This is a genomic window from Dorea formicigenerans, from assembly GCF_025150245.1.
GTDB lineage: Bacteria > Bacillota > Clostridia > Lachnospirales > Lachnospiraceae > Dorea > Dorea formicigenerans.
In genome coordinates, this window is record NZ_CP102279.1 from 831,030 (window position 1) to 1,292,402 (window position 461,373).

At 39.7% G+C, this 461,373-nt stretch carries 410 protein-coding genes, 3 tRNA genes, 3 rRNA genes, 13 pseudogenes, 2 riboswitches and 1 other annotated feature (2 of these 432 running past the window's edge); of the genes and pseudogenes, 338 read left to right on the plus strand and 91 right to left on the minus strand.

The window, feature by feature from the left end; translation table 11 throughout:
- Positions 1 to 161, plus strand: the final stretch of a protein-coding gene (locus tag NQ560_RS04245) for an amidophosphoribosyltransferase (protein ID WP_005340942.1). Its footprint begins 1,255 nt before the window's first position; only the last 161 of its 1,416 coding nucleotides appear in the window; its start codon lies beyond the left edge, outside the window; it ends in the stop codon at positions 159 to 161.
- A gap of 333 nt (positions 162 to 494) precedes the next feature.
- Here NQ560_RS04245 and NQ560_RS04250 read toward each other — a convergent pair whose 3' ends face one another.
- Positions 495 to 812, minus strand: coding sequence for a hypothetical protein (locus NQ560_RS04250; RefSeq protein WP_005330636.1), 318 nt, complete (start codon positions 810 to 812; stop codon positions 495 to 497).
- Positions 813 to 996: 184 nt separating this feature from the next.
- Between NQ560_RS04250 and NQ560_RS04255 the strand changes: the two genes are divergently transcribed.
- Genes NQ560_RS04255 through NQ560_RS04265 form a run of 3 tightly spaced genes read left to right on the plus strand, consistent with a single transcriptional unit; the run spans position 997 to position 5,299 of the window.
- Positions 997 to 1,239 carry a type II toxin-antitoxin system prevent-host-death family antitoxin gene (locus NQ560_RS04255; RefSeq protein WP_005330637.1) on the plus strand — a complete coding sequence of 81 codons (243 nt, stop codon included), beginning with the start codon at positions 997 to 999 and terminating at the stop codon, positions 1,237 to 1,239.
- On the plus strand, positions 1,232 to 1,936 hold the full coding sequence (locus NQ560_RS04260; protein ID WP_005330638.1) for an ABC transporter ATP-binding protein: 705 nt from the start codon (positions 1,232 to 1,234) through the stop codon (positions 1,934 to 1,936). The genes NQ560_RS04255 and NQ560_RS04260 overlap by 8 nt, the downstream gene beginning before the upstream one ends.
- 15 nt (positions 1,937 to 1,951) lie before the next feature.
- Positions 1,952 to 5,299, plus strand: a complete 3,348-nt coding sequence (locus tag NQ560_RS04265) for an FtsX-like permease family protein (protein WP_005330639.1) — start codon at positions 1,952 to 1,954, stop codon at positions 5,297 to 5,299.
- A gap of 80 nt (positions 5,300 to 5,379) precedes the next feature.
- Here NQ560_RS04265 and NQ560_RS04270 read toward each other — a convergent pair whose 3' ends face one another.
- Positions 5,380 to 5,859: a DUF5721 family protein gene (locus NQ560_RS04270; protein WP_005330640.1), complete on the minus strand. Its 480-nt coding sequence runs from the start codon at positions 5,857 to 5,859 to the stop codon at positions 5,380 to 5,382.
- A gap of 230 nt (positions 5,860 to 6,089) precedes the next feature.
- Here NQ560_RS04270 and NQ560_RS04275 point away from each other — a divergent pair, with 230 nt between their 5' ends.
- The 13 genes from NQ560_RS04275 to NQ560_RS04335 all read left to right on the plus strand — a co-directional run bounded on the left by NQ560_RS04275 (position 6,090) and on the right by NQ560_RS04335 (position 21,607).
- The gene (locus NQ560_RS04275; RefSeq protein ID WP_005330641.1) at positions 6,090 to 7,457 is read left to right on the plus strand and encodes an MATE family efflux transporter; all 1,368 of its coding nucleotides are present in this window, start codon (positions 6,090 to 6,092) and stop codon (positions 7,455 to 7,457) included.
- Positions 7,458 to 7,548: 91 nt separating this feature from the next.
- Positions 7,549 to 7,663, plus strand: a riboswitch (FMN riboswitch).
- A gap of 180 nt (positions 7,664 to 7,843) precedes the next feature.
- Positions 7,844 to 8,971 (plus strand): bifunctional diaminohydroxyphosphoribosylaminopyrimidine deaminase/5-amino-6-(5-phosphoribosylamino)uracil reductase RibD, encoded by a 1,128-nt coding sequence (gene ribD, locus NQ560_RS04280; RefSeq protein WP_040015246.1) that lies wholly within the window; start codon positions 7,844 to 7,846, stop codon positions 8,969 to 8,971.
- Positions 8,953 to 9,618 carry a riboflavin synthase gene (gene ribE / locus NQ560_RS04285; protein ID WP_005330649.1) on the plus strand — a complete coding sequence of 222 codons (666 nt, stop codon included), beginning with the start codon at positions 8,953 to 8,955 and terminating at the stop codon, positions 9,616 to 9,618. Before ribD ends, ribE begins: the two co-directional genes overlap by 19 nt.
- A gap of 39 nt (positions 9,619 to 9,657) precedes the next feature.
- On the plus strand, positions 9,658 to 10,875 hold the full coding sequence (locus NQ560_RS04290) for a bifunctional 3,4-dihydroxy-2-butanone-4-phosphate synthase/GTP cyclohydrolase II (protein WP_005330652.1): 1,218 nt from the start codon (positions 9,658 to 9,660) through the stop codon (positions 10,873 to 10,875).
- A 25-nt stretch (positions 10,876 to 10,900) separates the two neighbouring features.
- On the plus strand, positions 10,901 to 11,374 hold the full coding sequence (ribH, locus tag NQ560_RS04295) for a 6,7-dimethyl-8-ribityllumazine synthase (protein ID WP_005330655.1): 474 nt from the start codon (positions 10,901 to 10,903) through the stop codon (positions 11,372 to 11,374).
- A 90-nt stretch (positions 11,375 to 11,464) separates the two neighbouring features.
- On the plus strand, positions 11,465 to 12,463 hold the full coding sequence (locus NQ560_RS04300; RefSeq protein ID WP_154104206.1) for an SGNH/GDSL hydrolase family protein: 999 nt from the start codon (positions 11,465 to 11,467) through the stop codon (positions 12,461 to 12,463).
- The gene (locus NQ560_RS04305; RefSeq protein ID WP_005330660.1) at positions 12,450 to 14,786 is read left to right on the plus strand and encodes a DHHW family protein; all 2,337 of its coding nucleotides are present in this window, start codon (positions 12,450 to 12,452) and stop codon (positions 14,784 to 14,786) included. The genes NQ560_RS04300 and NQ560_RS04305 overlap by 14 nt, the downstream gene beginning before the upstream one ends.
- A 29-nt stretch (positions 14,787 to 14,815) precedes the next feature.
- Entirely contained in the window at positions 14,816 to 15,556 is a 741-nt protein-coding gene (locus NQ560_RS04310; RefSeq protein ID WP_005330663.1) for a pseudouridine synthase, read from the plus strand.
- Positions 15,510 to 17,471: an NAD-dependent DNA ligase LigA gene (gene ligA / locus NQ560_RS04315; RefSeq protein WP_040015241.1), complete on the plus strand. Its 1,962-nt coding sequence runs from the start codon at positions 15,510 to 15,512 to the stop codon at positions 17,469 to 17,471. Before NQ560_RS04310 ends, ligA begins: the two co-directional genes overlap by 47 nt.
- 18 nt (positions 17,472 to 17,489) lie before the next feature.
- Entirely contained in the window at positions 17,490 to 18,920 is a 1,431-nt protein-coding gene (clpX, locus tag NQ560_RS04320; protein WP_005330668.1) for an ATP-dependent Clp protease ATP-binding subunit ClpX, read from the plus strand.
- Between the two features lie 100 nt (positions 18,921 to 19,020).
- The gene (locus NQ560_RS04325) at positions 19,021 to 20,832 is read left to right on the plus strand and encodes a S8 family peptidase (RefSeq protein WP_207635660.1); all 1,812 of its coding nucleotides are present in this window, start codon (positions 19,021 to 19,023) and stop codon (positions 20,830 to 20,832) included.
- Positions 20,833 to 20,851: 19 nt separating this feature from the next.
- The gene (locus NQ560_RS04330) at positions 20,852 to 21,139 is read left to right on the plus strand and encodes a hypothetical protein (protein ID WP_005330671.1); all 288 of its coding nucleotides are present in this window, start codon (positions 20,852 to 20,854) and stop codon (positions 21,137 to 21,139) included.
- Between the two features lie 3 nt (positions 21,140 to 21,142).
- Positions 21,143 to 21,607, plus strand: a complete 465-nt coding sequence (locus NQ560_RS04335; RefSeq protein WP_040015242.1) for a signal peptidase II — start codon at positions 21,143 to 21,145, stop codon at positions 21,605 to 21,607.
- Positions 21,608 to 21,700: 93 nt separating this feature from the next.
- On the opposite strand, the gene NQ560_RS04340 is transcribed toward NQ560_RS04335, so the two are convergent.
- Positions 21,701 to 22,927: an argininosuccinate synthase gene (locus NQ560_RS04340; protein WP_005330680.1), complete on the minus strand. Its 1,227-nt coding sequence runs from the start codon at positions 22,925 to 22,927 to the stop codon at positions 21,701 to 21,703.
- A 395-nt stretch (positions 22,928 to 23,322) separates the two neighbouring features.
- Between NQ560_RS04340 and yedE the strand changes: the two genes are divergently transcribed.
- The 5 genes from yedE (at position 23,323) to NQ560_RS04365 (ending at position 27,360) form a co-directional block, all read left to right on the plus strand.
- The gene (gene yedE, locus NQ560_RS04345) at positions 23,323 to 24,423 is read left to right on the plus strand and encodes a YedE family putative selenium transporter (RefSeq protein WP_005330685.1); all 1,101 of its coding nucleotides are present in this window, start codon (positions 23,323 to 23,325) and stop codon (positions 24,421 to 24,423) included.
- A 73-nt stretch (positions 24,424 to 24,496) separates the two neighbouring features.
- Positions 24,497 to 24,700 (plus strand): sulfurtransferase TusA family protein, encoded by a 204-nt coding sequence (locus NQ560_RS04350; RefSeq protein ID WP_005330688.1) that lies wholly within the window; start codon positions 24,497 to 24,499, stop codon positions 24,698 to 24,700.
- Between the two features lie 310 nt (positions 24,701 to 25,010).
- Positions 25,011 to 25,346 carry a PadR family transcriptional regulator gene (locus NQ560_RS04355; protein ID WP_005330690.1) on the plus strand — a complete coding sequence of 112 codons (336 nt, stop codon included), beginning with the start codon at positions 25,011 to 25,013 and terminating at the stop codon, positions 25,344 to 25,346.
- Positions 25,330 to 26,736, plus strand: a complete 1,407-nt coding sequence (locus tag NQ560_RS04360; protein ID WP_227086879.1) for an FtsW/RodA/SpoVE family cell cycle protein — start codon at positions 25,330 to 25,332, stop codon at positions 26,734 to 26,736. Before NQ560_RS04355 ends, NQ560_RS04360 begins: the two co-directional genes overlap by 17 nt.
- A 78-nt stretch (positions 26,737 to 26,814) precedes the next feature.
- The gene (locus NQ560_RS04365) at positions 26,815 to 27,360 is read left to right on the plus strand and encodes a hydrolase (protein WP_227086862.1); all 546 of its coding nucleotides are present in this window, start codon (positions 26,815 to 26,817) and stop codon (positions 27,358 to 27,360) included.
- Between the two features lie 97 nt (positions 27,361 to 27,457).
- Here NQ560_RS04365 and NQ560_RS04370 read toward each other — a convergent pair whose 3' ends face one another.
- Positions 27,458 to 28,528, minus strand: a complete 1,071-nt coding sequence (locus NQ560_RS04370; protein WP_005330700.1) for an Rpn family recombination-promoting nuclease/putative transposase — start codon at positions 28,526 to 28,528, stop codon at positions 27,458 to 27,460.
- 655 nt (positions 28,529 to 29,183) lie between these two features.
- Between NQ560_RS04370 and NQ560_RS04375 the strand changes: the two genes are divergently transcribed.
- From NQ560_RS04375 to NQ560_RS04465, 18 genes are all read left to right on the plus strand, one after another.
- On the plus strand, positions 29,184 to 29,978 hold the full coding sequence (locus tag NQ560_RS04375; RefSeq protein WP_005330702.1) for an ABC transporter ATP-binding protein: 795 nt from the start codon (positions 29,184 to 29,186) through the stop codon (positions 29,976 to 29,978).
- A gap of 51 nt (positions 29,979 to 30,029) precedes the next feature.
- Complete coding sequence (locus NQ560_RS04380) at positions 30,030 to 31,124, plus strand: ABC transporter substrate-binding protein (protein WP_005330704.1); 1,095 nt, start codon at positions 30,030 to 30,032, stop codon at positions 31,122 to 31,124.
- A gap of 86 nt (positions 31,125 to 31,210) precedes the next feature.
- The gene (locus tag NQ560_RS04385; protein WP_005330705.1) at positions 31,211 to 31,972 is read left to right on the plus strand and encodes an ABC transporter permease; all 762 of its coding nucleotides are present in this window, start codon (positions 31,211 to 31,213) and stop codon (positions 31,970 to 31,972) included.
- Between the two features lie 26 nt (positions 31,973 to 31,998).
- On the plus strand, positions 31,999 to 33,180 hold the full coding sequence (locus NQ560_RS04390) for a mandelate racemase/muconate lactonizing enzyme family protein (RefSeq protein WP_005330708.1): 1,182 nt from the start codon (positions 31,999 to 32,001) through the stop codon (positions 33,178 to 33,180).
- 92 nt (positions 33,181 to 33,272) lie between these two features.
- Positions 33,273 to 34,394: a helix-turn-helix domain-containing protein gene (locus tag NQ560_RS04395; RefSeq protein ID WP_005330710.1), complete on the plus strand. Its 1,122-nt coding sequence runs from the start codon at positions 33,273 to 33,275 to the stop codon at positions 34,392 to 34,394.
- A gap of 3 nt (positions 34,395 to 34,397) precedes the next feature.
- Positions 34,398 to 36,545, plus strand: a complete 2,148-nt coding sequence (locus NQ560_RS15640) for a double-cubane-cluster-containing anaerobic reductase (protein WP_005330712.1) — start codon at positions 34,398 to 34,400, stop codon at positions 36,543 to 36,545.
- Positions 36,546 to 36,682: 137 nt separating this feature from the next.
- The gene (locus NQ560_RS04410; protein WP_005330714.1) at positions 36,683 to 37,834 is read left to right on the plus strand and encodes a double-cubane-cluster-containing anaerobic reductase; all 1,152 of its coding nucleotides are present in this window, start codon (positions 36,683 to 36,685) and stop codon (positions 37,832 to 37,834) included.
- A 77-nt stretch (positions 37,835 to 37,911) separates the two neighbouring features.
- Complete coding sequence (locus NQ560_RS04415) at positions 37,912 to 38,688, plus strand: acyl-CoA dehydratase activase (RefSeq protein WP_005330717.1); 777 nt, start codon at positions 37,912 to 37,914, stop codon at positions 38,686 to 38,688.
- 140 nt (positions 38,689 to 38,828) lie between these two features.
- A complete protein-coding gene (locus tag NQ560_RS04420) occupies positions 38,829 to 39,206 on the plus strand; it encodes a GntR family transcriptional regulator (protein WP_005330719.1) in 378 nt (125 codons plus the stop codon).
- Between the two features lie 8 nt (positions 39,207 to 39,214).
- Entirely contained in the window at positions 39,215 to 41,650 is a 2,436-nt protein-coding gene (locus NQ560_RS04425) for an ATP-dependent Clp protease ATP-binding subunit (protein ID WP_005330721.1), read from the plus strand.
- 54 nt (positions 41,651 to 41,704) lie between these two features.
- Positions 41,705 to 42,118 carry a hypothetical protein gene (locus NQ560_RS04430; protein ID WP_005340894.1) on the plus strand — a complete coding sequence of 138 codons (414 nt, stop codon included), beginning with the start codon at positions 41,705 to 41,707 and terminating at the stop codon, positions 42,116 to 42,118.
- A 139-nt stretch (positions 42,119 to 42,257) separates the two neighbouring features.
- On the plus strand, positions 42,258 to 43,628 hold the full coding sequence (radA, locus tag NQ560_RS04435) for a DNA repair protein RadA (RefSeq protein ID WP_005330724.1): 1,371 nt from the start codon (positions 42,258 to 42,260) through the stop codon (positions 43,626 to 43,628).
- A gap of 33 nt (positions 43,629 to 43,661) precedes the next feature.
- Positions 43,662 to 45,587 (plus strand): BMP family ABC transporter substrate-binding protein, encoded by a 1,926-nt coding sequence (locus NQ560_RS04440; RefSeq protein ID WP_005330726.1) that lies wholly within the window; start codon positions 43,662 to 43,664, stop codon positions 45,585 to 45,587.
- A 6-nt stretch (positions 45,588 to 45,593) separates the two neighbouring features.
- Positions 45,594 to 46,235 carry a metallophosphoesterase family protein gene (locus tag NQ560_RS04445; RefSeq protein WP_005330727.1) on the plus strand — a complete coding sequence of 214 codons (642 nt, stop codon included), beginning with the start codon at positions 45,594 to 45,596 and terminating at the stop codon, positions 46,233 to 46,235.
- A gap of 656 nt (positions 46,236 to 46,891) precedes the next feature.
- Positions 46,892 to 48,422 (plus strand): 16S ribosomal RNA (locus tag NQ560_RS04450).
- Positions 48,423 to 48,652: 230 nt separating this feature from the next.
- Positions 48,653 to 48,770, plus strand: a 5S ribosomal RNA gene (rrf, locus tag NQ560_RS04455).
- Between the two features lie 400 nt (positions 48,771 to 49,170).
- Positions 49,171 to 52,059: ribosomal RNA gene (locus NQ560_RS04460) — 23S ribosomal RNA — on the plus strand.
- The 16S, 23S and 5S rRNA genes sit together here, the layout of an rRNA operon.
- 150 nt (positions 52,060 to 52,209) lie before the next feature.
- Positions 52,210 to 54,069 (plus strand): glycoside hydrolase family 2 protein, encoded by a 1,860-nt coding sequence (locus tag NQ560_RS04465; protein WP_005335295.1) that lies wholly within the window; start codon positions 52,210 to 52,212, stop codon positions 54,067 to 54,069.
- 115 nt (positions 54,070 to 54,184) lie between these two features.
- Here NQ560_RS04465 and NQ560_RS04470 read toward each other — a convergent pair whose 3' ends face one another.
- Both NQ560_RS04470 and NQ560_RS04475 read right to left on the minus strand, forming a co-directional pair.
- Complete coding sequence (locus tag NQ560_RS04470) at positions 54,185 to 56,368, minus strand: YhgE/Pip domain-containing protein (protein ID WP_005335301.1); 2,184 nt, start codon at positions 56,366 to 56,368, stop codon at positions 54,185 to 54,187.
- Positions 56,369 to 56,370: 2 nt separating this feature from the next.
- Positions 56,371 to 58,905, minus strand: a complete 2,535-nt coding sequence (locus NQ560_RS04475) for a YhgE/Pip domain-containing protein (protein ID WP_040015639.1) — start codon at positions 58,903 to 58,905, stop codon at positions 56,371 to 56,373.
- Positions 58,906 to 59,118: 213 nt separating this feature from the next.
- Here NQ560_RS04475 and NQ560_RS04480 point away from each other — a divergent pair, with 213 nt between their 5' ends.
- The 12 genes from NQ560_RS04480 to NQ560_RS04535 all read left to right on the plus strand — a co-directional run bounded on the left by NQ560_RS04480 (position 59,119) and on the right by NQ560_RS04535 (position 70,003).
- The gene (locus tag NQ560_RS04480) at positions 59,119 to 59,706 is read left to right on the plus strand and encodes a TetR/AcrR family transcriptional regulator (RefSeq protein WP_005335314.1); all 588 of its coding nucleotides are present in this window, start codon (positions 59,119 to 59,121) and stop codon (positions 59,704 to 59,706) included.
- 305 nt (positions 59,707 to 60,011) lie between these two features.
- Positions 60,012 to 61,301 carry an ABC transporter substrate-binding protein gene (locus NQ560_RS04485; protein ID WP_005335315.1) on the plus strand — a complete coding sequence of 430 codons (1,290 nt, stop codon included), beginning with the start codon at positions 60,012 to 60,014 and terminating at the stop codon, positions 61,299 to 61,301.
- A 95-nt stretch (positions 61,302 to 61,396) separates the two neighbouring features.
- Complete coding sequence (locus NQ560_RS04490; protein ID WP_005335317.1) at positions 61,397 to 62,272, plus strand: carbohydrate ABC transporter permease; 876 nt, start codon at positions 61,397 to 61,399, stop codon at positions 62,270 to 62,272.
- A 1-nt stretch (position 62,273) separates the two neighbouring features.
- Positions 62,274 to 63,107 carry a carbohydrate ABC transporter permease gene (locus NQ560_RS04495; RefSeq protein ID WP_005335318.1) on the plus strand — a complete coding sequence of 278 codons (834 nt, stop codon included), beginning with the start codon at positions 62,274 to 62,276 and terminating at the stop codon, positions 63,105 to 63,107.
- Positions 63,108 to 63,124: 17 nt separating this feature from the next.
- On the plus strand, positions 63,125 to 63,925 hold the full coding sequence (locus NQ560_RS04500) for a transketolase (protein ID WP_005335319.1): 801 nt from the start codon (positions 63,125 to 63,127) through the stop codon (positions 63,923 to 63,925).
- A 4-nt stretch (positions 63,926 to 63,929) separates the two neighbouring features.
- Positions 63,930 to 64,856, plus strand: a complete 927-nt coding sequence (locus NQ560_RS04505; protein WP_005335320.1) for a transketolase family protein — start codon at positions 63,930 to 63,932, stop codon at positions 64,854 to 64,856.
- 46 nt (positions 64,857 to 64,902) lie between these two features.
- The gene (locus NQ560_RS04510; RefSeq protein WP_005335321.1) at positions 64,903 to 65,298 is read left to right on the plus strand and encodes a cupin domain-containing protein; all 396 of its coding nucleotides are present in this window, start codon (positions 64,903 to 64,905) and stop codon (positions 65,296 to 65,298) included.
- A 205-nt stretch (positions 65,299 to 65,503) separates the two neighbouring features.
- A complete protein-coding gene (locus NQ560_RS04515; protein ID WP_040015640.1) occupies positions 65,504 to 66,319 on the plus strand; it encodes a sugar phosphate isomerase/epimerase family protein in 816 nt (271 codons plus the stop codon).
- An 86-nt stretch (positions 66,320 to 66,405) separates the two neighbouring features.
- Positions 66,406 to 67,518 carry a Gfo/Idh/MocA family protein gene (locus NQ560_RS04520; protein ID WP_040015710.1) on the plus strand — a complete coding sequence of 371 codons (1,113 nt, stop codon included), beginning with the start codon at positions 66,406 to 66,408 and terminating at the stop codon, positions 67,516 to 67,518.
- A 61-nt stretch (positions 67,519 to 67,579) separates the two neighbouring features.
- The gene (locus NQ560_RS04525; RefSeq protein WP_005335327.1) at positions 67,580 to 68,404 is read left to right on the plus strand and encodes an alpha/beta fold hydrolase; all 825 of its coding nucleotides are present in this window, start codon (positions 67,580 to 67,582) and stop codon (positions 68,402 to 68,404) included.
- 87 nt (positions 68,405 to 68,491) lie between these two features.
- Positions 68,492 to 69,436 carry an AEC family transporter gene (locus NQ560_RS04530; protein ID WP_005335329.1) on the plus strand — a complete coding sequence of 315 codons (945 nt, stop codon included), beginning with the start codon at positions 68,492 to 68,494 and terminating at the stop codon, positions 69,434 to 69,436.
- A 144-nt stretch (positions 69,437 to 69,580) separates the two neighbouring features.
- Entirely contained in the window at positions 69,581 to 70,003 is a 423-nt protein-coding gene (locus NQ560_RS04535; RefSeq protein ID WP_040015641.1) for an HIT family protein, read from the plus strand.
- A gap of 244 nt (positions 70,004 to 70,247) precedes the next feature.
- Here the strand turns inward: NQ560_RS04535 and NQ560_RS15850 are convergent.
- Positions 70,248 to 70,411, minus strand: a pseudogene (locus NQ560_RS15850) (transposase); the annotation flags it as partial.
- 277 nt (positions 70,412 to 70,688) lie between these two features.
- Between NQ560_RS15850 and NQ560_RS04540 the strand changes: the two are divergent.
- Together NQ560_RS04540 and NQ560_RS04545 are read left to right on the plus strand one after the other, a co-directional pair.
- A complete protein-coding gene (locus tag NQ560_RS04540) occupies positions 70,689 to 75,062 on the plus strand; it encodes a Spy0128 family protein (protein WP_040015642.1) in 4,374 nt (1,457 codons plus the stop codon).
- 80 nt (positions 75,063 to 75,142) lie between these two features.
- Complete coding sequence (locus tag NQ560_RS04545; protein ID WP_040015711.1) at positions 75,143 to 75,406, plus strand: GIY-YIG nuclease family protein; 264 nt, start codon at positions 75,143 to 75,145, stop codon at positions 75,404 to 75,406.
- 37 nt (positions 75,407 to 75,443) lie between these two features.
- On the opposite strand, the pseudogene NQ560_RS15730 reads toward NQ560_RS04545, so the two are convergent.
- Positions 75,444 to 75,740: pseudogene (locus tag NQ560_RS15730) on the minus strand (hemolysin III family protein).
- 308 nt (positions 75,741 to 76,048) lie between these two features.
- Between NQ560_RS15730 and NQ560_RS04555 the strand changes: the two are divergent.
- Positions 76,049 to 77,803: an IS1182 family transposase gene (locus tag NQ560_RS04555; protein ID WP_005335343.1), complete on the plus strand. Its 1,755-nt coding sequence runs from the start codon at positions 76,049 to 76,051 to the stop codon at positions 77,801 to 77,803.
- A gap of 239 nt (positions 77,804 to 78,042) precedes the next feature.
- Here NQ560_RS04555 and NQ560_RS15855 read toward each other — a convergent pair.
- From NQ560_RS15855 to NQ560_RS04565, 3 genes and pseudogenes are all read right to left on the minus strand, one after another.
- Positions 78,043 to 78,194, minus strand: a pseudogene (locus NQ560_RS15855) (transposase); the annotation flags it as partial.
- Positions 78,195 to 78,402: 208 nt separating this feature from the next.
- Entirely contained in the window at positions 78,403 to 79,890 is a 1,488-nt protein-coding gene (locus tag NQ560_RS04560) for a tagaturonate reductase (protein ID WP_005335347.1), read from the minus strand.
- Between the two features lie 41 nt (positions 79,891 to 79,931).
- Positions 79,932 to 81,413, minus strand: a complete 1,482-nt coding sequence (locus tag NQ560_RS04565) for a UxaA family hydrolase (protein ID WP_005335350.1) — start codon at positions 81,411 to 81,413, stop codon at positions 79,932 to 79,934.
- 363 nt (positions 81,414 to 81,776) lie between these two features.
- Between NQ560_RS04565 and uxaC the strand changes: the two genes are divergently transcribed.
- Together uxaC and NQ560_RS04575 are read left to right on the plus strand one after the other, a co-directional pair.
- A complete protein-coding gene (gene uxaC / locus NQ560_RS04570; RefSeq protein ID WP_005335352.1) occupies positions 81,777 to 83,183 on the plus strand; it encodes a glucuronate isomerase in 1,407 nt (468 codons plus the stop codon).
- 30 nt (positions 83,184 to 83,213) lie between these two features.
- Positions 83,214 to 84,224 carry a LacI family DNA-binding transcriptional regulator gene (locus tag NQ560_RS04575; RefSeq protein ID WP_005335353.1) on the plus strand — a complete coding sequence of 337 codons (1,011 nt, stop codon included), beginning with the start codon at positions 83,214 to 83,216 and terminating at the stop codon, positions 84,222 to 84,224.
- A 164-nt stretch (positions 84,225 to 84,388) separates the two neighbouring features.
- On the opposite strand, the gene NQ560_RS04580 is transcribed toward NQ560_RS04575, so the two are convergent.
- Positions 84,389 to 85,150: an IclR family transcriptional regulator gene (locus NQ560_RS04580; RefSeq protein WP_052302930.1), complete on the minus strand. Its 762-nt coding sequence runs from the start codon at positions 85,148 to 85,150 to the stop codon at positions 84,389 to 84,391.
- A 305-nt stretch (positions 85,151 to 85,455) separates the two neighbouring features.
- The gene (coaBC, locus tag NQ560_RS04585; protein WP_005335355.1) at positions 85,456 to 86,661 is read right to left on the minus strand and encodes a bifunctional phosphopantothenoylcysteine decarboxylase/phosphopantothenate--cysteine ligase CoaBC; all 1,206 of its coding nucleotides are present in this window, start codon (positions 86,659 to 86,661) and stop codon (positions 85,456 to 85,458) included.
- 173 nt (positions 86,662 to 86,834) lie between these two features.
- On the opposite strand from coaBC, the gene NQ560_RS04590 reads away from it, so the two are divergent.
- From NQ560_RS04590 to NQ560_RS04695, 22 genes are all read left to right on the plus strand, one after another.
- Complete coding sequence (locus tag NQ560_RS04590) at positions 86,835 to 87,467, plus strand: hypothetical protein (protein WP_005335356.1); 633 nt, start codon at positions 86,835 to 86,837, stop codon at positions 87,465 to 87,467.
- A gap of 125 nt (positions 87,468 to 87,592) precedes the next feature.
- Complete coding sequence (locus NQ560_RS04595) at positions 87,593 to 88,249, plus strand: ECF transporter S component (RefSeq protein WP_005335357.1); 657 nt, start codon at positions 87,593 to 87,595, stop codon at positions 88,247 to 88,249.
- Positions 88,250 to 88,438: 189 nt separating this feature from the next.
- The gene (locus tag NQ560_RS04600; protein ID WP_005335359.1) at positions 88,439 to 88,858 is read left to right on the plus strand and encodes a PLP-dependent transferase; all 420 of its coding nucleotides are present in this window, start codon (positions 88,439 to 88,441) and stop codon (positions 88,856 to 88,858) included.
- Positions 88,842 to 89,711, plus strand: a complete 870-nt coding sequence (locus NQ560_RS04605; protein ID WP_040015644.1) for a 4Fe-4S binding protein — start codon at positions 88,842 to 88,844, stop codon at positions 89,709 to 89,711. The genes NQ560_RS04600 and NQ560_RS04605 overlap by 17 nt, the downstream gene beginning before the upstream one ends.
- Before the next feature lie 51 nt (positions 89,712 to 89,762).
- Positions 89,763 to 90,008, plus strand: a complete 246-nt coding sequence (locus tag NQ560_RS04610; RefSeq protein ID WP_005340819.1) for a sulfurtransferase TusA family protein — start codon at positions 89,763 to 89,765, stop codon at positions 90,006 to 90,008.
- A 1-nt stretch (position 90,009) separates the two neighbouring features.
- Positions 90,010 to 90,327 (plus strand): thioredoxin family protein, encoded by a 318-nt coding sequence (locus NQ560_RS04615; protein WP_005335364.1) that lies wholly within the window; start codon positions 90,010 to 90,012, stop codon positions 90,325 to 90,327.
- 25 nt (positions 90,328 to 90,352) lie between these two features.
- Positions 90,353 to 90,559, plus strand: coding sequence for a sulfur carrier protein ThiS (gene thiS / locus NQ560_RS04620; protein ID WP_040015645.1), 207 nt, complete (start codon positions 90,353 to 90,355; stop codon positions 90,557 to 90,559).
- Positions 90,559 to 91,398, plus strand: a complete 840-nt coding sequence (locus NQ560_RS04625) for a HesA/MoeB/ThiF family protein (protein WP_040015646.1) — start codon at positions 90,559 to 90,561, stop codon at positions 91,396 to 91,398. Before thiS ends, NQ560_RS04625 begins: the two co-directional genes overlap by 1 nt.
- A 26-nt stretch (positions 91,399 to 91,424) precedes the next feature.
- Complete coding sequence (locus NQ560_RS04630; RefSeq protein WP_005335368.1) at positions 91,425 to 91,856, plus strand: M67 family metallopeptidase; 432 nt, start codon at positions 91,425 to 91,427, stop codon at positions 91,854 to 91,856.
- 22 nt (positions 91,857 to 91,878) lie between these two features.
- The gene (locus tag NQ560_RS04635; RefSeq protein ID WP_005335369.1) at positions 91,879 to 92,469 is read left to right on the plus strand and encodes a biotin transporter BioY; all 591 of its coding nucleotides are present in this window, start codon (positions 91,879 to 91,881) and stop codon (positions 92,467 to 92,469) included.
- Positions 92,438 to 93,061: a precorrin-2 dehydrogenase/sirohydrochlorin ferrochelatase family protein gene (locus NQ560_RS04640; RefSeq protein WP_227086972.1), complete on the plus strand. Its 624-nt coding sequence runs from the start codon at positions 92,438 to 92,440 to the stop codon at positions 93,059 to 93,061. Before NQ560_RS04635 ends, NQ560_RS04640 begins: the two co-directional genes overlap by 32 nt.
- 2 nt (positions 93,062 to 93,063) lie before the next feature.
- Positions 93,064 to 93,996, plus strand: a complete 933-nt coding sequence (hemC, locus tag NQ560_RS04645) for a hydroxymethylbilane synthase (protein ID WP_005335372.1) — start codon at positions 93,064 to 93,066, stop codon at positions 93,994 to 93,996.
- Between the two features lies 1 nt (position 93,997).
- Entirely contained in the window at positions 93,998 to 95,479 is a 1,482-nt protein-coding gene (gene cobA / locus NQ560_RS04650; protein WP_233420485.1) for a uroporphyrinogen-III C-methyltransferase, read from the plus strand.
- A gap of 71 nt (positions 95,480 to 95,550) precedes the next feature.
- Positions 95,551 to 96,525 (plus strand): calcium/sodium antiporter, encoded by a 975-nt coding sequence (locus NQ560_RS04655; RefSeq protein WP_005335375.1) that lies wholly within the window; start codon positions 95,551 to 95,553, stop codon positions 96,523 to 96,525.
- A 229-nt stretch (positions 96,526 to 96,754) separates the two neighbouring features.
- Positions 96,755 to 98,347: a hypothetical protein gene (locus tag NQ560_RS04660; RefSeq protein ID WP_005335376.1), complete on the plus strand. Its 1,593-nt coding sequence runs from the start codon at positions 96,755 to 96,757 to the stop codon at positions 98,345 to 98,347.
- A 110-nt stretch (positions 98,348 to 98,457) separates the two neighbouring features.
- Positions 98,458 to 98,964: a nitroreductase family protein gene (locus NQ560_RS04665; protein ID WP_005335378.1), complete on the plus strand. Its 507-nt coding sequence runs from the start codon at positions 98,458 to 98,460 to the stop codon at positions 98,962 to 98,964.
- A gap of 97 nt (positions 98,965 to 99,061) precedes the next feature.
- Positions 99,062 to 100,231: an AAA family ATPase gene (locus NQ560_RS04670; protein WP_005335379.1), complete on the plus strand. Its 1,170-nt coding sequence runs from the start codon at positions 99,062 to 99,064 to the stop codon at positions 100,229 to 100,231.
- A 92-nt stretch (positions 100,232 to 100,323) separates the two neighbouring features.
- On the plus strand, positions 100,324 to 100,647 hold the full coding sequence (locus NQ560_RS04675; protein WP_005335380.1) for a hypothetical protein: 324 nt from the start codon (positions 100,324 to 100,326) through the stop codon (positions 100,645 to 100,647).
- 171 nt (positions 100,648 to 100,818) lie between these two features.
- Positions 100,819 to 101,883 carry a helix-turn-helix domain-containing protein gene (locus NQ560_RS04680; protein WP_005335381.1) on the plus strand — a complete coding sequence of 355 codons (1,065 nt, stop codon included), beginning with the start codon at positions 100,819 to 100,821 and terminating at the stop codon, positions 101,881 to 101,883.
- Positions 101,884 to 101,977: 94 nt separating this feature from the next.
- Positions 101,978 to 103,093, plus strand: a complete 1,116-nt coding sequence (locus NQ560_RS04685; RefSeq protein WP_005335383.1) for a 5-methyltetrahydropteroyltriglutamate--homocysteine S-methyltransferase — start codon at positions 101,978 to 101,980, stop codon at positions 103,091 to 103,093.
- Positions 103,094 to 103,228: 135 nt separating this feature from the next.
- A complete protein-coding gene (locus NQ560_RS04690; protein ID WP_040015647.1) occupies positions 103,229 to 104,230 on the plus strand; it encodes an aldo/keto reductase in 1,002 nt (333 codons plus the stop codon).
- A 169-nt stretch (positions 104,231 to 104,399) separates the two neighbouring features.
- Positions 104,400 to 105,071, plus strand: coding sequence for a TVP38/TMEM64 family protein (locus NQ560_RS04695; RefSeq protein ID WP_117606008.1), 672 nt, complete (start codon positions 104,400 to 104,402; stop codon positions 105,069 to 105,071).
- Positions 105,072 to 105,077: 6 nt separating this feature from the next.
- Here NQ560_RS04695 and NQ560_RS04700 read toward each other — a convergent pair whose 3' ends face one another.
- A complete protein-coding gene (locus NQ560_RS04700) occupies positions 105,078 to 106,115 on the minus strand; it encodes a YeiH family protein (RefSeq protein ID WP_005335388.1) in 1,038 nt (345 codons plus the stop codon).
- A 147-nt stretch (positions 106,116 to 106,262) separates the two neighbouring features.
- On the opposite strand from NQ560_RS04700, the gene NQ560_RS04705 reads away from it, so the two are divergent.
- From NQ560_RS04705 to NQ560_RS04715, 3 genes are all read left to right on the plus strand, one after another.
- Complete coding sequence (locus NQ560_RS04705) at positions 106,263 to 107,150, plus strand: LysR family transcriptional regulator (RefSeq protein ID WP_005335390.1); 888 nt, start codon at positions 106,263 to 106,265, stop codon at positions 107,148 to 107,150.
- Positions 107,151 to 107,305: 155 nt separating this feature from the next.
- Positions 107,306 to 107,926, plus strand: a complete 621-nt coding sequence (locus NQ560_RS04710; RefSeq protein WP_005335392.1) for a DUF4317 family protein — start codon at positions 107,306 to 107,308, stop codon at positions 107,924 to 107,926.
- 81 nt (positions 107,927 to 108,007) lie between these two features.
- Complete coding sequence (locus tag NQ560_RS04715) at positions 108,008 to 108,265, plus strand: hypothetical protein (protein WP_005335397.1); 258 nt, start codon at positions 108,008 to 108,010, stop codon at positions 108,263 to 108,265.
- Positions 108,266 to 108,270: 5 nt separating this feature from the next.
- Here the strand turns inward: NQ560_RS04715 and NQ560_RS04720 are convergent, their stop codons facing one another.
- Positions 108,271 to 108,594 (minus strand): branched-chain amino acid transporter permease, encoded by a 324-nt coding sequence (locus tag NQ560_RS04720; RefSeq protein WP_005335398.1) that lies wholly within the window; start codon positions 108,592 to 108,594, stop codon positions 108,271 to 108,273.
- Positions 108,595 to 108,622: 28 nt separating this feature from the next.
- The gene (locus NQ560_RS04725; protein ID WP_005335401.1) at positions 108,623 to 108,871 is read right to left on the minus strand and encodes a hypothetical protein; all 249 of its coding nucleotides are present in this window, start codon (positions 108,869 to 108,871) and stop codon (positions 108,623 to 108,625) included.
- Positions 108,872 to 109,144: 273 nt separating this feature from the next.
- On the opposite strand from NQ560_RS04725, the gene NQ560_RS04730 reads away from it, so the two are divergent.
- Both NQ560_RS04730 and NQ560_RS04735 read left to right on the plus strand, forming a co-directional pair.
- Positions 109,145 to 110,263 carry a 5-methyltetrahydropteroyltriglutamate--homocysteine S-methyltransferase gene (locus NQ560_RS04730; RefSeq protein ID WP_005335402.1) on the plus strand — a complete coding sequence of 373 codons (1,119 nt, stop codon included), beginning with the start codon at positions 109,145 to 109,147 and terminating at the stop codon, positions 110,261 to 110,263.
- 205 nt (positions 110,264 to 110,468) lie between these two features.
- Positions 110,469 to 110,539: transfer RNA gene (locus tag NQ560_RS04735), tRNA-Trp, on the plus strand.
- A gap of 103 nt (positions 110,540 to 110,642) precedes the next feature.
- Here the strand turns inward: NQ560_RS04735 and NQ560_RS04740 are convergent.
- From NQ560_RS04740 to NQ560_RS04750, 3 genes are all read right to left on the minus strand, one after another.
- A complete protein-coding gene (locus tag NQ560_RS04740; RefSeq protein WP_005335404.1) occupies positions 110,643 to 111,881 on the minus strand; it encodes a tyrosine-type recombinase/integrase in 1,239 nt (412 codons plus the stop codon).
- Positions 111,882 to 112,007: 126 nt separating this feature from the next.
- On the minus strand, positions 112,008 to 113,030 hold the full coding sequence (locus NQ560_RS04745) for a replication initiation factor domain-containing protein (RefSeq protein WP_052302931.1): 1,023 nt from the start codon (positions 113,028 to 113,030) through the stop codon (positions 112,008 to 112,010).
- 191 nt (positions 113,031 to 113,221) lie between these two features.
- Positions 113,222 to 113,554: a hypothetical protein gene (locus NQ560_RS04750; RefSeq protein ID WP_040015648.1), complete on the minus strand. Its 333-nt coding sequence runs from the start codon at positions 113,552 to 113,554 to the stop codon at positions 113,222 to 113,224.
- 284 nt (positions 113,555 to 113,838) lie between these two features.
- Between NQ560_RS04750 and NQ560_RS04755 the strand changes: the two genes are divergently transcribed.
- The gene (locus tag NQ560_RS04755) at positions 113,839 to 114,672 is read left to right on the plus strand and encodes a helix-turn-helix domain-containing protein (RefSeq protein ID WP_005335408.1); all 834 of its coding nucleotides are present in this window, start codon (positions 113,839 to 113,841) and stop codon (positions 114,670 to 114,672) included.
- Positions 114,673 to 114,838: 166 nt separating this feature from the next.
- On the opposite strand, the gene NQ560_RS04760 is transcribed toward NQ560_RS04755, so the two are convergent.
- From NQ560_RS04760 to NQ560_RS04780, 5 genes are all read right to left on the minus strand, one after another.
- The gene (locus tag NQ560_RS04760) at positions 114,839 to 114,982 is read right to left on the minus strand and encodes a hypothetical protein (protein WP_005335410.1); all 144 of its coding nucleotides are present in this window, start codon (positions 114,980 to 114,982) and stop codon (positions 114,839 to 114,841) included.
- Positions 114,983 to 115,070: 88 nt separating this feature from the next.
- Positions 115,071 to 115,406 carry a hypothetical protein gene (locus NQ560_RS04765; RefSeq protein WP_005335412.1) on the minus strand — a complete coding sequence of 112 codons (336 nt, stop codon included), beginning with the start codon at positions 115,404 to 115,406 and terminating at the stop codon, positions 115,071 to 115,073.
- A gap of 83 nt (positions 115,407 to 115,489) precedes the next feature.
- Positions 115,490 to 115,741, minus strand: a complete 252-nt coding sequence (locus tag NQ560_RS04770; protein ID WP_040015649.1) for a hypothetical protein — start codon at positions 115,739 to 115,741, stop codon at positions 115,490 to 115,492.
- A 230-nt stretch (positions 115,742 to 115,971) separates the two neighbouring features.
- Entirely contained in the window at positions 115,972 to 116,286 is a 315-nt protein-coding gene (locus NQ560_RS04775; RefSeq protein ID WP_005335418.1) for a hypothetical protein, read from the minus strand.
- Positions 116,287 to 116,363: 77 nt separating this feature from the next.
- A complete protein-coding gene (locus tag NQ560_RS04780) occupies positions 116,364 to 116,777 on the minus strand; it encodes a hypothetical protein (RefSeq protein WP_005335422.1) in 414 nt (137 codons plus the stop codon).
- 109 nt (positions 116,778 to 116,886) lie between these two features.
- On the opposite strand from NQ560_RS04780, the gene NQ560_RS04785 reads away from it, so the two are divergent.
- The 10 genes and pseudogenes from NQ560_RS04785 (at position 116,887) to NQ560_RS04830 (ending at position 126,677) form a co-directional block, all read left to right on the plus strand.
- The gene (locus tag NQ560_RS04785) at positions 116,887 to 117,099 is read left to right on the plus strand and encodes a helix-turn-helix domain-containing protein (RefSeq protein WP_040015714.1); all 213 of its coding nucleotides are present in this window, start codon (positions 116,887 to 116,889) and stop codon (positions 117,097 to 117,099) included.
- Positions 117,100 to 117,864: 765 nt separating this feature from the next.
- Positions 117,865 to 118,307, plus strand: a pseudogene (locus tag NQ560_RS04790) (GTP pyrophosphokinase); the annotation flags it as partial.
- A 35-nt stretch (positions 118,308 to 118,342) separates the two neighbouring features.
- Positions 118,343 to 119,902 (plus strand): cardiolipin synthase, encoded by a 1,560-nt coding sequence (gene cls / locus NQ560_RS04795; RefSeq protein ID WP_005335435.1) that lies wholly within the window; start codon positions 118,343 to 118,345, stop codon positions 119,900 to 119,902.
- A 197-nt stretch (positions 119,903 to 120,099) separates the two neighbouring features.
- The gene (locus tag NQ560_RS04800) at positions 120,100 to 121,533 is read left to right on the plus strand and encodes a phospholipase D family protein (RefSeq protein ID WP_005335437.1); all 1,434 of its coding nucleotides are present in this window, start codon (positions 120,100 to 120,102) and stop codon (positions 121,531 to 121,533) included.
- Positions 121,512 to 122,222 (plus strand): response regulator transcription factor, encoded by a 711-nt coding sequence (locus tag NQ560_RS04805; protein WP_003693048.1) that lies wholly within the window; start codon positions 121,512 to 121,514, stop codon positions 122,220 to 122,222. The genes NQ560_RS04800 and NQ560_RS04805 overlap by 22 nt, the downstream gene beginning before the upstream one ends.
- Entirely contained in the window at positions 122,222 to 123,265 is a 1,044-nt protein-coding gene (locus NQ560_RS04810) for a HAMP domain-containing sensor histidine kinase (protein WP_005335446.1), read from the plus strand. The genes NQ560_RS04805 and NQ560_RS04810 overlap by 1 nt, the downstream gene beginning before the upstream one ends.
- Positions 123,266 to 123,298: 33 nt before the next feature.
- Positions 123,299 to 124,363: an FUSC family protein gene (locus NQ560_RS04815; protein WP_005335448.1), complete on the plus strand. Its 1,065-nt coding sequence runs from the start codon at positions 123,299 to 123,301 to the stop codon at positions 124,361 to 124,363.
- Entirely contained in the window at positions 124,353 to 124,925 is a 573-nt protein-coding gene (locus NQ560_RS04820; RefSeq protein WP_005335451.1) for a CDP-alcohol phosphatidyltransferase family protein, read from the plus strand. Before NQ560_RS04815 ends, NQ560_RS04820 begins: the two co-directional genes overlap by 11 nt.
- A gap of 251 nt (positions 124,926 to 125,176) precedes the next feature.
- Entirely contained in the window at positions 125,177 to 126,346 is a 1,170-nt protein-coding gene (locus NQ560_RS04825) for a winged helix-turn-helix transcriptional regulator (RefSeq protein WP_005335452.1), read from the plus strand.
- 76 nt (positions 126,347 to 126,422) lie between these two features.
- Positions 126,423 to 126,677: a UPF0175 family protein gene (locus tag NQ560_RS04830; protein ID WP_005335453.1), complete on the plus strand. Its 255-nt coding sequence runs from the start codon at positions 126,423 to 126,425 to the stop codon at positions 126,675 to 126,677.
- Positions 126,678 to 127,006: 329 nt separating this feature from the next.
- On the opposite strand, the gene NQ560_RS04835 is transcribed toward NQ560_RS04830, so the two are convergent.
- Both NQ560_RS04835 and NQ560_RS04840 read right to left on the minus strand, forming a co-directional pair.
- Positions 127,007 to 127,471, minus strand: a complete 465-nt coding sequence (locus NQ560_RS04835) for a DUF2716 domain-containing protein (RefSeq protein ID WP_005335454.1) — start codon at positions 127,469 to 127,471, stop codon at positions 127,007 to 127,009.
- Positions 127,472 to 127,500: 29 nt separating this feature from the next.
- A complete protein-coding gene (locus NQ560_RS04840; RefSeq protein WP_040015651.1) occupies positions 127,501 to 127,743 on the minus strand; it encodes a hypothetical protein in 243 nt (80 codons plus the stop codon).
- A gap of 321 nt (positions 127,744 to 128,064) precedes the next feature.
- On the opposite strand from NQ560_RS04840, the gene NQ560_RS04845 reads away from it, so the two are divergent.
- The 13 genes from NQ560_RS04845 (at position 128,065) to NQ560_RS04905 (ending at position 142,692) form a co-directional block, all read left to right on the plus strand.
- Positions 128,065 to 128,421: a MarR family winged helix-turn-helix transcriptional regulator gene (locus NQ560_RS04845; RefSeq protein ID WP_233420486.1), complete on the plus strand. Its 357-nt coding sequence runs from the start codon at positions 128,065 to 128,067 to the stop codon at positions 128,419 to 128,421.
- Entirely contained in the window at positions 128,421 to 129,101 is a 681-nt protein-coding gene (locus NQ560_RS04850; protein ID WP_005335458.1) for a hypothetical protein, read from the plus strand. The genes NQ560_RS04845 and NQ560_RS04850 overlap by 1 nt, the downstream gene beginning before the upstream one ends.
- 184 nt (positions 129,102 to 129,285) lie before the next feature.
- A complete protein-coding gene (locus tag NQ560_RS04855) occupies positions 129,286 to 131,178 on the plus strand; it encodes a fructose-bisphosphatase class III (protein ID WP_040015653.1) in 1,893 nt (630 codons plus the stop codon).
- 196 nt (positions 131,179 to 131,374) lie between these two features.
- Positions 131,375 to 131,911 carry a hypothetical protein gene (locus NQ560_RS04860; protein ID WP_005335465.1) on the plus strand — a complete coding sequence of 179 codons (537 nt, stop codon included), beginning with the start codon at positions 131,375 to 131,377 and terminating at the stop codon, positions 131,909 to 131,911.
- Positions 131,908 to 132,552 carry a lysoplasmalogenase gene (locus tag NQ560_RS04865; RefSeq protein WP_005335466.1) on the plus strand — a complete coding sequence of 215 codons (645 nt, stop codon included), beginning with the start codon at positions 131,908 to 131,910 and terminating at the stop codon, positions 132,550 to 132,552. Before NQ560_RS04860 ends, NQ560_RS04865 begins: the two co-directional genes overlap by 4 nt.
- 502 nt (positions 132,553 to 133,054) lie before the next feature.
- Complete coding sequence (locus NQ560_RS04870; protein WP_005335474.1) at positions 133,055 to 133,948, plus strand: DMT family transporter; 894 nt, start codon at positions 133,055 to 133,057, stop codon at positions 133,946 to 133,948.
- Positions 133,949 to 133,984: 36 nt separating this feature from the next.
- Positions 133,985 to 134,431 carry a D-aminoacyl-tRNA deacylase gene (gene dtd / locus NQ560_RS04875; RefSeq protein WP_005335476.1) on the plus strand — a complete coding sequence of 149 codons (447 nt, stop codon included), beginning with the start codon at positions 133,985 to 133,987 and terminating at the stop codon, positions 134,429 to 134,431.
- Positions 134,432 to 134,713: 282 nt separating this feature from the next.
- Positions 134,714 to 135,220: a MarR family winged helix-turn-helix transcriptional regulator gene (locus NQ560_RS04880; protein ID WP_005340748.1), complete on the plus strand. Its 507-nt coding sequence runs from the start codon at positions 134,714 to 134,716 to the stop codon at positions 135,218 to 135,220.
- Positions 135,221 to 135,275: 55 nt separating this feature from the next.
- Complete coding sequence (locus tag NQ560_RS04885; protein ID WP_005335479.1) at positions 135,276 to 137,507, plus strand: ABC transporter ATP-binding protein; 2,232 nt, start codon at positions 135,276 to 135,278, stop codon at positions 137,505 to 137,507.
- A 1-nt stretch (position 137,508) separates the two neighbouring features.
- A complete protein-coding gene (locus NQ560_RS04890) occupies positions 137,509 to 139,326 on the plus strand; it encodes an ABC transporter ATP-binding protein (protein WP_005335481.1) in 1,818 nt (605 codons plus the stop codon).
- Between the two features lie 156 nt (positions 139,327 to 139,482).
- Positions 139,483 to 140,445 (plus strand): C39 family peptidase, encoded by a 963-nt coding sequence (locus NQ560_RS04895; protein WP_005335483.1) that lies wholly within the window; start codon positions 139,483 to 139,485, stop codon positions 140,443 to 140,445.
- 149 nt (positions 140,446 to 140,594) lie between these two features.
- Positions 140,595 to 142,049, plus strand: a complete 1,455-nt coding sequence (locus NQ560_RS04900; RefSeq protein WP_005335484.1) for a citrate/2-methylcitrate synthase — start codon at positions 140,595 to 140,597, stop codon at positions 142,047 to 142,049.
- Positions 142,050 to 142,077: 28 nt separating this feature from the next.
- Positions 142,078 to 142,692: an HD domain-containing protein gene (locus tag NQ560_RS04905; RefSeq protein ID WP_005335486.1), complete on the plus strand. Its 615-nt coding sequence runs from the start codon at positions 142,078 to 142,080 to the stop codon at positions 142,690 to 142,692.
- A gap of 91 nt (positions 142,693 to 142,783) precedes the next feature.
- Here the strand turns inward: NQ560_RS04905 and NQ560_RS04910 are convergent, their stop codons facing one another.
- Positions 142,784 to 143,428, minus strand: coding sequence for a YkgJ family cysteine cluster protein (locus NQ560_RS04910; RefSeq protein ID WP_005335487.1), 645 nt, complete (start codon positions 143,426 to 143,428; stop codon positions 142,784 to 142,786).
- Between the two features lie 200 nt (positions 143,429 to 143,628).
- On the opposite strand from NQ560_RS04910, the gene NQ560_RS04915 reads away from it, so the two are divergent.
- Complete coding sequence (locus NQ560_RS04915) at positions 143,629 to 143,937, plus strand: YerC/YecD family TrpR-related protein (protein ID WP_005335489.1); 309 nt, start codon at positions 143,629 to 143,631, stop codon at positions 143,935 to 143,937.
- Positions 143,938 to 144,019: 82 nt separating this feature from the next.
- Here the strand turns inward: NQ560_RS04915 and NQ560_RS04920 are convergent, their stop codons facing one another.
- Both NQ560_RS04920 and NQ560_RS04925 read right to left on the minus strand, forming a co-directional pair.
- A complete protein-coding gene (locus tag NQ560_RS04920) occupies positions 144,020 to 145,270 on the minus strand; it encodes an MFS transporter (RefSeq protein ID WP_005335490.1) in 1,251 nt (416 codons plus the stop codon).
- A 4-nt stretch (positions 145,271 to 145,274) separates the two neighbouring features.
- A complete protein-coding gene (locus NQ560_RS04925; protein WP_005335497.1) occupies positions 145,275 to 146,447 on the minus strand; it encodes a M20 metallopeptidase family protein in 1,173 nt (390 codons plus the stop codon).
- 259 nt (positions 146,448 to 146,706) lie between these two features.
- Here NQ560_RS04925 and NQ560_RS04930 point away from each other — a divergent pair, with 259 nt between their 5' ends.
- Positions 146,707 to 148,026, plus strand: coding sequence for a helix-turn-helix domain-containing protein (locus NQ560_RS04930; protein ID WP_005335498.1), 1,320 nt, complete (start codon positions 146,707 to 146,709; stop codon positions 148,024 to 148,026).
- Positions 148,027 to 148,036: 10 nt separating this feature from the next.
- Here the strand turns inward: NQ560_RS04930 and NQ560_RS04935 are convergent, their stop codons facing one another.
- Complete coding sequence (locus NQ560_RS04935; protein ID WP_005335499.1) at positions 148,037 to 148,651, minus strand: DUF1836 domain-containing protein; 615 nt, start codon at positions 148,649 to 148,651, stop codon at positions 148,037 to 148,039.
- A gap of 189 nt (positions 148,652 to 148,840) precedes the next feature.
- On the opposite strand from NQ560_RS04935, the gene NQ560_RS04940 reads away from it, so the two are divergent.
- The 12 genes from NQ560_RS04940 to NQ560_RS04995 all read left to right on the plus strand — a co-directional run bounded on the left by NQ560_RS04940 (position 148,841) and on the right by NQ560_RS04995 (position 159,361).
- Positions 148,841 to 148,978, plus strand: a complete 138-nt coding sequence (locus tag NQ560_RS04940) for a hypothetical protein (RefSeq protein ID WP_022278633.1) — start codon at positions 148,841 to 148,843, stop codon at positions 148,976 to 148,978.
- A 152-nt stretch (positions 148,979 to 149,130) separates the two neighbouring features.
- Entirely contained in the window at positions 149,131 to 150,186 is a 1,056-nt protein-coding gene (locus NQ560_RS04945) for a sensor histidine kinase (RefSeq protein ID WP_005335502.1), read from the plus strand.
- Positions 150,176 to 150,886, plus strand: a complete 711-nt coding sequence (locus NQ560_RS04950; protein WP_005335503.1) for a response regulator — start codon at positions 150,176 to 150,178, stop codon at positions 150,884 to 150,886. Before NQ560_RS04945 ends, NQ560_RS04950 begins: the two co-directional genes overlap by 11 nt.
- Before the next feature lie 136 nt (positions 150,887 to 151,022).
- Positions 151,023 to 151,418 (plus strand): DUF3783 domain-containing protein, encoded by a 396-nt coding sequence (locus NQ560_RS04955; RefSeq protein ID WP_040015654.1) that lies wholly within the window; start codon positions 151,023 to 151,025, stop codon positions 151,416 to 151,418.
- A gap of 22 nt (positions 151,419 to 151,440) precedes the next feature.
- Complete coding sequence (gene pcrA, locus NQ560_RS04960; protein WP_040015716.1) at positions 151,441 to 153,699, plus strand: DNA helicase PcrA; 2,259 nt, start codon at positions 151,441 to 151,443, stop codon at positions 153,697 to 153,699.
- Between the two features lie 187 nt (positions 153,700 to 153,886).
- Positions 153,887 to 154,129: a hypothetical protein gene (locus NQ560_RS04965; RefSeq protein WP_005335510.1), complete on the plus strand. Its 243-nt coding sequence runs from the start codon at positions 153,887 to 153,889 to the stop codon at positions 154,127 to 154,129.
- A 71-nt stretch (positions 154,130 to 154,200) separates the two neighbouring features.
- Positions 154,201 to 155,127 (plus strand): NYN domain-containing protein, encoded by a 927-nt coding sequence (locus NQ560_RS04970; RefSeq protein WP_005335512.1) that lies wholly within the window; start codon positions 154,201 to 154,203, stop codon positions 155,125 to 155,127.
- 28 nt (positions 155,128 to 155,155) lie between these two features.
- Positions 155,156 to 156,541 carry a 23S rRNA (uracil(1939)-C(5))-methyltransferase RlmD gene (rlmD, locus tag NQ560_RS04975; protein WP_005335513.1) on the plus strand — a complete coding sequence of 462 codons (1,386 nt, stop codon included), beginning with the start codon at positions 155,156 to 155,158 and terminating at the stop codon, positions 156,539 to 156,541.
- Between the two features lie 252 nt (positions 156,542 to 156,793).
- Positions 156,794 to 157,195: a ParB/RepB/Spo0J family partition protein gene (locus tag NQ560_RS04980; protein WP_005335514.1), complete on the plus strand. Its 402-nt coding sequence runs from the start codon at positions 156,794 to 156,796 to the stop codon at positions 157,193 to 157,195.
- Positions 157,196 to 157,305: 110 nt separating this feature from the next.
- Positions 157,306 to 158,067 carry a helix-turn-helix domain-containing protein gene (locus NQ560_RS04985; protein WP_040015655.1) on the plus strand — a complete coding sequence of 254 codons (762 nt, stop codon included), beginning with the start codon at positions 157,306 to 157,308 and terminating at the stop codon, positions 158,065 to 158,067.
- 435 nt (positions 158,068 to 158,502) lie between these two features.
- Positions 158,503 to 158,919, plus strand: a complete 417-nt coding sequence (locus NQ560_RS04990) for a YjdF family protein (protein ID WP_005335528.1) — start codon at positions 158,503 to 158,505, stop codon at positions 158,917 to 158,919.
- A 61-nt stretch (positions 158,920 to 158,980) separates the two neighbouring features.
- Positions 158,981 to 159,361 carry a DUF4825 domain-containing protein gene (locus tag NQ560_RS04995; RefSeq protein WP_005335529.1) on the plus strand — a complete coding sequence of 127 codons (381 nt, stop codon included), beginning with the start codon at positions 158,981 to 158,983 and terminating at the stop codon, positions 159,359 to 159,361.
- Between the two features lie 142 nt (positions 159,362 to 159,503).
- Here the strand turns inward: NQ560_RS04995 and NQ560_RS05000 are convergent.
- Positions 159,504 to 160,510: pseudogene (locus tag NQ560_RS05000) on the minus strand (MobA/MobL family protein); the annotation flags it as partial.
- 166 nt (positions 160,511 to 160,676) lie between these two features.
- Here NQ560_RS05000 and NQ560_RS05005 point away from each other — a divergent pair.
- From NQ560_RS05005 to NQ560_RS05020, 4 genes are read left to right on the plus strand one after another with little or no spacing between them, the layout of a single operon-like run.
- Positions 160,677 to 161,216 (plus strand): RNA polymerase sigma factor, encoded by a 540-nt coding sequence (locus NQ560_RS05005; protein ID WP_005335535.1) that lies wholly within the window; start codon positions 160,677 to 160,679, stop codon positions 161,214 to 161,216.
- Complete coding sequence (locus NQ560_RS05010) at positions 161,203 to 161,982, plus strand: hypothetical protein (protein WP_005335537.1); 780 nt, start codon at positions 161,203 to 161,205, stop codon at positions 161,980 to 161,982. The genes NQ560_RS05005 and NQ560_RS05010 overlap by 14 nt, the downstream gene beginning before the upstream one ends.
- Positions 161,966 to 162,850, plus strand: coding sequence for an ABC transporter ATP-binding protein (locus NQ560_RS05015; protein WP_005335539.1), 885 nt, complete (start codon positions 161,966 to 161,968; stop codon positions 162,848 to 162,850). The genes NQ560_RS05010 and NQ560_RS05015 overlap by 17 nt, the downstream gene beginning before the upstream one ends.
- Positions 162,843 to 164,033, plus strand: a complete 1,191-nt coding sequence (locus NQ560_RS05020) for an ABC-2 family transporter permease (protein ID WP_005335541.1) — start codon at positions 162,843 to 162,845, stop codon at positions 164,031 to 164,033. Before NQ560_RS05015 ends, NQ560_RS05020 begins: the two co-directional genes overlap by 8 nt.
- A 108-nt stretch (positions 164,034 to 164,141) precedes the next feature.
- On the opposite strand, the gene NQ560_RS15860 is transcribed toward NQ560_RS05020, so the two are convergent.
- Positions 164,142 to 164,705, minus strand: coding sequence for a tetratricopeptide repeat protein (locus NQ560_RS15860; RefSeq protein ID WP_005335542.1), 564 nt, complete (start codon positions 164,703 to 164,705; stop codon positions 164,142 to 164,144).
- A 249-nt stretch (positions 164,706 to 164,954) separates the two neighbouring features.
- Between NQ560_RS15860 and NQ560_RS05030 the strand changes: the two genes are divergently transcribed.
- From NQ560_RS05030 to NQ560_RS05060, 7 genes are all read left to right on the plus strand, one after another.
- Complete coding sequence (locus NQ560_RS05030; protein WP_005335550.1) at positions 164,955 to 165,080, plus strand: hypothetical protein; 126 nt, start codon at positions 164,955 to 164,957, stop codon at positions 165,078 to 165,080.
- Between the two features lie 161 nt (positions 165,081 to 165,241).
- Positions 165,242 to 166,183 carry an Abi family protein gene (locus NQ560_RS05035; RefSeq protein WP_005335551.1) on the plus strand — a complete coding sequence of 314 codons (942 nt, stop codon included), beginning with the start codon at positions 165,242 to 165,244 and terminating at the stop codon, positions 166,181 to 166,183.
- A gap of 448 nt (positions 166,184 to 166,631) precedes the next feature.
- Positions 166,632 to 166,722, plus strand: a riboswitch (cyclic di-GMP riboswitch).
- A 231-nt stretch (positions 166,723 to 166,953) separates the two neighbouring features.
- Positions 166,954 to 170,160, plus strand: a complete 3,207-nt coding sequence (locus tag NQ560_RS05040) for a hybrid sensor histidine kinase/response regulator (RefSeq protein ID WP_040015718.1) — start codon at positions 166,954 to 166,956, stop codon at positions 170,158 to 170,160.
- Between the two features lie 55 nt (positions 170,161 to 170,215).
- Entirely contained in the window at positions 170,216 to 170,662 is a 447-nt protein-coding gene (locus NQ560_RS05045) for a hypothetical protein (protein ID WP_040015656.1), read from the plus strand.
- A gap of 120 nt (positions 170,663 to 170,782) precedes the next feature.
- Entirely contained in the window at positions 170,783 to 170,938 is a 156-nt protein-coding gene (locus NQ560_RS05050; RefSeq protein ID WP_005335560.1) for a hypothetical protein, read from the plus strand.
- 203 nt (positions 170,939 to 171,141) lie between these two features.
- Positions 171,142 to 171,408 carry a type II toxin-antitoxin system Phd/YefM family antitoxin gene (locus tag NQ560_RS05055; protein WP_005335562.1) on the plus strand — a complete coding sequence of 89 codons (267 nt, stop codon included), beginning with the start codon at positions 171,142 to 171,144 and terminating at the stop codon, positions 171,406 to 171,408.
- A gap of 4 nt (positions 171,409 to 171,412) precedes the next feature.
- Positions 171,413 to 171,727 (plus strand): type II toxin-antitoxin system RelE/ParE family toxin, encoded by a 315-nt coding sequence (locus NQ560_RS05060; protein ID WP_005335564.1) that lies wholly within the window; start codon positions 171,413 to 171,415, stop codon positions 171,725 to 171,727.
- A 327-nt stretch (positions 171,728 to 172,054) separates the two neighbouring features.
- Here the strand turns inward: NQ560_RS05060 and NQ560_RS05065 are convergent, their stop codons facing one another.
- The 3 genes and pseudogenes from NQ560_RS05065 to NQ560_RS05075 form a co-directional block, all read right to left on the minus strand.
- A complete protein-coding gene (locus NQ560_RS05065; protein ID WP_005335568.1) occupies positions 172,055 to 172,621 on the minus strand; it encodes a biotin transporter BioY in 567 nt (188 codons plus the stop codon).
- A 48-nt stretch (positions 172,622 to 172,669) separates the two neighbouring features.
- Positions 172,670 to 173,641: a biotin synthase BioB gene (gene bioB, locus NQ560_RS05070; protein ID WP_005335570.1), complete on the minus strand. Its 972-nt coding sequence runs from the start codon at positions 173,639 to 173,641 to the stop codon at positions 172,670 to 172,672.
- Positions 173,642 to 173,814: 173 nt separating this feature from the next.
- Positions 173,815 to 174,087: pseudogene (locus tag NQ560_RS05075) on the minus strand (SulP family inorganic anion transporter); the annotation flags it as partial.
- 159 nt (positions 174,088 to 174,246) lie between these two features.
- Here NQ560_RS05075 and add point away from each other — a divergent pair.
- The 3 genes from add (at position 174,247) to NQ560_RS05090 (ending at position 176,579) form a co-directional block, all read left to right on the plus strand.
- Positions 174,247 to 175,182 carry an adenosine deaminase gene (add, locus tag NQ560_RS05080; RefSeq protein WP_005335574.1) on the plus strand — a complete coding sequence of 312 codons (936 nt, stop codon included), beginning with the start codon at positions 174,247 to 174,249 and terminating at the stop codon, positions 175,180 to 175,182.
- A gap of 27 nt (positions 175,183 to 175,209) precedes the next feature.
- Entirely contained in the window at positions 175,210 to 176,199 is a 990-nt protein-coding gene (locus NQ560_RS05085; protein WP_005335575.1) for a nucleotidyltransferase family protein, read from the plus strand.
- A gap of 107 nt (positions 176,200 to 176,306) precedes the next feature.
- The gene (locus NQ560_RS05090; protein WP_005335577.1) at positions 176,307 to 176,579 is read left to right on the plus strand and encodes a hypothetical protein; all 273 of its coding nucleotides are present in this window, start codon (positions 176,307 to 176,309) and stop codon (positions 176,577 to 176,579) included.
- A gap of 35 nt (positions 176,580 to 176,614) precedes the next feature.
- On the opposite strand, the gene NQ560_RS05095 is transcribed toward NQ560_RS05090, so the two are convergent.
- From NQ560_RS05095 to NQ560_RS05115, 5 genes are all read right to left on the minus strand, one after another.
- The gene (locus tag NQ560_RS05095; RefSeq protein ID WP_040015658.1) at positions 176,615 to 176,839 is read right to left on the minus strand and encodes a hypothetical protein; all 225 of its coding nucleotides are present in this window, start codon (positions 176,837 to 176,839) and stop codon (positions 176,615 to 176,617) included.
- On the minus strand, positions 176,826 to 178,439 hold the full coding sequence (locus NQ560_RS05100; RefSeq protein WP_005335581.1) for a recombinase family protein: 1,614 nt from the start codon (positions 178,437 to 178,439) through the stop codon (positions 176,826 to 176,828). The genes NQ560_RS05095 and NQ560_RS05100 overlap by 14 nt, the downstream gene beginning before the upstream one ends.
- Positions 178,440 to 178,736: 297 nt before the next feature.
- Positions 178,737 to 179,588: a metallophosphoesterase family protein gene (locus tag NQ560_RS05105; protein WP_005335585.1), complete on the minus strand. Its 852-nt coding sequence runs from the start codon at positions 179,586 to 179,588 to the stop codon at positions 178,737 to 178,739.
- A 495-nt stretch (positions 179,589 to 180,083) separates the two neighbouring features.
- Positions 180,084 to 180,320: a helix-turn-helix domain-containing protein gene (locus tag NQ560_RS05110; RefSeq protein WP_005335589.1), complete on the minus strand. Its 237-nt coding sequence runs from the start codon at positions 180,318 to 180,320 to the stop codon at positions 180,084 to 180,086.
- Positions 180,321 to 180,322: 2 nt separating this feature from the next.
- On the minus strand, positions 180,323 to 180,739 hold the full coding sequence (locus NQ560_RS05115) for a sigma-70 family RNA polymerase sigma factor (protein WP_005335591.1): 417 nt from the start codon (positions 180,737 to 180,739) through the stop codon (positions 180,323 to 180,325).
- Positions 180,740 to 181,320: 581 nt separating this feature from the next.
- Here NQ560_RS05115 and NQ560_RS05120 point away from each other — a divergent pair.
- Positions 181,321 to 181,677 (plus strand): helix-turn-helix domain-containing protein, encoded by a 357-nt coding sequence (locus NQ560_RS05120; RefSeq protein ID WP_005335595.1) that lies wholly within the window; start codon positions 181,321 to 181,323, stop codon positions 181,675 to 181,677.
- Here the strand turns inward: NQ560_RS05120 and NQ560_RS05125 are convergent.
- From NQ560_RS05125 to NQ560_RS05225, 21 genes are all read right to left on the minus strand, one after another.
- Entirely contained in the window at positions 181,674 to 182,057 is a 384-nt protein-coding gene (locus tag NQ560_RS05125) for a metal-dependent transcriptional regulator (protein ID WP_005335597.1), read from the minus strand. The genes NQ560_RS05120 and NQ560_RS05125 overlap by 4 nt on opposite strands.
- A gap of 38 nt (positions 182,058 to 182,095) precedes the next feature.
- Positions 182,096 to 183,829, minus strand: coding sequence for an ABC transporter ATP-binding protein (locus tag NQ560_RS05130; RefSeq protein ID WP_005335599.1), 1,734 nt, complete (start codon positions 183,827 to 183,829; stop codon positions 182,096 to 182,098).
- A 5-nt stretch (positions 183,830 to 183,834) separates the two neighbouring features.
- Positions 183,835 to 185,649: an ABC transporter ATP-binding protein gene (locus NQ560_RS05135; protein ID WP_005335600.1), complete on the minus strand. Its 1,815-nt coding sequence runs from the start codon at positions 185,647 to 185,649 to the stop codon at positions 183,835 to 183,837.
- A gap of 132 nt (positions 185,650 to 185,781) precedes the next feature.
- Positions 185,782 to 186,729 (minus strand): helix-turn-helix domain-containing protein, encoded by a 948-nt coding sequence (locus NQ560_RS05140; RefSeq protein WP_008788620.1) that lies wholly within the window; start codon positions 186,727 to 186,729, stop codon positions 185,782 to 185,784.
- Positions 186,730 to 186,854: 125 nt separating this feature from the next.
- Positions 186,855 to 187,760, minus strand: a complete 906-nt coding sequence (locus NQ560_RS05145) for a conjugal transfer protein (RefSeq protein ID WP_005335602.1) — start codon at positions 187,758 to 187,760, stop codon at positions 186,855 to 186,857.
- Between the two features lie 14 nt (positions 187,761 to 187,774).
- A complete protein-coding gene (locus NQ560_RS05150) occupies positions 187,775 to 188,779 on the minus strand; it encodes a bifunctional lytic transglycosylase/C40 family peptidase (RefSeq protein ID WP_005335603.1) in 1,005 nt (334 codons plus the stop codon).
- Positions 188,776 to 190,905, minus strand: coding sequence for a CD3337/EF1877 family mobilome membrane protein (locus NQ560_RS05155; RefSeq protein ID WP_040015659.1), 2,130 nt, complete (start codon positions 190,903 to 190,905; stop codon positions 188,776 to 188,778). The genes NQ560_RS05150 and NQ560_RS05155 overlap by 4 nt, the downstream gene beginning before the upstream one ends.
- Positions 190,906 to 190,910: 5 nt before the next feature.
- A complete protein-coding gene (gene tcpF / locus NQ560_RS05160; RefSeq protein WP_005335607.1) occupies positions 190,911 to 193,361 on the minus strand; it encodes a conjugal transfer ATPase TcpF in 2,451 nt (816 codons plus the stop codon).
- Entirely contained in the window at positions 193,348 to 193,737 is a 390-nt protein-coding gene (locus tag NQ560_RS05165; protein ID WP_021865983.1) for a conjugal transfer protein, read from the minus strand. The genes tcpF and NQ560_RS05165 overlap by 14 nt, the downstream gene beginning before the upstream one ends.
- Positions 193,738 to 193,852: 115 nt before the next feature.
- Positions 193,853 to 194,341 (minus strand): antirestriction protein ArdA, encoded by a 489-nt coding sequence (locus NQ560_RS05170; protein ID WP_005335611.1) that lies wholly within the window; start codon positions 194,339 to 194,341, stop codon positions 193,853 to 193,855.
- 23 nt (positions 194,342 to 194,364) lie between these two features.
- A complete protein-coding gene (locus tag NQ560_RS05175; protein WP_005335613.1) occupies positions 194,365 to 194,859 on the minus strand; it encodes an antirestriction protein ArdA in 495 nt (164 codons plus the stop codon).
- Positions 194,841 to 195,086 carry a hypothetical protein gene (locus tag NQ560_RS05180; RefSeq protein WP_015530244.1) on the minus strand — a complete coding sequence of 82 codons (246 nt, stop codon included), beginning with the start codon at positions 195,084 to 195,086 and terminating at the stop codon, positions 194,841 to 194,843. The genes NQ560_RS05175 and NQ560_RS05180 overlap by 19 nt, the downstream gene beginning before the upstream one ends.
- Before the next feature lie 67 nt (positions 195,087 to 195,153).
- Positions 195,154 to 195,750, minus strand: a complete 597-nt coding sequence (locus NQ560_RS05185; protein ID WP_005335616.1) for a hypothetical protein — start codon at positions 195,748 to 195,750, stop codon at positions 195,154 to 195,156.
- 59 nt (positions 195,751 to 195,809) lie between these two features.
- Entirely contained in the window at positions 195,810 to 196,031 is a 222-nt protein-coding gene (locus NQ560_RS05190; RefSeq protein ID WP_005335619.1) for a hypothetical protein, read from the minus strand.
- A gap of 93 nt (positions 196,032 to 196,124) precedes the next feature.
- Complete coding sequence (gene mobT / locus NQ560_RS05195; RefSeq protein WP_040015719.1) at positions 196,125 to 197,375, minus strand: MobT family relaxase; 1,251 nt, start codon at positions 197,373 to 197,375, stop codon at positions 196,125 to 196,127.
- A 137-nt stretch (positions 197,376 to 197,512) separates the two neighbouring features.
- Entirely contained in the window at positions 197,513 to 198,916 is a 1,404-nt protein-coding gene (locus NQ560_RS05200) for an FtsK/SpoIIIE domain-containing protein (protein WP_005335624.1), read from the minus strand.
- Positions 198,917 to 198,932: 16 nt separating this feature from the next.
- On the minus strand, positions 198,933 to 199,325 hold the full coding sequence (locus NQ560_RS05205) for a YdcP family protein (RefSeq protein WP_005335625.1): 393 nt from the start codon (positions 199,323 to 199,325) through the stop codon (positions 198,933 to 198,935).
- 15 nt (positions 199,326 to 199,340) lie between these two features.
- Positions 199,341 to 199,655, minus strand: a complete 315-nt coding sequence (locus NQ560_RS05210; protein ID WP_005363246.1) for a YdcP family protein — start codon at positions 199,653 to 199,655, stop codon at positions 199,341 to 199,343.
- A gap of 249 nt (positions 199,656 to 199,904) precedes the next feature.
- The gene (locus tag NQ560_RS05215; RefSeq protein ID WP_005335627.1) at positions 199,905 to 203,339 is read right to left on the minus strand and encodes a VaFE repeat-containing surface-anchored protein; all 3,435 of its coding nucleotides are present in this window, start codon (positions 203,337 to 203,339) and stop codon (positions 199,905 to 199,907) included.
- Positions 203,340 to 203,484: 145 nt separating this feature from the next.
- Positions 203,485 to 204,054, minus strand: a complete 570-nt coding sequence (locus NQ560_RS05220) for a Fic family protein (RefSeq protein ID WP_005335629.1) — start codon at positions 204,052 to 204,054, stop codon at positions 203,485 to 203,487.
- A gap of 53 nt (positions 204,055 to 204,107) precedes the next feature.
- Positions 204,108 to 204,530, minus strand: coding sequence for a hypothetical protein (locus NQ560_RS05225; RefSeq protein WP_005335631.1), 423 nt, complete (start codon positions 204,528 to 204,530; stop codon positions 204,108 to 204,110).
- Between the two features lie 331 nt (positions 204,531 to 204,861).
- Here NQ560_RS05225 and NQ560_RS05230 point away from each other — a divergent pair, with 331 nt between their 5' ends.
- Entirely contained in the window at positions 204,862 to 206,043 is a 1,182-nt protein-coding gene (locus NQ560_RS05230; protein WP_005335635.1) for a sugar transporter, read from the plus strand.
- A gap of 61 nt (positions 206,044 to 206,104) precedes the next feature.
- Here the strand turns inward: NQ560_RS05230 and NQ560_RS05235 are convergent, their stop codons facing one another.
- Positions 206,105 to 207,439, minus strand: a complete 1,335-nt coding sequence (locus NQ560_RS05235; RefSeq protein ID WP_005335636.1) for a sodium-dependent transporter — start codon at positions 207,437 to 207,439, stop codon at positions 206,105 to 206,107.
- Positions 207,440 to 207,772: 333 nt separating this feature from the next.
- On the opposite strand from NQ560_RS05235, the gene rlmD (NQ560_RS05240) reads away from it, so the two are divergent.
- Entirely contained in the window at positions 207,773 to 208,909 is a 1,137-nt protein-coding gene (rlmD, locus tag NQ560_RS05240) for a 23S rRNA (uracil(1939)-C(5))-methyltransferase RlmD (protein ID WP_005335646.1), read from the plus strand.
- Positions 208,910 to 209,159: 250 nt separating this feature from the next.
- On the plus strand, positions 209,160 to 211,226 hold the full coding sequence (locus tag NQ560_RS05245) for a diguanylate cyclase domain-containing protein (protein WP_040015661.1): 2,067 nt from the start codon (positions 209,160 to 209,162) through the stop codon (positions 211,224 to 211,226).
- A gap of 99 nt (positions 211,227 to 211,325) precedes the next feature.
- Here NQ560_RS05245 and NQ560_RS05250 read toward each other — a convergent pair whose 3' ends face one another.
- On the minus strand, positions 211,326 to 212,600 hold the full coding sequence (locus tag NQ560_RS05250) for a dihydroorotase (protein WP_040015721.1): 1,275 nt from the start codon (positions 212,598 to 212,600) through the stop codon (positions 211,326 to 211,328).
- Between the two features lie 336 nt (positions 212,601 to 212,936).
- Between NQ560_RS05250 and NQ560_RS05255 the strand changes: the two genes are divergently transcribed.
- On the plus strand, positions 212,937 to 213,470 hold the full coding sequence (locus NQ560_RS05255) for a DUF3877 family protein (protein WP_005335651.1): 534 nt from the start codon (positions 212,937 to 212,939) through the stop codon (positions 213,468 to 213,470).
- A 12-nt stretch (positions 213,471 to 213,482) separates the two neighbouring features.
- Here the strand turns inward: NQ560_RS05255 and NQ560_RS05260 are convergent, their stop codons facing one another.
- From NQ560_RS05260 to NQ560_RS05270, 3 genes are all read right to left on the minus strand, one after another.
- Positions 213,483 to 214,583: a methylcobamide--CoM methyltransferase gene (locus tag NQ560_RS05260; protein ID WP_005335652.1), complete on the minus strand. Its 1,101-nt coding sequence runs from the start codon at positions 214,581 to 214,583 to the stop codon at positions 213,483 to 213,485.
- Between the two features lie 21 nt (positions 214,584 to 214,604).
- The gene (locus tag NQ560_RS05265) at positions 214,605 to 215,930 is read right to left on the minus strand and encodes a Na+/H+ antiporter NhaC family protein (protein ID WP_005335653.1); all 1,326 of its coding nucleotides are present in this window, start codon (positions 215,928 to 215,930) and stop codon (positions 214,605 to 214,607) included.
- A gap of 296 nt (positions 215,931 to 216,226) precedes the next feature.
- Entirely contained in the window at positions 216,227 to 216,967 is a 741-nt protein-coding gene (locus NQ560_RS05270) for a GTP pyrophosphokinase (RefSeq protein WP_227968854.1), read from the minus strand.
- Positions 216,968 to 217,311: 344 nt separating this feature from the next.
- Between NQ560_RS05270 and NQ560_RS05275 the strand changes: the two genes are divergently transcribed.
- The 15 genes from NQ560_RS05275 (at position 217,312) to tsf (ending at position 239,353) form a co-directional block, all read left to right on the plus strand.
- Positions 217,312 to 217,893, plus strand: a complete 582-nt coding sequence (locus tag NQ560_RS05275; protein ID WP_005335661.1) for a M48 family metallopeptidase — start codon at positions 217,312 to 217,314, stop codon at positions 217,891 to 217,893.
- Between the two features lie 149 nt (positions 217,894 to 218,042).
- Positions 218,043 to 219,140, plus strand: a complete 1,098-nt coding sequence (locus NQ560_RS05280; RefSeq protein WP_040015662.1) for a sugar kinase — start codon at positions 218,043 to 218,045, stop codon at positions 219,138 to 219,140.
- 40 nt (positions 219,141 to 219,180) lie between these two features.
- Positions 219,181 to 220,575 (plus strand): MATE family efflux transporter, encoded by a 1,395-nt coding sequence (locus NQ560_RS05285; RefSeq protein WP_005335664.1) that lies wholly within the window; start codon positions 219,181 to 219,183, stop codon positions 220,573 to 220,575.
- 35 nt (positions 220,576 to 220,610) lie between these two features.
- A complete protein-coding gene (locus tag NQ560_RS05290) occupies positions 220,611 to 222,095 on the plus strand; it encodes a DUF512 domain-containing protein (protein WP_005335666.1) in 1,485 nt (494 codons plus the stop codon).
- 124 nt (positions 222,096 to 222,219) lie between these two features.
- Positions 222,220 to 223,560: a uracil-xanthine permease family protein gene (locus NQ560_RS05295; RefSeq protein WP_005335668.1), complete on the plus strand. Its 1,341-nt coding sequence runs from the start codon at positions 222,220 to 222,222 to the stop codon at positions 223,558 to 223,560.
- Positions 223,561 to 223,675: 115 nt separating this feature from the next.
- Positions 223,676 to 224,752 carry a 16S rRNA (cytosine(1402)-N(4))-methyltransferase RsmH gene (gene rsmH / locus NQ560_RS05300; RefSeq protein WP_005335670.1) on the plus strand — a complete coding sequence of 359 codons (1,077 nt, stop codon included), beginning with the start codon at positions 223,676 to 223,678 and terminating at the stop codon, positions 224,750 to 224,752.
- A 95-nt stretch (positions 224,753 to 224,847) separates the two neighbouring features.
- Positions 224,848 to 225,864, plus strand: coding sequence for a tRNA dihydrouridine synthase (locus NQ560_RS05305; protein WP_005335671.1), 1,017 nt, complete (start codon positions 224,848 to 224,850; stop codon positions 225,862 to 225,864).
- Between the two features lie 110 nt (positions 225,865 to 225,974).
- Positions 225,975 to 226,880, plus strand: a complete 906-nt coding sequence (locus NQ560_RS05310; protein ID WP_005335672.1) for a CPBP family intramembrane glutamic endopeptidase — start codon at positions 225,975 to 225,977, stop codon at positions 226,878 to 226,880.
- 134 nt (positions 226,881 to 227,014) lie between these two features.
- Positions 227,015 to 231,553 (plus strand): glutamate synthase large subunit, encoded by a 4,539-nt coding sequence (gene gltB / locus NQ560_RS05315; RefSeq protein WP_005335673.1) that lies wholly within the window; start codon positions 227,015 to 227,017, stop codon positions 231,551 to 231,553.
- A 13-nt stretch (positions 231,554 to 231,566) separates the two neighbouring features.
- Positions 231,567 to 233,066 (plus strand): glutamate synthase subunit beta, encoded by a 1,500-nt coding sequence (locus tag NQ560_RS05320; RefSeq protein ID WP_040015663.1) that lies wholly within the window; start codon positions 231,567 to 231,569, stop codon positions 233,064 to 233,066.
- Between the two features lie 198 nt (positions 233,067 to 233,264).
- On the plus strand, positions 233,265 to 234,398 hold the full coding sequence (locus NQ560_RS05325; protein WP_005335675.1) for a coiled-coil domain-containing protein: 1,134 nt from the start codon (positions 233,265 to 233,267) through the stop codon (positions 234,396 to 234,398).
- 238 nt (positions 234,399 to 234,636) lie between these two features.
- Complete coding sequence (locus NQ560_RS05330; RefSeq protein WP_040015723.1) at positions 234,637 to 235,734, plus strand: coiled-coil domain-containing protein; 1,098 nt, start codon at positions 234,637 to 234,639, stop codon at positions 235,732 to 235,734.
- A gap of 361 nt (positions 235,735 to 236,095) precedes the next feature.
- On the plus strand, positions 236,096 to 237,379 hold the full coding sequence (locus NQ560_RS05335) for a C40 family peptidase (RefSeq protein ID WP_005335677.1): 1,284 nt from the start codon (positions 236,096 to 236,098) through the stop codon (positions 237,377 to 237,379).
- Between the two features lie 238 nt (positions 237,380 to 237,617).
- On the plus strand, positions 237,618 to 238,367 hold the full coding sequence (rpsB, locus tag NQ560_RS05340; RefSeq protein ID WP_022278765.1) for a 30S ribosomal protein S2: 750 nt from the start codon (positions 237,618 to 237,620) through the stop codon (positions 238,365 to 238,367).
- A 50-nt stretch (positions 238,368 to 238,417) separates the two neighbouring features.
- The gene (gene tsf, locus NQ560_RS05345; RefSeq protein ID WP_005335680.1) at positions 238,418 to 239,353 is read left to right on the plus strand and encodes a translation elongation factor Ts; all 936 of its coding nucleotides are present in this window, start codon (positions 238,418 to 238,420) and stop codon (positions 239,351 to 239,353) included.
- Positions 239,354 to 239,427: 74 nt separating this feature from the next.
- On the opposite strand, the gene NQ560_RS15870 is transcribed toward tsf, so the two are convergent.
- Positions 239,428 to 239,592, minus strand: a complete 165-nt coding sequence (locus NQ560_RS15870; RefSeq protein WP_154253351.1) for a group II intron maturase-specific domain-containing protein — start codon at positions 239,590 to 239,592, stop codon at positions 239,428 to 239,430.
- A 92-nt stretch (positions 239,593 to 239,684) separates the two neighbouring features.
- On the opposite strand from NQ560_RS15870, the gene NQ560_RS05350 reads away from it, so the two are divergent.
- Both NQ560_RS05350 and NQ560_RS05355 read left to right on the plus strand, forming a co-directional pair.
- The gene (locus NQ560_RS05350; RefSeq protein ID WP_015554185.1) at positions 239,685 to 240,155 is read left to right on the plus strand and encodes a GNAT family N-acetyltransferase; all 471 of its coding nucleotides are present in this window, start codon (positions 239,685 to 239,687) and stop codon (positions 240,153 to 240,155) included.
- A gap of 49 nt (positions 240,156 to 240,204) precedes the next feature.
- The gene (locus NQ560_RS05355; protein WP_005335687.1) at positions 240,205 to 240,456 is read left to right on the plus strand and encodes a hypothetical protein; all 252 of its coding nucleotides are present in this window, start codon (positions 240,205 to 240,207) and stop codon (positions 240,454 to 240,456) included.
- A gap of 50 nt (positions 240,457 to 240,506) precedes the next feature.
- On the opposite strand, the gene NQ560_RS05360 is transcribed toward NQ560_RS05355, so the two are convergent.
- Positions 240,507 to 240,815, minus strand: a complete 309-nt coding sequence (locus NQ560_RS05360) for a hypothetical protein (protein WP_006426016.1) — start codon at positions 240,813 to 240,815, stop codon at positions 240,507 to 240,509.
- A gap of 113 nt (positions 240,816 to 240,928) precedes the next feature.
- Between NQ560_RS05360 and NQ560_RS05365 the strand changes: the two genes are divergently transcribed.
- A complete protein-coding gene (locus tag NQ560_RS05365) occupies positions 240,929 to 241,144 on the plus strand; it encodes a helix-turn-helix domain-containing protein (protein ID WP_005335690.1) in 216 nt (71 codons plus the stop codon).
- A gap of 192 nt (positions 241,145 to 241,336) precedes the next feature.
- Here NQ560_RS05365 and NQ560_RS05370 read toward each other — a convergent pair whose 3' ends face one another.
- A complete protein-coding gene (locus NQ560_RS05370) occupies positions 241,337 to 242,020 on the minus strand; it encodes a helix-turn-helix domain-containing protein (RefSeq protein WP_015554186.1) in 684 nt (227 codons plus the stop codon).
- A 249-nt stretch (positions 242,021 to 242,269) separates the two neighbouring features.
- Here NQ560_RS05370 and NQ560_RS05375 point away from each other — a divergent pair, with 249 nt between their 5' ends.
- From NQ560_RS05375 to NQ560_RS05390, 4 genes are all read left to right on the plus strand, one after another.
- Positions 242,270 to 242,599 (plus strand): hypothetical protein, encoded by a 330-nt coding sequence (locus tag NQ560_RS05375; protein ID WP_005335695.1) that lies wholly within the window; start codon positions 242,270 to 242,272, stop codon positions 242,597 to 242,599.
- 58 nt (positions 242,600 to 242,657) lie between these two features.
- A complete protein-coding gene (locus NQ560_RS05380) occupies positions 242,658 to 243,767 on the plus strand; it encodes a replication initiation factor domain-containing protein (RefSeq protein ID WP_006857463.1) in 1,110 nt (369 codons plus the stop codon).
- Positions 243,768 to 243,771: 4 nt separating this feature from the next.
- Complete coding sequence (locus NQ560_RS15740; RefSeq protein ID WP_080543107.1) at positions 243,772 to 243,951, plus strand: helix-turn-helix domain-containing protein; 180 nt, start codon at positions 243,772 to 243,774, stop codon at positions 243,949 to 243,951.
- 105 nt (positions 243,952 to 244,056) lie between these two features.
- On the plus strand, positions 244,057 to 245,295 hold the full coding sequence (locus tag NQ560_RS05390; protein WP_005330087.1) for a tyrosine-type recombinase/integrase: 1,239 nt from the start codon (positions 244,057 to 244,059) through the stop codon (positions 245,293 to 245,295).
- 306 nt (positions 245,296 to 245,601) lie between these two features.
- Here the strand turns inward: NQ560_RS05390 and NQ560_RS05395 are convergent, their stop codons facing one another.
- Complete coding sequence (locus NQ560_RS05395) at positions 245,602 to 246,465, minus strand: AraC family transcriptional regulator (RefSeq protein ID WP_040015190.1); 864 nt, start codon at positions 246,463 to 246,465, stop codon at positions 245,602 to 245,604.
- A gap of 200 nt (positions 246,466 to 246,665) precedes the next feature.
- On the opposite strand from NQ560_RS05395, the gene NQ560_RS05400 reads away from it, so the two are divergent.
- The 4 genes from NQ560_RS05400 (at position 246,666) to NQ560_RS05415 (ending at position 253,453) form a co-directional block, all read left to right on the plus strand.
- Positions 246,666 to 249,704 (plus strand): glycoside hydrolase family 2 TIM barrel-domain containing protein, encoded by a 3,039-nt coding sequence (locus NQ560_RS05400; RefSeq protein WP_040015191.1) that lies wholly within the window; start codon positions 246,666 to 246,668, stop codon positions 249,702 to 249,704.
- A gap of 169 nt (positions 249,705 to 249,873) precedes the next feature.
- A complete protein-coding gene (locus NQ560_RS05405) occupies positions 249,874 to 251,271 on the plus strand; it encodes an MFS transporter (protein WP_005330099.1) in 1,398 nt (465 codons plus the stop codon).
- 350 nt (positions 251,272 to 251,621) lie between these two features.
- A complete protein-coding gene (locus tag NQ560_RS05410; RefSeq protein ID WP_040015192.1) occupies positions 251,622 to 252,422 on the plus strand; it encodes a helix-turn-helix transcriptional regulator in 801 nt (266 codons plus the stop codon).
- 290 nt (positions 252,423 to 252,712) lie between these two features.
- Positions 252,713 to 253,453: a peptidylprolyl isomerase gene (locus NQ560_RS05415; protein WP_040015193.1), complete on the plus strand. Its 741-nt coding sequence runs from the start codon at positions 252,713 to 252,715 to the stop codon at positions 253,451 to 253,453.
- A 69-nt stretch (positions 253,454 to 253,522) separates the two neighbouring features.
- Here the strand turns inward: NQ560_RS05415 and NQ560_RS05420 are convergent, their stop codons facing one another.
- Complete coding sequence (locus tag NQ560_RS05420) at positions 253,523 to 254,707, minus strand: SLC13 family permease (RefSeq protein ID WP_005330104.1); 1,185 nt, start codon at positions 254,705 to 254,707, stop codon at positions 253,523 to 253,525.
- 374 nt (positions 254,708 to 255,081) lie between these two features.
- On the opposite strand from NQ560_RS05420, the pseudogene NQ560_RS05425 reads away from it, so the two are divergent.
- The 7 genes and pseudogenes from NQ560_RS05425 to NQ560_RS05455 all read left to right on the plus strand — a co-directional run.
- Positions 255,082 to 255,270: pseudogene (locus NQ560_RS05425) on the plus strand (hypothetical protein); the annotation flags it as partial.
- Positions 255,271 to 255,307: 37 nt separating this feature from the next.
- Positions 255,308 to 255,508, plus strand: coding sequence for a transporter substrate-binding domain-containing protein (locus NQ560_RS05430; RefSeq protein WP_334290732.1), 201 nt, complete (start codon positions 255,308 to 255,310; stop codon positions 255,506 to 255,508).
- Between the two features lie 101 nt (positions 255,509 to 255,609).
- Entirely contained in the window at positions 255,610 to 256,659 is a 1,050-nt protein-coding gene (locus NQ560_RS05435) for a GGDEF domain-containing protein (RefSeq protein ID WP_005330415.1), read from the plus strand.
- Positions 256,660 to 256,756: 97 nt separating this feature from the next.
- Positions 256,757 to 258,248: pseudogene (locus tag NQ560_RS05440) on the plus strand (HD domain-containing phosphohydrolase).
- A gap of 323 nt (positions 258,249 to 258,571) precedes the next feature.
- Positions 258,572 to 259,135 (plus strand): response regulator, encoded by a 564-nt coding sequence (locus NQ560_RS05445; RefSeq protein ID WP_081445642.1) that lies wholly within the window; start codon positions 258,572 to 258,574, stop codon positions 259,133 to 259,135.
- Between the two features lie 288 nt (positions 259,136 to 259,423).
- Positions 259,424 to 262,297, plus strand: coding sequence for a response regulator (locus NQ560_RS05450; RefSeq protein ID WP_005330419.1), 2,874 nt, complete (start codon positions 259,424 to 259,426; stop codon positions 262,295 to 262,297).
- A gap of 28 nt (positions 262,298 to 262,325) precedes the next feature.
- Positions 262,326 to 264,248 carry a hybrid sensor histidine kinase/response regulator gene (locus tag NQ560_RS05455; protein WP_005330422.1) on the plus strand — a complete coding sequence of 641 codons (1,923 nt, stop codon included), beginning with the start codon at positions 262,326 to 262,328 and terminating at the stop codon, positions 264,246 to 264,248.
- A gap of 119 nt (positions 264,249 to 264,367) precedes the next feature.
- On the opposite strand, the pseudogene NQ560_RS05460 reads toward NQ560_RS05455, so the two are convergent.
- Positions 264,368 to 264,487 (minus strand): annotated as a pseudogene (locus tag NQ560_RS05460) (relaxase/mobilization nuclease domain-containing protein); the annotation flags it as partial.
- 89 nt (positions 264,488 to 264,576) lie between these two features.
- Here NQ560_RS05460 and bcp point away from each other — a divergent pair.
- The 11 genes and pseudogenes from bcp to NQ560_RS05515 all read left to right on the plus strand — a co-directional run bounded on the left by bcp (position 264,577) and on the right by NQ560_RS05515 (position 271,871).
- Positions 264,577 to 265,032 carry a thioredoxin-dependent thiol peroxidase gene (bcp, locus tag NQ560_RS05465; RefSeq protein WP_005330424.1) on the plus strand — a complete coding sequence of 152 codons (456 nt, stop codon included), beginning with the start codon at positions 264,577 to 264,579 and terminating at the stop codon, positions 265,030 to 265,032.
- On the plus strand, positions 265,032 to 265,781 hold the full coding sequence (yaaA, locus tag NQ560_RS05470) for a peroxide stress protein YaaA (RefSeq protein WP_005330427.1): 750 nt from the start codon (positions 265,032 to 265,034) through the stop codon (positions 265,779 to 265,781). The genes bcp and yaaA overlap by 1 nt, the downstream gene beginning before the upstream one ends.
- A 127-nt stretch (positions 265,782 to 265,908) precedes the next feature.
- A complete protein-coding gene (locus tag NQ560_RS05475; RefSeq protein ID WP_005330428.1) occupies positions 265,909 to 266,316 on the plus strand; it encodes a Fur family transcriptional regulator in 408 nt (135 codons plus the stop codon).
- Between the two features lie 63 nt (positions 266,317 to 266,379).
- Complete coding sequence (rbr, locus tag NQ560_RS05480; protein WP_005330431.1) at positions 266,380 to 266,922, plus strand: rubrerythrin; 543 nt, start codon at positions 266,380 to 266,382, stop codon at positions 266,920 to 266,922.
- Positions 266,923 to 266,949: 27 nt separating this feature from the next.
- Positions 266,950 to 267,894 (plus strand): L-lactate dehydrogenase, encoded by a 945-nt coding sequence (locus NQ560_RS05485; protein ID WP_005330433.1) that lies wholly within the window; start codon positions 266,950 to 266,952, stop codon positions 267,892 to 267,894.
- 27 nt (positions 267,895 to 267,921) lie between these two features.
- Positions 267,922 to 268,296, plus strand: coding sequence for a desulfoferrodoxin family protein (locus NQ560_RS05490; RefSeq protein WP_040015226.1), 375 nt, complete (start codon positions 267,922 to 267,924; stop codon positions 268,294 to 268,296).
- Between the two features lie 91 nt (positions 268,297 to 268,387).
- On the plus strand, positions 268,388 to 268,546 hold the full coding sequence (locus NQ560_RS05495) for a rubredoxin (RefSeq protein WP_026648214.1): 159 nt from the start codon (positions 268,388 to 268,390) through the stop codon (positions 268,544 to 268,546).
- 154 nt (positions 268,547 to 268,700) lie between these two features.
- Positions 268,701 to 269,447 carry an SDR family NAD(P)-dependent oxidoreductase gene (locus NQ560_RS05500; protein WP_005330437.1) on the plus strand — a complete coding sequence of 249 codons (747 nt, stop codon included), beginning with the start codon at positions 268,701 to 268,703 and terminating at the stop codon, positions 269,445 to 269,447.
- A 92-nt stretch (positions 269,448 to 269,539) separates the two neighbouring features.
- A complete protein-coding gene (gene trxA, locus NQ560_RS05505; protein WP_005330439.1) occupies positions 269,540 to 269,845 on the plus strand; it encodes a thioredoxin in 306 nt (101 codons plus the stop codon).
- 12 nt (positions 269,846 to 269,857) lie between these two features.
- Positions 269,858 to 270,178, plus strand: a pseudogene (locus tag NQ560_RS15745) (rhodanese-like domain-containing protein).
- Between the two features lies 1 nt (position 270,179).
- Entirely contained in the window at positions 270,180 to 271,871 is a 1,692-nt protein-coding gene (locus NQ560_RS05515; protein WP_040015227.1) for an FAD-dependent oxidoreductase, read from the plus strand.
- Positions 271,872 to 271,991: 120 nt separating this feature from the next.
- Here NQ560_RS05515 and NQ560_RS05520 read toward each other — a convergent pair whose 3' ends face one another.
- Complete coding sequence (locus NQ560_RS05520) at positions 271,992 to 272,675, minus strand: Crp/Fnr family transcriptional regulator (protein ID WP_040015228.1); 684 nt, start codon at positions 272,673 to 272,675, stop codon at positions 271,992 to 271,994.
- Between the two features lie 166 nt (positions 272,676 to 272,841).
- Here NQ560_RS05520 and NQ560_RS05525 point away from each other — a divergent pair, with 166 nt between their 5' ends.
- The 8 genes and pseudogenes from NQ560_RS05525 (at position 272,842) to NQ560_RS05555 (ending at position 281,108) form a co-directional block, all read left to right on the plus strand.
- Positions 272,842 to 273,165 carry a thioredoxin family protein gene (locus tag NQ560_RS05525; RefSeq protein WP_005330449.1) on the plus strand — a complete coding sequence of 108 codons (324 nt, stop codon included), beginning with the start codon at positions 272,842 to 272,844 and terminating at the stop codon, positions 273,163 to 273,165.
- Between the two features lie 15 nt (positions 273,166 to 273,180).
- Positions 273,181 to 274,104: a thioredoxin-disulfide reductase gene (gene trxB / locus NQ560_RS05530; RefSeq protein ID WP_005330451.1), complete on the plus strand. Its 924-nt coding sequence runs from the start codon at positions 273,181 to 273,183 to the stop codon at positions 274,102 to 274,104.
- 857 nt (positions 274,105 to 274,961) lie between these two features.
- A complete protein-coding gene (locus NQ560_RS05535) occupies positions 274,962 to 275,342 on the plus strand; it encodes a type II toxin-antitoxin system PemK/MazF family toxin (protein ID WP_005330455.1) in 381 nt (126 codons plus the stop codon).
- Positions 275,323 to 275,454 (plus strand): annotated as a pseudogene (locus tag NQ560_RS15750) (DUF6870 family protein); the annotation flags it as partial. The gene NQ560_RS05535 and the pseudogene NQ560_RS15750, both read left to right, overlap by 20 nt.
- 45 nt (positions 275,455 to 275,499) lie before the next feature.
- Positions 275,500 to 276,437: pseudogene (locus NQ560_RS15755) on the plus strand (lysozyme family protein); the annotation flags it as partial.
- A gap of 129 nt (positions 276,438 to 276,566) precedes the next feature.
- Positions 276,567 to 278,678 (plus strand): penicillin-binding transpeptidase domain-containing protein, encoded by a 2,112-nt coding sequence (locus NQ560_RS05545; protein ID WP_005330459.1) that lies wholly within the window; start codon positions 276,567 to 276,569, stop codon positions 278,676 to 278,678.
- Positions 278,668 to 279,867, plus strand: coding sequence for a DUF6070 family protein (locus NQ560_RS05550; RefSeq protein ID WP_233420449.1), 1,200 nt, complete (start codon positions 278,668 to 278,670; stop codon positions 279,865 to 279,867). Before NQ560_RS05545 ends, NQ560_RS05550 begins: the two co-directional genes overlap by 11 nt.
- Positions 279,868 to 279,875: 8 nt before the next feature.
- On the plus strand, positions 279,876 to 281,108 hold the full coding sequence (locus NQ560_RS05555; RefSeq protein WP_005330461.1) for a DUF6070 family protein: 1,233 nt from the start codon (positions 279,876 to 279,878) through the stop codon (positions 281,106 to 281,108).
- 64 nt (positions 281,109 to 281,172) lie between these two features.
- On the opposite strand, the gene NQ560_RS05560 is transcribed toward NQ560_RS05555, so the two are convergent.
- Entirely contained in the window at positions 281,173 to 282,972 is a 1,800-nt protein-coding gene (locus NQ560_RS05560) for a BlaR1 family beta-lactam sensor/signal transducer (protein ID WP_081445644.1), read from the minus strand.
- An 18-nt stretch (positions 282,973 to 282,990) separates the two neighbouring features.
- Positions 282,991 to 283,359, minus strand: a complete 369-nt coding sequence (locus NQ560_RS05565) for a BlaI/MecI/CopY family transcriptional regulator (protein ID WP_005330465.1) — start codon at positions 283,357 to 283,359, stop codon at positions 282,991 to 282,993.
- 144 nt (positions 283,360 to 283,503) lie between these two features.
- On the opposite strand from NQ560_RS05565, the gene NQ560_RS05570 reads away from it, so the two are divergent.
- The 19 genes and pseudogenes from NQ560_RS05570 to NQ560_RS05660 all read left to right on the plus strand — a co-directional run bounded on the left by NQ560_RS05570 (position 283,504) and on the right by NQ560_RS05660 (position 304,554).
- Positions 283,504 to 283,650 (plus strand): hypothetical protein, encoded by a 147-nt coding sequence (locus tag NQ560_RS05570; protein WP_005330467.1) that lies wholly within the window; start codon positions 283,504 to 283,506, stop codon positions 283,648 to 283,650.
- A gap of 338 nt (positions 283,651 to 283,988) precedes the next feature.
- Positions 283,989 to 284,294: pseudogene (locus tag NQ560_RS05575) on the plus strand (DEAD/DEAH box helicase family protein); the annotation flags it as partial.
- Positions 284,295 to 284,440: 146 nt separating this feature from the next.
- On the plus strand, positions 284,441 to 284,995 hold the full coding sequence (locus NQ560_RS05580; protein WP_005330472.1) for a metallophosphoesterase: 555 nt from the start codon (positions 284,441 to 284,443) through the stop codon (positions 284,993 to 284,995).
- A 131-nt stretch (positions 284,996 to 285,126) separates the two neighbouring features.
- Complete coding sequence (locus NQ560_RS05585; protein ID WP_005330473.1) at positions 285,127 to 286,137, plus strand: virulence RhuM family protein; 1,011 nt, start codon at positions 285,127 to 285,129, stop codon at positions 286,135 to 286,137.
- Between the two features lie 144 nt (positions 286,138 to 286,281).
- Positions 286,282 to 286,863, plus strand: a complete 582-nt coding sequence (locus NQ560_RS05590) for an IS110 family transposase (protein ID WP_005330474.1) — start codon at positions 286,282 to 286,284, stop codon at positions 286,861 to 286,863.
- A gap of 27 nt (positions 286,864 to 286,890) precedes the next feature.
- Positions 286,891 to 288,249, plus strand: a complete 1,359-nt coding sequence (locus tag NQ560_RS05595; protein ID WP_005330475.1) for a hypothetical protein — start codon at positions 286,891 to 286,893, stop codon at positions 288,247 to 288,249.
- A gap of 20 nt (positions 288,250 to 288,269) precedes the next feature.
- The gene (gene uvrB / locus NQ560_RS05600) at positions 288,270 to 290,249 is read left to right on the plus strand and encodes an excinuclease ABC subunit UvrB (protein ID WP_005330476.1); all 1,980 of its coding nucleotides are present in this window, start codon (positions 288,270 to 288,272) and stop codon (positions 290,247 to 290,249) included.
- 304 nt (positions 290,250 to 290,553) lie between these two features.
- Positions 290,554 to 293,397: an excinuclease ABC subunit UvrA gene (uvrA, locus tag NQ560_RS05605; protein WP_005330477.1), complete on the plus strand. Its 2,844-nt coding sequence runs from the start codon at positions 290,554 to 290,556 to the stop codon at positions 293,395 to 293,397.
- A gap of 101 nt (positions 293,398 to 293,498) precedes the next feature.
- A complete protein-coding gene (gene mreB, locus NQ560_RS05610) occupies positions 293,499 to 294,488 on the plus strand; it encodes a rod shape-determining protein (protein ID WP_005330478.1) in 990 nt (329 codons plus the stop codon).
- A 47-nt stretch (positions 294,489 to 294,535) separates the two neighbouring features.
- The gene (recD2, locus tag NQ560_RS05615; RefSeq protein ID WP_005330479.1) at positions 294,536 to 296,767 is read left to right on the plus strand and encodes an SF1B family DNA helicase RecD2; all 2,232 of its coding nucleotides are present in this window, start codon (positions 294,536 to 294,538) and stop codon (positions 296,765 to 296,767) included.
- 95 nt (positions 296,768 to 296,862) lie between these two features.
- Entirely contained in the window at positions 296,863 to 297,567 is a 705-nt protein-coding gene (locus tag NQ560_RS05620; protein WP_330371135.1) for a ComF family protein, read from the plus strand.
- Between the two features lie 57 nt (positions 297,568 to 297,624).
- Positions 297,625 to 298,020: a hypothetical protein gene (locus NQ560_RS05625; protein ID WP_005330484.1), complete on the plus strand. Its 396-nt coding sequence runs from the start codon at positions 297,625 to 297,627 to the stop codon at positions 298,018 to 298,020.
- Entirely contained in the window at positions 298,020 to 299,138 is a 1,119-nt protein-coding gene (locus NQ560_RS05630; protein ID WP_005330486.1) for a hypothetical protein, read from the plus strand. The genes NQ560_RS05625 and NQ560_RS05630 overlap by 1 nt, the downstream gene beginning before the upstream one ends.
- A gap of 67 nt (positions 299,139 to 299,205) precedes the next feature.
- Complete coding sequence (gene cdaA, locus NQ560_RS05635) at positions 299,206 to 300,078, plus strand: diadenylate cyclase CdaA (RefSeq protein ID WP_005330488.1); 873 nt, start codon at positions 299,206 to 299,208, stop codon at positions 300,076 to 300,078.
- Entirely contained in the window at positions 300,056 to 301,294 is a 1,239-nt protein-coding gene (locus NQ560_RS05640) for a CdaR family protein (RefSeq protein ID WP_005330491.1), read from the plus strand. Before cdaA ends, NQ560_RS05640 begins: the two co-directional genes overlap by 23 nt.
- Positions 301,295 to 301,305: 11 nt before the next feature.
- Positions 301,306 to 301,569 carry an HPr family phosphocarrier protein gene (locus NQ560_RS05645; protein ID WP_005330493.1) on the plus strand — a complete coding sequence of 88 codons (264 nt, stop codon included), beginning with the start codon at positions 301,306 to 301,308 and terminating at the stop codon, positions 301,567 to 301,569.
- A gap of 4 nt (positions 301,570 to 301,573) precedes the next feature.
- Positions 301,574 to 303,106: an amino acid adenylation domain-containing protein gene (locus NQ560_RS05650; protein WP_005330495.1), complete on the plus strand. Its 1,533-nt coding sequence runs from the start codon at positions 301,574 to 301,576 to the stop codon at positions 303,104 to 303,106.
- Positions 303,075 to 304,301 carry an alanine racemase gene (locus NQ560_RS05655; RefSeq protein ID WP_005330496.1) on the plus strand — a complete coding sequence of 409 codons (1,227 nt, stop codon included), beginning with the start codon at positions 303,075 to 303,077 and terminating at the stop codon, positions 304,299 to 304,301. The genes NQ560_RS05650 and NQ560_RS05655 overlap by 32 nt, the downstream gene beginning before the upstream one ends.
- Positions 304,302 to 304,326: 25 nt before the next feature.
- Positions 304,327 to 304,554, plus strand: coding sequence for an acyl carrier protein (locus NQ560_RS05660; protein ID WP_005330499.1), 228 nt, complete (start codon positions 304,327 to 304,329; stop codon positions 304,552 to 304,554).
- A 95-nt stretch (positions 304,555 to 304,649) separates the two neighbouring features.
- Here the strand turns inward: NQ560_RS05660 and NQ560_RS05665 are convergent, their stop codons facing one another.
- On the minus strand, positions 304,650 to 305,030 hold the full coding sequence (locus NQ560_RS05665) for a sporulation initiation factor Spo0A C-terminal domain-containing protein (RefSeq protein ID WP_005330501.1): 381 nt from the start codon (positions 305,028 to 305,030) through the stop codon (positions 304,650 to 304,652).
- Positions 305,031 to 305,123: 93 nt separating this feature from the next.
- Here NQ560_RS05665 and NQ560_RS05670 point away from each other — a divergent pair, with 93 nt between their 5' ends.
- The 3 genes from NQ560_RS05670 to NQ560_RS05680 all read left to right on the plus strand — a co-directional run bounded on the left by NQ560_RS05670 (position 305,124) and on the right by NQ560_RS05680 (position 307,981).
- Positions 305,124 to 305,486 (plus strand): helix-turn-helix domain-containing protein, encoded by a 363-nt coding sequence (locus NQ560_RS05670; RefSeq protein WP_244094625.1) that lies wholly within the window; start codon positions 305,124 to 305,126, stop codon positions 305,484 to 305,486.
- Between the two features lie 251 nt (positions 305,487 to 305,737).
- A complete protein-coding gene (locus tag NQ560_RS05675; RefSeq protein WP_005331748.1) occupies positions 305,738 to 307,567 on the plus strand; it encodes a GBS Bsp-like repeat-containing protein in 1,830 nt (609 codons plus the stop codon).
- A gap of 3 nt (positions 307,568 to 307,570) precedes the next feature.
- Positions 307,571 to 307,981: a GtrA family protein gene (locus tag NQ560_RS05680; protein WP_005331747.1), complete on the plus strand. Its 411-nt coding sequence runs from the start codon at positions 307,571 to 307,573 to the stop codon at positions 307,979 to 307,981.
- Between the two features lie 151 nt (positions 307,982 to 308,132).
- Here the strand turns inward: NQ560_RS05680 and NQ560_RS05685 are convergent, their stop codons facing one another.
- From NQ560_RS05685 to NQ560_RS05695, 3 genes are read right to left on the minus strand one after another with little or no spacing between them, the layout of a single operon-like run.
- Entirely contained in the window at positions 308,133 to 309,656 is a 1,524-nt protein-coding gene (locus NQ560_RS05685; protein WP_005331746.1) for a BCCT family transporter, read from the minus strand.
- Positions 309,657 to 310,517 carry an NTP transferase domain-containing protein gene (locus NQ560_RS05690; protein WP_040015348.1) on the minus strand — a complete coding sequence of 287 codons (861 nt, stop codon included), beginning with the start codon at positions 310,515 to 310,517 and terminating at the stop codon, positions 309,657 to 309,659.
- A complete protein-coding gene (locus NQ560_RS05695; RefSeq protein ID WP_005331744.1) occupies positions 310,504 to 312,267 on the minus strand; it encodes an NTP transferase domain-containing protein in 1,764 nt (587 codons plus the stop codon). The genes NQ560_RS05690 and NQ560_RS05695 overlap by 14 nt, the downstream gene beginning before the upstream one ends.
- Before the next feature lie 212 nt (positions 312,268 to 312,479).
- Between NQ560_RS05695 and NQ560_RS05700 the strand changes: the two genes are divergently transcribed.
- From NQ560_RS05700 to thiI, 43 genes are all read left to right on the plus strand, one after another.
- Positions 312,480 to 314,561, plus strand: a complete 2,082-nt coding sequence (locus tag NQ560_RS05700) for a L,D-transpeptidase family protein (RefSeq protein ID WP_005331743.1) — start codon at positions 312,480 to 312,482, stop codon at positions 314,559 to 314,561.
- Between the two features lie 75 nt (positions 314,562 to 314,636).
- Positions 314,637 to 315,617: a glycosyltransferase family 2 protein gene (locus NQ560_RS05705; protein ID WP_005331742.1), complete on the plus strand. Its 981-nt coding sequence runs from the start codon at positions 314,637 to 314,639 to the stop codon at positions 315,615 to 315,617.
- A gap of 13 nt (positions 315,618 to 315,630) precedes the next feature.
- Positions 315,631 to 316,650, plus strand: a complete 1,020-nt coding sequence (locus NQ560_RS05710; protein WP_052302909.1) for a glycosyltransferase family 2 protein — start codon at positions 315,631 to 315,633, stop codon at positions 316,648 to 316,650.
- Between the two features lie 128 nt (positions 316,651 to 316,778).
- Positions 316,779 to 317,840, plus strand: a complete 1,062-nt coding sequence (locus tag NQ560_RS05715; RefSeq protein WP_052302908.1) for a myosin/kinesin family protein — start codon at positions 316,779 to 316,781, stop codon at positions 317,838 to 317,840.
- A gap of 97 nt (positions 317,841 to 317,937) precedes the next feature.
- Entirely contained in the window at positions 317,938 to 319,347 is a 1,410-nt protein-coding gene (locus tag NQ560_RS05720; protein WP_005331739.1) for an oligosaccharide flippase family protein, read from the plus strand.
- Positions 319,348 to 319,366: 19 nt separating this feature from the next.
- Positions 319,367 to 320,497, plus strand: coding sequence for a glycosyltransferase family 2 protein (locus tag NQ560_RS05725; protein WP_005331738.1), 1,131 nt, complete (start codon positions 319,367 to 319,369; stop codon positions 320,495 to 320,497).
- A 120-nt stretch (positions 320,498 to 320,617) separates the two neighbouring features.
- Positions 320,618 to 324,127: an N-acetylmuramoyl-L-alanine amidase gene (locus tag NQ560_RS05730; protein ID WP_052302907.1), complete on the plus strand. Its 3,510-nt coding sequence runs from the start codon at positions 320,618 to 320,620 to the stop codon at positions 324,125 to 324,127.
- Positions 324,128 to 324,171: 44 nt separating this feature from the next.
- On the plus strand, positions 324,172 to 324,990 hold the full coding sequence (locus NQ560_RS05735; RefSeq protein ID WP_005331735.1) for a glycosyltransferase family 2 protein: 819 nt from the start codon (positions 324,172 to 324,174) through the stop codon (positions 324,988 to 324,990).
- Positions 324,991 to 325,683, plus strand: coding sequence for a glycosyltransferase family 2 protein (locus tag NQ560_RS05740; RefSeq protein ID WP_005331734.1), 693 nt, complete (start codon positions 324,991 to 324,993; stop codon positions 325,681 to 325,683).
- A gap of 10 nt (positions 325,684 to 325,693) precedes the next feature.
- A complete protein-coding gene (locus NQ560_RS05745) occupies positions 325,694 to 326,050 on the plus strand; it encodes a DUF2304 domain-containing protein (RefSeq protein ID WP_005331733.1) in 357 nt (118 codons plus the stop codon).
- Positions 326,051 to 326,112: 62 nt separating this feature from the next.
- Entirely contained in the window at positions 326,113 to 328,050 is a 1,938-nt protein-coding gene (locus tag NQ560_RS05750) for a DUF2142 domain-containing protein (protein WP_005331732.1), read from the plus strand.
- Entirely contained in the window at positions 328,008 to 329,864 is a 1,857-nt protein-coding gene (locus NQ560_RS05755; RefSeq protein ID WP_005331731.1) for a glycosyltransferase family 2 protein, read from the plus strand. The genes NQ560_RS05750 and NQ560_RS05755 overlap by 43 nt, the downstream gene beginning before the upstream one ends.
- A 12-nt stretch (positions 329,865 to 329,876) precedes the next feature.
- Entirely contained in the window at positions 329,877 to 332,057 is a 2,181-nt protein-coding gene (locus tag NQ560_RS05760) for a glycosyltransferase (protein WP_005331730.1), read from the plus strand.
- A gap of 8 nt (positions 332,058 to 332,065) precedes the next feature.
- Positions 332,066 to 333,298 carry a glycosyltransferase family 2 protein gene (locus NQ560_RS05765; RefSeq protein WP_005331729.1) on the plus strand — a complete coding sequence of 411 codons (1,233 nt, stop codon included), beginning with the start codon at positions 332,066 to 332,068 and terminating at the stop codon, positions 333,296 to 333,298.
- Between the two features lie 38 nt (positions 333,299 to 333,336).
- Positions 333,337 to 335,514 (plus strand): glycosyltransferase, encoded by a 2,178-nt coding sequence (locus tag NQ560_RS05770; protein ID WP_005331728.1) that lies wholly within the window; start codon positions 333,337 to 333,339, stop codon positions 335,512 to 335,514.
- An 83-nt stretch (positions 335,515 to 335,597) separates the two neighbouring features.
- Positions 335,598 to 336,374 carry an ABC transporter permease gene (locus tag NQ560_RS05775; RefSeq protein ID WP_005337888.1) on the plus strand — a complete coding sequence of 259 codons (777 nt, stop codon included), beginning with the start codon at positions 335,598 to 335,600 and terminating at the stop codon, positions 336,372 to 336,374.
- 11 nt (positions 336,375 to 336,385) lie between these two features.
- Positions 336,386 to 337,120, plus strand: coding sequence for an ABC transporter ATP-binding protein (locus tag NQ560_RS05780; protein ID WP_005331726.1), 735 nt, complete (start codon positions 336,386 to 336,388; stop codon positions 337,118 to 337,120).
- 16 nt (positions 337,121 to 337,136) lie between these two features.
- Positions 337,137 to 337,742: a hypothetical protein gene (locus NQ560_RS05785; RefSeq protein ID WP_040015347.1), complete on the plus strand. Its 606-nt coding sequence runs from the start codon at positions 337,137 to 337,139 to the stop codon at positions 337,740 to 337,742.
- Positions 337,743 to 337,789: 47 nt separating this feature from the next.
- Positions 337,790 to 339,391, plus strand: a complete 1,602-nt coding sequence (locus NQ560_RS05790; protein ID WP_005331724.1) for a glycosyltransferase family 2 protein — start codon at positions 337,790 to 337,792, stop codon at positions 339,389 to 339,391.
- Between the two features lie 4 nt (positions 339,392 to 339,395).
- On the plus strand, positions 339,396 to 340,001 hold the full coding sequence (locus NQ560_RS05795) for a GerMN domain-containing protein (protein WP_040015346.1): 606 nt from the start codon (positions 339,396 to 339,398) through the stop codon (positions 339,999 to 340,001).
- 102 nt (positions 340,002 to 340,103) lie between these two features.
- A complete protein-coding gene (locus NQ560_RS05800) occupies positions 340,104 to 340,379 on the plus strand; it encodes an AAA family ATPase (protein WP_005331722.1) in 276 nt (91 codons plus the stop codon).
- Positions 340,380 to 340,432: 53 nt separating this feature from the next.
- Positions 340,433 to 340,579: a hypothetical protein gene (locus NQ560_RS05805; RefSeq protein ID WP_005331721.1), complete on the plus strand. Its 147-nt coding sequence runs from the start codon at positions 340,433 to 340,435 to the stop codon at positions 340,577 to 340,579.
- An 18-nt stretch (positions 340,580 to 340,597) separates the two neighbouring features.
- Positions 340,598 to 341,782 carry a MerR family transcriptional regulator gene (locus NQ560_RS05810; protein ID WP_005331720.1) on the plus strand — a complete coding sequence of 395 codons (1,185 nt, stop codon included), beginning with the start codon at positions 340,598 to 340,600 and terminating at the stop codon, positions 341,780 to 341,782.
- A 154-nt stretch (positions 341,783 to 341,936) separates the two neighbouring features.
- On the plus strand, positions 341,937 to 342,833 hold the full coding sequence (gene rfbA / locus NQ560_RS05815; RefSeq protein ID WP_005331718.1) for a glucose-1-phosphate thymidylyltransferase RfbA: 897 nt from the start codon (positions 341,937 to 341,939) through the stop codon (positions 342,831 to 342,833).
- 68 nt (positions 342,834 to 342,901) lie between these two features.
- On the plus strand, positions 342,902 to 343,933 hold the full coding sequence (gene rfbB, locus NQ560_RS05820) for a dTDP-glucose 4,6-dehydratase (RefSeq protein WP_005331716.1): 1,032 nt from the start codon (positions 342,902 to 342,904) through the stop codon (positions 343,931 to 343,933).
- Complete coding sequence (gene rfbD / locus NQ560_RS05825; RefSeq protein ID WP_005331714.1) at positions 343,933 to 344,883, plus strand: dTDP-4-dehydrorhamnose reductase; 951 nt, start codon at positions 343,933 to 343,935, stop codon at positions 344,881 to 344,883. Before rfbB ends, rfbD begins: the two co-directional genes overlap by 1 nt.
- A gap of 137 nt (positions 344,884 to 345,020) precedes the next feature.
- Complete coding sequence (rfbC, locus tag NQ560_RS05830) at positions 345,021 to 345,629, plus strand: dTDP-4-dehydrorhamnose 3,5-epimerase (protein WP_005337866.1); 609 nt, start codon at positions 345,021 to 345,023, stop codon at positions 345,627 to 345,629.
- Positions 345,630 to 345,645: 16 nt separating this feature from the next.
- On the plus strand, positions 345,646 to 347,178 hold the full coding sequence (locus tag NQ560_RS05835) for an MBOAT family O-acyltransferase (RefSeq protein ID WP_005331710.1): 1,533 nt from the start codon (positions 345,646 to 345,648) through the stop codon (positions 347,176 to 347,178).
- A complete protein-coding gene (locus NQ560_RS05840) occupies positions 347,165 to 348,136 on the plus strand; it encodes a hypothetical protein (RefSeq protein WP_005331708.1) in 972 nt (323 codons plus the stop codon). The genes NQ560_RS05835 and NQ560_RS05840 overlap by 14 nt, the downstream gene beginning before the upstream one ends.
- A gap of 15 nt (positions 348,137 to 348,151) precedes the next feature.
- On the plus strand, positions 348,152 to 349,840 hold the full coding sequence (locus tag NQ560_RS05845; RefSeq protein ID WP_005331707.1) for a glycosyltransferase family 2 protein: 1,689 nt from the start codon (positions 348,152 to 348,154) through the stop codon (positions 349,838 to 349,840).
- 10 nt (positions 349,841 to 349,850) lie between these two features.
- Positions 349,851 to 351,554, plus strand: a complete 1,704-nt coding sequence (locus NQ560_RS05850) for a glycosyltransferase family 2 protein (protein ID WP_154104212.1) — start codon at positions 349,851 to 349,853, stop codon at positions 351,552 to 351,554.
- A gap of 9 nt (positions 351,555 to 351,563) precedes the next feature.
- Entirely contained in the window at positions 351,564 to 352,778 is a 1,215-nt protein-coding gene (locus tag NQ560_RS05855; protein WP_005331705.1) for a glycosyltransferase family 4 protein, read from the plus strand.
- A gap of 2 nt (positions 352,779 to 352,780) precedes the next feature.
- The gene (locus NQ560_RS05860; protein WP_005331704.1) at positions 352,781 to 353,659 is read left to right on the plus strand and encodes a glycosyltransferase family 2 protein; all 879 of its coding nucleotides are present in this window, start codon (positions 352,781 to 352,783) and stop codon (positions 353,657 to 353,659) included.
- Between the two features lie 104 nt (positions 353,660 to 353,763).
- The gene (locus tag NQ560_RS05865; protein ID WP_040015353.1) at positions 353,764 to 355,167 is read left to right on the plus strand and encodes an undecaprenyl-phosphate glucose phosphotransferase; all 1,404 of its coding nucleotides are present in this window, start codon (positions 353,764 to 353,766) and stop codon (positions 355,165 to 355,167) included.
- A gap of 38 nt (positions 355,168 to 355,205) precedes the next feature.
- A complete protein-coding gene (locus tag NQ560_RS05870) occupies positions 355,206 to 356,354 on the plus strand; it encodes an LCP family protein (RefSeq protein WP_005331702.1) in 1,149 nt (382 codons plus the stop codon).
- Between the two features lie 13 nt (positions 356,355 to 356,367).
- Positions 356,368 to 357,285, plus strand: a complete 918-nt coding sequence (locus NQ560_RS05875; RefSeq protein WP_005331701.1) for a glycosyltransferase family 2 protein — start codon at positions 356,368 to 356,370, stop codon at positions 357,283 to 357,285.
- 81 nt (positions 357,286 to 357,366) lie between these two features.
- A complete protein-coding gene (locus tag NQ560_RS05880) occupies positions 357,367 to 358,791 on the plus strand; it encodes an LCP family protein (RefSeq protein WP_005331700.1) in 1,425 nt (474 codons plus the stop codon).
- Between the two features lie 51 nt (positions 358,792 to 358,842).
- Entirely contained in the window at positions 358,843 to 360,456 is a 1,614-nt protein-coding gene (locus NQ560_RS05885; protein WP_005331698.1) for a hypothetical protein, read from the plus strand.
- Positions 360,457 to 360,627: 171 nt separating this feature from the next.
- The gene (gene glf, locus NQ560_RS05890; protein WP_005331696.1) at positions 360,628 to 361,725 is read left to right on the plus strand and encodes a UDP-galactopyranose mutase; all 1,098 of its coding nucleotides are present in this window, start codon (positions 360,628 to 360,630) and stop codon (positions 361,723 to 361,725) included.
- A gap of 68 nt (positions 361,726 to 361,793) precedes the next feature.
- Positions 361,794 to 362,750, plus strand: a complete 957-nt coding sequence (gene prmA / locus NQ560_RS05895) for a 50S ribosomal protein L11 methyltransferase (protein ID WP_005331694.1) — start codon at positions 361,794 to 361,796, stop codon at positions 362,748 to 362,750.
- Between the two features lie 15 nt (positions 362,751 to 362,765).
- Entirely contained in the window at positions 362,766 to 363,512 is a 747-nt protein-coding gene (locus tag NQ560_RS05900; protein ID WP_005331692.1) for a 16S rRNA (uracil(1498)-N(3))-methyltransferase, read from the plus strand.
- An 80-nt stretch (positions 363,513 to 363,592) separates the two neighbouring features.
- A complete protein-coding gene (locus NQ560_RS05905; protein WP_005331690.1) occupies positions 363,593 to 364,750 on the plus strand; it encodes a cysteine desulfurase family protein in 1,158 nt (385 codons plus the stop codon).
- Positions 364,751 to 364,771: 21 nt separating this feature from the next.
- Positions 364,772 to 365,953, plus strand: coding sequence for a tRNA uracil 4-sulfurtransferase ThiI (gene thiI / locus NQ560_RS05910; protein WP_005331688.1), 1,182 nt, complete (start codon positions 364,772 to 364,774; stop codon positions 365,951 to 365,953).
- A gap of 95 nt (positions 365,954 to 366,048) precedes the next feature.
- Here thiI and NQ560_RS05915 read toward each other — a convergent pair whose 3' ends face one another.
- Complete coding sequence (locus NQ560_RS05915; protein ID WP_005331686.1) at positions 366,049 to 366,297, minus strand: HPr family phosphocarrier protein; 249 nt, start codon at positions 366,295 to 366,297, stop codon at positions 366,049 to 366,051.
- Between the two features lie 107 nt (positions 366,298 to 366,404).
- On the opposite strand from NQ560_RS05915, the gene mtaB reads away from it, so the two are divergent.
- The 12 genes from mtaB (at position 366,405) to NQ560_RS05975 (ending at position 378,322) form a co-directional block, all read left to right on the plus strand.
- Positions 366,405 to 367,691: a tRNA (N(6)-L-threonylcarbamoyladenosine(37)-C(2))-methylthiotransferase MtaB gene (mtaB, locus tag NQ560_RS05920; protein ID WP_005331683.1), complete on the plus strand. Its 1,287-nt coding sequence runs from the start codon at positions 366,405 to 366,407 to the stop codon at positions 367,689 to 367,691.
- 93 nt (positions 367,692 to 367,784) lie between these two features.
- The gene (locus tag NQ560_RS05925; protein ID WP_005331681.1) at positions 367,785 to 368,048 is read left to right on the plus strand and encodes an IreB family regulatory phosphoprotein; all 264 of its coding nucleotides are present in this window, start codon (positions 367,785 to 367,787) and stop codon (positions 368,046 to 368,048) included.
- A 5-nt stretch (positions 368,049 to 368,053) separates the two neighbouring features.
- Positions 368,054 to 368,488 carry a Holliday junction resolvase RuvX gene (gene ruvX / locus NQ560_RS05930; RefSeq protein WP_005331678.1) on the plus strand — a complete coding sequence of 145 codons (435 nt, stop codon included), beginning with the start codon at positions 368,054 to 368,056 and terminating at the stop codon, positions 368,486 to 368,488.
- 7 nt (positions 368,489 to 368,495) lie between these two features.
- Positions 368,496 to 368,756: a DUF1292 domain-containing protein gene (locus tag NQ560_RS05935; RefSeq protein WP_005331675.1), complete on the plus strand. Its 261-nt coding sequence runs from the start codon at positions 368,496 to 368,498 to the stop codon at positions 368,754 to 368,756.
- A 6-nt stretch (positions 368,757 to 368,762) separates the two neighbouring features.
- A complete protein-coding gene (locus NQ560_RS05940) occupies positions 368,763 to 369,218 on the plus strand; it encodes a Fur family transcriptional regulator (protein WP_005331674.1) in 456 nt (151 codons plus the stop codon).
- A gap of 45 nt (positions 369,219 to 369,263) precedes the next feature.
- Entirely contained in the window at positions 369,264 to 370,931 is a 1,668-nt protein-coding gene (locus tag NQ560_RS05945; protein ID WP_040015345.1) for a ribonuclease J, read from the plus strand.
- Positions 370,932 to 371,052: 121 nt separating this feature from the next.
- Positions 371,053 to 371,703: an O-methyltransferase gene (locus NQ560_RS05950; RefSeq protein WP_005331672.1), complete on the plus strand. Its 651-nt coding sequence runs from the start codon at positions 371,053 to 371,055 to the stop codon at positions 371,701 to 371,703.
- Positions 371,704 to 371,776: 73 nt separating this feature from the next.
- Positions 371,777 to 373,018: a peptidase U32 family protein gene (locus NQ560_RS05955; RefSeq protein ID WP_005331671.1), complete on the plus strand. Its 1,242-nt coding sequence runs from the start codon at positions 371,777 to 371,779 to the stop codon at positions 373,016 to 373,018.
- Between the two features lie 222 nt (positions 373,019 to 373,240).
- Entirely contained in the window at positions 373,241 to 374,728 is a 1,488-nt protein-coding gene (gene gmtY / locus NQ560_RS05960) for a gamma-mobile-trio recombinase GmtY (RefSeq protein WP_005331670.1), read from the plus strand.
- A 1-nt stretch (position 374,729) separates the two neighbouring features.
- The gene (gmtZ, locus tag NQ560_RS05965) at positions 374,730 to 377,459 is read left to right on the plus strand and encodes a gamma-mobile-trio integrase GmtZ (RefSeq protein WP_005331669.1); all 2,730 of its coding nucleotides are present in this window, start codon (positions 374,730 to 374,732) and stop codon (positions 377,457 to 377,459) included.
- Positions 377,460 to 377,477: 18 nt separating this feature from the next.
- Complete coding sequence (gmtX, locus tag NQ560_RS05970; protein WP_005331668.1) at positions 377,478 to 378,128, plus strand: gamma-mobile-trio protein GmtX; 651 nt, start codon at positions 377,478 to 377,480, stop codon at positions 378,126 to 378,128.
- 14 nt (positions 378,129 to 378,142) lie between these two features.
- The gene (locus NQ560_RS05975) at positions 378,143 to 378,322 is read left to right on the plus strand and encodes a hypothetical protein (RefSeq protein WP_005331667.1); all 180 of its coding nucleotides are present in this window, start codon (positions 378,143 to 378,145) and stop codon (positions 378,320 to 378,322) included.
- Between the two features lie 195 nt (positions 378,323 to 378,517).
- Here the strand turns inward: NQ560_RS05975 and NQ560_RS05980 are convergent, their stop codons facing one another.
- The 4 genes from NQ560_RS05980 to sigK form a co-directional block, all read right to left on the minus strand.
- Positions 378,518 to 379,582, minus strand: coding sequence for a PTS sugar transporter subunit IIC (locus NQ560_RS05980; protein WP_005331666.1), 1,065 nt, complete (start codon positions 379,580 to 379,582; stop codon positions 378,518 to 378,520).
- 147 nt (positions 379,583 to 379,729) lie between these two features.
- Entirely contained in the window at positions 379,730 to 380,572 is an 843-nt protein-coding gene (locus NQ560_RS05985) for a response regulator (protein WP_005331664.1), read from the minus strand.
- A complete protein-coding gene (locus NQ560_RS05990) occupies positions 380,569 to 381,849 on the minus strand; it encodes a sensor histidine kinase (RefSeq protein ID WP_005331663.1) in 1,281 nt (426 codons plus the stop codon). The genes NQ560_RS05985 and NQ560_RS05990 overlap by 4 nt, the downstream gene beginning before the upstream one ends.
- A 58-nt stretch (positions 381,850 to 381,907) precedes the next feature.
- A complete protein-coding gene (gene sigK / locus NQ560_RS05995; RefSeq protein ID WP_005337832.1) occupies positions 381,908 to 382,525 on the minus strand; it encodes an RNA polymerase sporulation sigma factor SigK in 618 nt (205 codons plus the stop codon).
- A gap of 280 nt (positions 382,526 to 382,805) precedes the next feature.
- Here sigK and NQ560_RS06000 point away from each other — a divergent pair, with 280 nt between their 5' ends.
- From NQ560_RS06000 to NQ560_RS06085, 18 genes are all read left to right on the plus strand, one after another.
- Positions 382,806 to 384,359, plus strand: a complete 1,554-nt coding sequence (locus tag NQ560_RS06000) for a YifB family Mg chelatase-like AAA ATPase (protein ID WP_005331660.1) — start codon at positions 382,806 to 382,808, stop codon at positions 384,357 to 384,359.
- Positions 384,359 to 385,453 (plus strand): DNA-processing protein DprA, encoded by a 1,095-nt coding sequence (dprA, locus tag NQ560_RS06005; protein WP_005331659.1) that lies wholly within the window; start codon positions 384,359 to 384,361, stop codon positions 385,451 to 385,453. Before NQ560_RS06000 ends, dprA begins: the two co-directional genes overlap by 1 nt.
- Before the next feature lie 73 nt (positions 385,454 to 385,526).
- Positions 385,527 to 387,608, plus strand: coding sequence for a type I DNA topoisomerase (gene topA, locus NQ560_RS06010; protein ID WP_005331658.1), 2,082 nt, complete (start codon positions 385,527 to 385,529; stop codon positions 387,606 to 387,608).
- Between the two features lie 63 nt (positions 387,609 to 387,671).
- A complete protein-coding gene (codY, locus tag NQ560_RS06015; protein WP_005337824.1) occupies positions 387,672 to 388,457 on the plus strand; it encodes a GTP-sensing pleiotropic transcriptional regulator CodY in 786 nt (261 codons plus the stop codon).
- A 27-nt stretch (positions 388,458 to 388,484) separates the two neighbouring features.
- Positions 388,485 to 388,799, plus strand: a complete 315-nt coding sequence (locus NQ560_RS06020; RefSeq protein ID WP_040015344.1) for a hypothetical protein — start codon at positions 388,485 to 388,487, stop codon at positions 388,797 to 388,799.
- Positions 388,800 to 388,919: 120 nt separating this feature from the next.
- On the plus strand, positions 388,920 to 389,204 hold the full coding sequence (locus NQ560_RS06025; protein ID WP_005337820.1) for a co-chaperone GroES: 285 nt from the start codon (positions 388,920 to 388,922) through the stop codon (positions 389,202 to 389,204).
- A 68-nt stretch (positions 389,205 to 389,272) separates the two neighbouring features.
- Positions 389,273 to 390,898 (plus strand): chaperonin GroEL, encoded by a 1,626-nt coding sequence (groL, locus tag NQ560_RS06030; protein ID WP_005331654.1) that lies wholly within the window; start codon positions 389,273 to 389,275, stop codon positions 390,896 to 390,898.
- Positions 390,899 to 391,072: 174 nt separating this feature from the next.
- Positions 391,073 to 392,527, plus strand: a complete 1,455-nt coding sequence (gene guaB, locus NQ560_RS06035; protein ID WP_005331653.1) for an IMP dehydrogenase — start codon at positions 391,073 to 391,075, stop codon at positions 392,525 to 392,527.
- Between the two features lie 230 nt (positions 392,528 to 392,757).
- Positions 392,758 to 393,456, plus strand: a complete 699-nt coding sequence (locus tag NQ560_RS06040) for a peptidoglycan recognition protein family protein (protein ID WP_040015351.1) — start codon at positions 392,758 to 392,760, stop codon at positions 393,454 to 393,456.
- Between the two features lie 116 nt (positions 393,457 to 393,572).
- Complete coding sequence (locus NQ560_RS06045; RefSeq protein WP_005331651.1) at positions 393,573 to 394,358, plus strand: shikimate kinase; 786 nt, start codon at positions 393,573 to 393,575, stop codon at positions 394,356 to 394,358.
- On the plus strand, positions 394,358 to 394,867 hold the full coding sequence (locus NQ560_RS06050; RefSeq protein ID WP_005331649.1) for a YqeG family HAD IIIA-type phosphatase: 510 nt from the start codon (positions 394,358 to 394,360) through the stop codon (positions 394,865 to 394,867). The genes NQ560_RS06045 and NQ560_RS06050 overlap by 1 nt, the downstream gene beginning before the upstream one ends.
- Before the next feature lie 86 nt (positions 394,868 to 394,953).
- Positions 394,954 to 395,511 (plus strand): elongation factor P, encoded by a 558-nt coding sequence (efp, locus tag NQ560_RS06055; protein WP_005331647.1) that lies wholly within the window; start codon positions 394,954 to 394,956, stop codon positions 395,509 to 395,511.
- Between the two features lie 124 nt (positions 395,512 to 395,635).
- Entirely contained in the window at positions 395,636 to 396,511 is an 876-nt protein-coding gene (locus NQ560_RS06060; protein ID WP_040015350.1) for a DUF5688 family protein, read from the plus strand.
- Between the two features lie 212 nt (positions 396,512 to 396,723).
- Positions 396,724 to 396,795 (plus strand) — tRNA-Arg (locus tag NQ560_RS06065).
- A gap of 35 nt (positions 396,796 to 396,830) precedes the next feature.
- Positions 396,831 to 397,412, plus strand: coding sequence for a hypothetical protein (locus NQ560_RS06070; RefSeq protein ID WP_005331645.1), 582 nt, complete (start codon positions 396,831 to 396,833; stop codon positions 397,410 to 397,412).
- Between the two features lie 139 nt (positions 397,413 to 397,551).
- Complete coding sequence (locus tag NQ560_RS06075) at positions 397,552 to 398,814, plus strand: S1C family serine protease (RefSeq protein WP_005331644.1); 1,263 nt, start codon at positions 397,552 to 397,554, stop codon at positions 398,812 to 398,814.
- Between the two features lie 36 nt (positions 398,815 to 398,850).
- Positions 398,851 to 400,086 (plus strand): serine hydroxymethyltransferase, encoded by a 1,236-nt coding sequence (gene glyA, locus NQ560_RS06080; protein WP_005331643.1) that lies wholly within the window; start codon positions 398,851 to 398,853, stop codon positions 400,084 to 400,086.
- A gap of 23 nt (positions 400,087 to 400,109) precedes the next feature.
- Positions 400,110 to 400,520 (plus strand): hypothetical protein, encoded by a 411-nt coding sequence (locus NQ560_RS06085; RefSeq protein ID WP_005331642.1) that lies wholly within the window; start codon positions 400,110 to 400,112, stop codon positions 400,518 to 400,520.
- Positions 400,521 to 400,675: 155 nt separating this feature from the next.
- Here NQ560_RS06085 and NQ560_RS06090 read toward each other — a convergent pair whose 3' ends face one another.
- Genes NQ560_RS06090 through NQ560_RS06100 form a run of 3 tightly spaced genes read right to left on the minus strand, consistent with a single transcriptional unit; the run spans position 400,676 to position 401,735 of the window.
- On the minus strand, positions 400,676 to 401,278 hold the full coding sequence (locus NQ560_RS06090; protein ID WP_005331641.1) for a manganese catalase family protein: 603 nt from the start codon (positions 401,276 to 401,278) through the stop codon (positions 400,676 to 400,678).
- A 3-nt stretch (positions 401,279 to 401,281) separates the two neighbouring features.
- Positions 401,282 to 401,551 carry a spore coat protein CotJB gene (locus NQ560_RS06095; RefSeq protein ID WP_005331640.1) on the minus strand — a complete coding sequence of 90 codons (270 nt, stop codon included), beginning with the start codon at positions 401,549 to 401,551 and terminating at the stop codon, positions 401,282 to 401,284.
- Positions 401,541 to 401,735 carry a spore coat associated protein CotJA gene (locus NQ560_RS06100; RefSeq protein WP_044911804.1) on the minus strand — a complete coding sequence of 65 codons (195 nt, stop codon included), beginning with the start codon at positions 401,733 to 401,735 and terminating at the stop codon, positions 401,541 to 401,543. Before NQ560_RS06100 ends, NQ560_RS06095 begins: the two co-directional genes overlap by 11 nt.
- 186 nt (positions 401,736 to 401,921) lie before the next feature.
- Between NQ560_RS06100 and NQ560_RS06105 the strand changes: the two genes are divergently transcribed.
- The 19 genes from NQ560_RS06105 (at position 401,922) to NQ560_RS06195 (ending at position 421,952) form a co-directional block, all read left to right on the plus strand.
- On the plus strand, positions 401,922 to 403,082 hold the full coding sequence (locus NQ560_RS06105) for an FtsW/RodA/SpoVE family cell cycle protein (protein ID WP_005331638.1): 1,161 nt from the start codon (positions 401,922 to 401,924) through the stop codon (positions 403,080 to 403,082).
- Positions 403,083 to 403,203: 121 nt separating this feature from the next.
- Positions 403,204 to 404,043, plus strand: coding sequence for a DegV family protein (locus NQ560_RS06110; RefSeq protein ID WP_005331637.1), 840 nt, complete (start codon positions 403,204 to 403,206; stop codon positions 404,041 to 404,043).
- A 114-nt stretch (positions 404,044 to 404,157) separates the two neighbouring features.
- Entirely contained in the window at positions 404,158 to 404,412 is a 255-nt protein-coding gene (locus NQ560_RS06115) for a hypothetical protein (RefSeq protein ID WP_005331635.1), read from the plus strand.
- A 222-nt stretch (positions 404,413 to 404,634) separates the two neighbouring features.
- Positions 404,635 to 405,075 carry a division/cell wall cluster transcriptional repressor MraZ gene (gene mraZ, locus NQ560_RS06120; protein WP_029731286.1) on the plus strand — a complete coding sequence of 147 codons (441 nt, stop codon included), beginning with the start codon at positions 404,635 to 404,637 and terminating at the stop codon, positions 405,073 to 405,075.
- 11 nt (positions 405,076 to 405,086) lie between these two features.
- On the plus strand, positions 405,087 to 406,022 hold the full coding sequence (rsmH, locus tag NQ560_RS06125) for a 16S rRNA (cytosine(1402)-N(4))-methyltransferase RsmH (protein ID WP_005331632.1): 936 nt from the start codon (positions 405,087 to 405,089) through the stop codon (positions 406,020 to 406,022).
- Between the two features lie 31 nt (positions 406,023 to 406,053).
- Positions 406,054 to 406,581, plus strand: a complete 528-nt coding sequence (locus tag NQ560_RS06130; protein ID WP_005331630.1) for a hypothetical protein — start codon at positions 406,054 to 406,056, stop codon at positions 406,579 to 406,581.
- Positions 406,582 to 406,589: 8 nt separating this feature from the next.
- Positions 406,590 to 408,515: a peptidoglycan D,D-transpeptidase FtsI family protein gene (locus NQ560_RS06135; RefSeq protein WP_005331628.1), complete on the plus strand. Its 1,926-nt coding sequence runs from the start codon at positions 406,590 to 406,592 to the stop codon at positions 408,513 to 408,515.
- A gap of 101 nt (positions 408,516 to 408,616) precedes the next feature.
- The gene (locus tag NQ560_RS06140; RefSeq protein ID WP_040015342.1) at positions 408,617 to 410,350 is read left to right on the plus strand and encodes a peptidoglycan D,D-transpeptidase FtsI family protein; all 1,734 of its coding nucleotides are present in this window, start codon (positions 408,617 to 408,619) and stop codon (positions 410,348 to 410,350) included.
- A gap of 34 nt (positions 410,351 to 410,384) precedes the next feature.
- A complete protein-coding gene (mraY, locus tag NQ560_RS06145; protein WP_040015341.1) occupies positions 410,385 to 411,341 on the plus strand; it encodes a phospho-N-acetylmuramoyl-pentapeptide-transferase in 957 nt (318 codons plus the stop codon).
- 113 nt (positions 411,342 to 411,454) lie between these two features.
- Positions 411,455 to 412,807: a UDP-N-acetylmuramoyl-L-alanine--D-glutamate ligase gene (gene murD / locus NQ560_RS06150; protein ID WP_040015340.1), complete on the plus strand. Its 1,353-nt coding sequence runs from the start codon at positions 411,455 to 411,457 to the stop codon at positions 412,805 to 412,807.
- Between the two features lie 14 nt (positions 412,808 to 412,821).
- On the plus strand, positions 412,822 to 413,931 hold the full coding sequence (locus tag NQ560_RS06155; RefSeq protein ID WP_422698329.1) for an FtsW/RodA/SpoVE family cell cycle protein: 1,110 nt from the start codon (positions 412,822 to 412,824) through the stop codon (positions 413,929 to 413,931).
- A gap of 13 nt (positions 413,932 to 413,944) precedes the next feature.
- Positions 413,945 to 414,748 (plus strand): cell division protein FtsQ/DivIB, encoded by an 804-nt coding sequence (locus NQ560_RS06160; protein WP_005331623.1) that lies wholly within the window; start codon positions 413,945 to 413,947, stop codon positions 414,746 to 414,748.
- Positions 414,749 to 414,865: 117 nt separating this feature from the next.
- Complete coding sequence (gene ftsZ / locus NQ560_RS06165; protein ID WP_005331622.1) at positions 414,866 to 416,110, plus strand: cell division protein FtsZ; 1,245 nt, start codon at positions 414,866 to 414,868, stop codon at positions 416,108 to 416,110.
- A 444-nt stretch (positions 416,111 to 416,554) separates the two neighbouring features.
- Positions 416,555 to 417,331 carry a sigma-E processing peptidase SpoIIGA gene (locus NQ560_RS06170; RefSeq protein WP_005331621.1) on the plus strand — a complete coding sequence of 259 codons (777 nt, stop codon included), beginning with the start codon at positions 416,555 to 416,557 and terminating at the stop codon, positions 417,329 to 417,331.
- 154 nt (positions 417,332 to 417,485) lie between these two features.
- Positions 417,486 to 418,226, plus strand: a complete 741-nt coding sequence (gene sigE / locus NQ560_RS06175) for an RNA polymerase sporulation sigma factor SigE (protein ID WP_005331619.1) — start codon at positions 417,486 to 417,488, stop codon at positions 418,224 to 418,226.
- Positions 418,227 to 418,263: 37 nt separating this feature from the next.
- Positions 418,264 to 419,871 carry an MBL fold metallo-hydrolase RNA specificity domain-containing protein gene (locus NQ560_RS06180; RefSeq protein WP_005331618.1) on the plus strand — a complete coding sequence of 536 codons (1,608 nt, stop codon included), beginning with the start codon at positions 418,264 to 418,266 and terminating at the stop codon, positions 419,869 to 419,871.
- A gap of 193 nt (positions 419,872 to 420,064) precedes the next feature.
- Positions 420,065 to 420,844, plus strand: a complete 780-nt coding sequence (gene sigG, locus NQ560_RS06185) for an RNA polymerase sporulation sigma factor SigG (RefSeq protein WP_022279784.1) — start codon at positions 420,065 to 420,067, stop codon at positions 420,842 to 420,844.
- Positions 420,845 to 421,019: 175 nt separating this feature from the next.
- Positions 421,020 to 421,670 (plus strand): HAD family hydrolase, encoded by a 651-nt coding sequence (locus NQ560_RS06190; RefSeq protein ID WP_022279785.1) that lies wholly within the window; start codon positions 421,020 to 421,022, stop codon positions 421,668 to 421,670.
- A gap of 18 nt (positions 421,671 to 421,688) precedes the next feature.
- Positions 421,689 to 421,952, plus strand: a complete 264-nt coding sequence (locus NQ560_RS06195) for a hypothetical protein (protein ID WP_005331615.1) — start codon at positions 421,689 to 421,691, stop codon at positions 421,950 to 421,952.
- An 83-nt stretch (positions 421,953 to 422,035) separates the two neighbouring features.
- On the opposite strand, the gene NQ560_RS06200 is transcribed toward NQ560_RS06195, so the two are convergent.
- Positions 422,036 to 422,473, minus strand: a complete 438-nt coding sequence (locus tag NQ560_RS06200; protein ID WP_005331613.1) for an FMN-binding protein — start codon at positions 422,471 to 422,473, stop codon at positions 422,036 to 422,038.
- A 135-nt stretch (positions 422,474 to 422,608) separates the two neighbouring features.
- Here NQ560_RS06200 and pth point away from each other — a divergent pair, with 135 nt between their 5' ends.
- From pth to NQ560_RS06215, 3 genes are all read left to right on the plus strand, one after another.
- The gene (pth, locus tag NQ560_RS06205) at positions 422,609 to 423,193 is read left to right on the plus strand and encodes an aminoacyl-tRNA hydrolase (protein WP_040015339.1); all 585 of its coding nucleotides are present in this window, start codon (positions 422,609 to 422,611) and stop codon (positions 423,191 to 423,193) included.
- Positions 423,194 to 423,195: 2 nt separating this feature from the next.
- A complete protein-coding gene (mfd, locus tag NQ560_RS06210; protein WP_005331610.1) occupies positions 423,196 to 426,540 on the plus strand; it encodes a transcription-repair coupling factor in 3,345 nt (1,114 codons plus the stop codon).
- 71 nt (positions 426,541 to 426,611) lie between these two features.
- Positions 426,612 to 427,673 (plus strand): peptidylprolyl isomerase, encoded by a 1,062-nt coding sequence (locus NQ560_RS06215; RefSeq protein ID WP_005331609.1) that lies wholly within the window; start codon positions 426,612 to 426,614, stop codon positions 427,671 to 427,673.
- Between the two features lie 109 nt (positions 427,674 to 427,782).
- Here the strand turns inward: NQ560_RS06215 and NQ560_RS06220 are convergent, their stop codons facing one another.
- Positions 427,783 to 428,229, minus strand: a complete 447-nt coding sequence (locus NQ560_RS06220) for a GatB/YqeY domain-containing protein (RefSeq protein WP_005331608.1) — start codon at positions 428,227 to 428,229, stop codon at positions 427,783 to 427,785.
- A gap of 264 nt (positions 428,230 to 428,493) precedes the next feature.
- On the opposite strand from NQ560_RS06220, the gene NQ560_RS06225 reads away from it, so the two are divergent.
- The 6 genes from NQ560_RS06225 (at position 428,494) to NQ560_RS06250 (ending at position 433,850) form a co-directional block, all read left to right on the plus strand.
- Positions 428,494 to 429,699 (plus strand): glucose-1-phosphate adenylyltransferase, encoded by a 1,206-nt coding sequence (locus NQ560_RS06225; RefSeq protein WP_040015338.1) that lies wholly within the window; start codon positions 428,494 to 428,496, stop codon positions 429,697 to 429,699.
- The gene (gene glgD, locus NQ560_RS06230) at positions 429,696 to 430,841 is read left to right on the plus strand and encodes a glucose-1-phosphate adenylyltransferase subunit GlgD (RefSeq protein WP_005331606.1); all 1,146 of its coding nucleotides are present in this window, start codon (positions 429,696 to 429,698) and stop codon (positions 430,839 to 430,841) included. The genes NQ560_RS06225 and glgD overlap by 4 nt, the downstream gene beginning before the upstream one ends.
- Positions 430,842 to 430,852: 11 nt before the next feature.
- Positions 430,853 to 431,734 carry a radical SAM protein gene (locus NQ560_RS06235; RefSeq protein WP_005331605.1) on the plus strand — a complete coding sequence of 294 codons (882 nt, stop codon included), beginning with the start codon at positions 430,853 to 430,855 and terminating at the stop codon, positions 431,732 to 431,734.
- Positions 431,735 to 431,861: 127 nt separating this feature from the next.
- On the plus strand, positions 431,862 to 432,557 hold the full coding sequence (locus tag NQ560_RS06240) for a sigma-70 domain-containing protein (protein ID WP_005331604.1): 696 nt from the start codon (positions 431,862 to 431,864) through the stop codon (positions 432,555 to 432,557).
- 306 nt (positions 432,558 to 432,863) lie between these two features.
- On the plus strand, positions 432,864 to 433,409 hold the full coding sequence (gene spoVT, locus NQ560_RS06245; protein WP_005331603.1) for a stage V sporulation protein T: 546 nt from the start codon (positions 432,864 to 432,866) through the stop codon (positions 433,407 to 433,409).
- Positions 433,410 to 433,478: 69 nt separating this feature from the next.
- The gene (locus tag NQ560_RS06250) at positions 433,479 to 433,850 is read left to right on the plus strand and encodes a TIGR04086 family membrane protein (RefSeq protein WP_005331600.1); all 372 of its coding nucleotides are present in this window, start codon (positions 433,479 to 433,481) and stop codon (positions 433,848 to 433,850) included.
- Positions 433,851 to 434,054: 204 nt separating this feature from the next.
- Here NQ560_RS06250 and gap read toward each other — a convergent pair whose 3' ends face one another.
- A complete protein-coding gene (gap, locus tag NQ560_RS06255; protein WP_005331598.1) occupies positions 434,055 to 435,077 on the minus strand; it encodes a type I glyceraldehyde-3-phosphate dehydrogenase in 1,023 nt (340 codons plus the stop codon).
- 225 nt (positions 435,078 to 435,302) lie between these two features.
- Here gap and scfA point away from each other — a divergent pair, with 225 nt between their 5' ends.
- From scfA to aspS, 10 genes are all read left to right on the plus strand, one after another.
- The gene (scfA, locus tag NQ560_RS06260; RefSeq protein WP_005331596.1) at positions 435,303 to 435,446 is read left to right on the plus strand and encodes a six-cysteine ranthipeptide SCIFF; all 144 of its coding nucleotides are present in this window, start codon (positions 435,303 to 435,305) and stop codon (positions 435,444 to 435,446) included.
- Positions 435,447 to 435,570: 124 nt separating this feature from the next.
- The gene (gene scfB, locus NQ560_RS06265) at positions 435,571 to 436,965 is read left to right on the plus strand and encodes a thioether cross-link-forming SCIFF peptide maturase (RefSeq protein WP_005331595.1); all 1,395 of its coding nucleotides are present in this window, start codon (positions 435,571 to 435,573) and stop codon (positions 436,963 to 436,965) included.
- A gap of 53 nt (positions 436,966 to 437,018) precedes the next feature.
- The gene (locus NQ560_RS06270) at positions 437,019 to 439,262 is read left to right on the plus strand and encodes a protein translocase subunit SecDF (RefSeq protein ID WP_005331592.1); all 2,244 of its coding nucleotides are present in this window, start codon (positions 437,019 to 437,021) and stop codon (positions 439,260 to 439,262) included.
- A gap of 164 nt (positions 439,263 to 439,426) precedes the next feature.
- Entirely contained in the window at positions 439,427 to 441,142 is a 1,716-nt protein-coding gene (gene recJ / locus NQ560_RS06275) for a single-stranded-DNA-specific exonuclease RecJ (RefSeq protein ID WP_040015336.1), read from the plus strand.
- A gap of 80 nt (positions 441,143 to 441,222) precedes the next feature.
- Entirely contained in the window at positions 441,223 to 441,747 is a 525-nt protein-coding gene (locus NQ560_RS06280; protein WP_040015335.1) for an adenine phosphoribosyltransferase, read from the plus strand.
- A gap of 46 nt (positions 441,748 to 441,793) precedes the next feature.
- Positions 441,794 to 444,139, plus strand: a complete 2,346-nt coding sequence (locus NQ560_RS06285; protein WP_040015334.1) for a RelA/SpoT family protein — start codon at positions 441,794 to 441,796, stop codon at positions 444,137 to 444,139.
- Positions 444,140 to 444,155: 16 nt separating this feature from the next.
- The gene (locus NQ560_RS06290) at positions 444,156 to 444,785 is read left to right on the plus strand and encodes an MBL fold metallo-hydrolase (RefSeq protein WP_040015333.1); all 630 of its coding nucleotides are present in this window, start codon (positions 444,156 to 444,158) and stop codon (positions 444,783 to 444,785) included.
- A gap of 2 nt (positions 444,786 to 444,787) precedes the next feature.
- On the plus strand, positions 444,788 to 446,260 hold the full coding sequence (gene hemZ, locus NQ560_RS06295; RefSeq protein ID WP_005331580.1) for a coproporphyrinogen dehydrogenase HemZ: 1,473 nt from the start codon (positions 444,788 to 444,790) through the stop codon (positions 446,258 to 446,260).
- Positions 446,245 to 447,516: a histidine--tRNA ligase gene (gene hisS, locus NQ560_RS06300; RefSeq protein ID WP_005331579.1), complete on the plus strand. Its 1,272-nt coding sequence runs from the start codon at positions 446,245 to 446,247 to the stop codon at positions 447,514 to 447,516. Before hemZ ends, hisS begins: the two co-directional genes overlap by 16 nt.
- Positions 447,517 to 447,554: 38 nt before the next feature.
- The gene (aspS, locus tag NQ560_RS06305; protein ID WP_005331578.1) at positions 447,555 to 449,345 is read left to right on the plus strand and encodes an aspartate--tRNA ligase; all 1,791 of its coding nucleotides are present in this window, start codon (positions 447,555 to 447,557) and stop codon (positions 449,343 to 449,345) included.
- A gap of 75 nt (positions 449,346 to 449,420) precedes the next feature.
- Here the strand turns inward: aspS and NQ560_RS06310 are convergent, their stop codons facing one another.
- A complete protein-coding gene (locus NQ560_RS06310; protein WP_005331577.1) occupies positions 449,421 to 450,137 on the minus strand; it encodes a hypothetical protein in 717 nt (238 codons plus the stop codon).
- Positions 450,138 to 450,464: 327 nt separating this feature from the next.
- On the opposite strand from NQ560_RS06310, the gene NQ560_RS06315 reads away from it, so the two are divergent.
- The 12 genes from NQ560_RS06315 to ilvB form a co-directional block, all read left to right on the plus strand.
- Positions 450,465 to 450,537 (plus strand) — tRNA-Gly (locus NQ560_RS06315).
- A gap of 229 nt (positions 450,538 to 450,766) precedes the next feature.
- Complete coding sequence (locus tag NQ560_RS06320) at positions 450,767 to 451,711, plus strand: magnesium transporter CorA family protein (protein WP_005331576.1); 945 nt, start codon at positions 450,767 to 450,769, stop codon at positions 451,709 to 451,711.
- Positions 451,712 to 451,729: 18 nt separating this feature from the next.
- Positions 451,730 to 453,022 (plus strand): homoserine dehydrogenase, encoded by a 1,293-nt coding sequence (locus tag NQ560_RS06325; RefSeq protein ID WP_005331575.1) that lies wholly within the window; start codon positions 451,730 to 451,732, stop codon positions 453,020 to 453,022.
- Between the two features lie 22 nt (positions 453,023 to 453,044).
- Positions 453,045 to 454,403: an MATE family efflux transporter gene (locus tag NQ560_RS06330; protein ID WP_187116429.1), complete on the plus strand. Its 1,359-nt coding sequence runs from the start codon at positions 453,045 to 453,047 to the stop codon at positions 454,401 to 454,403.
- A gap of 52 nt (positions 454,404 to 454,455) precedes the next feature.
- A complete protein-coding gene (locus NQ560_RS06335; protein ID WP_005331573.1) occupies positions 454,456 to 454,887 on the plus strand; it encodes a MarR family winged helix-turn-helix transcriptional regulator in 432 nt (143 codons plus the stop codon).
- A 145-nt stretch (positions 454,888 to 455,032) separates the two neighbouring features.
- Positions 455,033 to 455,632 carry a DUF3793 family protein gene (locus NQ560_RS06340; protein WP_005331571.1) on the plus strand — a complete coding sequence of 200 codons (600 nt, stop codon included), beginning with the start codon at positions 455,033 to 455,035 and terminating at the stop codon, positions 455,630 to 455,632.
- A 41-nt stretch (positions 455,633 to 455,673) separates the two neighbouring features.
- Positions 455,674 to 456,099 carry a flavodoxin gene (locus tag NQ560_RS06345; protein WP_005331570.1) on the plus strand — a complete coding sequence of 142 codons (426 nt, stop codon included), beginning with the start codon at positions 455,674 to 455,676 and terminating at the stop codon, positions 456,097 to 456,099.
- Positions 456,100 to 456,201: 102 nt separating this feature from the next.
- Positions 456,202 to 456,480, plus strand: coding sequence for a DUF2325 domain-containing protein (locus tag NQ560_RS06350; RefSeq protein WP_029731900.1), 279 nt, complete (start codon positions 456,202 to 456,204; stop codon positions 456,478 to 456,480).
- 146 nt (positions 456,481 to 456,626) lie between these two features.
- Positions 456,627 to 457,475, plus strand: a complete 849-nt coding sequence (gene thyA / locus NQ560_RS06355) for a thymidylate synthase (RefSeq protein WP_022279805.1) — start codon at positions 456,627 to 456,629, stop codon at positions 457,473 to 457,475.
- Between the two features lie 38 nt (positions 457,476 to 457,513).
- Positions 457,514 to 458,005, plus strand: a complete 492-nt coding sequence (locus NQ560_RS06360) for a dihydrofolate reductase (protein ID WP_005331567.1) — start codon at positions 457,514 to 457,516, stop codon at positions 458,003 to 458,005.
- Positions 458,002 to 459,204: a glycosyltransferase family 4 protein gene (locus NQ560_RS06365; protein WP_005331566.1), complete on the plus strand. Its 1,203-nt coding sequence runs from the start codon at positions 458,002 to 458,004 to the stop codon at positions 459,202 to 459,204. The genes NQ560_RS06360 and NQ560_RS06365 overlap by 4 nt, the downstream gene beginning before the upstream one ends.
- A 90-nt stretch (positions 459,205 to 459,294) precedes the next feature.
- Positions 459,295 to 459,596: a binding site (T-box leader), on the plus strand.
- Between the two features lie 102 nt (positions 459,597 to 459,698).
- Positions 459,699 to 461,373, plus strand: partial view of a biosynthetic-type acetolactate synthase large subunit gene (ilvB, locus tag NQ560_RS06370; RefSeq protein WP_005331565.1) — the 5' portion only. 53 nt of this gene lie beyond the right edge of the window; the window shows 1,675 of its 1,728 coding nt (coding positions 1–1,675); the start codon lies at positions 459,699 to 459,701; the stop codon falls past the right edge of the window.

Sequence of the window (461,373 nt, forward strand, 5' to 3'; positions counted from 1 at the left end):
ATTCAGATCCATGCTCCGACCGCTATGCAAATATGATCGAAGAAATTCGAAGAATCCAGAACTTTACGTCACTAAGATACCATAGACTGGACGATCTTTTAGAGTCTATTGGAATTGATCCAAGTCAGGTATGTACGTATTGCTTCGATGGGCGGGAGTAATTTTTGAAAAGTTCAGTTGAAATTATATAACATAATAAAAATCCAGACTATTTTATCCTCCGCAGAGCGGGGCATTCCAATGAGCCTGATAAAGCAGGAAAAGTGCAAGTAAAGACTTTCACTTTTCCTACAGTCTCATTTACATCGCTCTGAAGTCGAAAAAATAGTCTGGATTTTTTATAGTTATTGGCGAACTGGAACTTTTCACAAGTTATGCGCCGAAAGAAGTGGAAAAATAATGCATTCAGTCAGAAAAATCAGGTGGATTTTCTGTTCTGCAGTTTCCGGTAGTATATAATCAATAAAACTTACATGCTGACACGAAGCTGCTTATTAAGGTTGCAACGCTTTCAATACACTACTTTCGGCTTCTATCTGGCTTTTGAGTTCGAGGATAAGTGTGCATTGCTGACGGATGTCTGCGGAGCGAATCTCGCATTGTTCTTTGATTCTGTGCAGGCGTTCTGCATAGAACTGGACACTGTGATTATCAAGAGGCTTGTCTTTCAGCATGGCTTCTTCTAACACAGCTTTCTGATACATTTTCTCAACAGTTTCTAATTGTTTCAGCAGTTCTGGTATTTTCTTCAAATATTCCCCGTATACTTCCAGTTGCTGACATTCTTTCTGAGTGTTCATAAGTAATTCCATGGCAAACTCCAATCTTTATAATTTATAGAAAAATGACATTAGTAGTTCTTAATAATAGTATAAAGTACTTGGAGCTGAAATGCATTATGATTTTTTACTGCTGTAAAATTAACGTGTGAATTTAATTGTAAAGAAGAAAAAGAATTGTTATACTAAGAAAAAGAACTGAAAGGAAGCGGTGAAAATGCCAAATATAAAACCAATTTCTGATTTGAGAAATTATACAGAAGTTTTAAAAGAAACAAGTGAAGGTGCTCCGGTATTTTTGACTAAAAATGGCAGAGGTGAGTACGTGATTTTGGATATGAAAGATTATGATAGAATGAAAGCAGAATTAGCATTGATGGCTGAATCAGGGAAAGGTGAAAAAACGGTAAGGGAAGAGGATTGGGTGTCAACGGAGGAAGTGGAGGAAGATTATGAGTAGTTTTGTATCCCTTGAGGATGTGAAGAAAATATATCAGATGGGCGAGGTGCAGATTATGGCCGCGGCCGGTATTGATTTCCAGATTGAGAGGGGAGAATTTGCGGTTGTGGTAGGGCCAAGTGGTGCCGGAAAGACGACAGTATTGAATATTCTTGGAGGAATGGATACGGCAAGCTCCGGGCGTGTGATCGTAGACGGAAAAGATATTGCACAGTATTCACCGAGACAATTGACAGCATATAGAAGAGATGACATTGGTTTTGTATTTCAGTTTTATAATCTGATCCCGAACCTGACTGCACTTGAAAATGTAGAATTAGCTCTTCAGATCTGTAAGAATCCTATGGATGCCCAGGAGGTTATGGAAGATGTAGGACTTGGTGAGCGTCTGGATAATTTTCCGGCGCAGTTATCTGGTGGAGAACAGCAGAGAGTTTCCATTGCAAGAGCGCTTGCAAAGAATCCGAAGCTTTTGCTGTGTGACGAGCCGACAGGAGCGCTGGATTACAATACAGGTAAGGCGATTTTGAAACTTTTGCAGGATACTTGCAGGGAAAAGGGGATGACTGTAATTCTGATTACACACAACTCTGCAATTGCTCCAATGGCGGACCGTGTCATTAAGATAAAGAATGGTATGGTATCAGAGATGATAGTGAACGAACACCCAGTTCCAGTCGAGACGATTGAGTGGTAAAGAAAGGCATTACATATGAAAATGAAACCAACACATAAAGATTTCTATATGGAGATCCGAAAGAGTCCGGGGCGTTTCCTGTCTATTTTATTTATTGTGGCACTGGGTGTTGCATTTTTCTCAGGAATTCGTGCATCGGAGCCGGATATGAGACTGACGGGAGATACATATTTTGATGAAAGCAATCTTATGGATATTAAAGCGCTCAGTACATATGGCGTGACACAGGACGATGTGGACGCGATTTTGAAAATCGACGGAGTAGAACATGCAGAGGGCGCGTACAGCGCGGACTTCATGCAGGTCGTAGATAAGAAACAAAAAGTTCTGCATGTGATATCTTTACAGGATGAGATGAATCAGGTGAAGTTAAGTGACGGACGGATGCCCCAAAAAGCAGGGGAATGTCTGGCAGACCAGGATGCAGGATATAAGGTCGGAGATACAATTAAATTGCGTTCCGGAACGTCTGATGAGGTTACAGATACTCTGACGACAGATACGCTGAAAGTTGTCGGCCTTTGCAGCAGTCCGATGTACATTTCTTATGGCCGCGGAAGTGCAACGATTGGTACCGGAACTATCAGTGCATTTGTCATGGTGCCGGAAGAGACGTTTGATATGGACGTATACACGGAAGTATATGTACAGGTCAAAGGTGCAAAAAATGAAGTAGCATTTACGGACGGATATGATAAGAAAGTAGAGAAAGTCCTGGATCAGATTGAAGATATTACGGACGAACGAGCCGAAATTCGAAAGCAGGAGCTGGTAAATGAAGCACAAGAGAAGATTGACGAGGCGAGAGAAGAACTGGAGCAGGGCAGAGCGGATGCAGCTTCGGAACTTGCGGATGCGGCGGCTAAGATAGCAGACGCCGAGGAGCAGTTGACGAGTGGAAAAGCACAGATCACCAGTGGTAAAAAGCAGATTGCCAGTGCTAAGAATACATTGAGCAAAAAAGAAAGCGAACTGGAACAGGCACAGAATCAATATAATGCCGGACTTGCACAGCTTCAGGAAGGTGAGGCGCAATATGAAGCCGGACTTGCACAATATGAGGCTGCGAAACCGGAAGCTGAGGCGAAAATCCAGACTGGAAGAGAAGGACTTGCAGCGCTTCAGCAGATGATTCAGGCAGACCAGCAGACATTGACGAAAATTCAGCAGGGGATCGAGACAGTAAATTCTGAATTGTCAGCATTTGACCAAATACCTGAGGATCAGCTTACAGAAGAGCAGAAGTTGCAAAAAGAACAATATGAACGACAGCTTACCGAGCTTAAGGAAAAAGAAGCTGGCATGCAGCAGAAGATTTCCATTGAACAGCAGAAATATGATGAGAGTAAAGCCGAACTGGATGCTGCCCAGAAGCAGCTTGATGACACTGCAGCAACTCTGGCTCAGACGAAGTCAGAGCTTGACGCTGCGAAGGCTTCTTTAAATGGTGTTCCGCAGCAGCTTGCAAGTGGAAAATCCCAGATTCAGTCCGGATGGGCTGAAATTCGAAAGCAGGAGAAGAAGCTGGAAGAGGGAGCGGCAGAAATCGCGGAAAATGAAGCGAAAGTTGCAGAGGCAAAAATTGAGTATGCCAATGGTGAAGAGGAGGCTGCCCAGAAGATTGCAGAAGGCGAACAGAAAATTGCGGACGCAGAGGCAAAGATTCAGGACATCGAAAAACCAACCTGGTATGTCTATGACCGTGATACTTTGACTGAGTATTCCGGGTACGGAGAAAACGCGGAGCGTCTAGGTGCAATTGGCCGTGTCTTCCCGGTATTATTCTTTCTTGTCGCGGCGCTGATTAGTCTGACCAGCATGACGCGAATGGTAGAAGAACAAAGAACAGCAATCGGAACCATGAAAGCACTTGGATATAGCAAGATGTCCATCGCGAAGAAATATCTTGGATATGCGTTGATCGCGACAGCAGGCGGCAGTGTATTGGGCGTGCTGATTGGTGAAAAGATATTGCCATATATCATTGTCTATGCATATGGAATATTATATCAGCATATTACACATATTCTGGTCCCATACCAATGGATCTATGCCTGGATGGCAGCGGCGGCAGCAATTGTATGTACAATGGCAGCAACATTTTTTGCGTGTTACAAAGAACTTGTAGCACAGCCGGCAGTACTGATGCGCCCACCGGCACCTAAAAATGGACAAAGAGTTTTCTTAGAAAGAATAAAATTTATTTGGAAACATTTAAGTTTCACATGGAAGTCTTGTATCCGTAACTTAACCAGATATAAGAAACGATTCTTTATGACAGTTTTTGGAATTGGCGGTTGTATGGGATTGATGCTGGTTGGATATGGAATCAAAGATTCCTGTTATGAAATTGCAGAACTGCAGTTCCGGGATATTCAGATGTATGATGGAAGTGTCTACCTGAAAGAAGACATTTCAGATGAGACAAGACAGAATCTCCTGGATTATATGAAGGACGATTCGGACATCAGTCATTATATGCAGACCAGCATGAAGAATGTAACACTTGTCAATGGAAAGAATAAACGTGATACTTATCAGGTCGTATTTTCGGAACCGAAAGACGTAAAAGATTATTTTGATTTCCACGACCGGAAATCAAAAGAGGAATATACGCTTGATGATGAAGGTGTCATTATTTCTGAGAAAACCGGAAAGCTTTTGAATGCAAAAGCAGGGGATACCATTGAAATTAAAGACGAAGAGAATGGTAACAAGAAAGTAAAAATTGCCCATATTTGCGAGAACTATATGGGACACTATATTTTCTTCACTCCTTCTTATTATGAAAAAGTGTATGGTGAGAATTCGGAATATAACAGTATTTTCTTTGCAGGACAAAAAGGAGATACGCAGGAAGACTATAACAAGATTGGTGAAGACATTCTGACTCAGGACGGAGCGCTTAGCGTCAGCTATATGCGTGATATTGAAAAACAGTTGGACGATATGCTAAAAAGTCTGAATCTGGTTATTGTAGTACTGATCATTTCTGCAGGAATGCTTGCATTTGTCGTACTATATAACCTTAATACTGTTAATATCACGGAGCGGCAGAGGGAACTGGCGACCTTGAAAGTACTAGGATTTTATGATCTGGAAGTGGCAGAACACGTATATCGTGAAAATGTACTTTTGACATTCATCGGAGCGGCGGTAGGAGTGGTGCTTGGAAAATTCCTGCATGCCTTTATCATTGATACGGTGGAAGTAGACACAGCCATGTTCGGAAGAAATATTAACTTTTCAAGTTACATGTACAGTCTGCTATTTACAATTCTGTTTTCATTGATCGTAAATGGAATTATGTATTTTAAATTGAAGAAGATTGATATGGTAGAATCACTCAAGAGTATTGAATAAATGGAATTGAAGCCAAGATGTAAGAAAAACTCCTTCCATGGATAAACTGTGGAAGGAGTTTTTATAATCATATATCAAAACTATTCCATATCAAAATCAAGCTCCTGACTGGCAAAGAATTTCTGGACATATTCGTCCCAGGCTTTTTCTACGCTTTTATCCATGGTAAATGTATTCATGGAAGTCCCGGTGATGCATTGAAGTGCCAGTCCGTCATAGCGGAAATTAAGATACAGTCCCTGGATTTCCGCAGGGCGGTAGGTCAGATCATGCTCAGTGAGAAAGGATTCGAACTGATCTTTTGCTAGAGATAATATGAATTTGAAATTTAACGGAGTTTTCTTTCCACGGATTACCTGGAAGAAAAAATCGCGCACTTCTCCCCAGGTGGAATACTCCTTTTCAAAAGCTTCATCAAAAAAGTCTTTATGGATTCTACCATCTACCTGGAAACGGTTAAAAGTAGTTACTTCTCCCTCAATCAGGGAAAAAGTATCAAATGTTGGTTTTAAAAGCAGGTGGGACATACAGACCTTTGCTTTCAGATTAAGAACGATCATAGTGAAAACCTCTCTGGATAATTATTAGAGATATTATAGCATAATTTTTGTAGCATTATAATTCTAATTTTTAAAAAAGCCTTTCAATAAATTTTAAATCGAGTATAATATATTTCTATATGACATAGACTTGGGGAAGGCATAATGCCGTTTGCGGATATGTGCTGGCTGAAAATAAGCGCAGATTTGCAAAAGATATACAGAAACAATGAGGTAAGAGAGGAAAAAACTTGGGGAAAAAGACAATAGAAGAAAATACGATCACGGAGGGGATTATCTGGAAGCAGCTTCTGATATTTTTCTTCCCGATCATGCTGGGAACTTTAATCCAACAATTATATACAACCGTGGATACGATTATCGTCGGACGTTTTGTGGGGAAAGCGGCATTAGCCAGCGTAGGCGGTCCGGCGGCTGTTTTATCAACGATTGTTGTTACATTTTTTAATGGACTGGCAAATGGAGCGGCAGTTGTCATTGCGCAGTATTACGGAGCGAAAGACAAAGGAAGACTGCATACAGGACTTCATACTGCATATTTATTTTCCATTGTGGTCAGCCTCGTAATATCTGTAGTGGGAGCAGTGCTGACACCATGGCTGCTTAAGATCATGAACACTCCACAGGATATGATGGCATCATCAACTACATATTTACGCATTTATTTTATGGGAATCTTATTTACGCTGGTCTATAATATGGGAGCGGCAATCATGAGAGCAGTCGGAGATTCCAAAAGACCGCTTCTTTATCTGGTGGTCTGTTGTGTACTGAATATAGGTCTGGATATATTCATGGTAGTTATATTAAAAATGGGAATTGCAGGAGCAGCACTGGCAACCGTATTTTCCCAGTGTGTCAGCGCATTTCTTGTGACCTGGTCTTTGACAAAAGACTATGATTCTATGAAACTACAATTCAGAGAACTTCGCATGGAAGCATGTGTTCTAAAAAGAGAGTTGAAAATCGGTATACCGGGAGCTCTGCAGGCATGCGCTTATGGAGTGACCAATGTAGTCATTCAGGCATCAATCAATAGCTTTGGAACGGATACTGCAGCAGGATGGGCGGCTTATGGAAAATTAGATTTGATTTTCTGGACAGTATCCAGTGCACTGGGAGCTGCGGTCACAACATTTGTCGGACAGAATTATGGCGCAGGTAAGTGGGACCGGGTATATAAGAGTATCCGGGTAAACATTGGTATTTCTTATGTATTTACAGGTATGATCATCTTTACATTGTATGCATTTTGTGAGCCAATGTATCACATGTTCACAACGGATCCGAAGGTGATCGACATAGGTGTGTATATGCTCCGGTTTCTGGTGCCGAGTTATCTGCTCAGCATTCTGCTTGAAAACCTGGACGGTGGACTTCGCGGAGTCGGAGATGTACTGTGGCCTACGATATTTACATTTGGAGGATTGTTTTTAATACGACTCCCGTGGGTTATGATTCTGACTCCGATTTATCATAAGGTGGAGATTTTGCTGATCAGTTATCCTATTGCATGGGGAGGAACACTTCTATTCGTAATACCGTATTATTTCTGGAAGAAGAAAAAGTGTTTTAACAAAATATGCAGTGAAAAATAAAACGAAATTTATGGATTTTTGCGAAATAATTCTCAAAAGTCAAAAAATTCTTTACAAATAAGCAATAAAGTATTATTATACAAAAAAAGATAGAAATCTTCAGGGCAGGGTGAGATTCCCTACCGGCGGTAAAGCCCGCGAGCCGAGAGGCATGATTCGGTGAGATTCCGAAGCCGACAGTATAGTCTGGATGAGAGAAGAAGACGGTACATATAGTTTTAGTTATGAATGCGGTATCGAGGCTCTGAGATGGTAGACCATTTCAGAGCTTATTTACTTTCGCAGATAATTAGTCATGAAGTTGTGATTAAAGTACCAGTGAACAAAACCCCTGTAGATCATCTGCAGGGGTTTTGTTCTAAGATAAAAAGAAAGAAGGAATGTATGTGACAGACCAGGATTATATGAAACGTGCAATAGAACTTGCAAAAAAAGGAGAAGGATGGACGAATCCTAATCCGATGGTCGGAGCGGTCATCGTAAAGGATGGACGTATTATCGGCGAAGGCTATCATGCCAGATGCGGAGAGTTGCATGCGGAACGAAATGCAATTGCTTCTCTCACTGAATCAGCCGAAGGGGCAACGCTGTACGTTACATTGGAACCATGTTGTCATTATGGAAAGACGCCGCCGTGTACGGAAGCAATTTTAGAGCAGAAGATAAAAAAAGTAGTGATTGGATCCAGAGACCCAAATCCGAAAGTGGCAGGAAAGGGAGCGAAGATATTAAGAGATGCCGGTGTAGCGGTTGTGGAAGATTTTATGAGAGACAAATGTGATGAATTAAATCCAATATTTTTTCATTATATAACGACCAAAACACCGTATGTAGTTATGAAGTATGCAATGACGTTGGATGGAAAAATTGCAACAAAGACAGGAGCTTCAAAATGGATCACCCAAGAAGCCGCACGCAGAGAAGTACAGTATATGCGTCATCGGTATATGGGAATCATGGTCGGGATAGGAACGGTACTTGCTGATGATCCAATGCTGAATGTCCGGGTAGAAGGGCTTAAAAGTCCGGTCAGGATTATCTGTGACAGTAAGTTAAGAATTCCACTGGACAGCCAGATTGTAAAAAGTGCGAGGGAGTACCGGACGATTGTAGCCTATGCAGATCTGGAGAATGTAGAGAAGAAAAAAGAAATTTTGCAGACAATGGGAGTGGAAATCGTATTTTGTCCGGATATGAAAAAACATGTTAATCTGAAGCATTTGATGGAGTATCTGGGAAAAGAAAATATCGACAGCATTTTACTGGAAGGTGGAGGAACTTTAAATGACAGTGCATTACGGGCCGGAGTTGTCCAGGAGGTGCAGGCATTTATTGCACCAAAAATCTTTGGCGGAGCAGGAAGCCGGACTCCGGTGGATGGAATTGGGATAGAGCTTCCGTCTCAGGCAGCGGTACTAAAGTTCAAAGATATCTGCCAGATTGGAGAAGACCTAAAAATTACCTGTCAGGTCTTAAGAAAAGAACAGGAGGAATTATGTTTACAGGAATTGTAGAAGAAGTGGGAAAAGTCCGTTATATTCAGTTGAATGGGAATTCAGGGGTATTGGCGGTGAAGGCAGCAAAAGTACTGGAAGGTACGAAAATCGGAGACAGTATTGCGGTAAATGGAGTATGTCTGACAGTCACTTCCCTGCAGCCTGACGGATTTACGGCAGATGTCATGGCAGAGACGATCAGAAGGAGCAGTCTTGGAAATTGTAAGATTGGAAGTTATGTAAATCTTGAACGGGCAATGGCAGCGGATGGAAGATTCGGAGGCCATATTGTGAGCGGTCATATTGACGGAACAGGAGTTATCAGGTCAATGATCCAAGAGGAAAATGCAGTCTGGGTATCCATTAAAACTTCACAGCGGATATTAGATCTGATCGTGGAAAAGGGGTCTGTCTGCATCGATGGAATCAGCCTGACGGTTGCGAAGGTAGATGATGAAGGGTTTCAGGTATCAGTCATTCCACATACAGGGGAAGAGACGATACTTCTGAAAAAAGCATCCGGAGATCTTGTGAATCTGGAAAATGACATAATCGGAAAATATGTAGAAAAATTAATGGGGATTGGAAAAAAAGAAGAGTCCAAATTGGAACATGAGAAAAAGACAGGAATTACAATGGAGTTTCTGGAAGAATTTGGATTTTAAATATACAGCAACAGAAAAAGAATAACGGAGGAAGAACAGATGGAACAAAAGTATCAATATAATACAGTAGAAGAGGCAATCCGGGATTTACAAGATGGAAAGATCATTCTTGTTACAGATGACCCGGACAGAGAAAATGAAGGAGACATGATCTGTGCTGCTCAGTTTGCGACCCAGGAAAATATTAATTTTATGGCAACGCATGCAAAGGGACTGATCTGTACGCCGATGAGTGCAGAACTGGCAGCAAAGCTTAATTTTCCACAGATGGTTTCAGAAAATACCGATAATCATGAAACAGCATTTACGGTATCGATTGATCACGTAGATACAACAACCGGTATATCGGCAGCAGAACGTGCATATACAATGATGAAATGTGTGGATGATACATCAAGACCAGAAGATTTCAGAAGACCGGGCCATGTATTCCCGCTGGTGGCAAAAAAAGGCGGTGTACTTGTGCGTAACGGTCACACAGAAGCAACGACAGATCTTGTAAGACTGGCGGGGCTGAAAGAATGTGGCGTATGTTGTGAAATCATGAAAGAAGACGGAACGATGATGCGTACATCAGAACTCTGGGAGCTGGCTCATAAGTATCATCTTACATTTATCACAATCAAAGATTTGCAGGATTATTTAAGAATTCATGAAAAGCATGTAAAAGAAGAGGCGGTGGCAGATCTTCCAACACAGTATGGAGAATTTAAGATTCATGGATATGTGAATGACATTACAGGAGAGCATCATCTTGCTTTGGTAAAAGGAGAAATCGGGGAGGGAGAAAATGTACTTTGCAGAGTCCATTCAGAATGCCTGACCGGAGATGCTTTTGGTTCTCTTCGCTGTGACTGCGGATTGCAGCTTCAGACGGCAATGCGCCAGGTGGAGGAAGAGGGAAGAGGAATCATTCTCTACATGAGACAGGAGGGAAGAGGAATCGGACTGATCAATAAAATCAAAGCATATGAACTTCAGGAACGTGGATATGATACAGTCGAGGCGAATGTTCAACTGGGATTTGCCCCAGATCTCAGAGAGTACTGGGTCGGAGCTCAGATTTTATCAGACCTGGGCGTGAAATCCTTAAGACTTCTTACCAATAACCCGGATAAAGTCTATGGGCTTCAGGATTTCGGACTGGAAATTAAGGAAAGAGTACCATTAGAGATCCAGCCACAAAAATATGATCTGAATTATATGAAAACAAAACAGGAAAAAATGGGACACATTTTCAAAGAAATACAATTATAAAAAAGAATGCAGGAGGAAGAAGAACATGAAACAGATTCAGGTAATTGAAGGAAAAGTAGTAGCACCAGAGGGAATGAAAGTCGGAATCGTAGCAGCCAGATTTAATGAAATTATTGTCAATAAGTTATTAGGCGGAGCTGTTGACGGACTTGTGAGACATGGTGTAGAAGAAGAAAATATTACAGCAGCATGGGTGCCGGGAGCATTTGAAATACCAATCACAGCGCAGAAAATGGCGCAGTCAGGAAAGTACGATGCAGTCATCTGCGTAGGTGCAGTTATTCGTGGAGATACATCTCATTATGATCTGGTATGTAACGAGTCAGCAAAAGGAATTGCACAGATCGAGCTTGCAACAGGTATTCCTGTTTTATTTGGAATCATTACAACAGAAAATATTGAACAGGCAATTGCACGTGCCGGAAGTAAAGCTGGAAATAAAGGTTATGATTGTGCGTTATCAGCAATTGAGATGGTGAATCTGATAAAACAGTTATAAAATTTGACTTTTATTCTTATACAAAGTAAAATAAACTATGTATGTCTTTTTAAAGATGTACATAGTTTATTTGTTTATTGGAGAATGAAAATGTTTGAAAAGAATAAAGAAAAAATGAAGGAAAAAATGGAGCCGGATAAAGTGCTTCGTTTTGCGATTGTTGCGGTAATCCTCTTGTTTTTGATCGGTGCGCTGATTATTGGAACACGAATGATGAATCCGCGAGTGGATGCAACAGAAGGAGTAAAGAAACTGACAGAACTGGAAGATGCCAATGTTCAGAAGATTGATGCCAAGATTCAGGAATTAGAGCAGACAGAAGCAGATGAGGCGGCAGCGTGGAAAGCAAAGTCTGCAAAAGAAAAAATGGATGGCTGCATTGTGCTTGGCGACAGTACTGCACTTGGCTTCAGACAGAATGACATCTTGAGTAAGTCGCAGGTGAAGTCAAAGGATGGAGCAACGGTCAGCGATGCGGAAGGTTCCGGATTAAATGAGCTTTTGACAGCCGTAACAGAAGCAGAGACTGCACCACAGAAGCTTATCCTCTGTATCGGAAGAGGAGATGTAGCAGTCAGTGGAGAGACAGCGGATGCATTTGCAGCGAATTACAAAAGCTTTGTTGAGCAGGTGAAAGCAGCATTGCCGGATACGAAAGTTTATGTATGCAGTATCCCGGCATACCTGTCACTGACAAGTACAGGTGATGAGACAGGTTCAGCCGATTCAGATACTGATTCAGATTCAGATACTGATTCAGATTCAGATGCTAAAGATACAACTGACAACTCGGATCTTAAGAGCAGTACAGATTCTAAGAGCAGCACAGATTCTAAGAGCAATAGTGATAGTGATACATCATCAGATGATAGTAGTTTGTCCAAGATGAGTACCGCGCTGGATGTAACTTCATACAATGAAGCTTTGAAGGCTCTTTGTAAGGAAGAAAAAGTGAAATATGTAGACACAACAGATCTTACGGACGCTTCTTATTATGGGGAGGACGGAAGTACAATGACAAAAGCCTATTATGAGGCTTGTATTAATAAAATTCTGGAGGCAGCGTTTAGAAATTATGTTATTCAATAGTATCGCATTTATATGTGTATTTTTACCAGTTATTTTCATATTGTATTATCTGCTTCCGGGAAAGATAAAAGACATTGCCCTGGTTGCAGGGGGAGCAGTTTTTTTTGCATGGGGAGCCCCGGTCAATCTGGTCGTTCTGGCATTTTTTATATTGTTTAATTATGCTGTAGGAATTCAGATGGAAGGCTACATGCGAAGAAGAAGGAGTACGGAGCAGTTATTTGCTGGAAGCATACTGATTAATATTATAGTATATGTGTTCTTTGCATTTATCGGACAACGCGTGGGCTTTATTTCGGAAGTGCCGGTCGGAATAGGAATCTGTATCTTACAGGTGCTTTCTTATCTGATTGAGATTCACCGGGGAAATGTAAAGGCTCAGAAAAGTATTCTGGATTTTGCTGTTTACATAGCAATGTTTCCGTTGTTCCTGGCAGGACCGGTCGTAAAATATCCGCAGATCCGAAAGGAATTAAAGACTCGCAAATTGTCCTGGGCAAAGGCTGGCGAAGGAATTGCTTTATTTGTATGTGGTTTTGCAAAGAAAGTTATCATTGCAGATTACCTGGCAGATTCATTCACCAAGATCATGTCTTTGAAGGCAGGCGAGTTGTCTGTGTTTGGTGCATGGCTGGGATGTGCAACCTTCATGTTCCAGATTTACTTTGCGTTCAGTGGATATTGTGATATGGCAGTGGGACTTTGCAGAATGCTTGGATTTGATGTGAAGAAAAATTTCCGCTATCCATATGTAGCACGTAACATAACAACATTTGTACGACGTTTTAACAGCTCTGTTTTTGCATGGTTCTGGGATTACATCTGTGAACCACTCTGGGGCGGCTGGCTTGGAACACTTGTATCCGGAATTCTGATGGGACTTTGGTATGCAGGTATGTGGAAGAATGCACCGTGGCAGGTAACGGTCACAGGTGGATTGCTCTGGGGTATCTACCTTGCATTCTGGCAGATCGTGGAGCGTTATGCATTGCCATTTTTAAAGAGATTACCACCTGTGCTTGGACAGATTTATACATGGTTTTTCACAGCGCTTGGCTGGGTATTTTTCTTCGGTAAGACACCGGCAGCGTCATTTGGTTATCTGAAAGTGATGTTTGGATTTGGCGGAGGCGATGTGGTTGGTATCATGGGAAGATATCTTTTCCTTGGAAATGTGCTCGTTCTTGTAGTGGCATTTCTTGCAAGTACACCACTTCCGAATCTTATCTGGAAGAAGATTCTGGTATTTGGAAAGAAAGATAAAAAAGAAAAGAATAAAAAACGTCTGGAGCGAGGCAGAAGTGCAGTATTTGTATTCGCAGCCGTGATTATGATCCTGTGTCTTGTGAATGTGACAGGAGCAGGAAGGACATTTTTCAAAGAGACGGTGAAAGATACCCAGGCGAAACTGGATACAGTTCTTGGAAGACGGGACGTGAACGGTGTGTACCGAGGAAAGAACCAGTATCTTCTGGCGGATATTAACAAGCTGGATGAAAAGAAGATTCAGGCAAATGTGGACGCGATTACAGCGCTTGCCGAGGATTATTCCGATGTGCCGATGTATATGGCACTGATTCCGGATGCTGCAAATGTATGGGCAGATAAGCTTCCTTCTTATGCTCCGGTGGAAGATCAGACAGTGCAGATTGCACAGATTCAGAGCATGCTTGGAGACAGTGTGAACTGGATTGATGCACAAGGTGTTCTAAATGCGAATAAAGATAAGGAAATTTATTACCACACAGATTCCCGCTGGACAACGCTTGGAGCTAGTCTTGTATGGCAGCAGATTGCTTCAGATCTGGGGCTTGACACTTCGAAAGCACCGGCTTTAAAACCTTATGTAGTGACCGGTGATTTCAGTGGAAATCTTTCCCGAACAAGTGGATTTGAAAGTGGATACCGTGAACCGATTTACGCATATTTAACGGAAAATGCTTCCGACAACACGCAGATGGTGGCAAGTTATGAGTCTGAGGGCATAAAGACAGCAGAGCTTTATGACCGTACAAAACTGGACGAACCTGATGCGTATGAAGTATTTCTCGGTGGAGATTATGATAAAATAGATATCCGCACGACAGCAGACAGCACGGACCGGCTGCTTCTGGTGAAGGATTCCTTTGCAGACTGTATGATTCCATTTTTAATTCCATATTACAGGGAGATCATCGTGGTAGATGCAGATTATTATCAGAAGCATGTGTCGGATCTGTTAGATAAGAATAAAATTACAAGTGTGCTGTTTTTGTACGATTGCAATAATTTTGTACAGGATGACAAGCTGAGTAGTATTTTGACAACGGATAAGGCAGAATAGGAACTGCAAAGTAATTGGAGTGTTAGTAAATGATAAGATTAAATAAATACCTCAGTGAGGCAGGTGTCTGCTCCAGAAGAGAGGCGGACCGTCTCATAGAGGCGGGACGTGTGACGGTGGATGGTGTACGGGCTGTACCGGGCATGAAAGTGTCAGAGGAGCAGAAAATCTGTGTCGGGAAAAAAGTGATCCAGGGTGCAGAACAGAAGGTTGTTCTGGCAGTCAACAAACCGGCAGGTATCGTGTGTACCGGGGATATGAAAGTGAAAAATAATATCATACGTTTCCTGCATTATCCGGTGCGCGTAACCTATGCAGGAAGACTGGATAAAGATTCGGAAGGCCTCCTTATTATGACAAATGATGGAGAACTGATCAACAGTATGATGCGGGCGAGATATCATCATGAAAAGGAATATCATGTCCGCGTGGATAAAGAAATTACTTCAGAATTTGTGCGGCAGATGTCAGAGGGTGTGCATATACAGGACGTGGAAAAGAATCTGGATGCGGTAACAAGACCATGTGAGGTAAAGCAGATTGGAAAGTACACATTTTCCATTATTCTGACACAGGGGCTGAACCGTCAGATCCGGAGAATGTGCGAAGCACTTGGATATAAAGTGACAAAGCTTGTAAGAATAAGAATTATGAATGTAGAACTGGGAAGCTTAAAGAGTGGAGCAGTGCGAAAAATAGAAGGACAGGAGTTAAAGAAGCTATATGAACAGGCAGGAACGCATGAAGGAACTGGTGGAGCTTTTGAATAAAGCATCAAAAGCATATTATCAAGACGCAGAAGAAATCATGAGCAACTATGAGTACGACAAGCTTTATGATGAACTTCAGGAATTGGAGCGTGAGCTAGGGATCACACTTTCCAACAGTCCGACGGTGCGAGTCGGATATGAAGTGGTCAGTGAACTCCCAAAAGAACGGCATGAAAGCCCAATGCTTTCTTTGGACAAGACGAAAGATGTAGAGGAATTAAAGAATTTTGTGGGAGATCAGAAGGCACTGATGTCCTGGAAAATGGACGGACTTACCATTGTTCTGACTTACCGGGGCGGACATCTTTTTAAGGCAGTCACTCGTGGAAATGGAGAAGTAGGCGAGGTCATCACAAACAATGCAAAAGTCTTTAAAAATGTACCGCTTCAGATCAGCTATCAAGGTGAGCTGATACTGCGCGGCGAAGCAGTGATCGGCTATAAAGATTTTGAGAAGATTAATGAACAGATTCAGGAAGCAGAAGCCAAATATAAAAATCCGCGTAATCTCTGCAGTGGTTCTGTACGCCAGCTGAACAGTGAGATTACAGCAAAAAGAAATGTAAAATTCTATGCATTTACACTGGTCAGTGCAAAAGATGTGGATTTCCACAATTCCAGAGCCTGTCAGATGGAATGGCTGAAAGAGCAGGGATTTGAAGTAGTAGAATACCACGAAGTAATAAGAGACACAGTAGAGGCGGAAGTTATTAAATTTTCAGAAAAAATTGCCGAGAACGATTTCCCGTCCGACGGACTTGTGTTAGTATATGATGATATAGCGTATGGAAGATCACTGGGGCGGACGTCTAAGTTTCCACGAGATTCATTTGCATTTAAATGGGCTGATGAGATTCGCCAGACAAAGCTTTTGGAGATTGAGTGGAGTCCATCTAGAACAGGACTCATCAATCCGGTCGCTATCTTTGAACCGGTGGAGCTGGAGGGAACGACAGTGAGCCGTGCTAGTGTCCACAACATCAGTATTATGGAAGAACTGGAACTTGGTGTGGGGGATGAGATTGAAGTTTATAAGGCTAATATGATCATTCCGCAGATTGCACAGAATCTGACAAGAAGTGGTGTGAAAGATATTCCAAAAGTCTGTCCGGTCTGTGGCGGCAAGACAGAGATTCGCCAGGTCAGCAATGCAAAAGCACTGTATTGTACCAATCCGGAATGTCAGGCAAAGCATGTCAAAGCATTTGCACTTTTTGCGAGCCGTGACGCTTTGAATATTGAAGGTTTGTCAGAGGCAACGCTGGAGAAGTTTATTGACCGTGGATTTATAAAGGAATTCACAGACATTTTCCATTTGGATAAATGGCAGGAAGAGATTCAGACTATGGAAGGTTTTGGAGAAAAATCCTACAAGAACCTGATCGCAAATGTGGAGAAAGCAAAAGTGACGACACTTCCGAAAGTAATCTATGCACTTGGAATTCCGGGAATTGGTCTTGCAAATGCGAAGGTCATCTGCAGAGAATTTTCCGGTGATGTGGATCGTATGATTCATGCTACTGCAGAAGAACTTGCAGAGATTCAGGGAGTAGGCGAAGTACTTGCCGGCGCATTTGTAACTTATTTTCAGGATGAGAAGCATGTAGAAAGCTTAAAGCGACTGATTGCAGAGCTTGAGATTCCAAAGGAAGAAGAATCAGAGAGTCAACAGATCTTTGCCGGAGTGAACTTTGTTATTACCGGAAGTGTGGAACATTTTGCAAACAGAGGAGAGGTCAAGGAACTGATTGAGAGCCTGGGAGGAAAAGTTACGGGATCTGTCACTTCCAAAACAAATTACCTAATCAATAATGATGTGACATCGACTTCATCAAAGAATAAAAAAGCAAACGAACTGGGAGTTCCGATTATTTCGGAGGAGCAGTTCATTAAGATGGTAGAGGAACAAAAGTAGGAAAGAAGGGAAAGAACCATGTCTGAACAGGATTATGTAGATACAATTGATAACAACGATAATAATAGCAATGACAATCATAACGATGATGAATATGAGAAAGTCTGCTTTGTCTGCCACAGACCAGAGAGTGTGGCTGGAAAGATGATCAATCTTCCGAACAATATGTGTGTGTGCAATGACTGTATGCAAAAGAGTTTTGATGCTATGAATAATATGAACTTCGGTGGTGCGATTGATTATAGCCAGCTTATGAATATGCCGGGAGTTCAGTTCTTAAATATTGATGATATGAGCCAGCAGATTCCAAAGCAGCAGCGCGTGAAGAAGAAAAAAGAAGGCGAGAAGGCAACGCCGCTCGTTGACATTCATAACCTTCCGGCACCGCATAAGATCAAGGCGAGCCTGGACGAGTATGTAGTCGGACAGGAATATGCCAAGAAAGTGATGTCTGTTGCTGTATACAACCATTACAAGCGTGTGGCAACGGATTCTATGGACGACATTGAGATTGAGAAATCTAACATGCTGATGATTGGACCTACAGGTTCCGGTAAGACTTATCTTGTCAAGACGCTGGCAAGAATTCTGGATGTGCCGCTTGCGATTACAGATGCTACATCTCTGACGGAAGCAGGTTATATTGGAGATGATATCGAAAGCGTTGTATCCAAGCTTCTGGCAGCAGCGGATAACGATGTGGAAAAAGCAGAACAGGGAATCATTTTTATTGATGAGATTGATAAGATTGCAAAAAAGAAAAATGCGAGTCAGCGTGATGTCAGTGGAGAGTCCGTACAGCAGGGAATGCTGAAGCTTTTAGAAGGAAGCGAAGTGGAAGTTCCGGTTGGAGCTAATAGTAAAAATGCGATGGTTCCGCTCACAACAGTCAATACAAAGAACATTTTATTTATCTGTGGAGGAGCATTTCCGGATCTGGACAGCATCATCAAAGAGAGACTTACAAAGCAGTCTGCAATTGGATTTGGCGCAGATCTGAAAGATAAATATGATCATGATAAGAAGATTCTTGAGAAGGTAACAACAGAAGATCTTAGAAACTTTGGTATGATCCCGGAGTTCCTGGGACGACTTCCGGTAGTCTTTACATTACAGGGACTCACAGAAGATATGTATGTGAAGATTCTGGAGGAGCCAAAGAATGCAATTCTGAAGCAGTATCAGAAACTTCTTGCACTGGATGAAGTGAAGCTCGATTTCACAGAAGGTGCATTACGTGCAATTGCGAAAAAGGCAATGGAGAAGGATACAGGAGCGAGAGCCCTTCGTGCGATTATCGAAGAATTTATGCTGGATATCATGTATGAAATCCCGAAAGATGACAGCATTGGTCAAGTGACGATTACACAGGAGTACATAGAAAATACTGGTGGTCCGATTATTACACTGAGAGGGCAGGAAGTGCCGAGATTAGAAAGTCAGGCATAGATAGTAAGGTAGTTATAAAAATATAGAAGATAATGCCCAATAATAAAATAAGAAAACATCTCATATACATATGAAAAGTATACGAGGTGTTTTCTTTTTTATGAATGATAGTTATGGAGAAATAAATACGTTGCTAAAGACACGAAAAAATACAAAAAACAATGTTTTAAAGGAGAGAGTGATAGCAACACAGCAGAAGGAGGAAGAGAAAGGAGATACTTCATGCCGTGAAAAAATCCTCTCTCAGGATTTTCGGGATTTTATTATCCCGAATTACCGGTTAGATCAGGAACTGGTCTATCCCAAGAGCCAGATTTGTGTGCAGAGCCTTGGCTTTGGCTATCGTGTAGCATATGTGGATCAAAGTCTAGGGGAAGAACTAAGCATTGCGGCTTATGGTTATAACAGCATTCCAAATTGCTATGCACTGTTGGATATGGAAGCTATGAATGAGACAGGAATCAGTGTGCTTCAGAATTACCCGGGTCTTAATCTTCGAGGAAAAGGAATTATGATTGGATTTTTGGATACAGGAATAGACTATGAAAATGAAATCTTTCGAAACATAGATGGAAGCAGTCGAATCACGGCGATATGGGATCAGACTGACCAGAACGGTCAGCCACCGGATACATTTACATATGGAAGTGAGTATACGAATAATCAGATTAATCAGGCACTGAAAAGTGACAATCCAAAGGAAATTGTGCCAGTAAGCGATGAAAATGGACATGGTACATTTTTAGCAAGTGTGGCAGCAGGTGGAGAAAATATCCAGGAAGGTTTTACCGGGGCGGCATCAGAGGCTGAAATTGCAGTAGTGAAGTTAAAAGAAGCGAAAGATTATCTGCGAAAATTTTATGGAATACGACAGAAGGCAGTGTGTTATCAGGAGACAGATATTGTGCAGGGACTTCGGTATCTGCATCTTCTGGCACTGAAAAAACAGAAGCCCCTTGTTATGTGTGTGGCTCTTGGAACGAATCTTGGCGGACATAATGGAATGTCCAGTTTGTCGCGGATTCTCGGAAGCTATTCCAGACTGGTAGATCGGTGCGTGGTTATCGGAGGAGGAAATGAGGCAAATGAACGACATCATTTTCAGGGAAAACTGAATCAGGTAGGAGAGGTTCAGGAAGTGGAAATGCGTGTCGAAAGTGGAAATACGGGATTTGTAGCAGAATTATGGGGGACCATTCCCAATATTGTGACAGCGTATCTTATATCTCCGTCTGGGGAGAGAAGTCCGGTGATTTCCATTCGGCAGGGAAGTCGCTATCAGCTTACATTTCCCTTTGAGCAGACGGTTGTGGATGTGGAATACCAGTTGTTTTTGCGGGATGGAAGATCCCAGCTTTTGTTTTTGAAATTCGATCGTCCGGCACAGGGTATCTGGAAGATAGGAGTACAGTCGCTGGGGCGTGCAGATGGAGAGTTTCACATCTGGCTTCCGGTGCGGGAATTTCTTGATGGAAATGTATATTTTCTGGAGGCAAGTCCGGACGTGACATTGACAGAGCCTGCGAATACCGATGATCCAATCACGGTTGCTTATTACAGGGGAGCAGATAAGAGTGTTGATATTAATTCTGGCAGAGGTTATACTAGAGACAAGAGAATAAAACCTGATTTTGCAGTTCCAGGAGTCCAGGTTTTGGGAGCAGGGGTAAATGGAACATTTGTAAGGCGAAGCGGTTCCAGTGTGGCAACGGGAATCACAGCCGGAGCCTGTGCGATGATCATGGAATGGATTTTGAACCAGCCGATTCCGACAAGAGTTACCACAAGTCAGGTGGCAAATATTATCATATTAGGAGCACAGCAGAACACATTTTCAGAATTCCCGAACCGACAGTGGGGCTATGGAACGATGGACCTGTATCAATCGCTGGACAGATTGAGAAGATTATAACAGATAGGAGAGGTACAATATGGCAGACTTTTTTGAGCAGTTAGGAAAGAAAATTTCAGACGTAGCAGAGGACTTTGGAAAGAAGACGGAAGATACCCTGGAAGTGCAGCGTATCAAAAGCCAGATTCGTTCTCTGGATCGTGCCAATGAAAGGGATTACATCGAAATCGGAAAGAAGATTTATGAAAAATTCAAAGCAGGAGAAGTGGCGGACTTAGAGTACATTGCCCTGTGCGAATCAATCGAAAAGAGAGAGGAAGAAGCAGTACAGTGCCAGGAGGAGATACGCAAGATTCAGGAGGTATAGCAGATGTTATTGATGGCAGCAGGAGGACTTCTCGTTGTGCTGGTGTGCGTGGACATGGGCATTAAGCAGTACATTGAGGAGAATTTTGAAGAAGAGGAAGAACGGGAGACAATTCTGGACAAAGTTGTGCTCCGGAAGGTTTATAATAAAGGCTTCTGTTTTAATACACTGGATAAGAAGCCGGAGCTGGTGAGAAAGACATCTGGTATCTTGTGTGCCGGGCTTGCAATTTATGATGCATGGCTCTTTCTCAAAAAAGGGAAATGGCTCAGAAAATTCGGCATGGTATTTTTGACAGCCGGTGCAATCAGTAATACCTATGACAGACTGATTCGTGGAAAAGTCATTGATTATATCGGAATCCAGTGGAAAAACAGCAGATTTCGAAGACTCACCGCGAACCTGGCAGATGTGTATGTAGTAATTGGGGCAGCAGTGACAGGCGTAGCGAAGATATTCCGAAGATAGAAAAAGCATTCTTAAATAAAAATAGTGTGTAGGTCATTGCAAAGATAATCTACACACTATTTTTTATGATTATTTTAATTATGGTTTCAAGAATTATTTCTTATTGCTCTTTACTTCCTGAAGCTTCATAGCGCGAACCTTAAGCGGCAGTCCGAACAGATTGATAAATCCGTCAGCGTCGTGGTGGTCATAAAGGTCACCAGTTGTGAAGCTTGCAAGAGACTCATTGTAAAGTGAGTACGGTGAAGTTGTTCCGGCTTTGATGATGTTACCTTTGTAAAGTTTGAATTTCACTTCTCCTGTTACGTACTCCTGAGTTGACTCAACAAATGCCTGGATTGCCTCGCGAAGTGGTGTAAACCATTTTCCTTCATAAACAACCTGAGAAAGTTTATTTCCCATATCTTTCTTAACTTCTGTCGTAGCACGGTCAAGAACTAACTCCTCTAACTGCTGATGTGCCTCGTAAAGGATTGTTCCGCCAGGTGTCTCATATACACCACGGGATTTCATACCTACAACACGGTTCTCTACGATGTCGCAGATACCGATTCCGTGTTTGGCACCGAGCTCATTAAGTTTCATGATGATCTCAGATACTTTCATCTGCTGTCCGTTTATACTTGTTGGTACACCTTTTTCAAATGTCATGGTTACATATTCACCCGCATCCGGAGCTTTTTCTGGTGTAACACCAAGTACGAGCAGATGCTCATAGTTTGGCTCGCAGGAAGGATCCTCAAGCTCAAGCCCTTCATGGCTGATGTGCCATAAGTTACGGTCACGGCTGTAGCTGTGGCTGGCATCAAATGGAAGGTCGATACCATGTGCTTTACAGTAAGCAATCTCGTCTTCACGGGATTCCATCTTCCAGAGATCTGTCATTCTCCAAGGAGCAATGATCTTGATGTCTGGAGCAAGTGCTGTGATACCAAGCTCGAAACGAATCTGGTCATTTCCTTTACCAGTAGCACCGTGGCAGATTGCTACAGCACCTTCTTTTCTTGCAATTTCAACTAATTTCTTAGCAATTGCCGGACGAGCCATAGCTGTTCCGAGTAAATATTTATTCTCATATACTGCATGAGCCTTTACACAAGGCATGATGTAGTTGTCGCAGAAATCATCAATGATATCCTCGATGTATAATTTGGAAGCACCAGCCATCTTTGCTCTTTCTTCCAGACCATCTAACTCCTCGCCCTGTCCACAGTTAATGCAGCAGCAGATTACATCATAGCCAAATGTCTCTTTTAACCACGGAATAACAGCAGTTGTGTCCAGTCCGCCTGAATATGCTAATACGACTTTTTCTTTCATTTTCGAAATCCTCCTAATGTATCATTTACTTTCTATTCTAATAAGAAAATATCTTATTTGCAATCGCAAATCATACTATACACCTAAATTCATAAATATGCAAGAAAAAAATGGAAAAATCTTTTTAATATGCAAAATATGCATTGGAAATGTATAAAAACGGAGAGTTGTATAAATGAAGAAACAGGAAGAAAATAGTAAATACAAGAAAAATAAAGAAAATACAGAAAAAATATAAGCACTAATCCTATTAATATGATATGCAATATGTATAAACATTAACAATAAATATAAGGGATTTAATGCATTTATCAATTGGACGTGTCGAAAAAAAGAAACTAAAATAGAAGTTGTAATCTAAAGACGAGAGTTATGTTATTGGAGGAGGAAAAAAAATGAATTTAACAGGCTCAAAGAAAACACTTGCGTTGGCAGGTGTGATATGCGGACTTGTAGCAGCATGTCTTGCATATTTTGGTAACCCGGCAAATATGGCATTCTGTATCGCATGTTTTATCCGTGATACAGCTGGTGCAATGGGGATGCATCAGGCTGAAGCAGTAATGTATGCAAGACCAGAGATTATCGGTCTGGTTCTTGGTGCATTTATTATTTCAATTGCGACAAAAGAATTCCGCTCTACAGGTGGATCTTCACCGATGATTCGTTTTGTACTTGGTGTGATCATTATGATCGGAGCACTCGTATTCCTGGGATGCCCGCTTCGTATGGTACTTCGTATGTCAGCCGGTGATTTAAATGCATGGGTAGCACTTATCGGATTTATTCTTGGAGTAGCAACTGGTGTATTTGCTCTGAAACAGGGATTCAGCCTTGGAAGAGCACAGGCAACAACAAAAGCAAGTGGAGCAGTACTTCCGGTCATCGTTGTTGGAATTTTGATTCTTGCAACATGCACATCACTTTTGAAAGTAAGTGCGGCTGGTCCGGGAAGTTTACACGCACCAATCATTATGTCTCTTGTAGGAGGCCTGATCTTCGGAGCTATGGCTCAGAAATCAAGAATGTGCTTTGCAGGTGGAATCCGTGATGTCATTATTATGAAGAACTTTGATTTATTATCTGTTATTGGCGGACTTTTCGTTGTAATGCTGATCTTCAATATTGCAACAGGAAAATTTGTAGTAGGATTTAACACACCAGGAGTTATTGCACATTCTGAACACTTGTGGAATATCCTTGGTATGTATACAGTTGGATTTGCAGCAGTTCTTGCAGGTGGATGCCCGCTTCGTCAGTTAATCCTTGCAGGACAGGGATCTTCTGATTCAGGAGTCACTGTAATCGGAATGTTCGTAGGAGCAGCAATCTGCCACAACTTCGGACTTGCAGCAAGTGGAACAGCACTTAACCCGGAGACAAAAGCTGTTGTAGCCGGAGCAGTTCCAACTAACGGAAAAGTTGCATGTATTCTTTGCATCGTAGTTCTGTTCATCATAGCATTTACATGCAAGAGAGAGACAGCTAAGAAATAAGAACAGAAAGAAATTCAGATGAAATAATTATAACAGAATAGCTGAAAATAATGTCTGAAAGGAGTATATAGATATGGTAGAAGTAGATGCAAGAGGACTTTCCTGCCCAGAGCCGATCATGTTGACAGCAGAGGCTCTGAAGAATGAAAAAGGTCCAATTAAAGTATTGGTAAGTGAGCCGGTACAGAAAGAAAATGTTGAAAAATATGCAAAGAGTCAGGGAAAGAAACCAACATCAAAGGAAGTTGGGGACGAGTTTGAAATCGTCATTGAATAAGATTTCCTGATTTAGGCATCAGACGCATATGGAAGTTCAGGAGCAGTCGTGAAAACGGCTGCTTCTTTGCATATATCTTTGCACATATCTCGCACATATCTATCTACAGAAAATGCTTGACATATATCAATTGTCGATATACTATATAGATAACCGATATATCGATTGCCGATATAAAACATTGTTTTAATGATGAAAGTCAATTTATATCAGTTATATCGGATAAGATGTGTCGGCAGGGTAGATATGAATGCAAAAATCAGAACTGATTAAAAAGATTCTGAATTGAAAAAGAAAGGGGAGGTATAAAATGGCAGTAGATAAAAGCCTGGTGTCCGGAAGCACGATGATGTTGATTCTTAAGCTTCTGGAAGAGAAAGACATGTATGGTTATGAGATGATCGAGACTTTGAGGGAGAAGTCAGAGAATGTATTTGAGTTAAAAGCAGGAACATTATATCCGCTCCTTCATGGACTGGAGGAAAAGGAGTTTGTAAAGTCTTACGAGCAGGAAGCGGGTGGAAAGACAAGAAAGTATTATTCCATAACAAGAGAAGGAAAGAAGCAACTCCGGGCAAAAGAAAAAGAATGGAAAGAATACGCCGGAGCAGTGAGAAATGTTCTGGGAGGTGTATGCTTTGGATAGACAGGAATATTTGAAATCTTTGACGGAACAGATTCGTACAAAGCGTGCGCGAACCATGGTCGCGGAGGAAGTAGAAGCACATATTGAAGACCAGAAACAGGATTTCATGGCTCATGGATTAGGTGAAGAAGAAGCCGAGTCGATGGCTGTAGTGGAGATGGGAGATCCAGTGGAGGCAGGCGTGAAGCTTGACCGGGTGCACCGCCCGAAGATGGAATGGACAGTTCTGATGGCGATTTTAATTATTAGTATTATGGGACTGATCCTACAGGCGGTAGTTACTTCGTCTTTTCCAACAATGAATATGAGTACACTGGAAGCTTTCAAAGATAACTTTTTGTATGGCGGAATTTGGAGTGCAATGTTAATAGGAATTGCGGTCATGTTAGGAATCTGTTATCTGGATTATTCTATATTAGTAAAGTGGTCATTTCCAATTTGGGCAGTCATGCAGATACCGGCAGTCTTTTCTATAGTTAGTAAGCTCTTTTTTGATGAAACAATGTGGATTGGACCGATGGTCAATGGCAGAAGTATAGTTCAGATGTTATTGTCCTATCTGGTCATTCCCTTTTACGCAGGGACAATTTATCATTTCCGCAGAAAAGGAACGAAAGGACTGATCATTAGTACCGTGTGTCTTGGAATATCAGTACTTACCGATTTGATGATACCATTTATGTCATCTGCAGTTGTTACAGGAATTACAGGGCTGGTCTTACTGCATGTGGCGGTCTGTAAGGGCTGGTTTGGAGAAAATAAAAAGAAATTTTTGACCAGGATGTGGGGTGTGATTGGAATCTGCCTGCTACTGATGTCCGGAATAACATTTTGGTGTAATGGACGTTTCGTTACAGATTATCAGGTACATCGACTGGAAGCTTTAATTACCGGAGAACACTGGGATTATACAAGAGGTGCGGTTGCAGACGTAGCAAATGCTGCAAAAGATCCAAACTCAAGTAAATGGCATGAGTCGCAGTCTTCCGGGAAACTAGAAGTAACGGATCCATATAATGGTGCCACAGAAGTAGAAGCTGTCACGCTTTATAATTATGCAAGAAATGATTATATTTGGACATACCTGTTCCATTATTTGGGAAATGTAAAAGGAGTTTTTCTGGTTGTAGTATTTGCGGTATTTATGGCTCTATTGCTTCGAATGGCGGTAAAACAGAAGAATCGCCTGGGATATATGCTCAGCATCGGCTGTGTAATATTTTTGATTTTACAGTCATTGTTCTATATTGGAGTAAATGCAGGACTTTATCCGATTAGCGGAAATTATATGCCATTTTTATCTCATGGAAATATGACCATGATGATTACTTACTTTTATATGGGAATATTGTTGTCCGTGTACCGGAATACCAACGTCGTGAAAAATTAGTTGACAATATAGAAAAAGGCATATATCATATAAAACATATAGGAAAAGAAAGTATATGAAAGATTGGAGATGCCTGATATGACGAGAGCGGAAGCCTGGGAACTATTAACAGAATATAATCAAGACGAATTTCACTTGCAGCATGCACAGACAGTAGAGAATACGATGCGCTATTTTGCAAAAGAACTAGGATATGGAGAAGAGGAAGAATTCTGGGGAATTGTAGGTCTTTTACATGATCTGGATTTTGAAAAATATCCAGAAGAGCATTGTATCAAATCTCAGGAAATTATGAGAGAGAGAGGAGTCGACGAACGTGTTATTCATGCGACGGCAAGTCATGGATATGCAATTACGGTTGATATTCAACCAGAGCATGAGATGGAGAAGGTGTTGTATGCAGTAGATGAACTGACAGGGCTTATTGGAGCTGTAGTGCTTATGCGCCCATCGAAAAGCGTGCAGGATCTGACGCTAAAGTCGGTAAAAAAGAAATATAAAAGCAAGAATTTTGCGGCTGGATGCTCAAGAGAAGTCATAGAAAGAGGAGCAGATATGCTTGGATGGACCCTGGATGATCTGATTCAAAGAACCATCGATGCATTGAAAACATTTCAGGAATAGAGAAGAAATACTAAAATATAGGAAATTTAAGAGGTTAAAAGAGGATGCAGTATTCAAAAAAATGAGTGCTGCCTCCTCTTTTGCTATAGATAGTAAATTATATTTTTCCTGTATGTAATAATTTTAAAATTTTCTCGGCATCAAAATCAGGTGCCTGGTTCATGGCAAGGTCATAGATTGGCTGAATAGTATCAAGCGGTTCCAGCAAATCAGTAGCTATCTGAGAAACAGAAAAGTTTTTGATTATCCTTTTAATAACTTGTTTGATTAAGTAGAGCTGCTCGCCTTCAATACGGCCAGCACGTTCCCCTTCTTCACGGCTGATGCGCCGGGTCTCCTGTACATCATATGCTTCAAAAGAATCAAACATCATATGGAACTGCCTCCTTGTAATATGGTCTGTAAGGTCATTGATTTCTTCAGCAGGGACATTGATTGTATGAAGAAATGCTGAAAATACAGAGCCCATAAGCTCTAAAATGTGTGGTGGTGTATTCTGTGTCAATTGGTTCCAGTAGTCTTCTGGAATCTCTTTTAAATGCTTGAAATCAGAGGAACTCTTGAGCTTGTTAAGAATGAAAATAGCTGAGAGTTCATCACCTTTTTCAATTAAATCTTCTTGAGAATACTTATTCAAAGGAACGATTAGATATTTATAATCTGGAATGAATTCTTCAAAGATATCACTCATGAATACCCGGTCTTTAAAATGTAATGCAGAAGTCCATTGTCCCGTGCCTTCATAATAAATAATTGGCAGGATTGGCGGATATAAAAAATCTTTGGATTCCGTAATTCCAGGATGTAACTTTTCCTGTGTGGCAGTGTAATCAGTCCAGACATAAACCATGTATCTGAGCAGTCTGAAAGACATGTCAGCATCTGCTTCTGATTGATGTTCAATAAGTGCAATCAGATAAAGCTCTGTGTTTTCAATCTGAATTTTCTTCACAATGTCAGAATCACGGGATTCCTGAAATAAAGGAATAAAATGTGAAGAAACGTCTTCAATATCCTCTGGCTTTATGTTCATGAAAAAAGGAATATCCGTGTATCCTTTTAGAAATTGGGCACAGAGTGTCGAGTCTCCGAATACAATCTTGGCTGCATTGTCATGAATCTTTGAATTGTGTACCCCATGTTCAGTTGTCTTGTTGGTAGTTTCCATAGCGCTCCTCTCTGAGCAAATGTAAACTAAAAACTTTCTGAATATATTTTAACATTGTAAGTATAAAAAGACAATATAGAAATTGAATGAAAATAAATTCTATACAAAAGGGATTTGTCAAAAATTCAGAAGTACCGTAACATTTGCCCGGTGTGCATGCAACTTGTGCAAGTGCAGGGGCACTTAAAGTTGCGGTGAATGAGTAACATCATCAAAAATCTGAGTGAATTCTTTGCTGAAAAAGCAATGAAATTCAGAAACGAAATCCTGGCTGTGGATTTCCATGGGCGTTGAAACATAATGAAAATATCGTGCCCGAAATTTGATGTAGATGTAGTGTAGCACAGATAAAGAGTGAGGGCAATAGATGCAACAAAATGTTGCAGGAGATTTTGTGGGAACATATAAACATAGGTTTGGAAATGCGATAAGATAGTGGTTTGATTATAGATAAAACAAATAAAATGATATTAGTTATAGAAAATGTGCGATGTGTACAAAAAGAAAATATGAATTGTAGAAATTAAACGCTGAAAAATAAAAAAAGCATATTTATAATAAACAACTGTGATAGACATGATGTAGGAAAATATTTTTGATTGACATAAATGTTATAAGTACCTATCGGAAATTTAATGAAAAAGGAGAAAACTAAATGCATGATATAAAAATTCATGATGTTTCATTTTCTTATGCAGGCAGTGATAAGTTAGTTTTGAAAGACATTAATGTGGATGTAGAAGGTGGAGAATTCGTTTGTATTCTGGGACAATCTGGTTGTGGAAAGAGTACTTTGTTGCGCCTGATTGCTGGGTTGGAAGATTGTACAACAGGTGAAATTTTAGTCGATGGAGAAAAAATACATGGTGCAAGTTTGAATCGAGGAGTAGTATTTCAGGATTATGGCTTGTTCCCTTGGAAAACAGCCGGAGCCAATATAACGTTGGCATTAAAAAAGAAATTTCCGGACTGGGATAAAAATCATCTGAAAGAAAGAACGATTGAGCTATTAAAAGCGGTAGGATTAGATGAATCAGTTTACCGTAAATACCCTAAAGAATTGTCTGGTGGCATGAAACAAAGATGTGCGATTGCCAGTGCATTTGGAATTGACCCACCAATTCTTCTTATGGATGAACCGTTTGGTGCACTTGATGCCGTAACCCGTTCCATGCTTCAGGATATGGTATTAAAACTTTGGGAAAAACAGGAAGATAAAAAGACGGTCTTTTTTGTAACACACGATGTAGATGAAGCAATGATTTTGGCTAATCGGATTATTGTGCTTGGACAATCACCAAGTAATATAATTTTTGATGTAAAGATACCAGATGAGAAACGTACTACGAGAGATTCCAGATTTGAAGATCCAGAGTCAATTAAACTTAGAAATGAACTGCTTCGTCAAATTAATCAAGATGTGGAAGCACATGTACAAACCGTGCAATAATAGAGAAATCTATTTGCAAATAAAAATATTTAACTAAAAAGGAGAGAACAAATGAAAAAGAGAATTATCTCACTTCTTCTTGCAGCAGCAATGACTTTCAGCCTTACAGCATGTGGTGGAAATTCATCTGATGATAAAAAGGAAGAGACAAAAACAGAAAACACAGACAACAAAGAAACTCCAGAAGTGGATACAATTCACTGGGCAAGAGCAAATAGTGGAAATATTCTTGTTACAATTGCAAAACAGCAGGGATATTTTGATGAAGTTGGAATCAATGTAATTGAAGATCCAGTTGAGTCTTCAACAGCAGCACTTCAGGCACTTCAGGCAAAACAGGTTGATGTAACATCTAACCAGGGAACAAATAACCCGCTTCAGTTTATCTCCACAGGTTCTGATTTTTCAATCGTTGGTGGCTATATGCTGAAAGGTATGTATATTATTGGAAAGAAAGATACTCAGTATAAAGATGTTACAAGTCTGAAAGGTTCTAAATTTGCATATGCAGGGGTACATCCGGTAGTAGGTATGGCATTATTAGATGCAGGAATTGATCCTAATAATGATGTTGAATGGCTTACATATAGTACAAACAGTGACCGTCTTGCAGCAGTAGTTTCCGGAGAAGCTGACTATGCAGTACTTAGTGGAGACCAGTTATATGCAGTAGGTAATAATGATCAAATTGAGATTAAAGCATGGTTAGATGATCTTGTACCAAACTATGGATGCTGCCGTATGAACATGAATACTGATTTTGTAAAGAAGAATCCTACAACTGTAAAACTTCTTCTGAAATCTCTGATTCGTGCTGAGCAGTGGTATCTTGCAAATAAAGAAGAGTGTGTAAAAATTCTTGCAAAAGAAATCGGTGCAGAAGAAGATTATGTTGCAGCATATCTGTTAAATGATAATTATGTTTCCAGTGTAGATCCGTGTAAGAATTCTGTAGTTAAGACATGGGAGGCTATGATTAAGATGGGATTCATTGATCAGGCAGATGCTGACAAAATCAACATTGAAGATCATATTAACACAGAACTTTACAAAGAAGCTCTTGATGAGTGTGTAGCAGAATATCATGATGAAGATCCAGATTTCTATGATGGAAGAGTTAAATTCTTTGAAGAAAACGATCAGTAATAAGAGATAATTAACAAATAACTCAATTCCGCCGTTTTATACTGCGGAATTGGGTTTTTTAAGAAGGTAATGGTTCGGAGGTATCTATGCGAAAAGTTTTAAAATTTATAAAGGATTATTGGATAACAGGTTGTATTTATCTGGCTATGTTTTTTGGGTACAAGTATATCGCAGATAACCAGCTTTTTGGTGGATATCTTTTCCCTGCGGTAAGCAAAGTTGCAAATTCTTTTAAAGAAAATATTGGTACATTATTTATGAATATGTTTTATTCATTTCAATTAATGATTCCAGCTATTATTATTGCTGTTGTAATTGCGATAGTTGGTGGGACTATTCTTGGGATGAGTAAAAAAATTCGGAAAGTGGTTCATCCGGTGGTTTACTCAATTAGTGTAATTCCATCTATTTTGATGTCCCCATTTGCGCTGCTTATGGCTCCAAGTTTTAGAATAGCTTCTTTGTTCCTGGTGGTCTACAATACAATTTGGGCTACATTTTTTGCTACAATTAATGGTATTATGACGATAGACAAAGTTTATCTTGATAAAGCAAAAACTTTGGAGTTAAATCCGGTAGAAAAGATGTTTCAGGTAATCTTACCTGCAGCAATGCCGTCTATTATGTCAGGGTTTATTACATCTCTTAGAGGATCCTTTGTAGTGCTTGTATATGCTGAAATGTATGGCGCAAAATTTGGTATGGGATTTTATGTAAAAAAATTTGCAGAATATGGACTTTACAGTGAGGCGTGGAGTGGCTTCATTTTCATGGTTGTAGTTCTGGTTATTGTTATGCAGATATTCGAAAAAATGAAAAACCGTATTTTAAGATGGACAATTAATTAACAGAAAGACAAAGGAGGCAAATAAATATGAAGATTACAAAAGTAGATGCAATTCAGATTGAGGATAAACCGGATGATCAGCCGGGATGGCGTCCGATAGTGTGTCGCGTTTATACAGATACAGGATTATATGGAGATGGGGAAGCTGCAATTGCATATGGTGTTGGATCTACAGCGGCATATGGAATGATTCAGGATCTGGCAAAATTGATAATCGGTATGAACCCGTTGGATACAGAAGTTATTTGGGAAAAATTATATAAATCGACTTTCTGGGCACAAAATGGGGGACCGATTGTATTTGCAGGAATTTCTGCATTAGATATTGCGTTATGGGACATAAAAGGAAAATATTTTAATGTTCCAGTATATCAGTTGCTTGGCGGGAAAATGAGAGATAAGCTTCGCTGTTATGCAAGTCAGCTCCAATTTGGCTGGGGAGAAAGAAAAACACCGGCATATCAGATTGAAGATTATGTTGCAAATGCAAAAAAAGCTGTTTCGGAAGGCTATGATGCTATAAAAATTGACTTTTTTACATTCGATCCGAAAGGATACCGCTATAGCTCTGAGGAGACAACAAGAGTGCTTGATCCATATCATGTCCATGTTGTAATTGACCGCCTTGCAGCCGTCAGAGAGGCAGTTGGACCAGATGTAGATATTATTATGGAAAATCATTCCTATATAGATGCGCAGGTCGCAGTGCAACTGGGAGAACAGGCGAAAAAATATAATATACTGTTTTTTGAAGAACCAACTACACCAAATCCGAAGATGAATAAATTTGTCTGTGATAAATTAAATATCCCAATTGCTCAGGGAGAAAGAATTTATTCAAGATGGGGATATGCACCATATTTTGAAGATGGTTCCATTCAGTTGATTCAGCCAGATATCGGTAACTGTGGAGGATTAACGGAAGCAAAAAAAATATGCGATTTAGCTCACATTTATGATGTAGGAGTACAGGCACATGTGTGTGCAAGCCCATTGTCAACAGCGGTTGCTTTACAGTTAGAAGCAGCAATTCCAAACTTTACGATACATGAACATCATGTGTATAATCGATATGACTACAATAAAAAATTATGTAAATATGATTATCAGCCAGTTGATGGATATATTGCAGTTCCGGATTTTCCTGGTATTGGAAATGAATTGACAGATTATTGTTTCACAAATGGAAAGGTGACAACGATCGAATAAGCTTATTGATAAAAGCAATATATCTTTCAAAAGAAATCTATTTGACAGAAAATTCATCTTGATAAATAATATCCATATTGGAGAGTGTGGATATGTTTGAAATTGATGTCTGTTATAAATTTATATTTGAATCAATGCTCGAGGATGATGTATTGGGATATATAGCAAACAAGGTATATGAATATACTCATGCCGGGATATTTTTTGTGTCGGAGTCCGGAGAGATTCTGGCTTATGCCTGTTCGGGAAAAGACCAGAGCATGCGTTCGATTATAGAAGGGCATGTAACATTGGAAGATTATCCTTATTTCTTTGAGGAAGTGTCACCGAATGGAGAGTTCCAGACGGTTGCTGCGGTGAAGGATAAGAAGAAAAATATTGGATATATCATTATTCACTATAGTAATGAAGAGTTTTGGACGTTTTTTGAAGAATTAGGAACAATTCTGACGGAAACAGCAAGACAATATTTTGAAGAGAAGCAGAAGAATACGTACTTAAATCTTTCGCTCAAAGACTATATTATCGGTTGGATGATTTTTGAAGGACAGCATTTTGTGGAATCGGAGCAGAGTCATACATTAAAAGGAAATTATTTGATGGCTTTGTTTACAGATGATTTTTCTGATATGGCGGTAGAGGCAGCAAAACTGGGAAGAATCTGGGAGCATTTTTACTTGTATGAAGAGAAACACTCCCTGACGGTTGTGCTATATCAGGTTTCTGAAAAGAATGCGCAAAAGATTTATCAGATGGCGCAGAAAGAAAATCTGAACTGCTATATGAGTGAGACATTTGAAGATATCAATGACTGTAGAACAAAAAGAGATTTGCTAAAACAGATGGAACGGATTCCGAAGATATGTGATGTCAGAGGGGTTAAAAGAGAAAAAGATTGGTATCTTCAGGGTATTTTTTCTTATACATTACCTTTAATCGAAGAGGCAGGACTGAGTGACTATTCGATTTTGAACTTGATAAAGGAAGATGAGAAGAATCACACAGAGCTTTATGATACATTGAAAATGTATTTATTATGCGAAAACAATGTGACGATGGCAGCGGAAAAACTTCATGTTCACAGAAATACATTGGTGTATAGATTAAAGCAGATAAAAGATTGTCTGGAATTAGATATTAACAATAATGAGATTTCGAGAGAACTTCTCGCATTTATGATTATGTATGACCTGTCGAAATCTTCAGAGGACTAGAGCATGAAACTTGTACAAGATTTACCAGAGATATTTGAAGAATTTGGAGAAAAAAGGCGGGAAGCCTTTTTAGAGGTAAAAGAGTATAAAGACAAAGGTGTACCTGTTGTTGGAATGTATTGTGCATATTTTCCAACAGAGCTTGCAATGGCGGTAGGTGCAATCCCGGTCGGCTTATGCTCTTTTTCGAATGAAACAGTTACGGCAGCAGAGCGTGAACTTCCTAAGAGTATGTGTCCACTTGTAAAATCGAGTTATGGTTTTGCAATCGAGGATAAATGCCCATTTTTCCATTTTGCAGATCTTGTGATTGGTGAGACAACTTGTGATGGAAAGAAAAAAATGTATGAACTGATGGCTGAATTTAAGCCGGTGTTTGTTATGGAACTTCCAAACAGCCAGTCTGAGAAAGGGCTGGAATTCTGGAGACGGGAAGTCATAAGGACAAAGGAATACTTTGAAGAATTTTTCCATGTTATTATTACGGATGAGATGATTCATCATGCAGTGCATCTGAGTAATGAGATTCGCAGATCCCTAAAGGAATTATGTGAAGTGATGAAGCTTGATCCGGCACCGGTTTTTGGTACGGATATCCAGAAGATGATCAATGGATCTAAGTATCGGTTTGATTTTAAGACGACACCGGAGCTGGTGGATGCTGTTACAGAAAAGATATTGGAAGAATATCATCAGGGAAAGCATCTTGAGAGCAGACCGAGAATTTTGGTGACAGGCTGTCCGATTGGCGGAGATACAATGAAGATTCTGGAAGGAATCGAAGAAAATGGCGGAGTAGTTGTTGCGGTAGAAAACTGCAGTGGGGTAAAGACGCTTGACCAGATGGTGGATGAGACTCAGGAAGACATTTATGGGGCAATAGCGAAAAGATATTTATCTACAGGTTGCTCTATTATGACGCCGAACGACAATCGAATTGAATTAATCGGACGAATTATTGAGGAATATCATGTAGATGGAGTTGTGGAAATGATTCTGTCAGGCTGCCATGCGACAGGTGCGGAATCTATTTATATCCGAAAGTTTGTAAATGAAGAAAAGAATCTCCCATACATTTCTATTGATACAGATTACTCGTCGGCAGATAAAGGACAGATATCTACGAGACTTGCCGCTTTTATTGAGATGATTCAGGCAGATAAAAGTGGCAAGAAAGAACTGGATATGAATTATTGTTATAAACTGATCGTATCAGGCATTTCAGGTGGAAAATGTTTTGAAGAGATTTTGCAAAACGTATGGGATTATACTGGAGTTCCGGTCAGATTTTCAAGGAGAAATCAGGAAGTTCTGTATGAAGTTGGAAAAGAACAGGTCACAGTAGATGCGCAACGTATAGTACATGAGTGTTTAGACGGTGTTTGGATTGAAGCAGTGATTCTTGATGATCAGCGAAAGATACAAGTGCAGGAACTTGCAGATATTCTTGCAAAGAGCTTTTCCATGTATCAGAAGAACAGAAAAAATACAGGGAACAATCAAAAACGTCAGCCGGACTATTTGTGGATACTGGCGACAGATACTTCTCTGGCAGCAAGACTTGCAGGAAAAATTGAAGAAACTAAAGAGTTTTCTTCGGTTGTTGAAAAGCAGAAAGACAACAGTATCTTAATAACCAATATACGAGGTAAAGAGGATCGTGCCTTGCTGATCCGGTTGTGTAAAGAATTCATTTATGATTGTGATGGAAAGATACTGATTGGAAATGGTGTTAAAGCTGAGCAAAACTTAAGTGAAAATAAAAGGTTGCAGCAGGAAGTGTTTGAACTTGCAAGGAACCGTGCACCGGGGAAACATTTGTATTTGATAGAGCAATATTATCATGAACTGGCTATTTCTTACATCAGCCGGAAAGTTGGCGAAAATGGATTTAAGTTAAAAGAGCTGGAGCAGATCAGATGTGAAGATGAAGAGACAGGAAGAAATCTGTATGAGACACTCTACTGGTATCTGAGAATGAAAAGAAATGTGTCTCAGACAGCGGCAAAACTAAAGATTCACAGGAATACGCTACTTCCACGTCTGACCCGGTTAAATGATATGCTGGATCTGGACAATCGCGATGGGGCAGAGTGCGAAAAACTTTTGGTTGCCATGGAAATAGACAGAATGAAAAACAGTGATGAATAATAGAAACAATCTATAAAAGCAATACAATTATAGAAAAAATCAATTTGCATATTATGCTTTAAAAGTCTAAAATTTTAAACAGAATGGTTAATTGTGTCCGTTTATAGATACTAATAAATTTGATGAGGTGAAAGAATATGGAGATTATTAAAGATTTGCCAGAGGTTTTTGAAGAATTTGCTGAGCAGAGACAGAAATCATTTCTTATGATGAAAGAACTGAAAGACAAGGGAACACCAGTAGTAGGAGCTTATTGTACATATTTCCCAAAAGAGATTGCTATGGCTATGGGAGCTTCAACAGTCAGCCTGTGTTCCACATCTGATGAGACAATTCCGGAAGCAGAAAAAGACCTTCCGAAGAACTTATGTCCATTGATCAAATCCAGTTACGGATTTGCAAAGACAGATAAATGTCCGTTCTTCTATTTCTCAGATGTAGTTGTTGGGGAGACTACATGCGATGGTAAGAAGAAAATGTATGAGTTGATGGGCGAGTTCAAAGATGTGTTTATAATGGAACTGCCAAATACTCAAGGACCAGAAGCACTGAAGCTTTGGAAGAAAGAGATTATCCGTTTTAAAGAATATCTTGAGAAAAGATTTGAAGTAACGATTACAGATGAAGATGTAAGAAAAGCTGTTAAAATTGAGAATGAAGCAAGAAAAGCACTGAAGCGTCTTTATGAAGTTATGCAGCATGATCCGGCTCCAATCAGTGGACATGATCTGTTCAAGGTTCTGTACGGAAGTACATTCAAATTAAATCGTTCTGAGATTGCCGGAGAAGTGAATGCCCTTGTTGACAAGATTGAGGCAGAGTATGCATCTGGAAAGATGCTGGAGAAGAAACCAAGAATTCTGATTACAGGATGCCCAATCGGAGGAGCAACTGAGAAAGTAATCCGTGCTGTTGAGGATAATGGTGGTGTTGTCGTAACTTATGAAAACTGTACTGGAGCTAAATCCATCGATCGCCTTGTTGATGAAAACGCTGAGGATATTTACCAGGCAATTGCAGAGAGATATCTGGCAATCGGTTGTTCAGTTATGACACCAAACCCGAATCGTTTTGATCTTATGGGACGCCTGATTGACGAGTATCAGGTTGACGGAGTTCTTGAGATGACACTTCAGGCCTGTCATACATATAACGTTGAGACTCGTGCAATCCGCAAGTTTGTAAATGAGGAAAAAGGAATTCCATACATTAATGTGGAGACAGATTATTCTCAGGCAGATGTCGGCCAGCTCAATACAAGGATTGCAGCATTTATTGAAATGTTGTAAGATTGCCGGTTACAGACTATTTTAACATGAATTTTGAAATTCATGTTGTGTAAATTCATGAGAGGGAAAGCTAAGATATGAAGTTTATAGGAATTGATATTGGATCTACTTGTGCCAAGACTGTTGTTATGAACGAGAACAAAGAAATTGTTCTTGAGTTTGTGCAGCCGACAGGATGGAGCAGTGTGGATACGGCAGAAGAGATTCGTAAGAAGCTTGTGGAAAATGATGCGGATCCTGCAGAAAATGTATGTGTTGCTACTGGATATGGCCGTGTGTCTGTGCCATATGCAGATAAGATGATTACAGAAATTACCTGTCACGCTATGGGGGCTGTCTGGATTTTTGATAATAAAGATATGACAATCATTGATATCGGTGGACAGGATACAAAGATTATCTGTGTAGAACAGGGATTTGTAAAAGATTTCATGATGAATGATAAATGTTCTGCCGGAACAGGAAGATTCTTGGAAATTATGGCAAATACATTGTCCATGCGTCCAAATGAGATGTGTGAGCTTGCAAGAGAAGGCTCAGGTGTAACGATCAGTTCTATGTGTACGGTATTTGCAGAGTCTGAGGTCATAAGTCTCATTGGTCAGGGAGAGAAGAAGGAAAATATCGCATTTGCAGTGGTTGATTCTATCGTACGAAAAGTTGCAGCACAGGCAAATCGTATGAGTGAAGATCGTCCGATGCTTTGCCTGACTGGTGGTCTCTGCGAGTGCAGCTATATCAGTGAAGCGCTGACAAAGGAACTTGGCATGGAAGTTAAGACAGATCCGCAGAGCCGTTATGCAGGAGCAATCGGTGCGGCACTTGGAGCAGTAAAGAAAGGTAAGAAGAACTAGGAAAGTCTGGATTAAAGGAGTTTTACATTTTTGTTGTAAGCTCCTTTTTTGTATGTTATATTAGATGTATAACAGAAAACTTAATCTGTTCATGAAATCATCCGTAAGGATAGAACAAAAGAGATAATGAGGGTGATACGATGCTGATAGAGATTGATTTTAACAGTGATGAGGCACTGTATGTGCAATTACAGAATCAGATTATTATGGGAATTGCGACTGCGACGATCCAAGAAGGAGAATCCCTTCCATCTGTCCGTCAGCTTGCGGATACGGTAGGCATCAATATGCATACAGTGAATAAAGCATATTCCATATTGAAGCAGGAAGGATTTATCCAGCTTGACCGCAGACGTGGTGCTGTGATTGCAATTGATGCAGATAAGGCAAAGGCTTATGCAGAAGTAAAGCGTGCGCTAAGAATCGCGCTGGCTAAGGGAAGTCTTAAAAATGTCAGTAGAGAAGAAGTTCACGAGATGGTGGATGAATTATTTGATGAATACGGTGGAAAGGAATAACAGACAGCATGAATTATACAGAACCAGCAAAAGAAGTGCTGAAAAAAGCGGAAAAGATTGCCAGAGAACTGGATCATCCATATGTAGGAACAGAACATCTGCTGCTTGCATTTATGCGGGTATGTACAGGTGTGGCGGGACAGATATTGTCAGCGAATGGTGTAGAAGAAGCAAATTTATATAAGATTGTAGATGAACTGATCTCACCGGTCGGAGAAGTGACTTTTCAGGAAAAGCCAAAGAGAAGTCCGAGACTTGAATATACTCTGGAGGAAAGCAAGGAAGAGGCAATCCGTTTTCAATCAGAGGCAATTGGAACAGAGCATATGCTCCTTGCAATCCTTCGGGAACCGGACAGTGTTGCAACCAGAATACTTCTGACACTCAATGTAAATATACAGAAAATCATGCAGGATACGCTGGAAGTTCTCGGCGTGGATATCAAGGAATATCAAGAGGAGCTTCAAGAGGCATATCAAAGAAAAGATGGGATTTTAGACCAGTATGGTACAGATCTGACTATGCAGGCAGAAGAAGGAAAGCTTGATCCGGTCATTGGAAGAAAAGCAGAGATTCACCGCCTGATGCAGGTACTTGGCAGAAGAACGAAGAACAATCCGTGTTTGGTGGGAGAGCCAGGAGTCGGTAAGACAGCAGTGGTAGAAGGACTTGCCGCACAGATCGCAAGTGGCATTGTACCGGAAGGAATGCGTGACAAGCGGGTCTATACGTTAGATCTTGCAAGTATGATCGCAGGTACAAAATACCGTGGTGAATTTGAAGAACGTATGAAGAGACTTTTGCAGGAAGTAAAGTCGGCGGGAAATGTTATTTTATTCCTGGATGAAGTGCATACAATCATCGGCGCAGGCGGTGCTGAAGGCGCAATGGACGCATCTAATATTCTGAAACCGTCTCTTGCAAGAGGAGAACTTCAATTGATCGGAGCAACAACGATTGCGGAATATCGGAAATACATTGAAAAAGATGCGGCACTGGAACGAAGATTCCAGCCAATTACAGTGGAAGAACCAGATGAACAGCAATGTAAGGATATTTTAAAAGGATTAAAAAGCAGATATGAAGCCCATCATCATGTAGAGATCACAGATGAAGCTCTTCAGGCGGCAGTTACACTTTCTGCACGTTACATCAGTGACCGTTTTCTTCCGGATAAGGCAATTGATGTGATTGATGAAGCTTGTGCGAAAGTGAGTCTTAGTGGATTCAAGACACCGGAGCATATCTATGAACTGGAAAAGGTTCTTGGTAATTACGAAGCAAAGATGGAAGAGGCAATTCTTGCAGGTGATCTTGTGGAGGCTTCCAGGATCCGGGCAGAGAAAGAAGATGCTCAGAAAAAGATTATGCAGACGAAGAAGCGTTTTCAGAAAAAGCAGGCGGGCAGAAAACCACTTGTAACAGAAGAGGAAGTGGCAGCGGTCGTATCTGACTGGACGAAGATTCCGGTGCAGAAGCTTCAGGAATCTGAAGGTGTGCGCTTGCAAAAGTTAGAGCAGACGCTTCACAAGAGAGTGGTTGGACAGGAAGAAGCAGTTACGGCTGTGGCGAAAGCTGTACGAAGGGGGCGTGTGGGGCTAAAAGATCCAAAGCGCCCGATTGGCTCATTTTTATTCCTTGGACCGACCGGAGTTGGTAAGACGGAATTGTCAAAGGCATTATCAGAAGCATTATTCCATGATGAGAATGCCATGATCCGTGTTGATATGTCCGAATATATGGAACAGCACAGTGTGGCAAAGATGATCGGTTCGCCTCCGGGATATGTTGGCCACGAGGAAGGTGGACAGTTAAGCGAACAGGTGCGAAGACATCCGTATTCAGTGATCCTTTTTGATGAGATTGAAAAAGCACATCCGGATGTATTTAACATTTTACTGCAGGTATTAGATGATGGACATATTACAGATTCTCAGGGTAGAAAAGTTGATTTTCGGAATACGGTCATTATTATGACGTCGAATGCAGGCGCACAGGCGATCATTGATCCCAAAAGGCTAGGATTTGGCAATAAGGAGAATCAAGAGGAAGATTACAAGCGTATGAAGATGAATGTTATGAATGAGATCAAGCTTGTCTTCCGTCCGGAATTCCTGAATCGAATTGACGAGATCCTTGTATTTCATCCGCTAGGTGAACCGGAACTTAAAAAGATTACGGGAATGATGTGCCAGGAGGTGGTCAAGCGTGCAAAAGAACAGCTGGATATTCATTTGACGGTGCGTGATTCTGTGAAAAAGCTGATTATGGAAAAAGGAACCGATAAGAAATATGGAGCAAGACCGTTAAGACGTGCAGTACAAAGTGAACTGGAAGACAGTCTGGCCGAGGCAATTCTCGCAGGTGAGATTAAGCGTGGTCAGGAAGTCGTTGCCGGCGTATCGAAAAAAGAAATAAAATTTGAGGTCAAGACTACCAAATAAAAATAAATTGATATATAATAATGAATACAAATGAACCTTAGGAGGAAAGAGCTAATGGCAGCAGTGAAAGAGCTATTAAGAGCTGAAGCAGACGGAGCACTTGGTTTTGGAGACTATACTCTGAGCAGCAAGACAAAACTGGACGGATTTGAATTCCAGGGAGATGTGTATAAGGTAAAGACATTCTCTGAGATTACAAAGTTGGAAAAGAATGGTATGTTCGTATACGAATCCGTTCCGGGAACAGCAGTAGAAGATTTTAAAGCTTCTGAGAGAGAGGTTTCTTTTAAAGTATCCGGTACTGAGGATGCGCAGATTACACTGGAGCTGGAAGCAGACAGCGAATATGTTGTGTATATGGACGATGTGAATGTCGGCGATATGACAACGAACTTAAGCGGAAAACTGAGCGTGAGCGCAGAACTTGATCCGAATAAAGAGATTGAGATCAAGATTATCAAGAAGTAAATACGCAGAACATCGGGGGGAGCTCGCAGAGGCGTAGCTTCCCCTTTCTGGTAAAATGGAAATAAAAAAGAAATGATAAATCAAGGTTTAAGAGTGGATTTATAAGTAGAAGTATAAAAAAGATGTAAGGGAATCGTACATGGCAAAAGGTAAAAAAAGTATATTTTTCTGTCAGAACTGTGGACATGAAGAAAGCAAATGGCTTGGGCAGTGCCCGATGTGCAAGGAATGGAATACATTTGTAGAAGAGAAAGTTTCAGTAACAAGAGGAAATACGGCTGCAGTGCAGCAGGTAAGGGATGCGAAAGATGCGAAGGTAGTGACACTTTCCAGTATTACGACTGATGACGATGAGCGGATGCAGACGGGGATTCTGGAACTTGACCGAGTGCTTGGTGGTGGAATCGTGCCTGGATCGCTTGTGCTGGTGGGAGGGGATCCGGGAATCGGTAAATCAACACTTCTCCTGCAGGTATGTCAGAAGTTATCAGGACAAAGCCGTAAGATATTATATATTTCCGGGGAAGAATCGTTAAAGCAGATTAAACTGCGTGCGAATCGGATGGGAACATTTTCTGAGAGTTTGTTTCTGTTGTGCGAAACGAATCTTGGAATTATACGTCATGTGATAGAAGAACAGCATCCAGATATGGTCGTGATCGACTCAATCCAGACGATGTATAACGAAGAGGTCGCGTCGGCACCGGGAAGCGTGTCTCAGGTGCGTGAATCGACCAATGTATTTATGCAACTTGCAAAAGGACTTAATATTTCAATATTTATTGTAGGACATGTGACAAAAGAAGGCACAGTTGCAGGCCCACGCGTATTGGAACATATGGTGGATACAGTGTTATATTTTGAAGGAGACAGACATGCATCTTACCGGATTCTGCGTGGGGTGAAGAATCGTTTTGGATCTACGAATGAGATTGGCGTGTTTGAGATGCAAAAAGGTGGCTTGGTGGAGGTAGAGAATCCGTCCGAGTATATGTTATCAGGAAAACCGGAAAATGCATCGGGTTCTGTTGTGGCATGTGCAATGGAAGGAACAAGACCGATGCTCATGGAAATTCAGGCACTTGTATGTAAGACGAACTTTGGAATGCCGAGACGTACGGCAGCAGGGCTTGATTATAACCGAGTCAATCTTCTGATGGCAGTTCTGGAAAAACGTATGGGAATGCCGCTTTCCGCGTATGATGCATATGTGAATATTGCAGGAGGAATCCGGCTGAATGAGCCGGCAGCAGACTTAGGAATTGTGATGGCGATTGCATCAAGCTATAAAAATCGCCCAATTGATGAGGATACCATCGTGTTTGGCGAAGTAGGATTAAGTGGAGAGGTGCGGGCCGTGACCATGCCGGAACAGAGAGTATCAGAAGCAAAAAAACTGGGATTTAAAAGATGTATTGTCCCTGCAGTTTCCATGAAGACGATTGGAAAGATGGAAGGAATAGAGATACTAGGAGTAGAAAATGTAAACCAGGCTATGAATCTTGTGTAACGGCTGAAAGAGATAGGAACAGGAGGGTAAAAGATGGCGTTAAAAGACTATAATAAAGCATTTCGTTATGGGAAAAAAGAATATGAGAGCCGACTTCTTGCAGGGAGGAAGCCGACTTTGGAATCTTTGGACGAAATATTACCAGATGAGGCATTATCAACAGAATCACTGGGACTTGTTCAGATTCCGATCGATCAGATAGTTGGAACAAGATATAGTGGTAGAAGCAGTGCATTTGCAAGTAATTTTATGCCGATATTGGAGAGTAATACGGAGTTTGCAATCAAATGGGCAAAACTCAGCACTTCTCATGAAAAGGAAGGAATTCATGAGCCGATCAAGGCGTGGGAGTATATGAATAAATTCTATGTAGAAGAGGGAAATAAGCGTGTCAGTGTCATGAAATTTTTTGGTGCAATTTCAATCCCGGGAACGGTAACGCGTATTCTTCCGAAGAAAACGAATGATAAAAACGTAAAAATTTATTATGAATTTGTGAATTTTTACAGAGTGTCTAAAGTAAATTATATTACATTTTCAGAAGAAGGACAGTATGCACAGCTCATAAAAGAGATGGGAAAACATCCGGATGAGTACTGGACAGATGATGACAGACTGATTTTCAGTTCTGTGTATGCAAGATTTACAGCGGCATTTCATGCACAAGGTGGACAAGAACTGGAAGTTTCATCAGCAGAGGCATTCCTTTCATTTTTACATCTATACAGTTATGAACGAGTGGAAGAAATGTCAGTAGAAGAAATTAACGAACTTGTGAAGAAAGCATGGGAAGAATTTGTTCTGCTTCAGTATAATGATGAGGAAAAAGTAGAATTGAAAATGACTCCGACAGAAGATAAGCCATCTCTGTTTGAAAAATGGCTTCCTCTCGGTGGCAATAAAGAACCATCTCATTTGAAAGTAGGATTTATCTATGCGAAGACACCACATTCTTCTGCGTGGACATATGGTCATGAACTGGGACGCAGGCATCTTGAGCAGACATTTCCAAATGAAGTCACGACTGTAAGTTATGAAAATGTAACAGAAAAAAATATAGCATCAGCCATGGAGGAAGCTATTCATGCGGGTTGCAATATTATATTTACGACAACTCCGACATTTGCGCAGGAAAGTTTAAGAGCGGCAATTACACATCCGGAAGTAAGAATCTTAAACTGTTCTTTGAATACGACGCACCGCTACATCCGGACTTATTATACTCGTATGCATGAGGCGAAGTTCCTGATGGGAGCAATTGCAGGGGAAATGGCTGAAAACGATAAGATTGTCTATATTGCGGATTATCCGATTTTGGGAACAATTGCACAGATTAATGCATTTGCGCTTGGAGCGCAGATGACAAATCCAAGAGCGAAGGTGTATTTAGAGTGGTCTACGCTGAAAGAGCAGGATATTGAGAAAAGAATTGACGAGATAGATCCGAATTGTATTTCGGGAAAAGATATTATCGTACCAGATGATAACAATCATTTTTATGGAGTATATCATCGAGAAAGTGGCGGAGGTGAGCAGAAGAATCTTGCAATGCCACTGTGCCACTGGGGAAAATTCTATGAAGAACTGATCCGTACAATTATGGCAGGAAACTGGGAACAAGATAACGATGTGGAAAAAGCAATTAATTACTGGTGGGGAATGCCGACAGGGGTAGTAGATGTTATTTGTTCAAAAAAACTTCCGGCGGGTACAGTCCGGCTGGTCAATGTATTAAAGCATAATTATAAAACGGGACAATTTCATACATTTACAGATCAGATGTATGCACAGGGACATATACTTAAGGAAAAGAAAGGTGAAACGCTGTCTCCGGAAGAAGTAATCGAGATGGACTGGCTGGCAGAGAATATTATAGGAAGAATACCAAAGATTGAAGAATTACAGGAGCAGGCCAAACCGGTTCTTACACAACAGGGGATTGAGACGAGGAAGGGATAAAGAACAATGCGAATAATGGTAATTGCAGATGAAGAGTCGAAATACCTTTGGGATTTCTTTGACAAAAGCAAACTGGAAGGTGTGGACTTAATTATATCCTGTGGTGATTTGAATCCAAATTATCTGTCTTTTCTTACAACATTTGCAGCTGCTCCGGTACTGTATGTGCATGGAAACCATGATGAAAAATATGATCGTATCCCACCAGAAGGTTGTATTTGCATTGATGATAAAATTTATGAATTTGAAGGCTTGCGAATTTTAGGACTTGGTGGTTCCATGCGTTATAGTGGTGGGAAATATCAGTTTACAGAACGCGGAATGAGGAAAAGAGTGAAGAAACTATGGTTTCAATTGCTAAAACACCGTGGTTTTGACATTCTGGTCACACATGCTCCGGCATATCAGATCAATGACGGAAGAGATTTGCCACATCAGGGATTTCAAGTATTTATAGAGCTGATAGAGAAGTACAGTCCGAAGTTCTTCGTACATGGACATGTACATATGACTTACGGAAGGCAGCATAAGAGATGTGATAAATATAAAAACACACATATTATCAATGCATATGAAAGATATGTATTTGATTATGAAGATGATGAGATGAGTCCATTGAAGTTTGGAAAAATCGTAGGACAACAATAAGTTTAAGGCTGGCACGTAGTATTTTAGTGAAATGCTACGTGTCAAACTGCGTTTAATGGAAACTCTTCTCGCAAATAAGATACTTTAATTGCAATTTTGGGTATTAATTTGGGGGAAATGTAATTCAAACTGCAAATATGAACAAGTAAAGCGAAATGTGATAACTAAAATTGTGTAAATTGTGCAAATAAAATAAATAATAAAAACAATATTGACAATTCTAGACAGGCATGATATATTATACAAGCTGTCGCGTGAGACAAGACTGGAAAGTGCTTAAGAGCTCATGGGAACGCAAAAAAATAAATGAAATTTCCTATTGACAAATGTCGATAGAAATGATATTCTAGATAAGCCGTTTTGAACGACAGAGATGATCGGAACAAACAGCAAAAAAGAAAAATAAAAAAGTTGTTGACAAGCGATTGTGAATGTGATAATATAAATAAGCTGTCGCTGAGACGACAACAAAGAAAAAGATCCTTGATAATTAAATAATAGACAACAACCCTGAAGATTCTTTAAGAGAAAATTCAGAACGGACATTGAATGACAATGTCAACCTTAAAACAGTAAAAGGGATAAGAAAGCTAGTAGTTTTCTTGACCTGGAACGAACTTTGATTTTAAATCCGAGTCAAATCGGAATTAAGATTTTTAAACGAGAGTTTGATCCTGGCTCAGGATGAACGCTGGCGGCGTGCTTAACACATGCAAGTCGAGCGAAGCACATAAGTTCGATTCTTCGGATGAAGACTTTTGTGACTGAGCGGCGGACGGGTGAGTAACGCGTGGGTAACCTGCCTCATACAGGGGGATAACAGCTAGAAATGGCTGCTAATACCGCATAAGACCACAGTACTGCATGGTACAGTGGTAAAAACTCCGGTGGTATGAGATGGACCCGCGTCTGATTAGGTAGTTGGTGAGGTAACGGCCCACCAAGCCGACGATCAGTAGCCGACCTGAGAGGGTGACCGGCCACATTGGGACTGAGACACGGCCCAGACTCCTACGGGAGGCAGCAGTGGGGAATATTGCACAATGGGCGAAAGCCTGATGCAGCGACGCCGCGTGAAGGATGAAGTATTTCGGTATGTAAACTTCTATCAGCAGGGAAGAAAATGACGGTACCTGACTAAGAAGCCCCGGCTAACTACGTGCCAGCAGCCGCGGTAATACGTAGGGGGCAAGCGTTATCCGGATTTACTGGGTGTAAAGGGAGCGTAGACGGCTGTGCAAGTCTGAAGTGAAAGGCATGGGCTCAACCTGTGGACTGCTTTGGAAACTGTGCAGCTAGAGTGTCGGAGAGGTAAGTGGAATTCCTAGTGTAGCGGTGAAATGCGTAGATATTAGGAGGAACACCAGTGGCGAAGGCGGCTTACTGGACGATGACTGACGTTGAGGCTCGAAAGCGTGGGGAGCAAACAGGATTAGATACCCTGGTAGTCCACGCCGTAAACGATGACTGCTAGGTGTCGGGTAGCAAAGCTATTCGGTGCCGCAGCTAACGCAATAAGCAGTCCACCTGGGGAGTACGTTCGCAAGAATGAAACTCAAAGGAATTGACGGGGACCCGCACAAGCGGTGGAGCATGTGGTTTAATTCGAAGCAACGCGAAGAACCTTACCTGATCTTGACATCCCGATGACCGCTTCGTAATGGAAGCTTTTCTTCGGAACATCGGTGACAGGTGGTGCATGGTTGTCGTCAGCTCGTGTCGTGAGATGTTGGGTTAAGTCCCGCAACGAGCGCAACCCTTATCTTCAGTAGCCAGCATTTAGGATGGGCACTCTGGAGAGACTGCCAGGGATAACCTGGAGGAAGGTGGGGATGACGTCAAATCATCATGCCCCTTATGACCAGGGCTACACACGTGCTACAATGGCGTAAACAAAGGGAAGCAGAGCCGCGAGGCCGAGCAAATCTCAAAAATAACGTCTCAGTTCGGATTGTAGTCTGCAACTCGACTACATGAAGCTGGAATCGCTAGTAATCGCAGATCAGAATGCTGCGGTGAATACGTTCCCGGGTCTTGTACACACCGCCCGTCACACCATGGGAGTCAGTAACGCCCGAAGTCAGTGACCCAACCGAAAGGAGGGAGCTGCCGAAGGTGGGACCGATAACTGGGGTGAAGTCGTAACAAGGTAGCCGTATCGGAAGGTGCGGCTGGATCACCTCCTTTCTAAGGAAAAAAGTAAGGGTTGTTGTCTGTTATTTAGTCATCAAGGACTGAGCGCGGCTCAGGACTGTAAAAATGAGGAAGCAAACTTGTTTGCTGAATCATTTGAAACAGGAATGAGACATGTGAAGGCTTGAATCTACCGAAAAGAAGCAGAGCGGATTTGAGGTAGGGCAAGACGCGCGAAGGACGAGATGAAGATTATTGGTTCTGTAAAAAGGCCAAATAGTATTTCTGGTGGCGATGCGCTTAGGGGACACACCCGTTCCCATCCCGAACACGATGGTTAAGACCTAAGCGGCCGATGGTACTTTACTGGAGACGGTACGGGAGAGTAGGTGGCTGCCAGATTATAAAAAAGAAAAACTGGTCTTTACCAGTGATCAGAGAGCTGAAAAGATTCAACTATCTGATGGCTGATAAAACAGTCAAATGCTTACATTGCACCTCAAGAACTTCGTTCTTTCGGTCGCGTGCAGGCACGCTATGAAACAGAATATTTCACAGCTTATGAATGCAAGCATTCAACGCAGAAAATATTCGTTTCGCAATGTACCTTGAAAACCGCATATAAGAAATATAGATAAGATATTAAATATCTAATCAAGACATCCGAGGTAATTGTTATAAACAGAGTAATAATTACTACACAATTCGAAGAAAACGAATCCAAAAAATTGACCTAGAAGCCAACGCATGCAACGCTATGCATGTGTAAGCAATCATTCATTCCCGTGGATGAGAGCAAGTTGGTTATGCTAATAAGAGCGTATGGTGGATGCCTTGGCACTAAGAGCCGATGAAAGACGTGATAAGCTGCGAAAAGCTTCGGGGAGGAGCAAATATCCTATGATCCGGAGATCTCTGAATGGGGAAACCCACCTGAGCAAACCTCAGGTATCCTAACGCCAATACATAACGTTAGGAGGGGAACCCGGTGAACTGAAACATCTAAGTAGCCGGAGGAAGAGAAAACAACATGTGATTCTGGAAGTAGCGGCGAGCGAAACCGGAAGAGCCCAAACCGGAGTGCGTGCACTCCGGGGTTCGGACCGCGGAATTGATCCAAAAGACTTAACAGAACGGCCTGGGAAGGCCGGCCAGAGAGGGTGAAAGCCCCGTAAGTGAAAGGTCGATTGGCATGGCGGTATCCAGAGTAGGTCGAGACACGTGGAACCTTGACTGAATATGCGGGGACCACCCCGTAAGGCTAAATACTCCTTAGTGACCGATAGCGCATAGTACTGTGAAGGAAAGGTGAAAAGGACCCCGGGAGGGGAGTGAAAAAGAACCTGAAACCATATGTTTATAAGCTGTGGAACCACTTTAAATGTGGAACCGCGTACTTTTTGTAGAACGGTCCGGCGAGTTACGCTGGCTGGCGAGGTTAAGTCCTTAAGGGATGGAGCCGAAGGGAAACCAAGTCTGAATAGGGCGAAGAGTCAGTCGGAGTAGACCCGAAACCGGGTGACCTATCCATGTCCAGGATGAAGTTGCCGTAAAAGGCAATGGAGGTCCGAACCCACATCCGTTGAAAAGGGTGGGGATGAGGTGTGGATAGGGGAGAAATTCCAATCGAACCCGGAGATAGCTGGTTCTCCTCGAAATAGCTTTAGGGCTAGCCTCATACAAGTCTTGCGGAGGTAGAGCACTGAATTTCCTAGGGGGCGTCAAAGCTTACCGAAGAATATCAAACTCCGAATGCCGCGTAGATGGTGTATGGGAGTCAGACTGCACGAGATAAGTTGGGTAGTCAAAAGGGAAAGAGCCCAGACCTGCAGCTAAGGTCCCAAAATGTGTGTTAAGTGGAAAAGGATGTGGGATTTCGAAGACAACTAGGATGTTGGCTCAGAAGCAGCCATACATTCAAAGAGTGCGTAATAGCTCACTAGTCGAGAGGTCCTGCGCCGAAAATGTCCGGGGCTGAAACACACTACCGAAGCTCAGGAATGTACTTGTACATTGGTAGAGGAGCATTGTATACGGGAAGAAGCAGTACCGATAAGGAGCTGTGGACTGTATAGAAGAGAGAATGCCGGAATGAGTAGCGAGAGGAAGGTGAGAATCCTTCCGGCCGAATATCTAAGGTTTCCAGAGTAAAGCTGATCTGCTCTGGGTAAGTCGGGGCCTAAGGCCAGGTCGAAAGACGTAACCGATGGACAACAGGTTGAAATTCCTGTACCGCGATATAACAGAACTGTGGGGACACGTGTGGAGAGCACAAGCCGGGAATGGAAAGCCCGGCGCAAGCAAGGTAGGAGTCGTACTGGCAAATCCGTACGGCAATCCGAAGATGTGATGCGTACCGAATTAAGAGTAGGGAAGAGTGTGAGCCATGCGTCAAGAAAAGCCGCTATTGTTTGTATCGCGCCCGTACCGTAAACCGACACAGGTGGATGAGGAGAGAATCCTAAGGCCGACGGGAGAAGCATTGTTAAGGAACTCGGCAAAATGACTCCGTAACTTCGGGAGAAGGAGTGCCACTGAGAGGTGGCCGCAGAGAATTGGCCCAAGCAACTGTTTAGCAAAAACACAGGTCTATGCAAAACCGAAAGGTGAAGTATATGGGCTGACGCCTGCCCGGTGCTGGAAGGTTAAGGGGAGAGGTTAGCGCAAGCGAAGCTTTGAACTTAAGCCCCAGTAAACGGCGGCCGTAACTATAACGGTCCTAAGGTAGCGAAATTCCTTGTCGGGTAAGTTCCGACCCGCACGAAAGGCGTAATGATTTGGGCACTGTCTCAACAATGCACCCGGTGAAATTGAAATACCAGTGAAGATGCTGGTTACCTGCGCCAGGACGGAAAGACCCCATGGAGCTTTACTCCAGCTTGATACTGGGATTCGGTATTGCATGTACAGGATAGGTGGGAGGCTAAGAAGCGGTAACGCCAGTTGCTGTGGAGCTGCTGTTGGGATACCACCCTTGCAGTACTGGGTTTCTAACCAGCGGCCTTAATCAGGTCGGGGGACAATGTCAGGTGGGGAGTTTGACTGGGGCGGTCGCCTCCGAAAGGGTATCGGAGGCGCTCAAAGGTTCCCTCAGAATGGTCGGAAACCATTCGAAGAGTGCAAAGGCAGAAGGGAGCTTGACTGCGACACCGACGGGTGGAGCAGGTACGAAAGTAGGACTTAGTGATCCGGTGGTATAAAGTGGGATTGCCATCGCTCAACGGATAAAAGCTACCCTGGGGATAACAGGCTTATCACTCCCAAGAGTTCACATCGACGGAGTGGTTTGGCACCTCGATGTCGGCTCATCGCATCCTGGGGCTGAAGTAGGTCCCAAGGGTTGGGCTGTTCGCCCATTAAAGCGGTACGCGAGCTGGGTTCAGAACGTCGTGAGACAGTTCGGTCCCTATCCGGCGTGGGCGTAGGATATTTGAGAGGAGCTGTCCTTAGTACGAGAGGACCGGGATGGACTGGCCGCTGGTTGATCTGTTGTTCCGCCAGGAGCATAGCAGAGTAGCCAAGCCGGGACGGGATAAACGCTGAAGGCATCTAAGCGTGAAGCCCCCCTCAAGATGAGATATCCCAACGAAAGTTGTAAGACCCCTTGAAGACGACGAGGTAGATAGGACAGAGGTGGAAGTGTGGTAACACATGGAGCTGACTGTTACTAATAGGTCGAGGGCATAACCAAGTAAGGTGGATAGGTAAGATGTTAAAAAGTTTCTTATATGTAGTTTTGAAGGTACATATTTTATATAAAATAAACATTAACCTGGAATGAGAGGCACGTCTGAAAGAGTAATCTTTTGGACGTGTTTTTGTAGTAGAATAGGAGAAAGTAATGAAGCAGTTATATACCAGATGGGGAGAGAGATTGGATTCGGAGCATATTTTACAGGAGTATCCACGTCCTATTTTAATCAGGAATACAGATTATACGATATTAAATGGAGAGTGGGAATATACATTTACGGAAAACAGCGAAAGACCTGTAGAGTATGGTGGTAAGATTTTAGTGCCATTTTCACCGGAATGTATACTATCAGGTGTAGCCAGGCAGCTGAAGCCTGAGGAGTATCTTTGGTATAGAAAAGAAATTTTGTCCGAAAGATGGAATGTAAAGACTGAAAGAAGGCATATGCTGTTACATTTTGGAGCGGTAGATCAGATGTGTAAAGTTTTTGTGAATGATACCCTGGTGACAGAGCACATAGGAGGATACCTTCCATTTTCTGCTGATATTACAGACTATATATGTGAGGGGAAGAATGAGCTTGTTGTTATGGTTCAGGACGATTCTGACACTTCTTATCATGCCAGAGGGAAGCAAAAGCTGGAGAGTGGCGGGATGTTTTATACGGCCCAGAGTGGAATCTGGCAGAGTGTTTGGCTGGAGGAAGTATCAGACAAATGGGTAAAACATATAGATACAAGGATTAAGAAATATGTTGAGAAAGAAAGATCAGAAGGCTGTTTAGAGACTGTAAAAATAGAAATATATGTCGAATCCAACAAAATTAATGAAAAAATTCCAGTGGAAATTGAGATTCGTTTTCCTGAGATTTATTCAGATTCTGGAAGTAATTTGACGGAAACAGAATCATTTTTACAGAGGCTGCCGGAAGTAATGATGACAGTACAAGGTAAGACGAATTCATGGATTGAAGTGGAGATACCAAATCCGAAATGCTGGAATTGTGAGAAGCCATATCTTTATTATATGCATGTCAAGATGCAAGGATACAGACCTGGAAATGTATGTGTAGATGAAGTAGAAAGTTATTTTGCAATACGAAGATTCGAGATAAAGAATGATAGACATAATATTCCGCGTATGTATTTAAATGGAAAGGAACATTTTCAAAAAGGTGTATTAGATCAAGGGTATTGGCCAGACGGTTTGTATACGGGACCTTCAGATGAAGCATTAATCTTTGATATTTGCGAAATGAAGCGAATGGGATTTAATATGGTAAGAAAACATATTAAGATTGAACCGGAGCGATGGTATTATCATTGTGACCGTTTAGGCATGATTGTATGGCAGGACATGGTCAATGGTGGTGAAAGGTATCATCATTGGTTTGTAACATATCTTGCAAATGTGATGTCATGGCCGGGATTAACAATGAAAGACAATCATTCCAGACTTCTGTCTCGTCAGAATCAAGACGGAAGAAATGAATTTGTTCGTGAAGTGAAAGAAACTATTAAGTTGCTAAAGAACCATCCGAGTATATGTACCTGGGTAATTTTCAATGAAGGCTGGGGACAATTTGAAACGAAGAAAATTACAGATATGGTAAGAAATCTGGATCCTGGGAGTATGATTGATTCAGCAAGCGGCTGGTTTGATCAGGGAACGGGAGATTTTCAGAGTGTACATAACTATTTCTTTCCATTAAAAGTAAAACCGGAAAAAATCCGTGCAGCGGTATTAAGCGAATATGGTGGTTTTACATTTGGAGTGGAAGGACACGTAGCATCGGAGAAAAAATATGGTTATGGAAGTTATAAGACTGTTTCAAAGTACAAAAAGGCATATGAACAACTTGAGGATAAGGTGATACATTTAAAAGAGAAAGGGCTGTGTGGCTGTGTATATACGCAGTGGAGTGATATCGAAGATGAGATTAATGGAATTTATACATATGATCGGAAAATAAATAAACTCGAAAATGACGTATCAGATGTAAGATAAAGAAATCCCTCTGGAATATATCCATCTTTAAGATGAAATATTTCAGAGGGGTTTTTCTATCTATAAATGCCTTATGTGCATTTCGAAACGAATTTACTGGAGTATTTTGTGTATTTTAAATCAGATGTGTACTTTCCAATTTTTCTGTAAATGCATCATTTAACTTGATGACTGGTTTCCTGAGGATCAGACCGAGCAACAATGCCGGAATCAGGAAGAGTGCCAGTTTTCCAAGTTCAATCCAGTAGTTCATGCCATAGAAACCGGCGATACATTCACGCATAGCGTTCATGCTGTGTACAAATGGAAGTAAAGGATATACTTTCCGGAAAAATTCCGGCGCACACTGAATTGGGAAAGTTCCACCACTTCCGGCTACCTGCATGACCATCAGCACAACTGCGATTGCTTTACCGATATCTCCAAAGGAAACAGTCAAAGCGTAAATAATGTTTACATATACAAGACTGCTAAAGCATCCTGCCAGTACAAATAATACAGGATGTTCACATTGGATGCCCAGGAAATAAAGATCGCCAAGACAGATCAATGCGCTCTGTAAAAATCCTATACAAAGGAGAAGAAGAATGCGTCCAATATATAACTGGTGTTCTTTCGGATTATTCAATTTGTGCTTTAAGTTGTCTGAAACATTTACTTTTAACATGGCAGCCATTACAACTGCGCCGACCCAAATCGCGAGTGTTGAGTAGAATGGAGCCATAGCAGATCCATAGTTCTCGATAGGGTAAATATGTGTTTCATTAAGCTTGACCGGTGATGCAAGGAATGAACCAATTGCCTCCGGATCCTCAGAGAGAAGGCTGGTCAGTAATTGAATGCCGTTGTCATCGGAAGATAGCATTGCAGTTGCTGCATTAGACATTTTACCGGATGCTTCATTTAAAAGAGAAGCGGAATCTGATAAAGCTTTCTGTACCTCTGTGAGATTTCCGGCTGCAGAGCCTGTCACCCCGGAAATGTCTTTCAGACTGTTATCTAACTGTCCAAGCAGTGAAGTAATAGAGCTGCCTGTGCTAGTCAGATCATTTGCCAGATCATCCAGACTACCCTTAACATTGTTTTCATAATCTTTTTTCACAGTACTGATTGAAGAATTACTCTGGGCGATCAAGCCGTCAATATTGTTCTTTAATTCGGTTGCATTTGCAGTTGCGGAAGTAATACCAGTAGCTGCATCGTTAATGGCATCACGGATTGCTTCTTGAGAAGCTTTCGCTTTCTGAATATTGCCGATTGCCTGCATAAGCATACCTTTTAAATTTGGCTCAGTAATAGAGTCAGCAATTTGGCTCAGCGAGTTTTCCAGTGACTGGTAACCATCTATCAGATTCTGCACACGTCCACTTACGGCATTCAGTGCATTTGCACAAGCCTGTGCGTCTGAATTATAGGAATCCAGTGCATTTCCGACACAGGTGGATACCGCACTGTAGAAGGAAGCGCTCTGTGAAAGTGCCTGGTTGATGGAATCGGTTGTTCCTGTTAAAGCTGAATTCAGGGAATCAATACCATTTCCAGCCACGCCCAGAGCATTTACACTGGCTTTTGTACCGGAACCGGACTGACTTAAGAATTCTGTAGTGGTATTCAACATAATTGCCGCAGAATTTGCCATATCGGAAAATGCCTGTACAGTGCCGGCAGCAGAGGATAAGTCTGTTGAAATCTGCGCCAGTGCGGCTGAGAGGTTGTCGGCGATTGTCTGATCATCGGTCTCGTCAGCAACGTTATTAACAAGCTGAAAGGCTTCTAATGCGGTCTGGGATACCGTCTGTACAAATGTATCATTAATTTGCTGCTGTACGGCATTTGCGCCTTTTACGGTGACTTTCGGGGCAATTGCGTTTTCCTTTTCATTGATATAATATTTGATTTCAGGATGTGTTACATTGGATGTGAAAATACTCATCATGTCTTTACTGAAATCTTTTGGGATTACGATTGCCGCATAATATTTTCCGGATTTTACTCCTTCTTTCGCTTTCTTAGCACTTGTAAATGTCCAGTCAAGCTGCGAGTTACCTCTAAGAGTTGTAAGAACCTGATCTCCAAGGTTAAGGTTTACTGAGAGAAGTTCACCACTATAACCTTCATCAGAGCTTGCTACAGCAACTTTTAAGTTTCCTGTATTTCCGTATGGATCCCAGCTCGCAGCGATATTGAACCACGCGTAAAGAGTCGGAATAACAGTGATTCCCATAATAACGATCATGGCAATGACATTTTTATGGATCTTCTTTAAATCATACTTAAAAATGCGAAGAATATTTTTCATGATTATTCATCCTCCTTTCCACGGAATTTTTTCACCATCTCATCAAAAGACATACCAGCCAGCTGTTGTTGCTCGGCGAGTCTTGTGTGAATGAATTCTACAATAATAAGCCATGTTGCGATGGCGATGATAGATATGATCCAAAGAACCAAAAATACAATTTTCGATTCCAGACTGAACATCAGTATCAGGAAGATCAACGGAATAATAATGATCGCAAGGAAACCATAGCGAATCATTTTCCGATAATTCTGTTCAAAATTCTGAGCTTTCTCAGCGGTCTGTGTACGTAAGTCGTCTTGTGAAAGAGAGGCTTTTAAAAGCATAGACAACTGAGCGCTCCTGCTTAATTGATCATCTGGTTCTTCGCAGACCATAAATTCTGTTTCAGACAGCTTCAGGTCGAACAGGCGGTTCAGTCCTGCCAGAAGAGGTCTTATTCCCAGTCCGATTAAAAGTGCAATCGGAACGTAGCAGAGCAAGATTAAAAGGTTGTGGATATAAACACTTCCATACATGCCTGCAATTGCTTCACGCATAGCAGCAACTCCATAAGTGAATGGAAGAAGCGGGTGTATTTTCTGGAAAAATACCGGTGTCATTTCAATCGGATAGGTTCCGGAAGATCCTGGAATCTGAAGAATGACAAAGATTACACATAACGCTTTTCCAATATGCTTAAATGTCAGTGACAGAGCATAAATAATGTTGACATATACAAAGGAGCATACAAGCCCGGTCAGTACCAGCGCAAATGGGTGACGGCACTGAACGCCTGGAAGAAATACATCTCCGACACATACGATCAGTCCCTGGACAAGACCTAGCAGCATGTATAAAAGCCAGCGCCCAAAATACATATTTGTGGCACTGTAAGAACGCATGGATCTGTCACGGTCCACTTCCATTTTGAAGATAGCAATCAGGACGATTCCTCCAACCCAGATTGCCAGGTTCGAATAGAATGGTGTCATGGAAGAACCGTAGTTTTTAACAGAATAGTAAGTTTCTGTATTCACATTTACTGGAGATGATACGAATTCAGCAATCGTATCGGAATCAATGCCTTCTAAAGAGGTAAGCTTCTGGAATGTCTCAGAACTTGTAATCGCATTGATGTCGGTACGGACGTTGTCCAGTCGGTTGATTACGGCATTCAGAGAGGACTGTGTTCCATTCAGTACGTTGTTCAGTTCTGTGAGGCTTGTGCCAAGCTGTGTCAGAATACTGTTTAACTGCTCAGTGGTAGCAGGTACACCGTTCAGTATTCCGTTCAGTTCACCTGTCAGACTGGAAAAAATATCCATAGTCTGATTTAACTGTGGAAATACGTTCTCATCAAGAGAGGTACGAAGACTCTGAATACCACTTAAGTTTGCTTTGTTGATTGTTTCCAACTGTGAAAGTGTATTGGTTGTTGTGGAAAGTGCGTTGCTAATACCATCGTTTCCGGCAGTCAGGCTGCTGATCAACTGTTGATTGCTCTGGTTCTGCTCGGAAAGTTTTGCGAGAGCAGAGTTGATTGTATCGGACTGTGCCGGTAATTGTGAAGCAAGCTGCTGCAGTGTTGCAATGACTGATGCATTTGTAGTATTAATCTTATTGGCATAGGCTAAGGCGTTTGTTACATCACCGTTAATTGCTTCGGCTTTTTTACCGAGATCACTAATTCCACTGGAAGCCTGGCCATAAGCCTGTTCAATAATACTCAGACCATTTGAAATAGACTGGGATAATGCGGAAGTGAAGCCTCCGGTAGCTGTTCGTGTCTCCTTTAATACGCTGTCTGCATCGGAAAGTGCATTTGCACCGGAAGTTGCTGCGTCGCCTAAAGCAGATGTGGCACTTTTTGCGTTATCGATCAAAGTCTGTGTACCACCGACACTGGAATTGAAGGAATCCAGAATCTTTTGGTACTCGGCAATATTATCATTTACTTTGTCAAGCATTGACACAAGATCAGAATTGACAGTATCGATAGTACCGGCCAGGTCAGTAACAGACTGCTTTAATACATTTGAAACCGATTCAGATGCAATGGATGAAAAGGTATTGTTGATTTGAAGCTGGATTGTGCTGGCACCACTGTCTGTGATTTTTGGTGCAATTGCATTGATTTTTTCATTAAGATAATAATCCAGTTTCGGAGTCTCCATCTTGCCGGAGAGGATACTCAGAAGAGAACTGCTAAAATCTTCCGGAATTACGATTGCCGCGTAATATTTTCCGGATTTGACTCCTTCAACAGCATTTTCTTCATTCGTAAAAGTCCATCCGAGTTGATCATTTTCTTTTAAATTTTTAATAATTTCATTCCCGGCATTGATTGTAAGATCATTGCTTGTTGCATCTTTGTCGTTATTGGCAACGGCTACTTTAATGCCGGAGGTGTTGCTGTATGGGTCAATATTGGCTGCAATATTGAACCAGGCATACAGAGAGGGGATAATACATACGCCGATCATGACCAGCACGGCAGCAGGACTGCGAAGCAGACGTTTCATGTCCCGGCGGAAAATCCGAAATGCGTTCCTCATAAGTAAAATGCTCCTTTTGTGTAAATATTTTTCTAGTAATAGATACGATGTTGATTATCTTATCAAAAAGTATTATATTAAGGAAGAAAGTGATTTACAACCGTTAAAAGGTTAAAAAGTGCTGATTAATAGACAGAAAATATTAAAAATGTTGCATTATATCAATATGTTATAAAAATTTAACATTATAATGAAAGAAAGAGCAGGAAACATATGCAGAAGAAGACAGACCGCCGGGTCCGCAAGACAAAGACCCAGCTTAGAAATGGGCTCGCCATGCTTATGAAGGAGAAAAGTGTAGGTGAGATTACAGTAAAAGAATTGGTAGATCAGGTAGATATTAACAGATCTACTTTTTATTTGCATTATCCAGATATATCTGGGCTGTTGTATGAGATTGAGAATGATCTGGCAGAGGAGATGGAACGTGCGATCAGAGAGCATCCAATTGAAAAGCGAGAGGATAATGGATTTTATTTTCTTCAGGACATATTTCAAGTGTTAGACAACAATCGAGAGATTGTTTCTGCTTTGGTCGGACCTTACGGAGATATACGATTTATTCAGAAAGTGGAAGTTATTCTGGCAAGAAACAGCAGGGAAGTGTTAGAGCAGATGTTTCCGGAAAAAAGTGATCAGATGGATTACTTTTATGCATATTGCCTGAATGGCTGTCTTGGATTTGTAAAGACCTGGCTTGCCGATAAAAAGTCCTGTACACCAGAGTTCGCAGCAGATTTTATCTATCGAATGGTGGTCAGTTCTATGCGTGCTTTTTGTGAAACTCGTGAGGAAGTGTAGGAGTATACAATGCACTCTTAGTGAAATGTAACAAAAGAGCTTTCCCTATTTTGGTACATTCTTTTATTGACGGGAAAGTGTCAAAAGGATATAATTGAATTATCAAATGTAAGAGCTTACAAGGACGGTAAATGCCTTACGATTTTTTTTAAAATTAAAATGTAAGCGTTTACAATTCGTAAAGCATTTCAGTTCGAAAAGTTCTTCGTTGCGTTAGGAAGATGGCTGAAACAAGGGATCAGGAAAGCACAGGTTATCAGTCAGAGATCCTAGTTACAACAAAATATAGAAAGTGAGGACAAGCAATGAAAAAGAGGTTATTAGCAGTATTACTGACAGCAGCTATGGTACTCGGAATGACAGCTTGCGGATCTAAATCCAATAGCGGAAGCTCAGACAAAAAAGAAGAAGCTCAGTCAACCGATGATATCAAAGAGTGCACAATCAAGTTCCAGTATTGGGCAGATAACACAGATTATTCTTCCCTGATGCAGGACATCATCAAGAAGTTCAACGAGGAGAATAAGTACGGAATCACTGTTGAAGGTGAAGAAGTTCCTTGGGATGGTGGAGGATATTCCAACACACTGTTCAACGCAGCTATGGGTGGTGGAGCACCGGATGTAGCAACCTTTAAGCTTTCCGCAACACCGATGTTCACAAACAATAACCTGCTTGCAGACTTAACACCTTATGTTGATGCATGGGATAAGAAAGATGACATTTCTGACAACATCTACGACGTAATGAAAAAGGCAGGCGGATCTGACGATTCACTCTATCTGATGCCATGGAACATTCAGGTACTCTATGTATACTACAGACCATCAATCTTCAAAGAGGCTGGTATCACAGAGACACCTAAGACATACGATGAGTTCCTTGAAGACATTAAGAAATGTACAATGGATACAAATGGTGATGGAAAGACAGACGTATACGGATTTGGTATGCGTGGTGCTTCCGGTGGACAGGAGCCATGGGGAAGTTTCATCTATGGTGAAGGTGGAAGCTTTGATGATCTGACATCTGATGCATCTGTACAGGGTATGCAGGACTTCATCGATCTGTATAAGAACGGATATGTTCCGGAGTCAGCTACGAACGATGGATTCAACGAGACAGTTGCTAACTTCAAGTCTGGAAAGACAGCTATGTTCATACATCATATTGGATCTTCTAAAGGTATGGTAGAAGAACTTGGTGATGATGTTGATGCATTCATCATTCCAAAAGGAAAAGGACAGTGGACATCCATGGGAGATACAGAGACTGTAATGTTCGATTCTTGCGAGAACAAAGCAGCAGCATTTGAGTGGATGAAATATCTTGCAACAGAAGAAGGACAGGAAATGTGGTGTGAAGGAACAGGACAGGTTCCAGTAAGCCAGACTGTTCAGCAGGAAGATTACTTCCAGAATGACAAATTCATGAAAGTATCTATGGAAGGTGTCGATATTGCGGGTACAGTTCCGGTAAAAGATACAACAACTGAGTGGATCAGTAATTGGCCGGCAACAATTTCTCAGGCTCTGACAGGCGAGATTACAGCTAAAGAGTGTATGGATAAGCTGGACAAAGCTCTTAACGAGTAGAAACTAGATTTTGTAACAACTAGATAATAATTGATTTATGGAACTGCCTTGTCAGGCAACTGGCAGGGCAGTATGATTGAAAGGGAAAGAACACGATGGTAAAAAAGAAAAGTATCTATCCATATTTATTGGTAGCACCTGCTCTGATTATCATTTTGTGCGTAGTATTCATTCCGGTTATTAATGCGATTGGAATGAGTTTCCAGAGTTATGATTTGAGAAGACCGAATGACATTGCGTTTGTCGGACTTGCAAATTACATCGCGGCATTTAAAGATGCGCTGTTCTGGAAAGCACTTTGGAAGACGATTCTCTGGGTGGTATTTGGCGTTGGATTTCAGTTTGTATTTGGTTTTATACTGGCGTTGCTTCTTAACAAGAAGTTCAGAGGCCGCGGTGTTGTCCGTGCAGTCAGCCTGATTCCATGGGTCACACCTGGTATTTTGATCGGTCTTATGTGGAGATGGATGTATGACGGTAACTATGGTGTACTCAATGACATTCTTCAGAAATTACACATAATTAATAAGAGCATACCATTTTTAGCACAGACGAATACAGCATTTCCAGCAGTTGTAGTAACGATTATCTGGCAGGGAATTCCATTCTTTGCACTGATGATTCTTGCAGGACTGCAGGGAATTCCAGGAGAACTTTATGAAGCAGCCGACATGGATGGCGCGACAGGATTCCAGAAGTTATTTAAGATTACAATTCCAAGTATTAAGAATACAATCTTTATCACAGGACTTCTGAGAATTATCTGGGTTGCAAACTCAGTCGATGTTATCTTCAACATGACGGAAGGTGGACCGGCTTATGCAACACAGACACTGAGTGTATATGTGTTTAATAAAGCTCAGGCATTGAACTTAGGATACTCATCAGCAATGGCAATCTTGCTTGCACTTGTACTTTGCCTGGTTGCAGTTCCGTATTTGATCTTTACATTTAGAGAGGAGGATAAGTAGTATGAAGAGGGAATCATTCTTAAAGAGATTTTTAACAGTATATCTCCCACTGATCGTAATATTACTTTTCATCCTGTTCCCGTTTTATTGGACATTTATTACATCTATAAAACCGGACACAGAGTTATACGGAGCAGTTACATACTGGCCAAGACAAGTTCAATGGGAGAACTACACGAAACTGTTTACTACAACAGTAAATTTCCTGGCTGCCATGAAGAATAGCTTTATTGTTGCGGCAGTAACAACAGTTGTTTCTCTGACAGCATCAACATTAGCATCATATGCGTTTTCAAGATACAGATTTGCAGGACGTAGAGCGATGATGGCATTGTTTTTAAGCAATAATATGTTCCCTACGGTATTGCTTTTAATCCCATTATACTCTATAATGAGAAATCTGGGGTTACTTTATACTCCATGGGCTCTTGTACTCGCATATACAACGTTCACACTTCCATTTTCTGTATGGTTGCTGAATGGATTTTTTAACGACTTGCCACTATCACTTGAAGAAGCAGCATTGGTTGATGGATGTAATAGAAGGATGGCATTTTTCAAGATCATTTTACCTATATTAGGTCCTTGCCTTGTTGCCACCGGTGTATATATCTTCATGACATCATGGAACGAGTATACATTTGCGGTAATGTTTACGAACAATGCGACAAGAACAATACCTGTAGCACTGAAGAGTCTGATCGGTCAGCTTGGAGTTGACTGGGGTCTGTTAACAGCAGGTGGAATTATTACAATCATTCCAGTATGTATCATGTTCTTCTTTGCACAGAAGAGATTAGTTGAGGGATTAACAGCAGGAGCTGTTAAAGGTTAATATAAGGAGGAAGAAAAATGAATTACGAGAAAAAAGCAAAGGAATTGCGCCAAGAGATATTGAAGAGTTTATTTGCCTGCCAGTCAGGTCATCCGGGCGGATCATTATCATGTGTTGAGATTCTTATGGCTCTCTACTATGATGAGATGAAGAATCTTGATCCTAAGGATCCTAAGAAAGCAGACAGAGACCGTCTCGTATTAAGTAAGGGACATGCTTGCCCTACATTATATGCAATCCTGGCAGATCTGGGATATTTCCCGAAAGAGGATCTGGCACACCTTCGTCAGATTGACAGCCATCTTCAGGGACATCCGGACTGCAACAAGACTCCAGGTGTTGATATGAACACAGGATCTCTTGGACAGGGAATGTCTCTGGCAACAGGACTTGCTCTTGCAGCTAAGCATGCAAAAGCCGACTACAAAGTATATGCAGTAGTTGGTGATGGCGAGTGTCAGGAAGGTATTGTATGGGAGGCAGCTATGGCAGCAGCTCATTACAAACTTGATAACCTTTGCGTTTTACTTGACTATAACGGACTTCAGATTGATGGAACTAACGATCAGGTTATGGGACTTGGAAACATCGTTGAGAAGTTTAAAGCCTTCGGTTTCGAATGCTTTGAAGTAGATGGACATAACATCGAAGAAATTGACAAAGCAATTGAGGCTCCAGTATCTGGTAAGCCAAAATTCATTTGCTGCCACACAATCAAAGGTAAAGGTGTATCCTTCATGGAGAATCAGGTAGGATGGCACGGAAGACCGTTGAAACCAGAAGAGTTCGAGACAGCTATGAAAGAATTGGAGGCGTAAGAAGATGGGAAAATCATTAAGAGTTGCTTACGGAGAAGCATTAGTTAAATTAGGACAGAAGAACGATAAGATCGTTGCATTAGATGCAGACCTTGCACATGCAACAATGTCAGCTACATTTGCTGAGGCATTTCCAGATCGTTTCTTTAACGCAGGAATTGCAGAGTGTAATATGATGGGTATGGCAGCTGGATTTGCTCATACAGGATACATTCCATTTGCAAGCACATTTGCTCTTTTCGGAACAGGAAGAGCTTATGAGATCATTCGTAACTCTATTGCATACACAAACACAAATGTTAAATTTGGATTATCTCATTCAGGACTTTCAGTAGGAGAGGATGGAGGAAGTCATCAGTCTATCGAGGATGTTGCTCTTATGAGAGAGATGCCGAACATGACAATTTTTGTACCATGTGATCCTACAGAGATGGAGAAAGCTGTATTTGCAGCAGCAGAGATTGACGGACCAGTTTACATCCGTGTTGCAAGACCTGTTTGTGAGGATATCACAACAGAGGATACACCATTTATCCCGGGAAAAGCTAACATCTTAAAAGATGGTAACGATGTTTGCATCATCACAATGGGACTTATGGTACCAATCGCATTAAAAGCAGCTGAGATGCTTGAGGCAGAAGGAATTTCTGCAGCAGTTGTTAATATGCACACAGTAAAACCTATCGATGCTGAGACAATCCTTGCTATGAACGAGAAGTGCAAAGGTATCGTAACAGCTGAGGAGCATTCTGTGATTGGTGGACTTGGATCTGCTGTAGCAGAAGTCCTTGCAGGACATGACGGAGCTAAATTCGAAAGAGTTGGTATCCAGGATAAATTCGGAAAATCCGGTAAACCAGATGAACTGTTTGCAGCTTATGGACTTACAGCTGAGAACATCGTTGAAAAATGCAAAGCAACATTAGCATAAGAATCTGATCAAATTCATTTTATTATATAAAAGGGAGATAAGAATCATGGAAATTTTAAATTATTCATTTGACGGGGAAGGAATGCAGAGAGTATTCGAGAACGAGAAATGGACAGTTGGTATCAAAAACTGGAAACCAGCTAACGACATCACAGGAATCAACAATCTGGAGCGTCACAACAAGACTGATGAGCTTTTCGTACTTGTTGCCGGATCTTGCACACTGATCTATGCAAATGAAGTAGAAGGCGGTCTTGATATCAAGGCAGTTAAGATGGAGCCAAACAAGGTTTACAATATCCCAGCTACACTGTGGCATAACACAGTAACATGCAAGGATACAAAGATGATCCTGATTGAGGACTCCAACACATCCATGGACAACAGCGATATTTTAGATCTGAAGGAAGATCAGATTGCTGCTATCAAAGCTTTAGTATAGTATCTTACGTAATGCATTAGCTGCATCGCGACAATAAAACAGGCTCTCTACGACATAATTATGCGAGATTATGTGTTGAGAGCCTTTTTTGTAAAAAAATCCAGACAATTTTGCAATAAATGAGAATATTTATGCATTTATCGGTATTTTATACAATAAGCTTGATGCGGATATTTATAGAAAATTATAAAGGAGGTCGGAAGAAGTGTACAATTTAAAATTTGGCTGTCAGTCCTATCCATGGAAGATGGGAAAGCATTTTGGTCAGTTGCCGAGAATGCTTAAAGTGGCAGCAGAGGCAGGATTTCAGAGCATTGAGTGCGAAATTGACATGCTTGGAACATGGTTCCATGACCCGGAAGGTGTGAAAAAACAGCTTGAGAAATATAACATGGAATTTGCGGCACTTGTTCTTCATCAGGATTGGAATGGCATGGAGGAGACTGCGGAAGAAGCAGCGTTAAGCCGTGAAGCAATTGAATTCGTGAAACATTTTCCAAATGCCAAGATTATGCTGAGTCATCATGCAGGAAATGTACCTAGAGGAGAAGGTGAAGCATTGGCAGAAAGAAGAAAATGTCTGATCAACTGCATGGCATCTGTAGCGGCTGAGGCAGCAGAGGCAGGAATCGTATGTTGTTTCCATCCGAACAGTGCAAAGAATTCGTTGTTTCGTACAGAAGAAGATTATGAAGCCATGTTTGAGTTGATTCAGCCGACTGCTATTGGCTGGGCTCCGGATGTAGGACATATTGAGAATGGTGGTATGAGTGCAATTGAACAGATGAAAGCACACAGAGATCTGATCCGCCACGTACATTTTAAAGACCGTATTGCTCAGAATGAATGGGCTGTTATGGGAGAAGGAAAAATTGACTATCCTGCAATTATCAAATATCTGGCAGAGACAGGATACCTTGGCTGGATTATGGTGGAAGATGAAAGCCCGCGTGCAGAGACAGACAGTGACGGGGTTGTTGCTGAGGACGGAAAATATATGTGCCGGCAGATTCACAGGTAAGCAATCAGACAGAAGCAGACTTTGCTGGAAGAAGAGATATTTCAGTAAAGATACAAAAAAGTTTTTTCTCAGGAGGAAAAGAGACTATGAGTATGCATACAGTTGCGGTAATGGGTCTCGGAGTCCGTGGTAAGATTCATCTTCACGGGCTTCTGGAAAATCCAGATTATTATAAAGTAGTAGGCCTTTGCGATATTGATGAGCCTAAGATGAAAGCAGTTGCTGAGGAATACCATCTGGACGATGTACCACTTTTTACGGATGCAGAAGAGATGTTAAAGGAGACAAGACCGGAAATATTTGTATTTGTTACATATCCAGATCTCCGGCTTTCTGTCATTCAACTGGCAGTAAAATACGGTGTAAAAGGAATTTCCTTTGAAAAACCGATGGCTGAGAGTCTTCAGGAGGCAAAGAAAATTGTAAAGTTGTGCCATGATAACGGAATCAAAGCAGTTGTTTGTCATCAGCAGAAATATCTGTCCCAGATGCAGACACTAAAGAAACGTATTGAGGACGGCGAAATTGGCGAGATCACAAAGATACATGTAGAGTGTCAAGCCTGGTTCAGCCAGCTTGGAACACACTATGTAGACTATATTCTCTGGGCGAATGGTGGACATCGTGCAAAATGGGTATGTGGACATGTACACGGTCCGATTTGTCTGGATGATAACCATCCGGCACCAGATTACCTGCTTGGTACTATGGAACTGGAAAATGGAGTACATGCTTATGTAGAGTGTGGATATCTTGCAGAGGCTCACAACCCACCGGAATATGGAAGCAGTGATAATCGTCTGACTGTTTATGGTAAAGAAGGTTATGTATATGCTGAGACAGACGGGTTCTGGGGAGCATGCACAAAGGCTACAAATGGTCGTCTGATAGAAGGAAAGGATCCAGGCTGGAGAAACCATCAGCAGATTCCGATTCAGACACCTTACTATACAGAGTTTGCAGAGTGGATGGAGGATGATTCAAAAGTTCACAGCTGCAACATTGATACAGCATATCACGGATATGAAATTCTGGAAGGAATGTGCCTGTCAGCACTGAACAATGTGCGTGTAGACCTGCCGATTCAGGATCTGGACTATGAACCGGTATTTGACCGCATGAGAAAGGATCTTCCAGAGTGCGACAGCCGTAAGATGTACATTTATGATGGCAAGACACCACGTAAGGAGCGCGACTAGCCAAAAGGAATATTCAAAGGTCGGTTAAGAGTAGAAAAAGCAGAAAGTGCAGGTTCATAAAATGAATCAGAAAAAAGAATGTATGGATGTCCATGTAAATGGATTGAAATTTCATGTACAGACATTTGGAAGCGGTGTCCCTATTATTATGATTATGGGACTTGGAGCACCGGGAGATAAATGGAAGCATAACTATGAGCTATTAAGTAAATGGTTTTGGTGTATTGTTCCGGATAACAGAGGAGCAGGATTAAGCGACAAACCGGAAGCAGAGAGTTATACAACAGAGCAGATGGCAGACGATATCATCGGTATCATGGATACATTAGATATCAAAAAAGCCCATGTTATGGGTGTCTCTATGGGAGGCGCCATTGCACAGCAGGTGGCACTGAAAGTTCCGGACAGAGTTCTGAGTCTGATTTTGACAAGTACATTTGCAAGTGTAAGTCCGGCATTTAAAAAGGCTTTAAATCTAATCTGTGAGCTGAAAGAAGATACAGATCCGGCAGTATTAAAGCAGTTGAATCTTTGGATGACCTATGGCCAATACACGCAGATACATCACCCAGAGAAGATTGAGAAATCTATTGAAGAAGATGCAGCGTACCCTTATCCAATGCCGGTGTATGCCTATAAGGCACAGTGTGGGGCATGCCTCAGCCACAATACAGCAGGCAGGCTGCATGAGCTTAAAATGCCGGTACTGATTGCTGCAGGGGCGAAGGATTTGTTCATGAATATAGAGAAGACCATGGAATTAGTACATGGAATTTCACAGGCAGAATTCTATCTTGCACCGGAAGGCGGACATGTACATCAGTGGGAATATCCTGAGCCATATGACAGTGTTGTAGTGGGATTTTTGATGAAACATACAAATTAAAAAAATATATAATGTAGACCATGAATTGAATTAGAGTTTCATATCATGGATATAAAATTGAAATGAGAGAATGGGGGAAACAAAATAATGTCTATAGATATGAATACGTTGATTAGTCAAATGATTATGTTTTTTGTCATTCTCGGATGTGGATTTATAGGAGCAAAATTAGGGCTTTTGAAAGCCGAAGTCATTCATGGGTTAAGCAGTCTGCTTATGGGCGTTATCTGTCCATTGATGCTGATTGCAGTATTTCCGTCAGCAGTGCAGGAGGAAAATGCATGGGATATTGCAAAATCTGTAATTCCCTATGCACTGATTACATATCCGCTGCTTACAGGAGCTGGATTCCTTACAGGAACGTTATTACATTTCCGGGGAGATAAAAGAAAAATCTTTACTGCCCAATGTCTTTTCGGAAATATGGCGTTCTTTGGGCTGCCTCTTGTAAAAGAGATATTTGATCCGGTTGCAGTAGTAGCATTTTCTTTCTGCGTTGTAATAGATAATCTGTTCCTCTGGACAGAAGGAGTATTGCTCACTTCTAAATCAGAAGGAGGACAGGAATTATCCTTGAAGCTGATCATAAAGAAGCTGTCTAATCCTGTTATAGTAGGAGTATTGATCGGGCTGGCGTTGATGATTTTGAAAGTGCCATCAGATTTACTGATTCTTCGAAGCTTTGATACAATAGGAAGCTGTGCAAAGCCACTGGCACTTTTGTATATCGGAGGAACGATTGCACTGATGGAATCAGGATCATTAAAGAAAGCATGGCCAGTTGTATTTGTCATAATCATTAAGCTGATAGTTATGCCGGTTGTCATATTTCGTGTGATGACGTGGCTTGGCGTGAATGATCTTGCGAGAAATATTTGGACGCTGATTATTGCACTTCCGAGTATGGCGAGTATTCCGATTATGGCAGAAAGCTTCGGTTCAACAGAAGCTGATTATGCGGCACAGGGTGTATTTATTATTACACTGGCAAGTCTGGTAACAATACCGCTTGTGGTGATGCTTTGCATGTAAGTAATGAGATCAGGCATTTAGAATACATAAGGTGAAAGCTTTTATGTATATAGGAGAGCTTAAAAATATTAAATAAAAAGAGCAATGATTTGATTGTATTAGAAACAAAAATATTTCTAATACGACATGAAAGGAGAAATTAAAATGGTAGATCAGAATTGTGCATATTGTGTAGAGGGAGAATTATTGGCAAAGTTTGGAATTAAGATTTGCGAACTTGAGAATTCTAAAGTATATCTTTTTAAAGAGCAGAGCCATCCAGGAAGAGTTGTAGTTGCTCATAAGAAACATGTCAGTGAGATTCTTGAGCTGACACCGCAGGAGAGAGCAGCATACTTAGAGGAGATTGCAAAGGTATCTGAGGCAATCCACAAAATCTTCAAACCTGCAAAAGTGAACTATGGTGCATATGGAGATACAGGACATCATCTGCATTTCCATCTTGTACCAAAATACACAGATGAGTATGAGTGGGGTGGCACATTCGAAATGAATCCGGGAAAGAAATTCTTAAGTGATGAAGAATATGCTGAGATGATTGAAAAGATTAAGGCTGAGCTGGTTTAGAAAAGTGTGTGTAAATGATTCTCTAAGTATCTTGGATAATTAATATCCGCAAGGTTTCCCAATGAGGAAGAACTGTTGGGAAAACTGTATAATCATAAAGTGAAAGGGGATGTCGGTTAATACCACATTTCGGCATCCGCAGTAGTAATTAAAAGGATTCCAGCAAGGAAGAGGCTTGTTAGCCTTCTACCTTGCTGGGATCCTTTTTTCTATGAAAGATGAAATTTATTTTTGACCGCAAAAATCCCTTATCTGAACAATTGGCCAACAGGCCAGAAAAATCTAAATCCTCACTTTTTTTAGGGTATAGACTGGATCGTCGTCGGGTAAACTCAATTCGAAGAAACTAAAGTTAATTTTCTGTTGCCTTATTTCAAAAAATTCGTTATAAGAATCTTGTTTTTGCATAGTTCCATTATAACATGGAACGGAGAGAAAGGTGGTTGTCGTTAGCCATCTTTTTCTCTTTTTATGGAAAAATTTCAGGGACAGGTGTGACTTATGCGAGTCACACCTGTCCCTGTTTGAAAATATCTATTTCCCGATAGTCCCCTGCTTTGGAACTATCTATTTCCCGACAGTCCCGTTATTTCTTATGTAATTGTACAATTTTCTTCAAAACAGATGTGTCTAAAAATAGAAAGTATGATACAATAAAAACATGAAAACGAAAGGAGAGCTGAAGATGAAGAAGACGTCGTTATTGGTATTTATCATTGCTGCTGTCATGGTATTTAGTCTATGGCCACAGCAGGTGAATGCCGCAGAGAATGCTGCCAGGACTACAACGACAGACAATGTAACTATAAATAACTGGCACGATGCAAATGCATTGGATGACAGTACAAAGAATGTGGGGCGTATATGGACGGACAAGTCTGTATCGGCAGGTGATGTGACTCTTACCAGCCGGGAAAAAGAGTCCGGCACAGCAACGATCAAGAAAGGTGCTGATTCAGATTTTCTGGTAGGGTTGTCTGCATTATCTTCGACTGCCAAGATTACAGGGCAGACTACAGTGCCGCTGGATATCGTACTGGTTCTTGATGTATCGGGAAGTATGGATGATCCGATGGGCAGTGGTGATAATACCAAAAGAATAGATGCACTTAAAGCTGCAGTGAACAGTTTTATTGACGGTTCAGCAAAAGTCAATGATCAAAGGGCGGATGTGAATAAGCAGAATCGTATCGCAGTTGTGAAGTTTGCCGGTAATAAGACGGACAAAATTGGAAATGACCAGTACAGTCAAAACAGATATTGGTATAATTATACACAGGTTGTCAGTGGATATAAGGCTTACACAAGTGGAAATAAATCAGAATGGGAGACAACAGTCAATGCCCTGAAGCCGGCAGGATGTACAGCAGCGGATTATGCGATGGATCTGACAAAGACGCTTGTGGATCAGAGTAAAACCGATGCGAATAATAACGCCGATAGAAAGAATGTCAAAAGAGTTGTTATATTTTTTACAGATGGAGAGCCGAATCACCAGTCTGGTTTTGATGATGATGTGGCTAACGATGCAATCACATCTGCAAAAACGATAAAAACAGATGCAGATATTTACACCATTGGTATATTTAGCGGTGCGGATGTCAGCATTACCGGGCATTCCGGAAGTGGATCATGGAGTGCTAAAGAAAAATTTAATGCATTTATGCATGGTCTGTCCAGCAATTATCCGGATGCGGAGAGATATAAGAAGCTGGGAACCCGTGCGAAGGATAGTAAAGGTCAGGATGCGACATATTACAAAGTAGCAACAAAAGCAGATGAACTGAAAAATATCTTTACTCAGATTGAAGATGAAATTATATCTTCTGCGCAGTCACCTACTCAGGTCGATCAGGGTGAGGATCCAAGTGATGCTGGATTCATTACTCTTACCGATCAGCTTGGCGATTATATGCAGGTGGATGACATCAATACCCTGGTGTACGCAAATCAATTGTATAAAAATCCGGGTAAGACGGAAACTACTAAAGACGGTAAAACTGTTGTGACATATACCTTTAATCAGGAGATTCCGGATACCAACCATGTATATCCGGAAGGCAATCTGGGAGATATTAAGATTACGGTAGAAAAGGCAGCCGGTGAAGACCAGCTTCAGACAGGAGATCTTGTTACGGTTAAAATTCCGGCCAATCTGATCCCACTCAGATATTATGAAGTTAAGAGTGATGGAAGCATGACTATAGATGAGACGTATCCGATGCGTCTGTTCTATGATGTGAGCCTTAAGGCAGGTGTAGAAGAGAAGTTTGCAAATCCGGATGCGCAGTTAAAAGCATATATTGATGCGAATAAAGATGAGAATCATCAGGTACATTTCTACAGCAATAAATATGATCAGAATCAGGCAGGTGCAGAATCCGGTGGCGTAGGTGCATATGCGAAGTTTGAACCTGCAGAGACGAATGATTTTTACTATTTTCAGAATGATACGGTGCTCTATACGGATGAAGCATGTACGACTCCGGCGAAAGACAGTATTGATACTACCGGAGCAACGACATATTATTATCAGAGGAATTATTACGTATTGGGTGATGATGGGAAAGCAGTCAGCAAAACAAATACTGTAACCATTCCTGGTAACAGCAATCTGATGCTTGGAAATTATGCAACAAAGAATACTGGCGGAGAGTATTATATTCCGGCAGGAACACCGAGAACTACAAGTCTGACATATTTTGCAGAGGACAAAGCGGAAGGTGCTAATAAGACCAATACAGCTTCAAAGTCCGTCAATCCTGTATGGAATGAGAATTTTAAAGGTGCACATATTACCACATATCTTGGCAATAATGGCCGTCTGACAATAGGACTTCCGGATGAGCCAGTGACATTGACTGGAGATACAGCTCTTAAGGGAAGTAAAACATTTATCGGAAGAGATATGAAGGCAAATGAAGCATTTGAATTCACTCTGACAGCGGCAGATGACGATACCAAAACAGCGATACAGAATGAGAAAGTTAAGATAGCAGCAAATGGCGATAAAGCCATCGTAGCGGGAGCAAAAGACGGAGCTACAAAGGCATTCCAGTTTGGTGATGTGACATTTACAAAAGAGGGAACCTATACATTTAATATCAATGAAACAGTTCCTCAGACACAGGCAGGTGGAATGACATACGATAGTCATACTGCACAGGTGACGATAGTTGTGACACGTGATACTGAGAATATCGGAAAACTTAAAGCAGAGGTTACTTATAATAATGGAGCTGCTTCTGATGTAACAGACAGGGCGGTATTTGCCAACCGCTATGATGCCTCCACAGAAGTCACGGGTGGAACAAAAGCAGATATTTCTGCAAAGAAAACATTGCATGGACGTAATCTGAGAGCTGGAGAATTTCAGTTTAAACTTACGACCAGACCGGCAGATGGAAGCAACGGTACAGTATTGCAGGAAAAGCAGAATGGAGTGGATGGAAGCATTGCATTTGACTCCATCAGCTATAAGACCTCGGATACAGCGGCCGGAGCAAGTGCAGTAGTACTTGATAAAGCAGTTGAGGCAGGTTATGCTGTGAAATCCACAGATGCTGACGGTAATACGGTATATACACTTAGCTATCGGATATATGAGGATACCGAAAACGGGACAAATTCAAATGGGATAAGTGTAGTAACAGGAACTTATGATTTTACCGTAACAGTGACAGATCATGGTAATGGTGTCCTGACAGCGGTTACCAATTATCCAAATGGACAGAATCAAATTGAATTTGTAAATCAGTACGGTACAGAACCTGTGCCGGTGGAAATTACAGGAAGCAAGACTCTGGCACATGATACCAGTCTGACACCAGCTGATATTACAGGCAAATTTACATTTACGCTGGAAGCGTTGACAGAGGGGGCACCGATGCCGGCGCAGACTACAGCAGTTAATGATGCGGCTGGAAATGTGGACTTTGGAACAATCACATTTACAACAGATCTTCTTCAGGATGTAATAACAACTGACAATGGAGTGAGAACCAAAGAGTTTGAATATAAGGTTACAGAATCTGGCAGTGCAGCAGGCGTGACCAATGATGCAAATGCATCAACGGGCAAAACATTCAAACTCACTCTGACGGATGATGGTAACGGTAATCTTACTGTAACAAGAAATCCGGCAGATGGACCTCTGTTTAGCTTTACCAATACATATCGTGTCGGTGAGCTTCCATCCAGCATTACCGATCAGGTAAAAGTCAATAAGACACTGGAAGGCAGAACGCTGAAAGAAGGCGAATTTAACTTCGAACTGGTGGAAGATGGTAATGTTGTGGCAACAGGAAGTAATGACGCAGACGGCAATGTAGTATTCAGCAGTATTACATATACACAGCCGGGCAGCCATGTTTATACAGTTCGCGAAGTGAAAGGCAGCGAAACGGGTGTTACATATGATGATCATAGCTATCTGGTATATACACAGATAACCGATAATGGTGATGGAACTCTCGGAGTAACACATCAGGCGGTATCGTCTGAGGAAAATGATGAACTGATTCCTGCAGAAGGAAATACTGTGACTTTCAATAACATTTACAAGGCAGAACCGGCTACCGTGACGATTGAAGCGGTCAAGAAGCTGACCGGCAAAGAGTTGAAAGACGGTGAGTTTACATTCCAGTTAAAAGATGTCAACGGTAAAGTTATTGCTGAAGCAAAAAATGATGTATCTGGAAAAATCAAGTTCGAAAATCTGAAATTTGAGGATGAAGGTACATATGAATATACCGTGTCGGAAGTAAACGATAAGCAGACAGACATTACATATGACGAGAGAGAATTCAAAGTTACAGTTAAGGTGAGTGATAACGGCGAGGGTACCCTTTCGGCAGAAACAGGCAGTGACGATATTGTATTTACTAACAGTTACAAAGTACCAAAAGATGGTAAAACAACCGATACTCCAAAGAAGCCGAATAAAGCACTCAGAAGAGTGGCTACCGGAGACAACAGTCATATGGTACTTTATCTGGTTCTTATGATCGCAGCAGCGGCAGCAGTCAGCATGGTGATTATCAGAAGAAAGAGAAGATAGAAAACAATCAGTCATATCAGATTGGGGATTCTATGTAGATGGCTTACGACCGGCAAATGGGAAGAAAGCGGAGAGATAACATGAAGCGGAATTATACCTATATGGTAAAATGCAGTGACGGAACATTATACACTGGCTGGACAACGGATCTTGAGCATCGTGTGAAAGCACATAATGACGGTGAGGGTGCGAAGTATACCCGCAGCCGTCGTCCAGTGGAACTAGTATATTACGAAGAATACGCAACCAAAGCCGAAGCCATGAAAAGGGAGTATTCAATAAAACAGCTTACAAGGAAACAGAAAGAGAAGCTGATAGAGAATAAAAATATGTGTATCATTTGACACTTGCGTTTTCATTAAAATGATTAAATTAATCGGATTATAAAACAAATGCATACATTACCACGAAATGACATATGCTTCCGCCCATAACGAAGAGATGGAAGATTTCATGACTTCCGAAATCTTTATGTTTCATGTTGAAAATTGGAAGCTTTAATGCGTAGATAATACCTCCGGCTGTTTAGATTGCAATAGAGACAACGTAAATAGGACTTGGCTCATGTGTGGCTTTGATAATTAGTGGAACGGCAGCAAATACCGCCATGAGCATTCCTATAAAATGTGTGATTGCGCTTCCTGGATCTTTTACATGTTTTTTGATTGTGTCTGACATACGAATACCTTCTTGGAATATTGATATTTTAATATGTAGTATTAAAAACTATATGTAGTATATATAGATATTATACCAAGGAGAAAGAAAAATCAAGGATGAAAAGAAAAAAGGGGATGTCGGTAATACCACATTTCGGCATCCGCAGTAGTAATTAAAAGGATGGGGCTGTCGGTAAATAGACAGTTCTAAACAGGGGCAGACATGACTCGTATGAGTCTTGTCTGCCCCTGAATTTATTTCTCAAAAAGAGAAAAAGATGGCTAACGACAACCATCTTTCTCTCCGTTCCATGTTATAATGGAACTATGCAAAAACAAGATTATTATAACGACTTTTTTGAAATTGGGCAACAGAAAATTAACTTCAGTTTCTTCGAATTGAGTTTACCCGACGACGATCCTGTCTATACCCTGAAAAAAGTGATGGAGGAATTAGATTTTTCGGGCCTGCTGGCCTGTTATTCGAATAAGGGAAGAACCGGGTATAACCCAATCATGCTGTATGCTGTTGTTACCTACGCTAACATGCGAGGAGTCAGGGCTGTTGACCGTATTGTAGATTTATGCCAGAGAGATCTTGCTTTTATCTGGCTGACCAAAGGGCAGAAACCCCAAAGGGATACTTTTTACGATTTTAAAGGGAAAAAGCTGACGGGAGAAGTCCTGGATGAACTGAATTACCAGTTCATGCGTCGCCTGGAGAAGGAAGGGCTTATCACACCGAAAGAACTCTACATCGATGGGACAAAGATCGAAGCAAACGCAAACAGATATACGTTCGTCTGGCGGGGCAGCCTCAACTATCATCTTGCCGGCCTGCTGGACACTATAGATGCCCTTTATGAAAAGTATAATACGTTTCTGCACGAGAACGGGTATGGGCCTAAATACGACCTGGGGGATGCCCGGATGTTTGTGATTGAAGGAATGGATAAAGTCAGGAAGGTCATCGAAGAAAACAGGAACCGGAAACTTACAAAACATAAGAAGATCTCCAATAACACCGTCATTGAGATTGATCATTGCTCCCCGCTTGAGATCCTGAAGCTGCAGAAGAACCTGATACGGATAGCCGAAGGAGAAGGGATTGGGTTCGTTTATGGGAAAGGAAAGCATAAGCCGGAAATCCAGAAGCTTTACGAGGAACTGGAAGAATGCGGAAGCCGCCTGATGGAATATAAGGAATGTTTTGAGATCATGGGGAAAGACCGCAACAGCTATTCCAAAACAGACCTGGAAGCAACGTTCATGCGGATGAAAGAGGACCATATGCTGAACGGTCAGTTAAAACCGGCGTACAATGTCCAGATCGCAGTAGAGAACTACTTCATTATCCACGGATATGTGAGCAATGACCGGACAGACTATAATACGCTGATTCCGGTTTTAGAAAAGCACCGGAATGCGTTTGGCGATACACTGGAGGCAGTGACTGCCGACAGCGGCTACTGCAGTGAGAAGAACCTGCTGTATCTGAAAGAGAATGAAATCAAAAGCTTCATCAAGCTTCAGGATCATGAAAAGCGGAAGACACGGGCCTACAAAGAGGACATTGGGAAGTATTACAACATGACATACGAGGTTTTTGAGAATGAGCATTATTACATCTGCCGTGATGGAAGGGAACTTCGCTATATCCGGACGGAAAGCAAAGAGCAGGATGGCTACACCCAGACAGTGGAGGTGTACGGGTGTGCGGACTGTAGCGGCTGCGAGCATAAATCCAAATGTCTTTATAAATACAATGAGGAAAAGAACCCAGACCGGAATAAAGTCATGAAGATCAATGAACGGTGGGAAGAACTAAAGGAAGAATCTAATGCGAATATCCAGAGTGAAGAAGGAATCCTGAAACGTCAGACACGGTCGATCCAGACAGAAGGGCATTTTGGAGATATCAAAGAGAACGAAAAATTCCGGCGATTTAATTACCGTTCAGCGGAAAAAGTGTATAAAGAATTCATGCTGTATGCGATAGGCAGAAATCTCATGAAATACCATCGTTTTTTACATCATGAAATTGAGAAATACGAAGGGAAAAAAGGGCAGAAAACAGCTTAGCTGATGGAATGCTTCAAAAAATCCGGCCAAGGGGATTTTGCCCCCTGAAATAAGGATTACAAAAGGGAAGAGACAAGCCGTTGGAGAATTCAGGTCTTAAAAAAGTCCGAATTTTCTGGGATTGTCTCTTCCCTGCATGTCAGGGGCTAAAAATCGGTATTAACCGACAGCCCCATCCTTTTTTCTATGAAAGATGAAATTTATTTTTGACCGCAAAAATCCCTTATCTGAACAATTGGCCAACAGGCCAACAGGCCAGAAAAATCTAAATCCTCACTTTTTTTAGGGTATAGACGGGATCGTCGTCGGGTAAACTCAATTCGAAGAAACTAAAGTTAATTTTCTGTTGCCCAAACTCAAAAAAATCCTTATAATGATTACTTGTTAGCATAGTTACATTATAACATGTAACGGAGAGAAAGATGGTTGTCGTTAGCCATCTTTTTTCTTTTTTTAGATACATTTCAGGGAGGGTATGACTCGTTGTGAGTCATACCCTCCCTGCTTTGGAACTATCTATTTCCCGACAGTCCATTTCTTCAGGGGGAATAACTATATAAAGTTATCGCCTAAAATTATTAGTTACAGCTATATTTATTTTACAGGCAGGAAGCGTAAGCTGCTTCTGCACCTTCTTCACGGATCTTCTTAAGATCAGCAACGATCAGTTCTTCCAGTCCTTTGATTTCTGTCAGATCCTGATCCCACATATCTTTGTTGGAAAGTACAGCTTTTACGAGTTCTTCTGCACTGTCATCTTTGTGTGCATAGTAGAAGTCAAGTGCCCATGCATCGTCCTGTACTTTGTACTCATTTCCTTTTGGTCTCTTGCATACCAAAGCTGCATCTTCACGTCTCTGAATATCATTTGAGTAGAATGCAATGTAAGCTGCAAGGCTCATTGCCAGGCAAGTAGGAATCTCACCTTTTTCGTTGATATACTCAAGGAATGAAGGCATGTTACGAGCTTTCCACTTAGATGTTGAGTTCAGAGAAATGCTCATAAGCTCATGATTTACAAATGGGTTGTTAAATCTGTCTGATACAGCTGCTGCAAAGTCAAGCAGATCCTGTTTGTCCAGTGGAAGCGTAGGGATAATCTCATCGTAAAGCATTTTGTTCATGAAGCCTTTGATCGTTTCGTTGTGCATGCAGTCACGAACGATATCCTGCCCAGACAGGTAAGCACCAAGAACGAAACCTGTATGAGCACCGTTCAGGATACGAACTTTTCTCTTCTTGTATGGAGTAACATCCTCTACAACATGTACATTTAAACCGGCTTTCTTGAATGGAAGCTTATCTTCAAGACCTGCAGGTCCTTCGATGATCCATACACCAAAGATCTCGCCGACATCAATCAATTCATCGTGATATCCATTTGCTTCTTCCATTTTCTTAACTTCTTCTGCATCACGTACACGTCCTGGAACGATACGGTCTACCAGTGTAGAACAGAATGTGTTCTTCTCATTGATCCATGTTTTGAATTCTTCTTCAAGTCCCCAGTCATCAATGTACTCGTTGACACATTTCTGGAGTTCTTTACCATTGTTGTCGATCAGCTCACAGCTTAAAACTACAACTCCATCTTTACCTGCTTTGTAACGCTCATAAAGTACACGTGTCAGTTTGGCAGGGAAGCTGATTGGAGGACACTGGTCAAATTTGCTTTCTGACTCGTGTACGATACCGGCTTCTGTTGTGTTGGATACGATATACTCAAGGTCGTCACTCTTGGCAAGCTCAAGAACTGCGTCGAAATCATCATATGGATTGATACATCTGCTTACAGAAGAGATGACACGTTTTAAGTCAACTTTCTCCCCTTTTTCACTTCCGCGAAGGTACAGTGTGTAAAGTCCTTCCTGGTCGTTGATGAGTTTTGTAAGTCCCTGTGCGATTGGCTGAACTAATACAACTTTTCCGTTCCAGTCAGCTTTTTCATTTGCACAGTCAAAGAAATAATCTACAAATGCACGAAGGAAGTTTCCTTCTCCGAACTGCATAACTTTCTCTGGTGCGGATTCTTTGATATATCCGTTATAACCTGATTTCTTAAGAACTTCGTAATTTAATGTTTCCATGATTGAGTTTCTTCCTTTCTTAAATTAATGAGATATGATTTTTACAATGTTACACCCTGTTTAAAGATTGCCATATCGTGGAATCCGGCGATTTCGGATTTTACTTCTTTACCGGAAGCAACTGCGATAACTTCATCGAACAGTTTTTCTGCCAGTTCAGGAAGAGTATCCCCTTCTACCAGGGTTCCACAGTTAAAGTCGATCCAATTCTGTTTTCTGTTATTTAATGAAGAATTGGTAGAAATCTTCATAGTTGGTACAGGACATGCGAACGGTGTTCCACGACCTGTAGTAAACAGTACAATGTGTGCACCGGAAGCAGCCAGTGCAGTAGAAGCAACCAAGTCATTTCCAGGAGCACTTAAGAGATTCAGACCTTTTGTCTTAACCTGTTCTGCATAAGACAGTACGTCCATGACCGGAGCGCTTCCGGATTTCTGAGTACAGCCAAGAGACTTGTCCTCAAGAGTGGAGATACCACCTTTTTTATTTCCAGGAGACGGGTTTTCATAAATTGTCTGATTGTGACTCTGGAAATATTGTTTAAAGTTATTAATCAGATCAACTGTCTTTTCAAATAATACTTCGTCTTCACAACGGTTCATTAGCTGAGTCTCAGCACCGAACATCTCAGGTACTTCTGTAAGAACAGTACTTCCGCCTTTGGAGATAAGAAGATCGGAAAATGCTCCTACGACCGGGTTGGCTGTGATACCGGAAAGTCCGTCAGAGCCACCGCATTTCATACCAATGACCAGTTCGCTGCAGTCAATGTCTTCACGTTCAAAGCTTCCAACATAAGCGGACAGATCTTCGAGAATGTTAAGTGCATCAGCAATCTCATCTTCACTTTCCTGAGCAACAAGGAAACGGACACGTTTCGGATCATAGTCGCCGATGTAATTCTTCAGTACATCAATATTACTGTTCTCGCAGCCGAGTCCAAGAACAAGGACACCGCCGGCATTCGGATGATTGATCAGATCAGACAGAATCTTACGGGTATTCTCCTGATCATCTCCCATCTGGGAGCATCCATAAGGATGTGGGAATGCAAAAATTCCTTCTACAGATCCCTGTACATACTTCTGAGCCTTGCGTTCGATCGCAGTAGCAACGTTATTTACACAGCCTACAGTCGGAATAATCCAGATTTCATTACGGATGCCGACTTTTCCGTTCGGTCTGCGGTATCCTCTGAAAGTGCGAGGAGCTGTCGGGGTAAGTTCTGTAACAGAACGATCATAGGTGTAAGTAAGCAGATCTCCAAGTCCAGTCCGAATATTATGTGTGTGAATCCAGCTTCCGCAGCTGATGTTCTCCTTTGCAATACCGATTGGACAGCCATACTTGATAACCTGAGCATCAGCAGGAATATCAGTCAGAGCAAACTTGTGTCCCTGGGGAATGTCCTCACGGAGAGTAACCTCTGTACCGTCCACATCTAATGTACGATTTGCAGATAAAGGAGTAAGTGCAACTGCAACGTTATCATTCTGGTGAATTTTGATAAATTCTTTCATGATAAAATCCTTTCTCTTAAAAAATGATGTTAGTACTAGTAAATGATGAAGGAGACATTAAAAATTCTAATCATCATGAACTCACGATGAAAGAAATGTCTTCGACATCTGAATTTGTTATAAAATAAACGTGTAAGCGCTTACACTAAACATACATCATTTTGATGTTTAGGTCAATAAAAATGACAAATCAATTTTGCCCAAAAAGCATTTTTGGAAAAATGCACAAAAACAAGATAACAAATTTGTCGAAAAGATTGCTTAAAAACCATTGATTTCATATGTGTAGTTGGGGTAAAATGTAATAAATGTAAGCGTTTACAATATAGACGATGCAAGCATAGAACACAGGAGGAAAGAAAAATGAAGAAATTTATGGACGAGGATTTTCTATTAACAAGTGATGCGGCAAAAAAACTTTATCATGATTATGCAGAGAATATGCCGATTGTAGATTATCATTGCCATATTAACCCACAGGAGATCTGTGAAGATAGAAAGTTTGAAAATATCACACAGGTATGGCTCGGAGGAGATCACTACAAGTGGCGTCAGATGCGTTCCAATGGTGTAGATGAGAAATATATCACAGGTGATGCTACAGATCGTGAAAAATTCCAGAAATGGGCTGAGACTCTTGAAAAACTGATCGGTAATCCACTGTATCACTGGAGTCATCTGGAGTTAAAGAGATACTTCGGATATGAAGGATACTTAAACGGTGAGACAGCAGAGGAAGTATGGAATCTTTGCAATAAGAAGCTTGCACAGGATGATATGACCGTAAGAAATATCATTAAAAAGTCAAATGTAAAATTAATCTGTACAACAGATGATCCGATTGACACTCTTGAATATCATGAGAAACTTGCAAAAGACGATACATTTGATGTAAAGGTACTTCCGGCATGGAGACCAGATAAGGCTATGAATCTGGAGAAACCAGAGTATCTTGATTACCTTAAAAAGTTAAGTGAAGTCAGTGGAATTGAAGTAAAGAGCTTCAAGACTCTGATCGAGGCGCTTGTAAAACGTATGGACTATTTCCAGGAGAGAGGCTGCTCTGTATCAGATCATGCTCTTGAGTATGTAATGTACGCACCGGCTTCCGAGGAAGAAATCGAGGCAATCTACAGCAAACGTCTTGCAGGTGGAGAAATCACAAAAGAAGAGGAACTGAAAGCAAAGACAGCCTTTATTCTTGCAGTTGGAAAAGAGTATAATAAACGTGACTGGGTAATGCAGCTTCATTATGGATGCAAACGTGACAATAATGTAGTACGTTATAAACAGCTTGGACCAGATACAGGATATGACTGCATCAATAACTATGCACCATCTTCAGAAATGGCAGATATGTTAAATGCATTGTCTGATACAGATGCACTTCCTAAGACAATTCTGTACTCTCTGAATCCGAACGACAATGAGTCTATCGGAACAATCATCGGATGTTTCCAGAATGAGAAGACCGTTGGAAGAATTCAGCAGGGTAGTGCATGGTGGTTCAATGATCACAAAGTCGGAATGACAGCTCAGATGACATCACTTGCAAACCTTGGTATTTTAAGTAACTTTGTAGGAATGCTTACAGATTCCAGAAGTTTCTTATCTTACACACGTCATGAGTATTTCAGACGTATCCTTTGCGAGCTGATTGGAGGATGGGTAGATAACGGAGAGTATCCGGATGATTACAAGACACTGGAGAAGATTGTAAAGGGAATTTCTTACAACAATGCAGTGGAGTACTTTAAATTTGACGTATAGGAATTAGAAGCGTAGTAGGAGTTTTTGCATATGGCAGTGAACATTTATGATGTCGCAAAATTATCGGGAGTGTCCATTGCGACTGTTTCAAGAGTGGTAAATGGAAGTACAAAGGTCAGTGAGAAGACCAGAAGAAAGGTTCTTGATGTGATGGAACAGTGTGGCTATACGCCAAATGTGTTTGCAAGGGGACTTGGACTGGATTCTATGAAGACCATCGGAATTTTGTGCCCGGATATATCGGATGCATTTATTGCACAGGCAGTGGCATTCCTTGAAGAACGTCTGCATCAGTATGAATATGACTGTATTTTGGGATGCAGTGGTTATGACCTGGAAGCGAAAGAGGCACATACGAAAATGTTACTGTCGAAGCGGATTGATGCGCTTATTCTGGTAAGTTCTACTTACGCAGGTCGGGAAGGACACCCGGAAGATGTGGAATACATAAAAGAAGCTGCAAAGCAGACACCGGTATTTCTGATCAATGGATTCATAGAAGGAAAGAATATCTACTGTTCTTTTTGTGATGATTTTAAGGCAACATATGATGTGACGAGTGGATTTATCCGTCGAGGAAGGAAGAAAATCTTATTTTTGTGTGATTCCTATTCATACAGCGCATCGAAGAAGATGGCGGGGTATGAGGCCGCTCTTTGCGATGCCGGATATCCGATTCGCGGAGAATTAAAGTTCTATACAAAGAACAGGATTCATCATGTCAGGGATATGCTTCTTTCACATAAGAATCTGGAGTTTGACAGTGTTGTTGCAACGGATGACGGACTCGCGATTGGAGCACTTAAGTATGCGAATGTGAAAGGACTTAAAGTACCAGATGATATTGAAATTGCAGGATATAATAATTCGCAGCTTTCGGTAGGCTGTGAACCGGAATTAACTTCTGTGGACAATCATCTGGAGAAGATGTGTAATGACACTGTAGATTATATGTTACGGGTTCTGCAGGGAGATACTGATGTGCCACCGCAGAATGAAGTTGTATGCGAAATCAAAAAGAGATGTACGACAGATTTTTAAAGTATAAAACTTAAAAATTAATTAAGAAAGTTTTTAGATTAAAAAGAAATAAAATAATTGCCAGATAACGATTCTAGGAAATATATCGTTATCTGGCATTTCTTATTCTCTACAATGATTCATGATAAAAAGCTATTTATAATTCGCTCTGTTCAATTAAAAGGTTACTGTCCCAATTCAGCCAGTAACTGCTTTTTAGTATTTAATAGAAGCTTTTTATATTGGGTAATTTGCTTATCTTTCATGCGGTCCTTTGGAGCAGAGATGCTGATAGCATATGGCAATTTGTGGTGTACACAGCCAAGGGATACAGCAATGCACCGGACTCCGATTTCCATCTCCTCATTATCCATGGAATATCCGTTGTTACGAATTGCACCGATGACCTCTAAAAAGGTATTGTAGTCAGTAACGGTATTGGCTGTATAAGTGTGTAATTCGCTCTGGTCCCAAATCTGACGGATCTGGTCATCATCCATATCAGCAAGAATTGCCTTACCGACACCGGAACAGTAAAGAGGGATTGTTTTTCCGATCATAGATACCATACGAACAGAATTATGTGGTGCTTCTACTTTATCGATATATACAGCGTTGATTCCTTCCATCTGTACGAGATGAACAGTTTCTCCGGTCTGTTCAGCAAGATCCTGAATGTAAGGTCTTGCAATATCAATGAGACTGTTATGTGAAAGAACCTGATTAGAAAGACTGCAGATCTTAAAAGTAAGACTGTACTTGGAAGTATCCGGATCTTGTTTTACATAGTCCATGCAAATTAAGGAATTTAAAATGCGATGGACAGTACTTTTATTTAATTCCAGTTCATTACTGATATCAAGAAGACCGGAAGGTCCGGATCTGGCAAGCAGTTCAATAGTCCGGAAAATTCGGTCGGAGACCTGGATTGGATTTTTCTCACTCAATGTTATACTCCTTAGATAAAACTATTTACAGTGGGATAACAGAGTTCCTCACTGTCTGTCATCTATTGTAGCATGATATAGAAGAAAGAGCAAAAAAAACTTGACTTTTTTATGAGTTCGTGTATAATTCAAAGTAAAGAAAGGTTCACGATATGAAAATAGATTTCATAATGTGAAACCAAACATATAACCCCATAAGTAATTATATATCATCATCAGAACAGGCAGTCCTTTTGGACTGCCTGTTCACTTTCAAGAATGCTATTTATTCAAAATAAGACTGCTTAAATTGCCTTCATGGGTTGTTATCTGTCAGTGTTCTGCATAGATAAAATCTGGTCGATAATGTGGAATGCAACCTCTTCTTTATTCATAATTGGAAGTTCCAGAACTTCTGTATCTGTAATCATTGTGACAACATTGGTGTCCGTCTCAAATCCAGCTCCGGCAACTTTCAGATTATTTGCAACAACCATGTCAAGGTTCTTTTTTGCCAGCTTCTTTCTGGAATTCTCCAGCATATTTTCCGTTTCCATAGAGAAGCCGCAGAGGAATTGACCGGGAGTTTTATGTTCTCCAAGATATTTTAAAATATCATCTGTACGTTCCAGCTCAATGGAAGTGGAAGAATCCGATTTTTTGATTTTCTCATCAGCTATGTGGACTGGCCGGTAATCAGCAACAGCGGCGGCTTTGAAGATCATGTCCATACCGGCACTTCTTGCAGTAACCTCCTCGTACATATCTTTAGCAGAGATGACAGGGACGGTCGTTATAAATGGCGGTGGAGTAAGAGCAGTTTTACCTGTGACTAAAGTTACATCTGCACCGCGAAGCATACACGCTTTCGCGAGGCTGTAGCCCATTTTCCCGGAGGAATGATTGGTGATATAACGCACCGGATCGATTGCCTCCTGAGTAGGACCGGCGGTGACCAGAACCTTTTTCCCACGCAAGTCTTTTTTACATGCTATACATTTTAAAATATATTCGAATAAATCTTCTGGTTCCGGCATCTTTCCGGCACCGACATCACCACAGGCAAGCCAGCCATTAGCCGGAGTGATGACCTCCATACCATATTTTTCAAGAAGCTTTAGATTGTCCTGAGTGACAGGATTCTCATACATTCCTGTATTCATGGCAGGAGCAATAATCTTAGGAGCTTTGCTTGCGAGAATAGTTGTAGTGAGCATATCATCAGCCAGTCCGTGTGCAAGTTTTGCAATTACATTTGCAGTTGCCGGAGCAACCATGATGACGTCTGCTTTTTGAGCAAGAGCAACGTGTTCTACTTTGAATTCAAAATTGCGGTCGAAAGTATCTACAATACATTTATTGCGCGTCAACGTTTCAAATGTGATTGGATTAATAAAATTAGTGGCATTCTGGGTCATAATAACATGAACACAGGCACCGGTCTTTACAAGACGGCTGGCAAGCATGGCACTTTTATATGCAGCAATCCCACCAGTAACACCTAATAGAATGGTTTTATCTTTTAACATCATAGAAATAAACCTCTTTCTCTTTGTATGATTTATATTTCAACTATAGCGTGTTTGGCAGTCTCTTGCAAGATGAGGAGACACAAAGGGATGACTTTTTTTTACGAAAATGTTAAAATTAGTGAAACAGTTCTGGAATATCAGGCATTCTTGAATTAGAGAGAGGAGAAAAGAATATGAAAAAAGCAGCGGTATTTTTGATGATATTAACGTTAAGTGTTTCTAGTGCAGCGTGTGGCAATAAAGAAAAGGATGATAATCAGGCAGATGCGAAGACGGAACAAAGCCAGAATGCAGACAATTCTAAAGATAATGATAAAAGTGATACTCAGACGAAAGCGGCAGACAATAAGATGTACGAGTTATCTTCGGAGGACGATGTATGGACTATAAAAGTATCTGCACCAAAAGGGTGTTCTGAGACAGACTTTTCTTCGGACACGGCAAGAGCATTTGAACGTATTGGAAATGTAGATGGCAGCAGTCTGCAATATGTGATGACTCTTAGGAATGCAGATGTTTCCACTGTAGAAAGTGATATGAAGGAAGAAGTACAATATCTGTATACTGCAAATTCTGATGATACGATTCCGGCAATGGATACACAGAGCAGTGAATACAATGGGAAAATGTGGAATTATTTTTCCTATAATATGGAAGAGTTGAGTGGTTATCGTGTTTGGGTAGAATTATCAGATGGTGATGTGTTTGCCTGTACAGTTGAGTGGATTGGAGAAGAGGAGACGCCGGATGATATTGATACGGTCATTAAGACATTGTCTTCCTGTATTGCCGACTATGATGTATAGATTCTTCTTGAAAAGAAATGTACTTAATTTAATACTTGTATCTATAGTAGAACAGATGTTATAATTACTCGGTAATTGTATTGTATCCTGCATGGCAGGAATGATAACAAGGAGGTAATTGAATAATGAAAACAAAAAAACACGACACTCAGTGGATGGTCAGTGTTGCACTTATGGCAGCAATTGTCATTCTTCTGGCGAATACACCGCTTGGAATGATCCAGCTTCCAATTATTAAGGCGACAACCGTACACATCCCGGTAATCATCGGAGCAATTCTGTTGGGACCGTCAGCAGGGGCAATTCTTGGATTTGTGTTTGGTGTATGTTCACTGGTGAGCAACACAATGGCACCAACCCTTTTGTCTTTTGCATTTTCTCCGTTCATGAGCACTACTGGAATTCCGGGAGCAATCAAGGCAATCTGGATTTCTGTAGGATGCCGTATGTTGATTGGAATCGCAGCCGGATGGTTATGGATTCTCTTTAACAAACTGAAAGTGAATCAGATCATTGCACTTCCAATCGTTGGATTCGTCGGATCTATGGTGAATACGATCACAGTTATGGGAAGTATTTATCTGTTATTTGCACAGCAGTATGCACAGGCAAAGGATGTAGCAATAAGCGCTGTATGGGGACTTGTTATGGGAACTGTTACAGCATCTGGTATTCCGGAAGCAATTGCAGCAGCGGTACTGGTGCTTGCAATCGGAAAAGTGCTGATCCAGGTATTAAAAAGAATGAATTTTTCATTTATTGACGCACAGACAGCAAAATAAACACATAAATAAGCACTAATACGCCCCACGGTAATTTCCGTGGGGCGTTTGTATAATTTTCAATATTGTTAGAATTACGGATCTGGGAATGGTCTGTGATGGTATTACAGGAAGGGATATTCAAAATATTGCACAAAAAAATTAAAAAAGAGGACAGGACAATTTTGGAATTACAACAAAAATGGACCGATGGCTTTTGTAGCAAAACTTCGGAATGGGATTTTTAGAAATACAGGGGCATGCCTTTCTCCGGTCAATGCATATCTGAATCTGATCGGTATTGAAACACTTGGACTTAGAATGGAACGTGAGTGCCAAAATGCACTGGAACTTGCACACTGGATTGCAGAGAATTATTCTGATATAATAGTAAATTATCCGGGACTGGAAAGTAGTTTCTGGCATCATGTTACAAAAGAACAGTTTGAACATGGATATGGCGCAATTCTTACACTTCGCGTAGGAAGTAAAGAAAAGGCATTTAAATTTATTGACAGTCTTACAATCCCGTATATCATTTCCAACATAGGAGATACAAAGGCGCTCAAAAATCAGAGACTAATCAGGAACAAGGTACAGGAGGAGAATGAAAATGGCAGAAAAGGTTGATTATGCTGCATTAAAAAAAGGTGGATTTATGAGACAAAAGCAGAAAGGTTGTTTTTCCTTAAGACTTGCAGTTGTGGGAGGAAATCTGACTGCTGAAAATATAAAGACAGTTGCAGAGGTGGCTGAAAAGTATGGACATGGATATGTGCATATGACTTCCAGACAGGGAATTGAGATTCCATTTATAAAAGTAGAAGATATCAATGAAGTAAAAGAAGAGCTTGCAAAAGGAGGAGTCGGAACAGGTGTCTGTGGACCGAGAGTCCGTACGATCACAGCCTGTCAGGGCGCAGCTATCTGTCCAAGTGGCTGCATTGATACTTATACACTGGCAAAGGAATTAGATGCAAGATATTTTGGAAGAGAACTTCCTCATAAATTCAAATTTGGTGTTACAGGCTGCCAGAACAACTGCTTGAAAGCGGAGGAGAACGATGTTGGAATCAAAGGAGGCATGACAGTTGAGTGCAATCATGATGACTGTATCCAGTGTGGTGTGTGTGTAAAAGCCTGTCGAGAAGGAGCACTTCGCATGGAAGATGGAAAAATTGTCATCGATAGAGAAAAATGCAATAACTGTGCACGATGTGTAAAGAGCTGTCCAACAGATGCGTGGGTCGGCGAGCCGGGGTATATCGTTTCCTTTGGTGGATTATTTGGAAATAAGATTTATAAAGGTGAACAGATTGTTCCGATCATCCGTGATAAAGAAACTCTTTTCAGAGTCACAGATGCGGCTATTTCATTTTTTGAAAAGCATGCCAATGCAGGTGAGCGTTTCCGACTGACACTTGAGAGAGTCGGAAAGGAAGAATTCAAAAAAGAGGTTCAGGCTGCTTACGAAGGCAGATAGGTGTACTGACAAACAAAAATGGCGATAAGAATCGAAAAGGAGAGAAAGAGCATGGCAGAAATACAATTTGACGACCAGGTAGATATTACAGATAAGGTTTGCCCACTCACATTTGTAAAAGCTAAAGTAGCAATTGAAGAGCTGGATGATGGTGAAGTCCTTGCAATTCGAATGAATGACGGAGAGCCTGTTCAGAATGTTCCAAGAAGTATGAAAGAAGAAGGACATAAAATCTTAAAGCTTGAGGATAATGCAGACGGAACTTATACACTGTATGTCAGAAAGGTAGAAGAATAATATGGCAGTACGGATCAACAAGGATGATTTTGAAGAGAAAGTTTTAAAGAGTGATCTTCCGGTTATCGTAGATTTTTATTCTGATTCCTGCATAGCATGTAAAAAGCTTGCACCGGTATTGGGAGATGTAGAAGATGATTATGAAGGAAAATTATATGTATATAAGGTGAATACCAATTTTGATAAAGAGCTGGCAAAAGAATATCAGATAGCAGCGAATCCAACCCTTCTCTTTGTAAAAAATGCAGAAGTATTAGATCGAAAAATAGGAGCACACACTCTGGCAGAGCTTAAGACCTGGGTGGAAGCTTTACTGTAATAATATGGGTCAGGAGGAAGGCATTATGATAATTGTAGTTTCAGGAGAAAAGAAAGAAGTAAAGGATAATCTGACATTACCGGAGTTAATCGCGCAGGAAAATGTAGAGATGCCAGAGTATATAACGGTATCTATTAATGAAGAGTTTGTTCCTTCAGATGAGAAAGAGACAACCGTATTAAAAGAAGGAGACGTTGTAGAATTTCTTTATTTCATGGGAGGTGGATGTTAATGGCAATGACAGATGAACAGATTGAACGTTATTCTCGCCATATTATTCTAAAAGAAGTAGGCGCAAAAGGTCAGAAGAAGTTGCTGAAAGGGAAAGTTCTGATTATTGGAGCCGGTGGTCTTGGAGCTCCGGCAGCTATGTACCTTGCAGCAGCAGGAGTTGGAACAATCGGAATTGTAGATGCAGACGAAGTTGATCTGTCCAATCTTCAGAGACAGATTATCCATACAACAGCAGATGTAGGAAAAGCAAAGGTCAGATCGGCAAAAGAGACAATGAATGCCATGAATCCGGACGTTACAGTCAATACATACCGCATGTTCGTGGATTCTACGAATATCAGAGAACTGATCCGGGATTATGATTTTATTATTGACGGAACAGATAATTTTCCGGCAAAATTCCTGATCAACGATGCATGTGTACTGGAGAAAAAACCATTTTCACATGCAGGAATTATCCGCTTTAAAGGTCAGCTTATGACATATGTTCCGGGAGAAGGACCATGTTACAGATGTGTATTTAAAAATCCACCACCGAAGGATGCAGTCCCAACCTGCAAGCAGGCAGGTGTCATTGGAGCTATGGGTGGAGTCATTGGTTCCCTTCAAGCTATGGAAGCAATCAAATATTTGCTGGGAGTTGGAGATTTATTGACAGGTGCGCTGCTTACTTTTGACGCTCTGACGATGGAATTTCATAAAATTAAGCTTCCAAAAGATACTCATAACTGTGCAGTGTGCGGAGATCACCCGACAATTCTTGAGCCGATTGATTACGAACAGGAAGTATGTGAGGAGACAGCAGGCAGATTTGATGCACCAAGAAAAGAAGAGTAATTTGTAATCAGTGAAGAGGTATAAGTATGGCAATTATAAGAATGAAATATACACTTCTTGATGAGATTGCCCGGTATGCAACCGGGCATCTTCCAGAAGAAGCTTGCGGACTGATCGCAGGAAGCGAAGATGAAAATGGTCGTTTAATTGAAAAAGTTTATTACCTGACAAATGTTGATCATGCAGAGGATCATTTTACACTGGATCCGAAAGAACAACTGTCAGCAATCAAAGATATGAGGGCGAATGGATTAAAACCACTTGGTAACTGGCATTCACATCCATCCAGTCCGTCCAGACCGTCGCAGGAGGATATCAAACTTGCATTTGATTCCAATGCCAGCTATATGATCATATCATTTATGGCAGAAAATCCAGTGTTGAATTCTTTCCATATAGAAAATGGTCAGGTGGAAAAAGAGGATTTGCGAATTTATTCAGATGAATATTATTTCTAAGTATAGTAAAAAGGAATAAAAAATGAAATTAAAAACGAAAGAATTGACAACCTGTGCACTGTTTGCAGCTTTGATCGCAATCGGTGCATTTATAAAAGTTGATATACCATTGCCAATGTACACCATGCACTTTACATTTCAATGGTTTTTTGTGTTGATGGCAGGTTTTCTGCTTGGTACAAAACTTGCAACGGTTAGTGTGATCGTGTATCTTAGCATTGGCCTTGTCGGAGTTCCGGTATTTGCTGCCGGAGGTGGACCTGCATACATTTTCAGACCAGGATTTGGATTCTTACTTGGTTTTGTACTGGCAGCATTTGTCATTGGTACTATTACAGAAAAAGTAGGAAAAAATCATAAGGGAATGTTCTTAATGGCATCAGTTGCGGGACTGGTGACTTATTATACGAATGGAGCAATTTACTTTTATTGTATAAATAATTTTTATGCAGCAACTCCTGTGAGTTGGAGCGTTGTAGTTGTGGAATATTGTCTGATTACGATTGCACCGGATTTTATATTATGTGTATTGGCGACAGCATTTTCTTTAAAGCTCCGTCCAGTATTTCTTGGGATGATGCATGAGTATAGTATGGATCGGAAAGTGGTGTAATATGGCGTATTTTCCTATGTTTGTGAACTTGAAGGATCAGCTGTGCCTGGTGGTCGGCGGAGGGATGGTGGCATACCGGAAAGTAAAAGTACTTCTGGATTTTGAAGCCAGAGTGGTTGTAGTTGGAGAGAATATCTGCGATAAAATCTATGAAATTGCAAAAAAAAGTAATCAGTTAGAATTACAAAAAAAGTGTTTTGAAGATGCAGATTGTGATAATATGTTTATGGTGATCGCTGCAACAGATGATAAAGAATTGAATCACCATATTGTGGGAATCTGTAATTCAAAAGGAATTATGGTAAATGCTGTGGACCAGAAAGAGGACTGCAGCTTTATCTTTTCTTCATATATAAAAGAAAAAAATCTTATTGCAGCATTTTCGAGTGGTGGAAACAGCCCTGTGCTGGCACAATATTTAAAAAGTCAGGAAAAGGAGATCCTGACACCATTTCTTGGAGAATTGAATGAATATATGGGGAAGATCAGAAAGCGTGTGATAGAAAAGTATGACACAGAAGAAAAACGAAAAGAAATATTTAAAGAAATAGTAAATACAGCCATTGAAAATGGAGAATTGCCACAGGAGTAGATATGAGATACCGGGTAGGAACAAGAGGATCAAAGCTGGCGCTTGCCCAGACAAAGCAGGTTATTGAAAAATTAAAAAGTGCATTTCCGGAAGATGAATTTGATGTAGTAATCATAAAAACGACCGGAGATATGGATCAGAAAAGCCGGCTTGACCAGATTGGATCAAAGGGCATATTTGTAAAAGAAATTGAGGAAGAACTTTTGGAAGAGAAGATTCATCTTGCAGTACACTCTATGAAAGACATGCCAGATACAACGGCAGATGGATTAATATTTGCAAAGGCATGGAAGCGGGAAGATCCAAGAGATGTTCTGATCTTGAGAGAGGCAGTGTCTGTGGACGACCTTCCGAAAGGAGCTGTGATCGGAACGGGAAGCAAGCGTAGAAAGTATCAGCTTCTGAAAATCCGCCCTGATCTTAACATAGTTGGGATCCGTGGAAATGTAGATACAAGGATTCGAAAAATGCAGGAAGAAGAGATGGATGGAATTGTACTTGCCGTAGCAGGTATTAACAGACTAGGAAGAGAGCAAGAGATTACCTGCTATCTTGAGCCGGATCAGATGATTCCGGCTCCGGCCCAGGGGACACTTGCTCTGGAAGTAAAAGCAGATAATATACAATTAATCAGAAAACTAAATAGATTGTCTGATCAGGAAACAGATATATGTGTAAAAGCAGAAAGACAATTTTTGAAACAAATTGGAGGAAGCTGTCATCTTCCGGTAGGAGCATATTGCAAGATACAGGATGAAAAACTAGTATTAAGAGCAATGTTTGGAACGGAGGATGGAAAAAAAATGGCATATACAAAGGTGGAATCTGCAGTTTTAAATAAAATAGAAGATTCATCACAGATAGATGAAATCTGCAGACAGATTGCCAGAGAAGCAGTAGAAAAAATTCAAATGCAATTAAGTCATGAAGAATAAAATGGGTAAAGTTATATTAGTTGGAGCAGGGGCAGGAGATACCGGTCTGCTCACGATAAAAGGAAAAAAATATATAGAAGAGGCAGACTGTATCATCTATGACAGACTTGCATCGCCGGAACTGCTTGGAATGGCAAAGCATGGCTGTGAGTGCATTTATGTAGGAAAAGAAAATCACAAGCATATCATGAAGCAAGATGCGATCAATGAGTTATTATATAAAAAATCCAGAGAATATAGTCTGGTCGTACGGCTAAAGGGTGGTGATCCTTATGTCTTTGGAAGAGGCGGTGAAGAAGCATTATATCTTCGGAAAAGAAAGATTGATATAGAAGTCGTACCAGGAGTTAGTTCTGTCGTTGCAGCATTGGCAGACGCAGGAATTCCAATTACGCACAGAGGGATTGCAAAAGGTTTTCAGGTCATTACAGCTCACAGCAAAAAAGACGAAGAAGCGCAGATTGATTATACGCTGCTTACCGATGAATCCATGACTTGTGTATTTCTGATGGGACTTGCACATGTAGAACATATTGCAGAAGAACTGATAAGAGCTGGAAGAAGACCGGATACTCCGGCAGCAGTGATATCCAACGGAACACTGGCTACGCAGAAAAAATGTATCGGAACATTGGAGAGTATCGGATATAAAGTAAAATGTGCAAAACTGGAATCTCCGGCAATCATTGTTGTGGGGAATGTTGTTTCACTGAATGACCAATTGGATTTTTTTGAAAAACGTCCATTATTCGGGAGAAAAATAACCGTACCATATATTGAAGCTATAGGAGAACGAACACATTTCAATAAGCTGATTACAGATTTGCAACAGCTCGGAGCAGATGTTGATACAATCATGGTTGGAAAGATTCTACCAATCCAAATTTCAGATTTTGAAAAAGAAATTAGCAGCTCCGACTGGATTCTCTTTACAAGCAGAAATGGTGTCAGGGCTTTTTTCTATAATATGAAATTCAATGACACAGATATCCGATGCCTTGCAAAAATTCGTTTTGGAGTTGTAGGGAAAGCAACAGAGCAGGAGTTAAAGAACTATCAGATAAAAGCAGATTTAGTTCCAGATGAGCAGACAGGAGCCGGACTTGCCAAAGCTTTAAAAAAACAGATCAGTGACCAAACGAAAGTCTGTATATTTTCTGCAAAAGAGGCCTCCGAAGACTTGGAGAGAGAACTTCAGAAATTTTGCCATGTCATAAAAACAGATGCATATGAAAATGTAAATGTATCAGAGCAAGATTATATATTAAAGCCTGCAGATACAGTTATTTCAGAAGCTGTATTTACAAGTGCGTCCAATGTGGAACGTTTTTTTCAGATGCTGACAGAGGAGATAATGGTAGAACGAGCTTATTCTATTGGAAAAAAGACGACAGAAGCACTTAAGAAAAAGAATGTAATGAATATTTGCGAGTCGGAAGAAAGTACTTATGAGTCAGTTGTTTCTTTGATAACAAAAAAATAAGTCGGTTGTTTCTTTCATACAATTGAGGTATAATGGTAGCCAAAATAAATTGAAATGAAGGAGACAGATGAATGGAACTTGTAAAATCAATCATCATTCTTGTTATAGGATTTGCACTTTTGATGAAAGGAGCAGATTATTTCGTAGAAGGAAGTTCATCGGTAGCAAAACGACTCTATATTCCTTCCATGATTATCGGTATGACAATTGTAGCTATGGGAACGAGTCTTCCGGAATGCGCGGTCAGTGTAACAGCATCACTTGCCGGGAATAATACACTTGCGGTCAGCAATGTTGTCGGATCGAACATTTTTAATCTTATGGTCGTATGTGGAGCATGTGCTTTATTTGCCCCGCTTACAATAAAAAAAGATACGCTTGTAAAAGAATTTCCATTATCGATTATCTGTTCAGTTCTGCTGATTGCACTGGGATATCTGGGAATGAAGTTGGGACATATCGATGGAATTGTCTTTTTAATTCTTTTCGCAGGTTATCTTGTCTGGATGATCAATTCCGTAAAGAAAGCAAGAGCAGTGCACAAAGAGGACGAGCTGATGAAAGAATCCGGAGAGTATGTAGAAGATGAAATCAGAATTATTCCAATGTGGAAAAGCATACTCTTTATTGTTGGAGGGATGATCGCAATTAAATTCGGAGGTGATTTTGTTGTTGACAGTGCATCAGATATTGCATTGTCATTCGGACTTAGCCAGACACTGATCGGACTTACAATCGTTGCACTTGGAACAAGTCTTCCAGAGCTTGTGACATCCATTGTTGCAGCGAGAAAGAACGAAGTTGATATGGCGCTTGGAAATGTAATAGGTTCTAACATTTTTAACATTTTACTTGTGCTTGGAATTGCAGCAGCAATCAGTCCGGTAGGATTTCTGATGGACAATATTGTGGACACTCTTATACTGATTATAATGAGTAGTGCAGTTCTTGTATTTGCGTGGACTTCAAAAGTCATTAACCGAAAAGAAGGCATTGCTATGTTATGCATGTACGCAGTATATATGGTATATATATGCATGCGATAAAACTTGCAGGTAAAGTTGCAAAGAGAAGAATCAAGCAGGATTAAAAGGTTAACAGAATAAATGAATGGCAGATGTCTCAGATGTGTGAATGTCTGGGACATTTTCTCTATAAACTAGAAAGCATACAGAAAGTACAGAAATAATAATATTTTTTACAGATAGGGCTGTGATTGAAAAATCGTGTTGTAGAGCAGGCAGAATTTATGATTGTAAAGAGGAGTGAAAATGTATGAATATTTATCATGTACATGATTTTAAAGAAGATGAGTACGGTTGGAATGAAGTGGGGAGAAGAAAGGCGAAAAAGAACAGCTATATCCGATGGCTGATTATGATAGTGAGCTTCGTAATTCTTTTTATAGCAGCATATCTGGAGTTTCGTTATGATTTGCTGGAAATAAATGGATTTTTGTGCTGGTTACTGGCAATTTTGGTTTTTTCCTGGGGTCTTACCATATGCTATGCGTCTTATGTCAGAAAGCACGCATGTAAAATGTCTCTGGAAGAACGACATGACTTTAACCTGTATCTGTACCATCACAAATACTGGAAAAATCCGATTCTGGCAAATCAGGCGCTTCTGAATAATGCAATTATTCTTGTCAAGATGAAGCAGTATGAACAAGCGGCACAGGCATTAGATGCAATGCATATCGAAAAATGTAAAGCGAAAGAAATGAAACTAATTTATTTCTTAAGAATCATTATAGCTTCTTTTGAAGACAATGAAGAGGAAATAGAAAAAGCAAAGATACGGTATACAGGCATCAAAGATGATACAGGAAATTATCCGGCTTCCGAATTGGTGGAAAACTGGATTCAGATGAATGATCTGGAGCAGATGACAGCGTGTCTGGAACAAATTAAACCTGTCAAAAAAGAATATCCAGGTCTTGCTTTCGTAGTTACGATCTTCCTGGCATACACATTTTGGTTCTTAGGAACTGCGTATGGAATTAACCGGGGTGCAGGATATGAAATCCGATATGTATTTTCTGCAATTTCTCTTATAGTTGTAAATATGGGACTGTTTGTAATGTTGATTTTGGGAATTATTTGGCTGCACAGACACATGAATATTACAGCATCTGTATGGATTCAAAAAGTTGTGAAATTTATCATATGTACAGTAATTGCAATTGCAGGGCTGATATTGCTATTAAATAATTTCCTGTATGTATTTCTGGGACTGGATGATAAGGAAACCGTCATGAGAAAAGAAAATGGATACACGTATTTGGAAGTTAGCTGGAGTAATATGGGTTATAACGCTTATACAGAAGAATATGTAACGAATAATCCATTTATTATGAAAAAAATATATGTACCGACAAAAGATGATACATTTACAAATGAACAGCCAGACGCTTCCAATCCGGACAATACAGAAAATAATGACCAGACAGATAACGATGCAGACAGTGCAGATTCTGATACAGGAAATAGTGATTCACAGGATAATACAGAACCATATGAAAGTGATGAATGGTTAAGAATGAGAAATGGAATGCAGGCAGTCTATAATTATCTGATTGAGACAAATGCATTAGAAAATCCGGAATTCACTTACAGCAGTAATGCAAAAGGAGAGACGTATGTTATTGTCAGTACAGGACAGGAGACGAAGGATGGAAATCAGGTAAGTGTCGAATACGGTCTGTATTACAATAGAGAAAAGACAGATGACAACGGAACATACTGTGACGAGTATGTTTTGGAGAAAAAGTATCCGGGTGGAACATACGATACACAGTTAGTTGATTTTTATCTGGTAAATCCTGATACACTGGAAGTGACAGATGAACACAAGACAACATGGTAAGTATTGGAATGATGTGATGCCAGTATGAAAGTGCGAAGTAATTCAAAAATATCATAGCTGGGGGCATTTTCCTAATATCATAAAAAATAACAGAGAAGGAGATTAGAATTATGAACAGTATTTTTCACAGAATCAGTGTTAGAAAATTCGAGGACAGACCGGTAGAGAAAGAAAAAATCGTGCAGGTTTTAAAAGCCGGGATGCAGGCGCCGAGTGCGTGCAACCAGCAGCCATGGGAGTTCTATGTAGTGACAGATAAAGAGAAGATACAGGAATTGTCTACTGCAACCCCATATTCCAAATGTGCAGCAGGGGCACCGGTCGTAATTGTACCAGTATATCGGACAGAAGGATTAGTTGCACCGTCTTATGCAGAGATAGACCTTTCCATTGCACAGCAGAATATCTGGCTGGAGACAGATGAAATCGGACTTGGCGGAGTCTGGATCGGAATAGCTCCGATTGAAGAGAGAATGGAACTTGTACACAAGATGCTGGATCTTCCGGAAAATGTAAAAGTATTTTCCTTATTTGCGATGGGATATCCGGCAGAGGAAAGACCACAGCAGGACAGATTCAATCCGGAGAGAATACATTTTATGGCACCGGAGGAATAAGGTGAAATATGTACAATCCTCAGTTAGAAACATTTCTTGCATCATTACGAAAAAAAGGATATACTTACATTATCAGTATAAAGGAGGGCTGTGAAGAATGGGACAATTTTTAAATAATAAAGAACCATATGATAAATTTAAAACGGTTATGAATGGGACGTATTTTGTTGATAAATCAGAAATACTTGAAGAATTAATTCCGGCACTCCAACAGGAACAGCGTTTCTTTTGCATTACCCGCCCTAGACGTTTTGGAAAAACAGTTATGGCAAATATGATTGCTGCTTTTTTTGAAAATACAGGTGAGCCATCTTTATTTGAGCATCTTCATATAGCAGAGTATGCCGGATATAAAGAACAGGCAGGAAAGCATGATGTGATTTATATTGATTTCAGTGAGATGCCCAGAGAATGTCAAAACTATCAGGAATATATAGACCGGGTACAGAACGGACTTGTCAGAGATATACAGGAGGCATATCCAGAACTTGTTATTGAAAATAATGCGGCTGTCTGGGATATATTATCTTTGGTTTTTAATCAGACAGGACATAAATTTATTTTTGTTATTGATGAATGGGACGCAGTTTTTCATAGTTCTTTTATAACAGAAAAAGATAAAAAAGATTATCTGCTTTTTTTAAAGTTATTGCTAAAAGGACAAAGCTATGTAGAACTGGCATATATGACAGGTGTGCTTCCAATCGCAAAATATTCGGACGGCTCCGAATTGAATATGTTTTTAGAATATAATATGGCAACAAGAGTACGGTTCAGTGAATATTTTGGATTTTCTGATGAAGAAGTGGATATGCTGTATCAGCGCTATTTAGAGAAAACAAAAAAGCCACAGATTACCAGAGAAAGTCTAAGAGAATGGTATGACGGGTATCATACAGCAGCAGGAGAACGGTTATATAATCCACGTTCGGTTGTGTGTGCATTGACAGATAATCAATTGTCGAATTACTGGGTCAGTTCCGGAAAGTATGATTCCATTTTTACTTACATTCAGTATAATGTGGATCAGATTCAGAATGATCTTACGCTGATGTTTGCCGGAGAAAGGATACCATCCGGTATACAGGAGTATGCAGCCACAGCACAGGAATTAAAGACAAAAGAAGAGATTTATTCAGCAATGGTTGTATATGGACTTTTAACATATGACAATGGAATGGTTTTTATTCCGAATAAAGAACTCATGGAAGTCTTGAAGTGGGAATTAGTTATGATAAAGAAACAAAAGAACACTCCTGTAAAGTAGAAGAGTTATAGAGTGAATAAAATGATGAGGGTCTGGCGAAAGCCAGATCCTTTATTAAAAATCATCAGAGAATAGGATTTAAGGTGAATTGAATGATTTTTACAAGCGCTTCAGCATCAGGATATGATGAAAATATTACTCTTATAGGGATTACTGCAGAAAAGGGAGAAGTCATAAGAGTTGGGGATACTATTACGATTCCAATGAATGACCACACTTTTGAACAACGTGAGATTATTGACATGTATAGAGATTGGAAGAAGTGGAAAAAGGGCAAGGACTTATTTTTTGAAATAAAAGAAGGGGAATGGGCAGAATGTGTCATTCATAATATTTCTGCCGGATGTATTCATACAATCAATTCCCCTTACGATGAAGAAATATTGGAACATTTAGAAGATTGGGTTTGCTCGTAAAGATATTTATTTCCTGATATGTTCATTTGTGTGAATATAATAGTTGCAAAATGGGAAGTAAAGGATTCGTAGATTGACAAAACAGCCTGTTTTCCCCTATGCTGAGACTGTAAAAACGCTTTGCACACCTTAAAATAGCGGAGCGGGAACAGCAGGAGGAAGTGACAAGACGTGGAGGCGAAACAGTTCGGGCAGTTCATTGCCGGGATAAGAAAAGAGAAAAAAATGACGCAGGCGGAGCTTGCAGAAAAGATTCATGTGACGGATAAAGCAATCAGCCGGTGGGAGCGTGGACTTGGATTTCCGGATATCCAGACATTAGAACCACTGGCACAGGTACTTGGAATTTCGGTACTGGAATTGATGCGTTCTGAAAAAAAGAAACCGACAGGTGATATGGATACGACAGAAACTCAGTATACCCAGAAGGAGGTAGCTGAGATGCTTCAAAATGCAGATGACATTTCAAAGCAACTGAAAAAGCAGGATAAGAACGCTAATATCATTGCCGGAATTCTGGTGATTGGTGTGGGTGCATTAGCATGGGCAACAAAAATTGCCAGTCTTGGAGGCGGTCTTGTGCTCGGCGGACTCTCAGCAGCTGTGTTTGTTTCTCTGTGGTATTTTTTTCAGAATATTGATGATGAAGAAAGCCGGAGAATTTACGGTGTGGCATCGATTTTGTCTATTGGAATATTGGTATCACTGGTTAATTATATCTGGGGTGACCGTATTGCAGAGTGGATTCCGGGTGGAATAGAACGAACAGAACAGATTTTCTGGACATTGTGGTATCTGTTCATGATTGCGATGATGATGGTTGGAACAATCCGGTGTGTCCGTCGGCAAAGACAGAAAAAAGAAAAGAAGTATAAAACGGTTCTTTTTACAGGAATTATGGCAGCTATTATGTTTGCTACACTCTGGCAGTATCAGAATACCATGCAGGGACAGCGCCGGAATATGGGAATCTGGAGCGGGGCACAGCAATATGCTGAGACATTACTGAAAAAGGATAAAAATCTTGAAAACGACTGGCTGATCGGTGATGAATCATGGCGAGAAGGAAAGAATACTTATCATATCCGGCTAACATATTATTCTGATGATGATGCTGAAAAAGAAGGCAGAGAGAGTGAATATCAGTACACCATTCGTTTTGATGAAGCAGAAGGGTATCTTATCAAATCCGAAGGTGTTCCGGAGAAGGAATATAAACTTGCAAACCATAACTAAAAGTTATATCAAACCAATAAAAAAGGAAATTTTACACAATGAATAATAACTGGTAGACTATCCTCATCAGATGAAAGAAGACGGAGGATAAGATATGAGTATATTAAAGACACCATTTCGATATGATTTTGTAGGAAGTTTCCTGAGACCGGAAAAACTAAAACAGGCTAAGAAGGATTTCAGTGAAGGTAAAATTACAGAAAAAGAATTAAACGATATTACAGATGAATGTGTCCGTGATATTGTAACGAAGCAGAAAGCGGCAGGTTTTCATGCAATCACAGATGGAGAGTTCCGCAGAAAATTCTGGCACCTGGATTTTATGTGGGGATTTGAAGGCGTTGAACATGAGGCAGAAGGTGGCGGAGTTCAGTTTAACGGAGAAGTTGCTGACCTTGAAGCAACTTATCTTGTAGGAAAAATTAAAGCGAAAGCACACCCGTTTGTAGAATATTTCAAATTTCTCAAACAGTTTGAAGATAAAAATACAGTTGCAAAATATACAATTCCGGCACCGGCACAGACATATCAGCAGATGATTGTGCCACAGAATATTGACCGGACAAGAAAATTCTATAAGAATGATGAGAAATTGATTCAGGACATCGGAAAGGCTTATCAAGAAGTTATCACACAGTTTTACGAGGCTGGCTGCCGAAATCTTCAGCTTGATGACTGCACATGGGGAGCCATTGTCGGAGATGCGGCAAAACTCAGATACAGAGCACTGGGAGTGGACATTGAAGAAGTAAAGGCACAACTTCTGAAAGTCAACAATCTTGCATTGGAAGGAAAACCAGAAGATATGATCATTACTTCACATATTTGCAGAGGTAATTATCATTCCACATTCTTCACAAGTGGCCCATATGATTCCGTTGCGGATTATGTATTTGCGCAGGAAAATGTAGACGCGCTCCTTCTTGAGTATGACGATGAAAGATCCGGTGGATTTGCACCACTTGCAAAAGTATCTCCGGATAAGAAAGTCGTTCTTGGTCTGATTACAACAAAGAAACCAGAGTTAGAAGATAAGGAAAAAGTCATTGCTAGAATTCATCAGGCAGCAAAATACATTCCATTAGACCGTCTGTGTTTAAGCCCACAGTGCGGATTTGCCTCCTGCGAGATTGGAAATAAGCTGACAGAAGAAGAGCAGTGGAAAAAATTAGCTCTTGTAAAAGAAATAGCAGAAGAAGTCTGGAGATAAATAATAAGACTGATCGGCCATTTAATAGTGGTTCGCTCAGGCTTATTATTTGTTCTAAAATATAGCTTTTATTTAGCAGAAATGATAATATAATAACAAAGGAGTTTAAATACATATATGAAGGAGAGATAAATGATGTACCAGGCAGACGAAAAACGATATGAAACTATGCAGTATAATCGATGTGGGAAAAGTGGGTTATTATTACCAAAAGTTTCGTTGGGACTTTGGCATAACTTTGGATCAAATGGTGATTATGATAATATGAAAGCAATGTGCTTTACAGCATTTGATCACGGGATCACACACTTTGACCTTGCCAATAACTATGGTCCGGAGCCGGGAAGTGCAGAGATTAATTTTGGGAGAATCCTAAAAGAGGATCTCGGAGTTTATCGCGATGAGATGTTGATAAGTACAAAAGCCGGTTTTGATATGTGGGATGGTCCTTATGGAAACTGGGGAAGTAAAAAATATCTAACAGCAAGTCTGGATCAGAGTCTGAAAAGAATGGGACTGGAGTATGTCGATATCTTCTATCATCACCGTATGGATCCGGAAACTCCATTAGAGGAAACAATGGAAACACTGGCGCAGATTGTCCGAAGCGGAAAAGCACTGTATGTTGGGATTTCTAATTATGATGGAGTACATATGGAGAAGGCAGCTACAATTCTGAAAGAGCTGCATTGTCCATTTATAATTAATCAGAACCGCTATTCTATTTTCGACCGCACAATCGAAAAAAATGGATTGAAAGAAGCGGCAGTAGAGTCTGGAAAAGGAATCATTGCATTCAGCCCACTGGCACAGGGAACATTAACAAACCGCTATCTGAACGGAATTCCGTCAGACAGCCGTATTGCAACAGATGGACGATTCCTTAAGGCAAGTCAGTTGACAGAAGAAAAAATCACAAGTATCCGTGGTTTAAATGAAATTGCCAAAGAGAGAGGTGAAAGCCTGGCGCAGATGGCATTGAACTGGGTATTAAAAGATGGCATAGTGACAAGTGTTCTGGTAGGAGCATCAAAACCAGAGCAGATTCTCGATAATCTGAAGGTTCTTGAAAGTGCACCTTTTACAGATGAAGAGCTGAAAAAAATTGATGCATTGAGTCTTGTGCACGCAAAATAATTAGCAAGTCAGGTGTGGACAGAAACGATAATTTATAAGTGAAGAGATTGATAGACAAAGCTTCGGTTTTGTCTATTTTTTCTGGGAAGAAATGGAGGTAAGATAAAAGTAAATAAGCAAACAGCGTTCATACAATAAATAGTATAGAATGAAATGTGGAGTGATGATTATGAATCAGAGAGATAAGTGGAAAAAATTTATTCCGGTTATGGCAATTCTAGCGATAGCGGTGATACTTGTTTTGATCGTGAAAATATCAGGGGAACCATTATCCGTTGATACAATTGTAAAATATACACCGAAAAATGTGGCGCTCGCAGTGATAATGCTGATTCTATTATTTGGATTAAAGAGCTTGACGATAGTTCTGCCGCTTTCTATTTTATATCTTGCCAGTGGAATATTGTTTTCGCCGGTGGCAGCTGTGTTCATTAGTACAGTTGGTCTGTCTGTCTCCATTACAATTCCGTATTGTCTTGGAAAATGTAGTGGAAAACAGATTACAGAAGAAATATTTCAGAAATATCCGAAGGCAAAGAAGTTATCAGAATATCAAAAACAAAATACATTTTTTACTTGCTTTATAACGAGAATCGTTGGGTTCCTGCCAGGGGATATTGTCAGCTTGTATTTTGGTGCATGTGATGTGAATTATCTGATTTATCTTGTGGCAGGAATCAGTGGTTCATTACTTAGCATTGTGACGACGACCTTATTAGGAGAAAAGCTAAATAATCCGTTCTCAATAGAATTTGTTTTAGTAGCTTTTTGTAGACTTCTAGTATCTATAGTTTCAATAATGTTAAAAATATTATTTACAAAGAAACAAAAAAATGTCTAAACAAAATTACCAAAGGTGCATAATATGTTGCATAGTCAGACTGACAATGGTAATTCCAATCCAGCAGGAAGCACCGAGAAGAAGTGGCTTTCCGCCAGATTTTATTAATTTTATAACATTACTGTTCAGACCAATGGCAGCCATGGCCATAATGATGAAGAATTTGGACAGTTCTTTCAGCGGTGCGAATACATCAGCACTAATTCCCATACTCATACATGCAGTAGTGATAATTGCTGCAATGATGAAGTATAAAATAAACATCGGAAATGCTCTCTTTATGCTAAAATTTCCTGCTTTTTCACCATTTACAGATGCGGATTTTGCGTGGATCAGAGACAATACAAGTGTAATTGGAATGATTGCAAGTGTACGAGTCAGCTTAACGGTAACAGCATTATTCAATGTTTCATTTCCAAGATTCCACATGCTGTCCCAGGTGGATGCAGCTGCGGTTACAGAAGAAGTGTCGTTAATTGCTGTTCCGGCGAACAGTCCGAAGGAAGAACCGCTCGTTGTGTCAAAGCCGAGGACGTGTCCAAGTACAGGGAATAGTACAGCAGCAATGACGTTGAAGAAAAAGATAACGGAAATGGCCTGGGCAACTTCCGTATCGTCGGCGTCAATAACCGGAGCAGTAGCTGCGATAGCAGAACCTCCACAGATGGAAGAACCAACACCAACCAGAATCGCAGTGTTGGACGGAACATTGATAATTCTGTGAAGTAACCATGCAATGATTAGGGAAGTACTGATCGTACAGATAATAATTGGCAGTGATTGTTTCCCGGTCTTCATGATTACACCGAGGTTCATTCCGAATCCTAATAGTACGACAGCAGTCTGGAGAATAATTTTGGAAGTCCATTTAATGCCGGCTTCTGCTTTCCCTTTATCTGTCCAAATCAATGTGATGAGCATTCCGGCGAGAATTGCAATGACCGGACCGCCGATGACCGGAAAAGCTTTTCCAAGAAGCCAGGCAGGTACAGCAATTATAAAACAAACCAAAATACCAGATAAGTTCTTTTTGATAAAATCCATAATTTTTTTACCTCTCGTTTAAATTTAATAATTTTCATTTTTCTAATTGATTATAACACTGGAAAACAATAATAAAAAATTATATAATATTATTGAAATATAAGAAATCCTTATTGATAAAATAGCAAACCAAAAGAGGAAAATACTATGTTAGATTTTAGGACGAACACCTTTCTCACAGTGTGTGAAACCATGAATTTTACAGAGGCAGCAAAGAGATTAAATATTACACAACCGGCTGTTTCGCAACATATTCGTTTCCTTGAAAACGAATATAATACCCAGTTATTCTTGTATCACAATAAACAATTGTATATTACCCAGACCGGAAAGGTACTTAAAAAGCGTCTGATGACTATGAAAAATGATCAGCTCTCAATTTTTGAAGAAATGAAAAGTGTCAGTGGAGATATCGAATTATTATCTATCGGAGTTACAATGACGATTGGAGAATATGCAGTTGTTGACAGGATTGCGGATTTTATGAATCAACATCCAGATATGAATTTACATATTCATTTTGGGAATACGTCACAGTTGCTTTCGTTATTAGATGAAGGGAAGATTAATCTTGCTTTAGTGGAAGGAAATTATCCGAAAGATCGTTACGGACACATGAATTATAGTACAGAAGATTACATTGGGGTCTGCAAGGTTTCCCATACATTTCTGAAAAAGAATCCAAAGACTATGAATGATCTGAAAAACGAACGTTTGATTGTACGGGAGAGTGGCTCGGGGACAAGGAATATACTGGAAGAGTTGCTTTTGGCACGAGGAATGGAAATTCCTGACTTTGAGCGTTGTATAGAAGTGGAAAATATGCACACGATTATAGGTCTGTTAAAACGGGATTGTGGAATTTCATTTATGTATAAGATTGCAGTCGCGGATGAATTAGAGTCGGGAGTGTTGAAAGAAATAAAGCTTTCGGATTTTAAAATGCAGCATGATTTTGATTTTATCTGGGAAAAAGACAGTATTTATACGGATAAATATGTAGAAATATGTAAGGAGCTGTCCATTTCTAAATAAAATTCAAATACATAAATAAGGTAAATCTAAATTAATGCTAAATAAATAGTAATAAATCAGCAACAGTATTTGCCATAATATTCATCGCCCATTATAATATTATTAATGATTGAAAAGCTGATTGTAAAAGTAGTAAGGAGCTTGTTAAGAAGAGAATGATAGACAGAGAAGATATGCTGGCGCTTACAAGGCGCATGACAGTTAAGCGAACATCAATGACAAGGATAGCCGGGGGATACATGGATTCAGACGGTTGCATTGACGGGACATTTAATATTGCATTTTTGAAATTAAGTCCGGCGAATCGAGAGAAAAACTTGCAGATTGCAAAGAAAGTTCCGTTTGCAGAAACGAATCAAAACTTGCAAGAATACAAATTTTTGCAGGAAAATATGCAAAATGACAGCTTGTGGAAACTTTTGATGGGAATGCGGGCATGCGGACTGAAAAATGATGCATTAATGGAGACATTTTATGAGATTGTAGGAGCAAATTATAAATCGAAAGGTGATTATGCTGTTTACGTGTTTCACGACCGTTACGATATTCCGGTGAAGGGAACGGATCATGAGCGTCAGGGAGAATCCGAGAAAATGTATGAATATCTAATCTGCGCGATTTGCCCGGTGAGTGGTGATTATGAACCGGGAGAACCCGAGTGTGGATTTTTGTTTCCGGCATTTATGGATGAAAGCGCGGCATTAAATTATATAGATATATATCAGGCTGACATGAACCATCCTCATATAGAATTGCTGGAAATGCTTGGAATATGATGAACAAAAGAAAAAAGCTATAATTAAGAAAGACAAGAATGTGGGGGGATAGCCTCACATAGAAGAAAGAGAGGAAAATGTATGAACGAATTATACGAAGCAATTGAGAAAAAAATTAAGGATGCAGGGTATCCAAGAAATATTTCCGGAGCAGATGTGTATGATGATATCTGTGATCAGATTGACGGAAAGGATAAAGGAGAGTATATTCTGTTGTCTAAATTTGAAGATGACGTAGTTTTTGAATATCACATTACAATTCAAGAAGAGGATTTTAATCTTGGAATCCTGAAAATGAAAACACCGGAAGGTGAATTTGTGGCTGATTTTGATGCATAGGTCTTTTAACAAAAATGTAGCAATAATATATAGCAGATGGTTCCTCCTGCAATAGATACCAGCATCTGACGTTTCCAGATATGGAGTCCGGCAGTAACGAGAATGGAAATGAACTCTGGGATTCCATGTGTACCTTGCAATACATTTACATTTCTCAGACAGTAAACGACCAGCATGCCGAAAACTGCGGATGGAAGAAATTTTCCAACATATTGAATGAACTTAGGAGTTTCCCGGTTTTCACGAAATACAAGAAAAGGCAGGAAACGTGTAGTCATTGTACCAAGTACACAAAGTCCGATAGTGATGATTTGTTGAGCTAATGTCATGTTAGCAAACCTCCTGTGTTTTTTATTGCTACTTCATTTTTTCAGAAGCACATTTGTCGAAATGAAGTCGCGAGTAGTTTTTTTGATCCGGGATATCAAGCTTTTTGCGTAATAATGTCAATGAGACGATAATCAAAATCATGGTCGGAATCATAAAAGAGTCCGGTCCGAATACAAGGAGACAGAGAAAAGAAATTCCAAGTCCAAGTAATGAAGATGTATGATTCTTTTCTTTCAGCCACTGATCCATGAAGATAACGACGAACATAGCAGTCATGACAAAGCTGATGCCTTCTGTATTAATGAGGAGTAAAGAACCGATGACGCCACCGAAAGTTGCAGAAGCGACCCAGTATTCCCTTATATTTATCCAGCATGGAAAGTCCGTAGAATAGATGTCTTGCCTGGATCAGAAGTGCCATAATTTAAAGTTATAACAAACAGATATTTTTAGCTATTATACAAAACATTTGAAATAAATTACAATAAATCTATCGCAACACAAGTTTAAAATTACGATAGGTTTATTAAAATTTAGGAGATAATAATTATGAAGACACCATTTCGATATGATTTTGTAGGAAGTTTTTTAAGACCACAGAGATTAAAAGATGCAAGAAAAGATTTTGAAGAGGGAAAAATTACACAGGCTGATCTGACAAAAGTAGAAGACGAGTGTATCGTTGATTTAGTAAATAAAATCAAGGGACTTGGCTACCATGTTATTACAGACGGAGAGTTCAGAAGATCCACTTGGCATCTTGACTTTATGTGGGGATTTGAAGGTATCGAGCATCAGAAGACAGTAGAGGGAAATACAACATTTGACGCAGAAGCAGCCATGATTGATGATACCTATATGACAGGAAAGATTTCTGTAAAGAATCACCCGTTTGTAGAACATTTTAAATATGTAAAAGCATTGGAAGATGAAAATACAGTTGCAAAACAGACCATCCCTTCACCAGGACAGTTCTATGCTTACTTCACCGGAGCGCAGCTTCTTGCTACGACTTTAAAAATCTATGGCTCAGAAGAAGCATTTGCAGATGATGTCATCAAAGCTTATGGAGAATTCGTTCAGGAGATTTATGCGGCAGGATGCAGAAATCTTCAGTTCGATGATTGTGTATGGGGCGGTATGGTAGATGCAAAAATGGCGACAGCTCTGACCGGAAGAAACGGACAGGCTTTGGAAGATTATAAGAAGCGTCTGCTGAAACTGAATAACCAGGTTGTTGCACAGGCACCGGAAGACCTTGTAATCAATACACATGTGTGCAGAGGGAACTATCATTCTACGTTCTTCAGCTCCGGTGCATATGATTCCGTTGCAGACCTTCTGTTTGGAGAGGAAAATGTAAATGCCTACTATCTGGAGTATGATGACAAGAGATCAGGAGGTTTCGCACCACTTGTAAAAGTATCTGGAGATAAGAAGGTCGTACTTGGACTCATTACGACAAAGATACCACAGTTAGAGGATAAAGGAAAAGTCATTGCCAGAATCCATGAAGCAGAGAAATACGTTCCACTGGATCGCCTGTACTTAAGTCCACAATGTGGATTCGCATCTTGCGAGATCGGTAACAAGCTGACAGAAGAAGAGCAGTGGGAAAAATTAAAACTTGTAAAAGAAATTGCAGAAGAAGTCTGGGGAGATAGATAAAAGTTAGATATAAGGAAAAATAAAATCAGGTAACTTCCGGTTGTAAATCGTACAGTCCGGAAGTTATTTTTATATAATATGAAATTAAAAGCAATTTCCTTAAAAGTAATTTTGAGCTTTTTTTAAAATCACCTATTGACAACCCACCAATAAATATGGTATAAATATCTAGTGTCACGGAGACAGACACACAATTTACTTAAATAGGGGATTGGTCAAGTGGTATGATAGGGGTCTCCAAAACCTTTGGCGGGAGTTCGATTCTCTCATCCCCTGCTCTTAAAAGTGCCGGAAACCTTGAATTTTCAAGGATTCCGGCGTTTTTCATTTTCTGAAAAATTCCTATGTAGTCAAGCATGTAGTCAAACAGGAATCATTCCTAAAATGAGATAGCATTTTCAATCTGCTTTTCTTTATTTTTCGTTGTTTTGTTGCTGAAATAATATAACTTTTTTGTTGTGCTGATGTCGCTGTGTCCCATTTGTTCTGTGATAAATCCCTCGTCCACGTTGCTGTCAATCAATGTAGTACCATAGGTCTTTCGTATTTTGTGCATTGTTCTGTGAGGGATATTTAACTTTTTGCATATTTGGGATAAACGCTTATTGAACGTATTTCCTCTGATACGTTTACCATTACGTTCAAATAAATATGTTCCGTTATGGTTTAATGCCAGTATTTGATTTATCGTTTCTGTTGCAGTTGTAGGAATAATCAAATCACGGTTTCCGGCATCTGTTTTCGCATGTTCTTTCACAGCTACAACCCACTTGTCATTTTCATCCCGGTATTTATCTTCCGTACGTCTGATTTTAATAATACGTCCAGAAAAATCTCCTGCTTTTAAGGTACTTAATTCCCCTACTCGTAACCCTGTCTGAAAAGCAAGCAATATTCCAAGGTTATAAATATCCGGGTTACGCTTCAAATAATTGATTACAAGAGGGATTTCATTTTCCATGAATACTTCTTTTTGCTTATCGACAATTCTTCTTTTAAAGAGATTATTGGGAAGTTCCAAGTCTCCGAAAAATTCTGTTATGCTGATAGAAGTATATTTTTTCTTCTTGCCATATTTAAAAATACCTCTAATCAATGTACGAAGTCCGGCATAGGCTTTTCTAGTCAGTCCTAAATCACGAATGGTAGTTTTAATAAAGATTTCTAAGTCATCCTCATTGATATTTTTAAACTTCTTTTTGGAGATTGGAATATTTGTATAATGAAAAAATCTTTTGTAGTCATTTACATAACGGTCATAAGACGCTTTTTGTATTTCTCCAAAATCCAGTTTCCGGTCAATCCATTCATAGAACACGTTTTCAATGTAGATTTCTTCTTGTAATGCCTTATAAAAATCTACAATGACATTTTCCAATTCCTCAAGAGAATTTCTTCGTCTGAAAAGCCGAGTACCGTCCGGGTTGGGTAAATAGGTAGAAAAAATTTCTTTTCCCGATTTATCAGTTGTAGTTGTTATTGAATAAACATGCTGTGCAAGTATTTCTTTTCTTTCCATAATTGCCATATCATTCAGCATGGTATCTAAAGAGATTATACCTGTCTGGACTGCATAATTCAACAGTTCAGAATCATCGTAAACGGTTGCTTTTGTCATAAAGTGTACTGATGTGATAAGGGTATCGTTCTAATCTCTTTTTACTTTATATTTCATCTTTTCTAAAATCCATATTCATTTATTTACAATTCTATATTTCATAATCTAATACGTTTATGTTAGACACTAATACTCACTATCAAAAATTCTCCTTTCTTCTTCCCTCAAAAGGAAAGATTTTTTATAGTCCTCATATATCCGTTGTTGTTCTTCGTTCATCTGCCCCCGTTCTACTAACTGCCGGATGTAATCTCTGTTATCCAGTTTCCCAATTTTATCCATTAGTTTTAATGAGGGCGAAACTGCTACGTTCAGCCACCGCCATGTCCGTTCCAGAGTTTTTTTCTCTGGATTCATGGTCAGCTTTATCTTCCCTACATCCTGCATGAGTTCTTCCCACGGGGGATAAGTAGGATAGAGCCGTTTCCTTGTAATCATATTGTTTTCCGGCTTCTGTAAGAAACGTACTTTCTCGTTTAATACGGACAATGCAATCCGTGCCACATCCCTGTCTTTCAGAACTTCTTCTACTAATCTGCCCGCTTTTTTGTGCCGGAATCGGAGTTCATATCTGTTCCAGTCCGGGTTGAGTTCTTTTCCGAACTTTTCTGCCTGTTCATATCCCTTTTCATAGAATATAATTCGAAAATCACTGTGTTTACTGCCGAGATAGAGCGTTTTCCCCTGTGCTTCTATTTCATCTTCTTTCAGCTTATCGGAACGGTTCTCTGATGTGTCACGCAACTGACTGGATATCAGCCCCTCATTTTTCAGTCGAATCAATTCCGGGATAGACAGGTAAGGCTTTCTATCGTCGATTGCCAAGTCTATCCGCGGGAAATTCACCGGGTATCTGCAAACTCTTTCCAGAAAGTCAAACCATGTTTCCCTGTTCAGTAAAAGAAAATTTTCATAATTCCTGCATCCCGAACCACTCATAAGAATCTGGAATCCCTCATACTGTGCATTTCCTGTCGGTTTCAGAATCTTGATATTGTCAAATCTTGCTATCAGTTCGTGCCCGGCAATTCCTTTTTCCTTACCATGCAGTTCCATAAAACTCAGTGGAATCCGCAGGATATCTTCTATAATTGTGAACACGTCTGCACCTTTGACGGTAATCTGACACCAGTCAATCAGTGCTGTCAAATCTTCTTTCTGACGAGTTACCCCCCTGTTAGTATAGGGGGGGGGTCTGAAATTTTCATTATTTCCGTTATTATTATCCCTGCCTTTCCTAGTCTGCCGTGGCTTTCGCCACGTTCCCGGAACTTCCTCTGCTCCCTTTGCTCCTTTCACGCTGTACGGAGCAGTCCGCAGAGAATGTCCGGGAACAGCCTTTACACGTTTCCTTTTCCGGCAACAGTGCGGATACCCTTACAGGTGATTCTGTCCACTAATACCGGGAAGTTTCCCCTCTGCACATAAGGGGCATATAACGGTTCTTCCAGTTCTACCACAGTATAAGGCTCTACCTTGGGAAGTTCCGTTGCTTCCAGACGGATATCTACGCTGTTTCCAAGTTTCATGCTTCCGAGATGGAGTTTCAATGCTTCCACTTCCTCAGTTTTCTTCCGGGTTTCCTTATCATACTTGTAGCAGTAGTCTGCTCCCATGTAACGGAGTTCCCCGAACGCTTCTCTGACCTGTTCTTTTGTCAATGTAATCTGCATTCTGCATTTCTCCTTTTTTGAAATCATGGTGAATGAGTGTCCGGTAAGTGTGACAAGTCCTTTTCATATCCACATCTATATTTATTTCATTACTTTTCTCCTTACCTCTTAACCTCATCATAGACCTGTTTTTTCCTCTTGTCAACAATTATTTTACTTTTTCCCTTACTTTTTTATTTTTGTATTTCAAACGCTTAACCATATCTTTTTGTAACTCATTATAATTTCACCCTTACATTTATCCTTATCTTATGTTATGATGAGAACAGAAACGAGGTGTGCATATGTTTGTAAATAAAGAAGCAGTAGGAAAACGGATTTTGCAGATACGCAAGAAATACGGTTACAGTATGCAGAAGTTTGGGGAAATCATAGATAATGCCCCGAAAGGCTCTGTAAACAGTTGGGAAAAGGGTGTGAATCTCCCCAATGAGAAACGCTTGAAGCAGATTGCCACGTTGGGAAATATGACACTTAACGAACTTCTGTATGGTTCATTCAAAGAATATGTAGATATGCTTATCACAGAAAAACTGGGGATTGAACTGCCGGAAGAATTTACTAAAACTTTTTATCCCCTTTTAGAACAGAAAGGCTTTACCTACGGGGATGATATCGAGATTGTCCGGCTTGTAAACGGCTTTCTGACTTATCATAACCTTACAACAAAAGAAACTGCCATTTTCTATCAGCCGACTGCATACTCCGGCGATTATTTTGACGGTATCATACAAAAAGCGGATTCTTCCATTCTAGTCTGCCGGGCATATGCAGATAAGGCAAATAACACCTTACATATCATTCCGGCTTTTGAGAATGGACAGACAGCGGAAGTAGCAGACTTTTTTCATGCACTGGAAAAAATAACTGTTCCACACAGCAATAATTACTTCACTTCCGGCTTTCTGACACTCGGACTGGCATTAAGAGATTCCAAAGTGATTGTCTATGGAATTGACGTGAAACAGGGAACAGCACAGGTTATCCCCTACGAATATGATTGCGAATCAGACGCTTATATCCAGAATGAACATCTGACATATAACAGACAGGACAGCTTTCTCCGGGAAGCTACGAAAGAAGCAGTCTATCGGAAAATGCAATCCGACCAAAAATAACCCATAGAATAAACAAGAGGACTTGCAAGGTTTGTGACCTTTCAAGTCCTCTTATGTATCATGGTGGTATTGGCTGTGTCCGTTCCGTAAAGGACTGCCCTACGGCGTATCGGCTTCGCCTTGTTCCTTTACCTCACTGGATATCGACAAACTGGGATTTGTTTTATTACTTGTTTTCCATAAATCCTATAATCGAAAAAATCAATCCTACACTCCCAATTCCGATAGCAAGTAGCCCCATTCCTGATGAACAAAGAGAGATTATGATAGCAAAAAGTAGTATCGCAATACCTAAACCGATTTTTTTCATTGAATCTACTCCTTTGCAAAATTCTGATTTTTCTATTTCTTTCTCAGTTAAACAGACTGGGGTTTAGCTCTTTTAACTCAAGTGGCAGTTATTTCATTTCCACAATAATGGAGCTTTCCATTATTTTAATATCCTCAAAAGAACTGCTATATAGGCTTTTTGACACATCTTCAAAGGTCAATTTTTCATTGTCCGTAAGAACGACATAATAACTATCTGCCTCAGCATTTGGCATTCTTCCGTCCAGTTCTAATCGAAATGGATATATTGTATCCTCACATTTCCATGTTCCATCATTCATTTTATAGTATGTTATTAGTATTCCATCTTGTTCTGATTGTTTATAGGTTTTAGAAATATCACTCTTTCCGCAACCAGTAACCAATAAAGTATAAAGTACCAAAGCCGTTACTATTTTTTTCATTACAATACCGCCTCGTTTTTCAAGATTAATTTTTACACAAATTCCATTTTTTCTATTTCTTTCTCAGTTAAACAGACTGGGATTTATATACCAAATCCATTTGTTAATCCAATAACAACCAAAATCATTCCTGCTATTCGTATTCCCTTTTCTGCATCTTTCCGTTCTAAACGAACTATATTTTGTGGATATACAGGGTTAATGAAAAAGACGAGACCTGTAAAGGCCCACGCAAGATTATAATATATATCCTTATTGAACCATAAAGAACTTATAAACCCTGCAATAACCAAAATCATAGTAGCAATTATTTGCGTTCGGAAATTTATTCTCATTTTCTGCTCCTCCATAAATTCATTTTTACCACTTTCTATAAACTGGAAATGGTCTATTTCTTCATCCTATACATTACTATAAAAATTATTGCAAAAACCATAGGGACACAAGCATAGCCTGCTTTTACTTCTCCATGATTAAGTAAAACATATCCTACACCTATCAAGGTTATTATTGTGAATATAATACCCAATATTAAATATATCCTTTTCATGCTCATACCTCGAATTTATTTTTTTCTAAATGGTAATGCTATTAAATTACCTAGTAACGCAATAACTGTATACGCAACTACATAAACCCACGCCGTATAGTTATAAAAAATAAATATAGATGGAATAAGCATAATAAGTACAATCAAAATATACAAAAAGCGAAAACCGTTTCTAATTCCATAAAAAATAGACGTTACTAAGCATACCAAAGGAACAATCATTAACATAACAATCATTCCGCTCCCTGTGTCTTTTATAAGACACGGAATAACATAAAAATCTGCAAGCAATACAATATAAAAAATCATATTCTTTTTTAACTTATCCATAATTTCCACCCTCCTTGCAAATTCCAATTTTTCCGACTATTTTCATGGTAATATTATATCATTCTGATACAATATTGTCATTCAGTTTCAATCTTGATTTTGAACATTTCTGGGCGGTCTTTAACATTGTAGACGTAATTATTTTCTGTGCCTGCTTGATATAAAATTGTAAAATGATTATCCCCAAGTTTTCGACTTAATTCATTTGGATAAACAGAAATACATATTCTATTTGGATATCCTGTTATGTCATACGAAAAACGTACCTCATGAAAAGTGTTATCTGTACATCGTTCTATTATTTCTTCAGCAAACTTTTCTTTATTTGAAACAAAGAGTTTATTCGCTATGATAGTCAATCTTTGCTCATAAAATTCACTGGAGCAATTCAGAACACTTGATTCCACCTTAACATCACGTCCATATTGTAAGTAAATCAAAGTGGTAAAAATACCAATGAATACAAATACCGTAATAAAGCGTTTTTTCAATATTTCCACCTCTTACAGTGTTCGTATACAAACACTATTATTAAAACAATTTTACGCTAATAATAATTACATAGCAACAGAAATTTGTAAGAAAGCGGAAAAGCGTGAAATGATAAAATATGACAAGTTGTGGGAAACAATGAAGTCTAAGGGAATTACTCAATATGATTTGTATACTCGTTATCATATGAATCGTTCCCAACTAAACAGACTGAGACATAATCGAAATGTAGAAGTAAACACCATAGATAAATTGTGTAATATTTTGAATTGTAACATTGAAGATATTATGACGCATTATCCAGACGATAATGTTTTTTAATGAGTAGCAGAAGTATTTATTAGAACGATACCATGCTGAACGATTTCTCCTTTCTGATTGTTATTTTATATCCATGTAGTCAAAATGTAGTCACTTGTAGTCAAACAGAATTTGAAGAAATGCTGTATTTTCGGGGATTTCGAGAGTTCCCCACAGGGTTCGATTCTCTCATCCCCTGTTGACTAGGGTCTTACAAAGCCTATAAATACGGGCTTTGTAAGGCTTTTTTGTTTTCTTAATTCTTGAGAGTAATCACCATAGTAATCACCTAATAATTAATTGCCTGTTCAATCTGTTTTTTTCGCTCAGCTTTTTGTTGAATGTCAAATTGATAATAACCTTTGGTTGTTTATATAACTTTTCTTTTTGGCAGTACTTGTATCTTGAGTGAATGCCCTAGTCTCAATACGCTGAATATGAAGTGTTCTATATGCGAATTCGTTCTTCATCAGTAAAACATTTTTGCGCATCAGTTTCTCACTCTTTTTCAAAATATTTTTTCCAACTTGAAAATCACCGAAAAAGTTTGAGATATTAATAGAGGTATATTTTTTCTCGAACCTTGCATATCGAATCATTCCATGCAATACAGTTTTTACATGGAATTTGCGCCACATTTGCAGTCTTGATAATTCAATATATCTGTAGTAACATAAATGAAAAGTCCAGATGAGAGAAGGTGTGCTTATGAATGAGCAGTTGCTAAAAATGAATGGTTTATCTGTGAAAATTTTAGATATGTTATCATTTGAATCACACTTGGGAATGGGATATGAATTTACAACAGAAAATATACAGACATATCTCAATGATGTAGCAGGCGTTCGAATAGTTTGTGCGTTTATTGACGATATTTATATGATATCAGATTTGATTACCCAACAGGATGATATTAAAGTTATTGAAATAAAAGATTATATAAAAATCCAAAATCGAATGGTTATCGAAGCTATCATATGATTGTTGAAATACCAGTATTTTTTGCTAAGGGTAAAACACCTATGCGTGTAGAATTACAGATTCGAACCAATGGTATGGATTTTTGGGCAACATTGGAACATCAACTTTGCTATAAAAAAGGAATTGAAGAAATGCCTGGCTATGATGAGATAAGTGAAGAATTACTTCATTCTGCAAGAGCTATCATTGAAGCAGATAATGAAATGCAGAGAATAAAAGACAAAATTGGTATGTTCCACGAAATTTAGGGAGAAAATTGAGCAAGTAGGAAGGTGGAATATATATGAAACAAGATACTTTAGAGGGCAAAGCAAAAACAAAAAATGGGGTAAAACGGCTGTGTTTTTCCATAATCTGCATTCTTCTGGAAGTGATTTTTATTATTACTATCGTAACACGCTTGAATGAATATGCAGAAATCATAAATTTATTTACAAGGATTTTGAGTGGGATCTTGGTTTTGGGATTGTACGCATCAAATAAGACATCCTCTATGAAAATGCCTTGGGTCATCTTAATTCTAATTTCCCCAATTATGGGTGTAGGCCTGTATTTGTTGATTGGTTTGAATGGTGGCACACATAAAATGCGTGAGAGATATGCAGAAATTGATAGCAAATTGTTACCAATGCTTCCAGACAGTCAGGAGTGTTTGAGCAAAATAAAAGAAACAATTCCGAAAGCAGGAAATATAGCAAGTTACATACAAAGAAATTCGCAGTATCCAATCTATCAGAATACGGATATTGTGTATTTTGATGAAGCAGTGAAAGGATTAGAGGCACAGCTTAAGGATTTGGAGAAAGCACAGAAGTTTATCTTTATGGAATATCATGCGATAGAAGACGCTGAAGCATGGCATAAGATTCAAGATGTTCTGGAAGAGCGAGTAAAAGCAGGTGTGGAAGTTAGAGTATTCTACGATGATATGGGTTCTATTGGCTTTATTAACACAGATTTTGTGAAAAAGATGGAGGCAATAGGAATTCATTGCCGTGTATTCAATCCGTTTGTGCCAGGTTTAAATCTGTTTTTGAACAATCGTGATCATAGAAAAATAACAGTTATTGATGGAAAAGTCGGATTTACAGGTGGATATAATCTAGCAAACGAATATTTTAATTACACACACCCGTATGGACAGTGGAAAGATACAGGTATTCGTTTAGAAGGAGATGCTGTTCAGTCGCTTACGGTGACATTTTTGGAAATGTGGAATGCAGTAAGTGATAAGGATGCTAATGATTCTGATTTTAGTAAATACCTTTTCCACTATGATTATGCGGCACAGCAAACTGGGTTTGTTCAACCTTATGCAGACAGCCCTATGGATAATGAGCAAGTAGGAGAAGAAGTTTATATCAGTATGATAAATAAAGCTGAAAAATATTGTTGGTTTATGACTCCATATCTAATCATAACAGATGAAATGACGCATGCGTTATGTCTGGCTGCTAAGCGAGGGGTAGACGTAAGAATTATCACACCTGGTATCCCTGATAAAAAATTCATTTATAATATAACTCGTTCTTTTTATCATGGATTAGTTAAACATGGTGTTCGTGTTTATGAGTGGACTCCTGGTTTCTGTCATGCAAAAATGAGTGTGGCAGATGACTGTATGGCAACTTGTGGAACAATTAATCTGGATTATCGAAGTTTATATCACCATTTTGAAAACGGCTGTTTTATGGCAGATTGTCAGGCAGTTGTGGAAATAAAAAATGATCTGATAAGAACGATGGGAGAATGTCGTGATGTGACAGACCAATATCAAACCGGACGAAGTGCATATTTGCGACTGGGACAATTATTTATGAGATTATTTGCTGGATTGCTATAAGAATCTGATGAAACGACCTTTCAAAAACAGTTGATTTAGAAGTTAACTGTTTTTGAAAGGCCGTTTTTGCTATATCTAACAGTCTGTTGTACAAAGAAGATTTTGTATGGATGAAAAAAATAAATTTTGTTGAGGTTAAATTGAGATTGACTTTGTATTGTATAAGTATGAAATAAAAAGGAATCAGGTGATGTACAATGAAAAAGCATAAAATATGTAAAATCCTTCTTGTTATACTGGCAATTTTTTTATGTGTGGCTTTTTATGAATTGCTCGGAATCTGCGTTGCATATAAAAAGCAGCCGGAAGTGTCCAATACAACCAAAAAAGAAACAAAAAATGGGTCATGGAACGAATGCAGTGAAAATACAGAACGGGCAGTAATCATAGAAAAGAATCCAGAAGCACTTTTACAAAGAGTGCGTTTGATCAAGAATGCAAAAAAGGAAATTATTCTTTCTACTTTTGCATTTCAATCCGATGAAAGTGGAAAATTGATTTTAGGAGCACTGCATGATGCGGCAGACAGAGGTGTACATATTCGTCTGTTAGTAGATGGAATGGAGAGCTGGATTGATATGGAAGGAAATCCGTATTTCTATGGATTATCTTCCCATGAGAATGTTGAAATTAAACTGTATAATAAGGCCAATCCGTTGAAACCGTGGAAAATGATGGGTAGAATGCATGATAAATATTTGATTGCAGATGGAAAGAGATATATTCTTGGGGGAAGAAATACATACAATTATTTCCTGGGTGATTTTCCGGGACATAAGAACTATGACAGAGACGTGTTGGTGGTTTGCGATGAACCTGAGAAAGAAAATTCAGTTAACCAGTTGTCAGAGTATTTTGAAACCATATGGAATCAGGAAGACAGTGGTTATTTTCATAACAATAAAAAACTGGCAAATAGAAAATCTGTAAAGAATGCAGTTTTAGAGCTGCAGAACGGCTATCAGAAATATTTTGAAGAGAATAAGGAAAGAATCTGCGATACCGATTACACGGACGAAACTTTTGAGACAGAAAAGATTACATTAGTATCAAATCCTATTCACACAGGTTCCAAAGAACCAGTAGTGTGGTATCAGTTGGGAGAATTGATGAAAAATGCAAAAAATCGTGTGAAGATTCACACGCCATATATTATCTGTAATGATATGATGTATAATACATGGGAGGAGATTGCAGAGAACGTTTCAGATTTTTCTATCATGACCAATTCGGTTGCCAACAATGGAAATCCGTTTGGTTCTGCTGATTATGCGAGAAACAGAAACAGAATTTTAAATACAGGAATTGATATCTGGGAGTATGAAGGCGGCTATTCTTACCACGGAAAAAGTATTCTGATTGACGATGATCTGTCTGTAATCGGTTCCTTTAATATGGACATGAGAAGTGCATATCTGGATACGGAACTGATGCTTGTAATACGCAGTAAAGATATTAATAAACAGTTGGAAGAGGGCATGATGGAATATGAAAAAGTGTCCCGCCAGATATTAGAAGGCGGAACTTATAATGATCCATATCATGTAGAGCCAATTGAATTGACAAAGAAGCGTCAGAGAAACATACTTTTGGTACAGCATCTGCTTGGATGGGCAAGGTATCTGTTTTAATAAGGAGGAAGGAAAACGTGTTTCAAATATTGATTGTAGAAGATGATAAAGAATTAAGCCAGCTATTCCAAAAAGTGCTTGAGAAGAATGGATATCAAGTCAAAAGTGCATCGGATGGAGCACAGGCATTAGAAGTATTGGATAAGGAATATATTGATCTGATCATTTCTGATATTATGATGCCGGTTATGGATGGTTATGAACTGGTGTCAGAACTTCGTTCAGCAGGATATCAGATACCAGTTCTTATGATCACTGCGAAAGGTTCCTTTGATGATATGCGCCAGGGATTTCTTTCGGGAAGTGACGATTATATGGTAAAACCGGTAAATGTGAATGAAATGGTTTTAAGAGTCGGAGCACTGCTTCGTCGTGCACAGATACTGAATGAACACAAAATTGTGATCGGTTCAACAGAGTTTGATTATGATGCAATGACGGTTACAACTGATAAGGAAAGTCTTGTTTTGCCTAAAAAAGAATTCCTACTTTTATATAAGCTTGCAGCTTCGCCAGGCAGAACATTTACAAAACAACAGTTGATGGATGAAGTATGGGGATACGAGACGGAGGCAGACCCACATACGATAGAGGTACATATAGGAAGAATCAGAGAGCGTTTTAAAGATAACCCTGATTTTGAAATCGTAACAATGCGTGGAATTGGATACAAGGTGGTGAAAAAATAATGGAACAAAAGAAAGAAAAAGGATTGCGGATCCGATCCTGTCTGACTGGTGCAATCTGGCTGGCACTTGTATTTTCAACAGTCATATCTGCTTTATTATTTGCTTTTTTGAATCATTTTTTTAATCTGCCGGGCAGCATACCTGTGCTTGGCTGGCTTTTGATTTTCAATACATTGATTGCAGGGCTGATCACTTCCTTTATTAATGCAAAGTTACTGGAACCAATTACCAGACTTAGTAAAGCAATGAAGGAAGTTTCTCGGGGAGATTTTGAACAGCATTTGGAAACGAACAGCCGTATAGCAGAAGTTGGAGAATCTTATCAAAGTTTTAACGTTATGACAAAAGAACTTCGTGCAACAGAGGTGCTGCAGATGGATTTTGTATCTAATGTTTCTCATGAGTTTAAGACCCCGATTAATGCCATTGAAGGATATACAATGCTGCTTCAGGGAGAAGAACTGTCTCCGGATCAAGAGGAATATGTAGAAAAAATCTTATTTAACACCCAAAGACTTTCCGGATTGGTTGGTAATATTTTGCTGTTATCCAAGTTAGAGAATCAGAATATACCAATGAAAAAAACAGAATATCGTCTGGATGAACAGATCCGCCAGGCATTTCTTTCATTGGAAACAAAATGGACAGAAAAAGAAATTGGTTTTCAGGTAGAATTGGAGGAAGTTAAATATACTGGGAATGAAGGACTTTTTATGCATATCTGGATAAATCTTTTGGATAATGCGATTAAGTTCAGCCCTTCAAAGGGGACAATTACGATGTTTCTGAAACAGGAACAGGATTCTGTTAAGTTCATTCTGGAAGATGAAGGACCAGGAATAGAGGATGATGTAAAATCCAGAATATTTGACAAGTTCTATCAGGTAGATGGATCTCATAAAGCAGAAGGAAATGGCCTAGGTCTTGCACTTGTAAAACGGATTGTAGATAGTGCCGGAGGAACAATCAAAGCAGAAAACCGTGAATATGGTGGATGCAGATTTGTTGTAGAGCTTCCAATACAGAAAGATGAGATTATATAGTTTTAAGATAAATTAGAAGATGGGAGAATTTATATGACATTTTATCAGGAGTTGCAGTTAAATCAGACAGGTTCTAAAAACCTGTTGAAAAAGAGTGAAACACTAAAAGAAAAATTATATCATATGTGGGTATATCTGGTGAAGATAGCTGTTACAATGGCATTTTGTTTTTTCTTTGTTAGTATTTTCAGCATCCTATTTGGAAATGAGAACAGCATTGTAGGTGTAGTAGTCTTATTATGTCTCATGGTGTTTAGAAATGCGGATCTGGGGATCCACACCGGACAATCTACGATACTTTTGGCTTTGTTCTTTGTAATTATGACTGTATGTCCGCATTTAGCAAATCAGTTTTCACCGGTATTGGGAATGCTGTTAAATATTGCGGCATTGGCTGTGTTGATTCTGTTCGGATGCCATAATCCATTCATGTTTAATCAATCTACATTGGTTCTTGGGTATCTGCTGCTATATGGTTATGATGTTACGGGAAAAAGCTATCAGATGCGATTAGTCGGAATGGCTTTAGGTGCAGCACTTACCTGCTTCGTATTTTATCGAAATCATAAAAACAGAACTTATAAAAGAAATCTGAAAGATCTGATACAAGAATTTGATATCACTTCTTCCAGAACAAAATGGCAGATATGTCAGATTTTATGCGTACCGATTGTCCTTTGCATTGCAGAACTTTGTAATATGCCACGTGCAATGTGGGCTGGTATTGCGGCCATGTCCACGATTTTGCCGTTTATGGAAGATATGCACTACAGAGTCCGTAAAAGGATTGTCGGAAATATTGCAGGTGTTATATGTTTTACAGTATTATATTTTCTGCTTCCTTCGTCAATCTATGCATATATAGGAATTCTTGGTGGAATCGGTGTAGGATTTTCAGCACAATATGGCTGGCAGGCAGTATTTAACACATTTGGTGCTTTAGCCATTGCTGCAGAGACTTATGGACTACAAGGAGCGGTTAGTCTTAGAGTGATTCAAAATGTTTTTGGTGTTGTGTTTGCTTTAGCATTTTGTGTTATATTTTATTGGTTTATGTCTAAAAAAAAGGAAAGTGAGGTGACCGTACATGCAGAGTGAAGTGAATCAGGAAGAAAATTTGAATAGAATTATTACGGTTCCTAATCTTCTTTCTTTTTTTCGGCTTTGTCTGATTCCGGTAATTATATGGAGTTATTGTGTAAAGAAAAATCCTCTGTTAGCTGGTGAAATCTTATTGCTGTCTGGTCTTACGGATCTTGCTGATGGATATATCGCAAGAAGATTCCATAGGATTAGTAATTTAGGAAAAATACTTGATCCGGTGGCTGATAAGCTGACACAGGCAGCGATGTTAATCTGTCTGTTTACTCGTTTTCCGCATGTGCTTCTTTTAATCGTAATAATGGCAGGTAAGGAGCTGTATATGGTAGTCAGTGGATGTCTTGTGATACGAAAGACAGGAAAAGTACATGGTGCAGACTGGCATGGAAAGATAGTAACCTTTTTATTATATGGAACTGCAGCGGTGCATATTATATGGTTCCACATTACACCGATGGTATCAGATCTGTTGATTGGTTTGTGCGCTATAATGATGGTCATATCGGTCGCTCTGTATATTATCCAGAATACCAGGACTCTTAAGGGAGAGACTGTATAAGCAATTTTATATTGCAATGACTAGAAAAATATTTAGGAGAAGATAGATATAAACAGTAAGTCAAACACACAAACTATGGAGTCTTTAGTCGGTTTAATAAAATTTTAGATAGAAAATAAATCATTCAATGTCATTTAGATAAGGTTTTTTATGATGAAAACAGTATATCATATGCGTTCATGCATTGAAAATACTGTTCAGTTAAGAAATGCTGTATTTTTTAGGTGCACTAATGCGTAGAAAGCAGGTGTATGATGAGTTCAAATCATTTTAGGTTTAAGAAAATAATTTATGATCGTGTAGATGATGCTGATGTAAAAGTGACATCAACAAGTGCGATTGCTCAGATGTATATACGTAAACAGAATATTTTCACGGAGAAGAAGATATTTCCTTATGCCAAAATGGAAGACTTGAGATTAGATTTGTTACCTAAAATCAGGGTTATGGCCCAGAATCATGCGGGTGGGCAACATCCATGGACAGCAATGGATGATCAGGAACTATTGAAAAGTGCAGGACTGTATGGCAGAGATGTTGTTACAGGAGAAGAGGGATTCAATCTTGCAGCACTTATGCTTCTTGGAAAAGATGATGTGATTTTAAATGTTGCACCGACTTATGTGACAGATGCACTTGTAAGGAAAGTCAATGTAGATCGTTATGACGATCGGGAAATTATTAAGACAAATCTAATCGAAAGTTATAGTCAGCTTCTGGATTTCGGAAGAAAGAATTTGCCGGATAAGTTCTTTTTGGAAGGAGCTGTAAATAAGAGCCTTAGAAACACGATTGTAAGAGAAATGGTAAGCAATACCTTGATGCATCGGGAATTTACAAGCAGCTATACGGCAAAATTCGTGATTGAAAAAGATCGAATGTATGTGGAAAATGCAAACCGTGCAACCAAGGAAGGTTTTATAACAGTAGATAATCTGGAACCCAATCCAAAGAATCCGATTATAGCAGCATTTTTTAGAAATATCGGTTATGCTGATCAGCTTGGATCTGGGGTACGTAAACTATTTAAGTATTGCAAATTCTATTCAGGTAAAGAGCCGGAATTTGTTGAAGGAGATGTGTTCCGGATTATTGTGCCATTGGATGAGGAGTATTCTTTTGACTTTGGAGTTAATAATAAATCGGTGAGTGAAACTTTGGATGATAAAATTGCAACTTTAGAGAGCGACTTAAAAAGAACAAAAAATAAAATTGAGACTTTGGATTGCGACTTTGAAACAAAAGAGGAGTTGGAGATTGTTCAACTGATAAAAGAAAATCCATCTATCACACAAAAAGAAATTCAACAAAGGACAGGTATTTCATTAGGAACAGTAAAAAGAATTTTACCTAAACTACAGAAGAAAGGAATTCTTGTTAGAGAGGGCGGTAAACGTTTTGGCAGATGGATTATAAAATAAAATATAGCTTTTGCTAGTTGTTAAAAAACTGTGATAAACTAAAAGAGAAAATTTTATAGAGCAGGAGGGCTGATTTATGTGTCAGATAGTATTAAGTATACCGGATGAAGTTCTTTATGATACAAAAATGAGCCATGAGCAGGTGAATCAGTTTGCAAGACAAGCGGTGGCTCTTAGATATTATACTCAAAGTGGCGTCAACATAGGTTATTGTTCTCAGATAGCAGGAATGACAGAAGAAGAATTTATCAAATATTTAGGTCGAAATCATATATCGATCTTTCGGTTTGATAATGAAAAAGAATTCTTGGAGGAGTTGAATAATGCGTAAAGTAATTGGGAATTCAACACCGTTGATTATTCTGTGCAGGCAGATTAGATATTTTGGTACTTCGTATCTTGAGGATTTATAGAGAGATCTGGAAAGCTGCCTCCTTTCCATGGTTGTTTGGGTATAAAAAATAGTAATCAGTAGTAATCAGTAAACGAATGCCGTATAGCCCCATAAATCAGGGGTTACAGCACCCTGGGGAAAGAGTTCGATTCTCTCATCCCCTGTTGACTGAAGAGTCAGAAACCTTGATTTTCAAGGCTTCTGGCTTTTTCATTTTCCGGGTAATTCCAATGTAGTCAAACAGGAATCGTTCTTAAAATGAAAAATCAATTAATATTTAAATTCGTTTTATTGCTTTCAAATTTTTCTATTAAAATTTTCCCCATTATAATAATTTCTTTTTTCCAAGGATTCCCAAATATTCCATAGTTCCAGTCGGGGTCAAAAAATAAATGATAATCACCATTCGGATAGTAGGTAGGAAAATACACGTTACATTTTCTGTTAGTGTCATAATATTCATAATTAAAAGGGATATATTCTTTTGGAGAAAATAAAAAACAGTCATGTTGCCAATCAAAGGCATACACTTCATTGCTTACCAACTCTTCCAAAAAAGAATTAATTAGATATTCCTGTTCATCTGTCCAAGGAGTGTCTTTGTGATATGTCTTATTCTCATTAGGAATTTTTATCCATTCAAATTGTCCGTGTATCTTGGGGGTGAATTTATATTCATTATATAATTTGTTCCATAAGAGATTTTCTGTATTTTGTGGAATAATTTTCAATAGTACATTCCCCCTACGGTTATAGTATTCTATTCTTTATTATGTATATTTCTTAAGGTATGATAATATATTTTCATATCCGAATCTACTTGTTCTTTACTTCGCATACTATAAGTGTCTAAGTTAGTTGTATCTACGCTTAGACCAAGCATTCTGCAGATAATGTCAACTTGCCACACCTCAAGTGGGATTTCCAATTTCCTATCGTCATAGGCATCTATTACTAATGTTACAGATTTAATATTATCTTTTCTTTTGATGTTATTTTTCATCGTATCGTATTCTTCCTTTATTTGCAAATCTCTGATAAAGCTTTGTCGACAAAATCCATCTATGTACCCTCTTTTTAATACAATTCCATTTTCTGTAACCATTGTATCATGAAACGATATTCAAGTCATTTGAAAATCTAAATCATTTTAGGTTTTTCTAACTTTATAAAAATAGTTGACAAATAATAAATACCACTCTATAATCGTTCTAAAAAGAACGATATGGAGGAGAAAATGTATTTTTGGGATAAGCATAAAACAATAATAAGTTATTATGAGTTGCTTTCAGGCGCGGTATGTGATCGGTATGAGTTAACACAGATGGAATATGACATACTTATGTTCTTGCATAATAATCCGCAGAATAATACTGCAGCAGAAATCGTAAAGATTAGAAAATCAACAAAATCTCATGTGTCCACTTCGTTGAAAACCTTGGAAAACAAAGGGCTTGTTGAAAGGAAACAAAGTAAAGAGAATAAAAAGCATATTGAGATTTTTTTGCTGGATAAGGCAGAGCTAATTGTGGAAGCAGGATTAAATGCACAAAAAGAGTTTGCGAAAAATGTTTTAAGTGGAATGACAGAAGAAGAAAAGCATATGTGTATGAAGGTATTTGATAAAATCTGTAATAATGCAGAAAAATGTTTAAGGGAGCATAAGGAGCGGGATTTATAATGAAAGAGAACAGTTACAAACCACAGATGCCAGATGTGATGGAAGCGATATTTGATGCAGCGTATTTGCTTTTTGATCTGGTTGCAGCAATTTTATTTTTTATATTTTCAAAGGGAAATGTGTTGTTTATTCTTTATGGAATATTGACATTGACACTTTGCGGAGGAGATGCTTTTCATCTGGTACCAAGAATTATCCGGGCAGTACATGGAAGTAATGATAAAATAAAGAGACAGTTAGGGATTGGATTGCAGGTATCGTCTATCACAATGACAGTATTTTATATTATGTTGATGTATATCTGGAAATTAACATTCCCAGAATTAAAAATGCCAGTCATCATTGAAGCTATCATATGGATATCGGCAATCGTCAGAATTGTGATATGCATATTTCCACAGAATAACTGGTGTACGGATGAAGGTAATATGAAATTATCTATTATTAGAAATGCAGTCTTTGCAGTGACTGGCGTAGGAGTAATTATCCTGTATATCATATCGGGAAATACTTATGGATATCATATGACAAGAATGGTTGCAGCTATCATTATTTCTTTTGGCTGTTATCTTCCGGTAACTTTATTTAGTAAAACAAAACCAAAGGTTGGATTATTAATGATTCCAAAGACTTGTGCATATATGTGGATTATTGCAATGGGACTTCAGCTTTTATTTTAACAAAATATAGCAAGAATGCCTCTTCCTCTACAGGTGGGAGCAAGTTACTTGATTGTGGATTTAGGAGAGCCGGGAAACCGACTCTCTTTTTGGGAGTATAGTTGCACTGGTGTGGAAAAAAATGTATACTTGTAACAGAAGTGGGAAAGCAATAATTGAGATAATATGGAAGGACAACAATTTTATGAATGACGAGAGATATCTGGAATTATTAGCGGAGAAATATCCGACAGAACAGGCTGTCAGCAGGGAAATTATCAACCTGACGGCAATATTAAGTCTGCCAAAAGGAACAGAACATTTTATGAGCGATCTTCATGGCGAATATGAAGCGTTCTGCCATATTTTAAATAACTGTTCCGGTGTTATCCGGGAAAAAGTAGACCTGCTGTTCGGTGAGACACTTTCTGATTTTGACCGCGAGGAAATCTGTACATTGATCTATTATCCGGTGGAGAAGCTGGAACTTGTGCGGAAAGAAGGAAAGAATAATGAGGAGTGGTATCGTGCAACACTTGGAAAACTGATTGATATCGCGCGGCTTCTTTCTTCAAAATATACACGTTCTAAAGTTCGTAAGGCAATGCCGAAAGAGTATGCATATATTTTAGATGAGCTGATTCATGTACAGAAAGATGAAGATGATAATCAGGTAGTTTATCACAGAAATATTCTAGATACGCTTCTGGAACTTGACAATGCAGATGAATTTATTGAAGTGCTGGCAGGACTGATCAAACGTCTTGCAGTGGATCATTTACATATTGTGGGAGATATATTTGATCGTGGTGCATGTGCAGACCGGATCATGGATCTTCTGATGCAATATCACTCCCTGGATATTGAGTGGGGGAACCATGATATTCTCTGGATGGGAGCGGCAGCGGGAAGCAAGGCATGCATTGCAACGGTTGTCCGAAATAACCTGAAATATAATAATACGAAGATTCTTGAGAATAGTTATGGAATCAGTTTGCGGAATCTGGCTCTTTTTGCAGAAAAGATATATCCGAGCGAGGAACCAATGAAAGCTGCATTAAAAGCGATTTCTGTCATGCTTTTTAAGTTGGAGGGACAGGTAATCTTAAGGAATCCGGATTACAATATGACAGACAAGTTGCTTCTTCACAAAGTAAATGTGGAAAAGCAGACAGTAGAAATTGATGGAACTGAACATGCAATTAAAGAAGAGGCATTTCCGACAGTGAATTTTGATTCGGGCGATATAGAAGATGTTTATCAGTTGTCTGAGGAAGAAGAACAGGTGATGGAAGGGCTTCGTATGGCATTTGTGAACAGCATACGTCTCAGACAGCATATTGATTTTCTGTATCAGAAGGGAAGTATGTATCGCATTTTTAATGGGAATCTGCTCTATCATGGCTGTGTGCCATTAGATGAAAGTGGTAATCTGGAAGGCGTTGCATTTGGCAAGAAGAGATATCATGGAAGAGAGTATCTGGATTACGCGGAGAGAATTGCCAGACGGGCGTGGTCAAAAGATGCCAGACAAAAAGACCGTGATTTTATGTGGTATCTCTGGTGTGGAAGAAAATCCCCTCTTTCCGGAAGAAATATTAAGACATTTGAGCGGACTTATGTACTGGATGAAAATACGTGGTTTGAACAATCAAATCCATATTATAAATTCTATCATGAGGAGAAAGTCTGCAATATGATTCTTCATGAATTTGGATTGTATTCCGAGAGCTCTCATATTATCAATGGACATACGCCAGTCAGAACATCAAAGGGAGAACATCCGGTACGGGCCAATGGGAAACTGCTTGTCATTGATGGAGGCTTCTGTAAGAGTTATCATAAGACGACTGGAATAGCAGGATATACGTTAATATTTAACTCGCATGGAATCCGAATCAAATCACATCAGCCATTTCAGAGTGTCTATGCGGCTTTGACAGAGAATAAGGATATCGAATCCAAATCAGAACTGGTGGAGACAGAGAGTGAACGATTGATGGTGCGCAATACAGATATTGGTGCGAAAATCAAAGAGGATATTGAAGGATTAAAGATGTTACTGCGTGCTTACCGAAGTGGAGATTTTGATGTATAGAGAGTTGAAACACAGATTGGAAATATAGATTAAAAATATAGAGGACAGTATCTTATTGTAAGTCATGATTTGACAAAAGTAGTTGGCGTGAGATAGAATAAGAAACAGAATGTAGAGGCATTCTTGAATTCGCCAGAACGGTGAAATATAACAGCAGAGTCCCATGAAGATTTGAGAATGGAGGCGGAGTGGAGTAATGAAAGAAAAGATTATACAGGGCGGTATTGTGAACGGCGTTAAGATGCTGGTATGTCCGACTTGGGAAGAGGATTTTCAGACTGAGATCCATAAGACCGGAGGCTGTCTTAGAATCAGCATGAATTATTCGGCTGTAGATGTTTCTTATTGGAAAGAATTGGAAGAGATAGCTGAGAGATACGGATATGATCTGGATGAGGAAGCCAAAGAGATTATAAATGAATATGTAAAAAAATATGAACAGTTCGATGATATGATCTGGATGAGTGGAGAGACAGAAATTGGGTTCGAGACTTTTTGCCGGGCACTTGCAAAAAAAGCAGGGATATCGCCGCGTCAGGCAAAAGAATATGTTGTGTCAAATCTGCATAATCTGGAGCATGAAGAAGCAGTAGATGCATTGCTTCTGGCTTTGCAGATCATAAAATCAGAAAATGGACTGGAAGGGACACAGTGGAACAAACCGACCTGTGATTTTCTGAAGAAGGAATTTGAAAAGATGCTCGGACTAAACGACGGGCAGGCAAACGCATGATACATCAGATAGCAGCAACGCTGCTACTTATGATAGTATTTGGAACTTTATATGGTGCCCTTCGGGATCGCTACCCGAAGGGTTCTTTAGTATTTAAAGCGTCAGCAACCTGTATGGCGGTCTGGAATTGTGGAAGCGGTCTGGCAGCGGGAAAACAGGGATTTTCAGACTGGATGATATTTGTCGGTCTTTTGTTCTGCGTGCTTGCAGATGTGCTTTTAGAATTGGAATTTTTATGGGGAGTCGTTACATTTGGTATTGCACATTTTTGTTTTATTGCAGGAATTTACAGGATAGAAGGGATTCAAATTGGCAGTATTCTGGGAATACTTGGAATATACGGCGTGTTTCTTATGATTTTTCATAAAGGATTGCCGAAACTTGGGAAATTAAAGATTCCTGTACTTCTCTATGCAGCGGTCTTAAGTTCTATGGTATCTATGGCAGTTAGTGCAGCGGTTATTGTACCAGGAAGAAGCAGATATTTTCTGGCAGCAGGCGCCTGTGCATTTCTTATATCAGATAGCCTGATTGCAGTAAGAACTATTGAGAAAAAGCAGAGTCTTCTGATGGGTGCTGTGTTACTCATATTGTATTATGGTGCAGTTTATATGATGGGGATGTCAGTCTATATGCGCTAATCCTTGCAGTAACAATGTTGGAGAATTTTTGAATAATTAGGATGATATAAATTATTAAGAGCGCTTCATCAATTTTTTTGTTTTGATGAAGCGCTCTTAATTTCTCTCTTCTGAGTACATTGGACTATACCTTTCGGTTGATAACCTGTCCTTTCTTTTTATTATGGGGTGTTTCTTTTATGTTCCTGGTGGTTTATCCTCCTTTCGGATTTCTAGTTTTTTTATTTTTAATTTCTTCTTTTGTTTGACTATAATATATCACTTAATAATGAAAATGTCAATATAAAAATTGAAAATGATAAAAATAAAATCGCAATGTCAGATAATAGTGAAATTCAGATTGAAAAAATAGATTTCATTAATGGGAATAAGACATTGAAACAAGAATGTCGAGGTTATTATTGAAGAGATAAATAAAATACGAAAAGGTCAATAGAAGAATTTATGCAATATTTATAGAAAATATGCTATAATAATTTGAATTGCGCAAGGAGGAAGAGAGATGAAACCAAAGAATGCAGTTATGTTGTTACTGACTTCTCTGATTTGGGGAACCGCATTTGTTGCACAAAGCGTAGGAATGGACTTTCTTGGACCATTTACATTTAACGGAGTGCGAAGCTTTATTGGAGGAGTGACGCTTTTGCCGTGTATCTGGTTGTTGGAAAAGATGAATGGGAAGCCGGAAGTGGACGGAACAAGAAAAGATCTGATTCAGGGAGGAATTGCCTGTGGTCTGCTTTTATTTGCAGCAAGCAGCCTCCAACAGATGGGGATTCAGTACACAACAGCAGGAAAGGCGGGATTTATTACCGCATTTTATATTGTGTTTGTTCCGGTTCTTGGGATATTTTTAAAGAAAGCAGCAGGTTGGAAAGTGTGGATGTCAGTATTTCTGGCACTGATAGGGCTGTATTTCTTATGTATTAAAGAAGGATTTTCAATTGGCAAGGGCGACATTATGATTTTTGCCTGTGCATTGGTTTTTGCAGTACATATTCTGGTGATTGATTATTATTCACCAAAAGTAGATGGTGTGAAAATGTCATGTATCCAGTTCTTTGTGTGTGGAATTGCATCACTGCCGTTTATGTTCCTGACAGAAACGCCGCAAATTGGAAATATATTAGATGCCCGGATGCCGATTTTATATGCGGGAGTCATGTCCTGTGGGGTGGCATATACATTACAAATCCTCGGACAGAAGCATGCGAATCCGGCGATTGCATCACTGCTTTTAAGTATGGAATCTTGTTTTTCTGTACTTTCCGGCTGGATAATATTAGGAGAAACACTGTCAGCGAGAGAAGGAATAGGCTGTGTGTTGATGTTTGTGGCAATTATACTTGCACAGCTTCCGGACAAGAGAGAAAAATTAAAAAATGGGCAGGCATAAAAGGATTATGTAAATACAAAAGACAGGAGAGAGAAAATGAGATTCGTAATTCAGAGAGTGTTAGAAAGTGAAGTAAAGGTAGATGGAGAGAGCCTTGGAAAAATCGGGAAAGGATTTATGGTTTTAATCGGAGTCAGCAATGATGATACAAAAGAAGTGGCTGACAAGATGGTAAAGAAAATGTTAGGACTTCGTATTTTTGAAGATGAACAGGGAAAAACCAATCTGTCACTGGATGCAGTAGGAGGAGAACTTCTTCTCATCTCTCAGTTTACATTATATGCAAACTGCAAGAGAGGAAACCGGCCAAGCTTCATCGAAGCCGGAGCACCGGATATGGCCTCGGAAATGTATGAATACATTATTGAAAAATGCAAGGAACAGGTAGAGGTTGTAGAAAGAGGAAGATTCGGAGCGGATATGAAAGTCAGTCTTGTTAATGACGGACCATTTACAATCGTGTTAGATTCTGAAACTTTATAAGATTTAATTCTTGAATGTCAACAGGGCCGGGATGCAGTACATTTGTAATTATGTATTGTGTTCCGGTCCTGTTAATATATCAGCTGGGAGATGAATCCTGGATATGATCCCATCATGGATAATTATAAAAAAATAATAAATCCTATTGACATTTACATTCAAAGTGATTATTCTAACCGTTAGGCATTTAATAATTAGCCGTCTAATTATTAAAGATGAATTGATTTTACAAAAAAGTTCAAAACAAATAAAAAGAACTTTGAATTGGGAGGTGAGAAAACTGTGAATGATAAATGGATGGAATCTGGATTTATGTTGATTCAGCAGGTGGCGCATCTTGCTAAATACCAGACTTTGAAAGAGATGGAATCCTGCGGATTAAAACCAAATCAGGCAGGAATATTGGTTGTGTTGCGAAGTGAAGGCGGATTATCCCAAAAAGAGCTTGCTAAGCGCATGGGAGTGACGCCACCGTCTATGACAGCGGCGCTGAAAAAAATGGAAAAACAAGGATATGTTCTGCGGGAGCAGGATGAGAAAGACCAGCGGATTACGAGGATTCGAATATCTGATCAGGGAATTGAGTGTCTGAATGGACTTCAGCATATGATGCGAAATCTGGAGAAAAGGCTGTATGAAGGTATTTCTGCAGAAGAACGGCAGGAAATGAAGGAGACGCTTTTAAAAATGAGAGAAAATGTGCTCAGGTACAAAGAGTTTCAAGGAATGGATATGTGTGAGATCATGGAGAAGACCAGACCGCCGAAAATGCCGGAAAAATCGATTTAATAGAAAAGAAAAAATTCATTTATTATAGTAATAACGAGAAAGGATAAGACAGCTTATGAGAAAATTATTTCAGTTTTTAAAGCCATATGCACCACGGGTACTTCTGATATTATGTGTCCTTGTCGTGCAGGCTTACTGTGATTTGTCTCTGCCGACCTATACTTCAAATATTGTAAATGTAGGAATTCAGCAGAGCGGTATCGATGAGGAAATTCCGGAGAATATTTCTGAAGAAGAAATGAACCGGCTGCTATTGTTTGTGTCGGAGGACGACAGGCAGGATATTCAGGATGCATATGAAAAAAGTAGTGAAAGCTTTGATTACGATGGAGAAGTGCTGACACTGAAAGATTCAGTGAAATCAGATAATGAAAAGCTTGATGCACTTACAGAAGAGATGAAACTTCCGATGATGCTGACTGACGGATTTGAGAATGGCAGTGATACAACAAAGCCGATGGAAGGGCAGTTAAAAGAGCAGATGAGCCAGGTGCCGGGAATCGAGAAGATGTCCGTGTTTGACATATTTGGCATGATGGATGATACGCAGAGAGCAGCAATTGTTGATAAGATTACGGAGCAGATGGATAAGATGCCGGATTCGATTCTGGATCAGGCAGCAATTTCTTATGTGAAATCCACGTACGAACAGATTGGTCTGGATACCGGACATATGAGTACGGTGTATATTTTAAAAACAGGTGCAAAGATGCTGGGACTTGCAGCACTTGGCATGGCAGCAAGTATTCTTGCCTGTCTTATGGCATCAAGAGTTGGAGCTAAGGTCGGACGTGGACTCAGACGTGATACCTTCCGCAAAGTCATTGGATTTTCTAACGCAGAGTTTGATAAATTCTCGACCGCATCATTAATTACAAGAAGTACCAATGATATTCAGCAGATTCAGTTTCTGACAGTCATGATTCTTCGTATTGTGCTGTATGCGCCGGTTATGGCAATCGGAGGAATTTTGAAAGTATCTAAGACAAATGTGGATATGTTCTGGATCATAGGCCTGGCAGTGCTGCTTATTGTTATGGTTGTGGCAGTGCTTTTCATTGTAGTTATGCCGAAATTCAAAATCGTACAGAACATGGTAGATAAACTGAATCTGGTCAGCCGAGAGATTCTGACCGGACTTCCGGTTATCCGTGCGTTCCATACAGAGAAACATGAGGAAGAACGTTTTGACAAGGCAAATAAAGATCTGACAAAACTGAACTTATTTGTCAACCGTGCCATGACATTTATGATGCCGACTATGATGCTTGTGATGAATGGGATTACCGTTCTGATTGTGTGGGTCGGTGGACACAGTATTAATGACGGAGCAATGCAGGTCGGAGATATGATGGCATTTATCCAGTATGCAATGCAAATTATTATGTCATTCCTTATGATCTGTATGATTTCGGTTATGCTTCCAAGAGCAGCAGTTTCTGCAGAGCGTGTGGATGAAGTCTTGAAGAGCGAGACAAAAATCCATGATCCAAAGGAGCCAAAGACACTTCCTAAAAACGGCAAAGGCGAAGTTGCATTTGAACATGTATCTTTCCACTATCCGGGAGCAGAAGAAGATGTACTGCATGACATTACATTTACCGCAAAACCGGGAGAAACGACAGCATTTATCGGAAGTACCGGATGTGGTAAATCTACACTGGTCAACCTGATTCCGCGATTCTATGATGTGACAGAAGGAAAGATTACGATTGACGGACAGGATGTAAGAGATCTGACACAGCATGAACTTCGTGATAAACTGGGATATGTTCCACAGAAAGGAGTGCTGTTCTCAGGAAATATTGCTTCTAATATTATGTTCGGTAATCCGGCTGGAAGTGAGCAGGAGATGACAGAGGCGGCTCAGATTGCACAGGCTGTCGAATTTATCGACACGAAGCCGGAACGCTACAAGAGCCCAATCTCACAGGGAGGTGCCAATGTTTCCGGTGGACAAAAGCAGAGACTTTCCATCGCGAGAGCCATAGCAAAACACCCGGATGTATACATTTTTGATGACAGCTTTTCTGCACTGGATTACAAGACAGATACAGTTCTAAGAAGCGCATTAAAAGAAAAGACAACAGACAGTGTCGTTCTGATCGTGGCCCAAAGAATCAGTACAATTCTTCATGCAGAGCAGATCATTGTTTTGGATGACGGTAAGATCGTTGGAAAAGGAACGCATGAAGAGCTTCTGAAAACTTGTGATGCCTACTATCAGATTGCAGCGTCCCAGTTGTCGGAGAGTGAATTAAAAGAAGCAATGAAGGAGGAAGACTAATATGCCAAGAGGACGTATGGGTGGCAGACACGGTATGAGCACCGAAAAAGCCAAAGATTTTAAAGGTACCATGAAGAAGCTTATGGGATATCTTACACAGTATAAGATAGGTCTTCTCCTTGTAGTGATATTTGCAATAGGAAGTACTATATTTAATATTGCAGGACCGAAGATCCTTGGAAAAGCAACAACAGAACTATTTCATGGACTGATAAGTAAAGTTTCCGGTGGAAGTGGAATTGATTTTGATAAGATCGCAAAGATTCTTATCGGACTGATGTGCCTGTATGTGTGCAGTGCATTGTTCTCATTTATCCAGGGATACATTATGACAGGAGTTTCCCAGAAACTGACTTACAGAATGAGAAAAGAGATTTCGGAAAAGATTGACAGACTTCCGATGGGATATTTTGACAAGATGACACATGGTGAGATTCTTTCACGAATTACAAATGATGTGGATACTTTAAGTCAGAGTCTGAACCAAAGTGCGACACAGGTTATTACTTCTGTTGCGACAATCATTGGAGTACTGGTCATGATGCTCAGCATCAGTCCGCTTATGACAGTGATCGCAATTTTAATCCTTCCACTTTCCATGGGGCTGATCGGAATGATCGTGAAGCGTTCCCAGAGATATTTCAAGGAACAGCAGGAGTATCTTGGATATGTTAATGGACAGGTAGAAGAGGTCTATGGCGGACATAATATTGTAAAGGCATTTAATAAAGAAGACGATGTCATAGATGAATTTGACAGAGATAATGACAGACTGTATCGTTCTGCATGGAAATCACAGTTCTTATCCGGAATGATGATGCCGATCATGCAGTTCGTTGGAAACCTAGGCTATGTTGCAGTTGTAATTCTTGGTGGTTATCTGGCAATTAAGAAGACTATTGAAGTCGGAGATATCCAGTCATTTATCCAGTATGTGAGAAATTTTACACAGCCGATCCAGCAGGTGGCACAGGTGGCAAATATGCTCCAGTCTACAGCAGCCGCTTCTGAGAGAGTGTTTGAGTTCTTAGAAGAGCCGGAAGAAGAGGCAGCACCAGAAAATCCGGTTGTATTAAAGAATCCAGAAGGAGCTGTAGAATTTGAGCATGTTCATTTTGGCTACAATCCGGAGCATACAATTATTCATGATTTCAGTGTAAAAGTAGAACCTGGACAGAAAATTGCAATTGTAGGACCGACCGGAGCCGGCAAGACAACGATGGTAAAATTACTGATGCGTTTTTATGATGTGTCAGGTGGTTCCATCAAGGTAGATGGACATGATATCCGCGAGTTTGACAGAGGAGAACTGCGTCGTATGTTTGGTATGGTACTTCAGGATACATGGCTGTTCAAAGGAAGTATTGAAGACAATATCCGTTATGGCAAATTGGATGCTACACATGAAGATGTGGTGAAAGCAGCGGATGCAGCTTATGCACACCGGTTTATCCAGACTCTGCCGGGTGGATATGGTATGGAGCTGAATGAAGAGGCAAGTAACGTATCCCAGGGACAGAAACAGCTTCTGACGATTGCAAGAGCGATTCTTGCAGATCCGAAGATTTTGATCTTAGATGAGGCTACAAGTTCGGTCGATACACGTACTGAGGTGCGTATTCAGAAAGCAATGGATAACCTGATGAAAGGGCGCACAAGCTTTATTATCGCGCACCGTCTGTCTACGATTCGTGACGCAGATCTGATTCTGGTCATGAAAGAGGGAGATATCGTGGAGATGGGCAGACATGAAGAACTACTTGCGAAAAATGGATTCTATGCGGATCTGTATAATTCACAGTTTGAACAGACTGCTTAAAAAGGAATTTTGAAACATGAATGTGGAGCCGGGAAGGCTGTCAGATTAAGGGCAGTTTCCTGGCATCATTTAAATTAAGTATTTTATAAGATTTCTATGGTTGTGCGAAGGACGGATTCTATAGTATAATGTAAATTCGTAAGGAGCTAAAGAGAAATGTTAGAAGAAAAACCAGAATATAAAAAACGAAAAAAATATACGAAAAGACGTCAGCAAGTTATCAGACAGTTATTCTTTATAGGAGTGGCAGTCGTTGTTGTTATCATCGGTTGTGCAACATGGGCATTAAAGTCTGATAATATGGCAAGAAAGGCTGATATACAGGCAAAGACATCTCAGACCGGCAGAAAAGCGGATGCAGCAAAGACATCGGTTGAGAATGGGGTACAGGCGAACAGTGAAGCTGTGAAAGAGAAGACAGATGATAAGGATACATCAGATACGACTAAGAAGACAGAGACGGCAGAGGAGCGAATTGCAAGGGTAAGACAGGAAGCAGTTACGGCAGGATACCCGGAGAAGGTCATTGAACTTCTGGATAAGAATCCGGAGACGGTACAGTTTGTGGAAGATTATGGAAAGAAGAAAGATCAGGCACCGGCTGCAACTGTGGAAGCAGAAGATGGTTATTCCGGTATGTTTCCGGAGATTCTCCAATGGGATGAAAGATGGGGATATTCTCCATACGGAACGAGTATTATTGCAGTAAGCGGCTGCGGTCCAACTTGTGTTTCTATGCTGGTCGTAGGGCTTACCGGAGATAAGACAGTGACTCCTTCAGTAGTTGCTGATTACGCAACACAGAACCATTATGTAGATGAGAATAATGATACGACCTGGGCATTTATGACATCAGGCGTGGAACATTGGGGACTGACGTGCCGTGAGAGTAATGGGAATGAGAGCGAGATCGCAAAAGAACTGGAGGCAGGGCACCCGGTCATCTGCAGTATGCGTCCGGGAGACTTTACAGATATCGGACATTTTATCATATTGACATCTTATAATAATGGAAATGTCACGATTTGTGATCCATTCAGCCTTGAAAATTCCAAGAAAAGCTGGAATTATTCCCAGATCAGTTCTCAGATCAAAGCAGTTTGGGTATATTCAAAATAATTCATAAAAATTCATAAAAATACAGCCTCTAAATAAAAGTAGAGGTTGTATTTTTTTAGAAAATGGGTTACAATTGTTTAAATGTATACAATAACACAATATAAAAAGACATCCCAAAGATACGGGAGGGCGCAAGGAGGGACCCTGGAATGAGTAATAATGAGGTCATGAAATTAGAAGAAGATAAAGATTTAAAAGGAGAATTTAAGGAGCTTTGCAAAGCCCTTCGTAATAATCATAGAATTAATCCCAATCTTTATGTAGAATATGATGTAAAGCGTGGACTGCGTGATTCAGCTGGAAAAGGAGTCCTGACAGGACTGACTGAAGTTTCAGATGTAACAGGATATAATCTGATCAACGGACGTAATATTCCGGCAGAGGGACGTCTTTATTATCAGGGAATTAATGTTAATGATATTGTAGACAGTCTGAAAGACAGAAAATTTGGATTTGAGGAAACTGTATATCTGTTGATGTTCGGACATTTACCAAATAAGACAGAACTGGAACATTTCCTGGATGTGATGTTTGAATTACAGGAGCTGTCCGGACGATTTGTCCGTGATGTTGTTATGAAAGCTTCTAATGAGAATATTATGAATGCGATGCAGCGTTGTGTATTGACACTGTATTCTTATGATGAGAATCCGGACGATATTTCTCCGGAAAATGTACTTCGTCAGGCACTTGAACTGATTGCAAAACTGCCACTTATTGCTGTATATTCTTATCATTCATATAGACATTTCCGTAAAGATGAGATGCTCTTTATCCGTAACCCGGAGAAGGGATTGTCATTGGCAGAGAATATCCTTCTGATGCTCAGACCAAAGGGAGAATATACAGAACTTGAGGCAAAGGTACTGGATATTGCGCTTGTACTTCACGCAGAGCATGGCGGTGGTAACAATTCCACGTTTACAACGCATGTAGTAACATCTTCAGGAACAGATACTTACTCTTCAGTAGCAGCTTCTATCGGTTCTCTGAAAGGACCTAGACATGGTGGTGCGAATCTGAAAGTTCAGAATATGTTTGATGATATTAAAGCTCATGTGAAAAACTGGGGAAATGAAGAAGAAGTGGGTGCTTATTTACACAAGATTTTGAATAAAGAAGCATTTGACCATTCCGGACTGATCTATGGTATGGGACATGCGGTTTATACATTGTCTGATCCAAGAGAGGTAATCTTGAAGAGATTTGCCAAAGCTCTTGCAGAAGAAAAAGGACGGATGAAAGAGTTTGCTCTCTATGAGCTGGTAGAGAGTCTTGCAGGTAAGATGATCAAAGAGCAGAGAAATCTTCAGAAAAATGTCTGCGCAAATGTAGACTTTTACAGTGGATTTGTGTATTCTATGCTTGGTATTCCACAAGAACTCTTTACGCCAATCTTTGCAATTGCCAGAATGCCGGGATGGAGCGCACACCGACTGGAAGAGTTGACAAATGCGAACAAAATTATCCGTCCGGCTTACAAATATGTGGGACATCATACAGAATTTGAGACAATGGAAGAGCGTAGCGCAGAGAAGATTACAGATGAAGATGTAGAAGAAGAGCCGGAAAAGTGTAAGAAAGAAGAAAAAGGAAAAAAATAAAAAACATATAGATACAGGAGCATGGAATATGGAAGAGAAGCAGGAAAAGAGCAGAATAGACAGACAGTTTGATTTTATCCGGGAGATTGATAAGGAAAAGTTTATTACAAGACAGACTTTTTTATCAGATGCAAAGCGGCGTGAAAACGATGCGGAGCATGCATGGCATATGGCAATCATGACGTTGCTTTTAAGTGAGTATGCCAATGAGGAGATTGATGTTCTTCGGGTTATCAGTATGCTTCTTATCCATGATCTTGTAGAGATTGATGCCGGAGATACTTATGCATATGATGAGGAAGGAAAGCAAACTCAGAGAGTACGGGAAGTAAAGGCAGCAGACCGGATCTACGGAATCCTGCCGGAAGATCAGGGGGAAAAGCTTCGTGAACTTTGGGAAGAATTCGAGGAGGCTCAAACGCCGGAAGCTAAGTTCGCCCACGTGATGGATAATGTTCAGCCGGCGATGCTGAATGATTATACAGAAGGAAAAGACTGGATTGCCAAGGGTGTGCGGTTAAGCCAGATACTGGAACGCAATGCACATACAGCAGAAGGTTCACAAAAACTGTGGGATTATGCATATACAAACTTTATTGAGCCAAATGTAAAAACCGGTAAGATTAAAGATGATACAAAGTAGATACATCAGAATATAAACGATTATAAATGCCATACAGACTGACAGATATCCGAAATCAGGATATTTATAGTCTGTATGGCATTCTTGTTTATCATTTTGAAAGCCGCTGATAGAACTGCTCATAAAAATCCACATCTTCTATGTAGGGGAGAAGATAAAAAGTCTGAAGTATCTGAATACTGAGTGCCTTTATCTTTTCACTGTCTTCGGATGTCATAGCATAGTTTTGTAACGGTTTGAGATAGTAGTGCCAATCAGATACGAATTTTTCGTGCCTTGAAAAATCCGGCTCATCAATCCATTTACGGACTTTAATCTTTGCCTTGCCGGGTTTTGGACATTCGTGAGTCTGGAGAAAATATGAAAAAGAATTATTTTCATAGTAACGCCCCAGTGGAAAAAGCCGGCAGAATCCCGGACGGAAAGGATGTATGCTGCAGCGGCTATCTTTATTCAAATACATGCAGGAATCGGTATTTCCATTCATTTTAAGGTGAGGCAGGATTAGCCCGTCTACGACACCAAGTTCCAGGGAAGAAGCAAGAAGAGCCGCAGGCGTGGTCTTAAGCCCCATGCATAACCGATACATATCATACGGGTCCAGAACAATGGAATCTCCCATGCCCTGACAGCAGGAAGCACACCCCTGACAGCCCATACAATCAGTTTTTACCATATCGTTGGCAGTATATAGTCTACCGTCTGAAATTTCATTTAAATCAATATCTCTTAACATATTTAAGTCCTCGTTATTTTATTATCACAGGCATTCATGAAATTAAAGCTGCCTGGATTTATTATAATAAAAATATTGAGATAATGTAAAGGAAAAACAGTGTTTTTGTACCTTTCGAAAGGAAATGTATGGACTTTAAAAATTTACTGTGTTAAAATGTAACAGTGATGAGATATGAAAACAAAGGAGTGTAAATATATATGAGCAAGAAGATCAGAACGGAGGCGGTTGACTATCTTTTTAGCGCCATCTTAAGTCTGGAGAATAAGGAAGAATGTTATACATTTTTTGAAGATATCTGTACGATCAATGAGCTGTTATCGTTGTCTCAGAGATTTGAAGTTGCAAAGATGTTAAGAGAGCACAAGACTTATCTGGAGATTGCAGATAAGACAGGAGCTTCTACAGCAACGATCAGCCGTGTGAACCGTTCATTAAACTATGGCAATGATGGATATGATATGGTATTCGAACGAATTGGCATGGGAAGTGAAGAAGAAAATAAATAAGAAGAAAAAATTCAGATAGAATAATGAGAATGATATCAGGGACTGTTTCGGAAAAGAAACAGTCCCTTTGTTTAAGTGAGAATTATTTTTCTACATATTTTCTGGAAAGAGCGTAAGATCCGATCCATCCAACTAATGTTACGATAGTCAGGATAAACAGAAGAATCCAGGCACTTGTGTATGCTCCTGTTCCGTCATAAATCGCAGCAACCATAAGAGAACCGCATGTCAGACCAACCTGAGTAAAGCTGTTTGCAATACCATAAGCCTGTCCATATTTCTTTGTACCAAATACAGCAGCTGTTACAAGTGGTGGAGTTACAGTTCCTATGGCATCTCCAAGTCCGAAGAGGACTGCCATAATATAAAGCATTGTTACGTTGCTTCCCATTAACATGAAGATGAAAGATACTGCGAATGCAACACATCCACATACAGTACTGACAACAACACCGAAACGGTCATTTAACCATCCAAGTACGATCTTGCCAAAGATACCAACCATTGAGTAGATGGAAATAATTGCAGCCTGAATTGCCGGTCCGTGCATCTCTTCAATTGCCGGTGGAAATTGTCCCAGAGAACCGGAGTTAATAAGACCGTTGCAAAGCATACCGATCAGCATTAACCAGAAGAAGAATTTTGGCCAGCACTGCTGAACTTCTAAAGAAAGATCGGACTCTTTTTTATCAGAAGATTTATCAGCAGTTTTTGTATCGGCTTCGTCACTTCCGTATGGTTTCAGTCCTATATCCTCAGGACGTTTACGAAGGATGAAGAAAGCAGCTGGAAGAGCGATTACAAGTACGATCAGAGCCATGATCTGGTATGTATGTCTCCAGCCATATTTTTCAAGTAACATAGTTACAATCGGACTGAAGATTGTACCGCCAACTCCGATACCAGCCATTGCAATACTCATTGCAAGACCACGTTTTTTAGCAAACCAGTTTGTGATCATCATACTTACTGGGATCAGTGCAGAATTTAACCAGAATACTCCAATGAATACAGAGGAGATATACAGGTGAATTGCATTCTGAGCCAGTGAGTAAGAGGCGTAAGAGAGTGCGAATCCGATAATGCTGATGCATTGGATTTTACGCATATCGCCTTTTGCAAGTCTGGAAGAAACCATAGGGGAAATAAAAATTCCCAGTCCTTGAAGGATTGTATTTGCAAGAGTAAATCCGCTTCTTGAAAGACCAAGTTCTTCTGTTACCTGAATGAGGAATTTGTTACTAAGTGCCATGATTGGAGGTACCATTGTACATGTGATGAGAAGACATCCAATTACAATGTACCAGCCATAGTGTATTTTCTTCTTTTCCATAGTCTTATTCTCCTTGTTTGTTTAACCAGTTGAATGCACAGGTTGCGTGTACAGCAGCTCCGTACGGAAGAGCATCTTCATTGAAGAGGACTCCTGGGTTGTGGTGCTGTACCGGACATCCGTCTACCTTTGCGTCTATCATGAAGTAAGTTGTTGGCACATGCTCAGAAATAAAAGCAAAGTCATCGGAAGGTGTTACCATATAATTAGTTTTTCCGATGATTCCCGGTTCAATTTCAGAAGCATAACCGGCTAATTCCTTTGTCATCTCAGGATCGGAGTATGTAGAAGGAACATCGGAAAGTACTTCATAGTCAACGGTTGCTCCAAAAGCTTTTCCCTCATACTCGCAGATTTCATGCATTCTGCTGACTAGTTTCTCGCGAAGCTCTTTGTTGTAAGTACGAAGAGTTCCCATCAGAACAGCCTCGCCTGGGACAATATTCGGTGTTGCTCCTGCGTTAAATGCGCCAAATGTCAGGATTGCACGCTCAGCAGATGGTGTCTCACGTGCGATCAGGTTCTGAAAAGCACTGTAAATGTGAAGACCAACATTAATTGGATCGATACCAAGTTCCGGCATTGCTCCATGACAGCCATTTCCATGAACGGTAATCTTGAATCCGTCACAGGAAGAGGTCATATAACCAAGTCCGTAATTCAAGGCTGGTTTGGAAGAATCCAGCATAACATGCATGCCGACAGCAGCATCAACTTTTGGATTTTCCAGGATTCCGGCAGCAATCAGCTTTTTGGATCCTGCAAATGTCTCCTCAGCCGGCTGGAACATAAGTTTTACACTTCCACACAATTCATTGCGGTGTTCATATAGCATCTGAGCTGCACATAACAGCATTGCTGTGTGAAAATCATGTCCACAGTTGTGAGCTGCATCAGTTTCAGTTTTAAATGGAAGATCGTTGTTCTCCGGCATTGGAAGAGCATCCATATCTGCACGAAGCAGAAGAACCTTTCCTGGCTTTGCGCCTTCAATCAGAGCAGTCACACCGGAAGGACAGATTTCGATTGGATTCAATCCGATTTCACGGAGACGCTCCATGACGTATCTGGTTGTGTTTGGCAGATCCTCGCCAGCTTCTGCATGCTGATGAAGATAACGTCTGTCTGTCTGCAATTGAGACTCAAGCTCTTTTGCACGCTTCAAAAATTGATTCATTATAATTCCTCCTTTTAAATTAAAGACAATATAAAGACGTGTCTATATTATAGAAAAATGTTAAAATAAAGTCAATATATATTGATAAAATGTATGTATTGTACAAAAAACTATTGCCTATATTGCACAAAAAGCAGTGATTTTAATTAGGAATAATTAATAAGAAATGTACGAATATAAGAAGTGTGAAAAGGGCAGTTAGCCATATCAGAAAAAGTGTGGTATCATATTATGGAACAAAGCAGAAGGAGGTCGGAATGTGGGGAAAAAGATAGCAATTATCGCGACCGATTTTTTGGAACAATTCATAAAGGATATGATTACTGAGTTGGATATGGGGTTTCAGTATCACATCTTTACATATGAAAAATTCGAAGATATTAAGGATATTTATAAAAAAATCGGACCGGAATATGATGGGATTTTAGCAAGCGGAAGTTTTCCGGCACATATGATTCATCTTTACTATCCGGAAGAGAAGCGTCCGATTAGATGTTTTAACACCGATGACACAGCCATGTATCGTCTGCTATTGAAGCTTTTGCAGCAGAATCGAAAGCTTGATTTTAGAAGAGTATATGCAGATATCATGGAATTGTTTGGCGGTAATCTGACGGCATTTGTAGAAGGACGGGAGACAATGCCGGATCTTACCATTCTTTCTAATGAGACATTTACATTGGAAAGGATGCAGAAACTGGAAGAAGAACAGTATGAGAAACATCTGAATCTGTGGAAAGAAGGAAAGACAGATCTTTCAATTACACGTTTTTCAAGCATTGTAAAGAGATTAAAAGAGCAAGGAGTCAATGTATATTTTCCTTATCCGGGACAACGGTATGTACAAAATGTCTGTGAGAGACTGCTCAGTGATATTGAAAAACGGGAACTGGAAGAACGCCAGCCATGTGTCATTGTAGTTCGTCTGTTAGGACAGGAGAATTCGGTTAGTTATTTGCGAGAGCTGGATTCTAATTACGTTCGGTTGGAAAGCATGATGATGGAAATGTTTGGAAATGGTATCACAGAATTTTCACTTCACAGATATCATTATGGAATGGAGATTCTTGCAACCAAAAAAGATGTTCTTAAAATAACGGAGAATCTGTCAAGAGATGGATTGTTTGCAGAACTTAAGAAACGAAAGACCGGCTGGAACTTTTGTATTGGCTATGGTTTTGGAGCAGGAATCGCCCAGGCAAGATTGAATGCGTTGAATGCATGCCATGAGGCAGAACTAAAAAAGAATACGAGCTATGTAGTAACAGAAAAGGAAGAACTGATCGGCCCTCTTGGAGTGGAGGCAACTGAGACATTTATGGTTGATAATCAGTCTTACCGGGATATTAAGTCAAAACTATCACCGATCACGGTCAGTAAAGTTATGTCTGCCTTGGAGGCATCTGCAGAAAAAGAGATTACAGCACAGGAACTTGCGTTCAGGTTAGGAGTTACAAAAAGAAGTGCGAACCGTTTTCTGTCAACATTAGAGCGTGAAGAAATATTGAAAGTTGCATACAAAAAGAGAACTACTTCCAGAGGAAGACCGGAGAGTGTATTTGTGCGAAAAGAAAAGTAGCCGATGATGGCTACTTTTTTTTGTGTACTGGTTCTGGTAATTCATCAATAATCCTTTCAATCAGAGCTTTCTTTGCATATACATCAAAGCTAAGAGAAGAAATTAGAGAAAATAACTGCAGATATTCCCGGTCACTGTCAGAGAGACCTTCCATATCTTTGAAAGTATTCTGAGAAGTCTCGTATGCTTCGCGGACTTCATCTTTTAAGTTCTGAATCTGGCTCTTTGCTGTGTCGCAGACTTCTTCGTAGATAGATGCAACATCGACAGCACTGTCTGTATCAAAATATTTTTCCGTAATTGGAGTAAGAATCGTCTCAATATCCTTGATGGACAGGATCGTTTTAAAATAATAGATAAAAATCATGACAACCACATGTTCTTTGGAATACTTCTTCTTAACCGGTGGTGGGAGAAGGTTGTTCTTTGCATAATTATTGATCATTGTTTTTGTCAGAATCTTATCATCATCGTACCGCTTACTGGAGCTTAACTGTTCGTCCATAAAGCTGGTCACCTGATCCATATATAATTCAATATTCGGTATATCCTCAGAGCGCACATAATCCATATTGGAAATACCTTCTAACATGCTGTCCAGTAGTTCATCCATATTAATCTTCATAATTGTCACCTCAATATAGATATTATATAGTAATAAAAACTATATGACAAGCAAAAAATAAAATGTTCACATATTGTTAAGAAAATAACATAACGAGCTAATGAGCAGTTAAAAATAGGTTAGATTAGTGGAGAAGAGTACGTGTGTGTGGTAAGGTGAATGCAAGAAAATTACGAGGAGGCAACGAAGATGATCAATGCAATTTTAGTAGTCTTGTTAGTTTTGATTGGAGGAGTACCATCGATACTTTTGACATTAAGTGTACCGGTGATGTTGGTATGGAAGATTTACCGGAAAGTCAGATATGGGTATAGCTTATATCAGTAAGTGAAGATAGAAGAATCAAAAGGGACAGCATCTGAAAAAGGTGCTGTCCCTTTTGATTTTAGCAAAATCTTAACATATGTATGTGATATAATAGGAGCACCTAAAGAGATGTATTGTGCTATCAATTTGGCGGTGGAATGGAGAACATCTATATGAAAATTTTGAAAAATATAATTATTACGGCTGCAATGCTGGCAGCAGCGACAGCTATATGTTTTATTTTGCGGCCGCTTGTTCCGACAGACACGCATGTGCCGCTTATTTATGTGTTGGCAGTACTTTGTGTATCCAGACTTACAGAAGGATATTTTTATGGGGTGCTGGCATCTATGGTGGCAGTTGTGGGAGTCAATTATATATTTACCTATCCATATTTTCAAGTGGATTTTACTGTGACCGGCTATCCGCTTACATTTATTGTAATGCTGACAGTATCTATTTCAGTAAGTGCATTGATGACTCAGATCAAGATGCAGGAGCATGTGCGGTTAAAGGCAGAAAAAGAGAGAATGAGAGCAAATCTTCTAAGAGCAGTGTCTCACGATATCCGGACGCCTCTTACTTCTATAGAAGGAGCAGCGGCTGGAATTATAGATAATAAAGATGTTTTGACAGAGGAGCAGAAAGAAGAGCTGCTTTTGAACATCAAAGAAGAGGCACAGTGGATGGTACGGATGGTGGAGAACCTGTTATCCATTACCCGGATGAATGATGAAGGAACAAGACTTACGACACACGAAGAACTGGCAGAAGAGATTGTCAGCAGTGCAGTTGTAAAGTTTTCAAAGCGTTTCCCGGACATAAAAGTCGAGGTGGATATTCCAGAAGAAGTTGTTATTGTCCCGATGGATCCAATCCTGATCCGGCAAGTCATTGTGAATATTATGGAAAATGCTGTGATACATGGAGGATCGACGACGCAGGTGAAGGTAACCGTATCTGCGAATGAAACAGAAGCTATATTTTCTATTGAAGATAACGGGAAAGGAATTGATGGAAAGATTCTGCCGATGTTATTTACAGGTCAGATCAGTCACCGGGAAGGTGAGATGTACGATAATAAACGGAGTATGGGAATCGGACTTTCGGTATGTAAAAGTATTATAGATGCGCACAGGGGAAAAGTCTGGGCAGAGAATAAGATAGATGGCGGAGCGAAGATTTCATTTACATTACCGCTTGAGGAGGAAGAACAGAATGGAGATTAAAGACCGTGTATTAATAGTAGAAGATGATAAAAATATTCGAAAGTTTATACAGACGATCCTGGAGGCCAATGATTATGATGTGATCGCGACTGAGACAGGAAAGGAAGCATATAGTCTGATCACTTCCAGATGTCCAGATGTGGTGATCTTGGATCTGGGACTTCCAGATATGGACGGAATGAAGATTTTAAAAGAAGTCCGTGCGTGGTCCAATATGCCGATTATTGTAGTTTCTGCCAGAGATCATGAAAAAGATAAGGTAGAAGCGCTCGATATGGGAGCTGATGATTACATAACAAAACCATTTGGAACATCAGAACTTCTTGCAAGGATCCGGGCTGCGATCCGACATTTCCGGGGAACAAGCAAGAATCAGGGAGAGAGGCAGAAAGTCACATTTTTAAATGGAAAATTGGTGATAGATTATGATAAACACCGGGTCTATGTGGAGGAACAAGACGCAGGACTGACCCAGAATGAGTTCCGGTTATTAAGTCTCCTTGGAAAATATGCAGGCAAGGTTCTGACATATGATTACATGATGAAAGAAATCTGGGGACCAAACATGAAGGGGGATAACCGTATCCTGCGTGTGAATATGGCGAATATCCGTAGAAAAATCGAAAAAAATCCCGGTCAGCCACAGTTTATATTTACAGAAGTCGGAGTGGGATACCGTATTATAGAAACAGATTCTTAATCAGCGATAGCGCTTGTTCAACACAGGAACAATAGCTTTTCGTCTTCATAGGTCATTGCGCTTCTTTTTTATCTTTGTTATAATATGAAAATATGCTTTGGAATATTCTTGGTTATTGGAAGACAGGAGGATTAAGGTGCGGGCAACAGTACTTTGTTATAATTTAAAAGGGACGACAAAAGGTCGGAAGATTGGATTGATTTTTGGATTTTTAGGCTACCGAGTCCGTCATGTGGAGGAAGAAGAATACTTGCTTCCGGTTGGTGAAGTTGCAGAAGGCAGAACAACGGAATCAATAAATGAAGAAGCTGGTGTTAAAGCGAAAGAAATAGAAGCTGTATTTCAAGATGAGATGCTCTTAATGTGTCCGGAAAATGAGCGTATGCTGGATCAGGCATTGCAGCGTATGAGAAAAGAAAAAGTTCAGGTTCCGTTAAAAGCCGTTTTGACAGAGATGAATAAGAACTGGACATCGGTGGCACTTCATGATGAGATCATGCGAGAGCATGAGAAGATGACAGGTGGAAAATAATAAGAAAGGAAACGAAAAGAACTTGAATATATATGATACGTTAAATGATAAACAGAAGGAAGCAGTCTTTCACACGGAAGGACCGCTTCTTATTTTAGCAGGAGCGGGATCAGGTAAGACAAGAGTCCTGACCCACAGGATTGCGTACCTGATTGAAGAAAAAGGCGTCAATCCATGGAATATTTTGGCAATTACATTCACGAACAAAGCGGCAGCAGAGATGCGGGAACGTGTGGATAATCTGGTTGGGTTCGGCTCAGAAAGTATTTGGGTGAGTACATTCCATTCTATGTGTGTGCGGATACTAAGACGCCATATTGCATTGCTTGGATATGACACGAATTTTACAATTTATGATACAGATGATCAGAAGACACTGATGAGGGATGTGTGCAAGTTGTTACAGATTGACACAAAAATCTACAAAGAGCGTATGCTGATCGGAACCATTTCTCATGCAAAAAATGAGATGTTGACTCCGGAAGAATTTCGGCTTCAGGCGGGCGGAGATTTTCATCAGAAAAAGATTGCGGATGTGTATGAAGAGTATGAAAAGCAGCTCCGAGCTAACAATGCACTGGATTTTGATGATTTGCTTTTAAAGACAGTTCAGCTATTCCAGACACAGCACGATGTGTTGGAATATTATCAGGAGAGATTCCGCTATATTATGGTAGATGAGTACCAGGATACGAACGGGGTGCAGTTTGAGTTGGTACGTCTGCTTGCTTCCAGGTATCAGAATCTGTGTGTAGTCGGAGATGATGATCAGTCTATTTATAAATTCCGTGGGGCAGATATCCGTAATATTCTGGATTTTGAGAAAGTATTTACAAAGGCAGCAGTCATTAAATTGGAGCAGAATTATCGCTCCACAGCAAATATCCTGAATGCAGCAAATGCTGTGATCAGCCACAATCACGGAAGAAAGGACAAGACGCTGTGGACAGACAATGAAGATGGTGATAAGATTGCATTTCGTCAGTTTGATACTGCATTCGATGAGGCAGAATACATAGTATCCGATATAAAAGAACATGTGGAAAAGGGCGAGTGCGACTATCAGGACAACGCCATTTTATATCGTACGAATGCACAGTCCCGTATGTTCGAGGAAAAATTTGTAACAGCAAATATTCCATATAAGATTATTGGCGGCATTAATTTCTATGCAAGACGGGAAATTAAAGATATTCTTGCATATTTAAAAACCGTAGATAATGGTCAGGATGACCTGGCGGTGCGAAGAATTATCAATGTACCAAAAAGAGGAATCGGTCTTACCAGCATTAATCGTGTGCAGGAGTATGCTGCGATGCATGAAAAAGGAATTTATGAATGTCTTAAGGGAGCTGACCTTATCCCGGATATCGGAAGAGGCGTGTCAAAGCTCGAGTCATTTGTAGCATTGATCGAGCACTTTAAAGTAGATGCAAAGGAATTGACACTTCATGAACTGATGCAGGAAATTATTGACGAAACCGGATATATCGAGAGCATTCAGGCAGAGAGTGAGATAGAGGCTCAGGCGAGAATTGAAAATATCGATGAGCTTTTAAATAAAGTCGTTGCTTATGAAGAAGTATGCGAAGAGCATGATGAACCGGTAACACTGAGTGGATTTCTTGAGGAAGTCGCTCTGGTGGCAGATATTGACAATCTGGATGAGAACAGTGATTATGTGGTGCTCATGACTTTACACAGTGCGAAAGGACTAGAATTTCCACGCGTCTATCTTGCCGGAATGGAAGACGGACTGTTCCCGAGCTATATGACAGTAACAGCTGATGATCCGGACGAACTGGAGGAAGAGCGAAGACTTTGTTATGTAGGTATTACAAGAGCCCAGAGCGAACTGACTATGACTTGTGCAAGAAGACGTATGGTCCGCGGTGAGACGCAGTATAATAAAATGTCACGTTTTTTAAAGGAAGTTCCGCTGGAACTGATATCTACGGGAAATAAATTTTCAGGAAATGGAAAAAGTCTCACAGACCACGCGGATCATGAAGAAACGGAAAGAAAAACGGACTACCAGATGGCGAGACAGGCATTTAAGACGAAAGCATTTGCAGCAGTACAGCAGGGAAAATCCTTTGGAAAGCCTGCAGGGGGAAAGCTGGAGTATGGAGTCGGTGACCGTGTACGCCATATAAAATTTGGTGAAGGTACAGTTTTGTCGATAGTCGAAGGCGGACGTGACTACGAAGTGACGGTAAATTTTGACGGGCCTGGAACGAAGAAGATGTTTGCGGCATTCGCAAAATTACAGAAGATATAAGAAATATGCAGAAGCAGAGAATTTTGTAAAGGTAATTTTACACTGACAAACTTTGCTGCTTTCAAATTATTCCTTCAAATTATACTTGCAAATTTTATAAAATAAATGTGTAGTAATATTGTAAGACCAGTGTTATAATAATATACAATAATGAGACTTGCAAAGGGCAAGGGAAAGGACGAGGGATATGAGTAAAATTGATGAGCTTATTGCAACAACAAAGCTGAACGATCTGATTAACAAAAAGGAAGAAGAGAAAGCTTCCAAGACAGTTCTTTGGATACTGGCAGTGATCGGTGCTGTGGCAGCAGTTGCAGCAATCGCATATGCAGTATATTGCTTCTTTACCCCGGATTATCTGGAAGACTTTGAGGATGATTTTGACGATGATTTCGATGATGACTTCTTCAATGACGAGGATCAGATATAGGTTCAGAACAACAAAACAAGTAAGTAAAAAGCAGGCTGAGATGCCTGCTTTTTTACAGGACGAGGTGGACGATGGATGGACAATGCTTTGCTCTGTTGATTGATGCAGATAATGTATCTGCAAAGTATATAAAGCCGATTTTAACAGAGCTTTCAAAATATGGAAATATTACGTACAAAAGAATTTATGGAGATTGGACGAATACGCAACATTCAAGCTGGAAGGATGAACTGCTTAAGAACTCAATCACACCGATCCAGCAGTTTTCTTATACACAGGGAAAGAATTCCACAGATTCTGCGATGATTATAGATGCGATGGATATTCTTTATGCAAAGGATGTGGATGGATTCTGCATTGTATCCAGTGACAGTGATTTTACAAGACTGGTAAGCCGATTAAGAGAGAGCGGTAAGATGGTTATCGGAATGGGCGAAAATAAGACGCCGGAGCCATTTCGAAAAGCATGCGACAAATTCACAATTCTGGAAAATCTTCTGTCAGAGAAAGGCTTGGAAGATGGAGGGGGAGAATCTCATGAAGTGCTGGGGCGTGAGAAGGTCGAAGATGCAGTTATTAAGATGATCATGGAGAATCAGGATAATAATAAACAGACCGGACTTGGCGAAGTAGGAAGCCGACTGGTCAGCCTTTATCCGGATTTTGACGTGCGAAGTTACGGATATAGCAGCCTTTCCAAATTTTTTGAGGAATTTGACAGAATACAACTTGTGAAACATGGTCATGTAGCTTGGGTTACATTAAAAGAGAACCGTGCGAGAAAAGAAGACGTAGACCAGTTTGTACGTAATTTGGTGAAAGGTGCCGGAGAAGCAGGTATGGATCTTGGTGCCATCGGAAATCGTGTGTATGATAAATACAAAGATTTCAAACTAAATGATTATGGATATTCCCAGTTCAAAAAATATGTTAAGAGCATTTCTCATATGAAGCTGGAACAGGATGGCAAACGCTGGAAAGCTCATTATAAAAAATAGATAGTCTGTAAAGGAGGACGAGAACGCTATGAAGAAGGGACAGGTATACGAAGGAGTCATCGAATCCGTAGAGTTCCCGAATAAAGGAATTGTAAATGTATCACAGGAGGACAGACGCGTCATTGTAAAAAATGGTGTGCCTGGTCAGAAGGTACGTTTTTCAGTAAATAAAGTGAAAAAAGGAAAAGCAGAAGGAAGACTTCTGGAGGTAATCGAGAAAGCGCCTCAGGAGATAGAGTCTGCCTGTCCGCATTTCGGACAGTGCGGCGGCTGCACTTATCAGAATCTGCCTTATGAAGAACAGGTAAAATTAAAGGAATCACAGGTCAAGGCAATGATGGATGAGGCAGTTGACGGCGACTATATCTGGGAAGGTGTACTGGAAAGTCCGGTAAGAAGTGAGTACCGTAATAAGATGGAGTTCTCTTTTGGTGACGAATACAAAGACGGACCGCTGGCACTTGGTATGCACAAACGAGGCAGTTTCCACGACATAGTCAATGTATGTGATTGTCAGATTGTAGACGGTGATTACAGAAAGATATTGGCCTGTACACTGGAATGTGCGAGAGAATCAGGACTGCCGTATTATCACCGCATGAGACATGAGGGATATTTCCGGCATTTACTCGTGAGAAAAGCAGTGAAGACGGAAGAGATCCTCATTGATATTGTAACAGCATCAGAAGAAGGATTTGGCAGTAAACCAAAGGAATTTCTGGATAAATGGGCAGCTGCACTTCAGGCACTTGAGCTTTCAGGAAAGATTGTCGGAATTCTTCATACGAAGAATGACAGTCTTGCAGATGTTGTAAAAGACGAAGGAACAGAAGTACTCTTTGGTCAGGATTATTTCTATGAGGAATTACTTGGACTGAAGTTCAAAATCACACCATTTTCTTTCTTCCAGACAAATTCACTTGGAGCAGAAGTGCTTTATGAAAAAGCGAGAGAATATATCGGGGATACGAATGAAAAAGTAGTTTTTGACCTTTACAGTGGAACCGGAACAATTGCACAGATTCTGGCACCGGTAGCAAAGAAAGTAGTCGGTGTTGAAATTGTTGAAGAAGCAGTTGAGGCAGCTAAGGTCAATGCAAAATTAAATGGACTAGACAACTGTACTTTCTGGGCAGGAGATGTCTTAAAAGTCATCGATGAACTTGGAGAAGTACCAGATCTTATCATGCTGGATCCGCCGCGTGACGGAGTGAATCCAAAAGCCCTGATGAAGATACTAAATTTCGGGGTCGACAGACTTGTCTATATCGCATGTAAACCGACTAGCCTGGCAAGGGACCTGGAGATGATCCAGGGAAGAGGATATAAGGTAGAGAAGATTGCATGTGTGGATTTATTCCCGAACACGGTGCATGTGGAAGTCGTGTGTTGTTTACATCGGGTGAATTCGTAGAAGTCCTTAATTTCAGGCACTTTGCGAGGCATATGAGTTTCACACCAACAGGCAAATAGGGCAAGAAAAAGCAGATTATGAATGGCATCGAAGTGTCAGTAGTATTGCATCTGGTATGAGGAAATACATTCAGACAGAATTAACATTTTTTATTCAATAGCATAGAGAAAAGCCGAAAGGACGCTTGTTTTCAGAACTTCTGGAAGATGAGTGTCCTTTTCTTTTATTCAAAGGCAAAGGAGAAAATAAAAAATGGCAAAGAAGAAAGAAATGTGTTCATTAGAGAATCACGAGCCGGGTGCAGGTATTGTACTGATGAAATTGGAAGAGCTGCATAGCTTTGAAGGACACCCGTTTAAAGTAGAGAGAAATCAGGAACTGTTTGAACTGCGATGCAGTATTGAGAAGGAAGGCGTATTAGTTCCACTTCTGGTGAGAAAAAATCCACATGGTGATGGATATGAAATTATAGCCGGACACAGACGAAAAGAAGCTGCACTATGGGCAGGACTTACGGAAGTGCCGGTCATTATCCGGGAACTGGATGATGATCAGTCGGTTATAGCGATGGTGGACAGTAACCTCCAAAGAGAGAAGATACTGCCAAGCGAAAAAGCGTTTAAAAAATATCCGAATATAACTTCACAGAAATAATTATAATGGGGAGATTATTTGATATATTTGTGCTAATATTCTGCAATTCTACTGCTAGTCGATTGATTTATGCGTACTCCCATTATAATATGTGTGCAGGAGGTGGATGTATGTATCAAATTAGTAATGAAAAATTCGGTTTATTTGTAACCGAATTAAGAAAGAAAAAGAATTTAACTCAAAAGGATTTGGCTGAAAAATTATATGTATCAGATAAAACGGTCAGCAAATGGGAACGTGGTCTTAGTATGCCTAATGTCGTATTACTCATACCAATAGCTGATATATTAGATGTTACCGTTACAGAATTGTTACGTGGAGAAAAAATAGATACACAGAAAAATATTGATACAAAAGAAGTCGAGGAATTGGTAGTAGGCTCTCTCGATATGGCTGTTAGGAATTCTATTCATCAGCATAAAAAAAACTGGATATTAGCATATTTGCTATGCTTTTTAATATCTATTACAGAAATTATTATGTTAGTCGTATCTGGGAATTCAATAGCTGAGATGAAAGATGATATATTGCTGGTTACAGGGTTAATGCTTTTATTTGGTGCATGGTTTTGTTTCTTTGCCAAAGACATATTACCAACATATTATGATGCAAACAAGATAAATTATGTTTCACAAGGAATTTTTAGAATACATCTAGTTGGTTTATCCTTTAACAACGGAAATTGGATGTACATCTGTACAACTTTAAAAATTTGGACACTTGCAACGGTTGTTCTATATCCTCTTGCAGGTATTATAATAATCAATTGTCTCAATATAGCTTTATGGGATATTTTAAGTAAAATTTTCTTAATTATGATATTAGGTGGTATGGTAGTTTCGATTTACATTATCGGGAAAAAATACGAATAATTAAATTACCTGTTATCGTTGTGGATATTACTAATTTACAACATTCTTCATGGGAAATAAGGAATGATGCAGAAGAGATTGTGTTAAGCGAATTAGCATACATTTAAAACGTGGAAAGCTCCTTCGGGAGCTTTTTTCTGGTTTTTGCTGGGTATCAAGAAAGTATATAGAAAATGCATTAATCATATGGTATGATTTGAACAGAAGATAGAATCTTAGGAAGCAAGAAGATTTTTGAGGAATGTAACTTAGAAGTTATAGAATTAAGTTAATCGTGCCATATGGCTTGATTATAAACGCAAAGATAAAAATGCAACGTACATCTTTGATGTGCCAGAGCCGGTAGGTAGCCCGGCCGTCCTATATAAATAGGGTAAGTAACCTGCCCCTCCGGGTTGTCCATTCTTTGTTCAATCAATTTTAGGAGGGATTCTTATGGACAAAGTAAATGGAAAGCTGACAGTATTTTTTGAAGAGCCGTTTTGGGTGGGAATCTTTGAACGCATCGAAGATGGTAAACTATCTGTGGCAAAGGTAACATTTGGTGCAGAGCCAAAAGATTATGAAGTACAGGAATATATTCAAAAGTGTTATTTCAGTTTGAAATTCAGTTCGGTTGTTGAAACTGTTGTAAAGGATATCAAAAGAAATCCGAAACGGATGCAGCGGGAAGTAAAGAAGCAGATGCTGGAAATAGGCATTGGTACAAAATCGCAACAGGCGTTGAAATTACAGCAGGAACAGAACAAGCAGGAACGCAAAGAGAAAAGACGCAAGAAAAAAGAGGCAGAAGAGCAGCGAATGTTTGAACTGAAACAGCGAAAGAAAAGAGAAAAGCATAAGGGACATTAAAGTCCCTTGGCCTTTTACTCAAATCGAAAAGTGTTGAATAAAGCTTTCGGGAGGTGTTTCTATGAAGAAAAAAGTACTTGCAATTATGTTAGTCGCCATGTCAATAATGTTGATTTCGGCGTGCGGAAAAAAAGAAAAACTGTACGAAATTCCTGATTTATCGCAGTATAAGACAGATTATGTAGGAGATTCTTCAAATGTTATAAATATTGTAAGTGGTCAAGAGTATCCGGCGGGATACTCATATGACAGTATAGAGATACAGTCTGAAACAGAGCCTTATAGATTAACAGTTTTTCTAAAAGATGAGCCGTCTGCAGCCAAACTTGAAGATGAATTGCAGGTTAATGCAGATATGACATTTGACTTGATTGGTAATTTGGGAACAATTGATTATAAAACAGCAGATAGCAAAGAAATTATTGTATCATATGAACGGTGATATATTTTTAGTCAACTTTTAGACAATTTGAAGAGCAGAATATAAAAAGGCGTATGGAAGTTTTGATTTCCATACGCCTTTTTGAAAGGAGTTTATTTTTGAACAAGAGATTTGTAAGAGCATGTTATCTACTCGAAGATGATTACAATTCCATATCATAGGACTTTTTCTTAGCTCTTGCAGGCTGATTTCGCCGCATTTCCTGTTCTCGCTGATATTCAAGTTCCCAGGCACGATGGGAAAAAACATCAGGATCTTCCACATTGAGATAATCTACCTCATTGGCGGCAATATCACGACGGTGATAGTCATAATATTTACCGAAAGTACCTTTGAGCTGTTCGATTAGCTTATCCCGAAAATCAGGACGTATCTGGATTCGGGTGTCCAGCAATTCTGTATACTGTTCTGGTTCAGGACGAAATTTTTCTTCCTGGAAAGCGGCGGCATCTTTTTCAATCTGTTTTTTGAGCGAGATGTCCTGAGAATCCAGGATATCAAGATTGTTATTCATCTGGTCATATTTTTTGGATAGATTCGTCACATCTTTATCGGTAGAGCATTCTGCCTGGAAGATTAGCTGCTCTTTCCTTGATTTCAGTTCTTCGATTTCTTCGGTAATAGTGGTAAGCTGCTGATTTAATTTTATATGCCGGATGGGATTCAAAATACTGGTTTTATCCTTTTGCACATTCAGTTCTTTCCGTTCCGTAACTTTAGCTTTGAGTTCCTTTTTAACTGTGTTGTATTTATTCAGTATTGGATTAAAATGATTCATCCAGTCATGGATCACTTCTTTTTGCATCTCATTATGAAGTAAATGATACTGTGTAAAAATCATATGATTGCGGATCGCTTCTAACGTTTCAGCTATTATTGGAATAGACTTTTCTACAGCTTCAGCCAGTTTTGCTACCTTTGCTTTTAATTCTCGGAGCATTTTGTTATCCGCACGAATCTGACGGTTGATTTCACAGCGGTCTGCTATCATGCCTTTCTTTTCCATATTTTGGGCCATGTAGCCTTCATGGATGGGGTTGGCTGTTCGGTGATTCCCTGATCTGCAAAGCTGCGGTGATCAATGGTAGCATTTATCTGATTACGTGCAAGCATTTTATTTACGGCATCTGCCCAGTTTGCCCGCCAGATGGCATTACCGTTATGTTGGAACGACTGTCACTAAAATAATGAAAGAAGAAAATTTATGTTTGGAAGAATATTTAGAAAAATATAAATAAAAACAAAAGAAAATTCTAACTTTTTTTATAGTAGGATTGTTATATTATTTAGAAAACAGAGGGAGGCAAATTTGCGAATGGAATACAAAACTGATTCTTTGTTAGTACATCTAGCAAGAGCAGGAGATGAAGATGCGTGTGAAAAACTGGTCAAAAAATATTACTCAAGTATATATCAATATTGTTTGCTACATATCAATGATCCCTATGAGGCAGAGGATTTGACACAAGAAGTATTTACACGTTTCTTTTCCAATTTATATAGATATAAAGAATATGGAAAAGTTAAGAATTATCTTTATACAATTGCCGGAAATACCGTTAAAAATTATTACAAAAAGAAAAAAGATATTCCATCAGAGGAACTGCTAAAATCAGAGGACTGTAGTAAAAATCATGTAGAAGAGCTAGGAGTCCGATTAACTATTGAACAGGCAGTGAGAAAGTTACCGGAAGAAATTAGAGAAACGGCAGTTTTATATTTTTTTCAAGAATTGAAACAAAGAGAAATTGCAGAATTACTTCACATAAAACTTTCGCTTGTAAAATATCGAATTGGAAGAGCAAAAGAACTTTTGATGAAAGAGTTGGAGGTGAAAAACTATGATGAAATATAAGCAACAAATAAAGGAATATAAAGAGAAGATTGAAAAAAAATATGTAAGGATTGAAGCAGAAAACAGAACAGTAAAAGCATGTCAGAATATTTTGTCAGAGTCAATTTTATCGAAACAATCGCATAGAACATCGTATTTTGAATTTTTGTATGAGCAGACAAAATTCATAAAAAAAAGATGGTGGATTTTACAAGGTTGTGTTCTTATGTGTCTATGGATATGGTTGAGTAATTATACGTCAGACATAAAAGATATGATGAGGATTATGGGAATATCTGCCACAATATTTGTGGTTCTGATTATCCCGGAAATTTGGAAAAACAGAAGAAATGGTGCGATTGAGATTGAGCAGGCGTCTTATTACACACTGCGTCAGATTTGTACAGCAAGAATGTTAATGTTTGGAGTAGTGGATCTGGTGATCGTTATGGTGTTTTTGGCAATTACATATCAAACAACAATACTCTCGTTAAGTGATTTGGTGGTTAATTTTTTGCTTCCGGTAAATGTTTCATGTTGTATATGTTTTCGTGTATTGTACAGCAGATGGGAAAAATCAGAATATATAGCAGTGCTTTCTTGTCTGGTATGGGTTGGTTTATGGATGATGATTGTTGCAAATGATGTTATTTATCAGAAAATTGTAACTCCGGTATGGGTGGCTATGCTGATATTAACTTTTGTATATTTTATTTTTTGTGTTCAGAAGTCATTGCTATTTGATGAAAAAATTTTGGAGGATTACACGTATGAAATTAGAATTTAAAAATGTAACAAAACAATACGGAGAAGTAAATGCTGTTAATAAAGTGAATTGTGTTATGGAAAAAGGAATTTATGGACTGCTTGGAGTAAATGGAGCAGGAAAGACCACATTAATGCGTATGCTTTGTACGATTGTTCAACCATCAGAAGGACAAATATTATGGAATGGTAAAGATATATGGAAACTAGGAGGTGAATACCGAGAAGTTCTGGGATATTTACCACAGGATTTTGGATATTATCCAGATTTGACCGTATATGATTACATGATGTACATTTCTTCTATAAAAGGGTTAAAAATACCGTTTGCCAGAAAAAAAGTGAAGCAATTATTAAATCAAGTAGGAATGGAAAAATTCAGTAAAAGAAAAATGAAGAATTTGTCTGGAGGAATGGTTAGACGTGTAGGAATAGCACAGGCGATGTTAAACGATCCGCAAATTCTTGTCCTGGACGAACCTACCGCTGGATTAGACCCGAATGAAAGAATACGTTTTCGTAATTTAATTAGTGAATTGTCGGAAGAACGTTTGGTGCTCTTGTCTACACATATTGTATCGGATATTGAGTACATTGCGAATAACATTATGTTAATGAAAGATGGAGAACTTTTTTATGCAGGTACTGCGGAAGATTTAGTATCTTCTATGAAAGAAAAGGTATGGCAATGTAATGTTTCGAGAAGTATGATAGACAAGTATATGAATGAATATTTGGTTGGAAATATAAAAACAACAAAAACCGGAGCAGAGCTTAGAATTATTTCAATAGAAAAGCCAACAGAAGATGCTGTGGCTGTAGAAAAAAATCTGGAAGATGCATTTCTATTTTATTTTGGAGAAAAATCGGAGGAAAAACAAGATGCTTAAATTAGAATTAAAACGAATTTTTTCAAAGAAAATTAATGTATTTGCAATCGGATTGGCATTGATACTTGCTGTCATTTTTAGCGGATTTGCAGTTACAAGTAATCGCTATGTGGATGAGAATGGAAATGCTAGTACTGGAATTATGGCAACAAGAAAACTTACAGATAACAGACGAGCATGGAAAGGTACATTGACAGAAGATGAACTTGGAAAAGTTATAGAACAAAATAAAAATGCGGTGACACAATCCTCAGAAGAAAATGCAATTTACGGAACGACATTGCAACCGATAGATGATATTAGGGGTTTTATAATATCGGTATTAACACCAGATTCAGAATATGATGAAAGTGTTCTGAATCAAATTACAGAAGAAAATGTGCAAGAGTTCTATGACACTTATCATAAAAATATGGAAAAGATGGCAGAAGAATATGGAAAGACTTCTGTTCAGAAAAAATACTTGGAAAAGAAATATAATGAAATAAAATTACCAGTAGAATACGAATCTTATAGTTCGTGGGATACTATGATTATGTATGTAGAAACGTATTCTATTATTCTGGCAATCATAGTTGGTTTTATTTGTGCTGGAATATTTGCAGATGATTTTCAGACAAAAGCAGATGCAGTATTTTTCTCTACAAAGTATGGACGTACAAAAGCTGTTAAAACAAAAATACTGGCAGGAATAGCTACGACAGTTATGATTTATTGTATGGGAATTATATTACTTAGTGTGATTTGTTTTGGAATTATGGGAACCAGTGGTATGAATACACCTTATCAAATGTATCAGGCGTATAGTATTTACATTATGTCATATGGACAATACTATTTGTTGACAGTTGTATGTGGATTTATAGCCAGTATGCTGGCGGCTGTAGTGTCTATGTTAGTAGCGGCTAAAATGCATACAATTAGTGTCGCTGTTTGCATTCCGTTCTTTTTATATTGCTTATTGCCATTTATAGGACGGGCACTTTCTGGGTATACAACGCTTTTCAATTTGATACCAACAATTTTGACAAATGTACAGGCAAGTGTAAAAGTCCCACTTATTTATCAGATTGGGAATTGTGTATTTCGACAAATTTCGCTTGTAATGGTAATGTATACAGTGATGGCAATAGCCTTACTGCCTTTTATTTATAAGAGTTTTCGCAGATACGGAAATAAGTAAAAATTGTATTCATACTCATGAAAAACAAAGTAAGTAAAATATTTTCTGGAAAAATCAAAGCATAATTTAAAGATTTACGGCGGGCAAGTTGCCCGCCGTAAATTATGCTTATTTTGTTAAAAGACCGGATAGATTTTTTCCAATGCAAAATCCAATCTGTGGATATAACTCCTGAATTTCCTGATATTTTGCTTCAATCATTTCTGGTTCATCAGCCCAGATCTTTTCATATATTTTGAAAGCTCTTTTAAAATGTGTTTTGGCTTGCGGAAGATTGGCAGTCATCAGATAAATGGTTCCAAGGGTTTCCTGTACTTTGGCATAATCCAGACAGTCATCGGAATGGTATTCCTTGATGATGCCGGATAATTTTTGTAATTCGGAGATTCCTCTTTCGGGTTCCTGCTGTTCTGTCAGGAACATTGCATAATTGGCAATCTGATGTATAGCCATATTACAGTCAGACATCAGTGGAAGAAGATTCTGGTGGATGGTATGGGCTAATTTTTCCTGATTGGATGGCTTGGAATAGTAAGCGGATATTTTAGGACTGATTTTAGCCTGACCAGTCATCCAGCGGCAAACCAGACCGTTATCCATTGAATAATCCTGATTTGCCGGATCATCCATAAAATCTTCAAATAATTCGTATAAAAAATCAGGCTGACTCATTTGATTACTTTCGCTGATATGATTTTTTAAGCAAGTGCTAATAGAAGAAAAATCGCATCAATTCAATAGAAATTCCCCTTTCGTAGTTAAGATTGAGTATATCTATCATAACACGAACATACATTCGGTTCAAGAAAATGCGGATATTTTTAAAGTGATTGTGTCAATTTACAATCAATTTCTATTCAATGTGGTTTTCAGGCAGGTTCTGTAAAATAAGCTCAGAACAAACAATAACGGGAGGAGCTTATGCAACAGAATATTGAATTTGAGCGGTGCACTGATTTTCTGGTACGGATGATTGATAAGTACGGTGCTGAAGTCCTTCGGGAGTTGGAGGAAGAAAAACAGAATAAGGAAGAAAAAACAGCATAGAATAATTTTGAGCTGATATGACAGAGAATGTTTTGGCATATTGACAGGACATTTAAAATGACGTATACTAAGCTCAGTGATCGTTCTGTAGAAACTTGAGAAGCCTACAGGCGGGGGAGAGCCTGCGGGTCTCTCCCTCTTTTGTTTTAAGGAGAAATGAGATGCAGACACCGAAAAAATTCTCTTCTTTTAGTGACCAGGTCTCTTGGATCAGTGATGAAAAGGGAATAAAAATAAAAGACAGAGAATATGCGGAAGAGATGTTACGTCAAATAGGATATTTTCCTCTTATGGGAGGATATAAACATCTTTTTAGAATATCGAATACAAAGAAATATAAAGTAGGAACAAGTTTTGAAGAAATAGTCAGTCTGTATAAGTTTGATGCAGAGCTTAGAGAGTTGTTCTTTAAATATTTACTGCAGATTGAGCGACAGATGCGTTCTTTGATGTCATACTATTTTACTGAAATGTATGGAGCAGAGCAGAAGCAGTACCTAGATGCTAATAATTATAATAATACAAAAAGAAATCATGCAACAATCGTAAAGTTGATAGCGACCTTGAAACGAGCAACAACGACCACAGATTATACATATATCAATTATTACCGCAAGACATATGGTGAAATTCCATTATGGGTTTTGGCAAATGTACTTACGTTTGGAAACTTATCAAAAATGTTCCGAGTGTTTCCGCAGTCCTTAAAATCAAAAGTATCAAAAAACTTTGAACCTTTGAATCAGCATCAGATGGAACAGTTTCTATCTGTTCTCACTAAGTATAGGAATGTATGTGCCCATGGGGAACGACTGTTTACATACAGAACAGTAGATGCTATTGCGGATACACCGCTTCATAAAAAACTTTCATTACCACAGAGTGGTAATCAGTACGAAAAAGGAAAACAAGATTTGTTTGCTGTGGTGATTGCTTTTAGATATCTATTACCCGGAAAAGATTTTCTGGAATTTAAAAGAAAGCTCATAAAAGAGATTGACCGGGTAAACAGAGAAGTAGAGCATATAAGTGAAGTTGAATTATTGAATAAAATGGGTTTCCCGAAAAATTGGAAAAATATTACCAGATACCATTTAAATTAAAGAAATATCCTCTAAGAGATAGTGAAGCACCTATTGTCTTAGAGGATTTTTTATTGAAGAATTTTAATATTTAAGAGTTTGTTTTTTTCCTTTTTGACATTAAAGATAAGATTTCTTGTGGGTTTGTCAACTGACGTCCGGGAAGTGTCTGCTTTGGTGTGCGGTCACGGTCGGCTTCGTCAATCGCTGCAATAAAAAGTTTTACGCTGTTTGGATTGGATATGACAAAATTATGAGTAACAATAGGTTATGTTTAGTTAGTGGAGAGAATAGCACTATAAATGATGAATGAGCTTCATATGAAAAAATGTTAGGTTTTTAGGATTCATCGATTTAGATTTTTTATAAAGAGAAGTTCAAAAACAGAAGTAAAATATGTGTAGATTTTTTGAAAAAAATTATTGACGTGAGGAAAACCATGTGGTATGTTTTTTTGGAAAAAAAGAGATTATTTTAAAGGCAAACCTGTTGAAAGGCAGGGGCGCAAAGCCAGAAGGGACTAAAGTCAGAAAACTTGACCATGTCAGCCGGTTGCCACTGTTTCCATATCATCATAATATATGGAAAAGATGTTTGAACAGAAGAGATTCCGATATCTTTTATACTATATAGATGTGTGATTTAAAAAATATAGTAGGGACACTGGCAGATTTTGGCAAGTGTCCTTTTTGTATGCAAAAATGGGTAACAAAACTAGCAGGGACAGGTTTTCTGTATACAGATAAAAGCAGGATGAAGAAGGCATGAGACGGAGAGAGGATTTTTATAAAATGAAAAATTATGAAGACAAAATATATTCATTAGGTGAGACTGTAACGGGGCAGACACAGGACATGTCACAGGCCGTACAGAAAACACTGGAAAATAATGGCGGTGTAGGTATAATGACAGGATCTTATGACCAAAACCTGTCTATTTTGTCTGTGAATAATCTGCTGTTGCATAGTACAGGATACACATTCGATACTTTCATGGAACAGACAAAAGGCTCATTGAGAAACTTCTTTTATGGCGAGGAAGATATACTGGAGCGAGACCGTTTTTTGCAGCTTCACGGAACAGGGGAAGCACAGATCCTTGCTGCAGACGGTACAGTGAAAAATGTACGGCTTTGTAAAGAGGATGCGACAGATGAGGCGGGCAGACAGATCTGGGTTATGTCCGTACAGGTCAACTGGAATCATGTAAATTTGACACTGCTCAATGAGGCTATCTATTCCGGCTTCTGGTATTTTGACTGTGACGAAAACAGTGAGATTGTGAATGCAAACTGGAGTCATGAATTCCGAAAAATGCTTGGCTATCATGACACTCTGGATTTTCCGAATAAACTGGAATCCTGGTCAGATCTTCTGCATCCACAGGATAAAGAAAGAGTAATGGTGCAGCTTCAGGCGGCAATTAAGGATAAGACGAACCAGATAAAATACCAGGTAGAGTATCGTATGAGAATGAAGGATAATCAATACCAGTGGTTTCGGGCATCGGCAGAAGTAATACGCCGTCTGGATGGTTCTGCCAGCAGGATTGCCGGGATTTTTATTAACATTGATGGGGAGAAAAAAGAAATCATGCAGGCACAAAAATCTGCTGCTTTCCACCGGGCTTTTACGAAAGCAGATTTGTGTGAGTATTATGTGAATCTGGAAGCGAATACTTTTGATACCTTTAAGGTTGAACCGTCCCTGATGACAGTCTTTGAACAGAGTCATACATGGGATGAACTGATCCAGCATTTTGTGGATTCCTATGTTGTGGAGACAGATAAGAAGGCGGTATCCTCTTTTTACGACCGTGGTTATATTGCAGAAAGGCTGAAGGGTCTGGAAACCGAATTGGCTTTGGAGTGCCGTATCACTTTGAATGGAGAAGAACGATGGGTCCGCAATGTGATCATACGCGGCGAGATAGAGGATTCAGAATATGCCATGATCTTTCTGCGGGATATCACAGAGACAAAGGTGGAGAGTGCACGGCATCTGCAGATGGCAGCGGACAATGCTTCCATGGAGCTGCTGATCCAGAGTATTGTGCGTCTGGTTGACCGTTTTGTTGTCTGTGATCTGGAAAATGACAGATATGAATTCTACAATCTGAATGGACAGATGATATATAAACCTCTGGGATTTTATCATGATTTTCAGATGCAGGTTCTTGAAAAATATAAGACTCTGGAACCATTGGAAGCTATAGATATCCTGATAGCCCCGGATAATATTCGGAAAAAACTGAAAAGTGAAAATGATATTTATAAGTTTGAGTACTGCAGCCAGGATGAAAAGACTTATAAGATCGCCTCTTACATACCCCTGGAATGGGAGGATGGAAAACTGGTAAAAGTATTGCTGGCATCCATGGATGTGACACAGGAGAAGAAAGCAGAGATTGAATCCCGTCAGGCACTGAAAGAGGCTTACCGGTCCGCAGAAAATGCTAATCGTGCGAAAACAGAATTCCTTTCCAATATGTCCCATGATATCAGGACACCGATGAACGCTATTGTCGGTCTGACAGCGATCGCAGGAGCAAATATTGAGAGTCAGGAGAGAGTTATTGAATGCCTCGGCAAGATCACAGAATCAAGCCGCCATCTGCTGGGGTTGATCAATGAAGTATTGGATATGGCACGTATTGAAAGTGGAAAAATGACACTGGCACAGGAAGATTTCAATCTGTCAGAGCTGGTAGATAATCTTATTACACTTACGAAACCGGTGCTTGATGAACATAAACATAATTTTGATATACACATCAATCATATTGAACATGAGGCTGTCTGTGGTGACAGCTTGAGGATTCAGCAGGTATTTGTGAATCTGATGAGTAATGCAATCAAGTATACACCGGATGGTGGAAATATTATTTTTTCCATAGAGGAAAAGCCAAATGGATTTTCAGAACTTGGATGCTATGAATTTACGATTGAGGATAATGGGATCGGTATGTCACCGGAATTCCAGAAAATCATGTTTGATCCTTTCAGCCGCGCGGATGACCAACGTACAACCAGAGTTCAGGGAACCGGTCTGGGAATGGCAATCAGCAGAAATATTGTGAACCTGATGAATGGCACTATTAAAGTGGATAGTACCTTGCACAAGGGAACTAAAATCACAGTAACAATTTATCTGGAGCTTCAGGAAAAAGAAAAAGAACAGGACAAAAATCTGATGAAGCTGCCGGTTCTGGTAGTGGATGATGATAAGACATGCTGTGAAAGTACAGTTGCCACACTGAAGGAAATCGGTATTATGGGTGAATGGGTTCTCTCTGGCAGGGAAGCGGTTGAGCGCTGTTATGCACGGCATGAGTTGAAAGATGATTACTTTGCTGTTATTTTAGACTGGAAGATGCCGGATATGGATGGTATAGAGACTGCCAGACAGATCCGGAAACGGATAGGAAAAGAGATCACCATCATTGTATTGACATCCTATGAATTCAGCGAAATTGAAGAAGAAGCAAAGGCTGCAGGTGTAGATGCTTTTATTGCAAAACCGCTGTTCCGTTCCCGGCTGACGGCAACACTACGGCAGTTTACTTCAGGCAGAAAAGAAAAAACAGCAAAAAATTATCTGGAGAAGTTGTCAGAATCAGACTACACAGGAAAAAGGATTCTGCTGGTTGAGGATAATGAGTTGAACAGAGAAATTGCTGTTGAAATTTTGCAGATGACAGGGGCAGAAGTGGAAATAGCAGAAAATGGGAAAATCGCAGTTGAAAAAGTGGAAGCTTCTCCGGAAGGATTGTATGATCTTGTTTTTATGGATATCCAAATGCCTGTCATGAATGGTTATGAGGCAACTGCAGCAATCAGGAGCCTTCCGGGTGAAAAGGGAAAACTGCCTATTGTTGCCATGACTGCCAATGCTTTTGCAGAAGATGTACAGTTGGCCAAAAATACAGGCATGAATGGACATATCGCGAAACCGCTGGATATGAATAAGCTGAATGATGTTCTGGAAAACTGGATGTAATTGCCTTCCTGGATGCATGGGAAAAGCAGCTAGGAAACATAGAGAGGGTTTTGTTATGACAGAAACTAAATATATATTTCCGAAGCAACCGCAGTCTGTGGCTGTTTTGGTTTTTATAACCGTGCTGATTGTTCTGCTTCTTATCCTGACTGTAATGGTACATATGAGGAACAGAAAACTGAAACGTACGCTGGCGGAACAGATGGCGGAAAGACGGCTTTTGGATAAGATATGTGCAGATTTTACGGCCGTCTATTATGTTGAATTAAATACCGGTTCCTTTGAAATTCTCCATATAAACGATGGAACCAACGCAAAAAAAATGAATCTGAAACAGGGTGATAATTTCAATTCTTCTGCTGACCAATATGCGGTTCAATATCTGCATGAGAAAGAAAGACAGGAATTTAAGGACTGGATTTCGACAGGGCATCTTCCATCTTACAAAGCCGCTGGATGCGGAAAAAATGATCATTGCCTTAAAACAATGCATGGCAGATAATAGTGATGTAAAACTGCACGAAGATTTGTAGGAATAAAAAGACAGAACATATAAAGTTGTTATATGTTCTGTTTTTTTTATGTGAGCCTTGCGGTGCACGTTTCTAACGGGTGAAGAAGTATGATTTCCTGTGGTGCCAGACTTTCACCATTTGATATTCAGGAGCTTCGAGAAATCATGTCGTATGACGAAATGGAACTGGATATGATCGGCGATCAGAGAACAGCCATGTTTGTCATTATCAGTGATTCCGATGACACATTCAACTTTGCGTAAAACGAAAAGCTTGAGAAGAAACAGAATTATATGACAGTCCCGGCAGCAATCAAGGAACTTGAGAAGATTGAAATGACACGACAAACACAGATTTGGGGTGCCAATAACATGTAAATTTTTCTATATCCGTTGACTTAGTTGTATGAAATGAGTATAATATGGTTAGAATATTACTATCACAACTGTTTTAAGGAGGTGCAAATATGAATATTCGTCCATCAGCAGCAATCCGCCAGAACTACAACGAGATTGCAGATATGTGTCGTAAAACGGCAGAGCCGATATTCCTTACAAAGAACGGTGAAGGAGATTTGGTTGTTATGGATATTGAAACTTATAACCGTCGGGAAAAAATGCTGAAGCTAAGAGAAGAACTGCTTGCTGTCGAAGAAGACAGAATAGCAGGAAGAAACGGCTGCACTCTTGATGAGATCGACGCTTACCTTGATGACGTAATCGCAGAGGTATAAGCCTATGTCAGATAAAAAATATAAAGTCATTGTTTCCGACAGGGCAAAGCGTATGTTGGGAACACATATTCGTTTTATGGTACAGGTTAATAAAGATGCTGCCAAAACGAAGAAGCAAGAGCTTATGGAAGCAATGCGTTCTTTAGAACGTATGCCGCAGCGTTTTCCGTTTTTTAAAGAAGCGTATATACCGACGAATAAATATCATAAGATGTTTGTTGCAAAGTGGTATCTCGTTCTTTACCAAATCCAAGATGATACGGTTTACGTGGATTATATCCTTGACTGCCGTAAAGATTACAGTTGGCTTATCCGTTAAAACAGAATATCAAATACACAAATCGTCACTTCACAGTAGGTGGCGATTTTTTTGTGCTCAAAAAGGAGGTGCTATGATTGGAAGTAAAGATAAATAAGGAAATCCGTAATTATACGGAGAGTATGTTTTTTGGGCGCATGAAAAAACTCTTGTTTTTTCACACGCCCTCCTACTCGATTATGAATAAAATTCCTCTGTCATCGCAGACAGAATAGTTTCAGGGTATTTAGATTATCAATTTGTAAAAAATCTGAAGAGTTGCAAGTGTGGAAATTGAAATTGTTTCCAGCAAAAAATATAATGCTTTTATAAAATCATCTGGTGTAATTATTGCTGTGCTACAGTTCCAAGTCTTTTGCGAACCATCGGTCCGATAATCATTGCAATGACCATTTTGCACAGATCCGCAGGAATGAAAGGAATGACACAGACTGCAAGTGCTGCGCCTACTGTATATCCGGACTGGAAGCAGAACCATGCTGTTCCAAATGCGTAGCAGATTGCAGTTCCGACGATCATTCCGAGGATCTGGATTCCACGGTTGGTGAATTTGTCGATGACAATACCTGCGATGATTGCCATTGGAATAAATCCGATGATGTATCCGCCGGTCGGACCTGCCAGTTTTGCCAGTCCACCTGTGAATCCGGAGAATACCGGAAGCCCTACCAATCCGAGCAACAGGTAGATCAGGTAACTTAAAGTTCCTTTTTTCCAGTCTAACAGATAGAGAGACAGGTAGATCGCAAAGTTAGTAAGTGAAATTGGCACCGGACCAATTGGAACAGATAATGGTGCGAGAATGCAGGTCACAGCTGCCATAAGTGCGGTTACGACCATAGCGTAAGTACTTGTTTTTCGAAATGTCTGTGTATTTGTATTGTCATGTGTCATAGTAAAATTCTCCTTATTATTTAATGATGTGCAAAGACGTTAAACTTATTAAGCGGACTCAATCTCATAAGTGAATCCGGCGTCTTCAATTGCCTGGATTGTATCTTTGATTCCCTGTCCGCCAGCGGTAAGATATCCTGAGGCAAATATGGAATCAACGACGCGGAGCAGATTTTTTTCTTCTCCTTTAAAATAAATCTCACGTCCTGCGGCACAGCGGATATCGGACTGTGGAACTAAAAGTCTTGCAAGACAGAGGACTTTCATACAGTAAGCAGTTGTGAGAGCGGACATATCGGCGTGCTCTAAAGGTGTTCCCGGAATTGGAAGAAGGAAGTTGATTGGAAGTGCCTCCGGTCGGATCTCGCGAAGCTCCAGTAACATATCTACCACGTCTTCTTTGCTTTCGCCCATACCAATAATGCCGCCGCTGCAGATTTCAAAACCAAGCCCTTGAAGCATTTTTATATTAGCAACGCGTTGTTCAAATGTGTGAGTGGAACAGATGTTGTGATAATAAGCACGGCTGCTGTTCAAGTTATGGTTGATGCGGTCAAGTCCGGCTTCCTTTAACATCAATGCCTGCTTTTCTGTCAGAAAACCGATAGAACAACACAGGTGTGTTCCCTGTTCTTTCATTTTTCGAATTTTTTCAGCCAATTCTTCAATCTCTGCATCGGTAAATTTCATCCCACTAAGTCCGATACAGTGGCGTGACAAATGATGCTCGTTGACAAAGTCATTGTCTGCATATAATTTCTCATCTGCGACCCATTTGTACTTATCAATGTCAGCTTTTGAACGGCAGGACTGAGCACAGTAAGCGCAATCCTGAGAACAGTTTCCACTTCTGGCATTAGTAAGAATGTGGATACTTACATGATTTCCTTTGTATTTTTGACGCAGTTTTTCAGCCCGAGCAATCAGCTCATCCAGATTTTCATCCGGCGTGTTGAGTATTTCAATTGCTTCTTCGCGTGAAAGCTGCGGATCCGTAGATGTATTTTGATTTGAAATCATTAGAAGTCCTCTCTTTCCTTGAGTAATTCATTTTTCTGAAATTTTATACAAGACATACTTTAACATGCAAAAAAACAAATGTCAACCATGTGTAACATAATGGTTGACAAATGATGTTAGTATGAAGCAATCAGCTGGTATTATGAAATCGTGATAATTTCTTCTGCACGATTCAGTGCTGCTGCGATAGTCGGCATCGGAATCAGCCCGGCATATGGCATCAGAACCACAAGAACGATGACCAGTGTAATGGAGTGTACCATTCCTGCAATCGGGGTACGACCTCCGTTTTTGATGTTGGCAGAAGTTCTTGCAATTGCACCGGTAGCCGGGATACCGCCGAACAGTGCGGATGCAATATTACCGGCTCCCTGAGCGACCAGTTCCATATCGGAGCGGTGCTTTCCGTTAATCATACCGTCGGCAACGACACAGGAGAGCAGCGATAACAGCAATCAGAGATCCTGGAATCTTCTTGAAAATGTAAATAAAAGCGGCATATACAGTAGAAGTAATTGTCGAAAAATGAAGGTTATTGCTGAAAAGTGATAGCCTTTGTTTTATAATGAGGCTAAGTTAGATGATAAAAGAAAGTGGGATAAGCTATGACATTGGAAGAATTGAAAGCATTGCCGAAAATAGAACTGCACTGTCACCTGGACGGTTCACTGAGTCGGGAATTTCTGGAAAGCCGTCTTGGAAGAAAAGTAGAGCCTTCTGAAATTCATGTATCTGATGACTGCCAGAGCCTTCAGGAATATCTGGAGAAATTCGATCTTCCGGGACAGTGTCTGCAGGACGAGAAAGGACTGGAGCTGGCAGGGTATGACGTATTAAAAAGTATGAGTCAGGAAAATGTCCGGTACGCGGAAGTGCGGTTTGCCCCGCTTTTATCAGAAAATGAAAACTTAAGCTGCGGTCAGGTGATAGAGGCAGTCATTCGGGGGATGAATCGTGGAAAAAATGAGTTCGGTGTGGATTATGGCATTATTACCTGTGCCATGCGCCATCACAGCTATGAGGAGAATCTCCGTATGATCCGGACAGCAAGAGAATACCTTGGAAATGGTGTGTGCGCGGCAGACCTTGCAGGAGCTGAGGCCATCTATCCGATGTCAGAATTCATGGAGTTATTTGGACAAGCAAAAAAGCTTGGAATGCCATTTACCATTCATGCCGGGGAGTGTGGAAACGTGCAGAACATTCTGGATTCCGTAGAGGCAGGAGCACTTCGAATTGGACATGGAATCGCCATGCGAGGTAATTCAGAAGTCCAGAAAATGATCCGGGAAAAAGGAATCGGTGTCGAGATGTGCCCGATCAGCAATCTTCAGACGAAAGCTGTAGAAAGCGAAAGTCAATATCCGCTTCGGGAGTTCCTGGACAACGGGATCAAGGTGACGATCAACACAGATAACCGGACCGTCAGCAACATAACCATGACAAAAGAATTGCAATTTATTCAGGAGCATTATAGAATTACCGATGAAGAGATTCGGTTGATGATGAGAAATGCAGTAGATACAGCATTTATCCATTGAATCCAGACGAGTAAAGGAGACTGACAGATGGTTACATTAAACGATTATTTATATTCCGGGGATACGATCTTTAAAATTATACAAAATTATATGACAGATTTGAGAAAAGAAGCAAAGCGGACACATAATGAAATCGACCTTGTGCATAGCAATTGTCTCCTTCAAGTACAGGAAATGCTGGAGCACAACGATTTCCTGACTTCCCAGTCACAGAAAATCCGGGAATTTTACAAGTACATGGCAAAAGAATTTCCATTTCTCGCCTTTACATTTCGTGGAAGAATCAAATCTTTGATACGTACAGAAGAAAAATTCAACGGCTACATTGTGGAATACATTTATAATTATTATGAGGAACATGGAACATATCCGGCTGTGGCAGATTTAAAAGAAAAACTGAGCTGTTTTCGGGATATTATCGCATATCGGATTGTAATTGCATTGCCGAAATGTCATCTGAAGCCGGGACAGAATCTCGAAGAGGAAGAGATGAAATATCTTTATCAGATAGCCAATGCGCTGCCGGGATTTCTGGAAGAACGCGGCTTTACAGCCGAGCCGGCAAAAGGAGTCCGGGAGAGTAAATCAGGCTTGCTGGACGGCGAAGTAAAGCCATATTACAGAGATTTCATATCCAACCCGACCATGTACGGTTATCAGTCTTTACATATCACATTTTATGATAATACGTCCAGAAGCTATATGGAAGTGCAGCTTCGAACAAAGAAAATGGACGACATCGCGGAAATCGGACCGGCGAATCACTTGGGGTATGAGAAGCGTCAGGAGCATGAACGAGCAAGAAGAGATGCAGTTCCAAAAGGGGAATGCATTTACTTCGATGAGGCATACGAGCGCGGAATGAAACTTTTTAATTTAGATTTAAAAGACCTTGATGTTAATATGTTCGCAGCAATGAATAACAGCCTGATTAACGACGGCTGCGGACTGTATCGTGGGCGCCTCATTCTGCCATATGAACATTTGTCCAGATTTCAGAACGATTTGATTGATTAAGGTGGAAGAAAATAGCAATTTTATAGAAAAACTTTTGCAGAGAGACAGTTTCTGACATTTGCAAAACGTATAATGGCATAAGAAATGAGCCGATACGGAGGAGCAATATGGAAGAATACAAGAATGGCAAAATCGAGCGTGTTCTCGGAATCTATACGAAATTACTGAACGGGTACATTGTAAATAAAGCAGCCGAAGCCAATGAATATGGAGTAAATGAACGAAGTATACAAAGAGATGTTGATGATATCCGAAATTATCTGGAATTAGAAGCAGTTAACAGTGGTTGCATCAATAATGTCATATATGACCGCCTGAATAATGAGGAAAGTTGCGTAAAAATTAATATTGAAAATGTAAAAAGTCAGGAGAATGTGTAGGTGATGCAAAATCTCCTGACTTTTATAGTATACATTTATTCTGCCAGAAAGTACTGACAACGATTCCAGTAGTATTCCTGTTCTTTTTGAAATAATGAAGTCAATGCTGTCACGTCTTTTCCCTGATGGTATGAATTCAGGGCATCGAGATATTCTGGACGATTAGCGTCTTCGATGATAAATGGAGCAATGCCGTGATAGAGACATTCACGGAAGAGAATCATACGCCCGGTTCGTCCATTTCCGTCATGCAATACCACATTGGGACTCACAAAGAAATCTATAATTGATTTCCACTTTTTGAGTACGTTCTTTGCCGGTTCCCTTTGCTTGATACACATATATACTGTCAATCAGTTCAACCAGCATAGAACGGTTTAACTCTGTTACATTTTCATACTTGCGTATGGTTTCTAAAAATTTGTTTGTATTTTTCGTCTTGTAGTCCTCGGCTTCGATTTTCTCTTTTAATGCCTTACGCCTTTCTTCAAGTTCTCTCTGCTCATTTTCATAAGTTACAGACATTTTCTCAAAACGTCCATCAGAAATCTTTCCTGCTACATTCTGCTCAAACAGCTTCATTATGATACTGTCAATTTCAGCAATACGCTTTTCTGCCAGTTCCAATTCCTGTTTAAACTGCTTGATTTTCTTACCGCCGCCGGATTCACTCAACACCCTCATTTCTTCAATGAACTGGTCGCCTAATGTTTCCATATTCTTGATATGCTTTTGAATGTCGTCCATGACAATCTTCACTAATGCGTCATAGGAAATTGCATGAGTTGTGCAGAGGTTGCTGTTTCTGGCATATGTCCTGCAACGAAATCTCGGCTCTCTCCCGTTTGGATTGGAGAACGCCATATTGCGTCCACAGTCCGGGCATTTTACAAGCCCCACAAACATATTTGGTCGTCCAGTCTTATTTGGTCTTTTCTTTACACTGATGAATTTCTGTACCAGTTCAAAGGTTTCTTCATCAATGATAGCTTCATGGGTGTTTTTTACAACAATCCAATCTTCCTTAGGAACCGCTACCAGTTTTCTGTTCTTGAATGATTTTGTCTGTGTCTTGTGCGATACCATATGACCGAGATACACTTGATTTTCCAAAATCATCTTAACATTTTTTCCAACCCAGTCGGTAGGGAATCGGAACCCTGTGCTTGTTTCCAGCGTGCCATTCTTCATTGCTCTGTAGGCTCTCGGAATCAAAATCTTTTCTTCACACAATGTTCTTGCTATCTGATGAACACTGTTTCCCTGTTTCGACATTTCAAAAATACGCTTGACGATAGGCGCTGTTTCCGGGTCTATCAGTAGTTTACGCTTATTGTTCGGGTCAACCCTATAACCATACGGAGCGAATGAACCGCAGAACCCGCCACTTAAAGCAGTTGTTTTCTTGACGCTTCGGATTTTCTTTGAGGTATCACGTGCATAATACTCATTCATAATAGATTTGAATGGCATCATCTCGTTATCCTCATATCTTGTGTCAACATCATCATTCAGTGCGATAAAGAGAATGTCATTGTTCGGGAAGATTTCTTCCACGTAATACATGAACATGGCATTGTTGCGACCGAACCTTGACATATCCTTTACCATGATTCCACTAGGCTGTATATCTTCCATAGCGTCCTCAATCATGCGGTTTAAATCCGGTCTGTTGAATGTTGTGCCGGAATAGCCATCATCTACATACTCGTCAATGATTTCAAATCCTTTTTCCTTTGAATAATATCGGAGCATTTGCAACTGGTTTGTGATACTGTTGCTTTCTTTATCAGCGTCACCATCATCTTTGGATAAACGTGCATATAATCTAACTCTTAATCTTGCTTGCTGTTTCGTCATTTTTACTCCTTTCCAACAGCAAACAAACAACTTATATCCTGTTAATATTATACCACGCTACTTAATTATTTTCAGCCGCTTATTACACTGTTCTCAATTTAATATCCATTGTTTTCCTGCTCGATTTCCTTTTGAATCAGCCTTTTAATCAAATGCTGCAAATCCACTGTACCGGAGAACACTGACGTTACATAAAAGGTCGTATTTCCTATTTTTATTGTATTGGACTGTACTGTTTTTCCTATAATCCCACCTCATTTCTTCCAACAAAAAAACACCATTTCTGGTGTCTTTCTGCTAATCTACACTGATTACTTTGCGTTCATACTTCTTTTCCTGCAAATCAATCTCCGCATAAACCATGTATTTGTCATTAAGTTCCGTCTGTCCAGTCTGAATACAGGTTGTCTGATGAATCTGGTTTATCCACTTTCCTTTCTCTGTGTCAGGACTTTCATGTATATGTCCGTGCAGAGAAAGAAGTGGCTGTTTTTCTTTCAGAAATTCGTAAATATCAACAGAGCCTATATCCAAATCTTGATAGCGCAACTGTCCTAATCTCAATCCCGCAGGCGGCATGTGCATAACGTAAACCGCTTTTTGTCTATCGTCCGGCAATGGAAGTTTCTTCAGCACATCACACATATGCGGTAATTCTGTTCTGGAATATTCCAGCCAGTTGTAAATCCTGTCATAATCAACAGCATTAGAGATTCCGGCTACAGGACTTAACTGACGCTGCGGAATATAATGTGTTTCTGTAACAACCCTGTCTTTACAACCGAACGGATGGTCTAAAATATAGTTCATGCCGATAAATTCATATCCATTGACAGAAAATTTCCTACCAGCTATATTGCAGACATTTTCAAATCTGTCGCAAAGATTGTCAAACATTTCATCTGCTGCCAGTAAATCATCATTTCCAAGCATGGCAAGGTATGTGATGTCCTGCTTTTTCAGTTCCTCAAAATATTCATCAAGGAATCCATTGATAAAAAACGATTGCTCACTGTGGCGGTCACATTGTTTTGGTAACATATCCCCGCCATTTACAATGACTTTGATTTCCTTTTCAATGGCTACGTCCAGAATCTTTCTGTACTTCTTTTTATCTCCGTGTAAATCTGTAACATACAATATCTTCATATCACTTTCTACCCCTTTTAATACAGCATTTCTTCCTAATCATAGTTAAAAGTATACCATATCAGAGATAGATTATCAGCAGCTTATATCTGACATACAGACTGCAAAATTTTTGCCTTATGCACCTCCTTTACTGTGTGTTTCCGAAGCAGTCAGATGGCTTTGGAAGCTCCACTGGACTTTCACCATTCTCATTCCTATGAGCAGAACCGCACCATGCGAGTGTATCATTATTCAGATATACAGGTCATGGCAGAACGACCATTCCACAAGTCGCTCTCGGATCATTGCATGAATCGCTCGCTTTTTTAGGTCATGGCGTACAATTTCCGCTGGCTCGCTGCATATCAAACGTATCTGACTGCTTTATTCAGTTGTCAAAGAACTACCGACTGTATTTGCCAGTCTATGAAAATCCACTACCTAGATAATGGACTTTCATAGATTGACAAGCGGAGCAGAGGAAAGGGGAAAATGCTCCGCCCGTCTGAATGATTAGATTACGACTATCTCAAAGTTTGCAATCATATCCATGACTGCTGCCTGTATTCTGCCTTTTAATTCAGAATCCACTACCATGTAGACGTTACCGTATTCGTCATACAATTTGCGTAAGCTCAACTTTGATATGTACCCGTCATAGAAATCCAAGATTTCCTGTATTGCAGTTTCATCACCATTCGTAGCCGCCACAATCACAGCAAACGGTATATGTTTTTGGTCTTTGTCCATGCTTATTCCTCCTCCATCATTTTTCGTAATTCTTCCAGAGTGCTTGTCCTGTGACGGTAAACAGTAGTGCGTACCACGTTCATAAGCTCTCCGATTTCTGCGTCAGACATATCCATAAAGTATGACAACAAAATGATATTGCGTTTTCTCTCTGGCAAACATTTGAGTGCTTTGCTTAACTGGTCGTCAGATACTTGTACTTCCATGCCAAGAACATTGAACGCTGTATAATCGCTGGAATACTTGTCATAAACGCCTGCTTTGTTCAATTCCAAATCTGAAATTTCAGAAAACGGAACTTCATGTTTCAAGCGTCTTGAAATATCACGGTTATACTTCATTGCTGCTCTTTTAATGACTTTCTTTGTAAGGCAATCAAACTGTGCTTGAATAGCCTGTTGGAAAGAAGATGACTTCATGCTGATTCACCTCCTTTCTGCGTGAGAGTAGATGAGGGTGTTTTCCCTCTATCCCCCTTTCCGCACAGTAGCTACCCACGCAGCAGCTATTTGTTGCGTTTTCAGAAATGAACTTGAAAAATATTTTTACGCACGAAAAAAGCACAAGAGAAAAGGCTGTATAGCGTTCTTGTGCTTTATCATTTGTACCTGTTATATGATGTAAAAAACCACATTCAAGGGTGTATTGTCCTGCTATGGTAATTTCAGTTTTTTTGACAATAAAGGGTATGTCATAAAATGTCGATTATGAGATTCTTTCAATGCGGCTACCTCCTAGAGCCGCAAAACAAAAAAACCTTATATGATTTATCCACCGAATTGAGGAAAAAGAAAAACGGCGGCTTTATCTTGACCGCCATCAAATCAGAAATATTTTTGGATAAGCAAAAAGGTTACTGCCGATAACGGTTTTTTTTATTTACCGTATAACAGTAATTTTGTTCTTTTAACACACTAGGAACTGACAAACCATATAACACGTTTTTCTATACCTGTTAGAAAATCAACAGGAACAGTAAAATGTATTGAGGTGATTACATATGCGTAAAAAAGAAGATAAGTACGATTTCAGAGCTTTTGGTCTTGCCATCAAAGAAGCTCGTATGAAACAGGGTCTAACCCGTGAACAAGTGGGAGCAATGATTGAGATTGACCCACGTTATCTGACAAATATTGAAAATAAGGGGCATCACCCAAGTTTACAAGTGCTTTATGACATTGTTCATTTATTGAATGTATCAGTAGACGCTTTTTTTCTTCCTGCTTCTGATCTGGCGAAAAGCACCAGAAGAATACAGTTAGAAAAGCAGCTTGATAACCTGTCTGATAAAGATTTAGTTATCATGGAAAGTGTCGCTGACGGAATTATTAAATCTAGGGAAGTGGAGGAAGATTAAACTTCCTCTTTTTCACTCCCTATACGAGTTGATTCTTTTAATTTTTGAAAACACTCGTCACTGATTACGTGTTCCAGTTTGCAAGCGTCTGATTCTGCTAGTTTTGGGTCTACACCCATTTCTGTAAGATATTTTGTAAAAAAGCAATGTCGCTCATAAATTTTCTCAGCCATAGCCTGCCTACTGTCTGTTAAAAGCAATTGACCATTATTATCCATTAGTAGGAATCCTTGTGTTTTAAGTTGCTTTACTGCATGACTTACACGAGGCTTTGAAAATCCCATATAATCAGCCACATCAATAGAGCGAACCATGCCTTTTTTGATTTTAAGTATAAGTATTGTTTCTAAATAATCTTCTAATGACTTTCCCAATGTCACATTATTATCACCTCTTAAATATTTGATTCAATCAGTTTTTAAATTGTCCACCCAAGACTTTCTTGCTGAATATGATACAATTTTTGATATACACCTTTTTTCTTCATCAATTCATTATGTGTGCCATATTCAACTAATTTGCCATCATCTAATACTAATATTTGGTCTGCGTCTACAACTGTTCTTAAACGGTGAGCAATCATAATTACTGTTTTGTTTTCAACCAATTGAGCTATAGCCTTTTGCACTAAAACTTCGTTCTCCGGGTCAAGAGAAGCAGTTGCTTCATCTAAAAAAATAATTGAAGCATTTTTTAATAAAGCACGTGCAATAGATATTCTTTGTCTTTCACCACCAGATAATGTACTACCATTTTCACCTAAAACAGTTTGATAACCGTCTGGCATATTACGCACAAATTCATCACAGTATGCAGCTTTAGCAGCCGCCATAACTTCTTCCTCTGTGGCGTTAGGGTTTCCAATACTGATATTGTTAAAAACAGTATCATTAAATAATGTTACGTCTTGAAATACAAAAGCCATTTTTCGCATAAGACTTTCTGGCTCCATTGTTCGTATATCTTTACCACCAACACGAATTGTACCTTTCTGTATATCCCAAAATCTTGCAATCAATTTTGAAATTGTACTTTTCCCGCTTCCAGATGAACCTACCAATGCGGTGATACTTCCTTGTGGAATTTTACAAGTCACATCTTTAATGACATCTTTTGTATTATATCTGAATGTAACATGTTCCAACTCTATATCACAATTTTCAATTTCTTTATCATTTCCTTGCATTACAGATGTACTTAAAAGAGTACGCATTCTTTCTGTAACAACATTAAGATTTAGTAATGTAGTTAATTGTGAAAGAATCGCAAGAATTGGTCCATATATACGAGTAACCATCAAAAAGAACATTAGTAATGGGAGCAGTTCTATTTCACCTTTAACTAACAACATTGTTCCAACAAAAATGACAATACCAATTCCGGCTTGCAAAATCATGCTTGCACTCGACATAAATACGCCACAAATCATTTCTACTTTCACAGCAATCTTTTTCATAGATAATAATGCTTTGTTAAGAGCAGAAAAGTGAGAACCACTTAAATTACATGATTTAATAATTTTCATTCCCTCAAGGTATTCTTGTACTTGACTAGAAGCGTCTAGCTTTGCTTGTACTTGTCGTTCAAATAATTTTTTCTGATAGTTCTTACTTAACCAAATTATCAAAAATGCAACTGGCAGCGTAATATACATACATAACGCTAAACGCCAATCAAAGAAAGCAAGTAAAATACAAGTAAGAGTAACAGTAATACCATTTGCAATGAGAGGTGGAATTGTACTACTTAACATTGATTCCATGCTGCTACAATCAGACATCATGTTAGTTGTCAATTCTGACAAATCCTTTGTATTGAAGAAACTCATTGGTAATTTTCTTAAATGCTCTGCAATATTAAGTCTTGTTTTATTTGATTCTTGATAAGACGCAATGTATGTCTTTCTATAATCATTTCTTGCTGCTAAAAACACCAAAACAGCAGAAACAACTCCAATTCCCCAAAGCAACCATATATGATTCCATGCAATTTGCTTTCCTACATACGGGTTCAGTAATTCATTAAATAACATTACTGTAACACAAAACGGAAGCATTAAGGCTAGATTTGTTATCGTACAAGCAACAATAGCTTTTTTTAAATCTTTATAACCTTTATCTGATAGAAAAAGAAACTCTTTTAGTTTTTTCATCTTTATTACACCGCCTTTCCGCTGATTTTCCAATCAACCGCTTCTGTGTAATGGTTCCACATTTGCGAATAACGTCCACCAGCAGCAACTAATTCATTATGTTTACCTTCTTCAACTAGATGACCTTTTTCCATAACAATAATTTTGTCAGCATTACGAATCGTAGATAAACGGTGAGCAATAATAATAACTGTTTTATTCTGCATAAGTTTCTCGAATGCTTTTTGAATTAAATACTCATTTTCTGGGTCGCTAAATGCAGTTGCTTCATCAAGAACAATAATAGGGGAATCTTTGATAATAGCTCTAGCAATAGCGATACGTTGACGCTCACCGCCAGAAAGATGAATACCTTTTGTTCCAAATACAGTTTTGTAGCCATTAGGAAGTTTTGAAATAAATTCATGGCATTGTGCAGCTTTCGCGGCTTCAATGACTTGTTCTTCTGTAGCGTTTGGATTTCCCATGCGAATATTATCTAAAATACTCTGCTTGAATAAGAAAATATCTTGAAATACAAAGCTAACATGATTCATTAAGTCTTTTTCTGAAATATCTCTTATATCAACACCGCCGATTTTTACACTTCCCTCTGTAACGTCCCAAAAGCGTGAAATTAAATTTGCAATTGTACTTTTTCCACCACCAGATAAGCCAACAATAGCTGTTATTTGTCCTTGATTGGCTTTAAAAGATACATTTTCAATAGCCATTTCTTCTTTTTTTCCTGTATATGTAAAGCTAACATTATCAAACACAACATCATCTTTTTGAGTTTTTTTAGGACTGGTAGTTTGTGGTAGAACAGGTATATTGAAAATTTCGTCCATTCTTGCTACATTTCCGTCAATTTGCATAAATGATTCAGAGATATACATTATTTTGTTTAAAATACCAGCGATTGCCGGAACAAAAAGCAAGTAAAATATAAATGTCATAGTAAAGCTCTTATAATCTTGTGCATTAGCTCCTAACAAAATACCTACAGGAACGATAACCAAATATATATTGTTAATGATGGTAGTAAACGCTGGCATATAATTTTGCCAACCTAGAGAGAACTTTAGAACCCATTCTGTGTATTCTTTAATAGCATGTTCTAAACGAGCAAATGAAGAAGCTGTTTGATTAAATGCTTTCACAACAGGCATACCACGAACATATTCTACAGAAGCATTGTTCATATCTTCCAATGCGATCTGATATTTTCCCATGTTTTCTTTCATTGCTCCGCTACCAAATCCACTGAATTGTACGACAAAAGCAAGCACAATTCCAACTAATGAAGCAATACCAAATCGCCAATCAATAGCCAGTAGAATAATAACCATAACAATAGGCGCAGTTACAGAAGCAACAAAATCTGGAAATTGATGTGCAATGAAACCCTCAATGCTCTCAATGTTTTCATCCATTATTTTTCTTAAACGACCACTACCTATGGTTAAGTGATAACCTAAAGGAATTTTGGTAATATGTTCTGCGAAGTGAAGTTTTAATTCATAAAGTGTTCCAAATGCTGCCATATGAGAACTGAAAATTGCTAAAAAATATAATAGTATATTAGCAATAATACCAGCTAAAGCTATCCAGCCATAATTCATAACCTTGCTCATATCCAGCAATTCTAAATTAGGATAGACTTTTAAAATGGAACTAATAATAAAATATACCGCAATATACGGAACAAACGACGCTATAGCCGCTAACGAGGAAAGTATAGCCGATAAAAATACTAATCCTTTCTTATTGGAAGCTAATTCTAAACATCGTGCTAAACCCGTTTTGGGTTTGTTTTGTTTTGGCTTTTTGTTTGCCATAGTACGAATCCTCCTTAAATATAAAATACGTGGTGGGTTAGCTTAATCTAACCACACCACGTATTCTAAAGGAAATACTATTTTTCTTCTACTCCATCTCTAGTATATTTGGGTAAAAATAGCCCAAAAGTGTTATTTTTGTTTTCTGTAATCTTTCGGTAAAATACCATAAACAGATTGAAATGCTATTGCAAATTTACTAGCATTATTATATCCAAGACTTACCGCTATATCTCCAATTTTCATATTTTCATTTAAAAGCCAATGTGCTGCAATATTCATCTTATATTTCTTTAAATATGAATATGGTGTGTCACCATATATCTGTAAAAAAATTTTATGAAACAGTGATAAGTTAATTTGATTCCGAAAGGCGAGTTGTTCTAACGATACTCGTTCATCTAAATGAGTTATCATATATGTTTGAATTTCTTTAGTAGCTTGAATCTGACGTTTATCATAATATTTGAAATCACAGCCATGATTTTTAGTTAGCTGGTCTATATGGTAAAGTAATTCAATTGCTTTAATTTTGAAATATCCTAATTGTTCTATGTTAAGTGCTTCATATAATTCAGAAAATAAATGATGTAATTTAGGTGGAGTGGAACTTAAATATCCATTATTCTCAATCCCTAATGTTGAACCAATTTTATCAAGGTTAAGCGGAATAGTTTCCATCATTTTTTTGATTTCTTCTGATAAGGATTGTTTATCAATCACAAGGCTAAGTCCATAATATTTTTTTAATGGAAACGAGAAAGAAACTGGTAAATGTTGTGTTCCAGTCACACTAAAATATCCCTCTGGTAAATACGAAACTGTATGATTGGCATACTCACATTCATAGCGTCCAGAGCGACAATGTGTAATTGAAATAATATTAGGATTGAATTTTTGAGAAGGCATACTTATGTCTGTATCAAAGTCCAAAAAAGAGAGTTGAATACCATCAAAAAGCGTGTAACTTGTAACAATTCCTTTCCCTTGACACCCATAATCTATAATCATAAAATTTTCATCTTGCTTGATAATTTTTGCCTTATCACTGTACCAGTCTTTATTAAATGTAGAACTCACATTATGTACCTCCATATGTCGATTAGCAACATCTAACTATTATCATACTGTATTTTTTATCCCAAAACAATAAAAACATAAGCGTGCAAATCCGATTTATGTGAAAATGCACGCTTTTCTTCATGTTATTTTACAATCTTCCAGTTACTATCTTTTTCCAGCGTTAAGTCAAACTGTGAAATTTGCGTTGCTTTTGTCCTCTGGTCGAGATACTTTACCGATACCGATACTTTCACTTGTTCTCCATCTTGTATAAAGATAGGATTTACCAGCTCCGAGAACATATAGTCACAGTTGACAGGTTCAAGCACATTCCCCGATACATAGTAGGCAAGCTCTTTTTCCGTTGCGGTAGGGTACAGCTTAAAGAATGTTTCCAAAAACTCTGTCACTTCCTCTGTAGTGGCAGCGTCCACCGTTCCGTCCGATTCCTTGACTTTTGGTTCATAGCCGGATTTTGTTGGTATGCTGCTGATGGTCGGATTCTGTGTAATAACCAGATTTCCGTCACCATCTACATGAACTACCACCATGTAAGCGGAAGTGTAACCGATAGAAGTCTCTCCCTCTGTTACCGTTTGATCTACCGAGTAGACAACGGTAAAGTCGTCCGTTCCAGTCGCTTCAACCTCCCAAATCTTAACGTCCGTTACCGTAGAGCTTGTAGGTATGTCCATACAGACAGTATCAACATTCAAATCCTGCAAGCTCTTTGTAAGGTACTGGTTAATGGCTGTGGTTCTTTTCTCAATGGATTCCTGCGTGTTGCTCCAAGAATAGTAGGACTTCGCAAATGCCTTGACGAAATTCTCTATCTTGTTGGTATCAACAATACGCTGCTCAATGACTTCTTTCTCATGTACCGTGTGCATATCAATGGCGGTGAAATTCTTATACACCCCAAAGCTGATACTGGCAATCAACACCAGCCATAAGGCAATCACGGTTTTTTTATGCGTGCCAACTTTCATCACAGGCACTTTCTTTTCCTTTTTTGGTTTTGATTCCTTATCCTTTTTCTTAAATAGCATAGCACCATTCCTTTCTAATTGGTTTTCACCCGTCCGGCACTAATCAAGTGTTGCTGCCAGTACGAGCTTGTTAAATCTGCATATCCGATAGGGTCGCCAGCATGATACATTCTGTTGTTTCCAGCATAGATTCCTACATGAGTGACGTATGTTCCAGCGTTATAGGTTGAATGGAAGAACACCAAGTCACCAGCCTTTGCCTGTGACAGCGGTATGTGCTGTGCAGCGTCATACTGTGCCTGTGCGGTACGAGGTAAGCTGATACCAGCTTTTCCATAGCACCAAGACGTAAGACCAGAACAGTCAAAGCTAGTGTTGGGATTGCTGCCGCCATACACATATTTCCAGCCTTGATACTTCAACGCTTCATTGAAGATTGCCTGTGCGGTAGCGTCACTGAAACTAGGCACAGCCAAATACTGACTGACTAATTTTACATAGAACATATTCCCGTACTTGTAACGCCAGCCGCCATTTTCTTTTATGGAAATGTCATTCTTATAGGTGACTTTGACACCGCCGGATTTACCTTTTGCGAAGCTGACCGCCAGCTCAAAGGTGTACTTCTTTCCGTGTTTTGATACATAATCAATGAAGCCGCCACCATAGTTATAGGACTGTACCACTGTGTTGATGTCACAGTCTTTTGCTTCTGCGGATTTCAAAAGCTCCGAGAAGTATTTACACCCCTGTTTGATGGAATCCTCCACGGATAGGGAGTTAAGCGGTAATCCTAAAGATTCACTGGCTTGCATAACGTCTGTCGTGCCAGTGCCGCCGGATTCCACCTGCATAATCGCAAGCAGATAGTTCACATAGTCAGAGATTCTGTATTCCTTTGCATACTTTTCTACCGTAGACTGATGTTTCAATACTTCCGCTGATAGGTTCAGTCCAGAAAAATCAAGACTGGAAGAACCACTTTCTTCATCATCTGAGGTCACGATAAACAGAAACAGAAGCAGACAGATAATCACTGTGAAAATCCCACCGAACACAGCAAAATGCCTTAACTTCATTTCTTGCCGCCTTTCTTACTTGTAGATTTCTTCATTGTTGATTGATTTGTGGTCTTTTTCTGAACCGTCTTTGTCTGCTTCTGACGTTGTACCGTTTGCCTTGAAATATCTGTGGTAGCTTGTGAATGTTTATTTACTGCTGATGAAGCCTGTTTATCTGCCGGACGGGATTCTCTGACAACCTGTGTTCTTACATTCTCCTGTGATTTTGTCACAGGCTCTTTACTCTTGCTTGATTGCGGCTGCTCCTTTGTCACTGTGACAGGACGCTCTTTGACATTCTGCTCCGGCTTTAAAGCTGCCGCCTGTGAATCCGATTTTACAGGAACAGGCGTTGTGGCTGGTCGCTCATGCACCGGGGCAGCTCTCTTTGTCGCTGATCCGTTGCTTTGTCGCTCCTTATCCACAATCGGACGCTGCGGATTCTTTTTGTCTGACTGCGGCTGTTTCGATACCGATTTTTTATCCACAATTCCACGCTTTGAGGTAGACTGTGATTCCTGTGTATTGCTTTGTGAACTATGTACGGTCTGTGAGGAATCCGTCTGACTTTTCTTATCCGGCAATGCAAGCGGCTTCTGTGATTTGGAATCCGGCAGAGCTGGCGGCTTGCTGTTACCTCCACTGGAAGAAGCAGAAGTATTGTGATTTGCTCTGGTATGCGTATTACCTGTCTGTTTGGTATTGTCTGCCTTTTTTGTAGAAGCAGAAGCCGCCGCAGCACCAGCTACACCACCAGCAGCACCAGCCGCCATTGTCCTACCGATTTTACGCTCCAAGCGTCTTGCCCTGCGGTTGAGGAACATATACGGGTGTCGCATGATTCGTCTGCTGACTTGCTGTGTATCGGAGGATTGCAGGCTGAACATTGTCATCAAGTCACCTAATTTAAAATAGATTCCGGCAAAGGTGACTATCTGTAGAAATGCCACCATGAAAAACGGATAGCCGGAGGAAATGGAGTAAAACATAGTCGAGATACTAAACGCTGTGGTAATAATCAGTGTGATTCCAGCTCTCATCATAACGGTATTGAACAGCTTCGTAAGAGCCTTTTTTGCCATGCCTTCATAGGTCGGTATCATGGACAAAACAAAACTAATCGGCAGAAACATGGCGTAGATGATAAATAACACCTGCGAGAAAATCATCATGCCCGTAAGCAGAAAAACAAACGCCGAGATTCCGATATTGAAGATAAACAGGAACACCACCATACCTAAACGGGTCATGGTCTTTGTGACGCTCAAATAAGCGTTGTCCTTATCTTCGATTTCTTCAATCACAACATCCTCTCTGTCGTCTGTGTCTGGGTTTGCCGATAACAGGCTTTCCACACGGTCAGAGCCGAGCGTTTCTATATCCGATTCCCCGTACTGTAAAAGCAGCCACGGTTGTTTCACCTGTATGGAAAACAGGCTGTCTCTTATTAAATCTACGCTGTCTTTTCCTTTGCTGTTGGAATCGGGCAGCACGATTTTTGTACCGAGCGATAATGCCGAGCTGCTTATATCTGCGGAAAAGTCATTGATTTTGCTGATATAGTTTGGGGCATAGGCAATAAAGGACGCTGACAGGATAAATACCACAAGAAAGTTGATAACCGCATGAATGGCTTTTGTGGTTTCTCTTTTTAACAGTCCTGTGTATGCCACATAGATTCCCATTACCAGAATGAGGATAAGCAGGAATCCTACATAAAATCCCTCACTGGAAAAGCCATTGGAAGTCACACCAGCTAATGTCTGAATGTTCTTTCCGATAGAACTTGCAGTATCAGAGATAAAGTCCAGCTTGTAGGCTTCCTGTACCACATAACCTGTCGCATTGGAAATGTATAAGCTCACCGTCCAGACAAAGTTTGTGATGGCATATAGTCCGTACTGAATACTTTTGCCGATACCGTCAAGCCAGTTCCACGGCAGCCAATCCCAACTTGAATCCACATAGAAATCAAGCTGGTAGTTTTCCAGCGGATATTTGGAATAGGTGTTAGCGTCACTCACCGTATTGTCTACCAGACCAGCCGCATGAGCTACCGTACCCGTGATAGATAAAAATACCAGCACACCGAGAATCACCGAAAGCGTGATAAGCAGATAACGGACTATTTTTCTCTTGTCCATAGGCTTCACCTCATTTCTTCCGTCTGCACTGGCGGTCTGGTATCAAAGGCATGGAACAGGTCAGAGAATACAGGGTGAATCTGGATAACGCCAACACGCCCATACAAATCTTGAAACAGGCATTGTCCGTTTTCCAAATCCCTAAGTCGTTTCTGGTTGCCCTCGTCCTCCTTATCCACACCGAAAAATTCAAGAGTATTCTTGATTTCCTTTATGTCTGTAGAACGGAACGCAAACTTTAAGCCGATATTGTTCTTCATCTTTTCATCGTCCACATCACCAGAGTTTTGTGTAACAAAGTAAACAGCAGCGTTCATGGAGCGTCCAGCACGAATCAGCTTGTTAGACAATGCTTTCCCCTGTGCCACCTGTAGGAACGTCCACGCCTCGTCCAAGTCCACCATCTTAAAAATGCTCCTGTCGGAATGAATAAAATCAAGGGCAAAGGTACTAATGACAATCAGCATAGCCACGGACAATAATTCCATTGTGGTGTATTCTTCAAACTTCGTGTCCTTATCCGGCAACACAAGGTCTGCCACCTGTATGATGTTGAGCTGCCTGTCTAAACTGATGGACTGCTCCACATCACCGTCCGAGAATAAAAGGTGTGCAAAGTCATAATCGGTCATGCTCTCGATATGGTCTGCGATATTTTCTGCCACAGGAGAACCGTCTTTCCTTAATTTATCAATGACACGGAGCAGTCCTCGTTTTTTGCTCTGTGTCACGGAACGGATTGCACGCCTTAATACAGGGAACTTCTCACCGTCACGGGACGAAATACCTGTAAGGAATGTCAGAATGTCGATTGCCAGACTTTCAGCGTCCTTTGTTCGCTTCATAATCACATACGGGTCAAGAAGTCCTCTGTTTTTGTCCTCACTGGTGAGATTAACTATCTTGATTTCCTGTGCAATGTCGGGTAGCGTTTCCTGCCAGTTGCCACGCTCTGATTTTGGGTCTACAATGACCGCTTTTCCTCCAAACAGCACCGCATAATAGATGATAAGGTTGTTACAGAAAGACTTCCCACCACCGAGCGAACCGAGAAAAGCAGCCGCAAGAGCATTTGTCACAGAACCTTTTACGCCCTGTGCTGCAAGGCTAGGTTTTAGATAGACGTTCTTTCCTGTATCAAGGTTATAGCCGATATAGATACCGTCCGTTTCCCCAAGCTGCTGTGTTGCACCGAAGCCAAGTCCGGCGAGAAAGTCCGAAGTGACGTATTGGATATAATCATTGATATATCTTTTGCTGGACGGGATAAACTCACCATGCAACCCCAACATATCACCGAATGGGCGAACCAGCTTGACATTCAAATCATCATAGAAATCTTTGACTTCATCACAGCGGCGTTTCAATTCTTCCAGAGTATCAGCCGCCACACGGATAACGTAGGATAATTTATACATGGATTCTTTGGACTGGTCTAAATTTGTTTCCAGTTCATTCACCGAATCCAGAGCGTCCATGACGTTACTTCCCGTTTCGTTGTTGGATTCCCAAGCATGATTATCCAAGTCTTTCAGCTCTTTCTTTTTGTTCCTAACAGTCGTCAGAGCCTTTTTGTTGGTAACGATTTCAACATTCATAGAAGTGGAAACGGGGAACGTGAATTGCTGTTGCTGATAATAAAATATCTCGCTTGACGGAAAATCCAGCTCACTCACGATATTGTTAATCGTGAAGTAGGCAACAAAAGTTGTCTGATCTTCACGCTCAATCTTTAGGTATCGCTGGTTTTCTTCAATCATGCAGCGTGTCGGACGGATAAGGTCATATCGCTTCACCAGTGTTTCACGCTTTGACTTTTTTATCGGGAGGTCATAACTGTAATCACTGTAGGCAACGCCGGTATTCCCGTAGATATGTTCCAAGAGGTAGCCGAAGTCGTTCTTATCTAGTCTGCGGAACTGAAAGCGACGTGAGATTTTGCTTTCCAAGAGTTTTTCCATCTTTAGGAAACGGTTGATTTCATCATTACTCATGGAAACGAAGTCACCCATCAGCTTGTGATTGACTTCATAGATAAAATCCGCAAAGGTCATAGCTGCTGATTTTCGCATACCCTTGAAGCTGATTTCTTCCTCATTTACCAGCAGCTTGAAGCCAAGAAAAAAGCGGTAGTCAATCTGATTTTCACCAATCATTTCAACCAACGCTTCTGTCTGTTCATCTACCTTTTTACAGGCAATCTCTTTTAATCTGCCTGTGATTCCCTTTTTGGAACGCTCCTGTACTGCACGCAGGCTGTCCTCTGTGGCAATCTGTAGGGCATGGATTTTTCCGTCACGGTTCTGGGCGATAAGCTGACGGAAGTTGTCATGCACCATGTATTTTTCTTCTGGTGACAGGAACGAATAATTGTAAGGTGTCAGCTCATAGTAGGCAAAGCACTCACCGTCATGGTTGAACACCAGATTGTTTTCTATGTACTTAATCGGGAACATACATCACACTCCTAACTGCGGTCACGCTTGTATTGAATTTCTGATTTTTCAGTTTGATAGCTTTTCCTGCATAGGTCACTTTTGGTCGGAGGAAAAAGCTCACACAGGATTTTAGGAATCCAAAAGGCTTTTTTCCATCAAAGGTCTTTTGCGATACAAACCAAGTGAACGCCACAGGGATTCCAAAGTATTTGAGAAATGCACCGTCAATCATGTTAAAGGGCGGTAGCTCCCCAAAGAGAATCACCACAAACAGCGACACCACGAACCAAGCCATCTGACTGAATGTGAGCGGGAACGGGAGTTGAAAATCGTTGATTGCATAAATGACTTTTTCCACGCTCCATATGCTTGTATAGCTTTTGATTTTCTTCAATTTTCACAGCTCCTTTCTGTTCTAAAATGGAAACAGCAGCCTATGTTTCAAGGCTGCTGCAAAAAAATAACCAGTGTCATTTCACTGGCAGATAAAAAAAATTCAGTTGTAATTGTTAATACGGACATTCAAACACGCCATGATTAGTGACGACAAAACGCCCCTCTAAATCAAGGTCACGCCCGTAGGCTTCATAGTCTATGTAACTGCGGATTCTGTCTGGTATCTCACCCAGACTTTGACATTCATCTATGAAGTAATAGGCAACGTCTGTCATATCGTCACAATCGGGATAATGGATAATATCGTCTGCATGTTCGCACAAATCTTCCAAGCTGCTGTAATAGCCTAGCAGTTCCGATAATTCGTCCTGTATGTCTTCTGGTAAGTCCTCCACCATTTCACACAGGCGGTTGACTTCCTCAATGGGTGTGTACTCGTCAATCTCAAAGGGTAGCTCATAATCATGGATTGCGTATTCTTCGTATCTGTCATTCAAGCCGATACGTTCTGCCATCTCGTCATAATCAACGGGCGGCGTAAACCACGCACCCACAAGCTCACCCTCGTTGTATTTCCCAAGATTGGCGATATAGATTCGCATTTCTTCGATACCACATCACCCCTTTACTGATAGCGGAATACGCCGCTTGTGGTAAATAAGTATCTGTCGTCCATTTCCAGCTCACTACCATAGGAGTGATAGTCGATATGTTTCAATAGTTCGTGAGGAATCTCACCAAAAACATATTCTTCACGGATAAGGTATTCTGCCAGAGCTGCACCGTCACCCACATCATAGTAGCGTATCTCGTCCTTGTGGTCGATAAATTCCTCGAAGCTGGAAAACCATTTCTGCTGAATGGCTTTCATTTCATTGCCGATAGGCGTACCCTCCAATTCCAGCACCATGCGGCAGTTGGCGTTGATTTCCCAAAGTGGCATATCACTGTGTAAGTCAAAGGGCAGCTCATAGTCTGCAATCTCAATCTGTTCTTCATGTTCTACGCCGATTTTTTCTCGGACTTCCTCAAAGTCCACAGGGCAGTTGAACCAAGCACCGGAATATTCTTCGTCACCCTCACGATACGGTTTTGTATTGTTTAACAGGTAGATTCGCATTTCCTGCATGGTCTGTCACTTCCTTTCATCATATCCAGTATTCCCATTATAACAGCATAATCTACACCGAATACATAATGAGAAAACTTTTCTAACTGTTCTTTTGGATAATCAAGTGGTGAGTGCTGCTTGATGATTTCCCACACCATACGTTTGCGGTAGGGAAGGTCGGAAATATTTTCACAGCCGACACGCTCTTTCATATCCTCAAATATATCTGTTTTCATGTTGTCCTCCAATCTTAAAATTTGCATAGAAAAAGCAGCTAACTCAAAAGAATTAACTGCTCTTTGTCTATGATAATTTGATTCCTATTTGTTTCAAAATTAAAGTAAGTTCTTTTCGCTTTTCTGGGTCTGGTGTTCTGACTAAAGTATATCCTTCTTGCTGTATTTTTCTTAATATATCAAATGTAATATCTGCTCTAGCATTTAATTTATATAGAGTATCATCCGACATAGGTACTTTACGAAGATACCACCAGAAAGGTAAATCCAATTTACTTTTAGCATATTTTATAGTGTTGACAAAGTATGTGTCCTCATTATAGTAATTAAAATGTGGTTTGTCCTCTAAAAGATGTTTTTCCATATTTTCATAGAAATCATCTAAATGATTGTCAACTAAAATCTTTTCAAGTATTTGAGGAGGAATTTCACTCAAATACTCTGTTATCATACCAGTATTCAAAATATTTAAAGGCGTATAATAATATTTCTTTTTAGCGGAAAGAACAATGCTCAATACTACACTTTGATTATCAAATGCGTCAAAATATACATTGACATTAACATTGTGATATTGATAGTAAAATTTTAAGCAAGTAGCCTTTGTTTTTTTAGGAATACTGTTATAAATATCTACTAAATAGGCTTTTGTACTTTCTTTCACACAAAACACTCCTTTCAAATTCTGCTTAAATTATACTACTTTTACACAATAAATACAATTTACGCCCCGATAATCTTATTGAATAACTGCAACAGTACGTCTTTTACGCCAGAAGAATTGAATACCAAGCCGACAGCGATTAAGGCAATCACCAAGAATCCAATCAGTTTAGAAAACTCACGCTTGAATCCGAGATATACGCCGATAACCGCAATCGCCATGAGTACCAAACTCTGTGCGTTAGATAAAAACCAGTTGTATAAGTTCTGTCCGAAATTCATTATTTTCTGCTCCTTTCCATCATTTCAATTTCTCTTTCTGCGGCTGCTCCAAGTGAGAACAGGAATAAATCAAATAAGATATGCTTCATGTTGTCATTCCTCCGTTTCTGTAATCATTTCCTCTGTGGAAGTTGTCTGCTGTTCAATCAGCTTTTTGTGACGCTCCGTGAGCTTCGCATGGTCTAAAATGTCTTTGAGATAAGTCGTACCGTTGGTACTGTCAATCTTCTGTAAGACTTTCCAAGTGGGAGCTACCTGTCTGCTTATCCAGTTGAGCGTCCGAGTGAGCGTATAAGGCTCTGGTTCGGTCGTCAGTTTCAAACGCCCACGATCAGAGCCGATAAAGTACGCCCATTTCTCATTGGTCTGCCATTCGCTGCGTCTTTTCTCCACCTCCTTGTCAGCGAACCGCATATAACGGTTGATAATGTCAAAAGCGGTACGCTCTGCGTCATGATAGGTCAGCAGGTCACGCACCGCATAATAGGCTCGCTCATTTTTCAGCCGGATTTCAAAACGGTTCTTGATTTTCGTATCTTCAATGGGTATATCGTATTTCACATACTGCTCATAGTCCTTTTCATAGATACAGAAATAAACCTCTGATTTGAGCGAACCGATATAAAGCGTATTTCCCATTCCGTATCTGTCCTGTTCATTGCTTCTCACCAGCTCACCGCTGCGGTAGCTCTTGAAGCTGCGGAATACGGAAATACATTCTTCACGGTTGCATTTCTCTGTCAGCTCTGGAATATCCAAGATTCCTGCCATATCGTTGATGGCAAGGTCAAGACGTTTCATCACACCTCCTTCCACCAGAGCGTCCATGAGAAAGTCATACCAGCTCCTATGCTGTGCCAGCAGATAACTTTCCATCTGCCGACAGCCTTTGCCTTTCAGCTCCAGCAGTGTGCCTTTCTCTTTATCGGGTGATGTCAGCACGAACACATCACCAAGCACATAATGTTCCGCATAGGAGTAGAATCCGTAGTCCTCATGTATCATTACATCCAGCTTTAATTGCAGAATATCTTCAACAACGTGCCGAACGTCCTGTGTGGGGAATCGGATTCTGACGTAATCCAAGACCATTTCCAACGGATTCTCTGGATTCAGCTTTTCCAGAGCGTCCGTGAATTTCCCCTTGATTTCTTCTGTCAAGGCTACTTTTCCAGATTCAATCCTGCTGACATACTCACGACTGATACCAGCCATGACCGCAAGACGATTCTGGGAAACGCCGTACTGCGTCCGTTTTTCCTTAAAATCGTTTATCCAATCGGTATCATTCAGTTTCAATCCCTCCAATCGAAAAAGAAATGTGACAGTTACCGATTTTGTCACACTTCTTTGAATGTTTGAAAAGTCCTCTGTTTTCAAGGACTTTTTGATATGTAATTGACTGTTTCCAGATAATTTGTGCCCCCCTGTTAGATAACGGGGGCAGATGGTTGGGGCGGCTTACGCCACCCCAACACAGGCTAGTCCGTACCTGCGTCTTTCGCTTCGCACGCCGCCTGTCCGTCCTGCCTGTTTTGTGACAATCTTCCTATCTCTTTTAAAAAGTCATGTCCTTTGGGTACAAGGGGAGTGTAAAACTCGGATATGACACTGTTTCCCGTATCAACATAGCCACGCCCTTTAATCTGCTTCAAGAAAAAGTCCTTGTCTACTTCACCGAACATCATACTGTACCCAAGCTCCGACATACGCCCAAGAGCCACACGGAAATTGAACTGGTCACGGATTCCATCACCGAGATACTTTGCGTCTGGACGCTGACAGGCGAGAATGAGAAAATATCCTGCCTGTCGTCCGAGCATGACTATCTGTTTCAGCTTGTTAAGGACAGCAGCATTTTCCTTTGTGGTGAGCATTTCCATGAACGCCACATATTCATCAAAAATAAGGAAGTGGGGCGATAGTCCTAAATAGGCATAGTTTTCACCTGTCCTGTAATTCTCCATGAGCTTCATTGCTTCACTTCTTGCCATCATACCGTCATAGAACCTGTCAATACAGGCGGTTATATCGTCTTTCTTGTACCAGACTTCCGGCATGACAACGGACAAATCCGCAAGGTCGGCGTTCTTTGGGTCTAAAATATACATGACCGCATTGCTGCGGAGCAGAGCTTCAATGATAGTAAGGATAAAGTAGGTTTTACCACCACCAGTGCCGCCAGCAATTAGCATATGTGGGAGCTTGTCATACTCCCACCAGACATTTTTCATCAGACGCAAGCTGCCATGTTCAGCCTGTACCTCATTGATAGTGATTCTGTTCGCAATCGTATCATAGAGCAGCACATATTCCACATAGCTGTCTTTCAATTCTTTGGAAACCAGCTCACAGTATAAGCCTGTTTCCAGCTTCTTTTCCAAGTGTAAAAGCTGGTCTTGATATTTCCCTAATGTAATTTCCGTACGGATATATAAAAGTCCATGCTCCATATGGTAATACAGTTTTGGAAAATAGGTGATTTTCTCTTTTTTAGTAGTAGCTGGCAAGTCCTTGAAGAATCCGCTATCCTGTGTGGATTCCGATTCATACCAGCCATTTTCCAACAGCATACGAGCCAGCTTTTGACGGTGAAAGAGCTGTTTCACTCTGTCATACTGGAATCTGCGATAGAAAAGGGTAGCCAGTACACAGACCAAAGCTGCCAAAACGATAGTCATTATCCTATATGGTGTGACCGTCAGATGGACACTGCCATCTTGAAAAAGCGAGATTACTTTCCAGTCCGTAGTGATGATTGTTTTTAGGTTCAGCAGCATAACCACCGCAAGGAACAGCAGGAGCAACGAACCAGCCGAGAAACGAAAAACCAGCGATTTGTCACTGGCTCTGATACGATTCCCACGTTTATTGAATTGTGGCATAGGCTAAATCCTTTCCTTATTTTTTATGCTGTGGCTGCTGCGGATTGTTGGGAGCGTGGTTATTTCCGGCTGGCTGACCGTTCTTATTCTTCAAGACAATATCATCTGCTTTGATATACCAGTCAACGTCTGCACCTTGAAATGTAGCGGTTGCCACCGTATCAGCTACAGGATTGATGATTTCCACCTCTGTGTTGTAGTCAAATTCCTTTAACGGAACAGAAGCCGGAATACTCACCTGTATCATGCGTCCTTGCTCCGTACACTTCAAATCGTAGGTACGTTCCTTGATTTCTTGAGAAACCGTACCGTCCTCATTCTGGATATGTACCTCTCGTCTTAATGCGGAGAATTTCAATACTCCGAAAGTCTTTTCCTTGTCAATGATGATTCCGTTTGCTAATCTCATAATGTTTCTACCTCCTTATGCTTTCACCATATCGTCAGCCGATAAGATATAGTTTGTGAATCCTCTTGTACCGATTTTGTAACCCTCTGCGGTGATTTTGGGATTGATAAGTTTTACTTTTTCCTCTGATTCAAAATTCTTCTCACCAGCAGAAGCAGGCAGCACCACGATAATATCATCTGCCCTCTGTACGTCCGAATAAAGGTTGAAGCTGCGGGAAACAACCGTCATACGTCCGTTGATCCTACGCTGTTCCACCTTATTCTCACCTGCAAACTCTAAGTTCCCGAATGTCTTTTCCATGTTTGGGATAACGTGTTTTAATTCCATAAATTGTTTACCTCTTTTCTTTTTGATTTTGATTGATTTGTTATATAGTGTCATTCTGCTATCGGGATAATATCTGTCTGCCTGTGAATTATCAAGGGCAAGCGTTGTGCTAAAAGCGCCCTTGACAATCCCCATTCAGAAAGATAAATCGTAATCAAGCAGAAGTTAGATATAATGTCAGCCACAGACTGACGTTTCCATCATAGGCGGTGAATGGGTTGTTGCTTTCATAAGCTGTTACCTCCCGTATCAGTCAGATTTCTTTACTCTGCGGAATCTCTTATATCCGGCAAAGATAAGACCAGCAGCAGAAATTCCCATCATAGCGAATAATGCGACAAATGGCGTATTATCACCTGTTTTTGGTGAATCGCTTGTCTTTGTTGGTGTGCTAGGTTCTTCTGGTGTCGTAGGGGATTCTGGCTTCTCTTTGATAGTTACCGTCTGCCCCTCGTCCTTGATGTCCTTATGTTCAGCTACTTTGATAGGATTGTCTGGATTGGTTACGTCATATAATTCTTCAAAGGTCACAAGCTCTTTGCCGCCAAGCTCCGAAGCATTGAATATAAATTCAATCTGAACCTCCATTTTAGAATCCTCGGCAGTAAAGGTAAGGTCATTTTCTACACGCTTACCATTCACTAGAAGTTCTGCATTTTCAGACTTCACCATTTCCCAACCTTTAAGAGTGTATTTCACGCCTTTTTCCAAACCGTCTAAAGTGACCGTATCAACGATAGTTACTTTGTCGTCTACTTCAATCGTCTTTTCACCTGTTGCCTTATCGGTAGCGATTGTGTGCATAGTGATGATACGTTCCGTAATCGTCACTGTTTGCCCTTCGTCCTCAATGTCCTTGTGTTCTGCCACCTTTGTAGGCTCGTCTGGATTGGATAAATCGTATAATTCCTCGAATGTTACTAGGTCTTTTCCTGCAAGCTCACTGGCATTGAATGTAAAGGCAATCTGGACTTCCATGCTAGAATCTTTTGCAGTAAAGGTATAGTCACTTTCTACAGGTTCACCGCCAATCAAAAGCTGTGCGTTTTCAGACTTCACCATCTGCCAGCCTTTGAGCTGATAGGTTGTACCTTTTTCCAAGCCATCTAAAGTGACCGTATCAATGACAGTTACCTCTTTACCAGCAACAATCATCTTTTCACCTGTGGCTTTGTCGACAGCGTTGGTATGAATTTCAATCACTCGTTCTTCGATAGTCACGGTCTGCCCCTCATCCTCAATGTCCTTGTGTTCTGCCACTTTGATAGGCTCGTCTGGATTGGATAAGTCGTACAATTCCTCGAATGTCACAAGGTCTTTTCCGCCAAGAGCAGAAGCATTGAACGTATAGGAAACCTCAACTTCCATTTCTGATTTTTTCGCAGTGAATGTGTAATTACTTTCCACAGGTTGACCGTCAATCAAAAGCTGTGCGTTTTCAGACTTCACCATTTGCCAGCCTTTCAACTGATATTTTGTGCCTTTTGTCAAACCATCTAAAGTCACAGTATCAACGATAGTCACGTTCTTTCCAGCAACGATTGATTTTTCACCTGTCACCTTATCTGTGGCAGTCGTATGGATAGTGATTTCTGGCTCGTATTCATCTGTAAGCGTACCTAAATCCACGACTACTTTATTTCTTGACACCACTACATCAAATGCCGGAATTAGCGTCATTCCTTTGTTGGAATCGCAGCGTAATTCTTCGATTGTGTAAGTATCATAGAGCAATGCACCTTTGCTGTCGTCTGGTGTGGAAGTACCGAACCAGATACCGTCCTCACTGGTCTTTCCGGCGTTGGTATTCTGCTTATGAGATACCCAATCAGAGGAAGTGGAAAACTGACCATTTGCGTCTGTCACAATGATATGGCTCTCACCAGTCGTCTTGCCTGTGATCCTAAAGGGAACATTCGCAAGTCGCTTGTGAGTGCCAGCACCGATTTTTACACCCTCAATATCTCCACGCTTAATCTGGTTGTAGATGGAATGTGCTTCATCTGTTAAATCCACGATTTTTCCATCTTCTGTGATTTCAAATTCAATCGGTTTTGCACCGTCCGTCAAATATCCCTCTGGGGCGTTGCTTTCCTCAATACGGTATTTTCCGTATGGTAATGTATCGGCGGCAGTTGTAGCGATACCGTCAACGCCAGTATGGATTGTTTTGACGACTTCATTCTTGTTGTATAACTTGCCATCTACCAAGACAGCGTTATCATTTAAGGAAATGATTTCAAAAGCAGTATCTTTCAAAGTCGCACCGCCTTGTGCTTTTGTATCTTTGGTTTCAAGGTCACGTTTCTGGATTTTGACACCGCCACGGATAACCTTGTCTAATACGGAATACTGGTTGCTGCCGCTTAACGCTGCAAGCTCACCATCTTCTGTAATCTGTGCCACATAGACACCTTTTATCTGTTCAGAACTTCCGGCAGCCTGCATATAAGCACCCTCCAATAAGTAACCGTTTGGAGCTGTCTTTTCTTCTACAGTGATAGTTCCAAGCGGCAAGCAGATAGTACCATTCTGTGTATAGAAGCTGTCACCCAATACCTTGTAGGAATCGGCTAATCTTGTGATGTAATGGACTTCATTGTTGCTGTCTTTTTCAGCGATTGTCTTTGTCGTCCATGTGCGTGTTGGTTCTGATGGAAGATTGTCTTTTGTATAGTAACCGTCATAATACTTCCAGACGAACTCCGCACCCTCTAAAGAAGCGTTACCCTGTGGCGTAGCTTTGGAAATTTCCATATCAATCTTGAAAAGCTCAACCAAAGTGTCAGTGACTTTTGGTTTGTCGCTGACTTTTAAAGTCGTAGTTTCATTAACCTTGACCGTCATAGTATAGACGTTCTTATCTAACTGGAATCCCTTTGGAGCTTTCGTTTCTTTCACATAGTATGTCGCAGCTCTTAATTCCACAGTGTCCGTATTACCATTGGCATTTGTCGTAAGTGTGGCAACAGATTTCGTGCAGCCTTTATCAGAATAGACACCATAAGTCGCACCAGAGAGAGAATAGCAGTCATTCCCGTTTGTGACTGTGGTATTACTGGAAGATTTCTGAATCTTGCCATTGCCGACAGCCAGCTCTGCGAAGAACTGTCCTAAATCCTGCCCCTCACCAGTGTAGATATAACCGTAACAGTCATAGCGTCCTTTATTTTCTCTTACAAAGGCTTTCGCTCCGGCGAATACTTCATCTTGCACGGATTTTGAGATTTCATCATAGGAAGCTCGTACATTGTCACAGCTCCACCCAAGATGGACGCTCAATCTCTGCCAGACTACAAGCTGTCTTAAAAGGTAGGCGTGCTGGCTGCTCAATCCTGTATGGCTTTTCGTATACTGTTTGACGTATTCAAGAGATAAAGCAACGTCCTCTATCTGGTCGGCAGTCATGCGTGTACTTGCGTCACTTCTGGTCTTATATCCATTCTTAAAGCCTGTGTTGATGTCGATACAATAAGCGTCCTCGCCCTCAACGGTCGTATGCCCCTCATTAAATGTAGAGCCGATAGAACCATCATTCATTACTTTCTCAACAATGCCGACACGTTCCTCCGATTCTGTCCAGTATTGTGTTTCCGCAGCATGGACAGCAGTTGTGGGTAGAGCAGTAAAGACGGTTGCGAGAGTAAGAACACCTGTAAGCAATCGTTTCAATATCTTATTCATTTTTTGATTCTCCTTTCATTTGGGTAAAAAAATAGACGCTCATTTCTGAACGTCTGGAAATAAAAAAGGAATACCGTTTTTCAAGTATTCCTAATTCTATATGTTATTTAACTGTATTTATGTGATATGAAGTTGTTTGCTGCTGTTATGCCGCTATTTGTTGTTGGTATCTCAATGGTACATTTCCATCCTGAAATGGGTGAATACTTTCATAGCGGGCATAGAATTCGGCAAGTATTTCTAGGGAAATATCCTGATTATTGTACCAGGCTAATAATTGGGACATTTCATCGGATACCTGGCTTGGAAGTACTGTTTCATATATGCCTATCATGTTAGGACGCTTTTTATAATCGCCGATTGCGTAGCCATTTGCGCGATCTTCGAATATCCCGCTTTTTAGCTCATAGTGAAAATCTTTAATTAGTTCTTCTGTGAGTTCGAGGTCCAGAGTATCAAGCATTTTATTGAACATTAAGAAATGACCATTCATTTCTTCTACATCTTTTGCACGGTAATAGTCTTCAGATTTTGGGAGGACTCCGGTATCAAAGAGAGAGGCGGTCTGTTCCTCGGTCAGGGTACTTCCTTCGATTTTGTTGGAATTATATGCCATTAAAACTTGGATAAAACCATAAATCCCAGAACGCTCATGTTTTGTATATTCAATTTTGAAGTGTTTTAATAGAAAGTGTATAAATGATGAAGTATTCATGAATGTAAGCTTTCTTATTGTTTATATTATCTTGGATATGATTAAAAAGTAACTTAATATTCACCGTATGCATACAGTGCCTTATTTTCTTGCGAATCCAGTTCATTTATTACGATTATCTGAAATATAATAACATCTCCTGTAACATAATATATTCCTGGTTCCATCAATTCGACCTCAAGTTTTCGGAAATTTTTCAAATGCCGAATCATTTTATCCGGATAAGAATTGCTAATAAATGTAATTGTTAATTCTTTCGGTTGTATATCACTTTCCAAGTCTATATTGGATAAATAAAAACAGCCATCGCCATAGCCTTTGTAAAAATCATTAATTGTCAAAGTTTCGCCTGGTTCTTTATATTCTATAATGTTATATTTTCGAAATATTCTTCCAATATTTTTTTGTATCCTTTCGCCTTCTTTCACTTTAATAATAAGTTTATTTAAGCTAGTTGTTTGTTTTTCGCGTTTCATATATCATTCCTCCCATTATTTATAATAATATATTTTACTTATTTTAATATGATTAATATATCTATACAATTGTTTTTTATGCCAATAATATGTTTTTGATATTATGTTTTTGTATAGTAATCTGTCACTATAATCTCAAATTAGATGTACTGTACGTAAAAAGGGGTGTGAAAAAAGAAAAGTCCAGAAAAAAGAGGGGCATGGAATTTAAAAATTCATTTTAGGTTCAACTATTTTAGATATATACTTTATTGACACTGTGCAACGCCTTATACTATAATTGTTCGCGGGCAAATAATGATTTTTAACATAATTGGGAAGGATAATATAGATGAAGACGAAGATGACTTTACGGGAGTGGCTCCCGTTGATCGGTATGACGATTTCAGCGTTTTTGGTAAATACTTCAGAATTTATGCCGATTGGGCTTTTGACGGATATTTCTAATGAGTTTCATATGACGGAGGCTCAGGCGGGCGTGATGATTACAGCCTATTCCTGGACTGTGACGTTATTGTCGCTGCCTCTGATGTTGTTAGTATGCAGGATACAGCCGAAGAAATTGCTGCTTGGAACGTTAAGTGTGTTTGCGGTATGTCAGGTGTTGTCGGTAATTTCAAGTGGCTTTACATTTCTTGTATTGTCACGTATTGGTGTGGCGTGTGCACATTCCATTTTCTGGGCGATCGCATCACCGGTTGCAGTTCGGGTTGTGGCGAAAGAGCATCAGTCAAAGGCTCTTAGTGCAATTATTACCGGAACGTCAATTGCCATGGTACTTGGAATGCCGCTTGGCCGAATGATCGGACTTCAGATCGGTTGGCGAATGACATTTTTATGTGTGGCGATAGTTTCATTTCTGGTACTTGGCTATCTGGCTTTTGTATTTCCGAAGCTGGAAGGAACAGAATCATTTTCCGTGGGACAGCTTCCGGAGCTTTTCAAAAATGCAAGATTGATGAGCATTTATGTAATTACATTTCTTGTGGCAACCGGATATTATACAAGCTACAGTTATATCGAGCCGTTTTTGCAGAAAGTAGCAGGACTTCCGAGTAACTGGGTAACTATGGCATTGATGTTATTCGGAGTAGCCGGGCTTGGAGGAAGTTATTTGTTCTCAAGATATTATGATGATCATCGGTATGCTTTTGTTCAGACTGTTATGATTGGTGTTGTGGCAGCTCTGCTGCTCTTATATCCAGCTTCTGTCAATATGTATACCGTGATTTTGGTATGTGCTGGATGGGGACTGGCGATTATGGCATTTCAGGTAAGCTTTCAGGCAGAGTTGATTGGTTGTGTCTCTGCGGCTGCATCATCTGTTGCTATGGCAATCTTCTCAGGAATTTTCAATCTGGGAATTGGCTGCGGAACCTGGTTTGGCGGAACAGTGTATACAAAGATTTCGCTGAAAGATATAGGATTTGCAGGTGGAGTGATTGTGGCAGTGGCGACTTTGATCTGCATGGCAAGATTTCGAGTTGGAGATAAAGCAGAAAGCGCATCATAGAATTTGATATGTAGAAAAAGAATCGGGATATTCTATCATGTAGAGTATCCCGATTTTTTTGTTAGCCAATCCCGCCAAGTGCGATTCCAAGAATCAGTACGATAAAGCAGATTGGTACATAGATGTATTTGCAGACAGGAATGAAGTATTTGGTGAATTTCCGTTCCCGGCCTTTATTGACTTGTTCTTCGACGTAGCTTTTCTTACATACCCAAAAGAACATGATTCCGGCGAGTCCCGCGCCCAGTGGACAAATGTATATAGAAAGAATATCCATCCATGTGGAGACGATGCCTTGAATCAGAAGTGAAACGATGATTCCGATTGCTGCAATGACACCGCATGCAGGTACGCGGGATAAATGTAGTTTTTCCTGTACCGTTGCAATTGGTGCTTCGTATAAGTTGATCAGTGATGTCATCCCTGCAAGGAATACGGCTGCAAAGAAAATGATTGCAATGATCCGGCCTCCCGGCATGGAACGAATCAGATTCGGCAGGAAGATGAATAATAGTCCCGGTCCTCCCTGATTTAACTGTGCTCCGGTGGTTGCCATAGCTGGAATGATGACCAGGGCTGCAAGGACTGCGGCGATGGTGTCAAAAAGTGCTACTTTTGCGGCAGAAGCGGGTATATTTTCCTTATCTGACAGGTAGGAACCATAAATCAGAGTTCCATTTCCCGCAACAGACAGGGAAAAAAATGCCTGCCCAAGAGCAAATATCCATGTAGACGGAGATGCCAGCATTTCCGGATCCACCCGGAAAATGTAGCGGTATCCGTCAATGGCTCCCGGCTGGAATGCAACGTAAACTGCCAGAATAACAAACAGGCAGAAGAAAAGCGGCATCATGATTTTACCGGCACGTTCGATTCCGCCTCCGACACCGAGCATGAGGATTAACATGCAGATAATCAAAGCGCCAATCTGCCATCCATTATTTCCAAATGCAGAAGCCATACTGCCAAAAGCATTTCCATATTCTTCTACATTATCTGGGGCAAGAGTCGAACCGGTCAGGGTACCGATTGCATATTTGAAAATCCAGCCCATAACGACGGTGTATCCGATTGCCATTGCAAGGGAACCGAGAACTGGAATCATGCCAAGGGCTTCTCCGAGTTTTCGTTTGCCGTTTGTCTCGCAGGCGCAGCCAAATGCGTCGACCGGACCAGATCTGGTAGCACGGCCAAAGCTCATTTCTGCAATGACTCCAGTGAAGCCGATGAGGGCAACAAAAAATATATAAGGAATCAGGAAAGAGCCGCCTCCGTAAAGGGACACTCTGGTTGGAAACATCCAGATATTTCCCATGCCGACGGCGGAGCCGATGCAGGCGAGGATAAAGCCCCAACGACTGCCAAAAGATTCGCGATTGTGTTGATTAGTACTCATTTGATATCTCCTTTAAATAAAAACATGATTTGATTATAAAAGGTTGCGGGGAAAATGTCCACAATTTATAATAGAAGGTAACTATTCAGAACCCCTTGAAATAAGAAAAATTGATGCGTCATGCTTGCATGTAAGTAGCGGTTTTTCTTATTTCAAGGTGACTCGAATAGAGTTACCACCCCACATATGAGCAAAATTAGCTGCGTAGCAGTGGGAAAGCACGAGTATCGTGCGGTTTTGCGAATTTGTGTGGTGGGGTTCTGAACAGTTATAGATGAAAGAGGAGAGTTACTGTCAGAATATATATGAATGGTAACAGGTAAGTAAGAAATTATGAAATGTAATATATCGAAGAAATGTGGTGGCTGCCAGTTTCAGGGTATTCCTTATAAAGAGCAGCTTAAGAAAAAGCAGAAAAAAGAACAGAGTCTTCTTGGAGCGTACGGGAAGGTCTGTCCAATCATCGGAATGGAGAATCCATATTATTACAGGAATAAAGTGCATGCGGTATTTGACCGTGACCGGAAAGGAAATATTATTTCCGGTATTTACGAAGAAGGAACGCATAGAGTAGTTCCGGTGGAGAATTGCCTGATTGAAGACGAAAAGAGTCAGGAGATTATCCGGACGATTCGTGGAATGTTGAAATCATTTAAAATCCGGACATATGATGAGGACACAGGTTATGGACTTCTGCGTCATGTGCTGATCCGCCGAGGCTTTTCTACAGGAGAGATTATGGTCGTCCTTGTCACAGGTTCACCGATTTTTCCGTCGAAAAATAATTTTGTGAAAGCGCTTAGAAAAGCGCATCCGGAGATTACGACCGTTGTGTTAAATGTAAATGACAGACAGACAAGCATGGTTTTGGGAGACCGGGAAAAGCCGATTTTCGGTCCGGGGTTTATTAAAGACAGATTATGTGGCTGTATGTTTCGTATTTCACCGAAGTCCTTTTATCAGGTCAATCCGGTGCAGACAGCGATTTTATATCAGACTGCCATCGATTATGCCGGCCTGACAGGAAAAGAGACGGTGATTGATGCGTATTGCGGAATTGGAACGATTGGGCTGATTGCTGCGAAGAAAGCCGGTAAGGTGATTGGCGTGGAGCTAAACAAAGATGCAGTAAAAGACGCCAGGATCAATGCAAAAGAGAACAAGATTACGAATGCTGCATTTTATCAGGGAGATGCCGGAAGATTTATGGTTGAGATGGCAGCGAAAGGTGAGAAAGCCGATGTGGTATTTATGGATCCGCCGAGAGCCGGAAGTGATGAGAGATTCTTATCTTCTGTTGTAAAGTTATCTCCGAAGAAAGTCATTTACATTTCCTGCAATCCGGAGACGTTGGCAAGAGATTTGAAATATTTGACAAAGCATCATTATAAGGTGGAAAAGATTCAGCCGGTTGATATGTTCCCGTTCTGCGATCACTGCGAAACTGTGTGTGAATTAGTGCGTAAATAGGCGGTTTCTCGACTGTGTTCAGTGCGATTCAGTGAATTTGCCACCCATTTGCCGCCCACAAAAATAAAATTCAGAATGGCTGCAATAAAACTAGCAGTTGTCAGTATAAACGTAGCTGAATAAGTAGGACAAAGTTTTGACAATCTTTCTGGTTAAACAACTTGTAGTTTTTATTTATATTTGGTAAAATAAATGTGTTTAACAGAGCGATAAAGCGCGGATTTTTGAATCGTGCAGGAGGATTAAAATCATGTCTTCAGATTATATTATGACAATGCAGCAGGCTCAGATGGAGATGGAATTGTATAAAAAGGTCTTTACGGTAGTAAGACTGTTGGATAAGCGGGAGTTCCGGCTGGAAGAGAACGACAATCCAGGCGGAGACATGGAATTATGCCATTGTTATGATTTCTGGAAGAAGGAAAAGCCATGTAAGAATTGTATTGCTGCCCGGGCATTCGAGGAGAAGTCAGTGCGGACAAAGCTGGAATACCTGGATTCAGATATTTATCAAGTGACAGCGCGTTATGTGGAGATTGACGGACAGCCATACGTTATGGAGCTGCTCAGGAAGATGGATGAGGAATTCCTGGTTGATTTGGAGAATCGTGACCGTTTAATGGAAAAGTTGAGCGGATATAATGAAAAGCTGTATCAAGATGCGCTGACCGGTGTATATAATCGCCGCTATTACGAGGATCGAATCAAGCAGATGACAGCATCTGTCGGGGTCGCCATGATTGATATGGATGATTTTAAAATCTATAATGATACATATGGACACAATGCCGGTGATCTGGCACTTATCACCACAGTGGAAGCAATTCGTCGTTGTATCCGAAAGAACGATACTCTGATCCGTTATGGAGGGGACGAGTTTCTCCTTGTATTGCAGGGAATCAGCGAGACGATGTTCAGAGAAAAGCTTAAGCAGATCCGGACAGAAATTTATAATGCAAATGTTCCGACATATTCAAGGCTTCAGTTATCAGCAAGTATCGGTGGAGTCATGTCTGCAGGAAGAACTGTCGAGGAGACGGTAATGGAAGCGGATAAGTTTATGTATCTTGCGAAGAATCGAAAGAACACAGTCGTTACAGAAAAAGATTTTGCGAATAAGGAAGGTGAGGATGGAACTGCACTTGAAGCATTAAAAGTTAAGCAGCAGATTTTAATCGTGGATGATTCGGAGATGAACCGGGAAATCCTTACAGAGATGCTTCAGGACGATTTCAGAATTTTGGAAGCTGAGAATGGAGAAGAGGCATTGAAGATGCTTAAGCAGTATGGTACGGGCATATCACTGATGTTGCTGGATATTGTGATGCCGGTCATGAATGGCTTCGAGGTCCTTGCGGCTATGGCAAGAGAGCACTGGATGGATGATATCCCGGTCATTATGATTTCCAGTGAAGGATCTGAGGATTATATACGCCGGGCATATGAGATGGGAATCGCAGATTATATCAGACGTCCATTTGACGCGAAAATCGTATATCAAAGAGTGTTTAATACCATTAAGCTTTATGCAAAACAGAGGAGATTGATTTCTCTTGTTGCTGATCAGATTTATGAGAAAGAGAAGAATAACCGGATGATGGTCGGAATCTTAAGCCAGATTGTGGAATTTCGTAATGGAGAGAGTGGACCTCATGTATTACACATTCAGACTTTGACGAGATTACTTTTGGAGCGTCTCGTTCAAAAGACGGGGCAGTACGGACTGTCATGGTCTGAGCAGTATATGATTTCTATGGCATCTGCGCTTCATGATATTGGTAAGATAGGAATTGATGAGAAGATTCTGAATAAGCCGGGTAAGCTTACAAAAGAAGAATTTGATATTATGAAGACACATACACTGATCGGAGCTACCATGCTTGAGAATCTCAAGATGTATCAAGGAGAGATACTGTTGGAAGTTGCTTATCAGATCTGCCGCTGGCACCATGAACGTTATGATGGAAAAGGATATCCGGATGGGCTTGTGGGAGAGGAAATTCCAATTTCTGCTCAGGTCGTATCACTGGCGGATGCCTATGATGCGTTGATCAGTGACCGTGTGTACAAGAAAGCTTATTCTCATGAACAGGCTGTGAAGATGATTCTGAATGGAGAATGTGGTGCGTTTAATCCGGTTCTTTTGGAATGTTTGACAGATATTCAGGATCATTTGAAAGAAGTTGTGAATTCGGACTTTGTAGATAATTTTGATGCGGAAGATAACATAGAGCTGGCGGGCAGCCATCGTTCAGAAACAGAGAATATTTCTGTGGGGGGGGGCAAATCGCTAAAGCACTTGATGGAAGATATTTAATATCAAAGTGATTATTAAAAAGACAGGATAGAGAACTTTTTGTGTAAGTATGGAAGTTCTTTTTCCTGTCTTTTGACTTTTATGAAGTGATTATTTATATTATTTATCAGAATAAACAGTTTTACCGCCACAGATCGTATATTTTACTTTTCCGAAAAGTTCCTGTCCGGTAAACGGGGTATTGCAGGATTTGGAAGCGTAATCGCCAGGTTTCCAGCATTCTTCCGGATCAAAGATAACCAGATCGGCAGCAGCACCTTCTTTGATCTGTCCGTATGGGAGATGGTAAAGCTTTGCCGGATTGACAGTCATTTTTTCCAGAAGCTGTAACAGAGTCAGGTGCCCAGGTCTTACAAGACTTGTGATGCCAAGTGCAAGAGAAGTCTCAAGACCAGTGATTCCGCTTGGTGCTTCTGTAAGAGGTTTATTCTTTTCTTCCATGCTATGTGGAGCATGATCGGTGGCAATGAGGTCAATGGTTCCGTCTGCAAGACCTTCGATGATCTGCTGGCGGTCCTTTGCGGTGCGAAGTGGCGGATTCATTTTGGCCAGCGTTCCGTAAGTCAGAAGTGCCTCATCAGTCAGAGTAAAATGATGCGGTGTTGCTTCTGCGTGAATTTTAGCACCGAGGGCTTTAAAAGTGCGGACCATTTCTACAGAGACACCAGAGCTGATATGCTGGATAACAACATCTGCGCCGGAGCGAAGTGCCAGAAGGCAGTCACGGGCAACCAACGATTCCTCGGCAATGGAAGGGGAACCATAAACGCCAAGCTTTTCAGATATAGCACCGTGATTGATTCCATTATTCTGAATAAAAGAAGGATCTTCCTCATGGAGACTTACAGGTACATCTAATTTTGCGGCATGTTCCATAGCACGGTAACAGAAATCAGCGTCCAAGAGCGGGATTCCGTCATCGGTGAAGCCACATGCACCGGCATTTTTCATCGCCTCCATATCGACAGCTTCTTTTCCTTTCAGAGAGCAGGAAATGGCAGCTGCCTGGAAGATACGGATGTCTTCATTTTTCTCGCGGTCGATCAGATCTTTAAGCACAGGGAGACTGTCAACGACCGGTGAAGTATTAGCCATGCAGATGACACTTGTAAATCCGCCTTTTGCAGCAGCAAGTGCACCGGTATGAAGATCTTCCTTATAAGTAAATCCCGGATCGCGGAAATGTACATGAGTATCAATCAGTCCCGGAGCAACGACAAGTCCTGTGGCGTCCAGGATTTCGGTATCATTTGAAACTTGATCTGTATCAATATTTTTTCCTATTTTTAGAATTGTTCCATTTTCAATCGCAAGATCCATCTTTTCGGAAAGTCCCAAAGCCGGATCAACGACGAGTCCATTTTTTATAATCATAATGATCATTATCCTCCTGTCATGTATGAATTTCGTATCATTCCCGACATATTTTCAAATGTAATAAATGAGTTTACAGGCATCATGGAATACCGGGAATATTTCTGTAAATTAGTATAAGGGATAGACAGGGTTCATGTCAAACTTCATGGAAATAATTGCAGTTCATCCAGAAATGTTATAGAAAGAATGGTACAATACAGGTGGATGTAGTATAATGAGCCGGGATTGTGGAAGTGCGAAATGTTCCGTAAGTATCATTTATATACGAAGAAAGCAGGCAGGAACAACTATGTGTCTGATAAGAAATAAAGCAGTAAAAAGGAGATTGGTAAGATGGAATATAAACGTTTGGAACAGAGCCTGATTGATATTGTAAAGGAAGAGCAGGCAAAGCTGGGATATAGAAAAGAAGATGTAAGATTATATTATCCACTCAGCACGCTGAATCATTTCTTTGATACTGAGGATACAGTGGAGGAGATGGCAGAGAGACTGACACATTTACCGGAAGATATGAAAGCAAGACTTGGAGAAATTGCTGTAACACATAAAAAAGATCGTTTCTGCTTCCATATTCCGGAGCAGGGAAGTGAGTATGTGCATGAGCATACTGCTGAAAATGAATTTATCAAAGAACTGATTGAACTGGTGAGAGAACATGGCTGCACGAAGAAAAAGATTCTGGAATTGTTTGGTCAGTACAGTGAAAACACAATCACAGAAGAGATGAATAACGGAGAGTTTGATTTTTATGTGAGATTTCCAGAGGGAAGTGAGGACAGATACTATTATTGCTTTAAAGATGAAGACTGTCATATCATTTATCACAGATTCCTGCCGGAAGATTATGCAGATTTTGAATTTTAAAAGGATGGAGGATTAATCCTCCATCCATAATAAATCCTGATTGATTGGATAATGCCCGAAGATACGGGCTGCATCCATAAGTGCAGTCATATTTTCTTCTGGTGTGAACATTGGAGTCTGGCATCCGGATGTCAGCACGAAACCTTTCGGGGAGTCGTAAGCTTTCCGGATACTTTCTCTGGATGCGCGAAGAACATCGTAAGGAGTTCCAAGACGCATGACTTCTACAGGAGGGACATTTCCCTGAATGCACATATATGGTCCGAGGACTTCCTTGGCTTCTGCCATATCCTCGACATTGTCCGGACCAAATGTACCGATTCCGGTAGGAATCAGAAGTTCCCATAATTTACGGCTTGTACCACAGATATGAAGACCGCATCCCCCACCCTGGCTTTTAATAAAGTCTACATTCTTTTGGAAAAATGGAAGTGAAAATTTCTCATATTGTTTCACACGAAGAAGAGAGGTGGAGCTTACCGGATCTGCAAATCCAACTCCTACGCCCATGTCCAGGAGTCTTTGGATGTAACGGTTATTATTTTCTGTAATGATGTCCATCATTTGAAGGACTTTATCCGGTTGTTTTACCATACCTTTCAGAAGATTTTCTGTTCCAACAAGCATTGAGGCAACGGTAAATGGTCCAGTGACAGTCCCGCTCACAGGTACTTTGTCTCCAAGTCTTTCTTTGACCATTTTCAGACCTTTTAAAATAATAGGAAGGCGTCCGTCTTCATCTACATTTATCCGTTTTAATTTGTCTACTTCATCCAGACTTGAAATGGCAGGAGTCTCAAGCTGGGCAATGTTGTAATCAGAATATTTGATTTTTGATCCCATAGCTTCTGCCATGCCGCGCAAGGTTGTGGACAGACCGGCTCCGTCAGAGTGGAACTTATTATAAATATATTCCTCGAGTTCACACATTTTCTCGGCAGAAAAGTAATATTCCGGAAGAGTACAGCCAATCAGGGGAGCCAATGTCTCCCCTGAATCTATGCAGCACATAATCCGGTCTACGTCTTTTCCTTCGTTTAGCAATTTGTTACGTTCAATTGCGGTCAGTTCATCTTTTGGAACTTTCAGATCTTTTAAGTACTGTTCTATCATATTTTTTAATAACCTCACATATTAGTTTGTTGCTTTTTTCGTATCTACACCTTTTGCAAAGAAGATGGACAGGATTGCAAATGCCATCAGGATGAACTGATACCAGCACTGCGTGATTACCTGGAACGGACTGTTCAGATTCTCCATAAGAGCGCAGGCAAATAAAATCTGTGCACCATATGGCAGGATTCCCTGGAAAGCACAGGCAAAGATGTCGAGAAGGGAGGCGGTACGTTTTGGATCTACACCGTATTCTTTACTGATATCTTTTGCAATTGTACTGTCAATCAGGATTGCAACAGTGTTATTGGCTGTTGCAATGTTAGTCAGAGAAGTCATGACAGCGATACCGAGCTCTGCAGTCTGACGGTTCTTGATAACTTTGCTGATTTTCTGAAGAAGCCATTCTAAGCCGCCTTCTTTTTCTACCATTTTAGCAAGACCACCTGTGATCATAGATAACAGGAAGATTTCGAACATTCCGGAAAAGCCGTTATAAACATTGTTGGCAAGTTCCAGTGCGGAAAAGCTTCCGGTTGCAAGACCGATGGCACCGGAGAACAGGATTCCACCAGTCAGAACTGCGAATACATTGACACCGAGCAGTGATGCAACCAGTACGAAGATGTATGGCAGAACTTTTATAATATTGTAAGAGTACTCCTGTACTGCAGGTAAAGTTTCCGGACGACCGAAAATCAGTAATAAAACAAATGTTACAAGTACAGCAGGAAGAGCAATCTTAAAGTTGGCACGGAATTTGTCTTTCATCTCTACATCCTGTGTTCGTGTGGCAGCGATGGTTGTATCGGAAATCATGGATAAGTTATCTCCAAACATAGATCCACCGATCGTGGCACCTACCACGAGGAACTGATTGAGTCCACCGGCCTGTGCAAGTCCAAGTGCAATTGGTGTTACAGCAGTAACCGTTCCAACAGAAGTTCCTGTTGAGATGGAAATGAATGCTGATATCACGAAAACACCTGCAGCGATGAACTGTGGAGGAATGAAAGTCATACCCAGATTTACAACGGAGTCAACACCGCCCATTGCGGAAGAAACAGATGTAAATGCTCCGGCAAACAAAAAGACCATACACATGATCATGATATTTTCTTCTCCACAACCGTGAAGGAAAACAGATAATTTGTCATCAAATTTTCCCTTGAACATAGCAAAAGCAACAATAATACCGATAAATGAAGCAATTGGAGTAGGCAGCTGATAGAATGCCATCTCAACACCCATCGCATTCAAGGTAATTCCTGTGGCCAGGTAAACCCCTACAAATACTGCGAAAGGAATGAGAGCCAGACCGTTCGCTTTTTTCTGATTTGGTTCCATTTTATAATTCTCCTTTAAAATAACCTTATTTTGTTGTTGTTTAAAAAGTAGTCTTGATCAAAACGCGTTTTTCTAATGCAAGGCATATTGTACAGGGAAAAGTAAAAAATATCAAATAGATTTGTGTAATAATACTAGATAACATATTGGCGATATTAATAAATATTATATCTGGATATAGGATAAAACTATAATTGAAGGGATGGATGAATAATATTTGAACAATTAAATGGTGTTGGGGGCAAAACCCCCAACTATGATATAAAGGTAATCGGAATCATTTGGAGAAATCAAGTCTAAATCAGCTCTCCGAGAAATGGGATTTTTTCTTCTTTTGGTACATTTTTCGAGATAACATCACGGACATTCTGCATACGGCGGTCGAGGTCGGCGCTGATTTCGGCACATTCCAGCATCTCATTTTGGAGATAGAGAGCTTTGTCTTCCGGAATATTTTTTTTATAGCGGATCTTGTGTTCCAGACTTGCCCAGAAATCCATGGCTATGGTTCGAAGCTGAACTTCTACAGTAACCATGCGCTTTTCGTCCTGAAGAAAGATTGGCACGCTGATAATCAGATGAAGACTTCGATATCCGCCCGGTTTTGGGTTTTTTATGTAATCCTTTTTTTCAATCAGTGTGATGTCATCCTGATTTAACAGGCAGTCGGCAAGCATGTAGATGTCATCAGGAAAAGAACAGACGACGCGTACTCCGGCAATATCGTGAATATTCTCTTCGATAGAAGAGAGTGTCAGAGGGATTTCTTTTCGGCGGACTTTTTTTATAAGGCTCTCCCAGGATTTGACACGAGATTTGATGTCTTCAATCGGGTTGCGGTCGTATTCCAGAGAATACTGATGATCCAGAACACGGAATTTTGTCTCTACTTCCATAATTGCGCAGGCATAGTAAGAGAGCAGTTTGTCCATTGGTTTTTTGTTCTTCTGTATAAAATCAATAAACTCGTCCGACATCAGATTGTTGCGGATGAATTCTTCTTTTCTTTTTTCAATGAGTTTTTCTATAGGTCTCAAAATCTTAGTGCTCCTTTCTTTTATCAATACAGCATACATAATTCAAAAATTATGTATGTAGCTAGCCTCCGGCAGGATTGCAGAGGTGCACAGTAGAAGTATGTCATGCAATTGCATGACGCGCACCTCGCAGCAAGAATGCCTCGGCATTCTTGAATGGATTTTTACAATCCCATCAGGCATCATAATCATACCATGATATGAAAAGATAATCTATCCTACAATTGTTAATTAATGTCAGATTTGGTATGATTATGAGAAGAAAAAGAGAACCTTATCTTAATAATAAAAGGAAGACGATAGATGTGTTGTGCGATTGTGACACTGATATATGGTGGTGAATTATGAATCAAATGAAAATATATAGGGTAGAACAGAAAAATGAAGAACCGGTAGAGGTACAGATCATCCGCTCATCCAGACGTTCGATGGGACTTCAGGTGAAAGCAGATGGGACGGTCTGTGCCAGAGTTCCGATGCAGGTGATGGATTATGCTGTGCAGGAATTTATTGAGGGGCATGCAGAATGGATATTTAAGAAGAGAAAACTGGTTCTTTCAAAAGACAACCGCCCGGATATTGTGTATCTTCCGGAAGTGACAGAAGAAAGCGATAGAGAGCGTATACAGACATTTATAGAAGAAAAGGTATCGCATTACGCATCTGTTATGGGTGTCAGTTATGGACGAATCACTATGCGGAATCAGAAGACCAGGTGGGGAAGCTGCAGCAGTGAAGGAAATCTCAATTTTAATTGCAGATTGTTGTTTGTGCCGGACCGGATCGTGGATTATGTAGTAATCCATGAGCTGGCACACCGCAGATTTATGAATCATTCGAAAGCATTCTGGAAAGAAGTGGAGAAGTATATGCCGGATTACAAAGAGCAGAAGAAACTGCTGTCAAGATTTGCTATAAAGCATTAATTTTTATAGAAATTCACGGTTTTTGCAGGTTTTCCCTATTTTCGAGTATTTCGTGCTGGATTTTCCAGAGTGTTGATTGTATAATAGTACCGATGATGATATATGGATTACTTATAATTTTAATAATTTAATCCTAGGAGGAAATGAAAATGAATCTGAATTTAAGACCAAAAGAGGAGTGCCAGTTTGACGCGGTATCATTAGGTGAGGTTATGCTTCGTCTTGATCCGGGTGAGGGAAGAATCCGTACAGCAAGAAACTTCCGTGCATGGGAAGGCGGCGGAGAGTACAACGTTGTCCGCGGACTTAGAAGATGCTTCGGTATGAAGACTGCAGTTATCACAGCATTTGCTGATAACGAAGTTGGCAAACTGATGGAGGACTTTATTCTTCAGGGTGGAGTAGATACATCTTTAATTAACTGGAAGAAGACAGACGGAATCGGACGTATCTGCAGAAATGGTATCAACTTTACAGAGCGTGGATTTGGTATCCGTGGTGCAGTAGGATGCTCTGACCGTGCAAATACAGCAATCGCTCAGGCAACACCGGAAGATTTTGATTTTGATTATATCTTTGGTGAGCTTGGAGTTCGCTGGTTACATACAGGCGGAATCTATGCAGCTCTTTCCGAGCAGTCATGTGAGACTGTACTTGCAGCTATCAAGGCAGCTAAGAAGTATGGAACAATCGTATCTTACGATCTGAACTACCGTCCTTCTATGTGGAGTGCAATCGGTGGACAGGAGAAAGCTCAGGAAGTGAACAAAGAGATCGCAAAATATGTAGACGTTATGATCGGTAACGAGGAAGACTTTACAGCATGCCTCGGATTTGAGATTGAGGGTAACGACAAAGATCTCAAGCAGCTTAACCTTGACGGATACAAGAAGATGATCAATGAAGCAGCTAAGACATACCCGAACTTTAAAGCTGTTGCAACAACTCTTCGTGAGGTTAAGACAGCTACAGTGAACGACTGGAGCGCTATCTGCTGGGCAGATGGAGAAATCCACAAAGCAAAAGACTACAAGGGACTTGAGATCATGGACCGTGTAGGTGGAGGAGACTCTTTCGCATCAGGACTTATCTATGGACTGATGACAACAGAGGATGCAGAGCTTGCAGTTAACTACGGAGCAGCTCACGGAGCACTTGCTATGACAACACCTGGAGACACAACTATGGCTAGCAAGAAAGAAGTAGAAGCTATCATGGGTGGTGCAGGAGCAAGAGTTCAGAGATAGTTCATACATTGGTTTTAGCAGAAAGAGTAAATGTTATTCTATGAGGGAATTGACGAAGGGCAGTCCGGCAAAGGTCATAATGACCTTTGCCCTGCCCATTATTTTTGGAAATCTTTTACAACAATTATATAATCTGGCAGATGGTAAAATTGTCAGCACTTATGTAGGGACACAGGCATTTGCAGCAGTTGGTGCAACAGCAGTTATTGCGAATCTGATTATTGGTTTTGTGAATGGAGTGACCCAGGGATTTGGAATTCCGATATCCAGATGTTTTGGAGCAGGAGATTATAAAAATATGCGACGTTATGTGGCAGGAAGTTTTATTATGACAGTTGCAATGACGCTGATTCTTACAGTAGGTGCGCTTCTTGGGATAGAAGGGCTTTTGCATATATTGGACACACCGGCAGATATTATGGAAGAGGCACTTCAATATATCCGAATTATTATTATGGGGACAGCATTCATTTCTCTTTACAATTACAGTGCCAATATATTGAGAGCGGTCGGAGAAAGCCGGATTCCGCTTTTATGCCTTGCAGTTGCAGTCATTTTGAACATTTTTCTGGATATTCTTTTTGTGCATACATTTTCCATGGGACTTCGCGGTGCAGCGCATGCGACCAATATTGCCCAGTGTATTGCAGGAGTTCTGTGTATGGCATACTTGCTTTTTAGGTTCCGGGAACTTGTGCCAAAGGGGCAGGAATGGCAGATGCAGAGGAGAAAGTATCAGGAGATGACCGTATTTGGAATTTCACTTGGTATGATGTCCTGTTTTGTGAGTATCGGTACCGTGATTTTCCAAACTGCAGTAAACAGACTTGGTACGAAGATTGTGACGGCGCATATTGCGGCAAGAAGAATCGAGGAACTGACCAATGTTCCGATGCTGTGTACAGGCATGGCTATGACGACTTATGCCAGCCAGAATCTGGGGGCAGGAGAATATGACCGGATAAAAAAGGGAATCCATCAGGCATTTGTGATCGTACTTGTGCAGGGAGTTATATTTACCACATTTTGCTGGATATTTGGACACCCATTGATTCGTTGGATCACAAGCAGTAATGATACCTATATTTTGGATACGGCATACCGTTATCTGACAAGAAATACGTCATTTTATTTTGTGCTTGGGCCACTGTTTGTATTGCGTTGTTCTCTTCAGGGGCTGGAACATAAAGTCATTCCGGTGGCGTCCAGTATTCTGGAACTTGTGTTGAAAATAGTATCCACGATCTGGATCGTGCCGGTTTTGGGATACACTGGAGTTATCTATACAGAGCCGATTATCTGGATTTTTATGACATTGATGCTGATTGGCGGATATGTAAGGGCTCTGAAGCAGATCAACGAAGCAGAGCACATAAAAAGTGCAAGAAATGCGAAAGCTGAAAATGAAAAGATAAACGTTGATAACAGATTATAAATGATAAATAACGAAGAAAGGAGGATGGAATCCAGATGAAGAAGGTAGAACATTTGATTAAGGAAGTCTATCCGGGCTCCATCGCAGAAGAATTGGAGATTGAACCGGGAGATGTACTGCTGTCGATCAATGATCAGTCAATTGAAGATGTGTTTGATTATCGTTATATGATAAAGGACGAATATATAGAAGTGCTTATTCGCAAACCGGATGGAGAAGAATGGGTTCTGGAAATCGACAAGGATTACGATGACGATCTTGGTATCGAATTCGAGAATCAGTTGATGAGTGATTACAAATCATGCAGCAATAAATGCATTTTTTGTTTTATTGATCAGATGCCACCGAATATGCGAGAGACCTTATACTTTAAAGATGATGATTCCAGACTTTCTTTCTTACAGGGGAATTATATTACGCTGACTAATATGAAAGAAAAGGACGTAGACCGCATTATCAAGATGCAGCTGGCGCCGATCAACATTTCCGTGCAGACTACGAACCCGGAACTTCGTTGTAAAATGCTGAATAACCGGTTTGCAGGAGAAAAGTTGAAATTTTTAGATCAGCTTTATGAAGGTCATGTGGAGATGAATGGTCAGATCGTGTGTTGTAAAGGTGTGAATGATGGAAAAGAGCTGGAACGCACGATGGACGATCTGTCAAAATATCTTCCGTTTATGCGCAGTGTCTCTGTTGTGCCTGCGGGTATCACGAAGTACAGAGACAATCTTTATCCGCTGGAACTTTTTACGAAAGAAGAGGCTGGAGAGATTATTGATATGATCGAGAGCCGTCAGAAAAAATATTATGAAGAATATGGACTTCATTTTATGCATGCAAGCGATGAATGGTATATTACCGCTGGACGTGATTTTCCGGAAGAAGAGCGGTATGACGGATATATCCAGTTGGAAAATGGTGTCGGTATGATGCGGCTTTTCATTACAGAATTCACGGAAGCGCTTGAGCAGGTGAAAAGCAATCCTGGATATCTCAAAATGCGTGAAGAAGTGAAGCGCACGGTCACAATCGCGACCGGAAAATTGACTTACGCAACCATTTGTTCATTTGCAGAGCGTATGATGGAGGCATTTCCGGGACTTCAGATCCATGTATTTGCCATAAGGAATGATTTCTTTGGTGAGACAATTACCGTATCCGGACTGATTACCGGACAGGATCTGACTGCTCAGATAAAAGAGTACCAGGAGAATAGTAGGAAACATTTTGTGGAAAAAATCTCTGATGCGAAGAAATTTGTGGATAACATAGGAAGTGCTGATAAAAATGTGCATGGATTAGGAGAAGATCTCATTATTCCATGTAACATGCTTCGTACCGGAGAAAGAGTATTTTTGGATGACTGGACTGTGGAAGACGTGGAACAGAAGCTTGGAATGCGGCTTATTCCAATAGAATCTGGTGGAGGAGATTTTGTCGAGGCAATTCTGAATCTGGAATATAGTATGGAGCGTACCAATGATAATTTTGTCTATGTAAAGGCGTATGACAGATAATGTAATTGAAAAATAAGTATGACTAAAAAATAACATTAAAAAAAGTAATGAGCCAGAGGGTGTCCAAATAGAAGCGTTGCATTATATAATATATGAGTTGAAAAAATGATTCAGGAGGAAAAGAATGAATACAAAAGAAGCAAAACAGTCTGTTCAGATGGACAAAGCATTGTTTGATTTTTACGGGAAGCCTTCCATTGGACAATCACTGCCGCTTGCGATACAGCACGTACTGGCTATGATCGTCGGCTGCGTAACGCCTTCTATTATCGTGGCAGGCGTAGCAGGTCTTTCACAGGAAGACTCTGTGATTCTTATTCAGGCAGCACTTGTGATGTCTGCATTGACGACATTGATTCAGTTATTTCCGTTTATTAAGACAAAATGGTTCACTATCGGAGCAGGACTTCCGGTCATGATGGGAATCAGTTTCGCATATGTGCCAAGTATGCAGGCAATTGCTGCGGATTTTGATATTGCAACGATTCTTGGAGCGCAGATTGTTGGTGGTATCATTGCACTTTTAGTGGGATTAAATATTAAGAGGATCCGCAAGTTCTTCCCGCCGCTTATTACCGGTACGGTAGTGTTTTCTATTGGATTATCTTTGTATCCGACCGCGATCAATTATATGGCCGGAGGAGCCAGCAGTGAAAATTACGGTTCATGGAAGAACTGGCTCGTAGCAATTATTACATTGATTATTGTAACGACACTTAATCATTTTGGAAAAGGTATCTGGAAACTGGCATCTATCTTAATTGGAATTATTGGTGGATATATTGTAGCACTTTGTTTTGGAATGGTAGATTTTTCTTCCGTTGCACAAGCGGCAATCTTCCAGCTTCCGAAGCCGATGCATTTTGGAATTAAGTTTGAGCCTTCATCTTGCGTAGCACTTGGTATTTTGTTTGCTATTAACTCTGTGCAGGCAATTGGAGATTTCTCTGCAACTACAACAGGTTCTATGGATCGTATGCCGACAGATACGGAATTATCCGGTGGTATTGTAGGCTATGGAATCAGCAATATTTTTTGCGCATTTTTCGGTGGACTTCCGACAGCAACTTACAGCCAGAATGTAGGTATTGTATCTACAACAAAAGTTATCAGCCGCAGAGTGCTTGGAATTGCTGCTGCGATTCTGATGGCGGCCGGATTGATCCCGAAATTTTCATCAATACTGACTACGATTCCTTATTGCGTGCTGGGAGGAGCAACAATTTCTGTATTTGCATCAATTGCAATGACAGGTATGAAGCTGATTACAACAGAGCCGATGGATTTCCGCAATACAACAGTTGTTGGACTTGCAGTTGCAGTCGGCATGGGTGTGACTCAGGCAAGTGCATCACTGGCACAGTTCCCGGACTGGGTAACGACTATATTTGGAAAATCACCGGTAGTTCTTGCAACTATTGTAGCGATTGTGTTAAACTTAACTCTGCCAAAAGCAAAGAAGTAGATTTTGAGTTTGTTGGACGGGGGTTTTTAAAAGAGGGTAACCCTTTTTTGAAAGCCTCCGTTTTGTAGTGTTTATCGATTTTAGGAAAAGTAACAGTTTGTTGGAGAATGTGAATATGGAAGAACAAAAAAGCGGACAAGAATCAGGAAAACAGGGGCAAAAGCCTCATAAGAGAAGAAAGCGTTATTCCGGGACGCATCCGAAAAAGTATGAAGAAAAATATAAGGAATTAAATCCTGAAAAATATGGAGATACGATTGAAAAGGTCATAGGAAAGGGCAGCACTCCGGCAGGTATGCATATTTCCATTTGTGTGCAGGAGATTCTGGATTTTCTGGACATCAAACCGGGACAGCATGGACTGGATGCAACACTTGGCTATGGCGGACACACAAGAAAGATGTTGGAAAAGCTGGAAGGACATGGTCACATTTATGGTCTTGACGTGGATCCGATTGAGTCCGAGAAGACAAAAAAGAGACTGCGTGATCTTGGATATGGAGAAGATATTTTGACTGTGAAATTATGCAATTTTGCAGACATTGACAAAGTGGCAGAAGAACATGGAAAGTTTGACTTTGTACTGGCAGATCTTGGTGTATCCTCTATGCAGATCGATAACCCGGAACGCGGTTTTACTTACAAATTTGACGGACCTTTAGACCTGCGCATGAACCCACAAAAAGGAGAAAGTGCGGCACAGCGTTTGAAAAGCATGGACGCAGAAGAAATAGAAGGAATGCTGGTGGAAAACTCTGATGAACCATACGCAGCAGAGATAACAGAAGTGCTGATGAATTGGAGAAAACACGGGAAATCTCCGGAAACTACAACAGAATTAAAAGAAGCAATCGAAGAAGCTCTGACATTTCTTCCGGAGAAAGAGAAAAAAGAGGCGGTCAAGAAATCATGTCAGAGAACATTCCAGGCACTTCGCATTGACGTGAACCAGGAATTTGAAGTGTTATATGCATTCTTAGATAAACTGCCACAAGTCATGAACCCAGGTGGAAGAATTGCAATCCTGACCTTTCATTCCGGGGAAGACAGACTTGTGAAACGAGCTTTTAAAGAAGGAAAAAAAGCAGGAATTTACAGTGAAATCTGTAAAGACGTGATTCGTCCATCAGCACAGGAATGCGCAAGAAATCCACGCGCAAAATGCACAAAAATGAGATGGGCAATTATTTAACAAAGGACGTAGTGAAATGTTAAAGTACTACGTCCCCATCATTGATTTGCGGTGTCGCCTTTGTGCATTGTGAATAAAAATGGGAAGGATTTTTTATGAAGTATTACCTTGCTCCGCTTGAGGGGATTACAACTTATATATATCGTCGGGCTTATCATCAGCATTTTGCACCGATGGATAAGTATTTTACGCCCTTTCTGGTACCACATACGAAGAAGGGGTTCAGTACGAAGGAGAAGAATGATGTGATGCCAGAGCACAGCCCAGGCATGAATCTTGTGCCACAGATTATGAGCAATCAGGCGGACTCATTTTTACATACGGTTGAGAAACTGAAGGTCTATGGCTATGAAGAGGTGAATCTGAACCTGGGCTGCCCTTCAAAGACAGTTGTGTCTAAAGGGCGTGGTTCTGGATTTCTTGCAGATCCGGACGGATTGGATCGGTTTTTGGATGAGATTTTTAAAAAATGTGATGTGAAAATTTCTATTAAGACAAGAATTGGAAAAGATGATCCGGAAGAATTTGCGCGGCTTCTTGATATTTACAATCAGTATCCGGTAGAGGAACTGATTATTCATCCGCGGGTACAGAAGGATTTTTATAAAAATCAACCGAATCTTGGTGCGTTTCATGATGCGGTGGAGGAAAGTAAGATTCCGCTTTGCTATAACGGAGATATTTTTACGCCAGAAAGTTATGAAGAGATGAAACGGGAATTTCCGCAGGTAGATACCTTTATGCTTGGAAGAGGGATTTTAATGAATCCGGCTCTGCTTGATCTTATCCGTATGAGAGAAAAAACAGATGTGAAAAAGACAACTGATATAGATGTGACTGAGTGGAAAAAAGAAGAAACGTCACGAAAAATGCAGAGTGCAGACAGATATAAAAAGGAAATCCATGCATTCCTTGAACAGATTAAATGTGATTATCTGGAAGTGGGAATGGGGGAGAAAAATACGTTATTTAAGTTAAAAGAGCTGTGGGCATATATGGGACAGAACGCTCCGGAAGCGAAGAAGGCGCTGAAAAGGATCCGGAAATCTCAGAGTATGGCAGATTACGACAGTGCCAGCCGGGAAGCGTTGGAAGATTTCATATTTTTTTAATTGCATATGCTGTAGAAAAGAAGTACAATTAACATCGTGCCGAATAGAGGAGTTTTCGGTGAAGGTACAATGAAAAGTGGATCAGCAGCAAAAGGAAAGGAAGTAAATAGATGGAACAGAAAACAAGAGGCGGGAGAGGCTTCTGGTATATCTGGGGATCTGTGCTTATCAAACTGGGAATTGCATATCTTGTATATATGGCGGCGGTATCACTTCTTGCAGGCGTACATCTGATGCAGATGACAGGTGGAGATGCAGATGCGATGATGCAGATTGCGCAGAGTACAGCACAGTCCGGCAAATTATATGATCAGATTACAAATGAGCTAATGAACTGGGCTGTTTATATTGAGGGCGTGGCAGCGCTGATTACGATTCCAGTCATGTTATTTTTATTTCACAGAGACAGCAGAAAAGAAAAAGAGCTTGGGATTGTAACGGAAAAAGCGTCAATTTGGAAATATATTGCAATTATAGTGATGTTTGCAGTTATGGCACTTGGGCTTAATAATCTGATATTTTTAAGTGATCTGTCAGCAGCGAGTGAAACTTATTCTGATACAATGCAGACTTTATACGGACAGGGATTTGCAGTGCAGATTCTCGTGCTTGGAATTTTGATGCCGACATGTGAAGAACTGGTGTACAGAGGACTTGTCTATAAAAGATTACGTTATACTTCACCGTTTTGGGCAGCGGCTTTGTATTCATCACTCGTATTTGCATTTACCCATGGCAATCTTGTCCAGGGACTTTATGGTTTTATCATGGGCATGATGTTCTGTTATGTGTATGAAAAATATGGTTCTGTGAAAGCACCGATACTTGCGCATATTACAGCGAATATCCTGTCAGTGGTTGGAACGCAGTTCCAATGGTTCGACTGGTTGTTCAAAGATCCGATGCGTGTCGGAATTTCAACAGTGTTATGTGCATTTATTGCATCAAGTATTTATGTTATGATTCAGAGATTGAACACAGATACAACTAAAAATAATAGCCAAAATGAGGGGTAGTTATCAGACTACTCCTTTTGTAATCGTAAAACGTCTAATTATCTGACGATTTAAAAAGAAGTTTTTATTTACAAATTTGAAAAATGGGTGTATAGTAGGAAAAAATAAAAAATGTAAGAAAGGACTCAGATATTATGAACGGGCAACAGCGACAGAAAAATGCTGGCTTGTATCGTCCTTCGTTTGAACACGATAACTGTGGTATTGGAGCAATCGTCAATATCAAGGGCCAGAAAAGTCACGATACCGTGGCGAATGCATTAAAGATTGTAGAACAATTAGAACATAGAGCGGGCAAAGATGCCGAAGGTAAGACAGGTGATGGAGTAGGAATTCTGTTACAGATTTCTCACAAGTTTTTCTCCAAAGTCTGTAAACCTTTCGGCATCTTTTTAGGTTCTGAGAGAGATTACGGCGTAGGTATGTTTTTCTTCCCTCAGGACGAACTGAAAAGAAATCAGGCAAAGAATATCTTTGAAGTGATTGTGGAAAAAGAAGGAATGGAATTCCTGGGCTGGCGAGAAGTACCGGTACATCCGGATGTGCTTGGAAGTCGTGCAGTAGAGTGTATGCCATGCATCATGCAGGGATTTATCAAGCGGCCGGAAAAAGTTGAAAAAGGAATTGACTTCGACAGACGTCTGTATGTGGTACGCCGAGTCTTTGAGCAGAGCAGCGATGATACTTATGTAGCTTCACTGTCAAGCAGAACGATTGCTTATAAGGGAATGTTTCTGGTAGATCAGTTACGTCTCTTTTTTGCAGATCTTCAGGATAAGGATTATGAATCTGCCATTGCACTGGTTCATTCCAGATTCAGTACGAACACGAATCCAAGCTGGGAGAGAGCACATCCGAACCGTTTTATTGTACACAACGGCGAGATTAATACAATCCGTGGTAACCGGGATAAGATGCAGGCAAGAGAGGAAAATATGGAATCTGAAGAATTAAAAGGAGAACTTCACAAAGTCCTTCCGGCAATCAATGCCACAGGTTCTGACTCCGCTATGCTTGACAATGCCATTGAATTTATGGTCATGAGTGGCATGGAACTTCCGCTGGCAGTTATGATTTCTATTCCGGAGCCGTGGGCAAATAATAAGAGCATGTCCCAGAAGAAGAAAGATTTCTATCAGTACTATGCAACAATGATGGAACCATGGGATGGTCCGGCGTCAATTCTGTTCAGTGATGGAGATTGTATGGGAGCAGTTCTTGATAGAAACGGACTTCGTCCGTCCAGATATTACATTACAGATGATGATCAGTTGATTTTATCATCTGAGGTCGGAGTTATGGATGTTGCACCAGAGAAAATCGTAGTAAAAGAAAGACTTCGTCCAGGTAAAATGCTTCTGGTTGATACGGTTCAGGGACGTGTCATCGGAGACGAAGAGCTGAAAGAAATGTATGCGGACAGACAGCCTTATGGTGAGTGGCTGGACAGCAATCTGATTGAGCTTAAGAATCTGAAAATTCCGAACCAGTTAGTACCGACCTACAAACCAGAGGATCTTAAGAGACTTCAGAAAGCATTTGGTTATTCTTATGAGGAAGTAGAAACTTCTATCAAAAATATGGCACTCAACGGTGGAGAAGGAACTGCTGCCATGGGTATTGACACACCACTTGCAGTACTTTCGGATAAGCATCAGAACCTGTTCAATTATTTTAAACAGTTATTTGCACAAGTTACGAATCCACCGATTGACGCAATCCGTGAGGAAGTGGTAACATCCACGACTGTATACATCGGAGCAGACGGAAATCTTCTGGAAGAAAAAGCAGAAAACTGCAAGATGCTCAAGGTCAATAATCCAATCCTTACAAATGTTGACCTTCTGAAGATTAAGAACATGAAACAGGATGGATTCAAAATTGCAGAGATTCCGACTATTTATTATAAAAATTCCAGTCTGGAAAAAGCAATGGATTACCTGTTTATCGAAGTAGATCGTGCAATCCGTGACGGAGCGAATATTTTGATCCTTTCTGACCGTGGTGTAGACGAGTATCATGTGGCTATGCCGTCACTTCTGGCATTGTCCGGACTGCAACAGCATCTGGTGCGCACGAAGAAGAGAACTTCCGTTGCAATCATTCTTGAGACCGGAGAGCCAAGAGAAGTACATCATTTTGCGACATTACTTGGATATGGAGCATGCGCAGTCAATCCATATCTTGCACATGAGACAATCCGTCAGCTTATTGATACAGGCATGCTGCAGAAAGATTATTACGCTGCAGTTGATGATTACAATCACGGAATCTTAAGCGGCATTGTAAAAATTGCTTCTAAAATGGGTATTTCCACAATTCAGTCTTATCAGGGAGCAAAGATTTTCGAGGCCATTGGATTAAAAGAAGAATTTATTAACAGATATTTTACAGATACAGTCAGCCGTGTTGGCGGCATCGGTATTGAGGAGATTGCACAGGATTATCTTGCAAGACATTCTCAGGCATTTGATCCACTTGGACTGGAAGTAGATCTGACACTGGACAGTCTCGGACAACACAAATCCAGAAGCTGTGGCGAGGAACATCTGTACAATCCACGTACGATCCATATGCTTCAACAGTCTACAAGACTTGGCAATTATGAAATGTTTAAGCAGTACACAGATATGGTAAATGAAGAAGGTGCCCACATTAATCTGCGAGGTCAGCTTGATTTTAATTATCCGAAGAAAGGTATTCCGATTGAAGAAGTAGAGAGTGTGGATGAAATCGTTCAGCGATTCAAGACAGGTGCTATGTCCTACGGATCCATTTCCAAGGAGGCACATGAGACGCTTGCAATCGCCATGAACCGTCTGCATGGTAAATCCAACAGTGGTGAAGGCGGTGAGGAAATCGAGCGTCTGGATACAGAAAAATGTTCTGCAATTAAGCAGGTCGCTTCCGGACGATTTGGTGTAACAAGCAGATATCTTGTCAGCGCAAAAGAGATTCAGATTAAAATGGCACAGGGTGCAAAACCAGGAGAAGGAGGACATCTTCCAGGAGGAAAGGTCTATCCGTGGATTGCCAAGACAAGACATTCTACGCCAGGTGTCAGCCTGATCTCACCACCACCGCATCACGATATTTACTCTATCGAGGATCTGGCACAGCTCATTTATGACTGTAAAAATGCAAATAAAGACGCAAGGATTTCCGTAAAACTTGTATCTGAAGCAGGTGTTGGAACTGTCGCGGCCGGAGTCGCAAAAGCAGGAGCCGGACTGATCCTGATCTCTGGATATGATGGAGGAACCGGAGCGGCGGCTAAGAGTTCTATCCACAATGCAGGACTTCCTTGGGAGCTTGGACTTGCGGAAACACATCAGACATTGATCCAAAATGGACTGCGTGAACGTGTCCGTATTGAGACAGATGGAAAATTGATGAGTGGTCGTGACGTGGCAATTGCAGCAATTCTTGGAGCAGAGGAATTTGGATTTGCGACAGCACCACTTGTAACTATGGGATGCGTTATGATGCGGGTGTGTAATCTGGATACATGTCCGGTTGGTGTGGCAACACAGAATCCGGAACTTCGCAAGAACTTCCGCGGAAAACCGGAATACGTCATCAACTTTATGAGATTCATCGCACAGAATCTGCGCGAATATATGGCAAAATTAGGTGTTCGTACGATTGATGAACTGGTTGGAAGGACTGACCTTCTGAAAGTCAAAGAAGTGCCGACATCTGATCGTGCAGCAACACTGGATTTAAGCCAGATCCTGCAAAACCCTTATGAGGGAACAAAGACACCAATGACTTATAATCCAAAGAAGATTTATGATTTCGAACTGGAGAAGACGCTGGACGAAAGAGTCCTTGTAAAAGAACTGCTTCCGGCACTTGAAAAGCATCAGAAGAGAAGCCTGGAAGTCGATGTCACGAACACCAACCGTACATTTGGAACAATTTTCGGATCAGAAATTACAAGAAGATATCCGGAAGGCGTAGAGGAAGACAGTTATGTGATCAAATGTACCGGAGCAGGCGGTCAATCATTTGGTGCATTTATTCCAAAGGGTCTGACACTGGAACTTGTAGGAGACGGCAATGATTATTTTGGTAAAGGTCTCTCAGGCGGAAAACTGATCGTGTATCCACCGAAGGGTGTTACATTTAAACACGAAGAGAATATTATAATAGGAAATGTTGCACTTTACGGAGCAACCAGTGGTAAAGCTTTTATCAATGGTGTGGCAGGTGAGCGTTTTGCTGTCCGAAACTCTGGCGCAAAAGCAGTTGTAGAAGGTGTTGGTGATCATGGATGTGAGTACATGACCGGCGGATGTGTTGTTGTTCTTGGCAAGACTGGAAAGAACTTTGCAGCCGGAATGAGCGGCGGTGTCGCTTATGTACTGGATCTGAACAGTGATCTTTATAAGAATATTAATAAGCAGATGGTAAATATTGAACGAGTAACTTCGAAGTTTGAAATCAACGAGTTGAAAGAAATGATCGAAGAGCATGTGGCTTATACGAATTCTGAGAGCGGAAAAGAAATTCTGGACCACTTTACCGATTATCTGCCGAAATTTAAGAAAATCATTCCGATTGATTACGAGAAAATGCTTTCTACTATCGTTCAGATGGAAGAACAGGGCATGAGCAGTGAGCAGGCTAGAATTGAAGCATTTTACGCAATTAAAGAAGGAAGAAGATAGGGGGGCGGACAACGTGGGAAAACCAACAGGATTTATGGAATATGAAAGACAGGATAAGCCGGCAGAGTCACCGAAGGAGCGAATCAAGCATTTCCGCGAATTCCACACACCTTTGTCAAAAGAAGAACAGGAGCGCCAAGGTGCAAGATGTATGGCGTGTGGCGTTCCGTTCTGCCAGGCAGGACAGATGATTATGGGGATGGCAAGTGGCTGCCCTCTCCATAACCTGGTGCCGGAGTGGAATGATCTGATTTACCACGGCAACTGGGAAGAGGCTTATTACAGGTTAAAAAAGACGAATAATTTTCCGGAATTCACTTCCAGGGTATGTCCTGCACTTTGTGAGGCAGCATGTACATGTGGACTCAACGGAAATGCAGTATCATCAAAAGCGAATGAGTACAGTATTATTGAAAATGCTTACGAAAAAGGATACGCTGCGGCAAGACCGGTGAAAGTCAGAACCGGAAAGAAAGTAGCTGTTGTGGGATCAGGACCGTCCGGACTTGCTGTGGCAGATATGCTGAACCGCAGAGGACATAGCGTGACAGTGTTTGAACGGGAAGATAAAGTCGGAGGACTTCTTCGCTATGGAATTCCAAACATGAAACTGGAAAAACAGTATATTGACCGTAAGGTAAATATTATGGAAGAAGAAGGAATTACATTTGTAACAAATTGCAATATCGGTAAAGACAAAAAAGCTTCTTCTATATTAAAAGAGTTTGACCGTGTAGTTCTCTGCTGTGGAGCTTCTCATCCAAGAGATATCAAAGCACCGGGACGGGACGCAAAAGGAATTTATTTCGCAGTCGATTTCCTGAAGTCCACGACAAAAGCATTGTGGGCAAATGATATGAAACTGGTGGATGGCACATACATTTCTGCAAAGGGAAAACACGTTATCGTTATTGGCGGAGGTGATACGGGAAATGACTGTATCGGAACTTCTATGAGACATAGCGCAAAATCTGTTCTTCAAGTAGAAATGATGCCCAAAGCACCAGATACTCGTGCAGATAACAACCCGTGGCCGGAGTGGCCAAAAGTCTGCAAAACAGACTATGGCCAGGAAGAAGCAGCGGCAGTCTTCGGACATGATCCGCGTGTATATCAGACAACGGTCAAAGAGTTCATCAAAGATAAGGAAGGAAATCTCTGCAAGGTCACACTTGTGAAGCTGGAGCCGAAGAAAGACGAGAAAACCGGACGCATGATGATGACTGAGATACCGGGAACTGAGTATACAGTACAGGCAGATCTTGTACTTATTGCAGCAGGATTTCTTGGAAGTGAAGAATATGTGACAAAAGCATTTGGCGTGGAAGTCAATGCGCGTACAAATGTGGCAACACCGGCAGGTGAGTATCATACAAATGTGGAGCGGGTGTTCACAGCGGGAGATATGCACAGAGGTCAGTCACTGGTTGTATGGGCAATCCGCGAAGGAAGAGAAGCCGCACAGGAAATCGATATCAGCCTGATGGGATATACGAATATGAATGTACAGTAACAAAATAAGTATCGGGTGAGAACTTCAAACAAGCTTGATTTCTCACCCCATATTCTTTTTCTGCATGGCTTGACTGGTCCAAATGTTACAAAAATGTTAAAAAATATTGCAAATATGTACTGACTCATGTATAATAACACCTAGATGTAGTAGCAAAACTATATAAAATTGTATACATTTGAGTGAGGAAGTTTTTATATGAATAAATTTGGAAGAAGAATACTGGCAGCATTAATTACGAGCAGTTTAGTAGTCACACCGGTTTTGGCAGCACCTTCAGTAGATGATCTTCAGAAGAGTAAGGCATCAGCGCAAAGTGAAGTAAACTCACTTCAGTCACAGCTTCAGAGTATTGTAAGTAAGATTACTCAATTGGAAGCTGATCTTACAACAAAGGGTGAAGAGATTATTCAGGCGCAGGCAGATCTGGAACAGGCGCAGGAAGACGAGAAGACACAGTATGCGGCTATGAAGCTTCGTATCAAGTATATGTATGAGGCTGGTGATGCAACAGCGCTTGAATCACTGGTAAGCTCAGAAGATTTTTCAGATCTGTTAAGTAAAGCTGAGTATGTTCAAAGTGTACATGGATATGATCGCGACAAGCTGGAAGAATATGTTGCAACTAAGCAGAAGATTGCTGATCTGAAGGATCAGCTTGAGACAGAGCAGTCACAGCTTGAGAGCATGCAGACAGAATATGAGACAGAAGAGTCTAATCTGACAACTCTGATTGATTCAAAACAGGCAGAAGTAGCAGATCTTGATTCACAGATTCAGGAAGCGGCAGAGAAGGCGGCGAAAGAAGAGGAAGAGCGTCAGAAGAAAGCAGAAGAGGAAAGACAGAAACAACTTCAGGCAGCATCTCAGAATAGTACAACAACGAATAGTAATTCTGGCAACTCCAATAGTTCAAGCAGCTCCAATAGTAATAAAGGCAACAGCAGCTCGAATTCAAGCAGTTCCAGTAACAAAGGAAACAGCAGTTCATCATCAAGCAGCAGTTCTGGTAGTTACGTATCCGGAAGTACAGTATCCCGTGCATATTCAGCACTTGGAAAACCGTATGTATGGGGAGCGGCAGGACCGAATTCTTTCGATTGTTCCGGACTTGTAAGTTTCTGTCTGACAGGAAGATATTCACATACATATAGCTCCAGTGATTTCGTTGGATTGACTAAGGTAAGTAATCCACAGCCAGGAGATATTTGTGTAAGAGTTGGGCATGTAGGTGTTTATATAGGTGGAGGTCAGATGATTCATGCACCACACACAGGAGATGTAGTGAAAATATCTGCAGTACCATCTAATATGTGGTACGTTCGTCCATAAAGTATATAAGAAAATGAATAATTTAATGCCAGTTCTTTTTTGAAAGGACTGGCATTTGTCATATACAAGAGCATATCTAGACATCTTTGATGGAATTGTATCTGAAATGGTAAAAAAATGAACACAAAATGATAAAGATTGCGTCAAATTTGTAGCGGGTTGCGTAAACTATGAAAAATGTGTATAATAACGATGGGGCGTTTTCGAAAGAAAAATAATTAAAAGAGGGAAGATGAATATGAACAAAATAGGTAAGAGAATTCTGGCGGCGGCAGTTGCCAGTTCTGTACTTGTGACACCGGTTTTTGCAGATCCATCTGTTGACGATTTGAAAAAGAGCAAAGAGTCCGCACAGAATGAAGTAAGTTCACTCCAGACCCAGCTTAATACAGTAGTGGGAAAGATTACGGAGCTGGAGTCTCAACTTAGCAGTAAAGGTGAAGAGATTATTCAGGCACAGTCAGATCTGGAAGATGCCGAGGCAGAAGAACAGAAACAGTATGCAGATATGAAGGTTCGTATTAAGTATATGTACGAAGCTGGTGATCAGAGTGCTGTAGAAAGCTTAGTTGGTTCAGAGGATTTCTCTGATATGGTCAACAAAGCGGAATATGTAAGTAATGTACATAATTACGACAGACAGAAATTACAGGAGTACGTAGAGACAAAGCAGAAGATTTCTGATCTGAAAGATCAATTGGAAGAAGAACAGTCACAGCTTGAAAGTATGCAGACAGAGTATGAGTCACAGGAGTCGAAACTTGATAACCTGATCGCATCTAAGCAGGCAGAGGTGTCTGATCTGGATCAGCAGATCGAAGAAGCTGAGCGTAAGGCGGCGGAAGAAGAGCTGAAGAGACAGCAGGAAGAAGCAGCAAGACAGGCAGCGGCAGCAGAAGCAGCAAGACAGCAGGCTGCATCGAACAGGAATAATTCTTCCAGCTCATCAAGCAATAGCTCAAGTAATAGCAATAAGGGAAATAGTTCCAATAAAGGAACAAGCAACAATGCTCCAAGTTATGTATCAGGAGACGCAGTGTCCCGTGCAAAATCTGCACTTGGAAAACCGTATGTATGGGGAGCGACAGGACCGAATTCCTTTGACTGTTCAGGTCTTGTAGGTTTCTGCCTGACAGGTAGATATTCACGTTCCTGCACATCAGCGTCATTGAATGCCCTTCCGACAGTGAGTAACCCACAGCCTGGAGATGTGTGTGTAAGATCCGGACACTGTGGAATTTACATTGGAAATGGTCAGATGATCCATGCACCACATACAGGTGATGTAGTAAAAGTAGCAAGCGTCCCATCTAATATGAGAATCGTACGTCCTTAATAAAAGAATATTGAATTTATTTGCCAGGATTTCTTTTGAATCCTGGCATTTTTAATATCATGATGCCAGTGGGAGTGCAAAGCACGGAACAATCCGTAGGCATCATAGTTGGGGCTTTTGACCCCAACATCTTTAGGAAATTACAATTTCCATGATATAAAAACTCCGAGGCATTCTTGAATTGAGTCATATTTAAACCATAGGTGAGTCACATTTGAAAATGTCTGAAAAAAACAATCTCATTATTGATAATTCAGTAAAATTATTGTATTCTGAACGTATAAGGCAAATGAGGAGTATAACATTCGGGCGGGGGAGAAACCTGAATGTAAAAGGGTAATTAATAAGGAAGGGTGAGAGAATGAAAGTACGAGTTGTTCGGGCGCTTATTGCCTCTGCTGCAGTGAGCACTTTATTTGTTACGACAGCGTTTGTAACACCAGTATTTGCGGAACCGGAGAATCGGGTGAAAGCACTGGAAAATCAGAAAAGTGAGGTTGAGGCACAGGCAGATAGTATCAATTCCCAGTTGGTTTCATTGTTGGTCAGCTATAAGGCGCTACAACAAGACATTGAGAATCAGCAGGTGAGAATTGGTGAGGTTGGACAAGACCTTGCAGTTGCGCAAGAGAATGAGCAAAAGCAATATGAAGATATGAAGCTTCGTATAAAATATATGTATGAAAATGGTGATGCATCATTTGCAGAGGCTATTCTGACTGCAACATCCTATTCGGATTTAGTCAATAAGTCTGAGTATGTCGAGAAAGTTCATGGTTATGACCGAAACAAACTAATGGAATATGTGCAGACAAAAGAAGAAGTTGCGAATTTGAAAACAGAACTTGAAGGCGAACAGGCAGATATGGAAGTCATGGCGCAGGAGATGAGTTCACAACAGACAAATTTAGAATCAACTTTAACCCAGATGCGTGCCCAGATCGCAGATTTTGACAGCCAGCTTGCAAGTGCGCAGGCAGAGGCAGATGCAAAAGTAACAAGAATGCAGGAAGAGCAGCAAATAGCTCAGAGTAAGAGTGAAAATCAGACGGGAAATGTTTCATCGGCTAATCAGGTGGGTTCAGCAGCCAATACAGGCACGACAAAACCATCCGGAGGAAATACAACACCGTCAACGGGGAATACAACGACGCCATCGACTGGAAATGTAAGTACGACAACACCGTCAACCGGAAATACAGGTACGGCCACACCAACGACCGGAAATACAGGGACAACGACAAAGCCGTCAACAGGAAATTCTTCTAATACAAGCAAGCCGGGCAATGCATCTGCTGGACAGAAGATTGCCAACAAAGGCTGTGAATACATAGGGAATCCGTATGTATATGGAGGAAACAGTCTGACGAATGGAATTGACTGTTCTGGGTTTGTGCAGCAGATTCATGCAAAATTTGGAATATCTACACCGAGAAATTCCACATCACTTCGTTATGGCGGAAAAGCTGTAGCTGTTTCAGATATGATGCCGGGAGATGTGGTCTGTTATGAGGGGCATGTCGCAATTTATATTGGTGGAGGACAGATTGTACATGCTTCCAACAGTAAACCTTATCCGGCAGGTGGAATAAAAACGTCCAACGCATATTACAGAACGATTGTTGCTGTAAGACGTTACTGGTAGTAAAAATTACGGATATTGTAAAAATGTAAAAATATAAAATATAAAATATAAAATATGCAAAAATCCGATATGATGTTTTTGAAAAACCCTTGCATTCGCAAGGGTTTTATGATATCATTTTAAGGTCGCAAAAAAGCACGCACATGGCTGTCTGAGACGGTGCCAGTCAAAAGAAAGAGACTGGTTTCAAGGACGTATACCGGTGCGGAAGTAAAAAAACCAATTGGAGGAAAGAAACATGAGCGTTATTTCAATGAAGCAGCTTTTAGAAGCAGGTGTTCACTTTGGACATCAGACAAGAAGATGGAACCCTAAGATGGCTCCTTACATCTACACAGAGAGAAATGGTATCTATATCATCGACTTACAGAAATCTGTAGGAAAAGTTGATGAGGCTTACTATGCAGTATCTGATATTGCAGCACAGGGCGGAACAATCCTTTTCGTAGGAACAAAGAAACAGGCTCAGGATGCAATCAAAGTAGAAGCAGAGCGCTGCGGAATGTATTATGTAAATGAGAGATGGCTTGGAGGAATGCTTACAAACTTCAAGACAATCAAGAGCAGAATTGCCCGTCTCAAAGAGATCGAGAGAATGTCTGAGGATGGAACATTTGATGTACTGCCTAAGAAAGAAGTTATCCAGATCAAAAAAGAGTGGGAGAAACTTGAGAAGAACCTTGGCGGAATCAAAGAGATGAAGAAAATCCCGGATGCTATCTTCGTAGTAGATCCTAAGAAAGAGAGAATCTGTGTTCAGGAGGCTCACACACTTGGAATTCCACTTATCGGTATCGCTGATACAAACTGTGATCCAGAAGAGCTTGATTATGTTATCCCAGGAAATGACGATGCAATCCGTGCAGTAAAACTGATCGTTTCTAAGATGGCAGATGCTGTTATCGAAGCTAATCAGGGAGAGGCTGGCGCTGACGTATACGAGGAAGCTGAAGCAGCTGAAGAAGTAGCAGAGGCAACAGAAGAGTAAGAACCAGATAATATTGATTAATTACATTAATTAATTGGAGGACAAAAAAGATGGCAGTTACAGCTAGTATGGTAAAAGAATTAAGAGAGATGACCGGAGCAGGAATGATGGACTGCAAAAAGGCACTTTCTGCAACAGATGGTGATTTTGACAAAGCTATTGAATTCCTTCGTGAGAAGGGACTTGCTACTGCTGAGAAGAAAGCAGGAAGAATTGCCGCTGAAGGACTTGTAGCAACAACTATCAAAGATGGTGATAAAGTTGCAGCAATCGTAGAAGTTAATGCTGAGACAGACTTCGTAGCAAAGAATGAAGTATTCCGGACATTTGTTAAAGAAGTTGTTGAGCAGGCAGCAGACACAGATGCAGCTGATATCGATGCATTCAAGGCTGAGAAATGGGCACTTGATACATCTATGACAGTAGATGAGAAACTTGCAGCTATGATCGCTAAGATTGGTGAGAACATGAACATCAGAAGATTCGAGAAAATCGTATCTGAGGATGGAATCGTTGTATCTTATATCCACGCAGCAGGAAAGATCGGTGTTTTAGTAGAAGCTAAGACAGAGAGCAATGACGAGAGAGTTAAAGAGGCTCTTAAGAACGTTGCTATGCAGGTAGCAGCTCTGAATCCGAAGTATGTATCTACTGATGATGTACCGGAAGAGTACAAAGAGCACGAGAAAGAGATTCTTATCGCTCAGGCTAAGAATGATCCTAAGAATGCTAACAAGCCAGAGAACATCATCGAGAAGATGATTACTGGACGTCTTGCAAAAGAGCTCAAAGAGATCTGCCTGTTAGAGCAGGAGTATGTAAAAGCTGAGAACAAAGAGACAGTTGCTAAGTATCTTGAGATGGTATCCAAAGAAGTTGGAACACCTGTAGAGCTTAAGAGATTCGTTCGTTTCGAGACTGGTGAAGGTCTTGAGAAAAAGAATGAGGACTTTGCAGCAGAAGTTGCAGCTCAGATGGGAAACTAATTTATCAATCGCAAGACTGGTAAAAAGCAAATTAAATAGCGTATTTAAGCGGTTTCTGCCTATTTTGACAAGTGTTATGAACTACTGTAAAATCTCACAAAATATCGTGCTATTTTGGGTACAGATTGGGTAGGGTATTGGGTAAAGAAATTTACCCAACCTCTTAACGAGGAATTTACTTGTTGTTTAAAAATAGAAAGGGAACGCTGTGAGTGTTGAGGGTGTATTGCATTTTGCAATATGCCCTCAAATTTTTTAAAAAAATAATGTTAAAGATTGGGGAATATGCTAGAATAAGAGAAATAAACAAATTAGAATTTGAGGTGGAGATATGTATGAAATACGAAAAATACATAGCAATGAAGTAATGGAAGCCCTTGCTTTAGCATTAGAAGTGTTTTTACAATTTGAAGCACCGGACTATAAACCGGAGGGAATTGAAACATTCAAGCGAGATATAGTTGAAAATGATGAATTTATTTCAAAATGTCAACAAGGTATCTGCCCTATATATGCGGCGTTTGACAAGGGTAAAATGATTGGAATTATCGGTATGTATTCAAACAGGAAGCATATCAACTTAGCATTCACAAAGAAAGAATATCATCGTCAAGGTGTAGCTACTTCAATTTTTCAGTATCTTTTAGCAGATATTTTGAAAGATGCTCCAAAGTTGCACGAGATTACTTTAAATTCGTCACCATACGGTAAGCCATTTTATCTTCATATCGGATTTAAGCCACAATCAGACGAGCAAGAAATAGACGGGATTAGGTTTACCCCTATGAAGTACACAATCTGATAAACTTCAGTTTGTAAAATTGAAAAATGTGAATTTGGAGGATAATAGGATGTTAGAATTTAGATATGATACTCAACTTTTGATTGAAGGCGAAAATCTTGATGAAGATAAAATAAATGAATATTTCACAAATAATTTTAAAGGAGATTGCTTATTGGCGGTTGGAGATGAAGAATTGATTAAAATTCATTTTCATACAAATGAGCCATGGAAAGTGTTAGAATATTGTTCTCAAATCGGAGAAATCTATGATATTGTTATTGAAGATATGGATAGACAGGCGAGAGGGTTAAAGGGGTAAATTCCATATTATTGCAGACAGTTTTTTTATTGACTGTCTGCTTTTTCTTTTTAATTATAATTGATAGTGGTACTATAAAATGGTTCATATCCATTGCGAAAAGACCATTTAGAGTGATACAGATTGATTGTAAGAATAGTAGGAGTTCCGTTGATTTGATTATGTTCTGCTTCGATTTCCGCTATTACTTCATCTGTATTCCAGTATTGATATACAATAACTTGTAGTTCGGTATCACGATTAGCCCCATTGCTGAATGACATACTGTTAAATACAAGATAATCGGGCAAGCTAATGTAATAGAGAATGCCTGCAAGCAAGACTAGAATAATAGTGGCAAATAACAATTTCTTTTTCATTTTGATATACCTCTGTTTCTGTATAGTTATAGGGATAAGTATATAGTACCTCACTATATAGTGAATTACTACATAAAGATTTATTGAATATACTTTTATGTAGAGGTGAGGCAATGAAGTATGGACATTTGGAACTTCACATAGAGGAACTGCTGAAAGAAAAAGGAATTAGTAAGAATACCATTTGTAAGGAATTGGATATACCGAGGTCTAATTTTAATCGTTATTGCAGAAATGAATTTCAGAGATTAGACGCACAACTAATCTGTAAACTGTGCAGTTACTTGGAGTGTGGAATAGAAGAACTGATAGAGTATGTGAAAGAATGAGAGCCTGTCGGATTGAAGAAAATTCGTGCAGGCTTTTGTTGTGTCAAGAAAAAGAGAAAATGTAGTGAGGTCAAGGAACAAGGCGTAGCCGATACGCCGTAGGGCAGTCCTTGACGGAACGGACACAGCCAACAGCACCATGATACAGCAGAGGACTTGAAAGGTCGGAAACCTTGCAAGTCCTCTTGTCTGTTACTGGGCGTTATGCTTTAAGTAAAGTGCTTCTTTCTCCAGTTCCTTTTCAAATGCTTTTATGTGACCGTCTTGTATTCCGTTGTCGATATGAAAGCAGTCGTCAGTCTGTGAGTAGGAGAGCATGGTAACTTTCGGTTCATAGGTTGCTGTATCAATTCCATAATAGTAAATCGTGGCGGTTGTTAATACCATGTGAATGCTTTCAAAATCTCTTGTAAAAATTGTATGCCTGTCGGAATAAAAGAAATCAGACGGGCATTCATAGAATTGGGAACTATCCTCTTTCAAAAATAGTGGCAGTATGTGCATTGCATTTCCAGCACGATTGACAAGGACATAAAAGCGTGGAATGAGGGCGGCATATTGTGTCATCATGGCGATATATATATCATCTAAATCATCAAGAAGATACTCAGAGCAGGAGTTGTTATAAAAGACATATTGCAGGGCGTTATCGTTTTGACTTGTATGTTCCATAGGCACATTTTGTCCGTAAAGCCAACGCAAATCTACATCTAAGGAGTCGGCGATCAGTTCCATTTTATCGGCTTTGGGGTTGTATTGTCCCGAAAGATAGGAACTAAACGCCCCTTTGCTGATACCTGTATCTTTGACTATATCTACTTGTTTTTTATTTTTTGCTTTCATGGCAAATTTAATCCGTTCTGCGATTGTATTCATCTGAAAACCCTCTCTTTCCATATCTCGTTATAACTTTTCATATCTTATCGTCTAAGGACACTATACCACAAGTTCAGAAAAAAGAAAATAAAAAGTTTATAAAAAACTAAACTTCCTATTGCAAAACAAATATGTCTGTGCTAATATACAATTAAGTTCAGAAATAACTGAACCACAAACGACGTCGTAATAAGAAATTGAAAATATGAGAAACTGACCTATCGGTTCAACGGGGAGAAAGGAACGTGTATGCAGATTACATTGACAAAAGAACAGGTAAAAGAAGCATTTGGAGAACTTCGTTTCATGGGTGCGGATAACTGTTACCGCTATGATAAAGACAGTAAGAAGAAAACAGAGGAAGTGGAAGCCTTAAAACTTCATCTTGGAAGCATGAAGCTTGGGAACAGCGTGGATATTCGCTTGGAAGCAACGGAACTTCCGAAGATTGAGCCTTATGCGGTGGTGGAACTGGAAGAACCAGTATATGCCCCTTATGTGCAGAGAGGAAACTTTCCTGTATTAGTGGAGAAGATTACCTGTAAGGGTATCCGCCCTGTTGCAAACAAAAATATGTAGGCGGTCAAAGTTCCTGTCCTCGTTCTGACGTACCAAACGGCAGGTTGAGGGCAGGGCAATGGCAACGCCATTGCAGATAGGAGGTATGGTAAATTTGGAAGAAAGAAGCGGAAGTTTTCTTCCAGAACTCCCCTACACTAACAGGGGAGTAATACGACAGAAAGAAGCATTAAGTGCCTTGATAGACTGGTGTCAGATAACGATTAAGGAAGTTCCGTTAGAAGCAGTTATAGAAGATGTACTGAGAATACCTTTGGAACTTATGACCGTAACGGGTTATGAAAAGGGGATTGCAGGACATGAGGTTGTGGCAATCTTCGATAATATCAAGGTGCTAAAGCCGACAGGAAATGCACAGTATCAAGGCTTTCAGATTTTAATGAGTGGGAAAGGCTGTCGCAACTATGAGAATTTTTTACAACTCAATGAGGAAACATGGTTTGATTTCTTGAACAGAGTTTGCCAGTATCATATCAATGTTCCTCGGATTGATTTGGCGATAGATGATAGAAAACCTTATTTGAGTATTCCCGATTTGATTGTACGGACAAAAGAGGGATTGCTTTCCACAAAACTAAGGGAGATAGATTTTCACGACTCGGGAGAACTGAAAGAAGAAGTGTTTCAGAGTAAAGGTGGTAGTCTTTATCTCGGCAGTTCAGCCAGCAATTTGAGATTGGTATTTTATGAAAAAGGATATGAACAGAATAAAAAATATGGAACAGAATTAGACGAAAATTGGAATAGATATGAGTTGAGATTTCGGCAGGAAATGGCAGTTAGCGTAGTACAGGAATTATTGAGATATAGAGATGTGGCAGGACTGGCAATGGAAGTATTGAACAGCAAAATACGATTTTTAGAAAAGCCGACAGACAGCATGACAACACGAAAAAGGCTTTACCCAACCTATCAAGCGTGGGCGGAACTGATGAAAGATATAGGTAAGGTTAAACTTACCATGCAACCACAGAAGAAAAGTTTACAAAAGGTGTGGGAATGGTTAGAAAAGTATGTTGCTCCGTCTTTGAAACTGTTTGCAGAGGTTGGAAAGATAGAGAAAAGGGATTATATCGGTAATCTTGTAGCAAATGGAGAAATGAATATCACACAGAAACAGTTGTATGATGATTACATAAAAGCAAGAAGATTAGAGGAAAGGGGATAATCGTATAGAAAAAGCATTATTAAATTTAAAGGAAGTAAGTGAGTATCTTGGACTTGGAGAAACAAAGACAAGAGAACTCTTGAAAAGTAGAAACTGTCCGTTTTCCATGAAGATTGGGTATCGGTGGTATGCGAACAGAAGATTATTAGACACATGGCTAGAGCAACAAGCAAAAAGTTATTGAAGTTCTGATTGAAAAGGAGGCGAACTTATAGTAGTATATGGTTAAAATCACAGAAGTTCCCTTTTTATTTATCAAAATATTTGATTGATAGAAAGGGTAGAGATTATGGGTAAAGATTTAAAAGGAAAAGAATTAGGAACAGGTTTACGTCAAAGAAAGGACGGTAGATACGAAGCAAGAGCAAAGATAAACGGAATAGACATTAACTTGTATGATGTTGATTTGAAGAAATTAAAAATATTGTTTGAAAAGGCAAAAGAAGAAGCAAGAAATAATATTGATATGAAACGTCAGAAAATAACGCTGAATGAATGGTTTGAGGAATGGTTTGCAAATTATAAAATTCCTAATATCAAGGAAACAAGCGTGTTTCCTATGCGTAGCAAATATTATAATACATTTGGAAAAGCAATAGGGAATATGAAAGTGACAGATATACGGAACTTGGATATTCAACGTGTCATTAACGATATGAATAAGCAGGGGAGAGCGTCTTCCAGTATGCGAGATGCTTTAGGCAGAGTTCGGGAGTGTTTGGAGTCTGCAAAGAATAATCGTATTATAGACATCAATCCATGTTTTGAAATCAATGTACCTTGGGAAAATAAAACAGCAGAAAGACGTTTCTTATCAATGGCAGAGCAAACAAGGTTTTTGCAGGAAGTAGAGCATAACTGGTATAAAGAGATGTTTTACATTATGTTTCTGACGGGTATGCGAATTGGGGAAGTCGGTGGTCTGAAATGGGAAGATATAGACTGGAATAAGAAATGTATTAACATTCAAAGGTCTTTATCCTGTCAATATGAAAATGGAGTAAAGACTATGCGACTAACAAAGCCTAAAACACATAATTCATACAGAAGTATTCCGTTTATGGCAGAAACAGAAGAAATTCTGTTATCTCAAAAAGAAAAACAGAACAGGCAGAAAAAAGCCTATGGAAATCGTTGGCGTTCAAGTGGAGAATTTGATAACTTGGTGTTTACCACTTCTTTAGGAAGTCCAGTTATTCGGAATGTAGCAGAAAAAGAAATTAAGAAAGTAGTAAAAGCAATCAATTTTCAAGAAGCAATAGAAGCGGTAAAGGAAAACAGAGAGCCGATAGAATTTAAAGACCTTTATCCTCATGCAATCCGACATACATTTTGTAGCAGGTGCTTTGAAAAAGGAATGGACGCTAAAGTAGTGCAAATGCTAATGGGACATCAGCATTACAGTACAACGATTGACATATATACTCATGTGACAGAAACAAAATTTGAAGAAGAAATAGCAAAGTTTGGTAGCGTGAGTGAAAAACAGAAAGTTCAGAAAAATAAAAACTCTACCCAGTGTGCATAAAAGAGTACCCAACATAGCAAAATAAGAGAAATTTGCTTTCAACGGGAATGAAAAGTTTCTACCCAAAGGGAAATTGGGTAAAATGGAAGAGCAGAATTGAGGAAAGCGTAGAAAGCCTTATAAAATGGGCATTTGAGAAAACAGTAAATAAAAGTTGGCAAAACAGATGAACGCATAATCTTACAGTTCGCATAAGAATTTGAACCGTATTATTATCATGTAAATCAACGAAAAACCTTGAATTTCCTATGAAAAATGGGATAATTCAAGGTTTTTTTGCGTTTAGTTTTTATGACATTATAGATTTCATAACTTATTTCTTATTTTTCGGTATTCTCTTGGTGAATATCCTTTCAGCTTGTGAAAAAGCCGGCTGAAATAAAGCTGGTTATCATATCCGACAATCTTAGAAATTTCATTGATGGAATAAGTTGTTGTTTCAAGTAACATCTGAGCATTGTTGATACGGATTCCCACAATGAATTGCATTGGTGTAGAACCGGTATATTTTTTGAAATTTCGGATAAACCAGCTGACACTCATGCCTCGTGAGGCAGCATAATCATCAATATTGATATTTTGATTGTAGTTTTCACTGAAAAAGGTAACAGCATTATCCATCTCATGATCAAGATATTCATTTTTTAATATGTGCTCTCTTGTCAGTTCCCGGTGGAAACTAATCAGAAGATGACGTAGCAAAAGGACAAGCATTTCCTCATAATTATCTTGACAGCGTTGGAGCTCGATAATGATACGTTTGAAAATTTGTTCATATTCATTAGATGTACCCACTTGAAAGACACGTTCTTTATCCAGAAACCCATATTGACGTAAGATATTTTTCACATTGCTTCCTGTGAAGTGAATCCAGTATACTTCTGTCTTATCTTCTCCGTAATATTCATATTTCTGAAGTTCTTTCGGTCTGTACAGTACAATGTTGCCGGCTGGAACAATCGTTTCGTTATTTACATTATCAAAATGAAAATGCCCACAACCAGCAGTGATATAGATAATCTGATAATCCAGACGACCCTTTGGGCGGTAGGTAGGAAGTTTGGGATGTCTGGAAAGACGGTAAGTACCACAGCTACCTACAATCAGCGGACGACTTTTGTCTTTGAAATCCATATGTGAGTGGTTCAAATAACCGGTGTTCAAATACATAGGACAGCACCTCTTTTCGCACTTTTTATCATTGTATCATTTAGTGCATATTTTGTCTAATCCAATTCATAGACATATTTTGCGGATTAGGATAAGCTATATATAGAATAACTAAGGAACGTAAACAAAAAAGTAAAGTATAAGGTTTGCTTTAGGGAAACAAAGAACAAAAAAGTATATGTATTGGAGGAGAGCTATTTATGATCGTACCACGTTATTATGAAAATCTGAGCGTACTGCACGAAAACACAATGCCAGCCAGATCCTATTATATTCCGGCATCCAAAAGAATGGATAACTTGGTGGAACACAGAGAAGAATCAGATCGTATGCAGTTATTGAATGGAACTTGGAAATTCCAGTATTTTAACAGCATCTATGACATTCAGGATTCTTTCTTTGCGAAGAATTATGATACAGAAAATTTTGATGAGATTCAGGTTCCAAGTGTATGGCAGATGGCAGGATATGATACACACCAGTATACAAACATCCGGTATCCGTTTCCGTTTGATCCACCATATGTGCCACAGGATATTCCGTGTGGAGCTTATGTACATAATTTTGAGTACAGCAGAGATGAGAAAGCATCAAAAGCTTTTTTGAACTTTGAAGGAGTAGACAGCTGCTTTTATGTATGGATCAATGGCTCTTACATAGGATACAGCCAGGTTTCACATATGACCAGTGAGTTTGATGTTACCGATGTACTTCAGGATGGAACGAATACGGTGGCAGTGTTGGTAATGAAATGGTGTGATGGTTCCTATTTGGAAGATCAGGACAAATTCCGTATGAGTGGTATTTTCCGGGATGTGTACATTTTGAAACGCCCAAAACAGGCAATCAGTGATTATCATATTAAAACAAGAATTGAGGATATGCTTGCGAAAGTAGAAATTGAAATGAAATTCTACTCTCCCTTAAATGTAAAAATTTCGATTGAAGATAGAAACGGAGCAGTTGTAGCACTAGGAAGTATTGCTGAAGAAGGAACAGCTGTATTAGAAATCGCAAGTCCGGAACTTTGGAATACAGAAAATCCATATCTATATAAACTGATTCTTGAAACAGAGAATGAAGTAATTGTAGATCACATTGCATTAAGAAAGATAGAGATTAAAGACCAGGTCATTTACCTAAATGGACAGAAGATTAAATTCCGTGGTGTCAATCGACATGATTCCGATCCGGTTACTGGATTTACAATCAGTCTGGAACAACTCACAACCGATCTTACGTTAATGAAGCAGCATAATTTTAATGCGATCCGTTCCAGCCACTATCCGAACGCACCATTTTTCTATGAAATGTGTGACAAGTATGGATTCATGGTGATAGATGAAGCAGATATTGAAGCTCATGGTCCATTTATGATCTACAGAAAAGAAGACACCGATTACAATCGGTTCAAACGATGGAATGAGAAGATTGCAGATGATCCGGTATGGGAAGAGGCAATCGTTGATCGAGTAAAACTCATGGTGGAACGTGATAAAAACCGTTTCTGTATTGTTATGTGGTCAATGGGAAATGAGAGTGCTTATGGCTGCAACTTTGAAAAAGCACTGGAATGGACAAAGAATTTTGATCCAGACCGTATCACACAATATGAGAGTGCAAGATACCGTAATTATGATGAAACATATGATTACAGCAATCTGGATGTGTACAGCCGGATGTATCCGGCGCTTTCCGAAATTCAGGAATATCTGGATAAAGATGGAAGCAAACCCTTCCTTTTGGTAGAGTACTGTCACAGTATGGGAAACGGACCTGGAGATTTTGAAGATTACTTCCAGATGATTCAGGATAATAATAAAATGTGCGGCGGCTTTGTCTGGGAATGGTGCGACCATGCGATTGCTCATGGAACTGCTGAGAATGGAAAGACTATATATGCTTATGGGGGCGACCATGGCGAAGAAATTCATGATGGCAACTTCTGTATGGATGGATTAGTATATCCGGACAGAACGGTACATACAGGACTTTTGGAATACAAGAATGTTTATCGCCCGGCAAGGGTTATTTCCTATGACAAAGAAAGCGGAGAACTGGTGCTTCATAACTACATGGATTTTGATGACTTGAAAGATTATGTGAAGATCAGTTATGAACTGACGCAGGACGGGCTTGTAATCAGCAAAGGTAAACTTCCAGAAGTTTCAGCAGCACCACACAGTGAAGGAAAAATAAACCTTAAAGTCAATGTGCCAGAGAGTGGAAAATGTTATTTAAAATTTATTTACCATCTGAAAAAGGAATTGCCACTGTTGGATGAAGACCATATTCTTGGATTCGATGAAATTGAGGTAAGCAAAGACGGTGCAAAATGTAAACTTGCTGAGAAATGGCTACAAAAAACAGCAGTGGACTCTGAGTTACAGGTAAATGAAAATGATACACAGATCCATATCAAGGGGCGTGAATTTGCTTATACCATAGACAAACGTACTGCACTCTTTACAGAGATGAAATTTGCAGGGCGGGAATACTTGAACCATCCAATGGAATTAAATATTTGGAGAGCTCCAACAGATAACGATATGTACATCAAGTCTGAATGGAAGAAAGCCCATTATGATAAAGCTTATACAAGAGCTTACACGACAGAGGTCGTGCAGGGAAAGCATGGTGTGAAAATTACAAGCCATGCATCCATTGTGGCAGAGACAGTACAGAAGATTCTTGATGTGACGATTACATGGAAAATAGAAGCTGCTGGAAAGATTGATGCAGATATTGAAGTAACAAAAGATGATGAATTCCCGGACCTGCCAAGATTTGGTGTGAGGATGTTCCTGGATAAAAAACTTTCAGCTGCACGATACTTTGGAATGGGACCACAGGAAAGCTATTGTGACAAACATCAGGCTGCGAGCCACGGTTTGTATCAGGCAAATGTAGACGATTTGCATGAGGATTATATTCGCCCACAGGAAAATGGAAGCCATTATGATTGTGAATATGTAGAGCTTAACAACAGTCGATATGGAATTGTGGTCTCTGCGGAAAATGCCTTCTCATTCAATGCTTCTTATTATACGCAGGAAGAACTTGGGAAGAAAACGCATAATTATGAATTGACAGAATCAGATAGTGTAGTATTTTGCGTTGACTACGCATTAAATGGCATTGGTTCTAATAGTTGTGGTCCAGTTGTATTGAATCAGTACCGATTTGATGATGTATTATTCCGGTTCCAGTTTACGCTGATACCGTATGTAAAGGGATAATAAAGTTTCATGTAACTCGTAAACAAAGAAGGATAATCTGATTGCAATGTAAAGTCCGGATATACAGAGCAATCAGACAAAAACAGAGAAAAAACTAGAATTAGACATCATACTCTGTTAGACATCTTGAAATTCTAAGTGCGATGAAGATGAGGAGCAAAGAAATTCGATGGAAGAAAAAAAGTATTTGAAATGGTATAACAAAATTGGATATGGATCAGGCGATATTGCAGGTAATGTAGTCTATGCGTTCCTGACATCTTTTATGATGGTCTATTTGACGGACTCAGTAGGACTTGCTGCAGGTGTCGTAGGTAGCCTGATTGCCGTATCAAAACTATTTGATGGTTTTACGGATATATTTTTTGGATCAATGATTGACAAAACACACAGTAAAATGGGAAAAGCGAAACCCTGGATGCTATATGGATATATTGGTTGTGCCATTACGCTGATCTGCTGTTTTGCAGTACCAGTCAGCTTGGGAACAACGGCTAAATATGCATGGTTCTTTATCTCTTACACACTGTTAAATGGTGTGTTTTATACAGCAAACAATATTGCTTATTCAGCACTTACGTCACTGATTACAAAGAACAGCAAAGAGCGTGTGCAGATGGGATCTTACCGTTTTATTTTTGCGTTTTCAACAAGTCTTCTGATTCAGGCAATTACAGTTGGATTTGTAGATAAATGTGGTGGAGATGCTGCAGCATGGAGAACGGTTGCTATTATCTATGCAATCATTGGTCTTGTCGTAAATACGATTTCAGCACTTTCTGTTAAGGAACTTCCTGAGGAAGAACTTAACGAAGGAGAAGTAAAGGATGATAATGAAAAGTACGGAATGGTACAGGCATTCAAGCTTCTTGTTAAAAACAAATATTACATGATGATTTGTGGAACATATATTTTACAGCAGTTATATGGTGCCATGATTGGAGCTGGCATTTATTACATGACATGGGTACTGAAAAATAAGAATTTGTTTGGACAATTTGCATGGGCAGTAAATATTCCACTGATTATTGCCCTGATTTTCACACCGACATTAGTTGGTAAGTGGAAAGGTATGTATAAACTGAACTTAAGAGGTTATGTCTTAGCAGTCATCGGTAGAGCACTTGTTGTTGTTGCAGGATATATGGGCAGTGTTCCGCTGATGATGGCATTTACAGCTCTTGCAGCCTTAGGTCAGGGACCATGGCAGGGAGATATGAATGCAGTTATCGCATCCTGTTCTGAATACACTTATCTTACACAGGGAAAGAGAATTGACGGAACGATGTACTCTTGTACTTCTCTTGGCGTAAAAATCGGTGGAGGTATTGGAACCGCTGTTGTTGGATGGCTGCTTGAGTTCAGTGGATATATCGGAACAAGTGCAACTCAGCCGCAGTCTGCACTTGATATGATGCAGTTTATGTATCTTTGGCTTCCGTTAATCTTTGATGTATTGATTATGTTTGTACTTTCAAGAATGAATGTAGAAGATGCAAATAAAAAACTGAAAGCAGAAAAAGGAATTGCTGCAGATGAAATAACAGATGCATCAGACATAAATTAGAATTGACAGGAGAAAGCGTTGTCTGGTCGTTGCTCGATGAGACAGTGCTTTTTCTATATATAAAGTGATTGAACTGTATTTTGAAAATAAAAAAGGACCACTTCATTTTTGTGAAATGGCCTTAAGAAAATATACAGTTTTCACAAAATAGTCCTTTTAGTATTTATACATGGTAAGGATGCTCAAAATATTCAGTGTAGAATACTAAAAGGTCATTCAGATATTTTTTTAGGTTGCTCATTTGCAATTCCTCCTTTCCTTATTTACAAGTTGATTATAAGATAGGTGTAAAAGAATTGCTTGCCAAATCGAAAGAAGATATAGACAAATGTTGCAAAGGGGAGTATTTCATGCAGTTAAAATATGTTGACACAAAAGAGGAGATCATAGCAATAAATAGGAAGTCAAAACATATTGAACCACATCTTCATAATGCACTGGAGATCGTTTGTGTAACAAGTGGAGCATTAGAACTTGGTGTCGGACAGGAACTATACCATATGGAAAAAGGAGATATAGGCTTTGTATTTCCAGATGTTATTCATCACTATCAGGTACTGACACCCGGTGTAAATAAAGCGACGTATCTGATTGCATCGCCATTTACGATAGTCAAATTTGCAGATATCATGCAATCCATGGCTCCTGAATACCCAATCATCAAAGCGGAAAAGGTTGAACCGGAGGTATATAGGGTTATAAATGCAATTTTAGAGACAGAACAGTCGGATATTACTGTTGCACAGGCATATCTTCAAATTGTGTTGGCACGCTGCATAGGAAAATTAAATTTGGTAGAAAAGAGTAGTGTGGGGAGCAATGATCTTATTTACCAGACAGTTTCCTATATATCAGCAAATTTTAAGAAGAAGTTTTCTCTGGAAGAGATGGCAAAAGATCTGGGGGTGAGCAAATATGTTTTATCCAGACTCTTTTCCAAAACATTCCATAGAAACTTTAATCAATATCTTAACGATGCAAGGCTGAACTATGCATGCCATCGTTTGGAAAATACGAGTGATTCTATTACAAACATTTGTCTGGATAGTGGATTTGAAAGTCAGAGAACATTTAACCGAGTATTTAAAGAAAGATATAAAATATCACCGAGTGATTATCGGAGTATTTGTGTGAAAGAGATGTTGTCATAAAAGGTTCTGTTGATAGAAATATTTACTTTGATTTCACAGTACTATGTATTTGATTTTCCTTATTGTTCTGTGCACTGTTAGGCGTGGCAGTGCTTCTGTGGATGTCCTGGCTGGTGCAAAGAGGAGCTGTGGCGTGAGGAGCAGTGGTGGAAAATTAGACTGGTATTCAGGTACAGGTATGTAGTATAATATACAGGAATTGTCCGCTTTACGTACATGAATGAAATGTCAGGGGCGGCGGACAGATTATGAATAAGACCCTTGACATGATAAAAGGAGAATATAAGATTATGGATCAGAAAGTATTAGCCGTTGTAGGCGGACACGAAATTACAGATAAAGAGGTCGATGCATTTATAAAGAGCCTTCCGAGAGAGCAGCAGGCATATGCATCTAATCCGCAGTTCCGTGCACAGTGCCAGGAGCAGTTGGAAGCACTTTATTCATTTGCAAAATACGGAGAAGATCTGAAGTTAGATGAGACGGAAGAATACAAGAGTGTAATGGAGAATGCAAGAAAAGATATTCTTGCACGCCTTGCTATGAAGCAGTTATTTGATAGTGTGAAAGTGACTGACGAGGAAGTCAAAGATTATTATGAAGCAAATAAGTCTCAGTTTAAAAAAGGGGCAACTGTTCACGCAAAGCATATCCTTACAGATTCCGAGGAAAAATGTAATCAGATTCTGGAATCTATTGTAAGCGGTGAGAAAGTATTCGAAGACGCAGCAAAAGAATTTTCTACATGCCCTTCCGGACAGAGAGGCGGAGACCTTGGAGAATTCGGCAAAGGACAGATGGTCAAGGAATTTGAGGATGCAGCATTTGCAGCAGAGATCGGGCATGTAGTCGGACCTGTGAAAACTCAGTTCGGATATCACCTGATTAAAGTTGAGGAGAAAAAAGATGCTGCAGAATCCAGCTTTGACGAGGTGAAAGAACAGATTAAGAGCCAGCTCAAACAGCAGAAACAGGGCGATGCTTACAGCAAAAAAGTAGCAGAACTGACAGAGAAATATAAAGAAAAATAAAGTGAAAAATTAGGGTAGCTGCTCAACAAAGGCGGCGAAATAAAAAGTATAAGATCCAAAATGGCTGGCTTAAAATGCTGTAAGGCATTTGATTAGCAAAAGTAAAATTGCCAGGAATAGAATATTTGCAACTGTAAATAAAGTGAAATATTTTCCACGCAGGTGAGGATTCTCTTTTGCAATGTATTTAAAGCTAATGAGGCTTGCCATAGAGGCAATCAGTGTTCCAAGCCCGCCGATATTGGTGCCGATGATCAAGGATGTGTAGTTATTCGCAAAACCAGACAGCAGAATCGCAGCTGGCACATTGCTCATGACCTGGCTTGCCAGAATTGCAGTGATTGTCTCACGTCCGGTCATAATACTGCTGAGGAAATGGCTGAACTGAGAAATACGTCCAAGGTTTCCAATAAAAATAAATAATGCAGTAAAGGTTGCCAGAAGAGAGTAATCGACTTTCCCAAGCAAAGTGTGGTTGCGAATTATGACATAAAGAACAACCAAAAGGAGCGGAATCCGAAAGTCGAGAATATGTGCAACGGTCAGGAGACAGGCTGCAAAAAGTAACAAGTATGCAATGAGATATTCTGTTTTTCGGTTTGCAATACTTTTCAGAACATTTTCCCTATGATGTTCGGAAGTATTAGAAAATGACAGGAATATATTGTTCTTTTTGCTCATTTTTGGAGCTTTGGATGCGGCAAACCTAATCCAGATCAGTAACAATATCAAGGAAACGACAGAATAAGGAAGCATTAATCGTATTAATGCGAAAGCAGACATATCAGCCTGGGCGTAAAGATAAAGATTCTGTGGATTTCCGATAGGAGTCAGCATACTTCCGAGATTTGCAGCAATCGTCTGCATGACAACTACTTTTATAAGCCAGTATTCGGTCAGTTCTTCCGGTAATTTATGCAACATGATGAGTGCTAAAGGCACAAATGTAATCAGAGCAACATCATTTGTAATTACCATAGAAAAGAAAAAACACAACAGTACGAGCAGTGTTACAATTGCTTTTGTTCCGTGGGCTTTTGACAACATTTTTTCTGCCAGAAAATCAAAAACGCCAATCTCTTTCAGCCCTGCTACAATTGTCATCAGACAAAATAAAAGACCGAGGGTTCGAAAATCAATATAAGAAATATAAGTGTGGTCCGGTTTTATCCAGAACATCGAAAAAACAGCCAGAATCACAGAGATAGATAAAACAGTCTCTTTCTGGAAAAATGTGTATAATTTTCGTATCATTTGTAAAAATCCTCTCTTAAAATGAAATCACCAGATGCAAGTATAACATAGGGAGCAAAAGAAGTCATGTGGATTATTTTGAATTAGTGTCAGATTCAAGAATGCCTCGGCATTCTTGCTGCGAGGTGCGCGTCATGCAATTGCATGACATACTTCTACTGCGCACCTCTGCAAGTCTACACTCCGTTTCGGTCGGCGCAAAACCATTGTCCACCGGACAATGTGCGCCCTGCCGGAGGCTATATCAGCTGGGGGATTGACTCCCACCACTGATACCAGCTTGTTTCTCACCACCTATAGAGGTGGGAGTCATCTCCCAGCTGATATAAACCAACCGGCGACCAGCCACAGGCAATCAAAGAGCTGGTCGAAGGGCGAATTATAACATGATTGATAACGTCCTCAACAATATGCCACCGAAGAAAGAACCTTATCTGGAATATTTTGCCACAGAATTTGATGAGTTTCATGATATGGGAGCATATGAAAAAAGTACCGATGTTAATCAGATAGCTGCAGTCTATGAAAAATATAGGGAGAATCCAGAAACAGCTTATCTCGGATGATATGCAGCAGATGCTTGAAGATGGCGAAATCGACATGGTAACATCTGCCCGCAAAACACCGGACAGAGAAGAAAAGTTTGATTTTTCACGTCCAATCGGAACCAATCATGGGATGCTGACCGTCCGCAGTGACAACAGCACGATTGTGGACGGCAATTACAGCACTTACAACGGTATGCGTGTGGCGCTTTTGAACGGAAACATTTGGCAACACCTCTGGATATTGAAAAGATGAAAAATACTATTAGAGATATTTGTCCCTAATATAGGGAGAAAGTAAATGAATAGCATAGTTATTGAAATGAATATTATTTGAGATTCGGGATAAATGGTGAAATGCAGACAAGCAAGAAAAATAAAAATATAATAGGTATTATACAGAGTTTCCTTATATTGATATTAGTGGTTCTTATTATTTTTATGATGATTCAGATTAGCAGGCTGCAGGGGACAGCACGCGTAATAAATTATGCAGGTCTGGTACGTGGAGCTACACAGCGCGAAGTAAAATTAGAAATTACAGGAAACCAAAATGATGAATTAATTAAATATTTGGATGATATTCTTCTTGGATTGAGATATCAGGATGGACATTATAATCTGGTAAAACTCAATGACGAAGAATATCAGGGGAAATTGAAAATCCAGAGTGATTACTGGGATAAATTGAAAACAGAAATTGAAGCAGTAAGAAACAAGGGATACGAAAATACAGACATTGTTAATATGAGTGAAATATATTTCACGGCAGCAGATGAAACTGTCTCTGCCGCAGAAAGCTATTCAGAAAAGATTGCTATAAAGATCCGTACTATAGAGCTTTTGTCGGCACTTGATATGTTGATTCTGGTGATATTGGTTATTATGCAGACTCTAAAGGCAATGCAGATGGCAATGCAAAACAGACTGCTGGAACAGAAAGCATTCGTAGATGCCCATACTGGGCTGCCAAATAAAAATGCCTGTAATGAGCTTCTTAATAAAAAAGATATAATTACAGATTCTACAGCATGCATAATGTTTGATTTAAATAATCTAAAAACTGTAAATGATACAATGGGACATTCCGCAGGAGATCGGTTAATAAAGAATTTCTCAAAGCTTTTGCAAAGTGTTATTCCAGAAAAGGATTTTGTTGGAAGATATGGCGGAGATGAGTTTATAGCAGTCATTTATCATACAAATGAGGCGGAAATTAAGGAAATATTAAAAGTTTTGTACAGAGAAAAAGATAGATTAAATAGTTATGAAAATCAAATACCAATCGACTATGCATGCGGATGGGCATTATCCTCCAATGATATGTCGTGTACAATGCAGATGTTATTGGATGATGCAGATGCTAATATGTATAAAAATAAACAGTTATGTAAGAAATATAATTAGCATTCTTAAGGAAAGTGATTAAAAAACTATCGATAGGGAGTGTCTTTTTTTATTTATAGGATTTCTAAAGACCACAAGAATAAAGGAAATAGAAAATATGAATAAAAGACAAAAAATACTGATTGTCGATGATGTAAAGTTTAACAGGGATATATTGAAAGAATTTCTTGGAGAAACCATATGATTATCTGGAAGCTGAAAATGGAAATCAGGCAATCCAGATGATAGGAGAAAATATTGGAATTGATCTGATGCTTTTAGATATCAATATGCCACAGATGAATGGTTTTGAAGTCTTGGAAATAATGAAAAGAAGCCAGTGTATTGATGAAACTCCAGTTATTATGATCTCTTCTGAAGAATCTGTTGATGCTATGCGTAAAGCATATGAAATGGGAATTACAGATTATATTACACGACCTTTTGATTCTGTTATTGTAAAGAAAAGAGTCCAGAATACCCTAGAACTTTATGCGAACCAAAAGCGTCTGATCAATGTGGTTGTTGATCAGGTTTATGAAAAAGAAGAAAACAATGATATTATGCTCAGGATTCTGAGCAATGTATTAGGGTCACGCAACAGTGAGAGCAGCGAACATATTTTACATATCCGGACTGCGACGGAAATGATGCTGAGGCAACTGGTAAAAACAACGGATGCATATCATCTGACGGAGACTGATATTGCTATAATTACAACTGCATCTTCGCTTCATGATATTGGTAAAATACGCATTCCGGAAGAAATACTGAATAAACCCGGAAGACTGACCGATGAAGAATTTAAAATTATGAAAACCCATAGTGAGATTGGAGCATCCATGATCCGGGACATGCATTTTTTACAAGATCATCCACTGGTACATACCGCATGGGAAGTCTGCAGATGGCATCATGAAAGATGGGATGGAAAGGGTTACCCGGATGGTCTGAAAGGTGAAGAAATACCAATTTCTGCACAGGTGGTGTCTATTGTGGATGTTTATGATGCTCTTACCAGTGAACGATGTTATAAGAAAGCATTTGAGCATGATACCGCAATCAAGATGATTCTGGACGGGCAATGCGGGCAGTTCAATCCGGTTCTTTTTAAGTGCCTGAAAGAACTAAGCCTTCAGTTTTCCAAGATGTATACGAATGAAACGGATGATAATAAACAGTATTATGAAGCACAGAGGCTCTCTGACGAAATACTAAAGGAAAAGTCTTTACCCCGTAAAAATTATTCGCAGTGTGTCATTAAGCTTATGCAGGAAAAGATAGAGTTTTTTAAAATGGACAGTGGCAAAATTTCCATTGAGTATAATGCAATTTCAGGTCGGCTGATTATAATTAACGGAAACCGGCAGATACTGTGTCAGAGAGATGATCCGAAGTTTGATATATTCAAACTGTTCGAAGTAAGCAGTGAAGATATTCAACATATCAGAGCGTTACTGGACCAGACATCAATACAGAATACAGAAATCTCATTGCAGTTAATGGCAAAGGTGGAAAATAAAAGGCAGATGTATGATCTGAAACTGCATACCTTATGGTCTCCTTTAAAGAAAGATGGATATATAGGAATTGTCGGATATCTCTCTTGATTGGTGATACTATTTTGGGATATATCGAAATAAGAAGTATGTTGCATCAGTGGGAGATATTATAGATGAGAAAAAATAATTTCATGAATAAAATTATAAAGCTAAAAGGAAGTACGTGAAAATTACAAAGAAATGGAAAAGGCGGCAAACCATCTGTTATCTTTGATTAATGATGTCCTACAAATGAGTAAATTGGAGGATGGCAGGGAAGAATTATCATCAGAATTAGTCTGTTTACCTGATGTTTTCTATGATATGAAAGCTATTATAGATGGAAGTGCTCTGGATAAGGGAATTTCAGTAGATTTTTCAGAAGATAGTATTTGGGTACATCCGTACGTTATAACGAATCCGCTGTATTTGCGACAAATATTTTTGAACCGTTTGCACAAGAAAGAGCTGATGCCCGGAGCAATTATCATGGAACCGGACTTGGCATGTCTATTGTGAAAAAAATGATTGATAAAATGGGAGGCACGATTTCTGTTACCAGCGAAGTGGGAAAGGGATCCGCTTTTGTAGTTGAATTGCCTTTTGAGATGGGAGCTGCACCAGAAAAATCTAAGAAAGAAGAGGCGGATAAAGAGAATAGCATTTACGGTTTAAATCTCATGTTAGTAGAGGATAATGAGTTGAATGCCGAGGTTGCAGAAATACTTTTAGAAGATGAAGGTGCAATAATTACAATGGTTAATGATGGACAGCAGGCTGTCGAATTATTTAATAATAATCCGGTGGGTACATTTGATGCAATACTTATGGATATTATGATGCCGGTAATGGATGGATTGACAGCGACTAAAGCAATCCGGGCTTTAAATCGACCAGATGCAGGAATAATTCCGATTATTGCAATGACCGCCAATGCTTTTGCAGAAGATGTATAAAGATGTTTAGATGCAGGAATGAACGCACATTTAGCTAAACCTTTGGATATTGAAAAAGTGAAAAAACGATTTGTGAACATACAATTGAATTATATAATAAAGAGTAAAAGAATGTAATTACTCTGTTAGTAAATTGACACAAGTTGGCTGTAGAGTATAATTATAGTAAAAGTACAGCAGAAGCTGTCGCAAAGATATTTATAAAAATGTTGTGGGGGTATTGAACATTAATGAATGTAAAATTAAAATCTGGAAGCAAGCAACTGTAGCCTAGAGGATGGGAGAAAGATGAAGAAGTGCAAATTAGTACAGAATATAATGAATTTCAAATTTTGTTACATTATATTTTGCATAATTATATGTTTTATTGTTTTATCCGTTCCTGCATCTGCCAAAGAAAACTCTGACAATGTTATCCGGGTAGGATCTTTTGAAGAAACTTATAATACCGTCAATGAAAAGGGAGAAAGAAGCGGCTATGGTTATGAGTATCTTCAAGATATTGCAGGTTATGCAGGTTGGACATATAAATACATAACAAGTGATTGGAAAAACTGCTTTACACAGTTGGAAAATGGAGAGATTGATATTCTTGGTGGCATTTCCTATACAGACGAACGTGCTGAAAATATGCTTTTTTCCGATATGCCTATGGGGGAAGAGAAATATTACATCTATACGGATGCATCCAATATGGATCTTACAGCAGGAAATTTGGATTCTTTTGAGGGAAAAAATATTGGTGTGTTTAAAGATAATATAACGGAGGATGTGCTTAACGAATGGGAATCAAAATATGGTCTGCATACGAAGCATATCAATGTTTCTAATACCGCAGAAGTTATGGACAAACTGTCGAAACATGAAATTGACTGCTTCGTTTCGGTAGAAGAACCCCGTTGGGAAGAATCGGAGATTTCGCCGATTACAAGTATTGGAGAGACAGAAATCTATTTCGCTATAAATCCAGAACGTCCGGATATCAAAGAAGCACTGGATAGTGCTATGCGCAGAATCAAGGATGACAACCCATTTTACACTGATGATCTCTATAGGCGTTATCTTTCTGCACAGAGCAGCTCGTTTCTTTCAAAAGAAGAAAGGGAGTGGATCGGGCAGCATGGAGCAATCAGGATAGGGTATCTGAATCAGGATGGAGGTATCAGTAGTGTAGATCCATCAACAGGCAAATTGACAGGTGTTATCACAGATTATGTGGATCTTGCAGAAAATTGTCTGCAAGGTCAGACTCTGGAATTTGAATTAAATGGATATGAGACAAGAAGTGAACTGCTTCAGGCATTGCAGGATGGAAAAATAGACCTGATTTTTCATGCAAACCAGAATCCATACTTTGCGGAAACAAATGGATTTGCTTTGTCGGATACGCTATTGACTCTCAATATGGCAGCAATTACGGCAAAGGATTCTTTTGATGAAAATAAAGAGAATATAGTTGCCGTTGAAAAAGATGATTTTGTATTGAAAGCATATCTTTCATACAATTATCCGCAATGGAAGGTTGTGGAATATGAAACATCAGATGCAGCAGTAAAAGCAATGCAGAAAGGGGAGACGGATTGTATTGTAAGCAATTCAGGTACTGTTTCAGACTATTTGAAAAATAATAAGCTTCATAGTGTTTTCCTGACAAAAGAAGCTGATGTTCCATTTGCTGTTCAGCAGGGAAAACCGGTTCTTTTGTCCATTCTGAATAAAACACTGACATCTATGCCTACAACTCAATTTTCAGGTGCAGTAGTTTCGTATAATGCTTCTTCACGAAAAGTTACAGCGAAGGATTTTATTCAGGACAATTTACTGGCTGTCTCACTCATAGTTGGAATCTCTATTTTTGTTGTCCTGTGTATAATTCTTGATTCTTTGAAAAAATCAAAACGTGCGGAAGAAAAATCCAAGAAGTCTGCTGAGCAGGCATTGAAGCTGAATCAGGAGCTTGAAGAAAAACAGCAGGAATTACAAAATGCACTTGTAGAAGCACAGAGTGCCAATAAGGCTAAGACTTCCTTTTTAAATAACATGTCTCATGACATCAGGACACCGATCAATGGCATTATGGGCATGCTTACAATTCTTGAAAAAAGCGGAAATGATGGTGAGCGGGCAAAAGATTGCCTGAATAAAATACATGAGTCTTCGAAACTGCTATTATCATTGATAAATGATGTTTTAGATATGGCAAAGTTAGAATCAGATACAGTGGTTTTTGGTGATGAATCCATCAATCTGGATCAGGTATGTCAGGAAATCACGGAGTCACTATCTTTTCAGGCAGAAGAAAAAGGACTTCATGTTATAGGAGAACATGATGATTACAGTGGTATATATGTTTGGAGCAATGCAGTTCATCTGAAAAAAGTATTGATGAATCTGTTTACAAACAGTATGAAGTACAATAAGGTGAATGGTTCTATTTACATGAGTATGAGAACGATTGAAAGATCAGAAGATCACATGACATGTGAATTTAAAATAAGAGATAATGGAATTGGAATGTCAGAAGAATTTATAAAAAATGAATTGTTTACTCCATTTGTACAGGCAGATAATTCCCCACGTTCTGATTATAATGGGACAGGTCTGGGAATGCCTATTGTGAAACAACTTGTAGAAAAGATGGGCGGAACCATAACAGTTGAAAGCAAGCTTGGTGAAGGAAGTTGTTTTACTGTAATACTTCCATTTAAAATTGATACGAATGCACGGCCAGAAGAAAAAGAAGATTTTGATGCAGATATATCAGATATCCGGGTATTGCTGGTTGAAGATAATGAGCTGAATGTGGAAATAGCAGAATTTATGCTGACGGAAAATGGAGCTAAAGTAGAAACAGTGAACAATGGGTTAGAAGCTGTTCAGCATTTTGAAGCTTCCGAACCGGGAACATACGATGTTATTTTAATGGATGTTATGATGCCGGTGATGGATGGTCTTACTGCTGCAAGAACAATAAGAGACCTGGAACGGCAAGATGCAAAAACAATCCCTATCATTGCTATGACTGCAAATGCATTCAGGGAAGATGCCGAAAGGTGTATGGAAGCAGGAATGAACGCACATCTTGCAAAGCCGTTGGATGATGAAAAAATTAAGCAGACCATAAGAGAAGAGTTGAGAAAGCAAAATACCTGTCATGAATGATTATGAGGCAAAAGGCATGTGAAATACGATGATGAAAAATAACTATATAAAACAAAAAAGAAAAGATCAAAATCCGGTAAATCATTGGAAAATTTTTGAGGGACGGTTGGTATTCCTTCTGGCAATGGTGATTTTGATTGTTGTTGCATATACTTTTATTTTACAACAAGCATATACCAAAACTGCTCTGAAAACAGAAATTGAACGAGATATTTCCAGTGCAGATGCGGTTCATAAGCTGGTAAATGACAGACTGGGACGAAAAGATTTTAATGAAATAAAAAGTAAAGCTGATGAGAATACAGAACTATTCAAGAATATGTCGACATATATGAATGAAATCAGAACGCTGAATTCTACGAGATATATTTACACAGCAACCAGAAATGAAGACGGTAGATTGATTTACGTTGTAGACGGACTGGCTCCATCGGCTGGTGACGTCAGACATCCAGGAGATCCGATTGAAAAGGAGATGGTTCCTTATATAGAAAAAGCACTTTCTGGAAAAACAGTATATTCTCAGGATATTGTTGATACAACATGGGGACCTATTTTTACAGCCTGTTATCCTGTGACAGCGGAAGATGAATCTAATGAAGTGATAGGTGCTTTCTGCATAGAAATGGATATGCAGAAAGCGTATGGAATGGTTGAGAAGACGAATAAGCTAAGTATTGTACTGGGATGCATTACAGCGTGTATTTTGTTAATATTATGTACCTGTGGATATTCTGTATATAAGAAGCAAAAAGAAAATGAGCAGAAACAGCAAAAACTATTGCAGGAAGCTGCAAGACTGGCCGATTCAGCTAATAAAGCAAAATCAACATTTCTGTTTAATATGTCTCATGATATTCGTACCCCTATGAATGCAATCATTGGATATGCAGAATTGGGAGAGAAACATTTAAAGGAGCCAACTATATTAGAGGATTACTTTGAAAAAATATTATTGTGCGGAAAGAAAATGTTGCATTTGATTGATAACATTCTTGAATTAGCACGAATCGAAAACAACCAAGAAACGCTGGATGAAACAATAACAGATGTTTCTAAAAACTTTGATTTATGTATTGATATGTTTAGGAAACCGATAGAAGAAAAACATCAAACACTGAAAGTCAATAAGAACATTCGATATCCATACCTGTATATGGATGATGCAAGATCATCTGAAATTACGATTAACATTTTGAGTAATGCTGTGAAATACACGGGTGAAGGCGGTAACATAAGCTGTACATTGAACCAATATCCCGGCGAAAAAGAAGGTTGGAGTGTATTAGAGATTATCATAGTAGACAACGGAATTGGAATGTCAGAAGAATTCCAAAAACATATTTTTGAATCATTTTCACAAGAACGATCTTCGTCAGACAGCGGAATAGAAGGTAGCGGACTTGGCATGGGAATCGTGAAGAAACTGGTGGATTTAATGAATGGCAAGATCACAGTTCAGAGCAAACCGGGAGCAGGTTCTACTTTTACAATCACGCTTCCATTAAAAATAGCAAATGCGGAAGAAAGGAATCCGAAACATGCAGACGGTCAGTTGAATACCAAAAAACTGGAAGGAAAAAGGGTTCTTCTGGTAGAAGATAATGACTTGAACGCAGAAATTGCAACGGAACTTTTGACGGAAGAGGGAATCATGATAGAAAGAGCGGAGAACGGCGTTGCATGTATTGATATGTTTAACAAAGCAAAGCAAAATTACTACAGTCTGATTCTGATGGATATTCAGATGCCGATTATGAACGGATATGAAGCATCCAGGAGAATTCGAGAACTGAAAGACGGTAGCAAATCGCAGATTCCAATTGTTGCAATGACAGCAAATGCGTTTGAAGAAGATAAGAAGATGGCTTTGGCAAGTGGCATGAATGATCATGTTGCAAAACCAATAGATATGAATGTATTATTGCCGACTATTATGAAATATATGTAAAGGAAGAAAGAAGGACACTGATTTTGCAGTCAGTGTTCTTCTTACATATCAGTCGACTAAAGAAAAACATTTTATAGTTGTACATTATCTCGTTGAGAAGGGTAAATCTGTGAACTTTGTTCACTAAAGCTTGCAGCATTGAAGATGATATGGTTATGAATATGATTTTTATCAACATGAGTGCTGATCACGTATTCATATTTTCCTTTCAGTACTTCGTTTGCAAATTGTTGCCCTAATAGTGATATATACAGGTCATAAAATGATTACCGGGAATAGGAAAGAAAAGACGAAAAAAGAGAAAGTTACAGAGAGGGAGGAATAAATAATGCTGGAAGTAGGAATTAAAGCGCCTGATTTTGAATTGCCAGATCAAAATGGGAAAACACATAGATTATCGGATTATACAGGAAAAAAAGTGATTTTATATTTCTATCCCAAGGATAATACAGCGGGATGCACGAAACAGGCATGTGGTTTTTCTGAGCGTTATCCACAGTTTACTGAGAAGGGAGCTGTTATTCTCGGAGTAAGCAAGGACTCTGTAGCCTCTCACAAGAGATTTGAAGAAAAATACGGACTGGCATTTACGCTATTAGCAGATCCGGAGCGTAAAGTTATTGAAGCATATGATGTATGGAAAGAAAAGAAAAATTATGGCAAAGTCTCTATGGGAGTAGTAAGAACTACATATCTTATTGATGAACAGGGGATTATTATAAAGGCAAATGATAAAGTCAAGGCTGCAGATGATCCTGAAAATATGCTTAAGGAATTGGCATAATGAAGATTATTTTATCACCTGCAAAAAAGATGATTGTAGATACCGATAACTTAGCACCGGTTGAACTGCCTGTCTATATTGATAAGACCGCAGAAGTATTAAACTGGATGAAAAGCAAATCAAAAGAAGAACTGAAAGCTATCTGGAAATGTAATGACAAGATTGCAGAGCAGAACTTTAACAGATTGGAAAATATGGATCTTTATAACAGGCTTACTCCGGCTGTTTTAGCATATGAAGGGATTGCATTTCAATATATGGCACCATCTGTGTTTGAAATCCAGCAGTTTGAGTATTTGCAAAATCATTTAAGAATCTTGTCTGCGTTTTATGGCATTTTAAAACCAATGGATGGTGTGACTCCTTATCGTCTTGAAATGCAGGCAAAGGTTGGAATTGGAGATGCAAAAAATCTGTATGAGTACTGGGGAGAATTGTTATACCGCTCAGTAATCGATGACAGTAGGATTATCATTAATCTTGCATCAAAAGAATACTCAAAATGTATAGAAAAGTATCTGACACCACAGGACAGATATATTACGATTGTATTTTGTGAGTTATCCGGAGATAAATTGGTAACAAAAGGTACCTATGCCAAGATGGCTCGTGGTGAAATGGTCAGATTCATAGCGGAAAATAATATTGAAAATCCGGTGGAGATTCAGGAATTTGACAGACTCGGATATTCGTTTAGGTCTGATTTATCTTCAGATTCCGAATATATATTTGAACGCAAAATAAAATAGTTATTCAGGTAAAAGATGCTCAGTTTGGCAGTTTTTATAATAATGAGAATTATTACTATTTTTATTGACAACAGGATGATAGTGGCATATAATCCTTATTAAGAACTAGTCCTAATAAGGAGAGCTGATGACAAGTAGAAGAAATACCATTCAAAAAGATCTTGTAAGAAACGCTGTATGTGAAATGAAAAGACATGTTACGGCAAATGAAGTATATGAATTTGTAAAAGAATTCTGTCCTACAATCGGCAAAGGGACTGTATATAGAAATCTCGACATATTGGTAGAAGAAGGTGATTTAAGAAAAGTGGAAGTTCCGGATGGACCTAATCGGTTCGACCTTACATTAAAGAACCATTACCATGTGAGGTGTGTAAACTGCGGTGAGATTTCAGATGTGGATATGGATGAAATATTGGGCTTGCTAGAAAAAATTCATGATACACATGGAACGGACTTTTTAGGATACGACATATTATTTAAAGGTATTTGTCCGAAATGCCAGAAAAAGATAAAGGATGGGCAAATCTATTAAGCATTTATGTAAATGATGGCATGAGATTTTGAAAAAGTAGTAAAGAAAACGGAGGTAAAAGAAATGGCTACTAACAAGTACACAGGAACACAGACAGAAAAAAATTTACAGGAGGCATTTGCAGGAGAATCACAGGCAAGAAATAAGTATACTTATTTTGCATCCGTAGCGAAAAAGGAAGGCTACGAGCAGATGTCAGCATTATTTTTAAAAACAGCAGATAATGAGAAAGAGCATGCTAAGATGTGGTTCAAGGAATTAGCAGGAATTGGTGATACAAAAGAAAACTTAGCTGCTGCTGCAGAAGGAGAGAACTACGAGTGGACAGATATGTATGATGGCTTTGCTAAAACAGCAGAGGAAGAAGGTTTCCCTGATCTTGCAGCAAAATTTAGAGCAGTAGGAGAAATTGAAAAGCACCATGAGGAGAGATATCGTGCACTTCTTAAGAACATTGAAACTGCTCAGGTGTTTGAGAAGAGCGAAGTGAAGGTATGGGAATGCCGTAACTGTGGACATATTGTAGTCGGAACAAAGGCTCCAGAGGTATGCCCGGTATGCAATCATCCACAGAGCTATTTTGAAGTACATGAAGAGAATTATTAAGGAGATGAGATTATTACGAAGAGGAAAGTGATTAATTCAAAAAAAGCAGTAATGATAGGCTGCGGCTTTGTTGGTTCTGCATCGGTATTTGCATTGATGCAGAGTGGCTTGTTTACAGAGATTGTCCTTATCGATGCAGATAAGAACAAGGCAGAAGGAGAAGCGATGGATATCAGTCATGGTATTCCATTTGCGAGTCCGATGAAAATATATGCCGGAGATTATGATGATGTGGCTGATGCTGCAATTGTTGTCATATCTGCCGGAGCGGGACAGAAACCGGGAGAGACAAGGCTTGATCTCGTAAATAAAAATGTAGCAATATTTAAGTCAATCATTCCTGAAATAGCAAAGAGAGATTTTGCAGGTATCATGCTTGTAGTTGCGAATCCGGTAGATATCCTGACTCAGGTAGCCATAAAGTTATCAGGACTTCCAGAAAACAGGGTTATTGGATCGGGCACTGTGTTAGATAGTGCCAGATTAAGATATAAGCTTGGTGAGCATTTATCTGTGGACAGCAGGAGTGTTCATGCATTTATAGTAGGTGAGCATGGAGACAGCGAAGTTGTAGCATGGTCATCAGCCAATGTATCTGGTGTTCCATTAAGTGAAATGTGTGAAATGCGTGGACATTACAAGCACAAGGAAGACACGGCAGAAATAGCTACAGCAGTCAAGAACAGTGCTTATGAGATTATAAACAAAAAGCACGCTACATATTATGGAATTGCAATGTCTGTAAAAAGAATCTGCGAAGTGATTATGAGAGATGAAAAATCAATACTTCCTGTATCACACATGATTCATGGAGTATATGATATTGACGGAGTATCGTTAAGTATGCCAGCTATTGTAGGTGCAGATGGTATTGAGTCGGATATACCTATTAATTTAAGTGGCGAGGAAGCGTTAAAGCTTAAGGAATCTGCAGATTCATTGAAAAAGATTATTGAGACAATTGAATTATAAATTTTACACATGGAAGGAGAAAAAGTCATGGAAGTAAGGTACTGTATTTGTAAGCATTGTGGAAACATTGTTGAAAAGGTAAAGGATAAGGGTGTACCTGTAATTTGTTGCGGAGAACCTATGCAGGAATTAAAAGCCGGAGTGACAGATGCTGCTGTTGAGAAGCATGTACCTGTATATACGGTAGAAGGCAGTCATGTTCATGTCGTGGTCGGAGAGACAAAACATCCAATGCTTGAAGAACATTTCATTGAGTGGATTACATTAAATACAAACCAGGGAATATACAGAAAACAGTTAAATCCAGGTCAGGAGCCGGTAGCGGATTTTTGCCTCTGCGATGGTGAACAGGTAGAAGAAGTATATGCATATTGTAACCTGCATGGATTATGGAAATGCTAAAAGCATTTATACATATTAAGGTTACAGAACAACACAAATACAACAGTAATATATGCTGTGTATTAATATATTTATAAGGAGGAACAAACTAATGAAATATGTATGTGACGTTTGCGGATGGGAATATGATGAAGAGGAAGGTTATCCTGAAGGTGATATTGCACCAGGAACAAAGTGGGAGGATGTTCCGGAAGATTTTGAATGCCCATTATGTAATGTTGGAAAAGATCAGTTTTCAGAAGTTGAATAGAAGCCTAATCTTGTGTTAAATACGGATGGATAAACCAAAACCCTGGTGCGTGAGCAACAGGGTTTTTTATTGCGATAGTTTGTGATGATATCACAGAAAATGATTTACCTTTTGCTTATAATGTAACTACAAACAAAGTAAGGAGGTAGTCTAAATGAGATTAAAAGATAAAGTTGCAATCATTACGGGTGGAAGCCGTGGTATAGGATTTGCTACAGCTGATAAATTCTTGAAGGAAGGTGCTTCAGTTGTGTTAGCAGCAAGTTCACAGGAATCGGCAGATGTTGCTGTAGATAAATTAAAAGAAAAATATCCCAATGCAATAGTTGCTGGAATTAGTCCAAATCTGGCAAGCATGGAGTCTGTCAGAAAGGCTTTTAAAGAGGCAACTGAAAAATATGGATGTGTCGATATACTGGTAAATAATGCAGGGATTTCAGAAAACACCTCATTTATGGATTATACAGAGGAGACTTTTGATAAAGTCATGGATCTAAATGTAAAAGGAGTATTTAATACTACTCGTGTAGCAGCAGAATGTATGGTGGCAAGAGGCAAGGGGGTCATTCTCTCAACTTCTTCCATGGTGAGTATTTCGGGACAGCCAAGTGGGTTTGCTTATCCGGCATCGAAGTTTGCAGTAAACGGATTGACTATATCATTAGCAAGAGAACTAGGACCTAAAGGTATTCGTGTTAATGCTGTTGCACCTGGGATTACAGAAACTGATATGATGAAGGCCGTGCCAAAGGAAGTTATCGAACCTATGATTGAAAGAATTCCATTGCGTCGTCTTGGACAGCCAGAAGATATTGCCAATGCGTTTGTGTTTCTTGCTTCAGATGAGGCGAGTTACATTACAGGTGTTATATTAAGTGTAGATGGTATGGCAAGAAGTTAAGTTAATGAGGTATGGTGATGTAATCACGGAAAATAAATGAAATTAAGACTATAATAAATCTACAAAAAGAAAAAGATAAGGAGGACTGTAAAATGTCTGCTATTAATATCAATAAAAATAATTTTCAGAACGAAGTACTGAATTCCGATAAACCCGTTCTTTTAGATTTTTGGGCATCTTGGTGTGCGCCTTGCCGCATGGTAGTATCTATTGTAGAGGAGATTGCAAGTGAGCGTAGAGATATTAAAGTTGGAAAGATTAATGTAGATGAAGAGCCTGAACTGGCAAATAAGTTCAGTATTATGAGCATTCCGACTTTAGTGGTTATGAAGAATGGGAAGATTGTACAGCAGGTTTCAGGGGCGAGACCTAAGAATGCGATTTTAGAAATGATTTAGGGAGGTGTGCTAATGGGATTTTTTGATCTCTTTAAACAGTCGAATATTAATCAAGGCATAGAAGAATATAAAAGGACTGATGATGCAGTTCTACTGGATGTACGTACACCGTAGGAATATCAGGAAGGACATATACCAGAAAGTAAAAATGTGCCGTTGCAGCAACTTGACAATATTGCTTCTGTAGCGAAGAATAAGGATATCCCACTGTTTGTATACTGTTATTCCGGTTCACGAAGCCGCCAGGCAACTGGGATACTGCAACGAATGGGATATTCTAAAGTAAATAATATCGGTGGCATTGCAGCTTACTCAGGAAAGGTGGAAAAATAAGATGAAGGTAATAATTGTAGGAGGTGTAGCCGGAGGAGCTACAGCCGCAGCAAGAATACGCAGACTGAATGAACATGCTGAAATTACTGTGTTTGAAAGATCCGGATACATATCCTATGCAAATTGTGGACTTCCATATTATATTGGAGACGTGATTACAGACCCGGAAGAACTTACACTACAGACACCAGAGAGTTTTTTTAAACGCTTCCGTATTAACATGAAAATTCATCATGAAGTTATCTCCATACATCCGGAACGTAAAACGGTTTCAGTGAAAAATTTAGAGAATGGTGAGATATTTGAAGAAAAATATGATAAGCTGATCCTCTCTCCAGGTGCAAAGCCAACACAGCCGAGACTTCCCGGAGTAGGTATTGATAAACTTTTTACACTTCGTACTGTAGAAGACACTTTTCGGATAAAGGAATATATAAATAAGAATCATCCAAAATCGGCTGTATTGGCAGGTGGCGGTTTTATTGGTCTGGAACTGGCAGAAAATTTGAGGGAGCTTGGCATGGATGTTACGATTGTCCAGCGGCCTAAGCAGCTGATGAACCCTTTTGACCCGGATATGGCATCCATGATCCATAATGAAATGAGAAAGCATGGGATAAAACTGGTACTGGGCTATACAGTAGAAGGATTTAAAGAAAAAGACAACGGAGTGGAGGTCCTGTTGAAAGATAATCCATCACTTCAGGCTGATATGGTAGTTCTGGCAATCGGAGTCACACCAGACACAGTATTAGCAAAAGAAGCCGGTCTGGAACTTGGCATCAAGGAAAGTATTATAGTGAATGACAGAATGGAAACCTCTGTACCGGATATTTATGCTGCAGGTGATGCAGTTCAGGTAAAACATTATGTTACGGGTAATGATGCGCTGATTTCTTTGGCAGGACCAGCCAATAAACAGGGCAGAATCATCGCTGATAATATTTGTGGCGGTGATAGTCGTTACCTGGGCAGTCAGGGAAGCTCCGTTATAAAAGTGTTTGATATGACAGCAGCCACTACAGGTATCAATGAAACCAATGCTAAAAAGTCAGGATTAGAGGTAGATACAGTAATTCTTTCTCCTATGAGTCATGCCGGTTACTATCCTGGTGGAAAAGTGATGACCATGAAGGTGGTTTTTGAAAAAGAGACCTATCGTTTGCTTGGTGCTCAGATTATTGGATATGAAGGAGTTGATAAACGTATTGATGTGCTGGCAACAGCAATCCATGCAGGGCTGAAGGCAACCCAGCTGAAGGATTTGGATCTCGCATATGCACCGCCTTATTCCTCTGCCAAGGATCCTGTAAATATGGCAGGATTCATGATAGACAATATAGCAAAAGGTACCTTAAAACAATGGCATCTGGAAGATATGGATAAGATTTCTAGAGATAAAAGTGTTGTGTTGCTGGATGTGAGAACTGTAGGTGAATTTAACAGGGGGCATATGGATGGATTCAAAAACATTCCTGTAGATGAACTAAGGAAACGTATCAATGAAATTGAGAAGGGAAAGCCTGTTTACCTGATATGCCAGAGTGGGCTGCGAAGTTATATTGCCAGTCGTATTCTGGAAGGAAATGGATATGAAACATACAACTTCTCCGGCGGATTCCGCTTCTATGATGCAGTTGTCAATGACCATGCGCTGATTGAAAAGGCATATGCATGTGGTATGGATTATTAAAAATAATCATAATATTTTTATAATTTTCTCGTAATATAAAAAGATCCCCCATTTATTAGAATGACTTTCATAATTCTGATAAATGGAGGATTCTTCTTTATATGTTACAGAAAAACAATTTTATGACCTTTGGAGTGTTTCCAGTCTTTTTGGATCAAGGATTGTGATTTTGCCGCGGGAGAGTTTGACGAGACCCTCGCCTTGAAAGTATCGAAGCATTCGAGTGATAACTTCCCTGTGGGAACCAAGATGATTAGCAATCGTCTCATGAGTGATTTTCAGCTCGTTTGTTCCTTCGATAGAGGTCTCTTCTAAAAGAAATGAAGCAACACGCTTATCCAAACTCTTCCACATGATTTGTTCAATCAGCCACATGACATCAGAAAAACGGGTGGCCATTAACTCATTGGTATAGTTTGCGACGGGAGCAGATTCCTTCATAATGCCCTTATAGATTTCAGCAGGGATGATCCAAAGATCAGTATCTTTTTCTGCTTCAATGGTTACTTCAAATTGAATGGAGCGTATGATACATGAGGCGGATAAAAGACACATATCCATATCGAACAGACGGTAAAGTGTAATCTCTCGTCCTTCATCTGAAAGTATGTAAGTTCGAAGCTGCCCGGATTTAACCAGTAATAATCCAGTACAATCCAGGTTTCCATTGTGAATGATTGTCCTTTTTTTTACATACTGTGTGATTAAATTGTCTGAAATTATTTTTTTCTGTGCTGTATTTAAGTCATTCCATAGTGGAAAACAATTTTCGAAGTTCATAACCGTTATCTCCTTTACGAACATAGTATACTTGCTTTTTTTTGATGCGTCAATTATATAACTGGCATATGCCATAAATAGAAATAAAAAGAAGTGTAATAAAGTAAATTATCTTTTCTGTGATATCATCACGGAAGCAAGCACTTATTTGGGGTATATTAAGTTCAAATAGGAGAAGGAGTTGAAAAATATGACATCTATAAATATAAATAAAGAAAAGTTTGGACAATTAATTCATAAGGAAAAACCGGTTTTGGTTGATTTCTGGGCACCTTGGTGTGGTTATTGCCGTAGAATTGGAGCGGCTTATGAAAAAATAAGTGAAGAATACAGCGATATTCTTATTGCTGGAAAAGTAAATATTGATGAAGAACCACAGATTGCAGAAGCTGAAAAGATTGAGATAATTCCTACGCTGGTTTTATATCGAGATGGAAAGGCAATAGATTCTATTGTTGCACCTGAATCAAAAATAATGATAGAGAATTTTATTAATGAAGCATTGGAAAAATAAAAGGAGGACTGCTGTATGAATGAAAATCATGTTTACGATATGATTATCGTGGGGGGAGGACCTGGAGGGTATACTTCAGCATTATACGCAGCCAGAGCAGGATTTGATACAATTGTTTTAGAAAAATTATCTGCAGGTGGTCAGATGTCATTGACCTGGCAGATTGATAACTATCCTGGTTTTGAAAATGGAATTGACGGATTTTCATTGGCAGAGAAAATGCAAAAACAGGCGGAAAAATTTGGCGCTAAAAGTGAATATGCTGAAGTTTTTAATATGGATTTAACAGGAAAGCTTAAGAGAGTAGAAACTAGTTCGGGAATTTATATTGGGAAAACAGTAGTGATTGCTACTGGAGCAAATCCAAGAAAACTTGGTCTCGCTAAAGAAAAAGAATTGATAGGTCATGGGGTTGCTTATTGTGCCTCCTGTGATGGTATGTTTTATAAAGATAAGATCGTGGTGGTTGTTGGTGGGGGAAATTCTGCTGTATCAGATGCTGTTCTTTTAAGTCGAATTGCTAAGAAAGTCATCATTGTTCATCGAAGAGATACATTACGTGCAACGAAAATCTACCATGACCAGCTGATGAAAACTGAAAATATAGAGTTACGATGGAACAATACAGTAAATGAACTGATTTATGGAGAACGATTGACTGGTGTGAGGTTGAAAGATACAGTTACAGGAGAAGAAAACATTATAGAATGTGACGGCCTATTTGTGAGTATAGGAAGAAAACCGACAACAGATTTTTTAGATAATCAGATAGAACTGGATAATAAAGGATATATTGTGGCAGGTGAAAACACTGAAACGAGTATTCCGGGTGTTTATGCTGTAGGAGATGTCAGAACAAAGTTACTCCGTCAGATAGTAACAGCAGTGGCAGATGGTGCTATGGCAGTACATATGGCAGAAGAGTATGTGGAGAAATAATAATCAGAATTTGAATAGTGAACTTTTTATACTGAAATATGTACGATTCCAATAATGATATGAACTTATGGGAACATATTGCGGATATTTTGTGAACTTTATTCTGATACAATGATTATGCTGATGAAAGAAGGCATAGATAACTGAATACAATAAAGCGACGAAAGCCTCAGTAGTTAAGAAAAAACTACTGGGGATTTTTTTCGTGCCTGAATTTCTCAGCCAATAACTGCGGGCGTATCCCGGCAGGATAAAGGCGGAGCAGGCATGATCCTAAACAGAGGTCCGCCTTCTGGATTTGAAACGAGCAACAAGATTTCAAATTCAGGAGGAACGGATATGTATATTGAACACCCATATTTTTATGAAGGAAAGTATTACGCAAAGTCATTTGACTTTAGTAATTAGAGGAAGTTAAAGGACTTCCTAAAATGAACCATGATAACTGAATATCCAATAATAACTGACGTGACATTTCATGCAGAGAGCACGAGGAAGATGTCGCTATAGGATTATAAGGACGTAAGAAACTATTTAGAGTCAATAATGCTGCGAAAAAGCACTGACCAAAGCCAGTCGGCAGGCTGGTGATGCGATGACATGTGTGAGATGCGATACACTTGCAGACCCCGAGAAGTCTGTAACTGGTAAACCTATGAACTGCTGGAGCCTGAAAACGAGAGTTTCCGGGTTGTGGTCCGGAGTATGCATCCGGGCAGGTTATTATTCCCTTCCTGCATATGCGGGAGTAATGATTCGGGGTATCGAGGATAAATAGAATCGAGCGAGCACTGTTTAATAATCAAATTGGCTATAGATGCTTTACAAATAAAAATAACAGATTGGAGAGAGGACAAATGACAATCCGCAGAGGAGATATTTTATGGGCAGATCTCGGTATGTTTCCTACAACATCTGTTCAGGGTGGAGTAAGACCGGTGATCGTAGTAAGTAACAACAAAGCCAATACATACAGTTCAGTCATTACAGTAGTTCCGCTGACATCAAGAATATATAAGAAACGGTATTTGCCAACACATGTATTTATCAGTAAATATGATATGACGGGAATCCGAAAAGGAAGTTTGGCACTGGCTGAACAGGTTATGAGCATTTCCACAAAATGTATTATTGAGAAATGCGGAAGAGTAAATAAGTGGAGCCTGGATCGGGTACTGAAAGCAGTACGGATTCAGATGGGAATGGAAGGAGAAGGGCATGACTGCAGAAGAATATAGAAACTATCTGGAAACGGATTTTGGTGATGTGGATCTGAAGGAATTGAAGGATATCCGAAAAATAAGGATTGACCGGAATAAGACGAAGGAAAAAAGAATAGCTCAATATCTCAGACAGGTGGGAAATCCCTATCTTGTCTGTATAGGAAATGTAAAAGTGAAAATAAGGTTTGGTGGATTTCTATGCATGACAGGTGGGGATAATTCCAGTACGGTTTCTTCGGTTAGTGCAGAAGTAGAAGCATACGAACCACTAATCCGTCAGTATGCAAATCAATATGGCATTGGAGAGTATGTGGAACTAATCAAAGCCATTATGATGCAGGAATCAGGTGGGAGAGGACTTGACCCGATGCAGTGTTCAGAAGGGAGCTTTAATACAAAATACCCCAAACAGCCGAATGGAATCACTGATCCAGAGTATTCGATTTCTTGCGGAGTGCAGGAGTAAAAAATCCTCTGGATATGGAAAATATTAAACTGGCATTGTAAAGTTACAACTACGGAAATGGATATTTGGAATGGGCGAAAGCCAGAGGTGGATACACCCTTGCAAATGCGGCAGAATTTTCCGATATGATGGCACAGAGAATGGGGTGGAGCAGTTATGGGGACAAGCAGTATGTACCACATGTGCTTCAGTATTATACATTTGGAAGAATCCCGACAGGCATCGGCAATCAGGCAATCGTTCAGGTGGCAGCATCGCAGGAAGGAAAAGGCGGAACAACCTACTGGAGTTGGTATGGATTTGGAAACCGGGTAGAGTGGTGTGCCTGCTTTGTGTCATGGTGTGCAGACCAGAGTGGTTATATCCAGAGTGGAGTCATTCCGAAATTTTCTCTTTGTTCGGACGGTGTGAAGTGGTTTGAAAGTAAAGGCAGGTTCCGTGACGGAAGTTATACCCCGGTGGCAGGAGATATTATTTTCTTTGACTGGGGAAATAATGGAACGATTGACCACGTTGGAATTGTAGAGAGTGTCAGCGGTGGAACCGTCAATACCATAGAAGGCAACAGTGGGGATAAAGTGGCAAGACGGAGTTACCGTATCGGAAGCAGTAACATTTATGGATACGGTGTCCTGGCATATTAAAAGGCAGGAGAAAAAGTGTGATAGTCTAATGGTGAATCTGGAGTATACAATTCCTGAAAATAGACTTGACTTTCAAATATTACAAGCGTAAGATTTAAGAAACAAAAAAATTAGAAGAAAGGAATATCTATGAAAAGAAGACGAAAAAAGCAAAATATCCAAAAATCTTACGTTTGTAAGATTTTTGGGCTGATAGTAGCTATAACAGTAATTGCTGTTTCAGGAGGTGTTTTATTAAAAAGGACGATAACGGAATCACCAGAAGACACACTTGTGGAATATATGAACCATATTGAAAAAAAGGAATATGAAGTAATGTATACTATGATAGATTCAGATGAAAAAGTTTATCTGACAAAAGAAGAATACATACAACGAAATTCTAAGATATACGAAGGAATAGAGGTCAGTGACATTAAAATCAGTCATATAGCTGTGAAAGAGAAAAAAGCAGATACAGTTACGCTTTCGTATGAAACATCATGTAATACAATTGCCGGAACAATACAATTTGACAATATGGCGGAACTGAAGAAGACGAAACAGGGATATAAATTAGTATGGCAGGATAGCCTGATTTTTCCAGATTTAGAGAGTGATGATAAAATAAGTGTTACTACATCAAAAGCGGAGAGAGGAGAAATATTAGACCGAGATGGTAAAATGCTTGCAGGAAAAGGAGTAGCAACATCAGTTGGCATTATACCGGGAAAGCTGGAAGACAGGAATGTATCTATTGAAAAAATAGCGGAGTTATTAGAGATAGATGTAGAAACAATAAATAACAAACTCACAGCAAAGTGGGTAAAAGAGGATTCTTTTGTACCAATTGAAACTATTCCGAAAGTAGAAGAAATAGATTTAATGAAAATACAGCCAGAAGAAAAGACACTTGAGGAGCAGGATTGTCAGAATAAACTTTTGGAAATTCCAGGGGTTATGCTATCAGATGTGGAAGTTAGAACCTATGAGTTAGGGGAGACAGCAGCTCATTTAATTGGTTATGTACAGTCTGTAACAGCAGAAGATTTGGAAAATCATCCAGGGGAAGGATATTCAGCAGAAAGTGTAATCGGAAGATCTGGGGTGGAAAAGTTATACGAAAAGCAATTAAAAGGAAAAGATGGTTGTGATATAAAGATTTTGGATAGTGATGGGGAAGTAAAAGAGGTTCTTGCAAGTATTTTTAAAGAAGATGGTATGGATATAAGATTAACGATAGATTCCGATTTGCAAAAATCATTATACGAGCAGTTTAAAGAAGATCCGGGGTGTTCTGTCGCAATGAATCCTTATACGGGAGAAGTATTGGCTTTGGTAAGTACCCCATCTTATGATAATAATGAATTTATACGGGGCATATCATCAGAGAAATGGACATCATTAAACGAAGATGAAAAGAAACCATTATATAATCGTTTTCGTCAAGTATGGTGTCCTGGCTCAACATTTAAACCAGTTGTGGCAGGAATTGGGTTGAAAACGGGAAGCTTAGATCCAAAAGAAGATTTTGGAAATGCAGGTTTGGCATGGCAGAAAGATTCGTCTTGGGGATCTTATCAAGTGACAACACTTCATGAATATGAACCGGTTATTATGAAAAATGCAATTATCTATTCTGATAATATTTATTTTGCAAAGGCAGCTCTTAAAATTGGTAGTGAGAATTTTATGAATACTTTAAATGAAATAGGATTTAATCAGAATATGCCGTTTGAGATTGCGATGCAGGAATCAACATATTCCAATACAGATAAAATAGAAACAGAAATACAATTGGCAGATAGTGGTTATGGGCAAGGGCAGATTCTTGTAAATCCATTACATCTGGCAAGTATTTATACTTCATTTTTAAATGAAGGGAATATGATAAAACCGTATTTGAAATACAAAGAAGAAGCATCCGGTGAAACATGGATAGAAAATGCGTTTAGCAAAGAAAATGTAGAAGAAATTATGCAAGGGGTGGAAGGTGTTGTAAATGATCCGGAAGGAACCGGATATGCTGCACATCGTGACGATATTTTGCTGGCTGGAAAAACAGGGACAGCCGAGTTGAAGGCAACGAAAGAAGATACTTCTGGCAAAGAAATCGGGTGGTTTTCGGTGTTTACGGTAGATAAAAGCGTGGACAAACCAATTCTTCTTATCAGTATGGTTGAGAATGTGAAAGGAATCGGTGGAAGTGGTTATGTTGTTAAAAAGGATGCAACCGTATTGGAGGAATATTTTGAAAAATAAAAAATTTTTTATGGGGAATTATTACATATGTAAGAAAATTGCGATGATATTGATAGTTCTTATTGTTTTTACAGGGTGCGGCCAAAATCGAATTACGGAAAAAGAAGAAAAGAAAGAAACCGTAGAATCTGAAATGAATGCAGAAGTAAAAAAAACAGCGCAAACTTTTCGGCCTGTTTATATGAAGGAGAAGTCGGAGTTAAATACATTAAAGGCGAAAAGAAAAATTATCAATTGTCTGGAAGAGAAAGGATATGCGGCAGTAGATTGTGATAATCAGATTGATATGGTCAATCGTGAAAAAGTAGAAGAATTTTGCAAGGCAGCGGAGAAAGAAGAACAGGCAGCAGTTGATATTGTTGTTGTATTTGATGAAGGGGAAATTATACAATATCATTTAGAGTCAATGAATGGAAAGATAAATGTTCGATTATGTCAGGTTAAATGGAAGGATAATAGTCCACAGGCTAATTATTATGATAAATATGAAGCATATGAGTGGAAATATACAGAAAAAGGATACTTGTTTCTGGAGGAATATCACCCACCGGGATTTGATGGAGCACCGGGTGAAACTGGATTCAGAGTGCAGCCATTAGATAAAACATGCCGGGAATTGAATCGAAAATATGTTATGCCGTTGGGGTATGCACTTAATAATCTGTTGATTACAAATTGGGATAACCAGAATTATACGGAACTTGATTTTTATGATCTTTATGAAAAAATGTATTATATGAAATATGGAAAGCAAGTTCCATATGAAGCAAATTATGGTGGAGCAGAATATGAAGTTCCAGAAGATGAGTTTGAAGAGGTTATAAAGACCTATTTACCATTTAGTAATACCGAGATTGAAAAGGGAACTTTTTATAACTCTGATAATAAAACTTTTAGATACAGACCGCGAGGGTTATATGATTGTGAATTCCCATATGAGCCATATCCGGAAGTTATCTCATATGAAAAATTACAAGATGGAACATTAAAACTTACGATAGAAGCAGTATGGGAAATCAGAATGTTAGATCAGGCAATCACCAGTGAATTGATGATAAAACCTATGGAAGACGGAAGTTTCCAGTATTTATCAAATAAGGTAATTAGTTCAGATCAAAATGCAAATGCAGGGTGGTATATGCCAAGGTTAACAGAAGAAGAGTGGGAAGAGAATTACAGTAATAATTAGGGGGCAATATGAAAAGAAAAAGTATTTTGTTAGTACTTTGTATAGGAATGATTCTGACTTCCTGTGAAAGTAAGATATCGTTAAACAGCACAGATGTAAAAAATGAGAAGAATCAAAAAAACACTACCATGGAAAATCCGGATAAGGGATATAATCTACCAATCGATGAAGACAAGAAAAAGGAAGTTGTGAACGATTGTGAAGAAATTATGGGCATTATCCGAGATATTTATTCTGAATATAATGGAATACAAGAAGCAGATCAGAACACTGCTGAGCAAATGATGAATCGGATGAAAGAAATTATCAAACAAAATGGGAATCCGGTCATTGGTTCCGATCATTATTCTGTTATGGATAATTATCAGAAGATGGAACAATTTTTAAAATCTGCAGAACAAGAAGAAAAAGGAAGTGTAATTTTATATGAAGCAGATACAGATGGTGGAATTACCAGAAAAGAATATAGTTATGATGGAAAAGAAATGAGTGTGATGTCCGCAAAAATGATCTGGAGTGAGGATACAGAGCCTGTACTTACATACATATCGCTATCAAAAATAAAAGAATGGGCATATACTGAAAATGGGAATTTCTGTTATGAATTATGCGTACCTGAACCACCGGAAGTGACAGAGATTGTAGATGGAAGTTGTATTATCCGGGTAAAGCCTTTGAGTGAGGAGTGTCGGGAATATTCAAAAAAATATGTGAGTACGTTCGGCTATCAGGGAAACAATCTGTTATGTTCAAACTGGAATGCGGAGGATATGCAGGGGTTGGATTATAATGGACTTTATGAATATTTTTATCAAATGAAATATGGAGAAAAATTTACTGCAGAAAAAGAGGTTGTGGGAATTCCAGCAGAAGAGTTCGAAAATGTAATTATGACATATCTTCCTGTTACAAAAGAAGAATTGAAAGAATGGGCGGTCTACGATGAACAAAGTAGTATGTTTATCTGGGAACGATTGGGATGTGGTAATTATTCACCAACACATTTTGGATTGTCTTTACCGGAAGTAACAGAAGTCAGGCACAATGAAGATGGAAGCATTGTTTTGACAATTCATGCAGTATGTGATTCTGTTGTATGTAATGATGTTGTTATTACACACGAACTTACGATGAAAATTCAGGATGATGGAACGATTCAGTATGTTGGAAACAGGATTTTAGATAATGGTATTGATAATATACCGAGGTATCAGTACCGGTTAGGCAATTTACAGAATTAATCAGTAGAGAAGAATGAAATAAAGAGAACTGATAACGGGAAATTATGCTATCAGTTCTCTTTATTTATTTCCAAATACCAAGATTAGAAAGTACAGATTCTGTTATTTCGGTAGCCTGACTTCCAGTTGCACTAGAAGAGGATTGAATATTTGTTGCGAAGTAGTAAGTATTATTCGCTGTTTCAATGTATCCGATAAACCAGCCATTGACATCTTTACCATTGACACGCCCGGTTCCTGTTTTCCCGTAAAGAGAACCGGAAGAAGTAGTGGAAAGCAGCAGGGCTTTTTTTACTGCCTGGATATTTTTACTGTCAAAATGAAAATTATTTTGATAGAAATCCTGTAACAATTCCACCTGTTCTATGGGGGATATCTTCAGAGAGAAATCTGTCCAATAGAGATTTAGATTTGTTCCAGTATTCTGATTCCCATAGTTTATTGTCTGTAAAAATGTTCTTACGGCTTCAAAACCTGCCTGTGAATCAATTGCCTGAAAATACCAGTTTACGGAATTATGTATAGCCGAGGTTAAATCTTGATCGGCTTCCCATGAATGAAAAGGATATGGTTCTCCATTCCATGTGAAAGTGGAATGTTCTGGTGTAATAATTCCAGATTCCAAGCCAAGTAATGCATCATATATTTTATAAGTCGAATTCGGTGATACACGTGTGGAAGCATGCTCCATATTATAAATATTCCATTTATCAGCAGACTGATCATATAAAACAAAACTTCCGGTGTAGTCCCCAAAATTGGAAGAAAGATTTAGCTGAGTAATATTCTTTTCGGTTGTGTCAAAATGATAGCCAGTCTGATCAGAAGCATAAACAGAAAGTATGGGAATGCATCCAATGATGATAGTAGAGACGAATATGCATATAAGATATCCACGAATTTTTTGTTTAAAAGTAGGTTGGTGGAATGATGCAATATTTAAAATGCGTCCTTTTAACTGTTTTATATTTCCACTAATTCCCATAGTAAGAGGGAATGGAGACAGAGCTATTGTTTCGGCAAAGTTAATCAGTGTATTTCCATATGACTTGTATTCTGTTTCTTTCAATAATTGTAATACAGCACTGTCGCAGGCAAGTTCCCGTTCCTGCCGTATTCTTTTTAGAAAATACCAGATTAGGGGATTGAACCAGTAGAAAACATTTACTGTATTTATCAAATATCCAATTAGAATATCTTTATGCTTGTAGTGCTGCAGTTCATGAAGAAGCATATATCGAATATCAGTTGCGCTTATAGTTCCAGCGTTAAAATCTGAAATCAAGTGAATTGGAAGATAAATGCGAGGATGCAGGAAACCAGCCAAAACAGGAGATTTCAAAAATGCTGTACTATAAATCGGAATGGTATGCTTGCTGTTCACTTCGTTTAAACATTCTATATAAAGAACGTTTAGTTCTTCATTTTGAAGAGGTAAAGCAGAACTATGTAAGGCTTTTACTTGTTTTACTGAGCGGTAGAGAAGAAAAAACATTATGAATATACCGATACTCCAGAAAAATACAAGTAATGTGTGAATAAAAGTTGGTATTTGGGTGCTGACAGAGACAGCAAAATCATTTATTTTATCCAAATTATAACCATTACCAGAAAGAAAAGTGGTTTGAATGTCACCATTGGTACTTGAACGGGCTGTCAGCAAATGGCTCCACGATATAGAAGATGGGGCAGAGTTTATCGGTAAAAAGGGAACAATTAGAACGGCAAGAAATATAATCGAAAGATTATATTGCATACGTGCGGATAATTGCCTTTGCAATAAATTTTTTAATCCCAGTAAACTACCTAAAAAAATACAAATGATGGCATTACAGAGTAAAAATCGAAAACTAAAATATATCAAAATATGCTCCTCCCATGGTTAATGATTGGAAAGAAGATTCCGTAAGCTGGCAATGTCTTCTTCAGACAATTTATCATCCTCAATGTAAGAGGCAAGCATAGAAGTGATATTACCATTATAATATCGCTTTAAAAAAGAATTACTTTCCTGCCGAATATATTCGTCTTCCTTGACCAATGGAGTATAGACAAAAACCCGGCTTTGTTTTTCATAGGTTAGTGCTTTTTTAGAAACGAGACGTTTAATCAATGTCTGAATTGTTTTAGGACTCCAACGGGAAATTTGTGTTAATTTTTCAGTAATTTCATTGGTGCTGATTGGTGCGTATTTCCAAACGATTTTCATAACTTCAAATTCAGCTTCTGAAATTTGAGGCAGATTGCTCATGTGATATTCCTCCAAATCTTACGTTTGTAATAAAAATATTATATATCTTAAAAGGTTATTCTGTCAACGAAATAGGGTACTTGATTACGGAGCATTAAAAATAAATGCGGAATATCGTTCTGTAGAAAGTAATGGTGAGCTGGTTTGCAGGAAATCATAGAAGACTGTCTGGATGTATTGGAACCATTTATTGAAGAAGTTATTCCAAAAGAGCGGAAAGATCAGTATTATGATTATTCAGAAGTGATTGAAATAGACTTAATCCTGGAGGAATATTTCCACGCAGCATGATAAAAAATAGAATAGTAGTGATAGAAAAAAGTATAAATAAGAATCGAACATTTGTACTTTTTTCTTGCGTTAATCTATATACTTTCAAAAATTTATTTGATATAATAGGGACTGTTACAAGAACAAACAGTAAAAATATGACAGGACCGGAGGTTAGTATTTTCAGTATTTCCGAGTGCTGTTTTATCCGCAAATATTAGTTTTGTGACTTTTATTCGTAACGAGGTGAGAAACACATCTATTCACTATAAAAATGAGCTTTTCGTTACGAATCTGGATACGAATTTTTGGCTGATATTGGTTGTACTAAAAGTTACAAATGGAGGAATTTACCATGAATGCAGAAAAAGGACATTCGCAATCCGCTGACAATAGCCAGCTACTTGCTCATAAAAGCCCCATATAAGCCAACCGGAGACCAGCCACAGGCGATTGCAGAGCTTGTGAAAGGGTTCAAGGAAGGCAATCAATGCCAGACTTTACTAGGGGTTACGGGTTCTGGAAAGACTTTTACGATGGCAAATGTGATTCAGCAATTACAGAAGCCGACGCTTGTCATCGCTCATAATAAGACGTTAGCAGCTCAGTTGTACGGAGAATTCAAGGAGATGTTCCCTGACAACGCAGTGGAATATTTTGTGTCCTAGTCTGTCTGAGTGTGAAAAAGCTTGATGTTTGGTACTTTTTTGTGTTGTTTGGTACGGATTTTGCGGACGAAATAGCAGGTTACGGACTAGATGATACTAGGTGAACAAATGGAATTTGTGACTTTTTGCAGGAAAAATTCGTAATGGAGAAAGAGGACGATAACATGATTTACTTTACAAGTGATTTGCATTTAGGGCATCGTGGAATTATAGAAATGCAAAATCGCCCTTTTGAAAATATTCAGGAGATGAATCAGGTTTTGATTCGAAATTATAATGCCGTAGTACATAAAAATGATACAGTATATATTCTTGGAGACATCAGTCATCATCTACCGAGGGATAGAGCAAATGAATTGATTAGCAAGCTGAACGGAAAGAAGATTCTGGTTAAAGGAAATCATGACAAGAAATATGATACTGAATTATTTGAGGAGATTTGTGATTTCAAAACAGTGTCATTAAATGGAGTGTATTTTGCATTAATGCACTATCCAATGTTGTCATGGCCGAAGAAGAACAGTGGAAGCATTCAGTTGCATGGACATATACATGCACGTGAGGAATATAATTTGCAGAATAAAGTAGATGGAATTACAAGGTATGATGTAGGTGTGGATGCTAATTGTTATTATCCCGTGTCAGTAAAACAGATTATAAAGTTTTTTGAGAACAATGAAGGAAAATGCAAATTGTGAACTGTTTAGGCAAAATTTGCCTAAACTGCGTCAATTAGGGAAATTGAATTCCCCAATTGAGAAAAACGTAATTATTACAGTTGATCTGAATTAGTGATATTAGATAAGCTTGAAAAGAATAGAAAGGATAGATGTACATGATTCAAGAACATGAAATTGTTTTGTATCAAGTGGAGGATACTAATATATGTGTTAATGTTGTTTTTAAAGATGAGACATTCTGGATGACGCAAAAGGCAATGGCAGAATTATTTGATGTCAATGTACCGGCGATTTCAAAACATTTATCTAATATATTTGAGGAAGGAGAACTTTTTAAAGAGGCAACTGTTTCCAAAATGGAAATAGTTCAAATGGAAGGAAATAGAAAGGTCAAGCGAGAACCGGAATTTTATAATCTAGATGCAATTATAGCGGTCGGATATCGGGTTAATTCTAAGAAAGCTACAAGGTTTCGTCAATGGGCAACAAAAACATTAAAGGAATATATTACTAAAGGATTTGTTCTTAATGATGATATGCTTAAAAATGGTAAGCCGTTTGGAAAAGATTATTTTGATGAATTATTGGAACGTATTCGTGAAATACGAGCCAGTGAACGGAGAGCATATCAAAAAATTACAGATGTATTTGAACAGTGTAGTTATGATTATGATAAAAATAGCGATATCACAAAAGCTTTTTATGCTTTTGTTCAAAATAAGCTTCATTTTGCAGTTACCGGAAAGACAGCGGCAGAATTAGTTTATGAACGAGTAAATGCTGAGAAACCTGCTATGGGACTTACTACGTGGAAAGATGCTCCGGATGGTAAAATTTTGAAAAGAGATATTAGTGTTGCAAAGAATTACCTAAATGAAAAAGAATTATCACGCTTAAATAGGCTTGTTACAATGTTTATTGATTATGCAGAGTTGATGGCTGAAGATGAAGTATTGATGAGTATGCAAGATTGGGTAGAGCAGACAAATCAATTTTTAAGAAATAACAGAAGAGAGGTACTTGAAGGTAAGGGGAAAGTATCACATGATATGGCTATGAAAAAGGCGGAGAAAGAATATGAGATATTTCGGGTAAAGCAAGATCAGGAGTATGTTTCTGAGTTTGATAGAGAAGTGGAAAGATATCTTAAGGGAGAATAAGTAAACGTGAGAAAGAAAAAGCCTTAGACTTTTTATAAGCATTCCTATAGAACATGAAATTTGACAATTAAAAAAATCTCCCAGTATGATGTAAGAAAGTTTGGCGACTTTTAAATACATCAAAACAAAGGAGATTTTTAACAAATGAAAAAGAAAAACCATTCCAACGAAAAACTTGCAGCAATTACATTTAAAACTTTAATTGTCGGAGTTGATATTGCAAAGCATAACCAGTGGGCGAGATTTGTAGACTGCCGTGGTATCGAGCATAACAAGGCTCTTAAATTTGAAAATAACAGAAACGGTTTCAATGCAATCTTAACAAGGATTTATGAAATCTGCAAGAATGAAGATTTTAACAAGGTTATTGTGGGGATAGAACCGACCGGTCATTACTGGAAGGCATTTGCAAATTTCCTGTTGAAGCAGGCAAAAATTACAGTTGTGCTGGTAAATCCGTATCATACCAAAAAGGCAAAGGAATTGGATGATAATAGTCAGACAAAATCAGATAAAAAGGATGCACTGACTATAGCAAGACTGGTGAAAGACGGACGATATTTTGAAACATATTTGCCACATGATGTTTATGCAGAACTGCGTGGTTTGACAACAACCAGGCATAACATGAATAAGAGAAAAACAATTTCTCCTGTGGAAGACGCTTATATAGAGACTATTAAAGATGCAAATAAAAATGCAAAACAGGGTACTAGAAGAAAATAAATAAAATTTTAGATATACGGAGGAAAGATGGATTTATCAGGAATTTTTCAAAATAATATAGTTATAGTGTATTTTTTTATGTGCTTAGGACTATTTATGCATGACAAAATGAGAGAATGTCAAAAAATAGCGATATTGTATTTAGTCTCTTTTGTGGCATGTATATTACGAATAATACCGATAGTCCAAATGACAGTTGCTGTGATAGTGATTCAATTTATCTATTCTGAATATTTATCAGAAGATAGTATGAAAACAAAAATTATAACAAAAGTACGATATAAAATATTAGATTATATATTTCAGTTTTTTATAAATTATGCTACATGGATGTTTGTAATAGCTCTTGTTTTGTGTTCAAATCGTATAGGGAATAAAGCAGGAAAGTATAAGTATATATTATTGATGATGGCAGCTGTTCTAATTTTTTTATTGATTCAATATATAGTATCAAAGAAATTTGAAATTAAGAGTGTTGATAAAATTTATAATTATTTTGAGAAATATCCGATTAACTTTATGCCATCTAGTATACAGGAAGAAAAATTTACTATTCTTTCAAATATGGAAGATAAAAGTTTTTTTGAACGAAAAAATACATATAATATTTTTTCACTAGAATTTTTGAAATATAAATTAGAGCAAAGTCTTGGTAAAAAGGCAAAAAAGAAGGATCAGATAATTTTATTAAAATCGTACATTAAAAAATCTAAAAATATTAGAGGGTACTCAACTATTGAAATGCAATTATTGAGAACAATTGCATTAGAGAGTGGATATACTTGTGTTATAAGAAGAAAAATATTTGAATTTTTTTATTCAAAAATTATTTTTTCGAGCTTAAAACAATATTATCGAGCACATCAGGTGGTTAACTGGTGGGATTTTAAGAAGTACATTATATGGTTATATTACCAGTGTGTTCCGATTAATGTTAATGGGAAACAATATGATTCTATTAAGTCGTTTATAAATATAAAATCAGTAGAAAATTGGCCGTTGGAAAAAATGTTTGTAGCTATTTTGGCATTAAGTGGAAAATGTGTAAATGAGAAAACATTAGAAATTTATGCGGACACAATTACTGAATATGACTTGAATATCGCTGTTATAGAATATTTGGCTTCTAATAAAGATGTACATATTTGTGATTTTGAAATAGAAAGGGAATCTATCATAAAAATAGAAAATAAAAAGGATGTAGAAGAAATTTTAGAGGGGAAAATAGAAAACATTGAAAAAATGAAATGTAAAGTTGTAGATGACTTTGTTAAAATAACTATGTATTGTTCAGGGAAAATTAACTTAAAAGAAATTAGAGAGCAGCTAGGACATGCGTTACAAATAAATAGTGATAAGATAATAACGTTAAGTGAAGAGTTATAGAATTCATAAAGGAGACTCACATGGATCATTTTAATTTAGTATCAGAATATTCCCCAACCGGCGACCAGCCTCAGGCCATTGAGCAATTGGTTCAGGGCTTCAAAGAAGGCAACCAGTGTCAGACACTGCTTGGTGTCACCGGTTCGGGTAAAACATTTACGATGGCGAATGTCATTGCACAATTAAATAGACCAACGCTTATCATAGCGCATAATAAGACTTTAGCAGCTCAATTGTATGGCGAGTTTAAGGAGTTCTTTCCAGACAACGCAGTCGAATATTTTGTCTCCTACTACGATTACTATCAGCCGGAGGCTTATGTCCCATCTTCTGACACCTACATTGCGAAGGATTCTTCTGTCAATGAAGAGATTGATAAGCTGAGATTATCTGCGACAGCAGCATTGATCGAGCGGAGGGACGTAATTGTAGTTGCCAGCGTTTCCTGCATCTATGGTCTTGGTGAACCGGAAAACTTTGAGCAGATGATGGTATCGCTCCGCCCGGGGATGGAGAAGGACAGAGATGAAGTGTTACGCCAGCTGATAGATATTCAATATGACAGAAATGATATGGATTTCAAGCGGGGAACATTCCGGGTGCGCGGAGATACGATAGAAGTCGTACCGGCAGACCGTGGCGATACAGCTATCAGAGTTGAATTTTTCGGAGATGAGATTGACCGGATTTCGGAGATAGACATGCTTACCGGAGAGATTAAAAATACGCTGAATCATATTGCGATATTTCCGGCATCCCATTACGTTGTACCGAAGGAGCGTATGGAAAAAGCAATTAAAAATATTGAGATTGAACTGGAAGAACAGGTGAAATATTTCAAAGGTGAAGATAAACTTCTGGAAGCCCAGAGAATTGCGGAGCGAACGAATTTTGATATAGAAATGATGCGAGAGACAGGTTTCTGTTCAGGAATTGAGAACTACTCCAGACATCTGGCAGGGCTTGCGCCGGGGCAGCCGCCCAATACTTTGATTGATTATTTCCCGGACGATTTTATTATGATGATTGACGAGTCTCATAAGACGGTTCCACAGATTGGCGGTATGTACCACGGAGATCAGTCCAGAAAGAGAACGCTGGTGGACTATGGATTTCGGCTGCCGTCTGCGCTGGATAACCGTCCGCTTAGTTTTGAAGAATTTGAAAGTAAGATCGATCAGGTACTGTTCGTGTCTGCGACACCTGGACAATATGAGGAAGAGCATGAACTTTTACGTGCACAGCAGGTGATCCGTCCGACAGGACTTCTGGATCCTGAAATCGAGGTGCGCCCGGTTGAGGGACAGATTGACGACTTGATTGGTGAGGTGAAGAAGGAGATTGCAGGAAAACATAAGATTTTGATCACTACATTGACAAAACGAATGGCCGAAGATCTGACCGATTATATGCGGGAACTTGGTATTCGTGTCCGTTATCTGCATTCGGATATTGATACGCTGGAGCGGACAGAAATCGTGCGGGATATGCGTCTCGATGTTTTTGATGTTCTGGTCGGAATCAATCTTCTGCGAGAAGGTCTGGATATTCCGGAGATCACGCTTGTGGCGATTCTGGACGCGGATAAAGAGGGATTCCTGCGTTCGGAGACATCTCTTGTGCAGACAATCGGACGTGCAGCACGTAATGCAGAAGGTCATGTTATCATGTATGCAGATAATATGACAGATTCCATGAAGAATGCGATTGAAGAGACGAAGCGTCGCCGCAAGATCCAGATGGCATATAATGAGGAACATGGTATTACGCCAACTACGATTCAGAAGAGTGTCCGGGATCTGATTAGCATTTCCAAGAAAGTTGCTGCCACAGAACTTCAGATGGACAAAGATCCGGAATCTATGAGTGAGAAGGAGCTTTTGAAGTTGATTGCCGATGTGACAAAGCAGATGAAGAAGGCAGCAGCAGAGTTGAACTTCGAAGCAGCAGCAGAGCTGCGCGATAAGCTGATTGAGCTGAAGAAGATGCTTAAAGAGTAGTAAAGGTCATTCCACCATTGAGTAAGCATAGGAAGTTTCGAATCTTTTGAACCTGTTATCGTAACAGTTCAGAACCCCACCACACAAATTCGCAAAACCGCACGATACTCGTGCTTTCCCGCTGTTATGCAGCTAATTTTGCTCATATGTGGGGTGGTAACTCTATTCGAGTCACCTTGAAATAAGAAAAACTGCTACTTACATGCAAGCATGACGTATCAATTTTTCTTATTTCAAGGGGTTCTGAATAGTTACCTGTTATCAATAAATGAACAGAATAAATAATAAAAGGGAATTTTAAAACATGGCAGTAAAAAATGAAAAAAAACAATATATTAAAATACGAGGTGCCAATGAGCATAATTTGAAAAATATAGACTTGGATATTCCAAGAAATGAACTGGTAGTTCTTACCGGACTTAGCGGTTCAGGAAAGTCCTCTCTGGCGTTCGATACCATTTATGCGGAAGGACAAAGGAGATATATGGAGTCTCTGTCTTCTTATGCAAGACAGTTCCTGGGGCAGATGGAGAAACCGGATGTGGAGAGTATTGAAGGACTTTCTCCGGCAATTTCCATTGACCAGAAATCCACGAACCGCAATCCAAGATCTACAGTAGGAACAGTGACGGAGATCTATGATTATTTTCGTCTGTTATATGCGAGAATCGGAATTCCACATTGTCCGAAATGTGGCCGTGAGATTAAGAAACAGACGGTAGATCAGATGGTAGATCAGATCATGGAACTGCCGGAGCGCACGAAGATCCAGCTCCTTGCTCCAGTTGTCCGTGGAAGAAAAGGACGCCATGAAAAGCTTCTGGAGAGAGCGAAGAAAAGCGGATATGTACGTGTGCGTGTGGACGGTAATCTGTATGAATTATCCGAAGAGATCGCATTAGATAAGAACATCAAGCATAATATAGAAATTATCGTGGATCGACTTGTGGTGAAGCCGGGAATTGAGAAGCGTCTGACGGATTCGATTGAAAATGTACTACATCTGGCAGAGGGGCTGATGATTGTTGACATTATTGACGGGGAGCCGATGAATTTCAGCCAGAGCTTTTCCTGCCCGGACTGTGGAATCAGTATCGATGAGATAGAGCCGCGAAGCTTCTCTTTCAACAATCCATTTGGCGCATGCCCGGAGTGTTTCGGACTTGGATATAAGATGGAATTTGATGAGGATCTGATGATCCCGGATAAGAGACTGAGCATCAGCGAAGGAGCGATTACCGTAATGGGATGGCAGTCTTGTACGGATAAGAAGAGTTTTACCTATGCGATTCTTGACGCGCTCAGTAAAGAATATGATTTTTCTCTGGACACGCCATTTCAGGACTATCCACAGGAAATCCATGATGTGATCATCCACGGAACGAATGGACGTGAGGTGAAAGTTCATTATAAAGGCCAGCGCGGAGAAGGTGTCTATGATGTTGCATTTGAAGGACTGATCCGCAATGTGGAACGCAGATACCGGGAGACTTCATCTGAGACAATGAAGGCAGAATATGAAGAGTTTATGAGAATCACTCCGTGTAGAAAATGTGGCGGCCAGCGACTGAAGGCGGAAGCGCTTGCAGTGACGGTCGGTGGTAAAAATATCGCAGAAGTGACGGAGATGTCCATTGAAAACCTGCAAACATTTATGGGTAGTCTGGAGCTTACGCAGCAGCAGAAGATGATCGGAGGACAAATCTTAAAAGAGATCCAGGCAAGAATTAAGTTTTTGATGGATGTAGGTCTGGATTACCTGACTCTCGCCCGTGCTACCGGAACATTATCCGGAGGAGAAGCGCAGAGAATCCGTCTTGCGACACAGATTGGTTCAGGTCTGGTGGGAGTGGCTTATATTCTGGACGAGCCGAGTATCGGCCTGCACCAGAGGGATAATGACAAACTGCTCGGAACACTGAAGCATCTGCGTGATCTCGGGAATTCTGTCATTGTCGTGGAACATGATGAGGATACGATGCGTGCGGCAGACTATATTGTGGACATTGGACCTGGTGCCGGTGAGCATGGAGGAGAAGTAATTGCATGTGGAACCGCAGAGCAGATTATGAAGAATAAAAAATCCATCACAGGGGCTTACCTTAGTGGAAGAATGCAGATTCCGGTACCGGAGCACCGCGCGGATCCGTCAGGCTGGATTAAGATCAGAGGAGCAAGGGAGAATAACTTAAAAAATGTGGATGTAGAGATCCCGCTTGGTGTGATGACCTGTGTGACAGGTGTGTCTGGATCTGGAAAGAGTTCGCTTGTAAATGAAATCTTGTACAAACGTCTTGCAAGAGATCTGAACAGAGCAAGAGTGATTCCGGGAAAACATAATGCCATTGATGGTCTGGAGCAGCTGGATAAAGTTATTGCCATTGACCAGTCACCGATTGGAAGAACACCAAGATCAAACCCGGCAACCTATACGGGAGTATTTGATCTCATCCGTGACCTTTTTGCATCTACAGCAGACGCAAAAGCACGTGGGTACAAGAAAGGAAGATTCAGTTTCAATGTGAAAGGCGGACGTTGTGAAGCCTGTGCCGGAGACGGAATCCTGAAAATCGAGATGCATTTCCTGCCGGATGTTTATGTACCTTGCGAGGTTTGCCACGGAAAGAGGTATAACCGGGAGACGCTGGAGGTAAAATACAAAGGAAAGAGTATTTATGATGTACTCAATATGACCGTGGAAGAGGCATTGCATTTCTTTGAAAATGTACCAAGTATCCGAAGAAAGATGGAGACACTTTATGATGTAGGACTTTCCTATATCCGTCTCGGTCAGCCTTCCACACAGCTTTCCGGAGGAGAGGCACAGCGGATTAAGCTGGCGACAGAACTGAGTCGGAGAAGTACGGGAAAGACCATCTATATATTAGATGAACCTACGACAGGATTACATTTTGCAGATGTGCATAAACTGACAGAGATTCTGCATAGATTATCAGCGGACGGCAATACAGTCGTAGTCATTGAGCATAATCTGGATGTGATCAAGACAGCAGATTATATTATTGATATGGGACCGGAAGGCGGTGACAAAGGCGGAACCGTTATTGCAAAGGGAACGCCGGAAGAAGTGGCTGAAAGTCCGGTATCATACACCGGAAAATATATCAAGCCGATGCTTGAAAAATAAGTATCTTCACAAATATTTAAGGAAAAAAGGGTTGCACTTCCTGAGAAAACGAAAGATAATGATATGGATAAAAGGGATAGCAGAAAGAAAGAGGTTATATCATGGCAGTAGATATTGGAATAGATCTGGGAACAGCCAGTATTCTTGTATATGTGAAGGGAAAGGGAGTCATACTCAAAGAACCTTCTGTCGTTGCATTTGACAGAGACAGCAATGAAGTGAAGGCAATCGGCGAGGAGGCACGTCTGATGCTGGGAAGAACGCCAGGCAATATTATCGCAGTGCGTCCTTTGCGTCAGGGAGTTATTTCCGATTATACTGTGACAGAGAAGATGATCAAATATTTTGTTCAGAAAGCACTGGGAAGAAGAACATTTCAGAAACCACGTATCAGTATCTGTGTGCCAAGCGGTGTGACGGAAGTTGAGAGAAATGCGGTACAGCAGGCGACATTTGCGGCAGGAGCCAGAGATGTCTATCTGATCGAGGAACCTGTGGCGGCAGCAATCGGGGCAGGCATCGACATTTCTAAAGCATGTGGTAATCTGATCGTAGATATCGGGGGAGGTACGACCGATGTGGCCGTAATCTCTCTTGGCGGTACGGTAGTCAGTACCTCACTGAAAGTTGCCGGAGACGATTTTGACGAGGCAATTGTACGTTATATGAAGAAAAAACACAATCTGCTGATCGGAGACCGGACCGCAGAAGACATCAAGATTAAGATTGGAACGACGTATCCTCTGATTGAAAATGAAGCGATGGAGGTCAGTGGACGGAATCTGGTTACAGGACTGCCAAAGACAGTTACGGTGACTTCGGCAGAGACAGAACGGGCACTTCAGGGAACATCCAACCAGATTATTGAAGCAATTATCAGCGTTCTGGAGCGTACGCCGCCGGAGCTTTCCGCAGATATTCTGGAACGCGGGATCATGCTGACCGGAGGTGGAGCAAAGCTTCGCGGGCTGGAAGAGATGATCGAGGAGAGAACCGGAATCAATACAATGACTGCAGAGGAGCCGACGCAGGTCGTAGCAATCGGAACCGGAGAATATGTGGAACTTATGAGCGCAAGACGGGAACTGTAAAGAATGCCGAGGCATTCTTGAACTGTCGGGCAGATTTGGGATAATAGATGGAAGAGATTAAGGGATATGTAGAGCACATTGTATACCGGAATGAAGACAACGGGTATACAGTATTTAATTTGAATAATGATGACGGAGACCTGACCTGTGTAGGAAAGTTTCACTACATTGAAGAGGGAGAACTGTTGGAGCTGACGGGAGAGTACATTGTACACAAAGTGTATGGAACTCAGCTTCAGGTAGAGACTTCGAAGGTATGTCAGCCGGAAGATAAGGTGTCGATTGAACGTTATCTTGGTTCCGGAGCTATCAAAGGTGTCGGACCGTCGCTGGCAGGACGGATCGTGAAGAAGTTCGGCGGGGATACATTCCGCATTATTGAAGAAGAACCGGAGCGTCTTGCCGAGGTAAAAGGGATCAGCGAGCGGAAAGCCAGAGAGATCGCCATTCAGGTAGAAGAAAAAAAGGATATGAGGGAAGCCATGATCTATCTGCAAAAATATGGTATTTCTACGACACTGGCGGCAAGGATTTATCAGCATTATGGTCAGAGCGTTTATCGCGTAATAGAAGAAAATCCATATCAGATGGCAGATCATGTGCCGGGAGTTGGCTTTAAGACGGCCGATGAGATTGCGTCGAAGGTCGGAATACACACAGATTCCGATTACCGGATTCGAAGTGGTATTTTCTATACATTGATTCAGAGTGTCAGTGAAGGACATGTCTATCTTCTTCAGGAGGTTCTGCTATATCGTGCCAGTCAGCTTCTTGATGTAGAGGTTCAGCACATTGAAAAGTATGTGATGGATCTTGCCATGGAGAAAAAAGTTGTTCTGAAAGAGTCTGATGAAGGGCTTCGTGTTTATTCCTCCCATTATTATTATATGGAACTCACGGTTGCAAAGATGTTGCATGATCTGAATGTAGATTTTGATGTGACACCGTCTGTTTTGGAGCATCACATCCATATGATAGAAGAACAGGCAGAACTGGCACTGGATGACAGACAAAGAGAAGCTGTAATGGAAGCAGTGCGGCACGGAATTCTGATCGTGACTGGAGGACCGGGAACCGGAAAAACGACGACAATCAATGCAATGATCCATTTCTTTGAGGAAGAAGGAGCAGATATCCTTCTTGCAGCACCGACCGGACGTGCGGCGAAGCGCATGACAGAGGCAACCGGCTGTGAGGCTCAGACCATTCATCGCCTGTTGGAAGTCAGTGGCAATCCGGAAGATGATGATAAGAGAGATAATGTCGGATTTGGAAATGGATTTGGAAGAAATGCAGAGAATCCGCTGGAGTCAGATGTGATTATCATTGATGAAATGTCCATGGTAGATCTGCCGCTTATGAAGGCACTCCTTGACGCGATTATGCCGGGAACCAGACTGATCATGGTCGGAGACGGAAATCAGCTGCCAAGTGTAGGCCCTGGAAGAGTGCTTAAGGACATGATCGCATCGGATTGTTTCCCGGTTGTAAAGCTGGAGAAAATCTTCCGGCAGGCAAAAGAGAGTGATATTATCGTAAATGCACATAAAATTAACCGTGGAGAACCAGTCATATTGGACAATAAAAGTATGGACTTTTTCTTTTTAAAACGGTCTGATCCAAATGTGATCATCAGTGTTGTAATTACGTTGATCCAGAAAAAACTTCCAAAGTTCGTAGATGCCTCACCTTATGAAATTCAGGTGCTGACACCTATGCGAAAAGGAAATCTGGGTGTGGAGAGGCTGAATAAAATCCTTCAGCAGTATCTGAATCCGCCATCACCCCAAAAGCAGGAAAAAGAAGTGGGAGACCGCCTGCTGCGTGAAGGTGACAAGGTGATGCAGATTAAGAACAATTACCAGTTAGAGTGGGAAGTCTGCACGAAATACGGAATGACCATTGACAAAGGACTGGGCGTATTTAACGGCGACATGGGAATCATCAAGAATATCAACACTTACGAGGAGACGGTTACGGTTGAGTATGACGAACAGCGCCAGGTGAAGTATCCATATGCGATTCTTGATGAGTTGGAGCTTGCTTATGCGATCACGATACATAAAGCTCAGGGAAGTGAGTATCCGGCGGTTGTGATTCCGCTTCTTCAAGGACCAAGACAGCTTTACAACCGGAATCTGATCTATACAGCAGTGACAAGAGCAAGAAAATGTGTCACACTTGTGGGCAGTGATTCAGTATTTCAGGAAATGATCCAGAATACCAGCGAGCAGCGGCGAAATACAAGTCTGGCGGAGCGAATCCGAGAACTTGCATAGTGATCATAGAAAAATATAATAAAAAAAAGAATGTAAAATATAATAAGAAGTACGAAAAAAGCAGAGAAAGACAAGGAGAAATATGGTCAGAAAAGGTGTTGGATATTTTCTGGCCTTCTATCTGCCCTTTTTGTGGAAAGGTAAATCGTGGGGGAGTATGCCCTTTGTGCAGGAAAGCTGTGGAAAAATTAGAGATTCATGAACCGCGATGCCTGAAATGTGGGAAACCAATCCGCTGTGAAGAGAGGGAATTTTGCCATGACTGCTATAACACAGAACACATTTATGAAAGAGGGCTGTCGGTGTGGCTTCATAAACCTCCGGTGAACCAGGCAATTTACCAGTTAAAATATCATAATCAGAGATATGTTGCGAAGTATTTTGCACAGGAAATCTGTATAAAATATGCAGAAGAGATCCGAAGATGGAGACCGCAGGCGCTTGTCCCGGTGCCTCTGCACAGAAAAAGGCGCAGGAAGCGTGGTTACAACCAGGCGGAGCTTCTGGCAGAAGAGATAGGGAAAATACTTGGGATTCCGGTCGTTGCGAATCTGGTAAAACGGGTTCATTACACTGGTTATCAGAAAAAGCTGGATCCCATAGGGAGAAAAAAGAATCTGGAACATGCATTTGCTCCGGGAGGAGATCCGGACAGACTTCCGACAGATTTTCGACGTGTCATTATTATCGATGATATTTACACAACAGGGAATACCGTGGATCAAGTGGCAAAAGTATTGAAAACTATGGGGTTCCAAAAAGTTTACTTTTTGACTATAAGTATTGGACAAGGGTACTGAGATTTGCTATACTGAAAATGATGTTTCATCGATAAAAAAGGATTTTGAGGTGCATATATGTTAGATGAGCGAAAAGTCAAGCTAATGACTCAGCTTGCCCTGTATGATCAGACGCAGGGAAAAGAGGATTTTAAAATCAGTGAATACTATCGAAAAGATTATGCCGGAGTGCACATTTTATATACGGTTCTGTGGGTGACAATAGGCTATATAGCAGCCTGGGCAATTGCGATGATCGCAGGACTTGATACTCTGATGGAGAAGATGTCAACAGCATTACTGATTACGTTGGTTCTCGCGGCAGTTGTCGGATATGTGGTAGTTCTTGTGTCTTATATTGGAATTGCAAGCCACCTGTACAATAAAAAGCATCAGGAAGCGAGACAGCGGGTAAAGAGATATAATCACATTCTGACGAGATTGTTGAAGATGTATGAAAAGGAGACAAAGTAATGGACAGTTTATATGTAATACGGGAGAGAATGCAGGATTTGTATTCCAGATACTCAATTGTGGCGGATAAAGCAATACAATTTGTTCTGGCGGTCATGACATTTTACATGATCAACAATAATGTAGGATTTATGAAGACACTGGCATCGCCGGTGGTGGCAGTGGCACTTGCAATTATTGCAACTTTCTTTCCACCGATCATTACAGTGATTCTGGCAACAGCACTGATCCTTGTACATATGTATTCAGTATCCATCGCAGCACTTGTTGTAACGGCATTGATTTTCCTGATCATGTATATTTTTTATCTTCGTTTTACACCGAAGATGGCAATCGTTGTACTTTTGACACCACTGGCATTTGCACTTAAGATTCCGGTTGTTGTTCCAATCTCATGTGCGCTTTTAATGTCACCGATTTCCATGGTGGCAGTGGGATGTGGAACGGTTGTATATTATATGATGGCTTATATGAAAAAAGCAGCCTCCGGTATGCAGGGCGGTTCTGTGAAAGGTATGATGGGACAGATTGGGAAATATGCAAAACAGGTCTTCCAGAATAAAGAACTGTGGATTGTCCTTGTTGCATTTATTATCTGTACACTGGTTGTTTATACGCTTCGCAAACAGGCAATCGCACATGCATGGACTATTGCAGTTATAACAGGAGCTGTTGTGAATATTGTAGTAGTGGCAATCGGAGATGTTGCTATGGGAGTCCATGCATCTTACGGTTCACTGATTTTTGGAAGTATCGGAGCAGCGGTTATCGGAGTGATCCTGGAATTGTTCTTCTTCTCCGTAGATTATTCAAGAAGTGAGAATCTTCAGTACGAAGATGATGAATACTATTACTATGTAAAAGCAGTTCCGAAGATTGTAGTATCTACACCGGAGAAGACGGTGAAGCGGATCAATGAACGACAGGAAACGGAGATCATGGATACTGCGGAAGTTAGAAAAAAAGCAAAAAAACAGGCACAGGAAAAGGCACGTCAAAGCGAGCAGGGACAAAAAAAGAAAAAACGTCCGGCATCAAAAAGACGTAATGTTATGGATGCTGATGTGGATCAGGAGCTTTTAAGAAGAAGTTTTGAAAATGATCCTGATATGAGATAAAAAAGAATTTTAAATGGGAAGATAAATAATTATAGCAAAAGGGGGTGACCGGGTGAAACAGTATATTATGCATGTATTAGGAGCCGTCAGTCAGGAATTGTATTTTCCAGATGCGCATCTGACAGATATTATTGAAATCCTGATTTTGACATATCTGATCTATCATATTGCAATGTGGCTGATCAATACAAAAGCATGGATGCTGATGCGAGGAATTGTTGTACTTGGTATCTTTGTATTGCTTGCAGCAGTTTTTAAGATGCATACAATTTTATTTCTGGCAAGGAATTCGGTAACGGTACTGGCTACGGCGGCAGTTGTAGTATTTCAGCCGGAACTTCGAAGGGCTCTGGAAAAGCTTGGGGAGAAGCAGTTCCTGAGTTCAATCGTACCATTTGAGACGAACAAAGAAAGCAGCAGGTTCAGTGAAGATACCATGGACAGTATTATTGATGCAGCTTACAATATGGGCCGCGTGAAGACTGGAGCACTGATTGTGGTGGAACAGGCAATACATCTGACGGAGTATGAAAGTACAGGAATTAAGATGGACTGTCTCGTATCCATGCAGGTACTGATGAATATATTCGAGCACAACACACCACTTCACGATGGTGCTATTATTATCCGTGGTGACAGAATTGTATCTGCGACATGTTATCTGCCATTGTCTGATAACATGGGGCTTAGCAAGGAGCTTGGAACAAGGCACAGAGCAGCGGTAGGCATGAGTGAGGTCAGTGATGCTCTGATCATCGTTGTGTCTGAGGAGAACGGCAAGGTATCTGTAGCACAGGGAGGCGTGCTTGACCGGGCAGTAACGAGGGAAGAACTTCGCGAGAAGCTGACTTATATACAGAACAGAAAGCCGGAGAATAAGAATTTCCTGCAACATATATGGAAAGGAAGGAATAAAGATGAAAAAAGGACTGATGAATAATTGGGGCCTTAAGATATTATCCTTCCTCCTGGCAGTGATGCTGTGGCTGATTGTGGTAAATATCGATGACCCGGTAACAACCCAGACATTTAATAATATACCGGTAGCGGTAACGAATGCAGAGGTGCTTGCGGCGACCAATCAGACTTATCAGATTGAGGATGGCACGCAGAATGTCTCTGTGACAGTACGGGCAAAGAGATCTGTACTTAATAAGATAAAAGCAGATAATATAAAAGCGACTGCAGACATGAAAGAGCTGACGCTTCAGACACAGATTCCGATCAGCGTTGAGATTACAGGAGTCAACTATGAAAGTGTAGAAGTATCTCCACGTAATCTTCAGGTAAAACTGGAAGATGAAGAGACGAAGAAATTCCCGATTGTTCCAAAGACGACAGGAACCGTCCGAGATGGCTATACACTTGGAGAGATTCAGGCAGTGCCGGAGATGGTATCTATCCGGGGACCGAAGTCTGTCATTGATTCCATCAGTAAAGTTGAGGCATCTGTCAGTGTGTCCGGATTATCTGAAGACGTTGTGACAAAATCAGAGCTTGTATTATACGATAGTGATAACAATGTGATCGACCAGTCACTTCTTGCCAATAACCTTGGTACGGAAGGTGTATCTGTCAGTGTACAGGTGCTTGAGACGAAGAGCGTTAAGGTTGAATTTGATACTTCACAGATTACAGCAGCAGACGGATATTCTGTCAGCGATATCAAGTATGAGCCGGATCATGTAAATGTGACCGGCAGAGCGGAAGAACTGAAAAAGTTGAAGAAGATCTCAGTTCCGGCATCGGCACTTAATATGTCCGGACTGACTTCTAAGACAGAGAAAGTTGTGGACATCACAGATTATCTTCCGGAAGATATTTCACTGACAGATGAAAATGCCGGATCTGTAGTTGTGACTGTAGGAATTGACAAAGATGGAACAAAATCTTATGATATTTCTATGGGAGCCATCAAGGTAAATAACCTGGCAAATGGATTATCACTAAGCTATGAATCAGCAGATGTACTGGAGATTCAGATCCGCGGGCCGGGAGATATACTGGATCAATATAAGATCAGTGATAATGTAAGCATTGATCTTAAGAACTACCAGACGGCTGGAACTTATACAGTCCCGGTAACTGTAGGCGTTCCGGATGGCTGTGTGCTTGAGAGCACGGTATCTGTAAATGTTATATTGGAAGAGAAATAAGGAGCAGAGCTATGGTAAGTCAGAAAGTAAAAATCACAAATCCAACAGGACTGCATCTGCGTCCGGCTGGAATTTTCAGCAATATCGCAAACAAATTTGAGTGCCGGATCACATTTGAGTATGAGAATTCTATTGCCAACGCCAAGAGTGTACTAAGTATCCTTGGTGCCGGAATCAAATCAGGAGATGAGATTCTGCTGATCTGTGAAGGGGACGAAGAAGAAAAAGCATTAAAAGCAATGATAGAAGCTATAGAAAGCGGGTTAGGGGAGTAATAAATTGATTCGAAATATTTTATGCTATGCAGAGGAGTCTGCCCGGAGATTTCCGGGTAAGACTGCCTTTGCAGATGAAGAGACAGCGTGCACATACGACGAACTGATCAAAAGTGCCAGAGCAGTAGGAACGAGACTGGGAAGGGAAGTAACTCCTGGGAAACCGGTTCCTGTACTTATGGAAAAAGGCGTAAAAGCTATTTATGCATTTATGGGAATCGTATCCGCAGGCTGTTTTTATATTCTGTTGGATCCGAAACTTCCAACAGAACGTCTGAGATCAGTGTTGGATACATTACAGGCAGAAGTCCTGTTGACGGATCCGGCTTATGATAAACCAAGAGAGCGTCTGGAATTTGACGGCAAAGTCATTATGATGGAAGAGGCACTTCAGACACAGGAAGATGCGGAGTATCTTGATAATGTAAGAAAACAGAGCCGGGATGTGGATCCGCTCTACGCAATCTTCACTTCCGGTTCCACTGGTGTGCCAAAAGGTGTAGTTGTAAGCCACAGATCAGTCATTGACTTTATAGAAGAATTTACGAGATTATTCAACATTACAGAACATGATGTTATTGGAAATCAGGCACCATTCGATTTTGATGTGTCGGTAAAAGATATCTACTCTACTTTAAAATGTGGAGCAACTATGCAGATCATTCCAAAGAAGTTTTTCTCATTTCCGACAAAACTTCTGGATTATCTGGTCGAGCGGGAAGTAACGACTCTGATCTGGGCGGTCTCTGCACTGTGTATCATATCCACATTAAAAGGATTTGATTATAAAGTGCCGCAGAAGATCCATAAAGTTATATTCAGTGGAGAAGTAATGCCGGTGAAGCATCTGAACATCTGGAAGAAATATCTGCCGGAAGCTATGTATGTGAATGTTTACGGTCCGACTGAAATTACATGTAACTGTACGTATCATATTATTGACCGGGAGTATGAACCAGGAGAAAATCTTCCGATTGGAAAACCATTTCCAAATGAAAAGGTATTTCTCTTAGATGAAGAAGACCGGGAAGTGACAAAACCTGGAGAAAAAGGAGAAATCTGCGTATCCGGTACTGCTTTGTCACTTGGATATTACAATAACCCGGAACAGACGGCAAAAGCATTTGTGCAAAATCCATTGAATCAATCTTATCTGGAGCCAATCTACCGGACAGGAGATCTGGCATATTACGGCGAAGATGGGAATCTGTACTTCGCATCACGAAAAGATTTCCAGATCAAGCATATGGGACATCGCATTGAACTTGGAGAGATTGAGACTGCACTGGAGACAGTGGAAGGACTAGGTCGGAGCCTTTGCATGTATGATGAGGCAAAGGGAAAAATTCTTGCATTCTATGAAGGAGACCTGGAAAAGAAACAAATCGTCCGGGCAATCGGGACAAGACTTCCGGGATTCATGATTCCGAATGTATTTGTGAAAGTAGAAGAATTTCCACTTACGAAAAATGGAAAAATCGACCGTAAGAAACTGGAGGAAGCTTATGAATCAGGAAATCTTACAAGCTTATCTTAGACAGGAAGAGACTCCTGCGTATATCTTTGATCTGGATATGTTAAAATCCAGAGTTCGGATGATGAAAACGATACTGGGCGAACGGGCAGAAATCTGTTTTGCAATGAAAGCCAATCCATTTCTGATCGGACCGTTAAAGGATACGGCAGACAAATTTGAGGTATGTTCCCCGGGAGAATTTCACATTTGTGAGACAGTCGGAATTCCAATGGAGAGAATTGTACTGTCCGGTGTGAATAAGGAAAAATGCGACATTACCCATGCGATGCATACTTACGGGAATGCAGGCGTGTATACAATCGAATCCAGGAAGCATCTGGAACTTTTGGAAATGTGTGCAAAAGAAGAAAACATTACGATTCATGCACTGATCCGTGTGACAAGTGGAAACCAGTTCGGTATAGATGAAGAAGAAGTTTTTGATATTGTTTCTAAAAAGGACTACTACCCACATGTGCGAATTGAAGGGATTCAGTGCTATTCCGGTACTCAGAAAAAGAAGTTCTCTAAGATTGAAAAAGAGCTGCACTGGCTGGATGACATACTTACCCGTCTGAAAGAAACATGCGATTATGATGCTGAAGTTCTGGAATATGGACCGGGATTTTATATCCCTTATTTTGAAAATGAAGATGAGGTAGATGATGAGTCATTACTGCAGCAATTTGCAGATACACTTGCAACATTAAAATTCCAGGGGAAAATCACTTTGGAAATGGGACGCTATATTGCAGCATACTGTGGTTATTACGTGACTCGCATTGTAGATCAGAAAATCAATCATGGACAGAATTACTGTATCGTAGATGGAGGACTGAATCATCTGAATTACTACGGACAGGCAATGGCTATGAAGATGCCGCATCATAAACACATTCCGGATGCTCCATCGGAGGCATCGGACGAACAATCAGAAGAACAATCAGAAGAACAATCAGAAGTTCTTTGGAACATCTGTGGCTCTCTGTGTACGGTCAATGATGTACTGGTGAAACAGATGCCGCTGAAACATGCAAAGATTGGCGACGCTCTTGTATTTGAACGGGTGGGTGCTTATTCTGTAACAGAAGGAATCTATCTCTTCCTGAGCCGGCGCATGCCAAGGATTCTGTTCTGGTCTGAAAAAGACGGATTTACAGAGGCCAGAAAAGCAACAGAAAGTTACCCGATCAACACGGAATGTACAAAAAAATGAAAAAATAGAAAAGGAGATAATAACTATGGAAAAATTAATTGAGATTTTAGAGGACATTCAGCCGGATGCTGACTATGAGACATGTACAACATTGATTGATGATGGAATCCTGGATTCTTTTGCAATCCTGTCTATCGTAGGAGAATTGGAAGACGAGTTCGATGTATCAGTAACACCTGCTGACATTATTCCGGAAAACTTTAACTCAGCACAGGCACTTTGGGCTATGGTACAGAGACTGCAGGCTGAATAAGAGAACAAACGGGGACACGAGAATGACAAAAAGTACCATGTTGACACGAGAAAATGCCTAACATGGTACTTTTTATGTTTTGCGATAACATTTTTTTATCGCAGATAGTCCGGCCAGTCTTTGGCCGGATGATACATCAGAAAAGTGGAAAGGCTGGCTAAAAAGTCTCCGACAGATGGTCTTGCGGTCATGCGATATCCAACAACAATCTGGAATAAAAATTGGTTCTTCTCCCAGATGACTGCAATCATTGTACGGATATTCCGTTCAACGCAAGGAAGCGCAATTTCGCAGGATTCGGCAACTTTTGGGTAAAGTCTGGTGGTAAGAGATGTCAACAGCTGTTGGTCCGCCAGAACATATTGAAGAGCTGTTACGGCTGGCGTAAAGCCGGCATAGACCGGAGAAGCACCGAGAGTCCGAAGCAGCTGTTCAATATCCTGTGCTGAGACATCAGAACCAGATAAAGGAACCAAAAAAAACCCCTCCTTTTCAACAAATCTCACCTTATTATAACAAAAACGAATAGGTATGCAACATTTAAACAAGAAAAAGAATAGTTCCGTATTATGAGACAAAATGTTATAATTGAAGCAGTGCCAGAGGATTTGGTTCATAAATTGACGAAAGAGAAAACAGGTGACAGCATGCAAGTAGGATTGAACATTAAGATTAAAAGAATCGGAAGAGGGTATACACAGGAAGAGATTGCAGATGCCATCGGTGTCGCCCGTTCTACATACACAAGATACGAGTCAGACAAGAGACTGCCGGACATATACAAATTATGTGCACTGGCAGATTATTTTGATGTATCATTGGACGACCTGGTGGGAAGAGACTGGAAACCGAAAAAAGATCACAAAGGGCGGAACATCGCGATCAAACCACAGCCGAAATGTATATCAGCTGGGAGTCAATCCCCCAGCTGATATAGCCTCCGGCAGGATTGCAGAGGTGCGCAGTAGAAGTATGTCATGCAATTGCATGACGCGCACCTCGCAGCAAGAATGCCGAGGCATTCTTGAAAAGGTAAGAGGCGGAAACAGAATAAAGGCAGAGGGGCATGATATCCAGTGATTGTAAAAAGACATTCACTGGATATGTTTTATTGCGGGAAAATACAGTGTGTGGTATAATCATGGAAGTTTGACAGGTGTTTGTGGAGTAGAAAGAATTTTATATGGAAAAGAATACAAAGGATAAAAAATGGTTAAAAATCACAGGTGCAGTGTGTTCATTTATTATTATAACAGTAGCTGTTTTAATATGCTTCAGCATAAAATGGATGTTTGATACGTGGACGAATCTTTCGATGGAAGAGCTGGTCTATCATCTGACAGCACCGTTAGAAGGAACGAATGAAGAAATGATCTGGCAGTATGTCAGGGTTTGTGTGGTGCCGACCGTTCTGATTATGGCTGGAATCAGCGCATTGGTAGTTTTTGGACGTAAGAAAGAAAAACCATATTGGAGAGTTATTGCCGGAGCAGTTGTTATCTCAGTTTTAGCGCAGACTTGTTCTGTATATGGAGCATGGAAAAAACTGGACATAGGCGGCTATATGGCAAACCAGGGAGAAGTATCTACATTTATCGATGATAATTATGTGGATCCAAGAAGTGTGGAGATTACTTTCCCAGAGCAGAAGAGAAACTTGATTTACATTTTCCTTGAATCCATGGAAACAACTTACGCGGATACAGAGAATGGTGGAGCATTTGAGAAAAATGTAATCCCGGAGCTCACAACTCTGGCTCAGGAAAATGAGGATTTTTCCGGAAAAGATGACACGGCACTGAATGGTGGATATTCTATGCCGGGAACAACCTGGACTATGGGAGCGATGTTCGGTCAGACTTCCGGTTTGCCGCTAAATATTTCTATTGACGCAAACGATATGGACACGCAGGATAATTTCTTCCCAGAGATTATTACAATCGGTGATATCCTGGAAAGTGCAGGATATTCCCAGACATTGATGTTAGGTTCTGATGCAACATTTGGCGGGAGAAGAAATTATTTCACCCAGCATGGAAATTATAATATTAAGGATTATAATTATGCAATCGAACAGGGATGGATTCCGGAAGATTACAAAGTATGGTGGGGATATGAAGACCAAAAGTTATTCAATTATGCGAAAGAAGAACTTCAGAATCTCGCTGCAGGCAGCGAACCATTCAATCTGACGCTTCTTACAGTAGATACACATTTTGAAGATGGGTATCCGTGTGAGATATGTCCAACTACATATGGGGATAATCAATATGCAAATGTTATGGCATGTTCCAGCAAGCAGGTGGATGAATTCGTAAAATGGATCCAACAGCAGGATTTTTATGAGAATACTACAATTGTAATTTCGGGAGATCACCCGACTATGGACAGTGACTTCTGCGAAGATGTAGATGAGGATTATACAAGAAAAGTGTACACCACATACATCAATGCAGAAGAGGATGCATTATCGTCACGAAGAGTATATACAACATTTGACAATTTTCCTACAACATTAGGAGCGCTTGGTGTTCAGATTGAAGGAGACAGACTGGGACTTGGAACGAATCTTTTTTCCTCTACACAGACACTGGTAGAACGCTATGGAATTGACATGGAAGAGTCCGAGCTTAAAAAGAAATCAGAGCTGATTGACAAGTTGGCAGATATAGATGAGAATAGCGAGGAACTTTTATTAAGACAAGGAAAAGTGTCAACAGGTGAAATAGCAGTCGGAGAGTATGATTATCATACCGCGGCGTTACCTGTTATTGTTTATAACATTGCAAATGATGACAGTATTGCATCTGTAACAGCAGCGGTTTGGCACAATGAAGATCAGAGTGATCTGCAATGGGTGGAGTTACCACAGAACGAAGATGGGACATATTCGACAAATGTGAATATTGCTAATTTTAATTTTGTATTGGGAGAGTATCATATACACGTATATGCTGTAAACACAGACGGACAGCAGTATGTCCTCGGAGAAGGAATGGGAAGTGTGCAATAAAAGATGAAAAATATAAAACAGTATTTAGACTTGACTTTTTGGAAATTTATTTTAGTTGGAATTATAAACACACTTGTGGGGACAACAGTAATGTTCGTAGCATATAATCTGTGCCATCTGAATTACTGGGTATCGTCAGCATCCAATTATGTTGTGGGCAGTATTGTGAGTTACTTTTTAAATAAATATTTTACCTTTCAGGATAAGAAAAAATCCTGGAGACAGGTGGGAATATTTGTAGTTAATATTACGATCTGCTACTTGCTGGCATATGGTCTGGCAAAACCATTTGTCAACTGGATACTCGCCGGACAAGCTACAGTTGTTCGTGATAATGTATCGATGTTGGTCGGAATGGGAGCATTTGTAGTGTTCAATTATTTGGGACAGAGGCTGGTAGTTTTTAAAAGATAAGTTTGTATTACATTATGAGGGAAAAGGAAAAGAGTAGACGAATTTGTTAAATAGTGTACTTATGATAAAAGAAATGGCCGCAAAAGCGGCCATTGTCCGGCTATTTTAAATTTTTAGTTGTTTCTGGGGTAGTGGAAAAATGAAGTGGTAATTAATTTTTACTTTTTGTGATATATTCTTTTATATCTTTGAAGAATCCAGCAATCATTATTATCATGATAATTCCAATCGGAAATGCTGAGATAATACTGATGCTTTGTATATTGTTCATGGAACTTTCAGAGAAGACCAGTGCAATTGGAAGTACTATTAATAATACACACCACAGTAATTCAATTAGTTTATGAGGATGCTCATTTTCTCCAAGTTCTTTATAACTATAGCAAGCAGCTGTATAAGCAATTGAATCAAATGAGGTAGCATAAAATGCAATCATACATAAAACAGTGATTACAAGAATTACTTTTGAAATTGGCATTGTATCGATAATATTTAGTATCAATCCATAGAGATCTCCATCTGTAGCATACTGTGCAATAAAATCTGTAGCTCCACTTGTCTGAATTCCGAGACCGTAATTTCCAAGCACAATAAAACTTATGATTGTTGAACCAACACCGAAAACATAACCTCCAAGAATAGTCTGTTTAATTGTTCTTCCGCGTGAGATATTTCCAATAAAAAACGGAGCAGCAACAGACCATACCATCCAGTAAGCCCAATAATAAATGGTCCAGTCTTGAGGAAAGTTATTTGTACGTTCCGGATCAGTATAGGTACATAATCCAATAAAATTCTGAAACATTTTTCCTAAACTTTGGAAACCATTCTCAACAATAAATTTTCCCTGTCCTCCAGTAACTAAAACAATTAGCAAAAGACCAAAGAAAAGGTAAATACAGAGTTTGGCTAAAAAGCTGATTCCCTTAAATCCATGCAATACAGCATATGTATATACAACACAGGTGATAAGAAGAATAATAATTGTAACAACAGTTCTACTAAGCGTAATGCCAAATAATTTTACAATAATTGCAGCTAAAAGTGGGGTGGCTACACTGAAAGTAGTGGCTGTACCAGCTAAAAGTGCAAACAATGCAAATAAATCAATGATACGTCCGAGAATTCCATCGGCCTGTTTTCCAATAATCGGGCGGCAGGCTTCAGAATAGCGCTGTCGATTTCTTTTTTTAACATGCAGCATAAATCCAAATACAACTGCAAGTACAAGATAAAATGCCCATGGAATAAAGCTCCAGTGAAACAGTGGGAAAACACCAGCCCATTCCGTGACTGAACCAAGTTCCTCAAGGTGAGGATTTGTTGCATACATGACCCATTCAGCAAATGAATAGAATAAGATATCTGCTGCCAGACCACATGTAAACATCATGCTTCCCCACACAAAAAAGGAATACTTTGGTTTTTCATTTGGCTCACCAAGAACTACATTTCCATATTTGGAAAAGGATAGGAAAATGGAAATCACTAATACCCCTATACCAATAATTAAATAATAGATTCCCATTGTGTTCCCAAAGAAATATCGGACTTTGCTGATAATATCATTTGATGCGTCTGGGAAGGCGAAGAGTACACCTGCCAATGCCATAATTATGATAAATGGCGCTAAGGTAATTAACCAGTCTATTCTACTGCTTTTTAATTTGTTCATTTAAATTTCCTCCAATTTCTGAGTGGCATAATAATATTTATAGTTCTGTCCAGCATGAAAGGCAAAACCCGCTGCTGCGTTATTTTTATCTTTAAAAGCTTTTATTTCTTTTATCTGCCCTTCGTTGATACCTAAATTAGTAGCAATTTTTTTTAATATTTCTGACCGGGTGTTTGTTGTGTACGACTGGTCAAAAATTCGAAGTTCATCCAAAGTATCGAATTCAAAAATGAAATCCGATGGATATTTACGAATCTTCATTTGAAGTTCGGCAATGTGTTCAATATAAATGGATTCCCACAGTTTATCAGCGGTTTCTGGATTGTTATATTCATTTTCAAGGATTGATAAAAACTTTTTACTGAATTCTTGTGCCCAAAATACATGACCAAGCATTACCCAGGAATTGTTACCGCCGACAACGACATTTTGTATTATACCGTCCTTTTCGGTGATGCACCATTCTTCAGTTCTTCCGTTTATGTACACTGCTGAATAGTAGCTGGCATCAACTTCAGTTTCAAATGGATTTTCGAGAAAGTAATTATCGGAGGAACAGATATAGCTGTTTTTTAAATAATTTCTGGCGGCATAAATACTGGAATTATTGTTACGGATTAAATAATCCGGATTGTGAATGAGAATTACTTTATATTTTTCTTTTAGATATTCAAATTGTTCTGCCATATATCCAGTGATTATAACAATCTCTTCAATTCCAGCTTCTCGAAGTTGGCGGATCTGTCGTTCGATTAAGATTTCTCCCCGGACTTCGATTAATGCTTTGGGTCTTTCAAATGATAACGGTGCAAAACGACTTGATGTTCCTGCTGCCATAATAATTGCATTATCTACCTTCATTTGTCTCCTCCATAAAAATTTTATAGTAATCTTTAGCATATCGATACTGGCGTAAAGAATATTCTCCAAAATCTACACCAAGGTTGCGTTTGTATTCACACCAGTTGCTCCAAAGAAGTCCACCAGCAGCGATGTAACAATAGATTTTAATTCTTGTTTCTTTGTTACAGCCTTCAGTAAAGTACATTCCGATTAATTCGTCAATCTGTTCTTTGTTATAAAGCGAATAGATAGCAAACATTGCGATATCAACATGAGGATCTTGCATTCCGGCATATTCCCAATCAATAAGCCGGATATCTTCCTGACCTTGGTCATCTGTGACAAACAGGAAGTTGTCAGGAACTGCATCAATATGAGTTAATACTTTTTCTGCAATATGTGCATCAATATAAGATTTCAAAGACAATACATTGTCTTTTGTTTTCTGATAATCTCTATAGATAGAAGGTTTCCCATTCCAGAGATTTTCATAAAAATTAATTTGACCAAAGATATCGAAATCATGGTCAACTGATAAATGCATTTCATGAAATTGACGGAGTCGATTCATACATTTTTGTACATCATTTTGATCATTTGGATTACAAACTCTTGCGTGGTTAAAAAATTTTGTGATCTTATAACCATTTTCCGGATTAATATATTCAATGTCATCACAGAGATGCTTATCTTGGATAACATGATAAACTTGTGCTTCTTCACGTCTGTTAATCAGTTGATCGGTTCCTTCACCGGGAATACGCATAATGTGTTTAAAACCTCCACATTCAAACAGGAAAGAACGATTTGTCATGCCTTTTTTCAGGACGGTAATGTTTGTAATCTGTTCAGTCTCTGTATGGAGCGCATCAGCAGCAATTTGCAAAACATCAGATTGCAAGTGATTAGAATTGCTGTCTAATTCACGCAACTGCTCGAAAGTATTGATTTCTACAATATTAGAAGAGAGTACCTCCCTTGCCATAACAATCATCTTATCGTGGTCGTATAAGGTCTCTTCCCAAAAACTTCCATCGTAGCGGGAATCTTTATCTAATTCTTGTAGTCGTTTCTGTACAATGGAAGCTTTATCTTTGAGCAAGTAACTGATACCAATCATGGAGTTTCCACCAGAAGAAGGAGAAATAGTTGTTAATTCCATCTTGCGATTGATACGTACAGAACTGTCATTGTCTATTAAGTCACTGACCATGTACCAGGAATAAAGTTCATGCTTAGAAAATGGATTCTGATCACACCAAATATCACAAGGAACAATATATGAATTGGATAAATAATCAGATGCCAGTTTCAAAGAATGAAGATTGTTCTTCGAGGCATATTCTGAATTTACAACTAACTCTACATTATATTCATCTATCAAGTATTCGTATTGTTCTTTCATAAAACCTACAACAACATAGATATTGTGAATATTCACTTCATGGAGTTGTTTGATGAGACGTTCAATTAATGGCTCTCCATGTACTTCTAAGAGTCCTTTAGGAACTTCTGTATTGATTGGAACCATACGCATTCCAAAACCCGCTGCCAGAATAATTGCGTTTTTAGGCGCGGATGCATTTATCATATCCAAAGCTTTTTTGGTTGGCTGTATTTCTTCATCTATATACCCTTCCTGGAGTAAATTTTTAATAGAACGATTAACAACTCCGAGAGAGTGACCGGATGTTTCAGCCAGTTTTCTTTGGTTTGTATAAGTAAAAGATATAATGCTGTTCAAAATATCACATTCCTGAATGTTCATGTACTAGCCTCCTTTATACAATATGAACAAAACTGATTTTACTATAAAAAAATGAGGATGTCAATAAATAATATGGTCGGAACTGCAGAAACACAGAAGGAAAACACAGAAGTTGTTGTATGAAAGTAGGTTAATCTTGAAAAGCATAAAAGTGTAGGATATAATGTATATAATTAAATAAAATGAACGGAAGATGAGAGGGAGGTAAGTGAATGAAAAGAAAGTCGATAATATATTTAGGAGTAGCGTTGATATCTTTTGTGCTGTTGAATGGAAATGTACGAGCAGAAGAAAACATTCAGCTGACAGATACAGATATCGAATCTATAGGAGATAACGATGCTGTGAAATCTGAAATGCACTTCGGTTGGTTATTAGTTGATTCGAAATGGTATTATTTTGAAGAGCCGAATATGGAACATCCAGGTGAAATGGTAAAAGATTGTGTGATGACAATTGGGGATGGTACATATTTTTTTAATTCTAATGGATGTATGTTAACAGGTTGGATAAGAAAACCGGAAGGTTGGTATTATGCAGATGAAAGCGGTCGAATGGTTAAAGGGTGGAAATATATAAATGGAGCATATTATTATTTCGATGCAGCTAATGAAGAACATCCAGGATTGATGTTATGTGATGGAAAGTATGAAATAGAAGGAGACACATATTTCTTCGAAGGCGGCGGCTGCATGTTGAGAGGTTGGATAAGAGAACCAGAAGGATGGTATTATGCAGATGACAGTGGTCGGATGGCAAAAGGCTGGAGATATATAAATGGAGCATATTACTATCTCAATGGAGAGAATGCAGAATATCCAGGACTAATGTTATGTAACGGAAGATATGACATAGATGGAGACTCCTATTTCTTTGAAGGTGGAGGTTGCATGCTGACAGGATGGCAAAGGAAACCGGAAGGCTGGTATTATGCGGATGCGAGTGGACGAATAGCAAAAGGCTGGAGATATATAAATGGCGCATATTACTATCTTAATGGAGAGAATGCAGAATATCCAGGACTGATGTTATGTGACGGAAGATATGACATAGATGGAGATTCCTATTTCTTTGAAGGCGGAGGTTGCATGCTGACAGGATGGCAGAGGAAACCGGAAGGTTGGTATTATGCAGATGCGAGTGGACGAATAGCAAAAGGCTGGAGATATATAAATGGTGCATATTACTATCTCAATGGAGAGAATGCAGAATATCCAGGACTGATGTTATGCAACGGAAGATATGACATAGATGGAGATTCCTATTTCTTTGAAGGCGGAGGCTGTATGCTGACAGGATGGCAGAGAAAACCAGAAGGCTGGTATTATGCAGATGCGAGTGGACGAATAGCAAAAGGCTGGAGATATATAAATGGTGCATATTACTATCTTGATGGAGAAAATGCAGAACACCCAGGGTTAATGATTTCTCAATGCAAACGAAAAATTGGTGACTATGAATATGTTTTTGAAGCTGATGGAAGAATGAAAACTGGGTGGTCAAAAGAAAATGGAGCATGGTACTATTATGATCAATCAGGGTTACTGGCTACTGGTTGGAGAAGTGTAAATGGAGCATGGTATTACCTTGACCCTGAAAACAATAAAATGGTGGAGGGATGTTGGAAAAAAATAAATGATTCTTGGTATTTTTTACAATCTGGCGGTGCAATGGCTCAAAACTGGCTTGAATTAAATGGTAATTGGTATTATATGGCAACAGATGGAGCTATGAAAACGGGGTGGCAGCTAGTTGGTGGCACTTGGTATTATTTATATACCTTAAATGATTCGCATGGCGGAAGTGAAGGTGTTATGGCTCGGAATACATATATTGATGGATATTACTTAAGTAGCAGTGGAGCTATGATGACTCGGGAACAGTCGCTTATGGCAAGCAGAGCACAAATGTATTCCAGCAATACAGAATGGTTGGTGTTAGTAGATCGTGCAAGTTGTAAGGTTGGAGTATTTCGTGGTGCTAAAGGGATGTGGAATCTGGTAAATTATTGGGATTGCTCACCAGGAAAAGATTCAACTCCAACGGTATCAGGAGTATTTCGTGTAGGAATCAGAGGGTACTACTTTGATTCAGGTAATGCAAGATGCTATTGGTACACTCAATTTTATGGTAATTATTTGTTCCATAGTGTATTGTATAGTAAGTATAATGGAAGCTTGATAGATGGCAGGCTGGGAATGCATTTGTCGCATGGTTGTGTAAGAATGGATATTAATAATGCAAAATGGATATATGATACAATACCGAGTGGAAGTACTGTGGTTGTATATTAATTTATAAGTGAAAACAAAAGTGGTCTGGTGAAAAATACAGGTCACTTTTGGCGTTGTAAGAAAAAAGGAGAGTGTATGGTTAAAGTTAGTGTAATAATACCGATATATAATGTTGAAAAATATTTGAAAAGATGTTTACAAAGTGTAGTTCGACAGACATATGTAGATTATGAAGTTATTTGCGTTAATGACTGTAGTCCGGATAATAGTCAGTTTATAATTGATGAGTACGAAAAAAGATATCCTCAACTTATCAAAAGTTATATTAATGAAGAAAATTTAGGACTGGGAAAAACACGTGAGGTGGGAATAAACAATTCAAATGGACAATATTTGATGTTTATAGATAGTGATGATTATATAGCACCTGATTATATAGAAACATATTATAACGCTATGCAAAAAGGCAAGTACGATGTAGTTATAGGTGGATATACCAGGGACTTAGAAGGAAAGTTAAAAAAACATTTTGCCAAACATAGTATATGGAGTTTAGCTACATATCCTATTGCGTGTGCAAAAATGTATAGAAAAGAGTTTTTATTAAAAAATCAGGTAAAATTTTCAACAATTCGTTGTGGAGAAGATATATATTTTAGTATGGCACTATATTGTGCAAACCCTCAATATAAAGTGATAGATTATTGTGGATATCATTATTATTATAATAGGGAATCTATTACAGGTTCAATGAATTATGAAAAAAATCATGAAAAATTCATAGTGAGTATCTTTAATGAATTTATGGAAAATTATGACATATATAATTTGAAAATGAAAGATAGAAAAGTGATAGAATATGTATATATTGCTAATATGGTAAATGCTTTGATTACATATGGCCATGGTGGTGGAATACGAAGAATGAAGGAGAAGTATGAGTATTGGATAAAAGACATGAAAAAGCGGTTTCCACAATATAGAAAGAACCCATATGTAGGAATATTAAAACCAAAAGGACAGACTTGGAAAATAAAATTGGGCGTTGGTTTGATTGGTGATTTGGAAAAAATTCATTGTGCAAAACCGTTACTATATATAATTTCGTTGGTATAAAAAGGAGATAAGATTGGAAACTTGTAAAGTAACAGTGATTGTTGCGGTGTATAATGCAGCAAGATACCTGGAAAGATGCGTAAATAGCATATGTTTGCAAACATATAAGAATTTGGAAATCATTTTGGTGAATGATGGGTCAACAGACAATTCTGGAGAAATATGCGATGATTTTGCAAAAAATGATAAACGAGTATTAGTGATTCATCAATCAAATAAAGGAGTCTCCGCAGCGCGTAACATAGGAATTAATAGAGCGCATGGAGAATATATGATGTTTGTTGATGCAGATGACTTCTTAGAGAGAAGAATGATAAGTTTATTAATAAAGCATGTTGAAGACAACTACTTAACTATCTGCGGATATTACATAGACATCGAAAAAAATGAAATTGAAAGTTCAAAGAAAATGTTATATGAACAAGTAAATGTATCAAAAGTTAATAAAGAAAAAGTGGTGGATGTATATAAAAAAGGTTTGCTAAGTTCTGTGTGGAATAAAATGTATTTGACAAGAATAATAAGAAATAGTGGATTATTCTTTTTGGATAATTTGAGTTTGGGGGAAGATGCACTATTTAATTTGAAGTATATAACAGTTTCAAATTGTGATTTTATTATACTAAATGAACCTTTGTATCATTATGTTAAGAGAAAAAATGAAAGCTTAAATCAGAAGTATCGTTCGGATTTCTTTGAAATACAAATAAAATTATTTGAAAGTATAATTGATTTTGGAAATAATGTTCGTATTAGTAAAGATGATATGAATGAATTAAATTGTCTTTATTTTAATGCGTTGGTGGTAGCAATAGACAATTTGTATTGTAATCGTAAAAAGATGACATCTGCAGAGTATAATGCTAAAATGAATTGTTTGAAGAATGAAAAAATATATAAAAGATTAATCAAAGGGATAAATGGGAAAGATAAAGTGATATGTTTTATTCGTTATCAACTGATAAAAAGTGGAGCATTTGTTGTAGATTGGAAAATTAGAGAGGTAATAAAAAGAAAACTTGGAGTGGAATGATATATAATATATAAGAAAGTAGATAACCAGTTAAGATGAATAAATATAGAGAGTATTGTATTAAATGTGATATAGGAGATAGATAGGAAACAGATAGAGTTGTTGTCCAAGAATGGAAGGAGTCATAAGTGAAAACGGATTGCTGTGAAAACAAATTAATTATACCAACAGGATATATGGGGTCGGGTTCATCAGCTATTACAGATTTAATATGTGAATTTGATGGATATGAAGCCGATAATGGAACTTTTGAATATGTGTTTTTACATTGCCCTGATGGATTGTTTGATCTTGAGGATAAGCTTTTGATAGGAAATAATTCGATGAGAAGTGACGAGGCAATTAGAAGTTTTGAAAAAAGAATGTATGAACTGTATAGTAACAAATATTGGTGGGTAGCAAATTATAAAAAAAGAATAGGAAGGGAATTTTGGAAATATACAAAAGATTTTACTGAATCATTAGTCCAATATGAATCAGAGGCATATTGGTATATGCAGGAAAGAATTGATTTTTTGAAATTTTTGAAATTAGGATTCAGAGCATTGATACGAAATGTTTCAAGGGGAAAGATAGTGATAAAAAAACCGTTGGAATATAAAATTATGCGTACGTCTTTTGTGACACCAGAAGAATTTTATGAAAAAGCTCAAAAGTATATAAATAATATATTGAAATGTATGGAAATCGAAAAAAAAAATATAATACTTGATCAGATGTTATTGCCACATAACGTTTATAGAGCGGAAAAGTATTTTGATGATAATATGGAATGCTTTGTTGTGAACAGAGATCCAAGAGATGTTTTTATTCTTAACAAATATGTATGGACAAGGAATGGAAATCCTGTTCCATTTCCAACAGATGTAAAAGAATTTTGTGGATATTATAAAAGATTGCGAGCAATAGAAAAACGGTGTGATAATATACATGTGCATATAATACAATTTGAGGATTTAATATATAAGTATGATGAAAAAGTAAATCAGATAATTGATATCTTACGATTAGATGAAACTGCACATTCAAAAAAGAAAACAATGTTTAATCCTCAAAAGAGTATCAATAACACACAATTGTTTATGTTGAATAAATATAGAGAAGAAGCTAAGATAATAGAAAGGGAACTTCCTGAATTTTTGTATGATTTTCCTTATATAAACAGTACGGATGTTGAAAAGAGCTTTTAGGCGTAAGTTATTCTATAAACTGTGCTGAATATTTTGCAAAATAGAGCATTAAAAATTAGAAATTGAACATTTAGAAAATTTGTGAGAAGAGGTAAATATGGAACAGCAGAATGATAATACACAAACGGCCAAAACCGCAATATTAAATACAGTTGCTAATTGTATCTCACTTGTTGTGGGTATGATAATGATACCGATTGTAACAAGAGTTTTGTCAACTGAACAGATGGGAATTGCTAATACATTTATATCTACAAGAAACACGGTTGTTATAATTATTACATGTTCCGTATATGCATATGTTCATAAAGCAATGATAGAATTTAAAGATGAGAAAAAGAGCTACATATTTAGTATAATTGTTTTCTCGATTCTTGCAGTTGTGATTAGCTTTTGTATAAGTCTTATTTTTAAAGAGAAGTTAATGAAGCTATTATCTTTAGATAATTTTTTATATTATTGGTTGTTCATAAGTTGCCTTGGCTTTGCATTATATAGTATAGCGGATTATTATTGTATTTTTCAAAATAAGTATTATATAGTTGCCATGATAGTGTTGAGTGTTGGACCAATTTCGCAGTTCTTATCAGTGGGACTATCCTATGTATTGGAAAATGATAAATACATTGGACGAGTTATCGGTTTGGATTTTGTATATCTGTTGGTTGCGGTCTGTTTGATTGTTTGGATGTTTGTTGGAAGAAGACCGAAATTTAAAACAAAATATGTAAAAACTACATTGGCATTTACAATTCCGATAATACCACATCTGTTATCGCAGATGGTATTGACCCAATGTGATTTAGTTATGATTTCATATTTTTGTGGTAGTAGTAAATCGGGAATTTATAGTATGGGTCATACGGTGGGCTTTTTGGCACTTACTGTGATGTCCCAGATAATGGCATCATGGTCACCATGGGTATACAGGAGAATGGAAGATAAAGAATTTAAAACGATTTTTGATAATTCGAAGTTGATAGTTTTAGTTGGAGCTTTTATTTCAATAGGGCTTTTGACGATATCAACAGAGCTTATAAAGATTTTTTTGACAGACGTGTACTCTCCGTGTATTTATATAGTTCCAACGCTTGTGGTGGCAATGTTTTTCCAGTTTATTTATATATTTGTATATGATTTTCAGTTTTTTAATAAGAAAGCAAAATCAATCGCAGCTTCATCTATAGTGGCAGCAATTTTTAATCTTATAACAAATTATATATTTATTCCGAAATTTGGATTTTTAGCTGCAGGGTTTACTACATTAGCAAGCTATTTTGTTTTACTTATGATAAATTATTTTTTTACTGTGAGAATAGGGATAAATAAAGTTTATGATATCAAACAATTGTTTGCATGGACAATTGTTGTTGGAGTATATGCATTAATATGTGTTAAATTAAAAAATGAATTTATTGTAAGATACATTATGTTTATAGGTTTTTCATTGGTATTGTTAAAAATAAAATCAAGGGATTTAATAAGACTGCTGAAAAATTTCAAATAGGACTTAGAGGTGAAAACTGATGATATTAGAAGAAAACTTAAAAGAAGTGAAAGAAAGAGATTTTTTGAAAATCTGTAATCATTACGATGATTTGGTACAGATTGAAACAAAACTTATATTTGGGAAACATTATGACGATAAAGTTTTTCTTACAATTATTCTTCCTGTGTATGATCATCCAGAGGAATTTATAAAAAGGGCTTTAGACAGTGCATTAAATCAAAATTGTAATTATAAGTATCAAATAATAGTCATAGATGATTATGCTATAGAAGAACAGACAGTTACTGAAAAATATGTAAGAAAATTAAATGATTCGAGAGTAATATATTACAAAAATATGAAAAATATGGGAGTGTTTGGAAATTGGAATAGAGCAATTTTACTTGCAAAATCTGAGTGGATATGTTTTTTACATAGTGATGATTTTTTAAAGGATAATTATTTACAGAATATGTATGATATTGTAAGAAGTCATCCGGATATAGATCAATTAGCGTGCAATTATAAAAAACTTGATTTTTTAAATGGAGAGGTTGATGTACAAAGTGAAATACACGGTACTTCAGGCAAAAGAAAACTTAGAAAGGTAAAGTATACAGAGTATTTATATGAAATGAAAACATCTGTAAAAGGATCGTTTTATAAAAGAGATAAGTTGATAGAGATAGGTGGATTTAGAAGTCAAGGAGATGGAATTGGACTTGATGATTATCCACTTATGATGAAATTCGCTTATTACTTCAATACTTATTTACTTGAAGAAGAACTATATTTAAATTCATGGGCATGCAATGACAGTTTAAATACTAAGCATTGGTACCCAGAGCTCGTTGAAAACTATTATATGTGGTTATATTTTGCAAAAAAAGAAAAAAATATAAAAAGATTTTTTTATGAAAAAGCTGCGAAATATCTATTATTGGAACGTGCTAGAATTTACAAATCTGGAAAAAGTTGGGTAGGAGTTCCGATTAAAGTTGATTATGGAGAATTAAAACATGATTGTGAGTTAACCAATATAGACATAAATCGCCTTTTGGAAGCTATTTCATTTGTCATGGTTTATATATTTCAAAAACAAAAAAATAGAATTGGAATTGAAGAGTTAGTTAACATAGAAGAAATGAAAACTGGTGATAGTGAGTAAAAAATAGCATTTCAGAGATTATATGCTATCTGAAAGATTTAGAAATAAGATAGTGTAAATATAGATGAAAAAATTATCACACATTTATAATATAGACATAATAATGGAGGAAAGTGGATTTTGAAAAGACTAAAAAAAATTAATAAGAGAATATGTGCAGCCGTGATGATTATCGCTATGGGATTATCAATGATATCAGGAACGAGAGTATTGGCGGCAGAAGAAATGAATACTGATACAAAGCGAGAAGATGAATCGGAGATTATTACACAACCAGAAGAAACAGAGGTAACAAATCCAGAGACAGAAACAAAAGAAGAGACTATTAATGAAAATATAGATAAAAACATTTCGAATGATGATAAAATAACAGAAGATATTGCACTGGAAGTACAGAAACCTATGATACAGTATGTTTATGTTGAAAAGCCTAATTTACAAGTAGGAGAAAAACAGAAAATCGTAGTTTCATTTTCAGAAAATATAGATGCTGATGAAGTGGTTCTGTTATATCAAAAAGAAAATTCATTAGATGTCTTGGAAACAAATGTGACTAATGAAGAGGATGGGGCAAAAGAATTTGATATTTTATTTCCAAATGAATCAGATATGGGAACATATTATATTCAAGGAGTAAAAATATATAATGGAAGTGAAGAGATAGTATACAATTTTAAAGAAATAGGAATCGATGCTAAATTTGGAGTAGAAGAATATTGTGAAACAGAACCAGATGCAATAGTGGAGAATGCTGATAATTCAACAGCAGTCTCCGATGAGGTGGGAATTTCAGTAATGTCTTTAGATGATGAAGGCAATATTGAGGATAATACAGAAGTAGAAGAAAGTGTAAATAAAGAAATAAACAGCGAAAATGATATTGCAGTTTATTCTGAGAATACAGAAAAAACTGCAAAGCCGTATGTCATTGTTTTGGATCCAGGACATGGAGGGTACGATGGAGGTGCAAACGGTAATGGAGTAAATGAAAAAGATTTAACATTAAAAATAGCTAAATACTGTAAAAAATATTTAGAGCAACAAGGAAACGCTAAAGTATATATGACTAGGAACGATGATACATATGTTAGTTTGGCAGGGAGAGTAGACTATGCAGCTAGTGTTAATGCGAATCTTTTTGTAAGTATTCATTTGAATTCAGGAGGGGGACATGGAGCGGAAGTATATTATCCTAATAGTAATTATCGCTCAGATATTGGAAGTGAAGGAAAAACATTGGCACAAAGTGTACAAGATGAGTTAATTGCACTTGGAATTTATAGTAGGGGGATAAAAATAAGAAATAGTCAAGATTCAAAGTATCCGGATGGTTCGACACAAGATTACTATGCTGTAATTCAGCGGAGCAAACGTGCAGGATTTCCGGGGATTATAATTGAGCATGCGTTTATTGATAGCACTAATGATTTTTCAGCTTTTTTGAATTCAGACGAAAAACTGGAACGATTGGGAAAAGCTGATGCAACGGGAATATTAAAATATCTTGGAATTGGTAAAGGAGAGTGGAAACAAGAAAACAACGGTTGGAGATATCAGTATACATCAGGGGAATTTGCGATTAATAAATGGGAGTACATAGATGGATTTTGGTATTTTTTTGATGGAAACGGGTATAGACAAACGGGGTTTGTAGAAATTGCAGGAATCATTTATCATTTTGATAGTGATGGTAAAATGTCAATTGGTTGGGAAAAAATAAATGGCAAATATTATTATTTTAGCTCATCTGGTGCAAAACAAACTGGTTGGGTGAAACCATATGATACCTGGTATTATCTGAATCAGGATGGAGTGATGCAGACGGGGTGGCTGAGATTTACAGATGTAACATATTATCTAGATGAGTCAGGAGCATTAGTAGAAGGCTGGAGATGGATAGACGGGAAATGCTATTACTTTAAATCCGGAGGTTCCATGGCAAGAGATACATGGATTGGTGACAGCTATGTAGATAAAGATGGAGTATGGATAAAAGGCAAAGTAAAAGAAAATGAATGGGTACAAGTAGGAAATGAGAAATGGTATCGTCATGCAGATGGAAGTTATACGAGGTCAAACTGGGAAAAGATAGATGGAAAGTGGTACTTTTTTGATCAGAATGGCTGGCTAAAGAGAAGCTGCTGGGTAAAGCCATATGATACATGGTATTATGTGGATTCCGAAGGGGTGATGCAGACGGGCTGGTTAAAGTTAACAGAAGGAACGTATTATCTGGATGAATCCGGAGCATTAGTAGAAGGCTGGAGATGGATAGACGGGAAATGCTATTACTTTAAATCCGGAGGTTCCATGGCAAGAGATACATGGATTGGTGACAGCTATGTAGATAAAGATGGAGTATGGATAAAAGGCAAAGTAAAAGAAAATGAATGGGTACAAGTAGGAAATGAGAAATGGTATCGTCATGCAGATGGAAGTTATACGAGGTCAAACTGGGAAAAGATAGATGGAAAGTGGTACTTTTTTGATCAGAATGGCTGGCTAAAGAGAAGCTGCTGGGTAAAGCCATATGATACATGGTATTATGTGGATTCCGACGGGGTGATGCAGACGGGGTGGCTGAGATTTACAGATGTAACATATTATCTAGATGAGTCAGGGGCATTAGTAGAAGGCTGGAGATGGATAGACGGGAAATGCTATTACTTTAAATCCGGAGGTTCCATGGCAAGAGATACATGGATTGGTGACAGCTATGTAGACAAAGATGGAATATGGATAGAAGGAAAAACGAAAAATCAGGCTCAGTGGATAAAAGTAGGAAATGAGAAATGGTATCGTCATGCAGATGGAAGTTATACAAGGTCAAACTGGGAAAAGATAGATGGAAAGTGGTACTTTTTTGATCAGAATGGCTGGCTGAAAAGAAGCTGCTGGGTAAAACCATATGATACATGGTACTATGTGGATGCAGAAGGAGTGATGCAGACAGGCTGGTTAAAATTAACAGAAGGAACGTATTATCTGGATGAATCTGGAGCATTAGTAGAAGGTTGGAGAGTTATTGATGACACAATGTATTATTTCCGTTCTGGAGGCTCTTTACGTTACAGTGGTGTGACGACAATTATGGGAACTAGTAGATTGGGATCTACTAAAAATACTGTTGTGGACAAACTGGAAAAAATGTATTTAAAGAGTGGCAGAATATATCCTGCATATTATTCACAATATGGTGGAGCGACTACAATTAGAGAATTTTGTGAAATAATATATGAAGAAGCTACAGATGAAAATATAAAACCTGAAGTAGTATTTGGACAAGCCATGAAAGAGACAGGTTATTTACAATTTGGAGGAGATGTTCAGATAGAGCAGTTTAATTTTGCCGGATTAGGGGCAACTGGAAATGGTGTACATGGAAACAGTTTTGCTAATATTAGAGAGGGAATACGTGCTCAGGTACAACATTTGAAAGCATACGCATCTAAAGATTCTTTGAATCATGATTGTGTAGATGTGCGCTTTGGATATGTGAATAGGGGGAGTGCGCCATATGTAGAGTGGCTTGGAATAAAGGAAAATCCTAATAAAGCAGGCTGGGCTGCAAGTAGTGAATATGGAATAGATTTAGTTGAAAAATATATTAGCCCAATGTATAAACTATAGGAGAGGAGTTTTAGTTAGCGAATAATTAACTAATTGTATGGAATATGAAGCATGTATTTGTAATTTGCGCATATAAGGAAAGCCCGTATTTAGAGGAATGTATAAATTCATTGATAAGACAAACGAAAAAGAGTAATATTATTATTGTTACATCTACACCTAATCCATATATACATAATATGGCTAATAAGTATGAAATAGATTATTATGTAAATGAGGGACAAGGTGGAATTACACAGGATTGGAATTTTGGATATAAATGTGCTTTAGAAAAATATCATAGTGAATATATTACGATAGCACATCAAGATGATTTTTATGAAACGAATTATTTATCTACTGTACTAAAAGAGGCTGAAAAAGCGTCCCATCCATTAATTATATTTGGCGACTATTATGAAATTAGAAATGGCTGTAAAGTATATAAGAATCGATTACTGAAAATTAAGCGTTTGATGTTATTACCGCTTCGAATTAAAATATTACAAAAATCGAAATGGGTTAGACGAAGAATATTATCTTTAGGATCACCAATATGTTGTCCTTCAGTTACTTTTACTACCCATAATTTACCTGATGTAATATTTGAAAATCATTACCGCGCATGCGAAGATTGGGAAGCCTGGGAAAAAATTTCAAAATTGAATGGAGAATTTATATATATTTCTCGACCTGTAATGGGACATAGAATACATGAAGATTCAGAAACTACAGCAGCTATAGGTGATAATAAACGTACGAAAGAAGAATATGAGATGTTTTGCAAATTTTGGCCAAAGATGTTTGCGAGACTTTTATTAAAACAATATTCGAAAGGACAGCAATCGAACCAGTTAAATGTCGATAAGCTGAAGAAAAAATAAATGAAGAAATTAATTATTATTCCAGCATACAATGAAGAAAGCAATATTGTTAAGACAGTTACTGCAATTCAAAAAGATGCAAAAGATTTTGATTATGTGATTATTAATGATTGTTCAACAGATAGGACAAGGCAAATATGTGAGGAAAAAAAATATAATATAGTAAATCTTCCGATTAATCTTGGAATTGGAGGAGCTGTTCAAACGGGATATAAATATGCATTGGAGCATTCTTATGATGTGGCAGTTCAAGTAGACGGAGATGGACAACATGATCCGGAGTTCTTAAATAAAATGGCAGATTATTTAATAGAACATAATTTGGATATGGTAATTGGGTCTAGATTTATTGAATGTGAAGGATTTCAATCGTCTAAATTAAGAAGAATTGGAATTATTTTCTTTTCGAAGTTGATAAAATTTCTTACACGAGTAGAAATAACAGATCCGACATCTGGATTAAGAATGGTTGGAAAAAATGTAATATCACTTTTTGCATTTGATTATCCAAGGGATTATCCAGAACCAGAAAGTGTTGTTGCTGTAATACGAAGAAACATGAGAGTGGAAGAAATTCCAGTTGTTATGAAAGAGCGAGAAGGTGGAGTTTCTTCAATCTCTATGAAAAAATCTGTATATTATATGATTAAAGTAACTTTGGCGATATTAATAGAACGGATTAGAAAGTATTAGAGGTGTAAAAATGAGCGTACGACTTCAGATTATTATAGCAGTATTTATTATTGTTGCCTTAGTAGTAATCGTAAATATGATTAGAAAAAAAAGATTAGAACTTAGATATGCGTTGGCGTGGCTGCTTGTCGGTATAGGAGTATTAATATTAGATTGTTTTCCGAGTTTAATTGATTGGATAGCACAAAAATTAGGAATTGTTAATCCTGTTAATATGTTGTTTTTCTTAGGTTTTTGCTTTTCATTAATAATAATTTTTGTGTTGACGATATCAGTTTCAAGAACTTCTATTAGAATAAAACAATTGACACAGGAATTAGCTTTATTTGAAAAGCAGGAAGATGTAAAAAAGAAAAATGAATATTAGGCTTTAAAATTATGAAGTTAAATATCAACGATTAGGAATTGTTAATAGAGAAAGGTAGCTAGATGAAGAAGAGATGGAAATGCTATGTAAATAAAAAGAGCATAAAAAAATGGGGCTTGTGTATTGTTTTAGCAATAATACTGGGCTGTATGTGCTCTGGTGGGTATTCAGGAATACAGTATATCCGTGAAGGAAATAATCATTCTGTGAAAAAAATTAGTGAAAAAAATTTTCAACTAGATAATAATATTGAAGTGAATCAAGGCAATGCCGTATACCGCATAAGTGCTGATCAATCTAAAATTATAATTTCGTTTCCTGAAAAAGAATATATATCAAAGTTAAAATATGCATATACTACTTTGCAAAATACAGAAGCAAAAGTGAGGATATATGCAGAGAATTTGTATGGAAATGAAGAAGTACAGGAGAAAATCGACTATTATAATACGACACTGGCACATTCTATTGTTAATATACATTCAAAAGTGAGTAAAATAGAAATAGATTTTGAAAATATCGGAACGATTATGGAAGTATCGGATTTTGAAATATATAACGGTTTCCAATGGAATATATTTTTAACAATTTTTTTAATAATGGTTGTTTTTTTTATTACATATATGATATTTTTTAGGAATGAAAATGCTAGATATCCAGAGATTGCATTACTTATGACAATTTTAATGTTGTCAGGTTGCATATTGGTACTGCAACCTGTGACATGTACAGGGATGGATGAACAGATACATTTTATGAATGCATTTCAATTAGGAATAAAAAAAGCGCAACTTATCTCGAATGCTGCGATAGATAATGTAGTAGGAAATGCAGACTGGTTAAATTGGCATCCAATGTCAAGCTATGAAGAACATTTAGAAGAAATTCATAGTATGATTAGTTTGGGAAAAATGCCTACAGAGAATGTTGGCAGTGGATATTGGAGCATAGCGAGTGTTGGGTATATTTTTCAGACATTTTTTTTGAAAATAGGACTATTATTACATTTGCCGTTTTATATTTGTTGGCTTATGGGAAAAATGGGAAATTTGCTTTTATATGCGATAGGTATGTCTATAGCAATGTATCTATTACCGTGTGGAAAAAGAGTGTTTGCAGTTATTGCGATTGCTCCAGTTTCTTTGTTTATTTGTACAACATACACTTATGACGTGACGGTTACTGTATTTATTACTATTGGAATTAGTGTATTATTAAAGATGCTGCTAACGGAAACCAAGTTTAACAGAAAATGGCAAGTAATATATATATTATGTATGGTTATAGGGTGCTTACCTAAAGCAGTTTATGCTCCGTTAGTATTACTTGCTTGGATTGTACCAAAAGAAAAGTATAATTCAAAGAAAGAGTGCTATGTTTTTAGGGGGCTTATAATAGCATCAATGTTACTTTTAATAGCAAGTTTTGCATTACCAGTGTTGTTCCCGAGTGGAGGAAATGAAGTGGCAGGTGATTCGCGAGGTGGGAATACTAGTATAAGCGGACAAATGTCTTATGTATTAGGACAACCAGTAGCTTATGCAGTTGTTTTGGTTAGAAATATATGGAATAGCTTAGTTGATTATGTAATAGGTAGATCTATTTTTGGAATTATGGGATATGTAGGCGCAGTGACGCAACCTATCTTATTTGCTTTATTAGTTTTTGGAGTTGCATTAACAGATAATTACAAAAATAAAGATGTTAGAGATATTAAAAGTAAACATCGAATTTCGATACTTTTTTGTATTGCAATCGTACTTGCATTTATTTGGACAGCATTATATCTTTCATATACAGAAGTGGGGAATATGGTGATTGCAGGAGTACAAGCAAGGTATTATCTACCATTTATTTTCTTAATTTATTTGTGTTTTCAGAATAATAAAATAAGATGTAATGTAAAAGTAGAAAATTACCAAATGGTCGTAATGACAACATCGGGTTGTTTTGCACTATGGCAAGTCTTTTTGAATTTTATATGTACACGTATGTTATAGTAGAGTTTGGTTGGAGTATAAAAAATATAAAAAGTAGGGATATGAAAATGTCAGTAAAAAAATATATAAAAGAACAAATCGGTGCTCGTCGCTTTGATTTACATTTGTTAAAGAACTATGGTGTCTATTCAGTAAAAAAGAATTGGGAAAATCGGAGATATCATAAATGTCCATCTAAGGAGTTAATGGATGAGCTACATATACTCGATGAGCAAGAATTAAATAAGCAAAGAAGTGTGAATTTTAATAAAGAAATAAAATTTAGTATTATTACACCATTATACAATACGCCTAAAAAATTTTTGATTGAATTAATAGAATCTGTGGAAAATCAAACATATGCTAACTGGGAATTATGCTTGGCAGATGGAAGTGATAAAGAACATTCTTATGTAGGTGAATTCTGCAAAAAAAAGATGTCTAATGATGATAGAATTCAGTATCATGCGTTAGAAAAGAATGAAGGAATTTCGGATAATACAAATGAATGTATAAAACTTGCAACGGGAAATTATTATGCACTTTTAGATCATGATGACTTACTTCATCCGTCAGCTTTGTATGAAGTGTCAAAAGTAATCGAGGCAAAAGGTGCAGATTTTATTTATACAGATGAAGTGAAATTCAGAAAGAATATATATAGTATTGATAATCCGTATTATTTTAATTTAAAACCTGGATTTAGTAAATATGATTTAAGATCTCATAATTATATTTGTCATCTAACAGTTTTTAGTAAGCAATTGCTGGAATCTGAACCAGTCTTTTATAGACATGAATTTGATGGGAGTCAGGATCACGATATGGTCTTGCGTATGACGGAAAAAGCAAAAAAAATAGTGCATATTCCAAAGGTGTTATATTATTGGAGAATTCATGAGAATTCTGTTTCCATGAATTTGGAAGTGAAATCATATGCAGTAGATTCAGCATTTAGAGCAGTACAGGCGCAATTAGAGCGTAGTGGTGAAAAAGGCAAAATCAGTAATACAAAGAGTTTCCAAACGTTATATCGCATACGTTATGAAATGGCTAAGTCTCCTTTTATTTCGATTGTATTACATGGTAATTTTAGCGAGAAAAGAGTGAAAAGAGTAATTGAGAAAATTGTAGAACAAACAGATTATCCACGATACGAGGTAGTGTATTGTACAGAAAAGCCATTAAGTGACGCGGAATATAAAGGAGTTCCTCTTATTCATGTGAAAATAGATAGAACAATTGAACATAATAATGCTCAAAAGTGGAATCAGGCTATTTCAGAAGCTTCTGGAGAACATATTGTACTTTTGGATACAGATGTTTATCCGATAAATAAATATTGGCTTCAAGAAATGGTTATGTATTCTATGAAAAAGGATGTAGCAGTAGTTGGACCGAAGATACTTTATGAGGATGATAGAATTGCATATGCGGGGATTGCATTAAAAGATGATTATCCAGATAAATTATACTATTTGTGTGGTCATGATTCTATTAGAGAAATTGGTTATGAGGCTATGTTACTTCATGTGAGAAGAACTGGAATTGTTACATCTGCATGCATGATGTTTGAAAAAGAAATTTGGCATGATTTAGGTGGGTTTGATGCTCAGATGTTAGAGTATGAGGATGCAGATTTTTGCCTAAGAGCAATGAATAATATAAAAGGTGTAAATATATGGACTTGTTTTGCAAAATTATGTTCTAAAAGAGAAAATTTGTATCAGACTAAAAGTTCAAATGCAATTTCCGCGTTTGTAAAGAAATATCAGAGAATAATTGAGCAAGATGATGTTGCACATCCAGAGTGGGATAAGTTGGGATTAGTATAGGAGTTTTATTCAATGGCGAGTGTGAAAGAATTAAGCAAGAAGACAGTGCTTACTTTAAAAAATGAAGGTATGGGTGCTGTATTGAGAAAAGCAAAACATAAAATATGTGGAGAACAAGAAGTTCATGTTGAATATGAATCAGAGAAAATATTTAAAGATGTTTTGTTTATCAATGGCTGTGATGCAAGTGTTCCTCATCCAGCACGTTATAGAGTAACTCATCAAAGAGAACAATTGGAGGCACACAATGTATCCACGGATCAAGTATTTTATGCAGATTTACAATTAGATCAAGTTCGGTTTTATCGAACATTTATATTTTTTAGATGCCCGTATACAGATACTATTGGTGAGTTTATTAATATTGCTAAAGAACTGAATAAAAAGGTTTTATTCGACATAGATGATTTGGTGATAGATACAAAGTATACGGATACCATTAAGTATCTTAGTACACTCAAAAAAGAAGAAAAGGAATTGTATGATGATGGTGTCAGACGAATGGGACGCACATTGTCTTTGTGTGATGCAGCAATTACAACTACAGAAAGATTAGCAGAGGAATTAGGACATTATGTTTCGGAAGTGTTTATAAATCGTAATACGGCTTCAGATGAAATGTATGCTTTATCAGAAAAAGCATGGCGTGAAAAGAAGAGAGAGGATAAGACGGTAGGAATTGGATATTTCAGTGGCAGTATGACACATAATGATGATTTCCTGTTAGTTTTACCAGCATTACAGGAAATCATGGAAAATAACTCTAATGTTAGATTGCATGTTGTAGGGGAATTAGATTTACCAAATGAATTGGTGAAAGTTCAGTCACAGATTGTTATGCATCCGTTTGTGAATTGGCGTGAATTACCGAAATTAATATCACAGGTTGATATTAACATAGCACCATTGGAAGGCGGAGTTTTTAATGAATCCAAATCTGAAAATAAATGGGTAGAAGCTGCTCTTGTAAAAGTGCCGACTATTGCAAGCAATGTTGGCGCTTTTGCTAGAATGATAAAACATAATGATACAGGTCTTTTGTGCGAAAATGTAGAAGAATGGAAATATCAGTTGGCAAGGTTGGTTCAAGATAATAAAGAGCGGGAAAGAATTGCGGAGAATGCTTATCAATATTGCATTCGAAATTGTGTGACATTATATACAGGAGTACCATTGGCAAATTTTGTAAGAAAATATACAACAGAAAATTATGTGTTTGCATTGCCATCTTTGAATATCAGTGGGGGTATTATGGTAGCTTTTAAGCATATGTGTGTACTTAAAAAGAAAGGGTATGATATCTTAGTATTAAATGATAATGAAGATACACCATGGTGTGAATTTGAAGGAGAAAAATTCCCTGTATTAGGTCAGAATATTAGTAAGTTTTATGGAAAGATGGATCATGCGGTAGCAACTATGTGGACCACAATGGAGTTTGTTCAGAAGTATTATAATATTTCTAAGCGCATGTATTTAGTTCAAGGTTATGAAACTGATTTATATCCAGCAGGAGTGCATCTTAGGGAATGGGCAAATCGTACTTATATGCCAAACGGAGGTATTCAGTTTTTGACAATATCAAAATGGTGTCAAAAATGGTTAAAAGAAAAGTATGGACAAGATGCGGCATTTGCCCCAAATGGATTAAATTTTAAAGAATTTAATTATGTGGAAAGAAAACTAAATGGCAAGATACGTATTTTAATTGAAGGTGATTGTGCAGTAGATTACAAAAATGTAGATGAAGCATTTAAAGTAGTTGAATTTTTAGATAAAGAAAAATATGAAATCTGGTATATGTCATACAATGCAGAGCCAAAAGAATGGTATCATGTAGATAAATTTTTGCATAAAGTTCCATACAGTAAAGTACATGAAGTATATGAACAATGTGATATATTACTGAAAACCAGCTTGTTAGAAAGCTTTTCCTATCCGCCAATTGAAATGATGGCAACAGGCGGTTATGTAGTAGCCATACCTAATGGTGGAAATATTGAATACATGGTGAATGAAGAAAATTGTCTTTTATATGAGGCGGAGGACTTGGAAGCTGCAGTTTCTGCAATTGACAGAATCAGCAAGGATAAAGAGTTAAGAATTAAAATGTCCGAAAAAGGAAGAAAAACAGCACAGTCAAGAGATTGGAAGCAAATTGAACAAGATATATTAAAGTTATATGAGAGGTAAAGGGTCATATGAATCAACCATTAGTAAGCGTATTAATTGCCAACTATAATCATGAAGATACAATTACAGAAACACTTCAAAGTGTTTTGAATCAGACTTATAAAAACATGCAAATTATTGTAATAGATGATGGATCAACAGATGAATCATGGAATTTAATTAATCAATTCGATGATTCGAGGATAGAGGCGTTTCGATTGGAGAAGAATCAACATGTCTGTGCGGCGACCAATTATGGAATGACTAAAATAAAAGGAGATTACGTTGCAAGAACAGATAGTGATGACATTTGGTATCCTGATAAAATTGAGCGCCAGATACAATATATGACAATGCACAAAGATTGCAAAGTATGCTTTACGTGGTGTGATTTTATCGATGAAAATGGAGTTAATATCAATGATATAGAAACCAATCGAGTTCGGTTACATGAAGCGTCATTCTCAAGTCAAGAAGACGCAATTGAAAGATTTTATTTTAGGGGGAATTGCTTGGCTCACTCATCTGTTGTCATGGAAACGGAGGTAATGAATACAGTAGGTGCGTATGATGTGGGATACAATCAATTACATGATTTTGATTATTGGATCCGTATTGCAAAAAGATATCCAATTGATGTTATTAAAGAAAAATGTATGGCTGTTAGAAGATTTTTGAATCAAGAAAATAGAGAAACGAATATGAGTAATATGTCGGAATCTACAGAAACAAGGGTTTTTAATGAGTATATGGAGCTTAGAGCGCATTATTTTGAAGATATGTCAGATGAGTTGTTAATTAAGGCTTTCGGTAAATATTTTCGCAAAAAAGGACAATTAAATCCGGAACAGTTAGAATGTGAAAAAGCTTTTCTTATGTGTAGGCCACAGGATGGCTGGAATGGGATACCGCCAGCAGGATTAAGACGTATACATGAATTACTTATGAATAATAAGACAAAAAAGATATTAGAAGATGATTACAATTTGGGAATAAAAGATTATTATAAATTATTAGGAAATCATTTATATAATGATTCCATTCTTCAAACTAAAAGCAGAAATATGCAAGAGGAAAATAAATATCTAATTGAAAAAAGTAATAATTTGATTAATGAACATGAAAAGATGTATGAAAAAATTCAAATATTACAAGAAGAAAAAAATGGTTTGATTAATGAAATTGAATTATATGAAAATTCAACAAGTTGGAAGATGACAAAACCGTTGAGAACTTTGGGGAGAAAACTGAAAAGAAAATAAATATAGATGTTCATTGCTAAAAAGGAAATGCAGGTGATATGATGGAAACATCACGTTTGATAAAAAAGGCCATGGAAGTAGTACAGAATGAAGGAATAAGGGGCTGTGCAAAAAAAACAAAGAGTTATCTTGAAAATCAAAAAAGATTAAGACGTAAAATCGAAAAAAATTACAAGGACATATTATTTATAAGTGGCTGCGGAGAAGATTTGCCACATCCATGGCGTTATCGCGTAAAGCATCAGAGAGAACAATTGGAAGCATACAATTATTCCACAGACGAGGTATATTTTACACAATTAGATATTGATCAAATCAGATATTACCGGGCATTTGTATTTTTTAGATGCCCAATGACAGAGACAATAGGCACATTTGTCGATTTGGCAAAACAGTTAAATAAAACAATCATTTATGATATAGATGATCTGGTAATAGATACTCAATATACAGATCAGATAAAATATGTGATGGCAATGTCAGAAGAAGATAAAAAGGCATATGATAATAATGTTATGAATATGCAGAAGCTGCTTAGAAAGTGTGATTTTGCAATTACATCGACAGATTGTCTGGCAGAAGAGTTGAGAAAATATATTCCGAAGGTATATATTAATCGTAATGTCGCTTCTGAAAAAATGATTCAATTATCAAAAGAAGCAGTTGTTAAGATTAAAAAAGATAATACAAAAGTAAAAATAGGTTATTTTAGTGGAAGTATTACTCATAATGCAGATTTTGAAATGATAAAACCGGTTCTTATAGAAGTCTTGAAAAAGTATAAAAATGTTGAGTTATACTTGGCAGGAGAACTGGATTTGCCGGTAGAGTTAAATCCATGGAAAGAAAGAATAAAAAAATATCCATTTGGAGACTGGAAAAAACTTCCTGAGATATTAGCGAAGATGGATATTAATCTTGCACCATTGGAAGATACAATTTTTAATAAAGCAAAGTCGGAAAATAAATGGACGGAGGCTGCACTGGTAAAGGTTGTGACAATAGCTAGTGATATTGGAGCATTTCATGATTGTATCAAGAATGGCGAGACAGGAGTTTTATGTAAAGATAATGACGAATGGAAAGTAGAGTTAGAGCGTTTGATTACAGATTCGTTATATCGAAAAAAATTGGGAGAACAAGCATATCAATATTGTATTACACATTCTTCAACTGTTCGTAGCGGCAGCTATTTGACAAGAATCATGGGGAATGAATTGAATGATAACTATATATTTGTATTGCCGGGGCTGGAAATCAGTGGTGGAATAAAAGTAGCATTGAAACATGCCACTATGTTACAAAAAGCAGGAAAAGATGTTGGATTATTTTTATTAAGTGGAGAACAGAAGTGGTGCGAATTTGAAGGATATAAAATTCCAGTAATTAATTTGGAAGATACAGAGATACGTGGGAAAATAAGATATATGATAGCTACGATGTGGACAACGGTAGATATTGTAGAGCAATGTATTGGAACAGAAATCAAGATGTATCTTGTGCAAAATTGGGAAACAGGATTTTATACCGAAGGAGATCCGTTAAGAATAAGAGCAAATCAATCCTATATGCCAGGGAAAGATATGAATTTTTTAACTATTTCAAAATGGTGTCAGCAGTGGTTAAAAGAGCAGTATGGACATGAATCGAACTATGCTCCGAATGGTCTGGAGACGGAACGATTTGCATGTCATAAAAGAGAGCTGACAGGAAAAATCAGGATACTTATTGAAGGGGATTGTGCGGTAGATTATAAAAATGTGGACGAGGCTTTTGAAATAACAAATGAATTAGACCGAAATCAATATGAAGTATGGTATATGTCTTATAATGCAGAGCCTAAATCATGGTATAAAGTAGAACGATTTCTGCACAAGATTCCATATGAAAAAGTTCCAGAGATATATACCCAATGTGATGTGCTTTTAAAAACGAGCTTATTAGAAAGCTTTTCTTATCCCCCGCTTGAAATGATGGCTACAGGTGGATACGTTATTGCTGTGCCGAATGGTGGAAATGTTGAATATTTAAAAGATAGAGAAAATTGTTTATTATATGATGCTGGGAATATAGAAAAAGCAAAACTGTTATTACAAGAGTTGCAGGAGAATCGAGTATTACAAGAAGTATTATACGAAAACGGTCAAAAAACGGCGCAAGAGCGAAAATGGGAGAATATTGAAAATAATATTTTAAGGATGTATCGCGTTAATTAAATTGAGAACTTGTTAAATGAGAGGAATAATGATATACTAAAAAAGATTGTTTGACCATATTAAGAAAAAGTGGAGGAAAGAAAGTGTCAATATATATACAGAATTTTAAGAAGTTTCGTCCATTGCTGGGAGAACTTATTGCACGTGATATAAAAACAAAATACAGAAAATCAGTGTTAGGAGTATTATGGACATTGTTAAATCCACTGTTTATGATGATTATTTTGTCAGTAGTGTTTTCTAATTTGTTTAAATTTGATGTGGAATATTTCCCGGTTTATTTATTAAGCGGACAATTGATATTTAATTTTTATTCAGAAGCCACAACGGCATCTATGTCAGCAATTATGGACAATGGATCATTGTTGAAAAAAATATATGTACCGAAATATTTGTTTGTATTATCTCGAGTATTTTCAAGTACAATTAACTTGTTGGCATCATTTACAGCTTTGATTTTAGTGATGCTTGCAATGAGAGTGGAATTGCATTATACAGTACTTTTAGTACCTATTCCACTGATATTTATTGTGTTATTTTCATTGGGAGTAGGATTAATATTATCAGCGATTACTGTGAAATTCAGAGATATTATGCATTTATATTCTGTGTTTGTGACAGCACTTATGTATTTAACACCAGTTATTTATCCAATGTCAATTTTACCGGCATGGTTAACACCGATTGTAAAATTGAATCCTATAACGAACATATTGCAAATGTTTAGAAATGTTATGATATATAATTCATTACCAAGTATTGCATCAATGATAATTGCCATTGTTGAATGTTCGATCATGCTGGTATTTGGACTATATGTGTTTTACAAAAATCAAGATGACTTTATATTGTATATATAAGGAGAGAAAGTATGGAGAATCAAGAAGTGATTCGTGTTGATCATGTATCGATGCGTTTTAGTCTTGCATCAGAAAGAGTAGATAATTTTAAAGAATATGTTATTAAAACGATAAAGCGGCAATTATCGTATGGAGAATTCTGGGCTTTGAAAGATGTAAGCTTTAGTATTAATCGTGGAGATGCATTAGGATTAATTGGCTTAAATGGTAGCGGAAAAAGTACAATGTTAAAGGTTATAGCCGGAGTGCTAAAACCAACAAAGGGAAGCGTATCTGTGAATGGAACTGTTGCGCCGCTAATTGAATTGGGTGCAGGATTTGACATGAATCTTACTGCAGAAGAGAATGTTTTTTTGAATGGAGCATTGCTTGGATATTCAAGACAAATGATGGAGCAGTATTACGATGATATCGTCGAATTTTCAGAGCTTCATGATTTTATGAATGTACCTGTTAAGAATTTTTCTTCAGGAATGGTTTCAAGACTAGGATTTTCAATTGCAACAATTGGTACGCCAGATATTTTAATTGTAGATGAAGTTTTATCAGTAGGTGATTTTAGATTTCAGGAAAAATGTCAAAACCGTATAAAACGTATGTTGGATGCGGGCACAACATTATTATTTGTTTCACATAGCATTCAGCAGGTAGAAGAACTGTGCAATAAAGTAGTGTGGCTGGATAAAGGTGTAGTGAAGATGTTTGGTGAATCAAAGAACATTGCTGAGATATACAGTGCTTCATAGGATAGGAGTTAAAAAGATGAAATCAAAAATAAAAGTTATTGTGATTGGTTTGATTATTCTTTGTCTGGCAGGTGTATATGCAATTATTGATAAAGCAGTATCTATTTATGATACATCTTGTGATACAAGTGCATTCCAATCAATTACCTTAGAACAAGGGAAAAAGTTAGAACAATCATTTGTATGTAAAGAGAATCATATGGATGGTATTTCGTTGAAAGTTGCAGCAGATGGAGTTTTGGACAAGAGCCAGGTGGTAATGGCGTATAAAATAATAGAAAAGGATTCAAAAGAAGTAGTTGCACAAGGAAAAACAGATTTAAAGAAAGTGCGAAATGGTAAATTTTTTAAAATTAAATTTGATAGAATTGATGCAACTAAAGATAAAAAGTATATGTTGGAGATGTCAGTGCAGGAATGTCCGACAGGAAGTATTCGAGTATTTTATACACCAGGTTCCAATGAGAATGCAACACTTATCTATGCTGGTCAAACAATAGAAGGCGTTGGTGTTATTAGGTCATTAACACATCGATTCGATTTAGAAACATTTATTGTGACATTATGCTTTGCAGCATATATAATATTATTTATGAGATGGCTTTATAAATTATTTGAATAAGGAAGAGGGCAGAAGTAATTCTGCCCTTGTTTTGCATAGGTGAAAAAATGAAAAAAGGAATTATAAAAAAGGGAATTCAGTTTTATAAAAGATATGGAATACGTGGTGGAATTGCTACTTTAACAGGACAAGGTCAGATAAAGGATAAAAATTATGCTGCGTGGTATGAAAAAAATAAAGTTAGCGAGGAAGAACTGGCGATACAGCGAAATAAAGAATTTCCATACATGCCTCTATTTAGCATTTTAGTTCCAGTATATAATACACCAATCCCTTATTTGCGGGAAATGCTTGATTCAGTTCGAAATCAAACTTATCAAAAATGGCAATTGTGTATTGCGAATGCAAACCCGGAGAATGAAGAGGTTGCTCGAATTTTAAACCAATATATAGAAATGGATAAAAGAATTCAAACCGTAAATGTGCCTGAAAATCTGGGAATAGCACAAAATACCAATAAAGCTTTAAGTATTGCAAAAGGAGATTATATTGGGCTTTTGGATCATGATGATATGCTTGCTGCGGATGCATTGTTTGAAGTGGCAAAAACTGTCAATGACGAAAATGCAGATGTTATTTATACGAATGAAGATAAGATAACCATGTCTGGAGAAAAACATTTTCAACCGAATTTTAAACCAGAGTTTAATTTAGATATGCTAAGATCTAATAACTATATTTGTCATTTTTTTATAGCAAAGGCATCCTTGATGAAGGAGATTGGCGGATTTAGAGGTGAGTATAATGGGGCTCAAGATCATGATATGATATTTCGATGCACAGAGCGAGCGGATAATATTGTTAGAATTCCTAAAGTATTATATCATTGGAGAATGCATGAGCAATCTACAGCAGAAAATCCTGAAAGTAAAAGGTATGCATTCGATGCTGGCAAGAAAGTCATTGAGGATCATTTGAAACGTTGTGGAGAAAGTGCAGAAGTAGAGATGACAGAATATCCAGGATTCTATCGGGTAAAATATGCAATTAAAGAAAAGCCAAGAGTGTCTGTTGTGATAGTCAAAGAGACAAAAAGTATGATTCCTAAAGATACATTGATAAAAATTGCTGATGATTATGGAAGAGATAGGGTAGAGTTCTATGTTGTAGATGGAAACTACAAAGGGGATATTGAATTTGATGGAATCTCAATCAATACTCTACCATGGAAAAAGGAATGTAATAATACGGAGATGTTAAATTATGGGATTGAAAAAACGAAAAATGAATATATATTAGTTTTGTCTTCCTATATAATAAAAGTGTCAGATAATTATATTGAAACATTTGTTTCCAATACTATGAGAAAAAATGTGGGAGCAGTTGGTGGGAAAATGTATTTTTCTAATGGAACAATCAAAAATGCAGGTTTATTTATAAAAAAAGACGGAACTATTGAAGAAGTGTTTAAAAAACTACCTCGATTATGTGTGGGGTATATGAACCGACAATCTATGCAACAAAATATGCAGGCAATAACATTTGATGACATTATGTTCAAGAAAAGTTTGTGGGAAAAAATAAAAAATGGAATATCAAAATCTAAAAGTTTGCAAAGAGATGTAGAAATATGTACCAAAATTCGTGGGAATGATTTATTATTGGTATATACACCATGGGCGGAATCCGTGGTTGGAAAGGAAGGATAACGTAATGAAAAGGAAAATGCTTATTGTTTTATTAACAGGAGTTTTATTGTCAGTTTCAGCTTGTAGCAATTCTTCAAGTACAGATGCATCGCAGTCTGATAACCAGAAAAATGAGCAACAGAAATCAGATAATGATAACCAGAAGAATGAAAAACAAGATGAACAGAGTGAGGCTGATCAGATGGAAGATGATTCTGACAAAAAAGAAGATCAAACAGCACAGGAAGATAAATCAGCAGAAATTACTATTTATACTAGCAATGATGATGCAACTGCATTTGTAGCTGAGAGTGTAAAGATAGATGAACTGACACCAGAGAATATTGTGAACGCATTAGTTCAAAAATCGGTGCTGTCTTCAGACGTTCGAGTTTTAAAATGTGAAGAACAGACTGTAGATGGAGTGAAGAGTCTGGATGTGGATTTTAATGAAGCATTTGGCGCATATGTTTGCAGTATGGGAACAACCGGTGAGTATTATACAATCGGAAGCATTGTAAATACATTTTTAGATGTATATGGTTGTGAGAAAGTCAAGATTACGGTGGAAGGAAATACTTTAGAGACAGGACATGCAGAATATCCTGGATATATGAATCGTTTTGAATAAGAATATATAAAAACATGGTAAAAATATGAATTCCCGGTTTTCCGTTGTGGAAAGCCGGGAGTTGCTTTATAATAAAAATATATTTGGCATGGAGGTGGAAAAGTGATTCAATACAATATCCCAATTGGTATTTCTGAATTTGAGAAGATTAGGAAAAATGATTATTACTATGTGGATAAAACGGAACTGATTCGTGCCTTGGTGAAGACAGAACCTGCGGAGATTACACTTTTTACAAGACCTCGCAGATTTGGAAAGACGCTTGTGATGAGTATGCTAGCTTCTTTCTTTGATATTCGCAGAGATAGTAGAGATTTGTTTGAAGGTTTGAAGATTGTTGAAGATCAGAAACCGTGTGAATTGTGGATGAATCAATGACCTGTGATTTTTCTTAGCTTTAAAGATGCAGGTGGGGAATCTGTGCGGAGAGTATGCAAAAGACAGAAGAAAGAGCGCTGAACCAGATAGAAGAGATGCGTTATGCGGATGGTATGTATGCTCAGGGGTATCAAAAAGTGATAAAGTATGGAGTCGCATTTTATCGGAAGAGTTGTTTAGTTGGCAGATATGAAGAATAAAGGTGTAACAAAGGTAGAATGAAAAAGCCAGGTTATTATTCGTCCGGAGAGTTTGCGCGGATGGCGCATGTGACGCTTCGGACAATCAGGTATTATGACAAACAGAATATTTTGAAACCATCGTATGTGACGGAAGCGGGAGCCAGATTCTATACAGATGAAGATTTTGCCAGACTGCAGCAGATTCTTCTTTTAAAGTATCTTGGATTTACACTGGATGATATCAGAGAGATGACCATTGATGATGCAGATTATCATTTTATGCTGAATTCTCTGAATATCCAGCTTAAGCTTGTGAGAGATAAGATTGAGCAGATGCAGCTTGTGGAAAAAGCGATACAGGATACCTCTGAACTGATTCAGAAGGAACATACCATTGATTGGAGCCAGATGCTGAATCTGATTCACTTGACAGGTATGGAGAAGAGCATGAAGAACCAGTATCAGGATGCGTCCAATATATCGGCCAGAATTAATCTGCACAGCCTTTATTCCGTGAATAAAGAGGGATGGTTTCCGTGGATTTATGAGCAGCTTTGTGTGAGAGATGGCATGAAGGTACTGGAAATCGGCTGTGGTGATGGAACGCTCTGGAAGGAAAATAAAGATAAACTTCCAGAGAATATAGAGATTACATTGTCAGATACATCGGAAGGTATGCTTCGGGATGCGAGACGTAATGTAGGGATTGGAGACCATAGGTTCCGGTTTCGGCATTTTGACTGCCACAGAATTCCATATGAGGATCAGAGCTTTGATCTGGTAGTTGCCGGACATGTATTGTTTTACTGTGAGGATATATTACAGGTGTGCCGGGAAGTGAGGCGTGTATTAAAGCCTGGTGGAAGATTTGTGTGCAGTACCTATGGTGGCGAGCATATGAAAGAAGTCAGTGAATTGGTACAGAGCTTTGATGATAGAATTGTTCTATCGGCAGAAAAACTGTATGAAAGATTTGGAAGAGAGAATGGGGCTGAGATACTGGAGCAATATTTTACGGATGTTCATTGGAGAACATACGAAGATGAACTTGTAATTCCGGATCCAGAGCCGTTGATATCGTATATATTGTCCTGTCATGGAAATCAAAGCCAGTATATACTGGATCGGTATAAAGAATTCCAGACTTATGTGCGGAAAAAGACGGAAAAAGGCTTCCGGATTACAAAAGACGCGGGCGTGTTTATAGCATGGAATTCCTGAAGATTTTCTTAAATATTACAAAAAAGTTACATTTTTTGTAAAAAGTACTTGAAGGTGACCTAGGGTCACCTTTTATAATGCAATCATGAACATGCCATAACTTTATGAGATATGGTTAAACTATGTATTGTATTTATTACGAGGAGGTTCCTATATGAAGGGAATTATTTTAGCAGGAGGATCTGGAACACGTCTTTATCCTCTGACTATGGTAACATCAAAACAGTTATTACCTATTTATGATAAACCGATGATTTATTATCCGATGTCTGTGCTGATGAATGCAGGTATCCGTGATATCTTGATCATCTCTACACCACAGGATACACCGAGATTCAAAGAGCTGTTAGGAGACGGACATCAGTTTGGTGTACATCTTTCTTATGCAGTTCAGCCAAGCCCGGACGGACTTGCCCAGGCATTTATCATTGGCGAGGAGTTTATCGGTGATGATACAGTTGCTATGGTTCTTGGAGATAACATTTTCGCAGGACACGGACTGAACAAGCGTCTGAAGGCAGCAGTAGAAAATGCTGAGACAGGTAAAGGCGCTACTGTATTTGGCTACTATGTAGATGATCCAGAGCGTTTTGGTATTGTTGAGTTCGACCACGAAGGAAAAGCAATTTCCATCGAGGAGAAACCGGAGCATCCAAAGAGCAACTACTGTGTAACAGGACTTTACTTCTATGATAATAAAGTTGTAGAGTATGCAAAGAGCCTGAAACCAAGTGCCCGTGGAGAATTAGAGATTACAGACCTGAACCGTGTATATCTCGAGAAGGGTAACCTGAATGTAGAGCTTCTCGGACAGGGATTTACATGGCTGGATACTGGTACACACGAGAGCCTTGTAGATGCTACAAACTTTGTAAAGACAGTTGAGACACATCAGCATCGTAAGATTGCATGTCTGGAAGAGATCGCATACTTAAACGGATGGATTTCAAAAGAAGAAGTTCTAGAAGTTTACGAGGTATTGAAAAAGAACCAGTATGGTCAATATCTGAAAGATGTCTTAGACGGAAAATACCGAGAGGATCTGTACTAAGATATTAGAATAAAAAATGAAGAATTTTTATAAATTTTGACTAAGTAATTCAAAGGAGATTTTTAATTATGACAATTATCGTAACCGGCGGAGCTGGATTTATCGGAAGTAACTTTATTTTTCACATGTTAGACAAATACCCGGATTATCGTATCGTTTGTCTAGACTGCCTGACATATGCAGGTAACTTATCTACACTTGCACCAGTGATGGACAACCCGAATTTTCGTTTTGTAAAAGAGAGCATCACAGACCGTGAGGCTGTTTACAAATTATTCGAGGAAGAGCATCCGGACATGGTTGTAAACTTTGCAGCAGAGAGTCATGTAGACCGTTCTATCGAGAACCCGGAAGTTTTCCTGGATACCAATATCAAAGGTACAGCAGTTCTTATGGACGCTTGCAGAAAATATGGTATCAAACGTTATCATCAGGTATCTACAGATGAGGTTTACGGAGATCTTCCACTGGACAGACCAGACCTGTTCTTTACAGAGGAGACACCAATCCACACAAGCAGCCCATACAGCTCATCAAAAGCTGGCGCAGACCTTCTTGTTCTTGCATACCACAGAACATACGGACTGCCTGTAACAATCAGCAGATGCTCTAACAACTACGGACCATACCACTTCCCGGAGAAGCTGATTCCGCTTATGATTGCAAATGCACTGAATGATAAGCCGCTTCCGGTGTATGGAAAAGGTGAAAATGTGCGTGACTGGTTATATGTAGAGGATCACTGCAGAGCCATCGACCTGATCATCCATAACGGACGTGTCGGAGAAGTTTACAATGTTGGTGGACACAACGAGATGAAGAACATTGACATCGTCAAGATGATCTGTAAAGAGCTTGGAAAACCGGAAAGCTTGATCACATATGTAGCTGACCGTAAAGGACACGATATGCGTTATGCAATCGACCCGACAAAGATTCACAATGAGCTTGGATGGCTGCCGGAGACAAAATTTGCAGATGGTATCAAAAAGACAATCCAATGGTATCTGGATAACAAGGAGTGGTGGGAGACGATCATTTCCGGAGAGTATCAGAATTACTATGAGAAAATGTATGCAAACCGGGAGGGAATGAAATAATGAAAGTACTGGTAACTGGAGTAGCTGGTCAGCTCGGACATGATGTGATGAATGAACTGGCAAAGCGTGGCTACGAAGGAATCGGTTCCGATATCGCGGAAAGCTATAATGGAATCCAGGACGGTACACCGGTTGTATCTATGCCATATGTGCAGATGGACATTACAGATAAAGCATCTGTAGAGAAAGTTCTTACAGAAGTAAATGCGGACGCAGTGATACATTGTGCAGCATGGACGGCAGTTGACCTTGCAGAAGATGAGGATAAAAAGGATAAGGTTCATGCAGTAAACGCAGAAGGAACGAAAAATATTGCGGAAGTATGTAAGAAGCTTGACAGTAAGATGGTCTATACCAGTACGGACTATGTATTCAATGGTCAGGGAGAAGAACCATGGCAGCCGGACTGCAAGGATTATCAGCCGTTAAATGTTTACGGACAGTCAAAACTGGACGGAGAGCTGGCAGTTTCTGAGACACTGGACAAATACTTCATCGTGAGAATTGCGTGGGTATTTGGAAAGAATGGTAACAACTTTATAAAGACCATGTTGAAAGTTGGAAAAAATCATGATAAACTTCGTGTAGTGAATGATCAGATTGGTACACCGACTTACACATTTGATCTGGCAAGACTGCTTGTAGACATGATCGAGACAGATAAGTATGGTTATTATCATGCGACAAACGAAGGCGGATACATCAGCTGGTATGATTTTACAAAAGAAATCTTCCGTCAGGCTGTAGAACAGGGACATACAGAGTACGGAGAAGACAGAATTACAGTTAATCCGGTTACAACTGCAGAGTATGGAGTGTCCAAAGCTGCAAGACCATTTAACAGCAGACTGGATAAGAAAAAACTGGTGGAGAATGGCTTTACACCACTTCCGACCTGGCAGGATGCACTTGGACGTTATCTGAAAGAGTTGAACATAGACGAACTCTAAAAGCTTTGTGAAGATTCGCATAGACTCAGATAAGAGGCATTGTAAGACGAATAAAAAGAGTGAAAATGAAATGGACGGGTACACATAATATATGTGTGCCCGTATGCATCATAATCACACAAAAGGAGATATGTAAGATGGGACAGATTAAAGTAGAAAAAAATGCAGGTGGAATAAAGGGACTTTGTGTCATTGAGCCAACGGTTCATGGTGATGCAAGAGGATACTTTATGGAGACATACAATCAGAAGGATATGGAAGAGGCAGGACTTACGATGCAGTTCGTACAGGACAATCAGTCTTGTTCTACAAAAGGTGTTCTTCGCGGATTACATTTCCAGAAAGAATTCCCGCAGGGAAAACTTGTACGTGTCGTAAAAGGTTCAGTATTTGACGTAGCTGTTGATCTTAGAAGTGACAGTGAGACATACGGAAAATGGTTCGGTGTAGAGCTGACAGAAGAGAACAAGAAACAGTTCTATATTCCGGAAGGATTTGCTCATGGATTCCTTGTTTTAAGTGAGATTGCAGAGTTCTGCTACAAGTGTACAGACTTCTATCATCCAGGAGATGAAGGTGGTCTCGCATGGAACGACCCTGAGATTGGTGTAGAATGGCCACAGCTTGTAGGGGAGTATAAGGGCAATGCTTCCGCAGAAGGATATCATCTAGAAGATGGAACAGCACTGAACTTAAGTGATAAAGATCAGCTCTGGGTAGGACTGAAAGATACATTTCATTTTTAAGTAAGAGGAAATATTTATGTCATTAACATCAATAGAATTTCTGGTATTTGTGATTGTGGCAGTAGTTGGATATTATATCATTCCGAAACGCTGTCAATGGATGTGGCTGTTGCTTTTCAGCTACATTTATTATGCATCTGCCGGAATACAGTATTTAGGGTTTATTCTATATACAACACTTGTGACATATGGAACAGCGCTTGTAATTCATCGAATAGATCAGACAGATGAAGCACATAAAAAAGATGCGAAGCAAAAAAAGAAGGGCGTGTTAATACTTGCCCTTCTATTTGTGTTTGGTCTGTTAGGAGTATTGAAGTATACGAATTTTATTGTACAGAATATTGATCAGTTATTTCATACAGATTTTGGCCCATTTCATTTATTACTTCCAATTGGATTGTCTTTTTACACATTTCAGTCAGCAGGGTATATTTTAGATGTTTATTGGAACCGTTGCGAACCGGAAAAAAATGTATTTCGTTTTGCTTTGTTTGTTTCTTTCTTCCCTCAGATTTTGCAGGGACCGATTGGCAGATTTGACCGATTGACAAAGACCTTGTACGCAGAACATGAATTTGACTGGCAGAGAATTGAACGTGGTGTTCAGCGGATAATTTGGGGATTTTTTAAGAAAATGTTGATTGCAGATACAGCAGCAGTATTTGTTGATGCAATTTTTAATCAGTATCAGACTTATAATGGAATTGCAATATTAGGTGTACTGGCATATTCTGCACAGCTCTATGCGGACTTTTCAGGAGGTGTAGATGTAGTTATTGGTGTGGCAGAATTATTTGGCGTAGAGATGGATGAAAACTTTAAACGTCCGTATTTTGCGGTTTCTATTACAGATTTTTGGCATCGCTGGCATATTACATTGGGAACATGGATGAAAGATTATGTATTCTACCCGGTATCATTATCTGGCTGGATGGGAAAATTCGGTAAATTCGCAAAGAAGAAGTTTGGAAAAACTTATGGAAGAGCATTACCAATCTGTGTAGCGAATCTGATCGTGTTCCTTGTGGTAGGAATCTGGCATGGAGCAGCCTGGAAGTTTATAGTATATGGTATTTATAATGGAGTGATTATTGCATTTAGTGGTCTGATGACAAAAAATTACAGAGAGTGGAAGAAAAAGCTTCATATTGACGATAAATCTACAGGCTGGCATATATTTCAGATTATCCGGACATTTCTACTTGTGAATATAAGCTGGTACTTTGATCGGGCGGACACAATTCCACAGGCTCTTACAATGATGAAAAATTCTGTAACATATTTTGAACCTGCACAGATATTAAATATACAGTTTGGGCAGATGAATTTAAAGTATACACCTGTATTTATTGCTGTGCTGTTAGTATGTTGTGCAATTTGCTTTGTAGTCAGTTTTTTACAGGAACGAGGAACGAAGATTCGACAGTCTCTTTCTACAAAGATATGGGTAATTCGTTGGGCAATTTATCTTGCAATGATTTTTGCAATGCCATTGCTTGGCAGAATGCCAGATACAGCAGGAGGTTTTATTTATGCACAATTTTAAAAAACTTGTCAGTCCGGTAATTTTGATGATAATTATTATTTGTGTGAATGAAATGCTTTGCTTTGCGGCAAAACCGTATAGCTTTTTTCGATTTGATATGCATAATCTGGAAAACGGCGAGGAGTACACAGATATATTTGTAGGAACTTCTCATGGAAAAGCTGCAATTGCGCCGGAAGTTGTAGATCAGTATACTGGCGGTAACAGTATCAATATGTGTCTTGGGGGCGAGTATCTTTCAGATAGTTATTTTATCGTAAAAGAAGCAATACGTGTCGGTCATCCGAAACGAGTGGTTTATGAACTGGATCCAGGTTATTGGGTGGCAGAAAAAAGCAAGGGTGCAGAATATAGAGAAATGTATGACGAGTTTCCAAAATCATTGGTAAAAGCAGAGTATTATCATCAACTGCTGTGGGGACAAGACTGGAGAATGACAATTTTTCCATGGTATCTTTGTAGAACCGGATTGAAAAACCCATTTGAAAGAATCAAGACAAAGCTTGGGGAAGCATATAAAAACTTTGACGATTCTTTCTGGAATAGTGATGTTCAGAACTATGGAGGAAAAGGGCATGTCAGTATTCACAGAACAGATGCCGTGAAGACAGAGGATAATTTGAAACTCTGGGACAGACAGGAAATTTTGCCGGAAGTAAAAGAATATTTTGAAAAACTTAAGAAATTATGCGAAGAAAATAATATAGAGCTTGTGGTAATTACAACACCGATTCCACAGGAAACAATGGAGAAGTATCAGGACAACTTTGAAGAGGCGAATGCATATTTTGCGGAATATATGGCAAAACAGGGGATTCCATATTATAATTACAATTATATAGATACAGAAAGTCTGGATAAATCGTTGAATGGATTTTCAGATTATGAAGGACATATGTATGAAGATGAAGCTGAAAGATTCAGCGCTGAGCTTGGAAAGATGCTTGCTGGAAAGTAGAGCTTTGAGAATCATATGGAAGGCAGAATGAATATGTCAGAATTTTGGAAGAATATAAATACTTATTATAAACGATATGGATTACATGCAACGATAGTCCGTATTATGGATAAATTGACAGGACAGTCTCGTGTAGATTATATGACATGGTATCAGAAAACAAAGCCGACAAAGCAGGTGCTCAAAATACAGCGAGAAACAACATTTCCATATATGCCGGAGATTTTGGTAATTGTGCTGGAGAATAAGAGTGGATTTCATCGACTGGCTGACTCTTTGAAAAATCAGACTTATTCAAGGTGGAAGCTTTGCAAAATAAGAGAATTAAATGATGTAGTGGAAATTCTGAAAGAAGCGAAAGAAGAGTATGTGTTGATTACGCAGCCGGAAGATGAACTTTCAGTGGATGCATTCTTTCAGTGTGTGAAGTCATTGAATGCAGACAGAACAATTGAAGCAATTTATTCTGATGATGATATAATAAAAAATGAGACAGAATATGAAGAACCAGCTATAAAGCCGGATTTAAATCTAGATATGCTTAGAAGTTGTAATTATATTCATAATTTTTTATTGGTAAAAAAGAAACTTTGCCAGGAATTGTTTGAGGAGTGTTTGGAAAGTTGGAATGGACAAATTGACTGGAAGTATGACTTTATATTTCGATGCATAGAAGAAAAACACTCAATCCATCATATTGCAAAAGTGTTGTATCACAGGAATGTAGAGCATGTTCAAGTGTGTGACGAACAAGAACGCAAAGCAATTGATATGCATCTGAAGAGAATGAATATAAAAGGGAATGTAGAAAAGACAGAGTATAGAGGGATTTATCGTGTCAGATATTCGATGGAAGAAACACCGCTTATTTCCATTGTAATTCCTAATAAAGATCATGTGGAAGATTTAAAAAAATGTATTGATTCTTTGGAAAAAAAGAGTTCCTATGACAATCGAGAATATATCATTGTCGAAAATAACAGTACAGAAGAACAGACATTTGCCTACTATAAAGAATTGGAAGCAAAATGTTCAAGAGCCAAAGTAGTTTATTGGAAAGAAAAAGGTTTTAATTATCCGAAAATCAATAACTATGGAGTGCAGTATGCAAAAGGAGAGTATATTTTATTCCTGAATAATGATACGGAGATCCAGAATCCGGATTGCCTTGAGGAAATGCTCATACATTGCAGCAGACCAGAGGTAGGAGCTGTCGGAGCCCGCTTATTTTATGAAGATGGAACAATTCAACATGTAGGTGTGATTGTTGGGCTCGGAGGAATTGCGGGACATCCTTATGCAGCCGAAGCAGAAGAAACGTTAGGGCATATGGGAAGAGTTCATATGATTCAGGATTTAAGTGCAGTAACGGCGGCATGTATGATGGTGAAAAAAAAGGTTTTCTTTGAAGTTGGTAAATTTGAGCCGGAGTATGCGGTTGCGTTTAATGATGTGGATTTATGTATGAAAATCCGGAAGGCGGGATATCTGATTGTTTATACCCCATATGCAAGACTGACACATTATGAATCTAAATCAAGAGGTTTAGAAGATTCTCGTGAAAAGGTGAAACGTTTTGATTCGGAGGTAGCACTTTTTGAAGAACGTTGGGGAAAGGAATTAGAAAAAGGCGATCCTAATTATAATCCTAATTTCAGGCTGGATGAAAAAGATTTCCGATTGAATGTACATGTCAGAAGGTAAGAATAAAAAGATGAATGTAAAGCAAATCAGCGAAAGATTGAATAAAGAGAATGTAAAAAAAGGTTTTGAATATATTCGTAGAAATGGTGTCAGCAGATTTTGGACGCTTGCGAAAGCAAAAGCTTTTCCGGCAGGAAAGAGTTATAAAGAGTGGTATGAAGAGCATTGCCCGACAAAAGAAGAGCTGATGCGTCAAAGAGAGGTTGAATTTTCTGTTCAGCCTCTTATTAGTATTGTTGTGCCGACATACCAGACTCCGATTCCTTTTTTGAAAGATATGATTGATTCGGTAAGAAAACAATCTTATGAAAAGTGGGAACTATGTATTGCAGATGGAAGTTTGAATGGAGATGAAAATGACACAAAAGTCATTCGTGTCAGAGAAGAATTGAATCGTTATTCCATGGAAGATAAAAGAATTAAAGTAGTTTATCTGGAAGAAAATCAGGGAATTGCAGAGAACACAAATCAGGCACTAGCGCTCGCTACAGGAGAGTATATCGGGTTATTTGACCATGATGACATGCTGACGCCAGACGCTTTATATGAGATTGTAAAGGCAATTAATGACTATGATTATGATGTGTTGTACACAGATGAGGATAAAATCTCAGAAAATAGTCACGATTATAAAAAGCCAGTGTTTAAACCGGATTACAGCCCGGAATTGTTATGTGCTAATAATTATATCACTCACTTTTTTGTGGCTAAAAAATCAATTGTAGATCGGTTGGAAGGATTCAGAAAGGAATATGATGGATCTCAGGATTATGATTTTATCTTTCGGTGTGTAGAACTTGCAAAAAACGTAGGACACGTTTCTAAAGTTTTGTATCACTGGAGGATGCATGGAGGCTCAGTAGCAGGAGATCCAACAAGTAAAATGTATGCGTACGATGCGGGCAAGAAAGCAATTCAATCACATTATGAGAGAGTTGGTATTCAGGCTAATGTAGAGCATATGGAGCGACTGGGACTATATCACACAGAATACAAGATGATAAAGCAGCCTTTGATATCTGTGATTATATATGGGGAAGATGATGAAAAAAAGAAAAGATGTTCAGAGTGGTTCAAAAGAAAAGATTATTCGAATTTGGAAATTTTAGCTTCTGCAGGAATAAGCGTTGAAGAAATTAATGCTCTTGCAGAAAAAGCGAGAGGATCTTATCTGTTTTTTGTTTCAGAAAATCTTGAGAGTGTAGAAAGAGACGCATTGCAACAAATGGCTGGAGTTTTACAGATACAAAATGTTGGTGCCGTGAGCGGAAAGGTGATTGGGCGAAAACATACTGTAGAAGATGTAGGAGTTGTGTTTAGAACAAATGGGGATTTATGCAAAGCGAATTATGGTATTGGAGATTGCGATTATGGAGATATGTTTCGGGCAAAAGTAATGAGCAATTATAGCATTTTATCTTTGAATTGTTTCATGACACACAAAAATACATTTGAAGAATTAGGCGAATTTAATAAACATTTTTCATTAAGTTTTGCAGCAGCAGATTATTGCTTAAAACTGAGAATGCATGGGAAAAGATGTGTCATGCAGGCATCAGTAGTCTGGGAATCAAAAGATGTGATGAAAACTGGTATGATCAATGATGAAGAACGTGAAAGATTTTATAAAGAATGGCAGGAAGTTTTAAGAATGGGAGATCCTTATTACAATTCTAATTATGCAAAACAGGGGGCACTTTATATTCTGGAGTAGGAGTAAAAAATGACAATACGAAATGTGATAGTGGTTTGCGATTATGCTTATATAGAAGGAGGCGCAGCCAGAGTGGCTGTTCAGACTGCAGTTGAGCTGTCGAAGCGAAGTAACCTGAAGGTTTATTTTTTTGCAGGTTGTGGTGAACCATGCCAGGAGTTAGTTCAAAGTTCTGTACAGGTGATTTCGCTGGGAATGTATGATCTGCTCGGAAATCCAAGCAAATTAGATGCTATGAAAAAAGGAATTTATAATCGAAAAGCTGGAAAATTGCTGGAAGATTTATTAAATACTTTGAAAGAAAATGAAACAATTATCCATGTGCATACATGGACAAAAGTGTTATCCAGTGCAATCTTTGCTATTGCGGATAAAAAAAATATACCAGTATTTTTGACTGTGCATGATTATTTTCTTACATGTCCAAATGGAGGCTGCTACGATTATGTAAAAAATGAAATCTGTGAGAGGAAGCCAATGTCTTTAAATTGTGTTGTTTGCAATTGTGATTCCAGACATTATTATTATAAAGTCTGGAGATGCATGAGGCAGTTCAGGCAGAATCGGGTTATGCGAAATTGCAAAAATATTCGGTATATATTTATATCTGAATTTGAAAAAAAGCAATTGGTGAGACGTTTTGGCGAACCTAAGTGGCAGTTTATGCTAAAAAACCCAAGTACATTTTCAGAAAGAAAACGAGTATTGGCAGAAAAGAATGAGATATATCTGTACATTGGGCGAGTATCTGAAGAAAAAGGAGTACCACTTTTCTGTGAGGCAGTAGAAAATGCGGGAGTAAAAGCAGTTGTAGTCGGAGATGGCGGATTAAAAAAAGATTTGGAAAAAAAGTATCCAGACATTACGTTTACAGGCTGGCTGGAAAAAGCACAGATAGATCAATGGATTGAAAAAAGCAGATGTCTGATATTTCCGTCAAGATGGTATGAGGGATCACCACTTACGGTACCGGAAGTTCAAGCTTATGGTATTCCATGTATCGTGACAGACTGCAGTGCGGCAGTTGATAATATTGTGACAGAAAAAAATGGTTTGATTGTAAAAGCAGATAGAAAAGAAATGTGCAGCGCAATTGCCAAGATGGCGAATGATGAAATCGTAGCGAAGATGTCATGTAATACATTTGAATTGTTCGATGAAAAAAGTTATTCAAATGATGTATACATTAAAAATCTGCTGCAGATTTATGAAAAGGGAGTCTAGAAATGAAAATTTCGGTCATTATCGTAGCTTATAAAAGTGGAGACATTCTTGTGAAATGTTTGGATTCTATTGCAAAATACAATGATATTGAAGATGAGTTGGAAGTGATTGTGGTAGACAATAGTCCAGAAGATGAAAGAATAGAACGAGATTTAGTAAAATCACAATATAAAAATTATCGATATATTCCATCGGACAATCGAGGATTTGGTGCCGGCAATAATCAGGGAGTAGATATATCAACCGGGGAAATCCTTGCATTTTTGAATCCGGATATTATTTTAATTGAACCAATATTTAAAAAAGTCTGGGAGAAATTCCAGAAGGAAAAAGATCTGATGCTCATGGGAGGGAAACTTTTGTTTGAAGATCTAAAACCGGGCTTTTCATTTTACTTTGATTACAAGCCTTCTATAATAAAAAAATGGTCATTAAAATTATGGAATCGGAAAGACCGTTATGATGAAAAGAACATGTATATTGCTGGGGCAGATTTGTTTGTAAGACGAGATGCTTTTTGTGAGGCGGGAAAATTTGATGAGAATATTTTTATGTATTATGAGGAGCCGGATTTGATTCGAAGACTTCGAAAGGTGCAAAAAGATTGTAAGATTGTGTATGAACCAGGAATTCGAATGATTCATCTGGAAAAGAAGAGTACGCCGATGTCTATGAATATGATTGGGCACGAAATGGATTCTTGTATTTATTATGGAAAAAAATATGGACTGGATTATAAGAAGAAGATTCGTTTTGAATACAGATATTATAAACTAAAAAGGATGGTTTATAAGGTATTGAAGAATCAAAAAGCAGAGCGTATGAATGAAATTATTCAATATTTGAATGAAAATTATATAAAAATATTACGTAAATATTAAAGAAATGTTAAGAATTATGCATCTGATTAGGGTTGTAGACAATTTAAAGATATAGTATAATTTGTAGAATAAAGAGCTATATTTTGAAAAGTCAGGTGAAAATTGTGATTAAAGATAATCAAAAGTTATTTAATAGATTACATGTGTTGATAGATGCACTTATTATTATATTTTCTTATGGAGCAGCGTGGTTTATCCGTTTTAAAAGTGGATTATTCGCGCTGTCTTCATGGTATCTTTCTTTGAGCCAATATATGAAAGTGCTAGTGTTTGTAGTACCTATCTATTTGATTCTATATTATGCGTTCCAATTGTATACTCCAAAGCGTGGACAGGGAAGAAGAATTGAAGCGTGGCATATCGTACAGGCTAATATTATTGGTCTCTTAGTATTTATTCTAATACTTTATCTCGCAAAAATGACAGATTATTCCAGAAAGATGTTGTTTGTATTTTTCTGTGTAAATGTAGTTGCTGAGATAGGGTTTAGAAATGTGTTACGATGGATTCTCAGAAAGTATAGAAAGCAGGGATATAATCAGAAACATATCTTGTTGGTCGGATATAGCCGTGCAGCAGAAGGATATCTGGATCGCGTGGTAACACATCCAGAATGGGGATATATTGTAAAAGGAATATTGGCAGATAATAAGCCTGAAGGAGAGGAATATCGAGGAATAAAGATTCTTGGCGGAACAGATAAACTGGCAGAAATTCTTCCGCAGAACCAATTGGATGAGATTGTAATTACGCTTGGACTGGCTGAGTATCATAAACTGGGACGGATTGTTAATATGTGCGAAAAGTCTGGTGTGCATACGAAATTTGTTCCGGATTATAATAATATTATTCCGACAAAACCGTACACCGAAGATTTGATGGGAATGCCGGTCATAAATATTCGACGGGTACCTTTGAATAATATGTTAAACGCAGTGGCAAAGCGTTGTGTGGATATTTTGGGAGCATTGGTTGCGATTATATTGTTTTCACCGGTAATGCTTGTTACTTCAATTATTATTAAAGTAACTTCACCGGGACCACTTATTTTTAAACAGGAAAGAATTGGAAAGCATAATCGTCCGTTTTATATGTATAAGTTCCGTTCTATGGTTGTTCAGGATGAAAAAGATGAAAAGAAAGGCTGGACGACGAAAAATGATCCACGTGTGACACCAATTGGAAGATTTATTCGTAAGACAAGTATTGATGAATTGCCACAGCTTTTTAATATATTAATAGGAGACATGAGTCTTGTCGGACCAAGACCGGAAAGACCGCAATTTGTTGAAAAATTCAAAGAGGAAATCCCAAGATATATGATTAAGCATCAGGTAAGACCTGGACTTACAGGTTGGGCGCAGGTGAATGGATACAGGGGAGATACATCTATTCAGAAGCGTATAGAATTTGATCTTTATTATATTGAAAACTGGACAATGGGATTTGATTTTAAAATTATTTTCCTGACATTTTTTAAAGGCTTTATTAACAGGAACGCATATTAAACAGGAAATGGGAAGACTCGAATAAGGGGAGTGGAAGTATGGATAGAAAGAGATTGAATAAAAGACAGCAAAGATTGGAACGTGAACGCAGGCTTAAAAAGAAACGCAGAAAAAGGATCATCATTATTATGGTTGAATTGTTAATCCTGGCAGGTCTTGGAGTTGTAGCTTATGGAATGTTCGTTATGGATAAGATGGATACGACTACGCTGAACACAGATGATCTTAATATTTATAAGAGTACAGGAGATTATACGAATATTGCATTATTTGGTCTGGATTCCAGAGAAGGCGAGCTGGATGGCGGAGTACAGAGTGACTGTATGATGATAGCCAGTATTAATAATAAGACCAATGAGGTGAAATTAATTTCACTCTATCGAGATACACTTTTGAAGCAGGAAAATGGGAAATATCAGAAAGCTAATTCTGCATACCGTATGGGAGGACCAGCCGAAGCAATTGCGCTTATGAATCGTAATTTAGATCTTGATATTGAAAAATATATCAGCGTCAACTTCAATGCATTGGCAGATATTATAGATGCGTTGGGCGGAATTGATCTCGATTTTACAGAAGATGAAATTAAATATACCAATATGTATTGCGATGAAACTGAAATTGTAGTAGGTCGTGAAACTTCCAGACTTAAAGGAGCAGGAACACATCACGTAGATGGTATTCAGGCAGTAGCGTATACGAGAATTCGATATACAAGCGGAATGGATTTTGAGAGAACACATCGTCAGAGAATTGTATTAGAAAAAATAGTTGAAAAAGCACAGAGTGCAAACGTGATTACATTGAACAAGTTGATTAATGAAATCGTTCCACAGATTTCTACAAATCTGACAACAGGTAATTTCCTGGCGCTTGCATCAAAAGCAACAAATTACAAACTTAGTGAGATGTCTGGATTCCCATTTGAAGTGACAACATGTGACAATGTAAAAGGACACAAAGGGTCTTATGTCGCTCCAGTTGGATTGGCTAAAAATGTAACAGAATTACATCAATTTTTATTTGGAAAAGAAGATTATGATCCTTCTGATGAAGTGAAAGAAGCAAATGATGCAATTATAGAATTGACAGGGGTTGATCCGGAAACTTATAAAGAAACTACAGACTTTACTTATAAGAGTGGAGGAGAAGAATCGGACACTTCAGAAAAGCAAAATAGTAAATAAAGGGGATTTTTAAATGCAGCTGGATGTAATTATTCCAACATACAGACCGGGAAGTGAGTTTAGACAATTAATTAGCAAGTTACAAAAGCAGGAATATCCGATTCATAAAATTATCATAATTAATACGGAAGTAGGAGAATTTCCACAAATGCTTGAATCAGAACCATATCAGATTGAAGTTACTCACATCAGACAAGAAGAGTTTGATCATGGGGGAACAAGAAATATGGGAGCTAGTATTTCACAGGCAGATATTGTTCTCTATATGACGCAGGATGCGATTCCGGCAGATAATCAGTTGATCGAAAGATTTGTGGAAATATTTAAAAGTAATCCAGAGATTGGGATTGCATATGGAAGACAATTGCCAAGAGAGGATTGCAATATAATAGAAAGATATACAAGAAGGTTTAATTACCCGGAAAAAAGCAGAATCAAATCAAAAGTTGATTTATCACAGCTTGGAATTAAAACATTTTTTTGCTCAGATGTATGTGCAGCTTATCGAAGAAACTATCTTTTGAGTGCAGGAGGATTTGAAGATCCAACTATATTTAATGAAGATATGATTTTTGCCGGAAAGAGGATATTAGCTGGAGATAAGGTGGCATATGTGGCAGAAGCGAAAGTGATACATTCACATAATTATACGGGAAACCAACAGTTTCATCGTAATTTTGATCTTGCAGTGTCACAGGCGCAACATCCGGAAGTGTTTGAAGGAGTTCCGTCAGAAGGAGAAGGAATCCGTATGGTAAAAGCGACTGCAAAATACCTGATCCGGAGCGGACAACCTTTAAGAATATGGAATTTGATATATCAGTCAGGATGTAAATATATGGGATATTTCTTAGGAAAGAGATATGAAAAATTACCAAAATGGCTCGTATTAAAATGTACATCAAGTCCAAAATACTGGAAAAAATCTTAAGAAACATAATTTCTGTTGAAATTTGTAAAAAAATAGGATATTATTAATCTGTTTAATTCTGTTCAAAGAAAGGAAGTTTCGATGGCTAAGAAAAGAAGAAGTAATCGTAAGGTACATAGAGGTAGAAGAAAAAAAAGAGGATTTTCTACCTGGTCGTTAGGTAAGAAGATTGGTGTGATTGCTGTTAGCATACTATTAGTACTCGTGATTGGTGGAGGAGCAGCGGCAGCGGCTTATGTGACCAGCAAGGTAGACAAGATGGAAGTCCAGAAGCTAGATGTGAATAAGCTGGAAATTAATAAAGAAGTAGAACATAAGACGGGATACTTAAATGTTGCGTTATTTGGAGTGGATTCCAGAGAGGCTTCTTTGGGAAAAGGTACCAGAAGTGATACAATCATGATCGCAAGCTTGAATCAGGAGACTGGAGAAGTAAAGATTAGTTCCGTATATCGTGATACGATTTTGCAACAGTCAGATGGTACATACAATAAAGCGAATGCAGCATATTCCTTTGGAGGAGTAGAAGAGGCAGTTGCACTGTTGAACAAAAATCTGGATTTGAATATTGAACATTATGTTGCAGTGAATTTTAATGCTATGATTGATGTGATTGATACACTCGGTGGTCTGGATATTGAACTTACAGAAGAAGAAGTTAAGTATACGAACATGTATTGTGATGAGACTGCTGTAGTAACAGGACGTCCATTTGAAGAAGACTTGGTTGGTGCTGGGGTGCATCATCTAGATGGTGTTCAGGCTACTTCTTTCTGTCGTATTCGTTACACGAAAGGCGATGACTTCAAAAGAACTGAGCGTCAGCGCTTTGTGATTGAGAAGATTGTAGAAAAATTACAGGCAGCTAATCTTGCAACAATCAATAAAATTGCAGACGACGTATTTGCAGAGGTAGGTACTAACTTTACATTACCGGAAATTCTTTCTTATGCAAAAGATTTTAAAAAGTATACATTGGGAGAGACTACGGGATTCCCATTTAATAAATCAACTGGAACATTAAGTGGAATTGGAAGTTCCGTACTTCCTACTGATTTAGCAGGAGATGTGCAACAGCTTCATCAATTCTTCTTTGGAGATGATGGCTACACCCCATCAGATGTTGTGCTGAGTATTGATGCAGGTGTTAAAAAGAAAGCAACTGATGTTGGTAAAGGTACAACAAAAGATAATGACAGTTATTACGATGACAGCTCCAACAGTTCTTCTAAGGGTTCATCAGGAAGTAGTTCCAATAAATCTTCAGGAACTTCAAGTAGAGGCTCCGGTAGCGGCAATTCCTCTGGCAGTGGAAGCTCCGGTGGCAGTAAATCAGACAGCGGATCAGGCGGCGGCTCCGGCAACAGTAGTTCAGGCAGTAGCTCCGGTGGCGGAAGTGAATCTGGCGGAAGCAGCTCTGGTGGCAGCAGTTCCGGTGGCGGAAGTGAATCTGGTGGCAGCAGCTCCGGCGGCGGAGAATCTTCCGGTGGTGAAAGTGCAGAATAATGTATAACCATTCTTAAAATACAGAAACTATAGAAAAAAGAGGTAAAGTACATGAAGTTTTTAAAGAAAGTACTGGCTGCAGTTGCCTGTGTATGTGTGCTGGCTACCAGCGTGACACTGACATCCCATGCAGCTGGCGGTAGAATTTCTTTTGCAGATCCGAGTACGGCTGTGGGAGATATGGTAGACGTAAAATGTGTTTTAAAATCCAGCAGTGGATCTCTTGGAAGTTCATCAGTAACACTTTCTTATGATGCCAGTGCATTGAAGTTTAATTCCGGCGATGGAGTGACCGGTGGTGATGGAACCCTGACATACTCAGGAGATGGCGGTTCTTCAGAAGTGTCATTTACCATGACATTCCAGGCACTGAAAGAAGGTTCCACAGAGATTACGGTAGCATCTCAGGATGTGAAATCCAGTTCTGGTTCAGAGGTTAAGTTGACAGAAGGAAAATCTACAGTGACAATCGCTGCCGGAGATCCTTCTAAGATCGTGGATGATACTCAGGCAGCAGAAGGTGCTGACACAGCAGCTAGTGGCGATGTTACAGTTGAGGTGAACGGTACATCTTATACGCTGAGTGATTTTGTAGAAGCTTCTGTTCCGGCAGGATTTACAAAGACAACAATGAATTATGAGGGCGCTGACCGCCCAATGGCTTATAACGAGACAAATGGTATTTACCTTGCTTATCTGACATCAGCGGATGGTAATTCCAATTTCTTCTTATATGATGATTCAAATGCAACATTTGCACCATATGAAGAGATTGATATTTCCGATACAACAACGATTGTTCTGTTAAGTGATACAAGTGTGAAGCTGCCATCTAATTATGTGCAGACAACACTGACGCTGAACGGACAGGAATTCTCTGTATGGCAGGATAATGACAAAGATGGATTTTATCTGATGTATGCTGTAAACAACAATGGTACGAAGAATTTCTACGAGTATGATTCTCAGGAGAATACGTATCAGAGATGTGATGTAAAGCAGGATACCGGAGCAAGCAATGCTAAGAAAAAGGCAAATGGCTTCTTTGACAAGATGCAGAATGTGATTGACGGACATTTTAAAGTATTTACGATTATCTTTATTGTTATTTTACTTCTTCTCATTATCCGTTTGATTGTGGTTCGTGTGAAGCTTCGTAACCGTGATATTGAGCTGGATGATCTGTATGATGAGTATGGAATTGACTTAGAAGAGGAAGAACCGGAACCGGCTCCGAAGAAAAAAAATAAAAAGAAAGCTCAGCCGGCTCCTAAGAAGGGCAAAAAGAAAAAAGTCGTAGACGAAGATGATTTCGATGACTACGATGATGACGAATTTGACGATGATGACGATTATGATGACGATCGTTATGATAGCAAGCGTTATGATGACGAAGATGATTATGCAGATGATGACTTCGAAGAAGAGGAATTTGATGAAGTCAGAGAAGCACCGCTTCGTACAGTGAAATTCGATGATTTTAATACCATTACGGATATGTCTTTATATGAAGATGAGAACTTCGAATCATTTGTGATGGATGAGGAAGAAGAGGATGATATGGTAGATGATTTAGATGATCTGCTCAGTGAGCGTCCGAAGGAGAGACGCAGCCATTCTGAGAAGGATGACACATTCCAGGTAGATTATATTGATCTGGATTAATAAGAGTGAAATGAGTAACCAGGGAGGAATGCATAATGTAAGATGCATTCCTCTCTTAATAAATGGAACTTAAAAGACATAAATGGAGTTTGAAAGGCATAAATGGAGTTTGAAAGGCATAAATGGAGCTTAAAAGGCATAAATGGAGCTTAAAAGGCAGCAGGAGGGATTATGTACGATTATATTATTGTAGGGTCTGGGCTTTATGGAGCAATCTTTGCCCATGAGGTTATGAAGGCAGGAAAGAGCTGCCTCGTTGTAGAGAGGCGTTCGCATATCGGTGGAAACATTTATACAAAAGAGATGGAAGGAATCCAGGTGCATCAGTATGGGGCACATATTTTCCACACAAGTAATAAAGAGGTGTGGGATTACATTGGACAGTTTGCAACATTTAACCGTTATACGAACTGCCCGGTGGCATATTATAAAGGCCAGATGTACAATATGCCGTTCAATATGAATACATTTCATAAGATCTGGGGTGTGATCACACCGGCAGAGGCGAAGGCTAAGATTGAGGAACAGGTGAAGGAATATGGCGTGAAGGAGCCGAAGAACCTGGAAGAGCAGGCAATCAGCCTGGTTGGAAAAGATATTTATGAGATCCTGGTCAAGGGGTACACTGAGAAGCAGTGGGGAAGGCGTGCGACAGAGCTGCCGCCGGAGATCATTAAGAGACTGCCGGTCCGCCTGACTTATGATAACAATTATTTTAATGACCTTTATCAGGGGATTCCGGTGGGAGGCTACACGCAGATCATTGAGAAGATGCTGGAAGGCGCGGAGGTCCGTTTGAATGTGGATTATCTGAAAGAAAAAGAAAATCTTCGCCCACTCGGTAAAAAAGTAGTGTATACTGGACCTGTAGATGCATATTTTGACTATTGTTTTGGTGAATTAGAATATCGTACGGTCCGTTTTGAGACAGAGATTCTGGATACAGACAATTATCAGGGAAATGCGGTGGTCAATTATACAGAGTATGAAGTTCCATATACAAGAATCATTGAGCATAAGCATTTTGAATTTGGAACCCAGGAGAAGACCGTTATTTCCAGAGAGTATCCGGTGACATGGAAGAAAGGGGACGAACCTTATTATCCGGTCAATGATGAGAAGAATACAGCACTTTATGCAAAATACAAAGAGCTGGCAGAGAAGGAAGAGAACGTAATCTTTGGAGGACGTCTGGGACTTTACCGTTATATGGATATGCATCATGTAGTGGATGCGGCGTTACAGGCTGTAAGAGAAGAAATGAAATAAATGATAACGAGGTTAAAAACCGGGTATCATCAAAGGAAGATAATGAATGTAAAGAAGGAGAAAGTATTATGAAATGGAAGCAGTTTCGTTTAAAAACAACGACACAGGCGGAGGATATTGTGAGCAGTATGCTGGCAGATCTTGGAATTGAAGGTGTGCAGATTGAGGACAAGATCCCGCTTACAGAACAGGATAAGGAGCAGATGTTCGTGGATATTCTGCCGGATATCCCAGATGATGACGGAACAGCATATTTAACATTTTATCTGGATGAGGAAGAAGATGTGGCGCCGGTTCTTATGAACGTGAGAAAAGAACTGGAAGATATGCGTGCATTTCTTGATGTTGGGGAGTGTACTATTGAGGAATCTGAGACAGAAGATGTAGACTGGGTCAACAACTGGAAGCAGTACTTCCATCAATTCTATATAGACGACATTCTTGTAATCCCATCCTGGGAAAAAGTAAAGCCGGAGGACAGCGACAAGATGGTCATTCACATTGATCCGGGTACCGCATTTGGAACAGGTATGCATGAGACGACACAGCTTTGCATCCGGGCGTTGAAAAAATATGTGACATCCGAGACGGAGATTTTAGATGTTGGTTGTGGAAGCGGGATTCTTGGAATGCTGGCGCTTAAGTTCGGGGCAAAGCATTCTCTTGGAACAGATCTTGATCCATGTGCCATTGATGCAACTCACGAGAATATGGAAGTGAATGGGATCCGCAAGGATCAGTATGAGGTCATGATCGGAAACATCATTGACGATAAGGCTGTTCAGGATGCGGTTGGATATGAAAAATATGATATTGTAGCAGCAAATATTTTGGCAGATGTCCTTGTTCCGCTGACGCCGGTCATCATTCATCAGATGAAGCCTGGGGCTGTATATATTACAAGTGGAATTATCGAAGATAAAGAAAATGTTGTAGTAGAAGCTGTGAAGGCTGCCGGACTGGAAGTTCTGGAAGTGAATCACCAGGGCGAGTGGGTATCTGTTGTAGCAAGAAAGAATGCCTAGAGGAGTAAAGAGAAAATGCAGCATTTTTTTGTAGATGCCTCTCAAGTATCGGAAGAAACAATCCGGATCGAAGGCACTGATGTGAATCATATGAAAAATGTGCTCCGTATGCGGATTGGTGAGGAAGTGACGGTCAGTGACGGTCAGGGAAAAGAATATCTCTGCCAGGTTCGGGATTTTGAAGAGGAGCAGGTGCAGTTGAAAATCGTAGAGACGAAAGCTTCAGATGCGGAACTCCCATCAAAGATCTATCTGTTTCAGGGTCTCCCGAAGCAGGAGAAGATGGAATTGATCGTGCAGAAATGTGTGGAGCTTGGGATTTATGCGGTAGTCCCGGTCTCCATGAAGCGGTGTGTGGTGAAGCTGGATGCGAAAAAAGGGGCGAAGAAAGTGGAGCGTTGGAATACAATTGCAGCCAGCGCAGCCAAACAGTCCGGGCGGGGAATCGTGCCGGAAGTGACGTCTGTGAAGACTTATAAGGAAGCCCTTGAGATGGCAAAAGATTTGGATGTTGTATTGGTGCCTTATGAGTGTGCAGAAGGTATGGAACACACAAAGGAACTGATACAGTCTATAAAGCCGGGACAGTCTGTTGGAATATTTATCGGACCGGAAGGCGGATTTGATCCGGATGAGATTGCGCTTGCATGTGAGATGGGCGGTCAGGTCATAACTCTCGGAAAACGTATTTTACGGACAGAGACAGCGGGACTTGCGCTATTGTCTGTGCTGATGTTTCAACTGGAGCAAGTTACATATTAAATTGCAAGGACATATATTGATGATAAGAAGAGACAGTGAACAACTGTTATTGGAAAAAAGGAAACAGGAAGTGAGATAGAATGAAGGAAGTATATCTGGACAATTCTGCTACGACGAGAGCATACCCGGAAGTGGGAGATCTGGTCCGTAAGGTATTGTGTGAAGATTATGGAAATCCATCTTCCATGCACCGTAAGGGCGTGGAGGCTGAAAAATATATAAAAGAAGCGAAAGAGACATTTGCAAAGCTTTTAAAGGTGCAGGAGAAAGAAATCTTTTTCACGTCCGGAGGTACGGAAAGTGATAATCTGGCATTGATCGGGGCAGCAAAAGCGAATCGAAGAGCAGGAAATCATCTGATCGCATCCGGAATTGAGCATCCGGCGATCATTAATACGATGCGCTATCTGGAAGAGGAAGGATTTCGTGTTACATTTCTTCCGGTGGACCGCTTTGGAAGAATCAGTCTGGATGCACTGAAGGATGCACTCTGTGAAGACACGATCCTTGTATCTGTGATGTATGTGAATAATGAGGTGGGATCCGTACAGCCGATCCAGGAGGCTGCCAGCATGGTAAAAGCGTATAACAAGAACATTTTGTTCCATGTGGATGCCGTGCAGGGATTTGGAAAGTATCACATTTACCCGAAGCGCCTGAAGGTGGATATGTGTTCCATCAGTGGACATAAGATTCATGGACCAAAAGGAATTGGAGTGCTTTATATTGATGAACATGTGAAGATAAAACCAATCGTATTTGGCGGTGAACAACAGAAAAATGTCCGTTCCGGTACGGAAAATGTACCTGGAATTGCAGGAATTGGTCTTGCTGCGAAGATGATTTATGAAAATCTGGATGAAAAAGTTGCAGCGATGCGTGCGATGAAGAAGCATTTTATTGAAGGCGTGAAGCAGATCCCGGATACGACCATCCATGGCCTTTATGATGAGACCAGTGCGCCACACATTATCAGTGTTGGATTTGCGGGAATCCGAAGCGAGGTTCTTCTGCATGCGCTGGAAGATAAAGGCATCTATGTATCCAGTGGTTCTGCATGTGCTTCCAACCATCCGCAGATCAGTGGCGTGTTAAAAGGAATCGGAGCCGGTCAGCAGTTTTTGGATGCAACGCTTAGATTCAGTCTTTCTGAGTTTAATACGATGGAAGAGATTGACTATACATTAGATACTCTGTATAATATAGTACCGATGCTTAGAAAATATACCAGACATTAGAGATAAATGAGGAGAAGATCGATGAGATTTCATACATTTTTATTGAAATACGGGGAGATTGGTATCAAAGGAAAGAACCGTTATCTTTTTGAAGATGCTCTTGTAAGACAGGTGCGTTATGCGTTAAAGGATGTAGACGGGAACTTTGATGTCCACAAATCCCAGGCAAGAATCTATGTGGACTGTGAGGGTGATTATGATTACGAGGATACGGTGGAACATTTGAAAAGAGTGTTCGGACTGGTCGGAATCTGCCCGGTTGTCCGTATGGAGGATAAAGGTTTCGAGGAATTGAAAAAAGACGTGGTAGCTTATATGGCAGAGATGTATCCGGACCGCAACTTTACATTTAAGGTAGAGTCACGCCGTGCCAGAAAGTCATATCCGAAGAACTCTATGGAAATAAGCCGTGACCTTGGAGAGGCGATTCTCTATGCGTTCCCGGAAATCAAAGTAGACGTACATCACCCGGATGTACTGGTAAATGTAGAAGTGAGAAATGAAATCTATGTTTATTCTGAGATTATTCCAGGAGCAGGCGGAATGCCGGTGGGAACCAATGGAAACGCTATGCTTCTGTTATCCGGTGGGATTGACAGCCCGGTCGCAGGCTATATGGTATCCAAACGAGGAGTTGGTCTTGAGGCAACTTATTTCCATGCACCGCCGTACACAAGTGAGCGTGCAAAGCAAAAAGTTGTTGATCTTGCGAAGATTGTGGCAAGATATTCCGGACCGATCAAATTACATGTTGTGAACTTTACAGATATTCAGTTGTATATTTATGACAAATGCCCGCATGACGAGCTGACTATTATTATGCGCCGCTATATGATGCGTATTGCGGAAGAATTCGCAAGACGTGATGGATGCCTTGGACTGGTGACGGGAGAGAGTATCGGACAGGTGGCAAGTCAGACTATGCAGAGCCTGGCTGCAACGAATGATGTATGTACGATGCCGGTATATCGTCCGCTGATCGGATTTGATAAGCAGGACATTGTAGATGTGGCAGAGAAGATCGATACTTACGAGACCTCCATTCTTCCATTTGAGGATTGCTGTACCATTTTCGTGGCAAAGCATCCGGTCACAAAGCCGAATATCGAGGTTATCCGCCGTTCTGAGGAGAATCTGGCAGAGAAGATCGATGAACTTATGCAGACAGCGTTAGATACAGCAGAGATCATTGAAGTGAAATAGAAAAAGTGAAATAAAAAGGGGCAGCCCTTCGAAAGGAAGAACTGCCCTGTTATCTTTGCTGCTTTGTTTTTGATATATGCTTTTGGGCCTGAATCCTACTTAGGATCTTCGCTTACGATATAAGGCTTGATCGCTTCAAGAATAGGACCCATCTCAGAATCTGTTGCGTGGATATTCAGAGTTGTTGGCTCATTCAGATCCAGACTGAAGATTCCCATAACAGACTTAGCGTCTACGATATATCTTCCGGAAACAAGATCAAAGTCGTTGTCGAATTGTTCAAGCTCGTGAGAAAAAGAGTTCACCTTTTGGATTGAATTTAAATAAACCTGTACAGTTTTCATTGTACGTTACCTCCTTATTTATCATACTTCTATCATCTCTATCTTAAAAGTATGACAGATAAAAGTCAAGAAACAAATTACCAAATATTTTGAAAGGAATGTGTAAAATGAAAAAGAAAGCTGCGCTCCATAATCTGGGCTGCAAAGTAAATGCATATGAGACAGAGGCTATGCAGGAGCTTCTGGAGCAGAATGGATATGAGATCGTGCCATTTAAAGAAGGGGCAGATGTCTATATTATCAATACATGTACAGTCACCAATATTGCAGACCGCAAATCCCGGCAGATGCTTCATAAAGCACGGAAAATGAACCCGGATGCGGTAGTTGTGGCGACAGGCTGTTATGTGCAGGCAAGAGGAGAAGATATCGACCCTTGTGTGGACATCGTGGTTGGAAATAATAAAAAGAAAGACCTGATCGCGATTCTGGACGAGTATTACAATGCTCAGCATAAAGTAAAAAAAGAGCTGCTTGATATCAACCATGAGAAAGAATATGAGGAGATGCAGGTCACCCATACAGCAGAGCATACCCGCGCGTATATCAAGGTCCAGGATGGGTGCAATCAGTTCTGTTCTTACTGCATCATTCCGTATGCGAGAGGACGTGTCAGAAGCCGTAACCTGGAACATGTATTAGAAGAGGTGCGGACACTGGCTGCTTCCGGATATAAAGAAGTTGTGCTGACAGGAATCCATCTGAGCTCTTATGGAATTGATACCGGGGAGAGCCTTCTGGAACTGATCCAGAAAGTACATGAAATTGACGGTATTAAAAGAATCCGGCTTGGATCTCTGGAGCCGAGGATCATTACAGAAGAATTTGCTTCCAGTATTGCTGCACTTCCGAAGATGTGTCCGCATTTTCATCTGTCATTACAGAGTGGCTGCAATGCGACCCTGAGGCGTATGAATCGTCGTTACAGTGCAGAAGAATATATGGAAAAATGTGACCTTTTGCGTAAATATTTCCACAATCCGGCACTGACAACAGATGTGATTGTAGGATTTCCGGGGGAGACACAGGAAGAGTTTGCCGAGTCCATGGATTTTGTAGACCGCGTGAATTTCTATGAGACACATATTTTCAAATATTCCAGAAGAGCAGGAACGAAAGCAGCCGTGATGCCGGACCAGATTCCGGAGGAAATAAAAAGTGAGCGAAGCGCGAAAATGATCGAGCTTGGCCATAGAAAACAGAAAGCTTATGAGGAAAGACTCCTTGGAACGACACAGGAAGTGCTGATGGAAGAGGCAGTTGAGACGGAAGACGGCATTTACCAGGTCGGGCATACGAAAGAATATGTTAAAATTGGTTTAAAAACAGAAGAAAATCTATCAAATCAACTGAAAAATGTTAAAATCGAAGATACAAAGCAAATAATTCATTGAATTTTGACAAATGATAGGTTAGAATAAGATTGAAGAAATGTAATTATGAAGATGTGAGAATAATTGCAAAGTAATGTGAAGGACGTGAGTAGTATGAAAGAATTAAGCAATACGCAATTTTTTCAGGTAGAGAGTGCACCACAGATTCAGGCAAAAGATATTCTTGAAATTGTGTACAAGGCTCTTGTGGAAAAAGGGTATAATCCGGTGAACCAGATCGTAGGTTATATCATGTCAGGTGATCCGACTTATATTACCAGTTACAATGGTGCCCGCAGTCTGATTATGAAGATGGAACGGGATGAGCTGGTTGAAGAGATGTTCAAGACGTATATTGAGCATAATAAGTGGGGATAATATATATGAGGATTATGGGACTGGACTACGGCTCGCGTACAGTCGGGGTGGCTGTCAGTGATCCTTTGGGGATAACTGCGCAGGCTGTAGAGACTATATGCCGTAAGGACGAGAACAAGCTTCGGAAGACATGTGCCCGCATCGAGGAATTGGTGGCAGAGTATGAAGTTGAGAAGATTGTGCTCGGACTTCCGAAGCATATGAACAATGATATTGGAGATCGGGCGGAAAAATCTATGCAATTTGGTGAGATGATCGGACGACGGACCGGCCTTGAGGTCGTGATGTGGGATGAGCGTCTGACTACTGTTTCGGCAGAGCGGACTTTAATCGAGAATAAGGTAAGAAGAGAAGACCGCAAGAAGTATATTGACCAGATTGCGGCTGTTTTTATATTGCAGGGATACCTGGACTCCGCACACCTGAATAAAGAAGGGTAGAAGATTTATGGAAAAGATTACATTTGCGTCTGCAGATTCACAGGAAAATGAAGAGTTTTTTGTGTTGGAGCAGACAAAGTTAAATGGAGTATCTTATATTCTTGTCACGGATTCGGAAGAAGACGATGCAGAATGTTGGATTTTAAAAGACACGTCACCGGAGGAATCATCCGAGGCAATCTATGAGTTTGTGGAAGATGAAAAAGAACTGAATGGGATAATGGGAGTTTTTGAAGAACTTCTGGAAGATGTGGAAATTGAAAGGTAATGAATTATGTCAGTCAGTCAGGAGAGTTTTAAGAAAAAGTTAAAAGAAAAAGGGCTTAAAGTGACGAATCAGAGACTGCTTGTGCTGCAGGTTCTTGCAGAGAATAAGGACAGACATCTGACTGCTGAAGATATCTATGAGCTCGTAAAAGAAGATTACCCGGAGATCGGGCTGGCAACCATTTACCGAACAGTGCAGTTGTTACTGGAAATGCAATTGGTGGATCGTATTAATCTGGATGATGGATGTGTTCGTTATGAGATCGGGGAGACGCTGGATGGCACAGGAAAGCACCATCATCACCATCTGATATGTAAAACATGTGGAAAAGTACTGCCTTTTAAAGACGACCTGTTGGATGAACTGGAGCGGCATATAGAGGAAGAGACAGGATTTCATGTGTTAGACCACGAATTAAAGTTCTACGGACAGTGCAGTGAATGTAGAAAGAAACAGAAATAGACCCTTTGTTACACTGGGGGTCTGTAATTACGTGGAGGTGTAAACTTGAAAAAAGAGAATATTGGAAGTATGCGTATCATTCCACTCGGGGGACTCGAGAAAATCGGAATGAACATTACTGCCTTCGAGTACGAAGACAGTATTATTGTTGTGGATTGTGGATTGGCATTCCCAGAGGACGGTATGCTTGGAATTGACCTTGTTATTCCAGATGTGACATACCTGAAAAACAATATTGAGAAAGTAAAAGGATTTGTTATCACACATGGTCATGAGGACCATATTGGAGCATTAAGCTACATTTTACGGGAGATCAATATCCCAATCTATGCAACAAAGCTTACGATGGGTATTATAGAGAAGAAGCTGACAGAGCACAATCTGCTTCGCTCAACGAGAAGAAAAGTAGTAAAACATGGACAGTCTATCAACCTTGGACAGTTCAGGATAGAATTTATTAAGACGAACCACAGTATCCAGGATGCAGCAGCACTTGCAATCTATTCCCCGGCAGGAATTGTTGTGCATACAGGAGACTTTAAGGTAGATTATACACCAGTCTTTGGAGATGCTATCGATCTTCAGAGATTTGCAGAGATTGGAAAAAAAGGAGTACTGGCACTTTTGTCAGACAGTACCAATGCAGAACGAAAAGGCTTTACACAGTCTGAACGTACGGTAGGTATTACCTTTGATCATATATTTGCAGAACATCAGAATACAAGAATCATCATTGCGACATTTGCGTCTAATGTAGATCGTGTACAGCAGATCATCAACTCAGCGTGCAAGTATGACCGTAAGGTTGTGGTAGAAGGACGCAGTATGGTGAATATCATTCAGGTAGCACAGGAACTTGGATACTTGAATGTTCCGGAGAACACGATGATCGAGATTGACCAGCTTAAGAATTATCCGCCGGAGAAGACGGTTCTGATTACGACCGGAAGCCAGGGTGAGTCTATGGCGGCTCTTTCCAGAATGGCGGCAGACATTCACAAGAAGGTAACGATCATGCCAGGCGATACAGTTATTTTAAGCTCTAACCCGATCCCTGGAAATGAGAAATCCGTATCCAGAGTTATCAATGAGCTGTCTGAGAAAGGTGCAAATGTTATCTTTCAGGATGCTCATGTATCCGGACATGCGTGTCAGGAAGAATTAAAGCTGATTTATTCACTGGTCAAACCAAAGTATGCAGTACCGGTACATGGTGAGTACCGTCACAGAAAGGCAAATGCGAACCTGGCAAAATCTCTTGGAATTCCAAAAGAGAATGTCTTCATGCTTCATTCCGGAGATGTACTGGAAGTCAGTGAACAAGAGGCAAAAGTCGTAGATAAAGTCCATACGGGAGAGATTCTTGTAGACGGACTTGGTGTCGGTGATGTGGGAAATATCGTACTTCGAGACAGACAGCATCTGGCAGAGGACGGAATTATGATCGTAGTCCTGACGTTAGAGCGCGGAAGCAACCAGCTCCTGGCAGGACCGGATATTGTGTCCCGTGGATTTGTCTATGTTCGTGAGTCAGAAGATCTTATGGAAGAGGCAAGACAAGTCGTAACTGACGCAGTAGAAGATTGCCTGAATCATCAGAGAAATGCTGACTGGAGCAAGATAAAATTAGTGATCCGCGATACAATGAACGAATTTATCTGGAAAAAAACAAAACGTCGTCCGATGATTTTGCCGATTATTATGGATGTATAAAGTGACATTTATTTAAAAGGGGACGTAGTACTTTGAAGAAGTGCTACGTCCCCAATTGCGAAGAGGGGTGTCTCCAATTGCGAGGTGGGGTGTCCCTGATTGAGGAGAGAGGTGGTTGTAAATGATCGTAGATGAGCGGATGGTGACTTATATCCGGTCGCTGGAGGTGCCGGAAAGCGCGGTAATTGAAGCGATTGAGCAGGAAGCTTTAAGAGACCGTGTGCCGATTATCCGGAAGGAAATGCAGAGTTTTCTGAAGGTTTTGCTGATGATCAAAAGACCGATGCGGATTTTGGAAGTAGGAGCTGCGGTTGGTTTTTCGTCAATTCTTATGAGTGAATATATGCCGGAAGGCGGGCATATTACAACAATAGAAAATTATGATAAACGAATTCCGATAGCCCGGGCGAATTTTAAACGGGCAGGGAAGGAAGCGCAGATTGATTTGATTGAGGGAGATGCCCTGGAAGTGATGCATGGCCTGGAAGGGCCGTATGACCTGATATTTGTGGATGCGGCAAAAGGGCAGTACATTCATTACCTTCCGGAAGTTATGCGGCTTCTTGGGACAGATGGAGTGCTTGTGTCAGATAATGTGCTGCAGGAAGGTGATATTATTGAGTCCAGATTTGCGGTGGAGCGCAGGAACCGGACTATTCACAGCCGTATGCGGGAGTATCTCTATGAGTTAAAGCATCATGATCAGTTACAGACATCGATTATTCCACTGGGAGACGGCGTGGCATTGAGTGTAAAGCGCAGTGATATTTAAATAGTGATAGATATTTAAGCAGTGATATTTAAGAAGAATAGAAAGTTAATAAAAAGAGAAGGAGAAGAGAAGTATGAGTCAGAAACGTCCGGAATTATTAATCCCGGCCAGCAGTCTGGAAGTATTGAAGACTGCGGTTATGTTTGGTGCAGATGCAGTATATATTGGTGGCGAAGCATTTGGGCTTCGTGCGAAAGCAAAGAATTTTTCCATGGAAGATATGAAGAAGGGTGTGGAATTTGCGCATGCACATGGTGTAAAAGTACATGTGACGGTCAATATTCTTGCGCATAATGATGATCTTCCGGGAGTAGAAGAGTATCTGAAAGAATTAAAAGAAGTTGGACCGGATGCGCTTATTATCGCAGATCCCGGTGTGTTTGAGCTGGCAAAGGAGATCTGCCCAGAGATTCAGCGCCACGTCAGCACGCAGGCGAATAACACGAACTATGCGACCTATCAGTTCTGGTGGAAGCAGGGAGCTTCCCGCGTAGTGTCTGCCCGAGAATTATCCTTGAGAGAAATCAAAGAAATCCGTGAGAGGATCCCGGCTGAGATGGAGATTGAAAGCTTTATTCACGGAGCAATGTGTATATCATATTCCGGAAGATGTCTGCTTAGTAATTTCTTTACCGGTCGTGACGCAAATCAGGGAGCATGCACGCATCCGTGCCGCTGGAAATATTCCATCGTGGAAGAGACGAGACCGGGAGAGTATATGCCTGTCTATGAAAATGAGCGTGGAACATACATTTTCAACTCAAAAGACTTATGCATGATCGAGCATATTCCGGAAATGATCGATGCCGGAATCGACAGCTTTAAAATTGAAGGGCGTATGAAAACGGCTCTTTATGTTGCAACAGTTGCAAGAACTTATCGCAAAGCGATAGATGACTATCTGGAAGATCCACAGAAATACAGAGATAACATGCCTTGGTATCTGGATCAGATATCTAACTGCACATATCGTCAGTTCACTACAGGATTCTACTTTGGAAAACCAACCGAAGAGAGCCAGATCTATGACAGCAATACTTATGTAAAAGAATATACTTATCTTGGAATTGTAGGAGAAATCTGTGACGGGCGCTGCAAGATTGAGCAACGTAACAAATTCTCAGTCGGTGAGACAATTGAGATTATGAAACCGGATGGAGAAAATGTAGAAGTCACAGTCAAACGGATTATCAACGAAGAAGGTGAAGACCAGGAGAGTGCACCACATTCTAAACAAGTGCTCTATATTGAGTTAGAAGGCGGTCAGGCAAGCCCATATGATATTTTGCGCAGGCAGGAGCCAGAAGTTCAGTAAGGCGGTAAATGAGAACTTGTTGCATAGAATATCATGAATTTCATTTCTTGTGTAATAAAAAAGATGCGCTGGCGTTATATAAGGTAATAATTTTATAATCAAACTGCTATAAAAGGTACTATATTCTGTTGATATAGTACCTTTTTTATATTACAATATAATATAGGTACAGGTAATATATGTAATATAATAATCAAATAGATTGTAAAGGAGCTATTGATTATGAACTATGTAAAAATATATACAAAGACATACAGAGATAACTCAGCTAGATACATAGAGTTACCTTCTTTATTGATAGAACAAGATGGTGAAACAAAAGTATTTGAGCAATTACTTAAATATCAAATCAAATATAGCCACAAGAGTAAAACTTGGCATAATAAGCTAATTCAATCTGTCAGCTTGTTATTTGATTACATGAATGCCAATCCCAACAACTATGTATCTGCTAAAGACTTCTTTGAACTGTTTGCAGAAGCGATATATTCAGGCACTATCGATGAAGAAGGGAATGATCCTTCGGGTTTATACTGGCTTCCCAAAAAAGCGCAGACAGCTAATACCCTACTATCATCATTAAGTGACTTTTCGGACTGGCTGTATATCAACTACAAGACGGAGCAGCTTAATCCTTGGAGAGAAGCCACAAGGTATGAGGAACGTCTTAAATATATGGCTCTGATCAACAGAAGTGAGCGCTCATTCTTGGGACACCTTGATGATATCCATGACATTTCTGAAACGGCTAAAACAGTAAGAAATGTTGTTACCCACAAAAACCCTTATGCGGTGAGAAATGGCACAAAGGCTTTTCCAGAGGACAAGATAGAAAAGCTGCTCAGAGAAGGCTTCAAGAAAACACGCAAGGGCTATGAATTAGATCTGATAGATGGTTATAACTGGAGAGATATAGCAATCACTATACTCATGCATTACGGAGGGCTGCGTCATAGTGAGCCTTTTCATTTGTGGGTGCAGGATGTCATCCCTGATCCAGAAGATCCGGACATGGCAATAGTAAGGATTTATCATCCATCAGAGGGGAAAGCTCCTCATGATTTCAAAAATCCAAGCACCGGTAAATATGTAACAGACAGAGCATCATACCTGAAATTGAAATATGGTCTTATACCACGCAATCAGTACGCTTCTTCCAACAAGAGGTTTGCAGGATGGAAGAATCCAAGACTTGATGATGAAGACAATATGTATATGAACGTATATTGGTTTCCAAGAGAAGCAGGCTATGTATTTATGTATGTATGGAAAAAATATTTACAGCAACGAATCAGATATGGCATTAAAGACACTCATCCATTTGCTTTTGTGTCATTTGATCCAAGATATCTGGGGGAAATGATGCCTCCACGAACGCAGACAGAGGCTCACAACAAGGCTTGTGAAAGCATAGGCCTTGAAATATCAAAGTTTAACGGCACTACTAATCATGGTCACAGACATGCTTATGGACAAAGAATGAAGAATGCAGGCATTGATAAGAAAGTCAGGCAAGTAGCTATGCACCATAAATCAGAAGAGTCACAAAATGTATATACAGAACCAACTGTCACAGAGGTTACAAATGCATTAAGTTTGGCAACATACTCATTAAATAAAGGAATTGCATTACCTATGAAATCAGAAATAAGTTCATGGTATGAAGAAGAAAAGAAACTCGCAAAGAAATATATGATGAGGAAGAAGTAATATGGCATACGATAATAAAACAAAATATAACGTTATTAAAGAAATCTGTAATGGGAAATCTTCTATGGATATCGAACGAGAATATAATATTCGTCCAACTACAGCAATAAATTGGCTCCGTTCCTTTGTTGAAAATGGTCCATTTGATGATAAAGAACTTACACCAAAGGAAACAGCTAAATTTGAAAAACTACGGGAAGTAGCACGAAAACGAGAACTTGAAATGCGCTTGCATGGAACTACTACTAGTGAAAGTTATGAATGGCTTTTAGCATATGATCCAAACCTCGTAGAATGGAAAGAATATGCAGAGGAATGGATAAAGACTGTTGTGCGAGGAAAAGATGCTGCGTTAAAATCATTATCAATCTTCTTCAAGAAATACATCATCGGGCAAGATTTAACACGCACTGTTCAAGAATTTGTTTCCGTTACTTATGAAACACCAGACTTTTATGAAATTATCTATTCTGAAAGAACCTCAGAAAAACATGCATTAGAAGAAGCAAAAAAACTCGTAGCTTTTATTGATTGGATTCTTGAAGAAAAGTTTTCAGTCGAAGATGATTATGGTAGGAAACTTATTCCTGCTGAATTCCACAACCCATTAACTCAATATCTACCAGACCATGTAGATACGTATAATAAAAGCGAATCAGATAAAAATGTACTTCCATACCGTTACATTAAAGAACTCCGTAATATGCTTGTTCCGTCTGATGCTACTTGTTTTAGAGATTTAACACTCGCACAGGAATTAACAGATTCATCAAAACGTGGTGGTGACTGGTATATCGTTGATAAAAGTATTATAGATGAAAATGATCCAGACTGTGTTTATAGGAAAAGAAAAGCATCACAATACAAAATCAAAAATAAAGGCTATAGCGAATATGTATATGAAATGTGGTGCCCTGCAAGAACAATCTGCCTTTTGACAAAGTTAATGCTGCCTATCCGAACATATCAGGCAAGAATGCTCGATGGTGGCGAAATGGATACTTATAAATACATTCAGACTGATAAGCATAATTATGGCGAGTGGATTAAAAATGACTCTCCTTTGTCGCAAGGAACAGATAGAAAGCCTTGTGAAAAAGGTGTTTTAAGAAAGTTTATTGATCCGACTACAAACCTTGAAATGACGGGCTTTTTTATTAACACCAATAAGACCGCAGATATCAATAAGAATGAAGCTGATAAGGGTTACAATATGCCTTGGCAGTATGAAGAAATGCAGTATTGGCTTGCAAAACTTAGAGACTGGCAGCAAAAATACAATCCTATCTCACAACCTACCAAATGGACTGAATTAACAGCTACACAGCTTGGTTCTGCAAAAGATATAAAGATCCTAAAGGCTATGGGAAATGCAACATTTCTTTTTAGAAACGCAACCGAAATAGACAATCGTCTTCCATTAGGTAAAAATTCAATAGAACCATTATGGTACAAACTCCTTCACTGTCTGGAACAAAAAGTAAATCATACAGCCACTAATGATGCTGAAAAGAATCTAAAATTTGTTCATGAACATTCAGATAAAGCTACATACTATCCTTTGCACTCTCTTAGAGTATCGATCATCACAGCATTCGCCCTCGAAGGTGGTGTGCCTATGCCTGTACTTTCAAAGTGTATTGCAGGTCATGCTAGACTTGTTATGACACTTTACTACACAAAAATGGGAATATCATATGTAACTGATACCATGAAAAAAGCAGATACCGAGATTTTGAAACAAGAACAGAAATCATTTGAACGGTTTATTAAAGATGCAAAGTATAAACAGTTAGAAAGTGGTACTGCTGTTAATGATATGGCGGCTTATGATGCCGTATTAAATGCTCAGAAGTCAAAAGCTAGCATTGTCATGTCTGATAAGGGAATCTGTCCTAAAGGTTGTTTTGGATGTGATACAGGCGGTACATACATTAATGATGATACTGATAAAGTAACTCATGGTGTTGTTCAGGGCTATCCTGCTCATAACTGCGTTCGTTGCAGGTGGTTTATTACTGGACCTGCTTTCTTACCAGGATTAGTCAATCACTTTAATGTATTAAGCTATGATATGGCTGAAACGGCTAAAAGAATAACTAAATTTCAATCAGAGACAGAATTACTTGAAAACAGAAAATATGATGCTGAACAATGTGGTGGAATATTTGAACAGTATGAAGAATTGTTAAAGTATGAACAGCTTTTGCAGGCAGAACTTCAAAAGGGTGATGATATAGCCAACAATATGAATGCTACCTTAAGACTTATTGATAAAAGTCAAAAGATTTCAAAGAACGTTGATAATGATACTTCTAACAAAGCACAGCTTGTACCTGTTGGAACCGTTCAAGACGTAGGATTTTTACTTGAATCCGAAGCAGATGAAATGTATCAGCTTCAATCAATATGTAACGGAGCTGAATTGTTCCCTGAAACAGATGCAAGCAAGGCATTGCTTAAAAGATCACAGATAATCGACCTCGCCCTAATGTTCAATCAAAAACAACCTGTAATGTTTTCGTTATCTGAGGACGAACAGCTACTTGCAGGAAATCAGTTTATGAGACTACTTATTCAAAGAGCCGGAAGTCTTAAGAAGGCTATTCCTTATGCAATCGGCAGAAAGAAACTTGAAGAAATAGGAATCTACAATGAATTTACAGAAGAATTAAAAGGAATAGAATGTGCTTCTCACAACGCACTCCTTACCGATAATTCTGTAAGTTAAGTTTAAAGAGGTGACAAAATGAGTAATATTCAACCAGACGATTTATATAATCAGTTATGCGAAAATGCTTCAACTAGGAAGAAGAAAACACTTGCGCTTGTTCATGAAGTATGCAAAAAGCAATCGGAGGCAGAAGTGAAAGACTTTTCATTAGGCACTATTGCTGCTCTTATGTCTGATAAAGGTGGATTAAGCGAACAGGCTTTACGAAACAAGAATGCAGAGCCGTACAGACTCCTTATCAACAATTGGGCTGAGTATTCCAATACAACGACAAAAAAGCCTAAAAAACAAACTACAACCACCATAAACGACGAAATACTTTCACAGATTTCCGAGCCAACCGTAAAAGCTTTGGTTGGTATGATTATGGCAGAAAATAGAAAGCTTAAAAACGAGAATAATCTACTTAAAAATCAAACTTGTATTACCGTAGATATGCGAAATCAGAAGAGCAATTCGTTAGCTAATAATGATGTAGTTGTTGTTTCGGCTATAGATGACTTGACAGAAACGGAAATTGAGGCATTAAAGGATGCTGTTTCAGACAAGTTTTTCAAAGAACGAGGTTGGACTACTGATGAGCAAGGCAGAGTTAAAGAAAAAGGATATCCAGTATATAAAGCTGGGTATGTCACTGCAATAAAAAAGATACTTGATGAGATATAAAGAGGAATGAATCTATGACCAGTAAACAAAAAAATCAAATACTTTACATACAAGAGCAAGCAGATGCTTTGTCAGCCGAAATATCCGAACTTATGCGTAATGGTGCAGATTTATCGCATAAACATTTAAATGAAATGATTCAACGAGGTCTATTTATTTCTATGGTTTGCGAAGAAATGTTAAATGAACAATAACAAAATAGCTGACAGTAGAATACTCTACTTTGTCAGCTATTTTAGTTTGATTATAAAGTTTGATTATATGTAATCAAACTAGAGTCCACTAAATATAAGGCTTACAATAGATTTATTATACTATTTACCTTATATTTCGCCAGAAGCGCATCTTTTTTAATATGTATCAATGTCAATATCGATGGAGTGCGATACTTACATTCCAGGCTCAAGCTCTGCTTCTGCCATTTCTTCGGCTGCTTCAGATGCTTTCTCGTAAGTTCCGTTTTTCATACGAATGTGTTTGAAAATTGTTCCACCTACAAGTCCTGCAACACTTCCTCCGATAGCTGCGAACAGAAGAGCAAGTAATACATTCTGAACCGGGTTAAATGCAAATGGTGCTAACAGTCCAGGGATTGGAGATGCTGTACCAGGTGCATCGTTCACAATGTGGAATACTGCTGCTGAAATTCCGGCAAATCCACCTCCGAAGAAGTTAGAACCGTAAATCGGAATCGGGTTAGAAGTAACGATTGGAGCCTGTGTTAATGGCTCAAGCATAACGCCGATTACATTACCTTTGTTACCAAGTTTCAGTTTGTGGAATACAAGTCCATTTGTAAAGGATCCACCAAAACATGCGATGGCTGCAATACCCATTGGAAGACCGGTCAGTCCTAACATAGCTGTGAGCGCCATAGAACTAAGCGGCGATGTACAGATCATCTTCATCATTCCACCTAACAGGAATCCCATAACGATTGGAGACTGGTCTGTAGCAGCAGAAATAGTAGCACCAATGTGTGACAGAATCCATGTTACACCAGGATCAACAACTGTTACAATAATACGGGCAACTGGAGCAATTACAAGTGCTCCTGCAATAATGTTAATTCCAACAGGAAGTTTCTTTTCAATAATCGGAGCGATGAATCCGATGACATAACCTGCGATAAATCCAGGAAGGATTCCGAATCCACCAACAGCAACACCGGCTACAACTGCGAATAACGGGTTAGCACCCATTGCAATTGGAACAAGAGTAGCTGCGGCAACGCCGCCCATGCTTCCGGAGATATCTCCAACTTCACGTAAGAATGCAATGCCAATCAGATCACCGGAAATATACTTATGAATTGCTTCAACAAGGAATGTTGCAACGGCTGCGTCTGCCATACCGCCCATTGCAAGAGATCCTTTTGGCATCTTCAGACTGAAAATAGAGAAGACTGCCAGAGTGACGAGTAGTAAACCTACACCAGATAAAATTGTTACCATACTTTGTACCTCACATTTCTTTGATTTGTTATTTTAATAACATCGCCGTGTTTATTGATGAGATTAATATATAAGCATGGTTACAAAAAGTATCAAATGGTGTCAAAATACCATTAAAAATTTAACAAATCGTGATAACTTTGTGCATTATTGACAATAAGAGGCCAATGCGTTCAAAAACTGCTTAATCCTTACATTGCCGTGTTTATCAGTCTTTCCACGTATAAAATCCATTTCCCTGCGAACCTGCTCAAAATTGTATAATGTGCTGGAATAGTCTACAAAAATTTCGTTACTATAATCTTCAAGACCAAGGTGAGCCAGGTTTACAAGGCCATTAAATGCTGTTCTGCGTATGCGCTGCTCCATAGATTTCGGTGTATCACAGAAGCGGCTGCACAGATCGCTAACTGTCAGTGAGTCAGCATGATCCTGGTGGTCGACCAGATATTTGACGATAGAAATAATATCTTTACTGCCAATATCCCCGATAATACCGATTCTTGTAAGGATTGTGCGAAGGGAATTCTCAATCTGCTCACTATTGTCAGGTACAGTCACAGTTGCAGGGCTGGTATCTTCCATAAAAATGTTTTGCATTTTGCGGACCATTCGTTTCATAGATAAGCCATCGGAAACTTTTTTGATGACAGCTTCTACTTCCACACTATTAATTGGTTTCTGGATAAAGAATTCAATCCCGGCTTCATAAGCAGAAGCAATCATATCTTTGGAGGACACTTGAGACAGCATAATATAAGATGCATCTGGTACTATTTTTCGAGCCTGTTTTACAAAGCTGATTCCGTCCATCTCAGGCATGAGCAGATCTACAATTACAATATCCGGTTTAGCTGAAGGAAGATCTTCCAGTGCTTCAGCCGCATTATTAGCACTGCCGCAACATACCCCAAGTCCTCGTTCATTTATAATTAGTTTCAAAATGTTACAAATATTTTTGTCATCGTCTATAAAATAGAAAGACATCATTTTGACATTACCTCCAATTCATTTAAAGGAATGCAGATGGTAAAAACTGTCCGACCAGGAACAGAGGTCAGACCAATTGTTCCATGTAATTCCCCTTCTACAAGATCTTGTACCAGATTCAGCCCGAGTCCCCGGCTGACTTCCCCTGTCTGGAAATTAATTTTGGTTGAGAATCCAGTCTTAAATACTTCTCCTATGTATTCAGCCGGAATTCCCGGACCGTCATCAGTAACGGTAAAAATAGCCTGCCCATCTTCGATGACCTCTGTGACAGAAAGATTAACTGTGTCAGTCTTCGAAGCTTCCAAAGCATTTACAAAAAGGTTACGGAAGATGGAAAGAAGGGCATAGTGGCTGGAAGTATAGAAATTTTTCTGATATTCATAAGTAAGATTCAGTGTCTTTCTCTGTGATTCCGCCAGATTGGTGATGGAAGATTTTAAAAGGGAGAGCACTTCTTCCAGATACATACCGTCATTTTCCAGTTCCTGTTCCAGTGCTTCGGAAATTCCACGCATGATCAACAGATATTCTTTCTTTATCTCGTGAATATCTTTTGCAGTAGTAAGCGCAGAAGAGGCAAGGGCAGGATCGGCACCTGAGTCACGCAGTGTTTCAAAGAGCCGGTAAGAATTATTCATAGTTTCTTCGATTAATGTAGTATTTTTCTTCATCCAGACAATTTCCCCATTGAGTTTGGAGAAGAGAAGTACCAGTTTCTGATAACGTTCCTCATGTTCTTTCTTAATTAAAAAGATCCGGTATTTTTCAAAGAGCAACATGACAAGCCATGTGAGACAGGAACGCATAACAGCAGCCAGAAAGATTCCGGACTGCATGTGAAGCACAAGGGAACTGAGTTCCAGTCGTACGAGAAGCTCGATAAAGTTTGCTAAATAATCAATCAGAATCAGAGCTCCCAGTGTCAGGTTCCGCTTTTCATGAATAGCAGCCGACAAATGATCAAACCGTCTGATATACAGATGTAGAAGAAGTCCGTAGCAAAGATAGAAAGCTATCTCCGGCATATAGTGAGAAGGACTCGTCCAGTGCCCGTGGGTGATCCAGTAGACGATCATACGCATAGAAAATACACCGATTGCGGATAAAAATGTAACCGGAATCAGTGGGAAATTGGACATTAATAATCCACAAGCGGCCAGAATAACGACTGCAATGGATATTTTAAAGTTTGCTGTGAACCAGTTAATACTGAGCTGCGAAGTTAAAGCAATTGCGAAACTGTAAAATATAGATTTTTTCAATATATCTTTCATAATATATACCACACCCTATACCTAATATAGTACAGGAAAAAAGAAGACTGCGCAAGTATTAAAAATACCCACGCAGTTTTTCAATAGCGCTCTTTTCGATTCTGGATACATAGGAGCGGGAGATGCCAAGAAGCTTTGCAATTTCGCGCTGTGTATATTCTTCTTCGTTATACAGACCATAGCGCATTTTTAAGACCAGACGTTCCCGGGTGGATAATTTAGACTCTACGTGTTGATATAATTTCAAAATATCATCTTTTTCCTCGATTTTCCGGTGGGCCTCCTGATCGTCTGTCTCAATTACATCGAAAAGCTGGATTTCGTTGCCTTCCCGGTCCGTGCCGATTGGTTCATAAAGGGAGACTTCCCGAGAAGTTTTTTTTCTGGCACGCAGATGCATCAGAATTTCATTTTCAATACAGCGTGCAGCGTAAGTTCCGAGACGAACATTTTTTCCCGGATTAAATGTAACGACTGCTTTGATTAGCCCGATGGTGCCAATGGAAAGCAAATCTTCAGCTTCTTCTACATTTGCCTGATATTTTTTGACAATATGAGCTACGAGCCGGAGATTATGCTCAATCAGGATATGCTTGGCATTTAAGTCGCCCTCGATATATTTTTGCAGGTAATACTGTTCTTCAGAAGCAGTCAGGGGAAGGGGGAAAGATTTCAAGAAATGCACCTCGAGACAGATTTGATATAGTTTATGATGGAAAATGAAAATTTGTGCTTTTCCCATGTGGAAAAGTGTGCTATACTGAGGCTACTTCAGACAGGAAATTCTTCCGTCTGCAGGAGATCTGTTGTATCGGGCGGTATCCGCCGGAGAATCCAACGATTTTGATTGAGATTGATTGTTATTAATTGTTACCTGATTATCGAAAAAATTTATGAGTGACTGAACATGAAAATGTGAATAAAAAGTATAGTTCAGTTAGAAATGAGGTGTATGAATGGCATTTAGTTCAATTGCGTCTGCCTGTGTTCAGGGACTTCATATTGAAGTGATTCATGCAGAATCAGATGTCAGTAATGGTCTTCCGATGTTCCATATGGTGGGATATCTTTCGTCGGAAGTGAAGGAGGCTGCTGAGCGGGTGCGGACTGCGATCCGTAACAGTGGATTTTCGCTTCCACCTAAGAAAATCGTAGTAAATCTGTCGCCGGCAACGGTGAAAAAGAAAGGAGCATCTTATGATCTTCCAATCGCATTATCTGTATTAGAAGCTGTTGGCAATATTCCGGCAAAAGCGCTGGAGAGAGTTCTTGTAGCCGGGGAACTTAGTCTGGACGGGAAAGTACGTGAAGTAGAGGGAGTTCTGCCAATCGTTCTGGAGGCAAAGATGCAGGGATTTCACACATGTATTTTGCCCGAAAAAAATGTAAGAGAAGGGCGTCTTGTTCCGGGAATTCGTATTATAGGTGCCGGGACATTGGAACAATTGTGCCGGGATTTAAATAAGAAGGAAGGGTTAGGGGGAAAAATATCAGAGACGAAAGCAATCACTGAGTTTAAACAGATATGGGAACCGGAGATGTTATATGATGTGGATTACAGTGATATCTGTGGACAGGATATGGTGAAGCGGGCGGTTGAAGTTGCAGTAGCGGGTGGTCATAATCTGTTGCTTGTAGGTCCGCCGGGAAGCGGAAAATCCATGGTGGCAAAGCGGATCCCGACCATCTTACCGCCGATGCAGTTGGAAGAGAGTATGGAGGTGACAAAGATTTACAGCGTGGCAGGGATGGTAGACCGGGAATATCCGTTGATTACAAAACGTCCATTTCGAAGTGTACATCATACGGTAACGAGAGCAGCACTTATTGGTGGTGGTGTGATACCGAATCCGGGGGAAATCAGTCTTGCACATGGAGGTGTCTTATTTCTAGATGAACTGGCGGAATTCCGTAAGCCAGTGCTGGAAGTTTTAAGACAACCTTTGGAGGAACATAAAATCCGGATTTCCAGAAACAGTGGATGTTATGAGTATCCGGCTGATTTTATGTTGATTGCGGCAATGAATCCGTGTCCTTGTGGAAATTATCCGGATTTGAACAAATGTAATTGTACAAAAACGCAGATTCAAAATTATCTGGGTCATGTAAGCCAGCCTTTTTTAGATCGTATGGATTTATGTGTAGAGGCTTCAAGGGTAGAATACGGGGAATTACACAAGACTGGAAAAGAGGAAACATCAGCAGAAATACGTAACCGTGTCTGCACGGCGAGAAAAATCCAGGAGCAGCGTTATGAGGGGACCGATATCCGGACAAACTCCGGAATCGGAGTACGGCAGATGGAAGAATTTTGCCAAATTGGAGAAAAAGAAGAAAAACTGATGCGATGTGCATTTTCAACGATGAATCTGACTGCCCGGACTTATCATAAAGTATTGAAAGTCGCCAGAACGATCGCTGATCTGGACGGGGAAGAACAGATTGGATGCAGCCATCTGAAAGAGGCGCTTGGATACCGTATGCTGGATAAAAAATACTGGGGGAGGTAATGTGGGTGATTTATGAATACTGGTTTGCCAGGATGAAAAATATCTCTGATAGTAAGAAGAAAAAACTAAGAGAGGCATATGGCTCTGCAAAAGAGATATATTATATAGAAGAAACTCAACTCAGATTACAGAATTTCCTGACAAAAAAGGATATAGAACAGCTGAAAATGGCGAGAAAGCAGAAAGATTTAGAAGAAAAATATTATAATATGGAAGAAAAAGGAATTGATTTTGTACCGTATTTTCAAAAAACATATCCGAAACGGTTGTCGGAGCTTGACACTGCACCGTATGCGCTTTATGTAAAAGGGAAACTGCCGGAAGAAGACCGGCCTTCGGTAGCGATTATCGGAGCAAGAAGATGTAGTAATTATGGGGAAGGGCAGGCGCTGGAATATGGGAAATGTCTGGCATCAGCCGGGGTACAGATTATCAGTGGTCTTGCACTTGGTATTGACGGGGCCGGACAACGGGGTGCGCTAAATGGAGGGGGAACAACTTATGGCGTGTTAGGCTGCGGTGTGGACATTTGTTATCCGAGAGAAAATATCGGTCTGTATATGGATATTCAGAGAGAAGGAGGGATAATTTCGGAGCAAATACCAGGAGAACCACCTATGTCATATCATTTTCCGCTGAGAAATCGTATCATCAGTGGATTGGCAGATGTAGTGCTTGTGATGGAAGCGAAAGAAAAAAGCGGATCTTTGATTACCACAGATATGGCACTGGAACAGGGGAGGGACGTATATGCTCTTCCAGGGCCTGTCACAAGTACTCTTAGTCAGGGGTGCCACAGGCTGATCAGACAAGGTGCGGGCATATTAATCTCGCCGGAAGAATTCCTGAAAGAACTGCAGATTGAGGTTTCTGAAAACTCTACAGAATTATTAAAAAATGAAAAAATGCTTGAAACAACAGAAAAAGTGGTGTATAGTTGTCTCGATTTGTTCCCCAGAAATGTAAGTGAGATTCAGGTGAAGACCGGGCTTGATGCACGGATTCTTATGGAGACACTTATGACGCTGGAGATGGAAGGATATATAAAAGAAACGGCAAAGAATTATTATGTCAGAATGTCAGATGTGAGATGAAACATTTGCATTTGAACGAAAATAGTGTACGGGAATTTGCCCGATACAGATAACATGGAGGTTAGATACAGATATGGCACGATATCTCGTGATAGTGGAGTCACCGGCAAAGGTGAAAACAATCAAAAAGTTTCTGGGAAGTAATTATGTGGTGGCTGCGTCAAATGGACATGTCAGAGATCTTCCGAAAAGTCAGCTTGGTGTAGATGTGGAGAATGACTACGAACCGAAGTATATTACGATACGTGGAAAAGGTGAGATCCTTGCAAATCTCAGAAAAGAAGTGAAAAAAGCAGATAAAGTTTATCTCGCAACTGACCCGGACCGCGAAGGAGAGGCGATTTCCTGGCATCTGAGTAAAGCATTGAAACTGGAGGATAAGAAAGTTTATCGTATTAGCTTCAATGAAATCACCAAGAATGCGGTGAAGGCATCTCTTAAGAACCCGCGGGATATCGATATGGATCTGGTGGATGCACAGCAGGCGAGACGTGTGCTGGACCGTGTGGTTGGATACCGCATCAGTCCCCTCCTCTGGGCCAAAGTAAAGAGAGGTTTAAGTGCCGGTCGTGTGCAGTCTGTAGCGCTTCGCATTATAGCAGATCGTGAGGCGGAAATCGATGCATTTATTCCAGAGGAATACTGGACTCTGGATGCAGAGCTGAACGTAAAAGGTGAGAGAAAGCCTCTGATCGCGAAGTTCTACGGAACAGAGAAAGAGAAGATGACGATTGAGTCGAAAGAACACTTGAATAAGATTTTAAAGGAGCTTGATGGTGCGGACTATGAAGTGAGTGAAATCAAAAAAGGAGAGCGTACAAAAAAGGCACCGGTCCCATTTACGACAAGTACACTGCAGCAGGAAGCTTCCAAAGCTTTGAATTTTGCAACCTCCAAGACGATGCGTATTGCGCAGCAGCTTTATGAAGGAGTTGATGTCAAGGGAAGTGGAACCGTGGGTATTATCACATATCTTCGTACGGATTCTACCCGTATTTCCGAAGAGGCAGATGCGAATGTAAGAAGCTATATTGGAGAGCAGTATGGCAGTCAGTATGTGGCAGCAGAAGGCACCAGGAAAAGTGGCAGTCAGAAGATTCAGGATGCTCATGAGGCAATTCGTCCGACGGATGTTACCCGCACTCCGGCTATGTTGAAGGATTCCTTGTCCCGTGACCAGTTCCGCCTGTATCAGCTGATCTGGAAACGTTTTGTTGCAAGCCGTATGATGCCTGCAGTTTATGAGACCACTTCTGTAAAAATCGCAGCAGGAAAATATCGTTTCAATGTTGCAACATCAAAGATTGCATTTGAAGGATTCCGTCTGATCTATACGGAGGCGGGAGAAGAAAAAGACGAGAAGGGTGTGCTTTTAAAGGGACTGGATGAGAACAGTGAACTTTCTCTGGAACAGTTTGACAGTAAGCAGCATTTTACACAGCCGCCGGCACACTACACAGAGGCGTCTCTTGTAAAGACTTTGGAGGAGCTGGGAATCGGACGCCCAAGTACTTATGCACCGACAATTACATTGATTATAAATAGAAGATACGTTGCGAAGGAAAATAAAAACCTTTATATGACAGAACTTGGAGAAGTTGTTAATAATATAATGATGCATTCATTCCCAAGTATTGTGGATGTCAGTTTTACAGCAAATATGGAAAGTCTTCTGGACGGTGTTGCGGAAGGAAAAGTCAGATGGAAGACGATTATTGAAAATTTCTATCCGGATTTGGACGCAGCCGTGAAAAAAGCGGAAGAAGAACTGGAAGAGGTAAAAATCGAGGACGAAGTAACGGATGTAATCTGTGAAGAATGTGGCAGAAACATGGTTATCAAATACGGTCCGCATGGAAAATTCCTGGCATGTCCGGGATTCCCGGAATGTCGGAATACAAAGCCGTATCTGGAAAAGATTGGTGTAAAATGTCCGATGTGCGGAAAAGATGTAGTAATTCGCAAAACGAAGAAGGGAAGACGCTATTACGGTTGTGAAAATAATCCGGAATGTGAGTTCATGTCCTGGCAAAAACCGTCTGAAAAGAAGTGCCCTCAGTGTGGAAATTATATGGTAGAAAAAGGAAATAAACTTCTTTGCAGCAATGAACAATGTGGTTACACTGAAAGTATAAAAAAAGAGAAAGAAAATTAAGGAAATTTATTGAATAAGCGTGAATTGTATGATAATATACACTCATAGATGGAGGAATTGCATATGGGCGTACAATTATTAGATAAAACTAGAAAAATCAACAAATTACTACACAACAATAATTCGAGCAAGGTTGTATTTAATGACATTTGTGATGTCTTGACTGAGATACTGGAGTCAAATGTTCTGGTAGTCAGTAAAAAAGGAAAGGTGCTTGGAAAAAGTCGGTGCCTGAATGTACAGCCGATTGGAGAACTGATTGCCTGTGAGGTTGGCGAGCATATTGATGGTATGTTGAACGAGAGATTGCTTAGTATCTTATCAACAAAGGAGAATGTAAATCTTCAGACACTGGGATTTTCTGCTGAGGCAAGCGGAGGATATCAGGCAATCATCACGCCAATCAATATTGCAGGAGAGCGTCTCGGAACATTGTTCATTTACAAAGTAGATAAACCGTATGAGATTGATGATATCATTCTCAGCGAGTATGGAACAACAGTTGTAGGACTGGAGATGCTCCGTTCTGTTAACGAAGAAAGTGCAGAGGAGACAAGAAAAGAACACATTGTACAGTCTGCGATCAGTACATTATCTTATTCAGAACTTGAAGCGATCATTCATATTTTTGATGAGCTGGATGGCTCAGAGGGAATTCTGGTTGCAAGTAAGATTGCAGACAGAGTTGGAATCACCCGTTCTGTAATTGTAAATGCTCTGCGCAAGTTTGAAAGTGCAGGCGTGATTGAATCTCGTTCATCAGGAATGAAAGGAACTTATATCAAAGTTGTAAATGATTATGTATTTACAGAACTGGAGCACATCAAGGAAGAAAAGAACAGAGGTTAAACTTTGAAAAATCGGAGGATGGACAACATGTATGAAGAGTGTCCGGCGCTGCTTCAGATGACGCGGACGTTTTTGGAAGATGGAGAAAAAGATGAAATCATTCATCATTGTAAAGTAATCCGGTATGATCCGGAAGAAGAGAACATATACTTAATTGCAGGAAAATCAGATATCACAAGTTTTTTGCTGGATGGAGTATATAGATGTACGATCAATAGTGAAAAAAAAGAAATCTGGTGCCAGGGCGTCATACGTGAAAGATACTGTAATAAAGTCGGAAAAGTCTTAGTATTTCGTGTACAAAACGGCTTTTATGAAAAAAATATAAACAAGATAAAATAAATAAAAGAGTGTTGACAAAAGAGAAAGAGAGTGCTATTTTATACCTAGAGTTTTTAATAGCACTCTCTTTTTATGAGTGCTAACAACATAAAAGAGATGTTAAAGCAAGGAGGAATAAATATGAAATTAGTACCATTAGGAGACAGAGTCGTATTGAAACAGATCGTGGCTGAGGAGACTACAAAGTCAGGAATCGTATTACCTGGACAGTCTAAAGAAAAACCACAGCAGGCAGAAGTTGTGGCAGTCGGACCAGGCGGAACTGTTGATGGAAAAGAAGTGAAGATGAACGTAACAGTAGGACAGCAGGTTATCTATTCTAAATATGCAGGAACATCTGTTGAGATTGAAGACGAAGAATATATTGTTGTGAAACAGGATGATATTTTAGCAATCATCGAATAAGGAATGTTTGTTAATTTTAAATATTTTGTGTGAAATCAGTAAAGTCTAATTTAGGAGGCAGTTTAATCATGGCAAAGGAAATTAAATACGGAGCAGAAGCAAGAGCAGCCCTGGAAGCAGGAGTAAATCAGTTAGCAGATACAGTAAGAGTGACACTTGGACCAAAAGGACGTAACGTAGTACTTGACAAATCATTTGGTGCACCACTGATTACAAATGATGGTGTTACAATCGCAAAAGAAATCGAGTTAGAAGATCCATTTGAGAATATGGGAGCTCAGATCATCAAAGAAGTTGCATCTAAAACAAATGATGTAGCAGGAGATGGTACAACAACAGCTACTGTACTTGCACAGGCTATGGTACATGAAGGAATGAAGAACCTGGCAGCAGGTGCTAACCCGATCATTCTCCGTAAAGGAATGCAGAAAGCTACAGATGCAGCCGTTGAGGCAATTAAGAACATGTCCAGCAAAGTTAACGGTAAAGACCAGATCGCTAAGGTTGCAGCTATTTCAGCAGCAAGCGAGGAAGTAGGCCAGATGGTAGCAGATGCTATGGAGAAGGTTTCTAACGATGGTGTTATCACAATCGAAGAATCTAAGACAATGAAAACAGAGCTTGACCTTGTAGAAGGAATGCAGTTCGATCGTGGATACATTTCTGCATATATGGCAACAGATATGGATAAGATGGAAGCTAATCTGGAGGATCCATATATTCTGATCACAGATAAGAAAATCAGCAACATTCAGGAAATCCTTCCAGTACTTGAGCAGATCGTTCAGTCAGGATCCAGACTTCTGATCATTGCAGAGGATGTTGAGGGTGAAGCTCTTACAACCCTGATCGTAAATAAACTGCGTGGAACATTCAATGTTGTTGCTGTAAAAGCACCTGGATATGGTGACAGAAGAAAAGAGATGCTCAAAGACATCGCTATTCTGACAGGCGGACAGGTAATTTCCGAGGAGCTTGGATTAGAGCTGAAAGATACTACTATGGATCAGCTTGGACGTGCAAAATCAGTCAAAGTACAGAAAGAGAATACAGTTATCGTAGACGGCTGTGGAGACAAAGATTCCATCCAGGCAAGAGTTGCTCAGATTAAAGCTCAGATTGAGGATACAACATCTGAATTCGATAAAGAAAAACTTCAGGAGAGACTTGCAAAACTGGCAGGCGGAGTTGCAGTAATCCGTGTCGGAGCAGCAACAGAAGTTGAGATGAAAGAAGCAAAACTTCGTATGGAAGATGCTCTGGCAGCAACAAGAGCAGCAGTAGAAGAAGGAATTATCTCTGGTGGCGGTTCTGCATATATCCATGCAGCAAAAGAAGTAGCAAAATATGCTGCAACACTGGAAGGTGATGAAAAGACAGGAGCTAATGTAGTTCTCAAAGCACTGGAGGCTCCATTATTCCACATTGCTGCAAATGCAGGACTGGAAGGCTCTGTTATTATCAATAAAGTATCTGAGTCTGAACCAGGCGTAGGATTTAACGCATTGACAGAAGAGTATGTAGATATGGTAGAGGCAGGAATCCTTGATCCGGCTAAAGTAACAAGAAGTGCACTTCAGAACGCAACAAGTGTAGCATCTACGCTTCTGACAACAGAGTCTTGTGTAGCGAACATCAAAGAAGATACTCCGGCAATGCCAGCAGGCGGCGGAGCAGGCATGGGAATGATGTAAGAATAGTGTATTAGCAATTCTAATAATCATAGATTAGTATTATGAAAACTCCCCCTTTAGGGAGTTTTCTTTTTAATACAATTTGTGGTAAAATAGAGAAAATGGTTGACAAATGCCGACTGTTTTTTGTATCATAGCTTTTAAATATTACAAAGGAAAGTGAGGATAATAATCATGGGAAAGATTATTGGAGAAGGTATTACATTTGATGACGTACTTTTAGTACCAGCTTATTCAGAAGTAATTCCGAATCAGGTTGATCTGTCAACATATCTGACAAAGAAGATCCACCTTAACATACCGATGATGAGTGCAGGTATGGATACGGTTACAGAGCATCGTATGGCAATTGCTATGGCTCGTCAGGGAGGAATCGGTATCATTCATAAGAATATGTCTATTGAGGCTCAGGCTGAAGAGGTAGACAGAGTAAAGCGTTCTGAGAATGGTGTTATTACAGATCCATTTTATCTTTCACCGGATCATACACTGGCAGATGCTAATGAATTAATGGCTAAATTCCGCATTTCAGGTGTGCCGATCACAGAGAACGGAAAGCTGGTCGGTATTATCACGAACCGCGATCTGAAATTTGAGGAAGATTTCTCGAAGAAGATCAAAGAGTCTATGACTTCTGAGGGGCTCATCACAGCACCGGAAGGAATTACACTGGAGGAAGCGAAACGGATCCTTGCAAAAGCAAGAAAAGAGAAACTTCCAATTGTAGATAAGGATTTTCACTTAAAAGGACTTATTACAATTAAAGATATTGAAAAACAGATCAAATACCCTCTTGCAGCAAAAGATTCACAGGGACGTCTTCTTTGTGGTGCTGCTATTGGTATTACAGCAAACTGTATTGAGAGAGCTCAGGAGCTTGTCAATGCAAAGGTTGATGTTGTTGTTCTTGATTCTGCACACGGACATTCAGCAAATGTTATCCGCACAGTGGATATGATCAAGTCTAAATTCCCGGATCTTCAGGTTATTGCTGGTAACGTTGCAACAGGAGCGGCTACAGAGGATCTGATTAAAGCAGGAGCTGATGCAGTTAAGGTTGGTATCGGACCTGGATCTATCTGTACAACACGTATCATCGCAGGTATCGGTGTGCCTCAGATTTCAGCAGTTATGGATTGCTATGAAGCAGCAGATAAATATGGAATTCCGATTATTGCTGATGGAGGAATCAAGTACTCAGGAGATATGACAAAGGCAATTGCAGCCGGAGCAAATGTATGTATGATGGGAAGTATCTTTGCAGGTTGTGACGAGAGCCCAGGAACATTTGAGTTATATCAGGGAAGAAAATACAAGGTTTACCGTGGTATGGGATCTATCTCCGCTATGGAGAACGGAAGTAAAGACCGTTACTTCCAGACAGATGCCAAGAAACTGGTACCGGAAGGTGTCGAAGGACGTGTCGCTTACAAGGGAAGCGTAGAAGATACTGTATTCCAGTTAATGGGAGGTCTTCGTTCCGGTATGGGTTACTGTGGAGCACCGACAATCGAAGATCTGAAGGAAAAAGGAAGATTTGTCAAGATTTCTTCTGCATCATTAAAAGAGAGTCACCCACATGACATCCACATCACAAAAGAAGCTCCGAACTACAGCGTAGACGAGTAAGATCAGCAATTCACTGGTGAGTTGCTTTTGCATTGAAAGATAGAATTTGTGGCTGAGTGAACAGCAGATAATAAAATTCATAAATTAATAAGAATTCATTCATAAAATGTTTCGCTGGAATATGTAGAATATATATCAGATGAGTGATGACTCCACCTCTATAGGTGGCGGGCAGCAAGAATGCCTGGGGCATTCTTGAATCAGAAAAAGGCGGGGCAAAGAACGTGCAGATGAAGAGGAACAGAAAAAGAAGAACTCTAAGCACGACAAAGAAGAAAAGAAAGACCCAGCGGAATATCCGGCTGGGTTTTCTTATTCTTGGAATTGTGCTAGTGGTCATGTTGATTATAAAAATAAATAATCCGGGATTTTTTTCCAATAAGTATTATGAGGTGGATACGAAAGCAGTGGATGCATCAAAGCCTGATATTGACGTGGAGCTTCTGACACCGAATCCATATTCCAGATCGCAGGAGAAGACAGACAAGATTACAGGGATTGTTATTCACTATACAGCTAATCCTGGAGCAACGGCTATAGGTAACCGGAATTATTTTGAAGGGTTAAAAGACAGTCACGAGACGAAAGCCAGCAGTAATTTCGTGGTGGGACTGAACGGGGAGATCGTGCAGTGTATTCCGACCTGGGAAGTGGCGTATGCATCGAATGACAGGAATTATGATACAGTATCCATCGAATGTTGCCATCCGGATGCGACTGGAAAGTTTAATGATGCGACTTATCGTTCTATGGTCCAACTGACAGCGTGGCTTTGTCTGAAGTTCAACCTGACAGAAGAAGATGTGATCCGCCACTATGATGTGACTGGGAAAATTTGTCCGAAATATTTTGTGGAAAATGAAGGCGCATGGGATCAGTTCCGGAAAGATGTAAAGTCAGCTATGGCGATGAACAAGAATCCGGAATAGGAATGAATAGAAAAAATAAGGCAGTTGCGAAATAAGATAATTGTTGGTATAATACACCCGGTAAGACAGAAAAGAAGTGGATAAAGAGGCCACATTTGACACAGGAGTAATATACGATGAATGATTTGGAAATGTACAGAGAGAGTCTGGCGCTTTGTGATGATAAGATTATTGATGCACTTGTTGAAAGAAGTAAAATAGTAGAAAAAATCATGGCATATAAAGAGGAATATGGTATGCCGATTTTACAGCCGCAGCAGGAGGCAAAACAGGCCTTGAGACTGGAAGAAAAGCTGAATGATAATAAGTACAGAGAAGAGATTATGGATATCTTTGAATGTATCCGTATGAACAGCAAGAAGATTCAGGCAAGAAAGTTATTCGATTACAATATTGTAATGATCGGATTTATGGGAGCTGGAAAATCAACAGTGGCAGAGTATTTAAGTACCATGTTTGCCATGGAAGTTGTAGAGATGGATCAGGAAATTGTGAAAGAGGAAGGAATGAGCATTCCGGATATTTTTGCAACTTATGGCGAAGAATATTTCCGTAACTGTGAGACAGAACTCCTAAAGAAAATGCAGAGCCGCAAAAATGTACTCATTTCCTGCGGAGGCGGAGTTGTACTTCGAGAATGCAATGTAGAACAGATGAAGAAGAATGGAAGAGTAGTTCTTCTGACTGCCAGTCCGGAGGAAGTTTATGAGCGCGTGAAAGATTCCGACGACAGACCGGTTCTCGCAGGACGGAAGAATGTAAAAGGTATTGCAGAATTGATGGAGGCACGTCGTGAAAAATATGAGGCAGCCGCCGATATTATTGTCAATACGGATCACAAGACTGTTCTTCAGGTGTGTGAAGAGTTAGTACAGAGACTGACAGAAATGGATGGAGAGTAATGTTTGACAGATTTTTCCCGGATAGATATGTGGCTTCCACATATGTGATTGATTTTGAAAAATTATATGAAGAAGGATATCGTGGCCTGATCTTTGATATTGACAATACACTTGTACCGCATGGAGCACCGGCTGATGCGAGGGCAATCGCACTCTTTGACAGATTAAAAAAGATTGGATTTAAATGTTGTCTCATTTCCAATAATCAGGAGCCGCGTGTAAAGATGTTCAATGAGCCGATTCAAGTAGATTATGTGTACAATGCGCACAAGCCATCAACAAAGAATTACCGGAAGGCTATGGAGATTATGGGAACTGATGAGACAAACAGTGTGTTTATCGGAGATCAGTTATTTACGGATGTCTGGGGCGCAAAAAGAACGGGGATTTCCAATATTCTTGTGAAACCGATTCACCCAAAAGAAGAGATTCAGATTGTGCTGAAGAGATATTTGGAGAAGATTGTGTTGTATTTTTATGCAAGAAGTAAGAAACAGGCGAAAAAATAGTTGAAAAAAGGCACAATCTATTATAAAATGGTAAAAGTGAAAACGTATAAAGTGCCATTCGGGTGCGATTAAGGAGGATATATACAATGGCTGATGCTTATATTGAAAAAGGTACGACGTATGAGATCGACGGAAAGGTATATGAATGTCTGGAATTCTTACATGTAAAACCAGGTAAAGGTTCTGCTTTCGTCCGTACAAAACTGAAAGATGTTATCAACGGTGGTGTTGTTGAGAGAACATTTAACCCATCTAAAGATGTATTAAAGAAAGCATTTATCGAGAGAAAGACAATGCAGTATTCCTATGTTGACGGAAACCTGTATTACTTCATGGACAACGAGACATTCGAGCAGATTCCGGTTGATTCTGAGGATGTTGGAGATAGCTTGAAGTTCGTAAAAGAAGGAACAGACGTAACTCTGAAATCATATCAGGGTAAAGTATTTGCAATTGACCCACCGACAACTGTTGAGCTTCTGATCACAGAGTCTGAGCCGGGCGTAAAAGGTAACACAGCAACAGGTGCTACAAAACCGGCTATCGTTGAGACTGGTGCGCAGGTTATGGTTCCTCTGTTCGTTAATGAGGGAGAGGTCATCAAGATTGATACACGTTCCGGCGAGTATCTTTCAAGAGCATAAGCTTAAGGAAAACATAAGAAAAACAAACGACAAAAGCCTTGCATTTTTTGCAGGGCTTTTTTATAATTCTAATACCATAATATTTGAAACACAGAAACTGCTGCTGTCTGAGGAAAGGAGATATATGGATTATAAGCAGTTTTTAGAGACAGTAGAGAAAAAAGTAAGAGAGAACATGGGGACACACATCAGAGTCAGCACACGTACCGTGAAGAAGAATAACGGAACCGAGCGGAGCGGGCTTCTGATTGAGGATGACAGTACGAATATTTCACCGACCATCTATCTGGAAGAATATTATCAACAGTTCCTTAGTGGCAAAGGAGTTGATAAGATTGCAAAAGAAGTGGCCGATTTGTATGAGGATTTGAAAGTTGACCGGCCGTGGGATGAGCAGAAGCTTGGAGAATACGACAAAATCAAGGAAAAAGTGATTTATCGTCTGATTGGTCGTGAGGCAAATGAAGAACTCCTTCAGGAAGTGCCATATGTGCCATATCTTGATCTGGCAATTATCTTTTGTGTACTTTTTGAAGCAGGAGATTATGGCATGGCGACAATGATGATCCGTAACCGGCATCTGAAACTGTGGCATGTGACAAAAGAGGACATTTATCATCAGGCAAGATATAATACATGGCATGAACTTCCGGGAGAATTTCTGACTATGAGTGATCTGATTGCGGAACTTACAGGAATAAAGGAGAAATGTCCGGAAGAACCTATGTATGTATTGACGAATCAGATACGCAATTATGGAGCATCAGCAATTCTGTATCCAGACAGACTTGCAGGTATCAGTTTATGTCTTAAAGAGAATTTCTATGTGGTTCCAAGTAGTGTCCATGAGATGATCATAGTGCCGGAGAGTGCTTCGCCGGGACGGAGAATGCTGACAGAGATGTTACGAGAAGTCAATGAGACACAGGTACCGGACGAAGATATTTTGTCAGATCATGTTTATTATTATGACAGAAAAGAACGGAGATTGCGATTATAAGAAAAGTGAAGAGCAGTCAATGCAAGTAGCGAAAGATAATCTATGATATAGAAGAGTATTATAATTGGTGTATGGGAGCGCCAGCGGTCAAGAATGCCGAAGGCGCTCTTGCTATAATGTTATAATGATTCGAATTGTGTAGAAAATTATCTCATGTATTTACTTTACTTTGTGAGATAAATGTGTTACTATTACAAAGTCAAATTGACCAGGCACCCGTAGCTCAGGGGATAGAGCACCGCCCTCCGGAGGCGGGAGCGGCGGTTCGAATCCGCCCGGGTGTGTATGAATAACGAGTACTGATGTGTGGAGGAGATCTATGAAGAGAAGGTGGATTGTCCTCCTGCTTCTTTTTATGATGATAGGAGCAGCGGGGTATGGATTTACCAGAGAAGAAGCACAGAAGGTACAAAAGACAAGTTCGTTGAAGATACAGGCTGTTTATCTGGAATGTGAATCGGAAGAGGCAAATCCGCTTTTGGAAGATGCAGTTTTGGAAGTGAATCGGGCAGTGGAAGAACACTTTGCGAAGATGCAGGAAGAGACAGGCTATGTAGAAGCTTATCATAATCTGCATGTGTATACAAAGGAAGGAAAAGATGCGGATACATATGTGACATTTGTGACATACGATATGAAAATCCGAGGGATTTATACAGAAGTACCAGGACTTGCAACATTTTATGCAAAAAAAGAAAAGGACAAGATGCAGGTAATCTCAGATCCAAAAGAGAGTGACGTACAGAGATACATTGCAAGACTTACGAAACACCAGGATGTTCAGAATCTGTTCCGGAAAGTGAATGAGGAGTATAATGGAGCACTTCAGTCCGATGCACTTTTGCGGGAGGCGTTGAGCGAATTGCAGAATGCATATGGAAGTACGGAAGATAACGGTTAAATATTTTAGAAATAGAGAAGTATGCTGTCAGAAGCATGCTTCTTTTTTAAATTTATAGATTTGACAAGATTTCATCACAATTCGAACACATTTAAACGATACAATCTATTACAGAAATGAAGGAAAGGAGATTATTGATATGGAAAATCAATATACTTATTATAAACCAGAACCTGATGACATGAATGGTATGAACGAGGAAACGCCAAAGCCAAAAAAGAACCGAAAGGTGCCAAAACCAGTGAAACTTGTATGCGCCGGAGTTGCATTTGGGCTTGTGGCAAGTGTAACATTCCAGACAGGAAATTATGTGGGAACAAAAGTGTTCGGCACAACAACTACAAACGGTAAGACTGCCAAGACAGCACAGACAGTGGATGGTGCGAAACTAACAACATCATCAAGCAGTACAGGAACTTCCGATATTGCATCGATTGCAAAGAATGCAATGCCATCTATCGTATCTATTACGAATATGAGCGTTCAGGAAGTACAGAGTTTCTTCGGAGGAACACAGCAGCAGGAGAGTACAAGTGTCGGATCTGGTATTATTATCGGCCAGACAGATAGCGAACTCCTGATCCTTACAAATAATCATGTAGTGGAAGGCAATGAAAAGCTTACAGTTTCTTTTGTGGATAATGAAAGTGTTGAGGCTAATGTAAAAGGAACTGATTCCACAAAAGATCTTGCAGTTGTGGCTGTCAAGATCAGCGATGTGAAAGATTCTACTATGGATGAGATCGCAGTTGCGACAATGGGAGATTCCAGTAAGCTTGAGGTAGGTGAACAGGTCGTCGCAATCGGTAATGCACTTGGTTATGGACAGTCTGTAACATCAGGTATCGTATCTGCAACGGAGCGGACACTGGACGGTTATGAAGGAGGTACTCTGATTCAGACAGATGCAGCAATCAACCCTGGTAACAGTGGCGGAGCACTTTTGAACTCTAACGGTGAAGTTATTGGAATTAATACCGCAAAAGTTGCAACAGACAGTGTAGAAGGTATGGGCTATGCTATACCAATTTCTGATGCAAGCGATACGATCCAGAATTTGATGAATCAGGAGACAAAGACAAAAGTGTCTGAGGCAGAACAAGGATATCTTGGAATCCAGGGTGTAGATGTCTCGGATGAAAGTGCCAAGATGTATAATATGCCTACTGGAGTTTATATTTCCGATGTTGTAAAGAATGGTGGAGCCCAGCAGGCAGGTCTGACAAAAGGCAGTGTTATTACAGGACTTGAGGGAACCACAATCAGCGATATGAATTCACTGAAAGAACAGCTTCAGTATTATCGTGTGGGTGATAAAGTCAAGGTAACCGTACAGGTTCCTGGAAATAATGGCGAATATACTGAAAAAACTGTCGAAGTAACACTTGGAAGTAAATCATAAAAATGATATAATTGTCCCCATAGGAGGGACAGGACTATGTATACATTTGATGAAATTGAAAAGACAGACAGCGAAATAGCAGATGCGATCAAGGCAGAGATGGAAAGACAGAACTCACACATCGAGCTGATCGCATCTGAAAACTGGGTAAGTAAAGCAGTCATGGCGGCCATGGGAAGTCCGCTGACGAACAAATATGCAGAGGGGTATCCGGGAAAGAGATATTATGGCGGCTGCCAGTGTGTAGATGTTGTAGAGAATCTTGCCAGAGACAGAGCAAAAGAGTTATTTGGCTGTGAGTATGCAAATGTTCAGCCACATTCAGGAGCACAGGCAAACCTGGCAGTATTTTTTGCAATGCTGGAGCCGGGAGATAAAGTAATGGGAATGAATCTGGATCACGGCGGACATCTGACACACGGCTCACCGGTCAATATTTCCGGAAAATATTTTAATATTGTGTCCTATGGTGTCAATGAACAAGGCGTGATCGATTATGATAATGTAAGAGAGATCGCTTTGAGAGAAAGGCCGAAGTTAATTGTCGCAGGAGCAAGTGCTTACGCGAGAACAATTGATTTTAAAAAATTCCGTGAGATTGCAGACGAAGCAGGCGCATATCTGATGGTAGATATGGCTCATATTGCAGGTCTTGTTGCAGCAGGACTGCATCCAAGCCCGATTCCATATGCTCATGTGACAACGACAACGACTCACAAGACTCTTCGTGGACCAAGAGGAGGTATGATCCTGTGTAACCAGGAGGCAGCAGATAAGTTCAACTTTAACAAAGCTGTATTCCCGGGAATACAAGGCGGACCATTGGAACATATTATTGCGGGAAAAGCAGTATGCTTCAAAGAGGCATTACAGCCAGAGTTTAAAGAATATCAACAGCAGATTCTGAAAAATGCACAGGCACTCTGCAAAGGATTACAGTCCCGTGGCGTGAAAATCATTTCCGGAGGAACAGACAATCATCTGATGCTTGTAGATCTTCGCGATGAAGAGGTGACGGGAAAAGAGCTGGAGCGTCGTCTTGATGAAGCTCATATTACCTGCAACAAGAATACAATTCCGAACGATCCACGTTCACCATTTGTTACAAGTGGTGTAAGACTCGGAACACCAGCCGTTACAACAAGAGGCATGGTAGAAGAGGATATGGATGTGATTGCGGAAGGTATTGCACTTGTGATTAAGAGTGAGGATAATATTGAAAAAGTACGCGAGATGGTAAAAGGTCTGACTGACAAATATCCATTGATCTAAGAGATAGATAACAGGAGGTATTGATGATGAAGTGTCCAACATGTGGCGGACCATTGAAACCAAGCAAAAAAGATCCGGATTATCTGCTTTGCTATACATGTAAGAAAAAATTTAAAGTTCCACAGCATCAGGCGAAAGATGTGGCTCCGAAAACAGAGCGTATGTCTGCGAAGAAAGAGGCTGGTAGAAGAGATAGTGCGAAAAAAGATAGCGCAAGAAAAGAGAATGTAAAGAAGGAACGTTCTGTAAGAGAACAGAAGTATTCCAATATTCCACCAAAGGAAGTACGTGATAAGCGGGAACGAGAGATGAAAAAAGCGTATGATGACATGCTTTCTGTTGAGGAAGAGAAGGTGTCTAAAGCACCGATTATTATTCTTGCGATTGCAATTATCGTAGTGGCAGCAGTTATTGTGTATATGTTATTAAAGTAAGATGTAAAAGCTGAAAATTTTCTTTAGGAGCCTTTCCTGAATTTTTTACAGAAACTGAGAGTGTGGATGATCCACACTCTCATTATTATTTTGCAGGAGACTGCGTATACTTTCGGAAGGTATCGTTGGACATTTTTGGCTAATTGAATTAAGAATTAAGATTTAAGATCAAATTCAGGATTAATTGCATAGAAGTTCTTACTATCCAAGTGATCCTGGATGATTCTGAGACTTTCGCCAAATCTTTGGTAATGTACGATTTCACGTTCTCTGAGAAAACGAATCGGATCGCAGACTTCAGGATCTTTTACAAGCCGTAAAATATTGTCATAAGTCGTTCGTGCTTTTTGCTCTGCTGCAAGGTCTTCATGTAGATCTGTGATAGGATCACCTTTTGACTGAAATGTTGTTGCGCTCCAAGGTGTGCCGCTGGCTGCCTGAGGCCAAAGTGCTAACGTGTGGTCAACATAATATTGGTCGAATCCAGATTCCTTTAATTGTTCAGGTGTCAGGTCGCGGGTAAGTTGGTGCACAATGGCGCAGATCATCTCGAGATGGGCAAGTTCTTCAGTACCTATATCTGTCAGTGTTCCTGTTACTTCCTTATATGGCATCGTGTATCGTTGAGAGAGATATCTCATAGATGCGCCTAATTCTCCATCAGGTCCACCATATTGCGTAAGTATAATCTGTGCGATTTTTGGGTTTGTTTTTGTGATTTTCACCGGATACTGTAATCTTTTTTCATAATTCCACATAGACTAGCACCCTCCTTCCTGCCACGGCCACGGTGTATCAATCCATTTCCACTTATCAGCAGGAGTACACATGGTATCCAGTGTCAATGGACCATAATACTTTGCATATTCCTGAAGTGCCTGCATTCTTTGATTTTTAAATTCCTCGTAAAATTCTAAGGCTTCTGTGTTACATGGGTGAGTGTCCAGAAACAATTTTGTATCATCGCATACAAAACTCACAGTGTTGATCCAGTCCAGAAGCTCTGCTTTGCAAGGTCTGTTATCTGCCATTTTGACAACCTCCTATTCCACGGAAAGGTTTATCCAGATCCTGAAAAATAGTTCCTCTTCGTAATCCTTTTTCAGCCTCATAAATATTTCGCCATTTCGTCCATGGTACATAGGCCATAGTCACAGGCATTTGATCTAATGCTATACCTGCACATAATTCTCGACTGGAATCTGGCTGTCTCATACAGCCTCTGGAATTTCCTGATGAGCGATAACGGTAATTTTGCATTTTCCATATTCCTTTCATAACTGATTGCACTATCATATTATGTTTCAATCTGAAAAACTGTGAATTTACTGTACTCATGAATTATCTGTTGTTTTTGAAAGCGTGTCCCGTTATAATAGAAACGATTGGAGAGTATAAAAAATGGCAGAAAGAAAAAAGAAAAAAAGAAATACAAGGAATGTTAAGAGTGCAGACCAGTATTTTGACTACAGTATGTTGGCTGTTCTGATTTTTTTGATTTGTTTTGGATTGGTAATGCTATTTAGTACCAGTTCTTATAGTGCCCTGATAAAACAAGGGGACAGTATGTTCTATTTAAAGCGCCAGTTGATTTTCTGTGTGGTTGGTTTTTTGGGAATGATAATCGTATCAACAATAGATTATCATTACTATATTAAATTGGCGAAACCGTTGTATTGGTTTTCAATCTTTCTGATGGCGTTAGTTAAGACGCCGCTTGGAAAGACGGTCAATGGAGCGAGAAGGTGGTTGAGACTTCCGGGAAATCAGCAGTTCCAGCCGGCAGAGGTTGCAAAAATCGCAGTAATTTTGTTTATACCGGTAGTGATTATTGAACTTGGTAAAGAGGCAAAGACCCTGAATGGTATTTTGAAGACACTGGCTTGGGGTGGATTCAACGCTGCGTGCGTATATATTCTTACAGATAACCTAAGTACAGGTATGATTGTACTTGGAATTACATGTATTCTTATTTTTGTTATGCACCCTAAGACGAAACCGTTTCTGATGCTTGTTGGAGCCGGTGTGGTAGTGGCCTCAGTTGGAGTGTTTGTTTTGTCGAAGACTCTGGAGACAAGTACAAGCTTCCGACTTCGCCGTGTCATTGCATGGCTGCATCCGGAAAAATATGCTTCAGACGGAAGTTACCAGACTTTGCAGGGACTGTACGCAATCGGTTCTGGCGGATTCTTTGGAAAAGGGTTAGGAAACAGTGCTCAGAAAATGATTATTCCAGAGGTGCAAAATGACATGATTTTGTCAGCAATCTGTGAGGAACTGGGAGTGTTTGGTGTTATTATGATCCTTGTGATTTTTGGATTGCTTTTATACAGATTGTTGTTTATTGCCCAGAATGCGCCAGATGTGTATGGTTATATGATTGTAACTGGAATTTTTGCTCATATTGCACTTCAGGTCATATTAAATATAGCGGTTGTGACTAATGTTATTCCCAATACGGGAATTACATTACCGTTTATCAGTTATGGAGGTACGTCGGTTCTCTTCCTGATGGCAGAAATGGGAATAGCTCTTGGAGTATCAAGAAAAATTAAAATATAAATATTTCTTTTCTTTCTATAATAAATGTGCTATATTACTAATGTAGTAATAGAAACTACATATAATAGAAATGAACACGTGTCTTTGAGATATAGATAAGATACTAAGTCGGGAGGCAAGTATGAGTTATAAAGTGATTGTGGATAGTTGTGGAGAATTAACGCCGGAGATGAAAGCTTCCGGTATTTTTGAGACAGCGTCATTGACAATAGAAGTAGGGGGACACCATATTGTAGATGATGAGACATTTGACCAGAAGCAGTTCTTGCAATACGTGGCAGAAGCAGCAGAATGTCCCAAGTCTTCTTGTCCATCACCGGAAAAATATATGGAAAAGTATGACTGTGATGTGGATCGGGTGTACGCAGTGACATTGTCAGCAGAACTGAGTGGTTCTTATAACAGCGCAGTTCTTGGCATGAATTTGTATCATGAGGAGCACGGCGAGAAGAATATCCATGTTTTTAATTCGTGTTCTGCATCGATTGGAGAGACGTTGATTGCGTTGAAGATCCGTGAATGCGAGGAGCAGGGTATGACATATGAACAGGTCATAGAGACGGTGGAAGCATACATCGAATCCCAGCATACATATTTTGTGCTGGAGACACTGGACACATTGAGAAAGAACGGAAGATTGACAGGAATTAAGGCGCTTGTTGCGACGGCTCTGAATGTTAAGCCGGTCATGGGCGCAACTCCGGAAGGAAACATTTATCAGATCGGACAGGGGCGTGGCATGAAAAAAGCCCTTGGTAAGATGGCAGAAAGTGTGCTGGCTGAGATGTCAGATCCACAGAATAAGATACTTGCAATTTCCCATTGTAACTGTCCGGAACGCGCAGAAGCATTTAAAGAGCTGTTGGTGAAATATGCAACATTTAAAGATGTGATTGTTGTGGATACGGCAGGAATCAGTAGTATGTATGCTAACGACGGCGGTATCATTGTAGTTGTGTAGGATTCGCAGGACTCAGGCTTTACAACTCAGGCTTTGATAGTAAAATCTGGTTGTACAAATGCGTGGGATGTGCTACAATATGAAAAGCGAACATAGACAAGGAGCATTTGAATTATGAGCCAGGCAAAAGTGGATAGATATAAAGAAGAAAAAGCAAACAGAAAGAAAGTCATGCGCAAGGAGAAGATTGCCAACAGACTTCGCAAGTGTGCGGTGGCAGTTGCAGCAGCAGCGCTTGTTGTGTGGATTGGATATTCTGCTTACAATATGTATGAGTCCAGCAGACCGGTGAAAGAAGCGGAAGTGAATTATCAGTCTGTAGATACATTTAATCAGGAGATTGCCACTGCAGCAACAACAGCTGAGTAACAGATAGAGAGTATACAGATAAGAAGTGAAATTGCATATTAGAAGATAAATCAGAGAACTGAAGAAATTCGGTTCTCTTTTTTTGCGCAAAACAGGAAAAAGTGCTTGAAATAGGTGGAAAAGTGTTTTACAATGGTTTCAAGTGGTAGAAAGTGGTGATGAGTGGTACAAAGTGGTGGAGATGTGGAGAAAATATCCGCCATGGGAGAGAAGGTGAGTTTCATGTTGAAAGGAGAGTACAGTCATAATATTGACGCAAAGGGAAGATTGATCATTCCTGCAAAGTTTCGTGACGATCTAGGGGAGAATTTCGTCATAACAAAAGGAATGGAAAATTGCCTTTATGTATATCCGGAAGATGAATGGAACGACTTCGAAAAGAAACTCAATGCATTACCAACCACTACAGATAAGAAAGCCCGCGCTTTTGCCTATTTCTTTCAGGGAAGCGCAGCAGACGGCGAACTTGATAAACAAGGTCGTACTCTGATTCCTTCTGTGCTCAGAACTTATGCAAAACTTGATAAGGAAGTTGTGTTTGTCGGTATGGGGAAGCGTGCCGAGATATGGGACAAGGCCAGATGGGATGAAAAGAATGCTGAAGTGGAGCTTAACATTGAAGAGATTGCATCGGATATGGAAGCAAGCGGGTTCAGTATCTAGAGGGAGAAGATATGGAATTCAAACACAAATCAGTATTACTAAATGAGACAATTGACGGACTGAACATTAAGCCGGACGGAATCTATGTAGATGGAACGCTCGGTGGAGGCGGACATGCATACGAAGTGTGCAGACGTCTCGGAGAAAAGGGGAGTATTGTAGGAATAGACCAGGACGCTGCAGCAATCGAGGCTGCAAGTGCCCGATTAAAAGACTTCGGGGAGAAGGTTACAATAGTCCGGAGCAACTATTGTGATATGAAGTCAAAGCTCCATGAACTGGGAATTGACAAAGTAGATGGGATCGTGCTTGATCTGGGCGTATCATCATATCAGCTTGATACGGCAGAACGGGGATTCTCCTATCGGGAAGATGCACCTCTGGACATGAGAATGGATACACGTCAGAAGATGACGGCCAGAGACATCGTCAATGACTACACAGAAGCAGATCTTTACCGAGTGATTCGCGATTACGGGGAGGACAAGTTCGCGAAGAACATAGCCAAGCACATTGTGCAGGCACGCGCGGTGAAGCCTGTAGAGACGACAGCGGAATTGTCGGAGATTATCCGTGCATCAATTCCTATGAAGTTTCAGAAAAAGTCTGGACATCCTGCAAAGAGGACGTTTCAGGCAATACGCATCGAGTTGAACAGAGAACTTGATGTGTTACGCGATTCGCTGGACGATATGATCGATCTGCTGAATCCGGGTGGGAGATTATGCATTATTACATTTCATTCGTTGGAGGACCGTATTGTGAAGAGTGCGTTCCGAAAGAATGAAAATCCATGTACCTGTCCACCGGACTTTCCGGTTTGCGTATGTGGAAAAAAATCAAAAGGGAGTATTATAACAAAGAAGCCGATTCTGCCAAGTGAAGAGGAACTTGAGTACAACAGCAGATCTAAGAGTGCGAAGCTTCGTATTTTTGAACATTGCTAAAATCGGCGGATAGATAATTGAGGTGAGTATTATGGCAGCGGGAAGAACCGTGCATACACAAAAGAATAGAGTGAACAGACAGGGACAGTATGTGTATGGCAATGTTGTGACAAAGCCGTCATATGAGCCACAGAGACGAACGAGTGCTCCAAAGAGAAAGAAGAATGTAAGCAGACGGGTCAGCCAAAATCGAAAAAAGGCTCTGGCTATGAACCGTGCTTATGTAACATTTCTTGCGGTGGCAGCAATATTTGCACTGATCCTGTGCGTGAATTATGTGCAGATGCAGTCAAGAATTACAAGTCATTCAAAAGAAGTAAGTTCCTTGCAGAAGGAGCTTGCAGATTTGAAGGAGCAGAACAATACGAAGTATAATTCAGTGATGGATTCTGTAAATTTAGATGAAATCCGAGAGAAAGCTATGAATGAACTTGGTATGGTATATGCAACTTCTGATCAGGTGATTGAATATGAAAGCCCTTCTGGAGATTATGTGAAGCAATACGAAGGAATTCCGGAGGATGGAGTACTTGCCCAGTCTGATAAGAATGCGAAATAGGTGATAGAATGGCAAGAAGACCAAGAAAAAACAAATTTCGAAAAAAATTTACAAAACTTATGCAAAAAAAGCTAGTATTACTCTTCGCGGGGATTGTACTGGCTTTTGCTTTATTGGTAGGAAGAATTACTTATATCAATGCTTTTAATGGGGATAAATATTCTAAAATCGTGCTGGATCAGCAACAGTATCAGAGTAGAACGATTCCATTTAAACGAGGTGATATTGTAGACCGGAATGGCACGAAGCTTGCAACAAGCCAGCGGGTATACAATGTGATTCTGGATGCAAAGGTCATGAACAGTGATGAAAAATATGTTGACCCGACAATTCAGGTGTTGGCAGACTGTTTTGGACTTGATAAAAGTGACGTGGAAGATCAAGTGGAGGAGAATCCGAACAGCCGTTATCTGATTATGAAAAAGGGTGTCAGTTATGAAAAAGCTCAGGAGTTCGAAAAGATAGATGAGGATGATGAGAATTATCCGAATGTCAATGGAATCTGGCTGGAAGAGGATTATGTGAGAACATATCCGTATAATACACTGGCCAGTGATGTGATTGGCTTTACCGTGTCTGGAAATGTGGGAAGTAATGGAATCGAGGCTTCTTATAATTCCATTTTAAATGGTACAGATGGCAGAGAATATGGATATCTGAGCGAAGATTCATCTTATGAAAAGACAGTGAAGGAAGCCCAGAACGGAGATACGGTTGTGTCAACAATTGATCTTCAGGTACAGAGTGTAGTGGAAAAATATATTACACAGTTCAACGAGAAGAACCGTTCCGGTACGACACTTGGAAGTAAGAATACGGCAGTTATGGTTATGAATCCGCAAAATGGAGAGATTCTTGCAGAGGCAACTTATCCGAATTATGATCTCAACAATCCACGTGATCTGACAAAACTACACACAGAAGAAGAACTGGCAGCACTGTCTGATGAGGAGAAAGTCAAAGAACTGAATTCACTTTGGAATAATTTCTGCATCAGCAGTGGATATGAGCCAGGTTCCACATTTAAACCGTTTACCATATCGGAAGGTCTGGATCTTGGAGTGCTGACCGGAGATGAAAGTTATGTCTGCAATGGTGTTCTTCACGTAGGAGACCATGATATTCACTGTAGTAACCGTGATGGACATGGAACACAGTCATTAAAAGTAGCTTTGGAAAATTCCTGTAATGTTGCACTGATGCAGATCGGTTCAGCAATAGGAAAAGAGCAGTTTGTAAGATATCAGCAGTTGTTTGGATTTGGACAGTCTACTGGAATTGATCTTCCGGGAGAAGCAGCAGGACTTTTATACTCACTAGAGGATATGGATTCCTCTACGCTGGCTACCAACGCGTTTGGACAGAACTTTAATGTTACAATGACTCAGCTTGCAGCATCGTTTTGTTCACTGATCAACGGCGGAAATTACTATGAGCCACATGTGGTAAAGCAGATTCAGGATGAAAATGGAAATGTGACGGAAAATAAAGATCCGGTTCTTGTAAGACATACCATTTCTAAGGAGACGAGTGATATTATCAAAGATTATATGCTTGGAGTTGTGGAAGAAGGAACAGCTAAGACTGCGGCAGTAGAAGGTTATGACGTTGGAGGTAAGACTGGAACTGCGGAAAAACTGCCAAGAGGAAATGGAAAGTATCTAGTCTCTTTTATTGGATATGCACCACAGGAAAATCCACAGGTCATGGTCTACGTTGTGATTGACGAGCCAAATGTGGATAATCAGGCAAACAGTAAACTGGCAACGACAATGGCATCTCAGATTATGACAGAGATATTGCCGTATCTCGGAGTAGAAAAATCTGCAGATGCTAAGGCAGCAGATGCAAAATCATCTGATAGCAGTGCGAGCAGTGACAGCAGTGGTGATACACCAGATGACATGGCAACAGAGTCCGGTGACGGAGAATAGATATATTTGAAAATTAACAGGAAAAATTAAATATGAAAATGAATAACCTCGGAAGTGTCCTAATAAATTGATAAAAACAGCGCTTCTGAGGTTTTTTTGTATTGAGAAATAAAACATATAATAAAAGGAAAATTATGATTGTGTTTTTAGCGGCACTTTTGATGATTTTGGGTCTGATAGGACGAATGGTCTATCTGATGGTTTTTGATGCGGAGTATTATCAGAAAAAGGCGGAAGATCTTCACGAGCGGGAACGAAAGATTAAGGCAGCCAGAGGAGAAATTATCGATACGAATGGTACAGTGCTGGCAACAAACCGGACGGTGTGTACAATTTCGGTCATACATAGCCAGATTAAGGAACCAGAGGTGGTGATAAAAAAACTGAGCAAATGTCTGGGCATGGAGGAAGCGGAAGTTAGAAAGCGGGTGGAGAAGGTGTCTTCCATGGAACGGATTAAGACGAATGTTGATAAGGAGACAGGGGATAAGATACGGGAAATGGAACTTGCCGGAGTGAAAGTGGATGAAGATTTTAAACGGTACTATCCGTATAATGAGCTTGCTTCGAAGGTGATTGGATTTACCGGTGGTGATAATCAGGGAATCATTGGACTGGAAGTGAGATACGAAGATTACCTAAAGGGGAGTAACGGCAGGATTCTGACAACGACAGATGCAAGAGGTATTGAACTGGAGGGTGTAGCTGAAGACCGGGTAGAACCGGTGGCAGGCAAGACACTTCAAATCAGTATGGACTATAATATTCAGATGTACGCCCAACAGATGGCAGAAAAAGTCATGGAAGAAAAACAGGCGGATAAGGTTGCGATTCTTCTTATGAATCCACAAAACGGAGAAATCCTTGCCATGGTAAATGTACCGGAATTTGATCTGAACGAACCATTTACGTTGAATCAGGATCAGGAAATTTCAGAAAAATCAAAAGAAGATTTGAATCAGATGTGGAGAAATGGATGCATCAATGATACATATGAGCCGGGTTCCACTTTTAAAATTATTACAGCGTCAGCCTGTCTGGAAGAAAGGGTGGTATCTCTTTCAGATACATTTTCCTGTCCGGGCTACCGGATCGTGGAAGACCGGAAAATCCGGTGTCACAAAGTAGGGGGACATGGAGCTGAAACATTTGTACAAGGGATACAGAATTCCTGTAATCCGGTATTTATTGACATTGGACTGAGATTGGGAACAGGACGATTCTGTGATTATTTTGAACAGTTCGGGCTTCTTGGGAAGACGGGAGTAGATCTTCCGGGGGAAGCAGCAACGATTATGCATAAGGAAGAAAATATTGGTCAGGTGGAGCTTGCGACCATGAGTTTCGGTCAGTCCTTTCAAGTGACACCGATTCAGATGGCAGCGACCGTGAGTGCTCTGGTCAATGGGGGAAAGCGCGTGACACCACATTTTGGAGTCCGGATACTGGACAAAGATAAAGAGACAGTACGGGAATTAAAATATGACGATGGAAAGCAAATCGTGTCGGAAGAAACTTCCAGGACAATGCAGGCATTGCTGGAAAGTGTTGTGTCAGAGGGATCCGGGAAAAATGCAAAGATCGAAGGATACCATATTGGTGGAAAGACAGCTACGTCTCAGACACTTCCAAGAAGTGCGAATAAGTATATTTCTTCTTTTATAGGGTTTGCACCGGCTGCCAATCCGCAGATTCTCGGCATGTGTGTCATTTATAACCCACAGGGTGTATACTACGGGGGGACCATCGCAGCTCCGGTGATCCGGGATATATTTGACAACATATTCCCGTATCTTGGCATTGAAAAAGACGTCGAAATGCAGTATACTAACTAAAGCAAAATGAACAAAAGAAATGAAGAGGTGTGTTATGGATTATACGATATTTTTACCGGTGATTATTGCATTTGCACTGAGTGCGGTTATGGGGCCTTTGATCATTCCGGTGCTGAGAAGACTGAAAATGGATCAGACAGAACGCGAGGATGGTGTGAAGTCTCATTTGAAAAAAGCAGGAACTCCGACTATGGGAGGAGTTATGATCCTGCTTAGTGTTGTGATCACATCCGTATTTTATATTAAAGACTATCCGAAGATTATCCCAATCTTGTTTCTGACACTTGGATTCGGTCTGATTGGATTTTTAGACGATTATCTGAAAGTTGTTATGAAACGTTCTGATGGTTTATATCCAAAGCAGAAAATGGCACTTCAGATTGTAGTGACAGCAATTTTTGCGTTTTATATGGTAAAGTACAGTGGAGTTTCTCTTGCAATGCTGATTCCGTTCTCTGGTGGAAAGTATCTGGATATCGGCTGGCTTGCGATTCCTTTGATGTTCTTTGTCGTGATTGGTACTGTTAACGGAACAAATTTTACAGATGGTCTGGATGGTCTTGCTTCAAGCGTGACTGTTCTGGTAGCAACATTTTTTACAGTTGTTGCAGTTGGAACAAAGAGTGGAATTGAGCCGATTACATGTGCAGTTGTAGGTGCATTGCTTGGGTTTTTATTGTTTAATGTGTATCCGGCAAGTGTGTTTATGGGAGATACAGGATCTCTGGCACTGGGCGGTTTTGTTGCGTCCGCAGCTTATATGCTCCAGATGCCGATTTTTATTGTGATTGTCGGACTCATTTATCTGGTAGAAGTATTATCTGTTATGATTCAGGTAACTTACTTTAAAAAGACAGGTGGAAAGAGATTTTTCAAAATGGCTCCGATTCATCATCATTTTGAATTATGTGGCTGGTCAGAAACAAGAGTCGTCGCTGTATTTTCCATTATTACAGCACTTCTGTGCCTGATCGCACTGATGGCCATGTAATGATGCCAAATCTCAAAAGTCCGAAGCATGGAGCCGAGGCATTACGTGAAGTAGAGAGAAAATATGAAAATACCGAATCGCGAGATTGGGTATGAATGCAGGAGGAAGATAAAATGGTAGTAGCAGGAAAGAAAGTGCTGGTATTCGGTTCTGGAATCAGTGGAATCGGGGCAGTGAAATTACTGGAAGAAAATGGAGCGGATGTGGTGCTCTATGACGGAAATGAAAAACTGACTGAAGCAGACGTGCGCGCAAAGCTTCAGGAAGGAAGCAAAGCCCGGATCATAATCGGTGCTTTTCCAGAGGAACTTCCAAATACGCTGGATCTGGTGATCTTAAGTCCGGGTGTACCGACAGATCTTCCGATTATTTTAAAGATGAAAGAAAAAGAGATTCCGGTTATCGGAGAAGTGGAACTTGCATATACATTTGGTAAGGGAGACGTACTTGCAATTACTGGAACGAATGGCAAGACGACAACAACAACACTTCTCGGTGAGATCATGAAGGCTTACCAGGATGATGTGTTCGTAGTTGGAAATATCGGGAATCCGTATACTGTTGCAGCAGATCTTATGACAGAGCATTCCATTGCCGTGGCAGAGATGAGTAGTTTTCAGCTAGAGAGTATCGTGGCATTCCGCCCAAACGTAAGTGCGATCCTGAATTATACACCGGATCATTTGAACCGGCATCATACGATGGAAGCTTATATTGCTGCTAAGGAGAACATTGCAAGAAATCAGACAGAAGACGATTATTGTGTTCTGAACTATGAAGAGCCGGTTATGCGTAAATTCGCAGAGACATTAAAGTGTCATGTTCTGTTCTTCAGCAGTCAGCATAAGCTGGAAAAAGGTATTTATCTGGATAACGATAAAATTATTTACAAGAATCCGGATGAAGTCGAAGTCTGCCATGTTGACGAACTTCAGATTTTAGGAACGCACAATTATGAAAATGTTATGGCAGCTGTATGCATGGCAGCTGTTTATGGCGTTCCGATGGAGACGATCAGGAAGGCAATTCTTGCATTTAAAGGAGTTGCACATCGTATAGAATATGTGGCTGAGAAAAACGGAGTTGTTTATTACAATGATTCTAAAGGAACGAATCCGGATGCCGCGATTAAGGCAATCCAGGCAATGCGCCGGCCGACAATCCTGTTAGGCGGGGGATACGACAAGGATTCTGAGTATACAGAGTGGATTAACAGTTTTGATGGAAAAGTCAAGAAACTGATCCTGATGGGGGCGACAAAAGAAAAGATTGCGAGAGACTGTGAAAAATGTGATTTTCATGATTATGTGTATGTGGACACATTTGAAGAAGCTATGAATCTTGCAGTGGAGATGGCAGAGCCAGGAGATGCAGTGCTTCTGTCTCCGGCGTGTGCAAGCTGGGGCATGTTCCCGAATTATGAAGTACGTGGAGATAAATTTAAAGAGATTGTAAATTCCTTATAAGGAGTGCGAATGGATTGACACGTATGGCAGCAAGAGGCAGATACGATTATACGCTCCTGACAGTACTGGGAATTCTGGTGCTGTCAGGTCTTATCATTCTGTATAGTACAAGTGCGTATAATGGGGAAGTGAAATTCTGTGACAGTTCCTATTATCTGAAAAAGCAGGTATTTGCGACTTGTCTTGGTTTTCTGGCAATGTTTTTTACTGCACAGCTTGATTATCACAGATTGAAGAACATAGCGTGGCTTTGTTACCTTGTGGCGCTGCTTTTGTCGATTGCTGTTATATTTGTGGGTAGGGAGTATAATGGTTCCAAGCGCTGGCTTGCACTTGGTCCGCTGTCATTTCAACCATCGGAATTTGCAAAGGTTGCGGTTATTTTATTTCTGGCTTCTTACGTCACACGCAATGTGAAAAAAATGTACCGTATGCGGACATTGATAAAAGTCATGATAGTTGTGCTACCGGTAGTAGGATTGGTCGGAGCCAGTAACTTGAGCACAGCAATCATTATTCTGAGTATAGCAGTCGTTTTGATTTTTGTGGCGAGTCCAAAGTACGGGCAGTTTATTTTTCTGGGAGTGGCCGGGGCAGGATTTATGGGAATCTTTCTTGCTTTGGAGAGCTACCGGCTGGAACGGCTTGCAGTCTGGAAGAATCCGGAAGCTTATGAAAAGGGATATCAGACTCTGCAGGGATTGTATGCAATTGGGAGTGGAGGATTATTTGGAAGAGGGCTGGGACAGAGTATTCAAAAGCTTGGCTTTGTACCGGAAGCCCAAAATGATATGATTTTTTCCATCATTTGTGAAGAACTTGGATTATTTGGCGCATGTTTTATTCTGATGCTTTTTCTGCTTCTGATCTGGCGTTTTTTTGTTATTGCAACGCAGGCAAAAGATCTGTTTGGGGCATTGATTGCTTCCGGGGCAATGGCACATATGATGATTCAGGTCATCTTAAATATTGCGGTCGTGACCAATACGATCCCCAATACTGGAATTACGTTGCCATTCATTAGTTATGGCGGAACTTCAGTTGTATTTTTACTGGTAGAAATGGGGCTTGTACTAAGCGTCTCGAAAAATGGAAGTTACTGTGAAGAGGAGATTACAGAATAAGGAGCAGGGGTGAATGAAAAGGGAAGAATACCTGGACGACTATCAAGATCATGCAGAAAGACGTCCGAAAAAGAAAAAAAAGAAGAAAAAACGAAAACATAGAGTTTATGCTTTTTTTGTATTGCTCTTTGCCTTTTTAATTCTTGTACTTGGAATTTTTATTTTGTTTCATGTCCAGAAAGTAGAAGTGAAGGGAAATGATTATTGCAGTACAGAAGAAATTGTAAAATCTGTTCAGAACGATAAATATTCGGTCAATGGGCTGTATGTGCTTGCAAAATATAAACTCGGTTATGGAAAACAGCCGGACTGTTTTGAAAGTATTAAGGTAAGCCTTAAAAATCCGTGGACGCTTAAGATTATAGTTCAGGAGAAGAAAAGAATCGGATATGTAATGGATTCAGATGGAAAGTATTACTATTTTGACCAGGATGGTATGGTCGTAGATGTAGAGGAAGCACCGGTAGATGGAATTCCGCTTGTAGACGGTATGGATCCGGATGAACTTAAGCTTTACCACAAATTGAAAAAGAAAAGTTCGATTATCTATCAGGAGATACTGGAAGCTACCAGAGAGATGAAAAAGTACGAGTTGTCTGTCACAAAGATTATGTGTCGTTCTGACAGAATTTATGTGTACATCGGGAATGTATGTGTGAGCCTTGGAAATGATGTCACTTCCGTGAAAGTTGCGCAGATTCCTAAGATTCTTGAAAAGCTGGAAGGAAAAGAAGGAACGCTTCATCTGGAAAATTTTTCTGATGAGAGTGACACAGCGACTTTTGATATTGGAGTTTTTCCGGAAGATGCAGGATAAAACAAAAAAAATTGAAAAAGTCATGAAATTCTATTGATATTTTGGACAAAAGTCTATATTATAGAAATATATATGGGTGTATAATGTATAATAAGGATAACAAAGGAGGAGAAACCCTTGCTAGAAATTAAAACCAACGAGTCAGAAGCAGCGGCTAAGATCATAGTTGTAGGAGTCGGCGGTGGCGGTAACAACGCTGTGAACCGAATGATCGACGAGCAGATTGCCGGTGTGGAATTTATTGCAATTAATACAGATAAACAGGCACTTCAGTTAAGTAAGGCTCCGACACTTTTACAGATCGGAGATAAGATTACCAAAGGTCTTGGTGCGGGAGCAAGACCGGAGATTGGTGAGAAAGCTGCAGAGGAAAGTTCCGAAGAGATTGCAGCAGCATTAAAAGGAGCAGACATGGTCTTCGTTACCTGTGGTATGGGTGGCGGAACAGGAACAGGAGCTACACCGGTTGTAGCACGTATTGCCAAGGAACAGGGTTCCCTGACAGTCGGAGTTGTAACAAAACCGTTCCGTTTTGAGTCCAAGACACGTATGAACAATGCTCTTGCAGGAATTGAAAAATTAAAAGAAAGTGTAGACACACTGATCGTCATTCCAAATGATAAGCTTCTTGAGGTTGTTGATAGACGTACAACTATGCCGGAAGCACTTAAGAAGGCTGATGAGGTGTTACAGCAGGGTATTCAGGGTATCACAGACCTGATCAATGTACCATCCTTGATCAACCTGGACTTTGCAGATGTTCAGACTGTTATGACAGACAAGGGAATCGCACATATCGGTATCGGTATGGGACGCGGTGACGATAAAGCACTTGAGGCAGTAAAACAGGCAGTTGCCAGTCCTCTTCTGGAGACAACAATTGCCGGAGCTTCTCATGTTATCATCAATGTATCCGGAGATATCACTCTTATGGATGCATCAGATGCAGCTGAGTATGTTCAGGATCTTGCTGGAGAAGATGCGAATATTATCTTTGGTGCAATGTATGATGATTCCAAGGCTGATGAGGCTACGATCACAGTTATCGCAACAGGACTTCATAATGTAGGAGGTACAGCTTCCAAATTAAAATCCAGACTGGAGAGCCAGCGCCCGGCAGCAAATGTGGGGCATACGGCTACACATACAGGACATGCTTCTGCATATGACAGACAGCCGGTTCGCCAGCAGGCAGCTCCAAAACTTGATATGAGTATGGGATCTGTGAACAGAACAGTGGAAGAGCCGGAAGTTCCTAGAAGAACAGTTGGAGGAACATCACCTTCCATGGAGACACCGAGAACTCCGACAAGCCGTGTAAAAGAGCAGTCTATCAAGATTCCGGATTTTTTTAAAAAATAGGAATTCATATTAGAATACAAGATTGAATGAATAAAAGAGTCAAAGAAACGAATAAGTTTCTTTGACTCTTTTTGTATATAATAGGAAATTGCATTTCCTATTATATACAAAAAGCATCCGGCAGGATGCGCATTGCGGCGTACAATGATGATGTCGCAAACGACTGCCGCAGGCGCCAGAATATGCCAAGGCACATTCTTTATTCATCATTGTAAAAATACATCGACAAAAAATTTGTTCATTTGTGGTAAATACATGAATTATGTCATATAAAATTACATGGCGAAAAAACATGGAAAAAGAAAGGATAATGCGTAAAATCCTGTCGTAATAAACTGAATTGTTTCTTTCATTATCTGACAAAATCTACGTGTGGTCACACGTATAATAAAATCACTCAAAAGTACAAAATCGATTGCGTATACAAGAGGAAGAAGGTGGAACATGCACTATGAGCTGTACATAGATCTGTTTTTTCTTATTAATTTTCTGATGGATTATTTCCTGTTATTAATGGTAGGAAAGATGCTTAAGTGCCGGATCAGACGTCTGCGAATTATTGCGGGAGCAATGGTCGGTGCGTTTCTGACTTGCATATTTGTGGTCTTTTTGCGAGGAAAGATATGGAGGCTTGTGTTGTTTCACGGAGTCATGAATATGTGTCTGTTGAAAACAGGACTTGGGATAAAAGAAAAACGTACTCTGATAAAAGCATGGATATTGCTGTATGTCAGTGCATTTTTACTGGGCGGTATACTGAATGTATTTCAGCCATACGTTCGTGGAGGTGCAGTGTTTTTAATACTTGCATTTGCAGGATATCATCTTTGTCTTGGAATATGGGATTTGCTGGCTTATTTTCATAAAAATATGGCTGGCTCCTGTAGAGCCAGGCTGTATCAAAACGGAAGAGAATGTGAGATTTATGCCATTATTGACACTGGAAACAGGTTGCGGGATTCGTTGACGGGAAGACCGGTTCATGTAATTACAGGAGAGATAGCCCAAAAACTTGGCTGCACAGATTTTTCAAGTAAACGTGTAATCACCTATCAGAGTATTGGAAAGGAAAATGGTACGATGCCGATCCTTATGCTGGATTGTTTGTGTTGCCGGTGTGAAAAGGAAGAAAAATGGGTGGAAAAACCACTTGTGGCAGTCAGTGAGAGACAGAAGCTTTCCAATGTATATGACATGATCTTGAATCCTGATGATTTATAGCAGGCAGAAGAATAAATCGGACATTGAAAAATGTATTTATAGTCATTGTCGAAGTAAATAGTGGATTTAATATGGAAAGACATCTGTGAAAATGGAAGCTATGAAATGACTGATAAGTAAATAAAAAAGTTAATTTGTAAATGGAGGAATAGATATGTTAATGAAAGCAGTTATGCCCAAAAAGTTTCAGTTAAACGTAATTCCGGATTTTCGGACATTTTTATTTCCGGACGGAGGAGAGATACACTATATCGGAGGGTCAGACATTTTGCCTGCACCGTTAGAAGCAGATGATGAGGCGAGAGCAATCGGTTATCTGGGAAGTGCACATGACGAAGAGGCGAGGAAACTTCTGATAGAACATAATTTGCGCCTGGTCGTTTATATAGCGAAAAAATTTGATAATACTGGTATCGGAGTGGAAGATCTTATTTCCATCGGAACAATTGGATTGATTAAGGCAATTAATACATTTAACCCGACGAAAAATATAAAACTTGCGACCTATGCTTCCCGCTGTATTGAAAACGAGATTTTAATGTATCTGCGACGTAATAATAAAACGAAACTGGAAGTGTCAATCGATGAGCCGCTGAATGTGGACTGGGATGGAAATGAACTCTTGCTGTCAGATATTCTGGGCACGGAGGAGGATACGATTTATAAGGATCTGGAGCAGGAGGCAGAGAGGAAGATTCTGATAAAAGCACTGAATCTGTTGTCAGCAAGAGAACGTTCCATCATACAGATGCGCTTTGGTATCGGAACTGTGGACGGGGAGGAAAAGACGCAAAAAGAGGTGGCAGATCTGCTGGGGATTTCCCAGTCCTACATATCCAGACTTGAGAAAAAAATTATGGTGCGCCTGAGAAAAGAAATGGTGAAGTATTCCTGAAAAAGTGGTAGAATGAAAATAAAAAGGGGATACGTGTATGAAGCTTACTTTTATAGGAGCGGACCACGAAGTGACAGGCAGCTGCCACCTTGTTGAGGCCTGCGGAAAGAACATTCTGGTAGACTGCGGTATGGAGCAGGGGCCAGATCTTTACGAGAACCAGGAAATCCCGGTTGCATCGGGAGATATAGATTATATTCTCCTGACGCATGCACATATCGATCACTCCGGAAAGATTCCGATGCTTTGCAAACAGGGATTTCATGGAGAAATCGTAACAACATTTGCCACATCAGATCTGTGTAATATCATGCTGCGTGACAGTGCCCATATTCAAGAGTTTGAGGCGGAATGGCGGAATCGTAAAGCAAGGCGAAGCGGCGGACCGGAATATGAGCCGCTCTATACAATGGCGGATGCCGATGCAGCGATCAAATTGCTGGCACCGTGTGATTATGATCAAAGAATTACACTGTGTGACGGAATAGATATTCGTTTTACGGATGTAGGGCATCTTCTTGGCTCTGCGGCAATCGAGATGTGGATCACAGAGGGAGACATTTCCAAAAAGATCGTATTTTCCGGAGATGTTGGAAATCTGGATCAGCCGATTATCAAGGATCCAAAGAAAGTGACAGAAGCAGATTATATTTTGATTGAATCTACATATGGAGACCGGGTGCATGGGGATGTAAGACCGGATTATGTCGGAGAGTTTACAAGAATTTTAAAGGAGACTTTTGACCGCGGAGGGAATGTGGTCGTTCCGTCCTTTGCAGTGGGACGTACACAGGAGCTTCTGTATTTTATCCGTGAGATCAAGGAGAAAAACTTGTTGCCGGACTATCCGAATTTCGAGGTTTATGTGGATAGCCCGTTGGCAATTGAAGCAACGAACGTATTTAATAAGAATGTAAAATCCTGTTTTGACGAGGATGCACTTGCGATTATTGAGAAAGGAATCAATCCACTTGTTTTTCCGGGCTTAAAAACAACGATTACAAGTGATGAGTCCCGGATGATTAATTTTGATACAAAACCGAAGGTTATCTTATCGGCATCAGGAATGTGTGAGGCAGGACGAATCCGCCACCATTTGAAGCACAATCTGTGGAAAAAAGAAAGTACGATCTGTTTTGTAGGATATCAGGCGGTAGGAACACTGGGGCGAAAGCTGATTGAGGGTGCGGAATGCGTCAAGCTTTTTGGTGAGACAGTCGAAGTCAATGCGAAGATTGAAAGTCTGAAAGGTATTAGCGGACATGCAGACCGGAACGGACTTTTAGACTGGTTGTCAGGATTTGAGAACACACCGCAGCATGTATTCGTAGTTCATGGTGAAGATCAGGTTACGGATACATTTGCAGAAGCAATTACGGAAAAGTTTGGCTGGCCGGCCATGGCACCGTATTCCGGAGGATGTGTGGATCTTGCTACAGGTGAAATCCTGTCAGTTGGAATTAAAGAACCGAAAAAGGCAGTGGAAAAACCAGCACAGATCCGTAAGCAGAATGCATTTTACAGAGTGGTCGCAGCGGCAAAGAGACTGCTTGATGTGGTATATAAGAATGAAGGACTTGCAAACAAAGAACTGATGAAGTTCGAGAATCAGATTAATAATCTGGCAGACAAGTGGGACAGATAAGAGTGTCAGATTTGGCAAAATAATCAGACCTATAAAGTGGTTTGCATGGCTGGCGGGATAAGATGATGCCGGACGTGTGATGTCAAGGGGCAAAAATTTTTTAATTTCATGACACTTACGAATAAGTAACCTGCATATGGAGAGAATTTCTACTAGACGTAATCAGAAAACATCTGGCAGGAGGTTCGAAAAAATGCAGGGAAAAGTTGAAATATGTGGTGTGAATACGGCAAAGCTTCCTATCCTGAAAGAAGAGGAGAAGGAAGCTTTGTTTGCGCGTATTAAAGCGGGAGATGATGAGGCAAAAGAGGAATATATCAAAGGAAATTTAAGACTGGTTCTAAGTGTGATCAAACGATTTCATTCCAGTAATGAAAACCCCGATGACTTATTTCAGATTGGTTGTATCGGGCTGATTAAGGCAATCAATAATTTTAATACGGAGCTGGACGTCAAATTCAGTACTTATGCAGTGCCTATGATCATTGGAGAAATTCGGCGTTATATGCGGGATAACAGCAGTATACGAGTCAGCCGTTCCCTTCGTGATACCGCATACAAAGCAATTTATGCGAAAGAAAATTATGTGAAACAGAATATGCGAGAGCCTACAGTTCAGGAAATCGCACAGGAGATTGGAATAGCCAAGGAGGACATTGTCTATGCGCTAGATGCCATTCAGGCACCTATGAGCCTCCAGGAGCCAGTGTACAGTGACGGAGGCGACGCACTTTACGTGATGGACCAGATCAGCGATCACAAGAATAAAGAAGAAAAATGGGTCGAAAGCCTGTCGCTACAGGCAGCCATGGAACATTTAAACGAACGGGAAAGATACATTATTTCCCTTCGCTTTTTTGACGGGAGAACCCAGATGGAAGTGGCAAGAGATGTGGGAATCAGCCAGGCACAAGTAAGCCGCCTGGAAAAAAATGCACTTCGCATAATGAGGCAGTATTTGGTGGAAAGTTAAAAAGGGACAGGTGTGAGAAGCACTAAAGCCCGTAAAAACGTAGGTGGGGTTAAAAAAAGGGACAGGTTAAAGTCCAATTGGGGACGGGGTTTTTTTGAAAAAACCCCGTCCCCAATTGGTAATTGACATCTCCGACATCTCATACTATGATATTGGCATGGAGGATTTTTTGGCAATGATTAAGGCATGTATTTTTGATCTTGATGGTACGATTGGTAATACGTTGGATTCCATGGTCTATTCGGTTAACCTGACATTAAAAGAGATGAATCTTTCGGAGATTTCTAAAGAACAGTGTCGGGAGTTCGTAGGGAATGGTGCGAGGGTGTTGATGGAGAAGGCGCTGGATGCATCGGGGAATCCTGGTGCGACCAGAATTGAGGAAGGTATGCAGATCTATGGACGCATATTTGATGAGAATTGTACATATCATGTAACACCTTGCGAAGGCGTCCCGGAAATGCTGTATAAGTTAAAGAAACAGGGAGTGAAATTGGCGGTGCTGTCCAATAAACCTCATTGTCAGGCGGTGAAAGCGGTTCATGCAATTTATGGTGAGAAGTTGTTTGACTGGGTACAGGGACAGAAGGATGAAATTCCAAGAAAACCGGATCCGGCGGGAGTGTTTTATGTGGCGAAAAAGCTCGGTGTAGATTACAAGGAGTGTCTGTATGTAGGAGATTCTGAAGTAGATGTGGTGACTGGAAAGAATGCAGGAGTAAAAACTATCGCAGTGACGTGGGGATTTCGTACGAAAGAAGAGTTAATGATTGCCGGAGCCCAGTATATGATAGACAAGGCAGAGAAATTGCAGGAATATCTATAAAAAGGAGGTTAAGAGGTAATGAATGAGTTTGATGAGGAATGTCTGAACGTATTTCTTGAAAATCAATCACAACTTTTTGAGGAGGCAGTTGCAGAGACGCTGGAAGATGCAGAAGCATTTCTGGAGGACTGCATGGCAGTTGTTGTGGAAAACATTGATGAGGTAAAAGAATTCCTGGAAGAAGAAGGAATGGATATTCAGGGAATGTCTGATGAGGAATTGGAAGAAGCAGCAGAAGTGTTCCCGATTCCGGACGGAAGATATCTGATTGTGGAAGGTTAAAATCCGGTGCAGTAAAATGTCCGGAAAAGAGGTTGAAGCAGCACAGATAATAAGAAAACTACATAGAAGAGAAAAAGCCGTAACTATCTGGTGGTTACGGCTTTTTTTAGGGCATCATCAATGGCGTTGATGATGATTTGAGAGGTATATGGATTGTCGGAGGAATAAGAAATGTTTTCTAGCGATTGTGTCTGGCAGATCTGGTCTGCGATTTCTTCCATAGTCGGCTGGATCAACGGATACATGGTGGTGACGGTGTCGTCCAGGTTGGAAAATCGGATAGAGTTGATATGATTTTCGTCGACTGTGACTTCTACTTCCAGCTCTTTATCGCCCAAAGTAAGCTGTGATGTGTAGATGCCCGGTTGATAGGAAGTGCTTTTTGATGAGGAAGTTTCTTTGTTTTTCGGGTGGAACATAAATGTAAGCAGTGCCACCAGCAAAATGCCGAGACAGATGAACAGGACTGTATAAATAATTTCCTTCATGTGAAGTACAACGATTTTTGTTTTTGAACTCATAATAACCTCCTGTATTTGTTTTCTTAGGTTTTTGTTCTTTATAATGTATGAAAAAGGTTGGAAAATTATACAGCTTTTTTCGTGACAAAAGAATAGATATCCTGTAGAATGGGTAGAGATAAAGAGGTGGAAAATATGATAATTATAGCAGGACTTGGAAATCCGACAAAAGAATACGAAGGTACAAGACATAATGTAGGATTTCAGGTGATAGATAAAATCGCAGAAAAATATAATATTGCAGTGGACGCAAAAAAAGGGCGTGCCTATGTTGGAAAAGGAATCATCGAAGGTCAGAAGGTTCTTCTTGTTAAACCGCAGACTTATATGAATTTAAGTGGTGAGAGCATTCGCGAGTTGGTGGATTATTTTAAGGTAGATCCGAAAGAAGAGCTGCTTGTGATATATGATGATATCAGTCTGAACCCGGGGCAGATCCGGATTCGTAAAAAAGGAAGTGCCGGTGGACATAACGGAATTAAAAATATTATTGCCCAGCTTGGGACAGATACATTTCAAAGAATTAAAGTCGGAGTGGGAGAAAAGCCGAAAGGATATGATCTGGCTGCCTATGTTCTCGGACATTTTCATGGAGAGGATCTGGAACTTGTGGAAGAGGGATATGAAAAGGCAATTTCTGCCACAGAAGAGATATTAAAAGGTGAGATTGATGCGGCCATGAATGAGTATAACCGTAAAGTGAAGCCGAAGGAGGAGTAAAAGTGCAGGCGTTACTTAAGCCGCTTTTGGAACTGGCAGAATATGAAGATATCGTAAAAAAGAAAAAAGAAGCTCCGGGAGTTCTGATGCTGACAGGTTGTGTGAATTCCCAGAAGACTCATATGATGTACGCACTTAGCGATGGCTGTTGTTATAAAGTCATCGCCTGTTCCAGTGAGGCAAAAGCGAAACAGATTTATGAAGAGTATCGTTTTTTAGATGCAGCCATTAGTTTTTATCCAGCAAAAGACTTGCTGTTTTACCAGGCAGATATTCGTAGTAAAGAGCTGGTCAGTCAGCGAATGCAGGTGATACAGGCAGTTTTAAAAGGCGAACCGATAACTGTGGTTGCTAGTTTTGATGCATTTATGGATGCACTCCTTCCAAAAGAAATGATAAAGAGCAGGGTGATCAAGATATGCTCCGACGAGACTCTGAATCTGGATGAATTGTCTGTGAAGCTGGCACAGTGTGGGTATGACAGAGAGATAGAGGTGGCAGGACCGGGGCAGTTTGCGGTCCGTGGCGGCATCTTGGATGTATATCCGCTGACGGAGGAGCTCCCGGTTAGGATTGAACTTTGGGGAGATGAGGTGGATTCTATTCGAACCTTTGATCCGGAGACGCAGCGATCTATCGAGAAGCTTGACGAGGTAGAAGTGTTTCCGGCTACAGAATTTCCAGAGGAAGAAGAAAAAAGAGTTTCTTTTCTGGATTATTTTGAAAAAGAAAATACAATTCTTTTCTTAGATGAGCCTGTGCGTTTGAAGGAAAAAGGGGAAGGAGTGGAAGAAGAATTTCTGGAAGCCCAGAAACGACGTGCCCAGAGCGGATACGAAGTAGCCGACAGCGAAGCTGTGCTTTTTACAACGCAGGAGATTATGGGGAAAATGAATGAATATTCCAGCGTGGGATTTCAGGCGTTGGATATGCGTTGCCCTGGGTTGAATATCCGGGCAAGTTATAGTCTTCAAACGAAAAATGTGGATCCATACAATAGAAGTTTTGAACTTCTAACGCAGGATCTGAAAAAAATGAAACGAAATCAGAGCCGTGTCATTCTGCTTTCCGGTTCCAGAACAAGAGCAAGGCGCCTGGCAGAAGATCTTCGAGATTACAATCTGAGCAGCTTTTACAGTGAAGATATGGATCGTGAAGTAGAACCGGGAGAAATTATGACTGCTTATGGTTATATTGCAGAAGGCTATGAGTATCCACTTTTGAATTTTGTTGTAATTTCAGAAACGGATATTTTCGGAAAGAAAAAAAAGAAAAAACGCCGTACCACTTATGAAGGGCGTAAGATCCAAAGCTTCTCAGAATTAAAACCTGGAGATTATGTGGTACATGAGAATCATGGACTGGGAATTTATCAAGGAATTGAAAAAATCGAAGTGGATAAGATTTCCAAAGACTATATGAAGATTTCCTATGCTAAGGGTGGAAATCTTTATATTCCGGCAACACAGTTGGATCTGATCCAGAAATATGCCGGTTCTGATTCAAAAAAACCAAAACTTAACCGTCTTGGAACTCAGGAGTGGACAAAGACGAAGGCAAAGGTTCGGGGGGCAGTTAAAGAAATTGCAAAAGATCTGGTAGAACTTTATGCAGCAAGACAGAATCAGGATGGGTTTGTTTACGGGGAGGATACAGTCTGGCAGAAAGAATTTGAGGAAATGTTCCCGTATGAGGAGACAGAAGATCAGCTTCTGGCGATTAATGCTGTGAAGAAGGACATGGAAAGCCACAAGATCATGGATCGTCTGATCTGTGGTGATGTAGGTTATGGAAAGACGGAAATTGCAATCCGTGCGGCATTTAAGGCAGTACAGGAAAATAAGCAGGTGGTCTATCTGGTACCGACCACTATTTTGGCACAGCAACATTACAATACATTTTGCCAGAGAATGAAGGATTTCCCGGTCCGGGTAGATCTGATGTGCCGATTCAGGACTCCGGCTCAGCAAAGAGATACGATTCAGAACTTGAAACGCGGGCTGGTAGACATTGTGGTTGGAACCCACCGTGTGCTCAGTGATGATATTGAGTATAAGGATCTGGGATTGCTGATCATCGACGAGGAGCAGCGTTTTGGAGTCCAGCACAAGGAGAAAATCAAAAAGTTAAAGAAAAATGTAGACGTTCTGACGTTGACGGCAACGCCGATTCCAAGAACTCTTCATATGAGCCTTATTGGAATCCGTGATATGAGCGTGCTGGAGGAGGCACCGCAGGACCGGCTGCCGATCCAGACGTATGTGATGGAATATAATGATGAGATGGTCAGGGAGGCAATCGAACGAGAATGTGCGAGAAACGGACAGGTCTACTATGTGTACAATCGAGTGGAAGACATTGCAGAGGTAACAGCGCATATTCAGAAACTTGTCCCGGAGTTAAATGTATCCTTTGCCCACGGACAGATGAAGGAGCATGAGCTTGAAAAGATCATGTATGATTTTATTAATGGAGATATTGATGTGCTTGTGTCGACAACGATTATTGAAACGGGTCTTGATATATCCAATGTAAATACCATGATTATTCACGACGCAGACCGGCTTGGCCTTTCCCAGCTCTATCAGCTTCGTGGCCGCGTCGGGCGTTCCGGGCGTATGGCCTATGCATTTTTGTTGTACCGGAAGGACAAATTATTGAAAGAGATTGCAGAGAAGCGTCTGGCGGCAATCCGGGAATTTACAGATCTTGGATCGGGATTCAAAATTGCCATGCGTGATCTTGAAATCCGTGGAGCTGGAAATCTTCTTGGTGCCGAACAGCACGGGCATATGGAAGCGGTCGGATACGATATGTACTGCAAAATGTTAAATGAGGCAGTCAAACATTTAAAAGGGGAATTATCAGAAGAGGATACATTTACAACAGCATTGGATGTCAATGTCGATGCGTATATTCCGGATTCTTATATACCAAATGAATATCATAAGCTGGATATTTATAAGAGAATTGCTGCCATCGAGTCTGAGGAAGAGATGGACGATATGATAGAGGAGTTGATTGACCGTTTTGGAGATATTCCTAAAAAAGTGGAGCTACTTCTGGAAGTAGCAAGGCTTAAGAATCTGGCGCACCAGGCGTATGTGACAGAGGTGACCCAAAAAGGTGTGACCTATACATTCCGTATGTATGAAAAAGCAAAAATCCATGTAGAGCGGATCCCGGATCTTTTAAAACAATTTCCGGAAGATCTGTCATTTAAGGCGGATATATCGGATCCCAAATTCATTTACCAGAGAAAGAAGAAAACAAAGCGTGGTGAAGTGGAGAATCCAATTGAGGTTGTGAAAAAAGTGTTAATTGGTATAAAAGGATTGCTTGACTAGAAAAAAGAAGATATAATAAAAAAAGTGGACATTTCTTTGCCCATCAGAATGAAGGAGGATACGAAAACGATATGAAAAAGAGATTATTTGCGCTGGCTCTTGCGGGAGTATTGGCGGCTGCAACACTGACCGGATGCGGATCATTAAAAGGAGACGAGACGGTTGCGACAGTCGATGATACAAAGATTGATGCGGATCTGGCCAATTTCTTCGCAAGATATACACAGGCAACATATGAGACATATTATTCTGCTTATCTGGGAGAAGATATGTGGAATTCAGATGCTTCTGACGGAGAGACATACGAAGAATCTGTAAAGAGTTCTGTACTGAAGTCACTGGAAGATATGATTCTTCTTGAAAAGCATATGGAAGATTATGATGTGTCAATTACAGATGAAGATAAAGCAATGATCAAGGAGACAACGCAGCAGTTTTTGAATGATAATTCTTTAGATGACAAGAATCTTGTATCTGGCAATGAGAAGACTGTAAATCGTGCATTGACACTGATGGCAGTTCAGCAGAAGATGCGAACTGCGATCCAGGCCGGGGCAGATACAGAAGTCTCAGATGAAGAAGCAGCACAGAAGAGCATGGATTATGTGTTCATTTCTTATCAGACAAAAGATGATTCCGGCAACAGCAAAGACGTTTCCGATGATGAAAAAGCGCAGTTAAAGTCTCAGGCAGAGGCGATTGCTTCCGGTCTGAAGGAAGGTGGAGATTTGAACGCGCTTGCAGAAGAGCAAGGGGCAACGGTTCAGACACTGACGTTTGATAAAGATACAACTTCTCCTGATGAAGATTTGATTAAAGCCGCAGACGCACTGGGCGAGGGAGAATCTACAGATGTGATTGAGACAGAAAAAGGCTGTTACGTAGCAAAAGTTACAAGCCTGTTAGATCGTACAGCAACGGATTCTAAGAAATCACAGATTGTACAGGAACGTCAGACAAAGCTTTATGATGATACAGTGAAAAAGTGGAGAAAAAAAGCAGACATTAAAGTGCATAAGGGTGTATGGAAAAAAGTAAGTTTCCAGAAAGTGTCTGTAAAGATGAAGACTGAGACTCAGACACCGTATACAGATCAGGTGCAGACAGACGATCAGGCTCAGACAGATAATTAAAATGCAGTAAGTCTGAAAGACATGAAAAAATTTCCATAGAGAAGAAAAGACCTGCCGGTTGGCAGGTCTTTTCTATCATATAGGAGATGGAATTTCCTATATGGTAAAATTATTTGAAATATGTGGATACAAGATCATTGACAAGCTTACCATCAGCTTTACCTTTTACCTTTGGCATCAGATGTTTCATGATATTTCCTTTGTCTTTTCCGGTTGGGTTCTCGATACCAAGTTCAGATAACACACCTTCGATGATTGCCTTTATCTCGTCTTCGCCCATCATTTTTGGAGCGTAGGCTTCCAGAACAGTCAGGCGGCGGTTGCATTCTTCAATAATATCAGTACGGTCAGCAGGTGTCATCTCCAAAGTCTCTTTTGTCTGCTTGATTTCTTTCATGATAACCTGAATCTCTTCTTCTTCTGTCAGATCTGCACGTTTGTCGATCTGTTTATTCTTAAGAGCTGCCAGAAGCATGGATAAAGTTTCTTTTTTCTCCTTTTCGCCGGCTTTCATAGCTGCGACCATAGCACTTCTAATTTCATCAATTTTACTCATGATACATATCCTCCTCGAAATTACTACTTTTATTATACAAGACTAGATTGAAAATATCCAGCCCTGGATTTTGAAAGAAAGATTCGTACAGAAATAATGCTTCATTCGGATATTAGAATTAACAGAAAACTAACAAAAATTTTGGAAAAACAATAAGTGAGTTTGTAGAAAAAATAACTGAAATATAGTATAATATTTTTCATATCAAGAATAAATAATCTGTCATTTTACAGGTAGATGATAGAATTAGAAAGGGGAACTATAATGGGCAAAGAAATGATAGCAATGTTACTTGCCGGAGGGCAGGGCTCCAGACTGTATGCGCTGACCCAGAAGCTTGCAAAACCGGCAGTTCCATTTGGCGGAAAGTACCGAATCATAGACTTTCCACTTTCAAACTGCGTAAATTCAGGTATTGATACAGTAGGTATTCTGACTCAGTATCAGCCTCTGGAGCTGAATGAGTATATCGGAAATGGGCAACCGTGGGATCTGGACCGAATCTATGGAGGAGTTCATGTATTACCACCATATCAGAAGGCATCTGGCTCAGATTGGTATAAAGGTACAGCAAATGCAATTTACCAGAATATTTCATTTATCGAGCGCTATGATCCGGAATCTGTCATTATTTTGTCGGGAGATCAGATCTGCAAGCAGGATTATAGTGATTTTCTTAGATTCCACAAAGAAAAGAACGCAGAATTCAGTGTTGCGGTTATGGAAGTCCCGTGGGAGGAGGCACCAAGATTCGGACTTATGGTCACGGACGATGATGACCGTATCACGGAATTCCAGGAAAAACCGAAGAATCCGAAATCCAATCTTGCCTCTATGGGTATCTACATATTCAACTGGGATATTTTAAAACAATACCTGATTGAAGATGAGGCTGACCCGGAATCTGAAAATGATTTTGGAAATAATATTATACCGAATCTGCTGCGTGATGAGAGAAAAATGTACGCGTATCACTTTAACGGATACTGGAAAGATGTGGGAACGATTCCATCTTTGTGGGAAGCGAATATGGAAGTACTGGATCCGGAACACAGTGGAATTAACCTGTTTGATGAAGACTGGAAGATCTACAGCAGGAACAGTGGTATGCCGGGACATAAGATCTGCGCCGGAGCCAATGTAGAGAACTCGATGATCACAGATGGATGTAAGATCGCAGGCAGCGTGAAACATTCCATCCTATTTGCCGGAGTGAAAGTAGAAGCCGGAGCAGTTGTAGAAGATGCAGTCGTTATGGGCAGAACAACAATCAAAGCCGGAGCCAGTGTAAAGCATTGTATTGTTGCGGAGAATGTAGTGATCGGTGAAAATGCTGTGGTAGGAGCTATGCCGACAGAAGAAGAGCAAGGAGTTGCAACCATCGGACCGGATGTCTGCGTCGGAACAGGTGCCAAGATTGGATCGAATGCCATGATCAGTGAAGATGTAAAGGACGGTGAAGAAAAATGATAAATGCAAATGCGGACGCAATGGGAATTATTTTCCCGAATAATTATGATAAGTTTGTTCCGGAACTGGTCAGCGAAAGACTAATGGCTTCCATTCCATTTGCAAGCCGTTATCGAATGATCGATTTTTTGTTATCCAGTATGGTTGGCTGCGGAATTGATAAAATAGAAGTGCTTGTTCGTGAGAATTATCATTCGCTTGTAGACCATTTAGGTGGTGGCCGAGAGTGGGATCTCAGCCGTAAGAACGGAGGACTTAGTATTTTTCCTCCATTTGCCCAGAAGTCTATCGGCAGTATGGGAGGAGGAAGAGTGGAAGCGCTCGCCAATATTCTTCCGGTACTCAAAAAGCAAAAAGAAAAATATGTGATTATGGCAGATACGAATATTGCTGCAAATTTTGATTTCAATGCGCTGATCGCACAGCATGTAAAAACGGATGCAGATATTACGTTCGCTTATACAAAAGAGGAACTGCCACAGGAACTGACTGGTGCAAAAGATGCAAGTAAAGGGCTTTATTATACGTTGAAGCTGGATGGAGATAAAGTAGAAGACATCTACATCAATAAGCAGGAGCAGGGTGTGCAGAATTTCTCTATGAATATTTACATTGCGAACAGAGAGTGGCTGATCGATACCATTAATGCAGCGTTTATGCGTGGAGCTATTTCACTGGAGAGGGATATCCTGATCCCGCATCTGGATACATATAAAGTCATGGCTTATGAGCATAAAGGATATGTGGCGAGAATCACCGGACTTAAGAGCTATTTTGATGAGAACATGAAACTTCTGGATGATAAGAATCTTGAGAAGCTTTTCACAGGTAATCCCATCTATACAAAGATTCGTGACGATAATCCGACCAGATACATCGGCAATGCAAAAGCAAGTAATGTTATGGTAGCAGACGGTTGTGTGATCGAAGGTGAAGTGGAGAACAGTATTTTATTCCGTGGTGTGAAGATTGCAAAAGGTGCGAAAGTGAAGAATTGTGTTTTAATGCAGGATACGATCGTTGGAGAAGGTACAAAGCTGGAATATATCATTTCAGATAAGAATGTAAAAATCACCGATGGAAAAGAATTAAAGGGTGATGAAGCGTTTCCTGTATTTGTTGCGAAAGGACAGGTTGTCTAGTGAACGGGTGCATGTTATGCCCGAGACAGTGCCAGATTAAGCGAGAAGAAGGAAAGCGTGGCTTTTGTGGGGAGTCGGATTTGGTCCGGCTTTCCAGAGCTGCGCTCCATATGTGGGAAGAACCGTGTATCTCCGGGATAAATGGATCCGGAGCTGTTTTTTTCTCTGGCTGTACGCTTCGATGTGTATATTGCCAGAATTATCACATTGCCAACAGTGAGGTTGGAAAAACAGTAAGTGTTGAACGGTTATCGGAGATATTTCTGGAGCTTCAGGAACAGGGGGCGAACAATATTAACCTTGTGACACCAACGCACTTTGTACCACAGATTATCGCGGCACTGGATCAGGCAAGAAAAAAAGGGCTTAACCTCCCAATTGTTTATAATACAAGCGGCTATGAAAAGGTGGAGACTTTACGCAGGCTAAATGGATATGTTGATGTATACCTTCCGGATTTTAAATATCTGGATCCGGAGCATGCAAAGAAATATTCCGGGGCAGAAGATTATCCGGAAGTAGCAAAACGGGCACTGGCAGAAATGGTCCGGCAGACTGGGAATCCTGTATTTAATGATGCGGGGATTATGACAAAAGGTGTAATTGTGAGACATTTGTTATTGCCTGGGTGTCTGAGAGATGCGAGAAGAATTGTGAAATACCTCTATGAAACATATGGTGACCAGATTTATATGAGTCTCATGAACCAGTACACTCCACTCGATACGTTGAATCGGGAAAAATATCCGGAGCTTGCCAAGAAAGTGACGAAAAAAGCATATGATGTTCTGGTGGATTATGCCATAGATCTTGGCGTGGAGCAGGCATTTATTCAGGAAGGCGAAACGGCAAAAGAAAGCTTTATTCCTGATTTTTCCTATGAAGGAGTGTAATGAAGAACAGATGCCAGAAGATATGAAGAGCTATCGGCATTTCATTATTGACATTTGAAGAGAGTTCTTGAATAACAGGAACGTGAATGATAAAAAGGTAAAGAAAATTTAACGAAGGAGTAAAGATATGGCAGACAGAGCCCAGTTTCAGAAAAAATTAGGAGAGCTTCTTGCAGTTGCAGCAAGCCAGAATAATAAAATGACCAGTCAGGAAGTGCAAGCTTTCTTTCAGGATGACAATCTTACAGATGAGCAGATGAATCTGGTTCATGAATTCCTGATGTCTCAGAAAGTGGAAGTAATCGGATATACAGGAACTATAGAAAATACAGAAAAAACAGAACAAGAAGAAAAAGATACATTAAGCCAGCAGGAAAAAGACTATGTGGCAGAATATCTGATCGATATTGAAAAAATGGCGAAGCAGACGGAGGAAGAGGTAACACTTGCATATTATCTTCCCAAAGTTGTGGAAGAAGCAGTAAAGCTGCATATGCCGGGAATCTTCATCGGTGATGTGATCCAGGAAGGCAATGTCAGCTTGATGCTGTACTTAGGTGAGAATAAGAAAGCAACAGAAGCAGAAGTGCTGGAGCAGGTGCGCGCTGGAATCCGGGTGATGCTGGAATCCCACACCGAAGAAAAACGCCGCGATAAGAAGATGGTCGAGCGGGTGAATGATCTGGACGAGACAATCAAAAGCATGAAGGAAGAATACGGAAGAAAAGTATCGGTCGATGAAGTGGCGGAGCGTATGGGTATTACGGAAGACACCGTGGAAGATATCCTGAAGCTTGCAGGCGAAGAAGTGAAGGATGAGTAAAGGTGAGTCCTGCCTGTAAGTGGAGGTTGTTATACGCGATATCTGGGAGGAATGTTGTGGACATTTGAGCGCATTTGATATTATTCTGAAATTAACCAATCAATCAAATTGATGGATTTTATGCCATTATATGAAGAGTCCATTCCGGGATTTAAAGAAAGAATAATTTTTCCAATATGGAATACGCAAAAAATTCTGCTCCCTTTATTAGAATAATTTTCATGCATTTTCACATAATAGCATTAAAAGTAAAATTTAGCATGAGAAGAAAGAACAGCCATGCGGAATCAATCATGGAGGAATCATATGAAGGCAACAGGAATTGTACGTCGGATTGATGACCTGGGACGTGTGGTCATTCCGAAAGAAATACGAAGAACACTTAGGATCAGAGAAGGTGATCCACTGGAGATATTTACCGACCGGGAAGGCGAGATTATATTGAAAAAATATTCACCGATCGGAGAGCTTGCTGCATTTGCAGGTATGTATGCAGACAGCCTGGCAAAAGAGGCAGGGTGCCTTGTGTGTATCTGTGATATGGATCAGGTCGTGGCAGCTTCCGGAAACGGGAGAAAAGAGGTGCAGGAAAAGTATATCAGCAAAGTTCTTCAAGGGGAACTGGAAGAAAGAAACAGTATTTTGGCAAAGGTAGATGAGAAGAAATATATCCGGGTGTTTCGGGAACAGGAAAAGGATTATGTATGGGAATCTATTACACCGATCATTTGCGAAGGAGATGTTGTGGGGGCAGTTATTTTACTGTCATCAGATGAAAAAGAGAAGTTTACAAAACTGGAACAAAAGCTGGGGGCATGTGCGGCAGGATTTCTTGGAAAGCAAATGGAGTGATAAAATTTGCAGAAGCAGTCATATTCGCCGGATCTGGCTCATACCTTGTGGTAGACAAGGAGGAAAGAGATGGAGAATATGCAAAAAAATATAAAGGTCATATGGTGGATCAAGTCACTTCTGGCTTCTTATATTGTCACCGGTATATTACTTTTGGTTTTGACGTTTTTTATGTATAAATTTGAATTAAATGAAAAAATTGTATCGGCGGCAATTGTTGGAATCTATGTAGTGTCAACACTGATCGGAGGAATGATCATAGGGAAACTGACAAAATCAAAACGGTACTTGTGGGGGATGGTTCTTGGAATCATATATTTTGTATTGCTTTTGCTCATTACACTTGGAGTTTACAGAACTCTGAATGGAGACAGTGTAAGTATTGTCACATCACTGATACTATGTGCAGGTGGCGGTATGACCGGTGGTATGATATCATGAAAGACTAAAAAATAAGAGCTGCGTATATCTCTTGTAAAAAGGAAACAGATATAGGCAGCTTTTATTTTACGTATGGTTCATAATCGTAATGACGAATGTATATGTCCCTTACAGAAAGTAGAATAGTTACAGTTCGAATCAGAAAGTTTTTGCCACATGTAAAAATGTAAAGATACCAGGATGGAAAGTGTTTCCACCGGCATCTTATGAATTATGGTCTACCTGATCCATGTACTTGATGAGGCGGAAAATCTGGCTTGTATAGCCCCATTCATTATCATAGAAACAGATGACCTTAAAGAAGTGAGAATTTACTTGAATTCCCTGTCTTGCATCAAAGATAGAAGCGTGTGAATCTCCGATGAAATCAGAAGATACAACTTCATCATCTACATAATCAAGAATGCCGGACAAATATGTCATGGAGGCTTCCTTTACTTTTTTGCAGATATCCTTATAAGATGCAGACTCTTTTAGTGCGACGTTCAGATCAACGATTGAGACGTCTGTAGTTGGAACACGATAAGAAATACCACTCATCTTGTCCTTCAGAGAAGGAATGACGAGAGAGATAGCCTTAGCGGCTCCGGTTGTGGATGGAATCAGATTGCCGAATGCAGAACGTCCGGTACGCCAGTCCTTGAGAGAACGGCTGTCCACAACTTTCTGCTTGGCAGTTGCGGCGTGGATCGTAGACATCAGCCCATATTCAATTCCATAATTGTCTTCCAGTACTTTACAGATAGGTGCCAGACAGTTGGTCGTGCAGGAAGCATTGGACACAACGGACATATCTTTCGAATAACCGGTATGGTTGATTCCCATGATGAATGTAGGTGTTTCTTCATCTTTTGCAGGTGCAGAAATAATGACTTTTTTTGCACCACCTTGCAGGTGAGCACTTGCCTTTTTTGCCGTGCAAAATGCTCCGGTTGCATCGATGATGTATTCGGCACCGCAGGAACCCCAAGGGATGGAAGCAGCATCACCTTCTGTGAAGACAGGAATCTTCTGCCCGTTAATGATAAGTCCGTGTTCATAAGTTCCAAGTTCTCCCTGGAAACGTCCAAATGTAGAGTCGTAGCGGATCATATAGACCATATAATCAAGATCCGCATTTCTTGCGTTAATTCCACATAATTTAAAAGTTTCCGGTCGACTGATGGCGATACGGAGTGCAACGCGTCCAATACGTCCGAATCCGTTAATGCCAATTGAAATTGCCATGTTACAATTACCTCCTATAAGACATATTAATGAAGTGGCAATTTCTGATTCATTTGTAATCTAACGCAAGTGTAACATAGTAAAATTGAAAAAACCACCTTTTTGCAGGTAATTAAAATATTAACGGGAATAATTAAAAATTAACGATTCAGATAAAAATATTGCGAAAAAGAAAGGAAGATGCTATACTTATAAAAGTCAAGAAAGACAAGGAGGAATGTAGTGATGAAACATGTGAAAACATTGAATACACAGACTCTGAACAAGACAGTGAAAAAAGGCGGTTGCGGCGAATGTCAGACATCTTGCCAGTCAGCATGCAAGACTTCCTGTACAGTAGGAAATCAGACCTGTGAGCAGAGCAAATAAGTAAAAGAACATAGGTAAAAAACCAGGAGACAGCGGTCTTAAAAGGGTCGCTGTCTCTGTTCTGTTGCCAAATAACCATTAAAATTTTAAAGAGATAGAAAAAATAGAAAAGGAGATTATTACTGTGATTCATCAGTATAAGAATAACGGATATAACATTGTTCTGGATGTATACAGTGGAGCCGTACATGTGGTTGATGACCTGTGCTATGATGTGATCGCTGTACTGAATGAACCGGACGAAGAACCAACAGCTGAGATTTTAAAGAGTGATCTTACATGGGAGAATCTGAAAAAGCGGCTTGGAGATACATATAGCGAGGAAGATTTAAGAGATGCTCTTGATGATGTCATTGAACTGACAGAGGACGGGAAATTATTTACAAAGGATGAGTTTGAATATCTTGTTCCAATCGTGAAGAAGAGAAAGACAGTTGTAAAGGCTCTTTGCCTTCACATTGCACATGACTGTAATCTGGCCTGCAGGTACTGCTTTGCAGAAGAAGGCGAGTATCATGGAAGACGTGCTCTTATGAGTTATGAAGTCGGAAAGAAGGCATTAGATTTCCTGATCGCAAATTCCGGAAGCAGAAGAAATCTGGAAGTAGATTTCTTTGGAGGAGAGCCACTTATGAACTGGCAGGTTGTCAAAGATCTGGTAGCATACGGAAGAGAACAGGAAAAGCTTCATGACAAGAATTTCCGATTTACAGTTACGACGAACGGCGTTCTTCTGAATGATGAGATTCAGGAGTTTGTCAATAAAGAGATGGACAATGTTGTGCTAAGCCTGGATGGACGAAAGGAAATCAATGATAAGATGCGTCCGTTCCGCAACGGAAAAGGAAGCTACGATCTGATCGTGCCGAAATTCCAGAAGCTGGCTGAAAGCCGTAATCAGGAGAAGTATTATATCCGTGGGACATTTACAAGAAATAATCTGGATTTCTCCAATGATATCCTGCATTTTGCAGACCTTGGATTCAAGCAGATGTCCATTGAGCCGGTCGTAGGTGATGAATCCGATCCATATGCGATCCGCGAAGAGGATATTCCACAGATCAAAGAAGAGTATGATAAGCTTGCCAAGATTATGATCGAACGAGAGAAAGAAGGCAAAGGATTTAATTTCTTCCACTTTATGATCGATCTGGAAGGCGGCCCATGTGTGATGAAACGTATGTCCGGCTGTGGTTCCGGAACAGAATATCTGTCTGTCACACCATGGGGAGATCTGTATCCATGCCATCAGTTTGTCGGACAGGAAGAATTCCTGATGGGAAATGTAGACGATGGAATTGTAAAGCCGGAGATTGCAGATGATTTCAGAAGCTGCAGTGTATATTCAAAAGAAAAATGTAAAAATTGTTTCGCTAAATTCTACTGTAGCGGTGGATGTATGGCAAACTCTTATAATTTCCATGGAACGATCCATGATTGTTATGATGTTGGCTGTGAGATGCAGCGTAAACGTGTGGAATGTGCCATTATGATCAAAGCAGCACTGGCAGATGCATAATGTGTAACATAGAATCCTTCGAAGGAATGGAAGAAAGAGAAAGGAAGTAAATCATGAAAAAAAGCAGAGGCATACTTAGTCTTATTGTGGCAGCGGCCTTGATCGTACTGCTTGGTTTTACGACAATTGTTGGATTCGGAAAAGGCCATACAGGTTCTATGAAGAATATCAAACTGGGTCTGGACCTTGCCGGTGGTGTAAGTATCACATATCAGGTCAAAGATGACAATCCATCGGATGAAGAGATGAGTGATACGATCTATAAGCTGCAAAAGCGTGTAGAACAGTATAGTACAGAGGCAAGTGTATATCAGGAGGGAAGCGACCGTATTAATATCGAGATTCCTGGTGTTACAGATGCCAATGAGATTTTAGATGAACTGGGACAGCCGGGTTCCCTGTATTTTATTGCACAGACAGGCAGTGACGGCTCAGCAAACTACAGTCAGGTGAACAGTACGGGAGATGCGTCCAAAGATTATCAGCTCAACAAGACAATTGAAGAATTGCAGGCAGACGGTTCTATTGTACTGAGTGGCAATGATGTAAAAAGTGCCCAGGCTCAGACAACAGAAGACCAGCTGACAAAGAATAAACAGAATGTTGTATCTCTTACATTTACAAAAGATGGAACAACAAAGTTCGCAGATGCAACAACAAAAGCACTGGCAGCAAGCCAGAGCATTGGTATCTATTATGACGGGGCATTTGTAAGTGTTCCGAATGTACAGGCAGCCATTACAAATGGACAGGCTCAGATCAGTGGTAACATGACCTATGAAGAAGCAGATGCGCTTGCTTCTACAATCCGTATCGGTGGTCTGAAGCTGGAACTGGAAGAGTTGCGTTCTAATGTTGTAGGAGCCCAGCTTGGTGAGCAGGCAGTTGCGACCAGTTTAAAAGCCGGAGCAATCGGACTTGCAATTGTATTTGTATTCATGTGTTGTGTATACTTGCTTCCGGGACTTGCATCCGGACTTGCACTTTTAATCTATACAGGACTTGTACTTATAATCCTGAATGCATTTGAAGTAACATTGACACTTCCGGGTATTGCCGGTATCATTCTTGGCATTGGTATGGCAGTAGATGCCAACGTTATCATCTTCGCTCGTGTGCGTGAAGAGATGGTACGCGGAAGAAGTGTAAAGAATTCTCTGAAGATTGGTTTCCAGAAAGCTTTATCAGCAATCTTAGATGGTAATATTACGACTCTGATCGCAGCAGTTGTATTGTGGTTCAAAGGTTCCGGTACAGTAAAAGGATTCGCGCAGACACTTGCAATTGGTATCATCGCATCTATGTTTACAGCACTTGTTATTACAAGATTGATCGTAAATGCATTTTATGCAGTTGGACTTAGAAGTGAAAAATTATATTATCGTCCAAAGAAAGAGCGTGAGCCAATCGATTTCCTTTCAAAGAAAAAAGTGTTCTTTACAATTTCTCTTGTATTAATTGCAGCAGGATTGATCACGATCGGTGCCAATGCAGGAAGAGGAAAAGGAGCATTTGCATACAGCCTTGAATTCCAGGGCGGTACATCTACAAATGTAACATTTGATAAAGATTACTCTATTGATGAGATTGATAAGGAAATTGTTCCGGTTGTAGAAAAGGTAACTGGAGATAACAATGTTCAGACTCAGAAAGTAGCCGGAACCAATCAGGTTATTATCAAGACAGTTACACTGGATCTTGACAAGCGTGAAGCACTGAATAAGGCTATGGTTGATAACTTCGGTGTGGACGAATCAAAGATTACGGCAGAAAATATCAGTTCTACAGTAAGTAATGAGATGCGAAGAGATGCAGTTATCGCGGTTGTTATTGCGACAATCTGTATGCTTCTGTATATCTGGTTCCGATTCAAGGATATCCGTTTCGCTACCAGTGCGGTACTTGCTCTTTTACATGACGTCCTTGTTGTAGTAGGATTCTATGCAATTGCAAGAATCTCTGTTGGTAATACATTTATCGCGTGTATGCTGACAATCGTTGGATATTCCATCAACGCGACCATTGTTATCTTTGACCGTATCCGAGAGGAAATGCGTGGTAAGACAAAGAGCAGTGATGTTGCAGCAGTTGTAAACAAGAGTATCACACAGACGCTGACAAGAAGTATCTATACATCTCTTACAACATTTATCATGGTAGCAGTACTTTACGTCATGGGTGTAAGTTCTATCAAGGAGTTTGCACTTCCATTGATGGTCGGAGTTGTATGCGGAGCTTACTCATCTGTATGTATCACAGGAGCGCTGTGGTATGTAATGAAACGCTTCAAGAAGTAATTTTAAATACTATAGAACAGCCAAAGTCATATTTTATGGCGAGGCTGTTCTTTTCTTAAAATAAATATTTGCAAAGTAAATAAAATGATGTTGGAGATTCCTGTAGAAAGTGTAGTATTTACTTTGCAAATATTTATTTGGATAAAACAGGAGAGACGAAAATTATGGAACGCTGGGTACTTTTAAGAAAAGGTGCTGATTTTGAGGCTATCAGTAAGAAATTTCATATTAGTCCGAGACTGGCCAGTCTGATCCGTAACCGGGATGTTATTGGAGATGAAGCAATCAACCAATATCTGAACGGTACAATTGCGGAACTCTACGATGGAATGCAGATGAAGGGTATGCCACAGGCGGTGGAAATTCTGACTGAAAAAATCAGGGACCGGGAAAAAATCCGTGTCATTGGAGACTATGACTGTGATGGGATCAATGCGACATATATTCTTTTAGAAGGTCTGGAAAAGCTTGGCGCAAAGGTGGACAGCGACATCCCAGATCGTATCAAAGACGGATATGGATTAAATCAGCATCTGATCGACCGGGCGCATGAAGATGGAATTGATACGATCATCACCTGCGATAACGGAATTGCGGCAGCGAAAGAAATTGAGTATGGAAAAGCGCTTGGTATGACGATCATCGTAACAGACCATCATGAAGTGCCGTACAAGGAAAATGAAGCGGGAAGAAGATACATTTTACCGCCGGCAGATGCAGTTGTTGACCCAAGGCAGGAAGGATGTGAATATCCATTTAAAGGATTATGTGGTGCAGCGGTTGCATACAAGCTTGTAGAGGCGCTCTGTGAGGCAAATGGTCAGGATGTGGCGGATCTGGATTATCTTTTGGAAAATGTTGCAATTGCAACAGTGGCAGATGTGATGGATCTGACAGAGGAAAATCGAATTCTGGTGAAGCAGGGTCTTGAGATGCTAAAGAGGACATCTAATCTGGGACTACGTGCCCTGATCCAGTGTATCGGGCTGGAGGGGAAAAAGATTCAGGCATATCACATCGGATTTATTCTTGCTCCGTGTCTGAATGCCAGTGGTAAGTTGGATACGGCAAAAAGAGCACTGGCACTGCTTCGGGCAAAGACAGGGCGGGAGGCAGATATGCTGGCAGGTGATCTGAAAGCATTGAATGAAAGCCGTAGAGATATGACAGACCGCGTTGTAGATGAGGCAATGGCGAAAGTGGAACAGACAGATATCCGGGAGGATAAGGTGCTTGTTATCTATCTGCCGGATTGTCATGAAAGCCTTGCCGGACTTGTGGCTGGCCGTGTGAGAGAAAATTACTATCGTCCGGTATTTGTATTGACAGATTCCGAAGATGGAGTCAAAGGATCGGGAAGATCGATCGAAAGCTATTCCATGTATGAAGAACTGACAGGCTGTGGGGATCTTCTGACAAAATTCGGCGGACATCCGATGGCGGCAGGACTTTCACTTGATAAAGAAAATGTTGAGAAATTTAAAAGAAGGCTAAATGATCAGTGTACGCTTTCAGAAGAAGAGCTGACAGAAAAAGTAGTGATTGATATGGAACTGCCATTTGCTGCTATTACAGAACATTTTATAGAAGAACTTGAATACATGGAACCATTTGGAAAAGGTAATACAAAACCGGTTTTTGCGGCAAGAGGCGTCGTCATGCAGCATATGAAGATCATCGGGAAAAATAAAAATGTTGCAAAAGCAACAGCAATCGATGCGGCGGGAAACCGGATGGAAGCCATCTGTTTTCGTGATGTACAGGAATTTGCAGAACGGTGTGAAAGAAATAATGGTAAAATGTCCATTACATTTTACCCTGGAATCAATGAATTCCGGGGAGAAAGACAAATTCAGATTGTAATTACCCATTATCGATAGATTTTTTTTGAAAAATGGAACAAATAATGCTATACTAAAAGATATACTTTACCTTGAAAGAGAAGAAGGAGAGAATAATTATGAAACCGATAGAAGATTATGTAGTAAGTATTCCGGATTTTCCAGAACCGGGGATCATATTTCGTGATGTGACAAGTGTATTACAAGACGCGGAAGGACTGCATCTTGCAATTGATCTGATGCAGGAAAAATTAGAAGGTCTTGACTTTGACGTAGTAGTCGGACCGGAATCCAGAGGATTTATTTTCGGGGTACCGATCGCATATAATCTGAAAAAGCCATTTATTCCGATTCGTAAAAAAGGAAAGCTTCCAAGAGAGACGGTTTCTGCAGAGTATGAATTAGAGTATGGCACAGCAACTATCGAGATGCACAAAGATGCGATCAAGCCAGGGCAGAGAGTTGTGATCATTGATGATCTGATCGCGACAGGCGGAACGAATGAGGCAATGATCCATTTGATTGAAGGTCTTGGCGGAAAGGTTGTAAAGACTGTGTTTTTAATGGAACTGGCAGGACTTCATGGACGTGACAGATTACAGGGATATGATATAGATTCAGTTATTGTATATCCTGGAAAATAGAAAAAGATATACATTTGAGAGACTAGAGAGGGAAGGAGGCGTTAATATGTCAGAGAATAAAACAACATATGAGTCACTGGACGGCAAGATTGCTCCGGAAGCATTGCTAAAAGACACAAGAGGGAAACTTCAGATGGTAGATGGGCACGGGATCAAACAGGAGGCAGATTATGATGATCCGGATAAGCTTTATGGCATGTTAATTGCCCGTATTCAAAAGTATCATCCGTCTGCGGATGTTACTCAGATCGAGAAGGCATATAATCTGGCAAAAAAAGCGCATGGAGACCAAAAGAGAAAGTCGGGAGAACCGTATATTATCCACCCGCTCTGGGTAGCAATCATTCTTGCGGATCTTGAGATGGATAAGGAGACAATTATCGCAGCTCTTCTTCATGACGTAGTGGAAGATACTCGGATTGGAGAGGATTATATAAAAGAAGAGTTTGGAGAAGAGGTAGCTCTTTTGGTAGACGGTGTTACGAAACTTGGCCGTGTAGCTTATTCTGCGGACAAACTGGAACTTCAGGCGGAGAATTTGAGAAAGATGTTCCTTGCTATGGCAAAGGATATCCGGGTTATTATCATTAAACTTGCGGACCGTCTGCATAATATGCGTACACTGCAGTTCATGACTCCGGCCAAACAGCAGGAAAAGGCCCGTGAGACAATGGATATTTATGCGCCGATCGCGGGAAGGCTTGGTATTTCTAAAATTAAGACAGAACTTGACGATCTGTCATTGAAGTATCTGAAACCAGATGTATTTTTTGACCTTGTAAATCAGATCAATGCCAGAAAAACAGAGCGTGAGGAATTTGTCCAACAGATTGTGGATGAAGTGTCCATGCATATGAAAAATGCGGGGATCAAAGCAGATGTAAATGGACGTGTAAAGCATTTCTTCAGTATTTATAAGAAGATGGTCAATCAGGATAAGACAGTAGATCAGATTTATGACCTGTTTGCAGTCCGTATCATTGTGGATTCTGTCAAAGACTGTTATGCGGCATTGGGAATTATCCATGAGATTTATACGCCGATTCCTGGAAGATTTAAAGATTATATTGCCATGCCGAAACCGAATATGTATCAGTCTCTGCATACAACGCTGATGAGTTCGATTGGTCAGCCGTTTGAGATCCAGATCCGTACACAGGAGATGCATAAGACAGCCGAATATGGTATTGCTGCTCACTGGAAGTATAAAGAGTCCGGCGGCAGCAAGAAAGGTGTTATGGCTGAAGAAGAGAAAATGAGCTGGCTCAGACAGATTCTGGAATGGCAGAGAGATATGTCTGACAACAAGGAATTCTTAAGCCTCATCAAAGGAGATCTGGATCTGTTTGCAGATGATGTGTACTGCTTTACACCGCAGGGGGATGTAAAGACATTGCCGACGGGGTCCACTCCAATCGACTTTGCTTATTCCATACACAGTGCAGTCGGCAATAAGATGGTCGGTGCCAGAGTGAATGGAAAGCTTGTTCCGATTGATTACAGAATCCAGAATGGAGACAGAATAGAAATTCTGACCTCCCAGAATTCGAAAGGACCAAGCCGTGACTGGCTGAATGTAGTCAAGAGTACACAGGCAAAAAATAAGATCAATCAGTGGTTCAAAAAAGAATTTAAAGAGAGCAATATTATCAAAGGAAAAGAGATGGTGGCTTCCTATTGCAAAGCAAAATCTCTCAACCTTTCTAATCTGCTCCAGCCAAAATATGAAGAGATCGTACAGAGAAAATATGGATTCAAGGACTGGGATTCTGTGCTTGCCGCGATTGGACATGGCGGCTTAAAAGAAGGACAGGTCGTGAATCGTCTGGCGGAAGAATATGGCAAGGATCACAAGCAGGAACTGACAGATGAAATTGTACTTGAAAAAGTTGCAGAGGCGGCTAAGAATAAAGTCCATATTGCCAAGTCCAAGAGTGGAATTGTTGTGAAAGGAATTGATGATGTGGCAGTCCGGTTCTCCAGATGCTGTAATCCAGTACCGGGAGATGAGATTGTCGGATTTGTTACAAGAGGAAGAGGACTTTCGATTCACCGCACGGATTGTGTTAATATGATACATTTGACAGAAGCAGAACGTGCAAGACTGATTCCGGCTGAGTGGGAAGGAAATGTGGCAGAAGAGGCAGGAGGTCAGTATCTGGCTGAGATCAAGATGTATGCAAGAGATCAGCAGGGACTTCTGATGAGTATTTCCAAAGTATTTACGGAGATGGAGATGGATGTCAAATCCTTAAATATCCGCACGAGCAAGCAGGGAACTGCGACCATCGAGGCTGGATTTATTGTGCATGGCCGAGAGGAACTTGCAAAAGTAATTGGTAAACTGCGTCAGATTGATGACGTGATTGATATTGAGAGAACAACAGGCTAGGAGGAAAGAAAAAGCAATGAAGATAGAGAAATTTCCCCTTGGGATTTTGGGGGCAAATTGTTACCTTTTGATAAATGAAGAGACAAAGGATACAGTTGTAGTGGATCCAGGTGGACATTCTAAGAAGTTTACAGCATACATTGAGGAAGAAAAACTTAACCTTGTGGCAATTCTTCTGACTCATGGACATTTCGATCATATTATGGGAATTGATTCTATTCTGGAAAACTGGAATATTCCGGTCTATGTAGAGGAAGAGGATCTTCCGATTATGACGGATCCAGAGCTGAATCTGTCTTCGTCTTACACGAACGGCTATTCCTTTGATGGTGCAAAACCGTTAAAAGACGGACAAAAACTGGAACTGGCAGGTGAGACGATAGAAGTCATTCATACACCGGGACATACGATGGGCGGCTGTTGCTATTATCTGCCTGTAGAACATGCGGTATTTAGTGGAGATACTTTATTCCAGCGTTCTGTCGGACGTACGGATTTTCCGAACAGCAGTCAGGATGCAATCGTACGATCTGTAAGAGAACGACTGTTCGCACTTCCGGATGATACGATTGTTTATCCGGGACATATGGGTGAGACAAAGATAGAGTATGAGAAGCTTCACAACCCATATGTACAGGAGGGCTAAGAATGATCCGGGTTATATGCAATCAGGAGACATTTGTGTATAATGCATATCATATGGTGAAGGCTTTTTATCCATCGGAGACAGTTACGTCTTCGGTGGACGAAAAAGCCTCTAATTATGTAACTGTGGAATTTGCAGAAGATGGTACAGACGGGCAGAAAGAGGCGATGATTGAAATTGCAGACAGGCAGACAAATGACATGCCAGCGGAGAAATCTGCAATGAAAAAATATCTCGACCGGATGTTATACAAAAAGTTGTCAGAGCAAAGTGGCAGAACTCTTGCATGGGGAATCCTGATGGGAGTACGACCGACTAAAATTGCTATGAGAAAACTGGAAGAAGGTATGACACAGGAGACGTTTGTTCCATGGTTCCAGAAGGAGAATCTGGTGAGTGAAGAAAAAGCACATCTTGCATGGCAGATTGCAGGGAGAGAAAAAAAGCTTCTGGATCAGTTGGATTATGAAAATGGCTATAGTCTTTATGTGGGAATCCCGTTCTGCCCAACGGTTTGCAGTTACTGTTCGTTTAGTTCGGGTGCCTTAGGTGACTGGGAGCACCGGGTAGAAGACTATCTGGCTGCACTTATGAAGGAACTGGAAGCAATTGCGAAAATATCTGAAGGAAGAAAAGCTGACACCATTTACATGGGCGGTGGAACACCGACAACTTTGAATGCGGATCAGTTAGACCGGCTGCTTACATGCATTGATAGACATTTTGTAAGGGAAGGACTTCTGGAGTTTACGGTGGAAGCCGGACGACCGGACAGTATTACGAAAGAGAAACTTCAGGTGCTTCGAAATCACGGTATTAATCGAATTTCTATCAATCCTCAGAGCATGCAGCAGAAGACCTTGGATACAATTGGACGTAAGCATACTGTAGAACAAGTGTATGAAGCATTTCATATGGCGAGAAAGCTGGGATTTGATAATATCAATATGGATATTATTGCAGGACTTCCGGGAGAGACACCGGAGGATATGGAGGACACTCTAAGACAGATTGCGTTACTTGGACCTGATAATCTGACGGTACATTCCCTTGCAATTAAACGTGCAGCTAAAATGGGCCAGGAAGAGAGAGAAGGGAAACGATTAACGATCATACAAGATGAAATAGGTACGATGGTAGAGATGGCAGGAAATAAAGCCCGACAGATGGGACTTTTTCCGTATTATCTGTATCGTCAGAAGAATATTGCCGGAAATTTTGAAAATGTGGGCTATGCAAAGGTTGACAAAGCAGGAATATACAATATACTAATTATGGAGGAAAAGCAATCCATTATTGCAGCAGGTGCAGGTGCGTCTACAAAAATCGTACTGAAAGAACCTGTCATAAATCCTGAAAGCAAAAAGAAGAAAAAAACCAGTCTGATCCGGCAGGAGAATGTAAAAGCAATCGATGCTTACATCAGCCGGGTGGACGAGATGATAGAACGAAAAGGAGAATGGCTATGGCGTTAAAGAAGAAACCAGTAACCGGTATGAAAGATGTAATGCCGGCAGAGATGGAAATCCGGGATTACCTGATCGGCCTGATTAAAGACACCTATAAAACATTTGGATTCCAATCTATGGAAACTCCATGTGTTGAGCATATCGAGAACCTGTGCAGCAAGCAGGGGGGAGATAACGAAAAACTGATCTTCAAGATTTTGAAACGTGGAGAAAAGTTAAAAATTGACGAGGCAAAAGAGGAAAATGATCTTGTGGATGGAGGACTTCGGTATGACCTGACAGTTCCGCTTGCAAGATATTATTCTAATCATGCAAATGAGCTGCCGTCTCCTTTTAAAGCACTTCAGATTGGAAGTGTGTGGAGAGCAGACCGTCCGCAGAAAGGACGTTTCCGCCAGTTCGTACAGTGCGATATCGATATATTAGGAGAGGCTTCTAATCTAGCCGAAATCGAGCTGATCCTTGCTACAACGGCGATGCTTGGGAAACTGGACTTTAAGAATTTTACTGTATGTATTAATGACCGTAATATATTGAAATCTATGGCTGCTTACAGTGGTTTTAAAGAGGAAGACTATGATGAAGTCTTCATTGTTCTGGATAAGATGGATAAGATCGGACCGGAAGGTGTCGAGGCAGAGCTTATTGAGATGGGATATACCAGTGAAAGTGTTAAGACCTACCTTTCTCTTTTTGATGAGGTTGCTTCTGATGTATCCGGAGTCCGTTACCTGAAAGAAAAGCTTGGAGATTATCTGAGTGATGAGACAGCTGACGGTCTGGAATTGATTATGTCAAGTGTAGAAGCTGCAAAAGAGTGTGATTTTAAACTTCAGTTCACACCAACCCTCGTAAGAGGACAGTCCTACTATACCGGAACAATTTTTGAGGTAACTATGGACGACTTTGGCGGTTCTGTTGCCGGAGGCGGACGTTATGATAAGATGATCGGCAAGTTTACAGGGCAGGATACACCGGCATGCGGATTTTCTATTGGATTTGAGAGAATTGTCATGCTACTTCTGGAAAATGGATATAAAGTTCCGGGAGGACGCCAGAAAAAGGCATATCTTCTGGAGAAGAAGCTTCCAAAAGAGGCCATGTTGAAGGTTCTTGCTCTTGCAAAAGCTGACCGGGAGGCAGGACGACAGGTGCTGATCGTCAATATGAAGAAGAATAAGAAGTTTCAGAAAGAGCAGCTAATAGAAGATGGATATACAGAAATTGCAGACTGTTATGCAGATTCCGTAGACAGGCTGTAGAGAATAGAACGCACAAGTGAAAAAGGAGATATAGAAAAATGGCAGAGTCAATGCAGGGCTTAAAGAGAACCCACAGATGTGGGGAACTGTCAGCAGCTAACGTAGGCGAGACAGCGACCATTATGGGCTGGGTACAGAAAAATCGTAATAAAGGAGGTCTCGTATTTGTAGATGTAAGAGACCGTTCCGGAATTATCCAGGTTGTATTTGATGAAGGAAGTGTAGATGCAGCACTGATCGAGAAGGCTGCAAAGCTTCGCAGTGAATATGTTGTTGCAGTTGTAGGAAAAGTTGCAAAACGATCTGGTGCAGTCAATGAGAACATTGCAACAGGTGAAATTGAGATTATCCCAGAGGAGCTTCGTGTACTTTCTGAGTCAGAGACACCTCCGTTCCAGATTGAGGAGAATTCTAAGACAAAAGAAGAAGTCCGTCTGAAATACAGATATCTGGATCTTAGAAGACCGGATATGCAGCGCAATCTGATGATGAGAAGCAAGGTGGCTACACTTGCACGTCAGTTTATGGCAAATGAAGGATTCCTTGAGATTGAGACACCGGTACTCATCGGAAGTACACCGGAGGGAGCAAGAGATTACCTTGTACCAAGCCGCGTTCATCAGGGACATTTTTATGCACTTCCACAGTCACCACAGCTATTTAAGCAGCTTTTAATGTGTTCTGGTTATGACAGATATTTCCAGATTGCAAAATGTTTCCGTGACGAGGATCTTCGAGCAGACCGTCAGCCAGAGTTCACACAGATGGATATGGAGCTGTCTTTCGTAGATGTTGATGATGTCATTGATGTCAATGAAAGATTCCTTGCGATGCTGTTTAAAGAAGTTCTTGGTGTGGAAGTTCCGCTTCCGATTCCGAGAATGACATGGCAGGAGGCTATGGATCGTTACGGTTCCGATAAACCGGATACAAGATTCGGCATGGAGCTTGTCAATGTGACAGATGTCGTAAAAGACAGCGAGTTTGTTGTATTTAAGGGTGCTATTGAGAATGGTGGTACTGTTCGTGGTATCAACGCAAAAGGCCAGGGAGGAATGGCACGTAAGAAGATTGACAAGCTGGTTGATTATGCAAAGGATTACGGTGCAAAAGGACTGGCTTACATTGCAATCCATGAAGATGGAACTGTAAAATCGTCTTTCGCAAAATTCATGACAGAGGATGAGCAGAAGAACTTGATTCAGGCTATGGACGGTGAGAATGGTGATCTGCTTCTCTTTGCAGCAGATAAGAATAAAGTTGTATGGGATGTATTAGGTGCGCTTCGTCTGGAACTTGCACGCCAGATGGATCTTTTAGATAAGAATGAGTACAAATTTATGTGGATCACAGAGTTCCCGCTTCTTGAGTGGAGTGAAGAACAGAACCGTTTCACAGCAATGCATCACCCATTTACAATGCCAATGGAAGAAGATCTTCAGTATATCGACAGTGATCCGGGAAGAGTCCGTGCAAAAGCATACGATATTACTCTGAATGGAAATGAGATTGGTGGAGGAAGTGTGCGAATCTTTAACCCTGAGATCCAGAGCAAGATGTTCGAGGTGCTTGGATTTACACCAGAGCAGGCACAGGAGCAGTTCGGATTCCTCCTGACAGCATTCAAGTATGGAGTACCGCCACACGCAGGACTTGCATATGGACTGGATCGTCTTGTTATGCTCATGGCAAAACAGGATAGCATTCGTGACGTGATAGCATTCCCGAAGGTAAAAGATGCTTCAGATCTTATGACAGAGGCTCCGACAAAAGTTGACCAGAAACAGCTCGATGAATTGGGACTTGAAGTAGTAGCTGAGGAAGAATAAAAGTTATTTAATGATGAAAAAATCCCATCCGGATATTCTCGCATTGAAGAATACCGGATGGGATTTTTTCTTGAATTATTGATCTTTTGGTGAACGTCCATCTTTGTGCTTATTCCAGATATTGAATGCAATTAAAAGACCTGCTGTGTATAAGATGCTGATCAGAATTGCCGGGCTGTCTTTTAAGAAATAGATTACCAGAACAGCGGCAATTAATGCAATGGTCATCTGGAATGCAATCCAGATTCTTTTTTCACGAATTTCTCTGGCATGCTGCTGGGATTCCAGACGCTTCTGTTCTAATTTTAAGTATTCCATCAAGTCCTTGTCTGGAATGCGGGAAAGTATAATTTCATCGCGAACAAGTCTGGCTTCGCGGCGGGAGTGGATATTTGCAATTTTAGCAGAAAAACGGGCAAAAAATCCGGAGGAATCACGCTCTTTTTCAGCTTTGTCAAACGGATCCATCTCAGAATCCAAGTTATAAGCAGATTCCGTTCCTGGAGCAGTAGTATTATTGATGACAGATGCATTTTTCCGGGCAGTTGTGCTACCGGAAGCAGACGTATCTTCCTGGATAGTTGAACTTTTAGAAGCAGACGTATCTTCCTGGATAGTTGAACTTTTAGAAGCAGACGTATCTTTCTGGATAGTTGTGCTGCTAGAAGCAGATGTATCTTCCTGACCAGATGCATTTTCTGCAGCAGATGTATCTTTCTGACCAGATATAGTTTCTGTAGCAGATGCATGATCTATTGTAGTTATATTTTCTTCTGTAATTGTCTCTGACATAACAAACCTCCTATGTGAATTATATATATCAGCTGGGAGATGGCTCCCATCTCGCAGCAAGAATGCCGAGGCATTCTTGAATCATCGTTTTGTTTATCATAACAGTAAAAAAAATAAAAAACAACTGATTTTCCAAGATTAGTCTTATTAAAAGAAAGAAGATTAGAGACTTTCATATATGAGAAGTGTGCAAAAAAATGGAATAAAATATATTGCATCAAAAATTTTGAAAAAAATTAAAAAAAGCTGTTGACAAAAGTCTGATTATCCTGTATAGTATGTATTGTTCCAAGGAACACAAGAAACAAACGGAACAACATAATGAATGCGACAGTGGCTCAGTTGGTAGAGTACGACCTTGCCAAGGTCGGGGTCGCGGGTTCGAACCCCGTCTGTCGCTCTTATAAAAATCTCAATCTTCGGATTGAGATTTTTTCGTATATGATAACTTGTATTTTCTATATATTCAAGAATGCCGAGGCATTCTTGCTGCGAGGTTCATGCATTAAAATTCTCCTATAATTCCAATAATTACAGATAGAAAAACATGCGTAAAATAAAAAATTATGATATGATATGAGAGTCAAATCTCAGAAAGAAACAATGTTGATAAAAAGTGGAGGCAGATTATGGAAGCATACACTCTGGATTGGCAAAAAGGACAGCTTATTCAGGATAGGATGCAAGAAGCAAATTACAAGAGGATAAGTGATAAAAAAATAGATGATACTATGAAGGTTCAGATTATGAATCTGAAAGAATACGAACAGATTAAGGAATATATTCCACATAAGAAGAATCTTCTATACAGTATGAATCATGTCAGGTACTGTAAAGTAGATTCGTTTCATGATTGTGTACAGGGAATTATGCGGGTGCCAGATTTGAAAAATCATGAAATGTTCGTATTTGGCTTTTGCATGTATAAGCAGACTCTTTATTTTGTGGAGGAAACAAATCAGATTCAACTTCTTATGGAACATGTGAAGAATGATGTCTATAAAAACTGCAGACTTCATGAAGTTTTGCTTATGATCTTAAACTATCTGATTGATGATGATGTGTACAGAATGCAGAAGATTGAAGAACAACTGGAGAAAATCGAAGAAAATGTAATTGGACATGTCCAGAAACATCTGGATGAAAGAATTATGAAGTATCGGAAACATTTTTCGGAACTGATGGTTTCTTATGATCAGATGACCAATATGGGTGAGCATATGCAGCTTTATATGAACAGAAATGAAATCCAGGATGAAGAAATGGGTTGGGAGCGTTATGTTCATAGAACTGAGCGTTTGCATCAGTATGCCGCGGAGATGAAAGAGTATACTCAGCAGATCCGTGAAATTTATCAGACCCAGATTACCTTGCAGCAAAATAGAGTTATGAATTTTCTGACAGTAGTGACGACAATATTTATGCCATTGACATTGATTACCGGGTGGTATGGAATGAACTTTTATAATATGCAAGAACTTCACTGGCAATATGGATATATTTGTGTCATCATAATATCAATCGTAGTAATTATTGCGGAATGTATTTACTTTAAAAAGAAAAAAATGTTATAAAGCAGGAGGAGAACAGGAATGAGCAAACCGCACAAGATAAAAATCGGACTTTTAGGACTGGGAACAGTTGGAAGTGGGGTATATAAGTTAATTGAAAAGCAAAAAGAGGAGTTTTGTAAAAAGGCAGGAGCAGATGTTGAGATTGTAAAGATTCTTGTACACAATATGGAGAAAAAGCGTGAAGGTGTGGATCCATCTCTTCTTACCGATAACTGGAGAGATATTATTGATAATGATGAGATCCAACTCGTAATTGAGGTGATGGGTGGAATTGAGCCGGCAAGAACCATGATTCTGGATGCTTTAAATGCAGGGAAAAATGTTGTGTCTGCTAATAAAGATCTGATTGCTGAGCACGGAAAAGAACTTCTGGATGCAGCAGAAGAGCATGGTGTGGATTTTCTGTTTGAGGCTGCAGTAGCCGGAGGAATCCCGATCATCCGTCCGTTAAAGCAATGCCTGGCGGCAAATGAGATTGATGAAGTCATTGGAATCATGAATGGTACAACAAACTATATCCTGACAAAGATGTTTGAAGACAATATGGATTTTGATGAAGCATTGGCAAAAGCGACAGAGCTTGGATATGCAGAGGCGGACCCGACAGCAGATATTGAAGGATTAGATGCCGGACGTAAAGCAGCAATTCTGGCTTCCATCGCATTTCATTCCAGAGTTGTGTTCAAGGATGTATATACAGAGGGAATTACAAAGATTTCTTCAAGAGACATAGCATATGCAAAAGAATTTGGCAATGTTATCAAATTACTTGGCGTGGCTCATAATACAGAAGATGGAATTGAAGTGGGTGTTTATCCAATGATGATTTCGCAGAATCACCCACTGGCATCTGTCAGAGATTCTTTCAATGCCGTATTTGTGCATGGAGATGCAGTTGGAGATGTAATGTTCTATGGACGTGGTGCTGGAGAGTTCCCGACTGCCAGTGCAGTTGTCGGAGATGTGATCGACGTAGTGCGTGACACGCAGTATCATTGTACCGGAAGAATCAGTTGTACCTGTTATCGGACAACACCAGTCAAGAATTTTAAGAATGTGAAAAATAAATTTTTCCTCCGTATGCAGGTGGAGAATAAACCTGGAGTTCTGGCTTCCATTGCCATGGTATTTGGTGTTCACAAGGTCAGCATTACAAAAGTCATGCAGAAGGAACAGTGCGAGAACTCTGATGTAGCTGAACTTGTTATTGTAACAGAGGCTGTCAAAGAAAGCCAGATGCTGGATTCTCTGGAGCATCTCAAAGATATGGAGACAATTCGCGAAGTCAGCAGTGTCATTCGTGAATATTAGTAGAAATATTGGAGGTTTAGGTTTGGAAGAAAGTGTAAAGGTCAATCCGCTTGCAACAGAGAAGGTCGAGCGGTTGATATTAAAATTCTCCATCCCGGCAATCATCAGTATGCTGGTCAGCTCGCTTTATAATATTGTAGACCAGATATTTATTGGACAAGGTGTAGGACTTCTTGGAAATGCAGCGACTAATATCGCATTTCCAATTACGATTATTTGTACTGCAACGGCATTGCTTCTTGGGATTGGAAGTGCTTCAAATTTTAATCTGTCCTCGGGGGCAGGAGAGCAGGAATGTGCGTGCAGGTATGCAGGGACAGGACTTGTAATGCTGATGCTTTGCGGTGTGACGATCGCGGTCATCGTATTATTGTTCTTAGATCCGCTGCTTCATGTATTCGGTGTTACAAAAGACGTCCTGCCTTATGCACAGGATTATACAGGGATTACAGCATTTGGAATTCCTTTTCTGATTCTGACGACAGGGGGGAATCATCTGATCCGTGCAGACAGAAGCCCGACTTATTCTATGACTTGTATGCTTACGGGGGCAATCATCAATACGATTCTGGATCCACTGTTTATTTTTGGATTCCATTGGGGAATTAAAGGAGCTGCATGGGCAACTGTAATCGGTCAGATCGCGTCTGGGTGTCTGGTAATTGTGTATTTTGTACGTTTTAAAAAGATGGGACTGACAGTGGAGATGCTAAAGCCCCGTGGAATGTATATCAAAGGCATTCTCACACTTGGTATGGCTTCATGCATCAATCAGATAGCTATGGCAATCGTGCAGATCGTGTTAAATAATACATTGAGATATTATGGTTCTCTTTCTGTATATGGATCAGATATTCCACTGGCGTGTGTCGGTGTAATTGCAAAAGTCAATATGGTGTTTATGGCAATCTGTATCGGTCTTGCCCAGGGATGCCAGCCAATCTGGGGTTTTAATTATGGAGCAGGCAATTATGTGAGAGTCAGACACACATATAAGCGATCCATGCAGATAGCGCTTGCGGTCGGCGGTATCTGTTTTGTGTGCTTTCAAGTATTTCCAAGACAGATCGTCAGTATTTTCGGAAATGGAAGCGAAGAATATTTCCGGTTTGCAGAGAGGTATTTCCGCATTTATATGTTTATGACGTTTGTAAATGGAATCCACCCGGTCTGCTCACAGTTTTTCACTGCAATCGGAAAAGCTACAAAGGGAGCAGTTGTGTCTCTGACGAGACAGATATTATTTCTTTTGCCACTCATTATTATATTCCCGATATTTATCGGAATTGATGGTGTAATGTATGCAGGTCCGATTGCGGACGGAACGGCAGCAGTAGTTGCAATTGTGCTTGCGAGAAGTGAGATAAAAAAGATGAGCTGATAAGTAAAGAGAAGGTTGTCAGGATCTGGGATTAAAAGAAAGGATAAGGCGTATGCAAAAGAAGAGAACGATAGGATTTATGTTCAAGCAGATAAATAATGTGTATGAGAAGGAATTTAATAACCGGCTGCGTACGCTTGGCATTACCGCATCACAGTGTGCAGTACTGGATTATCTGTTCGACTGTGAGAAAGAAGAAGTGACACAGAGGGACATTGAAAAAGGATTGAATCTCAGAAATCCTACCGTGACCGGTCTGCTGAAACGGCTGGACGAAAAGGGATATATCTTATCAGTTCCAAGTAATACGGATAAGCGCTGCAAGAACATTTACCTGACGGAGAAAGCTTACGATATCCAGAGACGCATGGAGAATCAGAGACGGAAGCTGGATAAGATGCTGACAATCGGAATGAATAAAAAAGAAATTGAGGCTTTGGAGAAGATGCTGAACAAAGTATTGTATAATATTGCAGAGCCGTAGGAAATATAAAAGGTATCATGTATGAAAATGCATGGTGCCTTTTTTGATAAAAGACAATCATTTAAAACAGTTGCATTAAACTAACTACTATGATATTATAAACATGCAAATGATAATCAAAATCAATTACGGATGAGGATATGCGATGTCAAAGGAAGTAGTGTCTTATATGTTATCTGGTATGGATAATATGAAAAGTCTGCAGGTTCAGTTAATTCTGCAGTGTGCGCCGTTTCTGAAAGGAATCAAGATTGCCTGTATTTTGAATATTACGGAAGAAAACAGTAGAGAGCTTTATGAAATCCTGGAAGGAACAGGGATCAAATTTAAAATTCTGACAAGAAATCATGGAAAATGTCTTGTATTTTTGTACCGGCGCGAGTCGTTTTCCAGATATTTGAAACGGACAGATGTCAGGGGATTTTTAGGTTCCTATGGATATGAGGACGTGGAACCGGAGAAGATGCTGGAACGTCTCTCGAAACGTGTCTGTCAGTATTCAGATGGAGAAATCTGTTTTCCGCATGAGATAGGAGCATTTTTAGATTATCCGATCGATGATGTAAAATGTTTCATTGAAAAAGACGGAAAAGACAGTCTGTTTTCCGGATACTGGAAAGTCTATAACAATCCAGGGAGAGCAAAAATGATTTTCTGGGCGTATGATAAGGCAAAGACCAGTGCGGTAAATGAATATCTGATTGGAAAGAGCATTCGAGATATTGCATATGTGGCAGCGTGTTAAATGATAGTTGATTAAATAGAACAGCAGGAGGATAGTAAATCATGAGTATTTCAGTAGTATATTGGAGCGGAACAGGTAACACACAGGCAATGGCAGAGGCAATTGGAGAAGGAATTGAAAGTGCAGGAGCACAGGCAAATGTAATCTCTGTAGATCAGGCAAGTGTAGATGCGCTGGCAGAAGAAGATGTATTTGCCCTTGGCTGCTCTGCTATGGGAGCTGAGGAGTTAGAAGAGTCTGAGATGGAGCCATTTGTAGCTGAGCTTGAAGGAAAAGTAAGTGGAAAGAAGATTTTGTTATTCGGATCCTATGGTTGGGGAGACGGAGAATGGATGAGAAGCTGGGTAGAACGTATGACGGCAGCCGGAGCCAAGATGGCAGAACCAGAAGGCGTAATCGCAAATGAGACACCGGGAAGTGATGATTTGGATGCATGCAAGGCGGCAGGAGCAAAACTTGTTGATTAATATGGAACAGGATATAGCAGATCAGGAATGGAAGAAAGCAAGACATAAATTATGCTGAAATATTCGTGGTCTGTGGCATTGCTAAAAGGACAGGTGATAAAAATGAGTGTAGTAATCATTGGCGGCAATGAAAGAATGGAACAGCAGTACAAGCAGATCTGTAAAAAGCATAAATGTAAAGCAAAAGTATTCACGAGAATGTCCGGTAATCTGAAGACACAGATCGGACAGCCAGATCTGATCATCTTATTCACATCAACTGTGGCACATAAAATGGTACATTGTGCATTGAAAGAAGCAGAGCGTTACAATATCCGCGTGGAGCGTGCACATTCCAGTAGCGCAAGTGCATTGGAAAATGTACTTCAGGGCTGCTGTTAATAAGGATATGTTTTCACAAAATAAAAAGAGGAATGTAAAAAAATAACATTGCATTCCTCTTTTTTTTGTATGCAATTCATGGTACAATAATCAAATGGTTTGATGCTACAAAGCAATAAATGATAAGAATGCAGGAGGAAAGGCAAATGAGTTATGCCGATCAGGTATTTATAGATATGTGCCGCGACATCATCGACAATGGAACAGACACAAGAGGGGAAAAAGTGCGCCCGGTGTGGGAGGATAAAACACCGGCTTATACAGTAAAGAAATTCTGTGTGGTAAACCGGTATGATCTGTCTAAGGAATTTCCGGCACTGACACTTAGAAGAACTGCGATTAAGAGCTGTACAGATGAACTTTTATGGATATGGCAGAAGAAATCGAACAACATTCATGATCTGAACAGTCATATCTGGGACAGTTGGGCAGATGAAGATGGATCGATTGGAAAAGCCTATGGATACCAGATGTCCGTAAAACATCAGTACAAGGAGGGAATGTTCGATCAGGTAGACCGTGTGATCTATGATCTGAAGAACAATCCGTACAGCAGAAGGATCATGACGAATATTTATGTACATCAGGATCTTCATGAGATGAACCTGTACCCGTGTGCGTACAGTATGACATTTAATGTTACGAAAAAAGAAGGACATGAGAAGCTTTCGCTGAATGGAATGCTCAATCAGAGATCCAATGATGTACTCACTGCGAATAACTGGAATGTATGTCAGTATGCAGTGCTTCTTCATATGTTGGCACAGGTGTGTGATATGGAAGTCGGGGAACTGGTACATGTGATTGCAGATGCACATATTTATGACCGCCATATTCCGCTCGTGGAGGAATTAATAAAAAGAGAGCCGCTTCCGGCACCGAAGTTCTGGTTAAATCCGGAAGTGAAGAATTTCTATGATTTTACACCGGATGATGTGAAACTGATCGATTATGAGACACATGAGCAGATTAAAAATATTCCGGTGGCAGTTTAAGATAAAAATAAAGTAATAAAAAACAGGGGGAAACCGGCATGAATTTGATTGTGGCAGTGGATAAGAATTGGGCAATTGGAATGGACAATAAGTTACTTGTAAGTATTCCGCAGGACATGAAGTTCTTCCGTGAGACGACAAAGGGGAAGGTCGTTGCCATGGGAAGAAAGACATTGGAAAGTTTTCCGGGCGGACAGCCTTTAAAGAACCGAGTCAATGTTGTTCTGACATCAGATAAAAAATACAATGTGAAAGGAACTGTTGTGGTCCACAGCATTGACGAAATGGTGGAAGAACTGAAAAAATATAACGATGAAGATATTTTTGTGATCGGGGGAGAGAGCATTTACAGACAGCTTCTGCCATACTGTAAGACGGCATATATTACAAAGATCGATCACGCTTATCAGGCGGATACATTTTTCCCGGATCTGGATCAGGACCCACAGTGGCAGATGACCAAGATCAGTGATGAGCAGACGTATTTTGATCTGGAGTATGTATTTACAATTTACGAGAGGGTATCATGAGAATTTTAAATGTAACAGCGCAGAAACCGAACAGCACCGGCAGTGGAATTTTTCTGTCGGAGCTTATGAAGGAATTTGCAAATAAGGGACACACACAGGCACTGGTAGCCGGTGTGTATCCTGAGGAGGAAACTCCGGTACCGGATCGGGTCACATTTTATCCGGTATATTTTGAACAGGGGAAACTGAGCTTTCCGATTGTAGGAATGTCAGACGAGATGCCATATCCGAGTACCAGATACCGGGATATGACACCAAAGATGGAAGCGGCATTCAAAGAAAGTTTTTTGAAACAGCTGGATGAGGCAGTAAGAGATTTGAATCCGGATCTGATTTTGTGCCATCATCTTTATCTTTTGACTGCCATCGTACGGGAACATTTTCCAGACCGGAAGGTCTTTGGCTTTTGCCATAATACAGATTTGCGGCAGATGCAGAAGACAGATTTGGAACGGGAGTACATTACGGGGCAGATTCGAAGACTTGATCGGATTTTTGCACTGCATGCAGAGCAGAAGCGGACCATTCAGGATATTTATGATGTGCCGAAAGAAAAAATACAGGTGATTGGAATGGGGTATAACAGCCATATTTTCAAGAATGAAAGCCTGCGTGTGAATGACGGTGTGACAAGAATTGCATTTGCCGGAAAGATTTCGGTGAAAAAAGGAGTGGAAAGCCTGATCCGGAGCCTGGATTATCTGGAATATGAAAAGGAAAGGATTGAGCTTTTGCTTGCCGGAGGAGCCGGGAATGAAGAAGAGTATGAGCAGATAGTAGAGCTTGCGAAAAAATGTCCGTATAAGGTGACATTTTTAGGAAAGCTTCCACAGAAAGAGCTGGCAAAGGTCTACAATTCCTGTGACATCTTTGCACTTCTGTCATTCTCTGAAGGACTGCCTCTTACGGTCATTGAGGCGCTTGCATGCGGAGACAGAGTAGTCATGACAGACTTGCCCGGAGTGAAAGAATGGATTGATACTTATGCGCCGGGGGCAGATATAAGATATGTGACACTGCCATTGATGCGTAATGTGGATGAGGCAGTTCCTGCGACACTGCCGGATTTTGAAAGGCGGATTGGTCAGCGAATCTGGGAGTCTGTGGAGGCAGGTAAAACAAAAGAAGTAGATGTCAGCGGACTTTCCTGGACAAAAATTGCAGGCGAAGTGCTGAAAGTATTATCTCTGACATCATAAAATATATCAAGAAAACAGATGAAAAATGTCATTGACAGTAACACAAAGTTATGATTATAATATATAAAAATATTCGATAAAACAGTTTTGTGAAATGCAATGACGGGGAGGAGTACATAGATACCGGAAGCTAAGAGAGAAGACGGGTGGTGTAAGTTTTCATGAAGGGTTTATGGAAGTAGCCTCTGAGCAGTGAACCGAAAAGATGAATGGCTGATAGTGCTTTTGAAAGAAAGCATCTATAGTTACATGATCTGAGTAGACTTCAACGTCTGTCCCGACGTTACAAGGGAGCAATATCGGATAATCGTTATGGTTTCCCGTATTGACATGAGTGCAGAGAGAATTCTCTGAATTTAGGTGGTAACACGGATGGTATATTCGCCCTAAGCTATTTCGCTTAGGGCGTTTTTCTATATCTGACGGGAAATGCATACTCTGTTGGATATTCATGACGAAGCAAAATCTGGGAATGTTAAAGGAGGAAGACATTTATGAAGAAAATCAGTGGCAATAAGTTATTAGTAAAAGCCTTAAAAGAAGAAGGAGTAGATACTCTGTTCGGTTATCCTGGGGCATGTACCATTGATATCAGTGACGAACTTTACAAGCAGGATTTTACGAAAGTAATCTTGCCAAGGCAGGAAGTGGCACTTGTCCATGAGGCCGATGCCTATGCAAGATCTACCGGAAAAGTCGGTGTTTGCCTTGTTACAAGTGGTCCGGGAGCAACGAACTTGGTAACAGGTCTTGCAACAGCATATTATGATAGTGTTCCGCTTGTGTGCTTTACCGGTCAGGTGTCCAGACATCTGATTGGAAATGATGCATTTCAAGAGGTTGACATTGTAGGAATTACAAGAAGTATTACCAAATATGGAGTAACGGTGCGAAACAGAGAAGACCTTGGAAGAATTTTAAAAGAAGCATTTTACATTGCAAGAACAGGACGTCCAGGTCCGGTCCTTATCGATCTTCCAAAAGATGTTATGGGAGAACTTGGAAGCGCAGAATATCCGGAAACTGTTAATATCCGTGGTTATAAGCCGAATACAAGCGTACATATCGGACAGTTAAAACGTGCGATCAAAATGCTTGGACGTGCAAAAAAACCATTATTTTTAGCAGGTGGAGGTGTGATTATTTCCCGTGCAAACGAAGTATTTACCAAATTGGTGGAGAAGACGAATATTCCGGTCGTAACAACAGTAATGGGACGCGGGGCAATTCCGACAAACCACCCACTCTACATCGGAAATCTTGGAATGCATGGAGCATATGCCTGCAATATGGCTGTCAGTGATTGTGATCTGCTGTTTTCAATCGGAACTAGGTTCAATGACCGAATTACCGGAAAGCTGCATTCATTTGCACCGAATGCACAGATTGTACATATCGATATTGATACAGCTGCAATTTCAAAAAATGTACAGGTAGATATTCCGATTGTTGCAGATGCAAAAGATGCGATCGAGAAGATGTTAGAGTATGTAGAGCCGAATGAGACATCAAAGTGGCTGGAACAGATTGAAAGCTGGAAAGAGGAACATCCTCTGAAAATGAAAGAAAAACCAATCATGACACCTCAGGATATTATTGAGACGATCAACCGTATGTTTGATGAAGCAATTATTGTAACTGATGTAGGACAGCATCAGATGTTCACGGCGCAGTTTGCTGAGATTACACAGAAGAAGAGACTTCTTATGTCAGGTGGACTTGGAACAATGGGGTATGGACTTCCGGGAGCGATTGGTGCTAAAATCGGTAATCCGGATGTACCGGTCATTTCCATCTCCGGTGACGGTGGGATGCAGATGAATATTCAGGAACTTGCAACAGCAGTATTAGAGGAACTTCCAATCATTAGCTGTATTTTTAATAATTATAACCTTGGAATGGTTCGCCAGTGGCAGAAATTATTCTATGGAAAACGTTACTCTATGACGAACTTACGATCCGGTGCTGCAAGCAGAAGGGCAGCAGATGATGAGAATTTTGAATATCCGGAGTATACACCGAACTTTATCAAACTGGCAGAAAGTTATGGCGCAGTAGGAATCCGTGTGGAGAAAAAAGAAGATATTGAGCCTGCATTCAGAGCAGCACTTGAAAATAAACACAGACCGACGATTATCGAGTTTATGATCGATCCGGAGGATCTTGTAT

Excerpts from the sequence above, each read along its gene's own strand:
- NQ560_RS04250 (WP_005330636.1), bottom strand. The coding sequence starts at position 812 with ATGGAATTACTTATGAACACTCAGAAAGAATGTCAGCAACTGGAAGTA.
- NQ560_RS04255 (WP_005330637.1), top strand. The coding sequence starts at position 997 with ATGCCAAATATAAAACCAATTTCTGATTTGAGAAATTATACAGAAGTT.
- NQ560_RS04260 (WP_005330638.1), top strand. The coding sequence starts at position 1,232 with ATGAGTAGTTTTGTATCCCTTGAGGATGTGAAGAAAATATATCAGATG.
- NQ560_RS04265 (WP_005330639.1), top strand. The coding sequence starts at position 1,952 with ATGAAAATGAAACCAACACATAAAGATTTCTATATGGAGATCCGAAAG.
- NQ560_RS04270 (WP_005330640.1), bottom strand. The coding sequence starts at position 5,859 with ATGATCGTTCTTAATCTGAAAGCAAAGGTCTGTATGTCCCACCTGCTT.
- ribE (WP_005330649.1), top strand. The coding sequence starts at position 8,953 with ATGTTTACAGGAATTGTAGAAGAAGTGGGAAAAGTCCGTTATATTCAG.
- NQ560_RS04290 (WP_005330652.1), top strand. The coding sequence starts at position 9,658 with ATGGAACAAAAGTATCAATATAATACAGTAGAAGAGGCAATCCGGGAT.
- ribH (WP_005330655.1), top strand. The coding sequence starts at position 10,901 with ATGAAACAGATTCAGGTAATTGAAGGAAAAGTAGTAGCACCAGAGGGA.
- NQ560_RS04300 (WP_154104206.1), top strand. The coding sequence starts at position 11,465 with ATGTTTGAAAAGAATAAAGAAAAAATGAAGGAAAAAATGGAGCCGGAT.
- NQ560_RS04305 (WP_005330660.1), top strand. The coding sequence starts at position 12,450 with ATGTTATTCAATAGTATCGCATTTATATGTGTATTTTTACCAGTTATT.
- NQ560_RS04310 (WP_005330663.1), top strand. The coding sequence starts at position 14,816 with ATGATAAGATTAAATAAATACCTCAGTGAGGCAGGTGTCTGCTCCAGA.
- ligA (WP_040015241.1), top strand. The coding sequence starts at position 15,510 with ATGAACAGGCAGGAACGCATGAAGGAACTGGTGGAGCTTTTGAATAAA.
- clpX (WP_005330668.1), top strand. The coding sequence starts at position 17,490 with ATGTCTGAACAGGATTATGTAGATACAATTGATAACAACGATAATAAT.
- NQ560_RS04325 (WP_207635660.1), top strand. The coding sequence starts at position 19,021 with ATGAATGATAGTTATGGAGAAATAAATACGTTGCTAAAGACACGAAAA.
- NQ560_RS04330 (WP_005330671.1), top strand. The coding sequence starts at position 20,852 with ATGGCAGACTTTTTTGAGCAGTTAGGAAAGAAAATTTCAGACGTAGCA.
- NQ560_RS04335 (WP_040015242.1), top strand. The coding sequence starts at position 21,143 with ATGTTATTGATGGCAGCAGGAGGACTTCTCGTTGTGCTGGTGTGCGTG.
- NQ560_RS04340 (WP_005330680.1), bottom strand. The coding sequence starts at position 22,927 with ATGAAAGAAAAAGTCGTATTAGCATATTCAGGCGGACTGGACACAACT.
- yedE (WP_005330685.1), top strand. The coding sequence starts at position 23,323 with ATGAATTTAACAGGCTCAAAGAAAACACTTGCGTTGGCAGGTGTGATA.
- NQ560_RS04350 (WP_005330688.1), top strand. The coding sequence starts at position 24,497 with ATGGTAGAAGTAGATGCAAGAGGACTTTCCTGCCCAGAGCCGATCATG.
- NQ560_RS04355 (WP_005330690.1), top strand. The coding sequence starts at position 25,011 with ATGGCAGTAGATAAAAGCCTGGTGTCCGGAAGCACGATGATGTTGATT.
- NQ560_RS04365 (WP_227086862.1), top strand. The coding sequence starts at position 26,815 with ATGACGAGAGCGGAAGCCTGGGAACTATTAACAGAATATAATCAAGAC.
- NQ560_RS04370 (WP_005330700.1), bottom strand. The coding sequence starts at position 28,528 with ATGGAAACTACCAACAAGACAACTGAACATGGGGTACACAATTCAAAG.
- NQ560_RS04375 (WP_005330702.1), top strand. The coding sequence starts at position 29,184 with ATGCATGATATAAAAATTCATGATGTTTCATTTTCTTATGCAGGCAGT.
- NQ560_RS04380 (WP_005330704.1), top strand. The coding sequence starts at position 30,030 with ATGAAAAAGAGAATTATCTCACTTCTTCTTGCAGCAGCAATGACTTTC.
- NQ560_RS04385 (WP_005330705.1), top strand. The coding sequence starts at position 31,211 with ATGCGAAAAGTTTTAAAATTTATAAAGGATTATTGGATAACAGGTTGT.
- NQ560_RS04390 (WP_005330708.1), top strand. The coding sequence starts at position 31,999 with ATGAAGATTACAAAAGTAGATGCAATTCAGATTGAGGATAAACCGGAT.
- NQ560_RS04395 (WP_005330710.1), top strand. The coding sequence starts at position 33,273 with ATGTTTGAAATTGATGTCTGTTATAAATTTATATTTGAATCAATGCTC.
- NQ560_RS15640 (WP_005330712.1), top strand. The coding sequence starts at position 34,398 with ATGAAACTTGTACAAGATTTACCAGAGATATTTGAAGAATTTGGAGAA.
- NQ560_RS04410 (WP_005330714.1), top strand. The coding sequence starts at position 36,683 with ATGGAGATTATTAAAGATTTGCCAGAGGTTTTTGAAGAATTTGCTGAG.
- NQ560_RS04415 (WP_005330717.1), top strand. The coding sequence starts at position 37,912 with ATGAAGTTTATAGGAATTGATATTGGATCTACTTGTGCCAAGACTGTT.
- NQ560_RS04420 (WP_005330719.1), top strand. The coding sequence starts at position 38,829 with ATGCTGATAGAGATTGATTTTAACAGTGATGAGGCACTGTATGTGCAA.
- NQ560_RS04425 (WP_005330721.1), top strand. The coding sequence starts at position 39,215 with ATGAATTATACAGAACCAGCAAAAGAAGTGCTGAAAAAAGCGGAAAAG.
- NQ560_RS04430 (WP_005340894.1), top strand. The coding sequence starts at position 41,705 with ATGGCAGCAGTGAAAGAGCTATTAAGAGCTGAAGCAGACGGAGCACTT.
- radA (WP_005330724.1), top strand. The coding sequence starts at position 42,258 with ATGGCAAAAGGTAAAAAAAGTATATTTTTCTGTCAGAACTGTGGACAT.
- NQ560_RS04440 (WP_005330726.1), top strand. The coding sequence starts at position 43,662 with ATGGCGTTAAAAGACTATAATAAAGCATTTCGTTATGGGAAAAAAGAA.
- NQ560_RS04445 (WP_005330727.1), top strand. The coding sequence starts at position 45,594 with ATGCGAATAATGGTAATTGCAGATGAAGAGTCGAAATACCTTTGGGAT.
- NQ560_RS04465 (WP_005335295.1), top strand. The coding sequence starts at position 52,210 with ATGAAGCAGTTATATACCAGATGGGGAGAGAGATTGGATTCGGAGCAT.
- NQ560_RS04470 (WP_005335301.1), bottom strand. The coding sequence starts at position 56,368 with ATGAAAAATATTCTTCGCATTTTTAAGTATGATTTAAAGAAGATCCAT.
- NQ560_RS04475 (WP_040015639.1), bottom strand. The coding sequence starts at position 58,905 with ATGAGGAACGCATTTCGGATTTTCCGCCGGGACATGAAACGTCTGCTT.
- NQ560_RS04480 (WP_005335314.1), top strand. The coding sequence starts at position 59,119 with ATGCAGAAGAAGACAGACCGCCGGGTCCGCAAGACAAAGACCCAGCTT.
- NQ560_RS04485 (WP_005335315.1), top strand. The coding sequence starts at position 60,012 with ATGAAAAAGAGGTTATTAGCAGTATTACTGACAGCAGCTATGGTACTC.
- NQ560_RS04490 (WP_005335317.1), top strand. The coding sequence starts at position 61,397 with ATGGTAAAAAAGAAAAGTATCTATCCATATTTATTGGTAGCACCTGCT.
- NQ560_RS04495 (WP_005335318.1), top strand. The coding sequence starts at position 62,274 with ATGAAGAGGGAATCATTCTTAAAGAGATTTTTAACAGTATATCTCCCA.
- NQ560_RS04500 (WP_005335319.1), top strand. The coding sequence starts at position 63,125 with ATGAATTACGAGAAAAAAGCAAAGGAATTGCGCCAAGAGATATTGAAG.
- NQ560_RS04505 (WP_005335320.1), top strand. The coding sequence starts at position 63,930 with ATGGGAAAATCATTAAGAGTTGCTTACGGAGAAGCATTAGTTAAATTA.
- NQ560_RS04510 (WP_005335321.1), top strand. The coding sequence starts at position 64,903 with ATGGAAATTTTAAATTATTCATTTGACGGGGAAGGAATGCAGAGAGTA.
- NQ560_RS04520 (WP_040015710.1), top strand. The coding sequence starts at position 66,406 with ATGAGTATGCATACAGTTGCGGTAATGGGTCTCGGAGTCCGTGGTAAG.
- NQ560_RS04525 (WP_005335327.1), top strand. The coding sequence starts at position 67,580 with ATGAATCAGAAAAAAGAATGTATGGATGTCCATGTAAATGGATTGAAA.
- NQ560_RS04530 (WP_005335329.1), top strand. The coding sequence starts at position 68,492 with ATGTCTATAGATATGAATACGTTGATTAGTCAAATGATTATGTTTTTT.
- NQ560_RS04535 (WP_040015641.1), top strand. The coding sequence starts at position 69,581 with ATGGTAGATCAGAATTGTGCATATTGTGTAGAGGGAGAATTATTGGCA.
- NQ560_RS04540 (WP_040015642.1), top strand. The coding sequence starts at position 70,689 with ATGAAGAAGACGTCGTTATTGGTATTTATCATTGCTGCTGTCATGGTA.
- NQ560_RS04545 (WP_040015711.1), top strand. The coding sequence starts at position 75,143 with ATGAAGCGGAATTATACCTATATGGTAAAATGCAGTGACGGAACATTA.
- NQ560_RS04555 (WP_005335343.1), top strand. The coding sequence starts at position 76,049 with ATGCAAAAACAAGATTATTATAACGACTTTTTTGAAATTGGGCAACAG.
- NQ560_RS04560 (WP_005335347.1), bottom strand. The coding sequence starts at position 79,890 with ATGGAAACATTAAATTACGAAGTTCTTAAGAAATCAGGTTATAACGGA.
- NQ560_RS04565 (WP_005335350.1), bottom strand. The coding sequence starts at position 81,413 with ATGAAAGAATTTATCAAAATTCACCAGAATGATAACGTTGCAGTTGCA.
- uxaC (WP_005335352.1), top strand. The coding sequence starts at position 81,777 with ATGAAGAAATTTATGGACGAGGATTTTCTATTAACAAGTGATGCGGCA.
- NQ560_RS04575 (WP_005335353.1), top strand. The coding sequence starts at position 83,214 with ATGGCAGTGAACATTTATGATGTCGCAAAATTATCGGGAGTGTCCATT.
- coaBC (WP_005335355.1), bottom strand. The coding sequence starts at position 86,661 with ATGATGTTAAAAGATAAAACCATTCTATTAGGTGTTACTGGTGGGATT.
- NQ560_RS04590 (WP_005335356.1), top strand. The coding sequence starts at position 86,835 with ATGAAAAAAGCAGCGGTATTTTTGATGATATTAACGTTAAGTGTTTCT.
- NQ560_RS04595 (WP_005335357.1), top strand. The coding sequence starts at position 87,593 with ATGAAAACAAAAAAACACGACACTCAGTGGATGGTCAGTGTTGCACTT.
- NQ560_RS04600 (WP_005335359.1), top strand. The coding sequence starts at position 88,439 with ATGGCTTTTGTAGCAAAACTTCGGAATGGGATTTTTAGAAATACAGGG.
- NQ560_RS04605 (WP_040015644.1), top strand. The coding sequence starts at position 88,842 with ATGGCAGAAAAGGTTGATTATGCTGCATTAAAAAAAGGTGGATTTATG.
- NQ560_RS04610 (WP_005340819.1), top strand. The coding sequence starts at position 89,763 with ATGGCAGAAATACAATTTGACGACCAGGTAGATATTACAGATAAGGTT.
- NQ560_RS04615 (WP_005335364.1), top strand. The coding sequence starts at position 90,010 with ATGGCAGTACGGATCAACAAGGATGATTTTGAAGAGAAAGTTTTAAAG.
- thiS (WP_040015645.1), top strand. The coding sequence starts at position 90,353 with ATGATAATTGTAGTTTCAGGAGAAAAGAAAGAAGTAAAGGATAATCTG.
- NQ560_RS04625 (WP_040015646.1), top strand. The coding sequence starts at position 90,559 with ATGGCAATGACAGATGAACAGATTGAACGTTATTCTCGCCATATTATT.
- NQ560_RS04630 (WP_005335368.1), top strand. The coding sequence starts at position 91,425 with ATGGCAATTATAAGAATGAAATATACACTTCTTGATGAGATTGCCCGG.
- NQ560_RS04635 (WP_005335369.1), top strand. The coding sequence starts at position 91,879 with ATGAAATTAAAAACGAAAGAATTGACAACCTGTGCACTGTTTGCAGCT.
- NQ560_RS04640 (WP_227086972.1), top strand. The coding sequence starts at position 92,438 with ATGAGTATAGTATGGATCGGAAAGTGGTGTAATATGGCGTATTTTCCT.
- hemC (WP_005335372.1), top strand. The coding sequence starts at position 93,064 with ATGAGATACCGGGTAGGAACAAGAGGATCAAAGCTGGCGCTTGCCCAG.
- cobA (WP_233420485.1), top strand. The coding sequence starts at position 93,998 with ATGGGTAAAGTTATATTAGTTGGAGCAGGGGCAGGAGATACCGGTCTG.
- NQ560_RS04655 (WP_005335375.1), top strand. The coding sequence starts at position 95,551 with ATGGAACTTGTAAAATCAATCATCATTCTTGTTATAGGATTTGCACTT.
- NQ560_RS04660 (WP_005335376.1), top strand. The coding sequence starts at position 96,755 with ATGAATATTTATCATGTACATGATTTTAAAGAAGATGAGTACGGTTGG.
- NQ560_RS04665 (WP_005335378.1), top strand. The coding sequence starts at position 98,458 with ATGAACAGTATTTTTCACAGAATCAGTGTTAGAAAATTCGAGGACAGA.
- NQ560_RS04670 (WP_005335379.1), top strand. The coding sequence starts at position 99,062 with ATGGGACAATTTTTAAATAATAAAGAACCATATGATAAATTTAAAACG.
- NQ560_RS04675 (WP_005335380.1), top strand. The coding sequence starts at position 100,324 with ATGATTTTTACAAGCGCTTCAGCATCAGGATATGATGAAAATATTACT.
- NQ560_RS04685 (WP_005335383.1), top strand. The coding sequence starts at position 101,978 with ATGAGTATATTAAAGACACCATTTCGATATGATTTTGTAGGAAGTTTC.
- NQ560_RS04690 (WP_040015647.1), top strand. The coding sequence starts at position 103,229 with ATGTACCAGGCAGACGAAAAACGATATGAAACTATGCAGTATAATCGA.
- NQ560_RS04695 (WP_117606008.1), top strand. The coding sequence starts at position 104,400 with ATGAATCAGAGAGATAAGTGGAAAAAATTTATTCCGGTTATGGCAATT.
- NQ560_RS04700 (WP_005335388.1), bottom strand. The coding sequence starts at position 106,115 with ATGGATTTTATCAAAAAGAACTTATCTGGTATTTTGGTTTGTTTTATA.
- NQ560_RS04705 (WP_005335390.1), top strand. The coding sequence starts at position 106,263 with ATGTTAGATTTTAGGACGAACACCTTTCTCACAGTGTGTGAAACCATG.
- NQ560_RS04710 (WP_005335392.1), top strand. The coding sequence starts at position 107,306 with ATGATAGACAGAGAAGATATGCTGGCGCTTACAAGGCGCATGACAGTT.
- NQ560_RS04715 (WP_005335397.1), top strand. The coding sequence starts at position 108,008 with ATGAACGAATTATACGAAGCAATTGAGAAAAAAATTAAGGATGCAGGG.
- NQ560_RS04720 (WP_005335398.1), bottom strand. The coding sequence starts at position 108,594 with ATGACATTAGCTCAACAAATCATCACTATCGGACTTTGTGTACTTGGT.
- NQ560_RS04725 (WP_005335401.1), bottom strand. The coding sequence starts at position 108,871 with ATGACTGCTATGTTCGTCGTTATCTTCATGGATCAGTGGCTGAAAGAA.
- NQ560_RS04730 (WP_005335402.1), top strand. The coding sequence starts at position 109,145 with ATGAAGACACCATTTCGATATGATTTTGTAGGAAGTTTTTTAAGACCA.
- NQ560_RS04740 (WP_005335404.1), bottom strand. The coding sequence starts at position 111,881 with ATGACAAAAGCAACCGTTTACGATGATTCTGAACTGTTGAATTATGCA.
- NQ560_RS04750 (WP_040015648.1), bottom strand. The coding sequence starts at position 113,554 with ATGCAGATTACATTGACAAAAGAACAGGTCAGAGAAGCGTTCGGGGAA.
- NQ560_RS04755 (WP_005335408.1), top strand. The coding sequence starts at position 113,839 with ATGTTTGTAAATAAAGAAGCAGTAGGAAAACGGATTTTGCAGATACGC.
- NQ560_RS04760 (WP_005335410.1), bottom strand. The coding sequence starts at position 114,982 with ATGAAAAAAATCGGTTTAGGTATTGCGATACTACTTTTTGCTATCATA.
- NQ560_RS04765 (WP_005335412.1), bottom strand. The coding sequence starts at position 115,406 with ATGAAAAAAATAGTAACGGCTTTGGTACTTTATACTTTATTGGTTACT.
- NQ560_RS04770 (WP_040015649.1), bottom strand. The coding sequence starts at position 115,741 with ATGAGAATAAATTTCCGAACGCAAATAATTGCTACTATGATTTTGGTT.
- NQ560_RS04775 (WP_005335418.1), bottom strand. The coding sequence starts at position 116,286 with ATGGATAAGTTAAAAAAGAATATGATTTTTTATATTGTATTGCTTGCA.
- NQ560_RS04785 (WP_040015714.1), top strand. The coding sequence starts at position 116,887 with ATGATAAAATATGACAAGTTGTGGGAAACAATGAAGTCTAAGGGAATT.
- cls (WP_005335435.1), top strand. The coding sequence starts at position 118,343 with ATGAAACAAGATACTTTAGAGGGCAAAGCAAAAACAAAAAATGGGGTA.
- NQ560_RS04800 (WP_005335437.1), top strand. The coding sequence starts at position 120,100 with ATGAAAAAGCATAAAATATGTAAAATCCTTCTTGTTATACTGGCAATT.
- NQ560_RS04805 (WP_003693048.1), top strand. The coding sequence starts at position 121,512 with ATGGGCAAGGTATCTGTTTTAATAAGGAGGAAGGAAAACGTGTTTCAA.
- NQ560_RS04810 (WP_005335446.1), top strand. The coding sequence starts at position 122,222 with ATGGAACAAAAGAAAGAAAAAGGATTGCGGATCCGATCCTGTCTGACT.
- NQ560_RS04815 (WP_005335448.1), top strand. The coding sequence starts at position 123,299 with ATGACATTTTATCAGGAGTTGCAGTTAAATCAGACAGGTTCTAAAAAC.
- NQ560_RS04820 (WP_005335451.1), top strand. The coding sequence starts at position 124,353 with ATGCAGAGTGAAGTGAATCAGGAAGAAAATTTGAATAGAATTATTACG.
- NQ560_RS04825 (WP_005335452.1), top strand. The coding sequence starts at position 125,177 with ATGATGAGTTCAAATCATTTTAGGTTTAAGAAAATAATTTATGATCGT.
- NQ560_RS04830 (WP_005335453.1), top strand. The coding sequence starts at position 126,423 with ATGTGTCAGATAGTATTAAGTATACCGGATGAAGTTCTTTATGATACA.
- NQ560_RS04840 (WP_040015651.1), bottom strand. The coding sequence starts at position 127,743 with ATGAAAAATAACATCAAAAGAAAAGATAATATTAAATCTGTAACATTA.
- NQ560_RS04845 (WP_233420486.1), top strand. The coding sequence starts at position 128,065 with ATGGAATATGACATACTTATGTTCTTGCATAATAATCCGCAGAATAAT.
- NQ560_RS04850 (WP_005335458.1), top strand. The coding sequence starts at position 128,421 with ATGAAAGAGAACAGTTACAAACCACAGATGCCAGATGTGATGGAAGCG.
- NQ560_RS04855 (WP_040015653.1), top strand. The coding sequence starts at position 129,286 with ATGAATGACGAGAGATATCTGGAATTATTAGCGGAGAAATATCCGACA.
- NQ560_RS04860 (WP_005335465.1), top strand. The coding sequence starts at position 131,375 with ATGAAAGAAAAGATTATACAGGGCGGTATTGTGAACGGCGTTAAGATG.
- NQ560_RS04865 (WP_005335466.1), top strand. The coding sequence starts at position 131,908 with ATGATACATCAGATAGCAGCAACGCTGCTACTTATGATAGTATTTGGA.
- NQ560_RS04870 (WP_005335474.1), top strand. The coding sequence starts at position 133,055 with ATGAAACCAAAGAATGCAGTTATGTTGTTACTGACTTCTCTGATTTGG.
- dtd (WP_005335476.1), top strand. The coding sequence starts at position 133,985 with ATGAGATTCGTAATTCAGAGAGTGTTAGAAAGTGAAGTAAAGGTAGAT.
- NQ560_RS04885 (WP_005335479.1), top strand. The coding sequence starts at position 135,276 with ATGAGAAAATTATTTCAGTTTTTAAAGCCATATGCACCACGGGTACTT.
- NQ560_RS04890 (WP_005335481.1), top strand. The coding sequence starts at position 137,509 with ATGCCAAGAGGACGTATGGGTGGCAGACACGGTATGAGCACCGAAAAA.
- NQ560_RS04895 (WP_005335483.1), top strand. The coding sequence starts at position 139,483 with ATGTTAGAAGAAAAACCAGAATATAAAAAACGAAAAAAATATACGAAA.
- NQ560_RS04900 (WP_005335484.1), top strand. The coding sequence starts at position 140,595 with ATGAGTAATAATGAGGTCATGAAATTAGAAGAAGATAAAGATTTAAAA.
- NQ560_RS04905 (WP_005335486.1), top strand. The coding sequence starts at position 142,078 with ATGGAAGAGAAGCAGGAAAAGAGCAGAATAGACAGACAGTTTGATTTT.
- NQ560_RS04910 (WP_005335487.1), bottom strand. The coding sequence starts at position 143,428 with ATGTTAAGAGATATTGATTTAAATGAAATTTCAGACGGTAGACTATAT.
- NQ560_RS04915 (WP_005335489.1), top strand. The coding sequence starts at position 143,629 with ATGAGCAAGAAGATCAGAACGGAGGCGGTTGACTATCTTTTTAGCGCC.
- NQ560_RS04920 (WP_005335490.1), bottom strand. The coding sequence starts at position 145,270 with ATGGAAAAGAAGAAAATACACTATGGCTGGTACATTGTAATTGGATGT.
- NQ560_RS04925 (WP_005335497.1), bottom strand. The coding sequence starts at position 146,447 with ATGAATCAATTTTTGAAGCGTGCAAAAGAGCTTGAGTCTCAATTGCAG.
- NQ560_RS04935 (WP_005335499.1), bottom strand. The coding sequence starts at position 148,651 with ATGAAGATTAATATGGATGAACTACTGGACAGCATGTTAGAAGGTATT.
- NQ560_RS04940 (WP_022278633.1), top strand. The coding sequence starts at position 148,841 with ATGATCAATGCAATTTTAGTAGTCTTGTTAGTTTTGATTGGAGGAGTA.
- NQ560_RS04945 (WP_005335502.1), top strand. The coding sequence starts at position 149,131 with ATGAAAATTTTGAAAAATATAATTATTACGGCTGCAATGCTGGCAGCA.
- NQ560_RS04950 (WP_005335503.1), top strand. The coding sequence starts at position 150,176 with ATGGAGATTAAAGACCGTGTATTAATAGTAGAAGATGATAAAAATATT.
- NQ560_RS04965 (WP_005335510.1), top strand. The coding sequence starts at position 153,887 with ATGAGTAAAATTGATGAGCTTATTGCAACAACAAAGCTGAACGATCTG.
- NQ560_RS04970 (WP_005335512.1), top strand. The coding sequence starts at position 154,201 with ATGGATGGACAATGCTTTGCTCTGTTGATTGATGCAGATAATGTATCT.
- rlmD (WP_005335513.1), top strand. The coding sequence starts at position 155,156 with ATGAAGAAGGGACAGGTATACGAAGGAGTCATCGAATCCGTAGAGTTC.
- NQ560_RS04980 (WP_005335514.1), top strand. The coding sequence starts at position 156,794 with ATGGCAAAGAAGAAAGAAATGTGTTCATTAGAGAATCACGAGCCGGGT.
- NQ560_RS04985 (WP_040015655.1), top strand. The coding sequence starts at position 157,306 with ATGTATCAAATTAGTAATGAAAAATTCGGTTTATTTGTAACCGAATTA.
- NQ560_RS04990 (WP_005335528.1), top strand. The coding sequence starts at position 158,503 with ATGGACAAAGTAAATGGAAAGCTGACAGTATTTTTTGAAGAGCCGTTT.
- NQ560_RS04995 (WP_005335529.1), top strand. The coding sequence starts at position 158,981 with ATGAAGAAAAAAGTACTTGCAATTATGTTAGTCGCCATGTCAATAATG.
- NQ560_RS05005 (WP_005335535.1), top strand. The coding sequence starts at position 160,677 with ATGGAATACAAAACTGATTCTTTGTTAGTACATCTAGCAAGAGCAGGA.
- NQ560_RS05010 (WP_005335537.1), top strand. The coding sequence starts at position 161,203 with ATGATGAAATATAAGCAACAAATAAAGGAATATAAAGAGAAGATTGAA.
- NQ560_RS05015 (WP_005335539.1), top strand. The coding sequence starts at position 161,966 with ATGAAATTAGAATTTAAAAATGTAACAAAACAATACGGAGAAGTAAAT.
- NQ560_RS05020 (WP_005335541.1), top strand. The coding sequence starts at position 162,843 with ATGCTTAAATTAGAATTAAAACGAATTTTTTCAAAGAAAATTAATGTA.
- NQ560_RS15860 (WP_005335542.1), bottom strand. The coding sequence starts at position 164,705 with ATGAGTCAGCCTGATTTTTTATACGAATTATTTGAAGATTTTATGGAT.
- NQ560_RS05030 (WP_005335550.1), top strand. The coding sequence starts at position 164,955 with ATGCAACAGAATATTGAATTTGAGCGGTGCACTGATTTTCTGGTACGG.
- NQ560_RS05035 (WP_005335551.1), top strand. The coding sequence starts at position 165,242 with ATGCAGACACCGAAAAAATTCTCTTCTTTTAGTGACCAGGTCTCTTGG.
- NQ560_RS05040 (WP_040015718.1), top strand. The coding sequence starts at position 166,954 with ATGAAAAATTATGAAGACAAAATATATTCATTAGGTGAGACTGTAACG.
- NQ560_RS05045 (WP_040015656.1), top strand. The coding sequence starts at position 170,216 with ATGACAGAAACTAAATATATATTTCCGAAGCAACCGCAGTCTGTGGCT.
- NQ560_RS05050 (WP_005335560.1), top strand. The coding sequence starts at position 170,783 with ATGATTTCCTGTGGTGCCAGACTTTCACCATTTGATATTCAGGAGCTT.
- NQ560_RS05055 (WP_005335562.1), top strand. The coding sequence starts at position 171,142 with ATGAATATTCGTCCATCAGCAGCAATCCGCCAGAACTACAACGAGATT.
- NQ560_RS05060 (WP_005335564.1), top strand. The coding sequence starts at position 171,413 with ATGTCAGATAAAAAATATAAAGTCATTGTTTCCGACAGGGCAAAGCGT.
- NQ560_RS05065 (WP_005335568.1), bottom strand. The coding sequence starts at position 172,621 with ATGACACATGACAATACAAATACACAGACATTTCGAAAAACAAGTACT.
- bioB (WP_005335570.1), bottom strand. The coding sequence starts at position 173,641 with ATGATTTCAAATCAAAATACATCTACGGATCCGCAGCTTTCACGCGAA.
- add (WP_005335574.1), top strand. The coding sequence starts at position 174,247 with ATGACATTGGAAGAATTGAAAGCATTGCCGAAAATAGAACTGCACTGT.
- NQ560_RS05085 (WP_005335575.1), top strand. The coding sequence starts at position 175,210 with ATGGTTACATTAAACGATTATTTATATTCCGGGGATACGATCTTTAAA.
- NQ560_RS05090 (WP_005335577.1), top strand. The coding sequence starts at position 176,307 with ATGGAAGAATACAAGAATGGCAAAATCGAGCGTGTTCTCGGAATCTAT.
- NQ560_RS05100 (WP_005335581.1), bottom strand. The coding sequence starts at position 178,439 with ATGACGAAACAGCAAGCAAGATTAAGAGTTAGATTATATGCACGTTTA.
- NQ560_RS05105 (WP_005335585.1), bottom strand. The coding sequence starts at position 179,588 with ATGAAGATATTGTATGTTACAGATTTACACGGAGATAAAAAGAAGTAC.
- NQ560_RS05110 (WP_005335589.1), bottom strand. The coding sequence starts at position 180,320 with ATGGACAAAGACCAAAAACATATACCGTTTGCTGTGATTGTGGCGGCT.
- NQ560_RS05115 (WP_005335591.1), bottom strand. The coding sequence starts at position 180,739 with ATGAAGTCATCTTCTTTCCAACAGGCTATTCAAGCACAGTTTGATTGC.
- NQ560_RS05120 (WP_005335595.1), top strand. The coding sequence starts at position 181,321 with ATGCGTAAAAAAGAAGATAAGTACGATTTCAGAGCTTTTGGTCTTGCC.
- NQ560_RS05130 (WP_005335599.1), bottom strand. The coding sequence starts at position 183,829 with ATGAAAAAACTAAAAGAGTTTCTTTTTCTATCAGATAAAGGTTATAAA.
- NQ560_RS05135 (WP_005335600.1), bottom strand. The coding sequence starts at position 185,649 with ATGGCAAACAAAAAGCCAAAACAAAACAAACCCAAAACGGGTTTAGCA.
- NQ560_RS05145 (WP_005335602.1), bottom strand. The coding sequence starts at position 187,760 with ATGCTATTTAAGAAAAAGGATAAGGAATCAAAACCAAAAAAGGAAAAG.
- NQ560_RS05150 (WP_005335603.1), bottom strand. The coding sequence starts at position 188,779 with ATGAAGTTAAGGCATTTTGCTGTGTTCGGTGGGATTTTCACAGTGATT.
- NQ560_RS05155 (WP_040015659.1), bottom strand. The coding sequence starts at position 190,905 with ATGGACAAGAGAAAAATAGTCCGTTATCTGCTTATCACGCTTTCGGTG.
- tcpF (WP_005335607.1), bottom strand. The coding sequence starts at position 193,361 with ATGTTCCCGATTAAGTACATAGAAAACAATCTGGTGTTCAACCATGAC.
- NQ560_RS05170 (WP_005335611.1), bottom strand. The coding sequence starts at position 194,341 with ATGCGAATCTATATCGCCAATCTTGGGAAATACAACGAGGGTGAGCTT.
- NQ560_RS05175 (WP_005335613.1), bottom strand. The coding sequence starts at position 194,859 with ATGCGAATCTACCTGTTAAACAATACAAAACCGTATCGTGAGGGTGAC.
- NQ560_RS05180 (WP_015530244.1), bottom strand. The coding sequence starts at position 195,086 with ATGAAAACAGATATATTTGAGGATATGAAAGAGCGTGTCGGCTGTGAA.
- NQ560_RS05190 (WP_005335619.1), bottom strand. The coding sequence starts at position 196,031 with ATGAATTTCGGACAGAACTTATACAACTGGTTTTTATCTAACGCACAG.
- NQ560_RS05200 (WP_005335624.1), bottom strand. The coding sequence starts at position 198,916 with ATGCCACAATTCAATAAACGTGGGAATCGTATCAGAGCCAGTGACAAA.
- NQ560_RS05205 (WP_005335625.1), bottom strand. The coding sequence starts at position 199,325 with ATGAGATTAGCAAACGGAATCATCATTGACAAGGAAAAGACTTTCGGA.
- NQ560_RS05210 (WP_005363246.1), bottom strand. The coding sequence starts at position 199,655 with ATGGAATTAAAACACGTTATCCCAAACATGGAAAAGACATTCGGGAAC.
- NQ560_RS05215 (WP_005335627.1), bottom strand. The coding sequence starts at position 203,339 with ATGAATAAGATATTGAAACGATTGCTTACAGGTGTTCTTACTCTCGCA.
- NQ560_RS05220 (WP_005335629.1), bottom strand. The coding sequence starts at position 204,054 with ATGAATACTTCATCATTTATACACTTTCTATTAAAACACTTCAAAATT.
- NQ560_RS05225 (WP_005335631.1), bottom strand. The coding sequence starts at position 204,530 with ATGAAACGCGAAAAACAAACAACTAGCTTAAATAAACTTATTATTAAA.
- NQ560_RS05230 (WP_005335635.1), top strand. The coding sequence starts at position 204,862 with ATGAAGACGAAGATGACTTTACGGGAGTGGCTCCCGTTGATCGGTATG.
- NQ560_RS05235 (WP_005335636.1), bottom strand. The coding sequence starts at position 207,439 with ATGAGTACTAATCAACACAATCGCGAATCTTTTGGCAGTCGTTGGGGC.
- rlmD (WP_005335646.1), top strand. The coding sequence starts at position 207,773 with ATGAAATGTAATATATCGAAGAAATGTGGTGGCTGCCAGTTTCAGGGT.
- NQ560_RS05245 (WP_040015661.1), top strand. The coding sequence starts at position 209,160 with ATGTCTTCAGATTATATTATGACAATGCAGCAGGCTCAGATGGAGATG.
- NQ560_RS05250 (WP_040015721.1), bottom strand. The coding sequence starts at position 212,600 with ATGATTATAAAAAATGGACTCGTCGTTGATCCGGCTTTGGGACTTTCC.
- NQ560_RS05255 (WP_005335651.1), top strand. The coding sequence starts at position 212,937 with ATGGAATATAAACGTTTGGAACAGAGCCTGATTGATATTGTAAAGGAA.
- NQ560_RS05260 (WP_005335652.1), bottom strand. The coding sequence starts at position 214,583 with ATGATAGAACAGTACTTAAAAGATCTGAAAGTTCCAAAAGATGAACTG.
- NQ560_RS05265 (WP_005335653.1), bottom strand. The coding sequence starts at position 215,930 with ATGGAACCAAATCAGAAAAAAGCGAACGGTCTGGCTCTCATTCCTTTC.
- NQ560_RS05275 (WP_005335661.1), top strand. The coding sequence starts at position 217,312 with ATGAATCAAATGAAAATATATAGGGTAGAACAGAAAAATGAAGAACCG.
- NQ560_RS05280 (WP_040015662.1), top strand. The coding sequence starts at position 218,043 with ATGAATCTGAATTTAAGACCAAAAGAGGAGTGCCAGTTTGACGCGGTA.
- NQ560_RS05285 (WP_005335664.1), top strand. The coding sequence starts at position 219,181 with ATGAGGGAATTGACGAAGGGCAGTCCGGCAAAGGTCATAATGACCTTT.
- NQ560_RS05290 (WP_005335666.1), top strand. The coding sequence starts at position 220,611 with ATGAAGAAGGTAGAACATTTGATTAAGGAAGTCTATCCGGGCTCCATC.
- NQ560_RS05295 (WP_005335668.1), top strand. The coding sequence starts at position 222,220 with ATGAATACAAAAGAAGCAAAACAGTCTGTTCAGATGGACAAAGCATTG.
- rsmH (WP_005335670.1), top strand. The coding sequence starts at position 223,676 with ATGGAAGAACAAAAAAGCGGACAAGAATCAGGAAAACAGGGGCAAAAG.
- NQ560_RS05305 (WP_005335671.1), top strand. The coding sequence starts at position 224,848 with ATGAAGTATTACCTTGCTCCGCTTGAGGGGATTACAACTTATATATAT.
- NQ560_RS05310 (WP_005335672.1), top strand. The coding sequence starts at position 225,975 with ATGGAACAGAAAACAAGAGGCGGGAGAGGCTTCTGGTATATCTGGGGA.
- gltB (WP_005335673.1), top strand. The coding sequence starts at position 227,015 with ATGAACGGGCAACAGCGACAGAAAAATGCTGGCTTGTATCGTCCTTCG.
- NQ560_RS05325 (WP_005335675.1), top strand. The coding sequence starts at position 233,265 with ATGAATAAATTTGGAAGAAGAATACTGGCAGCATTAATTACGAGCAGT.
- NQ560_RS05330 (WP_040015723.1), top strand. The coding sequence starts at position 234,637 with ATGAACAAAATAGGTAAGAGAATTCTGGCGGCGGCAGTTGCCAGTTCT.
- NQ560_RS05335 (WP_005335677.1), top strand. The coding sequence starts at position 236,096 with ATGAAAGTACGAGTTGTTCGGGCGCTTATTGCCTCTGCTGCAGTGAGC.
- rpsB (WP_022278765.1), top strand. The coding sequence starts at position 237,618 with ATGAGCGTTATTTCAATGAAGCAGCTTTTAGAAGCAGGTGTTCACTTT.
- tsf (WP_005335680.1), top strand. The coding sequence starts at position 238,418 with ATGGCAGTTACAGCTAGTATGGTAAAAGAATTAAGAGAGATGACCGGA.
- NQ560_RS05350 (WP_015554185.1), top strand. The coding sequence starts at position 239,685 with ATGTATGAAATACGAAAAATACATAGCAATGAAGTAATGGAAGCCCTT.
- NQ560_RS05355 (WP_005335687.1), top strand. The coding sequence starts at position 240,205 with ATGTTAGAATTTAGATATGATACTCAACTTTTGATTGAAGGCGAAAAT.
- NQ560_RS05360 (WP_006426016.1), bottom strand. The coding sequence starts at position 240,815 with ATGAAAAAGAAATTGTTATTTGCCACTATTATTCTAGTCTTGCTTGCA.
- NQ560_RS05365 (WP_005335690.1), top strand. The coding sequence starts at position 240,929 with ATGAAGTATGGACATTTGGAACTTCACATAGAGGAACTGCTGAAAGAA.
- NQ560_RS05370 (WP_015554186.1), bottom strand. The coding sequence starts at position 242,020 with ATGAATACAATCGCAGAACGGATTAAATTTGCCATGAAAGCAAAAAAT.
- NQ560_RS05375 (WP_005335695.1), top strand. The coding sequence starts at position 242,270 with ATGCAGATTACATTGACAAAAGAACAGGTAAAAGAAGCATTTGGAGAA.
- NQ560_RS05380 (WP_006857463.1), top strand. The coding sequence starts at position 242,658 with ATGGCAACGCCATTGCAGATAGGAGGTATGGTAAATTTGGAAGAAAGA.
- NQ560_RS05390 (WP_005330087.1), top strand. The coding sequence starts at position 244,057 with ATGGGTAAAGATTTAAAAGGAAAAGAATTAGGAACAGGTTTACGTCAA.
- NQ560_RS05395 (WP_040015190.1), bottom strand. The coding sequence starts at position 246,465 with ATGTATTTGAACACCGGTTATTTGAACCACTCACATATGGATTTCAAA.
- NQ560_RS05400 (WP_040015191.1), top strand. The coding sequence starts at position 246,666 with ATGATCGTACCACGTTATTATGAAAATCTGAGCGTACTGCACGAAAAC.
- NQ560_RS05405 (WP_005330099.1), top strand. The coding sequence starts at position 249,874 with ATGGAAGAAAAAAAGTATTTGAAATGGTATAACAAAATTGGATATGGA.
- NQ560_RS05410 (WP_040015192.1), top strand. The coding sequence starts at position 251,622 with ATGCAGTTAAAATATGTTGACACAAAAGAGGAGATCATAGCAATAAAT.
- NQ560_RS05415 (WP_040015193.1), top strand. The coding sequence starts at position 252,713 with ATGGATCAGAAAGTATTAGCCGTTGTAGGCGGACACGAAATTACAGAT.
- NQ560_RS05420 (WP_005330104.1), bottom strand. The coding sequence starts at position 254,707 with ATGATACGAAAATTATACACATTTTTCCAGAAAGAGACTGTTTTATCT.
- NQ560_RS05430 (WP_334290732.1), top strand. The coding sequence starts at position 255,308 with ATGGTAACATCTGCCCGCAAAACACCGGACAGAGAAGAAAAGTTTGAT.
- NQ560_RS05435 (WP_005330415.1), top strand. The coding sequence starts at position 255,610 with ATGCAGACAAGCAAGAAAAATAAAAATATAATAGGTATTATACAGAGT.
- NQ560_RS05450 (WP_005330419.1), top strand. The coding sequence starts at position 259,424 with ATGAAGAAGTGCAAATTAGTACAGAATATAATGAATTTCAAATTTTGT.
- NQ560_RS05455 (WP_005330422.1), top strand. The coding sequence starts at position 262,326 with ATGATGAAAAATAACTATATAAAACAAAAAAGAAAAGATCAAAATCCG.
- bcp (WP_005330424.1), top strand. The coding sequence starts at position 264,577 with ATGCTGGAAGTAGGAATTAAAGCGCCTGATTTTGAATTGCCAGATCAA.
- yaaA (WP_005330427.1), top strand. The coding sequence starts at position 265,032 with ATGAAGATTATTTTATCACCTGCAAAAAAGATGATTGTAGATACCGAT.
- NQ560_RS05475 (WP_005330428.1), top strand. The coding sequence starts at position 265,909 with ATGACAAGTAGAAGAAATACCATTCAAAAAGATCTTGTAAGAAACGCT.
- rbr (WP_005330431.1), top strand. The coding sequence starts at position 266,380 with ATGGCTACTAACAAGTACACAGGAACACAGACAGAAAAAAATTTACAG.
- NQ560_RS05490 (WP_040015226.1), top strand. The coding sequence starts at position 267,922 with ATGGAAGTAAGGTACTGTATTTGTAAGCATTGTGGAAACATTGTTGAA.
- NQ560_RS05495 (WP_026648214.1), top strand. The coding sequence starts at position 268,388 with ATGAAATATGTATGTGACGTTTGCGGATGGGAATATGATGAAGAGGAA.
- NQ560_RS05500 (WP_005330437.1), top strand. The coding sequence starts at position 268,701 with ATGAGATTAAAAGATAAAGTTGCAATCATTACGGGTGGAAGCCGTGGT.
- trxA (WP_005330439.1), top strand. The coding sequence starts at position 269,540 with ATGTCTGCTATTAATATCAATAAAAATAATTTTCAGAACGAAGTACTG.
- NQ560_RS05515 (WP_040015227.1), top strand. The coding sequence starts at position 270,180 with ATGAAGGTAATAATTGTAGGAGGTGTAGCCGGAGGAGCTACAGCCGCA.
- NQ560_RS05520 (WP_040015228.1), bottom strand. The coding sequence starts at position 272,675 with ATGTTCGTAAAGGAGATAACGGTTATGAACTTCGAAAATTGTTTTCCA.
- NQ560_RS05525 (WP_005330449.1), top strand. The coding sequence starts at position 272,842 with ATGACATCTATAAATATAAATAAAGAAAAGTTTGGACAATTAATTCAT.
- trxB (WP_005330451.1), top strand. The coding sequence starts at position 273,181 with ATGAATGAAAATCATGTTTACGATATGATTATCGTGGGGGGAGGACCT.
- NQ560_RS05535 (WP_005330455.1), top strand. The coding sequence starts at position 274,962 with ATGACAATCCGCAGAGGAGATATTTTATGGGCAGATCTCGGTATGTTT.
- NQ560_RS05545 (WP_005330459.1), top strand. The coding sequence starts at position 276,567 with ATGAAAAGAAGACGAAAAAAGCAAAATATCCAAAAATCTTACGTTTGT.
- NQ560_RS05555 (WP_005330461.1), top strand. The coding sequence starts at position 279,876 with ATGAAAAGAAAAAGTATTTTGTTAGTACTTTGTATAGGAATGATTCTG.
- NQ560_RS05565 (WP_005330465.1), bottom strand. The coding sequence starts at position 283,359 with ATGAGCAATCTGCCTCAAATTTCAGAAGCTGAATTTGAAGTTATGAAA.
- NQ560_RS05580 (WP_005330472.1), top strand. The coding sequence starts at position 284,441 with ATGGAGAAAGAGGACGATAACATGATTTACTTTACAAGTGATTTGCAT.
- NQ560_RS05585 (WP_005330473.1), top strand. The coding sequence starts at position 285,127 with ATGTACATGATTCAAGAACATGAAATTGTTTTGTATCAAGTGGAGGAT.
- NQ560_RS05590 (WP_005330474.1), top strand. The coding sequence starts at position 286,282 with ATGAAAAAGAAAAACCATTCCAACGAAAAACTTGCAGCAATTACATTT.
- NQ560_RS05595 (WP_005330475.1), top strand. The coding sequence starts at position 286,891 with ATGGATTTATCAGGAATTTTTCAAAATAATATAGTTATAGTGTATTTT.
- uvrB (WP_005330476.1), top strand. The coding sequence starts at position 288,270 with ATGGATCATTTTAATTTAGTATCAGAATATTCCCCAACCGGCGACCAG.
- uvrA (WP_005330477.1), top strand. The coding sequence starts at position 290,554 with ATGGCAGTAAAAAATGAAAAAAAACAATATATTAAAATACGAGGTGCC.
- mreB (WP_005330478.1), top strand. The coding sequence starts at position 293,499 with ATGGCAGTAGATATTGGAATAGATCTGGGAACAGCCAGTATTCTTGTA.
- recD2 (WP_005330479.1), top strand. The coding sequence starts at position 294,536 with ATGGAAGAGATTAAGGGATATGTAGAGCACATTGTATACCGGAATGAA.
- NQ560_RS05625 (WP_005330484.1), top strand. The coding sequence starts at position 297,625 with ATGTTAGATGAGCGAAAAGTCAAGCTAATGACTCAGCTTGCCCTGTAT.
- NQ560_RS05630 (WP_005330486.1), top strand. The coding sequence starts at position 298,020 with ATGGACAGTTTATATGTAATACGGGAGAGAATGCAGGATTTGTATTCC.
- cdaA (WP_005330488.1), top strand. The coding sequence starts at position 299,206 with ATGCATGTATTAGGAGCCGTCAGTCAGGAATTGTATTTTCCAGATGCG.
- NQ560_RS05640 (WP_005330491.1), top strand. The coding sequence starts at position 300,056 with ATGAAAAAAGGACTGATGAATAATTGGGGCCTTAAGATATTATCCTTC.
- NQ560_RS05645 (WP_005330493.1), top strand. The coding sequence starts at position 301,306 with ATGGTAAGTCAGAAAGTAAAAATCACAAATCCAACAGGACTGCATCTG.
- NQ560_RS05655 (WP_005330496.1), top strand. The coding sequence starts at position 303,075 with ATGAATCAGGAAATCTTACAAGCTTATCTTAGACAGGAAGAGACTCCT.
- NQ560_RS05660 (WP_005330499.1), top strand. The coding sequence starts at position 304,327 with ATGGAAAAATTAATTGAGATTTTAGAGGACATTCAGCCGGATGCTGAC.
- NQ560_RS05670 (WP_244094625.1), top strand. The coding sequence starts at position 305,124 with ATGAGACAAAATGTTATAATTGAAGCAGTGCCAGAGGATTTGGTTCAT.
- NQ560_RS05675 (WP_005331748.1), top strand. The coding sequence starts at position 305,738 with ATGGAAAAGAATACAAAGGATAAAAAATGGTTAAAAATCACAGGTGCA.
- NQ560_RS05680 (WP_005331747.1), top strand. The coding sequence starts at position 307,571 with ATGAAAAATATAAAACAGTATTTAGACTTGACTTTTTGGAAATTTATT.
- NQ560_RS05685 (WP_005331746.1), bottom strand. The coding sequence starts at position 309,656 with ATGAACAAATTAAAAAGCAGTAGAATAGACTGGTTAATTACCTTAGCG.
- NQ560_RS05690 (WP_040015348.1), bottom strand. The coding sequence starts at position 310,517 with ATGAAGGTAGATAATGCAATTATTATGGCAGCAGGAACATCAAGTCGT.
- NQ560_RS05695 (WP_005331744.1), bottom strand. The coding sequence starts at position 312,267 with ATGAACATTCAGGAATGTGATATTTTGAACAGCATTATATCTTTTACT.
- NQ560_RS05700 (WP_005331743.1), top strand. The coding sequence starts at position 312,480 with ATGAAAAGAAAGTCGATAATATATTTAGGAGTAGCGTTGATATCTTTT.
- NQ560_RS05705 (WP_005331742.1), top strand. The coding sequence starts at position 314,637 with ATGGTTAAAGTTAGTGTAATAATACCGATATATAATGTTGAAAAATAT.
- NQ560_RS05720 (WP_005331739.1), top strand. The coding sequence starts at position 317,938 with ATGGAACAGCAGAATGATAATACACAAACGGCCAAAACCGCAATATTA.
- NQ560_RS05725 (WP_005331738.1), top strand. The coding sequence starts at position 319,367 with ATGATATTAGAAGAAAACTTAAAAGAAGTGAAAGAAAGAGATTTTTTG.
- NQ560_RS05735 (WP_005331735.1), top strand. The coding sequence starts at position 324,172 with ATGAAGCATGTATTTGTAATTTGCGCATATAAGGAAAGCCCGTATTTA.
- NQ560_RS05740 (WP_005331734.1), top strand. The coding sequence starts at position 324,991 with ATGAAGAAATTAATTATTATTCCAGCATACAATGAAGAAAGCAATATT.
- NQ560_RS05745 (WP_005331733.1), top strand. The coding sequence starts at position 325,694 with ATGAGCGTACGACTTCAGATTATTATAGCAGTATTTATTATTGTTGCC.
- NQ560_RS05750 (WP_005331732.1), top strand. The coding sequence starts at position 326,113 with ATGAAGAAGAGATGGAAATGCTATGTAAATAAAAAGAGCATAAAAAAA.
- NQ560_RS05755 (WP_005331731.1), top strand. The coding sequence starts at position 328,008 with ATGGCAAGTCTTTTTGAATTTTATATGTACACGTATGTTATAGTAGAG.
- NQ560_RS05760 (WP_005331730.1), top strand. The coding sequence starts at position 329,877 with ATGGCGAGTGTGAAAGAATTAAGCAAGAAGACAGTGCTTACTTTAAAA.
- NQ560_RS05765 (WP_005331729.1), top strand. The coding sequence starts at position 332,066 with ATGAATCAACCATTAGTAAGCGTATTAATTGCCAACTATAATCATGAA.
- NQ560_RS05770 (WP_005331728.1), top strand. The coding sequence starts at position 333,337 with ATGATGGAAACATCACGTTTGATAAAAAAGGCCATGGAAGTAGTACAG.
- NQ560_RS05780 (WP_005331726.1), top strand. The coding sequence starts at position 336,386 with ATGGAGAATCAAGAAGTGATTCGTGTTGATCATGTATCGATGCGTTTT.
- NQ560_RS05785 (WP_040015347.1), top strand. The coding sequence starts at position 337,137 with ATGAAATCAAAAATAAAAGTTATTGTGATTGGTTTGATTATTCTTTGT.
- NQ560_RS05790 (WP_005331724.1), top strand. The coding sequence starts at position 337,790 with ATGAAAAAAGGAATTATAAAAAAGGGAATTCAGTTTTATAAAAGATAT.
- NQ560_RS05795 (WP_040015346.1), top strand. The coding sequence starts at position 339,396 with ATGAAAAGGAAAATGCTTATTGTTTTATTAACAGGAGTTTTATTGTCA.
- NQ560_RS05805 (WP_005331721.1), top strand. The coding sequence starts at position 340,433 with ATGCAAAAGACAGAAGAAAGAGCGCTGAACCAGATAGAAGAGATGCGT.
- NQ560_RS05810 (WP_005331720.1), top strand. The coding sequence starts at position 340,598 with ATGAAAAAGCCAGGTTATTATTCGTCCGGAGAGTTTGCGCGGATGGCG.
- rfbA (WP_005331718.1), top strand. The coding sequence starts at position 341,937 with ATGAAGGGAATTATTTTAGCAGGAGGATCTGGAACACGTCTTTATCCT.
- rfbB (WP_005331716.1), top strand. The coding sequence starts at position 342,902 with ATGACAATTATCGTAACCGGCGGAGCTGGATTTATCGGAAGTAACTTT.
- rfbD (WP_005331714.1), top strand. The coding sequence starts at position 343,933 with ATGAAAGTACTGGTAACTGGAGTAGCTGGTCAGCTCGGACATGATGTG.
- rfbC (WP_005337866.1), top strand. The coding sequence starts at position 345,021 with ATGGGACAGATTAAAGTAGAAAAAAATGCAGGTGGAATAAAGGGACTT.
- NQ560_RS05835 (WP_005331710.1), top strand. The coding sequence starts at position 345,646 with ATGTCATTAACATCAATAGAATTTCTGGTATTTGTGATTGTGGCAGTA.
- NQ560_RS05840 (WP_005331708.1), top strand. The coding sequence starts at position 347,165 with ATGCACAATTTTAAAAAACTTGTCAGTCCGGTAATTTTGATGATAATT.
- NQ560_RS05845 (WP_005331707.1), top strand. The coding sequence starts at position 348,152 with ATGGAAGGCAGAATGAATATGTCAGAATTTTGGAAGAATATAAATACT.
- NQ560_RS05850 (WP_154104212.1), top strand. The coding sequence starts at position 349,851 with ATGAATGTAAAGCAAATCAGCGAAAGATTGAATAAAGAGAATGTAAAA.
- NQ560_RS05855 (WP_005331705.1), top strand. The coding sequence starts at position 351,564 with ATGACAATACGAAATGTGATAGTGGTTTGCGATTATGCTTATATAGAA.
- NQ560_RS05860 (WP_005331704.1), top strand. The coding sequence starts at position 352,781 with ATGAAAATTTCGGTCATTATCGTAGCTTATAAAAGTGGAGACATTCTT.
- NQ560_RS05870 (WP_005331702.1), top strand. The coding sequence starts at position 355,206 with ATGGATAGAAAGAGATTGAATAAAAGACAGCAAAGATTGGAACGTGAA.
- NQ560_RS05875 (WP_005331701.1), top strand. The coding sequence starts at position 356,368 with ATGCAGCTGGATGTAATTATTCCAACATACAGACCGGGAAGTGAGTTT.
- NQ560_RS05880 (WP_005331700.1), top strand. The coding sequence starts at position 357,367 with ATGGCTAAGAAAAGAAGAAGTAATCGTAAGGTACATAGAGGTAGAAGA.
- NQ560_RS05885 (WP_005331698.1), top strand. The coding sequence starts at position 358,843 with ATGAAGTTTTTAAAGAAAGTACTGGCTGCAGTTGCCTGTGTATGTGTG.
- glf (WP_005331696.1), top strand. The coding sequence starts at position 360,628 with ATGTACGATTATATTATTGTAGGGTCTGGGCTTTATGGAGCAATCTTT.
- prmA (WP_005331694.1), top strand. The coding sequence starts at position 361,794 with ATGAAATGGAAGCAGTTTCGTTTAAAAACAACGACACAGGCGGAGGAT.
- NQ560_RS05900 (WP_005331692.1), top strand. The coding sequence starts at position 362,766 with ATGCAGCATTTTTTTGTAGATGCCTCTCAAGTATCGGAAGAAACAATC.
- NQ560_RS05905 (WP_005331690.1), top strand. The coding sequence starts at position 363,593 with ATGAAGGAAGTATATCTGGACAATTCTGCTACGACGAGAGCATACCCG.
- thiI (WP_005331688.1), top strand. The coding sequence starts at position 364,772 with ATGAGATTTCATACATTTTTATTGAAATACGGGGAGATTGGTATCAAA.
- NQ560_RS05915 (WP_005331686.1), bottom strand. The coding sequence starts at position 366,297 with ATGAAAACTGTACAGGTTTATTTAAATTCAATCCAAAAGGTGAACTCT.
- mtaB (WP_005331683.1), top strand. The coding sequence starts at position 366,405 with ATGAAAAAGAAAGCTGCGCTCCATAATCTGGGCTGCAAAGTAAATGCA.
- NQ560_RS05925 (WP_005331681.1), top strand. The coding sequence starts at position 367,785 with ATGAAAGAATTAAGCAATACGCAATTTTTTCAGGTAGAGAGTGCACCA.
- ruvX (WP_005331678.1), top strand. The coding sequence starts at position 368,054 with ATGAGGATTATGGGACTGGACTACGGCTCGCGTACAGTCGGGGTGGCT.
- NQ560_RS05935 (WP_005331675.1), top strand. The coding sequence starts at position 368,496 with ATGGAAAAGATTACATTTGCGTCTGCAGATTCACAGGAAAATGAAGAG.
- NQ560_RS05940 (WP_005331674.1), top strand. The coding sequence starts at position 368,763 with ATGTCAGTCAGTCAGGAGAGTTTTAAGAAAAAGTTAAAAGAAAAAGGG.
- NQ560_RS05950 (WP_005331672.1), top strand. The coding sequence starts at position 371,053 with ATGATCGTAGATGAGCGGATGGTGACTTATATCCGGTCGCTGGAGGTG.
- NQ560_RS05955 (WP_005331671.1), top strand. The coding sequence starts at position 371,777 with ATGAGTCAGAAACGTCCGGAATTATTAATCCCGGCCAGCAGTCTGGAA.
- gmtY (WP_005331670.1), top strand. The coding sequence starts at position 373,241 with ATGAACTATGTAAAAATATATACAAAGACATACAGAGATAACTCAGCT.
- gmtZ (WP_005331669.1), top strand. The coding sequence starts at position 374,730 with ATGGCATACGATAATAAAACAAAATATAACGTTATTAAAGAAATCTGT.
- gmtX (WP_005331668.1), top strand. The coding sequence starts at position 377,478 with ATGAGTAATATTCAACCAGACGATTTATATAATCAGTTATGCGAAAAT.
- NQ560_RS05975 (WP_005331667.1), top strand. The coding sequence starts at position 378,143 with ATGACCAGTAAACAAAAAAATCAAATACTTTACATACAAGAGCAAGCA.
- NQ560_RS05980 (WP_005331666.1), bottom strand. The coding sequence starts at position 379,582 with ATGGTAACAATTTTATCTGGTGTAGGTTTACTACTCGTCACTCTGGCA.
- NQ560_RS05985 (WP_005331664.1), bottom strand. The coding sequence starts at position 380,572 with ATGATGTCTTTCTATTTTATAGACGATGACAAAAATATTTGTAACATT.
- NQ560_RS05990 (WP_005331663.1), bottom strand. The coding sequence starts at position 381,849 with ATGAAAGATATATTGAAAAAATCTATATTTTACAGTTTCGCAATTGCT.
- NQ560_RS06000 (WP_005331660.1), top strand. The coding sequence starts at position 382,806 with ATGGCATTTAGTTCAATTGCGTCTGCCTGTGTTCAGGGACTTCATATT.
- dprA (WP_005331659.1), top strand. The coding sequence starts at position 384,359 with ATGTGGGTGATTTATGAATACTGGTTTGCCAGGATGAAAAATATCTCT.
- topA (WP_005331658.1), top strand. The coding sequence starts at position 385,527 with ATGGCACGATATCTCGTGATAGTGGAGTCACCGGCAAAGGTGAAAACA.
- codY (WP_005337824.1), top strand. The coding sequence starts at position 387,672 with ATGGGCGTACAATTATTAGATAAAACTAGAAAAATCAACAAATTACTA.
- NQ560_RS06020 (WP_040015344.1), top strand. The coding sequence starts at position 388,485 with ATGTATGAAGAGTGTCCGGCGCTGCTTCAGATGACGCGGACGTTTTTG.
- NQ560_RS06025 (WP_005337820.1), top strand. The coding sequence starts at position 388,920 with ATGAAATTAGTACCATTAGGAGACAGAGTCGTATTGAAACAGATCGTG.
- groL (WP_005331654.1), top strand. The coding sequence starts at position 389,273 with ATGGCAAAGGAAATTAAATACGGAGCAGAAGCAAGAGCAGCCCTGGAA.
- guaB (WP_005331653.1), top strand. The coding sequence starts at position 391,073 with ATGGGAAAGATTATTGGAGAAGGTATTACATTTGATGACGTACTTTTA.
- NQ560_RS06040 (WP_040015351.1), top strand. The coding sequence starts at position 392,758 with ATGAAGAGGAACAGAAAAAGAAGAACTCTAAGCACGACAAAGAAGAAA.
- NQ560_RS06045 (WP_005331651.1), top strand. The coding sequence starts at position 393,573 with ATGAATGATTTGGAAATGTACAGAGAGAGTCTGGCGCTTTGTGATGAT.
- NQ560_RS06050 (WP_005331649.1), top strand. The coding sequence starts at position 394,358 with ATGTTTGACAGATTTTTCCCGGATAGATATGTGGCTTCCACATATGTG.
- efp (WP_005331647.1), top strand. The coding sequence starts at position 394,954 with ATGGCTGATGCTTATATTGAAAAAGGTACGACGTATGAGATCGACGGA.
- NQ560_RS06060 (WP_040015350.1), top strand. The coding sequence starts at position 395,636 with ATGGATTATAAGCAGTTTTTAGAGACAGTAGAGAAAAAAGTAAGAGAG.
- NQ560_RS06070 (WP_005331645.1), top strand. The coding sequence starts at position 396,831 with ATGAAGAGAAGGTGGATTGTCCTCCTGCTTCTTTTTATGATGATAGGA.
- NQ560_RS06075 (WP_005331644.1), top strand. The coding sequence starts at position 397,552 with ATGGAAAATCAATATACTTATTATAAACCAGAACCTGATGACATGAAT.
- glyA (WP_005331643.1), top strand. The coding sequence starts at position 398,851 with ATGTATACATTTGATGAAATTGAAAAGACAGACAGCGAAATAGCAGAT.
- NQ560_RS06085 (WP_005331642.1), top strand. The coding sequence starts at position 400,110 with ATGATGAAGTGTCCAACATGTGGCGGACCATTGAAACCAAGCAAAAAA.
- NQ560_RS06090 (WP_005331641.1), bottom strand. The coding sequence starts at position 401,278 with ATGTGGAATTATGAAAAAAGATTACAGTATCCGGTGAAAATCACAAAA.
- NQ560_RS06095 (WP_005331640.1), bottom strand. The coding sequence starts at position 401,551 with ATGGCAGATAACAGACCTTGCAAAGCAGAGCTTCTGGACTGGATCAAC.
- NQ560_RS06100 (WP_044911804.1), bottom strand. The coding sequence starts at position 401,735 with ATGAGACAGCCAGATTCCAGTCGAGAATTATGTGCAGGTATAGCATTA.
- NQ560_RS06105 (WP_005331638.1), top strand. The coding sequence starts at position 401,922 with ATGGCAGAAAGAAAAAAGAAAAAAAGAAATACAAGGAATGTTAAGAGT.
- NQ560_RS06110 (WP_005331637.1), top strand. The coding sequence starts at position 403,204 with ATGAGTTATAAAGTGATTGTGGATAGTTGTGGAGAATTAACGCCGGAG.
- NQ560_RS06115 (WP_005331635.1), top strand. The coding sequence starts at position 404,158 with ATGAGCCAGGCAAAAGTGGATAGATATAAAGAAGAAAAAGCAAACAGA.
- mraZ (WP_029731286.1), top strand. The coding sequence starts at position 404,635 with ATGTTGAAAGGAGAGTACAGTCATAATATTGACGCAAAGGGAAGATTG.
- rsmH (WP_005331632.1), top strand. The coding sequence starts at position 405,087 with ATGGAATTCAAACACAAATCAGTATTACTAAATGAGACAATTGACGGA.
- NQ560_RS06130 (WP_005331630.1), top strand. The coding sequence starts at position 406,054 with ATGGCAGCGGGAAGAACCGTGCATACACAAAAGAATAGAGTGAACAGA.
- NQ560_RS06135 (WP_005331628.1), top strand. The coding sequence starts at position 406,590 with ATGGCAAGAAGACCAAGAAAAAACAAATTTCGAAAAAAATTTACAAAA.
- mraY (WP_040015341.1), top strand. The coding sequence starts at position 410,385 with ATGGATTATACGATATTTTTACCGGTGATTATTGCATTTGCACTGAGT.
- murD (WP_040015340.1), top strand. The coding sequence starts at position 411,455 with ATGGTAGTAGCAGGAAAGAAAGTGCTGGTATTCGGTTCTGGAATCAGT.
- NQ560_RS06160 (WP_005331623.1), top strand. The coding sequence starts at position 413,945 with ATGAAAAGGGAAGAATACCTGGACGACTATCAAGATCATGCAGAAAGA.
- NQ560_RS06170 (WP_005331621.1), top strand. The coding sequence starts at position 416,555 with ATGCACTATGAGCTGTACATAGATCTGTTTTTTCTTATTAATTTTCTG.
- sigE (WP_005331619.1), top strand. The coding sequence starts at position 417,486 with ATGTTAATGAAAGCAGTTATGCCCAAAAAGTTTCAGTTAAACGTAATT.
- NQ560_RS06180 (WP_005331618.1), top strand. The coding sequence starts at position 418,264 with ATGAAGCTTACTTTTATAGGAGCGGACCACGAAGTGACAGGCAGCTGC.
- sigG (WP_022279784.1), top strand. The coding sequence starts at position 420,065 with ATGCAGGGAAAAGTTGAAATATGTGGTGTGAATACGGCAAAGCTTCCT.
- NQ560_RS06190 (WP_022279785.1), top strand. The coding sequence starts at position 421,020 with ATGATTAAGGCATGTATTTTTGATCTTGATGGTACGATTGGTAATACG.
- NQ560_RS06195 (WP_005331615.1), top strand. The coding sequence starts at position 421,689 with ATGAATGAGTTTGATGAGGAATGTCTGAACGTATTTCTTGAAAATCAA.
- NQ560_RS06200 (WP_005331613.1), bottom strand. The coding sequence starts at position 422,473 with ATGAGTTCAAAAACAAAAATCGTTGTACTTCACATGAAGGAAATTATT.
- pth (WP_040015339.1), top strand. The coding sequence starts at position 422,609 with ATGATAATTATAGCAGGACTTGGAAATCCGACAAAAGAATACGAAGGT.
- NQ560_RS06215 (WP_005331609.1), top strand. The coding sequence starts at position 426,612 with ATGAAAAAGAGATTATTTGCGCTGGCTCTTGCGGGAGTATTGGCGGCT.
- NQ560_RS06220 (WP_005331608.1), bottom strand. The coding sequence starts at position 428,229 with ATGAGTAAAATTGATGAAATTAGAAGTGCTATGGTCGCAGCTATGAAA.
- NQ560_RS06225 (WP_040015338.1), top strand. The coding sequence starts at position 428,494 with ATGGGCAAAGAAATGATAGCAATGTTACTTGCCGGAGGGCAGGGCTCC.
- glgD (WP_005331606.1), top strand. The coding sequence starts at position 429,696 with ATGATAAATGCAAATGCGGACGCAATGGGAATTATTTTCCCGAATAAT.
- NQ560_RS06235 (WP_005331605.1), top strand. The coding sequence starts at position 430,853 with ATGTTATGCCCGAGACAGTGCCAGATTAAGCGAGAAGAAGGAAAGCGT.
- NQ560_RS06240 (WP_005331604.1), top strand. The coding sequence starts at position 431,862 with ATGGCAGACAGAGCCCAGTTTCAGAAAAAATTAGGAGAGCTTCTTGCA.
- spoVT (WP_005331603.1), top strand. The coding sequence starts at position 432,864 with ATGAAGGCAACAGGAATTGTACGTCGGATTGATGACCTGGGACGTGTG.
- NQ560_RS06250 (WP_005331600.1), top strand. The coding sequence starts at position 433,479 with ATGGAGAATATGCAAAAAAATATAAAGGTCATATGGTGGATCAAGTCA.
- gap (WP_005331598.1), bottom strand. The coding sequence starts at position 435,077 with ATGGCAATTTCAATTGGCATTAACGGATTCGGACGTATTGGACGCGTT.
- scfA (WP_005331596.1), top strand. The coding sequence starts at position 435,303 with ATGAAACATGTGAAAACATTGAATACACAGACTCTGAACAAGACAGTG.
- NQ560_RS06270 (WP_005331592.1), top strand. The coding sequence starts at position 437,019 with ATGAAAAAAAGCAGAGGCATACTTAGTCTTATTGTGGCAGCGGCCTTG.
- recJ (WP_040015336.1), top strand. The coding sequence starts at position 439,427 with ATGGAACGCTGGGTACTTTTAAGAAAAGGTGCTGATTTTGAGGCTATC.
- NQ560_RS06280 (WP_040015335.1), top strand. The coding sequence starts at position 441,223 with ATGAAACCGATAGAAGATTATGTAGTAAGTATTCCGGATTTTCCAGAA.
- NQ560_RS06285 (WP_040015334.1), top strand. The coding sequence starts at position 441,794 with ATGTCAGAGAATAAAACAACATATGAGTCACTGGACGGCAAGATTGCT.
- NQ560_RS06290 (WP_040015333.1), top strand. The coding sequence starts at position 444,156 with ATGAAGATAGAGAAATTTCCCCTTGGGATTTTGGGGGCAAATTGTTAC.
- hemZ (WP_005331580.1), top strand. The coding sequence starts at position 444,788 with ATGATCCGGGTTATATGCAATCAGGAGACATTTGTGTATAATGCATAT.
- hisS (WP_005331579.1), top strand. The coding sequence starts at position 446,245 with ATGGCTATGGCGTTAAAGAAGAAACCAGTAACCGGTATGAAAGATGTA.
- aspS (WP_005331578.1), top strand. The coding sequence starts at position 447,555 with ATGGCAGAGTCAATGCAGGGCTTAAAGAGAACCCACAGATGTGGGGAA.
- NQ560_RS06310 (WP_005331577.1), bottom strand. The coding sequence starts at position 450,137 with ATGTCAGAGACAATTACAGAAGAAAATATAACTACAATAGATCATGCA.
- NQ560_RS06320 (WP_005331576.1), top strand. The coding sequence starts at position 450,767 with ATGGAAGCATACACTCTGGATTGGCAAAAAGGACAGCTTATTCAGGAT.
- NQ560_RS06325 (WP_005331575.1), top strand. The coding sequence starts at position 451,730 with ATGAGCAAACCGCACAAGATAAAAATCGGACTTTTAGGACTGGGAACA.
- NQ560_RS06335 (WP_005331573.1), top strand. The coding sequence starts at position 454,456 with ATGCAAAAGAAGAGAACGATAGGATTTATGTTCAAGCAGATAAATAAT.
- NQ560_RS06340 (WP_005331571.1), top strand. The coding sequence starts at position 455,033 with ATGTCAAAGGAAGTAGTGTCTTATATGTTATCTGGTATGGATAATATG.
- NQ560_RS06345 (WP_005331570.1), top strand. The coding sequence starts at position 455,674 with ATGAGTATTTCAGTAGTATATTGGAGCGGAACAGGTAACACACAGGCA.
- NQ560_RS06350 (WP_029731900.1), top strand. The coding sequence starts at position 456,202 with ATGAGTGTAGTAATCATTGGCGGCAATGAAAGAATGGAACAGCAGTAC.
- thyA (WP_022279805.1), top strand. The coding sequence starts at position 456,627 with ATGAGTTATGCCGATCAGGTATTTATAGATATGTGCCGCGACATCATC.
- NQ560_RS06360 (WP_005331567.1), top strand. The coding sequence starts at position 457,514 with ATGAATTTGATTGTGGCAGTGGATAAGAATTGGGCAATTGGAATGGAC.
- NQ560_RS06365 (WP_005331566.1), top strand. The coding sequence starts at position 458,002 with ATGAGAATTTTAAATGTAACAGCGCAGAAACCGAACAGCACCGGCAGT.